The sequence below is a fragment of the Pseudomonas sp. Z2-11 genome (assembly GCF_054161305.1).
Genome location: NZ_CP096395.1, coordinates 152,501 through 613,873 on the forward strand (window position 1 = coordinate 152,501; position 461,373 = coordinate 613,873).

The window sequence follows — 461,373 nt, forward strand, 5'->3', positions numbered from 1 at the left end:
TCCCTAAGGCGAGGCTGAAAAGCGTAGTCGATGGAAAACAGGTTAATATTCCTGTACTTCTGGTTATTGCGATGGAGGGACGGAGAAGGCTAGGCCAGCTTGGCGTTGGTTGTCCAAGTTTAAGGTGGTAGGCTGAGATCTTAGGTAAATCCGGGATCTTAAGGCCGAGAGCTGATGACGAGTTACCCTTTGGGTGACGAAGTGGTTGATGCCATGCTTCCAAGAAAAGCTTCTAAGCTTCAGGTAACCAGGAACCGTACCCCAAACCGACACAGGTGGTTGGGTAGAGAATACCAAGGCGCTTGAGAGAACTCGGGTGAAGGAACTAGGCAAAATGGCACCGTAACTTCGGGAGAAGGTGCGCCGGTGAGGGTGAAGCACTTGCTGCGTAAGCCCACGCCGGTCGAAGATACCAGGCCGCTGCGACTGTTTATTAAAAACACAGCACTCTGCAAACACGAAAGTGGACGTATAGGGTGTGACGCCTGCCCGGTGCCGGAAGGTTAATTGATGGGGTTAGCTAACGCGAAGCTCTTGATCGAAGCCCCGGTAAACGGCGGCCGTAACTATAACGGTCCTAAGGTAGCGAAATTCCTTGTCGGGTAAGTTCCGACCTGCACGAATGGCGTAACGATGGCGGCGCTGTCTCCACCCGAGACTCAGTGAAATTGAAATCGCTGTGAAGATGCAGTGTATCCGCGGCTAGACGGAAAGACCCCGTGAACCTTTACTATAGCTTTGCACTGGACTTTGAATTTGCTTGTGTAGGATAGGTGGGAGGCTTTGAAGCGTGGACGCCAGTCTGCGTGGAGCCAACCTTGAAATACCACCCTGGCAACTTTGAGGTTCTAACTCAGGTCCGTTATCCGGATCGAGGACAGTGTATGGTGGGTAGTTTGACTGGGGCGGTCTCCTCCTAAAGAGTAACGGAGGAGTACGAAGGTGCGCTCAGACCGGTCGGAAATCGGTCGTAGAGTATAAAGGCAAAAGCGCGCTTGACTGCGAGACAGACACGTCGAGCAGGTACGAAAGTAGGTCTTAGTGATCCGGTGGTTCTGTATGGAAGGGCCATCGCTCAACGGATAAAAGGTACTCCGGGGATAACAGGCTGATACCGCCCAAGAGTTCATATCGACGGCGGTGTTTGGCACCTCGATGTCGGCTCATCACATCCTGGGGCTGAAGCCGGTCCCAAGGGTATGGCTGTTCGCCATTTAAAGTGGTACGCGAGCTGGGTTTAGAACGTCGTGAGACAGTTCGGTCCCTATCTGCCGTGGACGTTTGAGATTTGAGAGGGGCTGCTCCTAGTACGAGAGGACCGGAGTGGACGAACCTCTGGTGTTCCGGTTGTCACGCCAGTGGCATTGCCGGGTAGCTATGTTCGGAAAAGATAACCGCTGAAAGCATCTAAGCGGGAAACTTGCCTCAAGATGAGATCTCACTGGGACCTTGAGTCCCCTGAAGGGCCGTCGAAGACTACGACGTTGATAGGCAGGGTGTGTAAGCGCTGTGAGGCGTTGAGCTAACCTGTACTAATTGCCCGTGAGGCTTGACCATATAACACCCAAGCAATTTGCTGATCCTGCTCTGGAAACGGAGAAAGGCGCCAGATTGCGGTGTGTGAAGACGAGATGAACCGAAAGTTCGAGTCAAAACCCACAAACTATCGCATACCCATTCGCTGGAACGTGACCGCAAGGCACGCGCTGGCTACCGAATTTCTTGACGACCATAGAGCATTGGAACCACCTGATCCCATCCCGAACTCAGAAGTGAAACGATGCATCGCCGATGGTAGTGTGGGGTTTCCCCATGTGAGAGTAGGTCATCGTCAAGATTAAATTCCGAAACCCCTATCTGCTGACGCAGGTAGGGGTTTTGTTTTAGTAGAAGTCTTCGATTTTCACCGACACGTTGTTCCTGAACGGGTTGGTTACCGAATTTCTTGACGACCATAGAGCATTGGAACCACCTGATCCCATCCCGAACTCAGAAGTGAAACGATGCATCGCCGATGGTAGTGTGGGGTTTCCCCATGTGAGAGTAGGTCATCGTCAAGATTGAATTCCAGAACCCCTGTCTGCCAATGCAGACAGGGGTTTTGTCGTTTTCGGAGCCGATAATCGGATCGCCATCCTAATTGACGCCACCCCCCGGCAAACCCCCAAGCCGTTGCTATGCTTTGATTGTCGGGCTTTGCAGCAACAGCCCGCGACGTGACTGGTCATGGGGATTCCAATAATGAAAAACCCTTATGCTCCCGGCTTCTGGTGCGCTGTCGCGGCCTTGGTGCTGCTATCGGCCACCTACTTCTATGGCGTCATGCTGACTCACCATATCGACAAGGCACTGATTTTCCTGGATAGCGCGGCTGCGCTGATCGGTGTCATTTCTGTCGCAATCGTCGCCTGGGCTTCTCTTCAAGGCCAGCGCATCAAGAAGAAGCAGCTTGTGCAAGGCAAGACACTGGTCCTGATCTGGGATACCAAGGTTGCGCTGCGCCGGGTTGAAACGGTATTCGACCGTTATTTCTGGGGCAGCTATTGGCAGCCTGGACGCACGTTTCAGGAAGTCATGGGTGAGCTCACCGGCACTCCGCTGGAGAAAAGCCTCGAGGCACTGAAAACTCAATGCGCCGCCTTGGACAAGCAAGTCGCGCAAGACGACTGGCATTGGCTCAACAATGCCCGCGAGCTGTGCGATGTGGCCAACGCGATGGCTCGGGAGCGCTATCAATTGGACTTCTACGATGGGCGTGACGATTCATCGGGTGCGGCAGTAATCAATCGAGATTTCGAAGTGTTGGTCTACACCTGGACAGCACGCCTCAAGACCTTCGATCATCAACTTGACGAGATCGAAGTCGAATATTCGTAGACCATTTCTCAAGAACACGCTTTTTCCCCTTTAAACATTGGGCTTGCTGACTTGCCTGATGCTAATCTCCCCACCACTTTTATCGCGTCGTACCACAGCCCTTTGCGGGTCAAGGAAGACGACTCTTTTCAACCATGGAACACGATCGGATCACTCATGAACAAATCAGCAAACGTACTTCTGGGAATCGTTGTGGTTGTTGGTGCAATCAGTGCGGGTGGCGCCTGGTATACCGGCACCAAGCTTGAAGGCGTACTGCAAACCGCTATTGCCGACAGCAATAAGCAACTGCAAACGGCTTTGGCGGGTTCCAATGGCACCGCTTCGATTGAACTGGTCTCCCTGGACCGTGGCACCTTCAGCAGTACCGCCCGTTATCGTCTCAAGGGTGAAGGCGAAATGTTCGGCGGCGAACCGGTCGAGCTGCTGTTCGTTGACAACATCGAACACGGTCCACTGCCATTCTCGCGCCTGATGACGCTCAAATGGTTGCCGGTCATGGCCACCAGCCACACCGAACTGGAGCGGACTCCGCTGACCGAGAAGTGGTTCGTTGCCGCCAAGGATAAATCGCCTCTCAAAGGCGTCTTCAATCTCGGTTACGATCAATCCACCAACGGCACGTTCGAACTGCTGCCTCTGGATACCAAGCTGGATGAGCAATCCCAGCTGATCTTCTCCGGCCTGAAAATCGATGTGGCCGCCAGCGCCCAGGCTGAGAAGATCAAGGCCGACGGCTATATGGACAGCTTCAAGTTGACCACCGTCGCCGAAGATCAGACGCCGGTTCAGGTAGAGTTCAATGGCCTGACATTGGCCAGCAACCTGACCAAGAGCACCTATGGCTACTACAAGGGCGACAACACCCTGTTGCTGAGCAGCAGCAAGACCACCTTCGGCGAGCCGAAATCGGTATTGGGCCTGAAAAACTTCGAGATGAAGAACAACAGCTCCGAGAACGGCACCAGTGCTTCGGGACGCGCTGATTACAAGATCGGCGAGTTGTCGTTCAATGACAAGGTCATCGGTTCTGCACAGATGGCGGTCAGCCTGAAGAACCTGGACATCCCTGCCACCATGTCGCTGATGCAGGTCTACCAGGCCAAGCTGCAACCCTACGAAAAGGCAGCTGCCGAGGCCGCTGAAGCGGGCGAGCCGGCTCCAGAGCTGAACCTCACCGAGGCAGAAGAAGCGCAGGTCAAAGCCGACCTGGAAAAACTCCTGGCTGGCGCCCCGCAAGTGGCCCTGGAGAACCTCTCGTTCAATACCGCTAACGGCGAAAGCCGCGCGAGCCTGGTTGTCGATCTGGCCAAGCCGCAGTCCATGGACCTGCCACCCGATGAGCTGGGCCGCCAGTTGCTCGCTCTGCTGGACTTCAAGGTCAAGGTTTCCAAGCCAATGCTGGTGGATCTCCTGACCGTGCAAGCGCAGATGGAAGGCCAGACCGACGCAAAACTGATCGCCGACCAGGCGACTGCCACCAGCGATATGTTCAGCGCCATGGCGGTAGGCACGGAGCTGGCGAAGCTTGAAGGCAATGATGTGGTTACCAATCTGCACTACGCCAACAATCAGGTCGATTTCAACGGCCAGAAGATGACCGTTGAACAGTTCACCGCGTTTGTGATGAACAAGCTGGGCGGTGGCGTCGCCATTCAGTAACCCGTCCCAGGCAACATCTGAAGACCGGTCCGTGCCCTGTGCACGGGCCGGTTTTTTTTTGTCCGTTGAAAATGCCGCGCTGAAATCTGCATGGATTCTGAAGAATTATGGCGATCTGGAAGATGACCCGCCACGGAGTGCAAAACTAGGCCCGTTAGAGCTTGGCTGGGTTCCTTTGATCCGGCCTTCTGTTTGATGGGCAAGGGGGCACTGCGACCCGGCTGGCCATGTAAGGATGCTGACGAATGCCGCGTACTGTGGGTCCTCTTATTCAATTCGGTTTGCGCCCGTTGTTTCGCGTCGCGCTGTGCAGCCAATTGTGCTGGTCGGTGGCGGCGTTTGCCGATACCGCTTATGACCAGATGGTGCTCGACGCCCGCGCGGGGCATTACACGCCCGCGTTGTCCGTATTGCGCCAGGTGCCGGTTGGCCAGGCCAGCGCCGCACAGATCAGTGACCATCTGCAGATCGCCAGTTGGGCCGGTCTTGATGCCGAGGTGGTGAAAGTCTACGAAACCCAGGGCCGCTACCGCGACCTTCCGGTTCAGGCGCTGACCGCAGCTGCTCGCTCCTATCGCAACCTCAAGCGCTGGGATCCGGCGGTCGAGTTGTATCGCCGGGCGTTGGCGATAGATCCGCAGAACCCCGATCTGCAACTGGGTCTGGCCTTGACCCAGGCCGATGCCGGCAAGCCAGATGAAGCCGTCAGCCGCGCCAGGGCCCTCGTTGCGGCCAAGCCAGAAGATCCGATGCGCCGGTTGGCCTTGGGTTATGCGCTGACGCGTGCGGACAATCCCCACGAAGCGCTTTTCGAATACGACCAGGCTTTCACCCGTGCCGGCAGCAACAAGCCTGAAGTCGCCCGCGAGTACGTCTACGCCCTGCAACGCGCCCGTTTGCCTGAGCCGGCCCTGCGCCTGGCCCGGCTTCAGCCCGGCCTGATCGATCGTGGCGTGCAGCGCAGGCTCGAAGGCGATGTGGCGGCCGAGCGGGTGCGCCTGGCGGATATGGCCAGTCGCAGCGAAACAGAACGTTTTGTCATTGCCGATCGCGCGCTGGCGGACTACGACAAACTGCTCGCCACCTGGACTCCGGTGGCCGAGGCCCACGATGATGTCTTGCGCTGGCGGATCGACCGCATGGGCGCCCTCAACGCCCGGGCTCGCCGGGCCGAGGTGATCGCCGAGTACCAGAAGCTGGTCGCTGAAGGGGTCAGCATTCCAACCTACGCGCTGCGCTGGGTGGCTTCTTCCTATCTGGAGCAACGTGAACCGGAGATCGCCGTCGATCTGTACCGCCGCGTGCTGATTGCACCGGATGCAGATCCTGCGGACCGCTTCGAAGACAGCACTGCGCTCTACTACGCCTTGCTGGAAAGCGAAAAATCCGAGGAGGCCCGCGCACTGGCCGAAGACCTGGCGAAAGCACAGCCGGCCCGCGTGGAACTCAAGGGGCTGCCGATCGGTAATCCCAACGACGAATGGATGGACGCGCAGCTCCTGGCCGCTCAGGCAGGTACCTACGGCGCCGATCTGCCTACCGCCGAGGCGCGCCTGGACGCTCTGGTCTACCACGGGCCCGGCAATATCGGCTTGCGCCTGGCCCAGGCCGATCTGTACCAGGCACGTGACTGGCCGCGGCGTTCAGAAAGCCTGCTCAAGGAAGTCGAGGCCACAACGCCGCGCAATCGCGACTTGGAAGTTGCCCAGGCTCGCGCCGCCATGGATCTGCAGGAATGGCGGCAAATGGATGCGCTTACCGATGACGTCGTCGCCCGCTATCCCGAGAACGCTCACGTCAAGCGCCTGCAACGCCAGCGTGACGTCCATGACATGGCTGAACTGCGCATCGAGGCCTACACCGGCAAGAGCTACGGTGGCGGCAATGGTGACGCTGGCGCGGTGACCGGCAGCCGTGATTTCGGTGTCGAAACCTTGCTCTACAGCCCGCCCATCGATGAAGACTGGCGGCTGTTCGGCGGTGCCGGTTACGCAACCGGCGACTTCGAGGAAGGCACCGGCCACCATCGCTGGCAGCGCCTGGGAGTGGAGCGGCGCACCCGCGACATGACCCTGGAGGCGGAAGTCTCCAACCATTCGTATGGTTCCGGTGACAAACAGGGCGCGCGAGTAGCCGTGGCCCGGGACATCAATGATCACTGGCAGTACGGCGGCAGCCTGGACTACCTCTCGGCCAACACTCCGTTGCGGGCTCTCAACAGCGGGATTCGCGCCAATGGTGGAAGCGGTTTCGTCCGCTGGCGTGCCAATGAAAGACGCGAGTGGCGGCTGGCTGTCAGCCCGTCCCACTTCAGCGATGGCAACAACCGCCTCGAGACCTTGCTGACCGGCCGCGAGGGCATCTACAGCGCTCCGAGGCTACAAGTGGAGCTGGGCCTGGAAGTCGGTGCCAGTCGTAACAGCGGCGCCAATGAAGTGCCGTACTTCAATCCGAAATCGGACTTCAGTGTCATGCCGACCGTGAGCGCCAATCACGTGCTGTATCGCCGCTACGAAACCACCTGGAGCCAGCAGTTCCAGGCGGGTGCCGGCACTTACAGCCAGAGTGACTACAGCACCGGCGCCATGGGGTTGCTCAGCTACGGCCAGCGTCTGCTCTGGAACGATGTGCTTGAAGCCGGGGCCGCGCTGAGCTGGCTCAACCGCCCTTACGACGGCGATCGTGAAAGCGATCTGCGCCTGCTTGTCGACCTCACCTACCGCTTCTAGAAGAGTTTGAAAATGCCCGTCATTTCGCGATTCATCCTTCTGCTGGGAGTCTTGCTGATCAGCGCTTGTGCCCAGCAGGCCCCGGCATTTGCCCCGCCTTCGCAACGGCCGGTGATGGCCAACGATGCGCCATGGCCGAAAAACCACGTGCTTGGTATTGCCTACCACGACGTCGAAGACCGCGACCCTGACCAAGCCTTGGTGGCCGTGCGCACCGAGCGCCTGATCGAGCAATTGGCCTGGCTGCGGGAAAACAATTATCAGCCGGTCACGATCGATCAGATCATCGCTGCCCGCAACGGCGGGCCCGAACTGCCACCGCGCGCAGTACTGCTGAGTTTCGACGACGGCTACTCAAGCTTTTACACCCGCGTCATGCCCATCCTGCGCGCCTACAACTGGCCGGCCATCCTTGCTCCGGTCGGCAGTTGGATCGACACGCCGCTGAATCAACCGGTGGATTTTGCCGGGGTGCCGCGCAAGCGTTCCGAGTTCCTGACCTGGGAGCAGATTCGCGAGGTGTCGAAATCGGGCCTGGTGGAAATCGCCGCCCACACCGACGCCAATCACAAAGGCGTACTCGCCAACCCGCAAGGCAACCAGCAGCCGGCGGCGACCACGCGGCGCTACGATCCGGCTACCGGTCGTTATGAAGCGGAAGCCGATTTCCAGGCGCGTCTGCGCAAGGATGTGGCAGCCATTTCCGAGAAGATCCGCAAAGTCACCGGCTACAGTCCGCGCGTCTGGGTCTGGCCATACGGCGAGGCGGACGGCACCGCGTTGCAGGTGATTGGCAGCCAGGGCTACCAGATGGCCCTGACCCTGGAAGACGGCCTCGACAGCCTCGATAACCTGATGAGCGGCCCGCGCTTTCTGGTGGCTTCCGATCCGGACGGCGCTCACTTCGCCGAAAGCATCGTCTCGGTGCAGACCATGGACCCGATGCGGGTGGTCCACGTCGACCTGGATTACGTCTACGATCCGGACCCCGTGCAGCAGGAGGCCAACGTCGGCAAGCTGGTCCAGCGTATCTACGATCTCGGCGCGAACACTGTCTTCCTGCAAGCTTTTGCCGACCCGAAGGGCGATGGCCTGGTCCATTCGCTGTACTTCCCCAATCGGCATCTGCCGGTACGCGCCGATCTGTTCGATCGGGTCGCATGGCAATTGCGCACCCGGGCCAACGTGAAGGTGTATGCCTGGATGCCGGTGCTCAGTTTTGCCCTGGACCCGAAGTTGCCGCGTGTACAGCGCTGGGATCCTGAAACCGGCAAGATTGGCGTCGCCCCGGACCAGTACGTACGCCTGTCGCCCTTCGACCCGAACGTGCGCAAGGTCATCGGCGAAATCTACCAAGACCTGGCGCGGATGAGCTCGGTGGACGGCGTTCTGTACCATGACGACGCGGTGTTCTCCGACTTCGAGGACGCCGGTCCCGCCGCGATGAAAGTCTACGCGGCCAACGGCTTGCCGACCTCCATCGCCGCCCTGCGCGACGACCCGGCGGCCATGCAGCGCTGGACCCGTTTCAAGAGCCGCTACCTGATCGACTTCACCGCTGAGCTCACGGCCAAGGTCCGGGCAATTCGTGGTCCGGAGCTGCGCACGGCGCGCAATATCTTTGCCGAGCCGATGCTCAACCCGCAGAGCGAGGCCTGGTTCGCTCAGAACCTCGATGACTTCCTCGGCGCCTACGATTGGACGGCTCCGATGGCCATGCCATTGATGGAAAAACAGACCCGCGAGCAATCCGGGCCCTGGCTCGAACGGCTGGTGGAAACCGTCAAGGCTCGCCCCGGTGCGCTCAAGCGCACGGTATTCGAATTGCAAGCGCGCGACTGGCACAGCAAGCCGGTGGCCGATATCGAAGGTGAACAACTGGCCGACTGGATGGGGCGACTCAAGCGCCAGGGCGTGACCAGTTTCGGCTACTACCCGGACAACTTCATCGAAGACCAGCCTGCCGTGAAAGCCGTGCGGCCTGCGCTCTCCAACAAGTGGAATCCTTGACATGCTCGACAGACTGCTCGCCGTCCTGGTGCTGGCGATCGTCCTTGGGGTGCCCCTCGGCCTGATCTTCCTGGTCACTGGGCAATTCCTGATGGACTTCGTGTTCTTCTACCCGCTGTTCATGTCCGGGCTGTGGATCGCCGGCGGCCTGTATTTCTGGCTGCACTGGGAGCGCCACTGGCCGTGGAAAGACGACACCTTGCCGCCGCCCCTGGCCGGCGAACCGCTGATCAGCATCCTGATCCCGTGCTTCAACGAAGGCGACAACGTTGCCGACACGATTCACGCAGCGCTGGGCCAGCACTATCCGAACATCGAGGTGATCGCCATCAACGACGGCTCCAAGGACAACACCGCCGAGGTGCTGGACCGACTGGCGGCCGAAGACTCGCGCTTGCGTGTGCTGCACCTGGCGGAAAACCAGGGCAAGGCCGTAGCCCTGCGCATGGGCGCCATCGCTGCACGCAGCGAATACCTGGTGTGCATTGACGGCGACGCGCTGCTGGCACCGAATACCTGCGCCTACCTGGTGGCGCCGATGCTCGACAACGCCCGCCTCGGCGCGGTGACGGGCAACCCGCGCATTCGCACCCGTTCAACATTGGTGGGTCGGGTCCAGGTCGGTGAGTTTTCCTCGATCATCGGCTTGATCAAGCGTACCCAGCGGGTCTTCGGACGGATCTTCACAGTGTCCGGTGTGATCGTCGCCTTCCGTCGCACGGCGCTGCACCGGGTCGGCTACTGGAGCCCGGACATGATCACCGAGGACATCGACATCAGCTGGAAGCTGCAACTGGACCACTGGAGCATCTTCTACGAACCCCGTGCGTTGTGCTGGATCCTCATGCCCGAAACCCTGCGCGGCCTGTGGCGGCAACGGCTGCGCTGGGCCCAGGGCGGTGCCGAAGTGCTGTTCAAGAACATCCGCGGCATCTGGCAATACCGCCACCGTTACCTGTGGCCGCTGCTGTTCGAATACTGCCTGTCCACCGGTTGGGCCTTCACCTTCCTGCTGTCGGTGATCTTCTGGGGCGCCGGCAAATTCATCGAGATGCCCGCCGCCATCGCGGTGGACCACCTCATGCCGCCGGCCTTTACCGGGCTGTTGCTGGCGGTGGTGTGCCTGATGCAATTCGCGGTGAGCATCCTGATCGACCGTCGCTACGAAAAAGGCCTGTGGCACATCATGTTCTGGGTGGTCTGGTACCCGTTGGTGTTCTGGTTGATCAGCCTGTTCACCACCCTGGTGAGTTTCCCCAAGGTGCTGTTCGGGCAGCATCAGAAACGTGCGCGCTGGGTCAGCCCGGATCGCGGGATCAAGCCGTTCGATGACGAAGAAGAGGAAGTGATCCGATGAAAATTATCAGGACCCGGCAGCGGCCTTTTCTGGTGGTCATCGATGTGCTTTTCACCGTGCTGGCGTGGGTTGGGCTGTTGTATCTGCTGGTCAACGGGCTCTGGCCGTTGTTCGACAGCCATGCCGGGCCGCGCCTGGGTGGTTCGTTGTTCGATACCCTGGGAACCTTGCAGATCTATGGCTGGATCGCGCTGGTCAACGCAATCATCCTGATTACCTGGGCGCGTTACCAACAGCGCAAAAGCCGCAGCTTCGCCCAGCGTCGGCTGCCGAGGCCTGCGGTGGATGACCAAGGCCTGAGCGCAAGTTTCAAGCTGACTGACGAACGACTGGAAACGTTGCGCCAGCCTGGCTCCAAAATCATCCATAACAACCCGGATGGCGACATCAGCCACGTAGTGCCGCACTTCCATCTGCTGAGCCCGGACTTGCAACCGCCGCCCCTGGCACCGCTGGACCGGCCGCAGGTGATTCATCTGCCGGCTGATCGCCCTGCGTAGTCAACGCAAAACACCACAGGTTTTATATTGTCTTCAAGACAAGCTACACCGAAAAATCCCGGACCAGCCGCCAGGCCTCATCCACCGACAGCGGTTGCTTCATGCGCTGGGCCAGCGCCGCCATGGCCCGGCCTTCATCGCAGGCCACGACGGCGGCAACGAGACCGTCCTTGCCGAGCAGAGCGATGAACGGAGGATGCTCAGGCGTGCCCTTGAATTGCACCTCGTCCCATTCCTCGGCATGGCCGAGGTAGTCGTAGCGTTTGCCGAAGTGGTACGTCCAGAAGAACGGCACATCCAGGTAGTGTTCCTCCCCGCCGAGCATGTTCGTCGCGGCGATGCGTGCCTGTTGCTGGGCCAGGCGCCAATGTTCGATGCGCCGGGGTTGGCCGTTGAGGGGAAAGGTGGCGATATCGCCAACGGCCCAGACGCCATCGGCGACGCGCATGCCGTCGTCAGCGATCAATGATTGATCTTTTTCCCGTGGCAGATCGGCGAACGGCTCGGTCGCCGGGCGCACGCCGACACCGATGATGACCAGGTCCGCCGCGAAACGCTGACCGTTATCCAGCACCACGGCTTCAACCTTTTCCGCACCTTCGATCCGCGCCGCTTCGCCCTCGCTGTGATAGACCACACCATTGGCCCGGTGTCGGGCCAGGATCGCCTTGCCGATGCTGTCGCCAAACTGCGCGGCGAACGGGACCGGGTGGCGGGCCAGGACGGTCACGCTCAGTTCACGTTTGCGCAGGGACGAGGCGACTTCCATGGCGATGAAGCTGTCGCCGATAATCACCGCTCGCTGCCCCGGCTGGGCATGGTCGAGGATTTGCCGGGTATCGGCCAAAGAGCGCAGGGTGAGCACATTGGGCAAGTCGAGGCCCGGCATGTCTGGCGTCCTGGGCACTCCACCGGTGGCGATGAGCAGTGCGTCATAGTCCAGGCGTTGACCGTCGGCGAGATGAATCTGGCGCGCGCTGATGTCGAGACCGGCCACTTCGCCGTTGCGCCTTTCGATGCGTTGCCGGGTGAAGTAGGTTTCATCGCGCAAGGCCGGCGTCTTTTCCGCGGCCATGTCGCCGGCCAACACGTATTTGCTCAGTACGGTGCGGTCATAACCGGCCTCGGCTTCGCGGTCGATCATCTGGATCCGGCCACCGAAACCCTTCTCGCGCAGCGCCGCCGCGCAAGCCGTGCCGGCCGCTCCGGCGCCGACGATGACGAAGGTGCGCGGGTCATCGGCGGGAGGGATTTTTTCGGCTGGCAGTGGTTGCTCATCGACCCATACTTCATCGCCCCGCAGCTCGACGTGATAACGCTGCAGGCTGTCGAGGGCCGGCGGCTCGCACAGAGCGCCGTCTTCGGCACGGAACGCGGCCTTGTGCCACGGGCAGATCAGCCTGCCGTGACACACCGCGCCCTCGGCCAGCGGCGCCCCGGCATGCGGGCATTTGCCTTGGAAGGCTCGGACCTGTCCGCCAGCCCGCAGCAGCAGAATGGGTGTTTCGTTGAGGGTCACTTCGAGGCCGCGGTCCTCTCGCACATCAGCGAGGCGGGCGACTTGATGCATGGGCATGGTCGTTCTCCGACAGGCGTTTCCCGTTCGAGTCAGGGGAGTGCAACGAGGTTCAGCATAATTGTCACTGCAACCGGGCCGGCGCTGCGGCTATAGTTCGCAGGCCGTCCATGGCCTGAATCGAATTAAGGTGCCCGGTATGACTCGATTGACCTCCCTTTCCTCCTGGCTCGCGGCCGTCACCCTCGTGCTGTGCGCGCAAGGGGTTGTCCAGGCCGAAGAGCGTTTCACCCTGAGCATTCCCGGTGTGTCGGACGACCGCCTCTTCACTGCCGCCGCCGCGAGCGACGCGAACACCTGCGGCGGCAAGAATATTTCTCCGGCGCTGAGCTGGAACGCCGGCCCGCCTGGCACCCTCAGCTATGCCATCGTCATGCTCGATCCCGACGGCCAGCGCGGGCAGGGCGTCGACCACTGGGTCCATTACGGGATCAAGGCCAGCACCCGACAGATCCCGGCGGGAGTGGGCACCAAATCCACCCTGGAAGGCATGAGCGGCATCAACAGCAAGAATACGCACGGCTACATCGGTCCGTGCCCACCCGTTGGCGACAGCGCTCATCACTACCTGATCCAGATATTCGCCCTGGACCTGCCACCCGACGCATTGCCCGCCGGCCTCACACGCGCCCAGTTGATGGAAAAACTCAAAGGCCACGTACTGCGCAACAGCAGCGTGGTGCGCCGCTACCACCGCTGACCGGCAGCCCCAATCGTCACGTAAGTTGGCATCGAGCGCCAAAAGCGAGCACTATCGGCGCCTGTTCACTCATACCGGAGGATGGCGATGACGCAGCAAACCGACGGCATCGCCCGCCTCAAGAACTGCCCCACCAAGGGCGACGAAATACGCCGGGCCATCGCCCAGAGCCGCAAGGATTTTCTGCCTGCTGACGAGGCCGTAGACGCCGAGCCAGGCCAACCGTCGGCGCAGCCCGTGGGCAAGGGTCCCGCTGCCTGATCCGACGCCTTCTTCCAACCATTTTTCCAAACATGCCTATGACTGCCACCCATCATTTGCCAGGCGCGCGGTTCAGCCGCTCCGACTACAAGACCCTGGGCCTCGCCGCCCTCGGCGGCGCGCTGGAAATCTACGACTTCATCATTTTCGTTTTTTTCGCCCTGACCCTCAGCCAACTGTTCTTCCCGCCGGAAATGCCCGAGTGGCTGCGCCTGCTACAGAGCTTCGGGATTTTCGCGACTGGCTATCTGGCGCGTCCCCTGGGCGGGATACTCATGGCGCACTTTGCCGATCGCCTGGGCCGCAAGCGTGTCTTCAGCCTGAGCATTCTGATGATGGCGTTGCCGTGTCTGCTCATCGGTGTACTGCCGACCTATGCGCAAATCGGCTATTTCGCCCCGTTGCTGTTGTTGGCGCTGCGCATCCTGCAAGGCGCGGCGGTGGGCGGGGAGGTGCCGAGTGCCTGGGTGTTCGTGGCCGAACACGCGCCGTTGCGGCATCGCGGCTATGCCTTGGGCTTTCTCCAGGCGGGCCTGACCTTCGGCTACTTGCTCGGCGCCTTGACCGCCACGGCGCTGGCGCGGATCTTCACCCCGACCGAAATCCTCGACTACGCGTGGCGCTTGCCGTTCCTGCTGGGCGGGGTATTCGGCGTGATCGGCGTCTGGCTGCGCCGCTGGCTGAGTGAAACGCCGATCTTCATGGCCCTGCAAGCCAATCGCGAAGGCGCGACGGAGCTGCCGCTGCGCACGGTTTTGCGCGACCATCGACATGCGTTGCTGCCCGCCGCCATTCTTACCTGCGTACTGACTTCCGCCGTGGTGGTCTTTGTGGTCATCACCCCCACAGTGATGCAGAAAAGCTTCGGCCTGACCCCCAGCCACACGTTTGCCCTGAGCAGCCTCGGCATCGTTTTCCTGAACATCGGCTGCGTCCTGGCCGGCCTCGTCGTCGACCGCATCGGCGCCTGGCGCACCGTCATGCTCTACAGCCTGCTGTTGCCGCTGGGCATCGCCGTGCTCTATGCCAGCCTGATCAGCGGCAGCGACTGGCTGGGCCTGGCCTACGCCGTGGCCGGCCTGGGTTGCGGCGTGGTCGGCGCGGTGCCTTCGGTGATGATCAGCCTGTTCCCGCCGAAGATTCGCGTGTCCGGTATCTCCTTCACCTACAACATCGCTTATGCACTCTGGGCCAGCATGACGCCGTTGTTGTTGATTGCGCTGGTGCCGTGGAGCCCGTGGGTGTGCGTGGTGTATTGCGTGGTGATGGGCGCGGTGGGAGTAGCGGCGGCGGCTTATTTTCCGAGGCGGCATGCAAAGATCCTGCGGCCCTCTTTGGCCTGTGAAACCTGATCGTGCGCTTGCTCGACGGCAATCGCTACGCTTCCAGCAAGGAAAGCGCTGACTACCTGCTGGATATCAACGCCGTCTACGCCCGCCGTGTCCAGGACACCCAAGGTGGTTTGATGAACAGTATCGTTGCCGACGGTACGTACCTTGCCAGTGTCGACTTCAGTTACCAGGTTTAGGTGAAGAAGGCCGGCGCCGAGGTGCTGCATTTCACCCAGGCTCGCGAGGGGCTGATGCCGGCCGGCGCGATCGGGCAATTTCACGCCATGAAAGGCATCGCTGGTGCCCTCACGAAACGGGGCAATTCCGATGTCGAGGAGTACTACACCAGCCAGCTGAGCCGTTTCATCGCCGATGACCTGCGGGCCATTCCGTCTCGCTGATGCTATTTGCCGCCGCTGAGGGGACCAGGGCATGAAAATTTTCTGGTCGTTAACCCGAACCACTGATCTCTTGCGTCTGACCTTGTGAACGGATCTTCCACTCACGAGGTTCAGCCCATGTCCCGTCCGCTTTCGTATATGCGTCCTGCCACCCAGGGCTTTGCCGTCACGCTGCTGGTGGCGTTGGCCGGTTGTGGGTTGTCTTCGTCCCGTGAAGCTGCCAAGCCGGCCGAACCGGTGGCGGCGGCGCCCATCGTCGCGCCGCAAGGGGAGATCGCCTACGTGCGCCAGACTATGGCCAAGCGCATGGCCGCGCCGGCATCAATGCCTGCGCCGATGGGCGATGTTGCCTCCAATGATTACCGCAGCGAGCCGCGCGAACAGTACGAGAAGCTGCCGGAAAATCCTGTCCACAGCGTCGCCGAGACACCGGTCTCGACCTTCAGCGTGGATGTCGATACCGGCAGCTATGCCAACGTGCGACGTTTCCTCAACCAGGGCAGCCTGCCGCCTGAGGGCGCTGTGCGGTTGGAGGAAATGGTCAACTACTTTCCTTACCACTACGCGTTGCCCACCGACGGTTCGCCCTTTGGCGTGACCACCGAAATCGCGCCATCGCCCTGGAACCCTCACACCCGGTTGTTGCGTGTCGGGATCAAGGCCAGCGACCGCGCCGTCTCAGACCTGGCCCCGGCCAACCTGGTGTTTCTGGTGGATGTGTCCGGCTCGATGAACCGTCGCGAAGGCCTGCCGCTGGTCAAGAACACGCTGAAATTGCTGGTGGACCAATTGCGCGATCAGGACCGGGTGTCCCTGGTGGTCTATGCCGGTGAATCCCGGGTCGTGCTCAAGCCCACCTCGGGTAGCGACAAGGTGAAGATCCGCAACGCCATCGATCAACTGAACGCCGGTGGATCGACCGCCGGTGCCTCGGGCATCGAACTGGCCTATCAGATGGCTCGGGAGAGCTTTATCGACAAAGGCATCAACCGCATCCTGCTGACCACCGACGGTGACTTCAACGTCGGCATCAGTGATTTCGACAGCCTCAAGCAGATGGCCGTGGATCAGCGCAAAAACGGCGTCTCCCTGACGACACTGGGCTTCGGTGTGGATAACTACAACGAACACCTGATGGAGCAACTGGCTGACGCCGGTGACGGTAACTACGCGTACATCGACAACCTGCTCGAAGCGCGCAAGGTCCTGGTGGACCAGCTCAGCTCCACCCTGGCGGTGGTAGCGCGAGACGTGAAGTTGCAGGTGGAGTTCAACCCCGCTCAGGTCAGCGAATATCGACTGCTGGGTTATGAGAACCGCGCGTTGAAGCGTGAGGATTTCAGCAATGACAAGGTCGACGCAGGCGAGATCGGCGCTGGGCATACAGTGACCGCGCTGTATGAAATTGTCCCGAAAGGAGAGCAGGGCTGGTTGGAGCCGCTGCGTTATGGGAACGCGTCCAAGTCGGACGGCAAGTCCGGCGAACTGGCGATGTTGCGCGTACGCTACAAGCTGGCGGAAGGCGGTAGCAGCCGGTTGATCGAACATCCCATTGCCGTTTCACCGCGCAATGACAAAACCAGCGACGACCTGCGCTTCTCGGCCGCCGTGGCAGCCTTCGCCCAACAGCTCAAGGGCGATGGACGCTACACTGGGCAGATGACCTTGAAGGATACCGCGCAGTTGGCGCGCTCGGCGCGCGGTGACGATCCGTTCGGGCTGCGTGCCGAGTTCGTGCAACTGGTGGAGCTGGCCCAGAGCCTCGAACCTGCGGCCAAACGCTGATCCCGGCCACAATGAGGATCAAATGTGGGAGCGAGCTTGCTCGCGATGGCGTCGGTTCAGTTGCATTTATATTGCTGACACACCGCTATCGCGAGCAAGCTCGCTCCCACGGGGTCTGCCAGGGCTGTGTTGCAATGATCGCCAAAGGAGTTCGACACGGACATGCCCGCTGCGCTTGATTCTCCCAGCGACGAATCGCTGCTGGCCCGCTATCGCGAAGGCGACGGGGCTTGTTTCGAAGCCCTGTACGTCCGCCATCGGCAAGGGCTTTATCGTTTTCTCGTGTCCTTGAGCAACAAGGCCGAACTGGCCGAGGAAATTTTCCAGGACACCTGGCTCAGCCTGATTCGCAGCACCACCCAGCCACAAGGCCGGGCGAGTTTTCGTACATGGTTGTTCCAGATTGCCCGTAACCGCTTGATCGACCACTGGCGCAAGCACGGCGTCCACAACCCGCTGCACGACAGTTACGACGAGCAGCTTCATGTCCAGCCCGACGACACCGGCAACCCTGAGCAACAGTTGAGCCTGAGTCGCGACCAGGCTCGTCTCGACGCCGCATTGCAGGCCTTGCCCGAGGATCAGCGGGAAGTCTTCCTGCTGCGCCTGCACGGTGATCTCGAACTGCCACAGATCGCTGCCCTGACCGGCGTTCCGCTGGAAACGGTCAAGAGCCGCTTGCGTTACGCCCAACAGAAGCTGCATCGCCTGTTGGCCGAGGAGGTACCCGCATGATCGACCCCAAACAGACGCCGGATTCCATCGACGAAACGCTGGTCGAACATTTCCGCCAACACGCCAGCGGCGAGCCGCCGGCCTCCATGGACGCCTTCATCCTGGCCACCGCGCGCCGTGAAGCCCCGACGCCGGCGCCGAGCCTGTGGCAGCGCTGGCTGCAGGCTTGTCAGCGACCCCGGTGGCAAATGGCGTTCGCCACGGTTGCCGGTGTGGCGCTGATGATCGGCCTGGTGCTGCGTACGCCGACCGAGGAGCAACTGGTTTCACCCGCCTCCATGGAGTTTTCCGCCGATCGGCAACAGCCCCCGGTTGCCGCTGCCCCGCCGCCAGCCATGCCGGCCCCCGCACCGATCACTCGCATGGCGCCCCAGGGCGAACTGGCCCGAGCCCCGGCCAGCCCGATGCAGGCGTTGGCGGATAAGCCCGCAGCGAAAATGAGCAAATCCGCGCCCGCCGCAATGCCAACACTGGAGCAGGAGCTGCTGGAAGTGCTGCGATTGCGCGAGGCGGGTGACAGCAAGGCGGCTGATGAGAAGCTGCTGGCGTTGCACAAGCGCTTTCCCAAGGAAGACTTGCCGGCGCGGTTGGAAATATTGCGTAAGCGATGACCGAGCGCCCGTGGCGAGGGAGCTTGCTCCCGCTGGGCTGCGCAGCAGCCCCAAAACTACCCAGTTCAGAATCGGGTAAGGACAGCGCCACAAAAAAGCCCCAATCCGCGAGGACTGGGGCTTTTGATTTTTCATATATGGTGCACCAGGCGGGATTCGAACCCACGACCCCTGCCTTCGGAGGGCAGTACTCTATCCAGCTGAGCTACTGGTGCAACGCGGGCGCCATGATACTCATAAGCATGGCGGGCGTCCATGCTGCTGATTTGCCGTTTGTTTTCGCCTCGCTCGGCGGCTGTTGGCTACGCTGATCAGAAAAAACAGGCAAATGCAGCTTTTTCGTTCTTTTTTTCGAACAGGCTATTGTCCTCCAACCCCATCGGCCCTAGGATTCGTTTGAGATTTCAAACGCTCTTGTCTGGGTGCTGAACCGCACGTCTGTGCTTATGTGCGTTATTTCTGTGCTTCAGCCCGGTGGATGATTTCCCTGACGGCAGCCCATGAGGCGCCTTTCTACAACTCTAATTCGCTCCGCGTGCGCGCGGTGCTGTTAAGGAAAGCCGACATGCAGCTTAAAGACACCCAGTTGTTCCGCCAGCAAGCCTTTATCGATGGCGCTTGGGTCGATGCGGACAATGGTCAGACGATCAAGGTCACCAACCCGGCGACGGGCGAAGTATTGGGCACGGTGCCGAAGATGGGCGCTGCCGAAACCCGTCGCGCGATCGAAGCCGCCGACAAGGCGCTGCCGGCCTGGCGTGCGTTGACCGCCAAGGAACGCGCCAACAAGCTGCGTCGCTGGTATGAATTGCTGATCGAAAACCAGGACGACCTTGGTCGCCTGATGACCCTGGAGCAGGGCAAGCCGCTGGCCGAAGCCAAGGGCGAGATCGTCTATGCCGCCTCCTTTATCGAATGGTTCGCCGAAGAAGCCAAGCGCATCTACGGTGATGTGATTCCCGGCCACCAGCCGGACAAGCGCCTGATCGTGATCAAGCAGCCGATTGGCGTGACCGCCGCCATCACGCCGTGGAACTTCCCGGCCGCGATGATCACCCGCAAGGCCGGCCCGGCCCTGGCCGCCGGTTGCACCATGGTCATCAAGCCGGCTTCGCAGACGCCGTTCTCGGCCCTGGCCCTGGTAGAGCTGGCGCACCGTGCCGGCATCCCGCAAGGCGTGTTGAGCGTGGTCACTGGCAGTGCCGGCGACATCGGGGGCGAGCTGACCAGCAACCCGATCGTGCGCAAGCTGTCCTTCACCGGTTCGACCGAGATCGGTCGCCAGTTGATGGCCGAATGCGCCAAGGACATCAAGAAGGTTTCCCTGGAGCTGGGCGGCAACGCGCCCTTCATCGTGTTCGACGACGCGGACCTGGATAAGGCCGTCGAAGGCGCGATCATTTCCAAATACCGCAACAACGGCCAGACCTGCGTCTGCGCCAACCGCCTGTACGTCCAGGATTCGGTATACGACGCCTTCGCCGAGAAACTCAAGGCAGCGGTGGCCAAGCTCAAGATCGGCAACGGTCTGGAAGACGGCATCACTACCGGTCCGTTGATCGACGAAAAAGCGGTTGCCAAGGTACAGGAACACATCGCCGATGCGGTCAGCAAAGGCGCAACCGTGCTGTCGGGCGGCAAGCCGATGGAAGGCAATTTCTTCGAGCCGACCATCCTGACCAACGTGCCGAAGAATGCCGCCGTGGCGAAGGAAGAAACCTTCGGCCCATTGGCGCCGCTGTTCCGCTTCAAAGACGAAGCCGAAGTGATCGCGATGTCCAATGACACCGAGTTCGGCCTGGCTTCGTACTTTTATGCCCGCGACCTGGGCCGTGTGTTCCGTGTGGCCGAAGCCCTGGAATACGGCATGGTCGGCGTCAACACCGGTTTGATCTCCAACGAAGTCGCGCCGTTCGGCGGCATCAAGGCTTCGGGCCTGGGCCGTGAGGGCTCCAAGTACGGCATCGAGGACTACCTGGAAATCAAATACCTCTGCCTGGGTATCTGATCTGCTACAAGCGCAAAGGGCACGAGAGCGCTGTCCCTTTGCGCGTTTCACCCCGTTCTGTTTCTTGTGGCCGGAACGCTGCGGCAGTCGATCATCGCATGCTGTCGCAGTTGCCTCCCCGCCATGTATTCCTTGAGCCACGCCGACCGATGAGCGGCGAATGAGGACATTTTTAATGAGCAAGACCAACGCAGACCTGATGGCCCGCCGTACCGCCGCTGTTCCCCGCGGTGTCGGCCAGATTCACCCGATCTTTGCCGAATCGGCGAAGAACGCCACGGTTACCGACGTTGAAGGTCGTGAATTCATCGACTTCGCCGGTGGTATCGCCGTACTGAACACCGGCCACGTGCATCCGAAGATCATCGCCGCCGTCACCGAACAGCTGAACAAGCTGACCCACACTTGCTTCCAGGTCCTGGCCTACGAGCCGTACGTGGAGCTGTGCGAAAAAATCAACGCCAAGGTCCCGGGTGATTTCGCCAAGAAAACCCTGCTGGTGACCACCGGTTCCGAAGCGGTGGAAAACGCCGTGAAGATCGCCCGCGCCGCCACCGGCCGTGCCGGTGTGATCGCCTTCACCGGCGCTTACCACGGTCGTACCATGATGACCCTGGGCCTGACCGGTAAGGTCGTGCCTTACTCGGCCGGCATGGGCCTGATGCCTGGCGGCATTTTCCGCGCGCTGTACCCGAACGAGTTGCATGACGTGAGCGTCGACGACTCCATCGCCAGCATCGAACGCATCTTCAAGAACGACGCCGAGCCACGCGACATCGCCGCCATCATCATCGAGCCGGTCCAGGGCGAGGGTGGCTTCTATGTGGCGCCGAAAGCCTTCATGCAGCGCCTGCGCGCCTTGTGCGACCAGCACGGCATCCTGCTGATTGCCGACGAAGTGCAGACCGGTGCCGGTCGTACCGGTACGTTCTTCGCCATGGAGCAGATGGGCGTCGCCGCCGACCTGACCACCTTTGCCAAATCCATTGCTGGCGGTTTCCCGCTGGCCGGTGTGTGTGGCAAGGCCGAATACATGGATGCCATCGCACCGGGCGGCCTCGGCGGCACCTACGCCGGCAGCCCGATTGCCTGCGCCGCTGCGCTGGCGGTGATGGACGTGTTCGAAGAAGAACACCTGCTGGATCGCTGCAAGGCCGTGGGCGAGCGCCTGGTGACTGGCCTCAAGGCTATCCAGAAGAAGTACCCGGTCATCGGTGAAGTCCGTGCCCTGGGCGCCATGATCGCCGTGGAGCTGTTCGAAGATGGCGACACCCACAAGCCGAACGCTGCCGCCGTTGCGCAAGTCGTGGCCAAGGCGCGCGACAAGGGCTTGATCCTGCTGTCCTGCGGCACCTATGGCAACGTCCTGCGCGTGCTGGTGCCGCTGACTTCGCCGGATGAGCAACTGGACAAAGGCCTGGCAATCATCGAAGAGTGTTTCTCCGAGCTTTGATATTTACGAGCTCTGATTTTCACGAGTTCTAAGCTTTGTGCTGATCCACAAAAAACCCGCTTCGGCGGGTTTTTTCATATTCGGCTACAGATCCCCGGTGGTTTCGACCTGTCTGGAATGGCCGTTATTGTCTAAGGTGCATGTATTGCAAGGGAGCGATGCGGCATGACTGCTGTGGATTTACCCGCTGTACCGCGTGTGTTGATTGCCGAGGCCGATCCGGCGTCCAGGGAGCTGCTTGAACAGGTGCTGTCCGGAGTGCGTTGCGATGCGCGGATAGACACTTGTGGCGAGGGACGGCAGGCCTTGGAGCTCCTGGCGCATAATTCTTACGACCTGGTGATCGCCGATTGGGAACTGCCGGGTGTCGACGGCCTGAGCATCTTGCGCAGCTTGCGCCAACACCATCGCACGCCCGTGTTGCCGTTCATCCTGGTGAGCCGGCGCAACGACAGCGCCAGCGTGCGCGAGGTCTTGCCCCTGGCGCCGACGGCCTATCTGACCAAGCCCTTGAACCGGGAAAACCTGACCCAGCGTCTGCAAGGGTTACTTCTCCATAGCGAAGACACATCCAACGCCGCGCCAATTCCAGGACCGGGCCTTACATTGGCAACGTTCCTGGAGCGTCGACGAGACATGGCCGAAGGCGCGCCGTTGATGACCGATGTGCAGGTCGCGATCAAACGCAGCCTCAATCCTGGTGGACTGGATCTGAAACTGCTGGAAGAAGAGCTCCGTACTGACCCGCAGATCACCGCCGTGCTGATTGCCGCGGCCAACAGCACCGCGCAACATCAGGGCGGCGGTCCGGTGCAGACCGTGGCCCAGGCGCTGCATCAGCTAGGCACCGGGCAAAGCATGAACCTGATACTGGGCTTGACCCTCAAGCGCTGTGCCCGGTTGAACCTGCCTTGGCTGGCGGACTATGCCGAACGTTATTGGGAGTTGTCGTTGCACACCGCCGAGTACGCCCGGACGATGGCGCGCATGCTTGATCTGGAGCAGGAGCGTTGTTATTGCGCCGGCCTGTTGCATCGCTTGGGCGACCTGGCACTGCTGCGCTGCATGGAAGAGTGGAAGCAGGCCGGCGGCGAGCTGGACGAGCCGGAGGAAATCGGCGATTCGCTCGAACAGTTCGGCGCCGGTTTTGGCTCGGCGCTGCGTACCCGCTGGCGCCTGCCGCTGGAGCTGCGCGAATTGATCGCGGCGGTCTACGGTCTCGGTGGCGGGGTTTATTCCCGCGAGGCGCTGGTGATGAACATGGCGGCGCAGATGGCGCATTTACCCGCGCACGAAGGGCTTGAAGAACTGGCCCGGGGACGCACGGCGCGCTTGCTGAAGATCGGGCTGCCAGAGTTGATGCGGTTGCGCCGCCAGTAAAACGACCACTGGCCCCTGTGGGAGCGAGCCTGCTCGCGAAAGCAGTGTGTCAGTAACGGATAAGTTGACTGACATACCGTATTCGCGAGCAGGCTCGCTCCTACAGTTGATTGATGGTGAGACACTCAAGCCGCGATGATGCGGTTCTTGCCCTGGCGCTTGGCCTCGTACATCGCCGCGTCAGCACGGGCGAACAGGTTGTCGAGGGTCTGGTCTTCGGCGCTGATCCCGGTCAGGCCCTGGCTGACGGTGATGCCGAAGTTATGCTCCCCGCAGCGAAACGCCAGGCGCTGGATTTCCCGCTGCAAGCGCTCGGCGACCTGCAATGCCATGTCCGGGGCACAGCCAGGAAAAACAGCGGCAAACTCTTCACCACCGATCCGACCGAAGAGGTCACCGCGCCTGAGCACGCTCCGCCCGCTCTCGGCGATCTTCTGCAATACCGTATCGCCTTCCTGGTGGCCGTAAGTGTCGTTGATCAGTTTGAAGTCATCGATGTCCAGCAACAGGAATGCCATCGGCGTGCCTTGCAGCCTTGCCTGCTCGAATTCCCGATGGGCGCACTCGAAGAAATGACGGCGGTTGCTGCTCTGGGTGAGCACGTCGGTGGTCGCCAGTCGCTGCAGTTCGCTTTCGAGCAGCTTCTTCTCGGTGATGTCTTCGGCGATGCCGACCACAATCACCGGTTGGCCCGGATCGGCCTGACGGTTGATGAAGCACTTATCGCTGAGCCAGCGGATCTGGCCGTCGGCGGCGATGATGCGGTATTCCCGATCCTCGACGGCACCTTTGACCAACACCTCGGCCAGGCTGCGCTCGGCGTAATCCAGATCGTCCGGGTAGATTGCGTCACGCCATTCGTTGTAGTCAGCCAGCACGAGGCCGGCCGGGCGGCCGAAAATCCGCTCGTAGGCGGGGCTGACATACAGCACTTGCCGGGTTTCCCAATTGAATGCCCACAGCACCGCGTTGACGCTGACCAGCAACGAACTGAACAACTGCTCCCGCTCGCTCAGACGCGCCACTTCCCCTTGGGCGTGCATCAGCGCCATGAGTGTCTGGGCCGCTTCTGGCCAATGTGGCTGGGATGAATCCTGTAGGTTCTTGTCGACCATCGGCACAAATCTCAAGGAACGTGCATTGCTATGGATTTGCACGCGCTCACTCCAAAGCCCGCCAGGATGGCGAAGTGCTCTTGAGATAGGGGATTGTGGGCGAAGTTCCTTTTCAGGCGACGAAGGGCGGGAGCTTTCGTTCGAACATGTGGGATGAACTTGTGGCGAGGGAGCTTGCTCCCGCTCGGCTGCGAAGCAGCTGTGAACCGGCGGGCCTGATGCTCCGGTTTCGGCGGGTTCTGGGGCCGCTTTGCGGCCCAGCGGGAGCAAGCTCCCTCGCCACAGGGGCGTCAGGCGGTGGCTGGCCGCAAGGAATAGGTCTTGAGCTGGTCGGCAAAATCGCGCAGTGACTGGATGCCGCTGGCCTCGGCTTCGTGGACCCATTCCTTGATAGCCGCGAGCATGTCATGGCCGTTGCTGCTGGTCTTGACCCAGATCTGCTGCAATGCCAGGCGTTTTTCGTAGATCACCTTCAGCGCCTGGCTGTGCTCCAGCATGTTCTGGATGCGCACATGATGGCGCTCGTCCAGCAGGCTGGTTTCACGCGACAACAAGCGTTTGGCCCGATGAAACTGGTGGCGGACCGAGTGATCGACTTTTTCCAGCTCCTGCTTGACCAGGGGCGCGATGACCAGCCTGCGGTACTGGGCCATGATCTGGAAACGGTTGTTGAGGATCGCCATGGCGGTATCCATGTCCAGGTGGCCCTTGCCTTCGACCCGGTGGGCGATCGGCGCGACCCGCTGGACCTTGGCCAGGCGCAGGAAACTGAAGACCTTGATCCAGGCCCAGCCCAGGTCGAATTCCCATTTGCGCACCGACAGCTTGGCCGAATTGGGATAGGTGTGGTGGTTGTTGTGCAGTTCTTCGCCGCCAATGAGGATGCCCCAAGGCACCAGGTTGGTGGCCGCGTCACGGCATTCGAAATTGCGGTAGCCCACGGCATGCCCGAGGCCATTGACCACGCCAGCGGCCCAGACCGGGATCCACATCATCTGGATGGCCCAGATAGTGATGCCGATGGTGCCGAACAGCAGCAGGTCGATGATGCCCATGATCGCTACGCCCAGTAGGGGGAAGCGGCTGTACAGGTTGCGTTCGATCCAGTCCTCGGGGCAGTTCTTGCCGTAGATGCGCAAGGTTTCCGGATTTTCCGCTTCGGCGCGGTACAGCTCGGCGCCCTTGCGCAGCACCGTAGACAGGCCTTTGATCACCGGGCTGTGGGGATCATCCTCGGTTTCGCATTTGGCGTGGTGCTTGCGGTGGATGGCGGTCCACTCGCGGGTATTCTGCGCCGTGGTAAGCCACAGCCAGAAGCGGAAGAAATGTTTGAGACCGGCGTTGAGTTCCAGGGAACGGTGAGCCGAATACCGGTGCAGGTAGACCGTGACGCTGATGATCGTCACGTGAGTCATCAGCAGGGTGACTGCCACCAGCGACCAGGCCGACAAGCCAAGAAAACCTTCGTACCACATAGGCTGTAGGGCCCTCGATAAAGATGAAAACTGCCGTTGCATTATCCCTGGCCCCGGCGATAAAACCAGTCGGCCTTTCAGATAAGAGTGGCAGAATGTTTCTTCCTCTATAATCCCCTCACATTACAGGGACATGGATGACCGCATGACCGTCTATCACCGCGCTGCCATGCGTGGGGCACTGCTTTATCTGGTGCTGTCAGTCGCCTGGCTGCAGCTGGTTGGTTATTTATTGAGCAGTTTCTTCGATCATTCGGCCGATCGGCTGCGTTGGCAACTGATCAACGGTTATGCCTGGGTACTCGTCAGTGCCGGATTGATTTTCATCGCACGGGTGCGGATAGCACGCTTTTTCGAGCAAGCCGAAGGTAATGTCGACCGTGAACGGTTACGCCAGGCCGCCGCGGTGTTCGACTGCACCCGCGAAGGCGTCCTGGTCACGGACCGCCATGGTTTGATCGTGCATGTGAACCGGGCATTCATGGCAATCACCGGCTATGCCCGCGACGAAGTGTTGGGCCGGCAACCGAATCTGTTCAAGTCCGGCCGGCATGGCCCGGCTTTCTATCGAGAGATGTTCGCGGCGCTGTCCAGCCGCGGCGAATGGAGTGGCGAAATCTGGAACCGCCGCAAGAGCGGTGAAATCTACCCGCAATGGCAGACTATCCGCGCCGTCGTCGATGACTCCGGCGAAGTCAGCCAATACGTCGCGGTGTTTTCCGATATCAGTGCGATCAAGGACTCGGAGCATGAGCTGGCGCACCTGGCCCATCATGATCCGCTGACTGGCCTGCCCAATCGCCTGCTGTTTTCCGATCGCGCCGAGCAGGCGGTGGCTTCGGCGCAACTGCACAAGCGTGGGTGCGCGTTGCTGCTGCTGGACCTGGATCATTTCAAGAACATCAACGACAGCCTCGGGCACAACGTCGGTGACGAGCTGCTCAAAGGCGTTGCCGAACGCTTCCTCGGGCTGTTTGCGCCCGGTATCACCCTGGCGCGGCTAGGCGGTGACGAATTCGCGGTGCTGGTGGAAAACTGCTCGCAGCCGGGTCAGGCCGCGGCTTTGGCCCGGCGTATCCTCGATGCCTTGAAAGCACCGTTGCAGCTCGGCGAGCAATCGCTGTTTATCAACGCCAGCATCGGCATCAGCCTGTTTCCCGGTGACGCCCTCAGCGCCGGGCAACTGCTGCGCAACGCCGACTCGGCACTGTTCAAGGCCAAGAACAGCGGACGTGACGGCTACGCGTTATATACCGAGGAACTCACTGCCCATGCCCAGCAAAGGGTCGAGATCGCCTTCGAACTGCGTCGCGCGCTCCAGCAGCAGGAGCTACGGGTGCATTACCAACCGGTGCACGACCTGGCCACCAGCCGGTTGATCGGCGTCGAGGCGCTGGTGCGTTGGGAACACCCCGTGCGCGGGTTGGTTTCGCCGGCCGAGTTCATTCCCATCGCCGAGCGCACGGGGTTGATCGCTCAGATCGATGCCTGGGTCATGGACCAGGCTTGTCGGCAAATGTGTCTTTGGCGACAGGCCGGTGTGGTTTTGTCATTCGTTGCGGTCAACGTCTCCAGCCGTTTGTTTGCTCGCCGCGAATTGTATGAGCAGGTCGCCCGTGTACTTCACGACACGGGCCTCGATCCGGCCTTCCTGGAGCTGGAGGTGACCGAAAGTGCGGTCATGGATGATCCGGAGGTGGCGCTGGAACAAATGCACCGTCTGCGGGCGTTGGGCGTGCGGTTGGCCATTGATGATTTCGGCACAGGTTATTCGTCGCTGCTGCGGCTCAAACGTCTACCGGTGCAGAAACTCAAGATCGACCAGGGTTTTGTCGCCGGGCTGCCCTGGGATGAAGACGACGCGGCGATCGTCCGGGTAATCATTGCCCTGGCCCGCAGCATGGGCATGCAGGTGCACGCTGAGGGTATCGAGCAGCGAGAGCAGGCGGCGTTTCTGCTTGAACAGGCGTGTGAGCTGGGGCAGGGATATTGGTTTGGACGGCCGGTGGCGGCGCAGCAGCTGGATTGGGATCGGGCGCCGACGATCGCCTGATAGCGGAATTGCGATTTGGTTATATAAAAATTCTTAAATAGTCTTTTTAAGAATATCCGCACTTATCTAATATTGCTCCCACGCCGCAAGCAGTGCCGCCCACTGCCAGGCATTCATTCAAAGGAGCAGCAGCATGAGCGCATCCCTACGTAGCGTTGACGGCCAGGACGAAGCAACCATCTTGCGCGAGATCCAGAGTGCATTGCGTGACCTGCGCTTTGGCGCGGTGGAGATTACCGTGCACAACGCGCAGGTGGTCCAGATCGAGCGCAAGGAAAAATTCCGCTTGCAGCAACCGAGTCATAAACCGAGCTGAAGGATCACAGCCTGCGCCAGCCCCTGCCGGGGGGTTGATGTAGGAGCTGCCGCAGGCTGCGATTCCGGTTACCGGACAAACGATTTCCAGAAGCCATAAAAACCAGAATTCCAGGAGCTTTCACCATGTCGTCGATTCGCCGTTATGCCTTGGCCGCCCTGGCCAGCGCTGTTTTTGCAGGTTCCGCGGTTGCCAAGGACTACGAGTTGCTCAACGTGTCCTACGACCCGACCCGCGAGCTGTATCAGGACTACAACGCCGAATTCGCCAGCTTCTGGAAAAAAGCCCATCCGGACGACACCGTGAAAATCCAGCAGTCCCATGGTGGTTCGGGCAAGCAAGGCCGAGCAGTAATTGACGGCCTGCGTGCCGACGTCGTGACCCTGGCGCTGGCCGGCGACATCGATGAAATCGCCAAATTGGGCAAGTCGCTGCCGGCGGACTGGCAAAAACGCCTGCCGGATGCCAGCACGCCTTACACCTCGACCATTGTGTTCCTGGTGCGCAAGGGCAACCCGAAGGGCATCAAGGACTGGGGCGACCTGATCAAGGATGACGTCTCGGTCATCACGCCAAACCCGAAGACCTCCGGCGGTGCCCGCTGGAATTTCCTCGCCGCCTGGGCCTACGGCCTGAAAGCCAACGGTGGCGACGAAGCCAAGGCCAAGGAATATGTGCAGGCGCTGTTCAAGCACGTGCCGATCCTCGACACCGGTGCCCGTGGCTCGACCATCACGTTCGTCAACAACGGTCAGGGAGACGTGTTGCTGGCCTGGGAAAACGAAGCGTTCCTGGCGCTGAAAGAGGACGGTGGCGCGGACAAGTTCGACATCGTTGTGCCGTCGCTGTCGATCCTCGCCGAACCGCCGGTTGCGGTGGTGGACAAGAACGCCGAGAAGAAGGGTAATGCCGAGATCGCCGAAGCGTACCTCAAGCACCTGTACAGCCCGGCCGGCCAGGAAATCGCGGCGAAAAACTTCTATCGTCCGCGTGACAAGGACGTGGCTGCCAAATACGCCCGGCAGTTCCCGAAACTTGAGCTGGTGACTATCGACAAGGACTTCGGCGGCTGGAAAACGGCACAGCCTAAATTCTTCAATGATGGCGGTGTGTTCGACCAGATCTATCAGGCGCAGTAAGCTGGGCTAGTCGGATCCAGGCCGTAATTCATTGTGGCGAGGGAGCTTGCTCCCGCTGGACCGGGCTGGCGCTCCAGTGCGAAGCGCTCCCAGAATTTCTGGGGCTACTTCGTAGCCCAGCGGGAGCAAGCTCCCTCGCCACGGTAAGTGCGTTCTCAACCAAGGACCTTTATGTCGCGTCGCATATCCCCCGTCATACCCGGCTTCGGGCTGACGCTGGGCTACACCCTGGTGTACCTCAGTCTGATTGTGCTCATACCCCTGGCGGCGATGTTCGTACATGCCGCCCAACTCACCTGGGAACAGTTCTGGGCGATCATTTCGGCGCCGCGGGTGCTGGCAGCCTTGAAGCTCAGTTTCGGCACCGCGCTGTACGCTGCGATCATCAATGGCGTGATTGGCACGCTGCTGGCCTGGGTGCTGGTGCGCTACACCTTCCCGGGGCGCAAGATCATCGACGCGATGATCGATTTGCCGTTCGCCTTGCCCACCGCCGTGGCCGGTATCGCCCTGACCGCGCTGTACGCGCCGACCGGTCTGGTCGGCCAGTTCGCCACCGACCTGGGTTTCAAGATTGCCTACACCCCGCTGGGCATCACCCTCGCGCTGACCTTTGTGACGCTGCCGTTCGTGGTGCGCACGGTGCAGCCGGTGCTCGCCGACATTCCCCGTGAAGTCGAAGAAGCCGCCGCGTGCCTCGGTGCCAAGCCATGGCAGGTGTTCCGTCATATCCTCGTTCCGGCATTGTTGCCGGCCTGGTTGACCGGCTTCGCCCTGGCGTTTGCCCGGGGCGTGGGCGAGTACGGTTCGGTGATTTTCATCGCCGGCAACATGCCGATGAAAACCGAGATCCTGCCGCTGCTGATCATGGTCAAGCTCGACCAATACGACTACACCGGCGCCACCTCCATCGGCGTGCTGATGCTGGTGGTTTCCTTCGTCCTGCTGCTGCTGATCAACTTGTTGCAGCGGCGCATCGAAACCCCATAAGGAGGCGCGAACCATGTCCCAATCGTCTATTTCCGCTGCCTCCACCAACGCTGCCCGCCGCGGCAGCGCGGTTTCGCGGCGCATCCTGATCGGCCTCGGCTGGCTGGTTTTTGCACTGTTTCTGCTGCTGCCGCTGTTCATCGTGGTGTCCCAAGGCCTGAAGTCGGGCCTGGGTACTTTCTTCGCGGCGATCTTCGAGCCCGATGCGTTGTCGGCGCTCAAGCTCACGGTGATTGCGGTACTGATTTCGGTACCGTTGAACCTGGTGTTCGGCGTCAGCGCCGCATGGTGCGTGAGCAAGTATTCATTCCGTGGCAAAAGCATGCTGGTGACGCTGATCGACTTGCCGTTCTCGGTGTCGCCGGTAATCGCTGGCCTGGTCTACGTGTTGATGTTTGGCGCCCAGGGCCTGTTCGGGCCGTGGCTGTCGGATCACGACATCCAGATCGTGTTCGCGCTGCCGGGCATCGTCCTGGCGACGATCTTCGTCACCGTGCCGTTCGTGGCCCGTGAACTGATCCCGCTGATGCAGGAGCAGGGCACCCAGGAAGAAGAAGCCGCGCGCCTGCTGGGCGCCAACGGCTGGCAGATGTTCTGGCATGTGACTGTGCCGAACATCAAGTGGGGCCTGATCTATGGCGTGGTGCTGTGTACCGCCCGGGCCATGGGCGAGTTCGGCGCGGTGTCGGTGGTTTCCGGGCACATTCGCGGGGTGACCAACACTCTGCCGCTGCACGTCGAGATCCTCTACAACGAATACAACCATGTGGCCGCATTCGCCGTGGCGAGCCTGTTGCTGATCCTGGCGCTCTTCATCCTGCTGCTCAAGCAGTGGAGCGAAAACCGAATCAACCGCCTGCGCGCCAGCGCCGCGGAGGAATAAGTCATGTCGATCGAAGTCCGTAACGTCAGCAAGAATTTCAACGCCTTCAAGGCCCTCGACGATATCAGCCTGGACATCCAGAGCGGCGAGCTGGTGGCGCTGCTCGGCCCGTCGGGCTGTGGCAAGACGACCCTGCTGCGGATCATTGCCGGCCTCGAGACGCCGGACCAGGGCAACATCGTGTTCCATGGTGAAGACGTATCCGGCCACGACGTGCGTGATCGCAACGTCGGTTTTGTGTTCCAGCACTACGCCCTGTTCCGCCACATGACGGTGTTCGACAACGTCGCTTTCGGCTTGCGCATGAAGCCCAAGAACCAGCGCCCGAACGAAAGCCAGATCGCGACCAAGGTTCATGAGCTGCTGAACATGGTGCAGCTGGACTGGCTCGCCGACCGTTATCCGGAGCAGTTGTCCGGCGGCCAGCGCCAGCGTATTGCCCTGGCCCGCGCCTTGGCGGTGGAACCCAAGGTGTTGCTGCTGGACGAACCGTTCGGCGCCCTCGACGCCAAGGTCCGCAAGGAATTGCGCCGCTGGCTGGCGCGGCTGCACGAGGACATCAACCTGACCTCGGTATTCGTGACCCACGACCAGGAAGAGGCCATGGAAGTCGCCGACCGGATCGTGGTGATGAACAAGGGCGTGATCGAGCAGATCGGCTCCCCGGGCGATGTGTACGAGAATCCGGCCAGCGATTTTGTCTATCACTTCCTGGGCGACTCGAACCGTCTGCATCTCGGGGAGGACCGGCATGTGCTGTTCCGTCCGCATGAAGTGTCGCTGTCGCGCTCGGAACTGGAAGACCACCACGCCGCCGAAGTGCGCGACATTCGTCCGCTTGGCGCGACCACGCGGGTGACGTTGAAGGTCGAAGGCCAGAGCGAACTGATCGAGGCCGAAGTGGTGAAGGACCATGACAGCCTGGTTGGGTTGGCGAAGGGCGAGACGCTGTTCTTCAAGCCGAAGGTCTGGCAGAAGGTTTCAAACCTTTAAAAGCTTCGCGAGCAGGGCTCGCTCCCACAAGGGATTTGTGTACGATGCCAATCCAATGTGGGAGCGAGCCCTGCTCGCGAAGGCGGCCTCAGGCTGCGGCCCGCTTCTGATTGACCTTTACCGGCCCGGCCTGCGCCTCGATCTGTTGTTTGAGGTCATGGCGCATGCCCAGCAGGAATCCCGCCTCGACCACGACGAACAACGGCCCGACAATCAACCCGGTCAGATCATCGACGAACGCCGGTTTGCGCCCTTCGTAATAATGGCCGACGAACTGGATCACCCAGCCCACCACAAACATGCCCAGGCCGCCGGCCAGCCATATCGCCGTGCTTTGCGCGGCGAGCACCTGGCCCAGCCAGACGGCAAGCCCCAGCAGCACGGCCATCAGCACACCCAGGCGCAATTCCAGGCGCAGGTAGAACCAGGCACTGGCCGCTGCCACCAGCAGCGCGGGCGAAATCAAAATCGCGCCAACCGGCCATCCCGGCCGTGACAACAGCACGGCGACGGCAACGAAAATCAGCGGAATACCGATGAAGTGGCTGGCAATGTTGCGTGGGTCGCGGTGATAGGTCGCGTATTGACTGAGATGATCGACGAGGCTTTTCATTGTTGTTCCTCCTGAGGTGATGCCCGCATGATGCCCAGGTTCCACCAGGCGCTCTGTCAGCTAGCCGACACTTGTCCCGGAGTTTCCATGAATACTCATCCCTGGCACGCGCACTTGATGACCGGCCACTGGTACAGCCATCTGCCCGCCGAGTTACAGAATAGTCTGCTGGAGATGTCGCGGCTGCGTCGCCTGTCGCCCGGTCAGCGGTTGTTCAAGCGCGGTGATCCGCCGTGTGGCGTGTACGCGGTGCTCGAAGGGGCGGTGCGGATCGGCGCCGTCAGTGAGCAGGGCAAGGAAGCGCTGTTGAGCGTCGTGGAGCCACCCTATTGGTTCGGCGAAATCAGCCTGTTCGATGGCCAGCCACGTACCCATGACGCGCAGGGGGTCGGGCAATGCACGTTGTTGCATGTACCTCAGGCCGGGCTGTTGGCTTTTCTCGAAGAACAACCGGGTTATTGGCGGCAGCTGGCCTTGTTGATGAGCCACAAGTTGCGCCTGACCTTCGTCAACCTCGAACACCTGAGCCTGATGCCTGCTCCGGCCCGCGTGGTCCACCGCCTGCTGATGATTGCCGAAGGCTACGGTGAAATCGAACCGGCCCGCCGGGTTCTGCAACTGCCCCAGGACCAGCTGGCGTTGATGCTTTCCCTGTCGCGCCAAACCACCAACCAGATTCTCAAGGATCTGCAGGGGCAGGGCATTCTTCAGCTTGGTTACGGCGAGATCGAAATCCTCGATATCGAAGGGTTGCGGGCATTGGCCACGAGCTGAGCAGGGGTGGAGTCGAATATAAAACCCGTGGCGAGGGCTGTTTGGGCGAAAGTCATCGCGAGCAGGCTCTCCCACAGGCTCCATGGACGCCGCAGATCAAATGTGGGAGCGAGCTTGCTCGCGATGAGGCCGGCCCAGGTACGGTAGATCCCTAACGCAAGCCATCCCGAAACTGCCCCGGCGTCATCCCGGTCCAGCGCTTGAACGCGCGGCTGAAGCTGCTGGTATCAGCAAAGCCCAGCAGATAACTGACCTCGCTCAATGAGCATTGCGGATCGCGAAGGTGTAGCAACGCCAGGTTTTCCCGGCATTCATTGAGCAGCGCGTCGAAGCGGCAACCTTCGTCGGCCAGATGCCGCTGCAGACTGCGCAGACTCAGGTGCATGGTCTGGGCGATGCGTTCGGCGCTGGGTTCGCCTTCGGGCAGTTGTGCTTCGATGGCGGCGCGGACCTTGCGCTCCCAGGTCAACGGCTGGAGCTGGGCGAGGGTGCGCTTGAGCACGGTTTCGTTGTGTTCGGCCAGCTCCGGGTTGGCGTCGTCCAGGTGACTGTCGAAATCGGCGAGGCTGAACTCCAGGCAATCGTGTCCGGCATCGAAGTGTACCGGTGAACGGAACACTTTGTGCCAAGGGGCGGGGTCTGCCGGCTCCGGTCGCCGCAGATAAACCGCCAGCGGGGCGTAATCGCGGCCGAGGCGGTTGCGACAGGTGCGCACGTAAATCGCGGCGAACGCGTCGATGGCTTCCAGGGCCGGCGCCGGACGTCCCGTCGGTACGTCGAGACTGAAGCGGTAGCGATCCTCGCCACGGCTCAGTTGCAGGGTCAGCGCATCGCTGACCACCGGGTGGTAGCGCACGATCCGCTCGAACACTTCCCGCAGGCTGCCGCTGGCTACCAGGGCATAACCCAGCGCATGAAAGGTGGTGGGGCTGACAAAGCGCGACACCCGCAGGCCGATCGCCTGATCACCGCTGGCCTGCACCGCGAGCGCCCACAGGCGCGTGGTGGCCGAGAGCGGATAACGGGCGTTCGGGTCATCCATCCATTGTGGGTCCAGGCCCGCCTCCAGGCACAAGGCATGGCTGTCCAGGCCCAGTGCATCGAGCTGTTTGCGCAGGGCGCGGGTCCAGCTGGCGAGGGAGGTGGGTTCCGTCATGACAATTGGCGCTTGCGGTCAACAGGTTGGCGTCTGCGGCTATCACCCTGTGAGGCAAGGCCCGGCAGGATTAGCTCATCGATAACAGAGGATTAAGCCATGCACGGCACTTGCGCAAGCCCCGAGCGATTGAATGCACAGCAGCGCTCCGCCCATATTCGCCAGGTGGTCCTGGCCCGGGGCGAAGAATTGCGCGAGCGCTATCCGGTCCTGCGGCACCAGGATGCGCTGGGCGCGGGCATCCTGGCGTTCGCCCTGGCGGGGATGACCGGCTCGGCGCTGCTCTACATCAACGGCTATCTGGCCGGCTGGGCGTGCCTGCTGCTCAACGCCTTTTTTGCGTCCCTGACCCACGAGCTGGAACACGACCTGATCCACAGTATGTATTTTCGCAAGCAGCGCGTGCCGCACAACCTGATGATGGGCCTGGTCTGGCTGGCGCGGCCGAGCACCATCAATCCGTGGATTCGCCGCCACCTGCACCTCAATCATCACAAGGTTTCCGGCAGCGAGGCGGACCTGGAGGAGCGCGCGATCACCAACGGCGAGCCGTGGGGATTGGCGCGCTTGCTGATGGTTGGCGACAACGTGATGTCGGCGTTCATTCGCCTGCTGCGAGCCAGGACCTGGGCGCACAAGCGCAGCATCCTCAAGCGCACGCTGAAGGTGTATTTCCCGTTGGCGCTGTTGCATTGGGGCGCGTGGTACGTGTTTCTCGGTTTCCATGGCGCCAACGCGGTTGCCGGGCTGCTCGGCACTTCGATCGACTGGTCGACCAGCACTCTGGCGACCCTGCACGTCATCGACATCGCGGCGGTGGTGATCATCGGCCCGAATGTGCTGCGCACCTTTTGCCTGCACTTCATCAGCTCGAACATGCATTACTACGGCGACGTCGAGCCAGGCAACGTCATCCAGCAGACCCAGGTGTTGAACCCTTGGTGGCTGTGGCCGTTGCAGGCATTCTGCTTCAATTTCGGCAGCAGCCACGGCATCCATCATTTCGTGGTGAAGGAGCCGTTCTACATTCGCCAGATGACGGTGCCGGTGGCGCACAAGGTGATGCGGGAGATGGGCGTGCGCTTCAATGATTTCGGCACGTTTGGGCGGGCGAATCGGTTTGCAGCCGAGGAAGGGGTAGCTAGGGAAGAAGCGAAGGCGATCCAGGCTTAGGAACAAGAACATGCCTTTGTGGCGAGGGAGCTTGCTCCCGCTGGGCTGCGCAGCAGCCCCAAGATCTTGCGGTCGCTACGCACTGGAGCGCCAGCCCGGCCGAGCGGGAGCAAACGCACTCGCCACAGAAGTGAATCAAAGCAGAAAACGGGTCAGAACTGATAACTCACCGTAGCCGCCACGTTGCGCTCCTCGCCCATGTAGCAATAGCTCAGGCTGGCGCATGACGCGATGTAGGTCTCGTTGGTCAGGTTGTTCGCGTTCAGGCGAACATCCACGCCCTTCAAGCCGACCTTGCCCAGGTCATACCCCACCGAGGCATCGAACAACGTGTACGACGGCACCTTCATGGTGTTTTCCGCGTCGGCCCAGCTGTAGCCGACATACCGCACGCCGCCGCCCAGCCGCAGGCCATCGAGCGTGCCGCTGTCGAATTTGTAGTCGGCCCACACAGATGCCATGTGGCGCGGGGCCTGGGTCGGAGAGTTGCCTTTGTTTTCGATGATGTCGGTGGGCGTGCTCAGGGTGCTGACCATCGATTTCGAGTATTCGATGTCGGTGAAGGTGTAGCTGCCCAGCACCTTGAACTGCTCGGTCAACTGCATGTGCGCTTCCAGCTCCAGGCCCTGGGAACGAACAGCGCCAACGGCGCGGTAGAAGTTTTCCTGGGGCAGCTTGGTCGCCAGGTTCTCCTGGTCGATGCGGAACAGCGAGGCAGTGTACAAGTCGTCGGTACCCGGCGGCTGGTACTTCAGGCCCAGTTCCCATTGCTTGCCGTCGGTGGGCGGCAGCGGGTTGCCGGCGCTGTCGGCGTAGGAGTTGGGGTTGAATGACTCCGAGTAGCTGATGTACGGCGCCAGGCCGTTGTCGAACAGGTACAGCGCCCCGACGCGACCGGTGAGTTTGGTGCGCTTGTCGTTGATCTCGGTGCCTTCCGGGCGACCGAATTCGGCGATGCGGTTCTCGTCCGAGGTCTCGACCCAATCCTGGCGCAGGCCCAGAGAGAAGCGCCACTTGTCCATTTCGATCAGGTCTTGCAGATAGACGCCGGTCTGCTCCAGGCGCCGCAGGTAGCTGGTGGGGCTGAAGTAGCTGATCGCCGAGTTGCCGTAGACCGGGTCGAAGGCGTTGATCGGCGCGAGGCTGCCGCTGGTCCAATCGACCACGGTCTTGCGCCGCTGGTAGTCGGCGCCCATCAGCACGGTGTGTTTGGTGGCGCCGGTGAAAAATTCCGCCTGGAGCATGTTATCGACGATGAAGGCGTGGAGCTTTTCTTCAGCGCCGGTGTAATAGCGGTTCAGCTCGTTGCTAGTCGGCGTGGTCCAGTCATAGGCATAGACCTGGTCATTGCTGACGTCCGAATCCAGGTAGCGGAAGTTCTGTCGGGCGGTGAAGACGTCGTTGAAGCGGTGTTCGAACTGATAGCCGAACGACTGCTGGTCACGTTCGTAGCCGTCGACGCCAGGCTCGCCTTCGAAGAAGTTCTCCGAAATCCGCCGGCCGTTGCGCTTGTGCAAGGTGCCGTTCGCCGGCATGCCGCCGTGGTAACCGCCGTCGGGGTCATGCTGCAGGTAGGCTTGCAACGTCAGCGAGGTGTCTTCGCTAAAGTCTATGCTCACGGTGGGCGCGAGGGCGAAGCGCTTTTCCTTGTTGTGGTCGAATTGCGTGTCGGACGTATCGGCCAGGCCGACCAGGCGGTAGGCGATGCGCTTGTCGTCATCCACCGGGCCGCTGAAGTCGAAACCCATGCCGCGTTGGCCTTGGGTACCGACCGTGGCCTGGATCTGGTGATAGGCCTCGTACAGCGGTTTCTTGCTGGTGAGCGCCACCAGGCCACCCGGCGAGCTGCGGCCATAGAGCACCGAGGACGGGCCCTTGAGAATGTCGACCCGCTCGAGGAAATACGGATCGACCTGAATCGAGCTGTAGGTGCCGCTGTCACCCATCGACTTCAAACCGTCCAGGTAGATGTTGTCCACCGAGCCATCGTTGAAGCCGCGCATCGCCACGTAGTCGTAGCGGTGGGTCGCGCCATAGGGGTTGGTCAGCACGCCAGGGGTGTAGCGCATGGCCTGGGACACGGTTTGCGCGCCCTGATCGTCCATTTGCTCGCGCGTGACCACCGATACGCTTTGCGACGTTTCCCGCAGGGCGGTACTGGTCTTGGTCGCCACCTGGCTGTGGGTGGCGTTGTAGCCTTCCATGCTGCCGAGAGCGTTACCCAGGGCGAAGCCTTTGACGTCGGTGGTCGGCAACGCCAACGTGCTTTCGGGGGCCACGGTTTGCAGCACATAGCTGCCGCTATCCTGGCTGACGGCAACCAGCCCGGAGCCGCTGAGCAACTGCTGCAGGGCCTGGTCCGCCGAATATTCGCCTTTCAGGCCCGGGGACTGGACGCCGCTGGTTTGTCCAGGGGTACTTGCCAGGGTGATGCCGGCCTGGCGGGCGAACTGGTTGAGTACCTCGCTCAGCGGGCCGGCGGCAATGTTGTAGATCCGGGGGCCGGCGATCGCGCCATCCTGCGCCGCGACAGCGGACATCGGTAGGGCGCCGACACCGAGCGCAGTGCTCAACAGCGCGGCGCGGATGGCCTGGCGCAGCAGGCCGGTGGGCGAGGAACAGCCGAGGGAAGTCTTGAGAGTCACGCGCTCAGTCATTGTAGGTTTCCGTTGGAGTCGCTGGAGGCAGATAAGCGTTGCTTACTGTCCTAGCCGGACGCCCGCGCAAAACCCGCCAAAAAAAATCAGGCCGTACGCTCCACCGTGATCCACCAGCGGGTTCGGTAGTGTATTTGCACGGGGAGCGTGTGCGGCAGGACGGCCAGCAGCTTGTCGGTGTCTGCCAGACGGAAGACGCCTGACAAGCGCAAATCGGCGATCGAGGCGGCGCATTTCAGGTAGCCCCGGCGGTAACGTCCCACTTCGTTGAGGAAGTCTTCCAGGCGCATGTTGCGCGTGACGATCAAGCCGTCGGCCCAGGCGCCGGTGTCCATGTCCAGGGGGGGCGCGAGCGTCGCGGTGGATGCGCTGATCAGGTAGCTTTGGCCAGCTTCCACCTGGATCGGGGCGCCGTCGCTGCCGACATGCGAGCGGATGGCGACGTGTCCGCTGGTGACACTCAGGCGCGTGCAGTCGTTGTCCTGGCGCACGACGAAGCGGCCCTCCAGCCCCTCGAACAAGCCGTGTCGGCTTTTTACCAATAATGGGCGTCCGGGATCGCCGCCGCAGGTGAGCATGATTTCGCCGCGCGTCAACGTGATCAGGCGTTGTGAAGCCGTGAAGTCGAGGTCGGCCGCGCTGTTGGTATTGAGCTCCAGTCGCGTGCCGTCTGGCAGTTGGAAGCCACGTCGTTCGCCGGTGGCGGTCGCAAAATCGGCGCTCCACGGCTGCCAGCCCAGGTCCTTGCCCAGCCAGGCGGCGCAGCCCATCACCGCCACGCCTGACAACAGCTTCAGGGCCTGGCGCCGGCCGAGGCGCTGGGCGCTGGTCTCCAGGGTTTCGAGGGCAGTCCGGGCGCCAGGTACCGCCCGCAGGCTGGAAGTCAGTTCGCTGTGCAGCGATTGCACCCGTTGCCAAGCCAGTTCGTGGTCATGGTGAGCGATGCGCCAGGCCTCGCACTGTTGGCGCAGGGCCGGGTTGGCGGCATGGTTGCGCAGGCGCAGCAACCAATGGATCGCTTGCTTGACCACCTGCTGTGATGGGCCCCGGCCCGAAGGCTGGTCCATCGGTTCAATCTTCATAGCGCAGCACATAGCAGTGGTACAACGCGTCGGCAACGTAGCGTTCCACCGAGCGCAGGGAAATGCCCATCTGTTCGGCGATCTGCTTGTAGGTCAGGCCTTCGCACTGGGCCAGCAGGAACGCCTTGCGCACTTTGGGCTTGAGGCCTTCGAGCATCCGGGCGATGGCCTCCAGCAGCTCCAGGATCAATGCCTGGGCTTCGGCGCCGGGCGTTTGCGCTTCCGGCAGGTGCGCGATGGTCTCAAGGTAGGCGCGTTCGATTTCCGCTCGGCGCCAATGGTCAATCACCAAGCCCTGGGCGATGGTGCGCAAAAAGGCGCGTGGCGCCTTGAGTTCCAGGCGTTCGGTGCGTTGCAGCAGGCGCACGAAGGTGTCCTGGGCCAGGTCCGCCGCATCGGCGGCATTGCCCAATCGGTTGCGCAGCCATGTGTGGAGCCAGCCGTGATGGCTGCTGTAGAGCGCCTGTACTGCAAACTGGGGGGATGACATGAACGCGACGGCCTGGGGTCACAAATGATAATAGGTCGCATTGTCATCAGCGCGGGTCAATTTTGCAACCACCATTCATTCGCCTGCGGCCGTCACGGCACGCCGATCCAGCCGTTCCGTCGGACAATCGAACAACGGCCTAATTTTTTGTAGGCATTGGCCGACAGAGTGATATAGGTGCACCAAAATGGAGCGGATCCAATATCGCGCCCACCGGTTACATGGCAGTTGCACTCCACTTCCTGCATAAGAAGCCCACCCATGAATCTCAAGTTCAGTCACAAAATCCTCCTGGCCGCCTCTGGTGTGGTGGTCCTGGCTTTTGCCCTGTTCACGCTCTACAACGATTACCTGCAGCGCAACACCATCGGTCGAAGCCTGGAGTCGTCCATCGAGCAATCCGGCGACCTGACAGCCAGCAGCGTCCAGAACTGGATGAGCGGCCGTGTGCTGGTGTTGGAGAACCTGGCGCAGAACATCGCACACCAGGGCGCTGGTGCCGATTTGCCGGGGCTCGTCGACCAGCCGGCATTGACCTCGAATTTCCAGTTCACCTATGTCGGCCAGAACACCGGCGTTTTCACTCAGCGGCCTGACGCCAAGATGCCCGACGGCTACGACCCGCGTCAGCGCCCTTGGTACAAGCAGGCGGTCGCCGCGGATAAAACCATGTTGACCCCGCCCTACATGGCAGCCGTCGGCGGGCTGGTGGTAACCATTGCCCTGCCGGTCAAGCACGACGGCGAACTGCTCGGTGTGGTGGGTGGCGACCTGAGCCTGGAAACCCTGGTGAAAATCATCAACTCGGTGGATTTCGGCGGCATCGGCCATGCGTTCCTGGTCAGCGGCGACGGTCAGGTGATCGTCAGCCCGGACAAAGACCATGTGATGAAAAACCTCAAGGACATCTACCCAGGCACGCCGGTGCGCATCGGCAAAGGTATCCAGGAAGTCGAGCTGAACGGGGAAGACCGCATCCTTTCGTTTACTCCGGTGGCGGGCTTGCCGAACGCCGAGTGGTATATCGGCCTATCGATCGACAAAGCCAAGGCCTACGCGCCGCTGAGCCATTTCCGTACGTCTGCGTTGATTGCGATGTTCGTCGCGGTGGCGGCGATTGCGTTGCTGCTGAGCCTGCTGATCCAGGTCTTGATGCGTCCGTTGACCACCATGGGCCGCGCCATGCAGGACATTGCCCAGGGCGAAGGCGACCTGACCCGCCGTCTCGTCGTGCAGGGCAAGGATGAGTTCGCTGTGCTGGGTGGTTCGTTCAACCAGTTCGTGGAGCGCATCCACGCATCGATTGCTGAAGTGTCTTCGGCCACGCGGCAGGTGCACGATTTGTCGCAGCGGGTGATGACGTCGTCCAACGCCTCGCTTGTCGGCTCGGATGAACAGAGCGCCCGCACCAACAGCGTGGCCGCCGCGATCAACCAGCTGGGCGCCGCGACCCAGGAAATCGCCCGCAATGCCGCCGATGCGTCGCAACAGGCCAGCGGCGCCAGCGAGCAGGCCGACGACGGGCGCCAGGTGGTGGAAAAAACCATCCAGGCGATGACCGCGCTGTCGCAGAAGATCAGCCTGTCGTGCACCCAGATCGAAACCCTGAACGCCAGCACCGACAACATCGGGCACATCCTCGATGTGATCAAGGGCATCTCTCAGCAAACCAACCTGCTGGCGTTGAACGCCGCCATCGAAGCGGCCCGTGCCGGTGAAGCCGGGCGTGGCTTTGCGGTGGTGGCCGATGAGGTGCGCAACCTGGCGCACCGCACGCAGGAGTCGGCTGAAGAGATCCACAAGATGATCACTTCGTTGCAGGTCGGTTCTCGTGAGGCGGTAACCACCATGAACGCCAGCCAGGCCTCCAGCGAAGAAAGCGTGGAAGTGGCCAACCAGGCCGGCCTGCGCCTGGTCAGCGTGACCCAGCGTATCGGTGAGATCGACGGCATGAACCAGTCGGTGGCCGCCGCGACCGAAGAACAGACCGCCGTGGTGGAAACCCTCAACATGGACGTCAGCCACATCAACCTGCTGAACCAGCAGAGCGTCGCCAACCTCAACGAAACGCTGAAGGATTGCGATGCCTTGTCCCAACAGGCCAATCGGTTGAAGCAACTGGTGGACAGCTTCAAGATCTGATCAGCCGAACCAGCGCCATCGCGAGCAGGCTCGCTCCCACATTGGTCTTGGGTGTACGTGAAACCCAGGACCACCACCGGTCTCCTGTGGGAGCGAGCTTGCTCGCGATGGCGATGCATGGTTCTCCATGGGTTTCCCTGTGGCGAGGGAGCTTGCTCCCGCTGGCCTGCGAAGCGGGCCCCGGCATTCTCCAGACGGACCGCATCAGCCGGTTTGGCGACTGCTGCGCAGCCGAGCGGGAGCAAGCTCCCTCGCCACGGGGTTTTGGGTTGTCCATGAGGGGATAGTGGTCAGGTGAACATCTTCACCACGTTCTCCATCGCTTCATCGGCGAACCCTTGCAGGAAATCCCTGAAGCCCGACGGGGTGTGGGCGTCGGTGTGGTCGGCAATGATGGTCCAGGTGGCGCGGCAGCGGTTGTCCGCCAGGGGCTCCACGCGCATGGCCGCCCAGAGGTTGTCGATGCCCAGGGTGTTGTAGATCAGCGTCCAGGTCATGTGCATGGCCTGGTCGTCACGGCTGTTGAGCTGTTCCACCACCAGGTTCTGTCCGTCGACGAAGAATTTCTTGCGCAGGGATCTCACCCCTTCGCCGGTCATTTCGATGCGCTCAAGCGCGGGGATAAAGCGGTTGAACCCGCCAAAATCGCCGACCACTTCCCAGACTCGCGCCGCGTCAGCGGACACTTGCACCGAGGTTTCAATGTGGCAGGCTTGAGGATTCTTGATCAGTGTGTCGGGTCGAAATGTGGTCATGGTCTTGCTCCTTGCTTTGGGGTGGGATGGTTCAGATGAAATCAATGGCCTTGAGGTAGTCCGCGCCACGGCGTAGCAGGGCCGGGGATTTTTCCGGGTAGCGCGCGCCCATCTGCCGGACGCCGGACCGGGCGTTGTCATGGCGGATCAGCGAGATGTCGCCGATGTCCTCCTCGAAGCCGTTCAGATAGAAACCCAGCACGCCGAACAACGCGTTGTCGGCATCGACCCGCGCCAATTGCCGTTGCCAGTCGGCGACGCTCACCAGGGAAAACGCCCGGCCGCTGTCCCGGAACGACGCCACGTAGGCGTCCCAGCTCAGCGGTTCGGGGTTGTGCAGGTTGAACACGGCCTGGTTCGGTTGGTAGCGGCTGGCGTGGAAGGCGATGAAACGGGCCAGGAAGTCCACCGGCATCAGGTCGAAGTTGAGCGACAGGGCCGGCACCTGGCCGAGCTGGATCGAGCCCTTGAGCATCAGCATCAACCGGTTCTTGTGGGGTTGGCAGACCCCCGTCTGGCTGTTGAAGCTGATGTTGCCGGGACGGAACAGGTTCACCCGCACGCCAAGGTCACGGGCCCGCTGCAGGATTCGCTCGCCGACCCATTTGGACAGGTTGTAGCCGTTCTTGATGTAGATCGGCGGTGTCTGCGCCGCTGGTTGCTCCAGCACCTGGCCATCGGCGTCCAGGGCGCTGGAAGCCGAGAGCGTCGAGACGAAGTTGAAGATCTTCTTGCGCCGGCCTTCGCACAGGCGCAGGCATTCGAAGATCGGCTCGACGTTGTCCCGCGCCAGGGATTCGTAGTCGAGCACGTGGTTGACGTGGGCCGCGTTGTGCACCAGCGCGCCGAAGGTGCTGTCGATGCGTTGGTAGATGTCGTCCGGCAAACCCAGTTGCGGTTGGGTGATGTCGGCGGCGTAGACGCTGACGCGACTCAGGTCCAGGTGCTCCAGGCGATTGTCCCGCAGGGCCTGGGCGAACCGTTCGGCCGCGCTTTGCCCGCCGGACTCACGCACCAGGCACGCAACCTCGGTGGCGCCCCACGCCAACAACGCCTCGACGAGGTGCACGCCGAGAAAGCTGTTGGCGCCGGTCACCAGCACTTTGTGCACGTCACCGCTCTGGCTGATGGGCAGTGGATCAAGGTTGAGCTCCGCCTCGGCGTCGATGAAAGCCTGCGGGCTCAGCGTTGACGTACCGCTCTGTTCGGAGTCGTCGAGCAGCTTCGCCAGGGTGATCAGCGTCGGCGCTTCGATGAAGCGATTGATCGACAGGCTACGGCCGAACGACTGGCGGATGCTCAGCAACAATTGCGACAACAGAATCGAATGCCCGCCGAGGTTGAAGAAGCTCTCGTCGGTGGCGATGTCCTCGGCCGGCAGTTCCAGCAGCTCGGCCCAAAGCGCACGCAGCTGGTTTTCCAAGGCGTTCTGCGGCTGGCGTCCCTGGCCTTCGGCCTGGACCGGCCCCGCCGAGGCAAGCAACGCCCGGCGATCAACCTTGCCGTTGCTGGTGTAAGGCAGGCTGGGCAACTCGATGTAGGCCGTCGGGTGCATGTAGCTGGGCAACCTGTCCTGCACATGTTCGCGCAATGCCTGAAGAGCCGCGCCGGGAAGTTCTTGCACAGGGTTCACCAGGAACGCCAGGATCCGCCGGCGTTCATCCACCCCCACCGCCACCTGACGAAACAGCTGGCTGTCGCGCAAGCAATGCTCGATCTCCTCGGGCTCGACCCGAAAGCCACGGATCTTCACCTGGTTATCGCGACGTCCACACAGCTCGATCCCATCGTCCGTCCACTGGCCGATATCACCGGTGCGATAGGCCCGCAGCGTCTGCCCGGTGGGCAGCGTCAGGTTGAGGTAGCGCTCGGCGGTCAGCCCCGGGGCGTTCAGGTACCCCAGGCCGACACCCGGCCCGGCGATGTAAAGCTCACCGGGCGTGCCGTCAGGCACCGGTTGCCGTTGCTCGTCCAGAATCAGCAACCGGGCATTGGCAATGGGTCTGCCAAGGTTGCGATTGTTGTCGCCGCTGCCGAACTGCCGCGTGGTCGCCAGCACCGTGGTTTCGGTCGGGCCATAGATATTGTGGAAGCGGCACTGTGGCGCCAGTTGCTCGATCACATACGGCTCGCAGACATCCCCTCCGGTGACCAGGTGATCCAGCCCCAGCGGCGCGTCCAGTGGCAGTACGCTCAACAGTGCCGGTGGCAGGAAGGCGTGGCTGACGCGCTGTGCGCGAATCAACGCGACCAGTTGCTGCGGGTCGCGGCGCTGGTCTTCGCTGGGCACGATCAACAGTCCGCCCTGGATGAACGTCGGCAGGATGTCCAGCAGCGACGCGTCGAAGTTGATGGTGGAAAACTGCAGTGCGCGACTGTCGCGCTTCAACTCGACATGGTCGCAGTACCACGCGCAAAAATGGCTGAGGTTGCGTTGGCTGAGCAACACGCCTTTGGGCTGGCCGGTGGTACCGGAGGTGTAGATCGCCACGGCCGGCTCGTCGATGCCCGCCACGCGCCGGATTATCGAGAGCGGGATGGCCGGTTTCGAAGAGGGCAGTCGATGGACGTTCAGCCTGGGTATTGCGCAGTCGTCCAGGTCGCTTTGTACGTCATGCAGCAGCAGATCTGCCTGGGCATTTTCCAGGATGAAGCGCCGCCGCTGCGCCGGGTGTTGCGGGTCCAGCGGCAGGTACACCGCTCCGCATCCCAAAACCGCCAGGATCGCTGCATACAGCGGCGCGGATTTGGGCAGGCACACGCCGATCACCTTCGGGCGATCAGCCGCGCCCGGCAGGATTTCCAGCATCGATTGTTGCAACCTGAGCGTCAGGTCGCGCAAGGATCGGTAGTCGATGAGCTGACCGTCGACCCACAGGGCCGGTTGCGTCGGCTGATCAAGCATGCGTTGTTCGATGCTATTCATCACCGGCACTTGGGCGGCGGCCAGGAGCCAGGGCACCGGGGCGCGGTTGAGGTGATGTTCGAAAGCCAGCGGCTCCAGCGCATCGAGCCCGTGCAGGTGCTCGTCTGCAACGGCGGTTTCCAGCGTCGGCCAGGTGTCGAAGCGGGTCTCGTCCCGCGAGAGTTGGCTGACCAGCCGGGCGCCGTGCTCGACCACCGCCGCCAGTGCGCAGAGGCGCAACGACTGGCCGTTGCCCCGGCTTGGCGGGGCAATCACGGCCTCGGATAACAGGCGCTGTGCAGCGTCGCGGAAAACCACCACCGGTTGCGGCAATGCCTGGCCTGGCAGGGCCTGGAGCGCCACGCGCACATGAAGTCGAAAGCGCGCCTGTGTGGCACACGGCAGCGTACCGTCATCGATCGACAGGTCGACCGCGCCGTGGGCGGTTGGCGATCGAAATTCCCTGACCGAATGACCGTGAAGTTCAAGTTCCCGGGCCAGTTCGGCCATGGCCTGGCTGGTGCCTGATAGCGCAATTTCGAGGCGTTTCATCGAAAGCTCCTCATGGGGTCAGGTAGTCGGCCAGGGCATCGCGCACGCACGGTGATGCGAGCATCGAGCTGGTGCGAAAAAAGCGTGTGATGTTGCCCACCAGCGGGTGAAAACGATTGATCGGGTACGCCAACGCACTGGCGTCATCCCGCAGCGACTGACGTACCGATTCATCGACGGGCAGATGGGCGATCAGCTCGAAATCGAACTGTTGTTGCAGGTCGCTCGCCAGGTACTCGGCAATGAAGCCGGGCATCAGTTGCGCGATGGCTTGGCGGTCTTCTTCCGGTGCGGTGCGCCAGTAAATCTGCACCAGCCGTGTCCAGAAACCGGAGTGTCGGCCCTCATCCTGCAAGTGGTCCGCCATCAGACCCTTGATCGAGGCCTTGACCGAATCATCCCGGGCAAAGGCCGCCACTTCGTTGGTCACCGTGTTCTCGGCAATGGCGATGCAGATCAGCTCCACGGCACTGAGCAAATGCTCCGGTGCGCGCGCCAGCGTGGCTGGGACCGCGCGGCTGAGTTCGATCTGGTCGGGCAGCGGGATCGGCTCGATACCGGTCATGTCGATGGTCTGTTGCATGAAGTCCATGGCCACCAGCGCGTGATAGTCCTCATCCACCACCACAGTCATCGCGTCGTAGCGACAGGCGAACGGAAACTCGATGCCGAAGCGGTTCTTGGCGATGCGCCGCGCGGTGTGGTCCACCAGCTCAGTCTCGAAAATCACCACGTCATTGATGAATTTGTAGAGGCTCTGCACCAGGACAAAATCGCGCAACTGCGGGCAGTGGCTGAGAAAGGTCTGGCTGTGCACAAGAGGCTGACGGCTCATGGGGAAGATCAGCTTGTCGTCATCCTCGACCCGGCGCCGTGGTCGGGTACGGATGGTGGCGCGGCTTTCCCAGGTGTCGGCGAAGGACTGGTATGAAATGGCGTTCATGGCGTCACCTGCGCAACGGGCAGGGCCATGCTCTGGCGCAAGCCATCCCACAACGCCGCGCGGCTGTGGACGGCGGCGAGGGCGGCGGCAAGGACTTCGCGCTCGCGCTGCGGGTCGCCATCGATCAGCCGTGCCAGGAGTTTTTCCGCAGCCGGGCCGTGGTCTTCGGAGTCCATTTCGATATGCCGTTGCAGGTAATAACGAAACGTCGGTGCCTGGTCCAGGCCGATGCCCCAGGCATCCAGCATGCGCTGGAACATCTGCGGGATGACGCTTTCGCGACCGTGCACGAACGCGGCGGCCACGCTGTGGGCCGGGGCGTGCAAGGCAGTGTGCAAGGTCTGGCGTACGAAGCGCGCCGCGGCCGGGTCTACCTCGACGCTGTCCAGCGCGGTCTCGGGGCTGACGCCTTCCTGTTGCAGGGCAATGAATTGCTCAATGGCCCGGGTATCCGCGCCGACCTCGCGCATGGCGTCCAGGTAAAGCTCGAAATGGCTGCAATAGCCCGCTCCGGGACGGTCATCGGATTCTTCCCCCAAGACGATTTCATTGATCAGCCGTGCTGCGTGCGGGTCGGCCGGAGGTAGCCACGGCAACTGGATACAGGTCAGCTCGCGTTGCAGGCGCTTGGTCAGGGACATGAAATCCCACACGGCAAAAACATGACTTTCCATAAAACGGCGCAACAGGTCGATTGATGTTATTTCAGAAAAAACCGGGTGTTCACCAAGTTCGAGTTTCTTCAGGAATAGTTGTTCTTTGGTTGGCTGCATTGGAACGTCCTCATCAATGATTTTTGTCCGGAAGTTGCTTCGCCAGTTTTTTCGGTGCGAGCGAGCGCGTGAACCGGAGTCCATGTTTTCTTGATACAGATGTTTTATTTTTGCTCAGGGTTGAAAGGCCTGCTGGAGGCCTTTCTGTCATGAGTTTTGGGGTCGAAGGCAACTCGACGTAGAAAAAGTTAGTGCATGTAACAAAGGCTCTGCAAGTTATTTTTTATATATTTAAGTTAGCGTATTTCTTGGGCGTGAAGAGGGTTGTTAAAACTTTTCATGTAAGTTTTATTGGGTCGAAGTTGCTCCTTCCGATTTGTAACTATCAGAATCGAATGGTACGAGTGAATGCCTCACCCGGAGCACTTCAGAGAACGGGAATTAAGTAAGTGATGTTTTGTGGGCGGGAGACCGACCAGACTTGCGGGTCATCTCGCCGTTCGGACGACGCTCCTTGCGTGATGGCTTCGATTCGCCTGGGCCACAGCCAGGCGCTGACTTCTTCAGGTCTTTTTTGAATCGATAAACGCAAGAGTGAGCCCAAATGGATAGCAGTTCCATCGGACTGACGTCGCGATGGAACGCGGGCGCAGTCAGACCGCGCCGGGCAGGGCCATGGGGGGTGTAGGAAGGATGTGTAAGAAAGTGCTACGCCGGCCGCGTCGCCGGCGCAGAGATGGGGTTGCGCTTATTGGTTGAGGTATCGGCGCATGGTGACGGAGGCTTTTTCCAAGTGCTGCTCAAGCAAGGCGACCGCTGTGTCGACATCCTTCGCCACCGCGGCTGCGAGCATCGCGCGGTGGTCGTCCTGGGTCAGCGTGCCCAGGCCCATCGATGACATGTGAAAACGCAGGAAACGCTCTTCCTCATTGAGCTCGTGCTCGACCAGGTCAAGCAGCTTGGCGTTGGGTGCCCTGTGGTAAAGCGACATATGAAACAGCCGATTGAGCCTGGCGATCTCGGCGTAGTCGGTTTGCGCCTCGAGTTGCTCGATGTACTGGGCGGCCATCGTCAGGTCGTTGTCGTTGAGCAGCGGAACGGACAGGCGCAGGGCGAAGCTTTCCAGGACCGAACGCAAGGCATAGGTCTCGATCGCATTGCTGGTGATCAGCGGAGCCACCACGGCGCCCTTGTGCTGTACCACGTTGAGCAATGACTGCGCCTCGAGCTGGCGTAATGCCTCGCGTACCGGCATGCGGCTGACGCCGAACAGGTCGGCCAGTTCCTGTTGGCGTAGCGCGGTGCCACTGGGCAGGCGCCCATCGAGAATGGCTTCACGCAGGGAGCTCTCGATGATGGCGCGGGCCTGGGAGGCGGGAATGGGGCCGTTGACCTGGATAGTGCTTAACGGGTTGGGCTTCTTTGTCACGACAACACCCTGACTGGTAGTAACGAAATTGGATCCAAGCCAACATTAGTTACAGATTGCCAAGCCGTCAAAGTCTCGCGGCGCCGGTTCCTGAACTAAAGTTTAGACTGCTTGCGGTGATTGCATCCTGCCATTGTCTTTTGCCCGGCCAGGCTTCACCATCCAACGAATTTTCCAACGGCCCTTTTCGGACGTATTCCCCTTGGCTGCACCTTTTCCTGTCCTTAGGTCCATGCGTTGGCTGTGTTCGGCATTGTTGCTGGCCGGCCTGCTGCTGGGCGGCCTGCGGGCCGATTGGGACTTTGCGCAGATCAGCCGCCGGGCGCAAGCGTTATATGGGCCTTTGGGCGAAGGGCAGCAACGGATCGACGCGTGGCAGCAACTGTTGGCGACCCAGAAGCAGATTCCGGAACTGGAACAACTCAAGGTAGTGAATCTGTTTTTCAACAAGCAGGTGCGCTACGTCGAAGACATCGACCTGTGGCGTGAGGTTGATTACTGGGAAACCCCTATCCAGGCCTTATGGAAGGGCGCGGGTGATTGCGAGGACTACGCCATCGCCAAGTATTTCAGCCTGCGCCGGCTCGGGGTGTCCAGTGACAAGCTGCGCATCACCTACGTCAAGGCCTTGCGGCAGAACCGGGCGCACATGGTGCTGACCTACTACGCCACGCCCGATGCCATGCCCTTGGTACTCGACAGCCTGATCGACGGTATCCAGCCGGCCAGCCAGCGAACCGACCTGCTGCCGGTCTACTCTTTCAATGCCGAAGGGCTGTGGCTGCCGGGCGCCAAGGGCAACAAAAAAGTGGGTGACACCAAGCGCCTGTCCCGCTGGCAGGATGTGTTGAAAAAAATGCAGGCCGAAGGTTTTCCGGTCGAGACGACTAACTAGGAGCGCGCGCTCAGATGTCCTTGTTCAAACAGCTGTTGATCGCTATCTGTCTGTTCCTGGTGGTTGCCTTCAGCGGCAGCTTCATGGTCAGCCTGGAAAGCTCGCGGACCCAGTACGTCAATCAATTGCGCTCGCACGCGCAGGATGCGGCCACGGCGCTGGCCTTGTCGCTGACGCCGAATATCGACGACCCTGCAATGGTCGAGCTGATGGTCAGCTCGATCTTCGACAGCGGCTACTACGCAAGCATCCGCGTGGTCGACGTGAAGAACGACAGCACCATCGTCGAACGCACCGGCGTCCCGGACGCCGGCAACGTACCGCAGTGGTTCATCAAGCTCATTGGCCTGGAGCCGGCCGGCGGCGATGCGCTCGTCAGTCGGGGCTGGGAGCAGGCAGCACGGGTCGAAGTGGTCAGCCACCCTATGTTCGCCCTCGCCAAGCTGTGGCAGAGCGCGCTGGGCAGCCTGGGTTGGCTGTTGCTGTGCGGCGCTGTGAGCGCGGTGTTGGGGGCCTTGCTGCTGCGCCGTCAGCTCAAGCCGCTGGATTACATGGTGCACCAGTCCCATGCCATCGCCCGTCGGGAGTTCCTCAGCTTGCCGGAGCTGCCGCGTACCCCTGAGCTGCGCCGGGTTGTGCAGGCGATGAACCAGATGGTCGAAAAGCTCAAGGCGCTGTTCCAGGAGCAGGCCGAGCGCAGCGAGAAGCTGCGGGTCGAGTCCTATCAGGACAACCTCACGGGTCTGGCCAACCGACGTTACTTCGAAATGCAGCTGCATGCCCGGGTGAGCAATCCCGAGCAGGCCAGTTCCGGTTATCTGCTGTTGTTGCGGGTCAGGGACCTGGCCGGGTTGAACCAGCGGCTGGGCGGGCAGCGCACCGACCAGTTGCTCAAGGCCGTGGGCGAGCAATTGCTGCGTGAGTGCGCGCGTTATCCGGAAACCCATAACCTGGTGACGCGCATCCGCGGCGGAGAGTTCGCCGTGTTGGCGCCCGGGCTGGTGCGCGAGGAAGCCTTGCAACTGGCGCAGAATCTCGAAGGCGCGTTGTCGAGCCTGCACGCCACCGGCGCGACGGACGTGGCGTCGGTGGCCTCCATCGGGCTGGCGCCGTTCGTCCACGGCGACTCGCCGCAAGCGGTGCTCCAGCTCGGCGACCAGGCGCTGGCCCAGGCCGAAACCCAGGGTGAACCGGGCTGGGCCTGCCTGGATCACAGCGCGTCGGCCAGCGTTGGCGATGATCACCATGCCTGGCACAACCTGCTTGACCAGGCGCTGAGCAACCAGCGCTTCGAGCTGTATTTCCAGCCGGTGGTGGCCGCCCAGGACACCCAGGTGGTGCTGCATTACAAAGTGCTCTCGCGGCTGCTCGACGATCAGGGCCAGAGCATTCCCGCCGGGCGTTTCCTGCCATGGCTGGAGCGCTTCGGCTGGACTGCGCGCCTGGACCGCCTGATGCTCGAACAGGTGCTCAGGCAAATGGCCGGGCACGAGCAATCCCTGGCGCTCAACCTGTCCTCTGCCACGCTGGCCGACCCGCAGGCTTTGAACAAGGTCTTTGAAATCCTGCGGGCTCACGGCAATCTCGGGGCGCGCCTGACCCTGGAGATCGGTGAGGAGCAATTACCTGAGCAAGCGGTGCTGGAGCAGTTGACCCGGCAGTTGCGCGAGCTCGGTTTCTCCCTGAGCCTGCAGCGTTTCGGCGGACGGTTCAGCATGATCGGCAACTTGTCGCGGCTGGGGCTGGCGTATCTGAAAATCGACGGCAGTTATATTCGCGCCATCGACCAGGAAAGCGACAAGCGCCTGTTCATCGAAGCCATCCAGCGCGCCGCCCACAGCATCGACCTGCCGTTGATTGCCGAGCGGGTTGAGACGGAAGGCGAACTGGCGGTGATTCGCGAGATGGGGTTGTTTGGGGTGCAAGGGCAGTTGGTGGGCGAGCCTAAGCGTTGGGGATGAGTGCTGCGTTGTCTGTCAGTGAGCCTTCGCGAGCAGGCTCGCTCCCACATGGTTTTTTGTTGGGCTGAAGATTGAAATCTACCCCCCATCCACTGTGGGAGCGAGCCTGCTCGCGATGGCGCCAGCTCAGACACCGTATAACCCCGTGGCTAGGGAGCTTGCTCCCTAGCCACGGTCAGCGGTGAATCAGATCAACCCCTTCTCATCGTCATCGATCAACCGACTCAACCCGCCCAGCGCTTCCCGTGCCTGGTTGCGGTCCATCAGCTTGGCCTGGGCCGCTGGCGGCAGGTCGGTGACGCGGATGACGCCTTTGCTGGTGAGTACCTGAATCAGGTCGTCGAGTACCCGGATCATCTCCAGGTCGCTCTGCTTGAGTTGCTTGAGGCTGTTCTCTACCGCCTGGTTGGCGAACCAGTCCTGGATCTCATGGTTGTCGGCCGGCAAGGTCTCGGTGGCCTCGGCATAAGCGGCGGCTTCGACGCGCACCAGCAGGCCTTGCGCATCGCGTTGCACATAAAACATCGGGCATCCCTCATGTATGAAGCGGCGTCATGCTGGGCAGCATAGGCCAACTGTGGGGATTATGAACACTTATCCTGTGGCGAGGGAGCAAGCTCCCTCGCCACAGAGTCTGTGTCAGGTTCAGCTGTTGTTGTGATCGATCTTGATGGTCGGGTCACTGCCAGCGATGAGCGAGTTCAGGTTGATGTTCGACCAGTTGTTGCCTTCCAGCTTGATCGTCACGTCCGGCGTCGCCGCAGTGTTGGCCGCGTTGAATTGACCGGTGGTGCTGACTTGCAGAGAAGAAACGCCATCGACCGTGCTGATCTTCAGGAAGTGGTCGATGGTGCTGCCGGTTTCGCCCTGCAACAGGTCTCGCAGGTCGATCCGGTCACCTTCGGCGGCCTTGAAGTCCTTGATCACGTCAGTGCCGGTGTCGCCGGATTTCCAGACGAAGGTATCGCCGCCCAGGCCACCGATGAGCGTGTCGTTGCCCTTGCCTCCGATCAGGATGTCGCTGCCGCTGCCACCGAGCAGGATGTCATTGCCCTTGCCGCCGTCGAGCAAATCGTTGCCGCCCTGGCCGAAGAGGATGTCGTTGCCGGCGCCGCCCAGCAGAGTGTCATTGCCATCATGGGCACCGGACACATCGAACGCGGTGTAGTGCTCGGTGATGTACTGGTGCACGTTCGAAGTGCTGACCTTGCTGACGTCCACGCCGCTTTGTTGGGCCACGAACGACTGGATGGCCTGGTAACCCTCGCCGGCGATGCCGTTGAAGCTCACCAGGTCGCCGAACAGGATGTCGTTGCCGTCGCCGCCATTGACCGTGTCGGCACCTGGCAACGTCGCTTCGGTGTGGCCGATGATCGAGTTGGCCAGGTCCTTGGGGTCGATGTTGGTTTGCGGCTTGCCATCGGAGTCGTACGGCTTGAGGTCGTCCAGGGTGACGCCGTTGTTCAGGCCGATGGCTTCAACGTTGCTCAAGCCTTTGAGCAGGGTGAAGCTGGCCGCTGAGCCGGCTGCTGCCGAGGAGTCGCCCCACCCGCCGCCGTCCAGGTTGGAGAACTCGAACGTGCCGTTGCCCTCGGCACGCACCGTGCCGACGTAACTGTCATTCCAGTTGTTCTTGCCGCTCTTGGTCGACAGGTACATGTCGCCATTTTCTTCGATGGTGAATTTGTGTGTGCTGTCGATCGTCTGGGTGTAGTACTTGCCAACGGTATAGTTGGACGCACTCAGCACGTCGTCGAGCTTGACGGTGCCGTACAGCGTCGGGTTCGTCTGTTCGCCGGACTGGTAGCGCGTTGGCTCACCGTCGGTGATGAAGTACGTCAGGTTCTTCGCACCGGTATTACTCAGGGCCTGGGTGCTGTTGAAGAAGTTTGCGGTGGTCTTGAACACGTCTTCATAGTTGGTATTGCCGCCGGACACCATCGAGTCGAGCACGCTCTTGAGCAGTGTCAGCGCGTTCGGATCGTTGAGGTTGACCGCAACGTTCTTGTTGACCTGGTTGTCGAAGTCCGCCAGGAAGATGTTCACCGTCCCGGAGTTGCTGCCCAGGCTCTGCTTGAGCGTATTGAACACCTGGGTCAGCGAGTTCTTCGCGGCTGTAACGGACGACGAACTCATGCTGCCGGAGCTGTCGACCATGAACGCGATGTTGTAGTTGACGCCCGGTACCACGGTCAGGCCGCCGATGTCGGCGATCACGATGTCGTTGCCGTCGGTACCGGTAACATTGTCGCTGCCGGAGGTGGCGGTGACAGCGTTATAGGTCGCCGGGTAAACGGTGACCGGGATCTGCGCGGTCGTCACTGCCGACCCGCCGAGGGATTCGGTGGAGGTCGACGTTACGGTCAGGTTGATCTGGCCGCTGAAGTAGGTCGGTGGCGTCAGGTTGAGGCTGCCCAGGTTCCAGCCGGTGAGCGAAGCTTCGCCGTTGGCGCCCACGGTTGCGGTGTGTCCCGCGCCATCGCTCAGCACACTGCCTTCCGGCATGCCGCCGATTTTCACGCTCAGGCTTTCGGAGCCATCGGTGTCGGTCAGGGCGGTGGTGATTTTCGACAGCTTCACGCTGCCGCCTTCGGCGCCTTCGTTGAGCTTGTAGCCGTCGTAGTAGCCTTCGCCATTGGTGCCGTGCAGGTCGGAAACGGAAACCCCGGCATTCACCAGGTCAGCCACGCCGGTATACAGCGGTACGCCTGCGCTGCTCAGGTCCACCGGCGTGCTGCCGTTGACCGACAGGTTCACGTCATAACTGCCTGGGCCGGTCTGGTTGTGGTGGTAGATGTCCAGGGTGTAGTAGCCGCTGGTGGTCGGCGTGAACGAACCGTTCAACTGGCCGCCCGCACCCCAAGTGATGGCCGCGGCGGTCTTGCCGCCGATGGTCACCAGCAAACTGTCGTCGCCGGTGCCGCTGAAGGTGTAGGTCTTGCCGGCTTCCAGGAAGATCAGGCCCGAGGTCTTCGACGCGGTGCCCGGATTGACGTTGCCGTCGTTCTGAACGTTGCTCACATTGGTGCTGCTGTTCGGCGTGCCGGCGGCGTCGATCACCGACTTGAGCGTGCCGGACGGCGCGCCATTGCCATCGGTGCCCAGGCCCGACAGGCCGGTCCAGACTTCCTTGATCAGGCCGGTAGAGGTCACGTTGTTGCCGGCGACGTTGAGGGTCGGCGCATCGGCGGTTGGCGTGATGTCGATCTTCACGGTACCGGTGTTGCCCAGAGTCTGGCCGTCGGTTGGCTGGAACTTGATCTGCGCGTAGTCAGCCTGCTTGTTGCCCACGCCGCTGCCGCCGTAGCCATCGGCCCCGGATTCGTTGGCATCGGGTGTGAAGCGCAGCTTGCCGGCGTCGATGTCGGCCTTGGTGAAGGTCTGGTTGTTGGCCACGTCCTTCCACGTCGCCCCGTCCAGGTACTGCAACTTGCCATCGCCTGGCAGCCCGGTAATTTTCACGCCCTGGCTGGCGGCGGAGCTGTCCACATCGCTGACGCCGAACGTCGACCAGCCGAGGACCAGTGAAGTGTCTTCGGTACCGGTCACCGCGCCACCGGTGGCTACGGGTGCGTCGTTGACTCCGACCACGTTCACGGTGGTGGTGGCGGTGTTGGAGTAGCTCGTGCCGTCGGTCACTGTCACGGTGATGACGCGCGGTACGGTGCTCGGATCTTCGCTGTTGTTGATGAAGCTGATGTTCTTGATCTGCTGCATGTAGTCGGCCAACGTCGCATTGCCCGTCAGCGTCAGGACGATTTTGCCGTCGGTGCTATTGGCGTTGATGCTGATGCCGTTGACGCTATTGCCCAGGTTCAGATGATCGCCAGGCTGACGGTTGGTCAGCACGATGGTGGCGCCGGTCAGCTGGGTGCTGTCCGGGTCGGTGATTTTCAGGTCAGTGTCGCCGATCGATACGCCTGGGCCCGCGGTGCCTTCGGTGAAGGTCACCTGGTAATCGGCGCCGGTCTTGCCGCTGGAATTGTTGGCATCCAGATCGAGTACCGGCGCCGCATCGTTGTCGATGATCGAAGTGCTGACGCTGCCATTGGTGCCGCTGACCGCCAGGTTCTCGAAGTTGCCACCGGTGGCCGAGTCGATCTTGACCACGAAGTTTTCAGTGCCTTCGGTGATCTTGTCGTCCAGGGTCGCCACGTTGAAGCTGGCGCTGGTGGCGTTGGCCGGGATCTTCACGGTGTAGACACCGGTGAAGTCCGAGCCATCGGCGGCGGTACCGCTGTAGACGATCTTGACCGTTACCTCGGTTTGCGCCGGGTTCGTCAGGTTGACCGTGTAAGTAGCGACTTGGCCTTCGGTGACCGAAGTGCTGCCGGTGATGCTGACGGTGGTGTTGTCAGGCGTGTCGGTAACGGCGGTCGCTGCAGGCGTGGTGCTCGGCACCAGGTGCTCGAAGTTACCCCCGGTGGCCGTCTTGATCGTTGCTTCGACGTTGCCAGCATCTTTGTAGACGTCGTCCTTTGGCGCATCGACAGTTACGGTGCCAGTCTTGGCACCGGCGGCGATGTTGATCACCGCGCCGTTGCTCAGGGTCACGGTCACCGGCGAACCGGCGGCGTTGGTGAGGGTCGCGGTATAGGTGATCTGGCCGCCCTCGGCGACCGAGTTGGTGGCGCTCAGGCTCAGGCCGGTGGTGTCCTGGACATCGGTGACGGTGGTGCCGGCAGGCTTGCCGTCGATTTCGAGGTTTTCGTAATTGCCGCCCTTGGCGTCGTCGATCTTGACGCTGAGGTTGCTGCCGCCCGCCAACGCATCGTTAGGCGCGGTGAAGTTCACCGAGCCGGAGCTTGCGCCGACTGGGATGGTGATGGACTGGCCGTTGCTCAAGGTCACTACGAGCGGAGCGCCGGTGACTGGAGCGTTCACCGAAGCGGTGTAAACCACAGTGCCGCCTTCGCCGACGGAAGGGGAAGCGGTCAAGCTGACAGTCGAAGCGTCGAGCGTGTCGGTGACGTCGGTCACCGCTGGTGCAGTGTTCGGGACCAGGTTTTCAAAGTTGCCACCGGTGGCTTTATCGATGCTGACTTCGACCTTACCGGCGTCCTTGTAGACGTCGTCTTTTGGCGCGTCGACGGTCACGGTGCCAGTGGTGGCACCAGCCGCGATGTTGATCACCGCGCCGTTGCTCAGGGTGATGGTCACCGGCGAGCCGGCAGCGTTAGTCAGGGTCGCGGTGTAAACAATCGAACCGCCTTCAGCTACGGTGTCGGTCGCGGACAGGGTCAAGCCCGTGGCATCAGTCGAATCGGTGACTGCGGTGTCCGCAGGCTTGCCGTCGATTTCGAGGTTTTCGTAGTTGCCGCCTTTCGCGTCGTCGATCTTGACGCTGAGGTTGCCACCGCCCGCCAGCGCATCGTTAGGCGCAGTGAAGTTCACCGAGCCAGAGCTTGCGCCGACTGGGATGGTGATGCTTTGACCATTCGACAGGGTGACGACCAGCGGAGCGCCGGTGACTGGAGCGTTTACGGATGCTGTGTAAACCACAGTGCCGCCCTCGCCAACCGTCGAAGTTGCGGTGAGCGAAACGGTGCTGGTGTCGAGGGTATCGGTCACGTCGGTGACGACTGGTGCAGTGTTAGGCACCAGATTCTCAAAGTTACCGCCAACGGCCGTGTCGATGCTGACTTCAACTTTGCCGGCGTCTTTGTAGACGTCATCTTTCGGTGCGTCGACAGTTACGGTGCCAGTGGTGGCGCCAGCGGCGATGTTGATCACCGCGCCGTTGCTCAGGGTGATGGTGACAGGCGAGCCGGCCGCATTGGACAGGGTCGCTGTGTAAACGATGGAACCACCTTCAGCGACAGTATCAGTCGCGGACAGGGTCAGACCGGTAGTGTCCTGGGTATCGGTCACGGCGGTGTCCGCAGGCTTGCCGTCGATTTCCAGGTTTTCGTAATTGCCGCCCTTGGCGTCGTCGATCTTGACGCTGAGGTTGCTACCGCCCGCCAACGCATCGTTAGGCGCGGTGAAGTTCACCGAGCCAGAGCTTGCGCCAACTGGGATGGTGACGGTCTGGCCGTTGCTCAAGGTCACTACGAGCGGAGCGCCGGTGACTGGAGCGTTCACCGAAGCGGTGTAAACCACGGTGCCGCCTTCGCCCACGGAAGGGGAAGCGGTCAAGCTGACAGTCGAAGCGTCGAGCGTGTCGGTCACGGCGGTCACGGCTGGTGCAGTGTTAGGCACCAGGTTTTCGAAGTTGCCACCGGTAGCTTTATCGATGCTGACTTCGACCTTGCCGGCGTCCTTGTAGACGTCGTCCTTCGGAGCATCAACAGTCACGGTGCCAGTGGTAGCACCGGCGGCGATGTTGATGACCGCGCCGTTGCTCAGGGTGATGGTCACCGGCGAGCCCGCTGCGTTTGTCAGGGTCGCGGTGTAAACGATGGCCCCGCCTTCGGCTACGGTGTCGGTTGCAGACAGCGTCAGACCGGTAGTGTCTTGGGTATCAGTTACTGCGGTATCCGCAGGCTTGCCGTCGATTTCCAGGTTTTCGTAGTTGCCACCTTTCGCGTCGTCGATCTTGACGCTCAGGTTGCTACCGCCAGCCAATGCATCGTTAGGTGCGGTGAAGTTCACTGAGCCAGAGCTGGAACCCACGGGGATAGTAATGGACTGGCCGTTGCTCAAGGTCACTACGAGCGGAGCACCGGTGACTGGAGCGTTCACCGAAGCGGTGTAAACCACGGTGCCGCCTTCGCCCACGGAAGGAGAAGCGGTCAAGCTGACAGTCGAAGCGTCGAGCGTGTCGGTGACGTCGGTCACCGCTGGTGCAGTGTTAGGCACCAGGTTTTCGAAGTTGCCACCGGTAGCTTTATCGATGCTGACTTCGACCTTGCCGGCGTCCTTGTAGACGTCGTCCTTCGGAGCATCAACAGTCACGGTGCCAGTGGTAGCACCGGCGGCGATGTTGATGACCGCGCCGTTGCTCAGGGTGATGGTCACCGGCGAGCCCGCTGCGTTGGTCAGGGTCGCGGTGTAAACGATGGCCCCGCCTTCGGCTACGGTGTCGGTTGCAGACAGCGTCAGACCGGTAGTGTCTTGGGTATCAGTTACTGCGGTATCCGCAGGCTTGCCGTCGATTTCCAGATTTTCGTAATTGCCGCCTTTGGCGTCGTCGATCTTGACGCTGAGGTTGCTGCCGCCCGCCAACGCATCGTTAGGCGCGGTGAAGTTCACAGAGCCGGAGCTGGAACCAACTGGGATAGTGATGCTTTGACCATTCGACAGCGTGACGACCAGCGGAGCACCGGTGACTGGAGCGTTCACCGAAGCGGTGTAAACCACAGTGCCGCCTTCGCCCACGGAAGGGGAAGCGGTCAAGCTGACAGTCGAGGTGTCGAGCGTGTCGGTGACGTCGGTCACGGCTGGCGTGGTGCTCGGCACCAGGTTTTCGAAGTTGCCGCCAGTCGCTTTATCGATGCTGACTTCGACCTTGCCGGCGTCCTTGTAGACGTCGTCTTTCGGCGCGTCGACGGTTACGGTGCCGGTCTTGGCGCCGGCAGCGATGTTGATCACCGCGCCGTTGCTCAGGGTCACGGTCACTGGCGAACCAGCGGCGTTGGTGAGGGTCGCCGTATAGATGATCTGGCCGCCCTCGGCGACCGAGTTGGTGGCGCTCAGGCTCAGGCCGGTGGTGTCCTGGGTATCAGTTACTGCGGTGTCCGCAGGCTTGCCATCGATTTCCAAATTCTCGTAATTGCCGCCCTTGGCGTCGTCGATCTTGACGCTGAGGTTGCTGCCGCCCGCGAGGGCGTCGTTAGGCGCGGTGAAGTTCACCGAGCCAGAGCTCGAACCGACTGGGATGGTGATGGACTGGCCGTTGCTCAAGGTCACTACGAGCGGAGCGCCGGTGACTGGAGCATTCACCGAAGCGGTGTAAACCACAGTGCCGCCTTCGCCCACGGAAGGGGATGCGGTCAAGCTGACAGTCGAAGCGTCGAGCGTGTCGGTGACGTCGGTCACGGCAGGTGCAGTGTTCGGGACCAGGTTTTCGAAGTTGCCACCAACAGCTTTATCGATGCTGACTTCAACTTTGCCCGCGTCCTTATAGACGTCATCTTTCGGTGCGTCGACAGTTACGGTCCCAGTGGTAGCACCAGCCGCGATATTGATCACGGCGCCGTTGCTCAGGGTGATGGTCACCGGCGAGCCCGCTGCGTTGGTCAGGGTCGCGGTGTAAACAATCGAGCCGCCTTCAGCAACGGTGTCGGTTGCGGAAAGCGTCAGGCCCGTAGCATCAGTCGAATCGGTGACTGCGGTGTCCGCAGGCTTGCCGTCGATTTCGAGGTTTTCGTAGTTGCCGCCTTTCGCGTCGTCGATCTTGACGCTGAGGTTGCTGCCGCCAGCCAACGCATCGTTAGGCGCGGTGAAGTTCACTGAACCAGAGCTTGCGCCGACTGGGATGGTGATGGACTGGCCGTTGCTCAAGGTCACTACGAGCGGAGCGCCGGTGACTGGAGCATTCACCGAAGCGGTGTAAACCACAGTGCCGCCTTCGCCCACGGAAGGGGAAGCCGTCAGGCTGACAGTCGAGGTGTCGAGCGTGTCGGTGACGTCGGTCACGGCAGGTGCAGTGTTCGGGACCAGGTTTTCGAAGTTGCCACCAACAGCTTTATCGATGCTGACTTCAACTTTGCCCGCGTCCTTATAGACGTCATCTTTCGGTGCGTCGACAGTTACGGTCCCAGTGGTAGCACCAGCCGCGATATTAATCACGGCGCCGTTGCTCAGGGTGATGGTCACCGGCGAGCCCGCTGCGTTGGTCAGGGTCGCGGTGTAAACAATCGAGCCGCCTTCAGCAACGGTGTCGGTTGCGGAAAGCGTCAGGCCCGTAGCATCAGTCGAATCGGTGACTGCGGTGTCCGCAGGCTTGCCGTCGATTTCGAGGTTTTCGTAGTTGCCGCCTTTCGCGTCGTCGATCTTGACGCTGAGGTTGCTGCCGCCAGCCAACGCATCATTAGGTGCGGTGAAGTTCACCGAGCCGGAGCTCGAACCGACGGGGATGGTGATGGACTGGCCGTTGCTCAAGGTCACTACGAGCGGAGCGCCGGTGACTGGAGCGTTCACCGAAGCGGTGTAAACCACAGTGCCGCCTTCGCCGACGGAAGGGGAAGCGGTCAAGCTGACAGTCGAAGCGTCGAGCGTGTCGGTGACGTCGGTCACCGCTGGTGCAGTGTTCGGGACCAGGTTTTCAAAGTTGCCACCGGTGGCTTTATCGATGCTGACTTCGACCTTACCGGCGTCCTTGTAGACGTCGTCTTTTGGCGCGTCGACGGTCACGGTGCCAGTGGTGGCACCAGCCGCGATGTTGATCACCGCGCCGTTGCTCAGGGTGATGGTCACCGGCGAGCCGGCAGCGTTAGTCAGGGTCGCGGTGTAAACAATCGAACCGCCTTCAGCTACGGTGTCGGTCGCGGACAGGGTCAGGCCCGTGGCATCAGTCGAATCGGTGACTGCGGTGTCCGCAGGCTTGCCGTCGATTTCGAGGTTTTCGTAGTTGCCGCCTTTCGCGTCGTCGATCTTGACGCTGAGGTTGCTGCCGCCCGCGAGGGCGTCGTTAGGCGCGGCGAAGTTCACCGAGCCGGAGCTCGAACCGACGGGGATGGTGATGGACTGGCCGTTCGACAGGGTGACGACCAGCGGAGCGCCGGTGACCGGAGCATTCACCGAAGCGGTGTAAACCACAGTGCCGCCTTCGCCCACGGAAGGGGAAGCGGTCAAGCTGACAGTCGAGGTGTCGAGCGTGTCGGTGACGTCGGTCACGGCAGGTGCAGTGTTCGGGACCAGGTTCTCAAAGTTACCGCCAACGGCCTTGTCGATGCTGACTTCGACTTTGCCGGCGTCTTTGTAGACGTCATCTTTCGGTGCATCGACGGTCACGGTACCGGTCTTGGCGCCGGCGGCGATGTTGATCACCGCGCCGTTGCTCAGGGTGATGGTGACAGGCGAGCCGGCCGCATTGGTCAAGGTCGCGGTGTAAACAATCGAGCCGCCTTCAGCAACGGTGTCGGTCGCAGACAGGGTCAGGCCCGTGGCATCAGTCGAATCGGTGACTGCGGTGTCCGCAGGCTTGCCGTCGATTTCCAGATTTTCGTAGTTGCCACCTTTCGCGTCGTCGATCTTGATGCTCAGGTTGCTACCGCCCGACAGCGCATCGTTAGGTGCGGTGAAGTTCACAGAGCCGGAGCTCGAACCGACGGGGATGGTGATGGACTGGCCGTTGCTCAAGGTCACTACGAGCGGAGCACCGATGACCGGAGCGTTCACCGAAGCGGTGTAAACCACGACGCCGCCTTCGCCAACCGTCGAAGTTGCGGTGAGCGAAACGGTGCTGGTGTCGAGGGTGTCGGTCACATCGGTGACGACTGGTGCAGTGTTCGGCACCAGGTTTTCGAAGTTGCCACCGGTAGCTTTATCGATGCTGACTTCAACTTTGCCGGCGTCTTTGTAAACGTCGTCCTTCGGAGCATCAACAGTCACGGTGCCAGTGGTAGCACCGGCGGCGATATTGATGACCGCGCCGTTGCTCAGGGTGATGGTGACAGGCGAGCCGGCCGCATTGGTCAAGGTCGCGGTGTAAACAATCGAGCCGCCTTCAGCAACGGTGTCGGTCGCAGACAGGGTCAGGCCCGTGGCATCAGTCGAATCGGTGACTGCGGTGTCCGCAGGCTTGCCGTCGATTTCCAGATTTTCGTAGTTGCCACCTTTCGCGTCGTCGATCTTGATGCTCAGGTTGCTACCGCCCGCCAACGCATCGTTAGGCGCGGTGAAGTTCACAGAGCCGGAGCTGGAACCAACTGGGATAGTGATGCTTTGACCATTCGACAGCGTGACGACCAGCGGAGCACCGGTGACTGGAGCGTTCACCGAAGCGGTATACACCACTACGCCGCCTTCGCCCACGGAAGGTGAAGCGGTCAAGCTGACAGTCGAAGCGTCGAGCGTGTCGGTGACGTCGGTCACGACTGGTGCAGTGTTAGGCACCAGGTTTTCGAAGTTGCCGCCAACGGCCTTGTCGATGCTGACTTCAACCTTGCCGGCATCCTTGTAGACATCGTCTTTCGGCGCGTCGACAGTTACGGTCCCAGTGGTAGCGCCGGCGGCGATGTTGATCACCGCGCCGTTGCTCAGGGTAATGGTGACAGGCGAGCCGGCAGCGTTAGTCAGGGTCGCGGTGTAAACGATGGACCCGCCTTCGGCGACGGTGTCGGTTGCGGACAAGGTCAGGCCGGTAGTATCAGCCGAATCAGTGATCGTAGTAACCGCAGGCGTCGTGCTCGGCACCAGATTCTCGAAGTTGCCGCCGGTTGCGCCGGTAATCGTAGTGCTGACGGTGCTGCCATTGTTGTAGACGTCGTTGGCTGGGGTATCGACAGCCACGGTGCCGGTGGTCTGGCCGGCGGCGATAGTGATCACCGAGCCATTGCTCAACGTCACGGTCACCGGCGTCTGAGCAGGATTGGTCAGCGTCGCGGTGTAAGTGATCTGACCGCCTTCGGTGATGGTTTCGCTGGCGCTGAGCGTCAGGCCAGTCGTATCAGCCGAATCAGTGATCGTAGTAACCGCAGGCGTCGTGCTCGGCACCAGGTTTTCGAAGTTGCCGCCGGTTGCGCCGGTGATCGTAGTGCTGACAGTGCTGCCGTTGTTGTAGACGTCGTTGGCCGGGGTATCCACGGCAACGGTGCCGGTGGTCTGGCCAGCGGCAATGGTAATGACCGAGCCATTGCTCAACGTCACGGTCACCGGCGTCTGAGCAGGATTGGTCAACGTGGCGGTGTAGGTGATCTGGCCGCCTTCGGTGATGGTTTCGCTGGCGGTCAAAGTCAGGCCAGTGGCGTCAGCCGAATCAGTGATCGTAGTAACCGCAGGCGTGGTGCTCGGCACCAGATTTTCGAAGTTACCGCCAGTAGCGCCGGTAATCGTAGTGCTGACGGTGCTGCCGTTGTTATAGGCGTCGTTGGCCGGGGTATCCACGGCAACGGTGCCGGTGGTCTGGCCAGCGGCAATAGTGATGACCGAGCCATTGCTCAACGTCACGGTCACCGGCGTCTGGGCCGGATTGGTCAGCGTGGCGGTATAGGTGATCTGGCCGCCTTCGGTGATGGTTTCGCTGGCGGTCAAAGTCAGGCCAGTGGCGTCAGCCGAATCAGTGATCGTAGTAACCGCAGGCGTGGTGCTCGGCACCAGATTTTCGAAGTTACCGCCAGTAGCGCCGGTAATCGTAGTGCTGACGGTGCTGCCGTTGTTATAGGCGTCGTTAGCCGGAGTATCGACAGCCACGGTACCGGTGGTCTGGCCAGCGGCAATAGTGATGACCGAGCCATTGCTCAATGTCACGGTCACCGGCGTCTGGGCCGGGTTGGTCAGCGTCGCGGTGTAGGTGATCTGGCCGCCTTCGGTGACAGTATTGCCGGCGCTCAGGGTGACGGTGGTGGTATCGACGGTGTCGGTGATCTGCGTCACGGCTGGCGTGGTCGGCAGGGTCACGGCGATGCCGGTGCCGCCAGTGGTGCCGGTGACGGTCACGCTGACTTGGCTGGGGTCGTTGTAGGCCGTGTCGTTCGGTGCCAGGGGCACGTTGACGCTACCGGTCAGCTGCCCGGCCGGGATCACGATCACCGCGCCGTTGGACAGGGTTACGGTCAGGTTGGTTTGCGGCGCCTGGGTGACGGTCGCGGTGTAGACCAGCACGCCCCCGGCCTCGGTCAGGGTCGGGGTGGCGCTCAAAGTCATCGTCGCATTGAGCACTGCGTTGGCGGTGGTATCGGCGTTGTCGTCGCCACCCAGGATGTTGTCATCGGTTGCCGCGGCCGCAGCGAGGCCTTCGGTCGGGAAGCCGATGGTGGGGTCGACGCTGCCGGCCGTGGCATCCAGCACGACGAAGCTATGACCGCCGCCCACGGCTCCGCCTGTACCGGCAGCGGTGGCGCCGGCCGCGGTGGCTTCCAGGGCGGTGGTCGGGTCGACACCGGCGGCGATGGCTTGCTGCAGCTCTTCTACTGAAGGCGCGGCTTGGGCAGTGGCCTGTTCGAGGTCGGTGGAAGAGTCCGGCGCGCTGGCGCTCCACTGGGTATCGCGGCCCAGGTCGAGCGTGCGGCCGTCAGCCAGTTCCAACGTGACGGCGCCGGCAGGGCCGGTGTCCAACTGGTCGCCTACGTTGAGGCGATCGCCTTCAATGAGTACGCGCCGAATGCCCTCGGGGGAAACGACGAAAACCTGACCAACAATGCTTTTGACAACGGCAATAACACTGCTCATTGAAGACTCTCCGGGTACCACGTTCAGTAGACTTCCATGGACCCGACAGCCTCGTTGGCCATAGCGGTCTGGACGTTCATGCGCACAAAGGGATAATGTTTTGACGCTGGAAATATGACGATATTTTGACAGCTAGGTCGGCTTATTTTGTTTCTGCCAAACTATTGACCTTATGCTGGCCATCCTAAACAATCGCCCCTGTAATGTCACATTGATATTTAAGCGGCGACCTGTTCTTTCGGTGCGTGTTCCTGCCCCTGTTCTGAACTTTCCGACATACGGTCATTCCGGTTGCCATCATCCGATGCAGCGACACGTTTCGCTGTGATTCAAGACAAGAGTTTCGGGAATTTTCCAACCATGCGTTCGCACCTGTTCAAGGCTTTACCCTTCGCCCTGGCCGCCAGTTTCGTACAAGCACAAACCTTGCCGCAGGCCATGCAACAAGCATTGGATGTTCATCCGGAAATTCAGGCAGGCGTGAACAGCCGCCTGGCGGCGGACTATCAGCTGAAGGCGGCCAAGGGCGGCTACCTGCCTAGAGTGGACCTCGCAGCCGGTTACGGCCGTGAAGGCACCGACAGCGTGACGACCCGTTCGGGCAGTAATAATCATTGGGAAACCCTGAACCGCAGCGAATCGAGCCTGCGTCTGTCGCAAATGGTTTTTGACGGTTTTGCGACGTCCAGCGAAGTCGGGCGTCAACAAGCCAACGTCAGTGCTCGCGCCTATTCCTTGCTTGATGCCTCCGAGCGCACCGGGCTGACCGTCGCCCAGGTGTACCTGGACGTACTGACCCGCCGTGAGTTCGTGCGCCTGGCCGAGGAAAACCTCAAGAGTCACGAGCGCATCTTCGATCAAATCAAGTTGCGCACGTCCCGGGGGGTAGGCAGCGGCGCCGACCTGGACCAGGCCGAGGCGCGCATGGCCCAGGCCCGCAACAACCTGATCACCGAGCAGACCAACCTGGCCGATGCCGAGACCAACTACCTCAGCGCCGTAGGACAATTGCCTGACCAACTGGAGCGCCCCGCCGACTTTCTGGCGTTGCTACCGGCCAACCTGACCGAAGCCCGTGCCCAGATGCTGGAAAACAGCCCGGTGCTGCGCTCGGCTGAAGCCGACATCGCCGCCGCCGAGAAGCAGTACGAGGCCGCCAAGTCGAGTTTCTACCCTCGCTTCGACGCGGAACTGGGCCGCACCGCCGACAACGACCTGGACGGCCAGAACGGCCACAACAACGAATGGCAGGCCATGTTGCGCATGCGCTTCAACCTGTACGCCGGTGGTAGCAACAAGGCCGACCTGGAATCCAAGTCCTACCTGTCCAACCAGGCGCTGGATATCCGCAACAACGCGCTGCGCCAGTTGAATGAAGAGCTGGGCCTGGCCTGGAACGCCCTGAACAACGCCAACGCCCAGGTGCCGATCGCCCAGCAATACGTGGATCGCAGTGCCAACGTGCGCACCGCCTACCAGAAGCAATTCAGTCTCGGCGAGCGGACCCTGCTCGACTTGCTCGACAGCGAAAACGAGCTGTTCAGCGCCTCCCGCCGTCTGGCGGAAATCAAGAACGTGCAGCTGTTCAGCCAGTACCGGATCAAGGCGACCATGGGCCAGTTGCTGAAAAGCCAAGGCGTGGTCGCGCCGTTGGCATCCGTTGTGCAGAACGACGTGAAACCCAAGGTCCAGTTGCCTGGGATGAATTAAGCCATCCATCCGTTTTTCAGCGAAAGAGTGCCGAGCGTGGAATCAGAAGTCAGTCCAGTCGAACTAGTTCACGACCCGCGCACGCTGCACGATGACCCGCTGCTGGATGGTTTGCTGGCGCTCTGCATGCTGCACCAGAAACCTGCCAGCGCGGCGATGCTGACCACCGGCCTGCCGTTGCCCAAGCAACGCTTGAGCGTCGACTTATTGTCGCGCGCGGCGGCCCGTGCCGGTCTGCAAGGCCGGGTGTTGCAACGCAAGCTCGAACAGATCCCGGCCATCGCCATGCCGGCTCTGCTGCTGCTCAAAGAAGGCCGCAGCGCCGTGCTGCTGGGCTGGGCCGGTGACGACCAGGCGCGCTTGCTGCTTAGCGAAAGCGATGGCGGAGAGGTCACCGTCAGCCGCGAGCTGCTGGCCGATGACTACAGTGGCAAGGTTTTCTTCGCCCAGCCGCAGCATAAATTTGACGTCAACCACGGCACGCTGATCCCACGGGCGCGTTCCTGGTTTCGCGACACTCTCAAACGCTCCCGCTGGTTGTACGCCGATGCCATCGCGGCCAGCCTGCTGATCAATATCATCGCCATGGCCGCGCCGCTGTTCGTGATGAACGTCTACGACCGCGTGGTGCCGAACCAGGCCGAATCAACCCTGTGGGTACTGGCGGTCGGCATTACCGGCGCCTACATTTTCGACTTGATCCTGAAGATGCTGCGCAGCCTGTGCCTGGATCTGGCAGGCAAGAAAACCGACCTGATCATTTCTGCGACGCTGTTCGAGCGCATCGTCGGCATGGCGATGAAATATCGTCCGGCGCGGGTCGGCAGCTTTGCCCAGAACATCCACGAGTTCCAGAGCCTGCGGGACTTCCTCGCCTCGCTGACCCTGACCAGCCTGATCGACTTGCCGTTCACGCTGTTGATCTTCATGGTCATCGCGATCCTGGGCGGGCATCTGGTGTGGATCCCGGTGCTGGCGTTCCCGATCGCCTTGCTGATTGGCTACGCCTTGCAGAAGCCATTGGTAGCGACCATGGAAAAAACCATGGCCCTGGGCGCCGAGCGCCAGTCCAGCCTGATCGAAACCCTGGCCGGCCTGGATGCGGTGAAGGTCAACAACGCTGAAAGCGAACGGCAGTACCAGTGGGAACAGACCATCGGCACCCTAAGCCGCCTTGAGCTGCGCGTGAAGATGCTGTCCGGCCTGGCGATGAATATCACCTTGCTGATCCAGCAACTGGCCGGGGTGATCATGATCGTCTTCGGCGTCTACCAGATCATCGCCGGCAACCTGAGCATGGGTGGGCTGATCGCCTGCTACATGCTCAGCGGCCGCGCACTGAGCCCATTGGCCTCGTTGTCGGGCCTGCTGACCCGCTATCAGCAAGCGCGGGTGACGATGACTTCCGTCGACCAGATGATGGAGCTGCCCCAGGAGCGCAATTTCGACGAGCGCCCGCTCAGCCGCAAGGTGTTGCAGGGCGCCATTGAATGTCGGCAATTGAATTTTACCTATCCGAACCAGCAGAACGCCGCGCTGAAGAACATCAACCTGGTGATCAAGCCGGGCGAAAAAATCGGCATCATCGGCCGTAGCGGCTCGGGCAAAAGCTCCCTGGCAAAATTGCTGGTGGGGCTTTACCAGCCGGATGACGGCGCGTTGCTGGTGGACGGCGTGGACATCCGCCAGATCGACGTCAGCGAGCTGCGCTACAACATCGGCTACGTGCCCCAGGACATCCAGCTGCTGTCCGGAACCCTGCGCGACAACCTCACTTCAGGTGCCCGCTACGTCGAGGATGAATTGGTGCTTCAGGCCGCGGAGCTGGCAGGCGTACACGAATTCGCCCGCCTACATCCGCAAGGCTATGAACTGCAAGTCGGTGAGCGCGGGCAGAACCTGTCCGGCGGCCAGCGCCAGAACGTCGCCCTGGCTCGCGCGTTGCTGCTCAATCCGCCGATCCTGCTCCTGGACGAACCTACCAGCGCGATGGACAACACCGGTGAAGAGCGCTTGAAACAACGCCTCGCCGCCGTGGTGGAAAACAAGACCGTGTTGCTGGTGACGCACCGGGCATCCTTGCTGTCGCTGGTGGACCGCCTGCTGGTGATCGACCGTGGACAGATTCTCGCCGACGGCCCGAAAGCCGCCGTCATGGAAGCGTTGAAGAAGGGGCAGATCAGTGTTGCTTAAATCCGGTTTCAAGGGTGCTGTTGGCCGTTACTTCAAAGGTTCCGACTCGCTGCATGGCCAACCGCTGCCCGAAGTCAACAAGGCGCTGATCGAAGACGCCCCCCGCGTGGTGCGTCTGACGATCTGGGGCATCATCGGTTTTTTTGTGTTCCTGGGGCTGTGGGCCAACTTCGCCGAGATCGACGAAGTGACCAAGGGCGACGGCAAGGCGATTCCTTCGTCCAAGATCCAGAAAATCCAGAACCTGGAAGGCGGTATCGTCGCCGAGCTGTTCGTAAAGGAAGGGCAGATCGTCGACGCCGGTGCGTCGTTGATTCGCCTGGACGACACGCGCTTTGTCTCCAACGTCGGCGAAACCGAGGCGGATCGCCTGTCCATGCTGTTGCGGGTCGAGCGCCTGAGTGCCGAGGTCGATGACCGACCGCTGAATTTCCCGGCTGATGTACTCAAGGCCGTACCGGGCCAGGCTGCCAGCGAAGAATCGCTGTACATCAGCCGCCGCCAGCAGTTGCACGATGAAATCGGCGGCTTGCAGGAGCAGTTGATCCAGAGGCAGCAGGAATTGCGCGAGTTCGTCTCCAAGCAGTCGCAATACCGCTCCGGCCTGGCGCTGCAACGCCAGGAAATCAACATGTCCGAGCCGCTGGTGGCCCAGGGCGCGGTATCGCCGGTGGAAGTGCTGCGGCTCAAGCGCGCCGAGGTCGAGACCCGTGGGCAACTGGACGCGACGACGCTGGCGATCCCCCGCGCCGAGTCGGCGATCAAGGAGGTGCAGCGCAAGATCGACGAGACCCGCGGCAAGTTCCGCAGCGAGGCACTGACCCAACTCAATGAGGCGCGCACCGACCTGAACAAGGCCCAAGCCACCGGCAAGGCCCTGGAAGATCGGGTGAGCCGTACCCTGGTGACGTCGCCGGTACGCGGCATTGTCAACAAACTGCTGGTCAACACTATCGGCGGGGTAATCCAGCCCGGTAGCGACCTGGTGGAAATCGTGCCGCTGGACGACACCATTCTGGTGGAGGCGAAGATCCGTCCCCAGGACATCGCCTTCCTGCACCCCGGCCAGGACGCCACGGTGAAATTCACCGCCTACGACTACACCATCTACGGTGGGATGAAAGCCAAGCTGGAACAGATCGGCGCCGACACCATCACTGATGAAGACAAGAAAACCACCTACTACATCATCAAGTTGCGCACCGAACGCAGCCACCTGGGCACGCCTGAAAAGCCCTTGCTGATCATCCCCGGGATGGTGGCGTCGGTGGACATCATCACCGGCAAGAAGACCGTGCTGAGCTACCTGCTCAAGCCCATCATCAAGGCCCGGGCCGAGGCGTTGCATGAGCGGTAAGCCCTGGACTCAGTGCTCGTAGCGTTTGTGGCGAGGGAGCTTGCTCCCGCTCGGCTGCGAAGCATTCGCAAAACCAGGCAAGATGGTCAGCCTGAAAGAATGCCGGGGCCTGCTTCGCAGGCCAGCGGGAGCAAGCTCCCTCGCCACACGGCCGTGTTGCTCCCACAGCTTCTGCCATATGGTTATGCATTTTAAGTATTTAAATTAGCCTTCTTATACCCTTAAAGTCATCCCCCTGCGTACCTGCCGACCAATCGGCGCGCCGCACGACACAAACCGACACGGTGACCCCGTGAGTTTTTGATCGACTGCGCGCCCATTCAAGCGCGCCGTGCGTGGGAGTGATGTATGCCAGCCGTCTCTTTTTCTCCAGATTCAAATGCCGCGAACATCGCGCCGCAATCATTCGAAGTACGCCCATTCAGCGGTGCCGTAGGTGCCGAGATCGTCGGGCTGGACCTGTCCCGGCCAGTCAACGTTCAGGACTTCGCGCGCATCCACCGCGCGCACCTGGACTATCACGTCGTGGTGTTCCGCGATCAGCGCATCACACCCGAGCAGCACATCGCTTTCAGCCGCCGTTTTGGCGTGCTGCAAATCCATGTGCTCAAGCAATTCCTGCTGGCCGGGCATCCGGAAATTCTCATCGTCTCCAACATCATCGAGAACGGCCAGTCCATCGGTCTGGGAGACGCCGGCAAGTTCTGGCATTCGGACCTTTCCTATAAGGAACTGCCGAGCCTCGGCTCGATGCTCCACGCCCAGGAGCTGCCGAGCGAGGGCGGCGACACGCTGTTCGCCGACATGCACAAGGCCTGGGACGGTTTGCCCGAAACACTGCGTAAAGCGATCGAGGGTCGTTCGGCGGCGCATTCCTACACGGCGCGTTACAGCGAGACCAAATTCGAAGGTAACTGGCGCCCGACGCTGACGCCTGAACAGTTGGCCCAGGTCGCCGAAGTCGTGCATCCGATCGTCCGCACCCACCCGGAAACCGGGCGCCAGGCGCTGTTCGTCAGCGAAGGCTTCACCACCCGCATCGTCGGCCTGCCGGAGGATGAAAGCAAAGCCATCCTGGCCGAGCTGTATGCCTACAGCGTGCTGCCCCAGAACATCTATCGCCATCAATGGCAGCCCCACGACCTGGTGTTCTGGGACAACCGCTCGCTGATCCACCTCGCCGCCGGATGCCCGAGCCATCTGCGCCGCAAGCTGTATCGCACCACTATCCAGGGCGACGCCCCTTTCTGACCGGCTGCGCAGTGCGCAAAGAGCCCGGAGAAACACCATGTCCAAACGCATCGCTTTTGCACCGCTGGCTGCGGCTATCGGCCTGGGGTTCAGCTTGCTGGCCGGCAGCCTGGTCGCGCCGGCCAGCGCCCAGGCCGAGGGCGAGATTCGCATCGCCGAGCAGTTCGGCATCGTCTACCTGCTGCTGAACGTGGTCCGTGACCAGCAATTGATCGAGAAGCACGGCAAGGAGGAGGGCATCGACATCAAGGTCGACTGGACCCAGCTGTCCGGCGGCGCGGCGGTCAACGATGCGTTGCTGTCGGGCTCCATCGACATTGCCGGGGCGGGTGTCGGGCCGTTGCTGACGGTCTGGGACCGCACCCGTGGCAAGCAGAACGTCAAGGCCGTGGCCTCCCTCGGCAACTTTCCCTATTACCTGTTAAGCAACAACCCGAACGTCAAGACCATCGCCGACTTCACCGAGAAGGACCGCATCGCGGTGCCGGCGGTAGGCGTGTCGGTGCAGTCGCGTTTCCTGCAGTACGCCGCTGCGAAGCAGTGGGGCGACAAGGAGTTCAATCGCCTCGACAAGTACACCCTGGCCGTCCCGCACCCGGACGCCACGGCCGCGTTGATTGCCGGCGGCACCGAGTTGACCGGGCACTTTTCCAACCCGCCGTTCCAGGATCAGGCCCTGCAAAATCCCAATGTTCACGTGGTGCTCAATTCCTATGACGTGCTCGGGCCAAATTCGCCCACGGTGCTGTTCGCCACCGAGAAATTCCGCGATGAAAACCCGAAGACCTACAAGGCCTTCGTCGAAGCGCTGACCGAAGCGGCCGAGTTTGCTCAGAAAGACAAAGGCGCGGCGGCGGACACCTACCTGCGCGTGACCAAGGCCAAGATCGACCGGGCGACTCTGCTGAAGATCATCGAAAACCCGCAGATCGAATTTACCGTCACGCCAAAAAACACCTACCCGCTCGCCGAATTCCTCTACCGCGTCGGCGCCATCAAGAACAAACCGGCCTCCTGGGAAGACTACTTCTTCCAGGACGCCAAACCGCTGCAGGGGAGCTGATTGTCATGAACGCGCCATTGCCAGGCCACGCGGCCAGCAACGCCACCCGCACCGACACCGCGCTGTTGTCGGTGGATAACGTCAGCCTGGAATACCGCACCCCGCAGCGTGTAGTCCGCGCCACCCATCAAGTGAGTTTCGAGGTGGATCCGGCAGACCGCTTTGTACTGCTCGGCCCGTCCGGATGCGGCAAGTCCACGTTGCTCAAGGCCATTGGTGGTTTCATATCGCCGTGCGAGGGCGAGATTCGTCTGCAAGGCCAAGCCGTCAACGCGCCGGGGCCGGACCGGATTGTGGTGTTCCAGGAGTTCGATCAACTGCCGCCGTGGAAAACCGTCAAGCAGAACGTGATGTTCGCGCTGCTGGCGTCGGGCACGCTCAAACGTCGCGAGGCCGAGGAGCGGGCGCTGCACTACCTCGATAAAGTCGGGCTGGCAGCGTTTGCCGATGCTTATCCGCATACCTTGTCTGGTGGGATGAAGGCACGCGTCGCGATTGCCCGGGCGCTGGCGATGCAACCGAAGATCCTGCTGATGGACGAGCCTTTTGCGGCGCTAGATGCGCTGACCCGCCGCAAGATGCAGGAGGAATTGCTGCTGCTCTGGGAGGAGGTGCGCTTCACGCTGTTGTTCGTTACCCATTCCATCGAAGAAGCGCTGGTGGTGGGCAATCGCATCCTGCTGCTGTCACCGCATCCGGGGCGGGTCCGGGCGGAAATCCACAGCCATCAATATGATCTGCACAGCCTTGGCGGCGTCGGGTTCCAGCACACGGCGCGGCGGATTCATTCGCTGCTGTTCGAACAAGGCCAATCGCCGGATGCTGAACGCGAGCTGGGTTTTGCCGACATTCGTATCGCGTACTGAGGGGAGCCTTTCATGAGCCAGTTATCGCCTGCGCGCGAAGAATACGAAGTCGATCTGCAACCGCTGACCCACGTACCACTGCAGCGGGAATTGCCCCTGGGCCAGCGCCTTTGGCAGCAGGGTTGGTTGCGTAAATGTTTGATCCTGTTGGTGCTGGCGCTGGTGTGGGAGGGCGTGGCGCGTTACCAGAACAACGACCTGTTGCTGCCGAGCTTTTTGCAGACTGCCAGTGCGCTACATGACGGTTTGCTCAGTGGCGAGTTGCTGGGCAAGGTGTGGATTTCCCTGGTGGTGCTGCTCAAGGGTTATTTGCTCGGCATCGTCCTGGCGTTTGGCTTGACCACCCTGGCGGTGTCGACGCAGTTGGGGCGTGACCTGCTCAGCACCCTGACGTCGATGTTCAACCCGTTGCCGGCCATCGCGCTGTTGCCGTTGGCGCTGCTGTGGTTCGGTCTGGGGCAGAACAGCCTGATTTTTGTATTGGTGCATTCGGTGCTGTGGGCGCTGGCATTGAACATGTATGCGGGGTTTCTCGGCGTGTCGGAAACGCTGCGCATGGCCGGGCGCAACTACGGGCTCAAGGGCCTGCGCTTTGTGCTGTTCATCTTGATTCCGGCGGCGCTGCCGTCGATCCTCGCCGGGCTGAAAATCGGCTGGGCCTTCGCCTGGCGCACCCTGATCGCCGCCGAACTGGTATTCGGCGCCACCAGCGGCAAGGGCGGCCTGGGCTGGTACATCTTCCAGAACCGCAACGAGCTGTACACCGACAAGGTCTTTGCCGGGCTGGCGGTGGTGATCCTCATCGGGCTGCTGATAGAGAACCTGGTATTCGACAGCCTGGAACGGGTGACGGTGAAGCGTTGGGGGATGCAAAGGTAAGCCATTCATGAGCATCCGTGGCGAGGGGGGGTGTCTGGGCTGACGCCATCGCGAGCTTGCTCGCGATGGCGGTCTTCGATTCACCACAGGCCTTTCAACCTGACGCTTGAATTCCAGCCGATCCATTTCCCCGCCAACTGACTCCAGGCAGTGGATTTTATTTATCGCTGCCCGGCTTGTTAGCCAAGTAAAGCCCCTTCCTTTTCCATTAGACTTGCCGCCTCCAAGCAAGCCTTCAGGACACGGAATGCCAGTCCCTCCCAGCCCCCTTCGCAAAGCCCTGGTCGTTTGGCTGTACGCTGCGGCCCTGATGCATCTGCTCGCCGGTCTTACGCTGACCTGGGCCGGTCACTCCGGCTTGCTCGATGATTACCTGAACACCATCGAGCAGGCGTTCTGGGGTGCGGACATCGTGCCGGTTACCGTCCGCACGCAACAGGTCTGGTGGCTGGCGCTGTTCGGCGCCACGTTGCAAAGCTATGCGTTGTACATGCTCGCCCTGGTCCATCTCGGCGATCGCCTGAAAACTGCCATGCCCTGGGGCTGGCTGATCGTCGGCATTCTGCTCTGGGCGCCTCAGGACATGCTGGTTTCCGCCCAGGCGCGGGTCTGGTCGCACCTGTGGTTCGACAGCTTTGCATTACTTGTTTTACTGCCGCCGCTGTTCTGGCTTTATCGCCATGATCGCCGCACCGCCCTGACCGACAACACATCGAGTGAGTCGAACCATGCCTGATTTTTCGCCGCTGGACTGGGCCATTGCCCTGCTGATTGCCCAGGCCATCCTCGGTGCGCTGGATACTCTGTATCACCATGAACTCACCGTTGCCTTGCCCTATCGCCACAGTGCGCGGCTGGAACTCTCCATCCACTCCCTGCGCTCGTGTTTCTACGGGATCCTGTTCCTGGGTATCGCGCATCTGGCCTTCGAAGGGACATGGGCGATCGTCATCGCGCTGCTGTTCGCCCTGGAGATCGGCCTGACGCTGTGGGATTTCGTGGTCGAGGACCGTAGCCGCAAACTGCCGCCCATCGAGCGCATCATGCACACCGTGCTGGCGGTCAACGGTGGGGCCTTCTTCGCGCTGTACGGCGTGCAACTGGCGCAGTGGGCGAGCCTGCCGACCGGCCTGAGCACGATCGACCTGGGCTGGCGCGGCTGGCTGCTGACGTTGTTTGCCATCGGCGTCACCGCCTCGGGCATTCGCGACGGCTTGGCCGCCTTGCGCATGCAGCGCCAGGGCAAGCCGGGCAACCCGTTTGCCGGTGTTGCCTACAAGCGCGTGCTGGTCACGGGAGGCACCGGGTTTATCGGCGAGACCCTGGTCAATCAGTTGCTCGATGCCGGGCACACGGTCAGCGTGTTGGCCCGCGATCCATTGAGGGCGGCCTATCTGTTTGACGGCCGCGCCCGCTGCGTGCGTTCGCTGGGCAAGCTGGGCCATGACGAAACCTTCGATGTACTGATCAACCTGGCGGGCGCGCCGGTGGCCGGGCCGCGCTGGAGCCCGAGGCGCCAGGCGCAACTCATCGCCAGCCGGGTCGATACCACCGAAGCCTTGATGACAGGGTTGAAGAACGCCCGGCACAAACCGGCGTTGTGGATTCAAGCGTCGGCCATCGGTTTTTATGGCGTGCGCGACGCCAGCGAAAGCCTCGATGAAAGCGCCAGCCAGGGCGATGGTTTCATGGCCGAACTCTGTTCGCGTTGGGAAGCCTCTGCGCGGCCCGCAACCGAGTTGGGCGTGCGACAGGTGGTGATGCGCCTGGGCGTGGTGTTCGGTCCGGGCGGTGCGTTGCTGCCGTTGCTGATTCCGTTTCGCCTGGGGTTCGGTGGGCGGATGGGCGATGGTCGGCAAATCATGAGTTGGGTGCACCGCGACGATGTTATCCAGGTGATCGCCCGTGCCTTCGAGGACGAAAGCCTGAGCGGCACCTACAACCTGGTAGCGCCGGAAACGGTCAGTCAGGCTTTGTTCGCCGAACGTGTCGGCCAGGCGCTCAAGCGCCCGGTGTGGTTCCACATCCCGGCCGCGCCGGTGCGCGCCCTGGCTGGCGAGATGGCCCAGCTGTTTTTCGACGGCCAGCGCGTGGTGCCCGATCGTCTCGTTCAGGCCGGTTATACGTTCCGTTACCCCACACTCGACGCTGCCCTGCGCGACCTGGCCTGAGGACTGTCCATGAGCAAGCCGAGGATGTACCTGCTGGCCGGCAACGGTAGCGCTGCCGATTGGTGGGACGACGCGTTGCCGCACTTCAAACGCTACGACGTGGTGCCGCTGGAGCTGCCCGGTTTCGGCGACAACCCTCAGGCTCCTTGTGAAGACCTGGCGGCCTACGCACAGGCGTTGCTCGCGGCAACGGTAAAGGGCAGTGCGATAATGGCGGTCGGGGTGAACGCCTTGCTGGTGCTGCACGCCTTGCAACGCCGGCCCGGACACTTTTGCCGCAGCGTTTTGCTGGCGCCGGTGGGTGCGTTCTTGTGGCAGCGACGATTGCCGGCGCTGATGTCGCCGCTGCCGATTCGCAAGACCATTCACTGGCTGCTGGCGAACAAGCCAAGGCTGTTCGCCCACAAGTTCTCCCGCCAGCAATGGACGCCCGCGCAGTACCAGCGCATGGGCGCCGGCTATGCCCGCTGCCGGGCCTTTGTGCCGCATTGGGATCTGGTGCGCGCCGACACCGCGTTGCCGTTGCTGGAGTGGATCAGCGACCCGGTCGAACTGGTATGGGGCGATCAGGACAAGATGCTCGGCATCGCCCAGGCAGCGGCATGGTCAGCCATTCTTGCCCGCGCCGACTTGACCATCAGCTTGAAGCCCGGTTGGGGCCACTACCCGTGGATCGACTCACCGGCTGAATTCGCCGCCTGGCTGGAGTCCGGCGAGCGCGGGTTCGTCGCGCACACCAAGGGTGGCCGCTTGCGCCTGGCGGAGCTGGCCGGGCAGCCGGTGCCAGCGGCGCTGTCACTCAACGATTGTCATGATCCACGCTTGCCAGGATTTTTGTGCAGCCAGCCGGATGCTGCCTGGGCCGTGCGTTCCTCCAGTTACGGGGAGGATCAGGCCGATGCGGCCAATGCGGGCTTGAGCACCACCTACTTGCGCGAGCCGACACACAATGTGCCGACACGCATTGCCGAGCTGAGCGCGGCGGGTGTCGAGGAAGTGGTGGTGCAGCGTTTCATCACCCCACGGCTGTCCGGGATCGCCTTTGTGCGTCACCTTTCGGTTGAGCTGGAATGGGTCGAAGGCCATCTGGAGTCGTTGGCCGATGGCAAGGTGAGCCCTGATCGAGCGATCATTTCCCGTCTCGGCGAGTCTTGGAACAGTGGTACATTCACGCCGGCCCATGGCCTGACCGCCGAAGCGCTGTGGCAGTTTCTCCAGGGCGTGCTGCGGGTCTTCCACTACGTGCCCGGTGATGTCGAATGGGCCTGGGACGGCACGCAACTCTGGTTGCTGCAATACCGGCCGATCAGCGACTACGGCTGGCGCCGCCACCTGACCGCCGCCAACATCGCCGAGATCCTGCCGCCACAGCCCAGCGTCCTGGTGGAGTACGCCCAGCGTCGTGCGGCGGCAAGCATTCCGGCGATCATGGCGCGTTGGGATTCACGGATTTTGCAGGACAACGAGCCTTTCACCGCGGTGTTTGGCGGCGCCTCGTATATCAACAACGACCTGTTTCTCGCCCGGCTGACCGACTGGGGCGTCAGCGCCAGCAGCTATGCCGGCGAGGTCGGTGGGGCAACGCCGCACTTGCCTTGGCGGCCGCTGCGCCTGCTGCGGTCGCTGCCGTTGTTTTTGCGCATGCAGCGTATCGCTCGCGGGCATCTGCTTACCTTGGAAAACGGTTTGCGCCGTTTCGACCGAGAGCTGCACGAACTGACCGGACAAGGCGCTGACGGCCAGCACCTGGCCGATTGGTTTACTCGCTTCTACGTGTTCGTGGTGCAGGGCAACCTGTGCATCGCCAGCGCCTTGGCCAGCAGTGGCGGCGACTGGCTGGGGCGACCGCCGACCGCCTATGACAATCTCGAACACAGCCCTCATCGCTTGCCTTGGGAAACCGATCCGGCAACGCCGCGCCCGGCGCCGACCGAGCTGCCATTGCAACCCTTCCCGCAATGGCCGTTAACGATTCGCCTGGCCCATGGCGCCGGCCTGCCAGGGCTGCGCGGCTACTACTTGCAGGTGCGCGAATGGTATCGCGACAACCTGATGCGGATCTTTTTCCGCCTGCACCACGCCATGCCGAGCGCCGACCGCGAGCATTGGTTCGCGCCGCACCGGGACATCCGCAGCCGCGACGGCAGCTTCTGGCAGGACGGTCGTGAAGGCACCGAGCAGGCGAGCGGATTCCTGATCTACCCGGGCCAGGCCCAGGGCATTCTTGGCGACGACATCCTGTTGGAAGACACCCTGGACCCTGGCCGCCACGCTCACTATCAAGGCGCCCGCGCCGTGATCGCGCGCATGGGCGGCCGCCTGTCCCATGGCTCGACGTTGCTGCGTGAACTGCGCAAACCTTCGGCGGTACTGCCTCAAGTAGACGTGGGATGGTTGGGGCGTGAGGTGGTGTATTGCGATGGGGAGTTGAGGCTGGTGGAGTAGGAGGGTCTAGACTGAGGAACACAGCCAGCCATCCGTTCATGCTCAGGAGTCCCGCATGGAATCCCCAGTCCATACGCTGCCCGCGTTATTCAAACAACTCGGTCTGCCCGACGACGCCGTCAGCATCGATCAGTTCATCGCCATCCACTCGCCGCTCAAGCCCGAGCTGCACCTGTCCGAAGCGTTCTTCTGGAACGAGGGCCAGCGGCAGTTGCTGCGCGACGAAATTCTTGAAGATGCCGACTGGGCGGTGGTGGTGGATCAACTCGACGTGCTGTTGCGCAAGGGACGGAGCGAGTGACTCGCGGTAAAAAAACTGTGGCGAACTGTGGGAGCGAGCCTGCTCGCGAAAGCGGCAGTCTGCCGCATCTATGCTGATTGATGGTCCTATTCGCGAGCAGGCTCGCTCCCACTGAGATAATCGTTTTATTCGATTTTAGTATTACCAAATAGCTCCTTATTCCTTAAATAATATAACTCTCCTCCTTATACTCGTCCGGGAACAGACAAGCAGGAGAGCACCCATGCGCAACGAATCGATTCGCTACCTGATTGTGCCGGGCTGGCAAGGATCGCCGGAAAATCATTGGCAAACCCACTGGCAGAACAGCCTGCCCAACAGTGCCCGGGTCGAGCAGGCTGACTGGCTGACGCCACGGCGTGAAGACTGGGTCGCCGCGCTGGCCGAAGCCATCGCCAGCGACAGCACACCGGTGATTCTGATCGCCCATAGCCTGGGTTGCATCACCGTGGCCCATTGGGCCGCCACCGCGCCGGTGCCATTCCTGCGGCAGGTGCGTGGCGCGTTGCTGGTGGCGCCGGCGGATGTCGAGCGGCCCGCTTGTGCCTCGGCGCTACGCAACTTCGCGCCGATTCCCACGGACTTGTTGCCGTTTCCCAGCCAAGTGGTCAGTTCCGACAACGACGCGGCGGTCAGTGCCGCGCGCGCCATGGAGCTGGCGCGGAGTTGGGGGGCCGAGGCCGGGATCCTGGCCGGGGCGGGGCACATCAATGTGAAGTCCGGCCACCAGCGCTGGGAGCAGGGTTTCGCTTATCTCTATCGTTTGCAAAACCGCATGGAGCATCACGCCCTGCGTCGCGCCTGAATTTTAATGCCCTCCGTCTCGCCGGCGGTTTGGGGCGGGAGCCTGCCATGAGCCTGCATGAAACCTTCGGTCAGCCCTTGCTGACCTTTCCCGACTCGGAAAAAAGCCCCCTGAGCATCCGTGCCAAGGCACTGGTGTTCGTCGACCCGCGTTCGCGGCAGTTGCGCCAGGAGTTGGAACAACTGGCGCCACGGGCGGTTTCGGTGCTGATTCGCGGCGAAACCGGCACCGGCAAGGAGCTGCTGGCCCGGCATATCCATCGCGAGAGCAATCGCGGTGGGCTGTTTGTTTCGGTCAATTGCGGCGCTATCAGCCCGACCTACGCCGACGCCGAATTGTTCGGTTATTCCGCCGGCAGTTATAGCGGTTCGGCCAGCAGTCGGGCCGGGTGGTTCGGCTCGGCCAACGGCGGCACGCTCTACCTGGATGAGATCGGAGACCTGCCGCTGCCGATCCAGATCAAGTTGCTGGCGGCGCTGGAAAACCATGAGGTCACGCGTGTTGGCGCCCAACAACCGAGCCCGGTGGACGTGCGCCTGGTGGCGGCCACCAGCATTGATCTGGCGCAAGCGGTGGACGCCGGAAAATTTCATGACCGGCTTTATCACTATCTGAGCGAGGGACAGCTCGAGTTACCCGCCTTGCGCGAGAGGGTGGGCGATATCCTTTCCCTGGCCGAATACTTCCTGGGCATCTACAGCCAGCGCCTTGGCCTGGCCGTGCCGCTGATCAGTGCAGCGGCGCAACGGGAGCTTGAACGCCACAGCTGGCCGGGCAACACCCGCGAGTTGGAGAACGTTATTCATTTTGCATTGCTGGTGAGTGCCGGCGATGAGATTTTGCCGGAGCATCTGAATTTGCCACAACCGTTGGAGCCGTTAGTACTCATTGAACGAATGGTCCAAGAGTTAAGGAACCATGACCGGGCGCGTCTCGATCAACTAAAAGAATGGATAAGTAAACTCTAAATGTTTTTTTGTCCAACCCTGCGGTGACGCGTGGTTTCGGTCTGGCTATTTCGTCGGGGTGCGATGTGTTTGTGCTCTATCACGTAGATTGATGCAATAGCCGGACATGGTTTGTTAGTGTCTGGCGCTTGATAAGGATCGAAAATTATAGACTAATGGGCGCGGAAAAAATGGCCATCCTGATTAGGGAGGCTAATCGTAACCTGTAACTATAGTAAGGATCTCGAAATGGACTTCGATAATGATGCGCCCATGGAAAATGGTGAGCACTCTGAACATTTATACGAACATGACAATCTTCTAGAAAGTGGTGATGCCCCTTCTCCCTCCATAATTGACGATCAACTTTGTTGGTCCGACTTGTCCAGATTTGAAATATTCTCTGCCAACGGTGGAGAGCACTTGTACATGAATGGTTTCCAGCAGTTGAAGTTGTTTGTTGTCGTCAAGGCTGATGATGAGCGCGGGTCTGCCGTAGGCCTGTCCCAGGCAGAGCTGGACTCCATTGTATTGACCGACAGGAGCACAAATGAACCGCTGACTGAGACTGTCTATACCTCGCATCAAGAGCCTGGGATCTGGAAGTATACCCGGCACCATAATCGCACTTACCGGTCGTTTCCTTCCAATACCGCCATCAAGGGCTCTGTAGACCCTGGGGAATTTGTATCCGTTAAGGAGTTTTACGTTACCACGACAGCCAATGAACCCATCGTGATCAGGCCTCGTATTACTCGTAGTGATGGCAAATATTTTTATGCGGACAAAGCCACTGACTTCGGCTCTGTGCAGTTGACGCCAGTTGATGTTCCCCTGTATGGCAGCTCCCAATATTCTCTGGTTTCAGAGGAGAAGAGATATTACGGCGAGCTTCGAGACTTTACCGAAATCCAGGCTTACGAACTAAAGTTGATGGAGGGGCCGCGACAGGTAAAATTCGTTGCCGAATGTCGGATGGCCAACCAGTTACAAATAGGTGCCGAGAGTGATCGGTATGCAGGTTATTACGCCGTTGGCTATTTTTCCGGGCGGAATATCACGAATTCGTTATCGTTATGGCAGATGCCCGATAACGCTGTATGGGATAAGGAGAAACTTGCCTTGGTTCTCGTGTTTGCAAGAAAAGGCGGAGACGTGACGGTGCGCGAGCACATAGCGGTTGTGGAGTTGAGCGCGCGTGATATATACGGCAATCCACATTCAATAAAGGTTCGGCTGTCCGAAAATCCTGTTGCCATAACCTTGGCTTGACCCGCCAAAATTTCCTCAAGGATGAGTGATCAATATGGAAACAAAATCCGAGCAATCGCTGGATTCGGCTGCCTTCAAGTTTGACAGCTTCATACGTTCGGGGGTTGATCCGCGCACGGGAAGTTTTAGTTGCAGCCTTGCATTGAATACGACTTCTGTCGACGCGCCTGACGGGGCTAAGGTTCCGCTTGTTTTTGCCTACGACTCCTTCAACCGTCGACATTAGGGCCTGGGAGCCGGCTGGGCCCTGCGAGTATGTTGCTACGATCAGCATCGACGTAAGTTGACGCTTTCAAACGGTGTTACCTACCGGCTGCGAATTCTCAACGGCCAGGCCATTTTTGAAGACAAGAAGCTGGATAATCTTAAAGCCCAGATGCGAGGTAACGATCTTTACATTGACCACATTGATGGAACGACCGAGGTTCTTTCCCGACCCAATGAGACGTCCGGAGAATGGTTGCTGACCAGCCTTTTCACTCCTCAAGGTCGTGAGACTGCCTATTCGTATCGCGTCATATCGGGACGGCGGCAATTGACGGAGGTCCGTGACCAGCATCATCGCCTCTTGAGCATTGATTACGCCGTTGACGGGCGGCAATCACCGGCGATCATTCTGTGGCCTGATATCCCTTCTAAAAGGCTTCAATACTCGCTGCTCCGCCATAATGAATTGCTGAAACACATTAGCTTGGTCACGGCCGAAAACAAGGTTTTGACGTGGTCTTTTGAATATAAGCGGATCAGCGGCCTTTCAGTGATGGCCGAGGTTCTACAGCCCAGCGGATTGCGCGAAGTCCTGGTGTACAAGCCCGACGCCCATCGTTTGCCAACGGGGGCGCCGGTGCCTTCGGTACCTGCTGTCATCCAGTCAACCCTGTCGCCTGGAGGTGGGCAGCTGGCACTCGTCACCCGCTACGAATATTCGGCGCAAAATTTTCTGGGTTTTAATTCCCGTGTGTCCTGGACGGAAGATGAGGACGTACTTTTTCGCCTGAACTGGGCTTACGAATACTCCTGCACCGAGATCCACATGGCGCTCGTCAACGGAGAGCGACGCGAGGCTTCGCGAGTGACGCGCACCTATAACCGATTCCATTCCATGGTTTCGCAAGAAACGAACAGCGCCAGCAAAGTGCACTTGCGCAGGATTGAATATCATGAGGTGCCCAATAAGCCGTTCCGGGACCAACCCGCCCAGTTTCAGATGCCTCGTGCCGTGAGCGATAGCTGGTTTGACCGTCGGGACATTGGAGATGGCCGGCAGGACAAAATTCGCGAGGAAGTAACCCGCACTGTCTACGATGGACATGGAAACCTGCTGGAAAAAACCGACCCGAGCGGCGCCCGCGAGGTTTACGAGTTTTTCCCAATGCAGGGAAACGTCGATTGTCCCGCCAGTCCTTTGGGTGTGCCTTGCTTTCTCAAGCAGAAGCGCGTTATTGCTTCCCCCGGTTTCGTCGCCGCACCGACAGTCGTGGTCCGTTATACCTATGTTGAGCTGCCTTCATTACGTACCGACGGTGCCCGTTGCGTTCAGCTTGCCAGCGAAACGCTGCATGAGGAGGGCGTGAGCGAACCGCAGGTCGACTGCCGCCTGGAGTACATCAGCGACATTCACGACCTGTTCCATGGACGGCTGAAAAGGAAAGTTGAAACGGTCGGCGGCGTGCCAGCGGTATACCTCTATCGGTACGTGCGCGAGAGCGCAAATGTATGCACGAATCAGGTCTTTAGCGCCGGAGGACTCAGTCATTTGCGGCAGAGCTGGCATGATGAGTCCGGCTGGTTGGTCAAGTCTGAAGACGCTGGCGCCAACAGCATTACCATGGAATACGATTCGCTGGGGCAGTTGACTCGCGAAACGGTTATGCCGGGTACCGACAGTTCTGCATCCCGCCAATACACCTATCGACCCTATTCGGCCGCAGATCCGTTTATTACAACAGTGGCGCAGGATTCGCGGGGCGCCCTTACAACAACCCGCGCCGATGGGCTCGGCCGAAAAATAAGCGTTCACAAGCAAGACGTCGACGCACCCGGCGCTCCCATGCGCCTGATTTATCGAGCCGAATATGACAGTCTCGGTCGCCTGAGGACCGATGAGCACGTGGACTGGTTCGCGGGGGCGGCGAAAGCGCTCAGGAGCGTCTATGAGTACGACGCATGGGGACAGCAGAGCCGCATCGGCCGAAGCGGTCAGGCTGTCGTGCATGACGAGATCGACCCGATAGCCATTACGCATACGCAGTGGACGGAGGGAGGCGGCAAGACGCGTACGTTCAGCAATGTTTTCGGCAAGCCGTCGCGGGTGGAGCGGATGGACATGACCGGCGTGGTGTTGGAGGTCACTTCCTATAATTATGACGGCCTGGGACGATGCGTGAAGCAGACGGCTTCCGATGCTGGCGTAACTCTCTATAGCTATGATCTTGCCGGCCGGTTGCTGAGCACGACGTTGCCGGACGGTACTCAGGTCAAGAAAAAATACGCGGCGCAAAGCCAAGGTGATTTTCCGATAGAAATCAGCGTGAACGGCTATGTAGTGGGCAGTCGCGACTTCGATGGGCTGATGCGCATCGTTTGCACCCGTACCGGTGAGCGAGTCGAGCGGATGATCTATGAGGGTTCCAGCCGCAATCCTTCGCAGAAGATCACCGCGGGCGGCAAAGTCCTGAACTTCACTCTGAATCCATTGCTGGATGATTGTGTCACCGAACGCAACGGCAGCCAGGCGCAGGTTTTCACAAAACACCGGTACGACCCGCATACCGGTTTGCTGCAGGAATCTGCCAACTCCACGGTGCAACGACGCCTAGAATATTTTGCTTCAGGCCGAATCAGGCATGAGATATGGATGACCTCATCCAATCGATACGAAAGCTCCGAGACTTATTCGTTGATGGGTAAGCCGATCAGCCATACAGACGTCAATGGGACGGTCCGCACCTGTCGCTACGACGAGACGGGGCGCTTGTCGGGTATTACCCAGGGCGGGGTGATAGTCGCCTACATCTACGATGCTCGTGGTCTGCTTTCTTCTCAAACCCTAACCGACGTTCGCTCGGGCGTTTCAGTCGTCACCGATCTAGCGTATGACGAGTTCGGACGCGAGATTCTTCGCCGCTCACTGGCCCAGGGCAATGATGTTCAGGAATTGGCCCAGTCCTTCGGGCCTGGCGATAAACTGAGCCAGCGCGTGCTAAAGGTTGGAGGTGTGACGGTACGCTCCGAATCCTTCATCTACGATCCTCGAGGGCGGTTGAAGCATTACACCTGTGAAGGCGAACAGGCGCCAGTGGACGTCCAGGGTAAAAACATCACTTCGCAGGATTTCATCTATGATTATCTGGATAACATTCGTCAGGTCGTCACACGTTTCGCCGGCGGCGAGAACATCGCGAATTATCGATACGACCTGCCAGACAAGACACAACTGAGCGCTGTTAGCCACAGTCATCCGGACTACGCGTCTGCCCATGCCACCTTCCGCTACGACGCCGATGGCAACCTGCTCAACGATTCGCAAGGACGCAGTTTCTTCTACGATGAATTGGGCCGTCTGGAAAGCGTAGGCTCGGCTGGCTCGGAGTCAGTGTCGGGGCGCTATCAATACGATCCTTCGGACCGGCTCCATGCCGTGGAGTCTGTGGGCCAGAAGCCATGCCAACGGTTCTATCGGGAAGACCGGTTATGCAGCGAAGTAACGGAGGACGACGGCCGCAGCATCATGAGTGAAGAACAGCAGTTGCTGGCCTTGGTGCAAGGCCAGGAAACGACATTGTTCAGGACCGATGGCTGTGGCAACGTCCTGCAAGCTTTTTCTGGCGGCAGCAATACTCGGCACGCGTATCTGCCCTATGGCCAACGCCCGCTGACAGATGGATTGGGTAGCCTGTTCGGTTTCGGCGGCGAGCCGCAGGATGCACAGACCGGTTGTTACCTGCTTGGCAACGGCTATCGTGCCTACGATCCGGTGCTGATGCGATTCCATCGGCCGGACAGCTGGAGCCCTTTCGATGGCGGCGGCCTCAACCCCTATGCCTATTGCTTGGGGGACCCGATCAATCTTCGCGATCCGACGGGTCATATTTCCACTATCGGCTGGATCAAGATCGGCCTCGCCGTTGCGTTCACGCTGGCGTCCATTGCACTCACCGTTGCGACCTTAGGCGCCTCCACGCCTTTGGTGGGGCTATCGTTTTCGGCCGCCGTGGCCTTGACGCTGGAGGTAGTGTCAGGTGCGGCTTCGATTGCATCGGCCGTGTTGGACGAAACGGCTCCGGACGCCGTCGTCACCCAGGTCCTGAGTTACACCAGCATTGCCTTGTGCGTCGTCTCTGGTGGCGCTTCCCTGGCAGGTAAAGTACTGGGCAAAGGTACGTCTGTTGCCCTGGCGAAAACTGTCGATTCGCTCGGTGACCTAGTGACATTAAGCCGCAGCAATGCCATGCGTGTTACACGCATTGGCATGTATGCCAAGGCGTCGAGCCCGATAATCCGGGGCGGTGGGCAGCGCAACCACGTGGTTCTGAAAAACCGTCTTGAAAATTTGCTGACAGCCAAGGATAGGGTCGGTTATGTCAATTACTTCGCCAAGGGCGTCATCTATGCGGTCGAAGGAGACAAGTACATTAAAAAGGCCGAAGGCTATGCGGAATCAGCAAAAAAATGGTACTACGATGAATTCGTCAAATGGTACGTCGATGTCTATGGTGACATCATCAGAAGGGCCGCGGAGATCCGCTTGGCATGAAGGTTCTTCCAAGCTTCGAAAATTCATTATTGATATAAGCACATCAATAAAAGATATTGTTAAGGCATAAAAAATATCGGTATCTTCCGCATCACGCCAGCGATAGCACTTCGCTGGCACGCCCACATTTGGCCGTCGTCCAAGACGACAGTGATATTCGATAAGGACACTGCATGAAAAAGGTTCTGTTGTTCACCGCATTGGCGGCAGCCCTGACCTCGGGCCTGGCCCAGGCGGCGGAAAAACTGGTCGTGGCTGCCACACCGGTACCCCACGCTGAAATCCTCGAGCTGATCAAGCCGGCCCTGGCCAAAGAAGGCGTGGACCTGGAAATCAAGGTGTTCACCGACTACGTACAACCCAACGTACAGGTTGACCAGAAGCGCCTTGACGCCAACTACTTCCAGACCCTGCCTTACCTCAAGAGCTTCAACGAAGGCAAAGGCACCAACCTGGTGACGGTGATCGGCGTCCACGTCGAACCGTTTGGCGGCTACTCGAAAAAAGTAAAAAGTCTGGCTGAGCTGAAAGACGGCGCAACCATCGCCATCCCTAACGAAGGCAGCAACAGCGGTCGTGCCCTGATCCTGTTGCAGAAGGCTGGCCTGATCAAACTCAAGGACCCGAAAAACGCCTTGGCAACGCCAAAAGACATCGCCGAGAACCCGAAGAACTTCAAGTTCAAGGAACTGGAATCGGCCATGCTGCCGCGTGTGCTGGATCAGGTCGACCTGGACATGATCAACACCAACTACGCCCTGGAAGCAGGTCTCAACCCGGCCAAGGATGCCTTGGTGATCGAGGGTTCGGATTCGCCTTACGTGAACTTCCTGGTGGCCCGTCCGGACAACAAGGACAGCGCGGCCATCCAGAAACTGGCCAAGGCGCTGACCAGCCCGGAAGTGAAGGCATTCATCGAGAAGAAATACAGCGGCGCGGTACTGCCGGCGTTCTGATTGGCGCGGTAGACCTTAACGCAGTTACAAACGCCGACGGCTGATACAGCGTCGGCGTTTTTTTGTGCTCAACATATCGTGTAGCGGCACGGCTTACCCGTGGCGAGGGAGCTTGCTCCCGCTCGGCTGCGCAGCAGTCGCAAACCGGCATGCGGTCTACCTCAAGAATAGAGGGGCCTGCTTCGCAGGCCAGCGGGAGCAAGCTCCCTCGCCACAAGATCAAAGGCGGTTTCACACCGCCTGATCGACAAGAGATAGTTTTTCGGGTGATATCCATATGCTTTAACGGTATTTAAATTTCAATTCTTATACCTTTAAAGTCAGCGCTTGCCGAGCAGCTACCCGCTGCCCAAGGACCGCGCTACCGCCGCTTATCGAGCGGCGTCCAGGATGTTCAATGAACTTCGATTACGCTTTTATCCTCAGCACCCTCCCGGCGTTTCTCAAGGCCGTGGGCGTGACGCTGCAGGTCGGCCTTGTCGCCATCGTTACCTCGCTGCTGGTGGCGCTGTTGAACGCGACGATTCTGGTGTCGCGCACGCCTTACCTGCAACGCCTGGTCGGCCTGTATGTGGAGTTGGCGCGCAATACGCCGCTGCTGATCCAGTTGTTCTTCGTCTATTTCGCGTTGCCGGCGCTGGGTATCAAGGTTTCGGGGTTTGCCGCAGCGATCATCACCATGACGTTCCTGGGCGGTGCCTACCTCACGGAAGTGCTGCGTGCGGGCGTGGACGCGGTGCCGCAGGCGCAATTGGAATCCGGTCGTTCCATTGGTCTGTCCCACGGGCAATTGCTGCGCTACGTGATTCTGCCGCAGGCCGGGATTCTCAGCCTGCCGTCGCTGTTCGCCAACTTCATTTTCCTGCTGAAGGAGACCACCGTGGTCTCGGCCGTGGCGGTGCCGGAGATTCTCTACACCACCAAAAGCTACATCGCGCTCTACTACAAGACTTACGAAATGCTCGCCGTGCTGACGTTGATCTGCGTGCTGTTGTTCTTGCCGCTGTCGCTGTTGCTCAGCCGTCTGGAAAGGAGGCTCCAGCATGGCCAGTTCGGGTCTTGAGTTGTTGTGGGTGTCGTTGCCGCAACTGGGCAAAGGCGCCGTGCAGACCTTGTCGATTTCTTTCCTGGGCATCGCCTTCAGCACCGTCGGCGGCTTGCTTTACGGCGTGTTGCGTACGCTGGGCGTGAAGTGGCTGGACGCTGTTCTGCGGATCTACCTGGAGCTGTTCCGGGCGATCCCGGTGCTGGTCTGGTTGTACCTGCTGTTTTTCGGGCTGCCGATTTTTTTCGGCCTGAGTATTCCGAGCTTCTGGTGCGCGGTCCTGGTGTTGTCGCTGTGGGGTTCCAGCGAGGTCGGCGAAGTCGTGCGCGGCGCGCTGCATTCATTGCCGCGCGGCCAGCGTGAGGCGGGATTGTCGATTGGCCTGAACGGCGCGCAACTCTACGGCCATGTGCTGTTGCCGCAAGCCCTGAGGCGCATGACGCCGCCGACCATCAACGTCTACACGCGCATCATCAAGACCAGTTCCCTGGCGGTGCTGATCGGCGTGGTGGACGTGATCAAGGTCGGCCAGCAGATCATCGAGCGGACCTACGAATCGGTGCTGATCTACGGCGCATTGTTCCTGTTTTTCTTTTTCATCTGCTACCCGCTCTCGGCCGCCTCCCGCGTGCTGGAGCGGCGCTGGACGCAAGCATGAGCGCATTGATCGAGTTCAAGGGGTTCAACAAGTTTTTCGGCGAACAGCAGGTACTGGACGGCATCGGCCTGCAAGTGCAGGCCGGGGAAGTGATCGTCATCCTCGGCCCCAGCGGTTGCGGCAAAAGTACCCTGTTGCGGTGTCTCAACGGGCTGGAAGTGGCCCACAGCGGCAGCCTTGAATTGTCCGGTCGTGAGTTGCTGGACAAGGGCACCGATTGGCGCGAGATACGGCAACGGATCGGCATGGTGTTCCAGAGCTACCATCTGTTCCCGCACATGAGCGTGCTCGATAACCTGCTGCTCGGCCCTGTCAAAGTGCAAAAGCGTGACCGCGGTGAAGCGCGCGCCCAGGCCGAAGCCTTGTTGGCCCGTGTAGGCCTGTTGGACAAACGCGATGCTTTCCCACGCCAGCTCTCCGGCGGTCAGCAACAACGCATCGCCATCGTTCGCTCGCTGTGCATGAACCCTGAAGTCATGCTGTTCGACGAAGTTACCGCCGCCCTCGACCCGGAAATGGTCAAGGAAGTGCTGGAAGTCATCCAGGGCCTGGCCCGCGAAGGCATGACGCTATTGATCGTCACCCACGAAATGGCCTTCGCCCGCGCCGTGGCTGACCGCATCGTGTTCATGGATGCCGGGCGGATCCTTGAACAGAACCCTCCCGAGATTTTCTTTACGAACCCGCAAACCGCACGAGCGCAGCAGTTCCTGGAGAAGTTCTCCTACGTCGCCGCACTACCCCAATCGACTCTAACAAAGGAACTGCAACTGTCATGAAAACTGCCAAGTCGTCTCTGCTGCTATTGCCGCTGCTCGCTGGCCTCTTGCTCGCCGGCTGCAACAAAACCGAAGAGCCTCCCAAGCCCAATGCCGCCAGCCAAGGCACCGCACCGGCCAGCTATCTGGAAAAGATCAAGGCGCGGGACAAGCTGATCGTTGGGGTCTTCACGGATAAGCCGCCGTTTGGCTTCGTCGATGAGGCGGGGCGTTATGTCGGCTTCGATACAGACATCGGCCGTAGATTTGCCAAGGACTTGCTTGGCGACGAAAACAAGGTCGAATTCGTTGCAGTCGAGCCGGCGAGCCGGATTCCGTTCCTGCAGAGTGACAAAGTTGACCTGATCCTGGCCAACATGACCGTGACCCCGGAGCGCAAGGAAGCGGTGGATTTCACCAATCCGAACCTGAAAGTGGCGGTGCAGGCGCTGGTGCCGCAAGCCAGCGAAGTGAAAACTCTCGATGACCTGGCGACCCGCACCACCATCGTCACCACCGGCACCACGGCGGATATCTGGCTGACCAGGAATCACCCGGACTGGAAGCTGCTCAAGTTCGAGAAAAACTCCGAATCCTTGCAGGCACTTGCCAACGGTCGAGGCGATGCGTATGCCCAGGACAATCTGGTGCTGTTCAGCTGGGCCAAGCAAAACCCCGGCTATCGCGTGCTTGAGCAGAAACTGGGTGCCGAAGCGCCGATTGCCCCGGCGGTGAAGAAGGGCAATATCGAGCTGCGCGACTGGGTCAATGCGGAACTGGCGAAGCTGGGTGAAGAGAAATATTTGCTCAAGCTGTACGACCAGTACGTGCGCAAGGAACTGAGCGATGACACCAAACCTGAAAGCGTGATTGTCGAGGGTGGCAAGTGGCAGGGGTGAGCCGCTGATTTTTGGGTAAATCTTCCGATCGCCATCGCGAGCAAGCTCGCTCCCACAATGGATCTTCAGTGAACACAGTTCTGTGGCCATATGGAAATCCTGTGGGAGCGAGCCCGCTCGCGAAAGCGGTTTGTCAGTCACTACTTATTCAGGCCAATGCCACGCCGGCTCATCCAGCATCCGCTGTCCGACGATTGCGGTCTGTCCCAAGTCTTTTTCCAGCACGATGCAATTGCAGTTTTCATCCTGCTCCAGCGCGGCGATCAGGCGTGTGGCATGGGACACGACCCAGACCTGGCAATTGGCCGAAGCGCGGGTGATCAAGCGTGCCAAGGCCGGCAACAGATCCGGGTGCAGGCTGGTTTCCGGTTCGTTGAGCACCATCAGCGAGGGCGGGCGCGGCGTGAGCAGGGCGGCTACCAGCAGCAGGTAGCGCAGGGTTCCATCGGACAGCTCGGCGGCCGACAACGGTCGCAGCAGGCCGTGTTGCTGGAAGGCGATGGCGAAACGCCCGCCCTGCAGTTTGTCGATGTGCAGTTGAGCGCCAGGAAACGCATCGCCAATGGCGGCGTGCAGGGCTTCGAAGTCGCCTATCTCCAGAATCGTTTGCAGCGCTGCAGCCAGGTCGCGTCCGTCGTGGTGCAACACCGGGGTGCGAGTGCCCAGTTGCGGCTGGCGCACCGGGGCGTCGGCATCGCTGCGAAAGTGGTCGTAGAAGCGCCAGCGACGGATGAACTCGCGCATCTGCAAGACCTCCGGCGAAGCGCGCAGGCTGCCGACCTGATCGAACAGGCTATCGAAGGTCGGGGTGTGTTGGGCCAATACGTCCCACGAACGGCTTTCACGGGCGCGGATCATCGGCCCGTTGCGGTCCACCAGCAAGCTGGCAGGCCTGTACACCGGTCCGGCCCAGATGCATTCGCGCTTGATTTCAGGGTCCAGTGAAAACGCCGAACGACTGGGTTCCGGCAGGCCCAGGGCGATCGAATAGCTGAAATTTTCCCCGGCAAATCCGAGGCGCAGGCGCATGCTGCCCTGACGCACGATGCCCTGCACAGGTACCTCGCCGTTACGCATGCGACGGCTTATTTCTTCCGGGCCGGCCCAGAAGGTCGAGCCCAGCCCACCTTCACGGGCCAGGGCATTGACCACGCCACCCTGCGCCGTCTCCGCCAGCAGGCGCAGGGCGCGATACAGATTCGATTTGCCACTGCCGTTGGGCCCGGTGATCAGGTTCAGTCTGCCCAGCGGGATGACCAGTTTGTTGATGGACCGGTAGTTGGCCACCGCCAGGGTCGTGAGCATGCGAATTCCCTTCGTACATGGATGTCACAGACGAGTCTGCCCGATTCCTGTGCATTCGGTGAACCCTGTTCTAAGCTCACAGTCGTATCGTCACTGGTACGTCCGTACAACGCAAAGGAGTCTGCATGGCTGGTCCTGGAATCAAATTGATTGTTGGCTTGGGCGTGTGTGCGGTGTTGGCGGGGTGCGGTGACAAGAAGCCCGAGGAAAAAGCCTTGCCACGGGTTTTCGTGCAGCAGGCCATACCTTCCGAATACGCCGCCTCGGTGACGCTTACCGGCGATGTCCAGGCTCGCGTGCAAGCTGACCTGTCGTTTCGTGTCGGCGGCAAGATCATCGAGCGCAAAGTCGACGTCGGCGACCGGGTCTCGGCCCGGCAAGTGCTGGCCCGGCTCGATCCGCGGGACCTGCAGACCAACGTCGACTCCGCCGAGGCCCAGGTGGCCGCCGAACAGGCGCGGGTCAAGCAGAGTGCGGCGGCATTTGTGCGCCAGCAGAAGCTCTTGCCCAAGGGCTATACCAGCCAGAGCGAATACGACGCGGCCCAGGCGCAACTGCGCAGCAGCCAGAGCGCGCTGACGGCGGCCCAGGCACAACTGGCCAATGCCCGCGAACAGCTGAGCTACACCGCACTGATCGCCGAGGCGCCGGGCATCATCACGGCGCGCCAGGCCGAAGTGGGCCAGGTGGTCCAGGCCACGGAGCCGATCTTCAGCCTGGCCCGGGACGGTGAGCGCGACGCGGTGTTCAACATCTACGAGTCGCTGCTGAGCGAACCGCCATCGGCGCCGGACATCGTCATCAGCCTGCTCGACAACCCTGCCATCAAGACCACCGGTACGGTGCGCGAGATTACGCCGGCGGTGTCCGCCGAGACCGGCACCGTGCAGGTCAAGGTCACGCTCAACGACTTGCCCGAAGGCATGCGCCTGGGTTCGGTGGTCAGCGCCACCGCCAAATCCGCAGGAAAAACCGCCGTGGAGCTGCCCTGGTCGGCACTGACCAAGAATCTCAGTGATCCGGCCGTGTGGCTGGTGGACGGCGAAGGCAAGGCGCAATTGCACAACGTCACCGTCAGCCGCTACCTGACCGGCAAGGTCATCGTCAGCGACGGGCTCAAGGGCGGCGAAAAAGTCATCATTGCCGGCGGGCAGTTGCTTCATCCGGGCATGCGCGTCGAGATCGCTGAAAACAGCTATGAGAAAAACCCGCCAGGAGCCCAGCCATGAAGCGCCTGTGGATGGTCGCGGCCGGCCTGTTGCTGGCCGCCTGCTCGAAAGAAGAAGCACCGCCGGAGCCGGTGCGGCCGGTGTTGTCCATTGAGGTCCGGGCCTTGGACCAGCAGGCTCTGGGACGCTTCGCCGGGAATATCCAGGCGCGCTACGAAACCAACGTGGGTTTTCGTGTGCCGGGGCGCATCGCCAGTCGCAACGTCGATGTCGGCGCGGAAGTGAAGAAGGGCGACCTGCTCGCAACCCTCGACCCCACCGACCAGCAGAACCAGTTGCGCGCCGCCCAGGGCGACCTGGCGCGGATCGAGGCGCAGTACATCAATGCCCAGGCCAACGCCCGTCGCCAGCAGCAATTGTTCGACCGTGGCGTCGGTGCCCAGGCACAACTGGACATCGCCCAGACGGACCTGAAGACCACCGCTGCCTCCCTGGAACAGGCCAAGGCCACGGTGGAACAGGCCCGCGACCAGCTCAACTATAGCGAACTGCGTACCGACCATGACGCGGTCGTCACCGCCTGGACGGCCGAGGCGGGGCAGGTGGTGACCGCCGGCCAGCAAGTAGTGACGCTGGCCCGCCCGGACGTCAAGGAAGCGGTGATCGACTTGCCCGCCGGGCTGGCCGAGCGCCTGCCCGAGGATGTGGTGTTCAAGGTCGCCGCGCAACTCGATCCGGCGACCCACACCACGGCCATCGTGCGCGAGATCGAGCCTCAGGCGCAAAGCGCCACCCGTACCCGCCGCGCGCGCCTGACCCTGACCGATACCCCGCCGGGCTTTCGCCTGGGCACCGCCATCGGCGTGACCCTGAGCTCGGCCATCGAACCGCGCATCGAGCTGCCGCTCAGCGCGTTGCAGGAAGTCGACGGCAAGGCGCGAATCTGGCTGATCGACCCGCAGAGCCAGACAGTCTCGCCACGAGAAGTACAGATTATCGAGCGATCGGCCGGATCGGTCCTGGTCGCCAACGGCATCAAGCCTGGCGACCGCGTGGTCAGCGCCGGGGTGAACAGTCTCCAGCCGGGGCAAAAAGTGAAACTCGACGAGGACGCACGATGAAAGGGCCTTTCAATTTATCCGAATGGGCCCTGCGGCATCAGTCTTTCGTGTGGTACCTGATGTTCGTCGCATTGCTGATGGGCGTGTTCTCGTACATGAACCTGGGCCGCGAAGAAGACCCGTCGTTCACCATCAAGACCATGGTCATCCAGACCCGCTGGCCCGGCGCGACCCAGGAAGAAACCCTCGACCAGGTCACCGACCGCATCGAGAAAAAACTTGAAGAGCTTGATTCCCTCGATTATGTGAAGAGTTACACCCGGCCGGGGGAGTCGACGGTGTTCGTGTATCTGCGCGATACCACCGGTGCGGAGGAAATCCCGCAGATCTGGTACCAGGTGCGCAAGAAGATCGACGACATCCGCGGCGAATTTCCCCAGGGCCTGCAGGGGCCGGGGTTCAACGACGAGTTCGGCGATGTCTACGGCTCCGTGTACGCCTTCACCGGCGACGGCCTGTCGATGCGTCAGTTGCGCGATTATGTCGAACAGGTGCGCGCCGAGATCCGCGACGTGCCCGGCCTGGGCAAGGTGGAAATGGTCGGCGAGCAGGACGAAGTGCTGTACCTGAATTTTTCCACGCGCAAACTCGCCGCACTGGGCATCGACCAGCGCCAGGTGGTGCAGAGCCTGCAGTCGCAGAACGCCGTGACCCCGGCAGGGGTGATCGACGCCGGGCCGGAGCGGATCTCCGTGCGCACGTCCGGCCAGTTCCAATCGGAAAAGGACCTGGCCAACGTCAACCTGCGACTCAACGATCGTTTCTATCGCCTCGCCGATATCGCCGACATCCGACGTGGTTATGTCGACCCCGCCACGCCGATGTTCCGCTTCAACGGCACGCCGGCGATCGGTCTTGCCATTGCCATGAAGAAGGGCGGCAACATTCAGGAGTTCGGCAAGGCGCTGCACGCGCGCATGGATGAACTGACCGCGGACCTGCCGGTGGGGGTCGGTGTGCATACGGTGTCGGACCAGGCCGAAGTGGTGGAGGAAGCCGTTGGCGGCTTCACCAGCGCCTTGTTCGAGGCGGTGATCATCGTTCTGGTGGTCAGTTTCATCAGCCTCGGCATCCGCGCCGGGCTGGTGGTGGCCTGCTCGATCCCGCTGGTGCTGGCGATGGTGTTCGTGTTCATGGAATACAGCGGCATCACCATGCAGCGGATTTCCCTCGGTGCATTGATCATCGCCCTTGGTCTACTGGTGGACGATGCCATGATCACCGTGGAGATGATGGTCACGCGCCTGGAAAAAGGCGATTCCAAGGATCAGGCCGCGACGTTTGCCTATACCTCGACCGCCTTTCCGATGCTCACCGGGACCCTGGTGACCGTGGCCGGCTTCGTGCCCATCGGCCTGAACGCCAGTTCGGCTGGCGAATACACCTTCACCCTGTTCGCGGTGATTGCCGTGGCGATGCTGGTGTCCTGGATCGTCGCGGTGCTGTTCGCCCCGGTGATCGGCGTGCACATTCTCAGTCCCAACGTAAAGCCCCACAGCAACGAGCCGGGACGGGTCGGACGGGCCTTCAACGGTGGCCTGCTGTGGGCGATGCGCAATCGCTGGTGGGCAATCGGCATCACCGTGCTGCTGTTCGCACTGGCGGTATTCTGCATGCGCTTCGTACAGAACCAGTTCTTCCCGTCCTCGGACCGCCCGGAGATCCTGGTGGACCTCAACCTGCCGCAGAACGCCTCGATGGACGAGACGCGCAAGGCGGTTGATCGCCTGGAGGCCACCCTCAAAGGCGACCCGGACATCGCGCGCTGGAGCACTTACATCGGCGAAGGCGCCATTCGCTTCTACCTGCCGCTGGACCAGCAACTGCAGAACCCGTACTACGCGCAACTGGTGATTGTCAGCAAGGATCTGGAGTCGCGTGCGGCTCTCAGCGAACGCCTGCAAAAGCGCCTGCGTGAAGATTTCGTCGGCATCGGCAGCTACGTGCAGGCGCTGGAAATGGGCCCGCCGGTCGGTCGGCCGATCCAGTACCGGGTCAGCGGCAAGGACATCGACCAGGTGCGCAAGCATGCCATCGAGCTTGCCACCGAACTGGACAAGAACTCGCACATTGGCGAGATCATCTACGACTGGAACGAGCCGGGCAAAGTACTGCGCATCGACATCGCCCAGGATAAGGCGCGGCAACTGGGATTGTCTTCGGATGACGTGGCCCGGCTGATGAACAGCATTGTCAGCGGCTCGCCGGTGACTCAGGTCAACGACGATATCTACCTGATCGACGTGGTGGGTCGCGCCGAAGACGCCGAGCGCGGTTCGCCGGAAACCTTGCAGAACCTGCAGATCGTCACACCGGGCGGAACCTCGATTCCGCTGCTGGCCTTTGCCACGGTGCGCTACGAACTGGAACAACCGCTGGTATGGCGTCGCGACCGCAAGCCGACCATCACCATCAAGGCTGCCGTGCGCGATGAAATCCAGCCGACGGACCTGGTGCGGCAGCTGCAACCGGACATCGACAGGTTCGCCGCCAAATTGCCGGTAGGCTACAAGGTCGCCACCGGCGGCACGGTGGAGGAAAGCAGCAAGGCCCAGGGGCCGATCGCCAGCGTGGTGCCGCTGATGTTGTTCCTGATGGCAACGTTCCTGATGATCCAGTTGCACAGCGTGCAGAAATTGTTTCTGGTGGCCAGTGTCGCGCCCCTGGGCTTGATCGGCGTGGTCCTGGCGCTGGTGCCGACGGGTACGCCCATGGGCTTTGTGGCGATCCTCGGGATCCTTGCGCTGATCGGCATTATCATCCGCAACTCGGTGATCCTGGTGACCCAGATCGACGAATACGAACGTGACGGCTATGAACCCTGGGATGCGGTGGTGGAAGCGACCGAGCACCGGCGCCGGCCGATCCTGTTGACGGCGGCGGCGGCGAGCCTGGGGATGATTCCGATCGCCCGGGAAGTGTTCTGGGGCCCGATGGCCTACGCGATGATCGGCGGGATCATTGTCGCCACGCTGCTGACGCTGCTGTTCCTGCCAGCGCTGTATGTGGCCTGGTACAAGATCCGCGAGCCCAAGCGCGAGTGACACGGCTGCGGCATATCCAACATCAATGCAAGCTGACCCACCGCTTTCGCGAGCAGGCTCGCTCCCACAGGGGATTTGGGACTGACACGAATTTGATGTCTATTGGGAGACCAGTGTGGGAGCGAGCCTGCTCGCGATGGCTGCGGCATATCCAACATCAATGCAAGCTGACTCACCGCTTTCGCGAGCAGGCTCGCTCCCACAGGGATTCCAGGACTGACATGGATTTGATGTCCAGTGAAGATCAGTGTGGGAGCGAGCTTGCTCGCGATGGCTGCGGCACATCCAACCTCAATGCAAGCTGACCCACCGCTTTCGCGAGCAGGCTCGCTCCCACAGGGGATTTGGGGACTGACATGGATTTGATGTCTATTGGGAGACCAGTGTGGGAGCGAGCTTGCTCGCGATGGCTGCGGCATATCCAACATCAATGCAAGCTGACCCACCGCTTTCGCGAGCAGGCTCGCTCCCACAGGGGATTTGGGGATGGGCATGGATTTGATGTCCAGTGGAGATCAATGTGGGAGCGAGCCTGCTCGCGATGGCTGCGGCACATCCAACATCAATGCAAGCTGACTCACCGCTTTCGCGAGCAGGCCAGCCCGGTCGCTCTGATTTTTACTTGCGCAACAACCGCAACCCATTGAACACCACTAGCAAGCTCACCCCCATGTCGGCAAATACCGCCATCCACATGGTGGCGAACCCGGCGAAGGTCACCGCAAGGAAAATCGCCTTGATCACCAACGCCAGGGCGATGTTCTGCTTGAGGATGCTCGACGTCTGCCGCGACAGCCGGATGAATGCGGGAATCTTGCGCAGGTCGTCGTCCATCAGCGCTACGTCAGCGGTCTCGATGGCGGTGTCGGTGCCGGCCGCCGCCATGGCGAAGCCGATTTCCGAGCGGGCCAGGGCCGGGGCATCGTTGATGCCGTCGCCCACCATGCCGACCCGGTGACCCTCGGCATAGAGCTTCTCGATGACTTGCAGCTTGTCTTCCGGCAACAGGTCGCCGTGGGCTCGGTCCATGCCCACCTGTGCGGCAATCGCCTCGGCGGTGTGGGCGTTGTCGCCGGTCAGCATCAGCGTCTTGATGCCCAGGTCATGCAACTGCCGGATCGCTTCGCGGCTGGAGTCCTTGACGGTATCGGCCACGGCAAACAGGGCCAGAGGCCTGGTGCTGCCGAGCAGCAGCACGACGGACTTGCCTTGTTTTTCCAGGGCGAAGAGTTTCGCTTCCAGCTCGGGAGAGCACAGGCCCAGGTCTTCCACGAGGCGATGGTTGCCCAAGTGATAGGTCTGGCCGCCGATGTCGCCGCGAACGCCGCGCCCGGCAAGCGCCGCGAAGTTATCCACAACCTGCTGCGCCAGTTGTTTATCCACAGCCGCGTGGGCAATCGCCCGGGATACCGGATGGTCCGACCGCGCCGCGAGGCTGGCGGCCAGGGCCGGTGCGGTGGTTTCCACGCTCGGGTCGAGTGCCAGGTAGTCGGTCTGCACCGGTTTGCCGTGGGTGATCGTGCCGGTCTTGTCCAAGGCCAGGTAATCGAGTTTGTGGCCGCCCTCCAGGTACACGCCGCCCTTGACCAGGATGCCTTTGCGCGCCGCTGCCGCCAGGCCGCTGACGATGGTCACGGGGGTGGAAATCACCAGTGCACATGGGCAGGCGACCACCAGCAGGACAAGCGCCCGGTAGATCCAGTCGAACCAGACTGCGCCCATGAACAGCGGCGGGATGACGGCCACAGCCAAGGCCAGGGCAAACACCGCCGGGGTGTAGATTGTCGAGAACCGGTCAACGAAGCGCTGAGTCGGTGCCCGGGCCCCCTGGGCCTGCTCCACGGCATGGATAATCCGCGCCAGGGTGGATTGATCGGCCGCGGCGGTCACGGCGTATTCCAGTTCGCCGGCCTGGTTGATGGTGCCGGCAAACACTTTGTCGCCCACGGTCTTGTCCACCGGCAGGCTTTCCCCGGTGATCGGCGCCTGGTCGATGGTCGAACGGCCTGCGACCACATCGCCATCCAGCCCGACGCGTTCACCGGGGCGAACCCGCACCCGCGCGCCAAGGGCGATGCTCTTCACTTCCTGGACCTGCCAACTGCCATCGGCCTGCTGCACGGTGGCCTGTTCCGGCGCCATCTGCATCAGGCCGCTGATGGCGTTGCGCGCACGGTCGAGGGACTTGGCCTCGATCAGTTCGGCCACGGTGAACAGGAACATCACCATCGCCGCTTCCGGCCATTGGCCAATCAACACCGCGCCGGTCACGGCGATGCTCATCAAGGCGTTGATGTTCAGGTTCAGGTTCTTCAGGGCGATCCAGCCCTTCTTGTAGGTGGCGAGGCCACCGCTGAGGATCGACACCAGCGCCACCAACGCGACGACCCAGTTCGGCGCCGCGTTGGTGAAGTGAATCATCTCGGCGCCCAATGCCGTGACGCCGGACAACGCCAGCGGCCACCATGGTTTGGCTGGGGCGGGCGGGGTGTGAGTCGGTTTGTCCTGGCCAGCCGTCAACGGTTCCGCCTGCATTCCCAAGGACTCGATGGCCTTGATGATCGGCGTGTCGCTGGGCAGGTCATGGGTTACGCCCAGCACACGGTTGATCAGGCTGAATTCCAGTCGCTGCACGCCTTCAAGTTTGCCGAGCTTGTTCTGGATCAGTGTCTGTTCGGTAGGGCAGTCCATGGCTTCGATGCGAAAACTGCTCAGCCGCGCACCGTCCGTCGGCGTTTTGTCGAGCGTGACTACCGCCGGCGCTGCTTTGGATGAGCAGCAGGAGTGCCCGTGCTCATGGCCATGGGCGGGTCGGGGTGTATGGATGGAATCGTTCATCGGGTTACGTCCGTGAAAAGTGCCTGTTGCGCAGTAAAGACCCTGTAGCCACTATAGGGTCAAGCACCTATTTGGAGTTCATCCGATGAAGATTGGCGAACTGGCGAAAATCACCGACTGCCAGGTCGAGACCATCCGCTATTACGAACGTGAGGGGCTGCTGCCGGAACCGGCCCGCAGTGACGGCAATTATCGCGTCTACACCCAGGCCCATGCCGAGCGGCTGACGTTCATCCGCAACTGCCGGACCCTGGACATGACCCTGGAGGAAATCCGCAGCCTGCTGGCCTTGCGCGACAGCCCCCAGGACCAATGCGAGAGCGTCAACGCACTGATCGACGAACACATCCACCACGTCAAGGCGCGCATCGACGGCCTGCAGGCCTTGCAGGCGCAACTGATCGACCTGCGCCATCGCTGTGGCGAAGGGCCGGATCTTGAGCAGTGTGGGATCTTGCAACGGTTGGAGGTGAGCGGGGCGGTGGCGCCGGAGGTGGAGCATTCACATGTGGGCAGGAGTCATGGGCATTGACCTGATTTTGAAATAACGGAGACCAGGTGGGAGCGAGCCTGCTCGCGAAAGCGGTGGATCAGTCACATAATTTGTATGTGATGACGCTTTCGCGAGCAGGCTCGCTCCCACAGGGGAGACGGGGTGTTTTTTAGACCGCCATCGGCGCGGTCATCGGCGCATGGTGTTGGTAGCCTTCGAGGGAGAAGTCGCTCGGTTCGACCTGCTCCAGCCACTCGGGCTGGTATACGCCGGTCTTGGCAAACTCCGGCACGCGCTCGGAAATCACCAGTCGGGGCATCGGGAACGGCTCGCGCGTGAGCTGTTCATTGAGCATGTCCAAGTGGTTTTCGTAGACGTGGGCATCGCCGATGAAATAGGTGAACCAGCGCGGCGTATAACCGGTCAGGCGACCAATCAGGCTTAGCAGCGCGGCGCCTTCGGTGAGGTTGAACGGCGTGCCCAGGCCCAGGTCGTTGGAGCGGATGTAGAGGGTCAGGGAGATTTCCCGGGTCTCGACATTCGGATGGAACTGATACAGCAGGTGGCACGGTGGCAGGGCCATTTCATCGAGCTGGGCGCAGTTCCAGCCGTGAAACAGGATGCGCCGGCTGCCCGGGTCCTTGATGATGGTGTCGACGCACTGGCGAACCTGATCGATGGCCTTGTACAGCACCACGTAGGCCTGGCCGTTTTCTTCGCCTTCGGCGATCTGCCGATAACCCTGGGCCAGCGTCTGCTCGATGGCGGCCGGGTTGCTCAGCGGGATCTGCTTGTAGGCCGGCCACTTGCGCCATTGCACGCCGTAGATCTCGCCCAGGTCGTCCTCGCCCTGGCGGAACGGATTGGCCAGCCATTGCGCGTTTTCGTTGGCGTTCTGGTCCCAGACCTTGCAGCCCAGGGCCCGGAATTCGGCGGCATTGTTCACGCCACGCAAGAAACCGCACATCTCGCCGATCGCCGACTTGAAGGCCATCTTGCGCGTAGTGATGGCGGGAAAGCCTTCCTTCAGGTCATAGCGCAGCATCGCGCCAGGGAAACTGATGGTGTTCACGCCGGTGCGGTTGGCTTGCTTGGTGCCGTTCTTGATGACGTGAGCCACCAGGTCGAGATATTGCTTCATGGGTTACCTGTGTCCTTGAACCCGGGGTCAGCGCCCCGGGGTCCGAATTTTAAACCTTGGCCGCCGCAGCCGGTGCACGGTTATAAGCCAGCCAGATCAGCGCCAGACCACCGATGATCATCGGCAGGCATAGCACCTGGCCCATGGTCAGCCAGTTCCACGCCAGATAGCCGAGCTGGGCGTCCGGTACGCGGACGAACTCGACGATGAAACGGAAGATCCCGTAGAACAGCGCAAACATGCCCGACACCGCCATGGTCGGCCGCGGCTTGCGCGAGAACAACCAGAGAATCAGGAACAGTGCCACGCCCTCCAAGGCGAACTGGTACAGCTGCGACGGGTGACGCGGCAGTTGGGCCGGGTCGCTGAACGGCGGGAAGACCATAGCCCACGGCACGTCCGTAGGCTTGCCCCACAGCTCGGCGTTGATGAAATTGCCGATGCGCCCGGCGCCCAGGCCGATCGGCACCATCGGCGCGACGAAGTCCATCAGTTCGAAAAACGACTTGTTGTTGCGCTTGCCGAACCACAGCGCCGCCAGCATCACGCCGATGAAGCCCCCGTGGAACGACATGCCGCCCTTCCAGACTTCAAAGATCAGTGTCGGGTTGGCCAGGTAGGCGCTCAGGTCGTAGAACAGTACATAACCCAGGCGCCCGCCAACGATCACGCCCATGGACAGCCAGAACACCAGGTCCGAGAGCTTCTCTTTGTTCCAGGTCGGGTCAAACCGGTTGAGCCGGCGCGAGGCCAGCCACCAGGCACCACCGATACCGATCAGGTACATGAGACCGTACCAGTGGATTTTCAGCGGGCCGATGGCCAGGGCAACCGGATCGATCTGCGGGTAAGGCAGCATTGATATTCCTCGTGAACGTCAAAAATACCCGGGCGAAGCTGCCACCTCGGGATTAAGCCAGGATTGCGTCAGAGCAGGAAACTCAAGCCCACACTGAACAACAAAGCGGCGAACAGCCGCTTGAGCAAGCGCGGCGACAGGCGATGGGCCAGTCGCGCGCCGAAACGGGCGAAGATCATGCTCGTCAGGGCGATGCCCAGCAGTGCCGGCAAATATACAAAACCGAGACTATGGGGCGGCAACAGCGGATCCTGCCACCCCAGAATCATGAAACTTAACGCACTGACCAGGGCGATGGGCAGCCCGCAGGCCGACGAAGTCGCCACCGCTTGTTGCATCGGCACGCTGCGCCAGGTCAGGAACGGCACGGTCAGCGAACCGCCGCCGATACCGAAAATCGCCGAGGCCCAGCCGACAACCGTGCCGGCCAGGCCCAATCCGACCTTGCCCGGCACGGTACGGCTGGCCTTCGGCTTGAAATCCAGCGCCAGTTGCAGGGCAACGAGCATGGCGAATACGCCGATGATTTTTTGCAGATGCGGGCCGGAGATCGCTTCGGCGGTAATGGCGCCGAAACCGGCACCGATCAGGATCCCGACGGTCATCCAGGTAAAGATCTGCCAGCGCACCGCGCCTTTGCGGTGATGCTCGCGTACGGCATTCACCGAGGTAAAGATGATCGATGCCAGGGACGTACCGACAGCCAGGTGCGTCAACACCTGCGGGTCGAAACCCTGCAAGGTGAAACTGAACACCAGCACCGGGACGATGATCATCCCGCCGCCGACGCCGAATAGCCCGGCGAGTACACCGGCACAGGCGCCGAGCAGCAGATAAAGCAGAAATTCCACCAGCGTCGCCTCGACCATCGCAAACAAGAGCGGCATGGTAACGGATCGAGGGCCCTGGGCTCCACTGAAGGCGATGGATGCGTTGGTGATGTGTGGGTAAAGTAGGCACCACGAAAGCGGAGCTCGGATTTTTCACAGGACAACCTGATGTGCCTGATCGTATTTGCCTGGCGGCCCGGCCACGCCCAGCCGCTGATCGTGGCGGCTAACCGCGACGAGTTCTATGCGCGCCCGACGCTGCCACTAGCGCAGTGGCCTGACGCACCGCACGTGCATGCCGGTCGCGACCTGGAGGCGGGCGGCACCTGGCTCGGGGTCGGCGCCGGGGGCCGCTTTGCCGCGCTGACCAACATCCGCGATCCTGGCCAGCTCCCGGCGTTCAAGTCTCGCGGCGAGCTGGTGGCGCGGTTCCTGACCGGGAACCTGTCGATCATCGATTATCTGAGCGAAGTCGTGCCGCGCGCCGGCGAGTACGGTGGCTTCAACCTGCTGCTGGGCGATGGTGCCGAACTGTGGCACTACAACGCACGCGATACACGCCCGCAGTTGTTGGCCGAAGGGATCTACGGATTGTCCAACGCCGGGTTGAACACGCCCTGGCCGAAATTGCTCAAGGCCCGGACGGCGTTGAGTGAGGTGCTGCATGACCCGCAACCCCAAGCGCTGCTGACGCTGTTGAACGATCCGCAACCGGCCCCGGTGGCCGAGCTGCCGGACACCGGCGTGGGACTGTCCACGGAAATGCTGCTGTCGAGCGTGTTCATCGCCAGCCCGGCCTACGGGACGCGGGCGAGCACGGCGCTGATCGTTAATGCTGACGGGACGCGGCAGATGGTCGAGCGCAGTTTCGGGCCGCATGGGGGGCATTTGGGGGAGGTGGAGCTGCTCGTTTAATGCCGACGATAACCCCGCGGCGAGGGAGCTTGCTCCCGCTGGGCTACGAAGTAGCCCCAAAGCTTTTGGGCGGGCTTCGCCCGCCAGCGGGAGCAAGCTCCCTCGCCACAAATGCTCGCCGCGGGATCTAGAGGGTCTTGTTCGAAGCCGGGTTGATCATCCGCGCCAACCCAAGGTTTTTCAGCGCCAACTGCAAGGAGCTATGGATCACCTGCGGATTGTCGATGGTCATCAGCTCCGCCAGCAGCTCCTGGGCCTTGCTGAGGTTGATCTGGCGCAGCATCCATTTCACTTTCGGCAGGTTGGTGGCGTTCATCGACAGGCTGTCGAAGCCCATCGCCATCAGCAGCACCGCCGCCGCCGGGTCGCCAGCCATTTCGCCACAGATGCTCACCGGCTTGCCCTCGGCATGGGCGTCGCGAACGACGTTCTGCAAGGCTTGCAGCACGGCCGGGTGCAGGTAGTCGTAGAGGTCGGCCACCCGTGGGTTGTTGCGATCCACGGCCAGCAGGTACTGGGTCAGGTCGTTGGAGCCTACCGACAGGAAGTCCACCTGCCGCGCCAGTTCCTTGGTCTGGTACACCGCTGCCGGAATCTCGATCATCACGCCCACCGGCGGCATGGGTACGTCGGTGCCTTCGTCGCGCACCTCGCCCCAGGCCCGGTGGATCAGGTGCAGGGCTTCTTCCAGCTCATGGGTGCCAGAGATCATCGGCAACAGGATGCGCAGGTTGTTCAGGCCTTCGCTGGCCTTGAGCATGGCGCGGGCCTGGACCAGGAAGATTTCCGGATGGTCGAGCGTGACGCGGATCCCGCGCCAGCCGAGGAACGGGTTGTCTTCCTTGATCGGGAAGTAGGACAGCGATTTGTCGCCGCCGATGTCCAGGCTACGCATGGTCACCGGTTGCGGATGAAACGCGGACAATTGCTCGCGGTAGATCGCCAGCTGTTCCTTTTCGCTGGGGAAACGCTGGTTGATCATGAACGGCACTTCGGTGCGGTACAGGCCCACGCCCTCGGCGCCACGCTTCTGCGCCCGGGCCACATCGGCCAGCAGGCCGGTGTTGACCCACAGCGGCATGCGATGGCCATCGAGGGTTATGCACGGCAGGTCGCGCAGGGCATCCAGGCCCAGGGAGAGTTGCTTCTCTTCCTCCACCACATCGGCGAATTGCTTGCGCAACACGTCGCTGGGGTTGGTGTAGACCTCGCCGTGGTAGCCGTCGACGATCATCTGGATGCCGTCGACCTTGGAATACGGCAGGTCCACCAGGCCCATGACCGTGGGAATGCCCATGGCCCGGGCCAGGATCGCCACGTGGGAGTTGCCCGAGCCCAGTACCGAGACCAGGCCCGCCAGCTTGCCTTCCGGCACTTCGCCGAGCATCGCCGGGGTCAGCTCTTCGCTCACCAGGATGGTGTTGTCGGGGTAGACCAGGGTCTGCTGACGCTCTTGCTGCAGGTAGGCGAGCAGGCGGCGACCGAGGTCCTTGACGTCGGAGGCGCGCTCGCGCAGGTAGGCGTCGTCCATCAGTTCGAAACGGTTGACGTGGTCGGTCACCACCTGGCGCAACGCGCCCTGGGCCCATTGGCCGGTCTTGATGACCGTGGTCACTTCGCTGCCCAGGGAGGCATCGTCAAGCATCATCAGATAGACATCGAACAACGCGCGCTCTTCAGGCCGCAGTTGCGTCGCCAGCTTGGCGGACAGGGCGCGCATGTCGGCTCGCACGCCTTCGATGGCGGTCTTGAACAAGCCCAGCTCGGCATTGATGTCGGCGATGGTCTTGTCCGGCACCACGTCGAGGTCGGCGGGTGGCAGCATGACCACCGCGGTGCCCACCGCCGCGCCGGGTGAACCCGGCACGCCGACGAACTTGGCTTCCTGGATGCCCTTGCCCTGGCGGCCCAGGCCGCTGATCGAGCCGGTAGCCTCGGCGTGGGCGATAACGCCGGCCAGTTGCGCGCTCATGGTCACAAGGAAGGCTTCTTCGCCCTCGTCGAACTGGCGGCGCTCTTTTTGCTGGATGACCAATACGCCGACGACGCGGCGGTGGTGAATGATCGGCGCGCCGAGGAACGATGCGTAGCGCTCTTCGCCGGTCTCGGCAAAGTAGCGATACCGCGGGTGATCGGCGGCGTTTTCCAGGTTCAGGGGTTCTTCCCGGGTACCGACCAGGCCGACCAGGCCTTCGTTGGGCGCCATGCTGACCTTGCCGATGGAGCGCTTGTTCAGGCCCTCGGTCGCCATCAGCACAAAACGGTTGGTCTCGGGGTCCAGCAGATAGACCGAGCAGACCTGGCTGCCCATGGCCTCTTTGACGCGCAATACAATAATCCCCAACGCCGCCTTGAGATCCTTGGCGGAGTTAACTTCCTGGACGATCTTGCGCAGCGTATTGAGCATGGCTCGGGGTCGAACTCCGTCGTCAGTCGCGCGTCAGCAGGCGCGGGGCAAGCTCTTTGAGAGCGCGTCGATACACCTCGCGCTTGAATGTCACCACCTGGCCCAACGGATACCAATAACTGACCCAGCGCCAGCCATCGAATTCCGGTTTACCGGTCAAATCCATCCGCACCCGCTGCTCGTTGGAGATCAGGCGCAGGAGAAACCATTTCTGCTTCTGGCCGATACACAGCGGTTGGCTGTGCGTGCGGACCAGGCGTTGCGGCAAACGATAACGCAACCAGCCTCGGGTGCAGGCGAGTATTTCCACATCCTCTCGCTCCAGCCCCACTTCTTCGTTCAACTCGCGGTACAAAGCCTCTTCCGGCGTCTCCTGGGGGTTGATCCCTCCCTGTGGAAACTGCCAGGCGTCTTGATTGATACGGCGAGCCCATAGCACCTGTCCGGCATCATTCGTAAGAATGATCCCCACATTGGGACGGAAACCATCGGGATCGATCACGGCAACAACCTCGCAAACGCATGTCGCCGCATTGTTCCACAAAGGTTGTGAAAGCAGCAACGAGGCTGCCCACCTTATGTGCACTCTTGTGAAAAGTCCGTATTCTGGGCGCCTTTCTCAAGAAATTTCAGCGAGTAACTGCAATGCGGCTGGCTTTATTCGACTTGGACAACACGCTGCTGGGCGGCGACAGCGATCACGCCTGGGGCGATTACCTCTGCGAGCGCGGGTTTCTGGATGCCGTCACCTACAAGGCGCGCAACGATGAGTTTTACCAGGACTACCTGGCCGGTAAGCTGGACAACGCCGCGTACCTGAATTTCTGCCTGGAAATCCTCGGCCGTACCGAGATGGAGGTGCTGGCGCAGTGGCATCTCGAATACATGCGCGACTGCATCGAGCCGATCGTGTTGCCCCAAGCCATCGAGCTGCTGAAGAAACACCGTGATGCCGGCGACAAGCTGGTGATCATCACCGCCACCAACCGCTTCGTCACCGCGCCGATTGCCGAGCGTCTAGGCGTCGAAACCCTGATCGCCACCGAGTGCGAAATGATCGATGGTCGCTACAGTGGGCGCAGCACCGACATCCCCTGTTTCCGCGAGGGCAAGGTGACCCGGCTGAACCGCTGGCTGGAAGAGACCGGGTATTCGCTGGACGACAGCTACTTCTATAGCGACTCGATGAACGACTTGCCGCTGTTGGAAGCAGTGACGCACCCGGTGGCGGTCGATCCGGATCCGAACCTGCGGGCCGAGGCCGAGAAACGCGGCTGGCCGGTGATCAGCCTGCGCGACTGACCTGTCACGCAGGCTTGGCCACCATCAGGTAGAAGATCACCATGAACGCGAGGAACGCCGGCCAGCCCAGCGCAAACCACCAGCGCATGTAGGTGCTGGCCTTGAGCGGCATGGGCGTGCCGTCCTGCAAGGCTTGCTCGGCCATTTTGTGCACGCGGATCTGCAACCAGACCACCGGCAGCCAGCAGGCGCCCGCCAGGCAATAAAGGCCGATGCTCCACATCAACCAGCTCTGTTGCAGTGGCCAGCCGGCCACATGCATCAGGGCCAGGCCGCTCAGCGGCTGGAACACGGCGGTGGTGGCCGTGAACGCCCAATCGGCGAAGACCAGATGCTTGAAGGTGACGGCAATGACTTCAAGCTTGCCGCTGCGCCAGGCCCGCAGCGCGTAGTAGGCGGACCCCGCGCCCAAGCCGAAGAGGATGGTCGAGGACAGGATGTGCAGGGTTTTCAGCAGCACGTAAATGCTCATCGGCGTGGTTCAGTCCAAAGCAGCCATAAAGTGGCGACTATCAGCACCAGGTTCTTGGCGACAGCCGCATAAGGGTCAAACCAATAGTGCGGCAGGATAAAACTGATGCACAGGGTATAGCCGAGCATCAATCCCAACTGCAACCGCAATGCCTGGCGGCGCCAGCGTTTGAATAGCATGCCCATGCCCAGCGCGCCGTCACACAGCGCGCCGGCGACTACCGCAAGCTTCGCCCAGGCGCCGTGGACACCGGCTTCGGCCATGATACGCAAGCCCCAATCGTAGCCGGGGCCGAGGCAGACGATGGCGGTACCCAGCCAGATAATCGCCAGTACCGCGAGCATCAGCGGGCGGATCGCTCTGAGGCTGCTCTGGGCTGCGCTGGGCCAATCCTGCAAGCGGGTTTGTACGGGGGCGGCGTAATACCCGCAGATTGACGCGAGTGCCGCGGGGTCGGCCAGATTGTCCCGTTGTGCCAAGGCCAGGCTTTGCCTGTTCAATGCGCGCCAGCCGAACCGATCCCCAAGCCGGCTACCCGGTTCAGTCAACAGCGCAGGGGCCTTGATGTAGCGGGCCGGCGCCCAACCTTGGACGGCGCGCAGATGATCGATGAGTCGGGCCAGCGTCATCGGCTCCGGTCCTACCAGCGGCAACACCACCGACTCGGTCGGCCATTGCCGCAGCAGGGCGAGCACCGCGCCCACCAGGTCATCGACATGTACGGGCTGGATGCGCGCTTGAAGATTCAGCAGGGGAATCAACGGCCACGGCGAAAGGCCTTCCATCCAGCCGCTGCTCGCGCCGCCTGGTCCCACCACCAACGAGGGCCGCAGCACCACCGATACGCTGTCCAGCGTGCAAAGATATTCATCAGCCAAGCCTTTGCTCGCCAGGAACGGCACGTCCGATTGCGCACTCGCGCCCAGCGCGGAAATCTGCAGGATCCGGACGCTGCGGCGCGCGGCCTGGTCGAACAACGCTCGCGTGCCCCGATCCTGGACCAGGCTCAGCGCCTCGGTGTCGACGCTGAGCAGGCCGGCCGCGTTGATCAGCAAATCGACGTCCAGGGGCAAGGCAAAGTGTTCAGGGTCGCCTGCCAGTGCACCGAGATCCAGCTGCCGCCATTCAACCCCAGGCCAACCTGGCGCCTGGGGTTCACGACTGGTTGCGATGATCGAGTGACCAGCGCTGTGCAACGCTCGCAGCAGATGGCGCCCGATAAAACCGCCGCCTCCCACCAGTAGGATCTTCATGCCCGTCCCTGTCGCTTAAATCGGCTTGGCGCCCATCAGCGCGGCGATGGACAGGAAGCCGACGCCACCGATGATCGCCAATGCCAGGGTAAACCTGCTGCTGCCACCGCTGCCCAAGCGCAGGCGATTGAGCCTTGCCAGCAGCCAGAAAACGCAGAGCGTCGCCACCGTGTAGATCACGCTGGAGCCCAACAGCCAGCTTTGCCCCAACGGCCAGCCCACCAGGTGAACCAGCCACCAGCCGGTGAGTGGCATGCTCAGCATGCAGACCAGCATCACGCACCAGGCCAACAGCCAAGGACGCCGCAGCGTGCTGGCCGGTCCCTCGCTGCGTTTACGCCAGGCCAGGACGGCAAGGACTACACCGCAAGCCAGCAGCAGGACCGTGGCCGCGACGTGCAGGACTTTCAAGGTCAGCAGAGTTTCCATGGGATTTCCTTAAGGCCGATGTCCTTCAGCGTAGCCCTTCAACCAAGAAACAGCTGATAGGCCGGGTTATCGCTTTCATCCCAATATGGATAGCCGATTTCTTCCAGGGCGGCCGGTACCAGGTGGCGTTCATCGTGAGGCACTTGCAGCCCGGCGACCACGCGACCATCCGCCGCGCCATGGTTGCGGTAGTGGAACATCGAGATATTCCAGCGCCCGCCCAGCTTGTTGAGGAAGTTGAACAACGCGCCCGGACGCTCCGGGAACTCGAAACGCAGCACCACTTCGTCGATGACGTGGGCGGCGTGTCCGCCGACCATGTGGCGGATGTGCAGCTTGGCCAGCTCGTTGTCGGTCAAGTCCAGCACCGGGAAGCCTTGCTCGGTCAGGCTGGCGATCAACTTGCTGCGCGGATCGTTTTCCGGATGCGTCTGTACGCCGACGAAAATGTGCGCTTCGCTGCCGGTGTTGTAGCGGTAGTTGAATTCGGTGATCTGGCGTTTGCCGATGGCTTCGCAGAAGGCCTTGAAGCTGCCCGGCTGCTCAGGAATGGTCACGGCGATGATCGCCTCGCGCCCTTCGCCCAGCTCGGCGCGCTCGGCCACATGGCGCAAGCGATCGAAGTTGACGTTGGCGCCGGAATCGATGGCCACCAGGGTCTGACCGCTGATGCCCCGCGATTCGACGTACTTCTTGATCCCGGCCACGCCCAAGGCGCCGGCCGGCTCGGTGATCGAACGGGTATCGTCGTAGATATCCTTTATAGCTGCGCAGATCTCGTCGGTGCTGACGGTGATCACTTCATCCACGTAGTGCTTGCAGATATCAAAGGTGTGCTGACCGATCTGCGCCACGGCCACGCCGTCGGCGAACAGGCCGACGGTCGGCAATACCACGCGCTCACCGGCGGCCAGGGCCGCTTGCAGGCAATTGGAGTCATCAGGCTCGACGCCAATGATCCGGATCTCGGGGCGCAGGTATTTCACGTAGGCCGCGATGCCGGCAATCAGCCCGCCACCGCCCACCGGGACGAATATCGCATCGAGGCGCCCGGGGTGCTGGCGGAGGATCTCCATCGCCACGGTGCCCTGCCCGGCGATGGTATGAGGATCGTCATAGGGATGGATATAGACGTAGCCCTTTTCGTCGACCAGCTTCAGCGAATACGCCAGCGCCTCGGGGAACGAGTCGCCATGCAACACCACTTTGCCGCCGCGGGAGCGTACGCCTTCGACCTTGATTTCCGGGGTGGTCTTGGGCATGACGATGGTGGCTTTGACGCCCAGCACCTTGGCTGCCAGCGCCAGGCCCTGGGCGTGGTTGCCCGCCGAGGCCGTGACCACGCCACGGGCGCGTTCTTCGTCGCTGAGCTGGGTCAGCTTGTTGTAGGCCCCGCGAATCTTGAACGAGAACACCGGCTGCAGGTCTTCACGCTTGAGCCAGACGTCATTGCCCAGCCGCTCGGAGAGCTGGCGGGCGGTCTGCAGCGGGGTTTCAACGGCAACGTCATAAACGCGCGAGGTGAGGATCTTCTTGACGTACTGTTCGAGCATCGGAAAGCATCACTGAGCGGGTTGGGCAGGGCCAGGGAGTCTAACCCGGCTTTTGGCCGGGCGACCACACGAATTAAGGCAGCCGGCGCACACAAGTCCCCGTGGCGAGGGAGCTTGCTCCCGCTGGATCGCGTAGCGGTCCCAGAAAAAGCGATGAGCGCTTCGCACTCAAGCGGGAGCAAGCTCCCTCGCCACGGTTGCTGCACGGTCCAGCGGGCGGAAGCTCCCTTGGCACGCTGGATCTGTGCCAAACAGGCAATGACCAAGGCGGCTCCGACGCCTATAATGCCGGCCTCTCGTTCCCTCTCGGCACCCTCGGAGCCCGCATGACCCAGGATCAACTCAAACAGGCCGTGGCCCAGGCCGCCGTCGACCTCATCCTCCCGAAGCTGGATGACAAGAGCATCGTCGGGGTCGGCACCGGCTCGACCGCCAATTGCTTCATCGACGCGCTGGCGCAGCACAAGGGTGCGTTCGATGGCGCGGTCGCCAGCTCCGAAGCCACCGCCGCGCGCCTAAAGGGCCACGGGATCCCGGTGTACGAGCTCAACACCGTGAGCGACCTGGAGTTCTACATCGACGGCGCCGATGAAAGCGATGCGCACCTGAACCTGATCAAGGGCGGTGGCGCTGCATTGACCCGCGAGAAGATTGTCGCGGCAGTCGCCAAGACCTTCATCTGCATCGCCGACGCCAGCAAGCTGGTGCCGGTACTCGGCGCCTTCCCGCTGCCGGTGGAAGTGATCCCCATGGCCCGCAGCCACGTCGCCCGTCAGTTGGTGAAACTGGGCGGCGATCCGGTGTATCGCGAAGGTGTGCTGACCGACAACGGCAACATCATCCTGGATGTCCACAACCTGCAGATCACCAACCCGGTTGAGCTGGAAAGCCAGATCAACGCCATTGTCGGCGTGGTCACCAACGGCCTGTTCGCCGCGCGTCCGGCGGATGTGCTGTTGCTGGGGACTGCTGAAGGGGTGAAGACGCTGCGGGCTGAATAACCGATTCTTTGAGCGGTATCAGTCCCGGTGGGAGCGAGCCTGCTCGCGAAGCGGTCTGTCCGAGACATTATGTGTTGTCTGGCATATCGCCTTCGCGAGCGGGCTCGCTCCCACATTGGATTTTCGGGGTCAGGGTGAGAGGTTCAAGGCTGCGCCTTCTTGAACACATAAAACAGATTCGGCTCACTCACCACATACAGGTTGCCATCGTCATCCATGGCCAGGCCTTCAGCCTGGGGGACGGTTTTTTGCAGGCCGTGGCGGCCCTTGCTCAACGACAGCGTGCTCAACGGACGGCCGTTGATATCCAGCTCGATGATCAACCGCGACTCGTCGGACAGCGCCATCAGGTGACCGCTGCGCTCATCGTATTGCAGGCTTGAAAGGTCGCGCACAAAGAGCCCGGCGTCACGCTTGGGATTGTTGACGACGTGCACCGCATAGGATTTTTCCGGGTTGTGGTGGGGAAACCCGTGGACCTCGTAGATCAGCATCGGGTCGCGCTCCTTCGCGACGAATAGCCGCTTGCCCAGGGAGTCGTAGGCCAGCCCTTCGAAACCCTTGTTGCTGCTCATGTGCACCCCGAGCGAGATCTGCTCGGCTTCGGCCGCGTCCAGGAACCGGGTGTCGTCGTCCAGATGGATCTTGATCAGCCGTTGTTGGCGCTCGTCGGTGATGACATAGATGTTCTCGCTGATGAATTCCACCGCTTCCGAATCACCAAACCCGACCAGGGCTATGCGCCGCAAGATCTTGCCGTCCAGCGACAGCTCGATCAGCTCGGGATTCTTGTTGGTCACGGTGAACAGGGTCTTGCGGATCGGATCGAAGGTCAGCGCCGAAACGTCATCGTCCAACCCTTCGATCACCTGCGCCTCAAGCGCGACCTGGTACTGATCCAGTGCGATTGCCTGCTCGTTGACGGGGTGCCACAGGCTGCTCATGTTGAACCAGGCGCGTTCGAACAGGCGAAGGTACTGGCCCGCCGCGATAAGGGCGATCAACACGATGGCCAGCAACAGCAGGAACAGTGGCTTGGGACGGACAAGTCGACGCATGTAGGAGGGCTCGGATAAAAACAGGTGGTTGGAAATACCACGACTGCCTGAACTGAAGCTTAATGGCCGCGTGCCACATCCTACACGATGGTGGGAAGTGTCTTACAAAGTCGCGCTGTCAGTGCTGTTTTTCGAAACGGTAGAACAGGTTCGGTTCACTGACGATGTAGAGGGTGCCGGCTTCATCGACAGTGACGCCTTCGGCGCGAGGGATCGTGTCCTTCAGGCCGTTGAAGCCGCCGAGCAGGGTCATGAAGCTGACCTGATCGCCTGCTTCGTCCAGTTCCAGCAATAAATGGGAGTCGGCCGATAGCACCAGCGTGTGGCCGGTGCGCGGGTCTACGGCCAGGGCGGACAGGTTGCGCAGGTCGAGTTCGTTGCTGACATGGATCTGCTTGTCGCCCTTGAGCAACTGGCTCCCGTCGCTTTTCCAGGTGAACAATGCCGGTGGGCGCTCTTCGCCAAGGATCAGCTGCTGATTCTTCGGGTCCCAGACGATGGCTTCGAATCCCTTGTTCTGGTTCTTCGACGTGCCCAGGTCATATTGGGGGAAGTCCTTGATGTTCAGCTCGCGGGTATTGGCATCAACCTGGACGATCGACAGCGTGTGCTTGCGTTCATCGGTGATGGCCAGCAGGCCGTTTTCCATGAAAGCCACGCCTTCAGGGTTGCCCCAGCCCACCAGCGGCATCTTGCGCAAGACGTCACCCTGCAGGTTCAGCTCCACCAGGAATGGATTTTTGCCCATCACCGCGAACAGGGTCTTGGTCTGTGGGCTATAGGTCAGGTCGGACGCTTCGTCGTCTTCCATTCCCGGGAGCGCCTTGGCGTCAATGACAGCGTGGTAATCAGGCAGCCAGATGCTTTCCCGGCGCTCGGCCTGGCTCTGAAAGCGCTCCGACACCCAAAGCAGGCCCCGGTCATCCCAATGCATGGCGAATGCCAGGCCATAAGCGCTGGCGCCCGCGATCAGCAGCCAGACATACCAGGGCAGGGCGAAGCGAGAGCGACGAGATGCTTTGGGGGTGGGCAGTGCTTGGGTCTTGGCCATCAGGGGACACGTTCCAGGAAATTCGGCTAGGGGCTGGCTGGCTCAGATGCCGCATTGCCCGGAATTATCCGGATGGCATGTGAAAAAAACGGTAAAAATACGGTCTTCAGGAAGCGCTGTATTTCTCATGTGGGAGCGGGCTTGCTCGCGAATGCGGTGTGCCAGACGACATTTATGTGTCGGATACATCGCATTCGCGAGCAAGCCCGCTCCCACATATGATCGGCAGCGTCACAAGACCGAGTTAACGAACACTGCTCTCGAAGCGGCTCGCGCCCGGCAGTTCCAGCACCAGCTCGTCACCGACGTTCAACGGCCCGACGCCGGCCGGCGTGCCGGTCAGGATCACGTCGCCGGCTTGCAGCGAGAAACAGCCGGCCATGTACTGGATCATCGGCACGATGGGGTTGAGCATCAGGCTGCTGTTGCCGTCCTGGCGCACTTCGCCATTGATGACCAGGCGAACGGGGATGTCGGTCAGGTCGGCGAAGGTGTCCTTCGAGACGAACGGGGCGATCACCGCCGCGCCGTCGAAAGACTTGGCGACTTCCCAGGGCAGTCCCTTGCCCTTGAGCTCGGCCTGCTTGTCCCGCAGGGTCAGGTCCAGGGCCGGAGCGAAGCCGGAGATCGCGTCCAGCACTTCCTCAGCGCTGGGCCGGGTGGACAGCGGCTTGCCGATCAGCACGGCGATTTCCGCCTCGTAATGCACCGACCCGCGGTCGGTGGGAATGCTGAAACCGCCTTCCAGCGGCACCACGCAGCTGCCTGGCTTGATGAACAGCAGCGGCTCGGTGGGCACCGGATTATCCAGTTCCTTTGCATGCTCGGCATAGTTGCGGCCAATGCACACCACTTTCCCGATCGGGAAATGAATACGCGTACCGTCGACATACTGGTGCTGATAGCTCATAACCGACTCCTGCCTTTGGATTTTCATCAGGTGTTTATAAGGGTCAAACCGCGAAGATCTTGCCCGGGTTCATGATGCCGTTGGGGTCAAAGACTGCCTTTACCGCTTTCATGTACTCGATCTCCACCGGCGAGCGACTGTAGGTCAGATAGTCGCGTTTGGTCATGCCCACGCCGTGCTCGGCGGAAATCGAGCCGTTGTACTTCTCGACGGTCTCGAACACCCATTTGTTCACCGTCGCGCACTTGGCGAAGAACTCATCCTTGCTCAGGTTTTCCGGCTTGAGGATGTTCAGGTGCAGGTTGCCGTCGCCGATGTGGCCGAACCAGACGATTTCGAAGTCCGGGTAGTGTTCGCCGACGATTGCATCGATTTCCCGCAAGAATGCCGGAACCTTCGAGACGGTTACCGAAATGTCGTTCTTATACGGCGTCCAGTGCGAGATGGTTTCGGAGATGTACTCGCGCAATTTCCACAGGTTCTGCAACTGGGTTTCGCTCTGGCTCATCACGCCGTCCAGCACCCAGCCTTGTTCGACGCAGTGCTCAAAGGTTTCCAGCGCGTGATTGGCGACTTCTTCGGTGGTGGCCTCGAATTCCAGCAGGGCGTAGAACGGGCAGTCGGTCTCGAACGGCGCCGGCACGTCGCCGCGACCGAGGACCTTGGCCAGAGCCTTGTCTGAGAAAAATTCGAATGCGGTCAGGTCAAGTTTGCCCTGGAAGGCATGCAGCACCGGCATGATCGAATCGAAATCCGGCGTGCCGAGCACCATCGCGGTGAGGTTTTTCGGTGCCCGATCCAGGCGCATGGTGGCTTCGACCACGAAGCCAAGCGTGCCCTCCGCGCCGATGAACAGCTGCCGCAGATCGTAGCCGGTGGCGTTCTTGATCAAGTCCTTGTTCAGCTCCAGCACGTCGCCCTTGCCGGTGACGACTTTCATGCCCGCCACCCAATTGCGCGTCATGCCGTAGCGAATGACTTTGATCCCGCCGGCATTGGTGCCGATATTGCCGCCAATCTGGCTGGAACCGGCTGAAGCAAAATCCACCGGATAGTACAGGCCATGTTCCTCGGCCTTGTTCTGCAGTTGTTCGGTGACCACGCCCGGCTGGCACACGGCGGTGCGGTCGGTCAGGTTCACGTCGAGAATCTGGTTCATGTAGTCGAAGGACACCACGACTTCGCCATTGGCCGCCACGGCCGCGGCGGACAGCCCGGTACGTCCGCCCGAGGGGACCAGCGCGACCTTGTGCGCATTGGCCCAGCGCACGATGGCCTGGACCTGTTCGATGGTCTTGGGAAAGACGATGGCCACCGGCGCCGGAGCGAAATGCTTGGTCCAATCCTTGCCGTAAGCATTCAGGGAGTCGGCATCGGTCAGGACCTTGCCAGGCTCAACCAGGGTCTTCAGCTCATCTATCACGGCAGGATTGGTCATCGACAGAACTCTCGAACAATTCATGGTCATCCTGAGAACGCTTCACGTCGCAGGAATGGGTGTTTGCGGGGGGCATATGCTAGCATACCGACCCCGCAGCGTAGTGCCCAACGGCTGTTCTGCGGCGACGGCTGTCATGCCGGTCGGGCCGGCCCAGGCTGCCCGATTCCCTGCCATTTTTCTCCGGGACACAGGTTTACGCAGATGAGCAAGACTTCTCTCGATAAGAGCAAGATCAAGTTCCTTCTTCTCGAAGGCGTCCACCAATCGGCTGTCGACGTCCTCAAGTCGGCGGGCTACACCAGCATCGAGTACATCACCAGCTCTCTGCCGGAAGCCCAGCTCAAGGAAAAGATCGCCGATGCTCACTTCATCGGTATCCGCTCCCGTACTCAACTGACCGAAGAGATCTTCGACCACGCGAAGAAACTGGTCGCGGTCGGCTGCTTCTGCATTGGCACCAATCAGGTTGACCTCAACGCGGCCCGTGAGCGCGGTATCGCGGTGTTCAACGCGCCGTACTCCAACACCCGTTCCGTTGCCGAGCTGGTGCTGGCCGAGGCGATCCTGCTGCTGCGCGGCATCCCCGAGAAAAACGCTTCCTGCCACCGTGGCGGCTGGATCAAGAGCGCGGCCAACTCCTTCGAAATCCGGGGCAAGAAGCTGGGTATCGTCGGCTACGGCTCGATCGGCACCCAGTTGTCGGTACTTGCCGAAGGCCTTGGCATGCAGGTGTTCTTCTATGACACCGTGACCAAGCTGCCGCTGGGCAACGCCACCCAGGTCAACGACCTGCACGAATTGTTGGGCATGTCCGACATCGTCACCCTGCACGTACCGGAAACCCCGGCCACCCAGTGGATGATCGGCGAGAAGGAAATCCGTGCCATCAAGAAAGGCGGGATCCTGATCAACGCCGCGCGTGGCACCGTGGTCAAGCTCGACGCCCTGGCCGAAGCGATCAAGGACAAGCACCTGATCGGCGCTGCCATCGACGTGTTCCCGGTGGAGCCGCGCTCCAACGACGACATCTTCGAGAGCCCGCTGCGTGGCCTGGACAACGTGATCCTGACCCCGCATATCGGCGGGTCCACCGCTGAAGCCCAGGCCAACATCGGCCTGGAAGTGGCGGAAAAACTGGTCAAGTACAGCGACAACGGTACTTCGGTATCGTCGGTGAACTTCCCGGAAGTGGCCTTGCCCGCTCACCCTGGCAAGCACCGCCTGCTGCACATCCACGAGAACATCCCGGGTGTGATGAGCGAGATCAACAAGGTCTTCGCGGAAAACGGCATCAACATTTCCGGCCAGTTCCTGCAGACCAACGAGAAGGTCGGCTACGTCGTGATCGACGTCGATGCCGAATACTCGGACCTGGCGCAGGAGAAGCTGCAGCACATCAACGGCACCATTCGTTGCCGCGTGTTGTTCTAAGCAGGCTGGACTTGCAATAAAAAACGGGAGCCCCGCAGGGGGCTCCCGTTTTTTTATCTGGCACAACACAAAACCCTGTGGGAGCGAGCCTGCTCGCGAAGGCGCAATATCAGCCAACACAAATATGTCTGACAGACCGCTTTCGCGAGCAGGCTCGCTCCCACAAAAGATGCTGCGTTTTCAAGCCGGCGTTACTTCACATTCACCGTGATTTTCTCGGACACGATCGACGGGTCGAACGGCATATGGCCGCTGTCGCCCAGGATCAATTGCAAGGTGTGCTTGCCCGGGGCCAGTTTGATGGTGGCCTCGGTTTGTGCCTTGCCGAAGTGCATGTGGTGGGCGTCAGTCGGAATCGGCGCGCCTTCCTTCGGCACGTCGTCGACATCGATCAGCAAATGGTGATGGCCAGTGTTTTTGGTCACATCGCCCGCCGGAGCCAGGGCGATATCCTTGACGCCGAACTTGACCTTGAATTCCTGGCTGACGGTGGCGCCATCTTCCGGGGAAACGATGAACACTTCTGCACCCTTGGGGGCCGGGGTCGCCGCTGTTGCCAGCATCGAGGTGCCCAACAACAGGCCAGCCAACGCGGCACGAGACATAAAGCTTTTCATTTTTTTCTCCAGTTTTTCGATGAAATCCGCTGAGTCATGACAACTTCATGAACAATCGTTGTCGAAGCCTGCAACAACCATAGCAAAGCGAGCCTGAGACGAGCGTCGCTTGTATAAATTCTAGGAGTGACCATGCGTTTCCTGCCTGGCCTGATCTGCCTGCTACCCCTTTTGAGCCCTTTGGCCCATGCCGAATTGATCGACGATATCAACGACCGGGGCGAGTTGCGCATCGCTCTTGAGGCCAACGCGGCGCCCTTCAATTTCAAGGAAGACGGCAAACTCACCGGCTTCGAAGTGGAACTGGGCGAAATGCTCGCGAGCGAGCTCGATGTACGGGCCGATTTCGTTGTCACCGATGCCGAGGATTTGTTGGCCGGTGTGGAAACCGGCAAATACGACGTCGCCATCAATCACATAGCACTGACCCCGGAACTGGCGGATCGTTTCGATACCAGTACCCCCTACAGCCAACCCGATGCGCAGTTGCTGGCGAGCAAGGACGAGTCGCAACGTCCGCTGGTCATGGCGCAGTCGTTCCAGGCGCAGGAAAAGAAAGGCCCGCCGCCCAGCCTGGTGATTCCATTCCAGAAGGACAACCCGGCGTTCAAGGCCAGCCTGGACAATGCCCTGGCGCGGATCAAGGAGGATGGGCGGCTGGAGCAGTTGTCGCAGAAGTGGTTGAAACAGCCGGAGTGAAAAAATGCAATCACCCGTGGCGAGGGAGCTTGCTCCCGCTGGGCTGCGAAGCAGTCCTAATCCGGTTCAGGTGATTTCCCAGGCAGACCGCATCAGCCGCCTTGCGACGGCTGCGCCGTCGAGCGGGAGCAAGCTCCCTCGCCACGGGGGTAGCATTCATCCGCTCGATTGATCTGTCTTCAAGGCTTACGCCACACACTGGCCAACCATGGCTGCTGTTCCCGTGGCAGCCCCGCTGGCCGGTAATAATGCTCCAGCTCCACAAAACCTGCCGCGCCCAGCAGCCTGCGCCAGGCGTCGAGGTCGTGGTAGGCGCCGAAGCGCTGGCCGTTCCAGCCTTCCTGGTTTTCGCCCCGTGGATTGGAACTGAACAGGACGCCTCCAGGCTTTAGCGTGGCGTGCAGTTGCCTGAGCACGCGGGGCAGTTCCTGGACTGGAATATGAAACAGCACCGCGTTGGCAAAAATCCCATCAAAACGTCCATCCGGCAGGTCGAGTTTCAGGAAGTCCTGTTGCCACACCTCGCACCCGCTGTCCTGGCGGGCCATCCGGGCGAATTCTTCGGAACCGTCCAGGCCGACCGCGACATGGCCCATGCCGGTAAACGTACGCAAATCCCGCCCCGGACCGCAGCCGAAGTCGAGGATATGAAACGGCGCCTGGCCCTGGATGTGGCGCAGCAACGCATCGATGTTCTGGCTGACATCATGATCGCGGGTGCCTTCGCGAAAATTCTCGGCCACGGCGTTGTAATGACCCAGGGTCGTGGCGGTGATGACGTGCAGGTCTTCGGCAGTGTGTTTCATGGTCGCGGGCTTTGCTGGGGAGTGTTTGACGACTATACCGCAAGCCCGCCGGCCGCCAATCGCGAGCAGGCTCGCTCCCACAATGAGTCGCGCTTCAGCGTTTGTTCAGGCCGCGCGCCAGACGATCGCCCCCCAACTGGATCACCGCGACCAGCGCCACCAGCATCACGATCACCGTGAGCATGATCTGGCTGTCGAACCGCTGGTAGCCGTAACGGTAGGCGATGTCACCCAGGCCACCGGCGCCGATCGCCCCGGCCATGGCCGAGGAATTGATCATGGTCACCAAAGTGATGGTAAAACCGCCGACGATGCCTGGCAGCGCCTCCGGCAGCAATACGTGCCAGACGATATGCCAGCGCCGGCAACCCATGGCCTGGGCCGCTTCGATCAGGCCGTGGTCGACTTCCCGCAGGCTGACTTCGGCGATGCGGGCAAAAAACGGCGTCGCGGCGATGGTCAGCGGCACCACCGCAGCCCACACGCCGTAGGTCGTTCCGACAATCAGCCGAGTGAACGGAATCAGCGCCACCATCAGGATCAGGAACGGGATCGAGCGAAACAGGTTCACGAACGCGCCCAAGGCACGGTTCAGCGCCGGAGCCTCGTAAATGCCGCCCTTGCCGCTGGTGACCAGGATAACCGCCAGCGGAATGCCCGCCAGCAACGCGATCAATGACGACACACCGACCATGAGGAACGTGTCGATGAAGCCCTGCAATAAACGATCAATCCACATAACCCAGCACCTCCACCCGTTGCGCCCATGCACCTGCCCGCTGACGCAACTCCTCGGCGTCCAGTGAGGAGCCGCTCACGGCCAGCAGTAATTGTCCCAGCCCATGTCCCTGGATCCGTTCGATGCCGCCGTGCAACAGTCGCACCCGGCCACCGAGGGCGCCGAACAGGGCTGCGAGGTCCGGTTCATCGCGGGCGGTACCGGTGAATTGCAGGCGCAGCACCGTGGCGGCGTCCGCCGAGGCCGGTTGCGGCTGCAAGCGGTTCTGCAGTTCTTCAGGCAGCGCGTGCTGCAACGGCGCCAGCAGCGTCCGGCTGACCTCATGTTGCGGATTGCCGAAGACTTCCCAGACCGGCCCCTGTTCGACGATCCGCCCTTGTTCCAGCACCACTACCCGGTCGCAGACTTCGCGGATCACCGCCATCTCGTGAGTAATCAGCACGATCGTCAGGCCCAGCCGCTGGTTGATCTCCCGCAGCAGGCCGAGGATCGACTGAGTGGTCTCCGGATCCAGCGCCGAAGTGGCCTCGTCACACAGCAGGATCTGCGGATCGTGGACCAGCGCCCGGGCGATGCCGACCCGCTGCTTCTGCCCGCCTGAGAGTTGTGCCGGATAGGCCTTGTGCTTGCCATCCAGACCCACCAGTTCGAGCAGCTCGCGGACCTTGCGCTGGCGTTGCTCCTTGGGCACCCCGGCGACTTTCAGCGGCAGCTCGACGTTCTGCCAGACGGTCTTGGCCGACATCAGGTTGAAATGCTGGAAGATCATGCCGATGCGCCGGCGCAGCTCGACCAGGCGATCCTCATCGAACTCGCCGATGTCCACCTGATCGATCAGCACCCGACCGCTGGTGGGTTGCTCGAGGCGGTTGATGGTGCGAATCAGTGATGACTTGCCGGCGCCGCTGCGGCCGATGATGCCGAACACCTCGCCGCGCTGGATCGCCAGGTCGATGCCGTGCAGCGCGTTCACCGGTCCCTGGGCGCCCAGGTAGGTTTTGCCCAGGCCGACAAAACGCACGTGTGCCCGGTTGAGCTGTGGGTGCAGCTCGGTGCTTTCGGCGCTTCGGCGCGTGGGCGTTTGCTGTTCAAGCAAAGCGTTGACGGCATTCATATCAGCTTTCCCAGCCGGCTTGATAGAGCTTGCCATGGGCCTTGTCCAAGGCTGCGCGCACGGCCGGGGAGTGCTGATAGATATCGACGAACTTGATCAGCCGCGGGTCGCTTTTGCTCTTGGGCTGGATCACGAACTGGATGACGTATTCCTTGTGATCGAGGCCGTCGAACAGCAACGCGGACGTCGCGTCGAAGGTATTTGCCAGGCGGATATAGGCCGGATAACCCTGCACCAGATCGGCGTCTTCATAGGCGCGCACCAGTTGCACGGCTTCGACCTGCAGGATCTTGATCTTTTTCGGGTTGGCGACAATGTCGTCTTCGGTGGCCTTGTAGCCGACGCCCGGCTTGAGCTGGATCAGCCCGGCCTTGGCCAGCAGTTGCAAGCCGCGACCGCTGTTGATCGGGTCGTTGGCTATGGCGACGCTCGCGCCTTCGGGCAGCTCGTCGAAGCTTTTGTATTTTTTCGAGTAGAGGCCGACGTTGTTGATGATGCCCGGCGCGAACGGCACCAGGTCGAACCCAGCGGCGGCCTTGGCGTTTTCCAGGAAGGGAATGTGCTGGAAATAATTCACGTCAATGTCACCCGAAGCGAGGCTGACGTTAGGCGCGATCCAGTCACTGAATTCCACCAGCTCGACCTTCAGGCCTTGTTTGCCGGCCTCTTCGACAGCGGCCTCCAGAGGAATGGCGAAGGCGGCGGTGGTGCCGATTTTCAAAGGGGCGTCGGCGGCGAACAGCGCTGAGCTGAACAGGCCGAGGGCCAGGGCCAGTGCTTTGACTGGCAGGGTCAGGAGTTGCTTGGTCATGTCGGTTGTTCCAGTCATTAATGAGTCATGTGCTTTCGTGGCGAGGGAGCTTGCTCCCGCTGGGCTACGAAGTAGCCCGAGCTTTTTTGGGCGGGCTTCGCCCACCAGCGGGAGCAAGCTCCCTCGCCACGGAGTTCATCGCCGGTAGTTCGAGCCAGTGTGTTGGCCGGGTAGTCGCGCTTGCGCGTGAAACAGCTTTTCCCGCAACGTCCCCCCGTCGTATTCGGTCTTGTACGACCCGCGGCGCTGCAGCTCGGGAATCACCAGGTCGATGAAATCCACGTAGCTTTGTGGCGTGACGATGCGGGTCAGGTTGAAGCCGTCGAGGCCGGTCTCGGCGATCCACGATTCCAGCTCGTCGGCGACCTGTCCGGGCGAGCCGACAACGGTGATGTAGCGACCGCCCAAGGCGTGTTGCTCCAGAAGCTTGCGTCGGGTCCAGTCGTTGTTCTGCAAGGTCTTGGTCGCGGACTGGATGGCGTTGCTCTTCACGTACTGGATCGGTTCGTCCAGTTCGTACTCGGAAAAATCGATGCCCGTCGACGCGGAGAAATGCGCCACGCCGGCCTCGGCGCTGGCATACCCCAGGTACTCGGCATGCTTGGCCCAGGCCGCTGCTTCGGTCTCGCCGACAATCACGTTCAAGCCCATGAACACCTTGATGTCCTCGGCATTGCGCCCGGCCGCGACGGCGCTGGCGCGGACCTTGTCCACCTGGGCCCTGGTCGCCGGCTTGTTCTGGCCGCTGATGAACACGCACTCGGCATGGCGCCCGGCGAACAGCAGCCCGCGCTCGGAGCTGCCAGCCTGGAACAGCACCGGTGTGCGTTGGGGCGATGGCTCGCAGAGGTGATAACCGTCGACCTGATAAAACTCGCCCTGGTGCCTGACCTTGTGCACTTTTTCTGGCTGGGCGTAGATCCGCTGCTGGCGATCGTTGAGCACCGCATCGTCTTCCCAGCTGCCCTCCCAGAGTTTGTAGAGCACCTCCAGGTACTCGTCGGCCTGGTCATAACGGCGGTCGTGCTCGACCTGCGCGCCAAGGCCCATGGCTTTCGCGGCGCTGTCCAGGTAACCGGTGACAATGTTCCAGCCAACCCGGCCACGGCTCAGGTGATCCAGCGTGCTCATGCGTCGGGCGAACAGGTACGGCGGCTCATAGGTGAGGTTGGCGGTGAGGCCGAAGCCGAGGTTGCGGGTGACGGCAGCCATTGCCGAGACCAGCAGCAATGGGTCGTTGACCGGCAGCTGGATCGACTCTTTCAGCGTGACCTCCACCGATTGCTGGTAAACGTCATAGACCCCGACGATATCGGCAATGAACAACCCGTCGAACAGGCCGCGCTCCAGCAGCTGGGCCAGCCCGGTCCAGTATTCGAGCGTGTTGTACTGGGTCGAGGTGTCCTTCGGATGCGTCCACAAGCCGTGATTGATATGGCCGATGCAGTTCATGTTGAACGCGTTGAGGAGGATTTTTTTCTTGCCGAGGGCCATCAGATGGTCCCTCGCAACGGTGGTTTTTCGTCGTTGAGGTAAAAATTGCCGACCGCGTGATATTTCCAGCGCACCGGGTCGTGCAGGGTGTGTACCCGGGCGTTGCGCCAGTGACGATCCAGGCCATGTTCGGCCAGGGTCGCCTGGCTGCCGGCCAGTTCGAACAGCGTGCTGCCGGCAGCCAGGGAGATTTCGGTGCTGATGGCCCGGGCTTCGGCCACGGCAATCGAGGCCGCCGCCACCGTTTCGGCGTTGCTGTCGGCCTGGGCGCGGTCGAGGAATTCGCCGGCGCGCTCCAGCAAGGCTTCGGCGGCGTGCAGGCGAACGCCCAGATGACCGAAGCTCTTGAGCGTATGCGGATCCTGGGTGGCGACATCGCTGGTGGCGTCGATCCACGGCCGGGTTTTGCTGCGGACAAAATGCAACGCATCTTCATAGGCGGCGCGGGCAATGCCGGTATCGATGGCGGCATGGAGAATCTGCGCCAGCGGGCCCACCGGAGTAGGGCGTTCGAAGGCGCTCTGGAACGGCACGATGTCTTCGGCAGCGACCTGCACGGCTTCGAACACCACCGAGCCGCTGCCCGTGGTGCGCTGGCCGAAACCGCTCCAGTCGTCGATAACCGTCAGGCCCTGGCTGCTGCGCGGAACGAACGCCAACTACTGCACGCCGTTCTCGTCCACCACCGAAGTAGGGATGCGCTGGGCATAGATCGCCCCGGTGGCGTAAAACTTGCGGCCGTTGATGCGGTACCCGTCGCCATCGCGAAGCAGTTGGGTGGTGCGCTCGTGAGCAGTCCTGGTTCCCAGCTCCGCCAGGGCATTGCCGAACCGCTGACCGCCCAGCACTTCGGCATACAGCCGTTGCTTCTGCGCTTCGCTACCGTTTACCCGCAGCACTTCCAGGGCGTAGTAGTGGTTCTGGGGGATTTGCCCGAGCGAGCCATCGGCCTGGGCGATCAGCGCCACGACCTTCGCCAGCGTGACGTTGGAAACGCCGGCGCCGCCGTAGGCCTTGGGCACGCTGATGCCCCACAGGCCGGAGCGGGTGAAGGCTTCCAGCTCCGGGTGCGGCAGGCGCCGTTCGCGATCGCGCAGGGCGCTGTCGCGCTTGAAGTCATCGGCCAGGTCGCTGGCGACAATCAGGGCTTGTTCATCGCTGGTGATCACCGCGACGTGTTGGGAAAGCGTCATGTGCTGCTCCAGTGGTCGGGTCGTCAGATCCAGGAATGTCGGGCGGGCAAGGTCCCGTTCAGGTGGTAGTCGCCGATTGCGTGGTATTTCCAGCGCACCGGGTCGTGCAGGGTGTGGACCCGCGCGTTGCGCCAGTGGCGGTCGAGGTTGAACTCGGCAAGGGTGGCGCGGCTGCCGGCCAGCTCGAAGAGTTTTTCGCTGGCTTGCAGGGCGATTTCGGTGGTCAGCACCTTGGCTTCGGCGACGGCTATCGAAGCGCGGGCGGCGGACTGTGCCGTGATCGGCGCGGCGTTGACCTGGTCCAGTACATGCCCCGCCTTGCGCAACAGAGCCTCGGCGGCATGCAGTTCGATTTTCAGCTTGCCGACGTCGGCGATCACGTACAGATCGTCGCAGGCCCGCTCGACCTTGGCATCGATCCAGGGCCGCGCGCGTTCGCGAACGAAGGCGATAGCGTCATCGATAGCGCCGCGGGCGATGCCCAGGTCAATCGCCGCCTGGATCAGCTGCGAGAAGGCGCCTTGCACGTTTGGCGTTTCGTTGATGCGCCAGTTGTCCAGGACCAGTTCGGCGTCGGCCCGCACATTGTTCAGCAGCACGGTGCCGCTGGCCGTGGTGCGCTGGCCGAAGCCCGACCAGTCGTCGACGATGCGCAGGCCCGGGGTGCCGCGCCGGACGAACGCCAGCACTTGGCGACCTTCGTCATTCAATGCCTTCACGGCGACCCAGTGGGCGAACAGGGCGCCGGTGGAGTAGAACTTCTGTCCATTGATGACGAAGCCATCGCCATCGCCGGTGATCCGCGCCTTGAGGTCCAGGGTGTTGCGGGTGCCGCGCTCCGGCCCGGCGTTGCCGATGCGCCAGCCTTCGAGCACGCTCTGGAGGAGAGTTTTCTTTTGCCGTTCGGTGCCCGTGGCGAGAATCAGCTGGAGCACGCCGAACTGGTTCTGCGGGATCTGCCCGAGGGCCGGATCGGCTGCGGAAATGATTGCGAACACTTCGGCGATGGTAACTGAAGAGACTTGCGGCCCGCCGTACTCACGAGGAACGGCAATGCTGCCAAGCCCGCTGCGGGTGAATTGCTCGATTTCCGCCCAGGGCAGCTTGCGCTGCTGGTCGCGGCGCGCGGCCTGCTGGCGAGCAACCTGTGCGAGTTCATGCGCGGCCTTGATTGCCTCGGCATCGGTGCGCAGCACCTGTGCCGGCAATAACAATGGAGCGACATCCAGGTCGCTATGGACCTTTGCTTGCGCCAGATCGGACATTACAGCCACTCCGTGGCTGCGTGCAGTGCCTTGGCGCCCTGCACTGGGGCGATTGTGTTCCGTACCATACCCACCTCACATCTCAAGAAAACACCGCGATGAATGCGGTGGCGAAAATCAAGAATGTCCGGTGGTCCGGTCGATATACCCTAAACGCGTATAAAATGTTTTTGAACTATCTTTTAGGAATATCGATAGGCTGGATTTAAATTCATGGAGCCCGCATGGGCGAAACGGCTCTTGTGGTGAGGGAGCAGACATCCCTGCCACAAAAACCGATTACTTTTTGACGGCGCGCTTCAACGGCCATAAACGAGGTTTTGGACGGGCCTCTTCAGATTCGCATTCGCGCAACCGATCTTCAATGTCCGTGGCGGTGCCCAATGGGAGGTGTTGCCTACACGATCAAGGATGCAATAGGTCACTTCCAGGCGCAGGTCTTCGCCGGCTTCGGTGATTATTTCCGGTGGCACCCAGACATGGATCGGCTGGCCCACCTCGCAAGGTTTGATCCGAGGCAAGTCCATGCGTACATCGCCCCAGCGCACGGTGATCGCATCGTCGGCGGCCATGTTCAGGTAGGGCTCGATGGTCAGCGGTACGCCACGCTTGATCTGATTCGGATTGACGCCCTGGCGACGGATGGCCTGGGGGATACGCACCGGTGCCAGGCTCTGGTTTTCATCGCCGATCAAGGTCGAGGGCCGACCTCCGGGGCAATCGAGTTTGACTTGCACCCGTTGCGGGGCTGACAGCGCCGGCCCACGCCCGACCCGCATGACGCGATAATGGATGCATGACGTCCCGTTGACGACGAAGCTTTCCGGTATCCGCAACGTGATGCCGCCATGGGTATCTGCCTCGGATACCTGGCGGGAGCCGACGTAGCAGTTATCCCAGAACAGTTCGATCAGATCGCCCGCGTCCATGCCGGAATAAGGTGTGATGAGCACTTCCAGCCGAGCGGCGCTGGTGATGTTGATACCGGTAGGCAGGGTATTGGCCAGCGCGGGCGCGGCCAGTTCGAGGATCGGTGACGTACATGTCATGGTGTTCTCCTTGGTGTCCATATCGAGCTGTTTCATAAAGGTCAAAGGCACGGATAAACGCGGCATTGTTTATTGCGTTGCAATAAAATCATGAACTTTCAGTGCGGGACTGAGGGGAATTAAAATAATGCGCGTCGCCTGTTGGCTTCTAGATAAGGGTTGGGCAGTTACAGTGTCAATAGAAGGGCGGGATTAATGCTTGATTGGCCAACTCTTCAGAAGTTTCCTACGCGGTGCAGTTAGTATTACTTGCTGTCAGACGCCACTTTCCTTGCCCCGGCGTCTGTCGTATTGCTTACGGTAGCTGAAGGCGCGAGACAACGGGCGAGGGGTCCGACATAAGTGTTACGCAAGGTATACGCATGTCGTGCTGACAAGTTTCTCAACTGAGGGCGGGGCTGTAAGTTGTTTCGTAGCGGTCAAGAGTATGAGATCCGAGTTATCCACTTCCTTCCGTGGAAGTGTGCCGGATAACTTATTGCGCGGCGTGTGCGGAGAGGAACTTGCTGAGGAATTGTCGAGTACGCTCTTCTTTAGGGGCCGCGAACAAAGCCTTGGCTTCCCCTTGCTCGACGATCACACCTTTATCGAAGAACACCACGCGATTGGCCACGTCCCGGGCGAAGCCCATTTCATGGGTGACGATCACCATGGTGCGTTTTTCTTCGGCCAGGCCGCGAATGGTCGCCAGTACTTCGCCCACCAGCTCGGGGTCGAGTGCCGAGGTCGGCTCGTCGAACAGGATCACCGCCGGCTCCATCGCGAGCGCCCGGGCAATTGCCACGCGCTGCTGCTGGCCGCCGGACAGGCGCCGTGGGTAGGCGTCCTCCTTGCCGGCCAGCCCGACCTTGGCCAGGAGCTTGCGGCCCAGGGCTTCGGCTTCGGCACGGGGAATTTTTTTCACCACCTGGGGACCTTCGGTGACATTTTCCAATGCGGTGCGATGGGGAAACAGGTTGAAATTCTGGAATACGAACCCTACCTGCTGACGCAAACGCCTGACCAGGCCCTGTTGCTGGTTCAGCGGGCGGCTGCCATCGATCTCGATGTCGCCGACCTTGATCCGGCCACTGCTGGGTTCTTCGAGGAAGTTCAGGCAGCGCAGGAAGGTGGTCTTGCCCGAGCCGCTGGGGCCGATGATCGCTACCACTTCGCCTTCCTCGATCTTCAGGTCGATGCCGTTGAGCACTACCTGACCCTTGAACTGCTTTGTCAGTTTTTCCACGACAATCATCGGTCAGGACTCCTGGTCATGCCGATTGACCCGGGCTTCCAGGACGTTCTGCAAGTGCGAAAGCACGGTGGCAAGAACCCAATAGATCAGCGCGGCGGCAAGGTACATGGTGAAGATTTCGAAGGTTCTGGCGGTGATCAGCTGCGCTTGGCGGAACAGCTCCGGTACCTGGATGGTCGCCGCCAATGCAGTGTCCTTGACCAGGGAGATGAAGCTGTTGCCCAACGGTGGCAGGGCTGTGCGTGCGGCTTGCGGCAGGATGGCCCGACGCAGGGTCTGCGCGCGGGTCATGCCGATACTGGCCGCCGCTTCCCACTGGCCGCGTTCGATGGAGCTGATCGCGGCCCGCAGGATTTCGCAGGCGTAGGCCGCCATGTTCAGCGAAAAACCGATCAGTGCCGCCGGCAGTGGGTCCAGCTCGATGCCCAGTTGCGGCAAGCCGTAATAGATCACGAACAACTGCACCAGCAACGGCGTGCCGCGAAAGAACGACACGTAGATGCGGGCGATCCAGTTCACCGGTTTGAAGCGCGACAAACGCATCAGCGCCAGGCCAAACCCGAGCAGCAAGCCGAAGAACATGCCGCCCAGGCTGAGGATGACCGTGTAATACGCGCCCTTGAGCAAAAAGGGCGCGGAGTCCAGCGCGAGTTGAAGAGCTGCTTCCATTATTGAGTGACGTCAGCGCTGAAGTATTTTTCCGAGAGCTTTTTCAGCGTGCCGTCGGCGCGCAGTTTTTCGATGGCTTTGTTCACGGCTGCCAGCAGCTCGGGCTCGCCTTTGCGCAGGGCAATGCCAGACTCCTGGCGAGAAAAGGCTTCGCTGGTGACGGTGGTGTCCTTGGCTTTCTTGGCGTATTCCAGCGCGGCCAGGCGGTCAATCAGAATGGTATCGATGCGGCCGACACGCAGGTCCTGGAACTTGGTTGGATCATCGTCGTAGGTCTTGACCTGGGCGCCCGGTACTTCTGCCTTGACCCACTGCTCATAGTTGGTGCCCAGGCCCACGCCGACTTTTTTGCCGTCCAGGTCAGCGGCCTTCTTGATGTTCAGTTCGTCGGCTTTTTTGCTCAGTACCAGCGCCTGGATCCCGGAGACAGTGTACGGCTCGGAGAAGTCGTACTTTTTCTTGCGCTCTTCGGAGATGGTCACCTGGTTCACCACGGCGTCAAGACGCTTGGATTCCAGGGCGGCGAGGATACCGGCCCACGGGGTCGTCTGCAGCTTGACCTTGACCCCCAGTTCCTTGGCCAGGGCTTCGGAAAATTCCACTTCGAAGCCAGTCAGTTTGCCGCTGTCATCAACAAAACTGAACGGTGGATAAGTGCCTTCCAGGCCGATCTTGATCTCACCAGCGTCCTTGATTTTTTGCAGCTGCTCACCGGCAACCGCTTGCCCCATCAGCCCGGCGCTCAATGCCAGGCCCAGCGAACCCACCAGCAGGTTGCGACGTAATGCGGAAAAATTCATGACAAGCCCCTGTATTTTTATGATGACGTTTATCTGGAAGAGAAAGGCGTAGCCGCGATCCGAAAGAATTGCCACATCCTGCCCTAAAAGCAGGCTTTGCGTCTCGTGGCAAATACGCCTGCGGCGCGACTATAGGTTGGGTCGTATAGATTGGAAAATAATATTAAATCACGATCATATTCCAATATGTAATCAACATCTTGTGGGAGCGAGCCTGCTCGCTCCACAGCGACATTTACCGAGCCTGGAACACCGAGTCATAGGCAAACAGCGTCGGTGCACCGCCGGTATGCAGGAAGATGATCGGGCCGTTTTCAAAGCGGTCGCGACCGATGCCGTCGAGCAGCCCGGCCATGGCCTTGCCGGTATAGACCGGATCGAGCAGCAGGCCTTCCTGGCTCGCCAGCAACTTGACCGCCGCCAGCGTACCGGCGTTGGGCTCGCCGTAGCGGGGGGCGAAGTACTCGTCCCAGAGGTTCACCTTGAAGGCCGGCGGCAGGGCCATTTCCAGCAACTGCGCCGTACGTTCGGCAAGCCCCTGGACTTTCGGAAACTGGTCTTCCTCGCTGCGTGAAACCGTCACGCCAATCACGGGAAGGTCCGGCAGGGTTTCGCTCAGTGCCAGCGCCAGGCCGCCATGCGTGCCGGCACTGCCCGAGGCCAGCACCACGGAGGCAAATTCAAGCCCGGTGTCCTTGATCTGTTCGGCCAACTCCAGGCCCGCGCGCACATAGCCCAAGGCACCCAGGGCATTCGACCCGCCAATCGGCACCAGGTAAGGTTTTTTCCCGTTGCTACGCAGGCGGCCGGCAAGGGCCTGCAACTGTTCGTCTGCGTTGTCCAGGTTTTCGACAAGTTCGACCTTGGCGTCGAACAGCTCCAGCAACAGCCGATTACCGTTGCCCAGGTAATTGCTTTCCTCAGTGCCGATGGGGTTTTCCAGCAACGCCACACAACCCAGGCCCAGCTTCGCGGCCAGGGCAGCGGTCTGACGGACATGGTTGGACTGGATCGCGCCGGCTGTGACGAGCGTGTCGGCGCCTTGGGCCAGGGCGTCGGCGGCAAGGTATTCAAGCTTGCGCAACTTGTTTCCGCCCAGTGCCAGAGGCGTCAGGTCGTCGCGCTTGACGTAGATGTCGCGACCGAGCCAGGCGGAGAGACGGTCGAGTTTTTCCAGAGGCGTCGGATGGCTGAGCAGGTCGAGACGATGGAAGCGAGACAACTGTTCTTTGATCATGAGTCCGTACTGGCTGTAAGCGATATCCGGACTATAGGCAGCTGAGTATTCACGGGCAACCGGGATGTGGGCGTTGAGGATGACATTTAATAAGGCAATCAACGGACCCGTGGCGAGGGAGCTTGCTCCCGCTGGGCCGCGCAGCGGCCCCAAAACCTGCCAGATGCGGAGCGTCAGACCCACCGCACTCGCCGGGTTACGACTGCTTCGCAGCCGAGCGGGAGCAAGCTCCCTCGCCACAGGCGCATCATTCTCTCAACTGAACCGCTCGCACAGGATTTGCGTTACCACTGAACGAATGATCTGCGAACTGCGTCATACCCACCCATGGGCTAGTGTAGGAAACGTGCCATCGAGCCCTGCGATTAGTCCTTGGCAGCCTATTCATGTTTAACTTGAACGTTCATTCAAGTTAAACCATTGGTTTGCTGCCCGCTCACAACAGGAGGCTTGCCTTTGCCGAGTCCGTTTGCGCACGTCATGATTTCGCTTTGCGAGGTGCTCCATCGATGAGTACTTCGTCCCTCCCATCCAGCGGCCTGGTCCGCATGAATCCGCCGGTGTTTTATTTCGCCGCGACCTTCATCCTGCTGTTCGGCCTGGTCGTCATTGCCGTGCCGGAGCAGGCCGGCGCCTGGTTGCTGGCCGCGCAGAACTGGGCGGCCAATACGGTCGGCTGGTATTACATGCTGGCGATGACCCTGTATCTGGTCTTCGTGGTGGTCACCGCCTTGTCCGGCTACGGCAAGATCAAGCTCGGTGCCGACCACGACGAGCCCGAGTTCAGCTACCTGTCCTGGGCCGGCATGTTGTTTGCCGCCGGGATCAGCATCACCTTGTTTTTCTTCTGCGTATCCGAGCCCCTGACCCATCTGGTCCAGCCGCCCCAGGGCGAAGCCGGCACCGCTGATGCGGCGCGCCAGGCGATGCAGATCCTGTTCCTGCACTGGGGTTTGCACGGCTGGGGTGTGTTCGCTTTCGTTGGCATGGCCCTGGCGTACTTCGCCTACCGGCACAACCTGCCGCTGGCCTTGCGGTCGGCGTTGTACCCGCTGATCGGCAAGCGCATCAACGGCCCGATCGGTTATGCGGTGGACGGTTTCGGCATCATCGCGACCGTGTTCGGCCTTGGCGCGGATATGGGCTTTGGCGTGCTGCACCTCAATTCCGGTCTGGATTACCTCTTCGGCATCGCTCACACCCAGTGGATCCAGGTCGGGCTGATCGTGCTGATGATGGGCGCGGCAATCATTGTTGCCGTGGCTGGCGTCGACAAGGGCGTGCGCGTCATGTCCGATATCAACATGCTGCTGGCCTGCGCGCTGTTGCTGTTTGTGCTGTTCGCCGGACCGACCCAGCATCTGCTCAATACGCTTATCCAGAATCTCGGCGATTACCTCGGCGCCCTGCCGATGAAGAGTTTCGACCTGTATGCCTACAACGAGCCCAGCGACTGGCTGGGCGGTTGGACAGTGTTCTATTGGGCATGGTGGATCGCGTGGTCACCGTTCGTGGGGCTGTTTATCGCACGGATATCCCGTGGCCGGACGATCCGTGAATTCGTGTTCGGCGTGCTGCTGATCCCCTTGGGTTTCACCCTGGCGTGGATGTCGATTTTCGGTAACAGCGCCATCGATCAGGTCCTGAACCATGGCATGAGCGCCCTGGGCATGTCGGCCCTGGACAACCCGTCGATGAGCCTTTACCTGCTGCTGGAAACCTACCCGTGGAGCAAGACGGTAATTGCGGTCACGGTGTTCATCAGCTTCGTGTTTTTTGTCACGTCCGCCGACTCCGGCACCGTGGTGCTGTCGACATTGTCGGCCAAGGGCGGCAGCCCCGATGAGGACGGGCCGAAATGGCTGCGGGTGTTCTGGGGCGCGATGACTGCCCTGGTGACAAGTGCCTTGCTGTTCTCCGGCAGCATCGATGCCTTGAAGTCGGCGGTGGTGCTGACGTCCTTGCCGTTCTCGCTGATTCTGCTGCTGATGATGTGGGGCCTGCACAAGGCGTTCTACCTGGAGTCGCAGAAGCAGATCGCGCAGTTGCATTCCCTCGCGCCGGTGTCGGGCTCCCGGCGGGGCACTGGCGGTTGGCGTCAGCGCTTGAGCCAGGCGGTGCATTTTCCTTCCCGCGACGAGGTGTATCGCTTCCTCGATACCACGGTGCGCCCGGCCATCGAGGAGGTGAAGGCGGTATTCGCCGAAAAGGGCCTGACGGTGATGACCCAGCCAGACCCGGCCAACGACAGCGTCAGCCTGGAAATCGGCCACGGAGAACAGCATCCGTTCATCTACCAGGTGCAGATGCGGGGTTACTTCACGCCGTCCTTCGCCCGGGGTGGCATGGGCTCCAAACAGATCAACAATCGTCGCTACTACCGCGCCGAAGTACACCTGAGCGAGGGCAGCCAGGACTACGACCTGGTGGGGTATTCCAAGGAGCAGGTCATCAACGACATCCTCGACCAGTACGAGCGGCACATGCAGTTTCTGCATCTGGTGCGCTGAAAGGAAAGAGTCTGCACCGCTCCGACGTCTTCGCGAGCAGGCTCGCTCCCACAGGGACATGCGATACCCCTGTGGGAGCGAGCCTGCTCGCGAAGGCGGTTTGGAGGGTGCCGCAGAGCACGCCTCAGACCAGCCCTCCGTTAGCTCGCAGGATCTGGCCGTTCACCCAACCAGCGGCCGGGCTTACCAGGAATGACACGATGCTGGCGATGTCTTCCGGCTGGCCGAGGCGTTCCAGGGGCGGCATCCTGGCATAGTGCTGGACCTGCTCTTCGCTTTTGCCCTGCATGAACAGCTCGGTGGCGACCGGCCCCGGGGCCACGGCGTTGACGGTGATCTGGCGACCGCGCAGCTCCTTGGCAAATACTTGGGTCAGGGATTCCACTGCGGCCTTGCTGGCGATGTACACCGAGTAGCCCGGCAGGTTCATGCCCACGGTACTGCTGGAAAAATTCACGATGCGGCCGCCATCGTTCAGCCGGGTCGCGGCCTCGCGCAAGGTGTTGAAGGTGCCACGGGTGTTGATGGCGAACGTGCGGTCGAACAGCTCGTCGCTGTGCTGCGCCAACGGCATGACCTGGAGGATGCCGGCGTTGTTGATCAACACATCGACCCTACCCAGTTGCGCTTCGACTTCATCGAACATCCGGCTGACGTCGGCGGCAACCGACACGTCGGCCTTCACCGCTATGGCCGGGTGCCCGGCCTGACGCAACTGCACCGCCAGCTGCGAGGCCTCGGTGGCGCTGCTGGCGAAGTTGATGGCGACAGCAAACCCGTCGCTCGCCAATTGCCTGGCTATCTGCGCGCCGATCCCACGGGAGGCACCGGTGACGATGGCGACTTTGGCGTTTTGAGCAGTCATGGCAAGGATCTCCTTGAGATGTCGTGATGGGTTGATGCGAGATTCACATGTTTACGTGCAGCGATAAATGCAGGAGAGTTGCCTTGACTGTTCAACATTTCTCAACAATCAGGGCTTCAGATGGACCAGGTCAAGGCGATGAAGGTGTTTGTCCGTATCTACGAGCGCAGCAGCTTCACCCTGGCTGCCGAAGACCTGAACATGCCCCGGGCCACGCTGACCCACACGCTCAATCAATTCGAAGCCTGGCTGGGTGTTCGTCTGCTGGAGCGCAGCACACGCAGGGTGCGTCCGACCCTCGATGGCGAGGCCTACTACCCACGTTGCGTGCAATTGCTGGCGGAACTCGAAGAAGCCGAGCTGGCGTTTCGCGGCGTGGCGCCCAAAGGCAAGTTGAGGGTGGACCTGCATGGAACCCAGGCGCGGTATTTCGTGATCCCCGCGTTGCCGCAATTCATGGCCCGCTACCCGGATATCGAATTGTTCATCAGTGAAGCGGACCGCTTCGTCGACTTGATCGCCGAGGGCGTCGATTGCGTCGTGCGCTCCGGTACGTTGGCGGATTCGTCGTTGATTGGCCGGCGTGTTGCCAATCTTCGCCAGATCACCTGTGCCAGCCCGGCTTACCTGCGCCAGTACGGTGAACCGAAAAGCCTGGAGGATCTCAAGCAGCACAAGGCGGTGAACTACGTCTCGCGCACCACCGCCAAGCTTTATCCATTCGAATTCATGGTCGACGGCGAACTCAAGGAGGTTTCGATCGGGGGCACGTTGTCGGTGTCCGGGGCAGAAATCTATGCGGCGTCGGCGATCGCCGGCATGGGCCTGATCCAATGCCCGTATTACCGAATGGAGGAGCCGATCCGCCAAGGCCTGATCCGCGAAGTGCTCGCCGCGACACCTCCGCCGTCCATGCCGGTGTCGGTGGTTTATCCACACAACCGACACATGTCACCACGAGTACGGGTGTTTGTGGATTGGGTGGCGGAGGTGTTTGCGCAGGCGCGCTAGCTGACCCCTATATTATTAGCGTTTCCCTTGTGGGGAGCGAGCCTGCTCGCGAAGGCGGCAATACATCCAATATCGCTGCCTACTGACCCACCGCTTTCGTGAGCAAGCCCGCTCCCACAGGGTTTTGCGAACTTTCGACCTGACTGGTGCGTCTGTGAAATGTTAGCTTCTGCCACCAGCCGTCCGAACAGAGAGTTTTTTCGATGACCTACACCGCTGCGCAAAATCGCTACGAATCCATCCCTTACCGCCGCGTCGGGCGCAGCGGGCTGGTACTGCCGGCCTTGTCACTCGGCTTGTGGCACAACTTCGGCGACAGCACGCCGATCGACACTCAGCGGGCCTTGTTGCGCACGGCGTTCGACCTGGGTATCAACCACTTCGACCTGGCCAACAACTACGGCCCGCCCTACGGCAGCGCCGAAATCAATTTCGGCCGGTTGCTGCGGGAAGATTTCCAGCAATACCGCGACGAACTGATCATCTCCAGCAAGGCCGGCTGGGACATGTGGCCAGGCCCTTATGGTCAGGGCGGCGGTTCGCGCAAATACGTGCTGGCCAGCCTTGACCAGAGCCTTCAGCGCCTCGGTCTGGATTACGTGGACATCTTCTACTCCCACCGTTTCGATCCCGACACGCCACTGGAAGAAACCGCCAGCGCCCTGGCCACCGCCGTGCAGCAGGGCAAGGCCCTGTACATTGGCATTTCTTCCTATTCGGGCGTGAAGACCCGGGAAATGGCGGCGCTGCTTCAGGAATGGAAAGTGCCGCTGTTGATCCATCAGCCGGCCTACAACCTGCTCAACCGTTGGGTCGAGAAGGACTTGCTGGACGCCACCGAGGAACTGGGCACCGGCGTGATCGCCTTCACGCCGCTGGCGCAGGGCCTGCTGACCGACAAATACCTCAAGGGCATTCCCGCCGATGCGCGGGTCAATCGCCCGGGCGGCGGTTCGTTGCAGGCCTCGCATCTGTCAGATGAAAACATCGCCCACGTACGCGCCCTCAACGAGATCGCCCAGCGTCGCGGCCAGAGCCTGGCGCAAATGGCCCTGGCCTGGACATTGCGCGATCCGCGGGTCACCTCAGCCCTGATCGGCGCCAGCCGACCGGAGCAGATCGTCGAGAACGTCGGGGCGCTGCAAAATCTCGAGTTCAGCGCCGAAGAACTGGCCGAGATCGACCGGTTTGCCCAAGAGGGCGGGATCAACCTGTGGGAGAAGCCTTCGACGGCTGAGTGATTCCAGCCGGTTTATCAGGTTGAACGCAGGACCCGTGGCGAGGGAGCTTGCTCCCGCTGGGTCGCGAAGCGGCCCCCAGTTCATGTTGCTTGCGCATGATTAACTGATCCGAGATTTTGGGGCTGCTACGCAGCCCAGCGGGAGCAAGCTCCCTCGCCACGGGGATATGAGCCGTGGCGAGGCACTCACCTGAAAAACGGCACATCCCCCAACACCGTCGCCCGATGCATCACCCGCCGGTTGGGGCGGTAGTCGTCCACGGCGAAATGCTGGGTCACGCGGTTGTCCCAGAACGCCACGTCGTTGGCCTGCCAGCGCCAGCGAACGGTGAACTCCGGACGCGTCGCATGGGCAAACAGCAATTTCAGGATCGCCTCGCTTTCGGTTTCCGACAGCTCGTTGATGCGCGTAGTGAAGCCTTCGTTGACGAACAGTGCGCGGCGGCCGCTCACCGGATGAGTGCGAATCACCGGATGCGACAGCGGTGGATTCTTGCGCCGTGCTTCTTCCCAACGTAGCCGGTCTTCCGCCGTGTTGCCAAAGCGCTCGAGCGGAAACGAACGGGTAAAGTCGTGGGTAGCCGTTAGGCCTTCCGACAGGCTTTTCAACGGTGCCGACAAGGCTTCGTAGGCCGCGATGCCGCTGGCCCACAACGTATCGCCGCCGAATGCCGGCAGCAGCTTGGCGCTGAGTACCGCGCCCATGGCCGGGGTCGGCAGGAAGGTCACGTCGGTGTGCCACACCGCGTTGTCGCGCACATCGGTGACGGCGGTGTCGAGCACCAGCACTTCGGGCTGCTCCGGCACGTTGGGGTAGATCGGGTGAATGTGCAGGTCGCCAAAGTACGCGGCGAAACGGGCCTGTTGTGCGGGTTCGATCGGCTGGTCGCGGAAGAACAGCACCTGATATTCGAGCAATGCCTGCTCGATGGTGTCACGGTCTTCCGGGGCCAGTGGCTGGCTGATATCGATCCCGCTGATCTGCGCGCCGAGGGCAACGCTCAGAGGGGTAACGGTCGGACGGCTCATCGTCGTTCTCTCGGATCGGCGCCGAATGGTCGGCGTGGTCAATAAAGGTTCAGTGTGCCTGGCCGTGCCACGGCACCAGTCTGCGTTGCAGGGCGCGCAGGCCCATTTCCATGGCAAAGGCGATCAGCGCAATCACCAGGATCCCCAGCACCACGACATCGGTGACCAGGAACTGCGCTGCCGACTGCACCATGAACCCCAGGCCGCTGGTGGCCGCGATCAGTTCGGCGGCGACCAGCGTCGACCAGCCCACGCCCAGGCCGATGCGGATACCGGTGAGGATGTCGGGCAGGGCGCTGGGTACGATCACATGGCGAATCAGTTGCGCCCGCGTGGCCCCCAGCGATTGGGCCGCGCGCAGTTTGGCCGGGTCGACGGTGCGCACCCCGGTTGCAGTGGCGATGGCGATCGGGGCGAAAATCGCCAGGTAGATCAGCAGGACTTTCGACAGCTCACCGATGCCGCACCAGATCACGATCAGCGGCAGGTAAGCCAGGGGTGGAATCGGCCGGTAGAACTCGATCAGCGGATCGAGTACGCCGCGGGCAATACGGTTGGTGCCGATGGCGATACCCACCGGCACCGCCGTCAACACCGCGAACAGCAGGCCCAGGCCAATCCGCCCGAGGCTTGCGCCGAGGTGCTGCCAGAGTGTGGAATCCATGTAGCCGCTGGTAGCCAGCAGCCAGCCTTTTTGCAGCACGGCGGAGGGCGGCGGCAGGAAGAGCGGTTCGATCAGGCCGCTGGCGGTTACGGCCCACCAGAGCAACAGCAGCGCCACCAGCGTCAGGCCGCTGATCCATCGCGTGCTCAGGGTACGGCGCGCGAGGACTGGAGGGCGGGCGGCCACGGCGTCGCTGGCCACGGCTGGAACTTCATAGCTGCTCATGCGCGCTCCTGCTGCCGAGTGGCGCTGCGTTGGGAGAACACTTTCGCCAGCACATGCTCGCGGGTTTCGATGAAGCGCGGGTCGGACTTGATCGACCGCGCCGCTTCCCCCGCGCCGTAGCGACGCCCGAAATCCAGGCTCAGGCGCTCGACGATCTGCCCCGGATCGGGGGCCAGCAGGATCAGGTCGGTGGCAAGGAATACCGCCTCTTCAATGTCATGGGTAATCAGGAACACCGGTTTGGCGGTACGTTGCCAGACTTGCAGCAGCAGTTCCTGCATCTGTTCACGGGTGAACGCGTCCAGGGCGCCGAAAGGTTCGTCCATCAGCAATACCCGTGGATCGGCCGCCAGCGCGCGGGCCAGCCCGACGCGTTGCTTCTGACCGCCCGACAGCTGCCAGACACGGCGCTTTTCGAAACCGGCCAGGTCCACCAGGGCGAGCATTTCCCGAGCGCGAGCCTCGCGCTTCTCCCTGGCAACACCCGCCAGTTCGAGGCCGAATCCGACGTTCGCCAACACGTCTTGCCAAGGCAACAGCGCATCGTCCTGGAACACTACGCCGCGCTCGGCACCCGGGCCCTTGACGGGAATGCCGTCTAGGGTGATCTGTCCGGCGCTGGGTTCCACAAACCCGGCAATCAGGTTGAGCAGCGAAGTCTTGCCGCTGCCGGAGGGGCCGAGGGCAACCAGCAACTGCTGCGGGCCCAAGGTCAACGAAATATCCGCCAGTACCGGTTTCGTTGCGCCGGGGTACTGTGCGCTGATGCGCTCCAGCTGTAGCAAGGCCATCTCGACGTCTCCTGTTTGATCAGCGGGTGATGTATTTGGCGCTGACGTATGGCGCGTAGTCCGGCAGCACGGCTTCAACCTTGCCTTGCTCCTTGAGGAACGCGGCGGTGTTGGTGATGGCCTGGGTGGTTGGGGCACCGAGGCTGACCACCTGGTCGGCGGCCAACGGGAATACGTTGCCTTGCAACAGCAATGGAATGTCGCTGGCCTTGGCGCCGGAGAGTTTCACCAGCTTGTCGATGTTCGATGCGTCGGCCAGCCAGGCTTGCGGGTCCTTGCGGTACTGGGCGTAGGCGTCCAGGGTGACCTTGGCGAAAGCCGTGACGATCTCGGGATGCTTCTGGGCAAAATCCTTGCGCACGATCCAGGCGTCGAAGGTTGGCGCGCCGAACTGGGCCAGTTCGGCGGAGGTGATCAGCACCTTGCCGTTTTCCTTGGCCACGCCCAGGGCCGGGTCCCAGACGTAGGTGGCGTCGATGTCGCCGCGCTTCCAGGCGGCGATGATGGCCGGTGGCGCGAGGTTGAGCACGGTGACTTTCGACGGGTCGATGTTCCAGTGTTTCAGCGCGGCGAGCAGGCTGTAATGACCGGTGGAAACAAACGGCACGGCGATTTTCTTGCCGATCAGGTCCTGCGGGGTCTTGATGCCGGAGCCATCACGGGCGACCAAGGCTTCGGCGGCGCCGATCTGGGTGGCGATGAGGAAGGTTTCCACCGGAACCTTGCGGGTGATGGCGGCGGTCAGCGGGCTGGAACCCAGGTAGCCGATCTGCACGTCGCCCGAGGCGATGGCGGCGATGATGTCGGCGCCGTTGTCGAATTTTCGCCAGTTGATCTTGGCCTGGGTGGCTTTCTCATAAGCGCCGTCGGCCTGGGCGACTTTGGCCGGGTCGACGGTGGTCTGATAGGCCACGGTCAGGTCGGCCGCTTGGGCGAAAAGGCTCGCCGCGGCCAGGGAAGCGGCCGCGAGAAGGCGAAGGGGGAAACGCAAAGACATGGGGAAGCTCCTCAACAGGCCGCCGGAGAGTCGGCGTTGGAGGAGACTAAATGATCTAAGAATGAGTAAATAAATAACTTTTTCGAATTAGCTTATCTGCGAACACATCTATCCAGGATGGCTGATAACCCCCGTGGCGAGGGAGCTTGCTCCCGCTCGGCTGCGTAGCGGCCGCAAGATGGGCCTGCTGCGCAGACCAGCGGGAGCAAGCTCCCTCGCCACGGAAGCGTCCTCGTCAAGGGGAGCTCAGTTACTGATCGCCAGGATGCTCGCCTGATACGAACCCACGAACACGTCGAAATCCCCCACCTCGTTCTGCTCCAGCTCGGTTTGCTGGACCAAGGACTGGCGAGCGGTTTCTTCGAACGCGACTTGCTCTTCGGTCGACAACGGTTCGGCGCGGAAGAACTTGGCGTGGGCCTTGCTCTGGCGCAGGGAGAACTGGGCGAAGCTTTCCTGGTGCTCGGCCATGGCGGCCAAGACCTTGGCGGACGGCGTCAGCGACGGGTCGCGGACTTTTGCCTGTTGCGCGTCGAGAGCCTGGCGATGGGCATCACCGCCTTGGCTCTGGTCAAGCAGGGCGGCCAGCGGAGCAATCTTTTCCAGCAATTCCATGGCCCAGGTTTGCATGTCCACCGATTGACCCTGGCGCTGCAATTGCAGGCCAGGCTTGCGGCCTTCCTTGACCACGGTCAGGAAGTTGCTCGTGGCGTTGCTGCACTCGTTGTTTTCCAGTTGCGGGCTGTCGTTGAGGCCGCAGTACAGCAGGAACGCATCGAGGAAGCGCGACTCGGTCAGGTCGATGCCCATCGGCAGGAACGGGTTGATGTCCAGGCAGCGCACTTCGACGTACTGGATCCCTCGGGCCATCAGCGCCTGGATCGGCCGCTCGCCGGTGTAGGTCACGCGCTTGGGGCGGATATTGGAGTAGTACTCGTTTTCGATCTGCAGAATGTTGGTATTGAGCTGCACCCATTCGCCGTTCTGGTGAGTACCGACTTCGACATAAGGCGCATAGGGCGTTGCGACGGCTTTGCGCAGGCTGTCGGTGTAGCTCGCCAGGTCGTTATAGCAAGGTGTCAGGCCGGCTTGGGCGTTGCTCTGGTAACCCAGGTCGCTCATGCGCAGGCTGGTGGCGTAGGGCAGGTACAAGGTGTCCGGGTCCAGTTGTTCCAACTGGTGCGGACGGCCGCGCAGGAAACCGACGTCCAGGGCCGGCGAGGCGCCGAACAGGTACATCAGCAGCCAGCTGTAGCGGCGGAAATTACGGATCAGCGCGATGTAGGCCGAGGACTGGAAGTCGCGGTCGCTCACGTCGCTGGCTTCGTCCTGGCGCAGCAGGGGCCAGAGCTTTTCCGGGAGGGAAAAGTTGTAGTGGATCCCGGCGATGCATTGCATGGTCTTGCCATAGCGCAGGGCCAGGCCCTTGCGGTAGACATATTTGAGTCGACCGATATTCGAGGTGCCGTAGTAGGCGATCGGAATGTCTTCCTCGGCCGGCAGCGGACACGGCATCGAAGGGCTCCACAGGTACTCGTCGCCGAGCTTGCTGTAGACAAACCGGTGGATCCTGTCGAGGCTGTGCAGGGTGTCGGCCGGGTTGGCCAGGGCTGGGGTGATGAACTCCAGCAGCGACTCGGAATAGTCAGTAGTGATCTGTTCGTTGGTCAGCGCCGAGCCCAGGGATTCGGGATGCGGGGTCTGCGCCAGGCGCCCGTCGCCCGTGACGCGCAGGCACTCACGTTCGATACCGTGCAGGCACTGCTCGAGCAGGGAGAGGTTGGCGCGCTCGCCGAGCAGGGCCAGGCGGCGGTTTAAAAGGTCGCTCAAGTTGAATTCCTTCACGCGTCAGTCGCCCCAATATGGGGGTGGGCAAGACGGTCTACAAGGGTGAAGTTGAAACTGGCGTTTTCGCCTGGTTTTTGTGCCAAAGGCCAGCCACCGCAACCCCACTGTGAGAGCGAGCTTGCTCGCGATGGCGGTATGTCCGTCAATTTTATATTGACTGGTCCATCGCTATCGCAAGCAGCTCGCTCCGACAACAGAGGTCGGCACGGCATTCATGGCGTCGAAATTACCCTAAATCGATGACAGCGAGCTATAGGACAGCGAACGTGCCTTGCGCTTTTGCGACCAGCTTGTCGCCCTGCATCACCTCGGCCTCGACCACCAGCGTGCGCCGGCCCGGGTGGATGACCCGGGCGGTGCACAGCACTTCGCCGTCGGACACGGCGCGAATGTAGTTGATCTTGCACTCGATGGTTGCGCTCTGCTGGTCGAAGCCATGGACGCTGGAGCAGGCCAGCCCCATGGCAATGTCAACCAGGCTGAACAGCGCCCCGCCGTGCAGCTTGCCACCGCGGTTGCGCAATGGCGGCTCAAGGCTCAGGGCGACTTGCGCCACCCCGTCACCGAGGCTCTGCAGACGGCAGCCGAGCAGCTTGAAAAACGCGCTCTCCACCAACCCGGCCGGCGCCTCCATCAGCGTTTCTTCAGTTGCTTGGCGTTGGCGAACAGCGAGGCCATGGCGTTATTCGCCGGGGCCGCGGTGGCAGTTTCCTTGCGCGGCGCGGTGTTCTGCGACTGGCGTGGCGCGGCGCCTGGACGGGCACCGCGGGCGCCGTCGATTTTCTCGCCCGGCGTGTCGCTCATGCGCATCGACAGGCCCACGCGTTTACGCGGGATGTCGACTTCCATGACCTTTACTTTCACCACATCACCGGCCTTCACGGCTTCGCGCGGGTCCTTGATGAATTTCTCCGACAAGGCCGAAATATGCACCAGGCCGTCCTGGTGCACGCCGATGTCGACGAACGCGCCGAAGTTGGTGACGTTGGTCACCACGCCTTCGAGGATCATGCCCGGTTGCAGGTCCTTGAGGTCTTCGACGCCTTCCTGGAATTCAGCGGTCTTGAACTCCGGACGTGGGTCGCGGCCCGGTTTCTCCAGCTCTTGGAGGATGTCGGTCACGGTGGGCAGGCCGAAGGTTTCGTCAGTGAATTTCTTCGGGTCCAGGCGCTTGAGAAACGCCGCGTCGCCGATCAGCGAGCGAATGTCGCGGTCGGTCTGGGCGGCGATGCGTTGCACCAGTGGATAGGCTTCCGGGTGAACTGCCGAGGAGTCGAGCGGGTTGTCACCATTCATGACGCGCAGGAAGCCGGCGGCCTGTTCGAAGGTTTTTTCACCCAGGCGCGGGACTTTTTTCAACGCGGCGCGGGTCTTGAACGCGCCGTGTTCGTCGCGGTGGGTGACGATGTTCTGCGCCAGCGTGGCGTTCAGGCCGGAGATGCGCGCCAGCAATGCTACCGAAGCGGTGTTCACGTCCACGCCCACGGCGTTCACGCAATCCTCCACCACGGCATCCAGGCCACGGGCCAGCTTCAATTGCGACACGTCATGCTGGTACTGGCCGACACCGATGGATTTCGGGTCGATCTTCACCAGTTCCGCCAGTGGGTCCTGCAGGCGACGGGCGATGGACACCGCGCCACGGATCGACACGTCCAGGTCCGGGAATTCCTTCGAGGCCAGTTCCGACGCCGAATAAACCGAAGCGCCGGCCTCGGAGACCATGACCTTGGTCATTTTCATGGCCGGGTATTTCTTGATCAGCTCGGCGGCCAGCTTGTCGGTCTCACGGCTGGCGGTGCCGTTGCCGATGGCGATCAGGTCCACCGAGTGCTTGGCGCACAGGGCGGCAAGGATAGCGATGGTCTGGTCCCACTTGTTATGCGGCACATGCGGGTAGACCGTGGCGTGGTCCAGCAGCTTGCCGGTGGAATCGACCACGGCCACCTTGCAGCCAGTGCGCAGGCCCGGGTCCAGGCCCAGCGTGGCACGCGGCCCGGCCGGTGCGGCCAGCAGCAGGTCGTGCAGGTTGTGGGCGAACACGTTGATCGCCTCGGTCTCGGCGTTGTCGCGCAGTTCGCCCAGCAGGTCGGTTTCCAGGTGGGTGTAGAGCTTGACCTTCCAGGTCCAGCGCACCACTTCGGCCAGCCACTTGTCGGCGGCGCGGTTCTGGTTCTGGATGCCGAACTGCTGGCCGATCATGCCTTCGCACGGGTGCATGGTGCCGGGCAATTCTTCGCCGACTTTCAGCGATGAGCTGAGGATGCCTTCGTTGCGACCGCGGAAAATTGCCAGGGCCCGGTGCGACGGTACGCTCTTGAGGGGCTCGTCGTGTTCGAAGTAATCGCGGAACTTGGCGCCTTCCTCTTCTTTGCCGGCGATGACGCGAGCACTCAGGATCGCCTCCTGCTTGAGGTAGTTGCGCAGTTTTTCCAGCAGGTTCGCGTCTTCGGCGAAGCGCTCCATGAGGATGTACTTGGCGCCTTCCAGCGCAGCCTTGATGTCCGCCACGCCTTTTTCGGCATCGACGAAACGCGCGGCTTCGGCTTCCGGCGCCAACGTGGGGTCGTTGAACAAGCCGTCGGCCAGTTCGCCGAGGCCGGCTTCCAGGGCAATCTGGCCCTTGGTGCGGCGTTTCTGCTTGTAAGGCAGGTACAAGTCTTCCAGGCGGGTCTTGGTATCGGCCAGCTTGATGTCGCGTTCCAGTTGCGGAGTCAGCTTGCCCTGCTCCTGGATGCTCGCCAGGATGCTGATGCGCCGTTCGTCGAGTTCTCGCAGGTAGCGCAGGCGCTCTTCCAGATGACGCAGCTGGGTGTCATCGAGGCTGCCGGTCACTTCCTTCCGGTAACGGGCGATGAAAGGCACCGTGGAGCCTTCATCGAGTAGCGCGACGGCCGCTTCGACCTGTTGCGGGCGTACGCCGAGTTCCTCGGCGATGCGGCTGTTGATGCTGTCCATAAAACCACCTGACAAATTGTGAATCAGGCCCGCCGCCACAGTAGGAGGGCGCGGCGAGGCTGGTTGAGCGGCCTGGCTTGCGTCGCTGCCGGGGGCAGGGGACGGCCAGTGACCCGCTGAATTCAAAAAGTGCTGCCTGGCCAGGGAGAACGGTGCGCCGGTATAACGATCCGGCATCCCCTGGCGCAAAAGGCCGCGCATTATAACCAGCGTTCCGCTGTTCGGGGGGGGCGTGACCTGCGGGATGGATGGGTGAGCTACTGAAGATAGAGGAAAAATCTGCTAACAATGCACTCGGTGCGTATAACGGCAGCTAAGCCATAATGCGCGCCAAGATCAAAGGAGCTTCCTATGAGCAGCACCGCACAAACTGCTGAAGGCGAAAAAATTCTGATTGTTGACGACGATCCGGGGCTGAGCAGCCTGCTGGAGCGCTTTTTCGTCAGCAAGGGCTATCGCGCCCGCACCGTACCGAACACCGAGCAAATGGACCGGCTGCTGGCCCGTGAGGTTTTCAACCTCGTGGTCCTCGACCTGATGCTGCCTGGCGAGGACGGCTTGACGGCCTGTCGCCGCCTGCGGGGCGCCAACAACCAGATCCCGATCATCATGCTCACCGCCAAGGGCGACGAACTGAGTCGTATCAAGGGCCTGGAGCTGGGCGCCGACGATTACCTGGCGAAGCCGTTCAATCCGGATGAGCTGATGGCCCGAGTCAAGGCTGTCCTGCGTCGCCAGTCGGCGCCGGTGCCGGGCGCACCGGGCAGCGAAGACGAGAGCGTGACCTTCGGCGACTATGAACTGTCGCTGGCCACCCGCGAGCTCAAGCGCGGCGATGAGATCCACATGCTCACCACTGGGGAGTTCGCCGTGCTCAAGGCCCTGGTGATGAACGCCCGCCAGCCGCTGACCCGGGACAAGCTGATGAACCTGGCCCGTGGCCGCGAATGGGATGCGCTGGAGCGCTCCATCGACGTGCAGATTTCCCGTTTGCGCCGGATGATCGAACCCGATCCTTCCAAGCCGCGTTATATCCAGACGGTCTGGGGCGTTGGCTACGTGTTCGTGCCGGATGGCGCTGCCGGCAAGTGATCGGCGATTTGTAGGAGCGCGCAGCCTGGCGGGTGAAAATCTTTCCAGGCGACTCGCGGTCCGTCATTGTGCGAGCATCGCTCGCTCCTGCAAGTATGTAGCGGTTACTCATGAAGACCCCCGTCTGGTTCCCCCAGAGCTTTTTCTCCCGCACCCTCTGGCTGGTGCTGATCGTCGTGCTGTTTTCCAAGGCGCTGACGCTGGTTTACCTGCTGATGAACGAAGACGTGCTGGTGGACCGCCAATACAGTCACGGCGTTGCCTTGACCCTGCGCGCCTATTGGGCAGCGGACGAAACCAATCGAGTCAAAATCGCCGAGGCGGCGACTTTGATCCGGGTGGTCGGCGCCGGTGTGCCTGAAGGTGAGCAGCATTGGCCATACAGCGAGATCTACCAGCGGCAGATGCAGGCCGAACTGGGCGCCGATACCGAAGTGCGGCTGCGCATGCATTCGCCGCCGGCCTTGTGGGTGCGTGCCCCGAGCCTTGGCGATGGGTGGCTGAAGGTTCCGCTGTACCCCCATCCGCTGCGCGGCCAGAAAATCTGGAACGTGCTGGGCTGGTTCCTGGCGATCGGCCTGTTGTCGACGGCTTCAGCGTGGATTTTCGTCAGCCAGCTCAACCAGCCACTCAAGCGCCTGGTCTATGCAGCCCGGCAACTGGGCCAGGGCCGCAGCGTGCGGTTGCCCGTCAGCGATACGCCCAGCGAGATGACCGAGGTGTACCGCGCCTTCAACCAGATGGCCGAGGATGTCGAGCAGGCCGGACGCGAGCGTGAGCTGATGCTCGCCGGCGTCTCCCATGACCTGCGCACGCCGCTGACGCGGTTGCGGCTGTCGCTGGAACTGATGGGCGAGCACACCGACCTGACCGACGAAATGGTCCGCGATATCGAAGACATGGACGCGATTCTCGATCAGTTCCTGGCGTTCATTCGCGACGGCCGTGACGAATCGGTAGAGGAGGTGGACCTCAGCGAGCTGGTACGGGAGGTGGCTGCGCCCTACAACCAGAACGAAGAGAAGGTCCACTTGCGCCTGGAGCCCATCCAGCCGTTTCCGCTGCGCCGCGTGTCGATGAAGCGCCTGTTGAACAACCTGATCGGTAACGCCCTCAACCATGCCGGCACGGGCGTTGAAGTCGCCGCCTATGTTTCCGGCGACACCAGCGCGCCTTATGTCGTCCTGAGCGTCATGGACCGCGGCGCCGGCATCGACCCAGCGGAGCTGGAAGCCATTTTCAACCCGTTCACCCGCGGTGATCGGGCTCGGGGAGGGAAGGGTACCGGGCTGGGCCTGGCCATCGTCAAGCGCATCGCCTCGATGCATGGCGGCAACGTCGAACTGCGCAATCGAGCTGGCGGCGGATTGGAGGCCCGGGTGCGGTTGCCGTTGGGCTTGATGCTGCCGCGGGATGCGGTATAGAAGCAGCTACGAGTTATAAGCTACAAGCTGCAAGCTGAAGCAGTTCGGCTTACAGCTTGCAGCTTGAGGCTCGCAGCTGCTTTTTTAGCCTTTGCCCTTGGTCCGGGTCATGTTCGGCCCGCCATTTTTTTCCAGGTGTTCGATGATGATCCCCGCCACGTTCTTGCTGGTGGTGGTCTCGATTCCTTCCAGGCCTGGCGAAGAATTGACCTCCATCACCAGCGGTCCGTGATTGGAGCGCAGGATATCCACGCCGGCCACCGCCAACCCCATGACCTTGGCCGCGCGCAGGGCAGTCATGCGTTCTTCCGGGGTGATCTTGATCAGGCTCGCGCTCCCGCCGCGATGCAGGTTGGAGCGAAACTCACCGGGTTTGGCCTGGCGTTTCATCGAGGCGATCACTTTATCGCCGACCACGAAGCAACGAATGTCCGCGCCACCGGCTTCCTTGATGTATTCCTGGACCATGATGTTCTGCTTGAGGCCCATGAACGCCTCGATCACCGATTCCGCCGCGGTTGCGGTCTCGCACAGCACGACACCGATCCCCTGGGTGCCCTCAAGCACCTTGATCACCAGCGGCGCGCCGTTGACCATCGCGATCAGGTCGGGGATGTCATCGGGAGAGTGGGCGAACCCGGTTACCGGCAAGCCGATGCCGCGTCGGGAGAGCAATTGCAACGAGCGCAGCTTGTCCCGGGAGCGAGCGATAGCGACAGACTCATTGAGCGGGAACACCCCCATCATTTCGAACTGCCGCAGCACTGCGCAGCCATAAAAAGTCACCGATGCGCCGATACGCGGGATCACCGCATCAAAGCCTTCCAGCGGTTTGCCGCGGTAGTGGATCTGCGGCTTGTGGCTGGCGATGTTCATGTAGGCGCGCAGGGTATCGATCACCACCATTTCATGGCCACGTTCGGTCCCTGCTTCAACCAGGCGACGAGTGGAATACAGGCGCGGATTGCGCGACAGCACAGCGATCTTCATGCAACACCTGTGGCAGAGGTAGTGGACACCGGAAATACCGGTTTGTCTTGAACGTATTTGATGCCTGGATTGACGACCAGCTGGCCGTCGATCAAGGCTTTGGAACCCAACAACAGGCGATACCGCATGGATTTACGACAGGCCAGGGTGAACTCCACCCGCCAGAACCGATCACCCAGCGCCAGCGTGGTGCTGATCACGTAGCGGACCTGGGCGTGGCCGTTGGAGCTCTTGATGGTCTTGCGCGCCACCAGCGGGGCTTCGCAGCGGCGGTGGCGCAGTTGCACCACCGTCCCCAGGTGTGCGGTGAAACGCACCCACTTCTCGCCATCGCGCTCGAATGGCTCGATATCGGTGGCGTGCAGGCTGGAGGTGCTGGCGCCGGTGTCGATTTTTGCCCGCAGGCCTGCGACTCCCAGATCCGGGAGCGCCACCCATTCGCGCAGACCGACGACGGTCAGATGGTCAAAAGTCTTCAATAAAAACAACCTGAAATTGGCGCATCGGATAGCGGGCTCCGCAATCGCGGTATTCACGCAGAATAATCACAAAATGGCGACAGTTATCTACGTACTTGTTTACAGGTGTAACCGATACCGGCGCATGCCAATGCAAGCGAGCGGTTCGGCGGGCATTCTATCCGTCGGAGCGGATTCGTGCGCCCGACAAAAACGGTAGTACAGTTCTGGCTATTGGTTGAAAAGAGGAATTGCAGTGACACAAAAAAGCGAAGAGGACGACAAGGTCCGTCTCGATAAATGGTTGTGGGCAGCGCGATTCTATAAGACCCGTGCCCTGGCCAAGGCCGCCATCGAAAGCGGCAAGGTTCACCATCGCGGTGAACGTTGCAAGCCTGGCAAAGAGCCACGTATCGGCGACGAATACGTCATTCGCGCCGGGTTCGATGAAAAAACCGTGGTGGTCGAAGCCCTGTCGATTGTGCGGCGCGGCGCGCCAGAGGCGCAGACACTCTATCGCGAGACCGACGCCAGCATCGCCAAGCGCGAAGCTGCGGCCGCACAACGCAAGGCCGGGGCCCTGGGCGTCAGCACCGATGGCAAGCCGAGCAAGAAGCAGCGTCGCGACCTGTTCAGGTTCCATGGCAGCAATAGCGAATAAAACATCGGCACACCGGTAACCCGTGGCGAGGGAGCAAGCTCCCTCGCCACGATGTGCCAGGCCTGCAAATCCAGATGAGCCCTTCCGGTCAGGCAAATCCTCACCTTGCTTGGAACCCACCCGGAATGCCCATAAAATGCCCGTCATCATTTGTCATCACCGCAGATACCAGACCCTATGACTGATTTACCGGATACCGACTACACCCAGCGTTTCATCTTCGATGACAGCGACGCCCGTGGCGAGCTGGTGGCGTTGGAGCGTAGCTATGCCGAAGTCCTTGCCAAGCACCCCTATCCGGAGCCGGTCGCGCAACTGCTAGGCGAACTGATGGCGGCGGCGGCATTGCTGGTGGGCACCCTGAAGTTCGATGGCTTGCTGATTCTCCAGGCGCGCTCCGACGGTCCGGTCCCCTTGCTGATGATCGAATGCTCCAGCGAGCGCGAGATTCGTGGCCTGGCCCGGTACCACGCCGAGCAGATCGGCGCCGACGCGACGCTGGCCGACATGATGCCAAACGGCGTGCTGGCCCTGACGGTCGATCCGAGTCATGGCCAGCGTTATCAGGGCATTGTCGATCTTGACGGCGCGACGCTGGCCGAATGCTTCACCAATTACTTCGTCATGTCCCAGCAGACCAACACCCGCTTCTGGCTGTACGCCGACGGGCGGCGCGCCCGTGGCCTGCTGTTGCAACAATTGCCCGCCGATCGCATTCGCGATTCGGAAGAGCGTGACGCCAGCTGGCAGCACGTCACCGCTCTGGCCAGCACCTTGAGCGCCGACGAGTTGCTGGGCCTGGACAACGAAACCATTCTGCATCGTCTCTACCACGAAGAGCAGGTGCGCCTGTTCGAGGGTCAGCCGTTGCGCTTCCAATGCAGTTGCTCCCGTGAACGATCCGGCAATGCGCTGGTCAGTCTGGGTCTGGAAGATGCGCAGCAACTGGTGATCGAGCATGGCGGCGCCATCGAGGTAGATTGCCAGTTTTGCAATGAGCGCTACCTGTTCGACGCGGCGGACATCGCACAATTGTTCGCCGGTGCGGGTGTCGACACACCGTCAGATACTCGTCACTAAAACGGTTCAGCGCAGGTAAATCTCCTGGCAAACGCCGGATTTACGCCGTACTGACGGGAGGGCCCTACTCTTTTTGGGCTTTTCTGGCATAATCCGGCCCACTTTTTTCGGGTAGTAGTGCGCGACTTCCTACTACAAAACGTTTGGAGCACTCGGCCACGGGCCGACGGGGAATCTCATGACGCAAGCCAATAACGCCGTGTATACCGATCTGAGTGTCGATGATCTGGTCAAAGAAGCCCTGAATCGCGGTGAAGGCGAGCTTGCCGATACTGGCGCGCTGGTTGTTCGTACCGGTCATCGTACCGGTCGCTCGCCAGTCGACCGTTTCATCGTGGAAGAGCCGACTACCCAGGACGCCATCGCCTGGGGCCCGATCAATCGCAAGTTCCCGGCCGACAAGTTCGACGCCCTGTGGAACCGCGTCGAGGCCTACCTGGGTGAGCGCGAGCGTTTTGTTTCCCACGTGCATGTAGGTTCCGATCCTGCGCACTACCTGCCGGTCAAGATGACCACCGAGACGGCCTGGCACAACCTGTTCGGTCGTTGCCTGTTCATCAATCCCGAGCAGTACAACGCCGGCGGCAAGGACGAGTGGCAGATCCTCAACGCGCCGAACTTCGTGTGCGAGCCTGAGCGCGACGGCACCAATTCCGACGGCACCGTGATCATCAACTTTGCTGCCAAGAAAGTGCTGATCGCTGGCATGCGCTACGCCGGCGAAATGAAAAAAGCCCTGTTCTCCGTGCAGAACTTCTTGCTCCCAGCAGTCGACGTGCTGCCGATGCACTGCGCCGCCAACATGGGCGAAGAAGGCGACGTGACCTTGTTCTTCGGTCTGTCGGGCACTGGCAAGACCACCCTGTCCGCCGACGAAAGCCGTTACCTGATCGGTGACGACGAGCACGGCTGGGGCGTGGGTGTGGTCTTCAACATCGAAGGCGGTTGCTATGCCAAGTGCATTGACCTGTCCGAGAAGAACGAGCCGGTCATCTGGAAAGCCATCCAGCACGGCGCCGTCCTGGAAAACGTGGTCCTGGACCCGGTCACCAAGAAAGCCGACTACGCCGACGACAGCCTGACCCAGAACAGCCGCGCCGCCTATCCGCGTGAGCTGATCGAAAAACGCGCGCCGAAAAACCTCGGTGGCGAGCCAAACGCCGTGATCTTCCTGACTTGCGACCTGACCGGCGTGCTGCCACCGGTGTCGATCCTCAGCGAAGAACAAGCCGCCTACCACTTCCTGTCCGGCTACACCGCACTGGTGGGTTCGACCGAAATGGGCTCGGGCAGCGGCATCAAGTCGACCTTCTCCACCTGCTTCGGCGCGCCGTTCTTCCCGCGCCCGGCCGGTGAATATGCAGAGCTGCTGATCAAGCGTATCCGTGGTTTCGGTTCCAAGGTCTACCTGGTCAACACCGGCTGGACTGGCGGCGGCTACGGCGTCGGCAAACGCTTCAACATCCCGACCACCCGTGCGGTGATCGCGGCGATCCAGAGCGGCGCGCTGATCGGTGCTGAAACCGAACACCTGGATATCATCAACCTGGACGTGCCGCTGGCTGTCCCAGGCGTCGAAACCGGCCTGCTGAACCCGCGCAACACCTGGGCCGACAAGGCTGCCTACGACGAAGCCGCCAAGGCACTGGCCGGTCTGTTCATCGAGAACTTCAAGAAGTTCGACGTGAGCGATGCGATCAAGGCGGCGGGTCCGCAGCTGTAAGGCTTGGTGATTGAATGAAAAAGCCGCCCTTTGAGGGCGGTTTTTTTTGTGGGCTATTTTTTCTCCACTTCTTGCGTATCCCATCGTTGCGCCTTGACTGCCTTGTAGAGCATGCCGATGGTCAGCGGCAGCTTGTCTCCCCGGCCCTTGGCCCTGCGTTTTTGAAACACATCAAAGCCTTCCGGTTGGAAGTAACGATAGGCGTCGTAGTCGACAAGGTCGATGACGAACCGCTCCTCCAGAGCTTCCATCAGGTGCCGGGCATCCGCGCCATCGCAGCCCAGATCGAAATTGACCGCAGTGTCCAGGCGAATGGTCTTGCGTTCCGGCAGGCCGAGTTCTTCGTGGAGTAATTCCATGAGCTGACGCATGGCGAGATCGTCGGGGAAGTCTGGGGCGAGGTGCATAGGGAAAATCCGGATGAATCGGGTGGACAATAATGCTGTGCGCCGTAGGGGTTGGAGGGAATGGTCCAAGTGAGTTTAATCACATCACCGGCGCACAGACCAAAAAAGCGGATAAGACGAGGGCGGTAGAACCATGAGCTTTGTTGTATTGGGATTTTATCCAGGTAAAGACAAATTGGTATTTGAACAGAGCATCGACCTGTCAGTAGATGACTTGGCGTCCGTGATGGAATGGGCTAACAGCATTGATTACCTCGGCGCTGACTTCAGGCTTTCAACGAAACAAATTATAGAAATCGAGCGCTTGGCGTCGCTGGTTTTCCCTGGAGATCTTGATCTGTACCTGACATCAGGCGAATAACCTGCGACCGCGTCGATGAGCGAGCGGAGTCGAGAAGAGTCATGAAGCGCCCGGTTTCATATCGCCCTGTGGTCATGCAAACGGGTAGGCAGGCTGTATCATCCGGTATCGTATTTACCCCGACCTTTTCTCGACTCGCTGCGCTGCCCGACTAGGCTTCTGGCACCACAGCAGTCAAAGGAGCGACCGCTTTATGCACGGCACCCTGGAACAGGTTTTCGGTTATCCACAGTTTCGCCCCGGTCAGGAAGCCACCATCCACGCGATTCTCGCCGGGCGGTCGGCGGCGGCTATTTTTCCTACCGGGTCCGGCAAGTCTCTTTGCTATCAGTTGTCTGCCCTGTTGTTGCCGCACCTGACCCTTGTGGTCTCGCCACTGCTGGCGCTGATGCAGGACCAGTTGGCGTTCTTGCATCGCCACGGTATCGCGGCGGCGAGTATCGATTCGGCCCAGAGTCGTGACGAAGCCAGCCACGCCATGGCGCGGGCCCGTTCGGGCGAGTTGAAGGTGCTGATGGTTTCGGTAGAGCGGCTGAAGAACGAGCGCTTTCGCAATTTCTTGCAGCAGGTACCGATTTCGTTGCTGGTGGTGGATGAGGCCCACTGCATTTCCGAGTGGGGCCACAACTTCCGCCCCGATTACCTCAAGCTTCCCGATTACCAGCGTCAATTCAACATTCCCCAGGTACTGCTGCTGACGGCCACCGCAACGCCCAAGGTTATCGGCGACATGCAGGCGAAGTTCGCTATCGTCGCCACCGATGTAGTGACGACCGGCTTCTACCGTCCCAACCTCAATTTGCTGGTGGAGCCCGTGCGTGGCGAGGACAAGCGGCACAGGCTGGTGCAATGGCTGGGCGAGCGCGCCGGGCAGCCGAGCATCGTCTATGTCACCTTGCAGCGAACCGCCGAACAGATTGCCGGGGAGCTGAGCCAGCACGGAATCGGTGCCGAGGCTTATCACGCCGGCTTACCCCATGAGCAGCGCGAAGCCATCCAACGGCGATTCATGGGCGGGCAGTCCAATTGCATCGTTGCAACGATCGCGTTCGGCATGGGGATCGACAAGAGCGATATCCGTAACGTCGTACATTTCGATCTGCCCAAGTCCATCGAGAACTACAGCCAGGAAATCGGTCGAGCGGGACGGGATGGGCAGCCGTCCGATTGCCTGGTACTGGCCAACCGGGACAGCCTCAACATTCTGGAAAATTTCGTCTATGGCGATACGCCGGAGCTTTCCGGCATCCGGTGCGTGCTTGATGAGCTGAAGACTGCCCGCCGCGACGGGCAATGGGAATTCCTGCTGGGACCATTGGCTGATCAGAGCAATATCCGGCAACTGCCGCTCAAAACGCTGCTGGTCCAACTGGAGCTGCGTGGGCTGGTTGCGCCGCGCTATGCCTATTACGCCGAGTACCGCTTCAAGTTCCTGACCGAGCCGCAGGCACTGCTGGAGCGCTTTGAGGGCGAGCGAAGGGACTTTGTCTCGGCCATCATCCAAACCTCCAGTCGGGCCCGTACCTGGGCTACGGTGAATTTTGAGGGGATGTACCAGCAGTACCACGCGGATCGAAGTCGAGTGGTCAGGGCGCTGGATTATTTCCAGGAGAAAGGCTGGATCGAGCTGGAAAGCAAGCAGATGACCGAGGTCTACAGCGTTCTCGACGCCGATTTCGATTCAGGGCTGTTAAGTGCCGAGCTGCACGCTGATTTTACTCGGCATGAGGAAACCGAGATTGCGCGGATCCATGCCATGCTCGAATTGTTCGCCACGGACCGCTGCCTCGGTTATAGATTGGCGGAGTATTTCGGAGATGAAAACGCGCCGCGACAGTGCGGCCACTGCTCGGTATGCCATGGGCATGTCGCTCGATTGCCGGAACCACCGCCGCTGCCATCCCTTGTGGATAAAAATTTCGAAAGTCTGTGCGACGACTTTATCCACAAGCATGAGCAGCATACGGGCGACGTGCCTTCCGTCGAGCGGCTGACCCGATTCTTCTGCGGCATCAGCGTACCGCTGTTCACCAAGCTGAAGGCGCGAACGATTCACGGATATGCCGCTCTGGAGCAGTATCCGTACGCCGAAGTTCGCCACTGGGCCCAGGCACACCTGTGAGCTGCATCCATCCGCTGAATGCCCGGCATCACACGAATAAATTTCAAAAATATCCGCCGGCTGACTAAGGTGAACGCTGTCTTTGGATCACCAACAAGAGAGCAGACATGAGCCAGACATCCTTTGATATCCAGCGCGCCGCGGTGGTCGGGGCGGGCACCATGGGGCGAGGCATCGTGATGTGCCTGGCCAATGCCGGCGTTACGGTGCAGTGGGTCGACAATAATCCGCAAATGCTTGAGCAGGCGCTGGCGGCGGTGGCCGACACCTATGCCCATAACGTACGCCAGGGCCGTATTGAGCAAGGCGAAGCCGATGCGCGCATCGCCCGAATAGCTCGGGCGGACGACTACGCGGCAATTCGCAATGTGGATCTGGTCATCGAAGCGGTCTACGAGAACCTTGAACTCAAGCAGAAGATCTTCCGCGAGCTGGACGGCATGCTCAAGCCCGAGGCAATCCTGGCAAGCAACACCTCGGCGCTGGACATCGATGCGATTGCCGCCGCCACGCGCAGGCCGACCCAGGTGCTGGGCCTGCATTTCTTCAGCCCGGCGCACATCATGAAATTGCTCGAAATCGTTCGTGGCGCGCAAACCTCCCGGCCGGCGCTGGATGCCGCCCTGGCGCTGGGCAAACGCATGGGCAAGGTGAGCGTGGTTTCGGGCAATTGCCACGGGTTTATCGGCAACCGGATGCTTCATCCCTATGTGCTGGAGGCGCGCAAGATGCTGCTGGAGGGAGCGTTTCCCCATCAGGTCGATGCCGCGCTGCAGGGTTTCGGCTTTGCCATGGGGCCGTTCCGCATGTATGACGTGGTTGGGATCGACCTGGAATGGCGCGCGCGCGAGCTGGCGGGTAAAGGTCAGGATGCGCCCGAAGTGCAAGTGGACAACCGCCTGTGCGAGATGGGGCGGTTCGGCCAGAAGAGTGGTAACGGGTACTACCACTATGAGCCGGGCAGCCGCCAGGCTGAGCAGGATGTCGAGGTCGACGCGCTGGTGCTGCGGGTCAGTGAGGAGCTGGGGTTTCAGCGCCGCGAAATAGCTGCCGAGGAGATTCTGGAGCGCTGCTTGCTGGCATTGGTCAACGAAGGTGCGAAGATCCTCCAGGAGGGCATTGCCGAGTCTTCCCGCGATATCGACCTGGTTTATCTCAATGGCTATGGCTTCCCGGCGGACAAGGGCGGTCCGATGGCCTGGGCGGATCAGCAGGGCCTCGAAGACATCCACGCACGGTTGCTGGAGCTCGAGACGAAGCAGGGGGACCAATGGAAGCCTGCCCGTCTGATTGGCGAGCTGGCTGCGCAAGGCAAGAGCTTCTCGCAGCGATAGTATCTGCACCCTGCACAACGCCTCAGATAGCCTGACCAAGGACAAGTGATGCCCCAACGCGCCGAGTATCTGCATTTCCAGCCAGTGACTACACGCTGGCATGACAACGATGTGTACGGTCACGTCAATAACGTCACCTACTACAGCTTTTTCGATACAGCGGTGAATACCTATCTGATCGAGACCGGCGGCCTGGATATCCATGAGGGGGAGGTGGTGGGCTTCGTCGTGAGTTCAGCCTGCGATTATTTTGCCTCGATCGCTTTCCCGGACCGGATCGAAATCGGCCTGCGAGTCGGGAAGCTGGGCAATAGTTCGGTGCAGTATGAGCTGGCGGTGTTCAAGGCGGGTGAGGAGGAGGCCTGTGCGGCGGGGCGTTTCGTGCATGTATTCGTAGACCGGACGTCGAATCGGCCAGTGGCGATTCCCGATCGGCTACGCGGGGCGCTGGAGCGGTTGGTGGCCTGAAAACGAAAATCGCAGCCTTCGGTCAGTCTCTGCGAGAAGGGCCGAAGGCTGCGATCATTCAACGGTCTGGATCAAGCCAGCCGTCAATCGTCGTGATAGCGATGTTTGTGCTTATGCTTGCGATGGCCGTAGGCATGGCCGCGACCCGGGTGGCCGTCACGGTAGTAGCGGCGATCACCACGGCGACCTTCATAACGGTCGTCATCGTCGTCCTTGCCCATGTAGTTACCCAATGCGCCACCGGCGCCACCGCCCGCTGCGGCACCGATCAGGCTACCCGTGCTGCCGCCCACGCTGCGGCCAACCACGTTGCCGCCGGCTGCGCCCAGCGCGCCGCCGATAGCCGCTTCGCCGCGGCTGCGTTTATCGGCACCGACCGCACTGCCACCTGCGCCGCCCAGGGCCGCGCCGATAGTGGAACCGGTGTTGCCGCCCAGGGACTGGCCGACGACCGAACCCAAAACCCCGCCCAATGCGCCGCCTACACCTGCTTCGGCGGTACCGCCGGCAGATGCGACGCCACTGATCAGGCCAAGGGACAACAAGAGAATGGAGGAGAACTTCATAGAGGAGCCTCAAAGGGATGACGGCGCGATCCTGAGGCTGGCTTCGCTTGGTTACAATCGAAATCCGACGAGTAACACGACTTGTGCACAATTCTCTAAGTTACTGTTTTTTGGGCGGAACTTAACGTTATTTCGCCGGTCTTTAGCTACTTCGGACAGGCCGTTTTTTTGAAAAACGGCCTTTTTTGTGCCCGTTGGAAAAGTGCCCGAGGGGCCAGAATCACCCCTCGGAACTGCTTCAGGCCGACTTGGCCATGATCAACCCGTTCTCGCTTGCGGCCTCCAGGCGGATAGCCACGAACTTCGAGGTCGGGGTGTGGCTGCCGTCGCCGGTGCTTTCCAGCGGCACCAGCGGGTTCACTTCAGGGTAATAGGCGGCAGCCTGTCCGGCCGGGATATCAAAGGCCAACAGGGTAAAGCCCTTGACCCGGCGCTCGCGGCCGTCATCCCAGAGCGAGACGATGTCTGCCTTCTGCCCTGGCTTGAAGCCCAGGCGGATGATGTCCGCTTCGTTGACGAACAACACGTCACGTTGGCCCTTCACGCCACGATAGCGATCATCGAGGCCATAGATCGTGGTGTTGTACTGGTCATGCGAGCGCATGGATTGCAGGATCAGGTCCGGCAATTGGCCTGTAGCCCGGGTGCGTTCGTGGATCAGGTCGGTCGGCAACAGGTTGGGCTTGAAGTTGGCGCGGCCCGAAGGCGTGTTCCAGCGACGTGCCCCCGCGCTGTTACCCAAGTAGAAGCCGCCGGGGTTCTTGAGTTTTTCGTTGAAGTCCTTGAAGCCAGGGATGGTCTCGGCGATCAGGTCGCGGATGCGGCTGTAATCGGCCACCAGCCAGTTCCAATCCACCGGGCGGCTGCCCAGGGTGGCGGCGGCGATGCCGGCAATGATCCACGGCTCGGAGCGCATCTGGTCCGACAGTGGCTGCAGTTGGCCGTTCGAAGCGTGGACCATGCTGAAGGAGTCCTCCACCGTCACCGCCTGCGGGCCATCGGCTTGCAGGTCAATGTCAGTCCGGCCCAGGCAGGGCAGGATCAACGCTTCCTTGCCATGGGCCAGGTGGCTGCGGTTGAGCTTGGTGCTGATCTGTACCGTCAGGTCGCAATTGCCCAGCGCCTGGAAGGTCCGGTGGCTGTCCGGCGTAGCCTGGGCGAAGTTGCCGCCCAGGGCGATGAACACCTTGGCCCGGCCCTCGGCCATGGCGTGGATCGCCTCGACCACGTTGTGGCCGTTTTCACGCGGTACCTTGAACTGGAAGCGCCGTTCCAGAGCGTCGAGGAATGCAACGGGCGGGCGCTCGTTGATTCCCATGGTCCGGTCGCCTTGCACGTTACTGTGGCCACGCACCGGGCACAGGCCGGCGCCTGGCTTGCCAATGTTGCCGCGCAGCATCATCAGGTTGGCGATTTCCTGGATCGTCGCCACCGAATGGCGGTGCTGGGTGATACCCATCGCCCAGCACATGATCACGTTCTTGGCCTTGGCGTACATGCGCGCCGCTTGTTCGATTTCGGCGAGCGTCAACCCGGATTGCTCGGCGATCTGCTCCCAAGGGGTGTCGTCGACCACCGCCAGGTAATCCAGGACGTTGGCGCTGTGCTCGTTGAGGAACGCATGATCGAATACCGCAGGGGCGCCGCTGTTCTGCGCGTCACGTTCCCATTGCAGCAGGAACTTCGCCATGCCCCGCAGAACGGCCATGTCGCCGCCCAGAGCTGGGCGGAAATACGCGGTGTTGGTGGGTTTGTCGCCGTTGGTGAGCATTTCCAGCGGGTGTTGCGGATGTTGGAAGCGCTCCAGGCCACGCTCTTTCAGCGGGTTGATACACACCACTTGGGCGCCGCGCTTCACGGCTTCGCGCAGAGGTTCGAGCATCCGCGGGTGGTTGGTGCCGGGGTTCTGGCCCCAGACGAAAATCGCGTCGGCATGCTCGAAGTCGTCAAAGGTTACCGTGCCCTTGCCCACCCCGACACTTTGGGACAGGGCCACGCCGCTGGCCTCATGGCACATGTTCGAGCAGTCAGGGAAATTGTTGGTGCCATAGGCGCGCACGAACAGCTGGTACAAATAAGCCGCTTCATTGCTCGCGCGGCCCGAGGTGTAGAACTCGGCCTGGCTCGGGCTGGAAAGCCCTTGCAAGTGTTTGCCGATCATCGCGAACGCGGCTTCCCAACTGATGGGCTTGTAGCGGTCGGTTTGCGCGTCGTAGCTCATAGGCTCCGTCAGGCGGCCCTGGTATTCGAGCCAGTAGTCGCTCTGCTCCAGCAACGACGTCACGCTGTGCTTGGCGAAAAAAGCCGCGTCGACACGACGCTTGGTCGCTTCCCAGTTCACCGCCTTGGCGCCGTTCTCGCAGAACTTGACCATGCCGCTTTCCGGCGAGTCACCCCAGGCGCAGCCAGGGCAGTCGAAACCGCCGTTCTGGTTGGTCTTGAGCATCATGCGAATGTTTTTCAGCGCGTTATCGCTGGTCAGCCAGGCCTGGGCGACGCTGATCAGCGCGCCCCAACCACCGGCCGGGCCCTTGTAAGGCTTGTAGCGCGGTGTGGGTTTCTGGTTGGCTTGTTGATGATTGCTCACGCTTGATTCTCCATCGCAGGGCTGTAGACCCGCGGCGCACTTTTTTGCGGCAGGTGGATGAGGTTGAGGTTGTGTTGGCGAGCCCACTGCACGGCGAGGCCCGTGGGCGACGACAGGCTGACCAGCGTCTGGATGCCCGCACGCAATACTTTTTGAATCAATTCGAGGCTGCAGCGGCTGGTGACGATCGCCAGGCCCCCGGCTATCGGGATCTGCTGCCGGATCAGCGCACCGATCAATTTATCGAGGGCGTTGTGGCGACCGATGTCTTCGCGGCCCAGCAGCAGTTCACCCTGGTCATTCATGAACAGCGCCGCGTGTACCGCGCCGCAGTGCTGGCCCAGGGGTTGGAACTGGCCGATGCGCTGGCGCAGGCCGTCAAGCCATTGCGCCGGTGGCAGCGGTGCGCCCGGCAGCATCTTGAGGTTGGGCAGCGCCTGCTCCACCGCCTCCACCCCGCACAGCCCGCAACCGCTGGTGCCGGCCAGTTGCCGGCGTTGTTGCTTGAGGTTCCAGAAGGCGCGGTTGGCAATGGTGACCTGGGCATATTGCGCGGAACCGGCTCCGCTCAGTTGCAGGTCATAGATATCCGCCGGGTCTTCGATGATGCCGCTGCCGAGGCTGAAGCCGACGATAAAATCTTCCAGGTCAGTGGGCGTGACCAACATTACCGCTTGGCTGATGCCGTTATAGGCAATCGCCAACGCCACTTCCTCGGCCAGCGCGGCGCTGTCCGATTGCGAGTGGTCCAGGTTGCAGTAGCGATAGCTCTGGCTGGCGGCTGGCTTGGAGGCTTCCAAGGCAGGCGCAGGACAGACCGGAGGCTTGTCGTTCATGGGCATCACTGAGAGTAGGAATAGTCCTAAGACTAAATGCGGCAATCTGCCACGTCTAATCGCTATTACTGATCCTTCAATAGATGACGTCGATCAAGGAATGGTTACTGATTGCTGATAAAGGGCGAAACAGGCCTCCGCCAATGCCGAGCGTGGGGCACCGCGCCGCATGATCAGCCCCAGCGGGACCAGCGTCTGGGCGCTGTCGATGGGCTGGATTCGCAGGTCTTCGGTGAGCTTCAGCCCGCTTTCCAGCGGTACTACGGCGCAACACAGTCCGCCGTGCACAGCTTGTAACAATTGGTGCACCGCGTCGGTTTGCAGCAGCGGTTGGGGTGTCAGCCCCCGGCTGTGGAAGTGATGGTCGATGGATTGGCGAAAATGCATGCCGCTGGTGAGCATGCCCAGGGGCAGCTCCACCAGCGCTTCCCAGCTCAGCGGTTCTTCGCCAAAAAAGAAAAACCGTTGGTCGTATAGCAGGCCCATGCGGGTATGGGCGAAGGGCAGGGCTTCGAAACGTTCGTTGTCCAGACGTTCCAGGTAAGAGATGCCCAGGTCGATCCGGTTGTTCGCCAATTGTTCGAGAATGCGTTCGGAGCTCAGGGACGACAATTCGAAACGCAGGCTGGGATGGTCGGTGTGCAGGCGCTGCATCATCGCCAGCGGGTCGAAATCCGACAGCGGAACCACGCCCAGGCGCAGCGTGCCCACCAGGTTGCCGCGACAGGCCGCCGCTTCAGCCTGTAGTCCGTCGTAGGCCGCCAACACCGTGCGCGCCCAGGCAAGCACCCGCTCACCCGGTGCGGTAAAACCCTCGAAGCGCTGGCCGCGATTGACCAGTGGCAAACCCAGCTCTTCCTCCAGGCTGCGCAGGCGCATCGACAAAGTGGGCTGGGTGATGTGACAGCGGGCTGCAGCCTGGCCGAAGTGGCGGGTTTCTTCGAGCGCGATAAGAAATTTCAGCTGCTTGATGTCCATCTTCGCTCCTGGGCGCGGGAAGATTCGGATTCTAGCGCCTTGACGGTGGCGAGGTCATTGGTCGGCTGGGAAACGGGGTCGGTTGGCTTGGTCTAGTCTTTTGCGTCTGGACATTCAAACCAAGGAGCATGTGCCATGAGTATTTTTAGTTTTGTGAAGGAAGCGGGGGAAAAGCTTATCGATCTGCTGACCCCAGGTAATGCCAATGCCAGTGAGCAATTGAAAGAGCACATCAGCAAAGTCGGGCTGGGTAATCCGAATGTACAGGCGACTGTTGAGGGCGACAAAGTCACCGTTACGGGTGAAGTCGCAAGCCAGGAAGAGAAAGAAAAAATCTTGCTGGCTGTTGGCAACATCGAAGGTGTCGGTAGCGTTGACGACCAGATCACCGTGACGGGGCCGGTGGCAAAGGCTGCGCGTTTCGTGACAGTGAAGAAGGGCGATACGCTCAGCGCCATATCCAAGGCCGAGTATGGCGACGCGAACCAGTACAACAAGATTTTTGAAGCCAACAAGCCGATGCTGTCGCACCCGGACAAGATATATCCGGGGCAGGTATTGCGTATCCCTGAATAGGATTTGAGCTCGGCGGTGTCCTTAATCGCGAGCAGGCTCGCTCCCACAGAGATTACTGGTTCGCCGCGAGCCCAGGTGGGAGCGAGCCTGCTCGCGATGAGGACGGTGCGGTTCAAAGCCCGGCAATCAAATCCCGATAGTCTCTGACGGCATCGAACTCCCCCGTATCCTTCGGCCCCTTGCGACTGTCCGGCTCGCTGACCGCCAGCAAATGTGCGATGCCAAAATCCCGGGCGCTGCGCAATACCGGCAGGGTATCGTCGATGAACAGGCTGCGGGCCGGGTCGAAGTCCAGGTCGGCTTGCAGTGCGTCCCAGAATTGCGGGCTTTCCTTGGGAGAGCCGTAGTCGTGGGAGCTGATCAGACGCTCGAAATACGGGGCCAGTTCGATGCGTTCCAGCTTCAGGGACAACGAGTCGCGGTGGGCGTTGGTGATCATCACGACCCGTTTGCCGGCCTGATGGATGGCTGCCAGAAACGTATCGGCGTCCGGGCGCAGGGCGATCAGGTGAGCGGTTTCCAGCTTCAGTTCGCGCACCGGCAGCTGCAGCTCGGCACTCCAGAAATCCAGGCAGTACCACTGCAACTGGCCGGCGTTGCGCTCGAACAGCGGCTGCAGTTCCATCTCCGCCATGGCCCGGCTGACGCCATGCAGTTCGGCATAGCGCTGGGGCAGGTGCTCCAGCCAGAAGTGATTGTCGTAATGCAGGTCCAGCAGGGTGCCGTCCATGTCCAGCAGAACCGTATCGATGTCGTGCCAGGGCAACAACGCCATAAAAACTTCTCCAGCGGTAATCAGATATCCGACGCAAACAATCAGGATAGGCCGGGTATAGTAGCCTGCTATCGCCCAGGGAGCCGTTTATGCGCCAGACACCCACCATACTCGACCGACGGATCGTCGCCACCAGCCGCCTGTTTTGCGTGGAAGAACTGAAACTGCGTTTTTCCAACGGTGTGGAACGCACCTACGAACGCCTGGCGGGCAAGGGCGCAGGTTACGGTGCGGTGATGATCGTGGCGATGCTCGACGCCGACCATGCGGTGCTGGTGGAAGAGTATTGCGGCGGTACCGAGGCCTACGAATGGTCCCTGCCCAAGGGCCTGATCGAGCCGGGTGAAGATGTGCTGGCGGCGGCCGAGCGCGAGCTCAAGGAGGAAGCCGGTTTTGGCGCCCGTCAACTGGAACACCTGACTGAGTTGTCATTGTCTCCCGGCTACATGAGCCAGAAGATTCAGGTGGTGCTGGCGACCGATCTGTACGAAGAGCGTCTGGAAGGCGACGAACCCGAGCCAATGCGTGTGGACAAGGTCAACCTGGGCGAGCTGTCGGCCCTGGCGCAGAATCCTCAATTCACCGAGGGCCGGGCGTTGGCGGCGCTGTACCTGGCCCGCGATCTGCTGACTCAACGCGGAGCCTACCTGCCATGAATTTTCCGCATCCCCTGATGGCCCCGGTTATCGAGCTGGCGCTCACGGCTGGCGACGCGATCCTGCCCTTTTGGCGGGCCGATGTGGAGGTCGTGCGCAAGGCCGACGAATCGCCGGTGACCGCCGCGGACATGGCAGCTCACCATGTGATCGTGGCCGGGCTCAAAGCCCTGGCGCCGGATATCCCGATCCTTTCCGAAGAGGATGCCGATATTGCGCAAAGCGTCCGCGCCGGCTGGCAACGCTGGTGGCTGGTGGATCCGCTGGACGGCACCAAGGAATTCATTTCCGGCAGCGAGGAATTTACCGTGAATATCGCCCTGATCGAGGGCGGGCGAGTGGTGTTCGGTGTAGTGTCGATGCCCACCAACGGTCGTTATTATGCCGGCGGTGCGGACCTGGGTGCGTGGCGCGGCGACAGGGATGCCGAGCCTGCGGCCATTGCGGTGCGTAACGTGCTGGCGCCCGGTGAAGCCTTTACGGTGGTCGCGAGCCGCCGTCATACCAGCCCGGAGCAGGAACGCCTGTTGGCCGGTTTGAGCGAAAGCCTCGGGGCGCTGCAATTGACCAATATCGGCAGTTCTCTGAAGTTCTGCCTGTTGGCTGAAGGTGCGGCGGATTGCTATCCGCGTCTGGCGCCGACGTCGCAGTGGGACACCGCCGCTGCCCAGGGCGTGCTGGAGGGCGCGGGTGGCGAGGTACTCGACCTGCAGGGCCAGCCGTTCTGCTATCCGGCACGGGAATCGTTATTGAATACGTCTTTCCTGGCGCTTCCGGCGAAAGCGCCGTGGCGTGGGAAGTTGCTGGAGCTGGCTCGTTCTTAAAATCTGATCTTTTAGCCCAGAAGCTTTTGTGGCGAGGGAGCTTGCTCCCGCTGGGCCGGTCCGACGCTTCGGGCGAAGCGGCCCCAAAGCGTCTGCTGCGCAGCCGAGCGGGAGCAAGCTCCCTCGCCACGGGTCTATGCGCCAATCAGCGATGCAGCACGTACTGCCCTTCAAACCGCACCGCCACGTCCTCGCTATCCACATTCACCACCTGCGTCTGCAAGGCCAGCCTTGCCCGTCCGTAGCGACGATAAGTGGCCAGGAAACGCGTCCAGGTCTTTTTATCAGGCGCCTCACAGAGGACGGTCGCGTCGCGGGTAACCGGTAGCGGATAACTGATCTGCCCTTCCTGGATCACGATGTGCCCGTCTTCGATGCCTTCCTCGCGCAGCGCCAGGTGCAGCCAGCCCCAGCCACCGAGCACGGCGCCGCAATACAGGCTGCCGCCGAACATGGTGCTCTTGTGGTTGACGTTGGCTGCGATCGGCAGGAACAAGCGTAGCTGCCGGGCTTGCCAGCCGAGCACCTTCAGGCCCATGTCCTGCGTCAGCGGGATGTCCCGGTGCAGGATCGTTTCCAGGTAGTGGCTGTCGCGGTTCATGCAGGCCCTCTTGGCTGAAAGTGAAAGGGTGGAGCTCAATCCGACTCTTCGGTCGGGCCATGGCTGCTGTCGCCGAAGTTCAGCCCGTGTTTGCGCAACTTGTCGTGCAGCGTCTTGCGCGGAATGCCCAGGGCTTCGGCGAGACTGCGTACGGAGCTGTGGGAACGGGCCAGTTCGGCGGCGATCAGGGTTTTTTCAAAGTTCTCCACCTGCTCGCTCAGGCCGCCGCTGATCACATCCACCGCAGCGGGGCCGCTGTCCGGCGCGCTGTTGTCCAACGCCAGTTCCAGGCCCAGGGCAAAACGTTCGGCGGCGTTCTGCAATTCGCGCACGTTACCCGGCCAGCTGTGGCGCAACAGCAGCGCCCGGTGGGGCGGCTGCAGTTCGTGCGGCGGCAGGCCATGGCGGGTGCTGGCTTCGTTGGCAAAGTGCTGGAACAGCATCAGCACATCTTCGCCGCGTTCGCGCAACGGTGGAATGCGCAGCGGCGCGACGTTCAGGCGGTAATACAGGTCGGCGCGAAAACGGCCCTGGTCGGCGGCCTGGCGCAGGTCTTCCTTGGTGGCGGCGATGACGCGGATATCCAGCGGGATCTGCTGGTTGCCCCCCAGCCGTTCCACTACGCGCTCTTGCAGCAGGCGCAGCAGTTTGACCTGTACGTCCAGGCTCATGCTTTCGATTTCATCGAGGAACAATGTGCCGCCATTGGCGAATTCGAACTTGCCGATACGGCGTTTTTGCGCGCCGGTGAAGGCGCCGGGCTCGTGGCCGAACAGTTCGCTTTCCACCACTGACTCAGCCAGGGCGCCGGCGTTGATCGCCACGAAGGGCCCGTTGCGCCGGCTTGAGAGGTCGTGCAGTGCGCGGGCGACCACTTCCTTGCCGGCCCCGGTTTCACCGAGGATCAACACGTCGGCGCGGGTCGCCGCCAAGGCGCCGATCTGCTCGCGCAGGCGCAGCATGGGCGCCGATTGGCCAACCAGGCGGGCGCTGAGTTCATGCCGGTCACTAAGGGCCAGGCGCAGGCTGCGGTTGTCCAGGACCAGGCGACGCAAGGCCAGGGCTCGGCGAACGCTGTCGAGCAGATGATCGCTGGCGAAGGGCTTCTCCAGGAAGTCATAGGCCCCGGCGCGCATTGCCTGGACCGCCAGCGGTACATCGCCGTGGCCGGTGATCAACAGGACCGGCAGCTCCGGATCCTGGGCGTGCAGCTGGTTCAGCAGTTCAAGGCCGTCCATGCCGGGCATGCGAATGTCGCTGACAACCACGCCGGGCCAGTCTCGGGGCAATTGCCCGGCCAGGCCATTGGCCTCGCCCAGGGGCAGGATCTTCAGGCCGGCCAGGTCGAGGGTCTGGCTCAAGGCCTGACGCAGGTGGGGATCGTCGTCGATCAGCACCACCTCAATCTGGTTATCGATGGTCATACACTACGGTCCTCGGACGGTTGCAGGCTCACCCCGGGCGCGCCCGCGCGCAGCTTCAGGGTAATCAGGGCGCCACCTTCCTTGTGATTGGCGAACAACAGCTCGCCGCCGAAGGCGCGCATTAGGGTGTCGCAGATCGCCAGCCCCAGGCCAAGGCCCTGGGTGCGGGTCTTGGTGGTATAAAAAGGCTCGCCGGCCCGGCCCAGGGCTTCCATGCAGAACCCCGGGCCGTTATCGCGTATGTACAGGTTGACGCCGGTTTCCGTTGCCTGGGCACTGAGCCAGAGTCTGCGCGGTGGGCCCTTTTCGGTCAGGGCATCAAGGGCGTTTGCCAGCAGGTTGCCCAGCACTTGGCGCAAGCGTGTTTCGCCGGCCTCGACCCACAAGGTGGCGGCCGGCAGGTCACGGATCAGTTCCACTTCCATACTGCGCCGACGTTTGGCGAGCAGCGCCAAGGCGTCGTCCAACGCCGGTTGCAGGGCGACGCTTTCCGGCGCGTGGCGGTCGCGGCGGGCAAAAGCGCGCAAATGGGCGATGATCGAGGCCATGCGCCCGGTCAGTTCGCTGATCAGCTTGAGATTGCCCCGGGCGTCGTCGGTGCGCTGATGGTCGAGCAGGATCTCGGCGTTTTCCGCGTAGCTTCGAATGGCCGCCAGCGGCTGGTTGAGTTCATGGCTGATGCTCGCCGACATGGTGCCCAGGGCCGACAGTTTGCCGGCCTGCACCAGGTCGTCCTGGGCGCGGACCAGCTCCTGCTGGGCCTGCTCGCGCTCCAGCACTTCCTGGCGCAGGCGCCGGTTGAGGCCTTCCAGGTCACTGGTGCGTTCCGCCACCCGACCTTCCAGCTCATGCCGGGCCTTGGCTTCGAAGGCGATCCGTTCCAGGTAATGGCGCCGGCGCTGCATCATCAACCCGAGCAGCAACATCAAGACCAGCAACGCCGAGCCACCAATGACCACCACCGTGCGCACCGGACGATCGATCAGCGTTCGCGGGGCCAGGATGCTCACGTTCCAGCCAGTCTCTTCGATGACCTGGGTCTGGGTCAGCCAGGCGTTGGCGTCCAGATGAAGCGGCTTCGGATCGCGGGTCGGGTAGGGTTGGACCGCGCTGATTGCCTTGCTCTCTTCGGTGCTCAAAGGGCGGGTTGCGCGGAACCGCCATTCCTGGCGTGAAGTCAGAATGACCACGCCATTATGGTCGGTCACCAGCAATTGCTCAGGGGTCTTGCCCCACAGGCTTTCGGTGTGGTCCAGGTCGACCTTGACCACCAGTACGCCAATGACTTTTTCGCGATCACGTACGGCGGCGGCAAAGAAGTAACCGCGCTTGCCCGACGTGGTGCCCAGGCCGAAGAAGCGTCCAAGACGCCCGGCCATGGCTTCGATGTAGTACGGGCGGAAAGCAAAATTGCGCCCGACGAAACTGTCGTGCTTGTCCCAGTTCGATGCCGCCAGGGTCTTGCCAGTGGCGTCCATCAAGTACATGACTTCAGCGCCAGTCTGGGCGCTGATGTTCTTCAGCAATCGATTGGCATTGCCCTGGGTAACGCCATCATCCGGCGCAGACAGGACTGCGCGCAGGGGCGGCAGCTCGCCAAGAATCTGCGGCAGCACTTCATAGCGGTGCAGGGTGCCCAACAGGTTGGCGACGTAGAGATCGAGTGTCTGGCGATTCTGCCCGGCCAGCTCGCTGCGGTAGTAACGCTCCGCCAGGTGCTCCAGCGGCCACAGCAACGGCGCCAGGCACAGGGCCAGCAATGCCAGGCTGCGCCAACGGGGTCTGCGGGGGAGAGTGGAATTCATGAGCATGATGCGCCTGTGGGAACAGGCGCATTATGCCTAGGACATGCGTCAACGTCTTCGATCAGGCGAAGACGTCTGCCTGTTCCAGGGTCGAAGCCGCCAGGTCCTTGCCGGACAGTTGCGGCTGGATATCCCCCAACTGCCAGTCGATGTCTAGCGCAGGGTCGTTCCACAACAGGCTGCGTTCGGATGTCGGGTCGTAGTAGTTGGTGGTCTTGTACAGGAACTCCGCGAATTCACTCAGGACCACAAAGCCGTGGGCGAACCCTGGTGGCACCCAGAGTTGACGGTGATTGTCGGCGCTGAGGCGTACCGCAACCCATTTGCCGAAATTCGGCGAACTGCGGCGGATGTCCACGGCCACGTCGAGCACTTCACCGGCGGTGACGCGCACGAGTTTGCCCTGGGTGTTCTGCAATTGGTAATGCAGGCCACGCAGCACGCCTTTCAGCGAGCGAGAATGGTTGTCCTGCACGAATTGAGTGTCGATGCCGGTCGCGTCCTTGAATGCCTTGGCGTTGAAGCTTTCATAAAAAAAACCGCGCTCGTCACCAAATACCTTGGGTTCGATGATCAGGACACCGGGCAGGTCGGTGGCGATTACATTCATTGGGTGTCTCCATGGGAATGGCAGCAGCAAGGATGTCCATTCTTGCCCAAAGCAGTGGTCGGCGCGAGCCCCGAGTCAAAGAGGGGGTTGCTTATCCAACGACTCGGTGGCGAGATAGGCATCCAGACAAAACCACCCCAGGGGTCGTTGTATGCCACTCGCCACGTTGGTTCACCGTGCCAGTTTGCCAAGCCCACAGATCCGCGCCGAACAGGCACTGGTACTGCTGCGCTCGAATTACGGACTCAGCGGTGACCTGCGACCCCTTGGCAGTCATCAGGACCTCAACTACCGCGTCGACAGCGAACGCGGGCGGTTCGTGCTGAAAATCTGCCATGGCGACTACGCCGTCCAGGAGCTCCAGGCCCAACATGCCGCGCTCAAGCAGTTGGCCGGGCACCGCGCGGTGAAGGTGCCGCGGGTGATCGAGGCCGCCAATGGCCAGGACCTGCTGACGCTAGAAGTCGACGGGCAAGCGATACACATGCGCCTGCTCGAGTACATCGACGGCCAGTCCCTCACCCAACTCAAGCACCTCACGCCTGATCTGGTGACTGGGCTGGGCCGCCTGTGCGCCGACATGGACCTGGCCTTGGCCACATTCGACCACCCGGGCCTGGAGCGAACCCTGCAATGGGACGCGCGCCACGCGCCAGCCTTGATCGAACACCTGTTGCCTGTCATCGACGATGACCAACGGCGTCAGTTGATCGCCGACGTCGCACAGCAGGCCGAACGGCGCTTGCAGCCGCTCAAGGCCAGCCTGCCGATGCAGGCGATCCACATGGACATCACCGATGACAACGTGGTCTGGCAACGCGATGCGCAGCGCCAATGGCAACTGCAGGGCGTCATCGATTTTGGCGACCTGATCCGCACCTGGCGTGTCACCGATCTGTCGGTCACCTGCGCGGCGCTGTTGCATCATGCCGATGCAGATCCGTTTTTCATCCTGCCGGCGATCAAGGCCTATCACGCGGTCAATCCGTTGCAGCGTGAAGAGCTCCAGGCGCTTTGGCCGTTGATCGTGGCCCGCGCCGCTGTGCTGGTACTTAGCGGAGAGCAACAGGTCGCTGTCGACCCGGATAACCAATATGCTCGCGACAACCTCAGGCATGAATGGGAAATCTTCAACGTCGCCCATTCCGTGCCGCTTGAGTTGATGGAAGCGGCGATCCTTGCCGCCGTGGGCCATAGCCTGCCGCCCGTTGCCAACGAGGGTTTCGCACCGCTGTTGCCGACTTTGGTGGGACGTGATTTCGCCCTGATCGACCTGGGTGTGCTCAGCCCGCATTTCGAGGCGGGCAATTGGGAGCAGCCGGGGATCGACCAGCGCCTGCTGAGCGAAGCCGCCGCCGTGCATGGGTTGGCGGCCAGCCGTTACGGGCAGTATCGGTTGTCCCGCACCCGGCCGGACAGTGCCGAAGAGCCCGATACTTATCCGCTCCATGTGGAACTGCACATTCCTCACGGTACGCCGCTGGAATCGCCCTTCGCCGGGGTGTTGCACAGGGATGCTGACGGCTTGCTGCGGCTCGATGGCCCGCAATTGAGCGTGCGTTTGTGGGGCGTTTCCTCGTCGCTGCAGCCCGGGGCCGCGCTGGCAAAGGGTCAGGTAGTGGGCGAGGTGGCTGGGCCATTGCTGGTCCAGCTGTGCCGGGGCGCGCATCTGGCCCCGCCATTGTTCTGCACACCGTCCCGGGCGCAGGCCTGGCAAGCGCTCTGCCCATCACCCGCGGTGCTGTTGGGGCTGGCTTGCGATGCCGAGCCGGAAATCGATCCGCAGGCGCTGCTGGCCCGTCGCGATGCCAGTTTTGCCCGTTCGCAGAAGCACTACTACATCGACCCGCCGCGCATCGAGCGTGGCTGGCGCAACCACCTGATCGACATGCAGGGCCGCTCGTACCTCGACATGCTCAACAATGTCGCGGTGCTGGGCCATGGCCATCCGCGCATGGCGGCGGTCGCGGCCAGACAGTGGTCGCTGCTTAATACCAACTCGCGTTTTCACTACGCGGCGATCGCCGAGTTTTCCGAACGCCTGCTGGCACTGGCGCCGTCGAACATGGACCGGGTGTTCCTGGTCAACAGCGGCACCGAAGCCAACGACCTGGCGATCCGCCTGGCCTGGGCCTACAGCGGCGGGCGCGACATGCTCAGCGTGCTGGAGGCCTATCACGGTTGGTCGGTGGCGGCCGATGCGGTCTCGACGTCCATTGCCGACAATCCCCAGGCCCTCAGCAGCCGTCCGGACTGGGTGCACCCGGTGACGGCGCCGAGCACCTATCGTGGTGAATTCCGCGGTGTCGACAGTGCGCCGGACTACGTGCGCAGCGTCGAGCACAACCTGGCAAAAATCGCCGAACAGAAACGTCAGCTCGCCGGCTTCATCTGCGAGCCGGTATATGGCAATGCCGGCGGCATCGCGCTGCCACCGGGGTACCTGAAACAGGTCTACGCCTTGGTGCGCGAGCGCGGTGGTGTCTGTATCGCCGACGAGGTGCAAGTCGGCTACGGGCGCATGGGCGAGTTTTTCTGGGGCTTCGAGGAGCAAGGCGTGGTGCCGGACATCATCACCATGGCCAAGGGCATGGGCAACGGTCAGCCGCTGGGGGCCGTCATCACCCGCCGGGAAATCGCCGAGGCGCTGGAAGCCGAGGGGTATTTTTTCTCTTCCGCCGGCGGCAGCCCGGTCAGTTGCCAGGTCGGCATGGCCGTGCTGGACGTCATGGAGGAAGAAAACCTGTGGGAAAACGCCCGGATCGTTGGCGGACATTTCAAGGCCCGCCTGGAAGCGCTGATCGACCAGTATCCATTGGTCGGCGCGGTGCATGGCTCCGGGTTCTACCTGGGCGTGGAGCTGATCCGCAATCGCGACACCCTCGAACCGGCCACCGAGGAAACCACCGCGCTGTGCAATCGCCTGCGGGAGTTGGGCATCTTCATGCAGCCGACTGGTGATTACCTGAACATCCTCAAGATCAAGCCACCGATGGTCACCAGTCGCCAGAGCGTGGACTTCTTCGTCGACATGCTGGCAAAAGCCCTGGAGGAGGGGTTGTAGTTTATCCGGCACAGCACGCTGTTTTCCTGTGGGAGCGAGCCTGCTCGCGAAAGCGGTGGATCAGTCAACGTCAATGTTGAATGTTCCCCCTCTTCGCGAGCAGGCTCGCTCCCACAGGTTTATTGGGTATTAATTCGATTTTTGTCGGTGTTTTGATGACAAATTATCTGCTTTATGGTTTTTCATGCTTCAAATGCCGATTTTTATCGGCTATAAAGGCGCTACTGTCCATCGCCTGGGAGATGATTCATGAGTCGTATCGTTACCGTAGCCGCCACGCAAATGGCCTGTTCCTGGGATCTCGAAGCGAACATCGAGACCGCCGAGAAGCTGGTCCGCCAGGCCGCTGCCCAAGGCGCGCAAGTCATCCTTATCCAGGAATTGTTCGAGACGCCGTACTTCTGCCAGAAGCCGAACCCGGATTATTTGCAGTTGGCGACTCCGGTTGACGAGAACGTCGCCATCAAGCACTTCCAGAAAATCGCCGAAGAACTGCAGGTCGTGTTGCCGATCAGTTTTTTTGAACGGGCCGGGCGTGCGCGTTTCAACAGCATTGCGATCATCGACGCCGACGGTCGCAACCTGGGCATCTACCGCAAGAGCCACATCCCGGACGGTCCTGGCTACCATGAGAAGTATTATTTCAACCCTGGCGATACCGGCTTCAAGGTGTGGAATACCCGCTATGCGAAAATCGGCGTAGGCATCTGTTGGGACCAATGGTTTCCAGAGTGCGCCCGCAGCATGGCGTTGCAAGGTGCGGAAATTCTGTTTTACCCGACCGCCATCGGCAGCGAACCGCACGACAAGACCATTTCATCGCGCGATCATTGGCAGCGTGTACAACAGGGCCATGCCGGCGCCAACCTGATGCCGCTGGTCGCCAGCAATCGCATCGGCAACGAAGAGCAGGATGGCTATGACATCACGTTCTACGGCTCCTCGTTCATCGCCAATCAGTTCGGTGAAAAAGTCCAGGAATTGAACGAGACCGAAGAAGGCTTGCTGGTACACAGCTTCGACCTCGACGAACTGGAACACATTCGCAGTGCCTGGGGCACTTTCCGTGATCGACGCCCGAACCTGTACGGCGTGATCAAAACCCTCGACGGCTCACTGGAGTCCTGAATCATGACAACTTTGCACAGCACTCCGCGCGCGGACGGTTTTCACATGCCTGCCGAGTGGGCGCCCCAGACTCAGGTCTGGATGATCTGGCCCGAGCGCCCGGATAACTGGCGCCTGGGCGGTAAGCCCGCGCAGGCCGCTCATGTGGCGGTTGCCAAGGCCATCGCCCGTTTCGAGCCGGTCACCGTGGCGGTATCCGCCGCCCAATACGAAAACGCTCGGGCGCGGCTCGATGTGCCGAATATCCGCCTGGTGGAGATGTCCAGCGACGACGCCTGGGTCCGGGACACAGGCCCGACGTTCGTGATCAACAACAACGGCGAAGTGCGCGGTGTCGATTGGGACTTCAATTCCTGGGGCGGCTTCGAGGGTGGGCTGTATTCCCCATGGAACCGGGACTCGCTGGTGGCCGGCAAGATTCTCGAAATCGAGCGCAGCCCGCGCTACCGCACCGAGGGCTTCGTCCTCGAAGGTGGTTCGATCCATGTCGATGGCGAAGGCACGTTGATCACCACCGAGGAATGCCTGCTCAACCACAATCGCAACCCGCACCTGAACCGCCAGGAAATCGAGGCGGTGCTCAGTGCCCAATTGGCGGTGGACAAGATCATCTGGCTGCCCGATGGCCTGTTCAATGACGAAACCGACGGCCATGTGGATAACTTTTGCTGCTACGTACGCCCTGGTGAAGTGCTGCTGGCCTGGACCGACGACCCGCAGGACCCGAACTATGCCCGCTGCCACGCGGCGATGGATGTGCTGCAAAACAGCACCGACGCCAAGGGCCGCTCGTTCACGGTGCATAAAATGCCGATTCCCGGGCCGCTGTATGCCACCGAAGAAGAATGCGCCGGCGTGGACGTGGTACACGGCTCACAGGAGCGCAAACCTGGCGAGCGTCTGGCCGGCTCTTACGTGAACTTCCTGATCGTCAATGGCGGCATCATCGCCCCGAGTTTCGACGATCCACTGGACAGCACGGCCAGGCAAATCCTGCAGGACCTGTTTCCCCAGCACGAAGTCATCATGGTGCCTGGGCGAGAGCTGTTACTGGGGGGCGGAAATATCCATTGTCTTACCCAACAGCAACCTGCCGCGCACACAAAATGAGTGGGGACGTAACAGCCCGGTGACTTCAATCGCAGCGGCTCTACACCGGTGCTTTTGGATCCATCCTGGCAAGCCCGCGCCCCCATTGGGGCGCGGGCTTTTTTGTGCGCGGTTCGTCGGCGAGCCGTTTACCTTGGCATAGCTCTTGTATCGACATCCGTGCAGTTCTGGGGAGTGGAGCTGCGTTGTTTTGTCATAAACCTTGGATAAATTGGCCGCTCATCAACCAGGAGAGGGCGCTGGAATGAATATGATAAGCGAGCGCACATGCCATCCCTTGGCCGTAAATGGTGAGTCGCTTCAAGCGTTGGCGCAGTGGTTGAAGTCCAATGGCACGCGTCAGATCAGAGAACCTGATCCGCGCCGGATGATCATCGAGCGCTACCCCGTTGGCCTGTTCAGCGAGGCGGAGCTGGAAGCGTTGTGGGATGTCATGCAGGGATAGAATTCGAAGGATTGATAAAAAGCGCTGGCCGAAAGGCTGGCGCTTTTTTTGTGGGCGTGCTTTTTCGCCTGATTACCGAAGATTCACGAAATTGACACGGACTTCAGGGCGCGACTAGGATTCGCCCCACGCCTGTGGCCAACAGCCATGACTCTTAAATAATAAAAAGGCCCGACACGCTCAATCCGTGGCCGGGCCTTTTCATTATTTCCAGGAGCAAGAGTCCGAAAAAGAGCGCAAAGCGCCATTTCGGTTGCCGGTTACGGTGCGTATCAACCCGTACAAGGAAAATAATCATGTTGAACAAACGCTTTACTTTGCTAGCACTGGGGATTTTGAGCACAACACACGCCATGGCCAGCGATCAGTCCGAGTCCAAGGGGTTCGTCGAAGACAGCAGCCTGAAAGTCCTGTTGCGCAACGCCTACATCAACCGCGACTACAAGGATGGCAACAAGGACAAGGCCGAATGGGGCCAGGCCGCCATCGGTACGTTCTCGTCCGGCTTCACCCAAGGCACCGTGGGCGTCGGCGTGGATGCGTTCGGCTTGTATGCACTGCGTCTGGACGGCGGCAAGGGGCGCACCGGTGCACAAGGCATCGATTTCTTCAAGAAAGGCGACAGCGGCAACGCGGCCGATGATCTCTCCAAATTCGGCGCCGCGGTGAAATTCCGTGTCTCCAACACAGTGCTGGCCTACGGCGACCAGATGCCGGCCCTGCCGGTGTTGAACTACGACAATTCGCGCCTGCTGCCAGAAAGCTACACCGGCACGCTGATCACCTCCAAGGAGATCAAAGGGCTCGAATTGAACGCCGGCCGCTTCACCGCCGAGTCCCGTAAAAGCGCTGAAGGCCGTGACAGCGGTGGCTTGAAATCGATCAACGTACTGGGCGGCAGCTACCAGTTCACCGAGCAATTCAAGGCTTCGCTCTACGCATCCGATGTCGAGGACGTATTGAAGAAGCAATACGTGAACGCCAATTACGTGTTTCCGTTGGCCAAGGACCAATCCCTGACCCTGGACTTCAACGGCTATCGCACCAAGCTGGACGACAGCTATGTTCGCGAAAACGGCGTCACTGGCGACGACAACAAAATCTGGAGCCTGGCGGCAACTTTCGCCACCGGCCCGCACAGCTTCACGCTCGCCCACCAGCGCAGCACCGGCGACAGCAACCTGGGCTACGCCTACGGCGGCTATCAACGTGATCAGAATCGTGTCGGCGACGGTGGCAACACCATCTACCTGGCGAACTCCTATTGGTCCGACTTCAACGCCGAAGACGAACGCAGTTGGCAGCTGGGCTACGGCCTGGACTTCACCACCTTCGGTGTACCGGGCCTGACCTACAACGTGGCCTATGTGCGTGGCGACAACATCACCACCTCCACCAGTGAAGGCGGCACCGAGCGCGAGATCTTCAACCAGTTCAAATACGTGGTCCAGAGCGGCCCGGCCAAGGACCTGAGCGTACGGTTGCGCAGTTCGGTCCTGCGCGTGTCGCAGAAATCCAGTGAGTACAACGTCAGCGGTAATGAGCTGCGGGTGTTTGTGGATTATCCGATTAACGTTTTTTGATGATTCGCACTGTTTGAAACGCGTCTCGACCGGGTTCGGGACGCGCTTCGCCTGACGAAGAATGCCGTTGTCTCCCGGCGAGAGGACGGCGTTTCTTCCCATACCCTTTTTGACAGCATCAGCCTTGTTCCAGGATAAGGTCCTCGAGCAGCGCATCGCGCAGGTTTTCCGAAGCATCCACCCGGCTGACGAAACGGGAAATTTTCTGCTTCAGATTGTTTTCTGACCAAGCGGCGTGAACACCTGGATGCTCTTCTTCCAGCCATTGCAGCAGAAGGCCGACGTGCATGGACCGGTTCTCGTCCGGCAACATGTCGAGCACCTCCTGCGGAATGTCCCACCATGGCCAGTCCCTGACAGCCGGAACTCTCCTTGGACCGATCTCCAAGGCCTTGCCGTTTATCAGGTATCGATCGAACGTCGGCAACATCTGCCCGGCCGCCGCGCCGAGCTTTTCAAGCAGCGGATAAATGAACCGCCCATCCCAGAACCGGAAAAACACCGGGTTCCCGTCCGGCATCCGCACTTGCGTCAAGCTGCGCAGATGCGTCAGTACCTCGCCGGGTTCGCAGTGGGACACGGCCAGCCAGCCCCAATCGAGGGCATCGTTCCCAGCGATCCACGTCAGGAACGCCGAGTCGGGCTCAAGCTTGGTGACATAGGGCATCACAGCTTGCCAGGCAGCGTAGGGGGTGTCGCTCCAGATGGGCAGCAATGGATGAGCGAGAACTGAAGTGCGAAGGGCTTGCAACGCACCGGCTTCGCTCGCCGCGCTGATGATCAGGTACAGGTGTTCGTTTTCCTGCAACGGCTGTTGCGCCAGCCATGTCCTGGGGTCGAGGGGCGTGAACGCCGATGGCGCCATGGGGCTCTCCTTGCCGAAAGGTGGTGTCGGAACCGGGATTTGCCCCGGGGGCCGCACTTCTATCAAGGAATGAGCCAGGTAATTGGGAACGCCCGCGAGCCGGCGGCTCCAGAGATTTCCAGGAATACTTCAGGCGGGCTGGGCTGGTTTTTTCACAGAAAAATGCCTAACGGATTGCGTTGTGCTGCGTCGGTTTTTGCGCATTCAGGGCAGCGGCAATGTTTTCACCAGCGCTCGCTTTAAAAAGGTCCTCTTGAGGGTGATCTTCATGGCAAAAAGTCGCACTAATGAAATTTTTTGCACCGTTTCAAGCGCGGCTTGAAATGCCTCAAATACTTTCTCATGGACGGAAATCCTGCACCTAATAGATTAGTCCGCTCATTGCAGTGGAGACCTGAGAAAAATGATCGTACTGAACAGGGAAGTGGGCGAAGCGCTAAGGCGTGACAAATACGTCAACGTCCGCGGTGGTGACTTCAATCTCTACGGTCATTTCGGCGACTTTGTCCGGCTGACCAAAAGCTGGGAAAACATGGAGCCCGACAGCTATTACGGTCAGGCCGAGTCCGGCATGCGTTTCCGTCGCTATAGCGATTTCGAATACAATCCAGCAACCCGTGAGCTCAAGCAACTCGAGCACCGGGCCTATGTCCAGTCCAAGGCCAACAACAGCTATGTCGGCGGGCTGGAGCGGCACTTCCAGGATTTCTCCAACGAAGTGATCAATTCGCCGGTCATGCGCAGCCTGATCGACACGGACTTCGAGGTGTACAAGAACGTCCTCCCGCAGGAATTGCACGATGAGATCTGGCAGTGCCAGATCCACCAGATCCGCATCGAGATCAAGCCGGGCAAGCAATTGGAAATCACCCCCGAGGGCATCCATTGCGATGGGTATCCGTTCAGCGGCGTGCACTTCTGGGGCCGCAACAATGTGGCGGGCGCTGAAAGCCGTCTCTACAGTCCCCAGGAAGAGCAACTGGCGGCGACCACCTACGAGGACATCCTCGACACGACGTTCTTCCTTGATCGCGACATGCGCCATTACGTTACCCCTGCCCGCAACACCCATAGCCATGAAATGGCCTTCAGGCAGATTCTGGCAATTTCCTTTTCGCGGCCCGGGACCGCTTTCGACATTGTTCGCTGAACAGCTCGAACCCATGGATGAGTCGGCGCAGCAGGTCCTGCTGCGCCGGGCCATGGTCAGGGACGCCGAACGACTGGAGCAGTTTTTTCGCGGTTTTGCCGAAGTGTCATTCTGCGAATGGCAGGATGCCCGGTTCCTGCGTGGGGTGTTGCTGCAGGAAACCACCACTGCCTACCTGGCCTTCGATGCGACGGGTGACGTCGTCGGCGCGGTCATCGGCGGTATGCTTGGCACTCGCGGCACCATCAATCACCTGGCCGTCAGCCCAAGGCATCGCACTCAAGGCCTGGGCCAGCGGCTGGTGGAGGCGGCATCGGCCGACATGAAGCGGGTTGGCGTGCTGCGCATGTTTCTGTTCGTCGACGAAGCCAATCTGGCCGGCAAGCGTTTCTGGGCGGCCCAAGGGTTTTGCGAACCCCGGGGTGAAATCACTTTCGAGAGGGATTTATGAACAAGACTTCCAGCCAGCCGCTGGCGGTCGAACCACAAGCCTCGCGAACCTTTGCTGAAGCCAGTCCGGTGGTAGCGGGTTATTTCACGGTTTCGTTTGTGTTCGGTCTGATGGCGGTCAACGCCGGCTTGCCTTTGTGGCTGCCAGTTGCGATGTGCCTGTTCGTGTACGCGGGAGCTTCACAATTCGCCGCGCTGGCGTTGATTTCCAGCGGGGCCTCCTTGACCACCATCGTGCTGACGACATTCCTGATCAATGCCCGTCACATGCTGATGTCTGTCTATATGGCCAAGGCTTTGCGAGCACTGGGGCTTAGCCGCTTCGAGCGCTGGTGCTACGCGTCGGGGCTCACCGACGAGTCGTTCGCTTTCCACAGCGTCAAGCTCGGCAGCGGGGCGCCGGTAAGCGTGCGCTACCTGATCGGTTTCAACCTCTTCTGCCACACGTCTTGGGTGCTGGGCGGTTTGCTGGGTGCTGTCTGCGCCCAATACGCCGCGCACCTGATCAAGTATCAGCTCGATTACGCCCTGACCGCGATGATGCTCTATGTGCTGGTTTCGCTGTGCAACACGCGTAACAAACTGATCGCGGCGCTGGCGGCCGTGGCCTGCATGGGCGCGCTGAGCCTGCTGGGCAGCTCGCCGTTCAACGTATTCATTGCCACGTTTTTTGGCTGCGGGGTGGGCGTATGCCTGACCAAACGTTCCTGATCCTGGTTGTGGTCCTGATGATGGCCGTGACCTTCCTGCCCCGGGCCTTGCCGCTGCAGGTCAACACCGAAAACTGGCCACCCTTCGTTGCCCGTGCACTGGAATACCTGCCGGTGGCGATCGTCGCTGCGATCACCCTGACGCCGTTGTTGATCAAGGACCAGCAGATACAGCTCGACCGTCCAGAGTTCTACGCCGCGATTCCGACCCTGCTATGTGCGTATTTCAGCCGCAACCTGTTTCTCAGTGTGGCGGTGGGCACGGCGGCGTATATCGCGCTCGGTTCGTTCCTGTAGCGTCAGGTCCACCACATCATGCAGCGCCTGGTCGGAAAGCTCAGGGTTGTTTACCGCCAGGCGTACTTCCAGGAAGTCCTCGAAATCCGGGAAGATAGCCAGGCCGTTGCGCAGCGCCGCGTCCCGGGAGACAAGGCCCAAACCGTCGAGCTGGGTAATCAACGACAGCGTCAGGGTTTCGCTGCAGGAATAGACCATTCGCTGACTCGGCCCGTATTCACCGAGACCGGCGTCGAGAAAGCGCAGGAAACTGCGCGAATAAGGACATTCCTCTGCCGGACGCACCTGGAACCGGTCACCCAGCAGGCCGAGGGAATCATCTTCTTCGCCACAATGGGCGCCGACCACGCGTACCTGGACATCCGGCATCGCGATGCTGGTAAATCCGCTCGGCTGTCCGACCAGGATCGCCAGGTCAAAATGCTCGTTCTTGAGCTTGCTCAGGTTCTCCATCGATTCGGCGTAGCTGAACTCCAGCTGATACTGGGGGAAAACGGCGATCAGGCGTTCGATCATCCGTCGATTGAATTCCGCCGGCAGCGTCGTGTTGAGCGCTACCTTGAGGGTGCGTCGCCGGGGCGTCTTGAGCGCTGCGACTTTTTCCTCCAGCTGCCGGGTGGCCGCCAGGACTTGATCCATGAAGGGCGTCAGTTCCGAGCCCTGGCTGGTCAATGCGAGGCCTTTGTTCGAGCGGCGGAACAACCGAAACCCGAATTGTTCTTCGACCTTGTTCAATTGTGCCGCCAATGCCTGCACCGTCAGGCACGACTGCTCCGCCGCAGCCGACAACGAGCCGGTCTGCACGATGCGCATGAGGTTGCGTAAGGTTCTGCTATCCATGAGGTAATGCCCTCTGCTTAAGTGGGCTCGCTGTTATTTGGCACCTGGCCAGACTCTGGCGGTGCGATGCTGGCTATCATCAAGCACCTTGCCACGGTTGTCGCGGTTTTGTGGCGAAAAGCTCCGGCAGGCGATGATTGGAGCTTATGCGCGATTCTGATTTTTTGCTGGTGCTGTGTATAGGCCGAAACATCTGCGGGTAAATCCAGACTTCCCGGTCCTCAATCTATTCGCTTGCGAATTAAAACTTAATTTTTATCCGTTTATGTATTAGTCTTTACGCAACAGTCCGTAATACAGGAGCCCAAACCTCATGGCGACTTCCTCCATCACGCTCAACGCACAGCAACAATTGGATTCCCCGGACGCGGGTCGAATCGCGTTGAAGTTCTTCTTCAATCTCATGGAGTTGTGGGGCTGCAGCGTCGAGCAGCAGCGCACGCTGTTGGGCAAGGTAGGGAACACGACTTTTTACAAGTACAAACAATTACCCGACAACGTAAGACTGCCGCGCGATACCCTCGAGCGAATCTCCTACCTCATGGGTATTCATAAAGCCCTGAGCATCATCTTCAGCAACAGCCGGGACCGCGTGTATCAATGGGTCAGCAGTCCCAATAACGCGGCACCATTCAACGGCCAGTCGGCGCTTTCCTACATGCTGACCGGGCGAGTGGTGGACATCGCTGATGTGCGGCGATACCTCGACGGAGTGCGCGGCTGATGACGCCACCACTGGCGGACCCGCAATGGAAACGGGCCTATCGGATCGTCAACAGCAGCTTTCCGCCGATCACGCTGTTCGAAGACGTGCTTGATCCCGAAGACCTGCCCACCGCCTACGCCCTCGAAGCGCTGACCAATGACCGGCTCATGGAAGAGGCCGGTGTGCTGTCCCGGGTACGCCCCGAAGACCGGGTTTCCGGCCCGGGCTCCTCGCCGGTAATGGCGGCATTCACTCACATCGGCAAGCGCAGCCGCTTCAGCGACGGCACCTTCGGCGTCTACTACGCTGCCAGCAGCCAGGAGGCCGCGATTGCCGAGACCTGCTACCACCAGGCACGCTTCCTTGGCGCCACCAACGAGCCGGATCTGGAGTTGACCATGCGCACCTACGTCAACAAGATCGTCAAACCCCTGCACGACATCCGCCACGATTATCCCCATCTGCATAACCCGGACCCTGACGCCTACGGCCCGTCCCAGCTATTTGCCCGGGAGCTGCGTGAAACCTTGTCGTGGGGCCTGCTGTACAACAGCGTCCGCTTGCCCGGTCATGAATGCGTGGCCGCGTTTCGCCCGCCGGCGGTGTCGATTCCGGTGCAGGGCAAGCATATTCGTTACGTGTGGAGTGCCCAGAAACGGGAGATTTCGTTTGTGTTTGAGGTCAGCCAAGTGTGAAGGAGCTGCCGTGCGGCCAGCGGGCAAGCTCCTTTACCCCACCTACAGGCGGGCGTGGTTGATCAAATCTTGAACTGCTGCACCGAAGCCTGCATCGAGCCCGCGGCATCGTTCAGATGGTCAGCCGTTTTCGTCAGATCGTGAATCGAGCGGGTGTTTTCCCGAGACTGCTCGGCTATTGCTTCTACCCGCTGAGCCATTTCATCACTGGCTTTTGATTGTTCGGCAATGGTCTGGGAGATTTCCTCCACCACTTCGGCGGCATGCCGTGCGCCCGTGCGGATTTCGCTGATCGACACGCCGGCCTGCTGGGCCAGGTTGACGCCTTCGTCCACGCGGCTGACGCAGGCCTGCATGTTCGCCACCGCATCCCGGGCGCTGGACTGGATGCGCTCGATCATCGCGGTGATCTCCTGGGTGGACTGAGTGGTGCGCGCCGCCAGGTTGCGCACCTCATCGGCCACCACCGCAAAACCGCGGCCCGCCTCGCCGGCTCGAGCAGCTTCGATAGCGGCGTTGAGGGCCAGCAGATTGGTCTGTTCGGCGATGCTCTTGATCACCTGGATGATCGAATGGATATCCTCGGACGACGCATCCAGGGCGGTGATCTTGCTGGAAGACTGGTTGACCACCTCGGCGATCCGGTTCATGCCTTCCACTACACCCAGAATCACCTGCCCACCGCTGCTCGCCAGTTGTTCGGACTGCGCCGAAATCGTCCGCGCGCTGTCGGCGTGCTGATGGATCTGGCTGATGTTCGCCATCATCTGCTCCATGCTCGCCGCCATGCTGGTAGCGCTCTGGGCTTGCTGGTCGGCGCTGGACACAATCTGCCGCGCCGTATCGCCCAGATTGCGGGACGTGCCATGCAACTCATCGCTCTGGCTACGGATCGTCGCGATCATCTGCCGTAAGTTTGCCTGCATCTGTTCGATCACCGCCTGTAACTGGCCCAGCTCATCATCGCCATGAGGGCCCATCGAGCGCTGCAAATCGCCTTGAGAAATCGCCTGGGTATTGATGATGATCTTGTTCAGCGGCGTGAGCACCGCCTTGAGCAGGCTCCATGACAGCAATGCAAGCGCCACGCAGGTGGCCAGCAAGGTTATGATCAACCAGCGCTCCGAGGTATGGATGCTGTGGTCCTGATGTTCGCGAGAAACTTGCGCCTGGCTTTCGATCAATTCACTGACCGCTTCGTTACGCTCTTCCAGCGCCGAAAACGCTTTATCGAACTCGGTACGCAACGCCCGGCCATCCTGAGCCCCGCTCAACGCCTTGCCAATCACTTGCTTCGCCGAGGCGATATAGGCCTCGGCCTGAGGCTTCAGCTCGGCAATGGTCTGGGAAATCGTACCCGGCAACCGAGCCTCGGCGTTCTCCGCGATAACCTTGCGCATCCGCTGCGAATGCTCGTCGAACGCCTCGGTGACTTCCTTCGCGCCCTCGGCATCTCCCGGTGCAACCAGCAAGGCTGCCAACACATCGCCACGAATGGCGTCGTGCATCATGTCCGCCTCCATGTGCTTGCGCATCGCCGAGATACTGGTCTCGTTCTGCGCCAAGGCGTCGGTCATGGCGTGGTAGCCCCACAGCCCGATACCGCCCAGCAACAGCGCAAAAAACAGGCTGACCAACCCCGAACCTACAACCTTGGTGCGGATTTTCATCGCTTGTTGCTCCTGGAGCGGGGGATTTGGGCAAGTGTAGATGACCGCTCGCCGAGCCTTGGAAAGGCATGCTCTTGATTGAGGCTATCGGCGGGGAAAATAAATAGATGAATGCTCCATTAACCCGTGGCGAGGGAGCTTGCTCCCGCTGGGCTGCGAAGCGGCCCCCTCTTTGCTACAGACGAAACCCAATGCTGCCCCCGCACACGGAGCAGCATCGCGTCACTGCGCCTTAATCAGGATTACTCCCCGGCGCCTCCAGCACCTTCACCACGTCGTCGATGACGGCTTTGCTCATCTCCTGCAAATAACACGACGCCCAGGCATAACGATCCGTACCCCGAACCATCGCCGCATCATCGGCCAGGCGCATGGCGATGTGGAGAAGATCGGAGGCGTGGGAGAGGGCTTCGCCGATGGGGATGCCGCTGTTGACGCGGAACAGGGGGCGGTCAGAGTGGTAGGAGAAGGGGGTTAGGCCTGGGGTTTTGAGGTCTCGCGGGTTTGGCATGGTCTGGCTCCTTGACTATGAGAGCCGCCTACCGTCCTTTCCTACGGGATGGGGTGGCGGCCGTGCACGGGGTAGGAAAACCGGGAATCAAGGCACCCGGCACACCCGAAGGTGTCCCGCGCACAGCCGCCATAACGCGTATCGCAGACACAAAAAAAGCGCCTGCAATAATAAGCGGGGCGCAGCTGATGCGCCTTGATTATTTCGGGTTTCCTACGCCCGGCCGCTGAATTGGCAGCGACGATCAGAGAGTATTGGGTGATTGGAAAGTACGCAATCGTGGCGCGATGGTGGCGAGTGATGCTTTGTGTGTCTCAAGCAAGTCCAGCAAAGCGGATGGGCCTGAGAACAAAAAAATCGTGAAGCGTCTCGCGACGAGTTATCAATTCAAGCCAGCGCCAAGCGGTGTAATATGCCAAAAACTCGCTCATCATCGAGGCTGTCATGACCGGGATACACTTGACCCTGCCGGAAGACCTTTCAAATTCTCTTGCTGATCTGGCCAAGACTAGTGGCCAAAGCGTGAGCTATTTGGCCATGGAGGTGCTCCGTGACTACATCGAGCACGAAAAGGCGCTGACTACGCAAATCGAACTGGCGGTAAAGGAGGCCGATCAGGGTAAATTTGCCTCGGATGATCAGGTCGCGGCAATGCGCTCCCGGCGTTGGAGCAGGAATGCAGGTTGAGTGGCTGGAAAGAGCACTCAAAAATCTGGAGGACGAAGCTAGCTACATAGCCTTGGAGAATCCCAAGGCTGCCGATGACTTTTCCGATGCTATTTTTGCCAGCGTGAACAAGCTAGCCCAATTCCCAACCATGGGGCGCGAGGGCCGAGTCAAAAACACCCGCGAATGGGCTGTTCCCAATTGGTCTTATCTCATTCCCTATCGGGTACGCGGCGATCGTCTTCAAATCCTCGGTGTATTCCATACAAGACAACGGCCTCGTATCAAGTGGTAACGGGGGGCGCAGCGTATTTGCGGGGAACTCCACGGCTCTTAGGGAATTGGGCGCAGACCCGATATTGTGGGAAAAAGGGGACGGATTTATTTTGACGAAAAAGGGGACGGATTTATTTTCGAAGAGAGTGCGCTCAGAAGTGCTAGGTTTGACATAGCGTTTACCCAGCCAGCACTGTTCCAGCGTCAAGTTAATCCCGACCCAAAGGAACCCCTGTAATGGACCTACACAGCGAATTCGAAAAGAGCAAATACTTCCACCATGCCCGTATCGACCGGCGCGCGGCCGATGCCTTGATAGGGTTGGCCGCAGGGATCACGGCGGACGGTGACGTGAACACCACGGAAGCGATTTTCCTGAAGCAATGGTTAGAAAACAACCTCGCGCATCTCAATGATCCAGTAATCAATCTGCTTTATTCACGTTTGGCGTCCATGCTTCAAGACGATGCGCTGGACCCGGACGAGTCTCATGAGCTGCTTAACATCCTGCGTGGTTTTTCTGGAGCGAGTATTGAGCCTTCGCAGGTTGGCAGAGCTGTTGCGGTTGCCCCTACGGACCTGCCGTTCAATTCACCTGCCCCTGATTTGCTGTGGGATGGCCGAATGTTTGTCTTTACAGGCGTCATGGCCTTCGGGCCGCGCAAGGATTGTCAGGCGTTGGTCGAGGAGCGGGGTGGTTTGATAGGGGGTGGCGTGAGCAAGAAAGTGCATTATCTGGTCGTGGGTAGCGTGGGTAATGAACAGTGGCGCCACAGTACCTACGGAACGAAAATCATGAAGGCAGTGGAGCTACGGGAGGCCGGTGCTTCGATTGCTATTGTGGGTGAGGATCACTGGCAGAGAATGCTGTTTGGTTGAGATGGCTTCGTTGGTGTCGTTCTAACGAAGGCAGCCGTGTCTTGGCCGGCAGATTGTCGGTAGGACTGACGGCCTCATCGCGAGCAGGCTCGCCCCCATAGGTTTTCAAGGTGTAGGGGGAAGTGAACATCCCAGAAACAACAAAGCCCCCGCATTTCTGCGAGGGCTTCGTTTTGTATGGTGCCGGCACCAGGAGTCGAACCCGGGACCTACTGATTACAAGTCAGTTGCTCTACCAACTGAGCTATACCGGCGTGTGGGCGACGATTATAGCGATTGGGCCGGTTCTGTAAACCCCTGAATTCTGACTATTTTTACGCAGGCCGTGGCTCGGCGGTGCGGCGGAGCTTGCGTGCGGGCATCAATCGACGCACGGCCAGCGAAAATGCGGCCCTGACGGCGTTAAAACCACCGTTATGTCGGTTTGTTTTAGCGCTTATGCACAATGGGAAGGAAGCGCCGAACGGAATCTTTCCTTTTTGTGACATTTTTCTCGTTTGCGCGCAAATCCCTGTTTTCATGGTTTTTTATCCATATGAACAAAAAATGAACAGCTTGGAGACGCTCAGAAAATCACGACCTACTTGGATCCGCGCTTATTTCATCAACAGAGTTATCCACAGGCTGTGGCGCAAGGACGACGCTCTGCCAAGAGCAACAGATTTCTTGGCGTAAGAGGTGCTTCGCAGAAGATGCCAAGGCGCACGTCATAGCCCTTTTGGCTGAGGAAAAGTGCCCGGTCCAGTACCAGCCAAAGCTCCAACGGCCGTCGGAAAAGGCCTCGCACCAGTTCCAGGTTGCGCACCTCGGCCAGGCGTTGATAACCCCCAGCCTCCAATTGCTCCCAATTGGGGGAATCGACTATGGATAAATTCTTCAGGGCCGCCAGGTCGGTGCAGTAGTGGGGGAACGGTTTTTCCAGCCAGGCGCTGGGTAATGACGGTGTGGGCAGGTAGTCGTCGCTGCGGCGGATTTGCCTTTGCAGCAGGTCGAAGGCCAGGCGTCGGGCCATGGATTTGTCCCGTTGCCGTCGGACGCGCGCGCCGGCGGTGACGGTTTCGCTCAGTGGCAGGCCGAGGTCGTCCAACGACAGTTGCAGGCGGGATTGGCTGGCCGCGTCGGACAGCGGTTGATAATGCGCCGTGCTGATGCGGTTGTAGCAGCACGGCGCGATAGCGATTTGTGCGCAGCCGGCGGTACTCGCCAGGTGCATGAGCCGCACATGCAGGTCGCCGCAGGCGTGGAGGGCTACCGGGGTGTGTTCCGGTTGGATCGTCTGGGCCGCGTCCGGCGCCAATACATCTTGCTGCAAGTGCATGGCGGGCAGGTTGTGGTGCTGGCTCAGTTGCTGGCCTGCGGCGACCAGCTGGGGGTTGTATTCCAAGCAGGTCAGGTGCTGGCCGTCGTGCAGTAACCGTCGGCCCAGGTGGCCTTTGCCGGCGCACCAGTCGAGCCAGTGGGTCGGTTCGGTGATGAAGTTCAGGCGGCTGGCGAAGGCTTCGATCTGCTGCCATTTGCGCCCGGGTACGTCGACGTTGAGGCGATGAGTTGGCGCTTTCAGCTGGCTGGCGGGCAGCTCGGCGACAGCGCTCAATGCGCGGGCGGTAGCGGCCCATTCCGCAAACGGCGCGGGCGCGTTTTCAATCAACCACGGCTGATGATGGGCGTTTTCCGCCGCTTGCAGCGAACGCTGGCGTAGCCATTGGGCCAGTTCGGGGTGGGACGTTTCCCAAGGTAGCTGCAGATGAGTGAAAGGGCGGGGCTTCCATAGCGCCTGGTGCTCTGTGAGAAAAGCATCCAGGGCCATGAAACGGGCGAGCAACGCTTCGCCCGTCAACACCTCGCTCTCAGCGCCCTTGGCAGGCATCGACGCGCAACCAGCGTTCCAGTTGCTTGAAGCCTTGTACCAGGACGAAGGACATCAGCAGGTAGAACATGCCGGCCGCGAAGAAAATCTCTACCGGCAGGTAGGTCCGGGCGATGATCGTACGGGCCATGCCGGTGAGTTCCAGCAGGGTCACGGTGCTCGCGAGGGCACTGGCCTTGAGCATCAGGATCACTTCGTTGCTGTAAGCAGGCAGGCCGATGCGCGCGGCGCGGGGCAGCATGATGTACAGCAGCGCCTTGGGGCGAGACATGCCCAGGGCCCGCGCGGCTTCAATTTCGCCACGGGGAATGGCCTGGATCGCGCCGCGCAGGATCTCGGCGATGTAGGCGGCGGTGTGCAGGGTCATGGTGGCGGTGGCGCACCAGAACGGGTCCCGCAGATAAGGCCATAGGGCGCTGCTGCGCACGGCGTCGAACTGCGCCAGGCCGTAATACACCAGGAACAGCTGAACCAGCAGCGGAGTGCCGCGGAAAAAGAAGATGTAGGCGTAAGGCAGCGCCCGCACGTACCACAGGCGCGATGAACGGGCGATGCCCAGCGGAATCGCCAGCAACAGGCCGGCGATCACGGCGATGGCCACCAGCTCCAGGGTCAACGTCGCGCCCTGGGCCAGTTTCGGCAGCCACTTGATGATGACTTCCCAGCTCATTGCGTGCTCCTGGCGAAACCACGGGCCGCGCGTCGTTCAAGCAGGTGCATGCCGATCATGGCGAGTACTGTCAGTCCCAGGTACATGAGCGCGGCGACCATATAGAAGGTGAACGGCTGTTTGGAAATGGTTACGCCGATTTGCGCGTGTCGCATGATTTCTTCCAGGCCGATCACCGAGACCAGCGCGGTGTCCTTCATCAGGATCATGAACAGGTTGCCCAGGCCGGGCAGGGCGATGCGCCACATTTGCGGCATGATCAATCGGGTAAAGATCCGCCATTTCGACAGGCCCAAAGCGACGCCGGCTTCACGGTGACCCTTGGGGATCGCCAGGATTGCGCCGCGAAACACTTCAGTAGCGTAGGCGCCAAAGCACAGGCCGAGTGCGATGACGCCGGCGGCGAAGGCGTTGAGAGCAAGGTCGGGATTGCCGAAGTACTCACCCAAGGTGCGCATCAGGTTGACGGTGCCGAAATAGATCAACAGCACCCAGAGCAATTCCGGGATTCCGCGGACCAGCGTTGAATAAGTGCCACCAAGCCATTGCAACGGCTTGTATGACGAGGTCTTGGCCAGGGCACCGAGCAGCCCGAGTACCAGCCCCAGGCATAAGGCAGAAAGGGCCAACTGGACGGTCATCAGCGCGCCGGCGGCTAGCGCCGGGCCGAATCCGTAGAGGTCAATCATCATGGGTATGCGTTCATATCGCGGCAGGCTTTGCTAAGGACCGGCGCCGTACACAGCGGCGCCGGCCAGGCACGTCAGGATCAATAGATGCTGAACGGGAAGTACTTGTCGTTGATCTTTTTATAGGTGCCGTCGGCAACGATCTCTTTTAATGCGGCGTTCAGCTTGTTGCGCAATTCATTGTCACCCTTGCGCACGGCGATGGCGATTTTGTCGCCGTCTACCACCGCGTCACCTTTGAATTCGTAAGCCCGGCCAGCGTCGGTTTTCAGCCAGTCGTAGTTCGCGTATTTGTCTGCCAGGATCCCGTCGAGACGACCGGAGGTGAGATCCAGATAGGCGTTTTCCTGGGTGTCGTAGAGTTTCAGTTCGACACCTTCCATGTTGTCTTCCATCCAGGTGCCGGCGAGCGTGGAGCGCTGTGTCCCGATGACCTTACCCTGAAGAGACTCTTTATCGATTTTGAAATCGACGTTTTTCGGCGCGATGAATTGCAGTTTGTTGGTGTAGTACGGGTCGGTGAAATCCACCGCTTGCTTGCGCTCTTCATTGATCGAAAGCGAAGAGATCAGGAAATCGAACTTCTTCGCCATCAAGGCCGGAATGATCCCGTCCCAGTCGGAAGTGACCACTTCGCACTCGACTTTCATCTTGGCGCACAGGGCGTCGCCGATGTCTTTGTCGAAACCCACGACCTGGCCGCTGGCGTCCTTGTTATTGAACGGAGGGTAGGCTGCTTCGATGCCCATTTTCAGTTTGCCGTCCGCCATGGCGTTGGCCGAAAGGACCAGGCTGGCCGCAGCGGCCAAGAGGATTTTCCTGTAGGTCTGCATAGGTACTGCTCCGTTAGCGGTTGCTGGACATGAATTGTTTGCAGCGCGCCGAAAGCGGGCTTTCGAAAACCTGCTGTGGCGTTCCTTGTTCTTCGACCAGGCCCTGATGAAGAAATACCACTTCGCTGGAAACCTGGCGGGCAAACCCCATTTCGTGGGTAACCAGCAGCATGGTGCGGCCTTCTTCGGCCAGGGCGCGGATCACACTAAGTACTTCCTGGACCATTTCCGGGTCAAGGGCAGAGGTGGGTTCGTCGAACAGGATCACCTTGGGCTGCATCGCTAGCGTACGGGCAATGGCGGCGCGTTGCTGCTGGCCGCCGGACAATTCGGCCGGGTAGGCGTGGCGCTTGTCGGCGATGCCGACCTTGGCCAGCAGGGCTTCGGCGATATCGACGGCTTCGGCCTTGCTCTGGCCGAGCACCCGGCGCGGAGCCTCGATGATGTTGTCGAGCACGCTCATGTGCGGCCAGAGGTTGAAGTTCTGGAAGACAAAACCGATCTCGCTGCGTATGCGGTTGATCTGTTTGCCGTCGGCGGCTACCAGTTCGCCGTTTTTCGCCGCCTTGAGCTTGAGCTCTTCGCCAGCCACCAGGATCTGCCCCTGGTTGGGGTTCTCCAGCAGGTTGATACAACGCAGGAACGTGGACTTGCCGGATCCGGAAGAGCCGAGGATCGAGATCACGTCGCCGTCGCGAGCGGTCAGCGAGACGCCCTTGAGCACCTCCAGCTGGCCGTAGCGTTTGTGCAGGTTGCGGATTTCAAGCGCGGGCGTGGCCTGGGCCATGTGCGTTCCTCATGATATGTGCTCCCTTGCTGTCGGCAGCCTTCCTGGCGAGGCGGCCAAGCTAGCATGCGTCCGGATGGCCGCCAACAGCGCTACGCGCGGTAAACCGGCGACTTGCGGCAGCTTGTCGCATCGGCGCAGCAGACTGTCGCGCCGTCAACAACCGAACGGCTGTTTGAACCTGCCTGTCAGCGAATTGCCTGGGGAGTCGCGTAAAAAAAGGCGCGATGGTGCCAGCTTTGGGCGGGGGTGGGAAGGGTTAACCGGATGAGCGTGCCTATTCCAACTGGCATTCGGACCAACTCCCAATCGATCTAAACATCGGTGTTCATAGTCGATCAAACGATGGCGTCCAAAATCAGGAGTGGTTGCCATGAACTCGCTATCTCGCCTCGTCGCTTTAGGCGCGCTGATATTTCCCATCTTCCTCAACGCCACCAACCTCGCGCCCATCGACAACACAGGCGTCCAGATCCAACCCATGCAGCAGAACGGCATTACTTATCTGTCCGGCGGCATCGGCGAAGACGAAGCCCGGGCCATCGGGCAGGCCCAGGGGTACAACCTGCACATGACTTTTGCGATCGGCCCGGAGAACAAATACGTTCCGGATGTGGACGTGACTGTGCTGAACGCATCAGGACAAACATTACTGACGCTCAGCGATGCGGGCCCGCTGGTGTATGTGCAATTGCCGCCGGGCAAGTACAGCGTGGTGGCGACGCGCAACGGGGAGGAGCGCCGCGACACCGCCGATGTGGGCAGCGGAGCCGCGCGCAAGCTGGTGTTCCACTGGAACAGCAGCGAGTAGCCTGCCCGCTTATTCGCCGGCGGGCCCTTCCATCGACTGGCGATAACGGTCCAGCGCCTCGCTGAAGTCCTTGATGAACTCCGGCGTGCTGAGCCAGCGCTGGGCCGCCTCGCGGTCCATGTCGTCGACCCACATGCGGTAGTCCACCAGCATGTCGGCAGCCAGGTTGGTGGCGGCCATGCTCTCGTTTTCGGCGTTCTTCAGATCCAGCAGGCCCGGGCGCTCGATGATCATTTCGCTGACGTTTGCCAGCAATGTGTCGAGCATTTCGCTGCGGCTGACGGCCTCGGCGTCGCGCAGCTTGACGAACAACTCCTGTACGTAAACCGGTGGCTGGGCGGTTGCATGGGCCGGATCGCCATACATCGGGATGGATTTTCGCCCGGTCATGCGGATCTGCTTGGCTTTGTCTTTGGCACGCTTGGCGCGTTTCTGCTGTTTGTTCAGTGAGGCCATTGGGCTTCGGTTTCCAATTCGTTAGGGGGCGGTGCCCGGCTCAGTCGATTTTCGGCACGGTAAAGCGGAATTCACTGCCCTGGCCTGGCTGGCTTTCGGCGTGCAGTTTACCGCCATGAGCCTGGACAATCCCCTTGGATATATACAACCCAAGTCCGGTGCCATTCGGGTTGCCTTCCTTGGTGGTCCAGTAGCGGTCAAAAACATGCGGCAACTGTTCGGGGGCGATGCCTTCGCCGGTATCGCGGACGCTGAACACGATCTCATCGCCCACCGACATCGCGCTGATGCCCACGGTCCCTTGCTGCGGCGTGAATTTGATGGCATTGCCGATCAGGTTGGACAGCACCTGGAACAGCCGTTCGGGATCTGCGTTGATCTTGAGGTTGGGCTCGGCATGGAAAGAAATATCGATTGCCTTGGCGGAGGCCAGCGGCGTCAGTAGCGAACAGGCGTCTTCGAAGATCTGGCTGACGTCCATCGGCTGAGGGTTGATGGTGTAGCGCCCGGCGTCGATGCGCGAGGTGTCGAGCAGGTCTTCCAGCAGTGCATTCATGCGACTGGCGGCTTGTTGCATGGTGTCGATGGCCGAGGCAATTCGCTTCGAGCTGTGTGAGCCGTCGGAGCTGAAGGCCTTTTGCATCATGCCGCAAAGCATGGAAATGACCGTCATCGGGTTGCGCAAATCATGGGACACGACCGCCACCAGTTCATCGCGCGCTTGCACCGCCTGGCGCTCCTTGCGTACCTGTCGGGCCAGATCATTTTCCAGGGCCGAGCGGCGCAGGTCGTTGGCGGCGAACAAGTCGCCATGGCTCCACTTGGCGCTGATACCGTCCATCTCGACTTTCCAGATTTCAAACGAGGTGCGCGGCCGCAGGCGTAATCCGGTCTCGCTGTCTTCTAGGTCGAGGGGTTTTTGCGGGTCGCCGCTCCAATTGATGGTTTGCTTCACTTCGGGACGGAACCACAGCACGCCGTTTTCCACAGGCTTGGGCAGATGAATCGCCAGCACCCCGCTCGCTACATCCTGAAAAGCCTTGGCCGGGGCGAAAACGCTGCCCAGGTTATGGTGAGAGAAGACCGGCTGACCTGTTGCCAATATCCACTTGTGCAATTCGCGGATTTGCTCCGGTTCGGGGCACTGACCGTGGCGATGCAGTTTGTTGTCCTCGAAGATCGCAACGCCACTGGCCCCGGTGAGGTCCATCAGGCGTTTTGGCTCGCGGCACAGGCCATCGAAGACGTTTTCGCTGGATTCGGCCATGGCGGCGGCAAGCGCCTGTAGGTCCTCCAGCTTGGCGTCCCGTTGCCGAGTCAGTTCAAGGGTTTCCATGGCGCTGATCTGCAGTGACAGGATCTGGCCGATGGTCTGGCAGGCCATGCGCATTTCATGGGGCACGAGCAGCGGCTGGCGATTGCCGCAGCTGATCAAGCCCCACAGCTGTTCGCCTTTCATCAACGAGATGCTCATCGACGACAGCACGCCCATGTTCTTCATGTATTGACGGTGGATCGGCGAGACGCTGCGCAGCGTCGAAAAACTCAGATCCAGCGGCGCCTGGGTATCGGGACGCAGCTCGGGCACCAGGGGTATCGGCGTGTAGTCGGCGTTGGGGATGATGCGCAACCAATTGGTGCGATACAGCTCACGGGCCTGCTCGGGAATATCCGAGGCTGGAAAAAACAGTCCCTTGTAAAGCTCCATCGATGGCGCGCTGGCTTCGGCGATGACCTGCCCGTGGCCTTCTTCCTCAAAACGATAGATCAGCACGCGGTCGTAGCCGGTCATGGCCTGGATTTCCCGCACGCTGATTTCGTACAGCGTTTGAAGATCTTTTGCGCTTTGCAGGCGCTGGAGCATACGGCCCAGGTTGGCCTCGCCGCTGACGCCTTCGGGGCGATAGTCGCTCAGGTGTTGTTCCAGCTCGATGATCAGGGCGCCCTGATGGCGATGCACCAAGGCGTCAAAACGCTGCTGGTTCACGACAATGGCTACGGGCGCGTTGTCGTTTCCCGGGGCCGCGTGACAGGCAATGAGGATGGCTTCTGCCTGCTCCAGTCCCACCAGTGCATCAAGCGTCTGGTCCAGCAATCTGTGGGGATCCTGTCCCATCAATTGCAAGACGTTGGCGCTGACCTGACGGATTACGAAGTCGGGCTCGGACAGCATCAGCAGCACGCCATGAGGCTGGATGGCGCCGGGGAAGCGAATCGGTTCGTCTGCGCAATTAGCCAGCAGTTCTTCGAAGGCTTCCTGGTTTTCCGGGGTCATAGCAGTACCTTTTGGCTGTCCAGCCAGTGTTCAAAATGAGTAAACGTCGACCTGGCGGCGCGTGTGACTTCGAGCGTCTGGGGTTCGCCAAGGTTCCTGTCGTCCAGGTATTGGAGGAAATCCTTCCAGCGGCGGCCGGTGAGTTCACCATACACGTTGAGAAAGGCAGCGCCGCTGGAGGCATCCAGGCCAAGCTGCTCCGCCACCCTGCGTCGCAGAATCTGTCCGCCGAGGGTCGCCCCCTCCAATACGTAGGAAACCCCGAGGGCGGCCGCGCGGGAGTCGATCTGCGGCAGTTGCTGGCAAACGGGCAACGCCTCGATAGCGGCGGCATCCATGCCCAGCGCCGTGAGATCGGCCCGCAATACCGGAAGCTTGATGCGCAGGGATTGGTCCAACCCGGACGGAATCAATGCCAATACCTGAAGCCGTTGTTCCAATGGCTGGTAAAAACCGTAATAGGCCGCCATCAGGCGTCGGTACAGATCCAGATCCAGCCGTTCCGAAAAAAACGGCAGGCGTTTTTCCAAGGCGACATGCAACTCGGCGGTTTCAGTCCGCAATGCCTGGATCAAAGAGGGGTGGGTTGCGGCCGGTGACATGCAGAATGAAGCTCGTTGGCTGGAGCGTTGCTGAAAAAAAACGCATCAATATTACATGGGTTTTTTGAGTATGCGTTTATCGGTAACGGCTTCATTTCTTCAGGTCGCTGCGTCCGGGGGGGGGACTCCTCAAGTCGCGCCCGTTCGCAATCCAGCGCCTTGCGCAGTTCTTCTTCGGTGGGGAGCACCAGTTGATACTGGCTGGCGAACAGCTGTTCATGGCCTTGCAACACGGAATAACGCACCACCGACTCGTCTTTTTGTGCACAAAGAATGATGCCGACGGTGGGTTTATCATCAGGGCCGCGCCTGAGCTCATCGTAGAGTCGCACATACATATCCATCTGGCCGATGTCCTGGTGGCTCAGCTCGCCTCGCTTGAGATCGACGATCACAAAGCATTTGAGCAGATAGTTGTAGAAAACCAGGTCGAGGTAGAAATCCTTGCTTTCGGTGCTAATGCGCTGCTGGCGGGCGATGAAGGCGAAGCCTTTACCCAGTTCGAGCAGGAAGCCCTGCAGTTGGTTGATCAGGGCTTGTTCGAGATCGGTTTCCAGCAGCATGCCTGTGTTTGGCATTCCAAGAAACTCAAGGACTACCGGATCCCTGACGATGTCCCTGGGCCCGAAAGCAAGTTGCTCAAGATGGGTTGCTGCTTCCTGCTCTACCGCAGGTCGATCGCGGCTTGCCAGGAGGCGTTCGTAATAGAACGTGCCGATCTGGCGCTCCAAGGCGCGGGTGGACCAGTTCTGGGTGGCGGCTTCGTTCATGTACCAACTGCGTGCATTCTTTTTTTCGACACGCAGCAGCGTTCGATAGTGAGTCCAGCTCAATTCGTGACGCAGTGCGTCACAGATTGGGAATGCCTGATAAAAAAGTCGCATGTAACGCAGGTTTGAGGCATCAAACCCTTTCCCAAACCGCCCCGTCAGCACCTTCGCCAACGAGGCTAGCAACCTTGCGCCATAAGCCGCGCGTTCGGCGCCTCCTTGCTCGAACTCGATGATGTGCCGGCCGATCTGCCAGCAGGTCTGTACCTGGAGAGTGTCAACGGCACGCAACACTTTCTGGCGTGCCTGGCGAATCAGCTCGCCTAGTTCGTTGATCAAGGGCGCGAGCTGTGGATCGTCTTGGGGCAGTATCGGCTTCATCGAAGTGTCCAGCCATTGGAAGGGGCGGACCAGAAGAATGCTCCCATGAAAGCTTCGATGATGTCAGACGGAGCTGATTGCTTTGGAGGAAAAATAGCTGATTGATGCAGGACGGGTATGACGCCGCCCATGCTGGTGGAGCTTGGTCTGTAGGAGCCGTCCCATCAGCGTATCATCCACCGCCAGCCGCAGACTGAAGTCAGCCTTGGCCTTGCGTCAGCGCCTGGGATGCGGCGACATAATCAGCCTGGAACTGCTTGCTTTCCACCCAATCCAGGGCAGTCTGCTCATCGACGCCCGTGGTCAGGCGACGGTATTCGATCAAGGCGGTGATGATGAAGTCGGTCGCTTCTTCTTCACCTTCCTGTTCCAGCACGAGCGCCAGCAGTGGATGGCCCAGGAACGCTTCGCACATGGCTTTCTGACTGACCTTCTCGGCGAGGCTCATGATGCGGAACAGGTCAGACAGGTCCACGGTTTCCAGGTCGATGCGCTCGTCGTTCGGGTCCAGGAAGTCGTTCGGCGCAGCGGCACGCTGAATGCGATTCTTCTTGGCTTTCTCCTTGGCGCGCTGGCTGCGTTTTTGCTGTTTGTTCGCCGATGACATGGTCGGATTCCTGATGAATAAGGCCATCTATCCTACAGCTTCGACGCGAACGCTTCGAATCTCAATCCACCACGAACAGCGTCGCCCCTGATGGAGTGGAGGAGCGATGAGGCTCTGCCTGGTCGGCCACCTGGTAGCTCATGCCGGGCCTGAGCAGGAATTGCCGGCCGTCTTCGAGCTCGGTGTTCAGCTCGCCTTTGAGACAAAGCAGGATATGGCCCTTGGTGCACCAATGGTCGGCCAGGTAGCCGGCCGTATATTCCACCATCCGTACCCGAACGCTGCCGAAATGCTGCGTGCGCCAGTAAGCGGTTCCGGTAATGCCTTTGTGTTCGGTGGGTTCGATGGTGGACCAGTCGGTGGTGCCGAAGGGGATGCCGGTGATATCCATGTCGACTCGCATGCAGGAGGAGGGGAGCGGACGAATGTAGCTGAGTCGACAGGATGCAGGAAGGAAATCCCGGACAATAAAAAACCCCGATCAATTTCTTGATCGGGGTTTTCGGTATTTGGTGCCCAGAGACGGAATCGAACCGCCGACACGGGGATTTTCAATCCCCTGCTCTACCGACTGAGCTATCTGGGCAACGGGGCGCATTAAACGGGTTTTTCAGGGGGGCGTCAAGCAAGTTATCAAAAAATATTTAACTATTACCGTCGCTTACGATTCGCCCCCGCTCCGGGCAGCTTATTCGGAGGGCGGCACGTAGCCCTCGGCCTTGGCGTATTCTTCGCCGGAAAAGAACTTGTCCATCTCCCCTTGAAGATATTTGCGATCTTCGGCATTCATCATGTTCAGGCGTTTTTCGTTGATCAGCAGCGTCTGGTGTTTTTGCCAGTCGCCCCAGGCCTTGGCTGATACGTTGTCGTAGATGTCCTGGCCCTTGGCACCGGGAAACGGTGCGCGCTCCAGGCCTTCCAGCTGTTCTTTGTACTTGCGGCACATGATGGTGCGGGTCATTGCAACTCTCCTGCGTTCAATACAGCGGCCGCGCGTTCGAGCAATGTCTTGACCGGGGCGGCGAGGCCCAGGCGCGGCGGGGTGGCGAGGTTATACCAGAGCCAGTCGGCCTCGGCCACGTGATGGCCGGTTTCGCGGACCCGGACCAGCCAGGGTTCGATTGCCAACTGGAAGTGGCTGAAGGTGTGTACCAGGCTTGGCATTGCCTGTTGCTGACCCAGCTCCAGCGAATGTTGCAGGGCCAGGTGTTGCAGGTCGTCGAGGTCGTCGAGTTCCGGCAGGCTCCACAGACCGCCCCACAAACCGGTGGATGGGCGGCGGTAAAGCAAGATGGCGCCTTCGCGGTTAGCCAGCATCGGCATCAAGGTGCGTTTCTTGGGCACTTCCTTGCGCGGCTTGGGAATCGGATAGCGGGTTTCCAGGCCCAGCATGTGGGCTTCGCAGCCTTTTTCCAGCGGGCAGAGCAGGCAACTGGGTCTGCTGCGGGTACAGAGCGTGGCGCCCAGGTCCATCATCGCCTGGGTGTAGGCATTGACCCGATCCTGAGGGGTAAAGCGTTCGGCGGTGGCCCAGAGCTGTTTCGCAACCTTTGGCTCGCCTGGGTAGCCTTCCTGGGCAGTAAAGCGCGCCAGCACCCGCTTGACGTTTCCATCGAGAATCGGCGCCCGCAGGCCCATGCTGATGCTGGCAATCGCGCCAGCGGTGGATAGGCCGATTCCCGGCAGTTCGGTGAGCTTCTCCACCCCCCGGGGAAATTCGCCGCCATATTGCTCGACGACGATTTTCGCGGTTTTCTGCAGATTACGAGCGCGGGTGTAGTAGCCCAACCCGGTCCACAGGTGCAGCACTTCATCCTCCGGCGCGGCGGCAAGGGCCTGGACGGAAGGCAGGGCGGTCATGAACCGGTCGAAGTAATTGAGCACGGTGCTGACCTGGGTCTGCTGGAGCATGATCTCCGAGACCCATACCCGATACGGGGAGATGTCTTGCTGCCAGGGCAGGTCATGGCGCCCGTGGCGGTCGAACCAATCCAATACGGCGCTGGAAAACTGCTCGGATGTCATCGCTTGAACAGCCCCTTCAGCGCGTCTTTGAGCTCGGGGCTGACCTTGTCGCCGAGCTTCTCGTCGATCTTGTCGCCGAGGCGGTCGCCGGCCAGCTTCGCGGCAACCTTGCCCAGCCCGTCGTTGTCCAGGCGGCAGGCTTTCGCGCCCAGCTCCAGCGGGCCTCGGCAGCGTAACGGCCACTCGACATCGACATAACGCTCGTTGACCTGGCAGGCCGGGTCGGGCATGTCGCTCTTGTCGCCTTCAACGATGACGCCGACGCGGTAGTCCATGCCCAATACGCGCAGGTCGATGTCACCGTTGCCATTGACCGTCATGCCGGGGATGCGCACTTTCAAGTCCGGGTTGCTGGCCACGCCATTGTGGAAGGTAAGGTTGCCGTCGAGTTGCTGGAACGGTGTGTCCTTGCCGCGCGGTTCACCGCTGAGACTCTTGCGGTTCAGCGTGGCGATGCCTTTGCACAGCTGCTGTTCGAGGTTGGCATTGAGCAGCACGCCGTCATTGATGACGAACCCGGCATTGCCGTTCAGGCTGTCGATCAGGGCCTTCTGGCTGTTGCCGCTGGCGGTGACGGCGCTGTTGAGCGTCACCAGGCCTTTGACGGGCGGATTTTTGCCCTGGCTTTCGATGATCTTGTCGGCCGGCACCCGGTTGATGCGGGTTTGCAGGCTCAACTGCGGCGTGGGCTGGCGCACGTCCAGCGTGCCCTTGGCTTCGAAGTTGCCGTTATACAAATCGCCCCGCAGGTTTTCCAGCGTCAACAGGCCGCCGAGCCCGGTGGCCTTCAGCGCGGCATTCTGGATGGGCAGCTTGTCGAGGGTCAGCTGGCCGAAGCTCAGGTCGGCATCGACATCGAGCTTGCTCAGGCGCTCCACCGGGAACAATCGATCGTTGCTCCACGCGCCTTGGGTCGGGGCGCTTGGTAGCGGTGAGCTGCCGGCACCGGCCATGGCGCTGGCCTCGGTGTTGCTGACTTCGGCCTCGCGGGCAGCCTTGGCGCTGTTGGCTTCGGCGGACTTTGGCGGCAGGTAGCGATCAACATTGAAGGTGTCGGCCTTGAGCTGGGCACGCAGTGACTGCTTGGCGATATCTTCCACGGCGATGCGACCACTGAAATTGCTCTCATCGATTTTCAGGTTGATGTCGTTGAGCTCGACGCTGGTCGGTGTGGCTGCAATGCGGCTCGCCAGCTCGACCTTGCTCAGGCTGCCATCGGCCATCGCCGGCAGTTTCTGGCCGATGCTGTCGATGAAGCTGGCCAGGTCGAATGAAGCAATCGACACGCCGCCATTCAGCTGCGGCGTTTTGTCGAGATCGTTGACCTTCAGCTCGCCCAAGGCGCGAAGCTGGTTCAAGGAAAGCTTGATACCGGTCCATTCGGCAACGTTGGCTGCCTTGTCGAGGAACAGTTGCCCTTGCGCCGCAAAGCTCACGGTCTTGCCTTGCAACGGATCGCCGGTGGCTTCACCGGACAGCTTCAGGTCTTCGAATTTGTAGCGTTGCAGTGCGCGTTCGAAGCGCAGCTCGCCAGTCACCTCGGTGCGCACCCGAACAGCCGGTTGGTTGCTGGACAGGAAAGCCGTGAGGGTAACCGGGATATTGGTGGAATCGTGGATCGGGCCGGTGCTCAACTGGATGCTTTCAGCGGTAAACAGCTTGCCGGTCTGCTCGTCGCTGTATTCGACCCGGGCGTTGTTCACGGTCAGGCTGTCGATGTCCAGGCGAGTGGGTTGGGCCGGTTTCTCTGTCGGAGCGTTGGCCGGCGGGGCTGGCTGTTCGGTTGGCGCCGGCGCCTTCGTAGCGGTCGTGGAGGCGGGCGCCTTGCCGATGTCTTCCCAGTTGCCATGACCGTTCTTGTCGCGGTTGAGCCGCAGGTTCAGGCCTTCGACCCGTACGTCACTCATTTGCACTTCACGGCGCAACAGCGGCATCACCCGGACTGAAAGCCCAAGCATCTGCAAGTCGGCAAAGGGTTGGGTCGGATTGGCCAGGGTCGCAACGCTGGCTTCGTGCAATTCAAGACCCAGCCATGGAAACAGGCTCCAGCCGATATCGCCATTGAGGGTCAGCTCGATGTGGGCCTTGTCGCGGGCTATCTGGCGGATCTCTTCCTTATAGTCGTTGGGATCGAAGAGGTGGGTCAGGGCAAAGCCCAGGGCCACAATGATCAGCAACAGCCCGAGAAGTACCAGACCCAGGATTTTGCCGAACGCTTTCATGGGCGAATCCTTGTAGGTTGAGTTCAAATTTTACCGGAGAGTATAACGTCCCGGGTTGGTGGAGCGTTGGGTCATCGTTTTTCGATCCTCCACTGGTGGAACGGCAGGCGCGGTTCACCGTGGCGAGGGAGCTTGCTCCCGCTGGACTGCGAAGCAGTCCCAAACCAGGCGAATCAGGACGCCTGGCACACCGTGGAGACAGCTTTAGGGGGCGCTGCGCTCCCCAGCGGGAGCAAGCTCCCTCGCCACGGGATATGACCCGGTCACCGTCAGCTTTCATTCAGCGATATCTTCAGCTTTGCCGCCAAGGCCTGCACCTTCAGATGCCCGGCCGGTGCCTCGAGCCGAAGCCCGGCGTCTTCCTGTCGAGCCATCCGCCGTGCTTCGCTCACCAAGCGCTCAGCTACGCCACGGCGGCGGGTAACCTTTCTTACGCACAGGTGAGACAAGTACCAAGCGTCCTGGTGCCGTTGCAGGCGTGCGGCGCCGAGCAGTCGGTCGTTGAACCGTGCCGCAATCAGCGTACCTTCCGTCAGGCAACTGTTGATCAATTGCCCGGCATCGCTGAACGGCTCGAACAGCCAGGCCGGGGCGTCCTGGTAGATTTTCTGCAGGTCCTGATGATCCTGATGAGTGGCTTCATTCAGACGCTCGACAACGATGGGCATGAACATTCCTGAAAAATAAACGAATAACGCCCTACAGAAAGTGAGAAGAGGCGCGATAAGACGAATGACAGAAAAAAGGTGATAGCACTTTGGTTTTTCTGTCACGAGCAAATGGTAACCTTTGTCAGTTCGCCCGTCCTTCTGCGACGTGATGTCGCACCAAAATGGAGCTTTACCACAAAATACAGTCATGCCTGCGTGCAAATGAAGACTGAGGGTGATGCGTGGCTGGCGAACCTATTCCAATAACTGGGGGATACACAATGAGCACGAGCATTACGGCGGACGGCGTTGCCGACCAGCCTGCGTTCCTCTCCAAGGAACGCATTATCGCCAAGCCTGGCTTCAACCGCTGGCTGGTACCACCGGCCGCGCTGGCCATTCACCTGTGCATCGGCATGGCCTACGGCTTTTCGGTGTTCTGGTTGCCGCTGTCCAAGGCCATGGGCATCACCAAGCCGGTAGCCTGCGCGCCGGACATGAGCTTCATCTCGCAAGTCTTTTCGTCCCAATGTGACTGGCCGATCTCGATGCTCGGCTGGATCTACACCCTGTTCTTCATTTTCCTGGGTTGCTCGGCAGCCATCTGGGGCGGCTGGCTGGAACATGCCGGTCCGCGCAAGGCTGGCGTGGTATCGGCCCTGTGCTGGTGCGGTGGCCTGCTGATTTCGGCGCTGGGTATCTATACCCACCAGATCTGGCTGATGTGGGTCGGCTCCGGTGTCATCGGTGGTATCGGCCTGGGCCTGGGCTACATCTCCCCGGTCTCGACGCTGATCAAGTGGTTCCCGGATAAGCGCGGCATGGCGACCGGCATGGCGATCATGGGCTTCGGCGGTGGCGCGATGGTGGGTGCCCCGTTGGCTGCAGCGCTGATGAGCCATTTCGCTACGCCAACCGACGTGGGCGTATGGCAGAGCTTCCTGGTGATGGCCGCGATCTACTTCGTGTTCATGATCGGTGGCGCCCTGTCGTATCGCGTACCGCCAACCGGCTGGAAGCCTGAGGGCTGGAATCCTGCACCGAAAAAAGCCGCGAACGCGATGATCACCCATCGCCACGTTCACGTGAACGTTGCCTGGAAAACCCCGCAGTTCCGTCTGGTCTGGCTGGTGCTGTGCCTGAACGTATCCGCCGGTATCGGCATCCTGGGCATGGCTTCGCCACTGCTGCAGGAAGTGTTCGGCGGCAAATTGCTCGGCAACGACCTGCCGTTCGGTCAGCTGGACGCCGCGCAACTGGGCCAGATCGCTGCCATTGCAGCCGGTTTCACCGGTTTGCTGAGCCTGTTCAACATCGGTGGCCGGTTCTTCTGGGCCTCCTTCTCGGACTACCTGGGTCGCAAAAACACCTACTTCGTGTTCTTTGCCCTGGGCGTGGCCTTGTATGCCCTGATCCCGAGCCTGGGCCACCTGGGCAGCGTCGCGCTGTTCGTGGCGGCGTTCTGCATCATCCTGTCGATGTACGGCGGCGGTTTCGCCACCGTGCCGGCCTACCTGGCGGACCTGTTCGGTACGCAAATGGTCGGTGCGATCCACGGTCGCCTGTTGACCGCCTGGGCGGCAGCCGGTGTGCTGGGTCCGGTACTGGTGAACTACCTGCGTGAATATCAACTGAGCATCGGCGTTGAACGCGCCGCGGCCTATGACATCACCCTGTACATCCTCGCCGGCCTGCTGGTGCTGGGCTTCCTGTGCAACCTGATGGTTCGCCCGGTCGCCGACAAGTACTTCATGACCGACGCCGAACTGGCCGCAGAGCAAGCGCTGGGCCACGACAAGGGCGCCGACAGCACCACTTCGCTGGAATGGAAAGCCGCACCGGGCACCAAGCCCTTGGCGATCGCCGCCTGGCTGGTGGTGGGCATTCCGCTGGCGTGGGGTGTGTGGGTAACCCTGCAGAAGACGGCGGTGTTGTTCCGCTAAAACCGTTGCCCTGGCCAGCGGGTCAGGGCAATCCTTGTGGGAGCGAGCCTGCTCGCGAATGGGGCGTGTCAGTCGACAACAATGTCTTCTGACGCACCGCTTTCGCGAGCAGGCTCGCTCCCACATTTGTTTTTATGAGTCCTGGAAGACTTGTATGGACATGTCTAACGCCGCCGCATCGGTTTCAGCCCGTCAGCGGTGTCACCTCTTTTGTTTCTGTTTGCCGCTCGCGCCCCTATAATGGCTGCCTTTTTCGCCCAATGATTTTGCGGAGCTGGTGATGGCCGAACGTAAGGCGTCTGTCGAGCGCGACACTCTGGAAACCCAGATCAAAGCCTCGATCAACCTGGATGGCACCGGAAAGGCCCGGTTTGATATCGGCGTGCCTTTTCTTGAGCACATGCTCGACCAGATCGCCCGTCACGGGCTGATCGACCTGGACATCGTCAGCAAGGGCGACCTGCATATCGACGACCATCACACCGTCGAAGATGTCGGTATCACGCTGGGCCAGGCTTTCACCAAAGCCATCGGCGACAAGAAGGGCATCCGTCGCTACGGCCATGCCTACGTGCCGCTCGATGAAGCGCTGTCGCGCGTGGTCATCGATTTCTCCGGCCGCCCTGGCCTGCAGATGCATGTGCCGTACACCCGCGCCACCGTCGGCGGCTTCGACGTCGACCTGTTCCAGGAGTTCTTCCAGGGCTTCGTCAACCACGCCAACGTGACCCTGCACATCGACAACCTGCGTGGGCACAACACCCACCACCAGATCGAAACCGTGTTCAAGGCGTTCGGCCGCGCGCTGCGCATGGCTGTCGAGCTCGACGACCGCATGGCCGGCCAGATGCCTTCCACCAAAGGCGTCCTGTAATGCAGACGGTTGCGGTTATCGATTACGGCATGGGCAACCTGCACTCGGTGGCCAAGGCCCTCGAGCACGTAGGCGCCGGCAAGGTATTGATCACCAGCGATGCCGACGTGATTCGCGAAGCCGACCGGGTGGTGTTTCCCGGTGTCGGCGCGATTCGCGACTGCATGGCCGAGATTCGGCGCCTGGGCTTCGACAAGCTGGTGCACGAAGTCAGCCAGGATCGCCCGTTCCTCGGCATCTGCGTGGGCATGCAGGCTTTGCTCGATCGCAGTGAAGAGAACGACGGGGTCGATTGCATCTCGCTGTTCCCGGGCCAGGTCAAGTTCTTTGGCAAGGACCTGCATGAACACGGCGAGCACTTGAAAGTGCCGCACATGGGCTGGAACGAAGTGCGGCAAACGGTGGACCACCCGCTGTGGCACGATATTCCGGACCTCGCGCGTTTCTACTTCGTGCACAGCTATTACATCGCCGCCGGCAATGCCCGGCAGGTGGTGGGCAGCGGTCACTATGGTGTCGATTTCGCCGCGGCCCTGGCCGATGGCTCGCGCTTCGCCGTGCAGTTTCACCCGGAGAAGAGCCATACCCATGGCCTGCAACTGCTGCAGAACTTCGCGGCGTGGGACGGGCGCTGGTAATGGCCCGCAAGAAACCGCCGATCCTCACCCTCACGCCTGAGCAGGAAAGTGAGGCGAACCGCAAGATCCAGCGGTTCATGGAGGAGCGTTTCGAGCTGGACCTTGGCTCGTTCGAAGCGGCGGAAATTCTTGATCTGTTTACCCGCGAAATTGCTCCGCACTATTACAACAGGGCGATTTTCGATGTGCAGGCGCACCTTAAGGAAAGGTTCGAAAGCATCGAAAGCGACTTGTGGGCGCTCGAGAAAAACTGATTTTCGAGCCAAGCTGAATTTTCGTATTTGAAGGTTTGCCAGATGCTGATTATCCCCGCTATCGATCTCAAGGACGGCGCTTGTGTCCGTCTGCGCCAGGGCCGCATGGAAGACTCCACGGTGTTTTCCGACGACCCGGTGAGCATGGCCGCCAAGTGGGTGGAGGGCGGTTGCCGTCGCCTGCATCTGGTTGACCTGAACGGTGCCTTCGAAGGCCAGCCGGTCAACGGTGAAGTGGTCACCGCCATCGCCAAACGGTACCCGAACCTGCCGATCCAGATCGGTGGCGGCATTCGTTCGCTGGAGACCATCGAGCACTACGTCAAGGCCGGCGTGAGCTACGTGATCATCGGCACCAAGGCCGTCAAGGAACCCGAGTTCGTCGCCGAAGCCTGCCGTGCCTTCCCGGGAAAAGTCATCGTTGGCCTCGACGCCAAGGACGGTTTTGTCGCCACCGACGGCTGGGCTGAAGTGAGTACCGTGCAAGTGATCGACCTGGCCAAGCGTTTCGAAGCCGACGGCGTGTCCGCCATCGTCTACACCGACATTGCCAAGGACGGCATGATGCAGGGCTGTAACGTTCCGTTCACCGCTGCCCTGGCCGCAGCCACGAAGATCCCGGTGATCGCCTCCGGCGGCATCCACAACCTGGGCGACATCAAGGCACTGCTCGACGCCAGGGCGCCGGGCATCATCGGTGCGATCACTGGTCGCGCGATCTATGAAGGTACCCTGGACGTCGCCGAGGCCCAGGCCTTCTGCGATTCCTATAAAGGCTGAGGACTTATCATGGCGCTGGCCAAACGCATCATCCCTTGCCTGGACGTGGATAACGGCCGGGTGGTCAAGGGCGTCAAGTTCGAGAACATCCGTGACGCTGGCGACCCGGTGGAAATCGCCCGTCGTTATGACGAGCAGGGTGCGGACGAGATTACTTTCCTGGATATCACGGCCAGCGTCGACGGCCGCGATACCACGCTGCACACCGTCGAGCGCATGGCCAGCCAGGTGTTCATCCCGCTGACCGTGGGCGGTGGCGTGCGCAGCGTGCAGGACATCCGCAACCTGCTCAATGCCGGCGCGGACAAGGTATCCATCAACACCGCGGCGGTGTTCAACCCGGAATTTGTCGGCGAGGCGGCCGAGCATTTCGGCTCGCAGTGCATCGTCGTGGCGATCGACGCGAAGAAGGTCTCCGGCCCGGGCGAAACCCCGCGCTGGGAAATCTTCACCCATGGCGGGCGCAAGCCAACCGGGCTGGACGCCGTTGAATGGGCGAAGAAGATGGAAGGCCTGGGCGCCGGAGAAATCCTGCTGACCAGCATGGACCAGGACGGCATGAAGAACGGCTTCGATCTCGGCGTCACCCGTGCCATCAGCGATGCCTTGGGCATTCCGGTGATCGCTTCTGGCGGTGTTGGTAACCTGCAGCACTTGGCCGATGGCATTCTGGAAGGCCACGCCAGCGCGGTATTGGCGGCGAGCATTTTCCACTTTGGCGAATACACCGTGCCGGAAGCCAAGGCCTACATGGCCCAGCGCGGTATCTGCGTCAGATAAGCCGAGAGTCCGGCAGGCGAGCCGAGGGCGAATCAGGGCGAGTCCTGGATATCCTTGAGCGGGGTAGGGTTCAGGATGTCCATTCTTGGCTCGGATGCTTGTCTGGATATGTCATAGGCAATGGTGCAGAGCTTTCCAGGCAGATCCGAATTGTCCAGCCATGCGTCTATGTATTCGATGTTGCTGTAATCGGTTTTGTCTGAACAGTCAGTCGACTCTGTCGGGCCGAACTTGTAGGCGTAGGTTCGATGTGGCAGTTCATTCGCAGCTGTCGACAGTTGCACGCCTGCGGTGAAACTCAACTCAGGCTGAGCTGTTGGAGCGTTGTCGAGAATTTCGACCGGAAGGGACAACACGTTGTTGATGAGCCCCTCTGAGGGGCGTTGATCAGCGGAGTCGACACCCACGATGCAGAGGAAGTACATGCCCACCTGGTCGCCTATCCCGGTGTTTATGAAAGCGTCCTGCGCACTTGTTACTCCGCTGTAGTCTTGCGGCCTTTCGCAATCCATTGCGGTTCGAACGGTCTTATGACGATAGAACGGCGTGTTGATTGTGAAGTGGTAGTTCCAGGTCGGGATGTCTGGGCTGCCGTCGTCTTTCTTCCCGATCCTTACGTACCTTTGCGGGCTGTCCGCTGCGGCGCTGACGGAAAAGACCGGATACAGCGGGCAAGACGAATTCACGTCTTGAACGAGGAGGCCCTCTACAAAGCAGCGGCTGAGAAAATCCGTAGGATTCCCATAAACATCGTCCGGTATAGCTTTATAGCTGTCGCCAACTGGAGTGCAAGGAGCGTGCTGCTCGCAGGGGTGGGCTTGGATGGTCAGGTTGCCAGTGCCTATCACGCCGATGATCTTATTGGTACGGCGCTCCAGTAGCGGGCTGCCGGAGCCACCACCTTTCAAATCCTCGCAGCGGGTCATCAGCGTATTACGCCAGACCCAGCGGCCCTCCACGATCTCCTGGGCAGGTTGCAAGGTACAGGCAGCCAGCCGCAGCGTGTTCTGATCGTGGACTGGGGCGCCTACGATCAGGACATCCGTCCCGTCGACGGGGCGCTCGGTGGCCAAGCCCAATGGCTGTATCCCGTCCTTGAGCAAGGTTTGCAGGCTGACGTCCAGTTCAATGATTGCCATGTCTACGCCCTGGATGCTTCTCCACGCGATTTTTTTCATCGGGTAAGTCAGGTAGGGGGCGGTATCGGCGAAGTAGTTGAACTGCATGAGGCCGAGGATTGGCTTGTTGGTCACGATGTTTGCGTTGGTCAGCTCGGTGCAATGTCCCGAGGTCAACACGTAGGCGGGCGTGGGCATTGTCCCGGAAGGGTCATGGGTATCGAGAAGTGTCGCAGTACAATTCCCGTTCATCGTAGAGAAGCGTCCAATACCCTGCCAATGGTCATGTGATCCATCTTTGTTGTTCAGGATTTTTGAGTCGGCGAAGTTCTGAACCCCTTCGCCATAGTCTTTGCCATGTGCAACGCTCAGTGCGCCAGACAGGCAAAACAGACCGCCCAGTAACAAGTAGATCGTTTTCATTGAGTCATGCCTTTGATTAATTGGGGCCGGTCTTGACCGGCTTCGTTAATTAATCAGCCTCGGCGTGATGGAAGGTGGTAATTAATTACCTCCGCCAAGGTTGCGTTTGCGCGCATCCTGTTTGGTTAGGTGTTGATGTGAAACGACGGTAGACACGTCGGCGGGCCCAAGGCACTCTGGAATACGCCATGGACCCGGGTAATCAGATATGTTCAAACGCGCTCTAGTTGTTGTTACCAGTACTTTCCTGCTGTTCATGAGCGGGGCGCAGGCCGGGGACGGCCGCGATGCTGGCCTGGTATTGCTGACGGAGAACTTTCCGCCCTACAACATGGCGAAGAACGGCAAGAACTTCGCCCAGGACGAAAACATCCATGGCATTGCGGTGGACATCGTCCGCGAGATATTCAAACGCGCCGATATTTCCTACAGCCTGACGCTGCGTTTTCCCTGGGAACGAATCTACAAGCTTGCCTTGGAAAAACCTGGTTATGGGGTGTTTGTAACGGCTCGGCTGCCTGAGCGGGAAAAGCTCTTCAAATGGGTTGGCCCCATCGGCCCGGACGATTGGATCATGCTCGCCAAGGCCGACAGCAAGATTGCCCTCGACTCGTTGGAGCAGGCGCGTCAGTACAGGATTGGCGCCTACAAGGGCGATGCAATTGCCGAAACATTGGCCAAACAGGGGCTCAAACCCATTGTCGTGTTGCGCGATCAGGACAACGCCAGAAAACTCGTCAATGGCCAGATAGACCTATGGGCCACCGGCGACCCGGCAGGGCGTTATCTGGCGCGTCAGGAGGGGGTGAGCGATCTCAAGACCGTACTGCGATTCAACAGTGCCGAGCTCTACCTGGCCTTGAACAAGGACGTGCCGGACGAGGTGGTGAGCCGCCTGCAAAAGGCTCTGGATGAGCTGCGCAAGGAAGGCGAAGTGGACGCGATCATGGCGCGCTATCTCTGAGACGCCAAGCCTAACGATAAACCCCATCCTTCCCGTGCGCGGCCATCGCTCGGTTGCTGCGCAGGCTGATCATCGACTTGATGTCGATCCACTCGATGCCCTGGGCCTTGAGCTTGGGCAGTTCGCGCTCGAGCACGGCGAGGGTCTGCGGATAGGGATGGCCGATCATCACGGCCGAGCCCTGCCGCCGAGCCAGATCGATGGCGACCTGAAGCTGGCCGGCGATAGCCGCTTCGGTGCGCTCGTCATCAAGAAATACATCCCGCGACACGCTGGCGAGGCCGATCTTTTGTGCTTCGGCAGCGGCGACCGTCTGCGCGCTGGTGCGGCTATCGACGAAAAACTTGTGACGCTGTTGCAGATTCGCCATCAGCCATGCCATCGCCTGGGGTTGCGCGGTCATGCGGCTGCCCATGTGGTTGTTGATACCGCTGGTGTAGGGCACCGCGGCAAACGCGGCGTCCAGGCGCTTGCCCAATTCTTCGATGGATAATTCCGGATGCCAGGCGAACGGCCCGGTGGCCGGATCCATGGGCATGTGCAGCATGACGAGTTTGCCGGCGCGATGAGCCTCGCGGGCGATTTCGGCGGCGTGGGGCGTGTCGGGCATGATTGCCGCGGTGACCGGACCGGACAGGGCCAGGACACGGCGATCCCGGGGCAGATTCTGCCCCAGGTCATCGATGATCAGGCTCAGGTAAGCCTTCTGCGGCGGGGAAGCTGTGGCGGGAGCCGCGTTAACGGCTCCCGCCAGCAGGCACAACAGGACGAAAATGAAACGCTGGCCCATCTCAGCGGCCGGACGTGATGTTCAACCCTTTGAGCAGGCTCAACGCCTGGGCCAACTGATAGTCGTCATCCTGCGGCATCGGCTTGGCCTTGGCGCCGGAGCCGGTCGGTTTGTCCGCGCCGCCGTTGCCATTGCCCAAGTGACCTTGCAGGTCGGCTTCCTTGAAGTACTCGCTGTCCGCCTCGCTGGTGATCTTGGCCTTGCGCACCTCGATGTCCGGGACAATGCCCTGGGCCTGGATGGAACGGCCGTTGGGCGTGAAGTACAGCGCGGTGGTGATCTTCAGGGCGCGGTCGTTGTTCAGCGGCAACACGGTTTGCACCGAGCCCTTGCCGAAACTGGTGGTGCCCATGACAACGCCACGTTTCTGGTCTTGCAGAGCACCGGCGACGATCTCCGACGCCGATGCGCTGCCACCGTTGATAAGCACGACCAATGGCACGGCTTCGCTGAGGTCGTTGCCGGTGGCCGAGAAGCGCAGTTCGGAATTGGCGATGCGGCCCTTGGTGTAGACGATCAGGCCCTTGGTGATGAAATGATCCACCACTTCCACGGCCGATTGCAGAACGCCGCCGGGGTTGTTGCGCAAGTCCAGGACTAGGCCGTTGAGCTTCTTGCCGTTGTCCTTGCGCATCTTGGCCAGGGCCTTGGCGACTTCCTCGCCGGTCTTGACCTGGAACTGGGTGATGCGGATGTAGCCGTAGCCGGACTCCAGCAGTTGGCTCTTCACGCTCTTGACCTGGATGACCGCCCGGGTCAGCGTCACGTCGAATGGCGTACCGCCGTCGCGCACCAGGGTCAGGGTGATTTTTTCGCCGATCTTGCCGCGCATCTTGTCCACGGCTTCGGTCATGCTCTGGCCACGGGTCGGTTGGCCGTTGATCTTGACGATGAAGTCACCGGCCTGGATGCCAGCCTTGGAGGCGGGCGTATCGTCGATCGGCGAGACCACCTTGACGAAACCGTCTTCGCTGCCGACCTCGATGCCCAGGCCGCCGAATTCGCCGCTGGTGCTTTCCTGCAACTCGGCAAAATCCTCAGGGCCCAGGTAGGCCGAATGCGGGTCAAGGTTGCTGAGCATGCCTTTGATGGCGTTCTCCAGCAGCATCTTGTCGTCCACCGGTTCCACGTACGCGGCTTTGATCCGGTCCATGACTTCGGCAAAGGTGCGCAGTTCATCCAACGGCAGCGGGGCCTTGGTGGTGGCGGCCGTAGCGGCGGTCGACGCCGGCGCGGGTTGCGCGGCGAAAGCCAGGGGCGCGCCGATCACGAGGGCGATCGTCAGGGCCAGCGAGGTGAGGCGGGACAAATGCAGCATGTCGAACGAACTCCTGAGTTGGATGGGCGCGCTTATCCTTGCGCACGACACCATTGTGCCGGGTCACTGGGGCGACCCTGCTGGCGAATAGCAAAATACAGTGCTGGCGTGTCCTGCCCGCCACTGTTGCCGACCGTGGAGATGGACTCGCCGGCCTTGACCACATCACCCGCCGATTTGAGCAGCGTCTGGTTGTGGCCGTAAAGGCTCAGGTATCCGTTGCCGTGATCGAGGATCACCAGCAGGCCGGCACCGCGCAGCCAGTCGGCAAACACCACGCGCCCGCCATGTACAGCGTGCACCTGGCTACCGGCGGATGCGCTGATCATCACGCCGTCCCACTTGGTGCGGGTATCGTCGCCACGGGTTTCACCGAAGCGTGCAAGTAATCGACCATTGACCGGCCATGGAAGTTTGCCCCGGGCTGAAGCAAAAGCGCCGCCGAAGGTTTCGCCATCGCTGGAAACCACTGCGCCGGGGCTGGATTTAGCCGGCTTGCGCGGGGCTTCGCCGGCATCGGCGTCGGCCTGGGCTTCACGCAAACGCTTTTTTTCGGCTTCCTGCTGGGCGATCAGCGCTTTCTGCCGCGCTTCTTCCGCCTCCCGAGCCTGGCGAGCCAAGGTTTCTTCGATGGTTTTCAAGACATTTGCCAGTTCGGCCTGGTCCTGTTCGCGGGCCTTGAGCTTGCTGTCGCGAGCCTTAACGTCGTCATTGAGCTTGGCCAGGGCCACCTGGCGCTCCTTGCGAACCTTCTCGAGTTCTTCACGCTGGGTGTCGAGGCTGCTTTTCTGCACGAGCAACTGGGCTTGCTGCAGCTCGATGTCTTTCTCGACATTGGCCAGCTGGCGCAGGGTTTCATTGAAGCTCTTGAGCTGCTCCAGGCGGGCCTGGCTCAGGTAGTCGTAATAGGTGAGGGTGCGAGCGAATTTCTCGGGATTCTGCTGGTTGAGCAGCAGCTTGAGGTATTCCTGGCGACCGTTCTGGTAGGCCGCCCGAGCCTGGATGGCGATCAGCTTTTGCTGTTCAGTGCGCGCGCTCTGGAGTTTTTTTTTCTCTCCATCGAGGCGTTGCAACTCGGATTCGCTTTTCTTCAGCTCTTTCTGCAGGGCGTCGACCTGCTTCTCCAGCTTGCCCATCTCGGTTTCGGTGCCGCGCAGGTCTTTCTGCACGCTGGATTTTTCTTCCTGCAACTTGTTCAGCAGCTTCTTCAGCTCGGCGATGTCCTGGCGCGTGGCTTCCAACTGTTGTTGGGTTTGCGCGCGCTCGTCCGCGAAGGCCGGTTGGAGCAGGCAGGTCAGAGCAAGGGCTATCAGGACGCGGAGCATAGAGGCGGGTGGCACCAGGGAAAGGGACGGCCTAGTATGCCCGCCCCACGCTGCAAAAAAAACGCCCATTTGGGGCTGTGTGATAACTGGCCGAAAAAACACCAAGAACCAATGTGGGAGCGAGCCTGCTGTGGCGAGGGAGCTTGCTCCCGCTGGGCTGCGAAGCAGCCCCTCGACAATAGATCAAGCCAGAAGCCTCTGCGATGGCTGCGCCATCGAACGGGAGCAAGCTCCCTCGCCACACAAACAGTGCTCAATGCTGCGACGTCAGACCAGGATCGAAGTCCCGGTCATCTCCGCCGGCTGTTCCATGCCCAGCAGCATCAGCATGGTCGGTGCGACGTCGGCCAATACGCCGCCGTCGCGGACCTTGAAGTCACGCTTGCCGACATAAATGAATGGCACCGGCTCAGTGGTATGGGCCGTGTGGGCCTGGCCGGTGGACTCGTCGGACATCTGCTCGACGTTGCCGTGGTCGGCGGTGATCAGCGCTTCGCCGCCGACTTTTTCCAGCGCCTCGACGATGCGGCCGACGCAGGTGTCCAGGCATTCCACCGCCTTGACCGCTGCGTCGAACACGCCGCTGTGACCGACCATGTCACCGTTGGCGTAGTTGACCACGATCACGTCGTAACGCTGGTTCTCGATGGCGTCGACGATGCGGTCGGTCACTTCCGGCGCGCTCATTTCCGGTTGCAGATCGTAGGTGGCGACCTTCGGCGACGGGATCAGGATGCGCTCTTCGCCCGGGAAGGGCTCTTCGCGGCCGCCGGAGAAGAAGAACGTCACATGGGCGTACTTCTCGGTTTCCGCGATGCGCAGCTGGGTCTTGCCGTTTTTCGCCAGGTAGTCACCCAGCACGTTTTCCAGGCTGCCGGCAGCGAAGGCCGATGGCGCGGGAATGCTGGCGGCGTATTGGGTCAGCATCACGAAACCGGCCAGCTTCGGCTGGCGGGCGCGCTCGAATTCCTTGAAATCGTCTTCGACGAATACCCGAGTCAGTTCGCGGGCACGGTCGGCGCGGAAGTTCATGAACACCACGGCGTCGCCGTCTTCGACTTTTACCGGCTCGCCGAGGGTGGTGGCCTTGACGAACTCGTCGCTTTCACCACGTTCGTAGGCAGCTTGCAGGCCTTCTTGTGCGGTGGCGGCGTGGAATTCGGCATTGCCGTCGACGATCAGGTTGTAGGCCTGGGCGACGCGGTCCCAGCGGTTGTCACGGTCCATGGCGAAGTAACGGCCGATCAGGCTGGCGATCCGGCCCTTGCCGAGGGTCTTGAACGTGTCGTCCAGCAATTTGATCGACGATTCGGCGCTCTTCGGCGGCGTGTCACGGCCATCCAGGAAGGCGTGAAGGTAGATGTTTTCAGCGCCGCGCCTGGCGGCCAACTCGGCCATGGCGATCAGGTGGTCCTGATGGCTGTGCACGCCACCGTCGGACAGCAGGCCCATGAAGTGCACGGCCTTGCCGGCGGCCACGGCTTTATCCACGGCAGCGCAGATGGTCGGGTTTTCGAAAAACTCGCCGTCGCGGATCGATTTGGTCACGCGGGTGAAGTCCTGATACACCACGCGGCCGGCGCCGAGGTTCATGTGGCCGACTTCGGAGTTGCCCATCTGCCCGTCGGGCAGGCCGACGTCCATGCCGCTGCCGGAGATCAAGCCGTTCGGCACGGTGGCCCACAGGCGATCCAGCACAGGCTTCCTGGCCGCGTAGACGGCGTTGGATTCGTGGCTGTCACTGTGACCGAAGCCGTCCAGAATCATCAGGACCAAAGGTTTAGGCGTGGTAGTCATGGAATCCACTCGTGGCTGGTTAAAAGAAGACGATGGAAAAGGGACGGGCAGTTTAAAGGTAAGTTCCGGTGCCGTCACCGCCGGGCGGGGTTTGGCCGGCCTTGCGTGCTGTGTATACTGGCCGACATTTTAACGCCCTGGAACCTCCTTCGATGGTTGCTCACCTGATTGAATTTGCCACTAACCACTACATTCTCGTCGGTATCTTCGTCGTATTGCTGGCGTTGCTGGTTGCCCACACGATGCAGGGCGGCGGACGCAGCCTGAGTACCGGTGAGCTGACCGCGCTGGTCAACAAGGACGCCGGCGTAGTGGTCGACATCCGTCCGACCAAGGATTACGCCGCCGGTCACATCGTCGGCGCGCTGAACATTCCTCAGGACAAACTGATCGCTCGTGTGGCCGAACTGGAAAAACACAAGGCCAAGACGCTGATCCTGGTCGACGCCCAAGGCCAGCAGGCCGGTACCCTTGCCCGCGAACTGATGAAGTCCGGCTTCACCGCCGCCAAGCTGTCTGGTGGCGTTGCGAGCTGGAAAGCCGACAATCTGCCCCTGGTGAAGTGACATGCCCCACGTAGTTGTCTATTCCAGCGATTACTGCCCCTATTGCTCCCGAGCCAAGATGCTGCTCAAGAACAAGGGCGTAGCCTTCGAAGAGATCAAGGTCGACGGCAAGCCGCAACTGCGCGCCGAAATGACCCAGAAGGCCCGGCGTACCTCCGTGCCACAGATCTGGATCGGCGACACCCACGTGGGCGGTTGCGACGACCTGTTCGCCCTGGAGCGCGCCGGCGAGCTCGACGCGCTGCTGAAGGCCTGAATTCCCAATTAATAGAACCTGAAAGTAAGAAGGATCTGCGATGACTGACCAACAGAACACAGCTGCCACTGAAGAAGAAGCCGCACCGCAATTCTCCTTGCAGCGCATTTACGTTCGCGACCTGTCCTTCGAAGCCCCGAAAAGCCCGGCGATCTTTCGCCAGCAGTGGGAGCCGAGCGTGGCCCTGGACCTGAATACCCGCCAGAAAGCCCTGGAAGAAGATTTCCACGAAGTGGTGCTGACCCTGTCGGTGACCGTGAAGAATGGCGACGAAGTCGCGTTCATCGCCGAAGTCCAGCAGGCCGGTATCTTCCTGATCAAGAATCTCGATGCCGCTTCGATGAGCCACACCCTGGGCGCGTTCTGCCCGAACATTCTGTTCCCGTACGCTCGCGAAACACTGGACAGCCTGGTGACCCGTGGCTCGTTCCCGGCCCTGATGCTGGCCCCGGTGAACTTCGATGCCCTGTACGCGCAAGAGCTGCAGCGCATGCAACAGGAAGGCAGCGCGACGGTTCAGTAAGCGGCGCTGTCAGCCGAGTATCAAACCTGTGGGAGCGAGCCTGCTCGCGAAAGCGGTATATCAGTCAATCAAGTACCGACTGAGCTGACGCTTTCGCGAGCAGGCTCGCTCCCACATTTGTTATGCGGTGCTACTGAAAGCCGTTCTGCCGCCACGCCTCATAAACCGCCACCGCCACGGTGTTTGACAGGTTCAGGCTGCGGCAGCCTTCACGCATCGGCAAGCGCAAGCGTTGGTCTGCCGGCAGTGCGTCGAGCACTTCGGCCGGCAGGCCACGGCTTTCCGGGCCGAACAGGAATGCATCGCCGGCGACGAAGCTGGCGTCATGAAACGGCCGCGAGCCCTTGGTGGTGAAGGCGAACAGACGCGGATGCCCCAGGCTTTCCAGGCAACTGGCCAAGTCGGCGTGCCGCTGCAAGGTGGCATACTCGTGGTAGTCGAGGCCGGCGCGGCGCAGGCGCTTGTCGTCCATTTCGAAGCCCAGCGGTTCGATCAGGTGCAGGTGGCAGCCGCTGTTGGCGCACAGCCTGATGACGTTGCCGGTATTGGGTGGTATTTCCGGTTGAAAAAGGATGACGTGAAACATGCACGGCTCCGCAGATAAAGATGAGCGGCATTCTACGCCGCAAACCGATCGGCGTTCGAAGCTATTGCCTCGGGTGATGGGCTCTCTGGCGATCGTCGGCATGATGGTCGGGCTGATGATCGGCCGCCTGACAACGCCCGATCCGAGCGAGCTGCAACAGGTCGAGGTCACCCAGGGAGGGCTGGTGGCCTGGTTCAACAACGAACCGGAGCTCCATGGGGAAATCATCGACGGCACTGTGGCGCTGTTGTTTCAGGCGCAAGGTCGGCCGCAGAAAGGCCAGCTCAAGCTCAACGGCAAGGACGTGAACTGGCGGGTGCGGTTGAGTGACAAGGGGCTGTTGCTGACTTTGGTGGCGGCGCGTCCGTTGCGAGGGGAGTGGACCGGCAGCGAAGTCGATGACCGCTGGCGGCTGGAGATCCGTCTCCAGGAGCAATAAAAGAGGGAATCCCCGGCCTGCCTGTACCAAGGTCCCCAAAACGGGAGGGCTTGCCGTGAAGGCGCGGCCCGGATGTAAAGAAGGGAAACCTTGACCTGCCTGTATCAAGGCTCCCAAAACAGTGGGCTCGATGAGCCCGGTGTAAAAGAGGGGAATCCCCGGCCTGCCTGTACCAAGGTCCCCGAAACTGGGTAGTGATTGGGTTGTTGCAGGGGGCGTGCCAGTTTTAAATGGCTTGTCACAAAAAACTGCTGAAGATGCGAAAAAGCCCCGTATTCCGGGGCTTTTGCTTAGGTGTTGAGCGGTTTTTTGGAGCTGGGCGATCGGTTCTGGCTCGTCGTACATGAGCAATTGCGGTTCGCAGTGCATTGAAGCGGTGCACGAATCTTCAGAAGCTTCGCGAGCAGGCTCGCTCCCACATTGGATGGTATTGGCCTTTGTGGGAGCGAGCCTGCTCGCGATTGGATTTTGAATTCAGTGCTGGACCAAAGGCTGATCAGCCCTCATCCCCCTCATCATCATCCCCACCATCAACCTTCATCCCCAATTCCTTGATCTTGCGAGTCAAGGTATTGCGGCCCCAGCCCAGCAGCACGGCGGCGTCGCGGCGGCGGCCGGCGGTGTGTTTGAGGGCGGTTTCGATCATGATGCGCTCGAAGGCCGGGACGGCGCTGTCGAGCAGGCTCGATTGACCGCGGGCCAGGGCCTGGTCGGCCCATTGGCGCAAGGCCTGTTCCCAGTTGGTCACCGGCGCCGAATCCTGTGGCAGGCTCAACAGTTCCGGTGGCAAGTCGCTGATATGCACTTCGCGACCCGACGCCATCACCGTGATCCAGCGGCAGGTGTTCTCCAGCTGGCGCACGTTGCCGGGCCACGGCAGGTTCTTGAGGTATTCCTCGGTCTCGCTCTTGAGCAGCTTGGGCTCCACCGCCAGCTCCTGTGCCGCACGGCCGAGGAAGTGCCGGGCCAGGGTCGGGATGTCCTCGCGACGGTCCGCCAGGCGCGGGATGTGTATGCGGATCACGTTCAGGCGATGGAACAGGTCTTCGCGGAACTTGCCGGCGTGGACCAGGGTTTCCAGGTTCTGGTGGGTCGCGGCGATGATCCGGACATCGACCTTGACCGGCGTATGCCCGCCGACTCGATAGAACTCGCCGTCGGCCAGTACCCGCAGCAGCCGGGTTTGGGTGTCAGCCGGCATGTCGCCGATTTCATCCAGGAACAACGTACCGCCATCGGCTTGTTCGAAGCGGCCCCGGCGCAGGTTGGCCGCGCCGGTGAACGCGCCCTTTTCATGGCCGAACAGCTCGGACTCCATCAGGTCCTTGGGAATCGCCGCCATGTTCAGCGCAATGAACGGCGACGCCGCACGCGGGCTGTGGCGGTGCAGGGCGTGGGCAACCAATTCCTTGCCGGTACCCGATTCACCGTTGATCAGCACGGTGATGTTGGAATGGCTCAGTCGACCGATGGCGCGAAACACTTCCTGCATCGCCGGCGCTTCGCCGATGATTTCCGGGGTGCGGGCCAGGGCCGGGACTTCCTCCAGGCCTTGTTGCTCCTGGGCGTGCTGGTTGGCGCGCTTGACCAGGGACACGGCTTCGTCGACGTCGAACGGCTTGGGCAGGTATTCGAACGCACCGCCCTGGTAAGACGCCACGGCGCTGTCCAGGTCGGAATGAGCGGTCATGATGATCACTGGCAGCCGCGGATGTTGCTCGCGAATCCGCGCCAGCAAGTCCAGGCCACTGGCGCCGGGCATGCGGATATCGGAAATGATGACGTCCGGCTGCTGACGGGCCAGGCGGCTCATCACCCCGTCGGCGCTGTCGAAGCTCTGGGTGGTCATGCCTTCCTGTTGCAAGGCTTTTTCCAGGACCCAGCGGATAGAACGGTCGTCATCGACGATCCACACGGTTTCACTACGGCTCATGTCGATGTGGCTCCTTGTTCCAGTGGCAGGAAGATCGAGAAAGTGGTGTGGCCGGGGTGGCTTTCACATTCGATCAAGCCCTGATGCTGACTGATGATGTTCTGGGTGATGGACAGGCCCAGCCCGGTACCGTCCGGGCGGCCGCTGACCATGGGGAAGAAGATGGTTTCCTGCAGTTCCGCAGGGATGCCCGGGCCGTTGTCGATGATTTCGATCTTGGTCACCAGGCGATGGCGCACATGACCGATGGTGAACTGGCGCATGGCGCGGGTGCGCAGGCTGATGCGACCCATGCGCAGCTCGTTCTGGCTGCTGATGGCCTGCATGGCGTTGCGCACGATGTTCAGCACCGCCTGGATCATCTGCTCGCGGTCGATCAGGACGTCGGGAATGCTCGGGTCGTAGTCGCGCACCAAGGTGATGCAACCCTGGCTCTCCGCCTCCACCAGGCTGCTGACGCGCTCCAGTACTTCGTGAACGTTGCACAGCGCCAGTGAGGGCAGCTTGTTCGAGCCAAGCATGCGATCCACCAGGTTTCGCAGGCGGTCGGCTTCTTCGATGATGACGTTGGTGTAGTCCTTGAGGCTTTCTTCCGGCAGTTCCCGGGCGAGCAACTGCGCCGCGCCACGAATGCCACCCAGCGGATTCTTGATCTCATGGGCCAGGCCGCGCACCAGCATCTTGCTGGTTTCCTGCTTGGACAATTGCGCCTCCTCCTTGGTGATGCGCAGCAGGCGATCACGGGGATGGACTTCCAGAAGCAGGAGGGTGGCATTGTTGTTGAGGATCGGCGTTACCGCGTAGTCGACCGTCAGGGTCTGGCCGGTCAGGGCGGTGAGCATCGCTTCGCGCTTGGTGAACGGGTGGGCCTGTTCGACGGCCTGGCGCAGGGAATTCAGCGCTTCGGCGGATTCGGTAAACAGTTCGCTGATGAACTGCCCATGGCTGCGCTGGCCGCTGACGGCCAGGAGCATCTCTGCCGCCGGGTTCATGTACTCCAGACGCAGTTCGGCGTCGAGCAGGATGGTCGCGGTGGTGAGATTGTCGAGCAGCAAACGGTGTAGTGCGTCGCTAATGGTCATCAGGACCTCTTTTAAAGCGTAGCGATCAAGGGCAAGCCCCCAAATCGCGCGCGCGATTCATGCGCTGATACCAGCAAAATGCAAAAACCAAACCAAGGCTCCGAAAAGAAGCGTTTCAGGCGTCAAATAGCCTTTTCTCGCCCGTCTGTGTGGCGTTCTGCCAGTTTTCGCGGGTAGTTTCGAACCAAAATGGGTTGGAATCTGGGTAGAGGTGCAGAGCTGTGCACTGACATGGTGCGCCATCCTGAATGGCATTAGAAGAAGGGCAGGATGCTGCTTTTTTCCTCTTCGGGCTTGTCCGCCAGGGGGCATTCGGGGCGTTGGCCGTAGTCGGCGATAGCACAGGGTTTGACGCGGCGCTTTTGCGCCAGGGACATGCGCTGCATGTGGAAGGGCTGGTTGGCGGTGCGCTCGACGATTCGCGCTTGCTCGTCGAGGATCTCCACTGCCAGGTGATGCGTGCCGCGATCAATGTTCTTCAGCGCAAACACTGGGCTGGGTCCCGGCTCGCCAGTGGGCTTGCCGTCCAGCAGCAGACGGTAGCGGTGACCTTTCTGCAAACCGGGCTCACTGGTGGCGGTGACGATCAGTTCCCCTGCGGTACTGCGTATCGTCGCATCTGGCTCGGGTATCAGCAGCCGGAGCATCTCATATCGGAACAAGGGCCCGGCGGGTGGCTTTTCGGCGGTCGTCGTCGGCGTAGTCCCGGAGGGCGTGGCCGGCATCCGGTTGCCGGGCGGTAGCGGCACTTTCTTCGCGTTGCCGGGACGTGGCTGGTCGGTGAAGACGCGATTGCCCTGGGCGTCGATGTAGGTGTAGACCTGCGCCAGGCTCGGTAGCGCCACCAGCAGCAGGCCGAGGGCGAGCAGCCAGCGGATCATGGAAGGTGAATCCGCTGGACAGTGAAGGTAACGGTTTCGCTTTGTTGCACGAGACGTTCCCCGTTGATGACCTGGACTGCCAGGCTGTGTTCGCCGCGGTCGATGTTCACCAGTTGCAGGCGCGGCACGTTACTCGGCTGCCCGTACGGCTGGCCGTCCAGCAATAGCCTGAACAGATGCGGGCCTTGCAGGCGCGGCTGCGCCCGGACGCCAACGGTGAAGGTACCGTTATTGGAGCGCAGGGCTTCCTCGGTGGGGATGTCGGTCAGTTCCAGGATGTCATAGGCGTTACGCTGCGCGTCGCTGCCTTGCGCGGCCGCAGGTGCTTCGCGGCTGGCCGGTGTCTGGGCCTCCACGCTGTTGAGCGGCGGCAATTCTACGGCCTGGGCGGGTACGCCGTCGGGCGGCTGATTGCTGTAGGCGGTGTTGCCGTCGGCGTCGGTGTATTTGTAGATCTGCGCGGTAGCAGGCAATGCCAACAGCGATAAGAGGATGATTGAGAAAACACGACCCATGGAAAATCGACCGAAAACGAAAGGTGATGGGTGCAGCATAGGCCAGCGTGGCTGGTTGGCCCAGTTGCTGTGTTGCACGTATTTCCTGTGGGAGCGGGCTTGCTCGCGAAGGCGGCGTGTCAGGCGCTGAGGTGTTGAATGTGCTGGCCTCTTCGCGAGCAGGCTCGCTCCCACAGGGGATCTGCTGTGAACACGAATCTTGTGGCGGCGCAGATCCCCTGTGGGAGCGAGCTTGCTCGCGATGGCGGTGTGTCAGGCAGTGAGGTGTTGGATAGGTTGGCCTCATCGCGAGCAGGCTCGCTCCCACAGGGGGGAGTTTTGGTGTGTCAGGATTTTGCGGACACGCACAGTCCGCCGGTTGCTCGGATCAAGGCAAGCCTGTGTATTGGGTGTTGTTTGTTGTGGTGGGTAGCGCGGGCCAGCCATTGCGGGCACTGCGGGTCGGTGCGGTAGGGGGCGAAGTCGGCCAGTTGCTGCAACAGACGTTTTTGCAGTCGATCGAGTTTGGGGCGGATCTCGCCCACCAGGTCCGGGCGTGGCAGGTCCGGGGCCTTGCCGTCGAGGGCCCAGTCGGACAGGTTGATGTATTGCACCAGTTTGTTGGCTTCAATCTGGGCGGCGAAAAACGCTTCCACGGTTTCACCGGTCAGTTTGTAGGCCGGCGCCTGGGCGACGGCGGCGGCAATGACTTCACGCTCGCGCTGGCGATCCTCCACCGGTTTGCCGCTGTCCCATTTGCTCAACGCCACCTGATCGGCGATGGTCAGGCGTTCGCCGATGGCGTTCAGCAGTGGAGTAAGGGCTTCGGGGGCGTTGCTCGCTTCGGCGTTGGTGGCCAGCAGTGCGGCGGACAGGGCAAGGCAGAGCTTGAGGCGCGGAGTCATGGGCAGTCTCGTCTTTATGGAGGAGCGACGAGGCATCATGCCTGTAACCGGCGCCCATGAAAAAGGCCTCCCGAAGGAGGCCTCTTTTATTTCACGCCGTACGTGACGGCGCTACCGGATCAGCAGCTGTAGTACAGCTCATATTCCAGTGGGTGTACGAAGGTGCGAACCTTGATCTCTTCTTCGCTTTTCAGCGCGATGTAAGCGTCGATGAAGTCATCGCTGAATACGCCGCCCTTGGTCAGGAATGCACGGCCCTTGTCCAGCTCTTCCAGGGCTTCTTTCAGGCTACCGCAAACCTGTGGGATTTCCTTGGCCTCTTCAGGCGGCAGGTCATACAGGTTCTTGTCGGCGGCATCGCCGGGGTGGATCTTGTTCTGGATACCGTCCAGGCCGGCCATCATCAGTGCTGCGAAGGCCAGGTATGGGTTGGCAGCCGGATCCGGGAAGCGCGCTTCGATACGACGGGCTTTAGGGCTGTTCACGTAAGGAATACGGATCGAGGCGGAACGGTTGCGAGCCGAGTAGGCCAGCATGACCGGTGCTTCGAAGCCTGGAACCAGACGCTTGTAGGAGTTGGTCGACGGGTTGGTGAAGCCGTTCAGGGCCTTACCGTGCTTGATGATGCCGCCGATGAAGTACAGGGCGGTGTCCGACAGACCGGCATAACCTTCGCCAGCGAAGGTGTTCTTGCCGTCCTTGGAGATCGACATGTGCACATGCATGCCCGAACCGTTGTCGCCGTACAGAGGCTTCGGCATGAAGGTCGCGGTGCGGCCGTAGGCGTCGGCAACGTTGTGCACGCAGTACTTCAGGGTCTGGACTTCGTCAGCCTTCTTGACCAGCGTGTTGAACTTTACGCCGATTTCGTTCTGGCCGGCAGTTGCCACTTCGTGGTGGTGAACTTCGACGGTCTGGCCCATTTCTTCCAGCGCGTTGCACATGGAAGTACGGATTTCGTGGTCGAAATCGAACGGCGGAACCGGGAAGTAGCCGCCTTTGACGCCTGGACGGTGGCCTTTGTTGCCGCCTTCCACGTCCTGGTCGGACATCCACGAACCCTGTTCGGAGAAGATCTTGAACATGGAACCGGAGATGTCGGATTTGAACTTGACCGAGTCGAAGATGAAGAATTCAGGCTCAGGACCGAAGAAAGCGGTGTCGCCGATACCGGTGGACTTCAGGTATTCCTCGGCGCGGTGGGCGATGGCGCGTGGGTCGCGGTCATAGCCTTGCATGGTCGAAGGTTCGATGATGTCGCAAACCAGGATCAGGGTCGGCTCTTCGGTGAACGGATCGAGGACCGCGGTTTCGTCGTCCGGCATCAGGATCATGTCGGAGGCTTCGATGCCTTTCCAGCCGGAGATGGAGGAACCGTCGAACATCTTGCCGATTTCAAAGAATTCGTCGTCCAGCGCATCACGGGCCGGCATGGTCACGTGATGTTGAGTGCCCTTGGTGTCAGTGAAGCGCAGATCAATCCACTTGACGTCATGATCTTTGATGAGTTGAACCGACTTCGACATATGTCCTCCGGGTGGCTTCGGGCGGTAATGGTGTGCCCTTAGATATGGGTGATGCCGGCGCGAATACTCTGCCAAGGCAACCTGCCTCACAAGGGAGCAATTTGCATGCCAGTGCCCCAGCATGGGTTTTTTGCACCAAATCCTCGCTTTTGAAAGGGGCTGGACGCGGATTGTCGGACAATTGCGCACCGCAATGTGGCGTCTTTTGTGGAATGCGACCTGTTTTGGTGCGGCCAAAACCAATTGCAGATTAACTGGTTAAACCTTGAGCAATTTCCGCTATAATCCGCGCCCCCCTTTTTCGGCTGGCCGTTCGCGCGCTGTTTTCATGAAACTAATCGTAAAAGTCTTCCCCGAGATCACCATCAAGAGCCGCCCGGTACGGATGCGTTTCATCCGCCAGTTGGCCAAGAACATCCGTGCCGTGCTCCGTGACCTGGACCCGGCCGTGGTGGTGAATGGCGTGTGGGACAACCTCGAACTGGAAACCCGCGTCAGCGAACCCAAGGCCTTGAAGGAAATGACCGAGCGCCTGAGCTGCATGCCGGGCATCGCGCATTTCCTCCAGGTCGACGAATATCCGCTGGGGGACTTCGACGATATCCTCGCCAAGTGCATGCTCCATTATGGTGACGCCCTGGCCGGCAAGATCTTCTCGGTACGCTGCAAGCGCGCCGGCAAGCATCCGTTCAGCTCGATGGACGTCGAACGTTATGTCGGCAGCCAGTTGCGCCGGCAGTGCGGCGCGGCCGGTATTTCCCTGAAAGACCCTGAAGTTGAAGTGCGCATCGAGATTCGCGACCAACGGTTGTTCGTGATCCACAGCCAGCACGACAGCATCGGCGGTTATCCGCTGGGTTCGCTGGAACAGACGTTGGTATTGATGTCCGGTGGTTTCGATTCCACCGTCGCCGCCTACCAGATCATGCGTCGCGGCTTGATGAGCCATTTCTGCTTCTTCAACCTCGGCGGGCGCGCCCACGAACTGGGCGTCATGGAAGTGGCGCACTTCATCTGGAAGAAGTACGGCAGCTCCCAGCGCGTGTTATTTGTGAGCGTGCCGTTCGAGGAAGTCCTGGGCGAGATTCTCGGCAAAGTCGATAACAGTCATATGGGCGTCATTTTGAAGCGTATGATGTTGCGTGCCGCGACGAGCATCGCCGACCGCCTGCACATCGACGCGCTGGTCACCGGCGAGGCGATTTCCCAGGTTTCGAGCCAGACGCTGCCGAACCTGTCGGTGATCGATTGCGTGACCGAGAAACTCGTGCTGCGGCCACTGATCGCCAGCCACAAGCAGGACATCATCGACACGGCCACGGAGATCGGCACCGCCGATTTTGCCCGGCACATGCCGGAGTACTGCGGGGTCATCTCGGTCAATCCGAAGACGGCGGCCAAGCGCGGGCGTGTGGAGCACGAAGAGAAAGAATTCGACATGGCGGTACTCGAACGCGCGATCGAGAACGCCAGGCTGGTGCCGATCGATCGGGTCATCGACGAATTGGGCCAGGACATTCAGATTGAAGAAGTCGGCGAAGCGCTGGCCGGTCAGATCATCATCGACATCCGTCACCCGGACGATGCTGAAGACGACCCGCTGAGCGTCGCCGGCGTCGAGGTACAAACGATGCCGTTCTATGCAGTGAACGCGCGTTTCAAGGAACTGGACCCTACTCGCCAGTACCTGCTGTATTGCGACAAAGGCGTGATGAGTCGCCTGCATGCCCATCATTTGCTCAGTGAGGGGCATGCCAATGTGCGCGTTTATCGACCGAGCTAAGTGCCCGGGGCTGTTTGCCTGTGGCCTGCGTCACCGGCCCCCGACGCCGCCGACACGCTGTAACTGTCGGACTCTACTGTAAATCGCTGCCACGACCTGTCAGCACACCGAATCCTCTGATCGAGATACACAAGTGATCGAAAATCTACGCAACATCGCCATCATTGCTCACGTTGACCATGGTAAGACCACCCTGGTAGACAAACTCTTGCGTCAATCCGGCACCCTGGAGCGCAACGAGCTCAACGACGAGCGCGTGATGGACTCCAACGACCAGGAAAAAGAGCGCGGTATTACCATCCTGGCGAAAAACACCGCCATCAACTGGAACGGCTACCACATCAACATCGTGGATACCCCGGGCCACGCCGACTTCGGTGGTGAAGTCGAGCGCGTGATGTCGATGGTCGACTCCGTGCTGCTGCTGGTCGACGCCCAGGACGGCCCTATGCCGCAAACCCGTTTCGTGACCAAGAAGGCCTTCGAAGCCGGCCTGCGTCCGATCGTGTGCATCAACAAGGTTGACCGTCCAGGCGCGCGTCCGGACTGGGTTCTGGACCAGATCTTCGACCTGTTCGACAACCTGGGCGCCACCGAAGAACAGCTGGACTTCAAAGTCGTCTACGCCTCGGCCCTGAACGGTATTGCCGGTCTGGACCACACCGAAATGGCTGACGACATGACCCCGCTGTACCAGTCGATCGTCGACAACGTACCCGCGCCGAAAGTCGACCGTGACGGCCCGTTCCAGATGCAGATCTCGGCACTGGACTACAACAGCTTCCTGGGTGTGATCGGTGTTGGCCGTATCGCCCGTGGTCGCGTCAAGCCGAACACCCCGGTCGTGGCTATCGGTGCCGACGGCAAGAAGCGCAACGGTCGTATCCTGAAGCTGATGGGTCACCACGGTCTGCACCGTGTAGACGTTGAAGAAGCAGCTGCCGGCGACATCGTCTGCATCAGCGGCATGGACTCGCTGTTCATCTCCGACACCCTGTGCCACCCGGACACCGTTGAAGCGATGAAGCCGTTGACCGTCGACGAGCCGACCGTTTCGATGACCTTCCAGGTAAACGACTCGCCATTCTGCGGTAAAGAAGGCAAGTTCGTGACTTCCCGTAACATCAAGGAACGTCTGGACAAAGAGCTCCTGTACAACGTTGCACTGCGCGTTGAAGAAGGCGACTCGGCTGACAAGTTCAAGGTCTCGGGCCGTGGCGAACTGCACCTCTCGGTTCTGATCGAAACCATGCGTCGCGAAGGCTTCGAAATGGCTGTAGGCCGTCCGGAAGTGATCATCCGTCTGGTTGACGGCGTGAAGCACGAACCGTTCGAAAACGTCACCATCGACCTGCCGGAAGAATCCCAGGGCAAGGTGATGGAAGAGATGGGCCTGCGTAAGGGCGACCTGACCAACATGGTGCCGGATGGCAAGGGCCGTGTACGTCTGGAATACAACATCCCTGCTCGTGGTCTGATCGGTTTCCGTAACCAGTTCCTGACCCTGACCAACGGCGCTGGCATCCTGACTTCGATCTTCGACCGTTACGACGTGATGAAGTCCGGCGACATGTCCGGCCGTCAGAACGGCGTTCTGGTTTCGGTTGAAACCGGCAAGGCGCTGACCTACTCCCTGGAAACCCTCCAGGCGCGTGGCAAGCTGTTCGTTGAACATGGCCAGGAAATCTACGGCGGCCAGATCGTTGGTCTGAACAGCCGTGACAACGACCTGGGCGTGAACCCTACCAAGGGCAAGAAGCTCGACAACATGCGTGCTTCGGGTAAAGACGAAACCATCGCCCTGGTTCCACCTGTTCGCTTCACCCTGGAACAGGCTCTGGAATTCATCCAGGACGACGAGCTGTGTGAAGTGACGCCTAAGTCGATCCGCCTGCGCAAGAAGATCCTGGACGAAAGCGAGCGTACCCGCGCCGCCAAGAAAGCCAAGAACTGATTTAGCCCAGGCTGAATGAAAAACGCCCCCGGTTGTGAGACCGGGGGCGTTTTTTTGTGCCTGGGATTTATGCAGTGCCTGTCAGAGCCCCTTCGCGAGCAGGCTTGCTCCCACACGACTAAGCGTCCGACAAAAGTCTACTGTCGGAGCGAGCCTGCTCGCGAAAGCGATGGTTCAGACACAAAATAACTGACGGTCGATCAAAATCGGTCCAGCGTCCGCGGATTACGCTCGCGCTCCACTTCCTTGGGCTTGTAGGCGCAATACCCAGGCCGTGGCCCGACCCGTGGATGATTGCGGCAGGTGTCCGGGCGCTTTTCGTAAATGGTGCACAGCCGGCTCTTGCGATCCAGATACAGGCAATCGTTGTTGCTCATGCGCTGGAGCGTGAAGATTTCCGATTTCTGGTTGTAGCGCTCGACGATCCCTTCCTTTTGCAGGCGCTTGGCGATGTTTTTCGGCGGGTCGCCCAGCTCGAACTCATCGACGATGCCGATGCGGATCAGGTCCTTGATCTTGACCTCCACCGGCAGCGTGCAGCAGCTCGACACGCAGGAACCGCACATCGGGGCGGAATACTTGGCCCAGGTATCGAGTCGGTCGATCTCCGCGGCGGCGATCAGGTTGGGCTTCATCATCACGGTTTACCAGCATGCATCAGGGCGCGCGATCATACCGGGACTGGTGAAATTTTGAACGACCATCTGCCGGTTTTTTTTACCTCGCGGCAAAACCCCGCCTGGACCGGCACGGCCCCTGCATTCACTCGCCTATCTGGCAATTCTCTGGCGGCGATTCTCCGACACCGGGGAAAAACCACCGAACCAAGAGCCCGTACCGTCTGTCAGACCGTCTAGGCTCAGACATTTCCATGCTCGTTCGAGGTCTCATCAATGACTCAAGAACCACTTGTTCGCGAAGCCGAGGTTGCGGCTTTTCGCGACGCCGTGTTGACCAAACTCACTTATGCCGTCGGCAAGGACCCCGATCATGCGTTTGATCACGATTGGTTCGAAGCCATCGCCCTCGCTGCCCGCGACCATATGGTCGAACACTGGATGGACCATACGCGGCAGATCTACCGAAAGGGCCAGAAGCGCGTCTACTACCTCTCCCTGGAGTTTCTCATCGGCCGGCTGCTGTACGACAGCCTGAGCAACCTCGGCTTGCTGGACACCGCCCGCGAGGCCTTGACCGAGCTGGGCGTGGACCTTGAGCGCATCCGTCTGCTGGAGCCCGACGCGGCCTTGGGCAACGGCGGTCTCGGCCGTCTGGCGGCGTGCTTCATGGAAAGCATGTCGACCCTCGGAATCGCCGGCCATGGTTATGGCATTCGTTACGAGCACGGCCTGTTCCGCCAGGCGATTGTCGACGGCTGGCAACAGGAGCAGACCGAACACTGGCTGGACTTCGGCAACCCGTGGGAATTCGAGCGGCCGGAGGTCGTCTACCCGATCGGCTTCGGCGGCAGCGTCGAGACGGTCACCGACGACACCGGCAAGACCCGGCAAGTCTGGTCCCCGGCCGAAACCGTACGGGCGATTGCCTATGACACGCCGGTCGTCGGCTGGCGTGGTGCCAGCGTCAATACCTTGCGCCTGTGGCGCGCCCGAGCCGTGGAAGACCTGCATCTGGAGCGCTTCAACGCTGGCGACCACCTCGGCGCAGTAGCGGAAGTGGCCCGCGCCGAGAGTATTTCCCGCGTGCTGTATCCGGCCGACAGCACCGAAGCCGGCCAGGAACTGCGCCTGCGCCAGGAATATTTCTTCGTCGCTGCTTCGCTGCAGGATTTGCTGCGCCGCCATCGCAACATGCACACCTCGGTACTGACCCTGGGCGATCACGCGGCGATCCAGCTCAACGACACTCATCCGTCGATTGCCGTGGCTGAGCTGATGCGCCAGCTGGTGGACGTCTACGACGTGGCGTGGGACGCGGCCTGGCAGATCACCCAGGACACGCTCTCCTATACCAACCACACGCTGCTGCCAGAAGCATTGGAAACCTGGCCGGTGGGGCTGATGGAGCGCATGTTGCCGCGGCACATGCAGATCATCTACCTGATCAACGCCCAGCATATCGATTCGCTGCGGGCCAAGGGCGTGCACGATTTCGACGTGTTGCGCTCGGTGTCGCTGATCGAAGAAGACAACGGCCGCCGGGTGCGCATGGGTAACCTCGCGTTCCTCGGTTCCCACAGCGTCAACGGCGTGTCCGGGCTGCACACGCAACTGATGCGCAGCACCGTATTCTCTGAGCTGCACAAACTTTACCCGGACCGGATCAACAACAAGACCAACGGCATCACTTTCCGCCGCTGGCTGTTCCAGGCCAACGCCGAACTGACCTCGATGATGGTCGACGCCCTCGGCCCGAGCGTGCTCGACAACCCCGAGGAGCGGCTGATCGAACTGGAGCCGTTTGCCGACAAACCGGCGTTCCGCAAGCAATTCGCCGAGCAGCGCCTGCACAGCAAGAAAGCCCTGGCCTACCTGATTCACGAGCGGCTGGGCATTGCCGTCAACCCGGCGGCGATGTTCGACGTGCAGGTCAAGCGGATCCACGAGTACAAACGCCAGTTGCTCAACCTGATGCACACCGTGGCGCTGTACCAGGCGATCCGCGCCGAGCCTGAGGTGGATTGGGTGCCGCGGGTGAAGATCTTCGCCGGCAAGGCCGCCGCCAGTTATCACCAGGCCAAGCTGATTATCAAGCTGACCAACGACATCGCCCGGGTGGTGAACAACGACCCGACCGTGCGCGGCTTGCTCAAAGTGGTGTTCCTGCCCAACTACAACGTCAGCCTGGCCGAAAGCATCATCCCGGCGGCGGACCTCTCGGAGCAGATTTCCACGGCCGGTTTCGAGGCCTCGGGTACCAGCAACATGAAGTTCGGCCTCAACGGCGCGCTGACCATCGGCACCATGGACGGCGCCAACGTGGAAATGCATGACCGCGTCGGTGGCGAGCACATGTTCATCTTCGGCCTGACCGCCGAGCAGGTGGAAGCGCGCAAGCGCAACGGCGAATTCAGTGCCGCGCCGGACATCGCCGCATCCCATCGCCTCAACGATGTGCTGCAGGCGATTCGTGGCGGGGTGTTCTCGCCGGACGATCCGATGCGCTACACCGGGCTGGTGGACTCGCTGGTGGATTACGACCGCTTCCTGGTCTGTGCCGATTTCGACGCCTACTGGAACGCCCAGGCCAAAGTCGAGGAGAGGTGGCACGATCCCAAGCAGTGGTGGCGCTCGGCGGTGCTCAACACCGCGCGCATGGGCTGGTTCTCCTCGGACCGGACCATTCGCGAATACGCCACCGATATCTGGAAGGCCCTGGACTGACTGTTGCAAGAAATGTGAGCGAAGCCCAACGGCGGTAGGGCTTCGTCGATATACTAAGCGTCAGTTTCGCCGGGCTGCGGTGTCGCAGCTCAGTCAAAAGTAACCTTTGTGGGAGCGAGCCTGCTCGCGAAAGCGGTTTCTCAGCCAATTTGATGTTGGGTCTGAGGCCCTCTTCGCGAGCAGGCTCGCTCCCACAAGGTATGTGCCGTGCTACTAGACTGAGCCAGACCCCACATCACCCCGGTCATGCCCGCAACGGGCCGCTTAGGGATATCGACCATATGCAATGGATTTTGACACTGTTGGGCCTGGCACTCGGCTGGGTGGTGGAAGAGTCGTTTGCCGACGCGCTGATCGGTGCGCTGGTGGGACTTGGCATCGCCCAGTCGTTTCGACTGGGACGCCTGGGTATCCAGGCCGCCAAGCAACAGATCCTGCTGCAAGATGCCCAACGCAGCTTGCTCACGCTGGAAGCGCGTCTGGCGGTGCTCGAACGCGGCAACGTGGCCGAACCGAGTGAACCGGCTCCAGCACCGGAAATTGTCGTTGCCCAAGCGGCGAAGCCCGAGGCGCGCACCGATCCGGAGCTCATCTGGCAGCTGCCGCCAGAACTCGAACCAATCCCCGCGATGGCCACCCAGGCCAGCCAGCCGTTGCCCGATGACGTTTGGAAACCCGCGCCCGAAACATCCAGTCGGCGCGCAACCCGCGACTTCGAACCTCTGCCCCTGGAACCGAGGACTACCGAGCCGACGGCCCCTCGCGGTCCGAATCTGATCGATCGTGCCTGGACGGGCGCGCGCAACTGGCTGTTCGGCGGCAACACCGTGCTGCGGGTCGGCGTGGTGCTGTTGTTCCTCGGCCTGGCCTTCCTGCTGCGCTACGCCACTGAAGGCATGGTAGTGCCGATCGAGTTGCGTTACGCCGGCGTCGCGGCCAGTGCCTTGGGCCTGTTGGGCCTGGGCTGGTGGTTGCGCCACCGCAACAGCAACTATGCGTTGATGTTGCAGGGGACGGGGATTGCGGTGCTGTACCTGACCGTGTTCGCCGCCATGCGCCTGCACCCGCTGCTCGATTCCAAGGCTGCCCTGGGCCTGTTGGTTGCAGTCACGGTGTTTTCCGCGATCCTGGCCGTTACCCAGAATGCCCTGGGGCTGGCGGCAGCTGCCGCACTGGGCGGCTTCGCCGCGCCGATCCTGACCTCCACCGGCAGCGGCAACCATGTCGCGCTGTTCAGCTATTTCATCCTGCTCAATACCGGCATCTTCGCGATTGCCTGGTTCCGCGCCTGGCGCCTGCTCAACCTGATCGGCTTCGTCGGCACTTTCGGCATCGGTTTCGCCTGGGGCCTGCGTTCCTATACGCCGGAGCTGCTCTGGAGCACTGAGCCGTTCCTCATCGTGTTCTTCCTGATGTACCTGGCGATCGGGTTGCTGTTCACCCGGCGCAAGCTGCTGGAAATGAGCGATGCGCCTGAAGATGACAGCCGCCAAGCGCTGCTGCGCTGGTCGGCGCGCAAGGGCGACTATGTGGACGGCAGCATGCTGTTCGGTCCGCCGCTGGTGGGCTTCGGCTTGCAGTTCGCGTTGGTGCAGCATCTGGAATTCGCCGCCGCCTTCAGCGCCCTGGCCCTGGGCATGATCTATATGGGGCTGGCCCGCGTATTGATGGGCGGGCGCGCTGTATTGCTGGCCGAAACCTGCCTCGCCCTGGGCGTGATTTTCACCAGCCTGGCGATTCCCCTTGGCCTCGACGCCCGTTGGACTGCCGCAGCGTGGGCGGTGGAAGGCGCCGGGATCTTCTGGCTCGGCCTGCGTCAGCAGCGACCTTTTGCGCGAATCTTTGCCCTGTTGCTGCAATTGGGGTCGGCGCTGGCCTTCGTCAGCGAACTGCATGGCGGCGAAGGCAGCCTGCTGGAAGGCTCATGGCTGGGCGCGTTGATGCTCGGTGGCGCCTTGCTGTTCAGCTTCTATCAATTGCGCAAGGCCGAGCCCGGGCACGCCGCCAGTTGGGAGCTGCGCGGGCAACCCGTGCTGGCGGTGCTGGGGCTTGGCTTCCTCTACCTGCTGGCACCGCTGTTTTTCTTTATTCATGGTACTGCCATCGCCTGGGCGTTGGCCGGGCTGGTGACGCTGTTTGTCGGCCTGCGCCTGCAATCACGCAGCTTCCTGTTTACCGCTTTCGCCGTGCAACTGCTCGGCGGTGCGCTGTTCCTGCTGCGTCTGCAAGGCGCCGAAGGCGATTCGGCGGCGGTGTTCAACGCTGGTTGGAGCGGTCTGCTCAGCGCCTCGTTGATCGGCCTGGCATTGATCGGCGGTATGTTGCTGGCGGCGCGCGACGACATGGTGCGCAACGATGTGCGCTTGCTGCGCGGCTTGTCGGTGGTGTTGCTGGCTGGGTTGGTGCTGATCAATCTCGCGGTACTGTTCGTGTTGCCCTGGCAAACGGCGAGCGGCGTGTGGGCGGCCAGCGGTCTGTTGATCATCTGGCTGAGCCTGTACCTGAAGCAGCGCGTGAGCTTTGTCTTTGGCCTGCTGCTGCAAGTGATTGGCGGTGCGGCTTTCCTGATGGCAGGGCCGGCGCTGCTGGGCTCGCTTGATGCCGAGGACCTGCGTCCCTTGGCCCACAGCGGATTCTGGACACCGCTGATGCTGGGGCTGGCTGCGCTGGTGGGCGCATGGCGTCTGCAAAAGGCGCACGCGGCGCGGGAACTCGATGCCTTGAGTTTGCAGCGCCTGTCCGAGCTGCTGCTGATCTGGGGCGCCGGTTGGTGGGCGCTGGCGTGGGGCAGCGAAGTGCTGCGCTTTGCCCCGCAAAACCTGCAAGGCAGTTTGTTGTTGATTGTCGCGGCCGCCAGTGTGGCGGTGTGGAGCGTTTTGTCGCTGCGCTTGAAATGGCCGGCGCTGGGGTTACTGTGCACCTTGTTGATTCCAGCAGCAGGCTGTGTGCTGGTGGCGATCGGGCACAGCCGTTATCACCCTGCGGCGGATTTCGGCTGGCTGGCCTGGCTGGCGGTATTTGCCGTGCATTTCCTGTCGCTCAAGCGCCTGGCCGCGACGCTGCCGGCCCAGGCGCGCAGCACCGCCCACGTGCTCGGTTGCTGGTTGTTGATGGCGGTGCTGATGCTGGAGTTGCGTTACGGCCTGCTGTTGCTGTCCGAGCAGTACAATGCCTGGCGGTGGTTGGCCTGGGCGATCCTGCCGGGCCTCTACCTGGTGCTGATGGCCACGCCGCGTACCTTGCCGTGGCCGGTGTCGGCCCAACCGCGCGAATACCGCGTCTACGCGGCGGCACCCATGGCACTGTTGATGCTCGGTTGGTTCTGGCTGACCAACACGTTCAGTGATGGCAACTCGGAGCCGCTGCCTTATGTGCCGTTGCTCAATCCGTTGGAGCTGGGTCTGCTGTTCGCCTTGTTCGGTATCTATGTGTGGGCCCGCAACGCCGTGGAGCAAACGACGAACCGCTGGAGTCGGATCGGACAGGTCGGTCAGTTGATCGCCGGCGTGTCGCTGTTCGCGTTCTTCACCGCCTTGGTGATGCGCACTGCGCACCAGTGGATGGATGTGCCGTTCGAGCTGGATGCATTGCTTGAATCGATGTTCGTGCAGGCCGGGTTGTCCATTGTCTGGACCCTGATCGCCCTGGGCCTGATGATTGGCGGACACCTGCGGCATCGTCGCGAGGTGTGGCTGATCGGCGCGGCGTTGATTGCGGTGGTCGTGGCCAAGCTGTTCTTTGTCGAATTGAGTAACCGTGGCGGTCTGGCGCGGATCGTGTCGTTCATCGGCGTGGGCGTGTTGCTGTTGGTGGTCGGCTACTTTGCGCCGCTGCCACCCAAACGCCCGGAGCCGGCCGTGGATGCCGAGCCGCCGATGCCTGTCAGTGAGGGAGTGTCATCTTGAGTCGCAAGTTGAGTCGAATCGGGCTGGGCGTGGTGGGGTTGTGGGTGGCCATGTCGGCCGCGGCACAGGAACAACCGCAAGACTTCGCCCATCAGGTGCCGTTGGCCTTGAGCGGCGAGGGGCCGTGGTATCGCCTGGCGTTGCCGCTGGACGTGCAGTTGCAGGCGCGCCAGACCGACCTGAGCGACTTGCGGGTCTTCAACGCGGCGGGCCAGGCCCAGGCCTACGCATTGGTTCGCGAGTCGGCGCAGAGCCGGGAAAGTCGCACGCTCACCGATGTGAAATGGTTCCCGCTGTACAACGCCGCCGATGACAGCGAGCGTGCGCCCAGCGTGCGTGTGCAATCGAACGCCAACGGCACGCTGGTGGAAGTCCAGCCGTCCAGTCGGCTCGAGGCGGGCGAGGAAGAGTTGCGCGGCTGGTTGCTGGACGCCAGCGCGATCAAGGCGCCGTTGCAGCAATTGATCCTCGACTGGACCAGCGAGCGCGATGGCTTCCAGCGCTTCACCATCGAAGCCAGCGACGACTTGCAGCACTGGCAGTCGTGGGGCGAAGGCCAGATCGCCCGGCTGACGTTTGCCGATGAGCGGGTCGAGCAGCATGAGGTGAGCTTGCCGGGGCAGTCGGCGCGCTACTTGCGACTGCTGTGGGATTCGCCGTCCTCGGCGCCGGTGCTGACCTCGGCCCAGCTGCAAAGCGCCAGCCGCGAAAGCCTGCCACTGCCGTTGGTCTGGTCGCAGCCTCTGGCCGGTGGCACGACCAAGGCCGGCGAATACACCTGGCAGTTACCCATGGGGTTGAACGTCGAACAGGTGCAGATCGAGTTGAGCCAGGCCAACACCCTGGCGCCAGCGACCCTGGCCGGTCGCCGCGAAAGCAGCCAACCCTGGCAGCCGATGGGCAGCGGTCTGCTCTATCGCCTGACCCAGAATGGCCAGGACGTGTTGCAAAACCAGCTGCAACTGTCCGGCCAGACCGTTCAACAACTGAAGCTGACGGTGGACGAGCGCGGCGGCGGTCTGGGCGCCGAGGCCCCGGCCCTGCGCTTTGCCGTGCGTCCGACCCAGGTGGTGTTCCTGGCGCGCGGCGAGGGCCCCTGGCGCTTGGCGCTGGGCAGTGCGACAGTCAAGGCGGCCAGTTTGCCATTGACCACGTTGGTGCCCGACTACAAACCTTCGCGGCTGGCGACGTTGGGTACGGCGACGGTGAACGGCACGGCCACGTCGACCCCGAGAGTCGAAACCACGCCTGCGCCCGTCGAGACCAATTGGAAAAAAATCGGCTTGTGGGCGGTGTTGCTGCTGAGTGTGCTGTTCCTCGCAGCGATGGCGTTCAGCCTGTTGCGCAAGCCACCGGTCAAATCCTGAAATGCAAACCGAGTTGTCTGTTTCGCGAGCAAGCCCGCTCCCACAGGAATCCGCGTTCCAATGTGGGAGCGGGCTTGCTCGCGAAAGCGGTCTCCCTGCCACCTCAAAATCACGAGCAACCGCCACCCCGTGAACTCAATCCTCCATATCCCGTCTCATAGGAGGAATTAACTCCCGACTCGCGCTAAACTGCGCGGGTTTTCCGCCCCCTATTCTTCGGAGCCGTCCATGTCCCGCGTTACCTTGAGTCGCTATTTGATTGAGCAGACCCGCAGCAACAATACCCCTGCCGATCTGCGCTTTTTGATCGAAGTGGTGGCGCGTGCGTGCAAGGAAATCAGCCACGCCGTTTCCAAGGGCGCGCTGGGTGGTGTCCTTGGCAGCATGGGCACCGAGAACGTGCAGGGCGAAGTGCAGAAGAAGCTCGACGTACTGTCCAACGAAATCCTGCTCGAAGCCAACGAGTGGGGCGGTCACCTGGCCGGCATGGCGTCCGAGGAAATGGACAATGCCTACCAGATCCCGGGCAAGTATCCCAAGGGCGCCTACCTGCTGGTGTTCGACCCGTTGGACGGCTCGTCGAACATCGACATCAACGCGCCGGTCGGCACCATCTTCTCGGTACTGCGTTGCCCGAACGAGTACCTGAGCCAGAACGAAGCGTTGAACGAAAAGGCCTTCCTGCAGCCAGGCACCGAACAGGTCGCCGCCGGCTATGCCATCTACGGGCCTCAGACCATGCTGGTACTGACCTTGGGCGACGGCGTGAAAGGCTTCACCCTGGATCGCGAGATGGGCAGTTTTGTCCTGACCCACGAAGACATCACCATTCCTGAGACCACTCAGGAGTTCGCCATCAACATGTCCAACCAGCGTCACTGGGAAGCCCCGGTACAACGCTACGTCAGCGAGCTGCTGGCCGGCGAAGAAGGCCCGCTGAAGAAGAACTACAACATGCGCTGGGTCGCCGCGATGGTTGCCGATGTGCACCGCATCCTGACCCGTGGTGGCCTGTTCATGTACCCACGCGACAGCCGCGAGCCCTCCAAGCCAGGCAAGCTGCGCCTGATGTACGAAGCCAACCCGATGTCGTTCCTGGTGGAGCAGGCCGGTGGCGCTTCCACCGATGGCCACCAACGCATTCTCGACATCCAGCCCGAAGGCCTGCACCAGCGCGTAGCGGTGTTCCTCGGCTCGAAGGAAGAAGTGGCGCGCGCCACGGCCTACCACAAGGAATAAATCATGGCCGAGCCCTGGCAGCCGTTGCTCGATTGGTGGTTCGGTTCAGCCGAATCACCCGATGACATCGCGGCTGACAAGGGCAAGCTGTGGTTCGGCAAAGGCCATGATCGCCAGGCGCAAGAGCGCTTCGGCGCTCAGGTCGAGCAGGCACTGGCCGGCGGATTGACCGAATGGGTGCAACGCCCGGAAGGTTGGCTGGCCCTGGTGCTGTTACTCGATCAACTGCCGCGGATGATATTTCGCGACACCCCCAGAAGCTTTTCCGGCGACCTGCGTGCCCAAGCGCTGGTAGCACAGGGGCTGGCGGCGGGTTTCGACCGGCAACTCAAGCCCATCCAGCGCGTATTCATTTATCTGGTACTCGAACACTGCGAAAACCTCGCGGTACAGAACGAAGCCGTGTCGCGGTTCATCGACCTGGTCCGGGAGCAACCGGAGGCGCAGCGGGCGGTGTTTGAAGACAACCTGGATTATGCCGAACGGCATCAGAAGATCATTGCCCGGTTTGGACGCTTCCCTCATCGCAATGCGGTGCTTGGGCGTGAGTCCACGGCTGAGGAGCTGGAATTCCTGAAGAGGCCTGGATCCAGATTCTAAATTGTGTTGTGGCCGCTATTGCCATCGCGAGCAGGCTCGCTCCCACAGTCGATCGCGTTTCTCTGATAGAACTCAGTCAACTGTGGGAGCGAGCCTGCTCGCGAAGGGGCCCGCAAGAAATCAGATCCGGAAACTACCCACCAATTGCTTCAACCGCGCCGCCTGCTGCTCCAGGTCGGAACAGGCCCGCAACGTGGCTTGCAGGTTTTCCACGCCTTCCTGGTTTAGCGTGTTGATCTCGTTGATGTCGACGTTGATCGATTCCACCACGGCGGTCTGTTCTTCGGTGGCGGTCGCCACGGACTGGTTCATGCCGTCGATTTCGCCGATGCGCTGGGTCACGCTGCCCAGGCGTTCGCCCGCCTGGTTGGCGATGCCAACGCTGCTTTCGCTCTGACGCTGGCTGTCGGTCATGGTCAGCACCGCTTCCCGCGCGCCGACCTGCAACTCTTCGATCATCTTCTGCACTTGCTGCGCCGAATCCTGGGTACGGTGGGCCAGGTTGCGCACTTCATCGGCAACCACCGCGAAACCGCGACCGGCTTCACCGGCACGGGCGGCTTCGATGGCGGCGTTCAGGGCGAGCAGGTTGGTCTGCTGGGAAATGCTGGTGATCACTTCCAGGATCTGGCCGATGTTCACCGTGTTGCTGTTCAGGGTTTCGATGTTGCCGCACGAATCGCTGATCTTGGCCGACAGCTGCTGCATCGCCGTAATGGTCTTATCCACTACTTGCTGGCCGTCTTCGGCCAGGTTACGGGCTTCACTGGAATGCTGCGAGGCGAGGGCGGCGTTCTGGGCGATCTCCTGGGCGGCGGCGCCGAGCTGGTTGATGGCCGCGGCCACGCTGCTGGTCCGCGAGGCCTGCTGGTCGGAGTTGTACATCGACGAGTTGGACGCGCTTACCACCCGCAGGGCGACTTCGTTGACCTGGCCGGTCGCCGAAGCCACTTCGCGGATCGAAGTATGGATACGCTCGACGAAGCGGTTGAACGAGGTACCCAGCGCACCGAATTCGTCCTGGCCATGAATGGTCAGGCGCCGAGTCAGGTCGCCTTCGCCTTCGGCGATATCGTGCATGGCGCGGCCCATGGTCAGCAGCGGTTGCATCAGCACCCGGATCAGCATGCCCAGAAGGGCGATGATGAACACCACGGCGATGATCATGGCGATCAGCGCCGAGGTGCGAAATTCGCTGAGCATCGCCAGGGCGGTGTCTTTATCGAGTACCAGCGCCACGTACCAGTTGGCTCCGGGCACGCCGTTGACCTGGGTAAAGGAGATGAATTGAGTCTTGCCGTCGAGTTCGACTTCCTTCAGGCCCGGGCCGATTTGCGGTGCGCCGTTGGGGTAGGCCTCGGCAAGCGTCTTGAGGACACGCTTGCTGTCAGGGTGGATCAGGATCTTGCCGTCGGCGCTGACGATGAACGCATGGCCATGGCCGCCGAAGTTCAGCGAGTTGATGATGGCGCTGACGCTCGACAGGTCGATGTCCGCGCCAGCCACGCCGATCATCTGGTTCTGACGCTGTACCGGCGTGGCAACGGTGATCACCAGCTTGCCCGACGAGGCCGCGATGTAGGGCTCGGTGACGATGGTCTGCTGGGCGCTATTGGCGGCCTTGTACCAGCCACGGGCACGCGGGTCGTAGTCGGCGGCACGATTACCGGCCGGTATCGAGAACATCACACCGTCGGTACCGCCGAAATAGCTGAGCTGGAAATTACCGGTGTAGGCCGGCAGGCCCACGGCGCGTTTCAGGCTTTCGGCACTGTTTCCGTCGATGGCGATTTGTTGGGCCAGCGATTGCAGCAATTGGATTCGGCCTTCGACCCATGTCTGGATATTGCGACTGGTCAGGTTGCCGAGTTCCTGCATGGACGTCTCGGTGCTGGTGTTGAGACTTTGTCGTTGACGATAGTCGTTGAACAGGATGAAACAGGCGAATGCGACGGCCACCACAAGGGCGGCAGCCAGCAGGATTTTGTGGCTGAATTTCATGTTTCTGGTCATTAAGAACGCTACCGCGTAGGGACGGGTCAGGAAGGGCTGCCAATTTGCCATAGTGCAAGATTTTGCGCTGTTACTTTTTATCGGCGCAAAAGCCCGTCCCATCAGGCGTCGAGGGGGCGCTCCCGACGAAAGGCACGACCGCGTCACAAACCGGTTGATTTCCGATGAAACACCGCTGCACAGCCAATAAATACCAGGGGCACGAGGGAACCAGACAGGGGTTTTCTCTTCTAAGGATCAGGTTGGCACCCTGCCACCTCCCTTCCGCTCCAGGAGTTACTCATGTCGCTGCGATCCATCGCCCTGCTGTTTGTGTGCGTCGTCTTGACCGCATGCAGCAAGGTCAACCAGGAAAACTATTCGAAGCTGTCGGCTGGCATGCCCAAGGCCGAAGTCGAAACGTTACTGGGGAAACCGACTGATTGTTCGGGCGCGCTCGGCATGTCCAGCTGCACCTGGGGCGACCAGAAAAGCTTTATCAGCGTGCAGTATGCCGGTGACAAAGTGTTGATGTTTTCCGGCCAAGGCCTGAAGTAACCTGAAGTAAACCGGGGCCAAGCGCCCACGGGAGAAAAAAATAATGATGCGGTTAGTTTTTGTGCTTCTGGCTGGCCTGGTATTGGCCGGCTGTGCCTCTTCTGGCGTAGACCCGTTGGCGCCCAAGACAGTCAACAGCGTCAATCTCAAGCGGTACCAAGGGACCTGGTACGAACTGGCCCGCCTGCCGATGTACTTCCAGCGCAACTGCGCGCAATCCGAAGCGCATTACACCCTCAAGCCTGACGGCAACATGGACGTATTCAACCGCTGCCTGACTTCCGACTGGAAATGGGAAGAGGCCAGGGGCACGGCTTACCCGCAAGTGCCGGGTAAAACCGACAAGCTCTGGGTCGAATTCGATACCTGGTTCTCGCGGATCCTGCCGGGCGTGGCAAAAGGGGAATATTGGGTGTTGTACGTCAGCGACGACTACAAGACCGCCATCGTCGGCGACCCGAGCCGGCGCTACATGTGGTTGCTGTCCCGGACGCCGACGGTGAAGGTGGATGTACGTGAAGAACTGCTGAGCAAGGCCCGCCAGCAGGGCTATGACACGACGCGGTTGGTCTGGCGCGCATCGGACCGGCAGATGGCGAAGACTTCGGACTGACTCCGTAACATCTGTGGGAGCGAGCCTGCTCGCGAAGAGGGCTTCATATTCAACACATAAGTTGATTGATGGTCCGCCTTCGCGAGCAGGCTCGCTCCCACATTGTTGTTATGAGGATCAGCCCAGCAGCTCGCGCAACACCTGGGTGAACGCCCGTGCGCTTTCCTCTTCGCCGGCATGGCGCCCATCGCGCACCACCCACTTGCCACCCACCATCACATCCCGCACCTGGCGATCGCCACCGGCGAACAGCCAACGATTGAGAATACCGTCGCCGTTGGCCGTGGCCAGGTACGGATCGTTGCCATCAAGCACCAGCCAATCGGCGCGCTTACCTACTGTGAAAGCACCGATGGGTTGTCCCAGGGCCTGGGCGCCACCGTCCAGCGCGGCGTCATACAGCGTGCGCCCGACCATCGGTTGGTCCGTTCGATATAACCGGTTGCGCCGCTGGTCTCGCAATCGCTGGCCGTATTCCAGCCAACGCAACTCTTCCACCACACTCAACGACACATGGCTGTCGGAACCGATGCCCATCCGCCCACCTTGGGCGAGGAAGTCCACGGCCGGGAAAATCCCGTCGCCCAGATTGGCTTCAGTGGTCAGGCACAACCCGGCAATCGCCCGGCTCCTGGCCATGAGGCTGACTTCCTGGGGGTTGGCGTGCGTTGCGTGAACCAGGCACCAGCGCTGGTCGACTTCGGTATTTTCGTACAGCCATTGCAGCGGCCGCGCGCCACTCCAGCTCAGGCAATCGTCGACTTCCTTTTGCTGTTCGGCGATGTGGATGTGCACCGGGCAATGCGGATCGCTGGCGGCCAGTACGTCCTTGATCTGTCCGGGCGTCACGGCGCGCAAGGAGTGGAAACACAAGCCCAGCGCCTGATTGGCTTGCCCGGCCAGGACGGGTTGCAAGCGCTCCTGAAGCTTCAGGTAGTTTTCGGTGCTGTTGATGAACCGGCGCTGCCCCTCGTTGGGCGCCTGGCCGCCGAAGCCGGAATGGCTGTAGAGCACCGGCAGCAACGTCAGGCCGATGCCGGCGGCGCTGGCGGCGTGGCTGATGCGCAGCGCCAGTTCAGCGGGGTCAACGTAGGGCGCGCCGTCGACGTCATGGTGCACGTAGTGGAATTCGGCGACCGAGGTGTAGCCGGCCTTGAGCATTTCGATGTACAGCTGGCGGGCGATAATGCCGAGTTGCCCGGGGCTGATTTTCCCGACAAGGCGGTACATCAGGTCACGCCATGTCCAGAAGCTGTCGTTGGGGTTGCCGGCCACCTCAGCCAGTCCGGCCATGGCCCGCTGGAAAGCATGGGAATGCAGGTTCGGCATGCCTGGCAAGAGCGGGCCGTCCAGTCGTTCGGCGCCGTCTGCGTGGGCGTCGGCCTGGATGTGGGTCAGGATGCCGTTGGCGTCGACCTCAAGACGTACATCATTGGCCCATCCACTAGGCAGCAGCGCGCGTTCGGCAAAGAAGGCGGACATGATTGACCCTCATCTGTGAAATTTGTATATACATATACAGACGTTTGCCTGGCCGGTAAACTCCGGCAAGCTAGCCACCTAATTTGCAGAACAGGGAACCGCCGTGCCGACTCCGCCTGCCAAACCGCCGCTGGCCGCAACCATGGGTGACAGTCCGGCGCCCTTGTACGCCCGCGTCAAACAGATGATCACCCAGCAGATCGACAGTGGAAACTGGCCGCCGCACTATCGCGTGCCGTCGGAAAGCGAACTGGTCAGTCAGTTGGGCTTCAGCCGCATGACCATCAACCGTGCCCTGCGGGAAATGACCGCCGATGGCCTGTTGGTGCGCATGCAGGGTGTCGGCACGTTCGTCGCCGAGCCCAAGAGCCAGTCCGCGCTGTTCGAAGTGCACAACATCGCCGATGAAATCGCCTCCCGGGGTCATCGCCATACCTGCAAGGTCATTACCCTGGAAGAGGAGGCCGCCGGCTCCGAACGTGCCCTGGCCCTGGATATGCGCGAAGGCCAGAAGGTCTTTCACTCGCTGATCGTGCATTTCGAGAACGACATTCCCGTGCAGATCGAGGACCGTTTCGTCAATGCGCTCGTGGCGCCCGACTACCTCAAGCAGGACTTCACCCAGCAAACGCCTTACGCTTACCTGAACCAGGTCGCGCCGCTGACCGAGGGGGAGCATGTGGTCGAGGCGATCCTGGCCGAGCCGAGCGAATGCAAGCTGTTGCAGATCGAGCGGGGCGAGCCGTGCCTGCTGATTCGCCGTCGCACCTGGTCCGGGCGCCAGCCGGTGACCGCCGCGCGCCTGATCCATCCGGGCTCCCGCCATAGCCTGGAAGGACGCTTTCACAAATGAGCCAGCTGAAGGTTTTACGCGCCGCCAACTACCCACGCATGCCGTGGAAAAACGGCGGTGGCAGCACCGAAGAAATCACCCGCGATGCAGGCACCGGCCTGGAAGGTTTCGGTTGGCGCCTGTCGATCGCCGATATCGCTGAGTCGGGCGGTTTTTCCACCTTCGCCGGTTATGAACGGGTCATCAGTGTCTTGCAGGGTGACGGCATGACGCTGAATGTCGATGGCCAGGCCACGCGGGCATTGCATCCGCTGGACCCGTTTGCGTTCAGCGGCGAAAGCCATGTGCACTGCACCTTGCTGGGCGGGCCGATCCGCGATTTCAACCTGATCTATGCGCCGCAGCGTTACCGCGCGCGGTTGCAGTGGATGGGTGGGCAGCAGCATTTTCTCAGCGAGGCGGGGACGGTGTTGGTGTTCAGCGCGGCGCCGACGCTGAGGGTCAATATTGACGAGGCGGTCCAGACGCTGGGGCTTTATGACTGCCTGCAACTGAGCGGCAACACCGGGCTGCTGGAGATCACCACCCACGGCCAATGCTGCGTGATCGAGCTGACGGCCCACTAAGTCGCCTGGCGATAGCGCTTTTGTGGCGAGGGAGCTTGCTCCCGCTCGACTGCGCAGCAGTCGCAAAATAGGGGCCGCTACACCGAAGCGTCGGACCGGCCCAGCGGGAGCAAGCTCCCTCGCCACAAAAAGCCTTTCATTGTTCCTTCTGCACGCACCAACTTGTTACCGAACGCCCCAGCGTGGCGCAATACCACGCTTTTATGCCCCTCCGACTGACCCCTGAAAAATCCTTTACAAAAATTTCATGCAACTCGGCAGCCCTTCAACCACAGGGCTTTCAGCCAACTCCCCAGCTGTTTATGAACATCGCCTCGGACAAGTTGGCCGCTTGATTGCATATGCTTGTACATACAAGTAAAGACGTATGCGTATGAGTCGCCTGCATTCAACGCAACGTTCGCTGAATCACTGCCCACCGCCCGGGCTGGTCTGGATTGATCGCTGAGGAGTTTTTGCTGTGACCGACGCTACCCGCAAACCTGAAAAATACCGTGACGTTGAAATCCGCGCGCCTCGCGGTAACACGCTGACCGCCAAGAGCTGGCTGACTGAAGCGCCGCTGCGGATGTTGATGAACAACCTCGACCCGGAAGTGGCGGAGAACCCGAAGGAGTTGGTGGTCTACGGTGGCATCGGTCGCGCGGCGCGCAACTGGGAATGCTACGACAAGATTGTCGAAAGCCTGACCAACCTGAATGACGACGAAACCCTGCTGGTGCAATCCGGCAAGCCGGTGGGCGTATTCAAGACCCACAGCAACGCTCCTCGCGTACTGATCGCCAACTCCAACCTGGTGCCGCACTGGGCCAGTTGGGAGCATTTCAACGAACTCGACGCGAAGGGCCTGGCCATGTACGGCCAGATGACCGCCGGCAGCTGGATCTACATCGGCAGCCAGGGCATCGTCCAAGGCACTTATGAAACCTTCGTCGAGGCTGGTCGCCAGCATTACGATTCCAACCTCAAGGGCCGTTGGGTCCTGACCGCCGGCCTGGGTGGCATGGGCGGCGCGCAACCCTTGGCCGCGACCTTGGCCGGTGCGTGCTCGCTGAACATCGAATGCCAGCAGGTCAGCATCGATTTCCGTTTGAAAACCCGCTACGTCGACGAACAAGCCAGAGACCTCGACGACGCCTTGGCGCGCATCGAGAAATACACTGCCGAAGGCAAGGCGATTTCCATCGCGTTGTGTGGGAACGCGGCTGAAATCCTGCCGGAAATGGTCCGTCGTGGTGTGCGCCCGGACATGGTCACCGACCAGACCAGCGCCCACGATCCGCTCAACGGTTACCTGCCGGCCGGCTGGACCTGGGACGAATACCGCGCCCGCGCCAAGACCGAACCTGCTGCCGTGGTGAAGGCCGCCAAGCAATCGATGGCCGTTCACGTCGAAGCCATGCTGGCCTTCCAGAAAATGGGCGTACCGACCTTCGACTACGGCAATAACATCCGCCAGATGGCCCAGGAAGAGGGCGTCGAGAATGCCTTCGACTTCCCGGGCTTCGTTCCGGCGTATATCCGCCCGCTGTTCTGCCGCGGCATCGGCCCGTTCCGCTGGGCCGCGCTGTCGGGTGACCCGCAGGACATCTACAAGACCGACGCCAAGGTCAAGGAACTGATCGCCGACGACGCTCACCTGCACAACTGGCTGGACATGGCCCGCGAGCGCATCAGCTTCCAGGGTTTGCCTGCACGTATCTGCTGGGTTGGCCTGGGCCAGCGCGCCAAGTTGGGCCTGGCCTTCAACGAGATGGTGCGCAGCGGTGAGTTGTCGGCGCCGATCGTGATCGGCCGCGACCACCTGGACTCCGGCTCCGTCGCCAGCCCGAACCGTGAAACCGAATCCATGCAGGACGGCTCCGACGCCGTTTCCGACTGGCCGCTGCTCAATGCCTTGCTCAATACCGCCAGTGGCGCGACCTGGGTGTCGCTGCACCACGGTGGTGGCGTCGGCATGGGTTTCTCCCAGCACTCGGGCATGGTGATCGTCTGCGACGGCACCGACGAAGCGGCCGAGCGTATCGCCCGCGTACTGCATAACGACCCGGGCACTGGCGTCATGCGTCATGCCGATGCGGGTTACCAGATTGCCATTGATTGTGCGAAGGAGCAGGGGCTGAACCTGCCGATGATTACCGGCAAATAATCCCGGATCCCTTGTGGGAGCGAGCCTGCTCGCGAAGGCGGCTTGTCATCCGAGGCATGTGTTGAATGACACACCGCTTTCGCGAGCAGGCTCGCTCCCACACATAAAAGCATCGCCCGAACCCGAACAATCCACAGAGGTTGAACCATGGCTGTCACCAGCACACGCGATAGCAGCAAGCCGTTGATCGAGAAACGTTCGATCGACTACATCCCGGAAGCGGAGCGACACGGTCGGTTGTTGAGCCAGTTCACCCTCTGGATGGGGGCCAACCTGCAGATCACGGCAATTGTCACCGGCGCGTTGGCGGTGGTGCTTGGCGGTGATGTGTTCTGGTCGTTGATCGGTCTGCTGATCGGCCAGGTGCTCGGCGGTGGCGTCATGGCCTTGCATGCCGCGCAAGGGCCCAAGCTGGGCCTGCCGCAGATGATCTCCAGCCGGGTGCAGTTCGGTGTGTATGGCGCGGCTATCCCGATCGTGCTGGTGTGCCTGATGTACCTGGGTTTCACCGCGACGGGAACCGTGCTTTCCGGCCAGGCGCTGGGCCAGTTGTTTGGTGTCAGCGACAGTCTCGGCATTCTCATTTTCGCCAGCGTCATCGTGCTGGTCACGGTGCTCGGTTACCGGGTGATCCACTTCATTGGCCGGGTCGCCAGCGTCATTGGTGTGATTGCCTTTGTCTACCTGTTCGCTCGCCTGATCAGCCAGACGGACGTTGGCGCGCTCCTGCAGATCCGTCATTTCAGCTGGAGCAGTTTCCTCCTGGCGGTATCGCTCGCGGCATCCTGGCAGATCGCGTTCGGCCCCTATGTGGCTGACTATTCGCGTTACCTGCCGAGCAAAACGTCCTCGGTGAGAACCTTTTTCGCCGCCGGCGCAGGTTCCGTCATCGGCGCGCAAGTGGCGATGATCCTCGGCGTGTTTGCCGCCGCTTCGGCCAATGGGCAGTTCGCCGGTCACGAAGTCGCCTACATCGTAGGCCTGGGGGGTACCGGCGCCACCGCTGCGCTGCTGTACTTCAGCATCGCCTTTGGCAAGGTCACCATCTCCACGCTGAACTCCTACGGAAGCTTCATGTGCATCGCGACGATCATCAGCGGTTTCCGTGGGCACCTGAGCGTAACGCGCTTGCAGCGTCTGGTCTTCGTGCTGGTCATCGTCGGCGCCGCGACCCTGATCGCGCTGCTCGGCCAGCATTCGTTCCTCGGCGCGTTCAAGTCTTTCATCCTGTTCTTGCTCGCATTCTTCACGCCGTGGAGCGCGATCAACCTGGTGGACTACTACTGCATCACGCGCGAGCGCTATGACGTGCCGGCACTGAACGACCCGAACGGTCGCTACGGTCGTTGGAACGCCCTCGGCATCAGCGTCTACGTCTTCGGTGTATTGGTTCAGTTGCCGTTCATCGCCACCAAGTTCTATACCGGCCCGTTGGTGAAAGCCATGGGTGGTGTGGATATCTCGTGGATCATCGGTCTGGTGGTCCCGGCGGCGTTGTATTACCTCATCGCCAGAAAGTGGCACAGCGCAGTACCCGATCAATTGATCCTGCCGGTCGAGCAGGACGCGGTTGACGCACAACCGAGCAGGGCGGGCCGCATCCAAGCGGTCTGATGGGACGTTGACAGGGCTGGATGCCTCTTGACTGCCGTAAGCCAATCCAACTGATTAGGAGCGTCACACAATGAAATCGAACAAGACCCTGCTGACCACATTGCTTGCCATGGGCCTGCTGGCCAGCGCCGGCGCCACGCAAGCGGCCGGCTGGTGCGAGTCGGGCAAACCGGTGAAGTTCGCCGGCCTGAACTGGGAAAGCGGCATGCTGCTGACCGACGTGATGCAAGTGGTGCTGGAAAAAGGCTACGGCTGCAAGACCGACAGTCTGCCAGGCAACTCCATCACCATGGAGAACGCCCTGAGCAGCAACGACATCCAGGTGTTCGCCGAAGAGTGGGTCGGCCGCAGTGAGGTGTGGAACAAGGCCGAGAAGGCCGGCAAGGTGGTGGGCGTCGGTGCCCCGGTGGTCGGCGCGATCGAAGGCTGGTACGTGCCGCGCTACGTGATCGAAGGTGATGCCAAGCGCAAGCTCGAAGCCAAGGCCCCGGGCCTGAAGAATATCGCCGACCTGGGCCAGTACGCCGCCGTGTTCAAGGATCAGGAGGAACCGTCCAAGGGCCGCTTCTACAACTGCCCGGCCGGTTGGACCTGCGAGCTGGACAACAGCGAAATGCTGAAAAGCTACGGCCTGGAAAAAACCTACACCAACTTCCGCCCAGGCACCGGCCCGGCGCTGGATGCGGCAGTGCTGTCGAGCTACAAGCGTGGCGAGCCGATCCTGTTCTACTACTGGTCGCCAACACCGCTGATGGGCCAGGTCGACCTGGTGAAGCTCGAAGAAAAACCGGGCGTGGATAAAAGCGTGAGCATCAAGGTCGGCCTGTCCAAGACCTTCCACGACGAGGCCCCGGAACTGGTGGCAGTGCTGGAAAAGGTCAACCTGCCGATCGACATCCTGAACCAGAACCTCGGGCGCATGGCCAAAGAGCGGATCGAGTCGCCGAAACTGGCGAAGATCTTCCTGAAGGAACATCCTGAAGTCTGGCATGCCTGGGTCAGCGAAGACGCTGCCAGGAAAATCGACGCGGCTCTGTAGGTCGAATATTTCCCGGCCAACCGTGGGGCTGGCCGGGACGTTCACTGCATCCATCTGATCGAGAGTCTCTTATGTTTCCCGAAAGCTTTACCTTCTCCATCGCCGACTGGGTCAACGGTTGGGTCGACTCCCTGGTGACCAACTATGGCGATGTGTTCCGGCATATCTCCGACACGTTGCTGTGGGCTATCGTCAACCTTGAAGGTCTGCTGCGCATGGCCCCCTGGTGGCTGATGCTGGCGATCGTCGGCGGTGTCGCCTGGCATGCCACCCGCAAGGTCGTGGCGACAGCGGTAATCGTCGGCCTGCTGTTCCTGGTGGGCGCGGTGGGCCTGTGGGACAAACTGATGCAGACCCTCGCGCTGATGCTGGTCGCGACGCTGATTTCGGTGCTGATCGGGATTCCGCTGGGCATTCTCTCGGCGCGCAGCAATCGCCTGCGTTCGGTGCTGATGCCCCTGCTGGACATCATGCAGACCATGCCAAGCTTCGTGTACCTGATTCCGGTGTTGATGCTGTTCGGCCTGGGCAAGGTCCCGGCGATCTTCGCCACGGTGATCTACGCCGCGCCGCCATTGATCCGCCTGACCGACCTGGGCATCCGCCAGGTTGACGGCGAAGTCATGGAAGCCATCAACGCCTTTGGCGCCAACCGCTGGCAGCAGCTGTTCGGCGTGCAACTGCCCCTGGCCCTGCCGAGCATCATGGCCGGGATCAACCAGACCACCATGATGGCCCTGTCGATGGTGGTCATCGCCTCGATGATCGGCGCCCGTGGCCTGGGTGAAGATGTACTGGTCGGCATCCAGACCCTCAACGTCGGGCGCGGCCTCGAAGCCGGGCTCGCCATCGTGATTCTCGCCGTGGTCATCGACCGCATTACCCAGGCCTACGGTCGTCCTCGGCATGAGGTGAGCAAATGAGCAACGCAGCCGTCAGCAAGATCGAAGTCAGGAACGTCTTCAAGATTTTCGGCAACCGGTCCAAGGAGGCCCTGGAGCTGATCCGTCAAAACAGGACCAAGGACCAGGTGCTGGCCGAAACCGGCTGCGTGGTCGGCGTGAACGACCTGTCGCTGAGCATCGGCACCGGTGAGATTTTTGTGATCATGGGCCTGTCCGGTTCCGGCAAGTCCACTTTGGTTCGCCACTTCAACCGGTTGATCGACCCTACCAGCGGCGCGATCCTGGTGGACGGCGAAGACATCCTGCAACTGGACATGGATGCCTTGCGTGAGTTTCGTCGACGCAAGATCAGCATGGTGTTCCAGAGCTTCGGCCTGCTGCCCCACAAGAGCGTGCTGGATAACGTCGCCTACGGCTTGAAAGTGCGCGGCGAAAGCAAGCAGGTCTGCGCCGAACGGGCGTTGCACTGGATCAGCACCGTGGGCCTGAAGGGCTACGAGAACAAATACCCGCACCAGCTCTCCGGCGGCATGCGCCAGCGCGTCGGCCTGGCCCGGGCGTTGGCGGCGGATACTGACATCATCCTGATGGACGAGGCGTTCAGCGCCCTCGATCCGCTGATCCGCGCGGAAATGCAGGACCAGTTGCTGGAACTGCAAAAGACGCTGCACAAGACCATCGTTTTCATCACCCACGACCTCGACGAGGCCGTACGCATCGGCAACCGCATCGCGATTCTCAAGGACGGAAAGCTGATCCAGGTCGGCACGCCGAGGGAGATCCTGCACTCGCCGGCGGATGAGTATGTTGACCGGTTTGTGCAGCGCAGGGCTGCGGTGGTGTGAGGTTGTGGTGGCTGGCGAACAGCTATTTTTGGCTGACAGGCTGTTGTGGCGAGGGAGCTTGCTCCCGCTCGAGTGCGTAGCGCTCGCAAGATTTTGGGGCCGCTGCGCAGCCCAGCGGGAGCAAGCTCCCTCGCCACAAAGGCAGTGCCTTTAGCCAGGTGTGTTGCTGAAAAGAATTTCCCATGAGGTTGAAGATGTCCCAGGCTGAAAAAATCGTAATCGCCGACGCCCCGCTGCGCTGGCAGGACGTGGTCGCCGTCGCCCGCTTCGGCGCTGTGCTGGAGCTATCGGCCCAGGCCTGGGCGCGCATCGACAATGCCCAGGCCATCGTCCAGCGCATCGTCGAAAGCGGTGAACGGGCCTATGGCGTCAACACCGGGCTGGGCGCCTTGTGCAATGTCTCGCTCAAGGACGAACAGCTCAGCCAATTGTCGCGCAACACCTTGCTCAGCCATGCCTGTGGCGTCGGCCCGGCGCTGTCCGATGAGCAGACCCGGGCGATCCTCTGCGCGGCCATTCTCAACTACAGCCAAGGCAAATCCGGCATCCATCGCCGGGTGGTCGAGGCGTTGCTGGCGCTGCTCAATCGCGGCATCACGCCGCAAGTGCCGTCCCAGGGTTCGGTGGGTTACCTGACCCACATGGCCCACATCAGCATCGCGCTGCTGGGCGTCGGCGAGGTCAGCTATCGCGGGCAGGTCGTCCCGGCGCAGCAGGCGCTGGCCGCAGAAGGTCTGCAACCGGTGCAGCTGGGGGCCAAGGACGGTTTGTGCCTGGTCAACGGCACGCCGTGCATGACCGGCCTCAGTTGCCTGGCCCTGGCCGATGCGACGCGCCTGGTGCAGTGGGCCGACGTGATCGGCGCCATGAGCTTCGAGGCCCAGCGCGGCCAGATCGCCGCGTTCGATGCCGAGATCATTGCGCTCAAGCCGCACCCCGGCATGCAGCAGGTGGGGAGTAACTTGCGGGCGCTGCTCGATGGCAGCGAAGTCATCGCTTCGAGCCTGGGCATCCGTACCCAGGACGCCTTGAGCATCCGCTCGATTCCGCAAGTGCATGGCGCTGCTCGTGATCAGTTGGAGCATGCCCGGCAGCAGATCGAAACCGAACTCAATGCCGCTACCGATAACCCTCTGCTGCTGGGGACGCCGGGCAATTTCCGGGTCGTGTCCCAGGCCAACCCTCATGGCCAGTCGGTGGCGCTGGCGGCTGACCTGTTGGCGATCGCCATGGCGGAAATCGGCTCCATCGCCGAGCGTCGCCTCGACCGTTTGATCAACCCGCACGTCAGTGGGCTGCCGGCCTTCCTGGTGGCCAATCCCGGGGTGAATTCGGGGATGATGATCGTGCAATACGTCGCCGCGTCGCTGTGCGCGGAGAACAAGCAACTGGCGCAACCGGCGGTGCTCGACAATTTCGTCACCTCCGGGTTGCAGGAAGACCATTTGAGCATGGGCACCAACGCGGCCCTGAAGCTGCACCGGGCGCTGGAAAACTGTACGCAGATCCTCGCCATCGAATACCTGCTGGCGGCCCAGGCCTTCGAGTTTCTCAAGGCGCAGCGTTTTGGCGCTGGCACCGACACCGCCTGGAAGCTGCTGCGCGAGCGCGTCCCGGCCTACGACCAGGATCGCTGGCTGGCGCCGGACATCGCCAGCGCCGCCGGGCTGCTCAGAGATCCGAACGTGCTGCACCACGTTCTACCGAATTTGAATTGATCAAAAAAAACGCCAGCGTGCCAAGGCACCTATAGCCCACAAGGCATCGCCCAAAAGGCGAAGGTGACGGATAACGGAACATTCCGGAGCGACTGGCGGGTAAAAACAAAACTCTCAAAAGGAGCAATACATGACTGCCTTGAACCTGATTCCCGGCCAATTGAGCCTGGCTCAATTGCGTGACATCTATCAGCAACCGGTGACGCTCAGCCTCGACGCCAGCGCATCGGCGCAGATCGAAGCCAGCGTTGCCTGCGTGGAGCAGATCCTCGCCGAGAATCGCACCGCCTACGGCATCAACACCGGTTTCGGCCTATTGGCCTCGACCCGCATCGCCAGCGAAGACCTGGAAAACCTGCAGCGCTCTTTGGTGCTGTCCCATGCCGCCGGCGTCGGCGAGCCGATCAGCGATGCGCTGGTGCGGTTGATCATGGTGCTCAAGGTCAACAGCCTGAGCCGGGGTTTCTCCGGCATTCGTCGGCAGGTGATCGATGCGCTGATCGCACTGATCAACGCCGAGGTCTACCCGCACATTCCGCTGAAAGGTTCGGTAGGCGCATCCGGTGACCTGGCGCCTCTGGCCCACATGTCCCTGGTGCTGCTGGGCGAGGGCAAGGCCCGTTACAAAGGCGAATGGCTGCCGGCTGTCGACGCCCTGAAAGTCGCCGGCCTCGCGCCGCTGACCCTGGCCGCCAAGGAAGGTCTGGCGTTGCTCAATGGCACCCAGGTGTCCACCGCGTTTGCCTTGCGCGGCCTGTTCGAAGGCGAAGACCTGTTTGCCGCTGCCCTGGCCCTGGGCAGCCTCACGGTGGAAGCGGTGCTTGGCTCGCGCTCGCCATTCGATGCGCGCATCCATGCCGCTCGCGGCCAGAAAGGCCAGATCGATGCCGCCGCGGCCTATCGCGACCTGTTGGGCGAGCGCAGCGAAGTGTCGGATTCGCACCAGAACTGCGACAAGGTCCAGGACCCGTACTCCCTGCGTTGCCAGCCGCAAGTGATGGGCGCCAGCCTGACCCAGTTCCGCCAGGCCGGCGAGGTGCTGGTGATCGAAGCCAACGCTGTGTCGGATAACCCGCTGGTGTTCGCCGCCGAGGGCGACGTGATCTCCGGCGGTAACTTCCACGCCGAACCGGTGGCGATGGCCGCCGATAACATGGCCCTGGCGATCGCCGAGATCGGCTCCCTGAGCGAGCGGCGCATTTCGTTGATGATGGACAAGCACATGTCGCAGCTGCCGCCGTTCCTGGTGGCCAATGGCGGGGTCAACTCCGGTTTCATGATCGCCCAGGTTACCGCTGCGGCCCTGGCCAGTGAAAACAAGGCGCTGTCCCATCCTCATTCGGTGGACAGCCTGCCGACCTCGGCCAACCAGGAAGACCACGTCTCAATGGCCCCGGCCGCTGGCAAGCGCTTGTGGGAAATGGCCGAGAACACCCGCGGGATTCTCGCGGTGGAATGGCTGGCGGCATGCCAGGGGCTGGATTTGCGCGGTGGTTTGAAAACCTCGGCCAAACTGGAACAGGCCCGGGCGTTGCTGCGTGCAGAAGTACCGTTTTACGAGAAGGACCGCTTCTTTGCGCCGGACATCAACGCGGCCAGTGAGCTGTTGGCGAGTCGGTGTCTGAACGAGCTGGTCACGGCGCAGTTGTTGCCGAGCCTTTGATGGCCCCTTCGCGAGCAGGCTCGCTCCCACATGGATGGCGCACCCTCAGATTCTGCGCAGCTTCTTCCACATGGATGGCGCTGTCTCAGATTCTGCGCAACTTCTGTGGGAGCGAGCCTGCTCGCGAATCGATTTTGAATGCGAAGAGGAAACCGGGATGAAAACCCTCTGGCAAAACTGCCACGCCGCCACCATGGCCCAGGGCGTCTACTCGATTATCGAAGACGCCGCCATTGTCACCCAAGGCGAGCACATCCAATGGATCGGCCCCCGTGCCGAATTGCCGGTGGGCGACTACCCGGCCATCAACGACCTGAAGGGCGCCTGGGTCACCCCGGGGCTGATCGATTGCCACACCCACGCGGTGTTCGGCGGCAACCGCAGCGGTGAATTCGAACAGCGCCTGCAAGGCGTCAGCTACGCCGACATCGCCGCGGCCGGCGGTGGCATCGCCAGCACCGTGCGCGCCACCCGCGCCGCCAGCGAGGACGAGCTGTTCGCCAGCGCCGCCAAACGCCTGAAAAGCCTGATGCGCGACGGCGTGACCACGGTGGAAATCAAATCCGGTTACGGCCTCGACCTGCCCAGCGAACGCAAGATGCTGCGGGTCATCCGCCGCCTCGGCGCCGAGCTGCCTGTCAGCGTGCGTAGCACCTGCCTGGCGGCCCACGCCTTGCCACCGGAATACCAGGACCGCGCCGATGACTACATCGAGCACATCTGCACTGAAATGCTCCCGGCGTTGGCCGCCGAAGGGCTGGTGGATGCGGTGGATGCATTCTGCGAATACCTGGCGTTTTCCCCGGAGCAGGTCGAACGGGTGTTCTTGACCGCACAGCGATTGGGCCTGCCGGTTAAGCTGCACGCCGAGCAACTATCGTCGTTGCATGGTTCCAGCCTGGCGGCGCGGTATCAGGCGCTGTCGGCCGATCACCTGGAATTCATGACCGAGGACGACGCCAAGGCCATGGCCGAGTCTGGCACCGTAGCGGTGCTGCTGCCGGGGGCATTTTATTTCCTGCGTGAAACCCAGTTGCCGCCCATGGATGCCCTGCGCAAGCACGGCGTGAAAATCGCCGTCGCCAGTGACCTCAACCCCGGCACCTCGCCCGCGCTGTCGTTGCGCCTGATGTTGAACATGGCCTGCACCTGCCTGCGCCTGACCCCGGAAGAAGCACTGGCGGGAGCAACGATTCATGCCGCCCAGGCCCTGGGCATGGCCCAGACCCACGGCTCGCTGGAAGCCGGCAAGGTGGCGGACTTTGTCGCCTGGCACATCGATCGCCCGGCCGATCTGTCGTACTGGCTCGGCGGCGATCTGGAAAAACGCGTCGTGCGCCACGGCGTGGAAATCGATTGAGGAGAACGGTTGTGGAGAAGGTCCTGAATTTCAAGCAAGGGCGCGTGCCGCTGTTGATCAGCATGCCTCACGCCGGCCTGCGCCTGACGCCGGCGGTAGAGGCCGGGTTGATCCCCGAGGCCCAGAGCCTGCCGGACACCGATTGGCATATTCCCCGGCTGTATGATTTCGCCGATGAGCTGGGCGCCAGCACCCTGGCGGCCGAATATTCGCGGTTCGTCGTCGACCTGAACCGTCCTTCTGATGACAAACCGATGTACGTCGGTGCCACCACCGGCCTTTACCCGGCGACGCTGTTCGATGGCGTGCCGTTGTTTCGCGAAGGCCTGGCGCCGTCGGCTGATGAGCGTGCCACGTACTTGCAGCAGATCTGGATGCCCTACCATCAGGCCCTGCAACAGGAACTGGCGCGACTCAAGGCCGAGTTCGGCTATGCCTTGCTGTTCGATGCCCACTCGATCCGTTCGGTGATCCCGCACCTGTTCGACGGCAAGCTGCCGGACTTCAATCTCGGCACGTTCAACGGCGCCAGTTGCGACCCGGCGCTGGCCAGCCAGCTCGAAACCATCTGCGCCCGCCACGGCCAGTTCACCCATGTGCTCAACGGACGCTTCAAGGGCGGACACATCACCCGGCACTACGGCAACCCGGCCGAGGACATTCACGCGGTGCAACTGGAACTGTGCCAGAGCACCTACATGGAAGAGTTCGAGCCATTCAACTATCGCCCGGATCTGGCGGCGCCGACCCAGGTGGTGCTCAGGGAGTTGCTGGAAGGTTTCCTGGCGTGGGGACAAAAAGCCTACAAACGCTAATTCGAGGTGAGGCGGCTATTGTGGCGAGGGAGCTTGCTCCCGCTTGAGTGCGCAGCGCTCACAAGATCCTTGGGGCGGCTTCGCCACCCAGCGGGAGCAAGCTCCCTCGCCACAGAAGCGTTCATCGTCTTACCTGTCGCCACCGTGCAAAACCGCGTCGCCACAGTTCATCTTCAGCCCCTCGACGCTGCGTAATGTTCCGGTCACGGTGCACCAAGACACCGGCCTACAATAATCCGCTGCCGCACGAGACCTTTCCGATGAAAAGACCGTTCAAACGCTGTCTGTCGATCCTCTGCGGTACCGTCCTGTTGAGCTCCGGCGCGATGGCTGCCGAGGCAACATCCTGCCAGACCGTGCGCATGGGCGTGGTCAACTGGACCGACGTGATCGCCACCAGTGGCATGGCTGACGTGCTGCTCACTGGCCTGGGCTACGAAAGCAAGCAGACCAGCGCCGTCCAGCAGATCATCTTCGCCGGCATCCGCGACAAGCGGCTCGACATTTTCCTGGGCTACTGGAAACCGGCGATGGACAAGAACATCGCCCCGTTCCTGGCGGCCAATCAAGTGAAAGTACTGGGCAAACCAAGCCTGGCCGACGCCCAGGCGACCCTGGCCGTTCCCGACTACGTGGCGGCGGCGGGGCTCAAGACCTTCGCCGACATCGCCCGGTTCAAGGACCCGTTGGGGGCGAAAATCTACGGCATCGAGCCGGGCAGCGGCGCCAATACCACCATCAAGACCATGATCGAGACCAACCACTTCGGTCTCAAGGATTTCAAGCTGATCGAGTCCGGCGAGGCCGGGATGCTGGCGGCGGTGCAGCGGGCAGTCAATCGCAAGGAATTCGTGGTCTTCGTCGGCTGGACCCCACACCCGATGAACATCAACATGGACATCACTTACCTGACCGGCAGCGAAGATGTCTATGGCCCGAACGAAGGCGCCGCGACGGTCTCCATCGTCACCGCGCCGGACTACGCACAGCGGTGTCCGAACGTGCAGCGGCTGCTGGAGAACCTCACGTTTACCGCCGCCCAGGAGAGCCAGTTGATGGTGCCGATCATGGAACGCAAGACGCCCCAGGACGTCGCGCGGCAATGGTTGCGCGAGCACCCGGAGGACCTGCAGCGCTGGCTCGCCGGCGTGACCAGCTTCGATGGCAAGGATGGCATCGCGGCGGTGCAGGCCAGTCTCAAGAACTGACCCAATCTTGCGGGTACTGATAACCCCCGTGGCGAGGGAGCTTGCTCCCGCTCGGTTGCGCAGCAGCCGCCAGGAAGCGAGGACTGCTGCGCAGCCCAGCGGGAGCAAGCTCCCTCGCCACAAAAGCTTTCGGGCTAAACCATAGCGTCCACGGCGAACCACAATGGCCTACCCACTCTCCCAGGCAATGTCCGCCTTCATCGACAAGACCCTGAGCTTCACCAGCCCGGATGACAGCCTCGCCGGCTCGCGCCAGGCTTACAGCCGGATGTGCCGGGCATTCACCCCGCCGCGCCCATCAACGCTTGCGGTCGAGGATCTGCACCTGGCTGGCGTCGCTGTCCGGGCCTATCACCTGCGTACTTCGCCGCCGCTCGCCGGGTGGCCGTGCATTCTTTATCTGCACGGTGGCGGTTGGGTGGTAGGGGACCTGGATTCCCATGATTTCATTTGCATGGAACTGGCCGCGGCCCTCGGCGTGCTGGTGGTGGCGGTGGATTACCGGCTTGCCCCCGAGCATCCGTTTCCCGCCGGGTTCGAAGATTGCCTTACTGTGTGGCGCCACCTGGGGGACCTGCCGTTTGCCATCAACCCTCGGCGCCGGGCCGTGGTGGGCGACAGCGCCGGCGGCAACCTCGCCGCTGCGGTGTGCCTGGCCTTGCGCGATGCAGGGCAGCCTCTGCCCCGGTCCCAGGCGCTGATCTACCCGGCGCTTGGTGGTCCCGAGCATTTACCGTCGCGCACCGAATGTTTCGACGCGCCGCTCTTGAGCCGCAGTGACCTGCAACGCTATGACGCGTGGTACCTGCGTGGCACCCAACCCTCAGCCTACGCCGCGCCATTGCTCGCCGATGATTTCAGCGGCCTGCCCGCGACGCTGGTTGCCGTGGCGCAATGGGATCCGCTGCGCGACGACGGCGTCCTCTATAACGAGCGCCTGAGCGCCGCAGGGGTAGCCTCTGAGTTGTACAACGGCGAGGGTCTGGTCCACGGTTGCCTGCGCGCGCGGGGCCAGGTGCCGGAGGTCGATCAGCTATATCGCAAGCTACTGGCCTACCTGGCCGACACGCTTTGACTGCCGCAGGGCATGCTCATTAAGGTAATTCGGGTTTATGATGCCGGACGGCAGACTAAATAGAAGTCCCCACACGGATGACTCGACCCCTTACGGAGCGCGCAATGCAGACTTTGTACCCGCAGATCAAACCCCATGCCCGGCACGATCTGGCTGTCGATGACACCCACACGCTCTATGTCGATGAAAGCGGCTCGCCGGAAGGCCTGCCTGTCGTGTTCATCCACGGTGGCCCGGGGGCGGGTTGCGATGCGCAAAGCCGTCGCTACTTCGATCCGAATCTGTACCGCATCGTTACGTTCGATCAGCGCGGCTGCGGCCGTTCCACGCCTCACGCGAGCCTGGAAAACAACACCACCTGGGACCTCGTCGAAGACCTGGAGCGCATCCGCAAGCACCTGGGCATCGAAAAGTGGGTGCTGTTCGGCGGCTCCTGGGGCTCGACCCTGGCCCTGGCCTACGCCCAGACTCATCCGGAACGGGTACATGGCCTGATCTTGCGCGGGATCTTTCTCTGCCGTCCGCAGGAAATCGAATGGTTCTACCAGGCCGGTGCCAGTCGCCTGTTTCCCGACTACTGGCAGGACTACATCGCACCGATCCCCCTGGATGAACGCGACGACCTGCTCAGCGCTTTCCACAAACGCTTGATCGGCAACGACCAGATCGCCCAGATGCACGCGGCCAAGGCCTGGTCCACCTGGGAGGGGCGCACCGCGACCCTGCGCCCGAACCCGTTGGTGGTCGATCGTTTCTCCGAGCCGCAGCGAGCGTTGTCGATCGCCCGGATCGAATGCCACTACTTCACCAACAACGCCTTTCTCGAACCCAATCAGTTGATTCGCGACATGGGCAAGATCGCCCATTTGCCGGGGGTCATCGTGCATGGTCGCTACGACGTGATCTGCCCGTTGGACAATGCCTGGGAGCTGCACCAGAACTGGCCCAACAGCGAGCTGCAGGTGATCCGTGACGCCGGCCATGCCGCTTCGGAACCAGGGATTACCGACGCGTTGGTGCGCGCCGCCGCGCAAATGGCCCGCCGCCTGCTCGACCTGCCACCCGAAGAAGCATGAAGGGGTTGCTGCAGCGGGTTCGCGGTGCCCGGGTCGAAGTCGCGGGCGAGATCGTCGGGGCCGTGGACCATGGCTTGCTGGTGCTGGTAGCTGTCGAGCCTGGGGATACCCGGGCCAGTGCCGACAAACTCCTGCACAAGCTGCTTAACTATCGGGTGTTCAGCGACGCCGACGGCAAGATGAACCTGTCCCTGGCGGACGTCGCGGGTGGTTTGCTGCTGGTCTCGCAGTTCACCCTGGCGGCGGACACCAAAAGCGGTCTGCGCCCGAGCTTTTCAACCGCCGCGCCGCCCGTCCTTGGCGAAGAGTTGTACAACTATCTGCTGACCCAGGCGAAACAGGTGCATGGCACCGTGGCATCAGGTAGATTCGGCGCCGACATGCAAGTGCATCTGGTCAATGATGGCCCGGTAACCTTTCTGTTACAGGTCTGAAAGCGTTTGAAACATCTTTTCGGTCCGGTTTCGAGTCAAAACAGGGAGTTTTCTCGATAAATACTTTGCTAGCCCTGATGCGTTGTCACGCGGCCTACTAGATAATCGCGCGCTACGGGGGATCGGCGTTCGCCGGTCCATTTGACTTAGGTAGAGACTTGTCCTGAACCGTTTGGGGAATCATTTTGTCCCATCGGAGTCGGAACAATGCTCGCCAACTTGGCAAGAGTGGTCCGCAGGAGCGGTTTTTCAGCGCCGTTACCGTGCAGATACTTTATCTGGCCGTTGGTTTTTTGATCTGTTTTCGGCGAGGGTTGCTCGTGATTGTTAGTCCCTGTAATGCACCAAAAATGACTGCCAAACGGTTTAGAAACGCTCTGGTAGCGGGCTCGGCCCTGCTGTGCCTGTTTGGCGCGGGCCAACTGTGGGCATTCAGCCTGGATGATGTATCGGCGAAGGCACAAGAACTGGCCGGGCAGAAATTCGAAGCCCCGCGCAGCAACTTGCCGAACGAATTCCGCGAAATGAAATTCGCCGATTATCAGAAAATCCGTTTCCGCACCGAAAAAGCTGAATGGGCCGACCAGAAGACGCCGTTCCGGCTGTCCTTCTATCACCAGGGCATGCATTTCGACACACCGGTGAAGATCAACGAAATCACCGCGACCACCGTCGAAGAGATCAAATACGACCCGACACGCTTCGATTTCGGTGATGTGAAGTTCGATCCGAAGGCCACCGAACAATTGGGCTACGCGGGTTTCCGCGTGTTGTACCCGATCAACAAGGCCGACAAGCAAGACGAAATCATGACCATGCTCGGCGCCAGCTATTTCCGCGTCATCGGCAAGGGCCAGGTTTATGGCTTGTCCGCTCGCGGCATGGCGATCGATACCGCATTGCCATCCGGTGAAGAGTTCCCGCGTTTTCGTGAGTTCTGGATCCAGCGTCCGAAGCCGACCGACAAGCACCTGGTGATCTTCGCCTTGCTCGATTCGCCACGGGCCACCGGCGCTTATCGCCTGACCGTGCGCCCGGGCACCGATACCGTCGTTGACGTCAAATCGCGTGTTTTCCTGCGTGATCGCGTCAACAAGCTGGGCATCGCCCCGTTGACCAGCATGTTCCTGTTCGGCGCGAATCAGCCGTCCAAGGTCCTGAACTACCGTCGCGAGCTCCACGACTCCAGCGGCCTGTCCATCCATGCCGGCAACGGCGAGTGGATCTGGCGTCCGCTGAACAACCCGAAACACCTGGCCGTGAGCAACTTCTCGGTAGAAAACCCGCGTGGTTTCGGCCTGCTGCAACGTGGTCGTGACTTCAGCCACTACGAAGACCTGGACGACCGCTACGAAAAACGTCCAAGCGCCTGGATCGAACCGAAAGGCGACTGGGGCAAGGGTACCGTCGACCTCGTCGAGATCCCGACCGCCGACGAAACCAACGACAATATCGTTGCGTTCTGGAGCCCGGAAAAACTGCCTGAGCCAGGCCAGCCACTGGACTTCGCCTATCGCCTGCACTGGACACTCGATGAAGCCAGCCTGCACTCGCCAGACAGCGCCTGGGTCAAGCAGACCCTGCGTTCCACGGGTGACGTGAAGCAGTCCAACCTGATTCGCCAGCCGGATGGCAGCGTGGCCTACCTGGTCGATTTCGAAGGCCCGTCCCTGCAAGCCCTGCCTGAAGACGCCGAGGTGCGTAGCCAGGTGAGCGTGGGTGACAACGGCGAAATCGTTGAAAACAGCGTGCGCTACAACCCTGAAACCAAGGGCTGGCGCTTGACGTTGCGCCTGAAGATCAAGGATCCGGGCAAGGCGACCGAGATGCGTGCCGCGTTGGTCCGGCCGCTGGTTCCTGTAGAGCTGCCGGCCACCTCGCATTCCGTGACCACGCTGGCCAAGGCCGACAAGGTCGCCAAGCAGCAGAGCGAGAAAGAGAAAGCCAACGAACAGGCCGGCGAGCAGCAGGAAGCCAAGGCCGTCAAGGCGTCCACCGCCGCCGCCGAGCCGACCCCAACCCCGCAGGAACCGGAGCAGACTGAACAAGTCCTGACCGAGACCTGGAGCTATCAGTTGCCTGCCGATGAGTAATACTTCCGTACAGCCAGTGTCTCTGAGCGAGTATCTGGCCCATTTGCCGATGACCGACGAGCAGCGCACCGAACTGGCGGGCTGCAAGTCCTTCAGCGAATTGCATGAACGCCTGGCTTCGTCGACGTTCGATGCGCCCGACGAGGCTGCCCAAGCCTCGGTGGGCCGTCGCCTGGCGCTTAGCACTGCCGAGGAACTCGAGGACGCCGAAATGCTGGCCCTCGATTCCAGTGGCCGTGTATGCCTGAAGGCTACTCCGCCGATTCGCCGGACCAAGGTCGTGCCGGAGCCATGGCGCACCAATATCCTGGTACGCGCCTGGCGCCGCCTGACCGGCCGCACCAACCCACCGAAGCCGCCCAAGGACGAGCGCGTCTTGCCGCATGCGCGCTGGCGTACCGTGGGTTCGATCCGTCGCTACATCCTGTTGATCCTGATGCTCGGCCAGACCATCGTGGCCGGCTGGTACATGAAAGGCATCATGCCGTACCAGGGCTGGTCGCTGGTGGACCTGGATGAAGTGCTGCATCAGCCGCTGCTGCAGACGGCCACGCAAGTGCTGCCATACGCGCTGCAAACCAGCATCCTGATCCTCTTCGGGATCCTGTTCTGCTGGGTCTCGGCCGGTTTCTGGACCGCGCTGATGGGATTCCTCGAACTGCTCACCGGGCATGACAAGTACCGCATTTCCGGTGCCAGCGCCGGTAACGAGCCAATTCCCAAGGATGCCCGCACCGCCCTGGTGATGCCGATCTGTAACGAGGACGTGCCACGGGTATTCGCCGGTCTGCGCGCCACGTTCGAGTCGGTTGCGGCCACGGGTGACCTGGACCGCTTCGACTTCTTCGTGCTCAGCGACAGTAACGAAACCGATATCTGCGTCGCCGAGCAGCAGGCCTGGCTGGATGTCTGCCGTGAAACCGGGGGCTTCGGCAAGATATTCTATCGCCGCCGCCGTCGCCGCGTGAAACGCAAGAGCGGCAACCTCGACGACTTCTGCCGTCGCTGGGGCAGCGACTACAAGTACATGGTCGTGCTCGACGCCGACAGCGTCATGAGCGGCGAATGCCTGACCAGCCTGGTGCGCCTGATGGAAGCCACGCCGGACGCTGGGATCATCCAGACCGCGCCACGTGCCTCGGGCATGGACACGCTGTATGCGCGCATGCAGCAGTTCGCCACACGGGTCTACGGTCCGCTGTTCACCGCCGGCCTGCACTTCTGGCAGCTGGGCGAGTCGCACTACTGGGGCCACAACGCGATCATCCGCATGAAGCCGTTTATCGACCACTGCGCCCTGGCGCCGTTGCCCGGTAAAGGTGCCTTCTCCGGTGCGATCCTCTCCCACGACTTTGTCGAAGCCGCGCTGATGCGCCGTGCCGGCTGGGGCGTGTGGATTGCCTATGACCTGCCGGGCAGCTACGAAGAGCTGCCACCGAACCTGCTGGACGAACTCAAGCGTGACCGTCGCTGGTGCCACGGCAACCTGATGAACTTCCGGCTGTTCCTGGTCAAGGGCATGCACCCGGTGCACCGTGCGGTGTTCCTGACCGGCGTGATGTCCTACCTGTCGGCACCGCTGTGGTTCTTCTTCCTGGTGCTGTCCACCGCGCTGCTGGCGGTGAACACGCTGATGGAGCCGCAGTACTTCCTCGAGCCGCGCCAGTTGTATCCGCTGTGGCCACAATGGCATCCGGAAAAAGCCATCGCGCTGTTCTCGACCACCATCGTGCTGCTGTTCCTGCCCAAGCTCTTGAGCATCGTGTTGATCTGGGCGAAAGGCGCGAAGGAGTTCGGCGGCAAGTTCAAGGTCACGATGTCGATGCTGCTGGAAATGCTGTTCTCCATGCTGTTGGCGCCGGTGCGCATGATCTTCCATACCCGTTTCGTGCTGGCCGCCTTCCTGGGCTGGGCCGCGACCTGGAACTCGCCCAAGCGTGACGATGACTCCACGCCTTGGAGCGAAGCCATCAAGCGCCACGGACCGCAGACCCTGCTGGGCTTCTTCTGGGCCTTGCTGGTGATTTGGCTGAACCCGAGCTTCCTATGGTGGCTCGTGCCGATTGTCGGCTCGCTGATGTTGTCGATCCCGGTTTCGGTGATCTCCAGCCGCGTGGGCCTGGGCTTGAAGTCCCGTGATGAAAGCCTGTTCCTGATTCCCGAGGAATACGCGCCGCCACAGGAACTGCTGTCGACTGACCAGTACACCCATGAAAACCGTTGGCATGCGCTGAACGACGGCTTCATCCGGGCGGTGGTCGATCCGCGACAGAACGCCTTGGCGTACGCATTGGCTACCTCCCGTCACGGCAAGGCCGAGCCGATCGAATGGCTGCGCGTCGAGCGCGTCCGTCATGCCTTGAAGGTAGGCCCGGCCGGGCTCAACAACGCCGAGCGATTGGCGCTGCTGAGCGATCCGGTGGCGCTGTCCCGTCTGCATGAGCAGGTCTGGAGCGAGGCGCATCCCGAGTGGCTGGCGGCGTGGCGTGAATCGGTCAAGGCCGATCCGCATGCACCGTTGCTGCCGCTTCAACCGGTGGGCGCACAGCCTCAACTGGCCTGATACACAAAAAGCCCCGCTTCTGAAAAGAAGCGGGGCTTTTTGTTGGGCGCATTTTATTGGCGATTCGCTCTTGGGGCGAGGGAGCTTGATCCCGCTGGGTGGCGTAGCTGCGTGATGTTTCTAGGTAATGGAGCCGCCAGTCATCGCTGCTAAACGAAAAGGGTGGCGGCAGTACGCGGGTTAGCAGACCAGGAATCAAGGATCCAGGCGCACCGAAGTGCCCCACGTACAGCCGCCATAAAACGGACCTGCGTGCCTTGATATGTGCCGAGCTGCTAAACCCGATCGTTGAGCCGACAGGTACCTGAAAACGGTAGAACCCAAGGCCAAGGCGCACAAGTCGGCGGGTTCTGGTGTCGTTGTAGGCAAAGGAGCAAGACGTCGTAGCCTTGAGCTGACCGATTGTTAGATGCAGATAATTTTGTATGTATATCCGTTATTTAGGTCACGGCGGCTTATGGTTTCGCCCTTACGGCGACTCACTTTTTTTCAGACGCCAAAAAAAGTAAGCAAAAAAGGCTTTGCGGTATGACTCACCCACATAGGTTACAAATCAGTTCACTCACATAGGTAACAGTTTTTAACTGGCAGGGTCGGTTTTCGAGGATCTGACCATGCCATGGCGAGAGCTGAAACCTATGGACCTGAAACTGCTATTCATCGCGGACTACATCAAAGGCCCGCCAAGCTTCAGTGCGCTTTGCCAGGCTTACGAGATCAGTCGCAAGACTGGCTATAAATGGGTCGAGCGGTATGAGAAGGAAGGGCCGGCGGGACTGGAAGAACATAGTCGTCGTCGGCTTACCCAGGAATGGGTAGTGCCCCTGGCTGTCCGTGAGGCGATCATTGAATTACGCGGTCGGGGTGAGACAGAGCCTGGCCCCAAGAAAATTCAGGCGGCTTTGCTCGAGCGTTTCCCTGACCAGACGCCGCCATCAAAGACGTCGATCTACAACATTCTAAAGAAAGCTGAGCTGGTCAAACCACGCCGATTGCGTCAACGGGTGGCGGTTTATCCCAAACCACTGCAGAAAGCAGAGGCTCCCAACCAGCTATTCAGCGCCGATTACAAAGGCCAGTTCCTGACAGGTGCGGGTGTCTGGTGCTATCCATTGACGATCATGGACCATGCCAGTCGTTTCTTGCTCGCTTGCCACAGCATGGCTAACACCAACTTCCAGGAAACCCAGGCGGTGTTTACTCAGGTGTTTCGTGAGCATGGTCTGCCGGAGCGCATTCGTACCGACAATGGTGTTCCGTTTGCGAGCAAAGGGCGTGCGGGCCTTTCCCAATTATCCATCTGGTGGTTGCGTCTAGGGATCATTCCTGAGCGGATCGCACCCGGCAGGCCGGAGCAAAATGGCCGGCATGAACGTATGCATCGAACGTTGAAAAGTACTCTTCCGTCACCACCAGCGGTAGCGTGGGAGGCCCAACAACGGCACTTTGATCGTTTCAGGCAACATTACAACTATGAGCGTTTCCACGAGGCTCTAAAGCAGAAGACACCCGCGTCCTGCTATGAGCCTTCGTCCCGCCAATACCCTGAGAAGCTTCCTGATATGACCTACCCGAGCCATATCGATAGCCTCCAAGCGGACTGCTCGGGCATCGTCAATCGTCGTGGTCTAAGGATCTACGTCGGCTATGTGCTCAAGCACCAGACCATTGGACTGGAGCAAATAGAGGACGGGATCTGGGATGTTATCTTCGGCCCAATCATCCTTGGACGGATTGACGTAAGAGATGCCATTGATGGCTACGTGACACTCCGGGTGTTACCTATGTGAGTGCACTTTTTTGTAACCCATGTGGGTGATCCGTATATTTGCCCCACCACTCGGCACCTCGCCCAGGCTCGGTGTGCCCTCACTCCGGCATTGCTCCGTGGGCCCGCCGCGAAGGGCCGTCCCTGGCCCAGCGCGGCTATCCCGGCATCCATGCCGGGATGCCCACTCCACAATGCCTGCGTTCGGCCAGCGTGGTTAACGGGGCGCCCGAGATCAAGATCAGGATCAAGGTCTAAAGCGAGGCGGCCTTATAGCCGACCTGATTTTGCGGTCGTACTTCGATCCAATGTGGGGGATAGCCTGCTCGCCGCGGTGCGCGGTGAGGTCAGTGCTGCGGATTGACGGTGTCCAACACTCGATTCGCCAACAAACCGCTCAGTTCGATCAGTTGCTGGATGCCAAGGGCAATGTGTCGCCGGGAGCCTTCCAGGTCGAATGCAAGGTCGTTGATCATGGCGTCGGCTGAGGCCAGGGTTTCGCTGAGGTTGGCGAGCAGGCTTTCGGTGTCGATGCCGTCCACGACGGTGAAGATCTGGCTCGATGGATTGTCGTTGGGGTGGGTTTCTGGTTCTGGTGGGTTCGGTGTGGCCTTGTACATCGCGAGCTCCTTGATTGATGGAGCCACCAAACATCGCTGCTAAACGAAAAGGGTGGCGGCAGTACGCGGGTTAGCAGACCAGGAATCAAGGAACCCGGCGCACCGAAGTGCCCCACGCACAGCCGCCATAAAACGGACCTGCGTGCCTTGATATTATGCCGAGCTGCTAAACCCGATCGCTGAACTGTCAGCGACCTGCAAACGTTAGAGCCCAGGGCCAAGGCGCACAAGCCGGCGGATTCTGGCGTAGTTGTAGGCAAAGGCGCAAGACGTCGTAGCCTTGGGATGACGGACTGTGGGACGTAGGTATTTTTGTATGTATATCCGTTGTTTAGGTCACGGCTGCTTATGGTTCCGTCCTTACGACGGGTCACTTTTGAGAAGCGCAAAAGTAACCAAAACGCTTTTGCCCCACCACTCGGTGCCTCGCTAAGGCTCGGCATGCCCTCACTCCGGCATTGCTCCGTGGGCCCGCCGCGAAGGACCATCCATGGTCCAGCGCGGCTACCTCGGCATCCATGCCGAGGTGCCCACTCCACAATGCCTGCGTTCGGCCAGCGTGGTTAACGGGGCGCCCGAGATCAACGTCCACCGCGAGGCGGCCTGATAGCCGACCTGTCTCTAGGTGACCGCGTTCATTCTGTAGGAGTGAGTTTGTTCGCGAACCACCTGCACATTCGACATTTTTCGTTGGTGGCCGCATTAACCGTGGCGAGGGAGCTTGCTCCCGCTGGGCTGCGGAGGAGCCCCAAAACCATTCGGCAAGATACATCAGGGAAACAGCAGGTCGTTTTTTACGGCCGCTGCGCAGCCGAGCGGGAGCAAGCTCCCTCGCCACGGGTTTGTTGTTTGTTCAGGAAAAATGGTTTTTTATGTGGGAGTGAAGACCGCGGCACTTTCGCCATGCATGCCAACTGCCCCAGCGTCATCACGAGCAAGCTCGGGTCCCACAGGGAAACGCGGTCACCAAAGAAACAGGTCGGCTTTCAGGCCGCCTCGCGGGGGACGTTGATCTCGGGCGCCCCGTTAACCACGATGGCCGAACGCAGGTATTGCGTAGTGGGCATCCCGGCATGGATGCCGGGATAGCCGCGCTGGGCCATGGATGGCCCTTCGCGGCGGGCCCACGGAGCAATGCCGGAGTGAGGGCACACCGAGCCTAAGCGAGGTGCCAAGTGGTGGGGCAGAGGCGCTTTGGTTACTTTCGCGCCTTTCGAAAGTGACTCGCCGTCAGGGCGAAACCCTAAGTAGCCATTACTTAAACAACGGATATACACACAACTTCAACACCCGAATCAAACCCGAAACCGGCCCACCAACGTCTGCAAATGGACCCCCAACCGCGCCAGTTCGGCACTGGAGGCGGCAGTCTCCTCGCTGGACGACGCCGTCTGCTCTGACACATCCCGCACATTCAGCACGCTACGGTTGATTTCCTCCGCTACCGCACTCTGCTGCTCTGCCGCCGCTGCGATCTGCTGGTTCATCGACTGGATCGCCGACACCGTGCGAGTGATGTTTTCCAGCGAGCCACCGGCGCGGCGGGTCAGTTCGACGCTGCTGTCGGTCAGGCTGCGGCTGTTGTCCATGATGGTCGCGACCTGTTCGGTACCCGCTTGCAGGCCGACGATCAGTTCTTCGATTTCTTCGGTGGACTTCTGGGTGCGCTGGGCCAGGCTGCGAACTTCGTCGGCCACCACGGCGAAGCCGCGCCCGGCTTCACCGGCTCGGGCGGCCTCGATGGCCGCGTTGAGGGCCAGCAGGTTGGTTTGCTGGGCCACGGACTTGATCACGTCCAGGACGCTGCCGATCTTGTCGCTTTCGCGCTTCAGATCACCCATGGCGGCGGTAGAGTTGCCCACTTCTCGCGCCAGGCGCTCGATCTGGGCGATGGCTTCGCCGACGACCTTGTCACCTTCGCGGGCCTGTTGGTCGGCGGCGACGGCGGCCTCGGAGGCTTCCTCGGCGTTGCGCGCCACTTCCTGCACGGTGGCGGTCATTTCGTGCATGGCAGTGGCGACCTGATCGGTCTCGATCTTTTGGCTATTGACCCCGGCGCTGGTCTGCTCGGTCACGGCCGAGAGCTGTTCAGCAGCGCTGGCGATCTGGGTAACGCCTTCACCGATGCCGCCGATCAACTGCCGCAAGCCAACGGTCATGCGTTGCATGGCACGTTGCAATTGACCGAGTTCGTCGCGGCGTTCGGACGTCAGGTTGTGGGTAAGATCGCCCGCGGCGACGCGTTCTGCCACCTTCAGGGTCTCATCCAGCGGGCCGACGATCTGCCGAGTGATGAGCAAGGCGGCGATCACACCGAACAGCAGCGCCAGTGCGGCGGCTGCGATCAGGACGGTCTTGGCCTGGGCGGTGTCGTGATCGCGCACGGCCGTCTGGGACGCGGTGAGCTTCTGGCTGGAGTCGATCAGGACCTGGCCTTGCTCGCTCATACGCTGCAGAGCGGCACCGTTATCAAGTTGGGAGTCACGGAACTGGCTGACTGCCGCCCGGTAGATGTTCATCGAGTCGCTGGCCTGCTGGAGCCTGTCGGCGTGTTCCTCAGGCAACTGGGCTGGCAAGCGTGCCAGCAGTTTCAGGACATCGGTAATTGCATCAATGGCCGGCTGTTGGGCCTCGCTTTTGCCGCTGTAGGTGTAACCGCGAACCTGATAGCGTGCCTGTTGGATCGCCTTGCTCAAGGTCACCACGCTGTTGAACTGGGTGATGTCGGCGCCCTGCAGCAGCGCTTTTTCCACTTCGGCGACGCGGGCTACGGTGCTATCGGCACTGGCGCCCAGCTTGCCGCGGGCATCTTCGCGGCTGACGGTGGCGCTGGTCATCTGGGCGAAGGCGCTTTTGTATTCGGCAACGGCGGCCAGTTGCTTGTCGATCAACGCCACGTCGTCAGGCTGTTCGATCATCTCGCGAGCTGTCTTCAACCCGGCTTCGAGCTTGCCGAGCAGGTCGTTGACCTGTTGCGGGCCTTTTTCGCCGCGCGTGGTGTTGTAGTCGATGCTGGCGAGGTCAAGGTCCTTGCTCAGGTCGTTCAGGCTGGCAATGAACCCCAGCTTGTCGCCCCGGCTGATGACATTGCCCAGGCCGGACCAGCCGGTGAACGCGATCATCAGGGTGAGGAACAGCACCAGGCCGAAGCCGAAGCCAAGTTTGCGATTAACGCTTACGTTTCCCAGACCCTGGGCAAGCCACCGGAACATGCTGATACTCCCTTGGAGCGTTGAATTGGTTTTATGGGGACTGTATCGGCGGCTTTGGCGGGAGCTGTAGAAAATAGACGCGACGGGTGTTTTTCGTGGCGAGGGAGCTTGCTCCCGCTTGGTCGCGAAGCGGCCACCCGGGGGCAGGAATTTACGACTGCTTCGCAGCCGAGCGGGAGCAAGCTCCCTCGCCACAGGAAAGCAAACAGGTCGTTAGAACAGCCGCGCAAGCAGGGCCGGGACGGCGGTCTCGACCCGCAGGATCCGTTCGCCGAGCTGCACCGGTTGCAGGCCGGCCTTGCCCAGCAGGTCGATTTCGTAGGGGATCCAGCCGCCTTCCGGGCCGATGGCCAAGGTCACCGGTTCAGTCAGCGCGCGCGGGCAGGGCGGGTGATTGCCAGGATGGCCGACCAGCCCGAGGGTGCCTTCAACGATGGCGGGCAGGCGATCTTCGACGAAGGGCTTGAAGCGTTTTTCAATGATGATTTCCGGCAGCACGCTGTCCCGGGCCTGCTCCAGGCCAAGAATCAGTTGTTCGCGAATCGCCTCGGGTTCCAGGAAGGGCGTCTGCCAGAAGCTCTTTTCCACACGATAACTGTTCACCAGCACCACGCGCGGCACGCCCATGGTGGCGACGGTCTGGAACACCCGGCGGAGCATCTTCGGACGCGGCAATGCCAGCACCAGGGTCAGCGGCAACTTGGCCGGCGGCGGCTGGTCGAGGGTCACTTGCAGTTCGGCTTCGCGAGCTTCCAGGCGCAACACCTGGGCCGTGCCCATCAGGCCGCCGATACGGCCGACCCGCAAGCTGTCGCCGACGGCGCTGCGGTGGACTTCCTGCATGTGTGTCAGGCGCCGATCGCTCAGGATGACGCGGTCCGGCTCGATGAAATCGGCCTCTTCGAGCAGCAGCAGGTTCACGCTTGGGTCGCTGGCGGCTGGTCGTTGTGGTCGTCGACCGGCTGGTCCTCGGGTTCTTCTTCGCGGCGTTTGCGCACCAGGCCGCCGAACAGGATGCCGATCTCGAACAGCAGCCACATCGGCACGGCCAGCAAGGTCTGGGAGAAAATATCCGGCGGCGTGAGGATCATGCCGACCACGAAGCAACCGATGATGACGTACGGACGGATTTTCTTCAGGTAGGCGACGTCGACCACGCCGATCCACACCAGCAATACCACCGCCACGGGAATCTCGAACGCCACGCCAAAGGCGAAGAACAGCGTCATGACGAAATCCAGGTAGCTGGTAATGTCGGTCATCATTTCCACGCCTGCCGGGGTGGCAGCGGCGAAGAACTTGAAGATCAGCGGGAATACGAAGAAGTAGGCGAAGGCCATGCCGGTGTAGAACAGCAGGATGCTCGACACCAGCAGCGGCACGGCGATGCGTTTTTCATGCTTGTACAGGCCCGGAGCGATGAAGCCCCAGATCTGATGCAGGATCACCGGGATCGCCAGGAACAGCGAGACCATCATCGTCAGTTTCAACGGCGTCAGGAACGGCGACGAGACATCGGTGGCGATCATCGTCGCGCCTACCGGCAGGTACTCGCGCAGCGGCGTGGAGACGAAGGTGTAGATCTGCTGGGTGAAGGCAAACAGCCCGGCAAAGATGATGAACACCGCCGCGACGCAGCGCAGCAGGCGGGTGCGCAACTCGGTGAGGTGCGATACCAGCGGCATCGGCTGGTCGTTTTCAGGGATATCGCTCATGGGGCTCGCGGCGGCAGAGTGGAGTCGTTGGGAGTCGGGGGCGTCGCAGTCACCGGATCAACCGGTTTGGCCGGTTCAACCACCACTGGCGCAGCTTCGACCGCCGGGACCTGGGGAGCAATCGTCGGCTCGGCCACGGGCTGGACCGGCGTCGGCTCCTGCTGGGTCGGCGAGAAGATCTTCCGTGCTTCCTGTTCCAGGGACAGGATGTGTTCGTTGTGCAGTTGCCGACGGATGTCGTCGGCACCGATTTCACGTTCAACTTCCTGTTTGATCGCATTGAAGCTGCGCTTCAGGCGCCCGATCCACAGACCGGCGGTGCGCGCAGCGCCCGGCAGGCGTTCGGGGCCCAATACCAACAGGGCGACGAGGCCGACGAGCAGCAGTTCAGTGAAGCTGATCCCAAACATTAGTCAGTGCTCACGAGTCTTTGCGGATTGGCTCTTCGACTTTCTGGGCCTGCACGTCGATGGTGTTCGGCGCATTCACCGGCTGCGTGGCCTGTGGGTGTACCGGTTGGGCCGGTTGTACCGGTTGCGACGGAGTGGCCTGTGGGTCGGCCGGTTTTTCGTCATCGTTCATGGCCTTGCGAAAGCCCTTGATCGACTCACCGACATCGGTGCCGAGGTTTTTCAGTTTCTTGGTGCCGAACACCAGCACCACGACCACCAGAATGACGACCCAGTGTTTCCAGTCAAAAATACCCATGTGGCTATTCCTCTCAAAAGTTGATCAGGCGGACGGGCGCGAGGCTTTCTCGACGTGCCCGGACAGACCGAAGCGACGGTCCAGTTCATCCAGTACGGCCTGCGGATGCTGCCCCAGTTGGGCGAGCATGACGAGGCTGTGGAACCACAGGTCGGCGGTCTCGTAGATCACGTCGCTGCAGTCGCCGCTGATGGCGGCGTCCTTGGCGGCAATGATGGTTTCGACCGACTCTTCGCCGACCTTTTCCAGAATCTTGTTCAAACCCTTGTGGTACAGGCTGGCGACATAGGAGCTGTCGGCCGCGGCGCCCTTGCGCTCTTCCAGCACCTGGGCCAGGCGGGTCAGGGTGTCACTCATGGTTGTGTCCTGAATAGATGGCGTGCGGGTCCTTGAGTACCGGGTCGACGGTTTTCCAGTCGCCGTTCTCGAAGACACGGTAGAAGCAGCTTTGACGGCCGGTATGGCAGGCGATTTCACCGACCTGTTCGACCATCAGGATAATGACGTCGCCGTCGCAGTCCAGGCGCATCTCGTGCAGGTGTTGCACGTGCCCGGACTCTTCACCCTTGCGCCACAGCTTGCCACGGGAACGTGACCAATAGATGGCGCGATTCTCGGCGGCGGTCAGGGCCAGCGCCTCGCGGTTCATCCAGGCCATCATCAGCACACGTCCGGTCTTGTGATCCTGGGCGATCGCCGGCACCAGGCCGTCGGCGTCCCATTTGATCTCGTCCTGCCAGTTTTTCATCTTCGACTCCGACCATGGGCCGCGCACTTCCAGTCGGCGGGCCCAGCGTTGAAACAGTGTGCCAGCGTGAACCGGTGCTGGCTATCGACGAACGACCAGATACAAACCGACGGCCACCATGATCCCGGCGGGCCAATGGCCCAGTTCGCTCAACGGGCCACCGGCGGCCAGCACGGCGCCGCCACCCAGGTGGGCCGCGCCAAGCAGGCGCAGGAACCAATCGTCGCGCCGCTGTTTCCAGGGTGGAGCAGGATCATGGGCATGGGGCTGGGACATGCGTTCGAGCAGATCGCGGGTCATGTTGGCCAGGTGCGGAATCTGCTCGAACTGGCTCTGGACGTTGCCCAGCAAGGTCTTCGGGCTGACGCGTTCGCGCATCCAGCGTTCAAGGAAGGGCTGGGCGGTGTTCCACAAATCCAGGTCCGGGTACAGCTGGCGGCCGAGGCCTTCGATGTTCAACAGGGTTTTTTGCAGCAACACCAACTGCGGCTGGACCTCCATGTTGAAGCGGCGCGCAGTCTGGAACAGGCGCATCAGCACCTGGCCGAATGAAATATCTTTTAACGGTTTTTCGAAGATCGGTTCGCACACGGTGCGGATCGCCGCTTCGAATTCGTTGAGCTTGGTCTCGGCCGGCACCCAGCCCGAATCGATGTGCAACTGCGCGACGCGGCGGTAGTCACGCTTGAAGAAGGCGAACAGGTTGCGCGCCAGGTAATCCTGGTCCTCGGGGGTGAGGCTGCCGACGATGCCGCAATCGATGGCGATGTACTGCGGGCTCCACGGTTGCACGGTGCTGACGAAGATGTTGCCCGGGTGCATGTCGGCGTGGAAGAAACTGTCGCGAAACACCTGGGTGAAGAAAATCTCCACGCCGCGCTCGGCAAGCAGTTTCATGTCGGTGCGCTGGTCGGCGAGGGTTGCCAGGTCGGTCACCTGGATCCCGTAGATGCGCTCCATCACCAGGACTTTCGGCCGGCACCAGTCCCAATAGACTTGCGGCACGTACAGCAGTGGCGAGCCCTCGAAATTGCGCCGCAGCTGGCTGGCGTTGGCGGCCTCGCGCAGCAGGTCGAGCTCATCGAAGATGGTTTTTTCATAGTCCTGGACCACATCCACCGGGTGCAGCAGGCGTGCATCGGCTGACACCCGCTCGGCGGCGCGGGCAAGGATGAACAGCCAGGCCAGGTCCTGGGCAATGATCGGCTTGAGGCCCGGGCGGATCACCTTGACCACCACTTCTTCACCCGTCTTGAGCTGGGCGGCGTGGACTTGGGCGACCGACGCCGAAGCCAGCGGCTCGACGTCGAAACGGCTGAAGACTTCGCTGATCTTCTTGCTCAACTGCGCCTCGATCAGCGCTACCGACAGTTTCGAGTCGAAGGGCGGCACGCGATCCTGCAGCAGCATCAGTTCGTCGGCGATGTCTTCGGGGAGCAGGTCGCGACGGGTCGAGAGGATCTGCCCGAACTTGATGAAGATCGGCCCCAGGTCCTGCAAGGCCAGGCGCAGGCGTGCGCCGCGGCTCAAGTCCAGGGTTCGACGGGGGAACCAGCGCCACGGCAGCACAAAGCGCAGTGCCAGGAGAAACCAGGGCAGCGGCAGGGCGAACAGCAGGTCATCGAGGCGGTAGCGGATCACGACGCGCTGGATGCGCAACAGACGGCGGACGGCAAGCAGCTTCATGCGTTATCGCTTGGGTTCAAGGGATCGGGAAAGGCGCTCGAAACGCGCCTCGAGTCGTTCCAGATCGAGCTTGATCTGGTCCAGTTCGGCAAAACGGGCCTGGGCTTCGCGTTGGCCTACGAGCGTACGCGATTCCTCGGCCAGGTATTCACTCAGATTCTGTCCCAGGCTGGCGAAGCCCTGGCGGTACCAGCGGGAGCGGCTGCGCAGATGGCCACTGAGCAATTGGGTGGCGACCGGACCGATCCAGCGGGACACTTCGTATTCCCAGTCCAGTTCCAGGTCCTGGAGAATCGCCGCCAGTTCCAGCAGCACGCCGCTGTCGCCGTCGAGCTCGACGTCGGGGCTGTGCAGCACCGCCGTCTTGTTCTTGCTCAGCGCCAACTCGAGCAGGCTCGATGCCGGGGCGCGCAGCGTGCAGTCGGCCTCGGCCTCCCAGTGGGCGGCGAGCATCAGGCCTTCGTCGCTGGGCAGGATGAACAGCTGCAACGCCGGGCTGCGGCAGTCGACGGCAATCACCTTGCCGCTCAAGTGTGCCAGGCGCATCGGCGCCGTGCTGTCCAGGCGCAGGACCCGGTTGATACCGAGTTCGACACTGGCGAGCAGCCCGGTGAGCAGCATCAGGGCTTGATACCGCGGTGCAGGGCGACGATGCCGGACGTCATGTTGTGGTAGGTGACCCGATCGAAACCGGCTTCGACCATCATCGACTTCAGCGTTTCCTGGTCGGGGTGCATGCGGATCGATTCGGCCAGGTAACGATAACTTTCCGCGTCGTTGGTGATCAGCTTGCCCATCAACGGCATGAAGGCGAACGAGTAAGCGTCATAAGCCTTGGACATCAGCGCGTTGGTCGGCTTGGAAAACTCCAGTACCAACAGCCGACCACCGGGCTTGAGCACGCGCAACATCGAGCGCAGGGCGTCTTCCTTGTGGGTGACGTTGCGCAGGCCGAAGGCGATGGTCACGCAGTCGAAATGGTTGTCGGGGAACGGCAGCTTCTCGGCGTCGGCCTGGACGAACTCGACGTTGCCGGCCACGCCCAGGTCGAGCAGGCGGTCACGGCCGACCTTGAGCATGGATTCGTTGATGTCGGCGAGCACCACATGGCCGGTGGGGCCGACGATGTGGGAGAACTTTTTAGTCAGGTCACCCGTGCCGCCGGCAATGTCCAGCACGCGGTTGCCGCTGCGCACGCCCGACAACTCGATCGCGAAACGCTTCCAGAGGCGATGCATGCCGCCCGAGAGCAGGTCGTTCATCAAGTCGTACTTGGCGGCCACCGAGTGGAAAACCTCGGCGACTTTCTCCGCTTTCTGGCTTTCCGGCACGTTCTTGAAGCCGAAGTGTGTGGTGGGTTCGGCATCGCTGCCTTTGCGCTGATCAGTCATATCGCGGTCACCAAAAAAGAATGCGGGACATTCTAATCCCGGTGGAGGGCTTTGTCTTGGCAAGGCTGCAGGTAAGATGAGCCACCGCCCGGACGTTTTGACGCAGGCAGGGTCGCAAACGTTCAGGCAAGTCTCGATCAAGCAGGAGTTAACAGATGGCCCGTATTACTGTTGAGCGTGCCCATGACCTGGGCAAGGAAGCGGCCCGCGAAAAGGCCGACAAGCTGGCCCAGAAACTGTCCGACAGCTACGGCCTGGAGCCCAGGTGGGAGGGCGACACGCTGAAGCTCAAGCGTTCCGGGGTCAAGGGTGAAGTGCATGTGGGCGAGGATTCGATCCGCGTCGAAGTGGAGCTGGGCATGTTGATGTCGGCCATGAGCGGGACAATCAAGACGGAAATCGAAAAGGCGCTGGACAAGGCGTTGGCTTGATTGAAGTGCAGAGGACTGAAGTCCACCGCCTATCTATCAACTGTGGGAGCGAGCCTGCTCGCGAATGCGATGGATCAACAACATTGATGTTGAATGACACACCGCTTTCGCGAGCAGGCTCGCTCCCACAGGGGAAATCATCGTCCCGGGTTTCATGTCAGTTGTTAGGGTGCCCTTTCTAATTATTCTCACTACTTTGTGCCTGAGCCCGACCCTGTGCGGGCAGTTGCTCAAACCTGTCTTCGAGTGAGGTGCACCATGGCCAAAGTTATTCTGAAGAAAAAAACCGACGTTGATTCTTCCACGCTGGGCGACGTGAAAACGTACGCGCGCAAGATCTGGCTGGCGGGCCTGGGCGCCTATATCAAGGTCGGTCAGGAGGGCGGCGACTACTTCAAGGAGCTGGTCAAGGCCGGTGAAGTTGTTGAAACCAAAGGCAAAAAGAACATTGCTGGGAAACTTGAAGCGGCGAACAGCGAACTGATCGAAGCCAAGACCGACGTCAACACTTTCAAGGCCCGCGTTGAAGTTCAACTCGACAAAGTAGAGAAGGTATTCGACGCGCGTGTTGCAAGTGCCTTGAATCGTATCGGCATTCCGTCTAAACATGACGTTGAGACACTCTCTGCTAAGCTCGATGAGCTGACGGCATTGCTCGAACGTGTCGCGCGTAAACATTAAGGAGAACGGGATGGCTGGCAAGAAAATCACCGAAAAAGAAGGCAGCTCGTGGGCCGGGAAGATTGAAAAGTACTCCCGCAAAATCTGGCTTGCTGGTTTAGGCGTGTACTCGAAGATCGACACTGACGGCAGCAAACTCTTCGAGTCCCTGGTCAAGGACGGCGAGAAGGCCGAAAAACTCACCAAGACGGCGGTCGGCAAACAAGTCGATGCCGCCAAGGATTCTGCCGAGTCCACCAAGTCGCGCATGGGCGGCGTGAAGGATCGTGCACTGGGCAAGTGGGATGAGCTGGAAGGGGCTTTCGACAAGCGTCTGAACAGTGCAATTTCCCGCTTGGGCGTGCCGAGCCGCAATGAAGTCAAGGAACTGCACAGCAAGGTCGACACCCTGACCAGGCAGATCGAAAAACTCACCGGGGCCAAGGTCACGCCGGTCGCGACCAAGCCTGCTGCAACCAGGACGGCGGCGGCCAAGCCTGCAGCGAAGACGGCAGCCAAGCCACTGGTCAAGGCGGCGGCAAAAACCGTCGCCAAGCCTGCGGCCAAAGCAGTGGCCAAGCCAGTAGCCAAAACCGCAGCGGCCAAGCCTGCAGCCAAGGCGGCGGCCAAACCCGTCGCGGCAAAAACTGCAGCCAAACCTGCCGCCAAGCCAGCTGCCAAGACGGCCGCGGCTAAACCAGCTGCGGCCAAGCCGGCGGCCAAGCCAGCGGCAAAAGCCGCAGCAAAACCGGCCGCGGCGAAAAAGCCCGCAGTGAAAAAACCGGCCGCGCCAAAAGCAGCCGCACCCAAGGCGCCGGCCGCGGCCGCCAAACCGGCCACCCCGACGAGCACGGCAAACTCTGCCTCGGCTCCAACCCCGGTAGCTACTCCGACTCCAGCGTCGGTTCCGTCGACGCCTACCAGCCAGTCCTGATTTTCCGGGACATGCAAAAACGCCCGGCCTGTGAAGGTCGGGCGTTTTTTTATGCATCCTGGATTCAACCTGTGGGAGCGAGCCTGCTCGCGAATGCATTTTCTCAGTCACATTTGAATTGATTGACCCAGCGCTTTCGCGAGCAGGCTCGCTCCCACATTGGGTCTGCCGCAGCCGGCCGTTATTCGTGCTCCTCCAGATACCGCAACGCCATCTGCTCGGTCGCGACCTTGATCGCCGGCGGCAAGTGCGGCGCCACCAGCATCATGATCTGATAGACCACCAGGCGAACCTCGCCCTCGCGATCAAGGATCCGCTGATAATCCAGCGAAAACAGCAACGTCAGGGTGATCTGCTCCACCAGTTGCCCGAGTGCCTGGGTGTCGCTCACCAGCAGGCCCTGGGCCTTGAGCTGCGCCAGCAAAGAGGCCAGGGTCCGTTTCAACGCGTTGAGCAGCTGGCGGATACCCTTGGCCAGTTTCGGCAGGCGCCCCGCCAGGTTCGACAGGTCCTGGAACAGGAACCGGTATTGGGCCAGGCGCTCGACGATCAAATGCAGGAACAACCAGTAGTCCTCCGGCGCCAGTTGCGCGTCGGCGGGCGGATCCAGCAGCGGTGCGAGCTCGGCCTGGAATCGCTCGAACAATCCGAGTATCAGCGGTTCCTTGCCATGGAAGTGGTAGTAGAGGTTGCCGGGGCTGATGCCCATCTCGTTGGCGACTTCGAGGGTGGAAACATTCGGCTCGCCCTTCTCGTTGAATAATTGCAGGGCACACTCGAGGATTCGGTCGCGGGTTTTCATCCGGTCTTCTTGGTCGGTGGAGTCTTTCCACGGCCCGCAGTGCGACCGTGGGACGAGGCGTTCAGCGTACCCGTACGTAATTCCCGGGTGCCGCTTCCAGGGGCGGGTATTTCGCGTTGCCCAGCGTCATCTGCGTTTCGTGCTGGGCACCGGAGCGCTCCTGGATCCAGCCCAGCCATTGGGTCCACCAACTGCCCTCGATGTGTTTGGCGTCGTAGTACCAAGCGCGCGGGTCGCTGCTCAGCTTCGGATTTTCAATGTAGTTGGCCTTGGGGTTGCCTGGCGGGTTGAGGATGCTCTGGACGTGTCCGCTGTTGGACAGCACGAAACGTCGTTCGCCGCCCAGCAGCAACGTCGAGCGGTACACCGCGTCCCACGGAGTGATGTGGTCGTTGATGCCGGCCACGCTGAAGCTGTCCACGGTGACTTTCTGCAAGTCGATAGGCGTGCCGCACACCTCCAGGGCGCCCGGCCGTGTCAGCGGGTTGTGCTTGAAAAAATCCAGCAGGTCGCCGTGATAGGCCGCCGGAAGCCGCGTGCAGTCGTTGTTCCAGTACAGAATATCGAACGCCGGCGGCTCCTTGCCCAGCAGGTAGTTGTTGACGAAGTAGGTCCAGATCAAGTCGTTGGGCCGCATCCAGGCGAAGACCCGAGCCATGTCGCGGCCATCGAGAATGCCTTTCTGATAGGAGCGGCGCTTGGCGGCTTCGAGGGTCTGTTCGTCGATGAACAGCGTGGCCGGGCTCTCGATCTCGCTGTCCAGCAAGCTCACCAGGTAGGTGGCGCTGGCCACCCGGCGCAGTTGGCGCTTGGCTTGCAGATGGCCCTGCAGGGCGGCGATGGTCATGCCGCCGGCGCAGGCGCCCATCAGGTTGACTTCGCGGGCGCCGGTGATCGCCCGGCAGACGTTCATGGCCTCTTCCGTCGCCTCGACATAACTGGACAGGCCCCATTCCCGATGGCGCACGTCCGGGTTGCGCCAACTGACGATGAACACCTGCAAGCCGTTTTTCAGAGCGTACTGGACGAAGCTGTTGGAAGGGCTCAGGTCGAAGATGTAGAACTTGTTGATCTGCGGCGGCACGATCAGCAGCGGCGTGGCGTATTGCTTTTCGCTCATCGGCTTGTACTGGATCAGTTCCAGCAGCTCGTTGCGAAACACCACTGCGCCGGGCGTACTCGCCAGGGTCTTGCCGACTTCAAAGGCGTGTGGCGTGACTTGCCGGGGCAAGCCGTCGTTGTGCAGCAGGTCGTCGACCAGATGGCTGATCCCGCGAATCAGGCTGCTGCCTCCGGAATTGAACAGCTCCTTGATCGCCAGCGGATTGAGCAGGGTATTGGACGGCGCTACCGCATCGTTGAGCAGGGAGAAGGCAAAATGCGCACGGGCCTGATCATCCGGGCTCATGCCGCCCTCATCGACCCACTGGCGGACTTCCTTCTGCCAGCTCAGGTAGGCCTGCAGGCTGCGGCGGTAGAACGGGTTGAGCTGCCAGGTGGGGTCGGCGAAGCGTTTGTCGTCGGGGTTGGTCGGGTGCAGGGTTTCCCCCAGCAGCACGCGCCCAAGCTGGCCGCCGAGCCTCAACGCATGTCGGGCACTGTGGACCGGGTTGCGCAGGCCATGGGCGGCAACGTTGCGCAGGGTCGACAGCAGGTCCCTGCCGCGCAGGCCGGTGACCGCACTCTGTGCGTTGATGAAGCTGGCAGGGGCGGGCATGGAACCCTTCGCCGGTTTGTCGCGCATGAGTCAACTCCTTCATCATCAGGCTGAAAACAAACACACCGAACCAGACAACATAGTCGCTGTTTCGGGTAGTTGCGCGATCCGGCGTCCTGCCAGGCGCAAATGGGCGGTGTCAGCCGCCACCCAGCGGCGCGGGATGCGGGTGCATGACCGCGCGCTGCCGTTCTTCCTCGAGGAATTTCATGATGATCGGCGCCACAGCCTCGGCCCGGGTGATCAGGAACAGGTGGCCGTCATCGATGATGTGCAACTGCGAATTGGGGATGCGCCAGGCCAGCATGCGCATGTTGATCAGGGGGATCAGCGGGTCGTCATCCCCGGCCAGGATCAAGGTCGGCTGGTGGATCTTGTGCAGCCAATGGATGCTGGTCCAGCCGAGGCCCGCGAACAGTTGCCAGTAATAACCGAGCTTGCCCGCCGAACGTACCTTGGCCGCGTGACGAGCCGCCAGGCTTGGGTCGCGGCGGAACGAGCCGCCGTAGATCAGCGGCGCGATGCGCATCACATGGGACGGCTGCACGTAGCGTCGAGGACTGGCCATCATCCACAGCACCTTCGGCTTGCCCGGCACCATCACCGCGCCGGCGGCCGTGGCGGCGAGCACCAGCTTCTTGCAGCGCTCCGGATAATCATGGGCGAACTGCTGGGCCAGGGCGCCGCCCCAGGACACACCGATCACGTTGACCTGCCCATAGTCGAGGTAATCGAGCATCCGCGCGGTAAGCTTGGCCAGGCCCGGAAAACGATACGGCCGGCTCGGCGTCGACGAACCGCCGACCCCGGGCACATCGAAGGCGATCACTTCCAGGTCCGGGTCCAGGGCCTCGATGAACGGGAAGACCAGCTCCAGGTTGGCGCCGATGCCGTTGAAAATCAGCAACGGCGTCAAGTGAGGCTTGCCGGGACGTACCGCGGTGCGCAAGGTCTGGCCATCCAGATCGACGGTACGGAAAATGTACGGTTGCGGCATGCTTCAAGCCCTGTGGGTTGGGTCGCGGTCTTTCATTTTTCCCCGATCTCCTGTGGGAGCGAGCCTGCTCGCGATGACTGCGGTACATCCGAACATCAATGTGTGCTGACACACCGCAATCGCGAGCAGGCTCGCTCCCACATTGGATCTGCTGTGAACCTGAGTCTGTGTTCACCAGCGCTGTGGGCCTTACATGTCCATGTCGGCTGCGGGAATCTATTCGTGAGCAAGCTCACCCCCGCAGCGGACGAGTTGCAGTTCTTTACCGCTCATGCACATAAGTGCCCGGCGCCGCTTCCCCAGCCACATACGTCTTGTTGCCCAGCACGGTCGGGGCCTTCTTCAGCTTGCCCGAGCGCTCGGCCTGCCAGGCTTGCCAGTGCAGCCACCAGGAGTCGGTGTGCTTGGTGGAGTTTTCCATCCAGTCCTCGGCCTTGGCCGGCATGTCTTCACTGGTCATGTAGCGTGACTTGGGATTGCCCGGCGGGTTGAGAATGCTCTGGATGTGACCGCTGCTCGACAGCACGAATTCAACCTTGCCGCCGAACAGCTGCGCCGATTTGTAGCAGGACTTCCACGGAGTGATGTGGTCGTTGGTGCCGGCCAGGGAAAAGATATCGGCGCTGACCTGCTTGAGGTCGATCGGCGTGCCGCACACTTCCAGTGCGTTGGGACGGATCAGCGGGTTGTTCTTGAACATCTCGATGAGGTCGCCATGGAACGCCGCCGGGAGTCGCGTGGTGTCGTTGTTCCAGAACAGGATGTCGAACACCGGCGGCTCGTTGCCCAGCAGGTAATTGTTCACCCAGTAGTTCCAGATCAGGTCATTGGGCCGCATCCAGGCGAACACCTTGGCCATGTCGCGGCCTTCCAGCACGCCGGCCTGGTAGGAATGGCGCTTGGCCGTTTCCAGGGTCTGCTCGTCGACGAACAGCGCCACGTCGGTGTCCAGGGTGGTGTCCAACACACTCACCAGCAGGGTCAGGGCATTGACCTTTTTCTCCCCCAGCGCGGCGTAATGGCCGAGCAGCGCGGTGCAGGTGATGCCGCCCGAGCAGGCGCCCAGCATGTTCACGTCCTTGCTGCCGGTGATGGCCGTGACCACATCCACCGCTTCCTTGAGCGCTTCGATGTAGGTCGACAGGCCCCACTCGCGCTGCGCCTTGGTGGGGTTGCGCCAGCTGATGATGAAGGTCTGCACGTTGCTGCGCAGGCAGAAGCGCGCCAGGCTCTTGTCCGGGCTCAGGTCGAATACGTAGAACTTGTTGATTTGCGGCGGCACCACCAGCAATGGTCGCTCATGGACCTGCTCGGTGATGGGGCGGTACTGGATCAGCTCCAGCACGTCATTGCGAAAGACTACCGCGCCTTCGGTCACGCCCAGGCTCTTGCCGACTTCGAACGCACCCATGTCGACCTGGCTCGGCATCCCGCCGTTGTGCACCAGGTCCTTGGCCAGGTGGGACAGGCCATCGAGCAGGCTCTTGCCGCCGGTTTCGAAGAAGCGCTTCACCGCCGCCGGGTTGGCCGCCGAGTTGGTCGGGGCCATGGCTTCGGTCATCAAGTTGATAACGAAGTGCCCACGGCTGATGTCCTGGGGCGAGAGGCGGCTGTCGTCGATCCAGGCGTGCAGCTCCTTGCGCCACGCCAGATAGGTTTGCAGATAACGTCTGTAGAGCGGGTTCTGGCTCCACGCCGGGTCGTTGAAACGACGGTCATCACTGGCGGGCTGCAACTCGGATTTGCCGAACAGGACTTTCCTCAGTTCAGCGCCGAAATGGGCGACGTGCTTGACGCTGTGCAGCGGTTGTTTGATGGTCTGGGTCAGCACCATCCGGGCAGAGGCCAGCAGGTCTTTCCTGCGCAAGCCGACGACGGGATTCAAGCCCAGGGTGTTTTCCGAAGCTTGGTACTTCAACTCATCGTTGTTCTTGTTGCTCATCTACGACGCTCCATTGTCCTTCAGACGAGTACCAGGGACCGTGCCAGAAGCGCAAGGCCAATACCAGGTACGCTGCTCGGGGTGACCATTAATTCCGCATCGAGGGCAATGAGGAAACGTGTGCCAGGAACTCGCCGGTTCCTTTGCAGGGAACTTGCCAGCTCCATTGGTTACCCGAGTTTAATTTTTTTCGCAAGCAGGCCAGTCATTGACGTTGCCGCGCAGGCATTCAAGCAGATGAGTCTAGAAAATTCGCCCTAATGCGCCAGCCCTTGAGCTAGAGCATCAGCTTGACGACGGACGCATTCGGGTCGCGGGTTTTTCCGGCCGCCTTGAGTTCGGCGAGATAATCGTTCCACAGGTCTTCCTGGCGCACCGCCAGCTGGTACAGATAGTCCCAGGTGAACAATCCGCTGTCATGGCCATCGTCGAAGGTCAGTTTCAGTGCGTATTGGCCGGCCGGTTCGACCTTGGTCAGGCCGACGCCGAGCTTGCCGTATTGCAGGATGGGTTTGCCGTGGCCCTGGACCTCGGCGGAAGGCGAGTGCACCCGCAGGAATTCCGCAGGCAGGTGATACTCCTCGTCCGGCGCGTATTTGAGCGTCAGGGTCTTGGAGGCTTTGTGCAGGTTGATGGCGGTGGGGAGTTTGGTCATGAGTCGTCGCTCTCTTGAAGCCTTGGGTGAACGCCATGTGGCGAGGGAGCTTGCTCCCGCTGGAGGGCGAAGCCCTCCCAAGAGCCCGCTGCGATCCCCCTGGATGAACGGCGGCTTCCGGTTCCTGGGGCTACTTCGTAGCCCAGCGGGAGCAAGCTCCCTCGCCACAAGGGCTCGCTCACCTATCGTGTGGCCTACAGGATATACCGCGACAGGTCTTCGTTCTGCGCCAGCTCGCCGAGGTGGCTGTTGACGTATTCGGCGTCGATGATGATCGGCGCTTCGTTGTGGGCGCTGGCCAGGTCGCCGGCGCTGAACGAGACTTCCTCAAGCAAGCGTTCGAGCAGCGTGTGCAGGCGCCGGGCACCGATGTTCTCGGTCTTCTCGTTGACCTGCCAGGCGATCTGCGCCAGGCGCTTGATGCCTTCCGGCGCGAACTCGATGTTCAGGCCTTCGGTCTTGAGCAGCGCGCAGTATTGTTCGGTCAGCGACGCATGGGGCTCGCTCAGGATGCGCTCGAAGTCTTCCGGCGACAGCGCCTTGAGTTCGACCCGGATCGGCAAGCGGCCTTGCAGCTCAGGCACCAGGTCGCTCGGCTTGCTCAGGTGGAACGCACCGGAGGCAATGAACAGGATGTGGTCGGTCTTGACCATGCCCAGCTTGGTATTCACCGTGCAGCCTTCGATCAACGGCAGCAGGTCGCGTTGCACGCCTTCGCGGGAAACGTCGGCGCCGCCGACATTGCCGCGCTTGGCGACCTTGTCGATTTCGTCGATGAACACGATGCCGTGCTGCTCGACCGCTTCCAGGGCCTTGGCCTTCAGTTCCTCTTCGTTGACCAGGCGACTGGCCTCTTCATCGCGCACCAGCTTCAGCGCTTCCTTGACCTTGAGCTTGCGGTTTTTCTTCTTGCCCTTGCCCATGTTGGCGAACAGGCTCTGCAACTGATTGGTCATTTCTTCCATGCCTGGCGGCGCGGAAATGTCGACACCGGCCATTTCGGCCACTTCGATCTCGATCTCCTTGTCGTCCAGCTGGCCTTCGCGCAGGCGTTTGCGGAACAGCTGGCGGGTGTTGGAGTCCTGGGTCGTGGCGGCGTCGGCGTTGAAGCCCATGCGCGCCGGTGGCAGCAGGGCATCGAGAATGCGCTCTTCAGCGGCGTCTTCGGCGCGATGGCGAACCTTGGTGATTTCCTGTTCGCGCAGCAACTTTATCGCCGCATCGGCCAGGTCACGAATGATCGACTCGACGTCGCGGCCCACGTAGCCGACTTCGGTGAACTTGGTGGCTTCGACCTTGATGAATGGCGCGTTGGCGAGCTTGGCCAGGCGCCGGGCGATCTCGGTCTTGCCGACACCGGTCGGGCCGATCATCAGGATGTTCTTGGGGGTCACTTCGACGCGCAGTTCTTCCGGCAGTTGCATCCGGCGCCAGCGGTTACGCAAGGCGATGGCGACGGCGCGCTTGGCATCGTCCTGGCCGATGATGTGGCGATTGAGTTCGTGGACGATTTCGCGGGGAGTCATGGACATAATAATTGGCGGTCCTCAAGCGGGAGTCTGGGCCTGGAAGGGCTTACTCCGCGAGGTCCTGCTCCTCAATGGTCTGGGTGTGGTTGGTGAAGACACAGATGTCGCCGGCGATGCCCAGGGCAGTCTCGACGATCTCGCGAGCCGACAGGTCGGTCTTTTTCAGCAGGGCGCTGGCGGCAGCCTGGGCGTAGGCGCCACCGGAACCCATGGCGATCAGGCCGTCTTCCGGTTCAACCACGTCGCCGTTGCCGGTAATGATCAAGGAAGCATCCTTGTTGGCCACCGCAAGCATGGCTTCGAGGCGGCTCAGGGAACGGTCGGTGCGCCACTCCTTGGCCAGCTCGACGGCTGCGCGGACGAGGTGACCCTGGTGTTTTTCAAGTTGCCCTTCGAAACGCTCGAACAGGGTGAAGGCGTCGGCGGTGGCCCCGGCGAAACCGGCGATGACCTGGCCGTGATACAGGCGGCGGACTTTCTTCGCGTTGCCTTTCATCACGGTGTTGCCCAATGAAACCTGGCCGTCGCCGCCCATGACGACTTTGCCGTGACGGCGGACTGAAACGATGGTGGTCAAGGGAAGAGTCTCCACGCAGCGGGGCGAAAATGCCCGGATGGAACACATATGGGGGTGGCGTGGGGTTTTTCAACTGCGGGGCGGGGGAGGGGATGAGCGGTCCCCGGCTTTTCTTGCGCAGCGCTTTTGTGGCGAGGGAGCTTGCTCCCGCTGGACCGCGCAGCGGTCCCAAGCTTTTGGCTGCTACGCCCGAGGCGCCAGCCCGACCCAGCGGGAGCAAGCTCCCTCGCCACGAAAAGCCCCGCTGCCACAAATGCTTTCGTCAGAATCAGCGGCTCTGGCGTTGTTGTAACAACAGGTTGCTGAAACCGCTGCCGGCCAGTTGTTTCTGGGCCTTGGTCAGTTCTTCGCGATTGCTGAACGGTCCGACCAGTACGCGATACCAGGTTTCGTCCTTCACCGTTCCGGACTCCACCGACACCGACTGGCCCAGCAGAATGATCTGCGCCCGGACCTTGTCGGCGTCGGCTTCCTTGCGGAACGAGCCGGCCTGCAGGAAGAATTTTGTCACCGGCGCGGCCTTCTGCACCGGCGGGGCCGGTGGCGGCGTAATGCCGGCCAGGGCGGCCTGGGCGCGGGCGGTGTCGATCTTCGCCGCTTCGGCTGGGGTCACTGGCGTGGTCGGCACCTGCGGCGTCGGCAGGGTTTTCTCCGGCACCGCATCGGGCGGCACGATGACCTCCGATTCCGGGAGCAAGGTGTAGAAGTCGTATTTCGGCTTCACCGGTTGTGTCGGGCTCGGCGGGGTCTTGTTGGCCTCGGCGATCCGCGTGGCTTTCTGCTGCTCTTGCCGAACACGCTTGACGTCATCGCCCTGGCCCGGTTCCAGCTTCATCAGGAATACGATGAATGCGCCGACAGTCAGGCCGATCGCCATCCACAACCAGCCCGGAATCGGCTGTTTGGCCGGAGGCTGGTAACGACTGGCGCCGCGTTTGGGTGCAGGTTTTTTCTTGGCGGCCAAGTTACATGCGCTCCAGCGTTTCCAGGCCCAGCAGTTCCAGGCCTTGCTTGAGCGTGCGCCCGGTCAGCGCGGCGAGGCGCAGGCGGCTCTGCATTTGTGCCGGGGTCTCGGCGTTGAGGATCGGGCAATTCTCGTAGAAGCTGGAAAACAGCCCGGCGACGTCGTACAGGTAGGCGCACAAGGTGTGCGGCGTGCCCTTGTCGGCCACGTTGTTCAGGACTTCGCCGAACTGCGCCAGCCTGGCCGCCAGCTCCTGCTCGTGGGCGGCTTCGAGGACGATCTGGCCCTCGATTTCGTCGAAGCCCTTGCCGAGTTTGCGGAACACGCCCGCCACGCGGGTGTAGGCGTAGAGCAGGTACGGTGCGGTGTTGCCTTCGAAGTTGAGCATCAGGTCGAAGTTGAAGCTGTAGTCGCTGGTGCGGTGCTTCGACAGGTCGGCGTATTTCACCGCGTCGATGCCGACCACTTTGGCGATCTTGCGCAGTTCGTCTTCGGCCAGCTCCGGGTTCTTGCCCTTGACCAGAGTGTACGCACGGTCCTGGGCTTCGGTGAGCAGGTCGATCAGCTTCACCGTGCCGCCATCGCGGGTCTTGAACGGGCGGCCATCGGCGCCGTTCATGGTGCCGAACCCCATGTGTTCCATTTCCATCGGGTGGGTCACGAAACCGGCCAGGCGGGCCACTTCGAACACCTGCTGGAAGTGCAGGGCCTGGCGCTGGTCGACGAAATACAGGACCCGATCGGCCTTGAGCACGCCGTTGCGATAACGCACGGCCGCCAAGTCGGTGGTGGCGTAGAGGTAGCCACCGTCGGCCTTGACGATGATCACCGGCAGCGGTTCGCCATCGGCAGTCTTGAACTGGTCAAGGAACACGCACTGGGCGCCGTTGCTTTCCACCAGCATGCCTTTGGCCCGGAGGTCGTTGACCACGTTGATCAAGTCGTCGTTGTAGGCGCTTTCGCCCATTACGTCGGCCATGCTCAGCTTGACGTTCAGCAGTTCGTAGATCTTCTGGCAGTGGGACAGCGAGATGTCCTTGAACTTTGTCCACAGCGCCAGGCACTCGGCATCGCCAGCCTGCAGCTTGACCACCAGGCCACGGGCGCGGTCGGCAAACTCGGGCGATTCGTCGAAGCGTTGCTTGGCGGCGCGGTAGAAGTTTTCCAGGTCCGAGAGCTCGTCGCTGGTGATCGGGTTTTCCTGCAGGTAGGCCATCAGCATGCCGAACTGGGTGCCCCAGTCGCCGACGTGGTTCTGGCGTATCACCGTGTCACCGAGAAACTCCAGGACGCGCGCCACGCCATCGCCAATGATGGTCGAGCGCAGGTGACCGACGTGCATTTCCTTGGCGAGGTTGGGGGCCGACAGGTCGACCACGGTGCGCTGCAACGGGCCGGCCTTGCGTACGCCGAGGCGCTCGTCGGCCAGGGCCGCGTCCAGCCGCGAGGCCAGCGCCTGGGTATTCTGGAAGAAGTTGATGAACCCGGGGCCGGCAATTTCGGCCTTGGTGACGTTTTCGTCGGCCGGCAATGCGGCGATGATCTTTTCCGCCAGGTCGCGAGGTTTCATGCCGGCCGGTTTGGCGAGCATCATCGCGATGTTGCTGGCAAAGTCACCGTGGGTCTTGTCGCGGGTGTTCTCGACCTGAATCGCCGGCGACAGGCCTTCTGGCAGCACACCTTCAGTGACGAGTTGGGTGATGGCTTGCTGGATAAGCTGGCGAATGGTGTCTTTCATGGTCTTCTCTTTCAACCGCAGGCGCGGCGGCGCTTCGATGCGCTGGTGGAAAAACTGGGCATTATCCGTGGCGCGGGCGAGCTTGCCAACTGTAGCGGGTCGGTTGATGCCTGTCAGGGATGGCTCGGATGTACTTGGGCCCTGTGGGAGCGGGCTTGCTCGCGAAAGCGACGGCACAGCCAACATCACCACAACTGACCCACCGCCTTCGCGAGCAAGCCCGCTCCCACAGTCAATACAAATCCACCGGATCCACATCCAGCGACCAGCGCACCGACCGCCCGCTGGGCAGTTGTTCCAGTACCAGCAACCAGGCGCTCAGCAACCGATGCAGCGGTGCGCGGGCATTGGCCTGTAATAAAAGCTGTGCGCGATAACGTCCCGCCCGCCGTTCCATCGGAGCCGGCACCGGGCCCAATAGTTCGATACCGCTGAGGCTCTGTTCCGCCAGCAGGCGCTCGGCCTCGCTGCACGCTTCGTCCAGGAAGCCTTCGGCCTGTCCTGGCTTGTGCGCCTCGGCCCGCAGCAGCGCCAGATGGGCGAACGGCGGCAGGCCGGCGGCGCGACGTTCGCTCAAGGCCTGCTCGGCGAAGGCGAAGTAGCCCTGCTCGGTCAGCTGGATCAGCAGCGGGTGGTCGGCCAGGTGGGTCTGGATAATCACTTTGCCCGGCTCCTCGGCCCGTCCGGCGCGACCTGCGACCTGGACGATCAGCTGCGCCATGCGCTCGCTCGCGCGGAAGTCACCGGAAAACAACCCACCGTCGGCATCCAGGATCGATACCAGCGTCACGCGCGGGAAGTGATGCCCCTTGGCGAGCATCTGCGTGCCCACCAGGATGCACGGCTGGCCCTTCTGGATCGTGGCGAACAGCTGATTCATCGCATCCTTGCGCGAGGTGCTGTCGCGATCCACCCGCAGCACCGGGTAATCAGGAAACAGGATGCCCAGACGTTCTTCGGCGCGCTCGGTGCCAGCGCCTACCGGGCGCAGGTCCACTTTCCCGCACTGCGGGCAATGCCTCGGCACCCGCTCGGAGTGCCCGCAGTGGTGGCAGCGCAGTTCGCCGTAGCGCTGATGCACGGTCATTCGCGCGTCGCAGCGCTCGCAGCCGGACATCCAGCCGCAGTCATGGCACAGCAGGGTCGGGGCGAACCCCCGGCGGTTGAGAAACACCAGCACCTGCTGCCCAGCGGCCAGGGTCTGGCCGATGGCTTGCTGCATCGGTCCGGAAATGCCGCTGTCCAGCGGGCGGCTTTTCACATCCAGGCGCAGGAAGCGCGGCTGCTTGGCGCCGCCGGCCCGCTCGTTGAGGCGCAGCAGGCCGTAGCGACCGGTGTAGGCGTTGTGCAGGCTTTCCAGGGAGGGCGTGGCCGAGCCGAGCACGATCGGGATGTTTTCCTGGCGAGCCCGCACCAGCGCCAGGTCACGGGCGTGGTAGCGCAGGCCTTCCTGCTGTTTATAGGAGCCGTCGTGTTCTTCATCGATGATGATCAGGCCGGGGTTTTTCATCGGCGTGAACAGCGCCGAGCGGGTGCCGATGATGATGTCGGCCTCGCCGTCGCGCGCGGCGAGCCAGGCTTCCAGGCGCTCGCGGTCGTTGACCGCCGAATGCACCAGGGCGATGCGCGCATTGAAGCGCTGCTCGAAGCGCGCCAGGGTCTGTGGGCCCAGGTTGATTTCCGGAATCAGCACCAAAGCCTGCTTGCCGGCTTCAAGGGTCTGGCGGATCAGTTGCAGGTAGACCTCGGTCTTGCCGCTGCCGGTGACGCCCGCCAGCAGAAAGGCGTGATAACTGTCGAAACCCGCGCGAATCGCCTCGCAAGCGGTCCGCTGTTCGGCGTTGAGCGGCAGTTCCGGCTGGGCCAGCCAGTGTTCGTGGCGCGCGTCGGGGGCGTGCCGGCGGACTTCTACCTGGACGAGATTCTTGGCCAGCAGCAGGTCAAGGCTGTCCTTGCTGAGCATCAACTTGCTCAACAGCTGGTGCGCTACCCCATGGGGATGCTGGGCCAGGGTCGCCAGGGCCTCGCGTTGGCGCGGTGCGCGGGCGATGCGCGGGTCATCCAGCGAAGCGCCCGGCGTCACCGACCAGAATCGCTCCTGGCGTGCCTCGGCCGGTTCGCCCTGGCGCAACAGCACCGGCAATGCCCAGCTCAGAGTGTCGCCCAGGCTGTGCTGATAATACTGCGCGGTCCACAGGCACAGTTTGAACAGCGCCGCGGGCAGCGGTGGCGTGGCGTCGAGCAGCGCCAGGGCCGGTTTGAGCTTGTCGACCGGCACTTCGCTGTGATCGGTGACTTCCACCAGGATCCCGATCATTTCCCGCCGGCCGAACGGCACCCGCAGGCGCATGCCCGGCTGCAACTGGGCGCGTGTTACCCCGGCTGGGGCACGGTAGTCGAACAGACGGCGCAGGGGCGATGGCAGGGCGAGGCGCAGGATGGCGTCGGGCACGCGGGAGGGTCTCGATAGACAAGCAAATTCAGAAAACCTGGCGCGATCCTTGTGGGAGCGAGCCTGCTCGCGAAAGCGGAGCGTCAAGCAATACTCATGTGACGGGTCCACCGCCTTCGCGAGCAGGCTCGCTCCCACAGAGGAGCTGGCGCATGAGGCGGGGAGCCTAGCAGACGGTTGGTACAAGTTGTAGCTTGCGTGATTAATCTTGTCTGGTAGAATCCGCGGCCTAATTACGTGCGGTATTCAACAATAGTGTTGGGTGGCGGCACGCTAGCCTGAGGAAAACACCATGAAAACCGATATCCATCCGGACTACCCAGTTGTGGCCGTAACCTGCAGCTGCGGCAACAAGTTCGAAACGCGTTCGACCTACGGCAAAGCCCTGGCGATCGACGTTTGCAACGAATGCCACCCGTTCTACACCGGTAAGCAAAAGACTCTGGATACCGGCGGCCGTGTTCAGAAGTTCGCCGATCGTTTCGGTGCTTTCGGCAAAGTTACTCCAAAAGCCTGAGGCTGATCATCTTGGAAAGTCGTTCCGGCTATTCCAGGCTGATGAAAAAGGCGTCCCTAGCGGGCGCCTTTTTTGTGTCCGCGATTTGGCTCTGTGGTGCCCAGGCGGCGTGCCCGCCCCCGGATGGACTGCCCGACGTGGCCGTGCAACGGGTGGTCGATGGCGACACCTTGTACCTCAGCGACGGTCGTCGCATCCGCATGATCGGTCTCAACAGTCCGGAACTGGGAAAGCGCGGGCGTGCGGATGAGCCGTTTGCCGTGGCGGCGCGCCAGCGGCTTGAGGCGCTGGTGGCTGCCAGCGCCGGTCGGGTCAGGGTGTCGCCTGGCAAGGACGACCGGGACGACTACGGGCGCACGCTGGCCCATGTCTATGACCAGCAGGGTCGGAACCTGGAAGAGCAATTGATTGCCGAGGGGCTGGGTTACCTGGTTGCGGTTGCGCCGAATGTCGATCTGGTCGAATGCCAGCAGGCGGCGGAGCGCAAGGCGCGGCAAGCCGGCCTGGGGCTATGGAAGAAGTCACCCGTCGTGCGCGCGGAGCAGATCAAGGCCCCCGGTTTTGCGCTGGTCAGCGGCCGCGTAGACAGTGTGCAACGCAATCGCGGCGGGATCTGGATCGAGCTGCAAGGCTCGGTTGTCCTGCATATTGCGGCCAATCTGCAGCGAAGCTTTGACGCTTCGATGCTCAAGGGCCTGGAAGGCCGGACCATCGAGGCCCGTGGTTGGGTTGTCGATCGCTCTCGACGCGGTGCGGCCAGGCCCGGGCAGGCGCGGTGGATGTTGCCTCTGACTGATCCGGCAATGTTGCAGGCAGTGCTCAGGCAGAAATAATTGTAGACATTTTTTGACGTTATTGTATCCATGAATCCCTTGTGTTTCCTGGTTCTTGGCCCAAAGTCGTAGGGCAGGGCGCTTGACAGCAGTGACTGGTCAGTCTTGTAGGGACTTTGCGAGGCGCGTATCCTCGGCGGTCCGTCTGTCCAACACAGTAAAAAGCGGAATGCCCACATGTCTGATCTGAAAACTGCCGCTCTCGAATATCACGCTAATCCTCGTCCAGGAAAGCTGAGTGTCGAGCTCACCAAGGCCACCGCCACTGCCCGCGACCTGTCGCTGGCCTACAGCCCCGGCGTAGCCGAGCCAGTACGCGAGATCGCTCGCGACCCTGAGCTGGCCTACAAATACACCGGCAAGGGCAACCTGGTTGCAGTCATTTCCGATGGCACCGCGATTCTCGGCCTGGGTAACCTCGGCCCACTGGCCTCCAAGCCGGTCATGGAAGGCAAGGGCGTGCTGTTCAAGCGCTTCGCCGGTATCGACGTGTTCGACATTGAAGTCGATTCCGAAAGCCCGCAAGCCTTCATCGACACCGTCAAGCGCATCTCCATCACCTTCGGCGGCATCAACCTGGAAGACATCAAGGCACCTGAGTGCTTCGAGATCGAGCGCGCCCTGATCGAACAGTGCGACATTCCGGTTTTCCACGATGACCAGCACGGCACCGCGATCGTGACCGCAGCCGGCATGATCAATGCCCTGGAAATCGCCGGCAAGACCCTGCCGGAAGCCAAGATCGTCTGCCTGGGCGCGGGTGCCGCGGCCATCTCCTGCATGAAGTTGCTGGTGAGCATGGGCGCCAGGATTGAAAACATCTTCATGGTTGACCGTACCGGCGTGATCCACTCCGGCCGTGACGACCTGAACCAGTACAAGGCCGTGTTTGCCCACGCGACCGACAAGCGCTCCCTGGCGGATGCGCTGGACGGTGCAGACGTGTTCGTCGGCCTGTCGGGTCCGAACTTGCTGAGCCCGGAAAACCTGCTGCGCATGGCGCCGAACCCGATCGTGTTCGCCTGCTCGAACCCGGACCCGGAAATCTCCCCGGAACTGGCTCACGCCACCCGCAGCGACGTGATCATGGCCACCGGCCGCTCGGACTATCCGAACCAGGTCAACAACGTCCTGGGCTTCCCGTTCATCTTCCGTGGTGCCCTGGACGTTCGCGCCAAGCGCATCAACGAAGAAATGAAAGTCGCCGCCGCCAACGCCCTGCGCGAACTGGCCAAGCTGCCGGTGCCTCAGGATGTGTGTGACGCCTATGGCGGCATCAAGCTGGAATTCGGTCGTGAGTACATCATTCCGAAGCCAATGGATGCGCGCCTGATCACCCTGATCTCCGACGCCGTGGCCAAGGCCGCGATCGAGACTGGCGTGGCCACCCTGCCGTATCCGAAGAACTACCCGCTCAAGAGCGTGGATGACGTGTTCAACGGCTAAGCCGTTGTAGCGCTTCAACAAAAAGCCCCGGCTCGTGTGAGCCGGGGCTTTTTATTGGGATAGGAATAACCCCTTCGAGAAAACCACAGAACCCGTGGCGAGGGAGCTTGCTCCCGCTGGGCTGCGCAGCAGCCCCAAAAGAGGCGGTCGCTGCGCAACCGAGCGGGAGCAAGCTCCCTCGCCACAGGTTATCTACACAATGTCCGATTGAAAAAAAGCCCCGCGCTTCTCTCGAAGGCGGGGCTTTTCGGTGGCGTCCGGTCAGAACAGATCGATCGGCGCTGCCTCATCCGCCGGCAGCGGGCTACCCGGCGCTACACCGTTGCCCAGCTCATTGACCGACGGCGGCGTGTCTTCGCTCTTGAACAGCTCGAAGTACGCGCCAGGCGTGCCTGGGGTGGCGGCGCGACCGCTGACCGGGTCGACCCGCAGGCTGAGGATGCCTTCCGGTTCCGGCTGGGTGTGGGGTGGCCGGTCCTTGAGGGCGGCGCCCATGTAGGTCATCCAGATCGGCAGCGCCACGGTACCGCCGAATTCACGACGCCCCAGGCTCTCGGGCTGATCGAAACCGGTCCAGACGGTGGTCACGTAATCGCCGTTGTAGCCCGAGAACCATGCATCCTTCGATTCGTTGGTGGTACCGGTCTTGCCGGCCAGGTCGGTGCGACCCAGTGCCAGGGCGCGCCGGCCGGTGCCGAGCTTGATCACATCCTGCAGCATGCTGTTGAGGATGTAGGTGGTACGGCCGTCAACGATGCGTTCGGCGATTGCCGGCGCTTGCGGTACGCCAGGGGCGGTGGTGGCTTCGCCGCCAGTTGCGTTGACCGTGAAGGTCTCGGCGGCGGGGGCGGCGACGCCGTCGCTGGCCTGCTCGCCTGTCGGTACTCGTGGCGGGTTGGCGACAAACAGCGTTTCGCCGTTGCGGCTTTCGATCCTGTCGATGATGTACGGAGTGATCTTGTAGCCGCCGTTGGCAAAGGTGCTCCAACCCGTGGCGATTTCCATGGGCGTCAGCGTCGCGGTGCCCAGTGCCAGGGACAGGTTGCGCGGCAGGTCCTGCTTGTTGAAGCCGAACTTGCTGATGTAGTCGATGGTGCGGTCCACGCCCAGCGCTTGCAGCAGGCGGATCGAGACAAGGTTGCGGGACTTGTACAGCGCTTCGCGCAGGCGAATCGGGCCGAGGAAGGTATTGGTGTCGTTCTTCGGTCGCCAGACCTTGTCGAGGTACTCGTCGACAAACACGATCGGCGCATCGTTGACCAGGCTGGCGGCGGTGTAGCCGTTATCCAGCGCAGCGCTGTAGACGAACGGCTTGAAGCTCGAGCCCGGTTGACGCTTGGCCTGCAAGGCGCGGTTGTAATTGCTCTGCTCGAAGGCGAAGCCACCCACCAGCGAGCGGATCGCGCCATTCTGCGGGTCCAGCGACACCAGCGCGCCTTGGGCGGCAGGTATCTGACTGAACTTGAGGGAGTTGTCCGGCTGGCGCTGTACGCGGATCAGGTCGCCGACCTGAGCGACGTCCGATGGCTGCCGCGGGTTGGCGCCCATGCTGTTGGTATTGAGGAACGGGCGGGCCCACTTCATGGAGTCCCAGGCCACGTGCTCTTCGGACTCGCCATTGCGGGTCAGGACCTTGATGCCGTCCTTGTCCACCTGAGTGACGATCGCCGGCTCCAGGCTGCTGATGGTGCGCTGCTTGGTCAGCTCCAGGGCCCAGGCTTCCTTGGTCTTGCCTGGCAGGCGCGATTCCGGCCCACGGTAGCCGTGGCGCTGGTCGTAGGTCATCAGGCCTTCGTGGAGCGCGGTATTGGCCATTTCCTGCAGGTTGCTCGGCACCGTGGTGGTGACTCGGAAACCTTCGGTATAGGCGTCGCTGCCATAGCGCCCGACCATCTCGGCCCGGGCCATTTCGGCGATGTACGGGGCGTTCACTTCCGGAGTCGGTACGTGATAGCTGGCGTTGAGCGGCTCATTGATCGCGGCGGTGTACTCGGCTTCGCTGATCTTGCCGAGCTTGTACATGCGTCCCAGGATCCAGTCGCGACGTTCCTTGCTGCGTGCCGGGTTGGCCAGCGGGTTGAAACGTGACGGTGCCTTGGGCAGGCCGGCGATCATTGCCATCTGCGCCAGGCTCACGTCGCGGATCGACTTGCCGTAATACACCTGCGCCGCCGCCTCGATGCCATAGGCGCGGTTGCCCAGGTAGATCTTGTTCACGTACAGCTCGAGGATTTCATCCTTGGTCAGTTGCCGCTCGATCTGCAGGGCCAGGAGGATCTCGGTGGTCTTGCGCGAGAAGCTGCGTTCGCTGGTCAGGAAGAAATTCTTGGCGACCTGCATGGTGATGGTGCTGCCGCCGGACTGGATGTGGCCACTCTTGACCAGTTGGCTGGCGGCGCGCATCAGGCTGCCCGGATCGACGCCATAGTGGTTGGCGAAGTTGTCGTCTTCAGCGCTTAGTAACGCATTGATGAAATTGGGCGGAATGTCGGCGAAACGGATCGGCGTGCGGCGCATTTCGCCAAATTCGGCGATCAATTTATTGTCGCTGCTGTAGACCCGCAGAGGAATCTGCAACTGAATACTTCTCAGCGCCTCCACGGACGGCAATCCCGGACTAAGGTAAAGAAAGGCACCACTCAGACCCAGGAGCAGTCCGCAGAAAACCGCGACGATGGACCATCCGAAAAATTTCAGCAGACGAATCAAGGCTTTTGGATATCCAGGCAGAGAATGAAAAAGGCGCCAGGTTCAGGGAAGAACCCATGCCAGCAACAAAGCGAAAAAAAACGCTGGGCATTATAAGCATTTTTTTTCGTCGGAAACGCCATCCGGACGTCCGTCGGACCGGGGGGATTGAACGCAATTCATATTAGAGAGTCCGTAACTCACGGATAGTCATAGGGAATTGGTAGTGCTACGACTCTTCAATAAAAAAGCCCACACACTTCTGGGAATCGACATCAGCTCGACGTCGGTGAAGCTGCTCGAGTTGAGCCGTCAGGGCGATCGTCTGCGTGTCGAGTCCTACGCTGTCGAGCCGTTGCCAGCCAATGCCGTGGTGGAAAAGAACATCGCCGAGCTGGAAGGGGTCGGCCAGGCGCTTTCACGAGTGCTGGCCAAGGCCAGGACACCCTTGCGCAACGTGGCGGTGGCCGTGGCGGGGTCGGCGGTTATCACCAAGACCATCGAGATGGACGCCGGGCTGTCCGATGACGACATGGAGAACCAGCTCAAGATCGAGGCCGACCAGTACATTCCTTATCCACTGGACGAAGTGGCGATCGATTTCGAGGTGGTCGGCGTATCGCCTCGCAGCGCCGAGCGTGTCGAGGTGCTGCTGGCGGCTTGTCGCAAAGAGAATGTCGAGGTGCGCGAGGCGGCGCTGGCGCTTGCCGGGCTGACGGCCCGGGTGGTCGATGTGGAAGCGTACGCGCTGGAGCGTGCGTTCGGCCTGCTCGCCACTCAGCTGGCGGCATCCCAGGAACGCCTGACCGTGGCGGTGATCGACATCGGAGCCACGATGACTACGCTCAGCGTGTTGCACAACGGGCGCATCATTTATACCCGCGAGCAGTTGTTCGGTGGGCGCCAGCTTACCGAGGAAATCCAGCGCCGTTATGGCCTGACGCCGGAGCAGGCCGGCCTGGCAAAAAAGCAGGGCGGCCTGCCGGACGACTATCTCGGCGAAGTGCTGCAACCATTTCGCGAAGCGCTGGTGCAGCAAGTGTCGCGTTCCCTGCAGTTTTTCTTCGCTTCAGGTCAGTACAGCGCAGTGGACCATATCCTGCTGGCGGGAGGCACGGCCTCGGTCGCAGGCCTCGACCGTTTGATCGAGCAGCGCTTGGGCACGCCTACCCAGGTGGCCAACCCGTTTACCAACATGGCCTTGAGCAGCAAGGTCAATGCCGGTGCCCTGGCCAGTGATGCGCCAGCCCTGATGATTGCCTGCGGGCTGGCCCTCAGGAGTTTCGACTGATGGCGCGGATCAACCTGCTTCCCTGGCGCGAAGAACTGCGCGAAGAGCGGCGCAAGCGCTTCTTGCTGGCATTGGTGGGGGCGCTGGTCGGTGCGGTGGGGTTAACGCTGCTGGCGGCACAGTACCTGAGCAACGAGATCGACTACCAAATGGCGCGCAACGCCCATCTGACCGGGGAAATCGCCGTGCTGGACGAGCGCATCAAGCAGATCAGCGAGCTGAAGGCTCGGCGCCAGCAACTGTTGGAGCGCATGCGGATCATCCAGGACTTGCAGGGCAACCGGCCGGTCAGTGCGCGCATTTTCGATCAACTGGCGCGGACCCTGCCGGATGGGGTGTTTTTCACTGACGTGAAAATGGAAGAGGGCACGCTCTCCATCAAAGGGGCTGCGGCGTCAAACAACCGGGTCTCGGACCTGATGCGCAACCTCGACTCGTCGGAGCTGTTCGATGCGCCCAGCCTGACGGAGGTCAAGGCCACCACGGCGGGCCAGCTCGACCAGGCCAATGTCTTCCAGCTGACGGTTCGCCAGACCCGTCCGGCCGATGCGGAGGACGCCCAATGAAGCCGGCAGAGTGGTTCGACGCGCTGCGCAAGATCGATCTCAGTGACCTGGACACCAACAACGTCGGTTCATGGCCGACGCCGGTCAAGTGGCTGGCCGGCATCATGCTAGTGGTCCTGGTGCTCGGCCTGGGCTACAACTTTGCCCTCAGTGACCTGGAAAACCAGCTGCAGCAGGTCCGTGAGGAGGAGAACACCCTCAAGGCCCAATTCGCCGGCAAGGCGCACATGGCGGCGAACCTGGAGCGCTATACCGAGCAGATGAAGCAGATGGAAACTTCCTTTGGCGTGCTGTTGCGGCAATTGCCCAGTGACACCGAAGTGCCGGGCCTGCTTGAGGACATCACGCGCACCGGCCTGGGCAGCGGCCTGGAGTTCGAGGAGATCAAGTTGCTGCCGGAGGTCACCCAGCCGTTCTACATCGAGTTGCCGATCCAGATCACTGTGACCGGCGGCTACCATGACCTGGCGACCTTCGTCAGCGGCGTAGCCGGGTTGCCCCGGATCGTCACCCTGCACGATTTCGAGATCGCGCCGATGGAGCCGGAGGCGGGGACGAAGCTGCGCATGAACATCCAGGCCAAGACCTACCGGTACAACGAGCAGGAGGCGCAGCCATGACGCCGGTCTGCCGCCTGGGTCTGCTGGTCGGGCTGGTTGCGCTGGCCGGGTGCAACAACGACAACGGTTTCAGTGACCTGGATGCCTACATGAACGAGATGCGCCTGCGCCCGCCCGGCAAGATCGAGCCAATGCCGACCTTCAGGCCTCACGAAACCTTTACCTACAGCGCGGCCAACTTGCGCAGCCCTTTTTCCCGGCAGGTTCCAGTCGATCAGGCTGGTCGACAGCAGGGCTCGCGCAACGTCCGCCCCGACCCGAACCGAGTCAAGCAATACCTGGAAGGCTTCAACATCGAGCAATTCGAGATGGTCGGTACGATCTCCAATGCCAGTGGCTCTTTTGCGCTGTTGCGTGGCGCTGGTGGGGTACACCGGCTGAAGGTCGGAGATTACCTGGGGCGTAACGACGGGCGGATCATCGCTATCAGCGCCACCCAGGTTGAAGTGGTCGAAATCGTTCCCGATGGCCAGGGCGCCTGGCTGGAGCGGCCGCGGACCATTCCCTTGAAAGAGCACTCAATAGTGGAACTCCAACAATGAACAGGATTTTTTCAGCCCTCGGTATTTCGCTATGGATAGCGTTGTTGTCGCCGGTGGTTCATGGCGCCAGCCTGAAAGCGCTGGACGTGGCGGCGTTACCGGGGGACCGGGTCGAGTTGAAGTTGACCTTCGACGGGCCGCCGCCCAAGCCCCGTGGTTATACCACCGAGCAACCGGCCCGGATTGCGCTTGATCTGCAGGGGGTGACCAGCCAACTGGCCAGCAAGAGCCGCGACCTGGGCAGCGGCAATGCCCGCAGCGCCACCGTGGTCGAGGCGGGGGATCGGACCCGGTTGATCATCGGCCTTACGCAACTGGCGCCCTATGACACGCGCGTGGAGGGCAACAACCTGTTTGTGGTGGTTGGCAAGGGCGCGACCCCGAGGAGTCCAACCCAACCCGCTCGCTCGGCAGCCCCCGTCCCTGCGCCTGCCAGGGCTCGCGCCCCGGCGGGCAAAGCCATTCGCGGCGTGGATTTCCAGCGCGGGACCCAGGGCGAAGGCAATGTGGTGATCGATTTGTCCGATCCGTCGATCGCCCCGGACATCCAGGAGCGCGAAGGCAAGATCATCCTCGATTTCGCCAGGACCCAGTTGCCCGAGCCGCTAAGGGTGCGCCTGGACGTCAAGGATTTCGCCACCCCGGTGCAGTTCATCAATGCCAGCGCCGCCTCCGATCGCGCCACCATCAGCATCGAGCCCAGCGGAACCTTCGATTACTCGACCTACCAGACCGACAACAAGCTGACCGTCAGTGTCCGGCCGATGACCGTCGAGGACCTGCAAAAACGCGATACCGATCGAGCCGCCTATAACGGCGAAAAACTGTCCCTGAACTTCCAGGACATCGAGGTGCGTTCGGTACTGCAGCTGATTGCCGATTTCACCAACCTCAACCTGGTGGCCAGCGATACGGTGCAGGGCGGTATCACCCTGCGGTTGCAGAACGTGCCGTGGGATCAGGCGCTGGACCTTGTGCTCAAGACCAAGGGGCTCGACAAGCGCAAGGTGGGGAACGTGCTGCTGGTGGCGCCGGCCGACGAGATCGCCGCTCGCGAACGGCAGGAGCTGGAATCGCAGAAGCAGATCGCCGACCTCGCCCCGCTGCGCCGCGAACTGTTGCAGGTCAACTATGCGAAGGCGGCGGATATCGCCAAACTCTTCCAGTCGGTGACCAGTGCCGAGGCCAAGGCCGATGAGCGCGGCACGATCACGGTGGATGAGCGGACCAACAACATCATCGCCTACCAGACCCAGGACCGGCTCGACGAACTGCGGCGGATCGTGGCGCAGCTGGATATCCCGGTGCGCCAGGTGATGATCGAGGCGCGTATCGTCGAGGCCAACGTCGACTACGACAAAAGCCTGGGCGTGCGCTGGGGGGGCTCGATACAGAACAAGGGCAACTGGAACTCTTCCGGGGTGACCACCGGTGATTCCACCACCATTGGTACGCCGGGCAGCACCAGCACCAACCAGCCATTCGTCGACCTCGGCGCCTCTGGCAATACCTCGGGGATCGGTATCGCGTTCATCACCGACAACGTCCTGCTCGACCTTGAGCTGACGGCCATGGAGAAAACCGGCAACGGTGAAATCGTCTCACAGCCCAAGGTGGTGACCTCCGACAAGGAGACGGCAAAAATCCTCAAGGGCACGGAGATTCCCTACCAGGAGGCCAGCTCCAGCGGCGCCACCTCGGTGTCGTTCAAGGAGGCCTCGTTGTCGCTTGAGGTCACGCCGCAGATAACCCCGGACAACCGCATCATCATGGAGGTCAAGGTCACCAAGGATGAGCCGGACTACCTGAACAAGGTCCAGGATGTACCGCCGATCAAGAAAAACGAGGTCAACGCCAAGGTGCTGGTCAACGACGGCGAGACCATTGTGATTGGGGGCGTTTTCTCAAATACTCAGAGCAAGGTTGTAGATAAGGTGCCATTTCTTGGCGATGTGCCGTATCTTGGCCGCCTTTTCCGGCGTGATGTGGTTTCGGAGAAAAAATCCGAGCTGCTGGTATTTCTCACTCCGCGTATCATGAACAACCAGGCGATTGCTGTGAGTCGTTGATTCTGTGCGAAATTTGATTCTTGTTGGGCCGATGGGGGCTGGAAAAAGCACCATCGGTCGTTTGCTGGCCAAAGAGCTGCGCCTGCCATTCAAAGATTCCGACAAGGAAATTGAATTGCGCACGGGCGCCAATATCCCATGGATCTTCGATAAGGAAGGCGAACCGGGTTTTCGCGACCGCGAGCAGGCGATGATTGCCGAGCTGTGCGGTTTCGAAGGCGTGGTGCTGGCCACCGGTGGCGGCGCGGTCATGCGCGAGGCCAATCGTCGGGCGCTGCATGCCGGCGGACGGGTGGTCTACCTGCACGCCTCCGTTGAACAACAGGTGGGTCGCACCGCCCGTGATCGCAACCGGCCGCTGTTGCGCACCGCCGACCCGGCCAAGACGCTGCGGGACCTGCTCGAATTGCGTGATCCGCTGTATCGGGAAATTGCCGACCTGGTCATCGAAACCGATGAACGGCCGCCACGGATGGTGGTGCTGGAAATTCTCGATCGCCTTCAGCAACTGCCACCCCGTTAATGCGCCGAGCGAAATGCGCTATCCTCGACGTCCCGTTTTGGCTCGACTGGGTTGTGGCGGATGGCCATTAACTGAGGCACCGTGGACTTCGTTAATTGCAGGTAGGGATGCCTGATTTCATCTTCACTGTGGGGACACATGCAGACACTTAAGGTCGACCTGGGCGAGCGCAGCTACCCGATTCATATTGGCGAAGGCTTGCTCGACCAGCCCGAACTGCTGGCGCCGCATATCGCCGGACGGCAAGTCGCGATCATCACCAACGAAACCGTCGCTCCTTTGTACCTGGAACGCCTGACTCGCAGCCTGTCGGCTTTTTCCGTCATTTCCGTCGTACTGCCCGACGGCGAAGCATTCAAGAACTGGGAAACCCTGCAATTGATCTTCGACGGCCTGCTGACCGCGCGGCATGATCGCCGCACCACGGTGGTCGCCCTGGGCGGCGGCGTGATCGGCGACATGGCCGGGTTCGCTGCGGCGTGCTATCAACGCGGTGTGGATTTCATCCAGATTCCTACCACGCTGCTATCGCAGGTCGATTCGTCCGTGGGCGGAAAGACCGGCATCAACCATCCGCTGGGCAAGAACATGGTGGGCGCGTTCTATCAGCCCAACGTGGTGCTCATCGACACCGCCTCCCTCAAGACGTTGCCGGCCCGTGAACTGTCCGCAGGCCTGGCTGAAGTGATCAAGTACGGGCTGATCTGCGACGAGCCGTTCCTCGGCTGGCTCGAAGAAAACGTCGACCGCCTGCGTGCGCTGGATCAGCAGGCCCTGACTTACGCGATCGAGCGCTCTTGCGCAGCCAAGGCTGCCGTGGTCGGCGCCGATGAGCGCGAATCGGGTGTGCGTGCCACGCTCAACCTCGGCCATACCTTCGGTCATGCCATCGAGACCCATATGGGCTATGGCGTCTGGCTGCACGGTGAGGCCGTTGCCGCAGGGACGGTCATGGCCCTGGAAATGTCCGCGCGCCTGGGTTGGATCAGCCAGCAGGAACGCGATCGTGGTATTCGCCTGTTTCAACGTGCCGGGTTGCCGGTGGTTCCGCCGGAAGAAATGACCGAAGCGGATTTTCTTGAACACATGGCAATCGACAAAAAAGTGATCGACGGTCGTCTGCGTCTGGTGCTGCTGCGCCGCATGGGCGAAGCGGTAGTGACCGACGATTATCCGAAAGAGGTTCTACAGGCCACGCTGGGAGCGGATTACCGCGCCCTGGCTCAGCTTAAAGGTTAATAAGATTCCGATGACTAGTCTGCATGCCGACGAGGCGTTCCTCGGCCATTTCCAATTGAGTCATGATCCTTTCGCTCCACGGGTCCCGGGCTTCAAGTTTTTCCCTGCCCAACGCAAGCCAGTGCTGGGCCAGTTGCACCATCTGGCCCGCTACAGCCAATTGCTGCTGGTGGTCACCGGTCCCCAGGGCAGTGGCAAGACCTTGCTGCGCCAGGCCCTGGTGGCCAGTACCAACAAGCAGTCGGTGCAAAGCGTGGTGGTATCGGCCCGTGGTGCGGGTGATGCCGCGGGTGTGCTGCGCCAGGTGGCCCAGGCTCTGAATGTCGCCCAGGCGGAAATCGGCGCGATTCTCGACCAGATCGTACAATTGGCGCTCACCGGACAGGAAGTCTACCTGCTGGTGGACGATGCCGAACAACTCGACGAATCGGCCCTGGAGGCGCTGCTGGCCCTGGCTGCCGGTGCGCCGGAAGGCCGTCCTCATGTGTTCCTGTTTGGTGAGTCGTCGCTGATCGCGGAGCTGGACCAGTTGGAGCTCGAGGAAGAGCGTTTCCACGTTATCGAACTCGCGCCCTACACCGAGGAAGAAACCCGTGAATACCTGGCCCAGCGGCTGGAGGGGGCTGGCCGGGGTATCGAACTTTTCACCGCGGATCAGATCTCTGAGATTCACGAAAGCTCGGACGGCTGGCCTGGCAACATCAACCAGGTGGCCCGAGATGCTCTGATCGAAATCATGATCGCCAGCCGCTCAGCGGTGAAGCGTCCAAGTATGGGGTTCAACATGCCGAAGAAACACGTATTGGCGATTTCCGCCGTTGTCGTGGTTGCGGTGGCCGCCGCCTGGCTGATGCCAGGTCGCAACAAGGCACCGACCACCGGCGCACCTGCCAACGAACAGGCACAGCTGCCTCTCGGTCAGGGCACGCCGCAACCCAACGGTGGTGCGCCGGCGGTGGAGTTTGCCGGCAATACCCAGCCGATGCCGCTGCCGCTGGTCGGCCAGTCACAACCGGTCATGCGTGGTCCCCTGGCTGAGGCCGCGGGGGGTATCACCGAAGGCGACGATGGCGCGCCGCCGCCGATCGATGACAGCAGCGACGTGCCGCCAACCGTGACCACCACCGCACCACCCGCGGGCGTGCCAGCCGGTCCGGCACCGACGCCGACACCTGCCCCGGCTGCCAAACCGACCCCTGCGCCTACCCAGGTCGCCACCGCCAAGCCGGCCCCGACCCCGGCCGCCCCAGCGGCCAAGCCAGCACCGGCGCCTGCGGCCAAGCCTGCCGCCACCCCGGCCAAAGCCACGGGCGGTAGCTGGTACGCAGGTCAGGCACCGGGCAACTACGTGGTGCAGATCCTCGGCACCAGTTCCGAAGCCACTGCGCAGAACTTCGTCAAGGAGCAGGGCGGCGAGTACCGTTATTTCAAGAAAGTGCTCAACGGCAAGCCGCTTTATGTCATCACCTACGGCAGCTTTGCCAATCGTGACGCAGCCGTTTCCGCCATCAAGGCCTTGCCAGCGAAGGTTCAGGCTGGTAAACCTTGGCCTCGCACTGTCGCCAGCGTCCAACAGGAACTGGCAGCAACTCGCTGATGATTCGGCGGCCTTACCCAGGCCGCCTCTCCCGGCAACCTCAAAATTTCCGCAAGGGCGGGCGACCTTTCAGGCCGCGCGCCTTGTGGTGTCTGCGTCACAGTAGCGTTTGAGTCGTAGCGGTCGAACCCAAAAAAGTTTTGACTAGCACAGCATATAGCTTTAAACCTTTCACAAATGCGACATGGATTTGCGACAGTTCGTCGTCAAATTTGTGAGCCTCTGTGTCGGTGTGTACAATGACCTCCCTTTTGCCCCCGCAAAGCTGGCGTACGTTCGGCGCGGCACGCAACTGGCTGAATTGAAAAGAAATTTGCCTCGATAAGAGGCAGCCTGGTGAGAAAGTGTCTATGAAAGCAGGTCTGTACCAACCAGATGAATTCAAGGATAACTGCGGTTTCGGCCTGATAGCCCATATGCAGGGCGAGCCCAGTCATACCCTTTTGCAAACGGCCATTGAGGCCCTGACCTGCATGACCCACCGTGGTGGGATCAACGCCGACGGCAAGACCGGCGACGGCTGTGGCTTGCTGATTCAAAAGCCTGACGAGTTCCTGCGCGCCATCGCCCAGGAAACGTTTGGCGTGACCCTGCCCAAGCAGTACGCCGTGGGCATGGTGTTTTTCAACCAGGACCCGGTAAAGGCACAAGCCGCTCGCGAGAACATGAACCGGGAGATCCTCGCCGCCGGCCTGCAACTGGTCGGCTGGCGCAAAGTGCCGATCGACACCAGCGTCCTCGGCCGCCTGGCCCTTGAGCGCCTGCCGCTGATCGAGCAAGTGTTCATTGCCGGTGAAGGTTTGAGCGACCAGGAAATGTCGATCAAGCTGTTCAGCTCCCGTCGTCGTTCGTCCGTGGCCAACGCCGCTGATACCGACCACTACATCTGCAGCTTTTCCCACAAGACCATCATTTACAAAGGCCTGATGATGCCGGCGGACCTCACCGCCTTTTATCCGGACCTGAGCGATGAGCGCCTGAAAACCGCGATCTGCGTATTCCACCAGCGCTTCTCCACCAACACCCTGCCGAAATGGCCGCTGGCCCAGCCCTTCCGTTTCCTCGCGCACAACGGCGAGATCAACACCATCACCGGCAACCGCAACTGGGCCCTGGCCCGTCGCACCAAGTTCGCCAATGACCTGATGCCGGACCTCGAAGAGCTCGGCCCGCTGGTCAACCGTGTGGGTTCTGACTCCTCGAGCATGGACAACATGCTCGAACTGATGGTGACCGGCGGCATCGACCTGTTCCGTGGCGTGCGCATGCTTGTTCCGCCAGCCTGGCAGAACGTCGAAACCATGGACCCGGACCTGCGCGCCTTCTACGAATACAACTCCATGCACATGGAGCCGTGGGACGGCCCGGCCGGTATCGTCATGACCGACGGTCGCTACGCGGTATGCCTGCTCGACCGTAACGGTCTGCGTCCGGCGCGCTGGGTCACCACCACCAATGGTTTCATCACCCTGGCGTCGGAAATCGGCGTGTGGAACTACCAGCCCGAAGACGTCATCGCCAAAGGCCGCGTGGGCCCTGGGCAGATTTTTGCCGTGGACACCGAGACCGGGCAGATCCTCGACACCGACGCGATCGACAACCGTCTGAAGTCCCGTCATCCCTACAAGCAGTGGCTGCGCAAGAATGCCTTGCGCATCCAGGCGACCATGGAAGACAACGACCACGGCTCGGCTTTCTACGACGTCGACCAGCTCAAGCAGTACATGAAGATGTACCAGGTGACGTTCGAAGAGCGTGACCAGGTGTTGCGTCCGCTGGGCGAGCAGGGCTACGAAGCGGTCGGCTCCATGGGCGATGACACGCCGATGGCCGTGCTGTCCCAGCGCGTGCGCACGCCATATGACTATTTCCGCCAGCAGTTCGCCCAGGTAACCAACCCGCCGATCGACCCGCTGCGCGAAGCGATCGTGATGTCCCTGGAAATCTGCCTCGGTGCCGAGCGCAACATTTTCCAGGAGTCGCCGGAACACGCTTCGCGGGTGATCCTCAGCTCGCCGGTCATTTCTCCGGCCAAGTGGCGCTCGCTGACCAACCTTGATCGTCCCGGCTTCGAACGCCAGGTCATCGACCTGAACTACGACGAAAGCGTCGGCCTGGAAGCGGCGATCCGCAACGTTGCCGATCAGGCCGAAGAAGCCGCGCGTGCCGGACGTACCCAGATCGTTCTGACCGACCGTCATATCGCGCCCGGCAAGCTGCCGATCCACGCCTCGCTGGCCACCGGTGCGGTGCACCATCGCCTGACCGAAAAAGGCCTGCGCTGCGATTCCAACATCCTCGTGGAAACCGCCACGGCTCGCGACCCGCATCACTTTGCGGTGCTGATCGGCTTTGGCGCCTCGGCGGTGTACCCGTTCCTGGCCTACGAAGTGCTGGGCGACCTGATCCGTACCGGTGAAGTGCTGGGCGACCTCTATGAGGTGTTCAAGAACTACCGCAAAGGCATCACCAAGGGTCTGCTCAAGATCCTCTCGAAGATGGGTATCTCGACTATCGCCTCGTACCGTGGCGCGCAGTTGTTCGAGGCTATCGGCCTGTCCGAAGAAGTCTGCGAGCTGAGCTTCCGTGGTGTCCCGAGCCGCATCAAGGGCGCCCGTTTCGTCGACATCGAAGCCGAGCAGAAAGCCCTGGCCGCCGAAGCCTGGAGCCCGCGCAAGCCGATCCAGCAGGGCGGTCTGCTGAAGTTCGTCCACGGTGGCGAATACCACGCCTACAACCCGGACGTGGTCAACACCCTGCAAGCCGCCGTGCAACAGGGCGACTACGGCAAGTTCAAGGAGTACACGGCGCTGGTGGATAACCGCCCGGTGTCGATGATCCGCGACCTGCTCAAGGTCAAGACCCTCGACACGCCGCTGGATATCAGCGAAGTGGAGCCGCTGGAGTCGGTACTCAAGCGTTTCGACTCCGCCGGCATCTCCTTGGGCGCCTTGTCTCCGGAAGCCCACGAAGCCCTGGCCGAAGCCATGAACCGCCTCGGTGCGCGTTCGAACTCCGGCGAAGGCGGCGAAGACCCGGCGCGCTACGGCACCATCAAGAGTTCGAAAATCAAGCAGGTGGCCACCGGCCGCTTCGGTGTGACGCCGGAGTATCTGGTCAACGCTGAAGTGCTGCAGATCAAGGTTGCCCAGGGCGCCAAGCCCGGCGAAGGCGGCCAGCTGCCTGGCGGCAAGGTCAATGGCCTGATCGCCAAGCTGCGCTATGCGGTCCCCGGCGTGACGCTGATTTCGCCACCGCCGCACCATGACATCTACTCGATCGAAGACTTGTCGCAACTGATCTTCGACCTCAAGCAGGTGAACCCGAAGGCCCTGGTCTCGGTGAAACTGGTGGCGGAAGCCGGCGTCGGCACGATTGCCGCCGGCGTGGCGAAAGCCTATGCCGACCTGATCACGATCTCCGGCTACGACGGCGGCACCGGTGCCTCGCCGCTGACCTCGATCAAGTACGCTGGCGCGCCGTGGGAACTGGGCCTGGCCGAAACCCACCAGACCCTGCGCGGCAACGACCTGCGCGGCAAGGTGCGGGTGCAGACCGACGGGGGCCTGAAGACCGGCCTCGACGTGATCAAGGCCGCCATTCTCGGTGCCGAGAGCTTCGGCTTCGGTACCGCGCCGATGATCGCCCTGGGCTGCAAATACCTGCGCATCTGCCATCTGAACAACTGCGCCACGGGCGTGGCGACCCAGAACGAGAAGTTGCGCAAGGATCACTACATCGGCACCGTCGACATGGTGGTGAATTTCTTCACCTACGTGGCCGAAGAGACCCGTGAGTGGCTGGCCAAGCTGGGCGTGCGCTCGCTGGAAGAGCTGATCGGCCGCACCGATCTGCTCGAAGTGCTCGAAGGCCAGACCGCCAAGCAGCATCACCTGGACCTGACCCCTTTGCTGGGCAGCGACCTGATCCCGGCGGACAAGCCACAATTCTGCCAGGTCGATCGCAACCCGCCGTTCGACAAGGGCGAGCTGGCCGAGAAGATGGTCGACATGGCCGCTTCGGCGATCAATGACCTGAGCGGTGCTCAGTTCGAGCTGAATATCTGCAACTGCGACCGCTCCATCGGCGCGCGGATTTCCGGCGAGATCGCCCGCAAGCACGGCAACCAGGGCATGGCTCACGCGCCGATCACGTTCCGCTTCAAGGGCACGGCCGGGCAAAGCTTCGGCGTCTGGAACGCCGGTGGCCTGAACATGTACCTGGAAGGTGACGCAAACGACTACGTGGGCAAGGGCATGACCGGCGGCAAACTGGTCATCGTTCCGCCCAAGGGCAGTGTCTACCGGACCCAGGACAGTGCGATCATCGGCAACACCTGCCTCTACGGCGCCACGGGCGGCAAGCTGTTCGCCGCCGGCACCGCGGGTGAGCGTTTCGCCGTACGTAACTCCGGCGCCCACACCGTGGTGGAAGGCACCGGCGATCACTGCTGCGAGTACATGACCGGTGGTTTCGTCTGCGTACTGGGCAAGACCGGTTACAACTTCGGCTCAGGCATGACCGGCGGTTTCGCCTATGTGCTCGACCAGGACAACAGCTTCGTCGACCGGGTCAACCACGAACTGGTGGAAATCCAGCGGATCAGCGGCGAGGCGATGGAAGCCTACCGCAGCCACCTGCAACGCGTGCTGAACGAATACGTCGAGGAAACCGACAGTGAGTGGGGTCGTGAACTCGCCGAGAACCTCGATGACTACGTACGTCGTTTCTGGCTGGTCAAGCCGAAAGCGGCCAACCTGAAGTCGTTGCTTTCCAGCACCCGTGCCAACCCGCAGTGATATGCGCCTGAAGAGTTTGATGAGGTTTTAACAATGGCTGAACGTCTGAATAACGACTTCCAGTTCATCGATGTCGGGCGCAAGGATCCGAAGAAGAAACTGTTGCGTCAACGCAAGAAAGAGTTCGTGGAAATCTACGAGCCCTTCAAACCCCAGCAGTCGGCCGACCAGGCCCACCGCTGCCTGGGTTGCGGTAACCCGTACTGCGAATGGAAGTGCCCGGTGCACAACTTCATTCCCAACTGGCTGAAGCTGGTGGCCGAGGGCAACATCCTCCAGGCCGCCGAACTGTCCCACCAGACCAACACCTTGCCGGAAGTCTGCGGCCGGGTGTGCCCGCAGGATCGCCTGTGCGAGGGTGCCTGCACCCTCAACGACGGTTTTGGCGCGGTGACCATCGGTTCGGTGGAGAAGTACATCACCGACACCGCATTCGCCATGGGCTGGCGCCCGGACATGTCCAAGGTCAAGCCGACCGGCAAGCGTGTCGCGATCATCGGCGCCGGTCCGGCGGGCCTGGGCTGTGCCGACGTATTGGTGCGCGGTGGCGTGACCCCGGTGGTGTTCGACAAGAACCCGGAGATCGGTGGGCTGCTGACCTTCGGCATTCCCGAGTTCAAGCTCGAAAAGAGCGTGTTGAGCAATCGTCGCGAAGTCTTCACCGGCATGGGCATCGAGTTCCGCCTGAACACCGAGGTGGGCAAGGACGTCACCATGGAGCAACTGCTTGAGGAATACGACGCGGTCTTCATGGGCATGGGCACCTACACCTACATGAAGGGCGGCTTTGCCGGCGAGGACCTGCCGGGCGTCTACGACGCGCTGGACTTCCTGATCGCCAACGTCAACCGCAACCTGGGCTTTGAAAAGTCGCCGGAAGATTTCGTCGACATGAAAGGCAAGAAAGTCGTGGTACTCGGTGGTGGCGACACGGCGATGGACTGCAACCGCACCTCGATTCGCCAGGGCGCCAAGTCGGTGACCTGCGCCTATCGTCGTGACGAAGCGAACATGCCTGGCTCGCGCAAAGAGGTAAAGAACGCCAAGGAAGAGGGCGTGAAATTCCTCTACAACCGCCAGCCGATTGCGATTGTCGGGGAAGACAAGGTCGAAGGCGTGAAGGTGGTCGAGACCCGTCTTGGCGAACCGGATGCCCGTGGCCGCCGCAGCCCCGAGCCGATCCCCGGTTCCGAAGAGATCATCCCGGCCGACGCCGTGGTCATCGCCTTCGGTTTCCGTCCAAGCCCGGCGCCGTGGTTCGAGCAGTTCAGCATCCAGACCGACAGCCAGGGCCGCGTTGTTGCCCCGGAACAAGGCCAGTACAAGCACCAGACCAGCAATCCGAAGATCTTCGCCGGTGGCGACATGGTCCGCGGTTCGGACCTGGTGGTGACGGCGATCTTCGAAGGCCGCAATGCGGCGGAAGGGATTCTGGATTACTTGCAGGTCTGATCACTTTCCATAGTTGAAATGCGATCAGAATGTGGGAGCGAGCTTGCTCGCGATAGCGGTGGATCAGTCGACGAACATGTTGAATGTGACGCCCTCATCGCGAGCAAGCTCGCTCCCACAGGTGTTTGTGGTGTTGCGAAAATTGCTTGGCACCGCGACAAATTGCCCCGATAGATAAAAGGCACGGCTCTTGCCGTGCCTTTTGCGTCGCGCTCTGAGAAAATGCCCGCACTTTTTTTCCGGATGCCGACATGACTGCCCTGAAGAACGACCGTTTCCTTCGCGCCCTGCTCAAGCAACCTGTAGACGTCACCCCGGTGTGGATGATGCGCCAGGCCGGTCGCTATCTGCCGGAGTACCGCGCCAGCCGCGCCAAGGCCGGCGACTTCATGAGCCTGTGCATGAACCCCCAGTTCGCCTGTGAAGTCACGATGCAGCCGCTGGACCGCTACCCGCAGCTGGACGCGGCGATTCTGTTCTCCGACATCCTCACCATCCCTGACGCCATGGGCCAGGGCTTGTACTTCGAGACTGGCGAAGGCCCGCGCTTCAGGAAAGTCGTCAGCAGCCTGGCCGACATCGAGGCGTTGCCGATTCCCGATCCGCAGAAAGACCTCGGCTATGTCATGGACGCCGTCAGCACCATTCGCCGCGAACTGAACGGCCGCGTGCCGCTGATCGGTTTCTCCGGCAGCCCATGGACGCTCGCGACCTATATGGTCGAAGGTGGCTCGTCGAAAGACTTCCGCAAGACCAAGGCCATGCTCTACGACAACCCCGAGGCCATGCATTTGCTGCTGGACAAGCTGGCGCAGTCGGTCACGTCCTATCTCAACGGCCAGATCATGGCCGGTGCGCAAGCGGTGCAGATCTTCGACACCTGGGGCGGCAACCTGTCGGCGGCGGCGTACCAGGAGTTTTCCCTGGCCTACATGCGCAAGATCGTCAGCGGCCTGATTCGCGAACACGAAGATCGCAAAGTCCCGGTGATCCTGTTCACCAAGAATGGCGGGTTGTGGCTGGAAAGCATCGCCGATGCCGGCGCCGACGCCCTGGGCCTGGACTGGACCTGTGACATCGGCAATGCCCGCGAGCGCGTCGGTGCCAGAGTCGCGCTGCAAGGCAACATGGATCCGACCGTGCTGTATGCCAAGCCAGAAGCCATCCGTGCCGAAGTCGGACGCATCCTCGCCAGTTACGGCAAGGGCAGCGGGCACGTGTTCAATCTCGGTCACGGGATCACCCCGGAAGTCGACCCGGAACACGCCGGGGCTTTCCTGCGGGCGGTGCATGAGTTGTCGGCGCAATATCACGGGTAATGTCGCGGCATCCTGAAACCTGTCCGGACTTGTGCCGGGCAGGTTTTTTTATGCCGGTTGTATTTAATTCTTATTAAAATTTTTAAGATTTACGAATTTCTGTTTTTAACTAAAGAAGTTCAAACAAGGAAAGTCCCTCAACTAGTGCAGATTTTTCCTACAGAGAATACGTCAACGTCTCTGTAAGGTTTCGCCTCCCGTGATAGGACGCGTAGAACAATCTACGCGACTCCAAGAGCGACTTCATGGTCGCTCTTCTTGACGAGTGGTCTGAAACTTTATGAAAACCAGAACTTTAAAGGGAAGCGCGATCGCAGGATTTGACTCTTCGTTGCCCTTGTTTCCCGAATGCCTGCAGAAAAGCCCTCCGAGCTATTCCAAACCGCGGGTACTGCTGCACTGGATATCGGCCTTCATTATTCTGTGGACGCTGGCATCCGGTTTTTATGTGGCCTATGTCCCGGTGCCCGTCTTTATCAAACAATGGATTGGATCGCTCAATGTCTCACTGACAACAGTATTGATTCCGTTGTTTGTCTGGCGACTCTGGTTGTTTTTCTCTAACCTTGAGATCCGGACTGCGGCATCGTCCATGAATAAAAGCCTGGCGCTGGCGGTACATGCAGTGATCTACCTGGTCACCAGCGTCGTGCTGGTCACCGGCGTGCTGATGATGACAACGCCGATCAGCCTGTTCGGGCTCGTCCAGATCCCCCAACCGCTGGATGACGAGCGACTGAACGACCTGGCGTTGACCCTCCACGTTCTGTCCTGCCTGGCGCTTGCGCTGCTCGTCGCATTGCATATTTGCGCAGTGGTCTGGCATGAGTGTTCCGGCCGCAGGGTGCTACGGCGGATGACATTCAAGAAATCTGTAGGCGTGCTCATTCAGTGAGCGCAGGTGGTATTGCGTCAGTGAAGCTAGCCTTGGACGTTGCCGGGGAGCGGCGGCAGCTTCGCCAGTTTCACGGCTACCAGCAATGCCACCAAGAGCAGTGCGCCGATGAACAACCCGGTTCCGTTCCATCCCCCCAGGTGCCACGCGACCCCGCCCGCCGTACCGGCAATGCTCGAGCCGGCGTAATAGCTGAACAAGTACAACGACGAAGCCTGGCCCTTGGCCTTCAGGGCGCGGCGGCCGATCCAGCTGCTGGCCACCGAGTGCGCGCCGAAGAAACCGAAGGTGAACACCAGCATGCCGATGATCACCAGCCAGAGCGGCGTAAACAGCGTCAACAGCAGGCCCGCCAGCATCAACGCGATGGTCGCCCAGAGCATTTTCCGCCGGCCGAGCTTGTCAGCCATTGCCCCGACCTTGGCCGAACTGTAGATGCCGGACAGGTACACGACCGACAGCAACCCGACAAATGCCTGGTCCATATGGTAAGGCGCGGCCAGCAGGCGGTAGCCGATGTAGTTGAACAGCGTGACGAACGCCCCCATCAGTACGAAGGCTTCAAGAAACAGCAGGGGTAGCCCGGCGTCGCGAAAGTGCAGGGTGAAACCGTCCATCAGGCTGCGTGGATGCAACGAGCGTGGGCGGAAGTTGCGCGATTCGGGAAGGATCCGCCAGAACACCGCCGCCGCAACCAGGGCCAGGCCACCGATCACCAGCATCGCGGTATGCCAGCTGACAAAGTCGATCAATACGCCGGTGATCAGCCGCCCGCACATGCCGCCGATGGCGTTGCCGGCGATGTAAAGCCCCATTGCCAGGCCGATGTGCTTGGGATGGATTTCTTCGCTCAGGTAGGTCATCGCCACCGCCGCCAATCCGCTTAACGACAACCCCACCAGGGCGCGCAAGACCAGCACGCCTTGCCAAGTCGGCATCATCGCACTGGCGATCGTGCACAGCGCCGCCGCGAACAGCGCGGCGACCATCACTGATTTGCGGCCGATGCGGTCGGAAATCGGACCGGTGATCAACAGGCCGACGGCAAGCAGGCCGGTCGCCACCGACAGGATCAAGCTGCTCTGGGCGGCGTTGATGGAAAACTCCGCCGACAGCAGCGGCATCATCGGTTGCACGCAATACAACAGCGCGAAGGTTGCAAAACCGCCGCAGAACAAGGCCAACACCGTACGCATGAACAACGGCGTGCCTTTTTCGATATAGATGTCCTTGAGCTCGGCAGCGGCATCATCCTGAGGGCGCGGCGGAATTTCATGGGCCAGTGGAGCGACAGCGGTTTTCACGATGGACCTCGGGGAGCACGGCCTGGCAGGCAATGAAAAAAGCATATAGCCGGCTAATGTTTCTATCCAATATATTGTTCGACCTGTTTAAGACGTTTTGCGACTTGCTGGGAAGGACACATGGAACTGCGTCACTTGCGTTACTTCATCGCGGTCGCCGAAGAGCTGCACTTCGGCCGCGCCGCCTTGGTGCTTGGGATCTCCCAGCCGCCACTGAGCCAACAGATCCAGGCGCTGGAGCAAGAGATTGGTGCACGCCTGTTCGAGCGCACCAACCGTCGCGTCGAACTGAGCGAGGCCGGACGGCTGTTTCTCGAAGAGGCGCGCCGGGTCCTGGCCCAGGTCGACAAGGCTGCCGACGTAGCCCGCCGCGCCCAGTTGGGGGAATTGGGCGAGCTGAAAATCGGCTTCACCTCCTCAGCCCCCTTCAATTCCACCATTCCCCAGGCGATTTTCACCTTTCGCCAGCGCTTTCCCGCAGTCCACCTGAACCTGCGGGAAATGAGCAGCACCCAAGTGGCCGATGCGTTGCTCGACGAGGCCATCGACGTGGGCATCATGCGTCCGCTGCCGCTTCCCGACGCCTTGAGCGAAATCGAACTCAGCCGCGAACCCTTGGTGGCGGTGCTCAGCTCCAAGCACCCGTTAGCCCAGGGCAGTGACAAAGGCCTGTTTCTCGCTTCGCTGGCCGAGGAACCGTTCGTGTTTTTCCCCCGCAGCTACGGCAGCGGTCTCTACGCCCAACTGTTGACGCTGGCCCGCGACGCCGGTTTCAGCCCGCACTTCGCCCAGGAAGCGGGCGAAGCCATGACCATCATCGGCCTGGTGGCGGCGGGGCTGGGCGTCTCGGTCTTGCCGGCGTCTTACCAGCGCATGCGTATCGACGGCGTGGTCTACCGGTCATTGCTCGACCCGGCGGCGGTCTCGGCAGTGTGGCTGGTCCAGCGCAAGGACCAGCGTTCGCCGATGGCGAAGGCGTTTGTGGCGCTGTTGACAAGCAATCCCTTGAGTTGACTTCTGCGCGCGGAACCGCGGTGGCGCAGAGGCTATGATTTATCTCCGGAACGCGCTTTTCGCTTGAGTTTTCCTGCAGGTCAGCCGATACGCTCATGTTCGACCAACCCACCATGGAGAAACAGGATGTTCAAGCAGTTGACCTTTACCGCCTTGCTGGCAGTTGCCACGCTGACCACAGGGTGTGCTTCGGTAAAAATGGCGGATGATTCCCAAGACGCGCGGGCGAAAACCTTCCAGACTTCCCCTGACAAAGCGAACATCTACGTTTATCGCAACGAGAGTATGGGCGCCGGGGTAAAAATGCCCGTAACGCTCAACGGCAAGGCTGTCGGGCAGACTGTTGCCAAGTCGTACTTGATGCTGTCGGTGCCGGCTGGTCAACAGACCCTTGTTTCGTCTGCGGAAAATGACTCAGAGCTCAAGCTCAGCACCGAACCAGGCAAGAATTATTTCGTCTGGCAGGAAGTGAAAGTGGGCTTCATCAAAGCTCGTAACAACCTGCAGGTTGTTGATGACAAAACCGGTCGCGCCGGGGTGTCTGAAAGCAAGCTGATCCAAGCCGAGTAGCCCGGCTGTCCTTGAGCCGGACTGTTTAGAGGGCACCCAAGGGTGCCCTTTTTCTTTCCAGTTCCTGCGATTGCTTCAACGCCAGCGCCGAAAAATCAGCGAGGTGTTGACCCCGCCGAAGGCGAAGTTGTTGTTCATCACGTACTCGTTGCTCATGCTGCGAAACTCGTTGCGAAGGTAATCGAGACGGCCGCATTCGGGATCGACTTCGTCGAGGTTGAAGGTGTGCACGTAGCGGTCACGGTTCAGCATTTCGATGCTGAACCAGGATTCCAGGGCTCCGCAGGCGCCCAGGGTGTGGCCGAGGAAGCTTTTTTGCGAACTGATGGGCATGTGTTCGCCAAACAGGCTGCTGGTGGCGAGGGTTTCGGCAATGTCGCCCTGCTCGGTGGCGGTGCCGTGGCCGTTGACGTAGCCAATGGCGGACGGTTCGAGGCCGGCGTCTTCCAGGGCCAGTTCCATGGCGCGGCGCATGGTGCTCAATTCGGGGCGGGTGGCGTGCTGGCCGTCGGCATTGCTGCCGAAGCCGACGATCTCGGCGTGGATCCGCGCGCCACGGGCCAGGGCGTGTTCAAGTTCTTCGAGCACCAGCATGCCGGCGCCCTCGCCGATCACCAGGCCATCGCGGCCCTTGTCGTAGGGTCGCGGGCTGGTTTGTGGGGCATCGTTTTTCAGGCTGGTGGCGTAGAGCGCATCGAAGACCATTGCTTCGGTCGGGCACAGTTCCTCGGCGCCGCCGGCGAGCATCAACGGCAGGCGGCCGAACTTGATCGCCTCGTAGGCATAGCCGATGCCATGGCTGCCGCTGGTGCAGGCGCTGGAAGTGGGAATCAGGCGCCCGGTCAGCCCGAAGAAGATGCTGATATTGGCCGCCGTGGTATGCGGCATCATCCGCACGTAGGAGTTGGCGTTCAAACCTTCGGCGACGCTGTTGAGCAGCATGTTGCCGAAGGCCTTGATCTCATCGGTGCTTCCCGTGGAGGAGCCGCACGACACACCCATGCGTCCATCCTTGATCGACGGGTCGTCCAGCAGGCCAGCGTCGGCCAGGGCCTGTTCCGCCGAGCCCACCGCCAGGCGGGAAACCCGACCCATGCTGCGCAGTTGCTTGCGGGTCCAGTGGGCCGGAACCTGAAAGTCGTCCACGGGCCCGGCCAGGCGGGTGTTCAGTTCGCTGAAGCGGTCCCACTCGTGCATGCGCCGGATGCCGCTGCGGTTGGCGGCGAAGTGGGTCGCGATAGTCTCCCAATCGCTGCCCAGGGAGGTGATGCCGGCCATGCCGGTGACGACGACGCGCTTCATCAGCACAGGCCTCCATTGACGGCCAGGACTTGCCGGGTGATGTAGCCGGCTTCGGCGGACATCAGGAAATTCACCGCGCTGGCCACTTCTTCAGGCGTACCCATGCGCTGGGCGGGAATCATTTTCATCAGTTCTTCCACGGGGACGTTTTCATCGAGCATGGCGGTGTCGATCAACCCCGGCGCGACGCAGTTGACGGTGATCTTGCGCTTGCCCAGCTCGATTGCCAACGCCTTGGCCGCGCCAATCAGGCCCGCCTTCGAGGCGCTGTAGTTGACCTGGCCACGGTTGCCGATCAGGCCGGACACCGATGTGATGCAAACGATTCGTCCGGCGGCGCGGCGGCGAATCATCGGCATCATCACCGGGTGGAGCACGTTGTAGAAACCGTCGAGATTGGTGCGCATCACGCTGTCCCAGTCGTCCTCGCTCAGGGCGGGGAACGCGCCGTCGCGGGTCAGGCCGGCGTTGAGCACCACGCCGTAATAGGCGCCGTGGGTTTCCACGTCGGCCTCGAGGATGGTCTTGCAGACGGCGCGATCGGAGACGTCGAATTGCAGCACCCGGGCATTGCGGCCCAAGGCCTGGATTTGCGCCTGTACGGCTTCGGCCTCGGCGCGACCGCTGCGGCAGTGCAAGACGATGTCGTGGCCGGCCTGGGCCAGGCGCAGGGCGATGGCGCGGCCGATGCCACGGCTGGAGCCGGTGACCAGTACGGATTCAGTCATGGCTGGTTTCCTGTTGCGGGCGGTTCATTGAGGTACTGCGCGGCGTGGGGCGGGCGGAACACGTTCAACCGTGCGCTGGCATGGATGCCCGGCGCGCGGATGTGGCATTCGAACACACCCATGCCGTTGTCGTCTTCCAGCGATCGGATGCCGTGCAAGGTCAGCTCGGTGCCGAGGGGGAAATATTCGACGTTGCATTCGAACTTGCGGGTTCCGAGCAAAAAGCCCAGCTCCACGGCATCGCCGCGTTGACGTGCGTGGCAACCGGCAAACGCCGCGACGCTCTGGGCCATCAGCTCGATGCCGACCCAGGCCGGCAGCGCGCCGTCGTCGCGGTTGAACAGACCGCCGGGCCTGACGGTGGCGAGGGTGTGGATCTGCTCGTCATCAAAGGACAGGATCCGGTCGATGAGAATCATGTCGCCGGCGTGGGGCAGCAGTTCGGCGAGCGGCCAGTCAATCATTGCGCGTCTCCGATAATCAGGCTGACGTTGTTGCCGCCGAAAGCAAACGAGTTGCTCATCAGGCGACGGGGCAGGTTCGGGGGCAAGCGGGTGTCGGACGTTACCCAGTCCAATGCCGGCAACTCGGGGTCGGCCTGGCCGTCCCAGACGTGCGGCGGCAGGGCCTGTGCGGTATTTTCACCGGACAGGGCCAACCAGCAGAACGCAGCCTCCAATGCGCCCGCCGCGCCGAGGGTGTGGCCGGTTAGCGGCTTGGTCGACGAGCAGGGCACGCCGGCCGGGAACAGGCCGGCCACTGCGTGGCTTTCCATGGCGTCGTTATGTTGCGTGGCGGTGCCATGCAGGTTCAGGTAGTCGATCTGGCTGGCGTCCAGGCCGGCGCAGCGCAAGGCTTTTTCCATGGCCTGGCGGGCACCCCGGCCGCTGGGTTCCGGCGCGGAAATGTGGTGCGCGTCGGAACTGGCGCCGTCGCCGAGCAGGGCAATCGAGTGCCCAGCCGACGGGGTCCTGCTCATGAGAAACAGCACCGCCGCTTCGCCGATGTTGATGCCGCTGCGGTTCACCGAGAACGGGTTGCAGCGCTCGCCCGAGACCGCTTCCAGCGCTGAAAAGCCATTGAGGGTCAGCTTGCACAAGCTGTCCACGCCACCGCAAAGCACCGCGTCGCACATCCCCAGGTCGAGCAGGCGGCGAGCGCTCATCAGGGCCCGAGCGCTGGAGGTGCAAGCGGTCGAGATCACGTAGGACGGGCCGCTCAGGCCAAGCCAGTCGGAGAGAAAGTTGGCGGGCGCGCTGAGTTCCTGCTGCTGGTAGTCGTAACCTTCGGGGAATCGTTGCTCGCGCAGATAGTGGGCAATGCCCTGGCTGGCCTCGTCGATGCCCGAAGTGCTGGTCCCCAGCACGATGCCGATGCGCGCACGACCGTAAGCCTGGATGGCCTGATCGATCTCGGGACGAATCTGTAACCCGGCTTCGAGCAGCAGCTGATTGTTGCGGCTGCGTTGCGCCGCCATGGATTCAGGGATAGCGGCGAGCTCTCCGGTTACGCAAGCCACCGGCAATGCCCGTTCGGCTACCCAGCCGGCTTCGACGCGCACGCCTGCGCAGTCGCCGGCAAACAGGTTGCGGGCAACGTTTTGTTTGCCTCGACCCAGGGCGCAAATCACGCCCAAGGCGTTCAAATAAGCGGTCATCGTGCGCTCTCGCTCAACGGTGTAATGCGGTAATGCGGCCCCTGCGGCAGGCTCAATTGAAAATCCAGCGGTTGCGTGTAGCGCACCTGCCAGCGGGTATCGAGCGTTCGTCGAGCGTCTTGCTGCCGGGCGGTCGGGTAACGGCCGGCCAGTTCCGTCTCGGGGGTCAGGGCAAACAGCAGGGCGGCGAACAATTCCCGGGCTTCGGCATTGGGCGGCAGCAGGCCGTCCGCTTGCCATTGGCTGTCGACCAGGCGCTGGCGAGCAACGGGAATGCCCAGCGGATCCATCATCGACCAGCGGATGCCGGCGCTTTCGCGCTGAATCACCAGCAGCCAATCCTGGCGCTGGCCGTCCAGTTGCCGTTCGACGTGCAATTGCAGCGGCAGCGCCAGGGTCGGCATGCGCTCAGGCAGTGGTGTCTGGCTGGCGCAGGCGCTGAGCAGCAAGAGTAAACCTGCAAGCAGTCCACGGATCATCCGGCGACCCCTTCGAGCGGCTTGCGGGCCACCACATTGACCAGGGTTTCCTCGCGCTCGCCAAACGGCCTGGGCCGGCGCAGGCCCCAGCGTTCCAGCAGGCCGAAGTCCCTGGCGCGGCTCCACCACAGGTACGGATAGGAGACGTTGCAGTCTTCGAAGCGGAACCCTTGATTGGCGATCATCGCCAGGTATTGCGCGGCGCTTTTCTGCACCTGCATCGGGTGGCGGAACAGCCAGCGGATCACCCAGGTATCGATGTAGGCCTTGGTGGATTCGGCAAACAGCAGGTAGCCGCCGGGCTTGAGCACGCGATAGAACTCGGCGAGGGCTTTTTCCTGTTCCACCAGGTGATGGAAGGTCTGGTGGCAGAACAGCAAATCGACGCTGGCATCGGGCACCGCCAATGTCGCGCAGTCGCTGCCGATCAGCTCCACCGCCATGCCCTGGCGAGCCGCTTCCTCGGCGCTCAGATTCAGGCTGTGAGGGTCGGCGTCGACGCCAATCAGGCGTTGCGGCGCGAACACCTGGCGCAGATACCGGAACGATTTGCCCTGGCCGCAACCGGCATCCAGCAGCACCGGATTTGCCGGCGGCGGCGTGCTGAACAGGCTGCGCAGATCGTCGATGGCCACGCGCAGCACATGGTGCTGCCAGGTGTGGCTGCGCAGGAACCAGAAACCGAAGCGGGTTTCCTCGACGTAGTTGTCGCTCAGGTAGCTCATGGTCGCTTGCTCATGGCGCCGGGCTCGCGCAGATTTCCGAAAGCATGCGCAAGCGCCGCTTGGGTTCGCTGACGAACGGGTTGCGCTGGTCCCAGGCATAGCCGGCGAGGATCGCGCTGATCATGCGGCGAATGTCGGCGGAGCCTTCGCTGTAGAAAATCACATCTTGGAAAGTACCGGCGTACCAGCCCTCGACGTAGCAGCGGAAGGTATCGACGCCGCGCTTGAGCGGTTCGGCGAACTCGCTCTGCCAATCCACCTGTTCACCTTGCAGCTGACGATGCAGCACGCCGGCGGCCATGCTTGCCGAGCGCATGGCGATGGTCACGCCGGAAGAAAACACCGGGTCGAGGAATTCCGCGGCGTTGCCCAGCAGGGCGAAGCCAGGGCCATGGAGGGTCTTGACGTTGGCCGAGTAACCGCCGATGGTCCGTGCCGGCGTGTCCCACACGGCATTGCCCAGTACGCTGGCCAGGCTTGGGGTTTCGTTGATGAAGCCGCGCAGGCAGGCATCGAGGTCGTCGGTGCGGCCTTCGAAATGCTCCGCCGCGGCGACCACGCCGACCGAGCAACGACCGCCGCTGAACGGAATGGTCCAGAACCACACGTCGCGCTGGGTCGGATGTGTGGTGATGAGGATTTTTTCCCGATCGAATGCCGGGCTGTCGATGCGGTCTTCGATGTGGGCGAACACCGCCTGGCGCGGCGGGAAGTTCGACGGCGCCTCAAGGTCCAGCAGGCGCGGCAGGACCCGGCCGTAGCCGCTGGCGTCAAGGACGAAGTCTGCCTCGACGCGGTACTCGCTGCCGTCTTCGCGCTGCACCCCCAGTTGCGGTTTGACCAAGCTGAAATCGGCGCTGGCGATGGCCTGGCCGTAGCGAATTTCCACGCCTTGCAGCGCTGCCTGATCGGCCAGCAACTTGTCGAAGTCGGCGCGCTGGACCTGGAACGTGGTGGGCTTGCCTTCGCTGAAGGTGTCGCCGAAATCGAAGGCGCTGTATCGCTCGCCCCAGGCGAATGCCGCGCCATTCTTGCGCTGGAACCCGGCGGCGTTGACCGCCTCGAGCATGCCGGCTTCCTCGACGAAATCCAGGCAATGGGACAGCAGGCTTTCGCCAATGGAGAACCGAGGGAAATGCTGGCGCTCGATGACCAGCACATCGTGGCCCTTGCGCTTGAGCAGTGCGGCGGCGATGGCGCCGGAAGGGCCTGCGCCGATGATGACGACCTGTCGACGTTCCATTTCAACTGTTGGCACTGGGGCTCCTCGCCGGGACGGCAATCGAGGGAATACGGTGAAAGCCGGCCAGGGCCGGCAGCAATGTGGCGAACAACCCCATCAGCATCAGCGCGAAATACAGCGCCGGGCTGATGAGTTGCTGTTGCAGCAGCAGATTGAGAAAGACGATTTCACTCAAGCCGCGAATATTCAGCAGGATGCTTTCCCGAAAGCGGCTGGCACCGGCGAACGAGGCTCCGGCCCAACCCAGCCCCAGCCAGTTGCCCAGCAGTTTGCTGGCAATCGGCAACAGCAGCAACGCCGCCAGCTGGACCCAGCCGAGGCTGGCCAGGGCGCTGTGCACATTGATCTGCACAATGCCGAACGTCAGGATCAAGGGGATGGCCAGGTAGGTCTGCAACCTGTGCATCCACGCGGCGCCGAGCGGCAATACCAGCGGCACTTTGAGCGCCGCCATGCACAGCAGATAGCCGATACCGGTGATCAGCGCGTTGAGCCGGTAATGCTCGGCCACCACCAGCAGGGCAAAGAACAGGCCACTGTGCAGCAAGGGTTGGCGCAGGCCCGCCAGTCGCAGCAGCAACGGCACGCCGGCGGCGGCCAGCGGCAGCAGCAGGCTGGCCAGGTGCAGGCTGCCCTGGGCCAGGGCGAACAGGCTCCAGCAGATCAGGTCGATCAGGATCGCCGTCTGCACCAGGCGGCGGGTCGCGTCGGGCGGGTAGGCGATGTGGCGCAGATACAGATACAGCACGGGTATCGCCGTGATCGCGAACAGCAGCCCCACCGCCAGCGAGCTGATCCACGGTTGCGGCGGCAGCAGCCAGAACGCGGTCGCCAGGCCGCAGGCAAACGGCACGCCAAAGCTCGGCAGGGCGATCTTCACGCTCTGGCGGTCGAGGCGCAGGTCGATCACATCGCTGAGGATATGCCCGAGCAAGAGGGCGAACGCCAGGCTGTAGAGGTTCTTCAACCACACCGGCGAGACCAGTTGCGCACCGCTGAGGTGCCAGCCCGGTTCGATCCAGAAATACATCAGCAAGGGCAGGCCGAACGTCGCCAGCAGCAACTGGCTGACAATCGGGATCAGCCCGCAGCGCCGCCCGACAATCGTCGCCACGGCAAACAGCGCCAGGGCCATCAACCAGAACAGCAGGGTCATCATTGCACCGGCTCCGTAGCGGCATTCGCATGGGCCTGCTGCCCGGCCCACGGCGCCAGCATGAAGCTGAACGCCAGCCCCAGGCTCACCGCGAGGCCGAAATTGCTCACGGCCGGCGTGCTGGACAACGCCAGCAGGCCGAACGACAGCCAGGTGGTGGTCGCCGCCAGCAGCGTGCCCAGCAGGCTCACGGCGGCCCCGCCGATCCGTTCACGCATGAGGATGGCGTAGTCGACCCCGATGGCCGTCACCAGCAACAGGCCGAACAGACTGAACAGCGTCAACGGCTGCCCCAGCCAACCGAGGCTCGCCAGGCTGCACAGCGCGGCCAACAGCGGCAGGGCGACGACGCGTAGGGCCCCGCCGACGCCGAACGGCCAGATCAGCACCAGCACGATCAGCACGCAGGACGCCAGCTTCAGTTCGGCGGCGCTGACCTGCGTGGCGGCGAAGACGCGGTTGAGGTCGCCGAGGCGATCCACCAATTGCACGCCGGGCAGATCCACCGCTTGAACGCGAAGCAACGCGGCATCGTTCAAGCCTTGCAGGCTGACCACCGCCGCCACGCCTTGGCCTGTCGGGCCGAGCCAGAGCATGCGGTAGGTTTCGGCCAGCGGCCCGCTCAATGCGGCATCGATGTCGGCGGTTGGCAAGGCCTGCAACTGCTTCAACTCCGCTTGCAGCGCGGCGAGCGGTACGCCGAGGTCCAGCAGCGGTTGCCAGAACGCCGGCAACCGCGCCAGGGCCGCGCGGAGTTTTTCCTGTTCGGCGGGTGGGCTGACCAGTTGATTGAGGGACAGGTAGCCCTGGAGTTTTTCCAGGCCGATCAACTGGTCGAGCCGCTCGTTGAGGGCGGTCTGGCGTTCGAGCAACTGCGCTTGATCATCGGCACGGATCAGGAAGAACTGGCTGGTCGGCTGGAAACCGGTGATGCGCGCGACATCGCGGGCTTCGTCGGTCAGGTGCTGGGGCGTGCCGATCCACTGGCGGATGTCGTTCTTGCTGGTCAGTTGCCAGAGGCCGCCACCACAGAAGGCCAGCAACAAGGCCAGCAGAATCGGCGTGCGCACCCGCGCCAGCAGCACTTCGCGACACCTGAGCAGGTTATCGCAGAGGCGTAGCGGCCATTGCGCTGGGCGCAGGTCGGCGTGCTTGAGCAGGGCCGGCAACAGGCAGACCGCCGACAGATAGGCGCCGACCAGGCCGGCGGCAGAGAAGATAGCAATCTGGGTCAAGGCCGGGAAGGGCGTCCAGGCCAGCGCCAGATAGCCGATGCAAGTGGTTGCCAGGCTCAGGCTCAGCCCCGGCAGGGTCAGGCGCAGGGCCGGCCAGCTGCGCCATGGCTTAAGGCTCCAGCTTTTGGACAGGTAGTGCAGCGGGTAATCCACCGCCACGCCGATCAGGCTCGAACCCAGGACCAGGGTCATCACATGCATGCGCCCGAACAGCGCCACGCACGCCACTGCGCCGAACAATATGCCGACCAGCACCGGCACGAACGCCAGCCACACGGCAAAGCGTCGGAACGCCAGCAACAGTAGCATCAGGATGCCGACCGTCGCGCCGCCGCCGACCCAGGTGATCTCGCGCGAAGCCTGTCGCTGGCCACTGGCGGCATACAACAGGCCGCTGGCCGCCAGCAATTGGCCCTGGGCCTGGCTGGCTTGATCACGGCTGCGTTGCAGTAGATCGGCGACTTGCAGCGGCAGCTGCATGTCGAAGGCGTTACCCTGGGTACGCGCTCGCAGCATTACCCAATGCTTGCCATCGGCTTCGGCGACCAGCGCGCCGCTGCCCACGTCCAGTTGTATCGCGCCGCGTTGTGGCTGGCTGTTCTGGATGCGCCCGGTCAGGCCGAGCCAGTCGTCCTGGCTGGGCACCAGGCTGAAGCCGCTGAACGGGTCGAACAGGGCCTGTACCCGCTGCTGGATAAACGCCTGGGGCTGCTCGATCAACTGTTGCCGGTCGACTGCCGAGAGCATCGCCAAGCGGCCATCCAGCAACTGCGAACGAAGCGCCGGCAAGTCGGCCTGGAGCGTCCATTGGACCTTGTCGAACAGCCCGCTGGCCTGCCATTGCTCGCCGAGGGCTTGCGCCAGGGCGATGGCCTGCTGGCGATCGGCGTGGCCGACCAGCACCAGGATCTCGCGATTGAGCGGTTCCTGCATGCGCTGTTCAGCGACAAGCTCCAAGGCGTCCGGGGATGTGCCCGGGACCAGTTCCATGAGATTGGCCGACAGCGGCGCACCGTTGCGCCATTGCCAACCGGCGAGCGCGAGCACCGCCAGCAGCAGGACCAGGAACAGCCTCGGTAGCCTGCGTTCACTCGGCAAAGTCATGTTGCTCCGCTTCGCTCAAGGGTTGCGCGCCGGTAGCGTCTTGCATCCGCAGTACGGTGCTGTCGCCCTGGGTTTCCAGCAGTTCGATGCGCTGGACCAGTTCGCCGCCGTCGATATTGATCTGCTTGAAGACTTGTTTGAGCAGCACCGAGCGTGGGGTCAGGGTGAGTTTCCACTGCTGCGGCTGGCCCGACAGGCTCAGCTCGAAATCCCGCTGCAAGCCGCTGCTGTCGCCCTGCAACACCGCCAGGAACAGGCGGTTCTGCTCGGCGCCGGCGCTCTTGTTCGGCAGCATCTGCCAGGCGTTGCCATCGCGCCGGGCGATACCTTTGGCCGTGATGCGGTAGTCCTGTTGCAGCGGCGTCTGCAGCAGCCACAGCAGGCCGTGGTTTTTCGCCAGCACGAAGCGGCCCTTGCTGATCAGCGGCTGGGGCAGGGCGCGCAGATGTTTTTCCTGGATGAACTGGCCGTGGATCACCTCCGGGCGGGCCAGTTGCTCGCTCAATTGCTGCAGGTCGAAGGCCTGGGCCAGCGGTGCCAAGCCACACAGCAGCAGCCAGATGAACAGGCATTTCATGACAGTTTCCTCTCGACGGCTTCGACAAATACCCGAGGCGAGGCCAGCAGCATTTCACGGCTGGCCATGTCCACGGCCACCTGCACCGAACTCGCCCGGGTCAGGCGTTCGCCGGTGGCGGCGTCGCTGATCAGGTAATTGATCTTCAGCCGGTTTTCCCACTCCACCAGGCTGGCGCGCACGGTCAGGGTCTGGCCGAACACCGCGCTGCGCACATAGCGTAACTGCAAGTCGATGATCGGCCAGGCATGGCCGGACTCGAGCATGTCGTTGTAGTTGTGGCCGATCAGGTCGAGCAAGGCGCAGCGGGCCACTTCGAGGTATTTGACGTAGTGGCCGTGCCAGACCACGTTCATCGAGTCGACGTCGAAAAACGGCACCACGATCCGGGTGTCAACGTGCAGAACGCCCTGGCTACGCATGCAGCCTCCAGTGTTGCTCGGCGATGCGTTGCAGGCACACGCGCAATTCGCCTTCCAGGGCGCGATCTTCGATGACCGGCGGGAAGTCTTCGGCCAGTTGCCGGTGCATGGCGGCCAGCGCTGGCGGCAACGGTCGCGCGTCGTCGACACGGCTGCGCAGCCACACGCCCTGATTGGCCGCCAGCAAGGTCGCGGCGGCCACCTGTTCGGTCAGCTCCAGCACACGGATCGCGTCCCGGGCGGCGATGGTGCCCATGCTGACCTTGTCCTGGTTGTGGCATTCGGTGGAGCGCGAGAACACGCTGGCCGGCATGGTGTTCTTCAAGGCTTCGGCGGTCCAGGCGCTAGTGCCGATCTGCACGGCCTTGAAGCCATGGTTGAGCATCGCCCGCTCGGCGCTGGCGCCGGACAGGTTGCTCGGCAGGCCATGGTTGTAGCGCTCGTCCACCAACAGTGCGAGCTGGCGGTCGAGCAGGTCGGCGACGTTGGCCACCAGGTTTTTCAGACTGTCCATGGCAAAGGCGATGTGCCCGCCGTAGAAATGCCCGCCATGCAGCACACGCTCGGCTTCGGCGTCGATGATCGGGTTGTCGTTGGCGCTGTTGAGCTCGGTTTCGATGAACGAACGCAGCCAGCCCAGGCTGTCCGCCAACACCCCTAGTACGTGGGGGGCGCAGCGCAGGGAGTAGCGATCCTGCAGGCGATGCAGCGGCGCGGTCGGCGCGTCGATGGCCAGGTCCTTGCGCAGCCACGCGGCGACCTGCATCTGGCCCGGGTGTGGCTTGGCGGCGAACAGGCGCTCGTCGAAGTGCTCCGGGTTGCCTTGCAGGGCGACGACATTCAGCGCGGTGATCCGGGTCGCCAGTTGCAACAGGTAATCGGCGCGGGCGAAGGCCAGGCAGGCCAGGCCGGTCATCACTGCGGTGCCGTTCATCAGCGCCAGGGCTTCCTTGGGTCGCAGCACCAGCGGCGTCCAGCCCAGTTCGCGGTGCACGTCGGCGGCCAGCCGGCGCTCGCCACGGAATATGACCTCCCGTTCACCAGACAGCGTGGCGGCGACGTAGGACAGCGGCGTCAGGTCGCCACTGGCGCCCACCGAGCCTTCTTCCGGAATCAACGGCAGGATGTCGTGTTCGAGGAAGGCCTGGAGCCGTTCCAGCAGCTCCACTCGCACGCCTGACACGCCGTGGCACAGCGACTGCAACCGCGCGGCCAGCACGGCGCGGGTAGCCTGGGCATCGAGGAGCTTGCCCAGCCCGCAGCCGTGGAAGGTGTACAAGTGCCGCGGCAAGGCTTCGACATGGTGCAACGGCACGGCCACCACGCAAGAGTCACCGTAGCCGGTGGTCACGCCATAGATGACGCCTTCCTTGTCCAGCAATGAGTCGAGGAATTGCGCACCCTTGGCAATGCGCTGGCGGAACGCCGGGTCCGCCTGCAATTGCGTCGGCGCCTGACGGTTGGCCAGGGCCAGCACGTCTTCGATGCGCAAGGCGTGTTCGCCGAAAGTTACCGGCTCAGGAATGGGCTTGGTCATCGGTCTTCCAGAAAGGGTAAAAGTTGAACCACTGTTGTGGCGCCTGGAGGCAATACTGCGCCAGGCGGCCGGCGTACAGGCCGGCCCAATGGGCGATCAGCTGTTCGCGCTCGTTGCGTTTCCAAACCACGGCATCGGCGAACGGTTCGAGGGTGACGCGATAACGTCCCTCGTGCTTGAGGCACATCAGCAGGTTGACCGGGCATTTCAACAGGCCGGCCAGCAGCCAGGGCCCTTGCGGGAAGGCGGCCGGGTGACCCATGAAATCCACCGTCACGCTGCGCCCGCCATGCAGGGGCACGCGGTCGCCGGCGATCGCCAGCCATTCGCCGCGCTCCAGGCGTTCGCTCAGTTGCAGCATTATCAGCGGGTCCAGCTCGCTGACCTGGATCAACCGCAGGTGCGTGGCGCCGGCCTCGCCGAGCAAACGATTGAACTGCTCGGCGTGCTTGGTGTGCACCAGCACGTTCATGGTGACTTTCTCGCCCAGTTCGGCCAGGGCCCGGCACATTTCCAGATTGCCCAGATGCGCGCCCACCAGCATTTGCCCACGGCTGTCGCGCAGGTGATTGCGCAGCAGCGCCGGGTCGACGATTTCGATCTGCTCGATGCTCAGTTTGCCGTTCCAGACGTCGAGTTTGTCCAGCAGCGAGTCGGCAAAGGCCATGAACTGTCCGAACACTCGCCGGTGCGTCGGGCGCAGCTCGGGCTGGCGGCTCCAGTCGGCGAGCCGCTGCTGGTACTGCCACGCCGCTTGCCGGGCACTGCGCCCGAAAACGAAGAAATACAGGACGATGCCGTACAGCACCGGCGTGAGAAGCCTTCGGCCAAGGACCTTCGCAGCCAACGCGGTGAGTTTCATCAGCCAGAAACTGCCGCGCTCCTGGCGGTCCGCCCAGTGTTGTTTGTCTGTGCTCATGCTCGCCACCGCCGCCAGAGAATCACCGGCAAGCGCACCAGCATGCCGAAGAACAACCGAGTGTGCATGCGCGAAATCAGCACGTTGTCATGGAACAGGCGAAAGTGCGAAACCCCGTCCAAAGGGTAATGCACACGGGTGCGCAACCAGCGCATCGGCTGGTTGCGCCAGGACAGGCGCACCAGGATGTCCGAATCGAAGTCCATGCGCTTGCCGATGTTCGCCGAGTCGATCAGTGCCAGGGTCGGGGCCAGCGGATAGACCCGGAAGCCGCACATCGAATCGCGGATCTGCAGGGACAGGCTGTTGATCCAGACCATCACGTGAGTCAGGTAGCGTGCGTACAGGCGCCCCTTCGGCACGCTGGCGTCGTACAGCGGATAGCCGCAGATCAGCGCGTCCGGGTGGGCGCGGGATTGCTCGATGAAGGTGCGCACGTCGCCAAGGTCGTGTTGCCCATCGGCGTCGACCTGCAAGGCGTGGCTGAAACCCAGCCGCGAAGCCTCCCGCAGGCCGGTCATCACCGCGCCGCCCTTGCCCTGGTTCACCGCCAGCCGGACCAGGTGAGCCCGCTCGTGCCCGGCCAGTTGCTCCAGCACCGCCGCGCAGGCCGGGCTGCTGGCGTCGTCCACCAGCACGCAGGGCAAACCGTTGCCAAGCAACGTCTGGACCACCGTCGCAATGGCGGTTTCGTGGTTGTAGACCGGGATGACGGCGCAGGGGTTATGCATGCGGTATGTCTCGGCGGCTGAGGAGCATTTTGTGGCGAGGGAGCTTGCTCCCGCTGGGCTGCGAAGCAGCCCCTGATTTTTCAAGAGCGAGCGCTTCGCACTCGAGCGGGAGCAAGCTCCCTCGCCACAGGACAGCGGTGCGGTTAGTCATCGGCCACCCCCAGAACAATCCGCCCACTGGAGCACGCCGCGGTGTCATTGCGATAGGTGAAATACAACTTGCCGCGCTCGCGATCGAAGCGCAGGTGTAGCTGGATTTCATCGCCGGGGCGCACCAGTTGCTGGAATTTCAGCACTTCCATGCCGACGAACCGTGGCGGCAACTCCATCAGTTGGCGGCCCAGGTTCAGGGCCCAGTCCACCTGCACCACGCCGGGCAGGACCGGCGCGGTGGGAAAATGACCGCTGAAGTACGCCAGGTCTGGCGGCACGGCCAGGCGCAGGTTCCATTCGCCGTCGGTCTCGCCTTGGTCGAGCACTTCAGGCGCCTTCGGACGTGGCGCCATCAGCAAAGCTTCGACCTCGGCCTGGGCCAGTTTGCCCTGGGCGTTGAACGGCAGTTGCCGCAGCCAGCGCCAGCGTCGCGGCAGGGCCAGGGTTTCGCAATGTCCGCTCAGGTGCTGGCGCAGGGCCTCGGTCATGGCTCGTCGGCCCAGGTTGCGCAAGGCATGCAGGCCGGTTTCGCTGAGCACCAGCAGTGCGCCGAGAGAAGCACGATTTTCCTGGACCACCCCCAGCCGTGCTTCGCTGACCCAGTCGTGGGCCGTCAGCGCCTGCTCCAGCATTGGCAACGAGATACGTTTTTCTTCAAGCTTGACGATGCGATCCAGGCGGCCGAGCAATTCGAAGCGCCCATCCTCGGTGATACGCGCCGCGTCGGCGGTGTGCTCGACATGGCCGCTTGGGAGATAAGGCGAAGCAATCAGCAGGGCACCGTCACTGTCCTGGCTCAGTTCGACGCCGGCAAAGGGTCGCCAGAGGTCGCCGCCCTGACGCCAGGCGATACCGCCGGTTTCCGAGCTGCCGAACACTTCCGTTGGCCATTGTCCCAGGCGTTGCTGAAGGCTGCGGGCTGCTTCGGCCGGCAGTGCGCCGCCGGAGGAGAACACCCGACGTACGCTGCTCAAGGCCGGCCAATCGAGATTGTCGCCCATGCGCTTGAGCAGCGCCGGGCTGGCGACCCAGGCAAATGCCGGATGCTCGCGACTGGCGCGCTGAAGGTCTTCCGGGAAAGCCAACTGCCGGCGCACAAAGGTGCGTCCGGCGCATAACGGCCACAGCACCCGGAACAGCAGACCGTAGATATGCTGGGTGGCGACGCTGCCGATCATGCAGGCCTGCGGACCGAGGTCGGCGCCCCACAATTGCTCCAGCGCCTGGACTTCATTGCTCAGCTGGCGCAGGGTTTTCTCGATGCGCTTGGGCTCGCCACTGGAGCCGGAGGTGCACAAGGTCAACCAGCACTGATCGAGGTCCAGTTCGGCGGCCTCCAGCGGCGCCTGGCGGATCTCGTCGGGCCGGGCGTCTGCGGGCAGGTCGGTCAGCCACAAGTCGACGTCGGCCGACCAGCGCTGGCGGGTTTGCGCTTGCAGGTCGGCGGGCAGCAGCACATGCGCCCCGGCGCGCCAGGCGCCGAGCAGGGCCACCGCGAGGTCGGCGGCATCTTCGAAATGCACGGCCACGCGCCGGATGTCCCGGGCTTGCAGGCCCGCGGCCAGGCACAGCGCGTCGTCGCGCAGTTGCGCGTGGTTTAATGCCGGGGCGACTGCAACAACACGGTCCGGCTGGGCCTTGAGCAGCATCTGCTCAAGTGTTATCCAATTCATGGGCGGCCTCTTACCCGTTGTCGTATGAGCCATTCAATGGCAAACATCAGGCCCATCAGTCCGTAGGAAATCAGGCCGGTGTACAACGTCCACCAGCTCAGCGGCGCCCAAAGCGTCAGGACCGCAGCGAGCACACCGTTACACAGGAAAAACACACTCCAGGCCACTGTCACCTGGCGGGTATAGATCACCGCCCTGGCCGGCAATTGCGGTTCCCGCAGGCGGGCCAGGCGCTCAACCATCGGCGGGCCATATTTCAGGCTCAGGGTGAACAGCCCGAGCATGAACGCGCTGATCAGCACCGGATACCAGCGCAGCAGGAGCGGGCTGTCGAACACCGCGAGCAATACACAAAAGGTAATCGCCGAGGCCGCCATCCAGCGATTGCCGGGGTTGCCTTTGCCGAGCAACGCCCGGGCCAGCCACAGGCCACCCAATAACAGCCCGAACTGCCATGGAGCAAAGTGCTCCATGCCGAAATACACCGCGAAGGGGTACAGCAGGCCCGCCAGCAGCAGGCCGAGGCCAATCAGCCGGCTCATGCGGCCGGTTGGACCAGTCGATAGACCGCCTCGACCACGTCGTTGACGGTGCGCACCGACTTGAATTCTTCGGCGGCAATCTTCTTGCCGGTCTGGCGCTTGATGTGGTCGATCAGGTCGACCGCATCGATGCTGTCGATTTCCAGATCCTGGTACAGGTTGGCTTCCAGCGTCACGCGATCGGGCTCCAGCTCGAAGAGCTCGACCAGGGCAGCACGCAGAATGTTGAAAATGTCGTCGCGAGTTTGCATGGTCCGGTCTCAGGGGCGTTTTGCAGTGACGAAGGCCGCAAGGCTTGCCACATTGCTGAAATGGTTACGGGTGTCCTTGGCGTCGGCGTCGATCTTGATGCCGTACTGCTTCTGAATCGCCAGGCCGAGCTCCAGGGCATCCACCGAATCCAGGCCCAGGCCTTCGCCGAACAGGGTCTGGTCGTCGCCGATGTCCTCGACGGCGATGTCTTCCAGGCCAAGGGCGTCGATGATCAGCTGTTTGATGTCACGGTGCAGATCGCTCATCTTCGGCGAGCTCCTTGATGTAATAGTGATGCAGAAAATCGTTGAGCCGGCGCGAAGCCTGCGGCGGGGGGCCAAGCGCGGTGAAGGCTTGTGGGTCTATATCGGCCCCTACGCGAAAACTGAAGTGCACGCGCCGCTGGGGGATGCGATACCAGGGTTCGGCCTTGGTCAGGGTGGTGGGGCTGACCTTGATCGTCACGGGTGTGAGGATCTTCGCGCCCCGCAGGGCGATGGCCGCGGCCCCGCGATGAAAGGCCGGCGCCTGGCCTGGCTGGGTGCGCGTACCTTCGGGAAAGACGATCAGGCACTGGCCGTCTTGCAGCGCGTCACTGGCAGCATCGAGCATGTCCATGCTGCCGTCGTTGCTGATGTATTGCGTCGAGCGCAGCGGGCCACGGGTGAAGGGATTGGTCCAGAGGCTCTGCTTGACCACGCAGTTGGCGTCGCGCACCAGCCCGATCAGGAACACCACGTCGATCAGCGAGGGGTGGTTGGCGATGATCATCTGCCCGGGCCGGCCGAGTTTCTCCGCGCCGTCGATTCGATAGGTGAGCACGCCGGTACGGGCCATGAACCGGATGAAGAACCAGAACAGGCGTCCAACCGTGCGGCGGGCCCGTTGCCGATGGGCCGTGGGATCGCCGGGTAACGCACTGAGCAGCGGGAACACCACCAATCGCAGGCACAGCCCGCCCAGCCCGAAGAGGGCGAAGCTTGCAGCGGTCGCGAGCAGGCGCCAATAGTAGGCGTCGCGATGTTTACCGGTCACCGGTCGCGTTGCCAGGTCCATAGACGATTCTTCCAGGCATGTTGGCAGGTGGTGTCGTTTTCCAGCAGCTTACGCAGCAGATCCAGGGCATGGGGCCAGTCGCTGCCGGGCATCGGTGCCGGCGGGCTGGATAATTCAAGTTGCCAGTCGTCTCCCGAAGTCAGCAGGAGCCCCAGCGCGTAGGGAAACGGCACGTCGTTGACCCACGGCGCGTACACCTGCGGTGGTTGCTCTTCAGTGATCACCAGCAGTACCGCCGGCGCACCCTCGTTCAGCAGTGCGGCGGCCTCCAGCATGCCGTGCTCCAGGCCGTCGCCGGTAGCGGCGAGGGCGGTCATCTCGCTGGTTTCGCCGCGCATGATCGACCACAGGCCTATGACGGCGTTATGCACCGACAGGCTGAACTGTGTCGGCGATAAAGGCTGATCGGCTGCCAGGTCCTTGAGAATCTCAAAAGTGCGCGGGGTTTCGCCGTGACGGGAAATAAAGACCAACGGCAGGTCCGGCCGACCTTCGGCCAGTGGCCAGGCGACGCTGAACGCCATGCGCGCCAGGCGGCTGAGTCGGCGGCGCTGCATGGCGGGCAGGAACGACACGTCAGGGGCCGCATCGCTGATGGGCGGCACGGCCGGTTGTCGGCTCCATGCCTGCCAATCGTCCACGCTTTCGAGCCCAGGGGCCCATGCGCGCCATTGGGCGATGTTGAAATTGATCACAGACTCATCCCACCCCTGCGGGCTTTTTCTTGTCACGGTTCAGTGGCTTGACCCGCGCCCAACCCTGCATGGCCTTGCGGCCCAAGTGGCGCGCATTATCCCGGTGCGGTTGGCTTGTAGCAAATGCTGGTTACATTTTGTCCAGAGAAATCCGTCGGCTGGTCAGCCCCGGTTCGGGCATGGCCATTATTGCGGTTGTGTCGAGGCTGTCTGTCGGACGCTTCTGTCACTTGGTCGGGGTATTGACGCTCGGTTGTCCGAAAAAGCCACCGACACTGTAATCCGTCCATGACCGAGGTAGCGAAGCGGCGCCTTGGCCTACTACACTCGGGAATCTTTGATACACGGAGGTTTTGTCATGCGGCGTGTGGTGTTCAATCAGAAAGGTGGCGTGGGCAAGTCCAGCATCGCCTGCAATCTGGCGGCGGTCAGCGCCAGCGAGGGTTATCGCACGCTGTTGGTGGACCTGGATGCCCAGGCCAACTCCACTCAATACCTGACTGGCCTGACCGGCGATGACATCCCCATGGGAATCGCCGACTTCTTCAAGCAGACCCTGTCTTCGGGGCCGTTCTCGAAGAAGAACAAGGTCGATATCTACGAGACGCCGTTTGACAACCTGCATGTCATCACTGCCACGGCAGAATTGACGGATCTGCAGCCCAAGCTTGAGGCGAAACACAAGATCAACAAGCTGCGCAAGCTGCTTGAAGAGCTGGACGAAGATTACGACCGGATCTACCTGGATACACCGCCAGCCCTCAACTTCTATGCGGTTTCGGCGTTGATCGCGGCTGATCGGGTACTGATTCCTTTCGATTGCGACAGCTTCTCTCGCCAGGCGCTGTATGGCCTGATGGCGGAAATCGAAGAGCTGAAGGACGACCATAACGAAGGCCTGGAAGTCGAAGGCATTGTCGTCAACCAATTCCAGGCCCGCGCCAGCCTGCCGCAGCAGATCCTCGACGAATTGATTGCCGAGGGCTTGCCGGTACTGCCGGTGTACCTGAGCAGTTCGGTGCGCATGCGTGAGTCGCACCAGGCGAGCCTGCCGCTGATCCACCTGGACCCGCGGCATAAGCTGACCCAGCAGTTTGTGGAATTGCATAATCTGCTGGAAAACGCCGACTGACTGGCTTGCACAAGTCCACTGTGGGAGCGAGCCTGCTCGCGATATCGGTGGCACATTCGACATTGGGGCTGCCTGACAGTCCGCTTTCGCGAGCAGGCTCGCTCCCACGGTGCTGAGGTCAGATCCCCTGGCCGCGCAACCAACTCATCAGCTGTGGCAAAGGAAACGCCCCGCTCTGCCTGGCAACCTCCCGGCCATCCTTGAACAGAATCAGGCTGGGAATCGAGCGAATCCCCAGCTGCGCCGACAGTTGTTGATTGGCCTCGCTGTCGAGCTTGGCCAGTCGGCATTTACCCGCCAGCTGCGCGGCGGCCTGTTCGAAGACCGGCGCGAAGGACTTGCACGGACCGCACCAGTCCGCCCAGACATCCACCAACAGCGGCAGGTCGCCCTTGATCTGGCTGGCGTAGTCGCCTTGCTTGAGTTCGAACGGTTCGCTCAATAACACCTGGGCCTTGCAACGTCCGCACTTGGGCTGGTCGCCCAGGCGTTCGGCGGGGATGCGATTGAGGCCGTTGCAATGAGGGCAGGGGATCAGCATCGGGTCGGTCTCCTGAAAATCGTTGGCACAACACTATACGCAAATCACAAAAAAACCTGTGGGAGCGAGCCTGCTCGCGAAGGCGGAGGATCAGTCAAGAATATCGACTGTCGGACCGTTTTCGCGAGCAGGCTCGCTCCCACAGGGTATATCGGTGTGGCCGTTACTTCGCGTTGGTCAGCGTGTTGTAGCTGGTCATCAGGTTGCGATAGTCCGGGATGTGGTTGGAGAACAGGGTCGCCAGACCTTCCACATCGTTGCGCCAGTCGCGGTGCAGTTCGCAGGCCAGGCCGAACCACGTCATCAATTGCGCGCCCGAGGAGGACATGCGGTCCCACGCCGATTGGCGGGTCAGTTCGTTGAACGTACCGGACGCATCGGTCACTACGAACACCTCGAAACCTTCGGCCAGGGCCGACAGGGCCGGGAAGGCTACGCAGACTTCAGTCACGACACCGGCGATGATCAATTGCTTCTTGCCGGTGGCCTTGATCGCCTTGACGAAATCTTCGTTGTCCCAGGCGTTGATCTGGCCAGGACGAGCAATGTAGGGAGCGTCCGGGAACAGCGTCTTGAGTTCTGGCATCAGCGGGCCGTTGGGGCCGGTTTCGAAGCTGGTGGTGAGGATGGTCGGCAGTTGGAAGTACTTGGCCAGGTCAGCCAGGGCCAGCACGTTGTTCTTGAAACGGTCCGGGTCGATGTCGCGCACCAGCGACAGCAGGCCAGCCTGGTGGTCCACCAGCAGAACGGCGGCGTTATCTTTGTCGAGACGGTTGTAGGAAGTAGTCATGGCGTAGTCCTCTAAGTTTTGGTCGCCGAACGTTTCGGCGTGAGTAAGGGTTTCTAGATGTCGGTAAATCGGTGATCCATCTGGCCGAAGCGCCGGCTTCAATCCGTGTTGCGTTTCGATGGGTAAAGATTAAAACCGACACCTTTGTCCCGCCAGACTGCGAAAATCAGCCTTAGCGTTCTATTTGAAGAACGATGCGCTGCGCCATTCATCAGATGAGCCGCACCCCCAGCCCGCCAGACCCTCAAAACACCACAACGTACTTTTGCAAACCCGGAGGTCCCATGAGCAATCCTCAAGACCCAACCCTTCCCGAGACGCTGGACAACCCCAACGACGACGGCTTCGTGCTTGGCACCGCCGGCCGCGACGAAGACCCGAACGCCGCCACGGCCTATGCGACCGATGACCGCCATGATTGTGACGAACTGACCCCGGAAGACGCCCACGGCATGCCGGGGTATCCCGACGAAAAAAAACCGGCGGAACCGGCGGCGGAAGAAGCGGAATCGGGCATCGAGACCCCTGAGCAAGGGAACGATAAGGCGGGGTGAGCGGGTAGCCTGGAGGTCGGCGGTTGGTTGGATATCGCCATCGCGAGCAGGCTCGCTCCCACAGGAGTTTGGTGTTGTGGTCTATATCGCGATCACATCGCTCCCAATGTGGGAGCGAGCCTGCTCGCGAATATTCTCTCTCCCTGACAATCTGAAGCCGTGGCGAGGGAGCTTGCTCCCGCTCGGCGGCGTAGCCGTCGTGGTTTACCTGGAAGACCGCGTCAGTCCATTGGGGACTGCTTCGCAGCCCAGCGGGACAAGCTCCCTCGCCACGGGGGCCATGTGTCTGGCAGGTCGTTACGACGAGCAGCTGATCTCCAGGTGCTTGCCCCATTCCGGCGGCCGTTCGGCGTAGCTGTCCATGCCCGGTTGTTCTTCGAACGGACGGGACAGTACGCCGTGGAGGCGGCGGACTTCTTCGTAGTCGCCTGATTCGGCGGCGTCGATGGCTTTCTGCGCCAGGTAGTTGCGTAATACATACAACGGATTGACCGCGTGCATGCGCGCTCTGCGCTGGGCTTGATCGACAACGCCCTCGCGATTGACCCGAGCGAGGTAAAGCTCGCCCCAGGCATCGAAGCCCTTGAGATCGACAAAGTCATCGCGCAAGCGGGCGACGGCCTGTTCGGGCGCCTGTTCGCCCAGGCGACGGAAAAACAGGCTGTAATCGACGCCGCTGTTCTGCATCAGTTGCAGCAGGCGCTCCACCAGTTTCTGGTCATCGTCCTCGGCGCGGGTCAGGCCGAGGCGGCGGCGCATCAGGTCAAGGTAGTGGGCCTGGTACAGCGGCAGATACAGACCCAGGGTCTCGCGCAGGGCGTCGACGCTGATGAAGGGGGTCAGGGCCTGGGCCAGGGCGCTGAGGTTCCACTGGCCGATGGGCACCTGGTTGCTGAATGAATAGCGGCCCTGGTCGTCGGAGTGGTTGCAGATGAAGTTGGCGTCGAAGTCATCGAGGAAGGCGAAAGGGCCGAAGTCGAAGGTGATACCCAATATCGACATGTTGTCGGTATTCATCACCCCGTGACAGAAGCCGTAGGCCTGCCATTTGGCAATCAACTCGGCGTTGCGTTCGACAATCTCCCGATACATCGCCAGGTACGGTTCCGGCTGCTCCCGGCATTCAGGGAAATGCAGGTTCAGCACGTGCTCGGCCAGGGCCGCGTGCAACTCCGGTTTCTTGGTGTAGTAGAAGTATTCGAAATGCCCGAAGCGCACATGGCTCGGCGCCAGGCGCAGCACCATGGCGGCGCGTTCCTGCTTTTCGCGCCATACCGGGGTGTCGGAGCCGATCACACACAGCGCGCGCGTGGTCGGGATGCCCAAGGCGTGCAGAGCCTCGGAGGCGAGGAATTCGCGGATCGAGGAGCGCAGTACCGCTCGGCCATCGCCCATCCGCGAAAACGGCGTCTGGCCGGCGCCCTTGAGATGAAGGTCCCAATGCTCGCCGGCCTCGTTGTACACCTCGCCCAGCAGCAACCCGCGGCCATCGCCCAATTGCGGGTTGTAGTGGCCGAACTGATGCCCGGAATACACCATGGCCCGAGGCTCGGTTTCGGCCCAGAGTTTGTGGCCGCCGAAAATTTCGGCAAACAGCGGCGTCTGTGCTTCGGCCGGATCCAGGTCAAGCAGCGCCATCGCGGCCGGGCTGGCAACCACCAGGCGCGGATTGTCGATGGGCTCCGGCAGCACGTGGGCCGAGAAACCGTCGCCCAGGCGGGCGAAGCGGTTATCGAAAGTCAGCGTTTCCAGTGTTTTCATGGCCATCTCCGACGGGGCGCCCGCAGGCATCCCGCGATCAGTCGAGTGTCTGTTGCGGTGGCTCGGGAACGGGCTTGATGCTGGCTACGGTCGAGGGCACAGGCCCGAGGGTCTTGTGGTCGGGCTCGGCGGGCACCAGTTTGTATTCCTGGCCTTGCAGGTTCTTCAGATAGATCTCCATCTGACGGAACGAGATGTTGATATGTTCCTTCTTGAACTCCCGGTTGATGAACCGGTTGATCTCATCCAGCACCGGGTTGCGGTCGCCGAGGTCGCGCACGTGCATGCGCAACTCGTGGTCCAGGGTGCTTTCGCCGAAGTTCAGGAAGTACACGATCGGCTCCGGCTCCTTCAACACACGCGGGTTGTCGCGGGCAGCCTTGAGCAGCAGTTCGCGAACCCGATCCAGGTCCGAGCCGTAGTCCACGCCGAGTTTCAGGGTTACCCGGGTCACGGTGTCGGTCAGCGACCAGTTGATCAACTGCCCGGTGATGAAGGTCTTGTTCGGGACGATGATGTCCTTGCGATCGAAGTCGGTGATGGTGGTCGCGCGGATGCGGATCTTGCTGACCGTGCCCGACAGATTGCCGATGGTGATGGTGTCGCCGATCCGTACCGGACGCTCGAACAGGATCATGATGCCGGAGATGAAGTTGGCGAAGATCTCCTGCATGCCGAAGCCCAGGCCCACCGACAGCGCGGCCACCAGCCATTGCAGCTTGTCCCAGCTCACGCCCAGTGTGGACAACGTGGTGACAAAACCGACGCCGGCGATGACATAGGACAGCAACGTGGTGGTGGCGTAGGCGCTGCCCTGGGCCAGGTTCAGCTTCGACAGCACGAACACTTCCAGCAGGCCCGGCAGGTTGCGCGCCAGGGCGAAAGTGATACCGATGATGATCAGCGCGCCAAGCATGTCGCCGATGCTGATGGGCACCATGCTCATGTTCACGCCGGTGCCGCTGGTGTATTCGTAGAGGGTGATGTTGTCCAGGTAGGAGAACACGCTGATCAGGTCCGACCAGACCCAGTACAGCGCGGCCATGAAACCGCCCAGCAGGGCCAGGCGGATCAGGCGCAGGGACTGTTCGTTGACCTTCTCGATGTCCAGCGTCGGCTCCTCGACCACCGTTTCACCGTCGCCGGCCTCCTTGGCCGCTTGGCGCTTGGCCAGGGCGCGCTGGTAGGCCAGTCGCCGGGCCGCGACCGACAGGCCGCGCACGAAGGTGGCTTCGATTACCAGCCAGAACATCAGCAGGTACAGGGTATTGATCAAGCGATCGCTGAGTTTCAACGCGGTGTAGTAGTAGCCGAAGCAGACAGCGACGAACAATGCGATCGGCAGCGCGGTGAACAGTACGCCGACGGCCTTGCGAAACAGCGAGGCGTTGGTGTGCGTCGGGCTGCTGAGCAGCAGTCGGCTGAGCAGCCAGGCCATCGAGGCGTAGCAGGTCAACACCACCGGCATGCCGAGTACGTCGTCGGCCAGGGCCGACGGCTGCAACTCCGCCACGGCAACCACCGCCACCAGGGCCAGCACCACCAGGCCAAGTCGACGGATCCAGGCCTGGAGGAATTCCACCTGGGGTTTTTCCCAGCGGAAATGCAGCTCGGCGACGCCGCCGGGAGAGAGGATTCGATAGGCGGTATAGAACACCAGCCAGGCTTGGCCGATCTGCAGCAGCGCGGCGCCGAGGTTGGTGTTCTGCCCGCGGGCGTCGATCTGCAAGGCATAGCCGCACAGCGCCAGTGCCAGGGCCACCGGCATCGCCAGCAGGATGTTGATCAGGATCGCCTGGGGCGTGTGCCACTGGCTGTCGCGCTTGAAGTGGCCGACATCCTGGTGAACCTTGTTCAAGCGCGCATAAAGATTCTTGCGTCGCCACAGCAGCGCACCGATCAGCAGTGCCAGGGGCAGGAACAGCAGCGGCCGCTGGGTCAGGCCGTCGGCCAGCTCACTGAGGCTCGACGCCCAGGGCAGTGAGTCGACCTGCTTCTCCAGGCGGGCCGGCACGCCACGCATCCATTCGAAATCCAGCGGTTTGTTGCTGGGAATCCAGAACATCTGTTCTTCGAGCGTCGCCCGCAGGTTCTGGGCGGTACTGAGCAGTTGCTTCTGGTTGAGCTGCAAGGTGATGGATTCGTTGAGCACCGCGCTCAACTCACGGTTCAGCCGTTCCAACAGGTCGACCCGGGTCAGGGCCAGTTCCAGCAGGGTCTTGCGCAGTTGCGGCGTGACCTGCTCCGACGGCTGGGACGCCAGCAGGCTGTCGACATAAGCGCTTGGATTGTTCAGCAGCTCGCGTTGCTGGCTGACCTCGAACTGGTACAGGCGGATGTCGGCGATCTGGTCGGCGAGGTTCTGGTCCAGTTTCAGGTGTGGCAGGGTCTGGCGCTGCTTGTAGAGAATCTTGGAGAGCAGCAGGCTGCCCTTGAGCACGCTGATCTGCTCATCCAGAGCGGCGTCGGTCTGGGTGACGCTATCGAGCAACTGCTTGGTCTGCAGGTTCTGCTGGGTGACCTCGTTGAGCCGATCGGTGCTTTTGAGCAGGTAATCGGAGAGCTTCAGGTTGGCCGAACTTTCGGTCGCCAGCAGGCTGCTGCCGCCGGCCTTCTGCGCTTCGATGGATTGCTGGGTCACCGTTTCCTGGGACTGGGCCAGGCGCTTCTGGTTGATCAGGTTCTGCAGATCCTGGATCTCTCGCTCCATGCGGTCGATCTTTTCCGACAGCAAATCATGCTGGCTGTTGCCCAGGTCTTGCAGCTGGCTGTTGCCGGCCAGCTCCTGGCGGCGCAATGGAATCAGCGCATTGAGGGCCGCCAGTTCAGCGTTGAGCTGATCGCGCTGTTCGGCGCTGAGGGCCTTGCCGGCGTCGCGGCCGGCCTTGAGGATGGTGTTGATCTGCTGGATACGGGTCTGGCTGGCGGAGATTTCCGCCTGGGCGCGCTCGGGGCGGGTCTGGGCGGTGATCACCAGGCTGTTGGCGTCGGCCAGGGCCTTTTGCAGGTCGCTCTGCTGGGTGGAGCGCTCCGTCAGCATCTGTTCGAGCTGAGGGATGGGCAGGTTGGCGTAGCGCTGCGCCACCGGCACCACATTGGTGCCCTTGAGCCGCGCCAGCTCGCGCTGGTTCTCGATGTTCTGCTTGGGGGCGTTGGCCAGTTGCTGCTTGAGGGCTTGCAGCTTCTGTTCGTAGTCGGCCTTGTTGCTGAGCTGGGTCAGGGTGTTCTGCAACACGGCCTGCAAGGCTTTCTGGTCGGCCTCCGGCAGTTTGCGGTCGGCGATCTTGTCCAGGCTGGCCTGGACCGAGGCGCTGGTAGGCGGTTCAGCGGCCTGGACGGTGCAGATGGAAAGACTCAGGCCGAGCAGGGCGATGGCGAAAAAGGAGCGCAGGGTAGGCATAAAGACCGGTCAAGCAAGTGAGAGTGGGAGCAGTTTAGAGGAACAAGCCGGGGCCCGGGCGACTTCCTTCGGGGAATCTGACGCCCACTTTGCCGATCTTGTTCCCGTCCATGGCCGCGACCGTCCATAGGGTACTGTTCCACTCCACTTGGTCGCCGACCACCGGAGCCCCCCCGACTTTCTGGGCAATGAAGCGGCCCAGGGACATGTCCGGATCGATGCCGTCGAGTTGCAGCCCGTACAGAGCCGCGACCGCGGCCAGCTGGGCGTCTCCTTCGAGTACGAAGTCGCCGAAAAAGCGCAGATCGAGGCCCCGTTGCGGCGCCTGGCTGAACAGTTTTCCCAAGGCCGGCAAGTCGTGTTCATGGCCGATTACACACAGCAGATCACCGACTTCCAGGACCGTACTACCCGACGGATGGAGCAGTTGCTGGCCACGAAACAGGGCCGCAATACGGGTTCCGTCAGGCATTTTCAGATCCCGAAGCGGCGAGCCGATGCACCACTTTTCCGCACCGAGGCGATAGATGAACAGCTCCCACTCGCTGGTGACGTGAACCTCCAGCGCTGCCCGGGAAATCGGCAAAGGCTCTGGCGGGACGGTCACGTGCAGAAGCTTGGCGACCCACGGCAGGCTCGTGCCCTGCACCAGCAGCGACACCAGCACAATAAAAAATGCCAGGTTGAAATAGAGCTGCGCGTGAGGCAAGCCGGCCATCAGCGGGAACACCGCGAGGATGATCGGTACCGCGCCGCGCAGGCCGACCCAGGAAATGAACACCTTTTCGCGACCGTGGAAAGCCTTGAACGGCAGCAGCCCGACCATCACCGACAGCGGGCGCGCGAAGAGGATCATCCACAGGGCCAGGCCCAGGGCGGGAAGGGCGATCGGCAGCAGGTCATGGGGCGTGACCAGCAGGCCCAACACCAGGAACATGCCGATCTGCGCCAGCCAGGCCATGCCATCGAGCATATGCAGGATGCCGTGGCGACTGCGTATCGGGCGGTTGCCGATTACCAGGCCACACAGGTACACGGCCAGGAAGCCGCTGCCGTGCAGGGCGTTGGTCAGGGCAAACACGGCCAGGCCGCCGCTGATCACCAGGATCGGGTAGAGGCCGTTGGCGAGGTTGATGCGGTTGACCAGTTGCAGCATCAGCCAGCCGCCACCCAGGCCGATCATGGCGCCGATACCGAACTCGCGCATCAGATGGCCCAACAGGCTCCACTGCAGGCCGGTTTCGCCGCTGGCGAGCATGCCGATCAGGGTAACGGTAAGAAACACCGCCATCGGGTCGTTGCTGCCGGACTCGATTTCCAGAGTGGCGCTGACCCGTTCGTTGAGGCCTTTGCCGCCCAACAGCGAAAACACCGCCGCAGCGTCGGTGGAGCCGACGATCGCACCGATCAGCAGGCCCTGGATCAGGTTCAGGTCGAATAGCCACGCCGCCGCCAGGCCGGTCAGCCCGGTGGTGATCAGCACGCCGACGGTGGCCAGCGACAACGCCGGCCACAATGCCACGCGAAAGCTTGAGACCCGCGTGCGCAAGCCGCCGTCGAGCAGAATCACCGCCAGCGCGAGGTTGCCGACCAGGTAGGCAGTGGCGTAGTTGTCAAAAAGAATACCGGCACCGTCCACGCCGGCGACCATGCCCACGGCGAGGATGATCACCAGGATCGGGATGCCCAGGCGCGACGAAAGAGAACTGACCAGAATGCTCGCACTCACCAGCAACGCGCCGATCAAGAACAGGCTGTTGATGGTCGTCGCAGTCAAAGGCAGTACTCCGGAATCTTGAGGGGGCAGGCGCAAACTGACCATGCAGTCTGCGTGCCAGCGATTCTAACCTGTTGAAATGTGATGCTGTCAAAAAAGGTTGGGATCGACGTATGTGCACCGGATCCAGAGAGGAAAACACCGTGGCGAGGGAGCTTGCTCCCGCTCGGCTGCGAAGCAGTCGTCGCTTTTAAAGACGGGGCCGCTGCGCAGCCCAGCGGGAGCAAGCTCCCTCGCCACAAAGCGTGGGTCGCGCACAGTCTGTGAGCGACCCACAGGCGGTCAGACGCTGAACCGCCCGACCATGCTGTTCAGGTCCACGGCCAGGCGCGACAGTTCGGCGCTGGCGGCGGTGGTCTGGTTGGCGCCGGTGGCCGATTGCACCGACAGGTCGCGGATGTTCACCAGGTTGCGGTCGACTTCGCGGGCCACCTGAGCTTGTTCCTCGGCGGCGCTGGCGATCACCAGGTTGCGTTCGTTGATCTCGACGATGGCGGTGTTGATGGTGTCCAGGGACATCCCGGCGCCGCGGGCGATGTTCAATGTCGACTCGGCGCGCTCGGTGCTGTTGCGCATCGAATCCACGGCCTGTTCGGTGCCGCTCTGGATGCTGCCGATCATGCGCTCGATCTCGCTGGTCGACTGCTGGGTGCGATGGGCGAGGGCGCGTACTTCATCGGCTACCACCGCAAAACCACGACCGGCTTCACCGGCGCGGGCCGCTTCAATGGCGGCGTTCAGTGCCAGCAGGTTGGTCTGGTCGGCCAGGCCACGGATCACATCGAGCACTTTGCCGATATCGCGGGACTCATCGGCGAGGTTGCCAATCAGCGTCGCGGTGCTCTGCACGTCGGCGCTCATGCGTTCGATGGCGCTGACGGTTTCCTGCACCAGGTCACGACCGTCACCCGCCGAAGTGGTGGCGTTCTTCGACGCTTCGGAAGTGCTGACCGCGTTGCGGGCGACTTCTTCCACGGCGCTGGTCATCTCGTTGACCGCCGTGGCGGCCTGCTCGATTTCGTTGTTCTGCTGGGTCAGGCCACGGGCACTTTCGTCGGTGACGCTGTTGAGCTCTTCGGCGGCGGAGGCCAGTTGGGTGGCCGAGCCGGAGATCCGCTGCAGAGTGTCGCGCAATTTCTCCTGCATGGTCGCCATTGCTCGTAACAGGCGGCCGGCTTCGTCGCTGCCATCCACGACGATCGGCCGGGTCAGGTTGCCCTTGGCAATTTCTTCGGCGGCATCCAGCGCGTTGGCGATTGGCTTGGTGATGCTGTTGGTCAACAGCCAGGCGAACAGCAGGGTCAGGCCGGTGGCGACGATCAGCAAGGTGACGACCCAGGTGAAAGCCGTTGAGTACTGTTGGGCGGCACCCTGGTTGAGCATTTCGGCCTGGCGATTGTTGATTTCCATCAAGCGGGTGACCGCCGCGTTGATCGCGTCGGAGTTGCTCAGCAATTCAGTGTTGAGCAGCGCTTGCAATTGATCGAGCTGGTTGTTGCGCGACAGGGTCTTCATCCGCTCTTCGAGCTGGCGGTACTGATTCAGCAACTGTACGTATTGCTCATAAGCGGCGCGTTCGTCCGGGGCGCTGATGAGCTTTTCGTATGCGGTCTGCGCCTCGCGGATCTGCTGATTGCGTTGTTCGAACAGCTCATAGGTTTTCTGCTGGACGTCCGGTTCACGGTTGGTCAGCAGGCGATAGGACAGGACGCGAAGGCGCAGGGTGAGCTGGGTGAACTCGTCGAGGGCCTTGATGCTCGGGACGCTGTTCTGGACGATGGTTTCGCCCGAGACGCGGATCTTGCTCATCTGGCTCAAGGCAAATACGCCCAAGGCCAGCATCAGGGCGCCGATCAGGGCAAACCCCAGGAACGCCCGCGGCGCGATGTTCATATTACGTAGGGACATGGAAGTTACCGTGAAAAAGCGCGTCCGTGCGGGGCTGTGACTGGTTTCCTGACTTATCGGTCTGGCGACTGAAGTCTTGAGGGCGCTGCGTGCTTTTGTCGCACGCCATCGGGGTTGGCGCGACGAAGGGTCGGAACCAGATTTCCCCATCACAGTCTTTACAGCTCGCGAGCGGGATACCGCTGCCTTCTGAGTCGTGGCGCCGACGGTGACTTTTCTTTATCGTACGCGCCCCCTTGAAAAGCCTGGAATTCAATATGTTGGAAACATCCCTCAGCCAGCTGGAGCAACTGGTCAACGACCTGGTGCAACAGAACCGCCACCTGACCGGCCTGAATGAAAGCCTGAGCGCCGAACTGGCCAAGGCCAAGGATGAAAACGAAAGCCTGCAGCTGAACCTGATGGAACAGGAAGAATTGCACGGCACCACCGCCGCACGGATCCAGGCCCTGATCGAGCGCGCCAGCACCGCAACGGTCGGCGCATGAAGCAGGGTGCCGATGGGGTGACGGTCGTCTCGATTCTCGGAGAGGAATACTCGATCAAGGCGCCGGCCGGGCAGGAGCAGGCGCTGCTGGACGCCGCCTCGATGCTCAAGGCGGCCCTGGCCGATACCAAGCGTAAATTCCCGACGTTGATCGGCGACCGCCTGCTGGTGCTGGCGGCCATGAACCTGTGTTCGCAACAGATCGAAATGCAAAAGCAGCACCGCGCGGAGCTCGACCGCTACGAGGAGCAGGTCAGCGCCACGGTCGAGGTTATTGCCAAGACGATCCAGCAGGCTTGAACCTTTAGCGAATGTTGGCTGTGGTGCCTGTGTAGGAGCGAGCCTGCTCGCGAAAGCGTCGGATCAGGCGATTCAGCTTTGACTGACAGACCGCTTTCGCGAGCAGGCTCGCTCCCACAGTAGATCTATGGTGAACGCTGATGTTGTGTTCACTTGAGCCCCTGTGGGAGCGAGCCTGCTCGCGAATGGATTTCAGCCGCGCAGCAAGCTCCGGCTCAGAACCACTCATCCCGCATCCCAAGGCACGTATCATCCCGCGCCTCGAGAATCGCCAGCTCGTGGTGACAGCCCGGCACTTCCCAGGTCAGGAAATAGCGCGCCGCTTGCAGCTTGCCCCTGTAGAAGTCCACATCCGCCGCGTTGCCCCTGGCCAGGCCTTCCTCGGCGCGAATCGCCTGTTCCAGCCAGCGCCAGCCAATCACCATATGACCAAAGACTTTCAGGTACAGCGCCGAATTGGCCAGGCTGCTGTTGACCTTGCCCTGAGCCAGGTCCGTCAGCAGCCCGAGGGTGACCGATTGCAGGCGCGCCACCAGTGCTTCCAGCGGCTGGCGCAGGGGCGTCAACGAATCGTACGCCTGGGCGCGCTCGCTGGTATCGGCCACCAGACGGATCAGTTGCTTGAGACCGGCCCCGCCGTTCTGTGCCAGTTTGCGTCCGAGCAGATCCAGCGACTGGATGCCATGGGTGCCCTCATGGATCGGGTTCAGGCGGTTGTCGCGGTAATACTGCTCCACCGGATATTCACGGGTGTAACCATGGCCGCCGAGAATCTGGATCGCCAGTTCGTTGGCCTTCAGGCAGAACTCCGATGGCCATGATTTGACGATAGGCGTCAGCAGGTCCAGCAACTCATGGGCGCGGCGGCGCTCGGCTTCGCTCTCAAGCGTAGTGGTGTCGTCGAACAGCCGCGCCGCGTACAGGCCCAGGTCGAACGAACCTTCCACGTAGGCTTTCTGGGTCAACAGCATGCGGCGTACGTCGGCGTGCTGGATGATCGGCACGGGCGCGGTGCCTGGATCCTTGCTTTCGGGTACTCGGCCCTGAGGGCGTTCGCGGGCGTATTCAAGGGAATACAGGTAACCGGCGTAGCCCAGCATGACGGCGCCCATGCCGACGCCGATCCGCGCCTCGTTCATCATCTGGAACATGTAGCTCAGGCCATGGTGCGGTTTGCCGACGAGGTAACCGACACACTCACCGTTATCACCGAAGTTCAGCGCCGTAGACGTAGTGCCGCGCCAGCCCATCTTGTGAAACAGCCCGGCCAGCAGCACGTCGTTGCGCTTGCCCAGGCTGCCATCTTCGTTCACCAGGAACTTGGGCACGATAAACAGCGAGATGCCCTTCACGCCCGGCGGCGCGTCCGGCAGTTTGGCCAGGACCATGTGCACGATGTTTTCCGACAGCGGATGGTCGCCACCGGAAATGAAGATCTTGTTGCCCTTGAGTCGATAAGTGCCGTCGGACGCCGGTTCCGCGCGCGTACGAATATCCGCCAGCGAAGAACCCGCGTGTGGTTCGGTCAGGGCCATGGTGCCAAAGAAACGGCCGTCGATCATCGGTTGCAGGAAGCGTTGTTTCTGCTCATCGCTACCAAAGCTTTCGATCAGGTTCGCCGCGCCCATGGTCAGGAACGGGTAGGAAGTCGAAGCAGCATTGGCCGACTGGAAATGCGCAAAGCACGCCTGGGACAGCAGCGTCGGCAGTTGCATGCCGCCGGCGTCGAAGCTGCGGGCGGCGTTGAGAAAGCCCGCCTCCAGGAACGCATCCACTGCAGGTTTCACCTCGGGAATCAGGATCGCCTCGCCGTTCTCGTAGCGCGGTTCGTTTTCATCATTCTTGCGGTTGTGCGGCGCGAAATATTTTTCGGCAATGCTGCGGGCCGTACCGATGGCCGCGTCGAAGGTTTCGCGATTGTGCTCGGCAAACCGTTCGCGCTGGGTCAGGCCTTCGGCATCAAGGACTTCATACAGCTCGAAAGCCAGATTGCGGGAACTGAGCAGCGTCTCGGACATGGCGGCCTACCTTTTCTTGGAATGGGCCGAGTCTAGGCGTGCTGATAAAGGCTGAACAGGATGATTGATGACAGTGATGCAGAGGCGGGGGCGACACTAATCAAAATGTGGGAGCGAGCCTGCTCGCGAAAGCGGTGAGTCAGCAACATTGAGGTCGACTGATACGCCATCTTCGCGAGCAGGCTCGCTCCCACATTGGGTTTCGATTGCCAGGCACCTATTGCGGGTGCCTGGCCTACAGCGTTTTAGCCGATCGTCATCAGACTGGCGTTACCACCCGCCGCGGCGGTGTTGACGCTCAGCGCGCGTTCGATCACCAGGCGTTCCAGGGCGATATTGGTTTCGCCCTGGGACAAGCCATGCACCCCGACGATCGCCCCGGCGCGCTTGGCCACCTGCTGGCACACGCCGCGCAACTGGTCCGAGTCGCCGTGGTGCAGGACTGCGTCGAACAACACGTCGTCCTTGGTCCAATCGGCAACCCGCTGGATGCGCGCCTGAATGTCCTTCGGCAAGCGTGCGAACAACGCCTTGCTGGTGTCGGTTTCCGGCCACACGGCCGAGCCGCCTACGGCCAATACGGCCGCCAGCTGCGTCAGCAGGTCGCCTTCCACGTCCGCCAGGCACAACACGTGCTCGCGGGGCAGGATGGCGTAGCTGTTGCGTTCGCCGGTCGGGCCGGTCAGCTGGCGGGTGATGCCGCTTTGCGACTGGGCGGCGAACTGCACGCACAGGGCGCTCAGTTCGGCGAGCTTGTGGCTGTCGGCCCAGGCTTGCAGGGCGGTCAGCGGTTTGCTCATGGCGTCGCGCAAGCGCAGGTCCGGTGCCGACAGAGCATCGCCCCGTACGAAGGACTGCTGGATCGCATCGGTAGGACGAGTCGACAACAAGCGGTACAGGTACAGCGGGCCGCCGGCCTTCGGACCAGTGCCCGACAGGCCTTCGCCGCCGAACGGCTGCACGCCGACCACGGCACCGACGATGTTGCGGTTTACATAGACGTTACCGGCATGGACGTTGTCGATCACCTTGGCAATGGTTTCATCGATGCGCGTGTGCACGCCCAGGGTCAGGCCGTAGCCGGAGGCGTTGATCTGACCGATCAACTGGTCCAGCTCCTTGCGCTTATAGCGCACCACGTGCAGCACCGGGCCGAAGATCTCGCGTTGCAGCTCGTCGAAGCTTTCCAGCTCGATCAGGGTCGGCATCACGAAGGTGCCGCGCTTGCACTCGTCGCTGTCGGCGATTGCCATCTGATACACGGTGCGACCTTTATCGCGCATGGCCTGGATGTGTTTCTCGATACCGGCCTTGGCTTCGGCGTCGATCACCGGGCCGATGTCCACCGACAGGCGCTCGGGGTTGCCGAGGCGCGATTCGGCCATGGCGCCCTTGAGCATTTCGATGACGCGGTCGGCGGAATCTTCCTGCAGGCACAGAACACGCAGGGCCGAGCAACGCTGGCCGGCGCTGTCGAAAGCCGAGGACACCACGTCGATGACCACTTGTTCAGTCAGGGCCGAAGAGTCGACGATCATCGCGTTCTGGCCGCCGGTTTCGGCGATCAGCGGGATCGGCCGGCCCTGGTTGTCCAGGCGTCCGGCGATATTGCGTTGCAGCAGGCGCGCGACTTCGGTTGAACCGGTGAACATCACGCCTTTTACCCGATCGTCACCCACCAGGCGTGCACCAACGGTTTCGCCACGGCCCGGCAGCAATTGCAGGACGCCTTCCGGAATGCCGGCTTCAAGCATCAGGCGCACTGCCTGGGCAGCCACCAGAGGCGTCTGCTCGGCGGGCTTGGCCAGTACCGGGTTGCCGGCGGCCAGTGCGGCGGCGACCTGGCCGCTGAAAATCGCCAGCGGGAAGTTCCATGGGCTGATGCAGACCACCGGGCCCAATGGACGGTGGGCATCGTTGGTGAAATCGTTGCGCGCCTGCACCGCGTAGTAGCGCAGGAAGTCCACGGCCTCGCGTACCTCGGCGATGGCGTTGGCGAAGGTCTTGCCGGCTTCGCGGGCCAGCAGGCCCATCAGCGGCTGGATCTCGCCTTCCATCAGGTCGGCGGCGCGCTCCAGGATCGCGGCGCGTTCGGCCGGTGGCGTGGCCTGCCAGATCGGCGCGGCGTTGAGGGCGCACTGGATGGCGTTGTCGACATCGGCGACGGTAGCCTCCTGCACGTGGCCCACCACGTCACGATGATCGGCCGGGTTCAGCACCGGTGCCGGGGTTTCTTCACTGGCGGCGCAGCCGAGCATCGGCGCGGCTTTCCAGTCGTTGTGGGCGGTGGCCAGCAGGGCGCAGGACAACGAGGCCAGGCGATGTTCGTTGGCCAGGTCGATGCCACTGGAGTTGGCGCGTTCGCTGCCGTACAAATCGCGTGGCAGCGGAATGCGCGGGTGCGGCAGGCCGAAACCGCCTTCCAGCGTCGCCATCTGCTCGATGCTCGCCACTGGATCGGCCACCAGCTCCTGGATGGAAATCGACTGGTCGGCGATGCGGTTGACGAACGAAGTGTTCGCGCCGTTTTCCAGCAGGCGACGCACCAGGTAGGCCAGCAGCGTTTCGTGGGTGCCGACCGGAGCGTACACGCGGCACGGACGGTTCAGCTTGCCTTCGGAAACCTTGCCTACAACCTGTTCGTACAGCGGTTCGCCCATGCCGTGCAGGCACTGGAATTCATACTGCCCCGGGTAATAGTTCTGACCGGCGATGTGGTAAATCGCCGACAAAGTGTGGGCGTTGTGCGTGGCGAACTGCGGATAGATGACTTCCGGCACTGACAGCAGCTTGCGCGCGCAGGCGATGTAGGAAACGTCGGTGTACACCTTGCGGGTGTACACCGGATAGCCTTCCAGGCCTTCGACCTGGGCGCGCTTGATCTCGCTGTCCCAGTAGGCGCCTTTCACCAGGCGGATCATCAGGCGGTGACGGCTGCGACGAGCGAGGTCGATCACATAGTCGATGACGTACGGGCAACGCTTCTGGTAGGCCTGGATCACGAAGCCGATGCCGTTCCAGCCGGTCAGCTGCGGCTCGAAGCACAGGCGCTCGAGCAGGTCCAGGGACAGTTCGAGGCGGTCGGCCTCTTCGGCGTCGATGTTCAGGCCGATGTCGTATTGCTTGGCGAGCAGGGTCAGCGACAGCAGGCGCGGGTACAGTTCGTCCATGACGCGTTCGTACTGGGCGCGGCTGTAACGCGGGTGCAGGGCCGAAAGCTTGATGGAAATGCCCGGGCCTTCGTAAATCCCACGACCGTGAGAGGCTTTGCCGATCGAATGGATGGCTTGTTCGTACGAGGCCAGGTACTTCTGGGCGTCATGTTCGGTGAGCGCGGCTTCACCGAGCATGTCGTAGGAATAACGGAAACCCTTGGCTTCGAACTTGCTGGCGTTGGCCAGGGCTTCGGCGATGGTTTCGCCGGTGACGAACTGCTCGCCCATCAGGCGCATGGCCATGTCGACGCCCTTGCGGATCATCGGCTCGCCGCTCTTGCCAATGATGCGGCTCAGCGACGAAGTCAGGCCGGCTTCATTATGAGTGGCGACCAACTTGCCGGTCAGCAGCAGGCCCCAGGTGGCGGCGTTGACGAACAGCGACGGACTGTTGCCCAGGTGCGGCTGCCAGTTGCCGGTGCTGATCTTGTCGCGAATCAGTGCGTCGCGGGTGCCTTTGTCCGGGATGCGCAGCAGTGCTTCGGCGAGACACATCAGCGCCACGCCTTCCTGGGACGACAGGGAAAATTCCTGCAGCAGGCCCTGGACAATACCGGCACGCCCGCCGGCACTCTTCTGGTTGCGCAGTTTTTCCGCAATCGACGCCGCGAGCTTGTTGGTGGCCTCGGCCATTTCGGCCGGCAGTCGGGCCTGCTCGATCAGCATCGGCACCACTTCCGGCTCAGGGCGGCGGTAGGCGGCGGTAATGGAGGCGCGCAGGACCGATTGCGGCAGAATGCTTTCGGCGAACTCCAGGAAGCACTGGTGAGCGTGGTCGGGCTGGACTTCACCGGCATCATCGCTGTCGGCGCGGGTCGAACCGTTCAGCTCGGTCAGGGTTGCACCACCCTCGAGTTTTTCCAGGTAATTGAAAATTGCCTGCTTGATCAGCCAGTGCGGCGTGCGATCAATCGAAGTTGCGGCCGCCTTCAGGCGTTCGCGGGTCGGGTCGTCGAGTTTGACCCCAAGGGTGGTGGTAGCCATATTTTTATCCTCATGTTTACCACGTATGGCGTGGCATCAGCTGGCGGCAAGATTAGCTGCGAGCCGATAGAGGTGCAACCGGGTGCAACCTGTTTTTTGTCGAAATATTGAGCAGCTCATCAGGAAGCACCGGGCTCCGAACATGCTTCGCACTTTGTTGGTGCGCTACTGAGCCGAAAATCACCTTTGTTTGCACCAATAGCGTGCGAAAAGTCTCCTTCCGTACGAATATTCCGACTAGGTGCAACTTATTTGAACGAAACTGGTTGCACCTTATTTGAATTGTTGAATAGCATTCGCGGCCAAGGTGCAACCGGCTTCACGCCGAGGGGCATCGGCTGGTGGCTTTCCTGGGGAAACATCAGTCATAAATTCGCGGGTCCACAAAACGTCGGTACAACGTCTGCGTTGTCCGGATTTTCAACTGCCACCGCACCATAAAAACAAAGCCAGGGCGTACTCATGAGTTTCAGCAATCCTACCCTGATCACCTTCGTGATCTATATCGCAGCCATGGTCCTGATCGGCCTGATGGCTTATCGCTCCACCAACAACCTTTCCGATTACATCCTGGGCGGTCGCAGCCTGGGCAGTGTCGTGACGGCGCTCTCTGCCGGTGCCTCCGACATGAGCGGCTGGCTGTTGATGGGTTTGCCCGGCGCCATCTATATGTCCGGCCTGTCGGAAAGCTGGATCGCCATCGGCCTGATCATCGGTGCCTACCTGAACTGGCTGTTCGTGGCCGGTCGCCTGCGGGTGCAGACCGAGCACAACGGTGATGCGCTGACGCTGCCGGACTACTTCGCCAGCCGCTTCGAAGACAAGAGCGGTTTGCTGCGGATCATCTCCGCCGTCGTGATCCTGGTGTTCTTCACCATCTACTGCGCTTCCGGCATTGTTGCCGGTGCCCGTCTGTTCGAAAGCACTTTCGGCATGTCCTACGAGACCGCGCTGTGGGCCGGTGCTGCCGCGACCATTGCCTACACCTTCATCGGTGGTTTCCTGGCCGTGAGCTGGACCGACACCGTACAAGCGACCCTGATGATCTTCGCGTTGATCCTCACGCCGATCATCGTGCTGCTGGCCACCGGCGGCGTCGATACCACTTTCCTAGCCATCGAAGCGAAAGACCCTACGTCGTTCGACATGCTGAAAAACACCACCTTCATCGGCATCATCTCGCTGATGGGCTGGGGCCTGGGCTACTTCGGCCAGCCGCATATCCTGGCGCGCTTCATGGCGGCGGATTCGGTCAAGTCGATTGCCAAGGCGCGTCGCATCTCCATGGCCTGGATGATCCTGTGCCTGGGCGGCACCGTTGCCGTCGGTTTCTTCGGTATCGCCTACTTCTCGGCGCACCCTGAAGTGGCCGCTCCGGTAACCGAAAACCCTGAGCGTGTGTTCATCGAACTGGCGAAACTGCTGTTCAATCCATGGGTTGCCGGTGTCCTGCTGTCGGCCATCCTGGCGGCGGTGATGAGCACCTTGAGCTGCCAACTGCTGGTGTGCTCCAGTTCCCTGACCGAAGACTTCTACAAGACGTTCTTGCGCAAGAGCGCTTCCCAGCTGGAACTGGTCTGGGTAGGTCGTTTCATGGTGCTGCTGGTAGCGGTCATCGCCATCGCCCTGGCCGCCAACCCGGAAAACCGCGTGCTGGGCCTGGTGAGCTACGCCTGGGCCGGTTTCGGTGCGGCATTCGGTCCTGTGGTGCTGATTTCGGTGATCTGGAAAGACATGACCCGTAACGGTGCGCTGGCCGGGATCCTGGTGGGTGCGATCACTGTAATCGTCTGGAAGCATTTCGAGCTGCTGGGCCTGTACGAAATCATCCCTGGCTTCATCTTTGCCAGCCTGGCGATCTACGTGGTCAGCAAGATGGGTTCGCCAACCGCCGGCATGCTGCAGCGCTTCGAAGCGGCCGAGAAGGATTTCCGCTTGAATCAATAAGCCACTCGGCGAGGCCGTCATGGCTCGTCTGAAGGTTTGAAAAACGGCTCGTCTCTTATGGAGGCGGGCCGTTTTTTTGGAGGCGCCCCGGCCCGATTGTAGGAGAGACTTCGCCGTTACCTCACTTTGCCTGACAGGCTCTGCCAAACCGCGATGTCAGGCGATACGTTTGTTTTGTGCAACTTTTGCCTCGTCGTCTGTAAGGCAAATCTGTTTTTTCCGCTGATCGGTCCAATCCGTCATGGCTCATGCAGAATCGTTTGCCTCCCTTTCGCAGAGGCACATCGGATGTTCGCGCCTGCCAACTCGCCACGTTTTACGCTGACATTCGACAGCGGCCCGAATGAATTGCAGGTCCTTGAATTCAAGGGCACGGAAGCCGTCAGCCAGCCCTATCGCTTTGATCTGGAGCTCGTCAGCGAGCGGCCCGACCTGGTGCTTGAAGATCTATTGCATCGTCAGGCTTATCTGCGCTTCGGTCACCAAGGTGGCGGGATACACGGCCAGGTCTATAGCGTCGCCCAAGGCGATTCGGGCGAGCGGCTGAGCCGTTATCAGGTCAGCCTGGTGCCTCGCCTGGCTTACTTGCGCCATCGCATCAACCAGCGGATTTTCCAGCATCTGAGCGTGCCGGACATCGTCGCCCACGTATTGAAGGAACACGGTATTCTCGCCGATGCCTGCCAATTCACTGGTCTCGGCGGACGTTACCCCGAGCGTGAATATTGCGTGCAGTACCACGAAAGCGATCTGGTTTTTATCGAACGGATTTGCGCCGAAGTCGGCATCCACTATCACTTCCGACACAGCCCTGACGGCCACCTGCTGATATTTGGCGACGACCAGACGGTGTTCCCGCGCCTGCCCGAGTCCACTGTGTATCTCCCCGGCAGCGGCATGGCTGCCGCCGAGCCCGCCATCAAGCGCCTGGCGGTGCGGCTGCAGACCCACACCAACGCCGTGATGTTGCGCGACTACGATTTTCGCAAGCCGGGCCTCTCGTTGCAGGCGGACATCGACAATCAGCAACTTCCCGTTCTGGAGAGTTATCACTACCCCGGCCAGTTCACCGACCGCGACGATGGCCAGCATCTGGCCCAGCATGCTCTCGAACGGCAGGCGGGCGATGGGTGCCTGGCGGAGGGTGGCAGCGATGACAGCGCTTTTGCCAGCGGACATTTCATGCGTATCAAGGAGCATCCCCGGGCGCAATGGAATGATCTCTGGTTGCTGACCCAGGTTGACCACCATGGCCGCCAGCCGCAGGTGCTGGAAGAAAACGCCTCTGTCGGCGCGGATGAGTTCCAGGGCTACCGAAATAGCTTCCTCGCGATGCCGTGTGAAGTGTTCTTTCGTCCGCCGTTGCAACACAGGAAGCCGTCCGTCAACGGCTACCAGCCCGCGGTGGTGACCGGCCCGGCGGACAGCGAAATCCATTGCGACGCGTTCGGGCGGGTCAAGGTGCAACTGGTCTGGGATCGCGACGGTAAGCGTGACGAGCATTCCAGTTGCTGGCTGAGGGTGGCGAGCGGCTGGGCACACGATCACTACGGCGGCGTGATGATTCCCCGGGTCGGCATGGAAGTGCTGGTGGGGTTCATGGAGGGCGACGTGGACAAGCCGCTGGTGGTGGGCTGTCTGCCGAACGGCGCCAACCCGGTACCGCTGGACCTGCCGGCGGACAAGACCCGCAGCATATTGCGCAGCCAGAGCAGCCCCGGTGGCGGTGGCTACAACGAGTTGCGCATCGAGGACCGCAAGGGTGCCGAGGAAATCTATCTGAGGGCCCAGCGCAACTGGACCCAGCACGTGTTGCACGACCAGCGCGTGCAGGTCGATCACGAGCGCAGCATCGTGGTCACAGGCTTGTCGCGGCATGAACTGCAGAACGGCGAGCAGCGCATCACCGCAGGTCGGCGTCAGGTCGAGGTCCGCCAGGACGATCACCTGCTGGTCACGGGCGATCGGCATATCCGCGTGGCCAACCAGGCCATCAGCGCCGTGGGGGGCTTTCATGTCAGTGCCGGCCGGCAGATCGTGCTGGAGGGTGGCGCCAGCGCGACCATCCAGGCCGGTGGGCACTGGATCAATATCGGTCCGGGCGGAATCTTCAGCAGCGTGCCGATCCAGGTCGGTGGCGCGCCGATGGCAGTCATGGGGGCCGAAGCCATTGCGCCCGGCGCGGCGGAAAAACTCGCCGCCGCGCCGGTCTCGCCCCTTACCTATGCGCAAATCGTCAGCCTGAAAAGCCCCGCGCCGTTCTGCGAGGAATGCGAGCGCTGCAAGGAGGGCGCCTGTGATCTGTTGGCGTATTGAGGCTCGTTGTAAGGGGCTGCTGCGCAGCCCAGCGGGAGCAAGCTCCCTCGCCACGGGTCTGTTCGTCCGCTCGGCTGCGAACCCCTGACGTTCGGCACGCTTCAAGGTAAACTCGTCGGCCTTCGCAGGAGCCGCCATGAATTATCGCCATGCCTTCCACGCCGGCAATCACGCCGATGTGTTCAAACACCTGACCTTGACCCGCCTCATTGCCCTGATGTCGCGCAAGGAGCAGCCCTTTGCCTACCTCGATACCCACGCGGGCATCGGGCTGTACGACTTGCAGGGCGACCAGGCCAATCGCACCGGCGAATACCTGGAAGGCATCGCGCGGTTGTGGGGCCAGGATGACCTGCCGCCGCTGACCGCCGAGTACATGAAGGTGCTGCACGAGATGAATCCGGACGGTCAGTTGCGTTATTACCCGGGCTCACCGGAACTGGCGCGGCGCCTGACCCGGGCGCAGGATCGGGTGCTGCTCAATGAGAAGCATCCCGAAGACGGTGTACTGCTCAAGGACAACATGAAGGGTGACCGTCGCGTGGCGGTGCACCTGGGCGAAGGCTGGCATGTGCCACGGGCTTTGTTGCCGGTGAGCGAGAAGCGCGGGCTGATGCTCATCGATCCGCCCTTTGAACAGCTCGACGAGATGCAGCGCTGCGCCGCTTCGCTCAAGGAAGCCATCGGCCGGATGCGCCAGACGGTCGCGGCGATCTGGTACCCGGTGAAGGACCAGCGCATGTTGCGTCGCTTCTACCAGGACCTGGCCGGCACCGGCGCGCCGAAGCTGTTGCGGGTGGAATTGCTGGTGCATCCGCTGGCCACGCCGAACAGCCTGAACGGCTCCGGCCTGGCCATCGCCAATCCGCCTTGGGGGCTTGAGGAAGAATTGCGGGAATTGCTGCCCTGGTTATCCAGGAAGCTCGGGCAGACCCAGGGTGGTTGGCAGATGGATTGGTTGATTGCTGAAAGCTGATTGATGGCGCCTGATAGGCCGCCTTCGTCGGATCGCCGCCCGGAGCAGGCTCGCTCCGACAATGAAACCGGGGTACCCCCGCGAGAATCAGGCCGCCTTGCTTTTGATTTTGATTTTGATCTTGATCTTGATCTTGATCTTGATCTTGATCTTGATCTTGATCTTGAACTGAGGCGCCCCGTTAACCACGCTGGCCGAACGCAGGCATTGCGCAGTGGGCATCCCGGCATGGATGCCGGGATAGCCGCGCTGGGCCAGGGACGGCCCTTCGCGGCGGGCCCACGGAGCAATGCCGGAGTGAGGGCATGCCGAGCCCAAGCGAGGCACCAAGTGGTGGGGCAGAGCGTTTTTGGTTACTTTTGGCGCTCTTTCCAAAAGTGACCCGCCGTAAGGGCGGAACCCTAGGCAGCCGTTACCGCAGCAACGGATATGTACCCAGTCAACCGCCCCCCTGGCCGACTGTCAGGCCGCATTCGCGAGCAAGCTTTTCAGGGCCTGACGATCAGATCGGGCAAGTCACGCCCGTACCGCCAATCCCGCAATAACCTTCAGGGTTCTTCGCCAGGTATTGCTGGTGATACGCCTCGGCAAAGTAGAAGGTCGGCGCTTCGTCGATTTCGGTGGTGATTTCTCCCAGCCCGGCCTTGGCCAGTTCAGCCTGGAATACTTCCTTGCTCTTTTTCGCCGCTTCCAGCTGCTCGGGCGTGGTGCAGTAGACCACCGAGCGGTACTGGGTGCCGATGTCGTTGCCCTGGCGCATGCCCTGGGTCGGGTTGTGCAGTTCCCAGAACATCGCCAGCAGTTCGTTGTAGCTGACTTTCTCTGGCTCGTAGACGACCAGCACCACTTCGCTGTGGCCGGTCAGGCCCGAGCAGACTTCTTCGTAAGTCGGGTTTGGCGTAAAGCCGCCCGCGTAACCCACCGCCGTGCTGACCACGCCTTCACGTTGCCAGAACTTGCGCTCCGCGCCCCAGAAGCAACCCAGGCCGAAGATCGCGAAATCCACATTGGTCACGAATGGGCCCAGCAGTGGTGCGTCGAGGACGAAGTGTTTTTCCGGCACGGTCATCGGGGTTTCACGGCCAGGTAGAGCTTGATCAGGAGTAGGAAGCACGTTTTTGTTCACCAGGATTTCCGAGCGCAAGACCATCATCAGTCCTCTCAGTCAGGTTGAATTGAGCGAAATAGACCGTCAGTGTGCCTCAGAAAAGCCGCTGCTCGCTATAAGCGGCTGTCAGACAAGAGGGCCGCGCGGGTAGCGCTTGAGCTTCTCGACAAGCTCTGCACCGGGAATGGGCCGGTCGAACAGGTAGCCCTGGCCGACGTCGCAGCGGTGGCGCCGCAGGAACGCCAGCTGCTGGGCGGTCTCGATGCCTTCGGCGACGACCTTGAGTTTCAGGTTGTGGGCCATGGCGATCACGGCGGAGGTGATTTCCATGTCGTCCTGGTTGTCCGGGATTTCATGGATGAAGCTGCGATCGATCTTGATGATGTCGATCGGGAATTTCTTCAGATAGCTCAGGGATGAATAACCGGTACCGAAATCGTCCATGGCCAGGGTCAGGCCCAGGCGCTTGAGCTGGTCGAGTTGCAGGTGCGTATCTTCGGTGGCTTCGAGCAGCAAGCCTTCGGTCAGCTCCAGTTCCAGCAAGCGGGCCGGCAGTTGCTCTTCCTTGAGGATGCTGGCGATCGAGGCCACCAGGTCCGGGTCGGAGAACTGCTTGGGCGACAGGTTGATCGCCACCTGCAGGTTGCCCAGGCCGGCTGCGGTCAATTGCTTGCTCATGCGGCAAGCCTGGCGGGCGATCCATTTGCCGATGGGGATGATCAGGCCGGTTTCCTCGGCCACGCTGATGAACTGGTCCGGACGGATCATGCCTTTTTCCGGGTGGTTCCAGCGCAGCAGCGCCTCCATGCCCAGCAGGCGACCGCTGCGCAGGCACAGCTTGGGCTGGTAGAAAACGTCCAGTTCATTCTGGGTCAGGGCGCGGCGCAGGTTGTTTTCCACGAACAGCTTGTAGCTGGCCTCGGCGTTCAGCGCCTCGGTGAACACCTGGACCTGATGCTTGCCGTTGGCCTTGGCCTTGTGCAGGGCGAGGCCGGCGTTGCGCATCAGCGTCTGCGGGTCACGCCCATGCAACGGTGCGCAGGCCAGGCCGACCGAACCGGTCACGCTGATCAACTGGTTATCGACGAACATCGGCTTGTCGAGCGTCATCAGCAATTGGCTGGCGATCTGCTGGCCGGCTTCCAGGCCGGTGTCATCCAGCAGCACGGCGAACTCGTTACTGGCGAACCGTGCCAGGCTGCCGCTTGGGCTCAGGCTGTTGCGCAGGCGCCGGGCCAGGCTGATCAGCAGCTTGTCGCCGGTCTGGTGGCCGAGGCTGTCGTTGATGCGCTTGAAGTTGTCGATGTCCACCAGCAACAGGCTGATAGGCGAATCGCTGTCCCGGGCGAAGCGTTCATCGAGATTGCGAATGAACGCCGGGCGGTTGCCCAGGTTGGTCAGGTTGTCGGTGTAGGCCAGGCGTTCGATGCGCTGCTGGGCCAGTTTGGTCTGGGTGATGTCTTCGTAGATGCCGATGTAGTGGGTCAGTTCGCGGTTGTCGCCATAGACCTTGGAAATCGACAGCTGGCCCCAGTAGGGCTCGAGATTTTTGCGTCGGCTCTTGAATTCGCCCTGCCAGCTGTTGCTCTGGGCCAGGGCCGACGGTGCGTCGAAGAGCAGTTCGCTGAGATTCTCCAGGGCCGGCAGCTCGGACAGGCGCTGACCGTGGACTTCTTCAGTGGTGTACTGAGTGATGGCGGTGAAGCTCGGGTTGACGTATTCCACCACGCCGTCGCAGTTGACCAGCAGGAACGCGTTGGCGCTCTGTTCCACCGCGCGCTGGAACAAGTGCAGTGCGCTGGTGGCGGTGCGCCGGTTGTGGTTGTTGATGACCTGGGCGAACTGGTCCGCCAGTTCGCCGGCAAAGGCGATTTCATCCGATTGCCAGGCGCGGGTGGCGCCCACTTGCTCAAGGCACAGGACGCCTACCACCTGGCCGTCGATACGGATACTGGCGTCGAGAATTGCGTTGACGTCGCGGATGCGCAGGTTCTCGGCCATCTCGCGGGTGCGCGGGTCGCGCATCGCATTGTGGGCATCAATGGCGCGGCAGGTCTGCAACGCTTCCATGTAGGTTGGGAAGTCGCTGGCGTTGATTACCCCTGGAAGGAAATATCCCTGGGAGGCGCGGTTATAGGCCGAGATCGGCAGCAGTTTGCCGTCCTCCAGATTCCAGATGCTGGCGCTGTCGATCTGGTAGATATCGCAGGCGCTACGGGTAATCAGCTCGGCGGCTTCCTGCAACGAATTGTTGGCGCTATAGCGCTGGCGGGTCAGCAGCAGGATCAGGTCTTGTTGGGCGCGCACCCGGTCAAGGTGCTGGAGCTGCTCCTGCTGGGCGCGCTGGTTCAGTTCCAGGGCGATCTGCAGGCGCGAGTTCTGGGTTTCCAGATCGAGCGCCGGCACGGAGGGCTCGGTCGGCAGCAGGCTGTCCACCACCAGCAGATAGCCGCGCAGCAAATGGCGGTTGTGCTGTTTGTAGGTTTCACCCGTTTCCAGGAGGTTCAACGGTCCCCTGGCGGTGTGCAGCGTGTAGCGGATCTGATAATGAGGGGCCTGGGTCAACTGCTGCTGGATCGCGTCGTGCAGCTGGTAGCGTGCTTCCGGCTCCATGAGGCTGGCATAGGGCGAACTCACCAGCGAGCACAGCTCGACGGCCGGCAGGCCAAAGTAACGTTCGCAGTTGGGGTCGAGAAACAGTAGCGCCCAGCTTGCTTCATTCAGCCGTTCGAAACGCAGCATACCGAGCCGCGAGGGCACCGGTAACTGCGTCACTACCTCGGCCGCCATACGGCTGGCGGCATCGGGTTGGCTTTTCATGAGGGAAACTCGCTTCGAAGATGCTGATCGCGCCGGGCTGACGCCCTCGTTATTACGGATTGCCGCAAGGTTGCATCATTGCGGCACTAGCTGACAAGAGACATGAAGGCCAAGTGCTATAAACCTTTTATCGGCCGATCAGCGGATTTCTCCAGTGGCCGGCCGATCAGAGGCATTCGTTGTGCCACCGCAGGTCAGCGCAACGGTATATCGACGACCTCCAAGGGGCTGCCGTCACGGTCATGAAAGGTCACTTGAATGCTCTGGGTCGTTACTCGCAGCTGAGCGAAATTGTCCTGGCTGATGACTTTGCTGGTCAGTTCATATCGATACTCGCCGCCCGCTGCCTTGGCCATGGGCTCGCCGATGATAAAACTCGAGGCTGTGGCGTAGGGCAGCAGCAGGCTGTTGCACAGCGGCGAGGAAACGATGGTGTGGACTGCGAAATCAGGATCCTGGTTATGAACCAGGCGGCTGGTCAGGGAGCCGTGCACGTCGCCGGACACGAAGATCACGTTTTTGATCCGGTGCGTGCGGATGGCTTCGATCAGGCGCAGGCGTTGGTTCGGGAAAGCTTGCCAGGCGTCTCCGTCATCCAGTTTGCGATCGGGATAGAACATGACGCTGGTTACGACAAGCTTGACCCGGGCAGTGCTGCCGATGAGCCATTCGAGCAGCGCCTGCTCCTGTTCCTGATCAAGGATGCGCCGGTCAGCGGCCGACAGGTTGCGTCGGGTCCGGCTGTCGGTGACGAACCATTGGATATCCCCGTGAGCGAACAGGTACCAGAATCGTCGCGGCGGTCGGCCTGGGCTAGCGTCGTCCAGGTCTTCGCCAGCCGGGCCATGGCTGGCCTGATACAGCGCATAGGCATCCAGGGCATTGGCGTATAGACGCTCATCGTCCGGTTCTTTATTGGCGGGCCAGTTGTCCTCGATTTCATGGTCATCGAGGATCATGTAGGTCGGTACGCTGGACATCAACCGCCTGATGTGCGGCTGGGAAAAGGCCGTGCGGTACTTGAACAGAATGTCCCGGGCACTGCGGTCCGGGGCGACCTTGTTCAGGTCATCGAGGTAGACCTGGTCACCGGCCATCAACACGGCACTGATCGGTGGGTCAGCCTGTTTCACGAGGCGGTTGATGCTCGCGAAGATCCGATCACCGAGCCCGGGCAGCAACGGCATGTCGCCGACGATCTGCAAATAGCGACAGGAGCCTACGATATAACTGCGAGCAGCGTTGTCGGTGCCGGACGGCGTATGCAGGTGGTAAACCTCCCCGGGCCATGGCAATAGCAATTGACCCACGGTCTCCGCGGTATGGGTCGGGCGCATGGGGCTGAACCAGCCCGCCTGGTATTCGTAGGCGGTATCGGCGCGAAGACCTTTGAGCACGATGACTGCGGTCATGTCGCGGTAAGCCTTCAATTGCACGAATTGGCCTTGCGACCAGCCGGTGTCACCTTGGCGCCTGTGGCGAATCCCGGCGAAGACCCTGTTGCTGGCGTGGTCGCCGCGCAGGAATATCCGCGCATGGTGGGTCGTGGTGTGGCCGACGATAGGGCCAACGGTAGGTTTGAACATATTCGAATCCATTCGAAGTTTAATGGGGCACGCATCAAGATGCCTTGGCGGTTCGATGCTAAGGCTTGGCGTGTCGTAAATATCCATAGGGAAGGGGGCGCACGTTGTAGGCAATGACTACAGGGGGTGTAGTTATTTGAATCTTGCGCAGTAGGGAATTACCGCGTCGCCTGACCTGCCGCTATCGCGAGCAGGCTCGCTCCCACAGGGGTCTTCATCAGTTTCAAATGCTGGGCAGCGCCGCAAATCCATTGTGGGAGCGAGCTTGCTCGCGATGAGGTCGGCACATCCTGCACCGATGTACCTGACTTGAATTGCAGACAAAAAAAGCCCCGCCAGACGGGCGGGGTTGAGGTACGAGCGTGGCGCTCGGAAAACGAATCCCGAATGGCCCTCCGCGAGGAGGGCCATTCGGTGTCACAGCAGGATGGTGCGGATGTCGCCCAGCAGGTCGCTCAAGCGCTTGGTGAAGCGTGCAGCGGCCGCACCATTGATCACACGGTGATCGTAGGACAGCGACAGCGGCAGCATCAGCTTGGGCTGGAAGGCTTTACCGTCCCAGACTGGCTGGATGGTGGCCTTGGAGACACCCAGGATCGCCACTTCCGGCGCGTTGACGATCGGCGTGAAGCCGGTGCCGCCAATGTGACCGAGGCTGGAGATGGTGAAGCAGGCGCCCTGCATGTCGTCGGCGGTGAGCTTCTTGTTCCGGGCTTTTTCGGCCAGGGCAGCGGCTTCGCCAGCCAGTTGCAGCAGGCTCTTCTGGTCGACGTTACGGATGACCGGTACCAGCAGGCCTTCCGGGGTGTCGACGGCAAAGCCGATGTGCACGTACTTCTTGCGGATCACAGCCTTGCCGCTTGGGGCCAGGGAACTGTTGAAGTCCGGCAATTCCTTGAGCAGGTGCGCGCAAGCCTTGAGCAGCAGCGGCAACACGGTCAGCTTCACGCCGGCCTTTTCGGCCACGGCTTTCTGTGCGACGCGGAAGGCTTCCAGTTCGGTGATGTCAGCCTGGTCGAACTGAGTCACGTGTGGAATGTTCAGCCAGCTGCGATGCAGGCTCGACGCACCGATCTGCATCAGGCGGGTCATCGCGACTTCTTCGGTTTCACCGAAGCGGCTGAAGTCCACTGCCGGAATCGGCGGGATACCCGCGCCGCCAGTGGCACCTTCGGCCGGTGCGTTCTTGGCCTTCTGCATCATGGCCTTGACGTAGGCCTGCACGTCTTCCTTCAGCACGCGGCCATGAGGACCGCTTGGACCGACGGCCGACAGCTCTACGCCGAACTCACGGGCCAGCTGACGCACGGCTGGGCCGGCGTGCACCTTGGCACCGCTTGGCGCAGGCGCAGCGGCGACAGGGGCAGGAGCCGCTTCGGCCTTGGCGGCAGGCGCGGCGGCTGGAGCCGGAGCCGGGGCCGACTCAGCCTTGGCAGCAGGCGCAGCAGCCGGGGCTGGCGCGGCAGGTGCCGAGGCACCGGCCACTTTCAGCTTGAGGATCAAGTCACCGGTGCCGACTTCGTCGTCCAGCTTGACCTCGACGCTTTCCACCACGCCGGCAGCCGGCGAAGGGATTTCCATGCTGGCCTTGTCGGATTCCAGGGTGATCAGCGACTGGTCGGCTTCGACGGTGTCGCCGGCCTTGACCAGTACTTCGATGATCTTGGCCTTGCCCGACGAACCGATGTCCGGGACATGAATGTCCTGGACAGAGGCCGCGGCAGGTGCAGCCGCAGCCGCCGGAGCGGCTTCTGCAGCCGGTGCAGCGGCAGGCTTTTCAGCCGCCGCCGGGGCCGCAGCGGGCGCTGGCGCTTCAGGTGCCGCAGCGGCGCCTTCGACTTCCAGTTCCAGCAGCTCGTCGCCCTCTTTCAGGCGATCGCCCAGCTTCACTTTCAGGCTCTTGATGACACCGGCCTTCGGCGCGGGCACTTCCATGCTGGCCTTGTCCGATTCAAGCGTCAGGATGCTCTGGTCGGCTTCGATGCGGTCGCCGACCTTCACAAACAGTTCAATTACTTCACCTTCACCGCTGCCGATGTCAGGTACGCGAATGAGTTCGCTCACGAAAATTCTCCTCAGCAGTCCAGTGGGTTGCGTTTTTCCGGATCGATGCCGAACTTGACGATGGCCTCGGCCACCACCTTGGGTTCGATATCGCCGCGGTCAGCCAGTGCTTCCAGGGCTGCCAACACAACGAACTTACGGTCGACTTCGAAGAAGTGACGCAGCTTCTTGCGGCTGTCGCTACGGCCGAAACCGTCGGTGCCCAGCACCTTGAACTCCTTGGAAGGAACCCACTGGCGGATCTGCTCGGCGAACAGCTTCATGTAGTCGGTAGAGGCGATGACCGGCCCTTTGCGACCGTTCAGGCATTCTTCGACGTAGCTCAGTTTCGGCTTCTGGCCAGGGTGCAGGCGGTTGCTGCGCTCTACAGCGAGGCCGTCGCGACGCAATTCGTTGAAGCTGGTGACGCTCCAGACGTCGGCGCCGACGTTGAATTCTTCGCGCAGGATTTTCGCCGCTTCACGCACTTCGCGCAGGATGGTGCCGGAGCCCATCAGCTGGACGTGGTGCGCCGCTTCGCGGGTGTCTTCCTCGAGCAGGTACATGCCCTTGACGATACCTGCCTCGACGCCGGCCGGCATGGCTGGCTGCTGGTAGGACTCGTTCATCACGGTGATGTAGTAGAAGACGTCCTGTTGCTCTTCGGTCATCTTCTTCATGCCGTCCTGGATGATCACCGCCAGCTCGTAGCCGTAGGTCGGATCATAGGTGCGGCAGTTCGGGATGGTCCCGGCCAGCATGTGGCTGTGGCCATCTTCGTGTTGCAGGCCTTCGCCGTTCAGCGTGGTCCGGCCAGCGGTACCGCCGATCAGGAAACCACGGGTACGGCTGTCGCCAGCGGCCCAGGCCAGGTCGCCGATACGCTGGAAGCCGAACATCGAATAGAAGATGTAGAACGGCAGCATCGGCTGGTTGTGGCTGGAGTACGAAGTACCGGCGGCAATGAACGAGCTCATGGCGCCCGCTTCGTTGATGCCTTCTTCGAGGATCTGGCCCTTCTTGTCCTCGCGGTAGAACATCACCTGGTCTTTATCGACTGGCTCGTAGAGCTGGCCGACGGACGAGTAGATGCCCAACTGGCGGAACATGCCTTCCATACCGAAGGTACGGGCTTCGTCCGGGATGATCGGAACGATGCGCTGGCCGATCTCCTTGTCCTTGACCAGTTGCGCGAGGATCCGCACGAAGGCCATGGTGGTGGAGATTTCACGGTCGCCCGAGCCGTCCAGGATCGCCTTGAGGGTTTCCAGTGGCGGGGTCGGGATGCTGAAGCTCTTGGCGCGGCGCTGCGGCACGAAACCGCCCAGTGCGGCACGGCGCTCGGCCAGGTAACGGGCCTCGGCGCTGCCTTCTTCCGGCTTGAAGAACGGCAGGTTTTCCAGCTCGCTGTCCTTGACCGGAATGTCGAAGCGATCGCGGAACAGCTTCAGGCTGTCGACATCGACCTTCTTGGTGTTGTGCGCGGTGTTCTTCGCTTCGCCGGCACCGGTGCCATAACCCTTGATGGTCTTGGCCAGGATGACGGTCGGCTGCTCTTTGTGATTGACCGCCTGGTGGTAAGCCGCATAGACCTTGTACGGGTCATGGCCGCCACGGTTGAGCTTCCAGATCTCGTCGTCGGACAGGTCGGCGACCATCGCCTTGAGTTCAGGCGAGTTGAAGAAGTGCTCGCGGACGAACGCGCCGTCCTTGGCCTTGTAGTTCTGGTACTCGCCGTCGATGACTTCGTCCATGCGACGCTGCAGGATGCCGTCGACGTCCTTGGCCAGCAGTGGGTCCCAGAAACGGCCCCAGATGACTTTGTTGACGTTCCACTGGGCGCCACGGAACACGCCTTCGAGTTCCTGGATGATCTTGGCGTTGCCGCGAACCGGGCCGTCGAGGCGCTGCAGGTTGCAGTTGATGACGAAGATCAGGTTGTCGAGCTTCTCGCGGCCGGCCAGGGAGATTGCGCCCAGGGATTCCGGCTCGTCGCACTCGCCGTCACCCATGAAGCACCAGACTTTCTGCTTGCCGGCCGGGATGAAGCCACGGGCTTCCAGGTACTTCATGAAGCGCGCCTGGTAGATCGCCTGGATCGGGCCCAGGCCCATGGATACGGTCGGGAACTGCCAGAAATCGGGCATCAGCCAAGGGTGCGGATAGGAGGACAGGCCGTTGCCGTCCACTTCCTGGCGGAAATTGTTCATCTGGTCTTCGGTGATGCGGCCTTCCATGAACGCACGGGCGTAGACGCCTGGCGATGCGTGACCCTGGAAGTAGATCAGGTCGCCGCCGTGTTCGTCGGTCGGGGCCTGGAAGAAGTAGTTGAAGCCGATGTCATACAGCGTCGCGCTGGAGGCGAAGCTGGAGATGTGACCGCCCAGGTCAGAATCTTTCAGGTTGGTCCGCACGACCATGGCCAACGCGTTCCAACGCACCAGCGAGCGAATGCGGCGTTCCATGAACAGGTCGCCAGGCATGCGTGCTTCGTGGGTGACGGGGATTGTGTTGCGGTACGGCGTGGTGATGGCGTAGGGCAGTTGCGAACCGCTGCGGGTTGCGAGTTCGCCCATACGGGTCATCAGGTAATGAGCACGGTCTTCGCCTTCTTTGTCGAGAACCGATTCCAGGGCGTCCAGCCATTCCTGGGTTTCGACGGGATCGAGGTCTTGCATGGCTTGCTCCAGGGCGGAAAGGCTACCAGAATCGGTTGCCTGAGTTTGCGACTGGCCTTGTGGGCAGACGATATAAATTCTTGGATTGCCGAAGGTTGTTTCGGCGGCGTGTAGTTTTACTACAAATCGTTGGCCGTTTCAGCCTTTCGAATGTATAGACGAGTAGTAAAACTACACATGAGCGGCTTATGGCCCCTCGTTTCGTTGTGAGAATAATCGTTACTGTTGGTCTTTAGCCAACTCGAACAGGTAAAAACTTGATGCCGGCTGCCAATAAAATCAGAAAATCAGCTATTTATCATCTTTGTTCGACAGTCGATCAGGTAGTGGCTTTGCAAAAAACACTACATCCAGCCTTTCCCGCGCCGATCAAGGATAGACCATGAGCCTGCCCTCGCTTGCCGAAATTCCGGCAATTCTCCAGTCATTGGTCAGTCGCGCCGAGCAGTCGTTCCGCGCGGCGGTCGCTTCGCTGGACGACGATCACGGGCTGTCCGCCTGGACGCCGCAGCGTTGGGCCGAGTTCAACCGCGTCGCCGCTGCCAGTGACTTTGTCATCGAACAAAGTGTACGGGATCCTGCGATGCTGCTGGAACTGGTGCGCAGCGGTGAGCTGGACCGCAGCCTGGCGGCGGGTGAAATGTGCGGGCAGATCGCCGCTGCCGTACAAGCCGCCGAGAGCGAGGACGAACTGGGTCGCGTGCTGCGTCGCCAGCGCACCCGTCAGCAGGTGCGGATCATCTGGCGCGACCTGACCCGCCAGGCCGATCTGGTACAGACCTGTCGTGATCTCTCGGACATGGCCGACACCTGCATCGACCAGGCGTATCAGTGGTTGTACCAGCGCCTGAGCCAGCAATTCGGCACCCCCACCGGCCGGCGCAGTGGCGAGCCGCAGCAGATGGTCATCCTGGGCATGGGCAAGCTGGGAGCGGTGGAACTGAACCTGTCGTCGGACATCGACCTGATCTTTGCCTACCCCGAAGGCGGCGAAACCGTTGGCGCGAAGCGGCCGCTGGATAACCAGGAGTTTTTCATCCGCGTCGGCCAGCGGCTGATCAAGGCCCTCGACCCGATGACCGTCGACGGGTTCGTGTTCCGCGTCGACATGCGCTTGCGCCCCTACGGCTCGGCCGGTGCCCTGGTATTGAGCTTCAATGCCCTGGAACAGTATTACCAGGATCAGGGGCGCGACTGGGAACGCTACGCCATGATCAAGGCGCGGGTGGTGGCCGGCAACCAGGTGGCCGGCGCGCAATTGCTCGACATGCTGCGCCCGTTCGTCTATCGCCGTTACCTGGATTTCTCTGCCATCGAAGCGCTGCGCACCATGAAGCAGCTGATCCAGCAGGAGGTGCGGCGCAAAGGCATGGCCGACAACATCAAGCTGGGCTCGGGCGGCATTCGCGAGGTGGAGTTCATTGCCCAGGCGTTCCAGCTGATCCATGGCGGTCGTGACCTGAGCTTGCAGCAACGGCCGTTGTTGAAGGTGTTGGGTACCCTGGAAGGCCAGGGCTATCTGCCGGCCAAGGTCATTGATGAATTGCGCCAGGGGTATGAATTCCTGCGATACACCGAGCACGCGATCCAGGCCATTGCCGATCGCCAGACCCAGATGCTGCCGGATAACCCGCAAGACCAGGCGCGCATTGCGTTCATGCTGGGCTTCGTCGATTGGGCGGCGTTCCACGAGCAGTTGATGTACTGGCGCGGTCGGGTGGCGTGGCATTTTGGCCAGGTCATCGCGGACCCGGATGAGGACGAGGGCGGCGAAGGCGAAGTGGTGGTTGGCGGCGAATGGTTGCCATTGTGGGAAGACAGTCAGGACGAGGAGGCGGCGTGTCGTCAGTTGGAGGAGGCCGGTTTTGCCGATGCACCCAAAGCGCTCAAGGCCCTCGCTGTCCTGCGTGCCAGCCCGCAGTTGCGCGCCATGCAGCGCCTGGGGCGCGAGCGCCTGGACGCGTTCATTCCGCGCCTGCTCGCCCAGGCTGTGGAACATGCCGACCCGGACCTGGTGCTCGAACGGGTATTGCCGCTGGTAGAGGCCGTCGCCCGCCGTTCGGCCTATCTGGTGCTGTTGACCGAGAACCCCGGCGCCCTGCGGCGTTTGTTGACGCTGTGCGCGGCGAGTCCGTGGATCGCCGAGCAGATCACCCGGTTCCCGCTGTTGCTCGATGAATTGCTCAATGAAGGCCGTTTGTTCAAGCCGCCCCTGGCGCCTGAGCTCGCGGCGGAGTTGCGCGAGCGCCTGACACGAATTCCCGAGGACGATCTCGAGCAGCAGATGGAAGCCTTGCGGCATTTCAAACTGGCGCACCGCTTGCGGGTGGCCGCCTCGGAAATCGCCGGCAGCCTGCCGCTGATGAAAGTCAGCGATTACCTGACCTGGCTGGCCGAAGCGATTCTCGAACAGGTACTGGCCCTGGCCTGGCGCCAGACGACGGCCAAGCATGGGGTGCCACTGCGCACCGACGGCAGCCTGTGTGATCCGGGCTTCATTATTGTCGGTTATGGAAAAGTCGGCGGCCTGGAACTGGGACATGGTTCCGACCTGGACCTGGTGTTTATCCACGACGGTGACCCGCAGGCCGAAACCGACGGTCCGAAACCCATCGATGGCGCGCAGTTTTTCACCCGGCTTGGTCAGCGGATCATTCATTTGCTGACGGCCCAGACCAACTCCGGGCAGCTGTATGAGGTGGACATGCGCCTGCGACCTTCCGGGGCGTCGGGCTTGCTGGTCAGTTCCCTGGGGGCGTTTGCCCGTTACCAGGAAAACGAAGCCTGGACCTGGGAGCATCAGGCGCTGGTACGTGCCCGGGTGCTGGTGGGCAGCCAGGATGTGGGCCAGGCGTTCGAAAAAGTCCGCGTTCAGGTGCTGGGACGCTCGCGTGACTTGCCGACTTTGCGCCAGGAGGTCAGCGAGATGCGCGCCAAGATGCGCGATAATCTCGGCAGCAAGGCCACCGCCGCCGGAACCGCGCCAAATGCCTTCGAAGCCACGGCACCCTTCGATCTCAAGCAGGATGCCGGAGGTATCGTCGATATTGAATTTATGGTGCAATACGCGGCCCTGGCGTGGTCCGAGGAACATCCATCGCTGGTCCGCTATACCGACAACATCCGCATCCTGGACGGGTTGCAGGAGGTCGGGTTGCTGCCCGCCGAGGACGCCACGCTGTTGCGCGAAGCCTACAAGGCCTACCGCTCCGCCGCCCACCGCCAGGCTCTGCAGAAAGACGCCGGGGTGATCGCAGGCGACCAGTTCGTCGAGGAGCGTCGACAGGTGATGCGGATCTGGCGGGAGTTGGGGCTGAGCTGAAGGTATATGAGCTGAAGATATAAATGTGGGAGCGAGCCTGCTCGCGAAGGCGGAGTGCCAGGCGCCATGGATGCTGGATATGCCGGCCTCTTCGCGAGCAGGCTCGCTCCCACATTGGATTTGTGGTGCTGCGCAGTAATTGAAACTTGTGCAGGACCCCTGTGGGAGCGAGCCTGCTCGCGAAGGCGGAGCGTCAGGCGCCATGGATGCTGGATGTGCCGGCCTCTTCGCGAGCAGGCTCGCTCCCACAGTGGATTGGTGTTTTGCGCAGTACTTGGGGTAAATGAATCCCCCTGTGGGAGCGAGCCTGCTCGCGAAGGCGGAGTGCCAGGCGCCATGGATGCTGGATGTGCCGGCCTCTTCGCGAACAGGCTCGCTCCCACAACAGATCGGTGGTGTGTTGTAGATTAGGGCAACAGGCAGCGACCTAAGCCACAGTGATTCTCGAGGCGGGGAGGCGTAGGCCTCCCCGTAGCGTTTTTGGAAAGCTCATGAATATTCTGATCGTTGGACCCAGTTGGGTCGGTGACATGGTGATGGCGCAGACACTGTTCCAGTGCCTCAAGCAGCGTCATCCGCAGTGCGAAATCGATGTCCTGGCCCCCGAGTGGAGCCGGCCGATTCTTGAGCGCATGCCGCAGGTGCGCAAGGCCTTGAGCTTCCCGCTCGGTCATGGCGTGCTTGAGCTGGCTACCCGCCGGCGCATCGGCAAATCCCTGGCCGGTCAGTACGACCAGGCGATCCTGCTGCCCAATTCGCTGAAATCGGCGTTGGTGCCGTTCTTCGCCAGCATCCCCAAGCGCACTGGCTGGCGTGGCGAATTTCGCTATGGCTTGCTCAACGATGTGCGCACGCTGGATAAAGATCGTTATCCGCTGATGATCGAGCGCTTCATGGCCCTGGCCTACGAGCCGGGCGCCGAGTTGCCCAAGCCTTATCCGCGACCGAGCCTGCAGATCGACCCGGTGACGCGCGAAACGGCCCTGGCCAAGTTCGGCCTGACCCTGGACCGGCCGGTACTGGCGCTGTGCCCGGGTGCCGAATTTGGTGAGTCCAAACGCTGGCCGGCCGAGCATTACGCCCAGGTGGCCGAGGCGAAGATCCGCGAAGGCTGGCAAGTCTGGCTGTTCGGTTCGAAAAACGATCACTCCGTGGGCGAGGACATCCGCTCGCGGCTGATCCCGGGCCTGCGGGAGGAGTCGACCAATCTGAGCGGCGACACGTCCCTGGCCGAGGCCATTGATCTGTTGTCCTGCGCTGATTCCGTGGTGTCCAACGACTCCGGCCTGATGCACGTCGCGGCGGCGTTGAACCGCCCTCTGGTGGCGGTCTACGGTTCCACCTCGCCGGGCTTCACGCCGCCGTTGGCCGACAAAGTCGAAGTCGTGCGCCTGGGCATCGAATGCAGCCCATGCTTCGATCGCACCTGCCGCTTCGGCCACTACAATTGCCTGCGCCAGCTCATGCCACCGTCGGTGAACGAGGCCCTGGAGCGATTGCAGGGCTCACCCGTGGAGGTCCGGTAACTTGCGGGTATTGCTGATCAAGACCTCCTCCCTGGGAGATGTGGTCCACACCCTGCCGGCGCTGACCGATGCGGCGCGGGCGATTCCCGGCATCCGCTTCGATTGGGTGGTGGAAGAGGGGTTCGCCGAAATCCCTACATGGCACCCCGCGGTGGGCAAAGTCATCCCGGTGGCGATCCGGCGCTGGCGCAAGAATATCTGGCAAACCATCAAGAGCGGCGAGTGGCGGCGGTTCAAGCAAAGCATGCGGGCCGAGAAGTATGACTTGGTGATTGACGCCCAAGGCTTGCTGAAAAGCGCCTGGCTGACTCGCTACGTCAAGGCCCCGGTGGCTGGCCTGGATAAGGATTCGGCACGCGAGCCCCTGGCGGCGCGGTTTTACTCCCGGCGCCTGGCGGTGGCCCGTGGTCAGCATGCGGTCGAGCGCGTGCGCCAGCTGTTTGCCGTGGCGCTGGGCTACGACTTGCCGCAGACCCAGGGCAACTATGGCCTCGACATCGACCGCCTGGTGGAACTGCCGCGCCCCTATCCCTATGTGGTTTTCCTGCATGGCACGACCTGGGACTCCAAGCACTGGCCCGAGCTTTACTGGCGCCAGCTCACCGAGCGCATGGGTCAGTACGGCGTGGTGGTGAAACTGCCGTGGGGCAACCCTGCCGAAAAGGCCCGCGCCGAGCGCATCGCCAGCGGGCTGCGCAACGCCCTGGTACTGCCGAAACTGAACCTTGGCGGCATGGGCAAGGTGCTCGCCGGTGCCCAGGCCTGCGTAGCCGTGGACACTGGCCTCGGTCACCTGGCTGCGGCCCTGGACGTGCCGACCGTTTCGCTGCTCGGCCCGACCAACCCGGTGCTGACCGGTGCCTACGGCAAGGGCCAGATTCACCTCGCCAGTGATTTCCCCTGCGCGCCCTGCATGCAGAAACAGTGTACTTATCCACCGACCGCCGAAGATGCCCGTCGGTTTGACCTTAAGCGCGAGCAGCCCCTGTGCTTCACGCGTGTAAACCCCGAGCGTGTTGCCAGCCACCTGAGCACGTTATTGGCTGAGGAGCCGCGCTGATGCAATTGGCTTTTGTCCTTTACAAATACTTTCCCTTCGGTGGCCTGCAGCGTGACTTCATGCGCATCGCCCTGGAATGCCAGCGGCGTGGCCACCAGATCCGCGTCTACACGCTGATCTGGGAGGGCGACGTCCCGCCGGGCTTCGAAGTACTGGTGGCGCCGGTCAAGGCGCTGTTCAACCACCGTCGCAACGAAAAACTCAGCGCCTGGATGGAGGCCGACCTGGCCCAGCGCCCGGTGGATCGTCTGATCGGTTTCAACAAGATGCCTGGCCTGGACGTGTATTACGCCGCCGACGGCTGCTTCGAAGACAAGGCACAGAACCTGCGCAATTCGCTGTACCGGCGCTGGGGCCGCTACCGGCATTTCGCCGAATACGAGCGGGCGGTGTTCGCCAAGGATGCCAAGACCGAAGTCCTGATGATTTCCGAAGTCCAGCAGCCGCTGTTCATCAAGCACTACGACACGCCGCTGGAACGCTTCCATCTGCTGCCGCCGGGCATCGCCCAGGACCGTCGCCGGCCCGCCGACGCCGACGAGATCCGCGCCGCGTTCCGGGCCGAATTCCAGCTGGCCGACGATGACCTGCTACTGGTGCAGATCGGCTCCGGCTTCAAGACCAAAGGTGTGGATCGCAGCCTCAAGGCCCTGGCCGCGCTGCCGGCCGAATTGAGAAAACGCACCCGGCTGTTTGTAATCGGCCAGGACGACCCCAAGGTATTCCAACTGCAGAGTGCCGCGCTGGGTCTGGGCGACAATGTGCGGTTCCTCAAGGGTCGCAGCGATATCCCGCGTTTCCTGCTGGGCGCCGACCTGTTGATCCACCCGGCCTACAACGAAAACACCGGCACGGTACTGCTTGAAGCGCTGGTGGCCGGGTTGCCGGTGCTGGTCAGCGCGGTGTGCGGGTACGCCCATTACATCGCCGAGGCCGACAGCGGCCTGGTGCTGGATGAGCCGTTCGAGCAGCCGCAACTGACCGAATACCTGAGGCGGATGCTCGGTGATTCCGAGGCGAGGGCGGCCTGGAGCCGCAACGGTCTGGCCTTCGCCGAGACGGCCGACCTCTACAGCATGCCGCAGCACGCGGCCGATGTGATATTGGCGGAGCACGCTTGATGAAATTGATGCTGGCCGAACCGTTCAAGAGCCTTTGGGCCGGACGCGATGCGTTCACCGAGGTCGAGGCGCTCAAGGGCGAGGTCTACCGTGAACTCGAAGCCCGGCGTACCTTGCGTACCGAGGTGGACGGGCGCGGCTTTTTCGTGAAGATCCACCGTGGCATCGGCTGGGGCGAGATTTTCAAGAACCTGCTGACCGCCAAGCTGCCGGTGCTCGGCGCGGGACAGGAATGGAAAGCGATCCAGCGTCTGCAGGAAGCCGGCGTGCCGACCATGACGGCCGTCGCGTATGGCGAGAAGGGCAGCAACCCGGCCGACCAGCATTCGTTCATCGTCACCGAAGAACTGGCGCCCACCATCAGCCTTGAAGATTACAGCATCGACTGGGTCAGGCAGCCCCCGCAGCCCAGGCTCAAGCGGGCGCTGATCGCTGAAGTGGCGCGCATGACCGGCATGATGCACCGCGCCGGGGTCAACCATCGCGACTGCTACATCTGCCATTTCCTGCTGCATACCGACACACCGGTGACGGCCGACGGTTTCAAGCTCTCGGTGATCGACCTGCACCGCGCCCAGACCCGCCCGGCCATCACCACGCGCTGGCGCAACAAAGACCTGGCCGCGCTGTATTTTTCGGCGCTGGACATAGGCCTGACGCGCCGCGACAAGCTGCGTTTCCTCAAAGGTTATTTCCAGCAGCCGTTGCGCCAGGTACTGGCTGAGGAAGCGTCGCTGCTGGCCTGGCTCGAAGGCAAGGCCAACAAGTTGTATGCGCGCAAGCAGCGGTATGGGGACGCGCTCTGATGTCAGGCTGGACACTGGAACCGGCCTACGCCGAACTGGCGGCGGATTTCGGTAGCCTGGACGCGGTGTTCGCCCTCCAGGGCGAGCGCCTGACGCGCGACCCTCTGTCGGAGGTGATTCGTGTGCAGCGCAACGGCGTAAATTATTACGTCAAGCGCTACACCGGCGCCGGCAAGGGCTTGCGGCGTTACCTGGGCAGGCCGCGGGTCAAGTCCGAATGGCAGAACCTCAAGCGCTTCGCCAAATGGGGGATCCCGACCGCGCAAATCATTGCCTGGGGACTGGAGCGAAACGGCGCGGCCTTCGCCCGTGGTGCGATGATCACCCGCGAATTGCCTCGCACCGAGGACCTCTCGGCCCTGGCCGAGCGTCGCGACCCCAGGCTGGCGGATCGCGCCTGGGTCGACGGTGTGAGCCGGCAGTTGGCGGGTTACACGCGGACCATGCATGAGCAGCGTTTTACCCATAACGATTTGAAGTGGCGCAACCTGCTGATCGACGATCAGTCGCGGTTGTTCCTGATCGATTGTCCGAACGGTGACTTCTGGCGCGGCTTCTGGCTCAAGTACCGGATCATCAAGGACCTGGCGTGCCTGGACAAGGTCGCCAAATATCACCTGTCGGCCACCCAGCGCCTGCGTTTTTATCTGCAATACCGGCAGCGCGACCGGCTGGATGCCCTGGACAAGAAGCGTATCCGGCACGTGGTGAAATTTTTCGAGGGGCGTGAATGACTGATTTTCTGGCCGATGAAGACCGCGCGTTGCTGCAACGCCATGGCCTGGACAGCTTCGAGGCCTTGTGGGCACGACAACTGGAAGCGGTGGACGAACCCAACACCTCGGGGGAAGGCTGGAGCAGCGTGTTCCGCCTGGAACTGGAAGGGCAGGGGTACTACCTCAAGCGTCAGAGCAATTACCTGACCCGAACCTTGTCGCATCCGTTTGGCGAGCCGAGTTTTTCCCGGGAATTTCGTAATATCAGCCGTTATCGGCAACTGCGCATCCCCGCGCTGCAGGCCGTGTTCTATGGCCAGCGCAAGGTGAACGGCGAGGCTCGTGCGGTTCTGCTGACGCGTGCGCTGGATGGCTGGGATGACCTCGATTCATTGCTGCAGCGCTGGTCGACGCTGAGTGGCGCGCAGCGCACGGGCATCCTGCAGGCCTGCGGGCACCTGGCGCGGCGCCTGCACGATGCCCATCAGATGCATGGTTGTTTTTATCCCAAGCACATTTTTCTGCAAGCCGGCGACAGCGGCTACCAGGCGCAGTTGATCGACCTGGAGAAGACCCGGCCGCTGCTGTTCGGCCAACGTGACCGGATCAAGGACCTGGAACCGCTGTTGCGCCGGGCAGGCGCCTGGAAGGGTGACGACGTGCGCCAGTTGCTGGCTACTTATCTGGAGCAGCCGCTGGACAGCGCTCTGGTCGACAGCTGGATGACACGCGTGGCCGCCCGCCGTACCGACAAGGAGGCGCGTTGATGCTTTTGTCCGAACTTAAAAATGCCGGCCGCAGCCCTGGCCTGCCCTTGAGCTTGGAGCTGGCGGACGCCGCCGGACCGGCGCAATTGCAATTGCTGACGCTTCTGCGCGTTTTACCGGGGCAGCGTTATGTGGGCGCGGGTGTCTGGCGCGGTCGCCCGGTACTGGCGAAATTGTTGGTTGGCGCCAAGGCGGCTCGTCACTTCCAGCGTGAGCTGCAAGGCGTGCGTCTGCTGGCGGAGCAGGGCCTGACCACACCGCTGTTGCTGGTGGACGGCTTGAAGGACGGCGAGGGTGGCTGGCTGCTGTTCGAATTGCTCGAAGGGGCCCAAAGTCTGGGCGACGCCTGGAGGCAAGTCGAGCAATTGCCGCCGTTGGCCGATGAGCAGGCCGCAGTGCTGGCGGAGGCCCTGGGTGCCGTTGCACAACTGCACGCCAAGGGCCTGTGGCAAGAGGATCTGCACCTGGACAACCTGCTGCGCCACGATGGGAAACTCTACCTGATCGATGGCGCCGGTATTCGGGTCGAAACCGCAGGGCAGCCGTTGTCGCGGCAAAAAGTGCTGGAGAATCTCGGTGTGTTTTTCGCCCAGTTGCCCAAGTCCCTGGCGCCGTTCACCGAAGAGCTGCTGGTGCATTATCTGCTTGGCAATGCCGAACATGCGTTGCCGATGGAGGCGTTGCAAAAGCAGATCGACAAGGTGCATTCCTGGCGCCTGAAGGATTTCCTCGAAAAGGTCGGGCGAGAATGCAGCCTGTTCAGCGTCAAGCGTGGGGCCTTCGGCCTGCGGGCTATCCGCCGTGATGAAGAGGCCGCGATAGCGCCCGTGCTTGAGCAGGCCGATGCCCTGCTTGACCAGGGACATCTGTTCAAGACCGGCGGCGCGGCGAGTGTCGGCAGGGTGGTGGCGGACGGCCGTACGCTGATCATCAAGCGCTACAACATCAAGGGCTTCGCCCATTGGCTCAAGCGCTTCTGGCGTCCGAGCCGTGCCTGGCATGCCTGGCGCGAGGGTCATCGCCTGGCCTTCCTCGGCATTGCCACGCCCAAGCCGCTGGCGCTGCTGGAAAAGCGTTTCCTGTGGCTGCGCCGTGGTGCGTATCTGGTCACCGAGTACTTGCCGGGCCCGGACATCATCGAACGCTTCGCCCCATACGTGGAGACCGGTGAAGCGCCCGAAACAGAATTGCTGGCGCTGGATCGCTTGTTCGCCGACCTCATCCGCGAACGGATCAGCCATGGCGACTTCAAGGGCCACAACCTGTTCTGGCAAGACGACCGCTGGGCGCTGATCGACCTGGACTCCATGTGCCAGCACCGCACCCAGGCCAGCTTCGCCCAGGCCTACGCCCGGGATCGCGCGCGGTTCATGCGCAACTGGCCGCAGGATAGCGCGTTGTATCGGGTGATTGATGAACGCTTGCCAAAGGATGTCGAAAACACTCTCTCGGCCTTGTGATCGATCACCGTGGCGAGGGAGCTTGCTCCCGCTGGGCTGCGCAGCGGCCCCAAAGCCATTCAGCGCGGTGTGCCAGGAAAACACAGTTGCCAAGTTTACGACTGCTGCGCAGCCGAGCGGGAGCAAGCTCCCTCGCCACGGATCGGGTAAATCTTGGGGTTAGGTGTAGATTCGTTGCCGCCTTCGCGAGCAGGCTCGCTCCCACACTGCCCTGAGCCCCAATGCTTCCTGGCCATAGGGGTATTGCCAGGCCATCACGCACCGTGGCGAGGGAGCTTGCTCCCGCTGGGCTGCGCAGCGGCCCCAAACCGATTCAATGCGGTGTGCCAGGAAAAAACAGTTGCCGGGTTTACGACTGCTGCGCAGTCGAGCGGGAGCAAGCTCCCTCGCCACGGATCGGGTAAATCTTGGGGTTAGGTGTAGATTCGTTGCCGCCTTCGCGAGCAGGCTCGCTCCCACACTGCCCTGAGCCCCAATGTTTCCTGGCCACAGGGGGATTGCCAGGCCATCACTCACCGTGGCGAGGGAGCTTGCTCCCGCTGGGCTGCGCAGCGGCCCCAAAGCCATTCAGCGCGGTGTGCCAGGAAAACACAGTTGCCAAGTTTACGACTGCTGCGCAGTCGAGCGGGAGCAAGCTCCCTCGCCACGGATCGGGTAAATCTTGGGGTTAGGTGTAGATTCGTTGCCGCCTTCGCGAGCAGGCTCGCTCCCACACTGCCCTGAGCCCCAACGTTTTCCTGGCCACAGGGGGATTGCCAGGCCATAACTCACCGTGGCGAGGGAGCTTGCTCCCGCTGGGCTGCGCAGCGGCCCCAAAACCATTCAATGCGGTGTGCCAGGAAAACACAGTTGCCAAGTTTACGACTGCTGCGCAGCCGAGCGGGAGCAAGCTCCCTCGCCACGGATCGGGTAAATCTTGGGGTTAGGTGTAGATTCGTTGCCGCCTTCGCGAGCAGGCTCGCTCCCACACTGCCCTGAGCCCCAATGTTTCCTGGCCACAGGGGGATTGCCAGGCCATCACTCACCGTGGCGAGGGAGCTTGCTCCCGCTGGGCTGCGCAGAGGCCCAAAACCATTCAATGCGGTGTGCCAGGAAAACACAGTTGCCAAGTTTACGACTGCTGCGCAGTCGAGCGGGAGCAAGCTCCCTCGCCACGGATCGGGTAAATCTTGGGGTTAGGTGTAGATTCGTTGCCGCCTTCGCGAGCAGGCTCGCTCCCACGGGTGTTCAGGTCCTTCAGGTAAGCTTCGTCACTTGCTCGCCGCTAGAGGTTTGCCGGCGCTTTTAAGCTATAATCCCGCCCTTTAGCTGCCCAGCGCCCTTGGCGCGCGGCACATCAATTCTTCGCGGCGCTTGTCGCCCGTATGCAGACATAAGAGGCTAGACCCCTGTGGCATTGACGATTCTTGGCCTGTCCGGCGCCCTTAGCCATGATCCTTCCGCAGCGCTGTACATTGACGGCAAGCTGATCGCGGCGGCCGAGGAAGAGCGCTTCGTACGCGATAAACATGCAAAGAACCGCATGCCCTACGAGTCGGCGAAGTTCTGCCTGGAGCAGGCCGGCATCAAGCCGTCCGATGTTGATGTGGTGGCGATCCCGTTCGCCCCGATCAGCCTGTTCGGCGAAGCGCGCTGGCACTACGCCAAGCGTTACTGGTACGCCCCGGATCGCGCCCTTGATGCGATCCTGATGGGCAACCGTCGCTACAAGCGTTATCGCCGCAAGATAGTCTGGTGCCTGGAGCAACTGGGCTTCGATCCGAAAAAAATCAAGATCGAACCGGTCGAGCACCACTTGGCTCATGCCTCCAGCGCCTACCACTGCTCGGGTTTCCAGGAAAAAACCGCGATCCTGGGTATCGATGGCAAGGGTGAATACGCCACGACGTTCTTCGGCTACGGCGAAAACGGCAAGATCCACAAGATCAAGGAATTCTACGATCCGGACTCCCTGGGCGGTCTGTATGGCGCGATCACCGAGTTCCTCGGCTTTGAAATGCTCGACGGCGAATTCAAGGTCATGGGCATGGCGCCGTATGGCGATGCCAGCAAGTACGATTTCTCGCGCCTGGCCTCGTTCGAAAACGGCGAACTGGTGATCAACACCGACTACGCCAACGTGATCGGCCTGCGTCGCTATAAAGAGAAAGGCAAGGGCTTCTACTTCTCGCCAAAGCTGATCGAATGGCTCGGTCCGAAGCGTGAAGGCGACATCGCCGACGAGCCGTACATCCATTACGCCGCCAGCATGCAGGCGCTGTTCGAGAAGCTCGCGCTGCAGATGATCGACCACTACCTGGGCGACGTGCTCAAGGAAACCGGCAAGCTGGCCTTCGCCGGCGGCTGCGCACTGAACGTCAAGCTCAACCAGAAAATCATCGCCCGTGACGACGTCAAGGAACTGTTCGTGCAGCCGGCCTCCGGCGACGCCGGCACCGCGGTAGGCGCGGCGGCTTATGTGTCCCATGCCCGTGGCGTGCCGGTGGAAAAGATGGAGCACGTCTACCTCGGCCCGGCCTACAGCAACGAAGACGTCATCGCCGCGTGCGCCCGTCATCCGAGCAAGCCGGTATGGCGCAAGATCGACAACACCCCCGAGCGCATCGCCAGGATCATGGTCGACGGCAACCCGGTGGCCTGGTTCCAGGGGCGCATGGAGTTCGGCCCGCGTGCCTTGGGCGGTCGTTCGATCATCGGTTGCCCGAGCGCCAGTGGCGTGGCCGACCGCATCAACGAGCAGATCAAGTTCCGCGAGCGCTGGAGGCCTTTCTGCCCGTCGATGCTCGACACTGTTGCCCCACAGATGATCAAGGTCGATCACCCGGCGCCATTCATGACCTTTACCTTCGAAGTGGCCGAGGAATGGAAGACCCGCGTGCCGGAAGTGGTTCACGAAGACGGCACTTCCCGGGCCCAGGTGCTCAAGCGTGAATACAACCCGCGCTACTACGACATGATGAAGGCGCTGGAAGTCCTGACCGGCAATGGCGTGTCGCTGAACACTTCGCTCAACCGTCGTGGCGAGCCGATGATCTGCTCGCCGACCGACGCGCTGAACATGTTCTTCGGCTCTGACCTGCAGTACCTGATCATGGAAGACATTCTGGTCGTCAAGGACGGTGTGGACGCTTATGACTGAGGTGCTGATCAGTGTCGTCATCCCGGCCTACAACTACGCCGAGACCTTGCCGCGGGCGGTGAACTCGGTCATCGCGCAGTTAGGCGAAGCCCAGGCCGAGCTGTTAGTGATCGACGATGGTTCCACTGATGCAACGCCGCAGGTCCTGGAGCAATTGCAGGCCGAACACGCCGGGCTCTTCCGGGCCCTGCGCAAACCCAATGGTGGTTTGTCGTCGGTACGCAATCGCGGGATCGAAGAGGCTCGGGGGCAATACCTGATCTTCCTGGATGCCGACGATGAGATGGCGCCGGGCGCGCTTGCCGCCGTGACCCGGCATGTTGCCAGTCATCCCGAAACTCGCCTGGTCATCGGCGGCCACTGGTCGGTGTTTCCTGACGGGCGTCGCGTCCAGCATGCGGTAAAGCCGTTGCCGGCCACGCCGCGTGAGCGCGTCCGGGGCTACCTGCTGGACAAGACGGTGACCCTGTCCAACGGCGCCTGTGCCATGCACCGCGAGGTGTTCGGGCCGGGTAACTATCCCGAGCATCTGCGTAACGTCGAAGACATTCCGGTGTTTGCCCAGGTACTGGCGCGCTTTCCATGCACCGTGCTCGATCAGCCGCTGGCGCTGATCTACAAGCATGGCGACAGCATGCGGCATGACCTCAGGCAAAGCCTGGCGGCGGGCGTGGGCATGGTCGACGAGGTGTTTTCCCCGGCGCGCATGCCGCAGTCGTTGCAAGATTTGCGCAAAGCCTTCATGGCCCAGCGTTGCCTGTCGTTGTTCCGCGATTGCTACAGCGCCGGTGACTATGCCAATGCCAAGGCTTTTTATGCCCAGGCCGTGCGTACCGATGTTCGCTCGATCACGCGCTGGTCCTACACGCGCAAGGCTATCCGGTTGTTGTTCAAGTGAACGCCGCAAGGTCTGACGACAGCATGTTCCAGGCCGACGGAAGCTGGGCTCGAAAGGCTCGTGAACTGGACCGCTACCGCTGGAAACTGCTGCGCGAGCGCCACGGTCGCCTGGGCAGCCTGTTGCGCCTGGTTCGTGACGTGGTGGTGGATGTAGCGATTGGTTTGCGCGCCAAGGCGTGCTTGAAGCATTCGACCGACGCGGTACCTTGCGAAGTGCTGCTGCTGCATTCAGCGCCCAAGTCCATGGCGCTGCAGCGTAAGAACATCCTGATCGATGCCCTGCGCAAGCGCGGTCATCAACTGACGGAAGCTGCGCTGCGTGCTCCCGCCGATGCCTGTGCCCAGCGCATGCTGGCACCGCCGCCACAGTCCGTGCCGCTGCGTTACCTGGTCTATGCCGCCCACGCCCAATGGCTGGTGATGACCTATCAACCCAAAGTACTGATCAACGAGCGCAATGGCAGTCTCCACGCGCCGTTCCTGCGCCTGGCGCTGGCTGCACGGGGTGCCCGCCTGCTGCACCTGGCGCATGCCACGACACTGGAGTCGTCCCGCCGGCTGGGAATGAACGACTACGATTATTACGGCGTCTTCGGCCGCAGTTCGCTGGAAGCGCTGCAAGAGCGGACGCTGCGGTTCGGTGAGTCGACGGTGGTGCTGGTCGGTTCCTACCTTGCCGACGAAACCTATGACCTGCCCGTCGCTGATCCAACTATCAAAACGCTGCTGGTGCTGGGGGTAGGGCCTGATCGGGAGAAAGAAGCCGGTTACCAGGACACTTACCAGTTGCTGCGCGATTGGGCCGGGCGCAACCCGGATTATCGCGTGCTGTTCAAGCGCCATCCGCGCAGCAAGGCGCAGTTCTGGCGCGACGCGGCGACGCGGTTCGCCAACATCGAGTTGCTGGATGTGGAGTGCTCGCTGGCACAGGCGCTCGCCCAGGCCAGCGCGGTCATCAATATCATGTCCAACGCCGGCATCGAGGCAGGGCTGGCGGGGCGTCCGGTAATTCATGTGAATGCCGGCCGCGATGTGGATATCTTTTCCCACGCGTTGTTCTTCGGGCCGCAAGTGCGCGATGAACAGGCGTTTTCCCAGCAGCTGCACGCGCTTGAGCAGGACTATCCGCAGTGCGTGGCCAAGGCTCGGGGCTTCGCCGACTACCATCTGGTGCACGGCTCCAGAGGGTTGGCAAAAACCGTCGAGCTGGTCGATGATTTGCTGCGCGGCAGAGACCCGGCAGGAAATTTCGAAACCTTCAGGCTGCCTGCCGTCGGCTGACGTCGCAGCCTGCCGCTCAAATGCCGAGCGCGAGCTTCAGCTCCCGCTCGTTGCACACCTTCTGATGACTGAGATAATGCTCCAGGAACTGGTTGTCCTGGAGCAGCCATTCGCGGTCCTGTCGATAGCGCAACATGTGTTTGAAATTGCGCAGGCGCAGCCCTTTGCGCAGCGGCTTGTGATAGGCCTTCAGGTCGGCGACATCGATCAGTCCCAAGATGTTTTCAGGCGTCAGCACCACGTTGCCCAGGTGCGCGGAGCGAAAATAGATACCGTTCTGATGCAGGCGAGCGATGAACTCACCCAGTCGTGACCGAAGGTCGATAGAGGTGTCCGCGCCGAGCAGTTGACGAAGGGTGCTGCCGGGCAGCGGGTCGTAATGCACGGCATCACGCTCGATGGCGGGAATGCGGTAGACCTGGCGAATGCGCGGGCATTCGATGCCGCGCGCCTGCAAGGTCTGGCAGTTGTCGGCAAAGCGCCTGGCATACGGTGACCAGAGCGCGGAGGTCAGCAGGCGTTTGCGGCGAAACAGCTTGAGCATCGAGCCATCGGCCAGGCGCAGCACCTTATCCCCTTGGCGATCGGCCTCAAGGACATCGGCACCTTCGCGCAGGCTGAGGTAAACAGTAGGGTCGAGCGTTTGCATCAAGGCTCCAAGGCTTGGCCCGCTGGGAGGGGCAGCCGGGTATGTTAGCGCAGTGTGCAGGCGGCAAAAACCGCTGTGGTATAGTCGCGTCAATTTTCCCAGGGTGTTCGCCCTGTTTGCGGGCCTGCCTGGCGCCGTCTTTCTGGACATTCCATGACAAAAACGCTGTTCATTTCCCTGGCCAAGCACCAAGGCCTTTATTTCAACCGCTTGCTCAACGAAACCGAGCTGCAGGGTAAAGTCGTTTCTCCTCAACAAATGCCTTGGCCCGGGTTCCGACGGATCTCCAAGGTTGTTTCGCGCATCGATTGGCCGAGTCTGATCGAGGAAAAGTGCGCGGAACGTCGGGTCAAGAACAAGAACAATGGCGCGCTGTACCGCCTGTTGCTGCGCCTCGAACTTCTCTGGATGGCCCTGCGCGCCCAGGCCTTGCTTGATCGGGAACGCCCCGATGCGTTGGGGTTCTGGAACGGTTCTCATCGTTACTGCCGGTTGCTCACGGCGCTGGCACCGAGCGGCTGCAAGACGTTCTTTTTCGAGAACGGCCTATTGCCCGATACCACCACCGTGGACCCGCGCGGGGTGAACTACCTGAACGCGGTCCCTCGTGATGCCGGTTTCTACCTCGACTACCCGTATCCGGTGCCGGAAAACCAGGCTGCACCGGTGCTGATTCCCCGTGCGCCACGCAGCGCCGGCCCGGCGCCGATCGAGCTGCCGGCGCAATTTGTGTTCATTCCGTTCCAGGACGATCGTGACAGCCAGGTCCGGCTATTTTCGCCCTGGATCAGGAACATGCGCGAGATGTTTGCCTTGGGCGAGCGACTCGCCGAGGAAACGGGCCTGACGGTGGTGTTCAAGGAGCACCCGTCCAGCCGCGAGACGTACCCCGAGCTGCACGAGCGGACCCATGAGCGCCTGCTCTTCGCCAACGGCAATGCCACGCAGCAGTTGATCGAGGCCAGTCAGTTCGTGATCACGATCAATTCGACCGTGGGCCTGGAAAGCTTGTTGTTGGGCAAGCCGGTGCTGACCCTGGGCCAGGCGTTTTTTAATATCGAGGGGCTGGTGATGCACGCCGACGATGCCGATCAGGTCGTGTCATTGGCTCGTGCATTCCCGCAATGGCCGCTTGACGAGCGCTTGCGGCGCAACTTCTTCCATTACCTTTCCGAGTGCTATTGCATCAAGGGTGGCTGGAAGAATGCCGACCAGGCTCAGTTGCAACGGGTCGCCGATAGGCTGCTGGATAAAAACTAATGACCATCTACCTGAGACGACTGATCGATAAAAACAGCCTGGCAATATGGGCATCCATCGGCTTCCTCGTGCTGTTGTGTGGGGCGTGGGTGCTGCCCAGCAACAAGCTTTACCATCAATCGTTGATTTTCCTGTTGTGGTTGCCCGCCTTGTTGGGGCTGCTGCATCGGGATGTGCGCTTGATGCTCAAACAGCCCGAATGCGTACTCTTCGCCGCGTTCGCGGCCTGGACGCTGGCGGTGCTGATGGTCGAGGGCGGCGATAACGCCTTGGGCAAGAGCAAGGTGGTTCTCTACGTGACGCTGTCCCTGGCAGGCGTGCTGCTGGCTGCGCAGCATCGCCAGTGGCGGCTGGAGTCCATGTTGTTGGGTGCGTCGATTCTCGGCGGTTTATTCGCAGCCGCGTCCTGGGTGTATTTCTATGGGATCAGTGCCCGGCCTTTGAGCGACCGGTTGATTGCCATCGGCCTGTGGAGCACGCCGATCATGGCTGCCCATGCGGTGGGGAGCCTGGCGATCATGGGCGTCTTCTCCTGGCAATCCAGGCCTCTCAGGCTCCCTGTGCTGGCGTTGCTGATGATTGCGGCGCTGGGCTACTTGTTATTTCTCGGTTCCAGCCAGACCCGTGGGGTGTGGATCGGGCTGGGCGCCTGCCTGCTGGTGATGGCGGTGGCGCGGCCTTCACGCCTGGGCGGCGCGCTGGTCGTCCTGGTCGTGCTGGGGGTGGCCCTGGTTGCTGCATTCGACCCGGAAATCCTTCTGCAGCGCGGCGTGTCTTTTCGTCCCCAGCTTTGGCAGGGCGGCCTTCAATTGATGCTCGATCACTGGGCAATGGGCGTGGGGTTTCACCAATACCTGATTCCGGTCCCTGAGATCGGCCAGGCTTTCAAGCATCCGCACAATCTGTTCCTGGATACCGGTGTGCGCCTTGGCGTGCCTGGCCTGCTGCTGTTTGGCGGGCTGTGGCTGGTCGCAGGCTGGAGAGGCTGGATGTGCCGCGCGCAACCGCTGGGCCAGGTGTTGTTGGCGCTCTGGGTCTTCGCATCGGTTTCCTTGATGACCGACGGCATTGGCTTGTGGCTCAAACCCAATGCGGACTGGTTGGTCATCTGGCTGCCCATTGCGTTGAGCATCGTGCTGGCTGCCCGAGGTCGCGCCGCAGGGACTTCCTCCTGACTGAACCGATGTAATTGGTTCGCTGTTACAATCCGCAGCTTGTCTGTCTTTTCAAACGTGCGAGGCGCACCGAATGGCCAATTCCGACCAGCAATCGAGCATGAAGATTTACTTGCGATTGCTGAAATACGTTCTCCCGTATTGGGGCGCTTTCGCCGTCAGTATCGTTGGCTTCGTGTTGTTTGCATCCAGCCAGCCGATGCTGGCGGACATGCTCAAGCATTTTCTCGACGCGCTGCAAAAGCCCAATGACACCCGCTTCATGGGGGTCTCGCTAGTGCTCGGGGTGCCGCTGTTGATCGTGCTGATCGCGGTTTACCAGGGGATCGGTTCGTTCCTGGGCAACTACTATCTGGCCAAGGTCGCCCGGGGCGTCGTCCATGACTTGCGTTGCGCGCTGTTCGACAACCTGCTGACCTTGCCCAACCGTTATTTCGACAACCATAACTCCGGCCACCTGATTTCCCGTATCACCTACAACGTGACCATGGTCACCGGCGCCGCCACCGATGCCATCAAGGTTGTCATCCGGGAAGGCCTGACCGTGGTGTTCCTGTTCGGCTACCTGCTTTACAGCAACTGGAAAATGACCCTGGTATTGCTGGCGATCCTGCCGGTCATTGCCGTGCTGGTGAGTAGCGCCAGCAAGAAATTCCGTAAGCAGAGCAAAAAGATCCAGGTGGCGATGGGCGATGTGACCCACGTGGCGTCGGAAACCATCCAGGGCTATCGCGTGGTACGCAGCTTCGGCGGCGAACACTACGAAATCGAGCGGTTTCACAAGGCCAGCGCCGATAACATGAACCGCAGCCTGGGCATGACGCGGACCCAGTCGATCTACACGCCGATGCTGCAACTGGTGATCTATATCGGCATGGCCGTGTTGATGTACCTGGTGCTTTACCTGCGTGGCGATGCATCGGCAGGGGAACTGGTTGCCTACATCACCGCCGCCGGTCTGCTACCCAAGCCTATCCGCCAGTTGTCGGAAGTCAGCGCCACGATCCAGAAAGGACTGGCCGCGGCGGAAAGCATTTTCGAGCAGCTCGACGAAGAGCCCGAAATCGATACCGGCACCCAGGAAATGGTCCGGGTCAACGGTCGCCTGGAAGTGCGTAACCTGAGCTTCCAATACCCGGGTACGGAAAGGCTCGTGCTCGACGATATCTCCTTTACCGCGGAAGAGGGCCAGATGATTGCCCTGGTAGGGCGCTCGGGCAGCGGCAAGTCGACCCTTGCCAACCTCATTCCGCGGTTCTATCACCACGACAAGGGCCAGATATTGCTCGACGGCGTGGATGTCGAGCAGTACCGGTTGACCAATCTGCGTAGGCACATCGCCTTGGTGAACCAGCAGGTCACGCTGTTCAACGACAGTGTCACCAACAACATCGCCTATGGCGATCTTGCCGGCGCACCGTTCGAAGACGTCCGCAGGGCTGCCGAAGATGCCTACGCGGCCGAGTTCATCGAGCAGATGCCCCAGGGTTACGACACCCTGGTGGGCGAGAACGGCGTGCTGCTGTCCGGCGGCCAGCGCCAGCGCCTGGCGATTGCCCGGGCGTTGCTCAAGAACGCTCCGCTGCTGATCCTCGATGAAGCCACGTCGGCGCTGGACACCGAGTCCGAGCGGCACATCCAGGCAGCCCTCGACCAGGTGATGAAAGGGCGCACCACGTTGGTCATCGCCCACCGGTTATCGACGATCGAGAAAGCCGATCTCATCCTGCTGATGGACAAGGGCCGTATCGTCGAGCGCGGTACCCACGCCGAGTTGCTGGCGCTGAATGGCTTCTACGCACGCTTGCACGAGAAGGATTTCGTCGAGGCTGCCGATGAGGTGGCGAAGGAGACCTTCGTTTGATCCTGAGTTACTGGCGGGCCTGGCGCGAAAACGGTTGGACCCCCATAGACGCCGTGGCTTACGCCCAGGCCTGGCATCAATTCGGTGGCAGCGTGGCGACACACCCTGATGTGGTCGAGCGCCTGGCCGGGCTGGTGGGCATTCCGGTGCGCTACCTGGGCTGGCTCGTTGACGGCCAGCTGTGTGCCGCCATGCCTACCTGGGGCCGGCATGTGGCGCTGTCCAAGGATGTGCTCAAGCGTGAAGGCAAGCGTGGCATGCTCGACCTCGGCAATGCCGAGGTCATCCTGCCCGTCAGCCAAGGCGCCCAGGTTCGCCTGCGGCACCGCATGCGGTATGTGTCCGAACTGAATGCACCGCACATCATCGGTCTCGCCGAACAACCCGAAGGCCTGGCGCTGGCGCGTGAGCCCGAGGACTACAGCAAGAAGTTTCGCTACAACCAGCGCCGCGAGCAGCGTCTGCTGGAAGACGCCGGTGGCAGTATCCGGCCAATGCTCGACCTGAGCCCCGGCGAGCAGGCTGCGGTGTATGCCGACCTGTTCCAGCGTCGCTGGAATTTCGAAGCCCCCGGCAAGACCCATCTGGCCGAGGTGTTCAGCCTGATGCGCGAATTCATGACCGGCTCGCTGATCTATTTGAATGACGAACCGGTGGCGATCCAGATTCTGTATCGGGTCGAGGCGCCCGGCTGGTTCAGCCTGGAATATATCAATGGCGGGGTTGACCCGCAGAGCCGCGATTTCAGCCCGGGCAGCGTACTCAGCTTCGTCAACACCCAGGCACAGTGGGAGCACGCCCGGGCGGCGGGCAAACCGTTGCGCTACTCGTTCGGCCGCGCCGATCGCGAATACAAGGATCGCTGGTGCAACCGGGTTCCGGTCTACCAGGTTTGAGCGAGGACACGCAGCTGATGAACGAGGGAACAGCACCGTGAGCGCACGCAAGCAGCAACTGCTCAAACGCCACCGTCAACGCAAGCGCCTGGTTCTGGCCGGCGCGCTGCTGGCGGCGCTGGTGCTCGGCTTCACGGTCTCGTGGTGGTCGTTGCCGGTGTTTCTCCTGTTGGGCTGGGTGGCTCATGAAGCGTGGTTCTCCGACCATCTGTTCTATGCTCCGAGCGATGATTATCGCTATGACTTTCCGCAAGATACCCCGCAATTTCCCGTCACGCTGAGCGGCGGACGGCTGCAGGTCACGGGTCAGTTCGATGCCCGGCAGACGCTGATCCTGCAGGTACGGGTAAAAAGTCGTTGGCTGGGGCGCTTCCTCGACCCACAGGTGTGGATCGGTGAGGATCGCCAGGATCTTGAACGGGGCGTCTGTGGCGAGCGCTTCCTCAATCTGTCCGGGCAAGGAACCGCGCTGACTACCGGAACCCTGGCCTTGCGCGGACGTTTTTGCAGCCTGGCTCCCCAGGCTACGTTGCATGTACTGAGCAACCCGGATTTCGCCCGGCAGCGCCTGCTGATCGTCGCGCCCCATGCCGATGACGCCGAACTCGCGGCGTTCGGGCTGTACAGCCGTGCCAGCGAGGTTGCGATCGTTACGCTGACCCAGGGTGAGATCGAGGCCGAGCGTTATCGCGACATGGGCCTGGATCCCGCCGAGGCCGCTCGTCTCAAGGGTCGCCTGCGCAGTTGGGACAGCCTGGCCGTGCCATTGTGGGGGGGCGTGGCGCAACAGCAGTGCGTGCAGCTGGGTTACTACTGCCTGCAATTGGAGGCCATGGCCAAGACGCCGGTCCAGGCCTTTGGCTCGCGAGAGTCGGGCGAGAGCGATATCCGCGAAGCCCGGCGGTTCAATGCCTTGAACCTGCCGGGTGACGCGGATGGCCTGCCGACGTGGCGCAACCTGGTGGCCGACCTTGCGCGGCTGCTCGAACATCACCGGCCCGAGGTGGTGCTGACGCCGCACCCCGAGCTGGACCCGCACAGCGATCATGTCGCCAGTACCCGGGCGCTGATGGAGGCGATCGAACTCAGCACCTGGCGGCCACAGACATTGCTGCTCTATGCCAATCACCTGCACGACAACGACCGCTGGCCGATGGGCCCGGCAGGCCATGGCATTGCGCTGCCGCCGGCCATCGAACCGTTGCCGGCCGATGGGTTGTGGAGCCCGTCGCTGGACGCCTCCACCCGCATGGACAAGGCCATGGCCCTGGGCATGCAGCATGACTTGCAGGGCCGACCTCCGTTCAAGCGACGGCTGCGCCGTATCATCCAGCGACTGCTGGCCGGGCGCCGCTGGCCCAGCACCGGAGAAGACGAATTTTTCCGCAAGGCGGTTCGGCGCCACGAGCTTTTCTGGGTCCGGCGGCTGAATGGGACGCCGCCGGAGGACGACCAGGCCCGTCGACCTTGAGCCGTCGAGGTGCCTCGGCCAGCCCGTGCATCTCATCCGATAACCGCCATGGACGAGCCTTCCCCAACCCTGTGCTAATATCGCGCCCCTGTTCATTTTGTATGTGGGATGCTCCATGAAGTTGTCCATGCCGCGATTCGATCAAGCCCCTGTATTGGTGGTCGGCGATGTCATGCTCGACCGCTATTGGCATGGCGGTACATCACGGATTTCCCCCGAGGCACCGGTGCCGGTGGTCAGGGTCGAGCATATCGAGGATCGGCCAGGTGGCGCCGCCAACGTCGCCCTGAACATTGCCGCGCTCGGCGCACCGGCGTCCCTGGTCGGCGTGACCGGCGACGACGAAGCCGCCGACAGCCTGGCCAACAGCCTCAAGGGCGCGGGCGTGCGGGCGATATTCCAGCGCATTGCGCACCAGCCGACGATCGTCAAGTTGCGGGTCATCAGCCGCCATCAGCAACTGTTGCGGATCGATTTCGAAGAACCGTTCGCCACCGATCCCCTGGCCCTTGGCGCCGAGGTCGATCAACTGCTCGAAGGTATCAAGGTGCTGGTGTTGTCGGACTACGGCAAGGGCGCCTTGAAAAATCACCAGACGCTGATCCAGGCGGCCCGGGCCCGGGGTATTCCGGTGTTGGCCGACCCCAAGGGCAAGGATTTTTCCATCTACCGTGGCGCGAGCCTGATCACCCCGAACCTAAGCGAATTCGAGACCATCGTCGGTGGCTGCGCCGACGAGCACGAGCTGGTGAGCAAAGGCGCACAGCTGATGCACGACCTGGAGCTCGGTGCGCTGCTGGTCACCCGGGGCGAACATGGCATGACCTTGTTGCGTCCCGATCATCCGGCGCTGCACCTGCCGGCCCGTGCCCGTGAGGTATTCGACGTGACGGGTGCCGGCGATACGGTGATTTCCACACTGGCGGCGGCCATCGCCGCTGGCGAGGAACTGCCCCATGCGGTGGCCCTGGCGAACCTCGCGGCCGGTATCGTGGTTGGCAAGCTGGGTACGGCGGCTATCAGCGCTCCGGAGCTGCGTCGCGCCATCCAGCGTGAAGAGGGTTCCGAGCGTGGCGTGCTCGGGCTGGAGCAGTTGCTGCTGGCCGTCGACGACGCCCGCGCGCACAACGAAACAATCGTGTTCACCAACGGTTGCTTTGACATCCTCCATGCCGGCCATGTGACGTACCTCGAACAGGCCAGGGCCCAAGGCGATCGCCTGATCGTCGCGGTCAACGACGATGCCTCCGTAAGCCGTCTCAAAGGGCCGGGCCGGCCGATCAACAGCGTTGACCGGCGCATGGCGGTGCTGGCCGGCCTTGGCGCGGTGGACTGGGTGATCAGCTTCAGTGAAGGCACGCCGGAAAACCTGCTGCGTCAGGTCAAGCCGGACGTGCTGGTCAAGGGTGGCGACTATGGCATCGACCAGGTCGTCGGCGCCGATATCGTCGCGGCTTATGGCGGCACCGTGAAGGTGCTGGGGCTGGTGGAGAACAGCTCGACGACGGCAATTGTGGAGAAGATCCGCAATAACTGAGCCATTGCCGTCGAGCTAGCTCCATGGCTGGGGAGCTTTTGTGGCGAGGGAGCTTGCTCCCGCTTGGGTGCGCAGCGCCCATGAAAAAAAAAGGGGGGTCGCTGCGCAACCCAGCGGGAGCAAGCTCCCTCGCCACAAGAGCATTTCCAGATCGCTGTGACTAACGCACCACCTTGCGTGGCACGATCTTCTTGAGCAGCTGCCGGGCCTTGCCCTTCAATCGGGTCAGCCCGGACTCTTTGCCTGGCGGCGTCAGCCCTTGCTGGCGCAGCCAGTCCTTCCAGCGAATCCGCTCCTCGCGCACCAGCCAGCCGTCCTGCCGGGCGAAGCTCTCCGCCAGATACAACCCTCGGGTGCTGGCCGGGTATAGCTGATCCTTCTTCAACGTATACAGCTCGGGCAAGGGTTGCCCGTCCTGCAGCGGCATCAGGTAGAGATCGGGCCGCTTGCGATCCAGGCGCGCGACCAGTTGGTCGCCCTCCAGCCGTTCATCGACATGGAAAAGGCTCAGGGACTTGGCTTCCTTGGGCACATCCAGGCGCAAATCGTAGATCAACTGCAGCGATGCCGTGGGCAAATGGACGTAGGCCCTTGGGCGTTCGATCAGTTGCAGGTTGGCGCAGCGCACCGGGCGAGCCGAGCCCGATAGCGGGGCCAGTCGAAACGGCAGGGCCTCGCGGTAATGCAGGGCGCTTGAATAGGGCGCCGGCAACCACGTGTCGTTGAAACGTCCGCCGAGCCAGCCTTCAGGGGTTTCCAGCAGGCATTCTTCGGCTATTTCGTTGATCGCGGTGAGCAGCGGCAGGTTCAATTCATGGGCCGGGACGTAGCCGGAAATCAGCTTGAGCACTACATCGCCGCGATCCTGTCGGCGTTGACGCACGAGCACCCAATAATCGCGGTTCTGCCAATGCAGCGTCAGGCGCACCGAGACGCCCAGGTTCGCCAGTTCCACGGAAAAACGCTCGGCATCGTCGACTGTCACGGGGCGGCGCCGCTGCAAAGTCTGGGCGAAATTCAGCGGCATGCCCACGCTCTGGTATGTCAGGCCTTCGGGCGTTGCTTCGACAGCGAGGGGCAGGGTCTTGAAGTTGCTCGGGTTTTTTCTGATGAGCGTACGCGGCATGTCGGCTCCTTGCTTAAGACCGCGTAGGCGGCGTCAGTTTTTACGCAGGACCTTGGCTACGGTCGCGACGTTATGGGCGAGGTGCAGCGGATTGATGGTGCCGACAATAGCACTGGCAACCCCGGGATGCTCAAACAACAGTTCGAAGCTGGTGCGAACCGGGTCTTCGCCGGGGCTCAGGCAGACGTGACCGCTGGCCAGGGCTTTTTTTACCAGGATCGCCTTGCCGTGCTCGCTTGCGTAGTCAATGACCGCCTTTTCGCTTCGTTCGTTCAGATTGTAGGTGACCATCGCGCAATCACCTTGCTCCAGAGCTTTCAAGCCACCGTCGACGGTCTTGCCGGAGAAACCGAAGCCACCGATCTTGCCCTCGCGCTTGAGGGCCGCCAGGGTCGGGTAGACCTCGCTGTCGTTGAGGATCGCCAGATCGTTGCCGTCCGAGTGCACCAGTACCAGGTCGATATACTCGGTTTCCAGGCGTTTGAGGCTGCGCTCCACCGAGAACCGCGTATGGGCGGCGCTGAAGTCGTGGCGCGACTGGCCATCACTGAATTCTTCACCGACCTTGCTGACGATCACCCAGTCGTGACGCTGGCCGCGCAGCAGTGGGCCGAGGCGTTCTTCGCTGTGCCCATAAGCCGGCGCGGTGTCGATCAGGTTGATGCCCAGCTCGCGGGCCAGCTTGAGCAGCATGCGCGCTTCGCTGTCATCCGGGATGCGAAAACCGTTGGGGTACTTGACGCCCTGGTCGCGGCCAAGCTTGACCGTGCCCAGGCCCAGGGGAGAAACCAGCGGGCCGTTATGGCCCAGCGGGCGATGCAGGTCGTGCAGGGTCGGTAGGCTCATGGCAACAATTGCTCCCAGGCGGGGACGCCCATGGGCGGTTTCGGCAGGGCCGGCAGCGGCGCGGGGTGGCTGGGCTGGATGCCGTCGCGTTGCAGCGCGGTGATGACCCGGTCGGAAAAATCCGGGGCCAGTGCCAGCTTGGTCGGCCAACCCACCAGCAGGCGTCCCTGCTCGGCGACAAAGGCATTGTCCGGACGGGTCAGGCCCGATTGCAGCGGTTCGGCGCGCGCGACCCGCAGCGTGGCCCATTGCGCCGTACTGAGGTCGATCCACGGCAGCAACTGGCTGATTTCTTTCTGGGCGACGGCAATCTGCGCGGCGGGTTCGCGGGCGACGGCATCGCCCTCGGCGAGGTCGCCACCCAGGTACCAGACCCACTGGCCATCGGCAGCCGGGTGGGTGGTCACGGTGACGCGTGGCTTCGGTCCGCCGCCCAGGCAGTGCGCATACAACGGCTTGAGGCTCGGCCCCTTGACCAGCACCATGTGCAGCGGCCGGGTCTGCATGGCCGGCTGATCCAGGCCCAGGGCCTTGAGCAAATCGGCAGTGCCACCGCCAGCGCTGAGAACAATGCGTTGGGCGCGGATCTCGCGGTCGTCGACCTTCAGTCCGACCAGCTCGCCCTGTTCGTGCAAGGGTTCGATGCGCTGTCCGGCCAGCAGGCTGTCGCCGGCCAGGTCCGCCAGGCGTGCAATCAGGCTGGGAACGTCCACCACCAGCTCGGCGAGGCGGTAGACCTTGCCCTTGAAGCGCTTGTCCTGCAGGGCCGGCGGCAGTTGCTCGCCCTTGACCTGGTCGACGCGACCGCGCACGGCCTTGCTGGCGAAGAAACTGGTCAGGTTGCCGGCCAGGGTGCCGGGAGACCAGAGATAATGAGCGTCGGACAACATGCGTACGCCGGACAGATCCAACTCACCGTCGCCCTTCAGGGCTTCGCGCCAGCGGCGCGGCATGTCGGCGATGGCTTCCGAGGCGCCGGTCAGGGCTCCGTGCAGCGCGTATTTGGCGCCCCCATGGATGATGCCCTGGGATTTGACACTCTGCCCGCCACCGAGGCTGGCGCTTTCCACCAGCACGGTTGAAAACCCCTGGCGGCGCAAGCGCGCGTTCAGCCAGAGGCCGGCGACTCCGGCGCCGACAATCAGGATGTCGGTGGAAATAACGGATGGCATGCAGCGACCTCAGTGTTCAAGACGAGGGCGCAGTATACAGACTCGGTGCGGGTGGAATTTGCTGATGGTCAAGGTGACAAGTTGCGAAAGGCGTTTGTGGCGAGGGAGCTTGCTCCCGCTGGGCTGCGTAGCGGCCCTGAAGGCTTGGGACCGCTGCGCGATCCAGCGGGAGCAAGCTCCCTCGCCACGATGCATTCCAGTCCATAAACAATGTGTTTCAGTGCCCGGCGGTTTTGGAAAACAACTGAATCACCACCACCCCCAGCACGATCAACGCCATCCCCAGCATCGCCGGTACGTCGAGTTTCTGGCCGTAGATGAACAGCGCCGCCACGCTGACCATGACGATGCCCATCCCGGCCCAGACCGCGTAGGCCACGCCTACCGGTACGGTGCGCACCACCAGCGTCAGCATCCAGAACGCAATGCCGTAACCGGCGACGACCAGCAGCAGGGGCAGCGGTGTGCTCAAGCCTTTGACCGCTTTCATCGAAACGGTGGCGATCACTTCAGCGCAGATGGCGATGGCCAGGTAGTAGTAGGCGTTCATGGGCAGATCCTCATTGGCGGTTGCGTGTTTCGATGGGGACATTCTAGAGAACGAGCAGATGCGGTAAAGTCATTACCTATCTGTAATGGAGATAGGTTGCGCCATGAATGTTCAATGGAATCTGGAGCAGTTGCGGCTGTTTGTCGGTGTGGCCGAGAAACGCTCGTTTTCAGCCGTGGCTAGGGACCAGCGCAAGGCGCAATCGGCCATCAGCAGCGCGATTGCCCTGCTCGAAGCCGACCTTGGCGTGAACCTGTTCGAGCGCAGCAGCGGCCGCCAGCCCCGGCTCACCGATGCGGGCGAGACGCTGCTGGAAGAGGCGCGGGAAGTGTTGCGCCAATGCGAGCGGCTCAACGGTCGAGCCCTGGCCTTGATGCGCGGGCAGGAGGCTTCGCTGCGCCTGGCCCAGGATGAAGCCATGCCCTATCAACCGGTAATCGACAGCCTGGTGGCGCTGGCCGAGCAGTTTCCAACGCTCGAAGTGCAGCTTGCCAGCGCCGCCCAGGGCGACGTGGCGCGCAAACTGGTGGAGCGTCGCGCCGATCTCGGCTTGCTGTTCTATCACGACCAGATCCCAGAGGCGCTGGAGCGGCGCGTGCTGGGCAGCGTCGAGATGGTCACGGTGTGTGGCCGGGGCCATCCACTGGCGCACCATGGTTATGTGTCGTGCCGGGAAATGGCCCGGCACCGGCAGTTGCTGATGGCGACCCAGACCAGCGTCTACCCCGGCAGCGAGCAGGCCAGCCCGCAGGTCTGGCGCGCCGACAGCTTCTATGTGCTCGCCGAATGGCTCAGAAGTGGCCTGGGCTGGGCCTGGCTCCCTCGCCACGTTGTGCAATACCCGGCCTATCTGGGAGAGATGGTCGAGCTGAGCAGCGAATGGACCCCGCCGGCCCTGGTGGTGGAGCTGGTCTGGCGTCGCGATGAACCGCTGGGCCCGGCCGCGCGCTGGCTGGCGGAACGTTTTGCCGTGCAGTTGCAGGCGATCGGCTGAAAAACCGATAAACTCCGCCGCCATGAACAGAACTCTCTATAGCGCATTGTTTTATCTGGGGCTGCCGCTGGTGGCGATTCGGCTGTGGTTGCGGGCGCGCAAGGCCCCGGCGTATGCCCGCCGCATCGGCGAGCGGTTTGCGTGGGGCTTGCCGGCACTGGTTCCGGGCGGCATCTGGGTCCACGCGGTGTCGGTGGGCGAAAGCATTGCCGCCGCGCCGATGATCCGCGCCTTGCTGCAACGTTATCCACAGCTGCCGATCACGGTGACGTGCATGACGCCCACCGGTTCGGAGCGGATCAAGGCGTTGTTCGCCGAGGAGCCGCGCGTCCAGCACTGCTATCTGCCTTATGACCTGCCTTGCGCGGCCAGGCGTTTTCTCGATCAGGTCCGGCCGAAACTGGCGGTGATCATGGAAACCGAGCTGTGGCCCAACCACATCCATCAGTGCGCCAGGCGCGGCATCCCGGTGGCGTTGGCCAATGCCCGGCTGTCGGAGCGTTCGGCGCGCGGCTATGCCCGTTTTCCCAAACTGACCCGGCCGATGCTCGGCGAGATGAGCCTGTTTGCCGTGCAAACCGAAGCCGAGGCCGAGCGGTTTCGCCAACTCGGTGCCCGAGCCGAAACCGTCGAGGTGACGGGCTCGATCAAGTTCGACTTGACCGTCGATCCGCAACTGCTCGAAAGCGCCAGCGCCTTGCGCCGCCAATGGCAAGCCGTGGACCGCCCGGTGTGGATCGCCGCCAGCACCCATGACGGCGAGGATGAAGTGGTATTGGCAGCCCACCAACGGCTGCTCGCCAGTTATCCCGATGCGTTGTTGATCCTGGTGCCGCGGCATCCGGAACGCTTCGATTCGGTGGCGCAGTTGTGTGAGCGTGAAGGTTTCGCCACGGTCCGGCGTTCCAGTGCGCAACCGGTCACTGCCCAGGCATCGGTGCTGCTGGGCGACACCATGGGCGAGCTGCTGTTTCTCTACGCGCTGGCCGACAGCGCTTTTGTCGGCGGCAGCCTGGTGCCCAACGGCGGGCACAACCTGCTCGAACCGGCGGCGCTGGCAAAACCGGTCCTCAGTGGCCCACACCTGTTCAACTTCCTCGAAATCGCCGCGCAACTACGGGCGGCCGGGGCGTTGCAGGAAGTCGAAGATGCCGAAAGCCTGGCCCTGGCGGTACAGCGCCTGTTCGAACTGCCCCGCGATGCCCAGCGCATGGCCGAGGCGGGGTTGAAGGTGATGCGCAGCAACCAGGGCGCGTTGCAGCGATTGCTGGACGGGTTGGGGCGGTTGCTCGATTGAGCCTTTGTGGCGAGGGAGCTTGCTCCCGCTCGGCTGCGAAGCAGTCGTAAAATCGGCACTACCGTTCTGGCTGGCGGAACGCGGTGACTGGCCTTGGGCCTGCTTGGCAGGCCAGCGGGAGCAAGCTCCCTCGCCACGGGGGGATTGCTTGCGGGTGTGCTACTGCGCCGGCCGAGCGCGCAGTTGCTGCGCGGCGGCCTGTGCCAGGTCCGGCGGCAGGAAGTCCTTGTCCGGGTTGTAATCGGGCTTGAGGTAGCGGGACAGGGCCTGCAGGTCTTCCGGGCTCAACGTCCCGGCGGCCTGTTTGAGGCGCAGATTGTCGAGGATGTAGTCGTACCGGGCGTTGTTGTAATCGCGCACCGAAGTGTACAGCTGGCGCTGGGCGTCGAGCACATCGACGATGTTGCGGGTGCCCACCTGATAGCCGATTTCCGTGGCGTCCACCGCGCTCTGGTTGGAAATGATCGACTGGCGCCGGGCCTGGACCTGTTCCACATCGGTGTTCACCGCGCGGTGCAGGTTGCGGGTGTTCTCCACCACCTGGCGGCGCAGGCCTTCGCGCTGCTGCTCGGTCTGGGTGAGTTGCGAGTAGGACTCGCGCACCTGGGAGCTGGTCAGCCCGCCGCTGTAGATCGGAATACTCAATTGCAGGCCGATGGTGCGTTGCTCCGCGTCGCCACCGTAGCGCTGGCCGGTGGGGCTCGGGTTGGTAAAGCCGAGGCCGTCGTTGTCACCTTTGCGGTACTGGGCGATTGCATCGAGGGTTGGCGCGTGGCCGGCCTTGCGCTGGCGCAAGGTGTCTTCGGCGGCGTCGACGGCGTAATTGCTGGCCAGCAGGTTGAGGTTCTGCTTGGCGGCAGTGTCGACCCAGGCCTTGGCGTCGTTGGGCGCCGGCGGCAGGATCGGCAGGGTGTGGACGACGCCCTGGATCGCATTGTATTGGCGGTTGGTCAGGGTGATCAGCGCTTCGAAGGCATCTTCGACCTGGCGCTGCGCGATGATCCGGTTGGCCCGGGCGGTATCGTAGCTGGCCTGGGATTGCAGCACGTCGGTCTTGTCCGACAGACCGACGTCGAAGCGTTCGTTGGACTGGTCGAGCTGGCGCCTGAACGCGGCTTCCTCGGCCTTGGTCGAGGCCAGGTTGTCCTGGCTGCGCAGCACATTGAAATAAGCTTCGGCGCTTTGCAGGATCAGGTTCTGCTCGGTGGCCGACAACTGCAGCGACGCTTGTTCGTTGACCGATTTGGCGGCCTGCAACTGGAACCAGCGGTCGGCGCGGAAAATCGGCTGGGACAGGGTGGCCTGGTACACCGTCGAGCTGCGGGTGGCGGTCATCGCCGGCTGGTCGAGTTCGGTGCGGGTGTTGTTCAGGTCGGCTCCGGCCGAAAGATTGGGCAACAGCCCGGCGCGGGCCTGGGGCACCACTTCTTTCTGGGCGCCGTATTGGGCGCGGGCGGCGGCCAGGTCGGCGTTGTTGTCCACCGCTTCCTGGTACACGCTGACCAGGTCGGTTCTGGTGGATAACGGGGCTTCGGCGGCCCAGGCCATTCCATTGGTCGCACAAGACACGGCAAGGGCCAGTGAGAGTTTGCGCAGCATGAGGCGATCCCTACGTTCAAGATTGAATGCGCATAACAGGCGCGCGGCGTAGCGAGTGTAGTTGCGCCTACGCACGGCAACAATCCTGTATATGCGCCATTCATCACGGCTTTTGCCCTGGCGATGGCGTTCTGCGCCGGTTGTGTCTAGACTGGCCGGGTTCTTGTCGGGGTGCCTTGCTATGAGGCTGAGATCGAATAATTTCGGATCCCGTTGAACCTGATCAGGTTAGCGCCTGCGTAGGGAACAAGATTTCTCGTCACCCGGCGAGTCCTCTTGTGCTTCGTCCGGGATGTTGTTCGACAATCGACTTTCGATCTTCGAACAGGCTCGAGCAGCAAGCACAGCGTTCGCACTTTCGTGCAGGGACGCGTCCATTCGCCACAGGTTCGCTCCGACAAAAATCCACTGCCTGGATGTGTGTCTGGAGAGCCCGTGATGACGACAAAATCAAAAAACGCGACCAACCTCAGTGAATCGGCCCAGGTCGATCAGCAATCGGTCCAACCGTTTACCCGCTCGCAAAAAATCTACGTCCAGGGCAGTCGCCCGGATATCCGCGTGCCGATGCGCGAAATCAGCCTCGACGTGACCCCCACCGACTTCGGCGGCGAAATCAACGCGCCAGTGGTGGTGTATGACACCTCGGGGCCCTACACCGACCCGAACGTGACCATTGATGTGCGCAAGGGCCTGGCCGATGTGCGCTCGCCGTGGATCGAAGCCCGTGGCGACACCGAGCGTCTCGCCGGCCTGAGTTCCAATTTCGGCCAGGAACGCCTGGCCGATCCCGAGCTGACCAAGCTGCGCTTCGCTCACGTAAACAACCCGCGTCGCGCCAAGCCGGGCGCCAACGTCAGCCAGATGCACTACGCGCGCCAAGGCATCATCACCGCCGAGATGGAATACGTCGCCATCCGCGAAAACATGAAGCTGGAAGTGGCCCGCGCCGCCGGCCTGCTGGACCAGCAACATGCTGGTCACAGCTTCGGCGCCAGCGTGCCGAAAGTCATCACCCCGGAATTCGTCCGTGACGAAATCGCCCGTGGCCGCGCGATCATCCCGGCCAACATCAACCACACCGAACTGGAACCGATGATCATCGGCCGTAACTTCCTGGTGAAGATCAACGGCAACATCGGCAACAGCGCGCTGGGTTCGTCCATCGAAGAAGAAGTGGCGAAGCTGACATGGGGCATCCGCTGGGGTTCGGACACGGTCATGGACCTGTCCACCGGCAAGCACATCCACGAAACCCGCGAATGGATCATCCGCAACTCGCCGGTGCCGATCGGCACCGTGCCGATCTACCAGGCCCTGGAAAAAGTCGGCGGCGCGGCCGAAGACCTGACCTGGGAGTTGTTTCGCGACACGCTGATCGAACAGGCCGAGCAGGGTGTCGACTACTTCACCATCCATGCCGGCGTGTTGCTGCGTTATGTGCCGATGACCGCCAAGCGCGTCACCGGTATCGTCAGCCGTGGCGGTTCGATCATGGCCAAGTGGTGCCTGGCGCACCACAAGGAGAACTTCCTCTACACCCACTTCGAAGACATCTGCGAAATCATGAAGGCCTACGACGTCAGCTTCTCGCTGGGCGACGGCCTGCGTCCGGGCTCGATTGCCGACGCCAACGACGAAGCGCAGTTCGGCGAGCTGGAAACCCTCGGCGAGCTGACCAAGATCGCCTGGAAGCACGACGTGCAATGCATGATCGAAGGCCCCGGCCACGTGCCGATGCAGCTGATCAAGGAGAACATGGACAAGCAGCTGGAATGCTGTGACGAGGCGCCGTTCTACACCCTCGGCCCGCTGACCACCGACATTGCGCCGGGCTACGATCACATCACCTCCGGCATCGGCGCGGCGATGATCGGCTGGTTCGGGTGCGCGATGCTCTGCTACGTCACGCCGAAGGAACACCTCGGCTTGCCGAACAAGGATGACGTCAAGACGGGAATCATCACTTACAAAATCGCCGCGCATGCTGCCGATCTGGCCAAAGGGCATCCGGGCGCGCAGATCCGTGACAACGCCTTGAGCAAGGCGCGGTTCGAGTTCCGCTGGGAAGACCAGTTCAACCTCGGCCTCGACCCGGACACCGCCCGCTCGTACCACGACGAAACGCTGCCGAAGGATTCGGCCAAGGTCGCGCATTTCTGTTCGATGTGCGGGCCGAAATTCTGCTCGATGAAAATCACCCAGGAAGTGCGCGAGTACGCGGCCAACCAGCGCATTGAAGCGGTGGATGTCGAGGTCGCCCAAGGCCTGGCGGAGCAGGCGGAGCGGTTCAAGAAGGAAGGTAGTCAGCTTTACAAGAAAGTGTGATCTGCGCTGAGGGCGGTGGTGATCTTGCCGCCGCCTTCGCGAGCAGGCTCGCTCCCACAATGGATCTGCGGTGAACACAAGATTTGTGAACCACCGACTTCCACTGTGGGAGCGAGCCTGCTCGCGAAAGCCATCACCAGAACAACAATTATCTCTCTGAGAAAACAACCCTTGAACATCCAACCCAGCACCTATTCCCCAGACACCGCGGTGCCCCTGGATAAACGCTTCTTCGGCGCCCGCGATCTGTTTTCCCTGTGGTTCTCCTTGGGCATCGGCCTGATGGTCTTGCAGGTCGGCGCCTTGCTTGCGCCGGGCCTGGGCTTGAGCGGTTCGTTGCTGGCGATTTTCCTCGGCACGCTGGTGGGCGTCCTGCTATTGGCGGCGGTCGGGGTGATTGGCAGCGACACCGGCCTGTCGGCCATGGCCGCGCTCAAGCTCAGCCTCGGTGGCAAGGGCGCGAGCGTGCCGGCGCTGTTGAACCTGTTGCAGTTGATCGGCTGGGGCTCGTTCGAAATCATCGTCATGCGCGACGCCGCCAGCCTGCTCGGCGCGCGGGCGTTCAGCGAAGGCAGCCTGGGCTCGAATCCATTGCTGTGGACGCTGTTCTTCGGCGCGTTGGCGACCCTGCTCGCGGTGAGCGGGCCGCTGACCTTCGTACGCAAAATCCTGCGCAAATGGGGCATCTGGTTGCTGCTGGCGGCGTGCATCTGGTTGACCTGGAACCTGTTCGCCAAGGCCGATCTGCCGGCGCTGTGGGCCCAGGCCGGCGACGGTTCGATGTCGCTGGCGGTGGGTTTTGACATCGCCATCGCCATGCCGCTGTCCTGGTTGCCGCTGATCGCCGACTACTCGCGTTTCGGCAAACGCGCCAGAAACGTCTTCGGCGGCACGGCCGTGGGGTTCTTCATCGGTAACGTCTGGCTGATGAGCCTGGGCGTGGCCTACACCCTGGCGTTCGCGCCGAGCGGTGAAGTCAATGCGTTGCTGCTGGCCCTGGCCGGTGCCGGGTTGGGCATTCCGTTGCTGCTGATCCTGCTGGACGAGTCGGAGAACGCTTTCGCCGACATCCACTCGGCGGCGGTGTCGACGAGCATGTTGTCGGGGCTGAAGGTCGAGCACCTGGCCTTGGCGATTGGTGTCATCTGCACCGTGATCGCCTGCTTCGCGCCGCTGGCTCAGTACCAGAACTTCCTGTTGCTGATCGGCTCGGTGTTCGCGCCGCTGTTTGGCGTGGTACTGGTGGATCACTTCATCCTGCGCAAGCGCAGCAGCCAGGTGCGCTCGGTCGCGTTGCGCTGGCCGGCGTTGTTGGCCTGGCTGGGCGGGGTGAGTACCTACCACCTGCTGGCCAACTTCTATCCGGACATCGGCGCTACCCTGCCGTCGCTGATCCTGGCAGGGGTGCTGCAATTGTTGCTGGGCCGGGCTTTCAGCTACGGCCGGGAAACAGCTCGGGCTTGAGGATGCCGTTGAGACGTGGGTAGGCGATTTTCAGTTCGATGTGGCCCAGGGCGTACGGCGCGATGGTGCTCACTTCGTATTTGAGGATCACCCCACCGTAGGTCAGCGCGATGTGCGGGGTTTTCTGGAAAGACCACTGCTTCAGGAATTCCGGTTCCTGATCCAGCTTGGTGCTGATCAGCCAGCTGTTGTGGGCCACTTGGGCGGCTTTCCAGAAGGCTTCTTCCTGGCCCGGCAGCAGCATGTCCGACAGCGTCAGCACTTTTTGCTGCTGGCGCGAATAATTGATGAAACCGCGACCAGGGGTGCCGTGAGCGCCGCCGGTGTCCAGGTAGCTGGACAGTTCGATGATCACCAGGCCGTCATGTTGCTCACGTACCTTGGCCTGCAGATAGCTGCTGTTGCGCGGTGCGGCGCTGCGCAGAAACTGTTCGCGATAGGCGGCCAGCGTCGGCGCCACCGGGGCGTCCGGGGTGGTGCGGGTCATTTGCAGCAGACGTTTCTCGATGATGCCATCCAGCGCGGGCTCGGTAGGGAAATGCAGGGTGTCGATGTTGACCAGCGGGCAGTCGGCGCTGGCGCAGCCAGGCTGCAATTGCTCCGACGCATCGCGAGTGGTCTCCAGCGGGGCGCGGTAATTGGGTTGGAACAGGCTCTGGCAAGCGCCCAGGATCAGGGCAATGGCGGCCAGCGAAGCAATCTTGAAAAGCGACATGGGCGTCCTTCGTGAAACAGGGAAAGGCAAAAAGTTACCCGCTTCGACTGTCGGCAGGGCAATCAGTTCGCCACTAAGCTCATTAGAGTTCTTTCACCTTCTGCCGTCCATCCCGATCAGTGGAAAGGGGCTGCATCAAACGGTACGGGCGCGTTAGGATGGCGCGAAGCCGAGGTTGGAACCTCGCATCGTTCCACTGCACACGAGGATTGTCATGACCGATTTCGCCAACGCCACACCGAGCAACGTGGACATCGTCAAGCGTGAAACCTGCTTCAAGGGTTTCTATAAGCTCGACCGCCTCGTCTTGCGCCACGAGCTGTTTGCCGGTGGCATGAGCCGTGAGATCAGTCGTGAACTGTTTGTACGTCATGATGCGGTGTGTGTGCTGCCCTACGATCCGCAGCGCGACGAAGTGGTATTGATAGAGCAGTTTCGCGTGGGTGCCATTGGCAAGGCCGCCAATCCCTGGTTGGTTGAACTGGTGGCTGGTCTGATCGACAAGGACGAGCAACCGGAAGAAGTTGCTCATCGCGAAGCGCAGGAGGAAGCTGGGCTGGTCTTCGCTGCGCTCTGGCCGATGACCAAGTATTTCCCGTCGCCGGGCGGCAGCAATGAGTTCGTGCATCTTTACCTGGGGCGTTGCGACAGTACGGGGGCCGGCGGCCTGCATGGCCTGCTGGAAGAGGCTGAAGATATCCGCGTGAAGACCTGGGCTTTCGAAGACGCCCTGCAAGCGGTGCGCGACGGACGTATCTGCAACGCGGCCAGCATCATTGCCTTGCAATGGCTGGCCTTGAATCGAGATGAAGTGAGGGGGCTATGGTCCTGAACAAGCTGCGCGATCGTTATCGCGTCGACCTGGTGGGGTTGCAGGCTGCCTGCGAGGCCAACTACGCTCGCCTGATGCGCTTGTTGCCGGACATGCGCAACGAGCCGGCACCGCGCCGCATCGCCGTGACCCACGGCGACCAGATGCTCGGCGTACTGGCCCTGGAAGTGCTGCAGACCTGTCCCTACACCACCACATTGCAGGTGCGCCAGGAGCACAGCCTGCCCTGGCTGCCGGTGCCGCAGCTGGAAGTGCAGGTCTATCACGATGCACGCATGGCCGAAGTGGTCAGCGCCGAACATGCACGACGCTTTCGCGGCATCTATCCTTACCCCAATGCGTCAATGCACCAGCCGGACGAAAAGGCCCAGTTGAACCTGTTCCTGGGCGAGTGGCTGAGTCATTGCCTGGCGCTGGGCCACGAGTTCGAAGTCGTACGGTAGTTGTGAACCGGTTCCGGTTCGCGGGTTTCCCCTTTCGATCATCCCCCAGCATAATTGCCGCTCATGCAACGGCGTGATTGCGCCTGGGAGAAAGCGATTTGCCGAGCGTATCCAGCTTGACCACTGCCGACGCGGCGCTGCTGGTCCAACTGTCTGACAGCCATTTGTTCGCCGAGGCCGATGCTTCGTTGCTGGGTATGAACACCCGTGACAGCTTGCGGGCGGTGGTTGACCTGGTACTCCAGCAGCAACCGAACGTTGACCTGATGCTCGCCACTGGCGACTTGTCCCAGGACGGTACGCTGCAATCCTACGAGGCATTTCGGCAACTGACTGCGCGTATCGATGCGCCGGCGCGGTGGATTCCGGGCAATCATGATGAGCCGCAGGTGATGCTTGAGGCGGCGGTCCAGAGCACGTTGCTCGATCCGGTGGTGGACATCGGCAACTGGCGAGTCACTCTGCTGGATTCAGCCGTGCCAGGTTCGGTGCCGGGTTTTTTGGCCGAGGAGCAGTTGATTCTGTTGGCCAATGCCTTGAGCGAGGCGCCGGAGCGGCATCATCTGGTGTGTCTGCATCATCATCCGGTGTCGATTGGTTGTGCGTGGATGGAGCCGATCGGGTTGCGCAATCCGGAGGCGCTGTTTGCGGTGTTGGATCGGTTTCCGCAGGTGCGGGCGGTGTTGTGGGGGCATGTGCATCAGGAAATAGACCGGGTGCGCGAGGGGGTTCGTTTGTTGGCTTCGCCTTCGACCTGTATTCAGTTTGAGCCTGGGAGTGAGGATTTTGCGGTGGGCTCGCAGGCGCCAGGGTATCGGTGGTTGCGGTTGTTGCCGGATGGGCGGTTGGAGACAGGAGTTGAGCGGGTGGTTGGGTTTGCGTTTAAGCCTGACTACGGATCCAACGGCTACTGAGTTCGATCAAACTGGACTGACCCCAAACTGTGGGAGCGAGCTTGCTCGCGAAGGCGGCCTTGCAGCCGGCCAGGGGTTTGTTGACCGGGTACATATCCATTTCTGCGGTAACGGCTGCTTAGGGTTCCGCCCTTACGGCGGGTCACTTTTTTCAGACGCCAAAAAAGTAACCAAAAAGGCTTTGCGGTATGACTCACCCACATAGGTTACAAATCAGTTCACTCACATAGGTAACAGTTTTTAACTGGCAGGGTCGGTTTTCGAGGATCTGACCATGCCATGGCGAGAGCTGAAACCTATGGACCTGAAACTGCTATTCATCGCGGACTACATCAAAGGCCCGCCAAGCTTCAGTGCGCTTTGCCAGGCTTACGAGATCAGTCGCAAGACTGGCTATAAATGGGTCGAGCGGTATGAGAAGGAAGGGCCGGCGGGACTGGAAGAACATAGTCGTCGTCGGCTTACCCAGGAATGGGTAGTGCCCCTGGCTGTCCGTGAGGCGATCATTGAATTACGCGGTCGGGGTGAGACAGAGCCTGGCCCCAAGAAAATTCAGGCGGCTTTGCTCGAGCGTTTCCCTGACCAGACGCCGCCATCAAAGACGTCGATCTACAACATTCTAAAGAAAGCTGAGCTGGTCAAACCACGCCGATTGCGTCAACGGGTGGCGGTTTATCCCAAACCACTGCAGAAAGCAGAGGCTCCCAACCAGCTATTCAGCGCCGATTACAAAGGCCAGTTCCTGACAGGTGCGGGTGTCTGGTGCTATCCATTGACGATCATGGACCATGCCAGTCGTTTCTTGCTCGCTTGCCACAGCATGGCTAACACCAACTTCCAGGAAACCCAGGCGGTGTTTACTCAGGTGTTTCGTGAGCATGGTCTGCCGGAGCGCATTCGTACCGACAATGGTGTTCCGTTTGCGAGCAAAGGGCGTGCGGGCCTTTCCCAATTATCCATCTGGTGGTTGCGTCTAGGGATCATTCCTGAGCGGATCGCACCCGGCAGGCCGGAGCAAAATGGCCGGCATGAACGTATGCATCGAACGTTGAAAAGTACTCTTCCGTCACCACCAGCGGTAGCGTGGGAGGCCCAACAACGGCACTTTGATCGTTTCAGGCAACATTACAACTATGAGCGTTTCCACGAGGCTCTAAAGCAGAAGACACCCGCGTCCTGCTATGAGCCTTCGTCCCGCCAATACCCTGAGAAGCTTCCTGATATGACCTACCCGAGCCATATCGATAGCCTCCAAGCGGACTGCTCGGGCATCGTCAATCGTCGTGGTCTAAGGATCTACGTCGGCTATGTGCTCAAGCACCAGACCATTGGACTGGAGCAAATAGAGGACGGGATCTGGGATGTTATCTTCGGCCCAATCATCCTTGGACGGATTGACGTAAGAGATGCCATTGATGGCTACGTGACACTCCGGGTGTTACCTATGTGAGTGCACTTTTTTGTAACCCATGTGGGTGATCCGTATATTGCCCCACCACTCCGTGCCTCGCCAAGGCTCGGCATGCCCTCACTCCGGCATTGCTCCGTAGGCCCGCCGCGAAGGGCCGTCCCTGGCCCAGCGCGGCTATCCCGGCATCCATGCCGGGATGCCCACTGCGCAATGCCTGCGTTCGGCCATCGTGGTTAACGGGGCGTCTCAGATCAAGATCAAGATCAAGATCAAGATCAAGATCAAGATCAAGATCAAGATCAAGATCAAGATCAAGGTCCGCGCGAGGCGGCCTGGCAGCCGGCCTGATTCTCGCGGGGGTACGCCGGTTTCATTGTGGGAGCGAGCCTGCTCGCGATGGCGGGCGGCAGCCTGCCAGGGTTGTGGGAGCGGTCGGAAGACCTTTCTGACGCAAGCGGATTTTTCCGACGAGTGCTGGCGGTTGCTGGGTGGGAAGGGCTGTCGCTAGTTTTTTCCTGTCGCTGCAAATTCAGCGACCGGGCTTGGAAACCCGATAAGTAAACTGGGAGTGTCAGATTTTTTGTGTGCGGGCCGGTAACGGCCTGCCGTTAGGCAGACCTTCATTTACCACGTCGGCCTGATGAACCGATCCCCGTACAGGATCGCGAACTGATTCATGGCGCTTTTCCAGTCATGGGCTGCACTGCCCCAGTTTGCGGTTATATTGCGCAAGCCCAGCCAGATTAACTTGGTGGCAGCTTCATCGGTTGGGAAGTGCCCCCTCGTTTTAATGATCTTGCGCAGTTGAGCGTTGATGCTCTCGATTGCATTGGTCGTGTAAATCACTTTCCGGATGGCGGGCGGAAAGACAAAAAACGGGATGACTCGATCCCAGGCGCGTCGCCAGGCAGCTACGATGGTTGGGTACTGTTTGCCCCAGGGGCCATTTTCGAACGAGTCCAAAGCCGCTTCGGCGGCCTCGGCGTTGATCGCTTGATAGATCGGCTTAAGCGCTTTGGCCAGTTCCCGACGTTTGTCCCAGGCTGCATAGTCGAGGCTGTTGCGGATCAGATGTACGATGCAGGTTTGCAAAGTCGTCTCAGGAAACACCGCGCTCAGGGCTTCTGGCATGCCTTTGAGACCATCGGTCACGGCAATCAGCACATCTTCGACTCCGCGTGTCTTGAGGTCATTGAAGACCTTCATCCAGAACTTGGCGCCTTCCGTTGTCTCGATCCAGATGCCCAAGATATCGCGGGTTCCGTCCGGTAATACGCCCAAGGCCAAGTAGATGGCCTTATTGCGGACCAGTCCTTCTTCCCTGATTTTGACCCGCAACGCGTCGAAGAAGATGACCGGATACATCTGCTCAAGCGGTCGTTGCTGCCAGGCGCCGATCTCCTCCATCACCGCGTCGGTGACCGAACTGATGAAGTCGTGCGAGACATCTGTCCCGTACTGTTCCAAGAGAAACGCGCGAATCTCGCGAACCGTCATGCCCCGAGCGTACATGGCGATGATCTTGTCATCGAACCCGGTAAAGCGCCGCTCATGCTTGGGAATCAGGATCGGCGCAAAGCTGCCATCGCGATCACGGGGAATCTCCAGACGAAGCGGACCGTCGTCTGTCAGAACGGTCTTGCCGCTTTTACCGTTGCGCTGGTTACTCGACTCCTCGGGACGCTCCGCGCCCTGAGGATAGCCAAGATGGTGGCCCAGCTCTGCGCCCAGGGCTCGCTCGATAAGCGCCTTCTTGAAGGCCATCGACGCATCCTGAATCGCCTCGGCAGTCATTGGGCCTTTGACGAACTGATCAATCAGCTCCTTCGGGATCGAAGGGAGCTCGGCTTTGGCCTCCAAGGCCGTCTTCTTTTTGGTTGGCATACATGCACCTCTTCAGCATGTTATGCCCGAACACAAAATTTCTGACAGTCCCAGTAAACTGCGCGAAAGCGCTCTCCATAACGTATGCTTCGGTCGTTTTTTGACCATGCTTCTGTTATGGCAGCTGTGCGCGGGAGACCTTCGGGTCTGCCGGGCTCGTTTACCTCGGTTTTCCAACCTGCGTACGGCTGCCACCCCCTCGCTTGGAAACGAACGTGGCAGCTCCACCTGTAGACGAGAGTTACCCTCATGCCCAAGATTACCCCCAACCCCCCAGAAACAATCGTTGAGCCGAGGCAATGGAGTTTTAACGGCTGACAAAGCTCCTTCGCCACGAAGACGGAGGGGTATTCGAAACCGCCCAAACTTCCACAAACTCCCTGTAAACTCCGGCCTTTGCCCAGCACCCAGGGAGTTGCCCATGTCGGGTTCGATCCTTTATATCCATGGCTTCAACAGTGCCCCGGCGTCGACCAAGGCCTGTCAACTGACCGAAGTGATGACGCGCCTCGGGCTGGGGGACCAGTTGCGGGTGCCGGCCTTGCATCACCATCCGCGCGAGGCGATTGCTCAGTTGGAGCAGGCGATCACAGAACTGGGGCGGCCGCTGCTGGTCGGCAGCTCGCTCGGCGGCTACTATGCGACTCACTTGGCCGAGCGCCACGGCCTCAAGGCCCTGTTGGTCAATCCGGCGGTCAGCCCGCATCGGATGTTCGACGGTTATCTGGGCACGCAGAAGAATTTGTACACCGACGAGACCTGGGAATTGACCCACGACCACGTGACGGCCCTGGCCGAGCTGGAGGTGCCGGCGCCCCGGGATCCGCAGCGGTTTCAGGTATGGTTGCAAACCGGTGACGAAACGCTGGATTATCGCCACGCCCAGCAGTATTACCGTGCCTGCGCGTTGCGTATCCAGGCCGGCGGCGACCACAGTTTCCAAGGGTTTGCCCAGCAGTTGCCGGCGTTATTGAGTTTTGCCGGCATTGGCGCCGATTTGTACCAGGCGATCGACTTCACCTCACTGTGAACCATTGCCTCTATTTCACTGAACACTGACGACGAGACCCCATGGCCACTCCCAGCGCTAGCTCCTATAACGCAGACGCCATCGAAGTCCTCTCGGGCCTCGACCCGGTGCGCAAGCGCCCCGGCATGTACACCGACACCAGTCGGCCGAATCACCTTGCCCAGGAAGTCATCGACAACAGCGTCGACGAAGCCTTGGCCGGGCACGCGAAGTCGGTGCAGGTCATCCTGCACGCCGATCATTCATTGGAAGTCAGCGATGACGGCCGCGGCATGCCAGTGGACATTCACCCTGAAGAGGGTGTGTCGGGCGTCGAGCTGATCCTCACCAAGCTCCACGCCGGCGGCAAGTTTTCCAACAAGAACTACCAGTTCTCTGGCGGCCTGCACGGGGTGGGTATTTCCGTGGTCAACGCCTTGTCGACCCAGGTGCGGGTGCGGGTCAAGCGTGACGGCAACGAATACCAGATGACCTTCGCCGATGGCTACAAGGCCACCGAGCTGGAAGTGGTCGGCACCGTCGGCAAGCGCAACACCGGCACCAGCGTGTATTTCGCGCCGGACCCGAAGTACTTCGATTCACCGAAGTTTTCCGTCACTCGCCTCAAGCACGTCCTCAAAGCCAAGGCGGTGTTGTGCCCGGGGCTGCTGGTGAGTTTCGAGGACAAGGCCACCGGCGAGAAAGTCGAATGGCATTACGAGGACGGCCTTCGCTCGTACCTGGTCGATGCGGTCAACGGTTTCGAACGCCTGCCCAACGAGCCGTTCTGCGGCAGCCTGGCCGGTAACAAGGAAGCCGTGGACTGGGCGCTGCTGTGGCTGCCCGAGGGCGGCGAAAGCGTCCAGGAAAGCTACGTCAACCTGATCCCCACTGCCCAGGGCGGCACCCACGTCAACGGCTTGCGCCAGGGCCTGCTCGATGCGATGCGCGAGTTCTGTGAATTCCGTAACCTGCTGCCCCGTGGCGTCAAACTGGCGCCGGAAGACGTCTGGGAGCGCATCGCCTTCGTATTGTCGATGAAGATGCAGGAGCCGCAATTCTCCGGCCAGACCAAGGAGCGCCTGTCGTCCCGCGAGGCGGCTGCGTTTGTCTCCGGGGTGGTCAAGGATGCGTTCAGCCTGTGGCTCAATGCCAATCCGGAAACCGGCCTGGCCCTCGCCGAACTGGCGATCAACAACGCCGGCCGTCGCCTCAAGGCAAGCAAGAAGGTCGAGCGCAAGCGCATCACCCAGGGGCCGGCACTGCCGGGCAAGCTCGCCGATTGTGCCGGGCAGGACCCGATGCGCTCCGAGCTGTTCCTGGTGGAAGGTGACTCTGCCGGCGGCTCGGCCAAGCAGGCGCGGGACAAAGAGTTCCAGGCGATCCTGCCGCTGCGGGGCAAGATCCTCAACACTTGGGAAGTCGACGGCAGCGAAGTGCTGGCCAGTCAGGAAGTGCATAACATCGCGGTGGCCATCGGCGTCGATCCGGGCGCCGAGGACATGAGCCAGTTGCGTTACGGCAAGATCTGCATCCTCGCCGACGCCGACTCCGACGGCTTGCACATCGCCACCTTGCTCTGCGCCTTGTTCGTCCAGCATTTCCGCCCGCTGGTGGATGCCGGTCACGTCTATGTGGCGATGCCGCCGTTGTACCGTATCGACCTGGGCAAGGAGATCTACTACGCCCTGGATGAAGCCGAGCGCGACGGCATCCTTGATCGGCTGGTGGCCGAGAAAAAACGCGGCAAGCCGCAGGTCACCCGATTCAAAGGCCTGGGCGAGATGAACCCGCCGCAGTTGCGCGAAACCACCATGGACCCGAACACCCGTCGGCTGGTGCAGTTGACCCTGGATGATTTCGAAGCGACGTCGGAAATGATGGACATGTTGCTGGCGAAAAAACGCGCCGGCGACCGCAAGAACTGGCTTGAATCCAAGGGTGATCTGGCCGAGGTCCTGGCCTGATGCGCAACGGTTTCGCCCTGGCGTTGTTGCTGTGGGCGGGGGTGGTAGTCGCAGGGCCGGTGCCGGAACTGAAGTTGCTGTCCGAGCATGTCGTCGATGGTATGCGCGGCGGCAATCTGTCCGGGCTGGCCCTGTGTGGCAACGAGATGTGGACGGTATCCGATCGCGACGATGACCGGATTTATCGGCTCCAACCCTCCGATGCCCGGGCCTGGCAGGCCGAGGCTGTCGGTATCGAGGTGCCGGCCGTGCCGGAGAATGATTTGCCTTGGGGCTTGCAGTCGCGGACCTGGGCGGCATCGTTCGTGCGCGGTGGCGAACTGGACTACGAAGGCATCAGTTGCGACAGCGCCGGTCAGCGTTATGTGGTCAGCGAGTCCCACGCCGCCGTGCTGAGAATATCGCCGGCAGGCGAAGCAGCCTGGCTGAAAATCACCCCGACCATGCTCCGCCAGGCCCGGGGCAGCGGCATGCTGCTGCATTTTAATGCTCTGTTCGAAGGTGTGGCGGTCAACCCGGCTGGCGATCAGCTATGGCTGGCCGCCGAACGGGAGCGTCGTGGCCTGGTGTTGCTCAAGCGCCAGCAAACGGTGTGGGACTGCGACGGCAATTGCGTATTGTTGAGCGAAGCGGGGCAGGAGATGCAGCCGGCGCAGTTTCCCAAGGCCAAGGCGGTTTCCCGGGATTTCGCCGATCTGTCATTGTTCAACGGCAAGCTGTTTACCCTGGAGCGAAACGCCTATCAAATCTGCCGGCGTGACCCGCAGACCGCCAAGGTCGAGCGCTGCTGGTCGTTTGCGGGGGAGGCGTTGCAGGAAAATCGCCGTTATCCACAGCCCTTCGGCCTGGTCGAAGCGCTCATCGTCGACGCCGACGGCGCCTGGATCGGCGTGGACAACAACGACGGTGCGCGGGCTGACGGCGAGCAGCGGCCGGTTATCTGGCGCTTCGCCGCGCCCGAGGGTGGCTGGGGTGCCGCGCCATGAGCCAGCAACCACCGGGCAAGCGCGCCGGCCGGGTACTGATGATCCTGGCCTGGTGCGCGGCACTGTTTCTGGCAACGCGGTTTTTTGCCCAGTGGGAGCAGCGAGAGCTCAACCCCAATGCCGAGGTGCATTCGCAGAAGGGCGAAGGTTTTATCGAGGTAAAGCTGATCGGCAACCGGCAGGGACATTTTGTCGCCAGCGGCCAGATCAACGGCCGGCCGGTGGATTTCATGCTCGACACCGGGGCCACCGACGTGGCGATCCCGCAGGAGTTGGCCGAGCGCCTCAAGCTGGAAAAAGGTCTTGGCGTGAGGTTGAGCACCGCCAATGGTTTGAGCGAAGGCTACCGCACCCGTATCGACCGGCTGCAATTGGGTGACATCGTGTTGCGTGATGTCCGTGCCCTGGTGGCGCCAGGCCTGGAAGGCACGCAAGTGCTGCTGGGCATGAGCGCCCTGAACAAACTTGAATTTACCCAGCGCGACGGCACCATGCTGCTGCGCCAGACAACGAACTGATGAGGCCCGCATGAGCGACATTCTTGCAGACAGCTTGGACGGCGTAGAACGCCGATCGCTGGCTGACTTCACCGAAAATGCCTACCTCAATTACTCCATGTACGTGATCATGGACCGCGCCTTGCCGCATATTGGCGACGGTCTGAAGCCGGTCCAACGGCGGATCATCTATGCCATGAGTGAGTTGGGGCTGGACGCCGATTCCAAGCACAAGAAGTCGGCGCGTACCGTCGGTGACGTGCTCGGCAAGTTTCACCCCCACGGCGACTCGGCCTGCTATGAAGCCATGGTGCTGATGGCCCAGCCGTTCAGCTATCGCTACACGCTGGTGGATGGCCAGGGTAACTGGGGTGCGCCGGATGATCCCAAGTCCTTCGCGGCCATGCGGTACACCGAGGCGCGCCTGTCACGTTATTCCGAAGTGCTGCTCAGCGAGCTGGGCCAGGGCACTGCGGACTGGGGGCCGAACTTTGACGGCACCCTCGATGAACCCCTGGTGTTGCCGGCACGTTTGCCGAACATCCTGCTCAATGGCACCACCGGCATTGCCGTGGGCATGGCCACCGACGTGCCGCCGCACAACCTGCGGGAAGTCGCCACAGCGTGCGTGCGCTTGTTGGACGAGCCGAAAGCCACGGTGGAACAGCTCTGCGAACATATCCAGGGCCCGGACTATCCGACCGAAGCGGAAATCATCACGCCGCGTGCCGACCTGCTGAAAATCTATGAGACCGGTCGCGGTTCGGTGCGCATGCGCGCCGTCTATCACGTTGAAGACGGTGACATTATCGTCACCGCGCTGCCGCATCAGGTTTCCGGGGCAAAAGTCCTGGAGCAGATTGCTGCGATGATGCAGGCAAAACCGTCGAAAGCGCCGCAGGTTGCTGACTTGCGCGACGAATCCGACCACGAGAATCCCTGCCGCATCGTGATCATTCCGGTGAACAGCCGGGTCGATCACGACGCGCTGATGCAGCACTTGTTCGCCAGCACCGATCTGGAATCCAGCTATCGGGTGAACATCAACATCATCGGCCTGGACGGCAAGCCGCAGCTGAAAAACCTGCGGGCATTGCTCGTGGAGTGGCTCGAATTCCGGGTCAAGACGGTGCGTCGGCGCCTGCAATTTCGCCTGGACAAGGTCGAGCGTCGCCTGCATCTGTTGGACGGCTTGCTGATTGCCTACCTCAACCTTGATGAAGTGATCCACATCATCCGCACCGAGGAGCATCCCAAGGCCAGCCTGATCGAGCGCTTCGCCCTCAGTGAAATCCAGGCCGACTACATCCTCGACACGCGCCTGCGCCAACTGGCACGCCTGGAAGAAATGAAGCTGCGTGCCGAGCAGGATGAATTGCTCAAGGAACAGGCCAAGCTGCAAGCCTTGCTGGGCAGCGAAGCCAAACTGAAGAAACTGGTACGCACCGAGTTGCTCAAGGACGCCGAAACCTACGGCGATGACCGTCGTTCGCCGATTGTCGAGCGTGCCGAGGCCAAGGCCTTGAGCGAGCACGACCTGTTGCCGAACGAGAAAGTCACCGTTGTACTGTCGGAAAAAGGCTGGGTGCGCTCCGCCAAGGGCCATGACATCGACGCTGCCGGGCTTTCCTACAAGGCCGGGGACGGCTTCAAGGCCTTGGCGCCGGGGCGCTCGAACCAGTTCGCAGTGTTCATCGACTCTACCGGGCGCAGCTATTCGGTGCCGGCCCACACCTTGCCATCGGCGCGTGGCCAGGGTGAACCGCTGACCGGACGATTAACACCTCCGCCGGGTGCAACTTTTGAATGTGTGCTGATGCCTGATGATGACGGGCTGTACGTTATCGCGTCGGACGCCGGCTACGGGTTCGTCGTCAAGGGTGAAGACCTGCAAGCCAAGAACAAGGCGGGCAAGGCGTTGTTGAGCCTGCCGAACAACGCCAAGGTCATTGCCCCGCGCCCGGTCAGCGATCGCGATAACAACTGGCTGGCTTCGGTGACGACCGAAGGTCGGTTGCTGGTCTTCAAGATCAGCGACCTGCCACAGCTTGGGAAAGGCAAAGGCAACAAGATCATCGGGATTCCTGGCGAACGGGTGGCGAGTCGCGAAGAATTTGTCACGGATATTGCAGTGTTACCTGAAGGTGCCACGCTTGTGCTGCAGGCTGGAAAGCGTACGCTTTCACTGAAAGCGGACGATCTTGAGCATTACAAAGGTGAACGCGGTCGGCGGGGCAACAAGCTTCCAAGGGGTTTTCAACGGGTGGATGCACTGCTCGTCGAAAACCTCAATTGACCGTGCTAGAGGGCTCGGTCTGCGATTAAAAGCCGCAGATCGGAACTTTGGCGCTGGAGTCGGAACGCATATTCACGGATGATAGGCCCTTTCAAGCGCCGGCGTAGCCGAGCGTTCTTCATAATGACCGAGTATTTTCACTGTGGTAAGCCTTGTGGCTGCCACCTGGACGGGACGATGACTGCTCTGCGCCTACCTATTTTGTGGCTCGCCGGCCTGCTTGGCCTGGCGGGCTGCAGCATGCACCAGCCGGTGTCGCTGTATCAGCTGGACAGCGGTACCCCGGCCCAGCCTGCGCAAAGCACAGGCATGGCGGTTTTGCTGGGCCCTGTATTGATTGCCGACTACCTGCAACGCGAAACTCTCCTCCAACGCCAACCGGACGGCAGCCTGCAAGCCGCCACGGACGGTCGTTGGGCCGGCAGCCTGTCCTCGGATATCGACCAGCTGCTGCTGCGCCAGGTCGCCGGTCACCTGGACAGTCAGCGCGTGGTGCTGGCGCCGGCTACCCAAGGCTTCACCCCGGATGTGCAGGTCCTGCTGTCGATTACCCGCCTGGACTCGGGTGAATCACAACCGGCGGTACTCGATGCTCAATGGCGGTTGATTGACCGTCGCGGCAAGGTGCGTGAGAACCGCATCGTTCATCTTCAAGAGCAACACGCCGGCACCACGGCGGCGCAGGTTCAGGCCCAGGGTGTGCTGCTGCAACGACTGGCCGAACAGCTGTCCGTCTCGCTCAAGCCGCTGGCCAACCAGCCTCCTATCGCTGAAGTTCCACGCAAGCCCGCTCCCGCCCCGGCCAAGCCGGCAGGAAAGGAAAAGGACAAGATTCCAATGGCCCTGCCGATTCGGACGGACATGGAAGTGTTCCGGTTCTGACGGTTGGTATGGATGCAAGACAAAGCCCGCGTTGATGCGGGCTTTGTTGTTTCTGCTCTTTGGATTTGTGGCGCCTTTCCCGGCCCTTTCGCGAGCAGGCACAGGGGGAGGGCGGCAAGCCACAGATCCACTGTGGGAGCGAGCCTGCTCGCGAAGAGGCCATCGAAGCCAATAAAAAAGCCCGCAGACAATCACTCATCTGCGGGCTTCGTTATTCCAGGCAACGGGACTCAGGCCTGGCGCTCATGCATCCGCGCCAGTTGCCGTTCCAGCATCGACGGATATGGCTCCATCAGTCGTTCCACACAGCAGGCGCCCTCGGGGCTGGCGATCGGACGGATGCGTGCGCGTTGGCGGATCAGCGCATCGTCATTGATCTTGCGTTCCACCAGCAGCAGGTTGCGGCTGTGTTGGGAAAGGGCCAGGGCGTCCTGGGCGGTTTCGGTCAGCAGCAGGTCGATCTGGCTCAGGCCGAACAAGCCATCGCCCAAGGTCAGGCCTAGCTGCAGTTGCAGGGTGATGCCGCTGTCGGCGACTTCGATCTGCAATTGATGACCCAGCGCCCGCAGCAATTCGCCGCAGCAGATGGCGTTGGTCAGGTAGTCGTCGCCGCTGTCCTCGGTGTGGAACAGCATCAGCGTGCTGCCGTCGTTCAGGGTGTGCAGTTCGCCCTGATAAAGCGATGCGGCCTGGTCGAGGCAGTCGCGATAGCGTTCGAGCAGCTCTTTCAGGCGAGCCTGGGGCAGGCGCCGCAATTGGTCCTGGGCGCCCAGTTGCACGGCCAGTACGGCGCTGTGCTGAGGCAGGTTCGAGGCGACAGGGCGGGCGAGCGGTTGTGGTTCGCCGACAATCGAATCGTCGCGCAAATCGGCAAAGGCCTCGTCGTCATCGTCGTCTTCGACAGTGCGCACCACATGTCGCGGCACGGGGCGAGCAGCGGGCAGCGGCGCGCTTTCGTCGAACCCCGGGTCGCGCAGGTTGCGCACCTCGAAGCCCGGCTCCGCATCGTCCTCGTCAACGTAGTCGATGTCTTCAGGTTCTGGCACGGGTTCCGGCTCCGGCGCGAAGGTGGCGTGCAGCTGCCGGGCCAGGTCGCCGATTTCATCCTGGCGCTGGGTGGCTGGCGTGTGTTCGTCGATGTCTCGCAGCCAGACGCGCAACTGCAACAGCGGCGTGGATATATGCCGCCCCAGGCGCAAGCTCAACGCCAGGGCCAATGCCAGCAGGATCGCGCTGAGGATGCCCATGCTTTGCAGGCTGATAGTCATGGGTTGCTGGAACTGGTCCATGTCCAGGCTGATGCGCAGTTGGCCGGCGGTCACGTCCTGGAAGGTAATCTTGCTCTGGTACATGCCGCCGGTTTCGCCGAGCAAGCCTGGCTTGGGACGCTGGCCGGCCTCGGCGAGGATGCGGTTGTCCACGCTGTAGATGGCAGCGTGGGCCACCAGCTTGTTCTTGGTCAGGTTGTTGAGCAGCACATTGAGACTGAGGATGTCGTTGGACACCAGCAGCTCGGTGGCGGACGTGGCGGTCTGGGTGGTCAGGCTTTCGCCCAGGGCATCCGCCTGCTCGTGCATGGCCTGCTTGAATTGCAGGCCCATCACGCAGGCATAGATGACCAGGGCCAAGGCGACCAGGATCACGTTATGGCTGGCAATGCGCAATGCGATCGGCACGCGGCGATGGCGCAATGCACGGAAGATCAGCAGGAAGAAATTGTCGGTTTTGACTGGCGTGGGCCGGTTCACTGAGCTCGGCTCTTTGTCCGTGAAATTGACGCGCAGTATAGCGACAGCCCCATGACCGGCAAAGCACTGGCGGTGCCCGATGGTCACTGAATGTGAGTAGAATGCGGTTTTTTTCCACCTGCGGGGGTGCGCCTTGCGCGAAATCGTCCTGATAAACATCACTGGCAGCGACCGTCCGGGTCTGACTGCGGCCATTACCGGCGTTCTGGCCCAGGGTGGTGTGAACATTCTCGACATCGGTCAGGCGGTGATCCACGACACGCTGTCGTTTGGCATCCTGGTTGAAATCCCGGACGCCGAACACAGCAAATCGGTGCTCAAGGACATCTTGTTCACCGCATACAAGCTTGATCAGCAGGTGCGTTTCACCCCGGTTTCCGAGGAAGATTACCAACAGTGGGTGGCTGGCCAGGGCAAGAAGCGCCATATCGTGACGCTGTTGACCCGCAAGGTGACCGCCGAGCAATTGCAGCGTGTCAGTTCGATCACTGCCCAATACGGCTTGAACATCGACCATATCGACCGACTGTCCGGGCGCATGCCGCTGGATACTCCGGCCGATCAAGGCAAGGGCTGCATCGAGTTTTCCGTGCGCGGCGAACCCGCCGATCCCCAGGCTTTGCGCGCCGAGTTCCTCAGCGTGGCGCAGGAGCTGAACGTCGACATCGCCTTCCAGGAGGATTCGCTGTTTCGCCGCAACCGTCGCCTGGCGGTGTTCGACATGGACTCGACGTTGATCGAAGCCGAGGTCATCGATGAGTTGGCCAAGGCTGCTGGCGTGGGCGACAAGGTGTCGGCGATTACCGAGCGGGCGATGGCCGGCGAGCTGGATTTCCGCGCCAGCTTCAAGGAGCGCCTGGCGTTGCTCAAAGGCCTGGATGTCAGTGTGCTCGACTCGATCGGTGCCTCGTTGCGCCTGACCGAAGGCGCCGAAACCTTGTTCGCCGAGCTCAAGCGCCTGGGTTACAAGACCGCCATCCTGTCCGGCGGCTTCACTTATTTTGCCAAACAGCTGCAGGCCAGACTCGGCATCGACTATGTGTTCGCCAACGAACTGGAAGTAGTGGATGGCAAGGTCACCGGCGTGGCTGTCGAGCCGATCGTCGATGCCCAGCGCAAGGCGGACCTGCTGCGTGAACTGGCGGCGAAAGAGGGCCTGCGCCTGGAGCAGACCATCGCGGTAGGGGACGGCGCCAATGACTTGCCGATGCTCGCGATCGCCGGGCTGGGCGTGGCGTTCCGGGCCAAGCCGCTGGTCAAGCAATCGGCCAGGCAGGCCATTTCGACCTTGGGGTTGGATGGGGTGTTGTACTTGCTGGGCTTCAGGGATCGCGACGGACAGATTTGAGCCCTGCATCAATTTTCAGGGCATCCGCTCTTGTGGCGAGGGAGCTTGCTCCCGCTCGGCTGCGAAGCAGTCGTAATCCAGGCGACGCGTTATTTCAGGTACACCGTGTCGCTCGGTTTGGGGCCGCTGCGCAGCCCAGCGGGAGCAAGCTCCCTCGCCACGGGAGCGGGTCGCTTTCTAGAGTGACTTCCACAGCGAATCAAAATCGCCTTCCTTGTCACTGCCATCCCCGCCGGTGCCTGAGTCTTCGGGGTGATAAGCAAACTGATTGAAGCTGTGGGTGCTGGTCACGCGCCGATCCAGCGAGGCCCGTCTTTCCTGTCCGTTGGTATTGATCAATACCCGCTGGCCTTCCTGGAAGGGCAGGCGCGGAGCGATCATCGTGGGCGGCAGGTCGATCGCGCTGATTTCCGGCAGCAGCAGCCCCCGTAAGTAGTGGCCTTGCTCGTTCTGCTCGCGCGCCAATTGCACGCCGCAAGGCTGGGCATGGGGAGCTACCAGTTCAATGCCCATTTGCATCGCACCGTTGCGCACCTGCCGGATCCAGCGGACCACGGCGATACTCCAGGCCTGGTCGCTGGTGTCACGAATCCCGACCATCTCCCCGGCCTGCAATTGCTCCGGCACTTCCTTCGGCCAGCCGAGGCAGTACCCACCCGGGCTGTGATTGATGATCGGCAGCTCAAAGGTCGGGAAATGATGCTGGTTATCGGAACTGGCGCCGTCGTCATCGGCCGGGTTGACCGGATACTCGATTTCCTCGTAGGGCAAGAGGTCGCTGTCGCCAGCTGGCGCGGCGTCGAACGCCTGGTTCCAGGTGTCGTTGGTTTTGGTCGGCGAGGCCTCGAACCGGGCCTTGCGCATGGCCGGGTTCTTCAGGATTTCGCTGAAGGAACGTTCGCCCCCAAGGTAATAGTGCAGCGCGCTCATGCCCACGCACAGGGTCAGCGTGCCGTTGCCTTCGGTGCGTTGGAAGCTGCGTTCGGCAGCTTCGCCCCAGGCCGCTTGCAGATGATGCAAGGTGTCGGCACTCATGCCGGCAGGTACCGCCAGGGACGAGTCGCCAGGTTGCGCCAGGTGAGCGCTGATGGCACGTACCAGGGGCTGGGGATCGAACCCCTGCAGGCTGGGTTGCTGTTCGGCGCGAAATTTGGAGCGATAGCGCGGCCCTACATCCAGTTGTGGTGCGACGGCAAACAGGCTGGCGGCGGTGACGGCCGGGTCGAGCTTGACGCTCTGGCTCCACGGCTCCAGCACCTCGGCCAGCCGGGCGATCTGGCTCTGGCGTAACTGGTTGCTGCGCGACGCGCCCAGCAGCAGGGCGACGACGTAGGTCTGCTCGGCATTCAATTGAGGGACCTGGCTGGCCAGCTCATCGCCCACGCTGAGGTGTTGCAACCGATGCTGGCAGGCGATCCGGTACAGCTGGTGCAAATCGAGCCATAAACCTTCAGGCACGGGGCTGTATAGCTGGCTGGCTCGCAACAGCGTGCCGTCGAGGGCATGTATCGCCCGTTGCAGCGCTGTCGCCAGCAGGCGCGCCCGGTCCTTGGTGAATTTTGGCGAGATGCGCGCAACGATTTGTTTGTATCCCATCGCCAAATGAGTCTGCAGGGCCTGGCTCAGGTTGACGATCTTGCGCGAGCGCTCATCCAGCACGATGGCCTGTTGCAGGAAGTGTCGCTCCAGGTGCTTGCAGACGTAATAAACCTCGGGCCGCAACAGTTCGAGCAGTTGCAGGCGGTTTTCACTCGGGGTGAGCAACTGGTTCAGTTCACCGAGCGCCTGGTACAGCAGGCGCGCGGTTTCACCGATGTTGGCCTTGGGCAGGTTGCCGATCCAGCGCTTGAGATCGCGTGGCGTGGCATCGCAGAAGGACAGGCGCGACTGGGTCGGTGTCGAGACGCGCAGTAACTGGAGAGGGCTGGTCTCATTCATGCCGTGGATGGGCTCCGGCGGGAAATGAAGGGAATGTTTCCAACTCTAGCAGGTGTGGGCGAAAGATCATGCTGCGGCGACACCTGGCGCCGGCGATGGCAGCGACCGAATTCGCTGCCTCGGTGATCAAGCCTTGGGTAATGCCAGTCCTTGACCCATCTGCACCGGCGAGCCGGCTACAAGGTCTTCGGCCCACTTCACTTGATCCGGCCCGAACAGCACGATAGCGGTCGAACCCAGTTTGAAGCGGCCCAGCTCGGCACCCTTCGCCAGGTGAATCGGCGCACGGGCGGCTTCGTCATAACGGAAGGTCTTGAGTTCGCGCTTGGGCGGTGTCACCAGGCCGGCCCAGACCGTCTCGATGGACGCCACGATCATTGCACCCACCAGCACCACGGCCATCGGCCCGCGTTCGGTGTCGAAAATGCACGCTACGCGTTCGTTGCGGGCGAACAGCTCCGGAACGTTTTCGGCTGTGGTCTGGTTGACCGAGAAAATGCGCCCCGGGATATAGACCATTTCCCGCAGCGTGCCGGCCAACGGCATGTGCACGCGGTGGTAATCCTTGGGCGACAGGTAAATCGTCGCGAAGTCGCCGCCCATGAATGGCGCCGCGTTGGCCGCATCGCCGCCGAGCAGTTCCAGCACGCTGAAGCTGTGGCCCTTGGCCTGGAACACGCGGCCATGCTCGATCGGGCCGAGCTGGCTGACGGCGCCGTCGGCGGGGCTCAGAATCGCGCCTGGGGTTTGATCCAGGGGGCGGGCACCGTCTTTCAGCGCGCGGGTGAAGAAAGCGTTGAAGTGCTCATAGGCGCTCAGGTCTTCCACCAGGGCCTGGGACATATCCACCTGGTAGCGCTTGGCGAACCAGGCCGTAAAGGCGTTCTTGAACCAGCGCACGCGGCATTCGGCGATGCAGCCGGCGAGGCGCGACAGCAAGTGGTGCGGCAGCAGGTATTGGGAAAGGATGAACAAGCGGTTCTTCATTAAATGTCCTTAGGAATCTTCAAAGCTCGATCGGGGTGTCAGGGTGGTTGCCCCATTCGCCCCAGGAACCGGCGTAGCCTTTGACTCGCGGATAACCGAGCGCCTTGGCCACCAGATAGGTGAAGCCAGAGCGGTGATGAGTCTGGCAGTGGGTAACGATTTCCTTGTCGGGTGTAATACCCAACTGTTCGAGGATCTCGGGCATGTCCTTGCGAATGCGCAGGTTGCGCGTCGGGTCCATGCCGGCGGTCCATTCGAAGTTCACCGCGCCGGGAATATGGCCGCCCCTGGCCGCGACGACTTTTTCGCCGGAGTACTCCAGCGGGCCGCGTGCATCCCAGATGGCCAGGTCGGCAGCGCCGAGGCGGCCTTGCAGGTATTCGCGGGTGGCAGTGGGTTCGTCGTGCAGCACAAGGCTCACCGGGCCTGCGCCGGGCGCGGGCATTTCAGTGGACACCGGCAGGCCCTCATCCAGCCAGGACAGCAAGCCACCGTCGAGGTAGTGGTAATTCGAATGACCGATCACGTCCAACAGCCAGATGAAGCGCCCGGCCCAACCACCGCCTTCATCGTCATACACCACGTAGACGGCGTTGGGGTTGTGTCCGAGTTCGCCGAACAGCGCCTCAAGGTCGGCTTTTGCCGGCAACAGGCCTGGGGCCGGAGGCTGACCCAGTTGCGTGCGCTTGGGATCGACGAAACGCGCGCCGGGGATGTGCCCGTTGCTGTAGCGGGCCGCGCTGGTGAGGTCCACCAGAATCAGCTCGGGAACATCGAGGCGCGGCCGCAGTTCGCTCGGTTCGATTACCAGCGGCAAGCCAGAGAAGTCAGGCATGTGAGGCCTCCTGGGGCGCAAAGGGAAAGGATTGTAGCAAGTTCAGCGGCCGCGGTTGGTGAAGCTGTGCAGGGCGCGCTCGATGCACTGCACGGTTTTACCGAAAGCTTGTACCGTCACATCCGAAAACGGTCCGCCGCCCTGGTCTACCGCCACCAGCATAATCACTCGACCGTTACAGGCCAGAGAGCGCAGCAGCAAGTGTTCGCCGCGAAACAGGCTGCGCAGGCCCGCTGGCAGCAATGCCGAATATTGGGCGTTGTTTTGCGGGGTCAGGCGAACCTGGGCCTGCTGGGCAAGTAATCGTTGCAAAATTTTGCTTTGGCTGATGGAGAAGCTCATGGCCGCCGCTTCCTTGGGCAAACCGGCAGTCTGATGCACGCGTACGCTGGTCTGGCTGCGGTCGGCCATCAAGATCATGACCCGGCGCATGCCACATGCCGCTAGCGCATCCCGTGCCGAGGTGGTCAGGTGCATGGCGTTGCGGAACGGGCTCGGCTCCACCAGCAACGCGGCGCATTGTCTGCGCCATTGGCTCAGGTCCTGGGCGCTGGGCGGGGCGGCGGGCAGCAAACCTGGGTGGACCCGCTTGCTGCCCGGCGGCCAGATCAGCGCCACGGCGGGATGCCAGAGGTCCGGCATGGCGTGCTGGCGCGCGCTGTTGGCGGCCTGTTGATGAAGCTGTTGCTGAATGTCGTCCATCGGCATCTGCAGATACAGGCTGGTGAGGTATTGCCAGCGGGCACTGTGCGGGCTGTCCCACGCCTGCTGTGCCGAAAGTGCCAGGCCGTTGGCCAGCAGCACGGTGTTGGCTGGCTGATTGAGCCAGCGCCGCAGGGTCGGGTCGTCGTCCAGGCGATTCTGTTGGCGCAGTGGATGCTCACTGTCGCGCGCAATGCGCAGCACTTTGACCAGTTCGCGACGCTCGTTGAGCAGCAGGCGATAGCCCTGCGCTACCCAGATCGGCAGGCGCCAGGTCTCCACCAATGCCAGGCAGATTTTCAGCAGGCTGACGCCGAACAGTTCACGCTCCACTTCGCCGGCTGGCTGGCCTTTATGAACGACGCGCAGCTCCCATTCCCCGAGCAATCGTGGATGAGTCAGGGCCAGCGGCCAGAGCGGTGACAGGAACAGCAGGCTGCCCCAATGGATGTCTTGCCACAGCCGCGCCAGGCGGCTGGCAAAAAAACCGTTGGCCTGTTGCGTGGCGTGCTGGCTGATCAATTGCAACTGGCGCAGGGCCAAGGGAATCTGCTGCCCCGGCAGTGAGGGCAGGCGAGCAAGCAGTTCTTCGGTGCGCTTGAGGCCGAGGCGGTTGATGGCCACCTCAAGGTTTTCCGCCGGTTCCGCCAGGGTACCGTGCGTGTGGTGGTTGGCTTCGCGGATGACGCTCAGGGCCAGCGCGGGGCTGTCCTGCATCAGTTCGGCGATGTCACGCAGCGAGCGGCGACTGTCGCCAATCGCCTTGCAGACCAAGTCGTGGCTGGCCTGGGGTACCGGCAGGTGCACGCCCTCGAGCAGCTTTACCCAGCCTTCGAGGGTGGTCGGTCTTGGAGTTGGGACGTTCGTTTCGTTAGCCATGGTTGGACGTGATCATCGCATGGGGTATCTACGCCCGGAACGGGGCAAAATTGGCTTTTCGCCGGAACTGGCTATAGTCTGGCGCAGTTTTGCCGATAAGTAGAAGAAGAGATTTTTCAGCTTCCGAATATGACCTTGAACCCGACTTAAATAAGTACTTTCTATCTATGGCTAAAATTATCGGCATCATCGTCGTGTTCGCGAGCGTGCTCGGCGGATACGTGCTCTCCCATGGCAAGATTGCCGCGCTGGTCCAGCCTTTCGAGGTGTTGATCATCGGCGGTGCCGCCCTTGGTGCATTCCTGCAGGCCAACCCTGGCTATATGACAATGCATGTGCTCAAGAAATCCTTGAGCATGTTCGGCTCGCGTTTCAGCCACACCTTCTATCTCGAGGTGCTGGGGCTGGTCTACGAGATCCTCAACAAAAGCCGCCGCGAAGGCATGATGGCGATCGAGGGTGACATCGAAGACGCCGCCGCCAGCCCGATCTTCGCCAAGTACCCCTCGGTGCTGAAAGACGAGCGCATGACGGCGTTCATCTGTGACTACCTGCGCATCATGTCGTCCGGCAACATGGCCCCCCACGAGCTTGAAGGTTTGTTCGACATGGAGCTGTACAGCCTCAAGGAAGACCTTGAGCACCCGTCTCATGCAGTTAACGGCATCGCCGACGGCATGCCCGGCTTCGGTATCGTTGCGGCGGTATTGGGCATCGTGGTGACCATGGCATCCCTGGGTGAAGGCGATCAGGCGTCCATCGGCCTGCACGTGGGCGCGGCATTGGTGGGTACTTTCTTCGGTATTCTGGCGGCGTACGGTTTCTTCGGCCCGCTGGCCCATTCCCTGGCGCATGACGCCAAGGAAGAACTCAACGTCTATGAGGCCATCAAGGCCTCCCTGGTGGCTTCGGCCTCGGGCATGCCGCCGTCCCTGGCGGTGGAGTTCGGTCGCAAGGTCCTGTACCCGGCGCACCGTCCAAGCTTCGCCGAGCTGGAACAAGCGGTTCGCGGTCGTTAAGCCATGGAAAATAACCAGCCCATTATAGTCAAGCGCGTCAAGCGCATTGCCGGCGGGCACCACGGGGGCGCCTGGAAAATTGCCTTCGCCGACTTCGCCACGGCGATGATGGCGTTCTTCCTGGTGCTGTGGCTGCTGTCCACCGCGACCCCGGAACAGAAAATCGCCATTGCCGGTTACTTCAAGGATCCGATCGGTTTTTCCGAGAGCGGCACACCGTACATCATCGACCTGGGCGGCTCGCCGGTCCTGGCGCCGGAAAATACCCTCAACCCCGAGGTCAAATCCCAGCCTCAGCCTGACAAGGCGACTGTCGACGCCAATGAGGCCGAGGGCATGGCCGAGCAGGTCGAGCGCGAACGCCTGGAATTGCTCCTGCAGGAATTGCAGAACAAGGTTGAAGAGAACCCGGAACTGCAGAAATTCAAGGACCAGATCCTTTTCGAGATCACACCGAACGGCCTGCGCATCCAGATCATGGACGCTGATAACCGTCCGATGTTCGACTCTGGCAGTGCGCGCCTGAAGCCGTATTTCGAAGACATCCTGCTGGCCATGGCCGATACCATCAAAGCGGTGCCGAACAAGATCAGCATCAGTGGCCACACCGATGCCAAGCCTTACGTCGGCAAAGGCGACTTCGGTAACTGGGAACTGTCGGCCAACCGGGCCAACGCGGCACGGCGTGCCCTGGTGGCGGGCAGCTATCCGGATGAGCAGGTGGCGCGGGTCGTCGGTTATGCGTCTTCGGCACTGTTCGATCGCAAGGATCCGTTCAACCCGGTCAACCGCCGCATCGACATCGTGGTGTTGACCAAGAAAGCCCAGAAAGCCATCGAAGGTTCGCAAACCGACGATCCGGTTCCAGACCCGGCCCCGGGCGAGGGAGCGCCGGGCGAAGTGCCTACATCGCCCGCCACGCCTGGCGCGGCCGCCGATCCGAACGCGCTGCCGGCGGACCAGCAACCAGTGCCGGCCCATGAGTTGCGCGAGCGCCTGAACCTGTTCGACGACGCCGCGCCGAAACCGGCGGAGCCGCCAGCGCAGTGACCCAATAAAAAGCCGACATCATTGTCGGCTTTTTTATGAGCACTGTTCAGTTGAGACTTGCTTGCTTTTTGTGGCGAGGGAGCTTGCTCCCGCTCGGCTGCGCAGCAGTCGCAAAACCGGCCGATCCGGTCTGTCTGAAGAACAGCCGGGCCTGCTTCGCAGGCCAGCGGGAGCAAGCTCCCTCGCCACAGGAGAGATCAGCCTTGCATTGCCTGCAGGTCAGTAACTGCTTTCCGGCAAGCTCGCGATGATCGAGCGGTAGCTGTTCATCCGTTGTTGATGCACGCGGCCTTCTTCCAGCGCCTTGAGCAAGGCGCAGCCGGGTTCGCGGTCGTGCTTGCAGTCGCGGAAGCGGCAGGTGCCGATCAGGTCGTTGAACTCGATGAACCCGGCTTCGACATCCGCCCGGCTGACGTGGCCCAGGCCAAACTCGCGGATGCCCGGCGAGTCGATCAGCTCACCGCCGCCGGGAAAGTGGAACAGCCGCGCGGTGGTGGTGGTGTGGGTGCCCTGGCCGGACAGCTCGGACAACGGCCCGACGCGGGTCTCGACTTCCGGCAGCAGGCTGTTGACCAATGAAGACTTGCCGACCCCGGACTGGCCGACGAACACGCTGATGCGCCCGTCGAGTTGCTGCTGCAATTGCTCCATGCCGTTGCCGTGGTGGGCCGAGACTTCCAGCACCGGGTAACCCAGATCCCGATAGACCGACAGCAGGGCGTTCAGCGCCGGGGCGTTGTGTTCGTCGATCAGGTCGAACTTGTTGAGCAACAGCAACGGGCGGATGCCGGCGTGTTCGGCCGCCACCAGGTAACGGTCGATCAGGTTGGCGTGGGGCTCAGGCAGCGGGGCGAAGACAATCACGATCATGTCGACGTTGGCCGCCACCGGCTTGAGCTGGCCCCGGCTGTCCGGGCGGCACAGCTCGGTGTGGCGCGGCAGTTGCGCGACGATCACGCCGATGCCCTGGTTGCCGGCCCGCCAGACCACCTGGTCGCCGGTCACCAGCGCCGGCAGGTTGGCCCGCAAATGGCAACGGAATACCTGGCCGGCCAACTCGCCTTCCTGGGCCTCGACCTCGACCTGGACGCCGAAATGCGCGATCACCAGTCCGGTCTGCTCAGGGCCCAGGTCTCCGCCCTCCAGGGCCTCGACGGCACTGGATTCACGTTTGGCTGCGCGGGCGGCGCGCTCGCCCTGGATCTTTTCGATGCGCCAGTTTTGACGACGATTGAGTTGGCGTTTGGCCATGGGTGTTCCGTATGAAGAAATGCAGCGAATAGGGTAAAACGGCGGCGAGTTTAGCACGCCCGACCGGTTGCCTAGGCTAAACTGCGCAGCTAAGCCGAGGAGCTCCCCCATGCAAAACCCGCAGAACCTGATCTGGATCGACCTGGAAATGACCGGTCTGAACCCTGACACCGACGTCATCATCGAAATGGCCACCATCGTCACCGACAGCGATCTCAACACCCTGGCCGAGGGCCCGGTGATTGCGATCCACCACAGTGATGAGGTGCTGGCCGGCATGGACGAGTGGAACACCCGCCAGCACGGCGGCTCGGGCCTGACCCAACGGGTGCGCGAGAGCAGGATCAGCATGGCTGAAGCCGAAGCCCAGACCATCGCCTTCCTGGAACAATGGGTGCCAAGGGGCAAGTCGCCGATCTGTGGCAACAGCATCTGCCAGGACCGTCGCTTCCTTTATACCCACATGAAATCCCTGGAAAGCTATTTCCATTACCGCAACCTGGATGTCTCCACGCTCAAGGAGCTGGCCGCCCGCTGGGCGCCAGAGGTGCGTGACAGTTTCCAGAAGGGCAGCACCCACCTGGCCCTGGATGACATCCGCGAATCCATCGCCGAGTTGCAGCATTATCGCAAGCACTTCATCAAGTTCTGATCGAAAGCGCTCTTGCGGCAAGGGCCCGCTCTTGTGGCGAGGGAGCTTGCTCCCGCTGGCCTGCGAAGCAGGCCCCAGCAGTTTTCCAGGAAGACTCAATTGTCCGGTTTGCGACTGCTGCGCAGCCGAGCGGGAGCAGGCTCCCTCGCCACAGGGGATCCTCTCAGCCAGGGTCGGCGCCGCGCCCCCTTTTGGTGCCTGCCCAAACTGGCTAGACTGCGCGCCTTCCCGCAAGGACTGCCACCATGTTGCTGATGCTGTATCTGATCGCCATTACCGCCGAAGCCATGACCGGCGCCTTGTCTGCCGGGCGGCGTGGCATGGACTGGTTCGGCGTGGTGCTGATCGCCTGTATCACGGCGCTGGGTGGCGGCTCGGTGCGCGACGTGCTGCTGGGGCATTACCCGCTGACCTGGGTCAAGCATCCGGAATACCTGGTGCTGACGACCGCGGCGGCCATGTTGACGGTATTCCTCGCGCGCTGGATGCGTCACCTGCGCTCGCTGTTCCTGGTGCTCGATGCCGTCGGGCTGGTGGCGTTTACCTTGATCGGCTGCATGACCGCGCTGGAAATGGGCCATGGCATGTTGGTGGCCTCGGTCAGTGGGGTGATTACCGGGGTTTTTGGCGGCATTCTCCGGGATATCTTCTGTAACGACATCCCGTTGATTTTCCGTCGCGAACTCTATGCCAGCGTCTCGTTCGCCGCTGCGTGGTGCTACCTGCTGTGTGTCTACCTGCAATTACCCAGCGAGCAGGCGATTCTGATCACCCTGTTTGGTGGTTTCCTGCTGCGGCTCCTGGCGATCCGGTTTCACTGGGAAATGCCCAAGTTCGTCTATAACGACGAAGTCTGACGCTCGGCATGTTGGCGCAGCGCCCATTGCACATGTTCCTGCACCAGGGCTGACGGATAATCCTGTCGAGCCTTCAACGCCTCCAGCACGGGAATTGTCGTCGGCGCATTGCCAAGCCCCACCGCCAGGTTACGCAGCCAGCGCTCATAACCGGCGCGGCGTAATGGCGAACCTTCGGTGCTGCTGAGAAACCTGTCCTCATCCCACATGAACAGCTCGGCCAGTTCGGCATTGTCCAGGTTGTGGCGTGGCTTGAAGTCGCCTTCCGCGGAGGGCCGGGCGAAGCGATTCCACGGGCAGACGATCTGGCAGTCATCGCAACCGAACACCCGATTGCCGATCAGCGGCCGCAGCTCCTCGGGGATAGCGTTTTTCAGTTCGATCGTGAGGTAGGAGATGCAACGCCGGGCATCCAATACGTAGGGACCAACGAAGGCGTTGGTCGGGCAGATGTCCAGGCAGGCGGTGCATTTTCCGCAATGCTCGGTGCCGTGGGGCGGGTCCACCGGCAGCGGCAGGTCGACGAACAGCTCGCTGAGGAAGAAATAGCTGCCGGCCTTGCGGTTCAACACCAGGGTGTTTTTGCCGATCCAGCCCAGCCCGGCCTGTTCGGCAATGGCTTTTTCCAGCACCGGTGCGCTGTCGACAAACGCGCGATAGCCGAAGGGGCCGATGGCTGCCTGGATTTTTTCTGCCAATTGCTGCACGCGTTTACGGATCAATTTGTGGTAATCGCGGCCCAACGCATAACGCGAGACGTAGGCTTTTTCCGGTTCGCCAAGCAATTGCGCCATTCGGGTGTCGCCCGGCAGGTAGTCCATGCGCAGGGACACCACCCGCAGTGTGCCCGGAACCAGTTCTTCCGGGTGCGAGCGTTTGCTGCCGTGGGCGCCCATGTAATCCATTTCGCCGTGGTAGCCGGCTTCGAGCCAGCGTTGCAAGTGCTGCTCATGCTCGCCAAGGTCCAGGCCGCTGATGCCGACTTGCTGGAAACCCAGCTCGCGGCCCCAGTCCTTGATGGATTGGGCGAGGGCGGGGAGGTCTGTGGGAATGGCAGGCATGAGGCGAGAGAAACCGGAGCTGAGATGCGTATAATTCTGCCAGACATCGGAGCCCGAAGACGCATGCCGCAGACTAAAGATGAATTTCCCGACGCGCTGTACAGTGCCGCGCAAGTCCGGGCCCTCGACGCACAACTGATCGCGGCGGGCACCAGCGGCTTCGAATTGATGCAGCGCGCCGCCCGCGCCACCTGGCGAGCGATCGTCCGGCGCTGGCCTGAAGCCGGCGAGTTGACCGTATTCGCCGGCCATGGCAACAACGCCGGCGATGGCTACCTGGTGGCGACTCTGGCCCGGCGTGCCGGCTGGGCGGTCCGGGTACTGGCGGTAGGCGAGCCCCGGCGGTTGCTGGGTGATGCCGCCAATGCCCATGCCGAAGCCGTGGCGGTCGGTGTGCCGGTGGAACCTTGGTCGGATGATTGCGAATTGCGCGGTGTCCTGCTCGACGCGTTGCTCGGCACCGGGGCGAGCGGTGACGTTCGCGAACCGTATGTCCGGGCAATCGACACCATCAATGTCAGCGGGTTACCGGTCGCTGCGGTGGATATCCCTTCCGGGTTGTGTGCCGACACCGGTCGGGTGCTGGGTACCGCAGTGACGGCGGACCTGACCGTGACCTTCATTGGCCTGAAGCTTGGTCTGTTCACCGGCGATGCGGCGGATCGGGTGGGAGAGTTGGTATTCAACGACCTGCACGCGGACCCGGACCTCGTTGACGCGGCGCCGGCCAACGCTCGATTGCTCTTGCCGCATAACCTGCCGCGTCTGCCGCCCCGTGCGCCTTCAGCCCACAAGGGCAAGTTTGGTCATGTGCTGTTGATTGGCGGCGACCGCGGTTTTGGCGGCGCCATCCAGATGAGCGCCGAAAGCGCCTTGCGCAGCGGTGCGGGGATGGTTTCGATGGCGACCCGCAGCGAGCATGTGGCCGCCGCGCTGGTGCGTTTGCCCGAGGTGATGGTGCAAGGCACCCATTCGGCTAACCAGTTGATGGGGCTGCTCAAGCAGGCCAGTGTGCTGGTGGTGGGGCCGGGCCTGGGCCAGGCCGCTTGGGGGCGCAGCCTGTTGTCGGCGGCGGCCAATGCGTCGCTGCCGCAGGTGTGGGATGCCGATGCGCTGAATTTGTTGAGCCATGGCGTGGTCAGTCTGCCGGAGCAGTGCATCATCACCCCGCATCCGGGCGAGGCCGCGCGACTGCTGGGGATTTCCACCGTGCAGGTGCAGGCCGATCGTCCAGCGGCGGCCCACGCATTGAGCAAAAAATACCGAGCCAGCGTGATTCTCAAAGGCGCCGGTAGCCTGATCGCCAGCCCGGACGGGCGCCTGGCGGTTTGCGGTCAGGGTCATCCGGCGATGGCCACCGCTGGCCTGGGGGATGTCCTCGCTGGCGTGGCCGGCGCTTTGCTGGCCCAGGGAATGGAAGGATTCGAAGCCGCGTGCCTGGCCGTCTGGCTGCATGCCAATGCCGGGGTGCAGGTCGGTCGCTCGGGCCGCGGATTGGCCGCGACCGATCTGATTCCGGCCATTCGTCAGTTGTTGGAGGAGCACTCACCGTGTCTGAAGTAACCCTGTACGTGGCGGACGAACAAGCCATGACACAATTTGGCGCCCGCATCGCGCAGATCACCGCAGGCCATGGTCTGATTTTTCTCGAAGGCGACCTTGGCGCGGGGAAAACCACCCTGTCCCGTGGCATCATTCGCGGCCTCGGGCATGTCGGCTCGGTCAAGAGCCCCACGTTCACATTGGTCGAGCCCTACGAGATCGGTGATACCCGCGCCTTCCATTTCGACTTGTATCGACTGGTCGATCCTGAGGAGCTGGAGTTTCTCGGGATCCGTGATTATTTCGAAGATGACGCCTTGTGCCTGATCGAATGGCCTCAGAAGGGTGCAGGCTTTTTGCCAAAGCCCGACCTGACCATTACCATTGGCGCGCAGAACGGCGGGCGTTCGCTGAAACTGACGCCGCAAGGCTCGCGTGGCGAGTCGTGGTGTGCCGCTCTGGCACTGGAAAACTAATTGATGATGGGGTTTGGTATGCGCTTTCGCGCGGTGGTTGCTGTCGTAGGACTGTTGCTTACGGCACTGGCCGTCGATGCTGTGGCTGAGACAAAGGTCAACAGTGTTCGCCTCTGGCGGGCGCCGGACAACACCCGGCTGGTGTTCGACCTGACAGGCCCGGTGCAGCACAGCGTGTTCACCCTCGCGGCCCCGGATCGCCTGGTGATCGACATCAACGGTGCATCCCTGGGCGCGCCGCTGAACGTACCCACGGCCAACACGCCGATTACCGCGATGCGTTCGGCCCAGCGCACGCCCACCGACCTGCGAGTGGTCATCGACCTGAAACAGGCCGTGACCCCGAAGAGTTTCACCCTCGCGCCCAATGCCCAGTACGGTAACCGGTTGGTGGTGGATCTGTTCGATAACCCGGCCGACGCCGCGCCTGCGCCACCGCCCCCGACTAAGGTCGCGACGGTGCCTGCCGTGCCGGTCACACCCACCGAGCCTGCGCTCAAGCTGCCACCGGCGCCGGCCGGCAAACGCGACATCATCGTGGTCATCGATGCCGGCCACGGTGGCGAAGACCCTGGCGCCTCGGGCTCGCGCGGTCAGCGTGAGAAAGACGTGGTGCTGGCCATCGCCCGGGAGTTGCAGCGCCAGGTCAACGGCATGAAGGGCTTTCGCGCCGAGCTGACCCGCACCGGCGACTACTTCATTCCGTTGCGTGGCCGCACCGAGATCGCCCGCAAGAAAGGTGCGGACCTGTTCGTCTCGATCCACGCCGACGCCGCGCCTTCGAAGGCTGCGTTCGGCGCCTCGGTATTTGCCCTGTCCGATCGTGGCGCCACTTCCGAGACCGCGCGCTGGCTGGCCGACAGTGAAAACCGTTCCGACCTGATCGGCGGTGCCGGCAATGTCAGCCTCGACGACAAGGACCGGATGCTTGCCGGCGTGTTGCTGGACCTGTCGATGACCGCCTCGTTGACGTCAAGCCTCAACGTTGGGCAGAAGGTCCTGAGCAACATCGGCCGCGTTACCCCGCTGCACAAGCAACGCGTCGAACAGGCCGGATTCATGGTGCTCAAGTCGCCGGACATCCCGTCGATCCTCGTGGAAACCGGGTTTATCTCCAACGCCAACGAAGCCTCGAAACTGTCCTCCGCGAGCCACCAGCAGGCCCTGGCCCGTTCCATCAGCAGCGGTGTGCGGCAGTTCTTCCAGCAGAACCCGCCGCCGGGTACCTACATCGCCTGGCTGCGCGATTCGGGCAAGATTGCCCAGGGACCGCGGGATCATCGCGTCAGTCCTGGCGAAACCCTGGCGATGATCGCGGTGCGCTACCAGGTGTCGCCCGCTACCTTGCGCAGCGCCAATAACCTGCAGAGTGACGAGCTGAAGATCGGCCAGACCCTGACCATTCCCGGCAACGAAGTGGCGGTCAAGCAATGACGGATGAAGTGATTGGCGGCAACGCTCGCATCGAACTGCTCAGCCCGCGGCTGGCGAACCAGATTGCTGCCGGTGAGGTGGTCGAGCGCCCGGCGTCGGTCATCAAGGAGCTGCTGGAAAACAGCCTCGACTCCGGTGCCAAGCGCATCGACGTCGATGTCGAGCAAGGTGGCGTCAAGTTGCTGCGGGTGCGCGATGACGGTCGCGGCATTCCCGCCGACGACCTGCCGCTGGCGCTGGCGCGTCACGCCACCAGCAAGATCCGCGACCTGGAAGACCTTGAGCGGGTCATGAGCCTGGGGTTTCGTGGCGAGGCGCTGGCGTCCATCAGCTCGGTGTCGCGCCTGACGCTGACGTCCCGCACCCGCGACGCCGACCAGGCCTGGCAGGTCGAGACCGAAGGCCGCGACATGGCTTCTCGAGTCCAGCCCGCCGCCCATCCGGTGGGCACCTCGGTGGAAGTGCGCGACCTGTTCTTCAATACCCCGGCCCGGCGCAAGTTCCTCAAGGCCGAGAAAACCGAGTTCGATCATTTGCAGGAAGTCATCAAGCGCCTGGCCCTGGCGCGTTTTGACGTGGCGTTCCATTTGCGCCATAACGGCAAGACCATCCTCAGCCTGCACGAGGCCCACGATGATGCGGCCCGTGCCCGACGCGTGGGCGCGGTGTGCGGTGCGGGTTTCCTCGAGCAGGCATTGCCCATCGAGGTGGAGCGCAATGGCCTGCACCTGTGGGGCTGGGTCGGCTTGCCGACGTTCTCCCGCAGCCAGGCGGACTTGCAGTATTTCTATGTGAATGGCCGCGCGGTGCGCGACAAGCTCGTGGCCCACGCGGTGCGCCAGGCTTATCGCGATGTGCTGTTCAACGGTCGGCATCCGACCTTCGTGCTGTTTTTCGAGGTCGACCCTTCGGTGGTGGACGTCAACGTGCACCCGACCAAGCACGAAGTGCGGTTCCGTGACGGGCGCATGGTCCATGATTTCCTCTATGGCACTTTGCATCGCGCCCTGGGCGATGTGCGTCCCGAAGATCAATTGGCGGCCCCGGCGGCGGTGGCCGGCATGGTCCGGCCAAGCGGACTGGAGGCTGGCGAATTCGGTCCCCAGGGCGAAATGCGCCTTGCGGCCAACGCGCTGCTTGAGCAATCCCAGCCCCAGCCCGTCTATAACACGGCCGGCAACGGTGCCGGCAGCGGCTATCAATACCAATACACGCCGCGTCCTCAGTCGAATGTGCCGGCGGCGGAGGCCCAGGCTGCCTATCGCGAATTTTTCAAGCCGCTGCCGGAGACCGGTGCGGCGGCATTGCCCGAGGGCCAGGGCGATATCCCGCCGCTAGGTTATGCCCTGGCGCAGCTCAAAGGCATCTATATCCTCTCGGAAAATGCTCAGGGCCTGGTCCTGGTGGACATGCATGCCGCCCACGAGCGAATCATGTACGAACGGCTGAAGATCGCCATGGCCAGTGAAGGCTTGAGCGGGCAACCGCTGCTGGTGCCCGAATCCCTGGCCGTCAGTCAGCGCGAAGCCGATTGCGCCGAAGAACATGTGAGCTGGTTCCAGCGCCTGGGCTTCGAGTTGCAGCGCCTGGGCCCGGAGACCCTGGCGATCCGGCAGATCCCGGCCTTGTTGAAACAGGCCGAGGCCAATCGCCTGGTCAGCGACGTGCTGGCGGACCTGATGGAGTACGGCACCAGTGACCGGATCCAGGCGCACCTGAACGAACTGCTCGGCACCATGGCCTGCCACGGCGCAATCCGCGCCAACCGGCGCCTGGCCCTGCCGGAAATGAACGGTCTGCTGCGGGACATGGAAAACACCGAGCGCAGCGGTCAATGCAACCATGGCCGGCCGACCTGGACCCAATTGGGCCTGGACGACCTGGACAAACTGTTCCTGCGCGGTCGCTGATGAGCCAGCTCCCTCCGGCGATCTTCCTAATGGGGCCGACGGCCGCCGGCAAGACCGACCTGGCCATCGAACTGACCAAGGTGATGCCCTGCGAGTTGATCAGCGTCGACTCGGCCCTGGTCTATCGGGGCATGGACATCGGCACCGCCAAGCCATCGAAGGAACTGCTGGCTGAATATCCGCATCGCCTGATCGATATCCTCGACCCGGCCGACGCTTACTCGGCAGCCGATTTCCGGCGTGATGCGCTCCAGGCCATGGCCGAGATCACCGCGCGGGGCAAGATTCCGCTGCTGGTGGGCGGCACCATGCTCTATTACAAGGCCTTGGTCGACGGACTGGCGGACATGCCGGCGGCCGATCCCGAGGTGCGCGCGCAGATCGAAGAAGAGGCTGCGCGCCTTGGCTGGCAAGCGCTTCACGAGCAATTGGCGCTGATCGATCCCGAGTCGGCGGCGCGTATTCACCCCAACGACCCGCAGCGGCTCAGCCGAGCGCTGGAGGTTTATCGGGTCAGCGGCCAGAGCATGACGGCCCTGCGCCAGCGACAATCTGCGCAAAGTACTAAAGCAGCCGCTTCGGGACTGCAACAATTGCCCTATACTGTCGCGAATCTGGCCATCGCTCCGGCGAACCGGCAAGTGTTGCATCAGCGTATTGAACAAAGATTCACATTGATGTTGGAACAGGGGTTCATAGACGAGGTCGTAGCCCTGCGTGAGCGAAGTGACCTGCATGCCGGGTTGCCGTCTATACGTGCGGTAGGTTATCGACAAGTCTGGGATTACCTGGACGGCAAGCTGACGTCAGCCGAGATGCGCGAGCGTGGGATTATCGCCACGCGCCAATTGGCGAAGCGCCAGTTCACCTGGTTGCGCAGCTGGACTGACTTGCATTGGCTCGACAGCCTTGATTGCGACAATCTGCCACGCGCCTTGAAATACCTTGGGACCATCTCCATATTGAGCTGAGTCCTTGCAATTGCCGTCTATCCTTGGGGGTGTGACGGCCCAAGCCATCTGATTCCGATTTTTATAATTGATCCTTAAAGGAGTGCGGCACATGTCAAAAGGGCATTCGCTACAAGACCCTTACTTGAACACTTTACGTAAAGAAAAAGTTGGGGTGTCCATCTATCTGGTCAACGGGATCAAACTGCAAGGCACGATCGAGTCTTTCGACCAGTTCGTCATCCTGCTGAAAAACACCGTCAGCCAGATGGTCTACAAACACGCTATCTCGACGGTAGTGCCGGTTCGTCCAATTCGTCTGCCTAGCGCAACCGAATCCGAAGGCGCTGACGCTGAGCCGGGTAACGCTTGATAGGAGCCTCCTTTGTTCTTTGAGCGCCACGGTGGTGGTGAACGGACTATTCTCGTTCACTTGGAAGGACAGGACCCTGAGGCGCGCGAAGATCCGCAGGAGTTTCAGGAATTGGCAATTTCGGCCGGCGCCGAGACCGTCGCGTTTGTCAACGTGCCGCGTCATCGGCCAACCGCCAAGTTCCTGATCGGCAGTGGCAAGGTCGAGGAGTTGCGCGACCTGGTCAAGGCCGAGCACATCGATCTGGTGATTTTCAATCACATCCTTACGCCCAGTCAGGAACGTAACCTCGAACGTGTCTTCGAGTGTCGCGTGATCGACCGCACCGGGCTGATTCTCGATATCTTTGCCCAACGCGCGCGTACCCATGAAGGCAAGCTCCAGGTCGAACTGGCCCAGCTTGAGCACATGAGCACACGGCTGGTTCGCGGCTGGACTCACCTTGAGCGCCAGAAAGGCGGTATCGGCCTGCGTGGCCCGGGTGAAACCCAACTGGAAACCGACCGGCGCCTGCTGCGGGTTCGCCTGCGCCAGATCAAGGGGCGGCTGGAGAAGGTCCGCAGCCAGCGCGAGCAGTCGCGACGCGGCCGCAAGCGGGCGGACATCCCGACGGTTTCACTGGTGGGGTATACCAACGCCGGCAAATCGACGCTGTTCAATCACGTTACCCAGTCCGACGTCTACGCGGCCGACCAGTTGTTCGCCACGCTCGACCCGACCCTGCGCCGGCTCGACCTGGACGACCTCGGGCCGATCGTGCTGGCCGACACCGTGGGCTTCATCCGGCACCTGCCGCATAAACTGGTCGAGGCTTTCCGGGCTACGCTCGAAGAGTCGAGCAACTCCGACCTGCTGCTGCATGTGATCGATGCTGCCGAGCCGGACCGGATGCTGCAGATCGAGCAGGTCATGGTGGTGCTGGGCGAGATCGGGGCGCAGGACTTGCCGATCCTCGAGGTATACAACAAACTCGATTTGCTCGAGGGCGTGGAACCGCAGATCCAGCGCGATGCCGACGGCAAGCCGCAGCGGGTCTGGCTGTCGGCGCGTGATGGCAGCGGCCTGGACCTGCTCAAGCAGGCCGTGGCTGAGCTGCTGGGCGACGACCTGTTTGTCGGCACCCTGAAGCTGCCACAGCGTTTTGCCAGGCTGCGTGCCCAGTTCTTCGAGCTGGGGGCGGTGCAGAAAGAAGAACACGACGAAGACGGTGTCTGCCTGCTGGCCGTTCGCCTGCCTCGGTCGGAACTGAACCGGCTGGTCAGTCGTGAAGGGCTGCAACCGATGGAATTCATCGAGCAACACACTTTGCAATAAAAGCCTGAGAAAGCTGTGTCAGGCATTCTGTAGCATTGGCCGGCGCGCCGTGGGTGCGTCTTTGCTTTATCAGATGGAGAGCGCTATGGCTTGGAATGAGCCGGGTGGCAACTCGAACAACCAGGATCCCTGGGGCGGCAAGCGTCGTAACAACGGCGACCGCAAGGGACCACCGGATCTCGACGAGGCCTTCCGCAAGCTGCAGGAAAGCCTGAACGGTTTGTTCGGTGGTGGTAAGAAACGCGGTGACGATGGCGGCAGCCGTCCGGGCAGAGGCGGTGGTTTCGGCCTGCTCGGCATCGGTCTTGTCGTGCTTGCGGCTGTCTGGCTGTACAGCGCGGTGTATGTCGTGGACGAGCAGGAGCAAGCCGTGGTGCTGCGCTTCGGCAAGTACTACGAAACCGTCGGCCCGGGCCTGAACATCTATTTCCCGCCGATCGACCAGAAGTACATGGAGAACGTCACGCGTGAGCGTGCCTACACCAAGCAGGGCCAGATGCTCACCGAGGACGAGAACATCGTCGAAGTGCCGCTGACCGTGCAGTACAAGATCACCAACCTGCAGGACTTCGTGCTGAACGTCGACCAGCCGGAAATCAGCCTGCAACACGCGACTGAGAGTGCCTTGCGCCATGTGGTGGGCTCCACCGCCATGGACCAGGTGCTGACCGAAGGTCGCGAGCTGATGGCCAGCGAAATCAAGGAACGTCTGCAACGCTTCCTCGACACCTATCGCACCGGTATCACCGTCACCCAGGTCAACGTGCAGAGCGCAGCGGCACCGCGTGAAGTCCAGGAAGCCTTCGACGACGTGATCCGTGCCCGTGAAGACGAGCAGCGTTCGCGCAACCAGGCCGAAACCTACGCCAACGGCGTCGTGCCGGAAGCCCGTGGCCAGGCCCAGCGCATCATCGAGGATGCCAACGGTTATCGCGACGAAGTGGTTTCCCGCGCCAAGGGTGAGGCTGATCGCTTCACCAAGCTGGTGGCCGAGTATCGCAAGGCTCCTGAAGTGACCCGCCAGCGTCTGTACCTGGACACCATGCAGGAAGTCTTCAGTAATACCAGCAAGGTCCTCGTGACCGGCAACAAGAATGGCCAGAGCAATCTGCTGTACCTGCCGCTGGACAAGATGGTCGAGAGCGGTCGCAACACCGGCACGCCGTCAACCGGCGCGGCGGCAGCCGCCAGCAATGAAGCCAATGCCCGCGCGGCGGCGGACCTGCAGCAACAGCAAGCACGTACCAGGGAGAGTCGCTGATGAGCAATAAATCGCTGATCGCCCTTATTGTCGGTGTCGTCGTGGCGATCGCTGCCTGGAACTGCTTCTACATCGTGGCTCAGACCGAGCGTGCGGTGTTGCTGCAGTTCGGTCGCGTGGTCCAGGCTGATGTCCAGCCGGGGCTGCATGTGAAAGTGCCGTACGTCAACAAGGTGCGCAAGTTCGACGCCCGCCTGATGACGCTGGACGCGCCGACGCAGCGCTTCCTGACGCTGGAAAAGAAAGCCGTGATGGTCGATGCCTATGCCAAGTGGCGCGTGAAGGATGCCGAGCGCTTCTACACCGCGACGTCCGGCCTCAAGCAGATCGCTGACGAACGTCTGTCCCGTCGCCTGGAATCGGGTCTGCGTGACCAGTTCGGTAAGCGTACCCTGCATGAAGTGGTCTCCGGTGAGCGCGATGCGCTCATGTCCGACATCACCCGTTCGCTGAACACGATGGCGGAAAAAGAGCTGGGTATCGAAGTGGTCGATGTCCGCGTCAAGGCCATCGACCTGCCGAAGGAAGTGAACCGCAGCGTGTTCGAGCGCATGAGCACCGAACGTGAGCGTGAAGCCCGCGAGCACCGCGCCAAGGGTAACGAGCTGGCTGAAGGCATCCGTGCCGACGCCGATCGCCAACGCCGTGTGCTGCTGGCCGAAGCCTATCGCGAATCGGAAGAAGTCCGTGGTGATGGCGATGCCCAGGCCGCTGCGATCTACGCCAAGGCCTACGGCCAGGATCAGGAGTTCTACGCGTTCTATCGTAGCCTGCGCGCCTACCGTGAAAGCTTCGCGAACAAGTCCGACGTTCTGGTCCTGGACCCAAGCAGCGACTTTTTCCACTACCTGGAAAAGGCCAAGCCTTGACGCGACGTTGACCTGAAGCACTCCGCCCGGCGGCTAAAACGTCGGGCGGGGTGATCCTTTGGGAAAACGTGTGTATGATGCGGCAGCCGGGAAATTCCCGGCTTTTTTGCGTCTGCACGTTCGATTGTGGTGTTGGTTGCAGGCGTCGGGTGAAATGACCCGACAGGTTTTTCGAGGAAAGTGCTTGGCGGGGCCGATTCAAGGCCATTCGTCACGTCGCCCTTGCGCGTGGTTTGCGGTTTTTCGCATGGCGCGGGCATTTTCTGCTTCACTCAAGGCCAGCCCGAAAGTTGGCCGCCCGGATCATAGGGGAATGGCGTAATGGCAACGGTAGACCGCTGGCTGCTGCCAGATGGCATCGAAGAAGTACTGCCACCGGAGGCCGCGCGTATCGAAGTAGCGCGTCGGCAGGTGTTGGATCTGTTCCAGAGCTGGGGTTACGAGTTTGTCGTGACCCCGCATATCGAGTACCTGGAATCCCTGCTGACCGGCGCGGGCCAGGACCTGGATCTGCGCACCTTCAAGGTCATCGATCCGCAGTCGGGTCGGCAGATGGGCTTTCGGGCCGACATCACGCCACAAGTGGCGCGCATCGATGCCCACACCCTGCGTCGTGAGGGTCCGAGCCGCCTGTGCTATGCCGGGAGTGTCCTGCATGCCTTGCCGCGTGCCTTGTCGTCTTCGCGCAGCCCGATCCAGCTGGGCGCCGAGCTGTATGGCGACGCGAGCCCGAGCAGCGATGTGGAAGTCATCAGCCTGATGCTGGCCATGCTGCAACTGGCTGACGTGCCGGATGTCCACATGGACCTGGGCCATGTCGGCATCTACCGCGGCCTGGCACGTGCGGCCGGCCTGTCCGGCGAAGTGGAACAGCAGTTGTTCGATGCGTTGCAGCGCAAGGCCATCGACGAAGTCATCAGCCTGACCGAAGGCCTGCCGACACAATTATCCGGCATGCTGCGGGCATTGGTGGATCTGTGTGGCGGCCGTGAGGTGCTGGGCGCCGCTCGCGAGCGTCTGGCCGGTGCGCCGGCCCCTGTGCTGGCGGCCCTTGATGACTTGTTGGCGATTGCTGAGCGTCTGTCGGTGCGTTTCCCGGAGCTGCCGTTGTATTTCGACCTGGGTGAACTGCGCGGTTATCACTACCACACCGGCGTGGTGTTCGCGGTGTTCGTACCGGGCGTTGGCCAGTCCATCGCCCAAGGCGGTCGCTACGACGACATCGGTGCCGATTTCGGTCGTGCCCGTCCGGCGACCGGCTTCTCTACCGATTTGAAAACCCTGGTGACCCTGGGGCGTGCTGAGATCGAGTTACCGTCTGGCGGTATCTGGATGCCTGACAGTACGGATGCGGCACTCTGGCAGATCGTCTGCCAGTTGCGCGGTGAGGGTCAGCGTGTCGTCCAGGCATTGCCTGGGCAACCTTTGGCCGCCGCCCGTGAAGCGGACTGCGACCGGCAATTGATTCAGCAGAACGGGCTTTGGCAAGTATTGCCGCTGGCTTCTTGAGTTTTCCTGCCGGCCATCGCCGGCACCAAGTTTGCGCGAATGAGGACAAGTGTTATGGGTAAGAATGTCGTAGTCCTGGGCACCCAGTGGGGTGATGAGGGCAAAGGCAAGATCGTTGATCTGCTGACCGAACATGCTGCCGCCGTAGTGCGCTACCAGGGTGGCCACAACGCAGGTCACACCTTGGTGATCGACGGTGAGAAAACCGTTCTGCACCTGATCCCCTCGGGCGTGCTGCGCGAAGGCGTGCAGTGCCTGATCGGCAACGGCGTGGTGGTTGCCCCCGACGCCCTGCTGCGGGAAATCATCAAGCTGGAAGAGAAGGGTGTACCGGTGCGCGAGCGCCTGCGCATCAGCCCGTCCTGCCCGCTGATCCTGTCCTATCACGTTGCGCTGGACCAGGCCCGTGAAAAGGCCCGTGGCGAGCTGAAGATCGGCACCACCGGTCGCGGCATCGGCCCGGCCTATGAAGACAAGGTCGCCCGTCGCGGCCTGCGCATTGGCGACCTGTTCCACCGCGAACGTTTCGCCGCCAAGCTGGGCGAGTTGCTGGACTACCACAACTTTGTCCTGGTCAATTATTACAAAGAGCCGGCCATCGACTTCCAGAAAACCCTGGACGAGTGCATGGAATACGCCGAGCTGCTCAAGCCGATGATGCTCGACGTTACCGCCGAGCTGCACGAGCTGCGCCGCGCCGGCAAGGACATCATGTTCGAAGGCGCCCAAGGTTCGCTGCTGGACATCGACCACGGCACCTACCCGTACGTCACCAGCTCCAACACCACCGCTGGCGGCATCGCCACCGGTTCGGGTTTTGGCCCGATGTACCTGGACTACATCCTCGGCATCACCAAGGCCTACACCACCCGCGTTGGTTCGGGCCCGTTCCCGACCGAGCTGTTCGACGACGTCGGTGCCTTCCTGGCCAAGCGCGGCCACGAGTTCGGTGCCACCACCGGCCGTGCCCGTCGTTGCGGCTGGTTCGATGCCGTCATCCTGCGTCGCGCCATCGACGTCAACAGCATCTCGGGCCTGTGCCTGACCAAGCTGGACGTGCTGGACGGCCTGGAGACCATCAACATCTGCGTGGGCTACAAGAACCAGGACGGCGCCGTCATCGACGCACCGACCGATGCAGACAGCTACATTGGCCTGGAGCCGGTGTACGAGCAGATGCCAGGCTGGACCGAATCGACCGTGGGCGCCAAGACCCTGGAAGAGCTGCCCGTGGCGGCCCGCAACTACATCAAGCGCGTCGAAGAGCTGGTCGGTGCGCCGATCGACATTATTTCGACGGGGCCGGACCGCAACGAAACCATCGTTCTGCGTCATCCTTTCGCCTGATAAGTCGTTGATGTAACTCACAAAGGACCCTCGTTTGGGTCCTTTGTCGTCTCTGTCTGTCAGACGGCACGACCTTTGCTACGCACCCTTGATAATAAGTACTTCTTGTGAAGTGCCATCAATTTACTGGCGTTAGTAGAGGGATTCCCCTGTGTCGGCCGTTCTCTCACTGTTACAAAGCCGTTTGCTGCGGCCTGTTTTCGTTACGCTCGGTATTGCCCTTTTGGTGCAGGTACTGGTCGCCGTTGCGCTGACCCGAAGCACGGTCACTGCGCTGGAGGCCGACCTGAACGCGCGCCTTGGGGCTGACAGCCAGAAACTCTCCGGTGAGCTGGAGCAGGCCGGGCGTGAAGTCACCTCCAGCCTCGATAGCCTTTCCGCCAGCACCCGCCAACGGTTGAACGCCGGTTTGTCCTCGCGGCTGAAGGAAGAGCAGGCCCATTTGCGTGCGACTCTGGAAAAAGACCTGAGGGATTCCGCCAATGATATGGCGCAGCTTTTGGCCTCGGTCGCGCCTCGCGCCATGTGGGACAGCGACGTGCCGACCCTTTCCGAATTCGCCCGCCGCGCCCAGCGCAATCCCAACGTGTTGTTCGTCATCTATGACGACGCTGCCGGCGAACACCTGACTCGTTATCTGAACCGTGAAAACCCGATCAACAAGGCCCTGCTGGAAAAAGGCAAGGGCGAGCGAGCACTGGACAAGGTGCTGGACGCGGCGAAGAACGACCCGTCGGTCTATTACCTCGAAGCGTCGATCAACCCCAACGGTGTGGAAATTGGCAAAGTGCTGATGGGCGTTTCTACCGCCTCGGTGGAAACCGATCTGAAAGCGCTGGACCAGCGCTTCTCCGCATTGATCGCCAGCAGTGACCAATTGGTCGGTGACAGCCTCAAGGGCGCAGCCGCCGACAGCGCCACCGCCATGCGTGGCCGCCTGGGCTCGGCGCAGGCAACCGCCACGCAAATGCAGACCAATACCGCCGCCACCGTGCAGGAGGCCGCGGGAACGTTGCGCTGGCGCATCGGCCTGGGCCTGGCGCTGGTTGGGTTCGGCGTGCTGGCATTGCTGGCCGTGGTGCTGGGGCGGCGAGTGGTCAATCGCTTGAAGCTGTTGATTGCAGCGATGAACGACCTGGCGGCGGGCGAGGGCGATCTGACCAAGCGTGTACAGATCAGCAGCAAGGATGAAATTGGCGACATGGCTTCGGCGGTCAATCGTTTTGTCGACAAATTGCAACCTATCGTGCGTGAAGCGGGTGACGTGGCCCAGCGCACCGGCCAGGAAATCGGCGCAATGACCCTGCGCAACTCCGGCGCCGACGCGGCGGCCGGCATGCAGCGCGACGAAGTGGCCGAGAGCCTGCGGGCGTTGTCGCAGATGGCTGATGAGGCGCAATCGGAAAGCCAGGCGATGCAGGCGGCCTTGCAGCAGGTGGTGGAGATCCGCCAGGCCACCGATGAAACGACCCGCACCGCGGCCAAGGTCGGCGGCTTGATCGAAGCGCTGGCCGGACAGGTCGACACCGGGGCGAAGGTCATCGAGCGGCTGGCCCAGCAGAGCGAGCAGATCGAGGTGGTATTGACGGTCATCCACGGCATCGCCGAGCAAACCAATCTGCTGGCCCTGAACGCGGCCATCGAAGCGGCGCGGGCAGGCGAAACCGGGCGCGGATTTGCGGTGGTGGCGGACGAGGTGCGGGCACTGGCCAGCAAGACCCAGAGTTCGACCGGCGACATCCAGGCGCATATCGTCGCCTTGCAACAAGGTGCGCGCGAAGCGGTGGCTGCGATTGGCCAGGCTGGACGACAAGCGAACGAGGGTCTGGCGGTGCTGCGAGACAGCGCGCGCCTGCAGCAATCAGTGCAGGCTTCGGTCGAGCAGGTCCACGCGGCCATCGGCCTGGCGACCCAGGCAGCGGCGCATCAGGCCCAGGGCGCCCAAGCGGTGCGCGGACGGGTGGAAACCATCCACGCCCAGGCCGAAAAAGCCGCCCAGGCGGTGGTCGAGACCACTGCCAGCGGCAAGGTGTTGGACAGTCTGGCGGCGCAGTTGAAGGCGAGCCTGGGGCAGTTCAGGGCCTGATCAGGTGGAGGCGATGACGGGCTGACAGTTTGACCGGGTACATATCCGTTGCTGTAGTAACGGCTGCTTAGGGTTCCGCCCTGACGGCGGCTCACTTTTATGAAGCGCAAAAGTAAGCAAAACGCTTTTGCCCCACCACTCGGTGCCTCGCTTGGGCTCGGCATGCCCTCACTACGGCATTGCTCCGTGGGCCCGCCGCGAAGGGCCGTCCCTGGCCCAGCGCGGCTATCCCGGCATCCATGCCGGGATGCCCACTGCGCAATACCTGCGTTCGGCCAGCGTGGTTAACGGGGCGCCGAGATCAACATCCACGGCGAGGCGGCCTGACAGCCGACCTGGCTCTTCGGTTGTATTCCAATCCCATTGTGGGAGCGAGCCTGCTCGCGAAGGCGGCACATTCAATGCTGATGCAAGCTGACCCACCGCTTTCGCGAGCAGGCTCGCTCCCACGCTGATCTCCAGTGTTCATTGCATCCACATGCGCAACAAGCCCCTGTGGGAGCGAGCCTGCTCGCGAAAGCGATTTCAGCGGCTCAGATACATCCGCGTCGTCAGCAAATAGACCGGCAACCCCGACACCAGGATAAGCAGCGCCGCGTAAGGCGCCGCTGCCGCAAACTCGACGTTCGAGGTATGTGCCCAGACCGCTGTCGCCAGGGTGTTGAGCCCGGTCGGGCTGAGCAGCAAAGTAGCAGTCAGTTCTTTCATCGCGTCCAGGAACGCCAGCGCAAATGCCGCCCCCAGCGCCGGGAAGATAATCGGCAAGGTCACCCGGCAAAACGCACTGAAAGAAGAAGCCCCCAGCGTGCGAGCCGCCTCTTCCAGCTGCGGCGCGGCCTTGTTCAGCGCCGTGCGCACCGGCGCCTGGGCCAGCGGCAGGAACAGCAGCGCGTAGGCAATCAGCAGCAAACCCGAGGTCTGATAGAGCGCCGGCACATAGTGCAGCGCGAAATACACCAGGCTCAGGGCAATTACCAGGCCTGGCAGTGCATGCAGCAAATAAGGCAGGCGTTCAGCCCATAGCGCCAGGCGCCCCTTGTGACGCACCACCAGCAGGCCGACCGGCACCGCGAGTACAAGGCACAGCGCGGCGCCGCCCAGTGACAGCGCCAGGGATGACAGCAGGGCTTCGCCGATCTCGCCCACCGGGAAGGCGGCGGAAGTGCCCACCGCCAGCCAATACACCAGCATCCCCAGCGGAATACCGCTGCCAATGACCGTCAATGCCGCGCAATACAGCTGGCCGAGGAACGCCCAGGGGCCGAGCCGTACCTGTTCCGCGCGGCGTGCCGCGCCTTGTCCGGTGCGTACGTGGCGGCCCTTGCCGCGCACGCGCAATTCCAGCCACAACAGTGCCAGGCAAAGCACCAACAGCACCGCTGACAGCATGGCGGCATTGGCGTTGCTGAACTCCAGCTCGAATTGTTGATAGATCGCGGTGGTAAACGTTTGCAGTCCGATGATCGACAACGCGCCGAACTCCACCAGCATGTGCAAGGCAATCAATAGTGAGCCGGCCAGCAGCGAAGGCCAGAGCAATGGCAGGGTGACGCGAAAAAACACGCCCCAGCGATTTTGCCCCAAGGTTCGTGCGGACTCCTCGAGAGAGGGATCGAGATTGCGTAGCGTTGCCGCCACCGGCAGGAAAATCAGCGGATATTTGGACAGCGTCATGACCAGGATGGCCCCGCCCAGTCCTTCGAATTGCGCGCTGAGCGATACCCAGGTGAAGCTGCTGACAAACGCCGGCACTGCGAATGGCAGGCAGAGGATCACGCCCCAGACCCTGCGTCCCGGCAGATCGCTGCGCTCCAAAAGCCAGGCCAGCGACAGGCCGATCACGCCACAGGCCAGCGTGACACCGATCATCAGCGCCAAGGTGTTGCGCAGCAGGCCGAATACATAAGGCCGCCAGAGCAAGTGCAATGCTTCTGTCCAACCGGCCTGCCAGGCCTTCGCGATGACATACAGGAGCGGCAACGCGCTCAGCAGCACCAGCAGCAGAACCGGGAGCAGCAGACCGATCGACGGGCGCTTGCGCCGGGGAATATAGCTCCCCGCGGCAGGGGGAGCGTTCAGCGACGGTGTCATCAGTTCAGGCCGACTTCACGTTCCAGCTCCAGGGCTTCTTCAGCATTGCCGAGGTCGGCCGGGGTGACCTTTGGCGGTTCAAGTTCACTGAACGGCTTGAGGCCACGGTCCGACACCATGCCTTTGTGCAGCGGGTACTCGGCGGACGTCTGGGTAATCACGCGCTGGCCTTCTTCACTGGCCATGTAGGCGAGCAGTTGTTGGGCTTCCTTGGGGTGCTTGCTGGATTTCAGCGCGGCAGCGCTGGACACGGTCACCAGGCCACCGGCATCGCCTCCGGTGAAATAGTGCAGCCTGGAGTCGAGCTGGCCTTTCTCTCGCTGCAGCGCGAACCAGTAGTAATTATTCACCAGGACCGTCGCCACTTCGCCGTTTTCCACGGCCTTGAGGGCAACCATGTTGTTGCTGTAGACCTTGCCGAACGCGCGTAGCCCGGTGAGCCATTCCTCGGCGGCGTCCATCCCGTGCAACTTGATGATGGCGACGGCTTGCTCCTGGAACGCGCCGCTGGTTGGTACAAAGCCGACCTTGCCCTGCCATTGCGGCTGGGCGAAATCGAGGACGGTTTTCGGCAGATCTTTCTCGTCGATCAGTTTGGGGTTGTAGGCAACCACACGCACGCGGGCGGTCACGCCCATCCAGGTGCCATTGCTCGCAACATAATCCTTGGGTAGTACGTTGAGCGTGGCGTCGTCGATCTCCGCCAGCAGCCCTTGCTCGCCGAGCTTGTTCAAGGGCGGCGACTCTTCGGTGTAGATCACGTCGGCAGGGGAGCGCTCGCCTTCTTCGACAACCTGGCTGGCGAGCTGGTTGCTGCTGCCCTTGCGCACGTTGACGTGGATGCCGGTCTTGGCCTCAAAGGCCTTGGCCAGTTCATCGCCAACTTCTTTGTGCTGGCCGTTGTAAAGAGTCAGTTCCACCTTGTCGGCGGCTTGGGTGAGGGGCGTTGCGAGGGTCAGGCCGAGCAGGGTGCAGGTCAGGGCGCGGCGCAGGGTGGTTCGAAACATCATTCGCGGGGGTTCCTCACTGTCGTGTAGCAAAAACTTGTAACAATGATAAACGATATTGTTTCTCATGTGCGTCTTGACGATAAGTGGGGGAGTCTGCGTGGCGAGGGAGCTTGTCCCCGCTGGGCTACGCAGCAGCACCCAGACGTCTGATGAATTGATGGGGAGGGCTATGCCCTCCAGCGGGAGCAAGCTCCCTCGCCACAGGGCCTCTAGCCCGGAAACGCAAAAACCCGCTTTCGCGGGTTTTTGTGAGGTTCAAGGTACGTAAACCTTGAAGCTTGAATTGGTGCCCAGAAGAAGACTCGAACTTCCACGACCTTGCGGTCACCAGCACCTGAAGCTGGCGTGTCTACCAATTTCACCATCTGGGCAGTATCTTCAGCGTTGCCGCTGTTGATGTCGCGCACTATACGGAGCGCGTTTTGATCTGTAAACCCCTGTTTTTGTTTTGGTAATTGCCAAAACGAAACGACGGGGACAAAAATGCAAAAACCCGCTTTCGCGGGTTTTTGTAAAAGCTCGCAGACATTATCTGCTGCTTGAAATTGGTGCCCAGAAGAAGACTCGAACTTCCACGACCTTGCGGTCACCAGCACCTGAAGCTGGCGTGTCTACCAATTTCACCATCTGGGCAATATCGACAACGTGTGTGCGTCGTCGATGGCGCGCACTATACGGAGCGTGTTTTTAACTGTAAACCCCTCGGTGCAAAAAAAAAGCTAAATTTCACGAGCGGTGCAATCACAGGCTTTAAAGGCGTGTCAAAAGGCTTTAGAAAAGGCATCTGACGCTTGAAATTTCCCGTTTCATTACGCCTATGCCAAACTAACCCGCATATAGACAAGGTGAAAACTCTCTAATGGCCGATTGGCAGTCCCTCGATCCCGAGGCCGCTCGTGAAGCGGAAAAATATGAAAACCCTATTCCTAGCCGCGAACTGATCCTGGCGCATCTCGCCGATCGGGGTTCGCCTGCTAGCCGTGAGCAGTTGGTCGAAGAATTCGGTCTGACCACCGAGGACCAGCTCGAGGCCCTGCGCCGCCGTCTGCGCGCCATGGAGCGCGACGCTCAACTGATCTATACCCGCCGTGGCACTTATGCGCCGGTCGACAAGCTCGATCTGATCCTGGGTCGTATTGCCGGGCACCGCGACGGCTTCGGCTTCCTGATTCCGGATGACGGCAGTGACGACCTGTTCATGAGCCCGGCGCAGATGCGCCTGGTGTTCGACGGCGACCGCGCCCTGGCCCGTGTCTCCGGCCTGGATCGCCGTGGGCGTCGTGAGGGTGTGATCGTCGAAGTGGTGTCTCGTGCCCACGAGACCATTGTCGGTCGTTATTTCGAAGAGGGCGGCATCGGTTTTGTCGTCGCCGACAACCCGAAGATCCAGCAGGAAGTGCTGGTGACGCCGGGCCGCAACGCCAACGCCCAGGTCGGTCAGTTCGTCGAGGTGAAAATCACCCACTGGCCAACCCCGCGCTTCCAGCCGCAAGGCGACGTGGTGGAAGTGGTCGGCAACTACATGGCTCCGGGCATGGAAATCGACGTTGCCCTGCGCACTTACGATATCCCCCACGTCTGGCCTGAGGCGGTGCTCAAGGAAGCTGCCAAGCTCAAGCCGGAAGTCGAAGAGAAGGACAAAGAGAAGCGCATCGACCTGCGTCATCTTCCGTTCGTCACCATTGACGGCGAAGACGCCCGGGACTTCGACGACGCGGTCTACTGCGAAGCCAAGCCAGGCAAGTTGCGCTTGTTCTCCGGCGGCTGGAAGTTGTACGTGGCGATTGCCGACGTCTCCAGCTACGTAAAGCTCGGCTCTGCATTGGATGCCGAGGCCCAGGTGCGCGGCAACTCGGTGTATTTCCCCGAGCGCGTCGTGCCGATGCTGCCCGAGCAGTTGTCCAACGGCCTATGTTCGCTCAATCCCCAGGTCGATCGCCTGGCCATGGTTTGCGAGATGGATATCTCCAAATCCGGCGAGATGACCAACTACTGCTTCTATGAAGCGGTGATCCATTCCCATGCCCGCCTGACCTACAACAAGGTCAGTGCGATGCTGGAAACGCCGAAACTCGCCGAATCGCGCAAGCTGCGCGGCGAGTACACCGACGTGGTGCCGCACCTCAAGCAGCTCTACGCGCTGTACAAGGTATTACTGGCGGCGCGTCACGTGCGGGGCGCGATCGATTTCGAAACCCAGGAAACCCGGATCATCTTCGGTACCGAGCGCAAGATCGCCGAGATCCGTCCGACGATTCGCAACGACGCCCACAAGCTGATCGAGGAATGCATGCTGGCGGCCAACGTGGCCACTGCCGAGTTCCTGAAGAAGCATGAAATTCCTGCGCTGTACCGCGTCCACGACGGTCCGCCGCCAGAGCGTCTGGAAAAATTGCGGGCATTCCTGGGCGAGCTTGGCCTGTCGTTGCACAAGGGCAAGGAAGGTCCGTCGCCGAAGGATTACCAGGCCTTGCTGGCAAGCATCAAGGATCGTCCGGATTTCCACCTGATCCAGACCGTGATGCTGCGTTCGCTGAGCCAGGCGGTGTACAGCGCCGACAACCAGGGCCACTTCGGCCTGAATTACGAAGCCTACACCCACTTCACTTCGCCGATCCGTCGCTACCCCGACCTGCTCACGCACCGGGCGATTCGCAGCGTGATCCACTCGAAGATGGACACCCCGCACGTCAAGCGTGCCGGTGCGATGACCATCCCCAAGGCGCGTATCTACCCGTACGACGAGGCGGCCCTGGAGCAGCTCGGCGAGCAATGCTCGATGAGCGAGCGGCGTGCCGACGAAGCGACCCGCGACGTGGTGAACTGGCTCAAGTGCGAGTACATGAAGGATCGCGTGGGTGAGTCTTTCCCGGGCGTGATCACCGCCGTGACCGGTTTCGGCCTGTTCGTCGAGCTGACCGACATCTACGTCGAAGGCCTGGTGCATGTCACCGCGCTGCCGGGCGACTACTACCACTTCGATCCTGTGCATCACCGCCTGGCGGGCGAGCGCACCGGTCGCAGCTTCCGTCTTGGCGATACCGTTGAAGTGCGGGTGATGCGCGTCGACCTGGACGAGCGCAAGATCGACTTCGAGATGGCCGAAAAAACCATCAGCGCGCCGATCGGTCGCAAGAAGCGCGGCACCGAAACGGCTGCGCCAGCAACCAAGACCGCCGCCGAGCCTGCCCCGGCCAAGTCGGGGCGCCGCGGTTCGGCCAAGGAGAAGGCCGTCGAGGCCTATCGCCCGAGCGATGCGGCGGCGAAAAATGCCGAGTTGCGCAAAAGCCGTGAAATGAAACAGGCGTTGCTGGCCGAAGCCAAGAACGGTGGTAAAGCGGCGTCTGGGGGAAAGACCGGAAGGTCGACCCCGGACAAGGCGACCAGCAAGCCGAGCAAGCACCGTAAAGGTCCGCCGAAAGCGGGCTCGTCCCCAGCCAAAAGTGGCGGGACGCGTAAACCCAAGGGCAAGTCATGAGTCAGCTGGAAAAAATCTACGGTGTGCATGCCGTGGAGGCGCTGTTGCGTCACCACCCCAAGCGGGTCAAGCAGATCTGGTTGGCGGAAGGACGCAGCGATCCGCGTGTCCAGACGTTGATCGAGCTGGCGGGCGAAAATCGCGTGGCGGTCGGCCAGGCCGAGCGGCGTGAGATGGACGCCTGGGTTGAAGGCGTGCACCAGGGCGTCGTGGCCGAAGTCAGCCCGAGTCAGGTCTGGGGCGAGGCGATGCTCGACGAGTTGCTCGATCGCACCGAGGGCGCGCCGTTGCTGCTGGTGCTGGACGGCGTGACCGACCCGCACAACCTCGGCGCCTGCCTGCGTTCGGCGGATGCCGCCGGGGCGTTAGCGGTGATCGTGCCAAAAGACAAGTCGGCCACCCTGACCCCGGTCGTGCGTAAAGTCGCCTGCGGCGCGGCGGAAGTGATCCCACTGGTGGCCGTGACCAACCTGGCGCGCACCCTGGAAAAACTCCAGCAGCGCGGCTTGTGGGTCGTCGGCACGGCGGGCGAGGCCGAGGTCAGCATCTATGACCAGGACCTGACCGGCCCGACCATCCTGATCATGGGCGCCGAAGGCAAGGGCATGCGCCGCCTGACCCGCGAGCATTGCGATTACCTGGTCAAGCTGCCGATGGCCGGCAGTGTCAGCAGTCTCAACGTCTCGGTTGCCACCGGCGTGTGCCTGTTCGAAGCCCAGCGCCAGCGTGGGGCCAAGGCTGCCGCCAAAAAGCCCTGATCCAGACGCGGTCAGAATGTGGGAGCGAGCTTGCTCGCGATGAGGGCCTGCCAGTGATGGAAATGTCGCCTGGCACGCCGCTATCGCGAGCAAGCTCGCTCCCACAATGTTTTGTGTAGGGCAAGGAACGGCGTTGTTCAAATAATCGCCAATTGCCTTGCGCCGCCCTCGACCCTTCTCTACAATTGCGCCCCTTGCTGTGATGGCAGGCACTTATGTGTCTAGCGTCCTCAAGTCCATAAGTGTCATTCACTCCTTGTCTGACCGTTTTTGAGCGGCAGGCTACAACCCGTAAGGAGCATTCATGCGTCATTACGAAATCATCTTTTTGGTCCACCCGGATCAAAGCGAGCAAGTCGGCGGCATGGTTGAGCGTTACACCAAGCTGATCGAAGAAGACGGCGGCAAAATCCACCGTCTGGAAGATTGGGGCCGTCGTCAACTGGCCTACGCAATCAACAATGTTCACAAGGCTCACTACGTGATGCTGAACGTTGAGTGCACCGGCAAGGCCCTGGCCGAGCTGGAAGACAACTTCCGCTACAACGATGCAGTGATCCGTAACCTGGTCATCCGTCGCGAAGAAGCCGTCACCGGCCAATCCGAGATGCTCAAGGCTGAAGAAAACCGCAGTGAGCGCCGTGAGCGTCGCGACCGTCCTGAGCACTCTGACAGCGCCGATGGCGATGACAGCGATAGCGACAGCGACAACAGCGATAACGCTGACGAGTAATCCACGGACCTTTTAAGGAGCCAATCACATGGCACGTTTCTTCCGTCGTCGTAAATTCTGCCGCTTCACCGCTGAAGACGTGAAAGAGATCGATTACAAAGATCTCAACACTCTGAAAGCCTACGTATCCGAGACCGGCAAAATCGTTCCAAGCCGTATCACCGGTACCAAAGCACGTTATCAGCGTCAGCTGGCCACCGCTATCAAGCGCGCCCGCTTCCTGGCCCTGCTGGCCTACACCGACAGCCACGGCCGCTGAGACCGGGCAGTCGATACGTAGCAAAGGATTGAATGCATGCGCGCCTTAGCTGAGTTCATCATGCGCGGTCGTATGCAGGCCACTCTCGTAGTGGCTGGATGCGCGGCATTGCCGTTGTTGTATTGGTTGGGTGCTGCCGCGGTGAGTCTCGTACTCCTGCGGCGCGGATTGAGGGACGCCCTTGGCGTTCTTGCTCTGGGACTGCTGCCGGCCTTGCTCTGGTGGTTGTATTCCGCTGACCCGCGGGCACTGATGGTGCTGCTGGGGTCTTCGGCGCTGGCGTTGATGTTGCGCGC

The 461,373-nt window shown here is 61.6% G+C and carries 374 protein-coding genes, 5 tRNA genes, 3 rRNA genes, 3 pseudogenes and 1 riboswitch (2 of these 386 only partly in view); of the genes and pseudogenes, 208 read left to right on the forward strand and 177 right to left on the reverse strand.

What is annotated here, in order from left to right:
* From M1E16_RS00680 to pgaD, 9 genes are all read left to right on the forward strand, one after another.
* Positions 1-1,557, forward strand: a 23S ribosomal RNA gene (locus M1E16_RS00680) (it extends 1,335 nt beyond the left edge of the window).
* A gap of 164 nt (positions 1,558-1,721) precedes the next feature.
* Positions 1,722-1,837 (forward strand): 5S ribosomal RNA (rrf, locus tag M1E16_RS00685).
* Positions 1,838-1,944: 107 nt separating this feature from the next.
* A 5S ribosomal RNA gene (rrf, locus tag M1E16_RS00690) occupies positions 1,945-2,060 on the forward strand.
* A 181-nt stretch (positions 2,061-2,241) separates the two neighbouring features.
* Positions 2,242-2,877, forward strand: a complete 636-nt coding sequence (locus M1E16_RS00695) for an NADH:ubiquinone oxidoreductase subunit N (RefSeq protein ID WP_434699226.1) — start codon at positions 2,242-2,244, stop codon at positions 2,875-2,877.
* 156 nt (positions 2,878-3,033) lie between these two features.
* Positions 3,034-4,539 carry a YdgA family protein gene (locus tag M1E16_RS00700; protein ID WP_458128953.1) on the forward strand — a complete coding sequence of 502 codons (1,506 nt, stop codon included), beginning with the start codon at positions 3,034-3,036 and terminating at the stop codon, positions 4,537-4,539.
* 245 nt (positions 4,540-4,784) lie between these two features.
* Entirely contained in the window at positions 4,785-7,268 is a 2,484-nt protein-coding gene (gene pgaA, locus M1E16_RS00705) for a poly-beta-1,6 N-acetyl-D-glucosamine export porin PgaA (RefSeq protein ID WP_458128954.1), read from the forward strand.
* A 12-nt stretch (positions 7,269-7,280) separates the two neighbouring features.
* Positions 7,281-9,278 (forward strand): poly-beta-1,6-N-acetyl-D-glucosamine N-deacetylase PgaB, encoded by a 1,998-nt coding sequence (gene pgaB / locus M1E16_RS00710; RefSeq protein ID WP_458128955.1) that lies wholly within the window; start codon positions 7,281-7,283, stop codon positions 9,276-9,278.
* Position 9,279: 1 nt separating this feature from the next.
* On the forward strand, positions 9,280-10,635 hold the full coding sequence (pgaC, locus tag M1E16_RS00715) for a poly-beta-1,6-N-acetyl-D-glucosamine synthase (RefSeq protein WP_458128956.1): 1,356 nt from the start codon (positions 9,280-9,282) through the stop codon (positions 10,633-10,635).
* Positions 10,632-11,135: a poly-beta-1,6-N-acetyl-D-glucosamine biosynthesis protein PgaD gene (pgaD, locus tag M1E16_RS00720; protein ID WP_458128957.1), complete on the forward strand. Its 504-nt coding sequence runs from the start codon at positions 10,632-10,634 to the stop codon at positions 11,133-11,135. The genes pgaC and pgaD overlap by 4 nt, the downstream gene beginning before the upstream one ends.
* A 43-nt stretch (positions 11,136-11,178) precedes the next feature.
* On the opposite strand, the gene M1E16_RS00725 is transcribed toward pgaD, so the two are convergent.
* Complete coding sequence (locus tag M1E16_RS00725) at positions 11,179-12,711, reverse strand: FAD-dependent oxidoreductase (protein WP_458128958.1); 1,533 nt, start codon at positions 12,709-12,711, stop codon at positions 11,179-11,181.
* A 139-nt stretch (positions 12,712-12,850) separates the two neighbouring features.
* On the opposite strand from M1E16_RS00725, the gene M1E16_RS00730 reads away from it, so the two are divergent.
* The 8 genes from M1E16_RS00730 (at position 12,851) to M1E16_RS00765 (ending at position 18,535) form a co-directional block, all read left to right on the forward strand.
* Positions 12,851-13,411, forward strand: a complete 561-nt coding sequence (locus M1E16_RS00730) for a YbhB/YbcL family Raf kinase inhibitor-like protein (protein ID WP_458128959.1) — start codon at positions 12,851-12,853, stop codon at positions 13,409-13,411.
* Positions 13,412-13,498: 87 nt separating this feature from the next.
* Positions 13,499-13,672, forward strand: a complete 174-nt coding sequence (locus M1E16_RS00735) for a hypothetical protein (protein ID WP_434654299.1) — start codon at positions 13,499-13,501, stop codon at positions 13,670-13,672.
* A 38-nt stretch (positions 13,673-13,710) separates the two neighbouring features.
* Complete coding sequence (locus tag M1E16_RS00740; protein WP_458128960.1) at positions 13,711-15,024, forward strand: MFS transporter; 1,314 nt, start codon at positions 13,711-13,713, stop codon at positions 15,022-15,024.
* 2 nt (positions 15,025-15,026) lie between these two features.
* The gene (locus M1E16_RS00745) at positions 15,027-15,200 is read left to right on the forward strand and encodes a hypothetical protein (protein WP_458128961.1); all 174 of its coding nucleotides are present in this window, start codon (positions 15,027-15,029) and stop codon (positions 15,198-15,200) included.
* Positions 15,201-15,404, forward strand: coding sequence for a hypothetical protein (locus tag M1E16_RS00750; protein ID WP_458128962.1), 204 nt, complete (start codon positions 15,201-15,203; stop codon positions 15,402-15,404).
* A gap of 117 nt (positions 15,405-15,521) precedes the next feature.
* The gene (locus M1E16_RS00755) at positions 15,522-17,189 is read left to right on the forward strand and encodes a YfbK domain-containing protein (RefSeq protein WP_458128963.1); all 1,668 of its coding nucleotides are present in this window, start codon (positions 15,522-15,524) and stop codon (positions 17,187-17,189) included.
* 162 nt (positions 17,190-17,351) lie between these two features.
* Complete coding sequence (locus tag M1E16_RS00760) at positions 17,352-17,924, forward strand: RNA polymerase sigma factor (protein WP_434696251.1); 573 nt, start codon at positions 17,352-17,354, stop codon at positions 17,922-17,924.
* Positions 17,921-18,535: a hypothetical protein gene (locus tag M1E16_RS00765; RefSeq protein WP_458128964.1), complete on the forward strand. Its 615-nt coding sequence runs from the start codon at positions 17,921-17,923 to the stop codon at positions 18,533-18,535. The genes M1E16_RS00760 and M1E16_RS00765 overlap by 4 nt, the downstream gene beginning before the upstream one ends.
* 138 nt (positions 18,536-18,673) lie before the next feature.
* Here M1E16_RS00765 and M1E16_RS00770 read toward each other — a convergent pair.
* Positions 18,674-18,750 (reverse strand) — tRNA-Arg (locus tag M1E16_RS00770).
* A 350-nt stretch (positions 18,751-19,100) separates the two neighbouring features.
* Between M1E16_RS00770 and gabD the strand changes: the two genes are divergently transcribed.
* The 3 genes from gabD (at position 19,101) to M1E16_RS00785 (ending at position 23,376) form a co-directional block, all read left to right on the forward strand.
* The gene (gabD, locus tag M1E16_RS00775; protein ID WP_434570497.1) at positions 19,101-20,543 is read left to right on the forward strand and encodes an NADP-dependent succinate-semialdehyde dehydrogenase; all 1,443 of its coding nucleotides are present in this window, start codon (positions 19,101-19,103) and stop codon (positions 20,541-20,543) included.
* Between the two features lie 175 nt (positions 20,544-20,718).
* Positions 20,719-21,996 (forward strand): 4-aminobutyrate--2-oxoglutarate transaminase, encoded by a 1,278-nt coding sequence (gene gabT, locus M1E16_RS00780; RefSeq protein WP_434696249.1) that lies wholly within the window; start codon positions 20,719-20,721, stop codon positions 21,994-21,996.
* A 165-nt stretch (positions 21,997-22,161) separates the two neighbouring features.
* Positions 22,162-23,376, forward strand: coding sequence for an HDOD domain-containing protein (locus M1E16_RS00785; RefSeq protein WP_458128965.1), 1,215 nt, complete (start codon positions 22,162-22,164; stop codon positions 23,374-23,376).
* A gap of 125 nt (positions 23,377-23,501) precedes the next feature.
* Here the strand turns inward: M1E16_RS00785 and M1E16_RS00790 are convergent, their stop codons facing one another.
* Positions 23,502-24,491, reverse strand: a complete 990-nt coding sequence (locus M1E16_RS00790; RefSeq protein WP_434570491.1) for a GGDEF domain-containing protein — start codon at positions 24,489-24,491, stop codon at positions 23,502-23,504.
* Positions 24,492-24,781: 290 nt separating this feature from the next.
* Positions 24,782-25,966 carry a delta-9 fatty acid desaturase DesA gene (gene desA, locus M1E16_RS00795; RefSeq protein WP_434696246.1) on the reverse strand — a complete coding sequence of 395 codons (1,185 nt, stop codon included), beginning with the start codon at positions 25,964-25,966 and terminating at the stop codon, positions 24,782-24,784.
* Between the two features lie 145 nt (positions 25,967-26,111).
* On the opposite strand from desA, the gene dibA reads away from it, so the two are divergent.
* The 6 genes from dibA (at position 26,112) to M1E16_RS00825 (ending at position 32,340) form a co-directional block, all read left to right on the forward strand.
* Entirely contained in the window at positions 26,112-28,019 is a 1,908-nt protein-coding gene (dibA, locus tag M1E16_RS00800) for a phosphodiesterase DibA (protein ID WP_458128966.1), read from the forward strand.
* 133 nt (positions 28,020-28,152) lie between these two features.
* The gene (gene oscA / locus M1E16_RS00805) at positions 28,153-28,335 is read left to right on the forward strand and encodes a sulfur starvation response protein OscA (protein WP_003186967.1); all 183 of its coding nucleotides are present in this window, start codon (positions 28,153-28,155) and stop codon (positions 28,333-28,335) included.
* 125 nt (positions 28,336-28,460) lie between these two features.
* Positions 28,461-29,474 carry a sulfate ABC transporter substrate-binding protein gene (locus M1E16_RS00810; protein WP_434602450.1) on the forward strand — a complete coding sequence of 338 codons (1,014 nt, stop codon included), beginning with the start codon at positions 28,461-28,463 and terminating at the stop codon, positions 29,472-29,474.
* Between the two features lie 171 nt (positions 29,475-29,645).
* On the forward strand, positions 29,646-30,464 hold the full coding sequence (gene cysT / locus M1E16_RS00815) for a sulfate ABC transporter permease subunit CysT (RefSeq protein ID WP_013692011.1): 819 nt from the start codon (positions 29,646-29,648) through the stop codon (positions 30,462-30,464).
* A 13-nt stretch (positions 30,465-30,477) separates the two neighbouring features.
* Positions 30,478-31,347, forward strand: a complete 870-nt coding sequence (gene cysW, locus M1E16_RS00820) for a sulfate ABC transporter permease subunit CysW (protein WP_434602451.1) — start codon at positions 30,478-30,480, stop codon at positions 31,345-31,347.
* Between the two features lie 3 nt (positions 31,348-31,350).
* Positions 31,351-32,340, forward strand: coding sequence for a sulfate/molybdate ABC transporter ATP-binding protein (locus tag M1E16_RS00825; protein WP_109756559.1), 990 nt, complete (start codon positions 31,351-31,353; stop codon positions 32,338-32,340).
* 88 nt (positions 32,341-32,428) lie between these two features.
* Here the strand turns inward: M1E16_RS00825 and M1E16_RS00830 are convergent, their stop codons facing one another.
* Positions 32,429-32,953 (reverse strand): Mpo1 family 2-hydroxy fatty acid dioxygenase, encoded by a 525-nt coding sequence (locus tag M1E16_RS00830; protein ID WP_458128967.1) that lies wholly within the window; start codon positions 32,951-32,953, stop codon positions 32,429-32,431.
* Between the two features lie 87 nt (positions 32,954-33,040).
* On the opposite strand from M1E16_RS00830, the gene M1E16_RS00835 reads away from it, so the two are divergent.
* Positions 33,041-33,727: a Crp/Fnr family transcriptional regulator gene (locus tag M1E16_RS00835; protein ID WP_458128968.1), complete on the forward strand. Its 687-nt coding sequence runs from the start codon at positions 33,041-33,043 to the stop codon at positions 33,725-33,727.
* Positions 33,728-33,878: 151 nt separating this feature from the next.
* On the opposite strand, the gene M1E16_RS00840 is transcribed toward M1E16_RS00835, so the two are convergent.
* Positions 33,879-34,883, reverse strand: a complete 1,005-nt coding sequence (locus M1E16_RS00840; protein WP_458128969.1) for an AraC family transcriptional regulator — start codon at positions 34,881-34,883, stop codon at positions 33,879-33,881.
* A gap of 99 nt (positions 34,884-34,982) precedes the next feature.
* Here M1E16_RS00840 and M1E16_RS00845 point away from each other — a divergent pair, with 99 nt between their 5' ends.
* Positions 34,983-36,056 (forward strand): fatty acid desaturase, encoded by a 1,074-nt coding sequence (locus tag M1E16_RS00845; protein ID WP_458128970.1) that lies wholly within the window; start codon positions 34,983-34,985, stop codon positions 36,054-36,056.
* Between the two features lie 152 nt (positions 36,057-36,208).
* Here the strand turns inward: M1E16_RS00845 and M1E16_RS00850 are convergent, their stop codons facing one another.
* The 3 genes from M1E16_RS00850 to M1E16_RS00860 all read right to left on the reverse strand — a co-directional run bounded on the left by M1E16_RS00850 (position 36,209) and on the right by M1E16_RS00860 (position 40,285).
* The gene (locus tag M1E16_RS00850) at positions 36,209-38,713 is read right to left on the reverse strand and encodes a TonB-dependent siderophore receptor (protein WP_458128971.1); all 2,505 of its coding nucleotides are present in this window, start codon (positions 38,711-38,713) and stop codon (positions 36,209-36,211) included.
* Positions 38,714-38,799: 86 nt separating this feature from the next.
* Complete coding sequence (locus M1E16_RS00855) at positions 38,800-39,780, reverse strand: FecR domain-containing protein (protein ID WP_458128972.1); 981 nt, start codon at positions 39,778-39,780, stop codon at positions 38,800-38,802.
* A 4-nt stretch (positions 39,781-39,784) separates the two neighbouring features.
* Entirely contained in the window at positions 39,785-40,285 is a 501-nt protein-coding gene (locus tag M1E16_RS00860) for a sigma-70 family RNA polymerase sigma factor (protein ID WP_434626625.1), read from the reverse strand.
* 261 nt (positions 40,286-40,546) lie between these two features.
* On the opposite strand from M1E16_RS00860, the gene M1E16_RS00865 reads away from it, so the two are divergent.
* Complete coding sequence (locus M1E16_RS00865; protein WP_458128973.1) at positions 40,547-42,427, forward strand: methyl-accepting chemotaxis protein; 1,881 nt, start codon at positions 40,547-40,549, stop codon at positions 42,425-42,427.
* A gap of 290 nt (positions 42,428-42,717) precedes the next feature.
* On the opposite strand, the gene M1E16_RS00870 is transcribed toward M1E16_RS00865, so the two are convergent.
* From M1E16_RS00870 to M1E16_RS00890, 5 genes are all read right to left on the reverse strand, one after another.
* The gene (locus M1E16_RS00870; RefSeq protein ID WP_458128974.1) at positions 42,718-43,182 is read right to left on the reverse strand and encodes an SRPBCC family protein; all 465 of its coding nucleotides are present in this window, start codon (positions 43,180-43,182) and stop codon (positions 42,718-42,720) included.
* A 31-nt stretch (positions 43,183-43,213) separates the two neighbouring features.
* The gene (locus M1E16_RS00875) at positions 43,214-46,639 is read right to left on the reverse strand and encodes an amino acid adenylation domain-containing protein (RefSeq protein ID WP_458128975.1); all 3,426 of its coding nucleotides are present in this window, start codon (positions 46,637-46,639) and stop codon (positions 43,214-43,216) included.
* Positions 46,640-46,649: 10 nt separating this feature from the next.
* Positions 46,650-47,582, reverse strand: coding sequence for a diiron oxygenase (locus M1E16_RS00880; protein ID WP_458128976.1), 933 nt, complete (start codon positions 47,580-47,582; stop codon positions 46,650-46,652).
* Complete coding sequence (locus tag M1E16_RS00885) at positions 47,579-48,355, reverse strand: DUF3050 domain-containing protein (protein ID WP_458128977.1); 777 nt, start codon at positions 48,353-48,355, stop codon at positions 47,579-47,581. Before M1E16_RS00885 ends, M1E16_RS00880 begins: the two co-directional genes overlap by 4 nt.
* Before the next feature lie 688 nt (positions 48,356-49,043).
* Positions 49,044-49,724, reverse strand: coding sequence for a GntR family transcriptional regulator (locus M1E16_RS00890; RefSeq protein WP_434626617.1), 681 nt, complete (start codon positions 49,722-49,724; stop codon positions 49,044-49,046).
* A gap of 232 nt (positions 49,725-49,956) precedes the next feature.
* On the opposite strand from M1E16_RS00890, the gene lapG reads away from it, so the two are divergent.
* Positions 49,957-50,619, forward strand: coding sequence for a cysteine protease LapG (gene lapG / locus M1E16_RS00895; RefSeq protein ID WP_434570450.1), 663 nt, complete (start codon positions 49,957-49,959; stop codon positions 50,617-50,619).
* A gap of 14 nt (positions 50,620-50,633) precedes the next feature.
* Complete coding sequence (lapD, locus tag M1E16_RS00900) at positions 50,634-52,580, forward strand: cyclic di-GMP receptor LapD (RefSeq protein WP_458128978.1); 1,947 nt, start codon at positions 50,634-50,636, stop codon at positions 52,578-52,580.
* A gap of 186 nt (positions 52,581-52,766) precedes the next feature.
* On the opposite strand, the gene M1E16_RS00905 is transcribed toward lapD, so the two are convergent.
* A complete protein-coding gene (locus M1E16_RS00905) occupies positions 52,767-53,105 on the reverse strand; it encodes a tryptophan synthase subunit beta (RefSeq protein WP_305497599.1) in 339 nt (112 codons plus the stop codon).
* 120 nt (positions 53,106-53,225) lie between these two features.
* Positions 53,226-65,855 (reverse strand): retention module-containing protein, encoded by a 12,630-nt coding sequence (locus M1E16_RS00910; RefSeq protein ID WP_458128979.1) that lies wholly within the window; start codon positions 65,853-65,855, stop codon positions 53,226-53,228.
* 360 nt (positions 65,856-66,215) lie between these two features.
* Between M1E16_RS00910 and M1E16_RS00915 the strand changes: the two genes are divergently transcribed.
* From M1E16_RS00915 to M1E16_RS01010, 20 genes are all read left to right on the forward strand, one after another.
* The gene (locus tag M1E16_RS00915) at positions 66,216-67,565 is read left to right on the forward strand and encodes a TolC family outer membrane protein (RefSeq protein WP_434654233.1); all 1,350 of its coding nucleotides are present in this window, start codon (positions 66,216-66,218) and stop codon (positions 67,563-67,565) included.
* 36 nt (positions 67,566-67,601) lie between these two features.
* A complete protein-coding gene (locus M1E16_RS00920; RefSeq protein ID WP_434626614.1) occupies positions 67,602-69,758 on the forward strand; it encodes a type I secretion system permease/ATPase in 2,157 nt (718 codons plus the stop codon).
* Positions 69,748-71,115, forward strand: a complete 1,368-nt coding sequence (locus M1E16_RS00925) for an HlyD family type I secretion periplasmic adaptor subunit (protein ID WP_434602468.1) — start codon at positions 69,748-69,750, stop codon at positions 71,113-71,115. The genes M1E16_RS00920 and M1E16_RS00925 overlap by 11 nt, the downstream gene beginning before the upstream one ends.
* 348 nt (positions 71,116-71,463) lie before the next feature.
* On the forward strand, positions 71,464-72,366 hold the full coding sequence (locus M1E16_RS00930; RefSeq protein WP_458128980.1) for a TauD/TfdA dioxygenase family protein: 903 nt from the start codon (positions 71,464-71,466) through the stop codon (positions 72,364-72,366).
* Positions 72,367-72,403: 37 nt separating this feature from the next.
* On the forward strand, positions 72,404-73,429 hold the full coding sequence (locus M1E16_RS00935; protein WP_434696229.1) for an ABC transporter substrate-binding protein: 1,026 nt from the start codon (positions 72,404-72,406) through the stop codon (positions 73,427-73,429).
* 5 nt (positions 73,430-73,434) lie between these two features.
* On the forward strand, positions 73,435-74,295 hold the full coding sequence (locus M1E16_RS00940) for an ABC transporter ATP-binding protein (RefSeq protein WP_434626611.1): 861 nt from the start codon (positions 73,435-73,437) through the stop codon (positions 74,293-74,295).
* 12 nt (positions 74,296-74,307) lie between these two features.
* Positions 74,308-75,174 (forward strand): ABC transporter permease, encoded by an 867-nt coding sequence (locus M1E16_RS00945; protein ID WP_458128981.1) that lies wholly within the window; start codon positions 74,308-74,310, stop codon positions 75,172-75,174.
* A 247-nt stretch (positions 75,175-75,421) separates the two neighbouring features.
* Complete coding sequence (locus M1E16_RS00950; RefSeq protein ID WP_434626609.1) at positions 75,422-75,910, forward strand: cell division protein; 489 nt, start codon at positions 75,422-75,424, stop codon at positions 75,908-75,910.
* The gene (locus M1E16_RS00955; RefSeq protein ID WP_458128982.1) at positions 75,903-77,345 is read left to right on the forward strand and encodes a TIGR01777 family oxidoreductase; all 1,443 of its coding nucleotides are present in this window, start codon (positions 75,903-75,905) and stop codon (positions 77,343-77,345) included. The genes M1E16_RS00950 and M1E16_RS00955 overlap by 8 nt, the downstream gene beginning before the upstream one ends.
* A gap of 9 nt (positions 77,346-77,354) precedes the next feature.
* Complete coding sequence (locus M1E16_RS00960; RefSeq protein ID WP_458128983.1) at positions 77,355-79,790, forward strand: alpha/beta hydrolase; 2,436 nt, start codon at positions 77,355-77,357, stop codon at positions 79,788-79,790.
* A gap of 55 nt (positions 79,791-79,845) precedes the next feature.
* On the forward strand, positions 79,846-80,091 hold the full coding sequence (locus M1E16_RS00965; RefSeq protein ID WP_458128984.1) for a DUF2789 domain-containing protein: 246 nt from the start codon (positions 79,846-79,848) through the stop codon (positions 80,089-80,091).
* A 223-nt stretch (positions 80,092-80,314) separates the two neighbouring features.
* Positions 80,315-80,896 (forward strand): alpha/beta hydrolase, encoded by a 582-nt coding sequence (locus tag M1E16_RS00970; RefSeq protein WP_458128985.1) that lies wholly within the window; start codon positions 80,315-80,317, stop codon positions 80,894-80,896.
* Between the two features lie 47 nt (positions 80,897-80,943).
* Positions 80,944-81,864 (forward strand): sigma 54-interacting transcriptional regulator, encoded by a 921-nt coding sequence (locus M1E16_RS00975; protein ID WP_458128986.1) that lies wholly within the window; start codon positions 80,944-80,946, stop codon positions 81,862-81,864.
* A 228-nt stretch (positions 81,865-82,092) separates the two neighbouring features.
* A complete protein-coding gene (locus M1E16_RS00980) occupies positions 82,093-83,115 on the forward strand; it encodes a hypothetical protein (RefSeq protein ID WP_458128987.1) in 1,023 nt (340 codons plus the stop codon).
* Between the two features lie 283 nt (positions 83,116-83,398).
* The gene (locus tag M1E16_RS00985) at positions 83,399-87,871 is read left to right on the forward strand and encodes an RHS repeat domain-containing protein (protein ID WP_458128988.1); all 4,473 of its coding nucleotides are present in this window, start codon (positions 83,399-83,401) and stop codon (positions 87,869-87,871) included.
* A gap of 173 nt (positions 87,872-88,044) precedes the next feature.
* The gene (locus tag M1E16_RS00990; RefSeq protein ID WP_434602478.1) at positions 88,045-88,827 is read left to right on the forward strand and encodes a MetQ/NlpA family ABC transporter substrate-binding protein; all 783 of its coding nucleotides are present in this window, start codon (positions 88,045-88,047) and stop codon (positions 88,825-88,827) included.
* A gap of 397 nt (positions 88,828-89,224) precedes the next feature.
* Positions 89,225-89,890, forward strand: a complete 666-nt coding sequence (locus tag M1E16_RS00995; protein ID WP_434626602.1) for an amino acid ABC transporter permease — start codon at positions 89,225-89,227, stop codon at positions 89,888-89,890.
* Positions 89,871-90,530: an amino acid ABC transporter permease gene (locus tag M1E16_RS01000; RefSeq protein WP_458128989.1), complete on the forward strand. Its 660-nt coding sequence runs from the start codon at positions 89,871-89,873 to the stop codon at positions 90,528-90,530. Before M1E16_RS00995 ends, M1E16_RS01000 begins: the two co-directional genes overlap by 20 nt.
* On the forward strand, positions 90,527-91,309 hold the full coding sequence (locus M1E16_RS01005; RefSeq protein WP_458128990.1) for an amino acid ABC transporter ATP-binding protein: 783 nt from the start codon (positions 90,527-90,529) through the stop codon (positions 91,307-91,309). The genes M1E16_RS01000 and M1E16_RS01005 overlap by 4 nt, the downstream gene beginning before the upstream one ends.
* Complete coding sequence (locus tag M1E16_RS01010; protein WP_434654204.1) at positions 91,306-92,187, forward strand: transporter substrate-binding domain-containing protein; 882 nt, start codon at positions 91,306-91,308, stop codon at positions 92,185-92,187. Before M1E16_RS01005 ends, M1E16_RS01010 begins: the two co-directional genes overlap by 4 nt.
* Before the next feature lie 144 nt (positions 92,188-92,331).
* On the opposite strand, the gene M1E16_RS01015 is transcribed toward M1E16_RS01010, so the two are convergent.
* Positions 92,332-93,492: an AAA family ATPase gene (locus M1E16_RS01015; RefSeq protein WP_458128991.1), complete on the reverse strand. Its 1,161-nt coding sequence runs from the start codon at positions 93,490-93,492 to the stop codon at positions 92,332-92,334.
* A gap of 125 nt (positions 93,493-93,617) precedes the next feature.
* On the opposite strand from M1E16_RS01015, the gene M1E16_RS01020 reads away from it, so the two are divergent.
* The 3 genes from M1E16_RS01020 to M1E16_RS01030 are packed head-to-tail and all read left to right on the forward strand — an operon-like array spanning position 93,618 to position 98,826.
* The gene (locus M1E16_RS01020) at positions 93,618-94,721 is read left to right on the forward strand and encodes an efflux RND transporter periplasmic adaptor subunit (RefSeq protein ID WP_458128992.1); all 1,104 of its coding nucleotides are present in this window, start codon (positions 93,618-93,620) and stop codon (positions 94,719-94,721) included.
* The gene (locus tag M1E16_RS01025; protein ID WP_458128993.1) at positions 94,718-95,782 is read left to right on the forward strand and encodes an efflux RND transporter periplasmic adaptor subunit; all 1,065 of its coding nucleotides are present in this window, start codon (positions 94,718-94,720) and stop codon (positions 95,780-95,782) included. Before M1E16_RS01020 ends, M1E16_RS01025 begins: the two co-directional genes overlap by 4 nt.
* The gene (locus tag M1E16_RS01030) at positions 95,779-98,826 is read left to right on the forward strand and encodes an efflux RND transporter permease subunit (protein WP_434696220.1); all 3,048 of its coding nucleotides are present in this window, start codon (positions 95,779-95,781) and stop codon (positions 98,824-98,826) included. Before M1E16_RS01025 ends, M1E16_RS01030 begins: the two co-directional genes overlap by 4 nt.
* Before the next feature lie 618 nt (positions 98,827-99,444).
* Here M1E16_RS01030 and M1E16_RS01035 read toward each other — a convergent pair.
* Positions 99,445-101,664, reverse strand: a complete 2,220-nt coding sequence (locus M1E16_RS01035) for a heavy metal translocating P-type ATPase (protein ID WP_458128994.1) — start codon at positions 101,662-101,664, stop codon at positions 99,445-99,447.
* Between the two features lie 85 nt (positions 101,665-101,749).
* On the opposite strand from M1E16_RS01035, the gene cadR reads away from it, so the two are divergent.
* On the forward strand, positions 101,750-102,196 hold the full coding sequence (gene cadR, locus M1E16_RS01040) for a Cd(II)/Pb(II)-responsive transcriptional regulator (RefSeq protein WP_434570409.1): 447 nt from the start codon (positions 101,750-101,752) through the stop codon (positions 102,194-102,196).
* A gap of 130 nt (positions 102,197-102,326) precedes the next feature.
* Here the strand turns inward: cadR and M1E16_RS01045 are convergent, their stop codons facing one another.
* From M1E16_RS01045 to M1E16_RS01055, 3 genes are all read right to left on the reverse strand, one after another.
* A complete protein-coding gene (locus M1E16_RS01045; protein ID WP_305497569.1) occupies positions 102,327-103,298 on the reverse strand; it encodes a thymidylate synthase in 972 nt (323 codons plus the stop codon).
* 49 nt (positions 103,299-103,347) lie between these two features.
* Positions 103,348-104,157 (reverse strand): prolipoprotein diacylglyceryl transferase, encoded by an 810-nt coding sequence (lgt, locus tag M1E16_RS01050; protein WP_434570407.1) that lies wholly within the window; start codon positions 104,155-104,157, stop codon positions 103,348-103,350.
* Between the two features lie 68 nt (positions 104,158-104,225).
* Positions 104,226-105,008 (reverse strand): sulfite exporter TauE/SafE family protein, encoded by a 783-nt coding sequence (locus tag M1E16_RS01055; RefSeq protein WP_305501400.1) that lies wholly within the window; start codon positions 105,006-105,008, stop codon positions 104,226-104,228.
* A 147-nt stretch (positions 105,009-105,155) separates the two neighbouring features.
* On the opposite strand from M1E16_RS01055, the gene M1E16_RS01060 reads away from it, so the two are divergent.
* Positions 105,156-105,902 carry an NRDE family protein gene (locus tag M1E16_RS01060; protein WP_458128995.1) on the forward strand — a complete coding sequence of 249 codons (747 nt, stop codon included), beginning with the start codon at positions 105,156-105,158 and terminating at the stop codon, positions 105,900-105,902.
* Between the two features lie 127 nt (positions 105,903-106,029).
* Here M1E16_RS01060 and ptsP read toward each other — a convergent pair whose 3' ends face one another.
* Together ptsP and M1E16_RS01070 are read right to left on the reverse strand one after the other, a co-directional pair.
* Complete coding sequence (gene ptsP / locus M1E16_RS01065; RefSeq protein WP_305497566.1) at positions 106,030-108,309, reverse strand: phosphoenolpyruvate--protein phosphotransferase; 2,280 nt, start codon at positions 108,307-108,309, stop codon at positions 106,030-106,032.
* A 22-nt stretch (positions 108,310-108,331) separates the two neighbouring features.
* The gene (locus tag M1E16_RS01070) at positions 108,332-108,811 is read right to left on the reverse strand and encodes an RNA pyrophosphohydrolase (protein WP_003186867.1); all 480 of its coding nucleotides are present in this window, start codon (positions 108,809-108,811) and stop codon (positions 108,332-108,334) included.
* Positions 108,812-108,954: 143 nt separating this feature from the next.
* On the opposite strand from M1E16_RS01070, the gene M1E16_RS01075 reads away from it, so the two are divergent.
* Positions 108,955-109,611 (forward strand): histidinol-phosphatase, encoded by a 657-nt coding sequence (locus M1E16_RS01075; RefSeq protein WP_434570403.1) that lies wholly within the window; start codon positions 108,955-108,957, stop codon positions 109,609-109,611.
* 4 nt (positions 109,612-109,615) lie between these two features.
* Here the strand turns inward: M1E16_RS01075 and M1E16_RS01080 are convergent, their stop codons facing one another.
* From M1E16_RS01080 to ilvA, 4 genes are read right to left on the reverse strand one after another with little or no spacing between them, the layout of a single operon-like run.
* Positions 109,616-110,083 (reverse strand): DUF2269 family protein, encoded by a 468-nt coding sequence (locus M1E16_RS01080; protein WP_434602486.1) that lies wholly within the window; start codon positions 110,081-110,083, stop codon positions 109,616-109,618.
* Positions 110,080-111,336 (reverse strand): SDR family oxidoreductase, encoded by a 1,257-nt coding sequence (locus M1E16_RS01085; protein WP_458128996.1) that lies wholly within the window; start codon positions 111,334-111,336, stop codon positions 110,080-110,082. Before M1E16_RS01085 ends, M1E16_RS01080 begins: the two co-directional genes overlap by 4 nt.
* Positions 111,337-111,351: 15 nt before the next feature.
* Positions 111,352-111,765, reverse strand: coding sequence for a DUF2269 family protein (locus M1E16_RS01090; protein WP_434696213.1), 414 nt, complete (start codon positions 111,763-111,765; stop codon positions 111,352-111,354).
* A gap of 38 nt (positions 111,766-111,803) precedes the next feature.
* Entirely contained in the window at positions 111,804-113,318 is a 1,515-nt protein-coding gene (gene ilvA / locus M1E16_RS01095; protein ID WP_305497561.1) for a threonine ammonia-lyase, biosynthetic, read from the reverse strand.
* A 326-nt stretch (positions 113,319-113,644) separates the two neighbouring features.
* Between ilvA and rpiA the strand changes: the two genes are divergently transcribed.
* On the forward strand, positions 113,645-114,319 hold the full coding sequence (rpiA, locus tag M1E16_RS01100; protein ID WP_030140525.1) for a ribose-5-phosphate isomerase RpiA: 675 nt from the start codon (positions 113,645-113,647) through the stop codon (positions 114,317-114,319).
* Positions 114,320-114,462: 143 nt separating this feature from the next.
* Here the strand turns inward: rpiA and M1E16_RS01105 are convergent, their stop codons facing one another.
* From M1E16_RS01105 to M1E16_RS01120, 4 genes are all read right to left on the reverse strand, one after another.
* Positions 114,463-115,377: an SdiA-regulated domain-containing protein gene (locus M1E16_RS01105; RefSeq protein ID WP_458128997.1), complete on the reverse strand. Its 915-nt coding sequence runs from the start codon at positions 115,375-115,377 to the stop codon at positions 114,463-114,465.
* A gap of 118 nt (positions 115,378-115,495) precedes the next feature.
* The gene (locus M1E16_RS01110) at positions 115,496-116,428 is read right to left on the reverse strand and encodes an SdiA-regulated domain-containing protein (RefSeq protein ID WP_434602489.1); all 933 of its coding nucleotides are present in this window, start codon (positions 116,426-116,428) and stop codon (positions 115,496-115,498) included.
* Positions 116,429-116,672: 244 nt separating this feature from the next.
* The gene (locus M1E16_RS01115; protein WP_305497557.1) at positions 116,673-117,338 is read right to left on the reverse strand and encodes a fumarylacetoacetate hydrolase family protein; all 666 of its coding nucleotides are present in this window, start codon (positions 117,336-117,338) and stop codon (positions 116,673-116,675) included.
* Positions 117,339-117,381: 43 nt separating this feature from the next.
* Entirely contained in the window at positions 117,382-118,776 is a 1,395-nt protein-coding gene (locus tag M1E16_RS01120) for an FAD-binding oxidoreductase (protein ID WP_434570389.1), read from the reverse strand.
* Positions 118,777-118,980: 204 nt separating this feature from the next.
* On the opposite strand from M1E16_RS01120, the gene serA reads away from it, so the two are divergent.
* Entirely contained in the window at positions 118,981-120,210 is a 1,230-nt protein-coding gene (gene serA, locus M1E16_RS01125; protein WP_039592617.1) for a phosphoglycerate dehydrogenase, read from the forward strand.
* A gap of 191 nt (positions 120,211-120,401) precedes the next feature.
* Here the strand turns inward: serA and M1E16_RS01130 are convergent, their stop codons facing one another.
* A complete protein-coding gene (locus M1E16_RS01130) occupies positions 120,402-120,827 on the reverse strand; it encodes a DUF4399 domain-containing protein (RefSeq protein ID WP_434570387.1) in 426 nt (141 codons plus the stop codon).
* 132 nt (positions 120,828-120,959) lie between these two features.
* Between M1E16_RS01130 and M1E16_RS01135 the strand changes: the two genes are divergently transcribed.
* A complete protein-coding gene (locus M1E16_RS01135; RefSeq protein ID WP_434626581.1) occupies positions 120,960-121,526 on the forward strand; it encodes a transporter substrate-binding domain-containing protein in 567 nt (188 codons plus the stop codon).
* 179 nt (positions 121,527-121,705) lie between these two features.
* On the opposite strand, the gene M1E16_RS01140 is transcribed toward M1E16_RS01135, so the two are convergent.
* From M1E16_RS01140 to M1E16_RS01195, 12 genes and pseudogenes are all read right to left on the reverse strand, one after another.
* On the reverse strand, positions 121,706-122,332 hold the full coding sequence (locus M1E16_RS01140; RefSeq protein ID WP_434696204.1) for a class I SAM-dependent methyltransferase: 627 nt from the start codon (positions 122,330-122,332) through the stop codon (positions 121,706-121,708).
* Positions 122,333-122,426: 94 nt separating this feature from the next.
* The gene (locus M1E16_RS01145; RefSeq protein WP_458128998.1) at positions 122,427-123,071 is read right to left on the reverse strand and encodes a methionine ABC transporter permease; all 645 of its coding nucleotides are present in this window, start codon (positions 123,069-123,071) and stop codon (positions 122,427-122,429) included.
* Positions 123,061-124,185 carry a methionine ABC transporter ATP-binding protein gene (locus M1E16_RS01150; protein WP_458128999.1) on the reverse strand — a complete coding sequence of 375 codons (1,125 nt, stop codon included), beginning with the start codon at positions 124,183-124,185 and terminating at the stop codon, positions 123,061-123,063. Before M1E16_RS01150 ends, M1E16_RS01145 begins: the two co-directional genes overlap by 11 nt.
* Position 124,186: 1 nt before the next feature.
* Entirely contained in the window at positions 124,187-124,996 is an 810-nt protein-coding gene (locus M1E16_RS01155; protein WP_434602491.1) for a MetQ/NlpA family ABC transporter substrate-binding protein, read from the reverse strand.
* Positions 124,997-125,131: 135 nt separating this feature from the next.
* Entirely contained in the window at positions 125,132-126,490 is a 1,359-nt protein-coding gene (locus M1E16_RS01160; protein ID WP_458129000.1) for an LLM class flavin-dependent oxidoreductase, read from the reverse strand.
* Positions 126,490-127,683 (reverse strand): annotated as a pseudogene (locus M1E16_RS01165) (SfnB family sulfur acquisition oxidoreductase). Before M1E16_RS01165 ends, M1E16_RS01160 begins: the two are co-directional and overlap by 1 nt.
* Positions 127,684-127,706: 23 nt before the next feature.
* A complete protein-coding gene (locus M1E16_RS01170) occupies positions 127,707-128,948 on the reverse strand; it encodes an SfnB family sulfur acquisition oxidoreductase (RefSeq protein WP_458129001.1) in 1,242 nt (413 codons plus the stop codon).
* 299 nt (positions 128,949-129,247) lie between these two features.
* Positions 129,248-129,997 carry a hypothetical protein gene (locus tag M1E16_RS01175; RefSeq protein WP_434626572.1) on the reverse strand — a complete coding sequence of 250 codons (750 nt, stop codon included), beginning with the start codon at positions 129,995-129,997 and terminating at the stop codon, positions 129,248-129,250.
* A gap of 475 nt (positions 129,998-130,472) precedes the next feature.
* Positions 130,473-131,231 (reverse strand): L-cystine ABC transporter ATP-binding protein TcyN, encoded by a 759-nt coding sequence (gene tcyN, locus M1E16_RS01180; protein ID WP_305497545.1) that lies wholly within the window; start codon positions 131,229-131,231, stop codon positions 130,473-130,475.
* 3 nt (positions 131,232-131,234) lie between these two features.
* Entirely contained in the window at positions 131,235-131,900 is a 666-nt protein-coding gene (gene tcyL / locus M1E16_RS01185) for a cystine ABC transporter permease (RefSeq protein WP_305497544.1), read from the reverse strand.
* Complete coding sequence (tcyJ, locus tag M1E16_RS01190; RefSeq protein ID WP_434626571.1) at positions 131,900-132,700, reverse strand: cystine ABC transporter substrate-binding protein; 801 nt, start codon at positions 132,698-132,700, stop codon at positions 131,900-131,902. The genes tcyL and tcyJ overlap by 1 nt, the downstream gene beginning before the upstream one ends.
* Before the next feature lie 235 nt (positions 132,701-132,935).
* Entirely contained in the window at positions 132,936-133,937 is a 1,002-nt protein-coding gene (locus M1E16_RS01195) for a D-cysteine desulfhydrase (RefSeq protein WP_458129002.1), read from the reverse strand.
* A gap of 548 nt (positions 133,938-134,485) precedes the next feature.
* Here M1E16_RS01195 and betT point away from each other — a divergent pair.
* A complete protein-coding gene (gene betT, locus M1E16_RS01200) occupies positions 134,486-136,447 on the forward strand; it encodes a choline transporter BetT (protein WP_434574312.1) in 1,962 nt (653 codons plus the stop codon).
* A gap of 124 nt (positions 136,448-136,571) precedes the next feature.
* On the opposite strand, the gene M1E16_RS01205 is transcribed toward betT, so the two are convergent.
* Positions 136,572-137,312, reverse strand: a complete 741-nt coding sequence (locus M1E16_RS01205; protein ID WP_434602495.1) for an SDR family oxidoreductase — start codon at positions 137,310-137,312, stop codon at positions 136,572-136,574.
* 120 nt (positions 137,313-137,432) lie between these two features.
* Here M1E16_RS01205 and M1E16_RS01210 point away from each other — a divergent pair, with 120 nt between their 5' ends.
* Positions 137,433-138,323, forward strand: coding sequence for a LysR family transcriptional regulator (locus tag M1E16_RS01210; protein WP_434654149.1), 891 nt, complete (start codon positions 137,433-137,435; stop codon positions 138,321-138,323).
* A gap of 203 nt (positions 138,324-138,526) precedes the next feature.
* Positions 138,527-139,564, forward strand: coding sequence for an L-glyceraldehyde 3-phosphate reductase (gene mgrA / locus M1E16_RS01215; protein ID WP_434570362.1), 1,038 nt, complete (start codon positions 138,527-138,529; stop codon positions 139,562-139,564).
* 185 nt (positions 139,565-139,749) lie between these two features.
* Here the strand turns inward: mgrA and tauD are convergent, their stop codons facing one another.
* The 7 genes from tauD to M1E16_RS01250 all read right to left on the reverse strand — a co-directional run bounded on the left by tauD (position 139,750) and on the right by M1E16_RS01250 (position 148,075).
* A complete protein-coding gene (gene tauD / locus M1E16_RS01220) occupies positions 139,750-140,592 on the reverse strand; it encodes a taurine dioxygenase (RefSeq protein WP_458129003.1) in 843 nt (280 codons plus the stop codon).
* A gap of 49 nt (positions 140,593-140,641) precedes the next feature.
* Positions 140,642-141,481: a taurine ABC transporter permease TauC gene (tauC, locus tag M1E16_RS01225; RefSeq protein WP_458129004.1), complete on the reverse strand. Its 840-nt coding sequence runs from the start codon at positions 141,479-141,481 to the stop codon at positions 140,642-140,644.
* Entirely contained in the window at positions 141,478-142,272 is a 795-nt protein-coding gene (gene tauB / locus M1E16_RS01230) for a taurine ABC transporter ATP-binding subunit (RefSeq protein ID WP_434626566.1), read from the reverse strand. Before tauB ends, tauC begins: the two co-directional genes overlap by 4 nt.
* Positions 142,273-142,291: 19 nt before the next feature.
* A complete protein-coding gene (tauA, locus tag M1E16_RS01235; RefSeq protein ID WP_434626565.1) occupies positions 142,292-143,269 on the reverse strand; it encodes a taurine ABC transporter substrate-binding protein in 978 nt (325 codons plus the stop codon).
* A 246-nt stretch (positions 143,270-143,515) separates the two neighbouring features.
* Complete coding sequence (gene gshA, locus M1E16_RS01240) at positions 143,516-145,099, reverse strand: glutamate--cysteine ligase (protein WP_458129005.1); 1,584 nt, start codon at positions 145,097-145,099, stop codon at positions 143,516-143,518.
* A gap of 268 nt (positions 145,100-145,367) precedes the next feature.
* A complete protein-coding gene (locus M1E16_RS01245) occupies positions 145,368-145,751 on the reverse strand; it encodes a PaaI family thioesterase (RefSeq protein ID WP_305497532.1) in 384 nt (127 codons plus the stop codon).
* Positions 145,751-148,075, reverse strand: a complete 2,325-nt coding sequence (locus tag M1E16_RS01250; RefSeq protein ID WP_434570350.1) for a Tex family protein — start codon at positions 148,073-148,075, stop codon at positions 145,751-145,753. Before M1E16_RS01250 ends, M1E16_RS01245 begins: the two co-directional genes overlap by 1 nt.
* Before the next feature lie 351 nt (positions 148,076-148,426).
* Between M1E16_RS01250 and ompR the strand changes: the two genes are divergently transcribed.
* Positions 148,427-149,167: an osmolarity response regulator transcription factor OmpR gene (gene ompR / locus M1E16_RS01255; RefSeq protein WP_039592639.1), complete on the forward strand. Its 741-nt coding sequence runs from the start codon at positions 148,427-148,429 to the stop codon at positions 149,165-149,167.
* A 110-nt stretch (positions 149,168-149,277) separates the two neighbouring features.
* Complete coding sequence (locus M1E16_RS01260; RefSeq protein WP_434570347.1) at positions 149,278-150,591, forward strand: ATP-binding protein; 1,314 nt, start codon at positions 149,278-149,280, stop codon at positions 150,589-150,591.
* Between the two features lie 84 nt (positions 150,592-150,675).
* Here M1E16_RS01260 and rimK read toward each other — a convergent pair whose 3' ends face one another.
* Together rimK and rimB are read right to left on the reverse strand one after the other, a co-directional pair.
* On the reverse strand, positions 150,676-151,581 hold the full coding sequence (gene rimK / locus M1E16_RS01265) for a 30S ribosomal protein S6--L-glutamate ligase (RefSeq protein WP_003196697.1): 906 nt from the start codon (positions 151,579-151,581) through the stop codon (positions 150,676-150,678).
* On the reverse strand, positions 151,578-152,060 hold the full coding sequence (rimB, locus tag M1E16_RS01270; protein ID WP_458129006.1) for a retropepsin-like aspartic endopeptidase RimB: 483 nt from the start codon (positions 152,058-152,060) through the stop codon (positions 151,578-151,580). Before rimB ends, rimK begins: the two co-directional genes overlap by 4 nt.
* Before the next feature lie 235 nt (positions 152,061-152,295).
* Between rimB and M1E16_RS01275 the strand changes: the two genes are divergently transcribed.
* From M1E16_RS01275 to M1E16_RS01285, 3 genes are all read left to right on the forward strand, one after another.
* Positions 152,296-152,700 (forward strand): RNA-binding S4 domain-containing protein, encoded by a 405-nt coding sequence (locus M1E16_RS01275; RefSeq protein WP_434570345.1) that lies wholly within the window; start codon positions 152,296-152,298, stop codon positions 152,698-152,700.
* Positions 152,701-152,877: 177 nt separating this feature from the next.
* A complete protein-coding gene (gene hslO, locus M1E16_RS01280; protein ID WP_434654132.1) occupies positions 152,878-153,780 on the forward strand; it encodes an Hsp33 family molecular chaperone HslO in 903 nt (300 codons plus the stop codon).
* A gap of 178 nt (positions 153,781-153,958) precedes the next feature.
* Positions 153,959-155,503 carry a phosphoenolpyruvate carboxykinase gene (locus tag M1E16_RS01285; RefSeq protein WP_092253286.1) on the forward strand — a complete coding sequence of 515 codons (1,545 nt, stop codon included), beginning with the start codon at positions 153,959-153,961 and terminating at the stop codon, positions 155,501-155,503.
* A gap of 53 nt (positions 155,504-155,556) precedes the next feature.
* Here the strand turns inward: M1E16_RS01285 and M1E16_RS01290 are convergent, their stop codons facing one another.
* Positions 155,557-155,910 carry a DUF1493 family protein gene (locus M1E16_RS01290; protein ID WP_458129007.1) on the reverse strand — a complete coding sequence of 118 codons (354 nt, stop codon included), beginning with the start codon at positions 155,908-155,910 and terminating at the stop codon, positions 155,557-155,559.
* Positions 155,911-156,043: 133 nt separating this feature from the next.
* On the opposite strand from M1E16_RS01290, the gene M1E16_RS01295 reads away from it, so the two are divergent.
* From M1E16_RS01295 to M1E16_RS01310, 4 genes are all read left to right on the forward strand, one after another.
* Positions 156,044-156,271, forward strand: coding sequence for a hypothetical protein (locus M1E16_RS01295; protein ID WP_434654128.1), 228 nt, complete (start codon positions 156,044-156,046; stop codon positions 156,269-156,271).
* 193 nt (positions 156,272-156,464) lie between these two features.
* Positions 156,465-158,393, forward strand: coding sequence for a RecQ family ATP-dependent DNA helicase (locus M1E16_RS01300; protein ID WP_458129008.1), 1,929 nt, complete (start codon positions 156,465-156,467; stop codon positions 158,391-158,393).
* A gap of 107 nt (positions 158,394-158,500) precedes the next feature.
* A complete protein-coding gene (locus M1E16_RS01305; protein ID WP_458129009.1) occupies positions 158,501-159,727 on the forward strand; it encodes a 3-hydroxyacyl-CoA dehydrogenase NAD-binding domain-containing protein in 1,227 nt (408 codons plus the stop codon).
* Between the two features lie 48 nt (positions 159,728-159,775).
* The gene (locus M1E16_RS01310; protein ID WP_458129010.1) at positions 159,776-160,195 is read left to right on the forward strand and encodes an acyl-CoA thioesterase; all 420 of its coding nucleotides are present in this window, start codon (positions 159,776-159,778) and stop codon (positions 160,193-160,195) included.
* A gap of 83 nt (positions 160,196-160,278) precedes the next feature.
* On the opposite strand, the gene M1E16_RS01315 is transcribed toward M1E16_RS01310, so the two are convergent.
* From M1E16_RS01315 to M1E16_RS01330, 4 genes are all read right to left on the reverse strand, one after another.
* Positions 160,279-160,761 carry a glycine zipper domain-containing protein gene (locus M1E16_RS01315; RefSeq protein WP_305497521.1) on the reverse strand — a complete coding sequence of 161 codons (483 nt, stop codon included), beginning with the start codon at positions 160,759-160,761 and terminating at the stop codon, positions 160,279-160,281.
* A gap of 238 nt (positions 160,762-160,999) precedes the next feature.
* Entirely contained in the window at positions 161,000-163,348 is a 2,349-nt protein-coding gene (locus M1E16_RS01320; protein ID WP_434696185.1) for an FdhF/YdeP family oxidoreductase, read from the reverse strand.
* Positions 163,345-164,184, reverse strand: coding sequence for a formate dehydrogenase accessory sulfurtransferase FdhD (fdhD, locus tag M1E16_RS01325; protein WP_305497519.1), 840 nt, complete (start codon positions 164,182-164,184; stop codon positions 163,345-163,347). Before fdhD ends, M1E16_RS01320 begins: the two co-directional genes overlap by 4 nt.
* Before the next feature lie 93 nt (positions 164,185-164,277).
* A complete protein-coding gene (locus tag M1E16_RS01330; RefSeq protein WP_305497518.1) occupies positions 164,278-165,162 on the reverse strand; it encodes a LysR family transcriptional regulator in 885 nt (294 codons plus the stop codon).
* 135 nt (positions 165,163-165,297) lie between these two features.
* On the opposite strand from M1E16_RS01330, the gene lysM reads away from it, so the two are divergent.
* The gene (gene lysM, locus M1E16_RS01335) at positions 165,298-165,738 is read left to right on the forward strand and encodes a peptidoglycan-binding protein LysM (RefSeq protein WP_434696184.1); all 441 of its coding nucleotides are present in this window, start codon (positions 165,298-165,300) and stop codon (positions 165,736-165,738) included.
* Between the two features lie 112 nt (positions 165,739-165,850).
* On the opposite strand, the gene yrfG is transcribed toward lysM, so the two are convergent.
* Positions 165,851-166,513 (reverse strand): GMP/IMP nucleotidase, encoded by a 663-nt coding sequence (gene yrfG, locus M1E16_RS01340; protein WP_458129011.1) that lies wholly within the window; start codon positions 166,511-166,513, stop codon positions 165,851-165,853.
* Between the two features lie 89 nt (positions 166,514-166,602).
* Here yrfG and nudE point away from each other — a divergent pair, with 89 nt between their 5' ends.
* Together nudE and cysQ are read left to right on the forward strand one after the other, a co-directional pair.
* Positions 166,603-167,169, forward strand: a complete 567-nt coding sequence (gene nudE / locus M1E16_RS01345) for an ADP compounds hydrolase NudE (RefSeq protein ID WP_305497515.1) — start codon at positions 166,603-166,605, stop codon at positions 167,167-167,169.
* Positions 167,166-167,993, forward strand: coding sequence for a 3'(2'),5'-bisphosphate nucleotidase CysQ (gene cysQ / locus M1E16_RS01350; RefSeq protein WP_458129012.1), 828 nt, complete (start codon positions 167,166-167,168; stop codon positions 167,991-167,993). Before nudE ends, cysQ begins: the two co-directional genes overlap by 4 nt.
* Positions 167,994-168,138: 145 nt before the next feature.
* On the opposite strand, the gene M1E16_RS01355 is transcribed toward cysQ, so the two are convergent.
* The 4 genes from M1E16_RS01355 to rfbC all read right to left on the reverse strand — a co-directional run bounded on the left by M1E16_RS01355 (position 168,139) and on the right by rfbC (position 172,433).
* A complete protein-coding gene (locus tag M1E16_RS01355; protein ID WP_458129013.1) occupies positions 168,139-168,594 on the reverse strand; it encodes a YiiD C-terminal domain-containing protein in 456 nt (151 codons plus the stop codon).
* A gap of 35 nt (positions 168,595-168,629) precedes the next feature.
* Positions 168,630-170,018 carry a sigma-54-dependent transcriptional regulator gene (locus tag M1E16_RS01360; RefSeq protein ID WP_434696181.1) on the reverse strand — a complete coding sequence of 463 codons (1,389 nt, stop codon included), beginning with the start codon at positions 170,016-170,018 and terminating at the stop codon, positions 168,630-168,632.
* Entirely contained in the window at positions 170,015-171,823 is a 1,809-nt protein-coding gene (locus M1E16_RS01365) for a sensor histidine kinase (protein ID WP_434696180.1), read from the reverse strand. The genes M1E16_RS01360 and M1E16_RS01365 overlap by 4 nt, the downstream gene beginning before the upstream one ends.
* Before the next feature lie 61 nt (positions 171,824-171,884).
* Entirely contained in the window at positions 171,885-172,433 is a 549-nt protein-coding gene (gene rfbC / locus M1E16_RS01370; RefSeq protein WP_458129014.1) for a dTDP-4-dehydrorhamnose 3,5-epimerase, read from the reverse strand.
* A 151-nt stretch (positions 172,434-172,584) separates the two neighbouring features.
* On the opposite strand from rfbC, the gene M1E16_RS01375 reads away from it, so the two are divergent.
* The 5 genes from M1E16_RS01375 to M1E16_RS01395 all read left to right on the forward strand — a co-directional run bounded on the left by M1E16_RS01375 (position 172,585) and on the right by M1E16_RS01395 (position 179,763).
* Complete coding sequence (locus M1E16_RS01375) at positions 172,585-175,497, forward strand: aminotransferase (protein WP_458129015.1); 2,913 nt, start codon at positions 172,585-172,587, stop codon at positions 175,495-175,497.
* A gap of 249 nt (positions 175,498-175,746) precedes the next feature.
* Positions 175,747-176,625 carry an N-carbamoylputrescine amidase gene (gene aguB, locus M1E16_RS01380; RefSeq protein ID WP_458129016.1) on the forward strand — a complete coding sequence of 293 codons (879 nt, stop codon included), beginning with the start codon at positions 175,747-175,749 and terminating at the stop codon, positions 176,623-176,625.
* A 3-nt stretch (positions 176,626-176,628) separates the two neighbouring features.
* Positions 176,629-177,735 (forward strand): agmatine deiminase, encoded by a 1,107-nt coding sequence (aguA, locus tag M1E16_RS01385; RefSeq protein WP_458129017.1) that lies wholly within the window; start codon positions 176,629-176,631, stop codon positions 177,733-177,735.
* A 244-nt stretch (positions 177,736-177,979) separates the two neighbouring features.
* Positions 177,980-178,180, forward strand: coding sequence for a hypothetical protein (locus tag M1E16_RS01390; protein WP_305497506.1), 201 nt, complete (start codon positions 177,980-177,982; stop codon positions 178,178-178,180).
* 296 nt (positions 178,181-178,476) lie between these two features.
* On the forward strand, positions 178,477-179,763 hold the full coding sequence (locus M1E16_RS01395; RefSeq protein ID WP_305497505.1) for an OprD family porin: 1,287 nt from the start codon (positions 178,477-178,479) through the stop codon (positions 179,761-179,763).
* Positions 179,764-179,881: 118 nt separating this feature from the next.
* On the opposite strand, the gene M1E16_RS01400 is transcribed toward M1E16_RS01395, so the two are convergent.
* Positions 179,882-180,628: a DUF4123 domain-containing protein gene (locus M1E16_RS01400; RefSeq protein ID WP_458129018.1), complete on the reverse strand. Its 747-nt coding sequence runs from the start codon at positions 180,626-180,628 to the stop codon at positions 179,882-179,884.
* A gap of 403 nt (positions 180,629-181,031) precedes the next feature.
* Between M1E16_RS01400 and M1E16_RS01405 the strand changes: the two genes are divergently transcribed.
* The 4 genes from M1E16_RS01405 to M1E16_RS01420 are packed head-to-tail and all read left to right on the forward strand — an operon-like array spanning position 181,032 to position 183,235.
* Complete coding sequence (locus tag M1E16_RS01405) at positions 181,032-181,778, forward strand: 2OG-Fe dioxygenase family protein (protein WP_305497502.1); 747 nt, start codon at positions 181,032-181,034, stop codon at positions 181,776-181,778.
* 13 nt (positions 181,779-181,791) lie between these two features.
* Positions 181,792-182,229, forward strand: a complete 438-nt coding sequence (locus M1E16_RS01410) for a GNAT family N-acetyltransferase (protein WP_434574309.1) — start codon at positions 181,792-181,794, stop codon at positions 182,227-182,229.
* Complete coding sequence (locus tag M1E16_RS01415) at positions 182,226-182,939, forward strand: AzlC family ABC transporter permease (protein WP_305497501.1); 714 nt, start codon at positions 182,226-182,228, stop codon at positions 182,937-182,939. The genes M1E16_RS01410 and M1E16_RS01415 overlap by 4 nt, the downstream gene beginning before the upstream one ends.
* Complete coding sequence (locus tag M1E16_RS01420) at positions 182,918-183,235, forward strand: AzlD domain-containing protein (RefSeq protein ID WP_305497500.1); 318 nt, start codon at positions 182,918-182,920, stop codon at positions 183,233-183,235. The genes M1E16_RS01415 and M1E16_RS01420 overlap by 22 nt, the downstream gene beginning before the upstream one ends.
* On the opposite strand, the gene M1E16_RS01425 is transcribed toward M1E16_RS01420, so the two are convergent.
* Entirely contained in the window at positions 183,152-184,075 is a 924-nt protein-coding gene (locus M1E16_RS01425; protein WP_305497499.1) for a LysR family transcriptional regulator, read from the reverse strand. The two genes, M1E16_RS01420 and M1E16_RS01425, sit on opposite strands and share 84 nt — an antisense overlap.
* 313 nt (positions 184,076-184,388) lie before the next feature.
* Between M1E16_RS01425 and M1E16_RS01430 the strand changes: the two genes are divergently transcribed.
* Both M1E16_RS01430 and M1E16_RS01435 read left to right on the forward strand, forming a co-directional pair.
* Positions 184,389-184,799 (forward strand): MbcA/ParS/Xre antitoxin family protein, encoded by a 411-nt coding sequence (locus M1E16_RS01430; protein ID WP_434570298.1) that lies wholly within the window; start codon positions 184,389-184,391, stop codon positions 184,797-184,799.
* Entirely contained in the window at positions 184,799-185,476 is a 678-nt protein-coding gene (locus M1E16_RS01435) for an RES family NAD+ phosphorylase (RefSeq protein WP_434626540.1), read from the forward strand. The genes M1E16_RS01430 and M1E16_RS01435 overlap by 1 nt, the downstream gene beginning before the upstream one ends.
* Positions 185,477-185,538: 62 nt before the next feature.
* Here M1E16_RS01435 and M1E16_RS01440 read toward each other — a convergent pair whose 3' ends face one another.
* Both M1E16_RS01440 and M1E16_RS01445 read right to left on the reverse strand, forming a co-directional pair.
* Positions 185,539-187,146, reverse strand: coding sequence for a methyl-accepting chemotaxis protein (locus M1E16_RS01440; RefSeq protein WP_434673318.1), 1,608 nt, complete (start codon positions 187,144-187,146; stop codon positions 185,539-185,541).
* Between the two features lie 232 nt (positions 187,147-187,378).
* Positions 187,379-187,657, reverse strand: coding sequence for a DUF3077 domain-containing protein (locus M1E16_RS01445; RefSeq protein ID WP_458129019.1), 279 nt, complete (start codon positions 187,655-187,657; stop codon positions 187,379-187,381).
* Positions 187,658-188,101: 444 nt separating this feature from the next.
* Between M1E16_RS01445 and M1E16_RS01450 the strand changes: the two genes are divergently transcribed.
* The 3 genes from M1E16_RS01450 (at position 188,102) to M1E16_RS01460 (ending at position 189,478) form a co-directional block, all read left to right on the forward strand.
* A complete protein-coding gene (locus tag M1E16_RS01450; RefSeq protein WP_434626539.1) occupies positions 188,102-188,344 on the forward strand; it encodes a CopG family ribbon-helix-helix protein in 243 nt (80 codons plus the stop codon).
* On the forward strand, positions 188,334-188,618 hold the full coding sequence (locus M1E16_RS01455) for a type II toxin-antitoxin system RelE/ParE family toxin (RefSeq protein ID WP_434626538.1): 285 nt from the start codon (positions 188,334-188,336) through the stop codon (positions 188,616-188,618). Before M1E16_RS01450 ends, M1E16_RS01455 begins: the two co-directional genes overlap by 11 nt.
* 218 nt (positions 188,619-188,836) lie before the next feature.
* Positions 188,837-189,478, forward strand: a complete 642-nt coding sequence (locus M1E16_RS01460) for a BRCT domain-containing protein (protein ID WP_458129020.1) — start codon at positions 188,837-188,839, stop codon at positions 189,476-189,478.
* A 178-nt stretch (positions 189,479-189,656) separates the two neighbouring features.
* Here M1E16_RS01460 and M1E16_RS01465 read toward each other — a convergent pair.
* The 6 genes from M1E16_RS01465 to M1E16_RS01490 all read right to left on the reverse strand — a co-directional run bounded on the left by M1E16_RS01465 (position 189,657) and on the right by M1E16_RS01490 (position 194,324).
* Positions 189,657-189,732 (reverse strand) — tRNA-Thr (locus M1E16_RS01465).
* A 359-nt stretch (positions 189,733-190,091) separates the two neighbouring features.
* Entirely contained in the window at positions 190,092-191,345 is a 1,254-nt protein-coding gene (locus tag M1E16_RS01470; RefSeq protein WP_458129021.1) for a methyltransferase, read from the reverse strand.
* Positions 191,326-192,015 (reverse strand): ABC transporter permease, encoded by a 690-nt coding sequence (locus M1E16_RS01475; RefSeq protein ID WP_434696166.1) that lies wholly within the window; start codon positions 192,013-192,015, stop codon positions 191,326-191,328. The genes M1E16_RS01470 and M1E16_RS01475 overlap by 20 nt, the downstream gene beginning before the upstream one ends.
* Positions 192,012-192,707 carry an ABC transporter permease gene (locus tag M1E16_RS01480; protein ID WP_434696165.1) on the reverse strand — a complete coding sequence of 232 codons (696 nt, stop codon included), beginning with the start codon at positions 192,705-192,707 and terminating at the stop codon, positions 192,012-192,014. Before M1E16_RS01480 ends, M1E16_RS01475 begins: the two co-directional genes overlap by 4 nt.
* 77 nt (positions 192,708-192,784) lie before the next feature.
* Positions 192,785-193,537, reverse strand: coding sequence for an ABC transporter substrate-binding protein (locus M1E16_RS01485; protein WP_434626525.1), 753 nt, complete (start codon positions 193,535-193,537; stop codon positions 192,785-192,787).
* A 13-nt stretch (positions 193,538-193,550) separates the two neighbouring features.
* Positions 193,551-194,324, reverse strand: coding sequence for an ABC transporter ATP-binding protein (locus M1E16_RS01490; RefSeq protein WP_434570273.1), 774 nt, complete (start codon positions 194,322-194,324; stop codon positions 193,551-193,553).
* Positions 194,325-194,697: 373 nt separating this feature from the next.
* On the opposite strand from M1E16_RS01490, the gene M1E16_RS01495 reads away from it, so the two are divergent.
* Positions 194,698-195,135, forward strand: coding sequence for a carboxypeptidase regulatory-like domain-containing protein (locus M1E16_RS01495; protein WP_458129022.1), 438 nt, complete (start codon positions 194,698-194,700; stop codon positions 195,133-195,135).
* Positions 195,136-195,144: 9 nt separating this feature from the next.
* Here the strand turns inward: M1E16_RS01495 and M1E16_RS01500 are convergent, their stop codons facing one another.
* The 11 genes from M1E16_RS01500 to panM form a co-directional block, all read right to left on the reverse strand.
* Positions 195,145-195,591: a hypothetical protein gene (locus M1E16_RS01500; RefSeq protein ID WP_434654057.1), complete on the reverse strand. Its 447-nt coding sequence runs from the start codon at positions 195,589-195,591 to the stop codon at positions 195,145-195,147.
* Between the two features lie 40 nt (positions 195,592-195,631).
* Positions 195,632-197,866 (reverse strand): ATP-binding protein, encoded by a 2,235-nt coding sequence (locus M1E16_RS01505; RefSeq protein ID WP_458129023.1) that lies wholly within the window; start codon positions 197,864-197,866, stop codon positions 195,632-195,634.
* Positions 197,863-198,468, reverse strand: a complete 606-nt coding sequence (locus M1E16_RS01510; protein ID WP_434602543.1) for a biliverdin-producing heme oxygenase — start codon at positions 198,466-198,468, stop codon at positions 197,863-197,865. The genes M1E16_RS01505 and M1E16_RS01510 overlap by 4 nt, the downstream gene beginning before the upstream one ends.
* The gene (locus tag M1E16_RS01515; protein ID WP_458129024.1) at positions 198,438-199,619 is read right to left on the reverse strand and encodes a PDDEXK nuclease domain-containing protein; all 1,182 of its coding nucleotides are present in this window, start codon (positions 199,617-199,619) and stop codon (positions 198,438-198,440) included. The genes M1E16_RS01510 and M1E16_RS01515 overlap by 31 nt, the downstream gene beginning before the upstream one ends.
* A 199-nt stretch (positions 199,620-199,818) precedes the next feature.
* Positions 199,819-200,226, reverse strand: coding sequence for a hypothetical protein (locus M1E16_RS01520; RefSeq protein ID WP_458129025.1), 408 nt, complete (start codon positions 200,224-200,226; stop codon positions 199,819-199,821).
* A 61-nt stretch (positions 200,227-200,287) separates the two neighbouring features.
* Positions 200,288-200,617 (reverse strand): DHCW motif cupin fold protein, encoded by a 330-nt coding sequence (locus M1E16_RS01525; RefSeq protein WP_458129026.1) that lies wholly within the window; start codon positions 200,615-200,617, stop codon positions 200,288-200,290.
* Between the two features lie 119 nt (positions 200,618-200,736).
* A tRNA-Phe gene (locus M1E16_RS01530) sits at positions 200,737-200,812 on the reverse strand.
* A gap of 102 nt (positions 200,813-200,914) precedes the next feature.
* Positions 200,915-201,187 carry an oxidative damage protection protein gene (locus tag M1E16_RS01535; RefSeq protein WP_003186755.1) on the reverse strand — a complete coding sequence of 91 codons (273 nt, stop codon included), beginning with the start codon at positions 201,185-201,187 and terminating at the stop codon, positions 200,915-200,917.
* A complete protein-coding gene (gene mutY, locus M1E16_RS01540) occupies positions 201,184-202,251 on the reverse strand; it encodes an A/G-specific adenine glycosylase (RefSeq protein ID WP_458129027.1) in 1,068 nt (355 codons plus the stop codon). The genes M1E16_RS01535 and mutY overlap by 4 nt, the downstream gene beginning before the upstream one ends.
* On the reverse strand, positions 202,248-204,473 hold the full coding sequence (locus M1E16_RS01545; RefSeq protein ID WP_458129028.1) for an AsmA family protein: 2,226 nt from the start codon (positions 204,471-204,473) through the stop codon (positions 202,248-202,250). Before M1E16_RS01545 ends, mutY begins: the two co-directional genes overlap by 4 nt.
* A gap of 269 nt (positions 204,474-204,742) precedes the next feature.
* Positions 204,743-205,141, reverse strand: a complete 399-nt coding sequence (panM, locus tag M1E16_RS01550) for an aspartate 1-decarboxylase autocleavage activator PanM (RefSeq protein WP_458129029.1) — start codon at positions 205,139-205,141, stop codon at positions 204,743-204,745.
* Between the two features lie 263 nt (positions 205,142-205,404).
* On the opposite strand from panM, the gene M1E16_RS01555 reads away from it, so the two are divergent.
* From M1E16_RS01555 to hisF, 6 genes are all read left to right on the forward strand, one after another.
* Positions 205,405-207,066, forward strand: coding sequence for an OFA family MFS transporter (locus tag M1E16_RS01555; protein WP_434626513.1), 1,662 nt, complete (start codon positions 205,405-205,407; stop codon positions 207,064-207,066).
* A 280-nt stretch (positions 207,067-207,346) separates the two neighbouring features.
* Entirely contained in the window at positions 207,347-207,940 is a 594-nt protein-coding gene (gene hisB, locus M1E16_RS01560; RefSeq protein ID WP_003186751.1) for an imidazoleglycerol-phosphate dehydratase HisB, read from the forward strand.
* On the forward strand, positions 207,940-208,578 hold the full coding sequence (gene hisH / locus M1E16_RS01565) for an imidazole glycerol phosphate synthase subunit HisH (protein ID WP_434626511.1): 639 nt from the start codon (positions 207,940-207,942) through the stop codon (positions 208,576-208,578). The genes hisB and hisH overlap by 1 nt, the downstream gene beginning before the upstream one ends.
* Positions 208,578-208,832, forward strand: a complete 255-nt coding sequence (locus M1E16_RS01570) for a DUF2164 domain-containing protein (RefSeq protein ID WP_030141479.1) — start codon at positions 208,578-208,580, stop codon at positions 208,830-208,832. The genes hisH and M1E16_RS01570 overlap by 1 nt, the downstream gene beginning before the upstream one ends.
* Positions 208,833-208,874: 42 nt before the next feature.
* A complete protein-coding gene (gene hisA, locus M1E16_RS01575) occupies positions 208,875-209,612 on the forward strand; it encodes a 1-(5-phosphoribosyl)-5-[(5-phosphoribosylamino)methylideneamino]imidazole-4-carboxamide isomerase (RefSeq protein WP_305497441.1) in 738 nt (245 codons plus the stop codon).
* Positions 209,613-209,621: 9 nt separating this feature from the next.
* The gene (gene hisF, locus M1E16_RS01580; RefSeq protein ID WP_305497440.1) at positions 209,622-210,392 is read left to right on the forward strand and encodes an imidazole glycerol phosphate synthase subunit HisF; all 771 of its coding nucleotides are present in this window, start codon (positions 209,622-209,624) and stop codon (positions 210,390-210,392) included.
* 32 nt (positions 210,393-210,424) lie between these two features.
* Here hisF and M1E16_RS01585 read toward each other — a convergent pair whose 3' ends face one another.
* Positions 210,425-211,933: a trypsin-like serine peptidase gene (locus M1E16_RS01585; RefSeq protein ID WP_458129030.1), complete on the reverse strand. Its 1,509-nt coding sequence runs from the start codon at positions 211,931-211,933 to the stop codon at positions 210,425-210,427.
* A gap of 208 nt (positions 211,934-212,141) precedes the next feature.
* Between M1E16_RS01585 and M1E16_RS01590 the strand changes: the two genes are divergently transcribed.
* On the forward strand, positions 212,142-212,897 hold the full coding sequence (locus tag M1E16_RS01590; RefSeq protein WP_434626509.1) for a substrate-binding periplasmic protein: 756 nt from the start codon (positions 212,142-212,144) through the stop codon (positions 212,895-212,897).
* A gap of 10 nt (positions 212,898-212,907) precedes the next feature.
* Here M1E16_RS01590 and M1E16_RS01595 read toward each other — a convergent pair whose 3' ends face one another.
* The 4 genes from M1E16_RS01595 to gpmI form a co-directional block, all read right to left on the reverse strand.
* Positions 212,908-213,687, reverse strand: coding sequence for a divergent polysaccharide deacetylase family protein (locus M1E16_RS01595; RefSeq protein WP_458129031.1), 780 nt, complete (start codon positions 213,685-213,687; stop codon positions 212,908-212,910).
* Position 213,688: 1 nt separating this feature from the next.
* A complete protein-coding gene (locus M1E16_RS01600) occupies positions 213,689-215,005 on the reverse strand; it encodes a S41 family peptidase (RefSeq protein ID WP_434602554.1) in 1,317 nt (438 codons plus the stop codon).
* 32 nt (positions 215,006-215,037) lie between these two features.
* Positions 215,038-216,330 (reverse strand): murein hydrolase activator EnvC family protein, encoded by a 1,293-nt coding sequence (locus tag M1E16_RS01605; protein ID WP_305497433.1) that lies wholly within the window; start codon positions 216,328-216,330, stop codon positions 215,038-215,040.
* 267 nt (positions 216,331-216,597) lie between these two features.
* On the reverse strand, positions 216,598-218,127 hold the full coding sequence (gene gpmI / locus M1E16_RS01610) for a 2,3-bisphosphoglycerate-independent phosphoglycerate mutase (protein ID WP_458129032.1): 1,530 nt from the start codon (positions 218,125-218,127) through the stop codon (positions 216,598-216,600).
* Positions 218,128-218,279: 152 nt separating this feature from the next.
* Between gpmI and M1E16_RS01615 the strand changes: the two genes are divergently transcribed.
* Genes M1E16_RS01615 through secB form a run of 3 tightly spaced genes read left to right on the forward strand, consistent with a single transcriptional unit; the run spans position 218,280 to position 219,472 of the window.
* Positions 218,280-218,693 (forward strand): rhodanese-like domain-containing protein, encoded by a 414-nt coding sequence (locus M1E16_RS01615; protein ID WP_305497431.1) that lies wholly within the window; start codon positions 218,280-218,282, stop codon positions 218,691-218,693.
* Position 218,694: 1 nt separating this feature from the next.
* On the forward strand, positions 218,695-218,949 hold the full coding sequence (gene grxC / locus M1E16_RS01620; RefSeq protein WP_434699297.1) for a glutaredoxin 3: 255 nt from the start codon (positions 218,695-218,697) through the stop codon (positions 218,947-218,949).
* Positions 218,950-218,989: 40 nt separating this feature from the next.
* Positions 218,990-219,472 carry a protein-export chaperone SecB gene (gene secB, locus M1E16_RS01625; RefSeq protein ID WP_458129033.1) on the forward strand — a complete coding sequence of 161 codons (483 nt, stop codon included), beginning with the start codon at positions 218,990-218,992 and terminating at the stop codon, positions 219,470-219,472.
* A gap of 130 nt (positions 219,473-219,602) precedes the next feature.
* Here the strand turns inward: secB and trmL are convergent, their stop codons facing one another.
* The gene (trmL, locus tag M1E16_RS01630; RefSeq protein ID WP_092401422.1) at positions 219,603-220,058 is read right to left on the reverse strand and encodes a tRNA (uridine(34)/cytosine(34)/5-carboxymethylaminomethyluridine(34)-2'-O)-methyltransferase TrmL; all 456 of its coding nucleotides are present in this window, start codon (positions 220,056-220,058) and stop codon (positions 219,603-219,605) included.
* Between trmL and M1E16_RS01635 the strand changes: the two genes are divergently transcribed.
* Complete coding sequence (locus M1E16_RS01635) at positions 220,057-220,497, forward strand: hypothetical protein (RefSeq protein ID WP_434602557.1); 441 nt, start codon at positions 220,057-220,059, stop codon at positions 220,495-220,497. The genes trmL and M1E16_RS01635 overlap by 2 nt on opposite strands.
* 496 nt (positions 220,498-220,993) lie before the next feature.
* On the opposite strand, the gene ntrC is transcribed toward M1E16_RS01635, so the two are convergent.
* The 6 genes from ntrC to glnA all read right to left on the reverse strand — a co-directional run bounded on the left by ntrC (position 220,994) and on the right by glnA (position 227,318).
* Positions 220,994-222,430: a nitrogen regulation protein NR(I) gene (gene ntrC / locus M1E16_RS01640; RefSeq protein ID WP_186613250.1), complete on the reverse strand. Its 1,437-nt coding sequence runs from the start codon at positions 222,428-222,430 to the stop codon at positions 220,994-220,996.
* On the reverse strand, positions 222,427-223,512 hold the full coding sequence (glnL, locus tag M1E16_RS01645) for a nitrogen regulation protein NR(II) (RefSeq protein WP_434570233.1): 1,086 nt from the start codon (positions 223,510-223,512) through the stop codon (positions 222,427-222,429). The genes ntrC and glnL overlap by 4 nt, the downstream gene beginning before the upstream one ends.
* 254 nt (positions 223,513-223,766) lie before the next feature.
* Complete coding sequence (locus M1E16_RS01650) at positions 223,767-224,393, reverse strand: DUF4124 domain-containing protein (protein WP_458129034.1); 627 nt, start codon at positions 224,391-224,393, stop codon at positions 223,767-223,769.
* Positions 224,390-224,908: a DUF4124 domain-containing protein gene (locus M1E16_RS01655; protein WP_458129035.1), complete on the reverse strand. Its 519-nt coding sequence runs from the start codon at positions 224,906-224,908 to the stop codon at positions 224,390-224,392. The genes M1E16_RS01650 and M1E16_RS01655 overlap by 4 nt, the downstream gene beginning before the upstream one ends.
* Positions 224,909-225,234: 326 nt before the next feature.
* A complete protein-coding gene (locus M1E16_RS01660) occupies positions 225,235-225,792 on the reverse strand; it encodes a chorismate mutase (protein WP_458129036.1) in 558 nt (185 codons plus the stop codon).
* A gap of 119 nt (positions 225,793-225,911) precedes the next feature.
* Positions 225,912-227,318, reverse strand: coding sequence for a type I glutamate--ammonia ligase (glnA, locus tag M1E16_RS01665; protein ID WP_186638815.1), 1,407 nt, complete (start codon positions 227,316-227,318; stop codon positions 225,912-225,914).
* A 328-nt stretch (positions 227,319-227,646) separates the two neighbouring features.
* On the opposite strand from glnA, the gene thiI reads away from it, so the two are divergent.
* Both thiI and typA read left to right on the forward strand, forming a co-directional pair.
* A complete protein-coding gene (gene thiI, locus M1E16_RS01670) occupies positions 227,647-229,101 on the forward strand; it encodes a tRNA uracil 4-sulfurtransferase ThiI (protein ID WP_305497422.1) in 1,455 nt (484 codons plus the stop codon).
* A gap of 133 nt (positions 229,102-229,234) precedes the next feature.
* Positions 229,235-231,055, forward strand: a complete 1,821-nt coding sequence (gene typA / locus M1E16_RS01675) for a translational GTPase TypA (RefSeq protein ID WP_305497421.1) — start codon at positions 229,235-229,237, stop codon at positions 231,053-231,055.
* A gap of 200 nt (positions 231,056-231,255) precedes the next feature.
* Here the strand turns inward: typA and M1E16_RS01680 are convergent, their stop codons facing one another.
* A complete protein-coding gene (locus tag M1E16_RS01680; protein ID WP_024778075.1) occupies positions 231,256-231,693 on the reverse strand; it encodes a YkgJ family cysteine cluster protein in 438 nt (145 codons plus the stop codon).
* Positions 231,694-231,948: 255 nt separating this feature from the next.
* Between M1E16_RS01680 and M1E16_RS01685 the strand changes: the two genes are divergently transcribed.
* From M1E16_RS01685 to M1E16_RS01705, 5 genes are all read left to right on the forward strand, one after another.
* Positions 231,949-234,399, forward strand: a complete 2,451-nt coding sequence (locus M1E16_RS01685) for a glycogen/starch/alpha-glucan phosphorylase (protein ID WP_434570225.1) — start codon at positions 231,949-231,951, stop codon at positions 234,397-234,399.
* A 281-nt stretch (positions 234,400-234,680) separates the two neighbouring features.
* Positions 234,681-238,304 carry a DUF2339 domain-containing protein gene (locus M1E16_RS01690; RefSeq protein WP_458129037.1) on the forward strand — a complete coding sequence of 1,208 codons (3,624 nt, stop codon included), beginning with the start codon at positions 234,681-234,683 and terminating at the stop codon, positions 238,302-238,304.
* A 50-nt stretch (positions 238,305-238,354) separates the two neighbouring features.
* A complete protein-coding gene (locus M1E16_RS01695; protein WP_458130272.1) occupies positions 238,355-239,671 on the forward strand; it encodes a DUF3999 domain-containing protein in 1,317 nt (438 codons plus the stop codon).
* Positions 239,672-239,899: 228 nt separating this feature from the next.
* Positions 239,900-240,910: a class 1 fructose-bisphosphatase gene (locus M1E16_RS01700; RefSeq protein ID WP_107323045.1), complete on the forward strand. Its 1,011-nt coding sequence runs from the start codon at positions 239,900-239,902 to the stop codon at positions 240,908-240,910.
* Between the two features lie 3 nt (positions 240,911-240,913).
* Positions 240,914-241,510, forward strand: coding sequence for a DUF924 family protein (locus M1E16_RS01705; RefSeq protein ID WP_458129038.1), 597 nt, complete (start codon positions 240,914-240,916; stop codon positions 241,508-241,510).
* A gap of 120 nt (positions 241,511-241,630) precedes the next feature.
* Here the strand turns inward: M1E16_RS01705 and M1E16_RS01710 are convergent, their stop codons facing one another.
* Positions 241,631-243,523, reverse strand: a complete 1,893-nt coding sequence (locus M1E16_RS01710; protein WP_434626495.1) for a methyl-accepting chemotaxis protein — start codon at positions 243,521-243,523, stop codon at positions 241,631-241,633.
* Positions 243,524-243,805: 282 nt separating this feature from the next.
* Between M1E16_RS01710 and M1E16_RS01715 the strand changes: the two genes are divergently transcribed.
* Together M1E16_RS01715 and M1E16_RS01720 are read left to right on the forward strand one after the other, a co-directional pair.
* A complete protein-coding gene (locus M1E16_RS01715; RefSeq protein WP_092328762.1) occupies positions 243,806-244,060 on the forward strand; it encodes a hypothetical protein in 255 nt (84 codons plus the stop codon).
* 43 nt (positions 244,061-244,103) lie between these two features.
* Positions 244,104-244,673, forward strand: a complete 570-nt coding sequence (locus M1E16_RS01720) for a lipocalin family protein (protein ID WP_434570215.1) — start codon at positions 244,104-244,106, stop codon at positions 244,671-244,673.
* A 117-nt stretch (positions 244,674-244,790) separates the two neighbouring features.
* Here the strand turns inward: M1E16_RS01720 and M1E16_RS01725 are convergent, their stop codons facing one another.
* Positions 244,791-246,155: a formimidoylglutamate deiminase gene (locus M1E16_RS01725; protein WP_458129039.1), complete on the reverse strand. Its 1,365-nt coding sequence runs from the start codon at positions 246,153-246,155 to the stop codon at positions 244,791-244,793.
* Between the two features lie 142 nt (positions 246,156-246,297).
* Here M1E16_RS01725 and hutC point away from each other — a divergent pair, with 142 nt between their 5' ends.
* The 18 genes from hutC (at position 246,298) to M1E16_RS01815 (ending at position 269,921) form a co-directional block, all read left to right on the forward strand.
* A complete protein-coding gene (gene hutC, locus M1E16_RS01730) occupies positions 246,298-247,008 on the forward strand; it encodes a histidine utilization repressor (RefSeq protein WP_305501386.1) in 711 nt (236 codons plus the stop codon).
* Entirely contained in the window at positions 247,005-247,574 is a 570-nt protein-coding gene (locus M1E16_RS01735) for a HutD/Ves family protein (protein WP_458129040.1), read from the forward strand. Before hutC ends, M1E16_RS01735 begins: the two co-directional genes overlap by 4 nt.
* Before the next feature lie 460 nt (positions 247,575-248,034).
* Positions 248,035-249,723, forward strand: a complete 1,689-nt coding sequence (gene hutU / locus M1E16_RS01740) for a urocanate hydratase (RefSeq protein WP_434696134.1) — start codon at positions 248,035-248,037, stop codon at positions 249,721-249,723.
* Positions 249,724-249,870: 147 nt separating this feature from the next.
* Entirely contained in the window at positions 249,871-251,337 is a 1,467-nt protein-coding gene (locus M1E16_RS01745; protein ID WP_458129041.1) for a purine-cytosine permease family protein, read from the forward strand.
* A gap of 70 nt (positions 251,338-251,407) precedes the next feature.
* Positions 251,408-252,376, forward strand: coding sequence for an ABC transporter substrate-binding protein (locus M1E16_RS01750; RefSeq protein WP_458129042.1), 969 nt, complete (start codon positions 251,408-251,410; stop codon positions 252,374-252,376).
* 71 nt (positions 252,377-252,447) lie between these two features.
* Positions 252,448-253,299, forward strand: a complete 852-nt coding sequence (locus M1E16_RS01755; RefSeq protein ID WP_109752006.1) for an ABC transporter permease — start codon at positions 252,448-252,450, stop codon at positions 253,297-253,299.
* The gene (locus M1E16_RS01760; protein WP_305497396.1) at positions 253,296-254,126 is read left to right on the forward strand and encodes a quaternary amine ABC transporter ATP-binding protein; all 831 of its coding nucleotides are present in this window, start codon (positions 253,296-253,298) and stop codon (positions 254,124-254,126) included. Before M1E16_RS01755 ends, M1E16_RS01760 begins: the two co-directional genes overlap by 4 nt.
* 194 nt (positions 254,127-254,320) lie before the next feature.
* Positions 254,321-255,844 (forward strand): histidine ammonia-lyase, encoded by a 1,524-nt coding sequence (gene hutH / locus M1E16_RS01765; protein WP_458130273.1) that lies wholly within the window; start codon positions 254,321-254,323, stop codon positions 255,842-255,844.
* 130 nt (positions 255,845-255,974) lie between these two features.
* Entirely contained in the window at positions 255,975-257,507 is a 1,533-nt protein-coding gene (hutH, locus tag M1E16_RS01770; protein ID WP_458129043.1) for a histidine ammonia-lyase, read from the forward strand.
* Between the two features lie 157 nt (positions 257,508-257,664).
* The gene (hutI, locus tag M1E16_RS01775) at positions 257,665-258,867 is read left to right on the forward strand and encodes an imidazolonepropionase (RefSeq protein ID WP_458129044.1); all 1,203 of its coding nucleotides are present in this window, start codon (positions 257,665-257,667) and stop codon (positions 258,865-258,867) included.
* Between the two features lie 11 nt (positions 258,868-258,878).
* Positions 258,879-259,682: an N-formylglutamate deformylase gene (hutG, locus tag M1E16_RS01780; RefSeq protein WP_458129045.1), complete on the forward strand. Its 804-nt coding sequence runs from the start codon at positions 258,879-258,881 to the stop codon at positions 259,680-259,682.
* A gap of 260 nt (positions 259,683-259,942) precedes the next feature.
* Positions 259,943-260,890 carry a choline ABC transporter substrate-binding protein gene (locus M1E16_RS01785; RefSeq protein WP_458129046.1) on the forward strand — a complete coding sequence of 316 codons (948 nt, stop codon included), beginning with the start codon at positions 259,943-259,945 and terminating at the stop codon, positions 260,888-260,890.
* Positions 260,891-261,053: 163 nt separating this feature from the next.
* Complete coding sequence (locus M1E16_RS01790) at positions 261,054-261,965, forward strand: alpha/beta hydrolase (protein WP_458129047.1); 912 nt, start codon at positions 261,054-261,056, stop codon at positions 261,963-261,965.
* Positions 261,966-262,069: 104 nt separating this feature from the next.
* Positions 262,070-263,041, forward strand: a complete 972-nt coding sequence (gene pip / locus M1E16_RS01795; protein WP_434626481.1) for a prolyl aminopeptidase — start codon at positions 262,070-262,072, stop codon at positions 263,039-263,041.
* Positions 263,038-263,475: a D-aminoacyl-tRNA deacylase gene (gene dtd / locus M1E16_RS01800; protein ID WP_434626480.1), complete on the forward strand. Its 438-nt coding sequence runs from the start codon at positions 263,038-263,040 to the stop codon at positions 263,473-263,475. Before pip ends, dtd begins: the two co-directional genes overlap by 4 nt.
* Positions 263,476-263,825: 350 nt before the next feature.
* A complete protein-coding gene (locus M1E16_RS01805) occupies positions 263,826-265,568 on the forward strand; it encodes a glucan biosynthesis protein G (RefSeq protein WP_434602573.1) in 1,743 nt (580 codons plus the stop codon).
* On the forward strand, positions 265,561-268,131 hold the full coding sequence (gene mdoH / locus M1E16_RS01810; RefSeq protein ID WP_458129048.1) for a glucans biosynthesis glucosyltransferase MdoH: 2,571 nt from the start codon (positions 265,561-265,563) through the stop codon (positions 268,129-268,131). The genes M1E16_RS01805 and mdoH overlap by 8 nt, the downstream gene beginning before the upstream one ends.
* Before the next feature lie 614 nt (positions 268,132-268,745).
* Positions 268,746-269,921, forward strand: coding sequence for an integrase core domain-containing protein (locus M1E16_RS01815; RefSeq protein WP_458129049.1), 1,176 nt, complete (start codon positions 268,746-268,748; stop codon positions 269,919-269,921).
* A 325-nt stretch (positions 269,922-270,246) separates the two neighbouring features.
* On the opposite strand, the gene M1E16_RS01820 is transcribed toward M1E16_RS01815, so the two are convergent.
* The 11 genes and pseudogenes from M1E16_RS01820 to ubiE form a co-directional block, all read right to left on the reverse strand.
* Positions 270,247-270,519 carry a DUF6124 family protein gene (locus M1E16_RS01820; RefSeq protein WP_434653958.1) on the reverse strand — a complete coding sequence of 91 codons (273 nt, stop codon included), beginning with the start codon at positions 270,517-270,519 and terminating at the stop codon, positions 270,247-270,249.
* Positions 270,520-271,814: 1,295 nt separating this feature from the next.
* The gene (locus tag M1E16_RS01825) at positions 271,815-273,731 is read right to left on the reverse strand and encodes a methyl-accepting chemotaxis protein (RefSeq protein ID WP_458129050.1); all 1,917 of its coding nucleotides are present in this window, start codon (positions 273,729-273,731) and stop codon (positions 271,815-271,817) included.
* Positions 273,732-273,944: 213 nt separating this feature from the next.
* The gene (locus tag M1E16_RS01830; RefSeq protein WP_458129051.1) at positions 273,945-274,652 is read right to left on the reverse strand and encodes a 16S rRNA (uracil(1498)-N(3))-methyltransferase; all 708 of its coding nucleotides are present in this window, start codon (positions 274,650-274,652) and stop codon (positions 273,945-273,947) included.
* Positions 274,649-275,446, reverse strand: a complete 798-nt coding sequence (gene tatC, locus M1E16_RS01835) for a twin-arginine translocase subunit TatC (RefSeq protein WP_305497375.1) — start codon at positions 275,444-275,446, stop codon at positions 274,649-274,651. The genes M1E16_RS01830 and tatC overlap by 4 nt, the downstream gene beginning before the upstream one ends.
* Positions 275,443-275,856, reverse strand: a complete 414-nt coding sequence (gene tatB, locus M1E16_RS01840; RefSeq protein ID WP_434570182.1) for a Sec-independent protein translocase protein TatB — start codon at positions 275,854-275,856, stop codon at positions 275,443-275,445. The genes tatC and tatB overlap by 4 nt, the downstream gene beginning before the upstream one ends.
* 10 nt (positions 275,857-275,866) lie before the next feature.
* Complete coding sequence (locus M1E16_RS01845; RefSeq protein ID WP_458129052.1) at positions 275,867-276,154, reverse strand: twin-arginine translocase TatA/TatE family subunit; 288 nt, start codon at positions 276,152-276,154, stop codon at positions 275,867-275,869.
* Between the two features lie 24 nt (positions 276,155-276,178).
* The gene (locus tag M1E16_RS01850; RefSeq protein WP_003186671.1) at positions 276,179-276,511 is read right to left on the reverse strand and encodes a phosphoribosyl-ATP diphosphatase; all 333 of its coding nucleotides are present in this window, start codon (positions 276,509-276,511) and stop codon (positions 276,179-276,181) included.
* Positions 276,504-276,902 (reverse strand): phosphoribosyl-AMP cyclohydrolase, encoded by a 399-nt coding sequence (hisI, locus tag M1E16_RS01855; protein ID WP_305497371.1) that lies wholly within the window; start codon positions 276,900-276,902, stop codon positions 276,504-276,506. The genes M1E16_RS01850 and hisI overlap by 8 nt, the downstream gene beginning before the upstream one ends.
* Before the next feature lie 81 nt (positions 276,903-276,983).
* A complete protein-coding gene (gene ubiB / locus M1E16_RS01860) occupies positions 276,984-278,588 on the reverse strand; it encodes a ubiquinone biosynthesis regulatory protein kinase UbiB (protein WP_458129053.1) in 1,605 nt (534 codons plus the stop codon).
* A pseudogene (locus M1E16_RS01865) lies at positions 278,585-279,209 on the reverse strand (ubiquinone biosynthesis accessory factor UbiJ). The gene ubiB and the pseudogene M1E16_RS01865 overlap by 4 nt, the downstream one beginning before the upstream one ends.
* The gene (gene ubiE, locus M1E16_RS01870) at positions 279,209-279,979 is read right to left on the reverse strand and encodes a bifunctional demethylmenaquinone methyltransferase/2-methoxy-6-polyprenyl-1,4-benzoquinol methylase UbiE (protein ID WP_024779926.1); all 771 of its coding nucleotides are present in this window, start codon (positions 279,977-279,979) and stop codon (positions 279,209-279,211) included. The pseudogene M1E16_RS01865 and the gene ubiE overlap by 1 nt, the downstream one beginning before the upstream one ends.
* A 155-nt stretch (positions 279,980-280,134) precedes the next feature.
* On the opposite strand from ubiE, the gene M1E16_RS01875 reads away from it, so the two are divergent.
* From M1E16_RS01875 to M1E16_RS01885, 3 genes are all read left to right on the forward strand, one after another.
* On the forward strand, positions 280,135-280,410 hold the full coding sequence (locus M1E16_RS01875) for a polyhydroxyalkanoic acid system family protein (protein WP_458129054.1): 276 nt from the start codon (positions 280,135-280,137) through the stop codon (positions 280,408-280,410).
* 258 nt (positions 280,411-280,668) lie between these two features.
* Complete coding sequence (locus tag M1E16_RS01880) at positions 280,669-281,091, forward strand: phasin family protein (RefSeq protein WP_434699316.1); 423 nt, start codon at positions 280,669-280,671, stop codon at positions 281,089-281,091.
* Positions 281,092-281,101: 10 nt separating this feature from the next.
* Positions 281,102-282,004, forward strand: coding sequence for a phasin family protein (locus M1E16_RS01885; RefSeq protein ID WP_458129055.1), 903 nt, complete (start codon positions 281,102-281,104; stop codon positions 282,002-282,004).
* A 181-nt stretch (positions 282,005-282,185) separates the two neighbouring features.
* Here M1E16_RS01885 and M1E16_RS01890 read toward each other — a convergent pair whose 3' ends face one another.
* The 10 genes from M1E16_RS01890 to M1E16_RS01935 form a co-directional block, all read right to left on the reverse strand.
* On the reverse strand, positions 282,186-282,806 hold the full coding sequence (locus M1E16_RS01890; RefSeq protein WP_458129056.1) for a TetR/AcrR family transcriptional regulator: 621 nt from the start codon (positions 282,804-282,806) through the stop codon (positions 282,186-282,188).
* A gap of 61 nt (positions 282,807-282,867) precedes the next feature.
* Positions 282,868-284,550, reverse strand: coding sequence for a class II poly(R)-hydroxyalkanoic acid synthase (gene phaC, locus M1E16_RS01895; RefSeq protein ID WP_458129057.1), 1,683 nt, complete (start codon positions 284,548-284,550; stop codon positions 282,868-282,870).
* A 112-nt stretch (positions 284,551-284,662) separates the two neighbouring features.
* Entirely contained in the window at positions 284,663-285,520 is an 858-nt protein-coding gene (gene phaZ, locus M1E16_RS01900) for a poly(3-hydroxyalkanoate) depolymerase (RefSeq protein WP_039592414.1), read from the reverse strand.
* A gap of 262 nt (positions 285,521-285,782) precedes the next feature.
* The gene (gene phaC, locus M1E16_RS01905) at positions 285,783-287,462 is read right to left on the reverse strand and encodes a class II poly(R)-hydroxyalkanoic acid synthase (protein WP_458129058.1); all 1,680 of its coding nucleotides are present in this window, start codon (positions 287,460-287,462) and stop codon (positions 285,783-285,785) included.
* Positions 287,463-287,739: 277 nt separating this feature from the next.
* Entirely contained in the window at positions 287,740-288,117 is a 378-nt protein-coding gene (locus M1E16_RS01910) for a gamma-butyrobetaine hydroxylase-like domain-containing protein (RefSeq protein WP_458129059.1), read from the reverse strand.
* A 194-nt stretch (positions 288,118-288,311) separates the two neighbouring features.
* Positions 288,312-289,649 (reverse strand): ATP-dependent protease ATPase subunit HslU, encoded by a 1,338-nt coding sequence (gene hslU / locus M1E16_RS01915; RefSeq protein ID WP_458129060.1) that lies wholly within the window; start codon positions 289,647-289,649, stop codon positions 288,312-288,314.
* Between the two features lie 43 nt (positions 289,650-289,692).
* Positions 289,693-290,223 (reverse strand): ATP-dependent protease subunit HslV, encoded by a 531-nt coding sequence (gene hslV, locus M1E16_RS01920; RefSeq protein ID WP_003186641.1) that lies wholly within the window; start codon positions 290,221-290,223, stop codon positions 289,693-289,695.
* A gap of 268 nt (positions 290,224-290,491) precedes the next feature.
* Complete coding sequence (locus M1E16_RS01925) at positions 290,492-291,187, reverse strand: SPOR domain-containing protein (RefSeq protein WP_186639635.1); 696 nt, start codon at positions 291,185-291,187, stop codon at positions 290,492-290,494.
* A 1-nt stretch (position 291,188) separates the two neighbouring features.
* Positions 291,189-292,925, reverse strand: a complete 1,737-nt coding sequence (gene argS, locus M1E16_RS01930; protein WP_305497358.1) for an arginine--tRNA ligase — start codon at positions 292,923-292,925, stop codon at positions 291,189-291,191.
* Positions 292,926-293,157: 232 nt separating this feature from the next.
* Positions 293,158-295,377: a primosomal protein N' gene (locus tag M1E16_RS01935; protein ID WP_458129061.1), complete on the reverse strand. Its 2,220-nt coding sequence runs from the start codon at positions 295,375-295,377 to the stop codon at positions 293,158-293,160.
* 292 nt (positions 295,378-295,669) lie between these two features.
* Here M1E16_RS01935 and rpmE point away from each other — a divergent pair, with 292 nt between their 5' ends.
* The 3 genes from rpmE to M1E16_RS01950 all read left to right on the forward strand — a co-directional run bounded on the left by rpmE (position 295,670) and on the right by M1E16_RS01950 (position 298,173).
* Positions 295,670-295,894 carry a 50S ribosomal protein L31 gene (gene rpmE, locus M1E16_RS01940; protein WP_305497356.1) on the forward strand — a complete coding sequence of 75 codons (225 nt, stop codon included), beginning with the start codon at positions 295,670-295,672 and terminating at the stop codon, positions 295,892-295,894.
* A gap of 41 nt (positions 295,895-295,935) precedes the next feature.
* Positions 295,936-296,727 (forward strand): thermonuclease family protein, encoded by a 792-nt coding sequence (locus tag M1E16_RS01945; protein WP_458130274.1) that lies wholly within the window; start codon positions 295,936-295,938, stop codon positions 296,725-296,727.
* 177 nt (positions 296,728-296,904) lie between these two features.
* Positions 296,905-298,173 carry a malic enzyme-like NAD(P)-binding protein gene (locus M1E16_RS01950; RefSeq protein WP_434570160.1) on the forward strand — a complete coding sequence of 423 codons (1,269 nt, stop codon included), beginning with the start codon at positions 296,905-296,907 and terminating at the stop codon, positions 298,171-298,173.
* 261 nt (positions 298,174-298,434) lie between these two features.
* Here M1E16_RS01950 and M1E16_RS01955 read toward each other — a convergent pair whose 3' ends face one another.
* Positions 298,435-300,879, reverse strand: a complete 2,445-nt coding sequence (locus M1E16_RS01955; RefSeq protein WP_458130275.1) for a penicillin-binding protein 1A — start codon at positions 300,877-300,879, stop codon at positions 298,435-298,437.
* 208 nt (positions 300,880-301,087) lie between these two features.
* Here M1E16_RS01955 and M1E16_RS01960 point away from each other — a divergent pair, with 208 nt between their 5' ends.
* From M1E16_RS01960 to M1E16_RS02015, 12 genes are all read left to right on the forward strand, one after another.
* Positions 301,088-302,152 carry a pilus assembly protein PilM gene (locus M1E16_RS01960; RefSeq protein WP_434570158.1) on the forward strand — a complete coding sequence of 355 codons (1,065 nt, stop codon included), beginning with the start codon at positions 301,088-301,090 and terminating at the stop codon, positions 302,150-302,152.
* The gene (locus M1E16_RS01965) at positions 302,152-302,718 is read left to right on the forward strand and encodes a PilN domain-containing protein (RefSeq protein ID WP_458129062.1); all 567 of its coding nucleotides are present in this window, start codon (positions 302,152-302,154) and stop codon (positions 302,716-302,718) included. The genes M1E16_RS01960 and M1E16_RS01965 overlap by 1 nt, the downstream gene beginning before the upstream one ends.
* Positions 302,715-303,338, forward strand: a complete 624-nt coding sequence (pilO, locus tag M1E16_RS01970; RefSeq protein ID WP_458129063.1) for a type 4a pilus biogenesis protein PilO — start codon at positions 302,715-302,717, stop codon at positions 303,336-303,338. The genes M1E16_RS01965 and pilO overlap by 4 nt, the downstream gene beginning before the upstream one ends.
* Entirely contained in the window at positions 303,335-303,880 is a 546-nt protein-coding gene (locus M1E16_RS01975; RefSeq protein ID WP_434626461.1) for a pilus assembly protein PilP, read from the forward strand. The genes pilO and M1E16_RS01975 overlap by 4 nt, the downstream gene beginning before the upstream one ends.
* On the forward strand, positions 303,877-305,949 hold the full coding sequence (gene pilQ, locus M1E16_RS01980) for a type IV pilus secretin PilQ (protein ID WP_458129064.1): 2,073 nt from the start codon (positions 303,877-303,879) through the stop codon (positions 305,947-305,949). Before M1E16_RS01975 ends, pilQ begins: the two co-directional genes overlap by 4 nt.
* Before the next feature lie 4 nt (positions 305,950-305,953).
* The gene (gene aroK, locus M1E16_RS01985; protein WP_181290818.1) at positions 305,954-306,472 is read left to right on the forward strand and encodes a shikimate kinase AroK; all 519 of its coding nucleotides are present in this window, start codon (positions 305,954-305,956) and stop codon (positions 306,470-306,472) included.
* A 138-nt stretch (positions 306,473-306,610) separates the two neighbouring features.
* Positions 306,611-307,711, forward strand: coding sequence for a 3-dehydroquinate synthase (gene aroB, locus M1E16_RS01990; protein WP_305497349.1), 1,101 nt, complete (start codon positions 306,611-306,613; stop codon positions 307,709-307,711).
* A gap of 10 nt (positions 307,712-307,721) precedes the next feature.
* Positions 307,722-309,308 (forward strand): AAA family ATPase, encoded by a 1,587-nt coding sequence (locus M1E16_RS01995; protein WP_458129065.1) that lies wholly within the window; start codon positions 307,722-307,724, stop codon positions 309,306-309,308.
* Positions 309,309-309,658: 350 nt separating this feature from the next.
* A complete protein-coding gene (gene gltB / locus M1E16_RS02000) occupies positions 309,659-314,107 on the forward strand; it encodes a glutamate synthase large subunit (RefSeq protein ID WP_434570147.1) in 4,449 nt (1,482 codons plus the stop codon).
* Positions 314,108-314,140: 33 nt separating this feature from the next.
* Positions 314,141-315,559, forward strand: a complete 1,419-nt coding sequence (locus M1E16_RS02005; protein ID WP_305497346.1) for an FAD-dependent oxidoreductase — start codon at positions 314,141-314,143, stop codon at positions 315,557-315,559.
* A gap of 251 nt (positions 315,560-315,810) precedes the next feature.
* Positions 315,811-316,878, forward strand: a complete 1,068-nt coding sequence (gene hemE, locus M1E16_RS02010; RefSeq protein WP_458129066.1) for a uroporphyrinogen decarboxylase — start codon at positions 315,811-315,813, stop codon at positions 316,876-316,878.
* A gap of 280 nt (positions 316,879-317,158) precedes the next feature.
* Entirely contained in the window at positions 317,159-317,773 is a 615-nt protein-coding gene (locus tag M1E16_RS02015) for a cytochrome b (protein WP_458129067.1), read from the forward strand.
* Between the two features lie 26 nt (positions 317,774-317,799).
* Here M1E16_RS02015 and M1E16_RS02020 read toward each other — a convergent pair whose 3' ends face one another.
* The gene (locus tag M1E16_RS02020; RefSeq protein WP_458130276.1) at positions 317,800-319,056 is read right to left on the reverse strand and encodes an MFS transporter; all 1,257 of its coding nucleotides are present in this window, start codon (positions 319,054-319,056) and stop codon (positions 317,800-317,802) included.
* Between the two features lie 141 nt (positions 319,057-319,197).
* Here M1E16_RS02020 and M1E16_RS02025 point away from each other — a divergent pair, with 141 nt between their 5' ends.
* Together M1E16_RS02025 and M1E16_RS02030 are read left to right on the forward strand one after the other, a co-directional pair.
* Positions 319,198-320,091 (forward strand): LysR family transcriptional regulator, encoded by an 894-nt coding sequence (locus M1E16_RS02025; RefSeq protein WP_434602589.1) that lies wholly within the window; start codon positions 319,198-319,200, stop codon positions 320,089-320,091.
* Between the two features lie 126 nt (positions 320,092-320,217).
* Entirely contained in the window at positions 320,218-320,661 is a 444-nt protein-coding gene (locus M1E16_RS02030; protein WP_434626450.1) for a DUF2846 domain-containing protein, read from the forward strand.
* Positions 320,662-320,736: 75 nt separating this feature from the next.
* On the opposite strand, the gene M1E16_RS02035 is transcribed toward M1E16_RS02030, so the two are convergent.
* The 20 genes from M1E16_RS02035 to M1E16_RS02130 form a co-directional block, all read right to left on the reverse strand.
* Complete coding sequence (locus M1E16_RS02035) at positions 320,737-321,963, reverse strand: beta-ketoacyl-ACP synthase (protein ID WP_434699324.1); 1,227 nt, start codon at positions 321,961-321,963, stop codon at positions 320,737-320,739.
* A complete protein-coding gene (gene fabG, locus M1E16_RS02040; RefSeq protein WP_458129068.1) occupies positions 321,963-322,691 on the reverse strand; it encodes a 3-oxoacyl-ACP reductase FabG in 729 nt (242 codons plus the stop codon). The genes M1E16_RS02035 and fabG overlap by 1 nt, the downstream gene beginning before the upstream one ends.
* Positions 322,688-323,155, reverse strand: coding sequence for a hotdog family protein (locus M1E16_RS02045; RefSeq protein ID WP_458129069.1), 468 nt, complete (start codon positions 323,153-323,155; stop codon positions 322,688-322,690). Before M1E16_RS02045 ends, fabG begins: the two co-directional genes overlap by 4 nt.
* Positions 323,152-324,348 (reverse strand): beta-ketoacyl-[acyl-carrier-protein] synthase family protein, encoded by a 1,197-nt coding sequence (locus tag M1E16_RS02050; RefSeq protein ID WP_458129070.1) that lies wholly within the window; start codon positions 324,346-324,348, stop codon positions 323,152-323,154. The genes M1E16_RS02045 and M1E16_RS02050 overlap by 4 nt, the downstream gene beginning before the upstream one ends.
* Positions 324,345-324,827 (reverse strand): DUF3261 domain-containing protein, encoded by a 483-nt coding sequence (locus M1E16_RS02055; RefSeq protein ID WP_458129071.1) that lies wholly within the window; start codon positions 324,825-324,827, stop codon positions 324,345-324,347. Before M1E16_RS02055 ends, M1E16_RS02050 begins: the two co-directional genes overlap by 4 nt.
* Complete coding sequence (locus tag M1E16_RS02060; protein ID WP_458129072.1) at positions 324,824-325,552, reverse strand: class I SAM-dependent methyltransferase; 729 nt, start codon at positions 325,550-325,552, stop codon at positions 324,824-324,826. Before M1E16_RS02060 ends, M1E16_RS02055 begins: the two co-directional genes overlap by 4 nt.
* A gap of 10 nt (positions 325,553-325,562) precedes the next feature.
* Complete coding sequence (locus M1E16_RS02065; protein WP_458129073.1) at positions 325,563-326,810, reverse strand: NAD(P)/FAD-dependent oxidoreductase; 1,248 nt, start codon at positions 326,808-326,810, stop codon at positions 325,563-325,565.
* A complete protein-coding gene (locus M1E16_RS02070) occupies positions 326,797-327,954 on the reverse strand; it encodes a sodium:proton antiporter (RefSeq protein WP_458129074.1) in 1,158 nt (385 codons plus the stop codon). Before M1E16_RS02070 ends, M1E16_RS02065 begins: the two co-directional genes overlap by 14 nt.
* Positions 327,951-330,290: an MMPL family transporter gene (locus M1E16_RS02075; protein ID WP_458129075.1), complete on the reverse strand. Its 2,340-nt coding sequence runs from the start codon at positions 330,288-330,290 to the stop codon at positions 327,951-327,953. Before M1E16_RS02075 ends, M1E16_RS02070 begins: the two co-directional genes overlap by 4 nt.
* A complete protein-coding gene (locus M1E16_RS02080) occupies positions 330,274-330,867 on the reverse strand; it encodes an outer membrane lipoprotein carrier protein LolA (RefSeq protein ID WP_458129076.1) in 594 nt (197 codons plus the stop codon). Before M1E16_RS02080 ends, M1E16_RS02075 begins: the two co-directional genes overlap by 17 nt.
* A complete protein-coding gene (locus M1E16_RS02085; protein WP_434653904.1) occupies positions 330,864-331,289 on the reverse strand; it encodes an acyl-CoA thioesterase in 426 nt (141 codons plus the stop codon). The genes M1E16_RS02080 and M1E16_RS02085 overlap by 4 nt, the downstream gene beginning before the upstream one ends.
* Positions 331,282-332,826 (reverse strand): HAL/PAL/TAL family ammonia-lyase, encoded by a 1,545-nt coding sequence (locus M1E16_RS02090; RefSeq protein ID WP_458129077.1) that lies wholly within the window; start codon positions 332,824-332,826, stop codon positions 331,282-331,284. The genes M1E16_RS02085 and M1E16_RS02090 overlap by 8 nt, the downstream gene beginning before the upstream one ends.
* Positions 332,807-333,745, reverse strand: a complete 939-nt coding sequence (locus tag M1E16_RS02095; RefSeq protein ID WP_458129078.1) for an LpxL/LpxP family acyltransferase — start codon at positions 333,743-333,745, stop codon at positions 332,807-332,809. The genes M1E16_RS02090 and M1E16_RS02095 overlap by 20 nt, the downstream gene beginning before the upstream one ends.
* Positions 333,742-334,476: a glycosyltransferase family 2 protein gene (locus M1E16_RS02100; protein ID WP_458129079.1), complete on the reverse strand. Its 735-nt coding sequence runs from the start codon at positions 334,474-334,476 to the stop codon at positions 333,742-333,744. The genes M1E16_RS02095 and M1E16_RS02100 overlap by 4 nt, the downstream gene beginning before the upstream one ends.
* A gap of 143 nt (positions 334,477-334,619) precedes the next feature.
* Complete coding sequence (locus tag M1E16_RS02105; protein WP_458129080.1) at positions 334,620-336,302, reverse strand: AMP-binding protein; 1,683 nt, start codon at positions 336,300-336,302, stop codon at positions 334,620-334,622.
* The gene (locus M1E16_RS02110) at positions 336,299-336,844 is read right to left on the reverse strand and encodes a hypothetical protein (RefSeq protein WP_458129081.1); all 546 of its coding nucleotides are present in this window, start codon (positions 336,842-336,844) and stop codon (positions 336,299-336,301) included. Before M1E16_RS02110 ends, M1E16_RS02105 begins: the two co-directional genes overlap by 4 nt.
* A complete protein-coding gene (locus tag M1E16_RS02115; RefSeq protein WP_434570106.1) occupies positions 336,841-337,095 on the reverse strand; it encodes an acyl carrier protein in 255 nt (84 codons plus the stop codon). The genes M1E16_RS02110 and M1E16_RS02115 overlap by 4 nt, the downstream gene beginning before the upstream one ends.
* Before the next feature lie 9 nt (positions 337,096-337,104).
* Positions 337,105-337,362 (reverse strand): phosphopantetheine-binding protein, encoded by a 258-nt coding sequence (locus M1E16_RS02120; protein WP_434570104.1) that lies wholly within the window; start codon positions 337,360-337,362, stop codon positions 337,105-337,107.
* Complete coding sequence (locus tag M1E16_RS02125) at positions 337,343-338,152, reverse strand: lysophospholipid acyltransferase family protein (protein ID WP_458129082.1); 810 nt, start codon at positions 338,150-338,152, stop codon at positions 337,343-337,345. The genes M1E16_RS02120 and M1E16_RS02125 overlap by 20 nt, the downstream gene beginning before the upstream one ends.
* Positions 338,128-338,847: a beta-ketoacyl synthase chain length factor gene (locus M1E16_RS02130; RefSeq protein WP_458129083.1), complete on the reverse strand. Its 720-nt coding sequence runs from the start codon at positions 338,845-338,847 to the stop codon at positions 338,128-338,130. Before M1E16_RS02130 ends, M1E16_RS02125 begins: the two co-directional genes overlap by 25 nt.
* 358 nt (positions 338,848-339,205) lie before the next feature.
* Here M1E16_RS02130 and M1E16_RS02135 point away from each other — a divergent pair, with 358 nt between their 5' ends.
* Positions 339,206-339,979, forward strand: a complete 774-nt coding sequence (locus M1E16_RS02135) for a ParA family protein (RefSeq protein WP_305497306.1) — start codon at positions 339,206-339,208, stop codon at positions 339,977-339,979.
* A gap of 118 nt (positions 339,980-340,097) precedes the next feature.
* On the opposite strand, the gene trxC is transcribed toward M1E16_RS02135, so the two are convergent.
* Both trxC and ycaC read right to left on the reverse strand, forming a co-directional pair.
* Positions 340,098-340,520 carry a thioredoxin TrxC gene (trxC, locus tag M1E16_RS02140; protein ID WP_305497305.1) on the reverse strand — a complete coding sequence of 141 codons (423 nt, stop codon included), beginning with the start codon at positions 340,518-340,520 and terminating at the stop codon, positions 340,098-340,100.
* A 163-nt stretch (positions 340,521-340,683) separates the two neighbouring features.
* Positions 340,684-341,310 (reverse strand): isochorismate family cysteine hydrolase YcaC, encoded by a 627-nt coding sequence (ycaC, locus tag M1E16_RS02145; protein WP_018603387.1) that lies wholly within the window; start codon positions 341,308-341,310, stop codon positions 340,684-340,686.
* 284 nt (positions 341,311-341,594) lie between these two features.
* Here ycaC and M1E16_RS02150 point away from each other — a divergent pair, with 284 nt between their 5' ends.
* The gene (locus M1E16_RS02150) at positions 341,595-341,864 is read left to right on the forward strand and encodes a hypothetical protein (RefSeq protein ID WP_458129084.1); all 270 of its coding nucleotides are present in this window, start codon (positions 341,595-341,597) and stop codon (positions 341,862-341,864) included.
* 297 nt (positions 341,865-342,161) lie between these two features.
* On the opposite strand, the gene selO is transcribed toward M1E16_RS02150, so the two are convergent.
* The 5 genes and pseudogenes from selO to M1E16_RS02175 all read right to left on the reverse strand — a co-directional run.
* The gene (gene selO, locus M1E16_RS02155) at positions 342,162-343,625 is read right to left on the reverse strand and encodes a protein adenylyltransferase SelO (RefSeq protein WP_434626428.1); all 1,464 of its coding nucleotides are present in this window, start codon (positions 343,623-343,625) and stop codon (positions 342,162-342,164) included.
* A 37-nt stretch (positions 343,626-343,662) separates the two neighbouring features.
* Positions 343,663-347,025: a mechanosensitive channel MscK gene (gene mscK, locus M1E16_RS02160; RefSeq protein ID WP_458129085.1), complete on the reverse strand. Its 3,363-nt coding sequence runs from the start codon at positions 347,023-347,025 to the stop codon at positions 343,663-343,665.
* A 34-nt stretch (positions 347,026-347,059) separates the two neighbouring features.
* The gene (locus M1E16_RS02165) at positions 347,060-348,802 is read right to left on the reverse strand and encodes a potassium/proton antiporter (RefSeq protein ID WP_458129086.1); all 1,743 of its coding nucleotides are present in this window, start codon (positions 348,800-348,802) and stop codon (positions 347,060-347,062) included.
* Positions 348,803-349,084: 282 nt separating this feature from the next.
* Entirely contained in the window at positions 349,085-349,957 is an 873-nt protein-coding gene (locus M1E16_RS02170; RefSeq protein WP_458130277.1) for a methyl-accepting chemotaxis protein, read from the reverse strand.
* A gap of 30 nt (positions 349,958-349,987) precedes the next feature.
* Positions 349,988-350,860 (reverse strand): annotated as a pseudogene (locus M1E16_RS02175) (MCP four helix bundle domain-containing protein); the annotation flags it as partial.
* Positions 350,861-350,967: 107 nt separating this feature from the next.
* Here M1E16_RS02175 and M1E16_RS02180 point away from each other — a divergent pair.
* A complete protein-coding gene (locus tag M1E16_RS02180) occupies positions 350,968-351,198 on the forward strand; it encodes a hypothetical protein (RefSeq protein ID WP_305497293.1) in 231 nt (76 codons plus the stop codon).
* Positions 351,195-351,497, forward strand: a complete 303-nt coding sequence (locus tag M1E16_RS02185) for a cell division protein ZapA (RefSeq protein ID WP_305497292.1) — start codon at positions 351,195-351,197, stop codon at positions 351,495-351,497. The genes M1E16_RS02180 and M1E16_RS02185 overlap by 4 nt, the downstream gene beginning before the upstream one ends.
* Positions 351,498-351,712: 215 nt before the next feature.
* Here M1E16_RS02185 and M1E16_RS02190 read toward each other — a convergent pair whose 3' ends face one another.
* Together M1E16_RS02190 and putA are read right to left on the reverse strand one after the other, a co-directional pair.
* A complete protein-coding gene (locus tag M1E16_RS02190; protein ID WP_458129087.1) occupies positions 351,713-353,515 on the reverse strand; it encodes an acyl-CoA dehydrogenase in 1,803 nt (600 codons plus the stop codon).
* A 245-nt stretch (positions 353,516-353,760) separates the two neighbouring features.
* Positions 353,761-357,714 carry a trifunctional transcriptional regulator/proline dehydrogenase/L-glutamate gamma-semialdehyde dehydrogenase gene (putA, locus tag M1E16_RS02195; protein WP_458129088.1) on the reverse strand — a complete coding sequence of 1,318 codons (3,954 nt, stop codon included), beginning with the start codon at positions 357,712-357,714 and terminating at the stop codon, positions 353,761-353,763.
* A 462-nt stretch (positions 357,715-358,176) separates the two neighbouring features.
* On the opposite strand from putA, the gene putP reads away from it, so the two are divergent.
* The 3 genes from putP (at position 358,177) to M1E16_RS02210 (ending at position 362,953) form a co-directional block, all read left to right on the forward strand.
* Positions 358,177-359,661 carry a sodium/proline symporter PutP gene (gene putP / locus M1E16_RS02200; RefSeq protein ID WP_458129089.1) on the forward strand — a complete coding sequence of 495 codons (1,485 nt, stop codon included), beginning with the start codon at positions 358,177-358,179 and terminating at the stop codon, positions 359,659-359,661.
* 288 nt (positions 359,662-359,949) lie between these two features.
* Positions 359,950-361,977 (forward strand): type VI secretion system Vgr family protein, encoded by a 2,028-nt coding sequence (locus M1E16_RS02205; RefSeq protein ID WP_458129090.1) that lies wholly within the window; start codon positions 359,950-359,952, stop codon positions 361,975-361,977.
* Positions 361,978-362,113: 136 nt separating this feature from the next.
* On the forward strand, positions 362,114-362,953 hold the full coding sequence (locus M1E16_RS02210; RefSeq protein ID WP_434626420.1) for a 23S rRNA (adenine(2030)-N(6))-methyltransferase RlmJ: 840 nt from the start codon (positions 362,114-362,116) through the stop codon (positions 362,951-362,953).
* An 87-nt stretch (positions 362,954-363,040) separates the two neighbouring features.
* On the opposite strand, the gene M1E16_RS02215 is transcribed toward M1E16_RS02210, so the two are convergent.
* The 6 genes from M1E16_RS02215 to aceE all read right to left on the reverse strand — a co-directional run bounded on the left by M1E16_RS02215 (position 363,041) and on the right by aceE (position 373,188).
* Positions 363,041-363,271, reverse strand: a complete 231-nt coding sequence (locus tag M1E16_RS02215; RefSeq protein WP_458130384.1) for a hypothetical protein — start codon at positions 363,269-363,271, stop codon at positions 363,041-363,043.
* A 184-nt stretch (positions 363,272-363,455) separates the two neighbouring features.
* Positions 363,456-364,103, reverse strand: coding sequence for a peptide-methionine (S)-S-oxide reductase MsrA (gene msrA / locus M1E16_RS02220; RefSeq protein WP_434698058.1), 648 nt, complete (start codon positions 364,101-364,103; stop codon positions 363,456-363,458).
* Between the two features lie 84 nt (positions 364,104-364,187).
* On the reverse strand, positions 364,188-366,881 hold the full coding sequence (locus M1E16_RS02225) for a putative bifunctional diguanylate cyclase/phosphodiesterase (protein ID WP_434626419.1): 2,694 nt from the start codon (positions 366,879-366,881) through the stop codon (positions 364,188-364,190).
* A 194-nt stretch (positions 366,882-367,075) separates the two neighbouring features.
* Positions 367,076-368,467, reverse strand: coding sequence for an alkaline phosphatase D family protein (locus M1E16_RS02230; protein ID WP_458129091.1), 1,392 nt, complete (start codon positions 368,465-368,467; stop codon positions 367,076-367,078).
* 417 nt (positions 368,468-368,884) lie between these two features.
* Positions 368,885-370,531: a dihydrolipoyllysine-residue acetyltransferase gene (gene aceF / locus M1E16_RS02235; RefSeq protein WP_458129092.1), complete on the reverse strand. Its 1,647-nt coding sequence runs from the start codon at positions 370,529-370,531 to the stop codon at positions 368,885-368,887.
* Between the two features lie 11 nt (positions 370,532-370,542).
* Positions 370,543-373,188: a pyruvate dehydrogenase (acetyl-transferring), homodimeric type gene (gene aceE, locus M1E16_RS02240; RefSeq protein ID WP_458129093.1), complete on the reverse strand. Its 2,646-nt coding sequence runs from the start codon at positions 373,186-373,188 to the stop codon at positions 370,543-370,545.
* 382 nt (positions 373,189-373,570) lie between these two features.
* On the opposite strand from aceE, the gene glnE reads away from it, so the two are divergent.
* The 11 genes from glnE (at position 373,571) to M1E16_RS02295 (ending at position 389,286) form a co-directional block, all read left to right on the forward strand.
* On the forward strand, positions 373,571-376,510 hold the full coding sequence (glnE, locus tag M1E16_RS02245; protein WP_458129094.1) for a bifunctional [glutamate--ammonia ligase]-adenylyl-L-tyrosine phosphorylase/[glutamate--ammonia-ligase] adenylyltransferase: 2,940 nt from the start codon (positions 373,571-373,573) through the stop codon (positions 376,508-376,510).
* A gap of 491 nt (positions 376,511-377,001) precedes the next feature.
* Positions 377,002-378,036 carry a lipopolysaccharide heptosyltransferase II gene (gene waaF, locus M1E16_RS02250; protein ID WP_434673388.1) on the forward strand — a complete coding sequence of 345 codons (1,035 nt, stop codon included), beginning with the start codon at positions 377,002-377,004 and terminating at the stop codon, positions 378,034-378,036.
* A gap of 1 nt (position 378,037) precedes the next feature.
* Positions 378,038-379,096 carry a lipopolysaccharide heptosyltransferase I gene (gene waaC, locus M1E16_RS02255; RefSeq protein WP_434602619.1) on the forward strand — a complete coding sequence of 353 codons (1,059 nt, stop codon included), beginning with the start codon at positions 378,038-378,040 and terminating at the stop codon, positions 379,094-379,096.
* Positions 379,096-380,217, forward strand: coding sequence for a glycosyltransferase family 4 protein (locus M1E16_RS02260; RefSeq protein WP_458129095.1), 1,122 nt, complete (start codon positions 379,096-379,098; stop codon positions 380,215-380,217). Before waaC ends, M1E16_RS02260 begins: the two co-directional genes overlap by 1 nt.
* Positions 380,217-381,023 (forward strand): lipopolysaccharide core heptose(I) kinase RfaP, encoded by an 807-nt coding sequence (gene rfaP / locus M1E16_RS02265; RefSeq protein WP_458129096.1) that lies wholly within the window; start codon positions 380,217-380,219, stop codon positions 381,021-381,023. The genes M1E16_RS02260 and rfaP overlap by 1 nt, the downstream gene beginning before the upstream one ends.
* On the forward strand, positions 381,023-381,757 hold the full coding sequence (locus M1E16_RS02270; RefSeq protein WP_434570057.1) for a lipopolysaccharide kinase InaA family protein: 735 nt from the start codon (positions 381,023-381,025) through the stop codon (positions 381,755-381,757). Before rfaP ends, M1E16_RS02270 begins: the two co-directional genes overlap by 1 nt.
* Complete coding sequence (locus M1E16_RS02275) at positions 381,754-382,506, forward strand: lipopolysaccharide kinase InaA family protein (RefSeq protein WP_434626410.1); 753 nt, start codon at positions 381,754-381,756, stop codon at positions 382,504-382,506. The genes M1E16_RS02270 and M1E16_RS02275 overlap by 4 nt, the downstream gene beginning before the upstream one ends.
* Complete coding sequence (locus tag M1E16_RS02280; RefSeq protein ID WP_458129097.1) at positions 382,506-383,966, forward strand: lipopolysaccharide kinase InaA family protein; 1,461 nt, start codon at positions 382,506-382,508, stop codon at positions 383,964-383,966. The genes M1E16_RS02275 and M1E16_RS02280 overlap by 1 nt, the downstream gene beginning before the upstream one ends.
* Before the next feature lie 1,390 nt (positions 383,967-385,356).
* A complete protein-coding gene (locus tag M1E16_RS02285) occupies positions 385,357-387,105 on the forward strand; it encodes a carbamoyltransferase family protein (protein ID WP_305497269.1) in 1,749 nt (582 codons plus the stop codon).
* Positions 387,098-388,003, forward strand: a complete 906-nt coding sequence (locus tag M1E16_RS02290; RefSeq protein WP_305497267.1) for a glycosyltransferase family 2 protein — start codon at positions 387,098-387,100, stop codon at positions 388,001-388,003. Before M1E16_RS02285 ends, M1E16_RS02290 begins: the two co-directional genes overlap by 8 nt.
* A gap of 23 nt (positions 388,004-388,026) precedes the next feature.
* A complete protein-coding gene (locus M1E16_RS02295; RefSeq protein ID WP_458129098.1) occupies positions 388,027-389,286 on the forward strand; it encodes a capsule biosynthesis protein in 1,260 nt (419 codons plus the stop codon).
* Positions 389,287-389,302: 16 nt separating this feature from the next.
* Here the strand turns inward: M1E16_RS02295 and M1E16_RS02300 are convergent, their stop codons facing one another.
* Entirely contained in the window at positions 389,303-389,935 is a 633-nt protein-coding gene (locus M1E16_RS02300) for a toluene tolerance protein (protein ID WP_458129099.1), read from the reverse strand.
* A 153-nt stretch (positions 389,936-390,088) separates the two neighbouring features.
* Here M1E16_RS02300 and M1E16_RS02305 point away from each other — a divergent pair, with 153 nt between their 5' ends.
* The 6 genes from M1E16_RS02305 to hldE all read left to right on the forward strand — a co-directional run bounded on the left by M1E16_RS02305 (position 390,089) and on the right by hldE (position 398,138).
* Positions 390,089-391,195 carry a capsular polysaccharide export protein, LipB/KpsS family gene (locus M1E16_RS02305; protein ID WP_458129100.1) on the forward strand — a complete coding sequence of 369 codons (1,107 nt, stop codon included), beginning with the start codon at positions 390,089-390,091 and terminating at the stop codon, positions 391,193-391,195.
* Positions 391,195-392,370 (forward strand): O-antigen ligase family protein, encoded by a 1,176-nt coding sequence (locus tag M1E16_RS02310; RefSeq protein WP_458129101.1) that lies wholly within the window; start codon positions 391,195-391,197, stop codon positions 392,368-392,370. Before M1E16_RS02305 ends, M1E16_RS02310 begins: the two co-directional genes overlap by 1 nt.
* A gap of 73 nt (positions 392,371-392,443) precedes the next feature.
* Positions 392,444-394,234 (forward strand): lipid A export permease/ATP-binding protein MsbA, encoded by a 1,791-nt coding sequence (gene msbA / locus M1E16_RS02315; protein WP_434696064.1) that lies wholly within the window; start codon positions 392,444-392,446, stop codon positions 394,232-394,234.
* Positions 394,234-395,130 (forward strand): GNAT family N-acetyltransferase, encoded by an 897-nt coding sequence (locus M1E16_RS02320; RefSeq protein ID WP_434631519.1) that lies wholly within the window; start codon positions 394,234-394,236, stop codon positions 395,128-395,130. Before msbA ends, M1E16_RS02320 begins: the two co-directional genes overlap by 1 nt.
* Positions 395,131-395,167: 37 nt before the next feature.
* On the forward strand, positions 395,168-396,601 hold the full coding sequence (locus M1E16_RS02325) for a PIG-L deacetylase family protein (RefSeq protein WP_458129102.1): 1,434 nt from the start codon (positions 395,168-395,170) through the stop codon (positions 396,599-396,601).
* 115 nt (positions 396,602-396,716) lie between these two features.
* Positions 396,717-398,138, forward strand: a complete 1,422-nt coding sequence (gene hldE / locus M1E16_RS02330; RefSeq protein ID WP_434570040.1) for a bifunctional D-glycero-beta-D-manno-heptose-7-phosphate kinase/D-glycero-beta-D-manno-heptose 1-phosphate adenylyltransferase HldE — start codon at positions 396,717-396,719, stop codon at positions 398,136-398,138.
* A gap of 160 nt (positions 398,139-398,298) precedes the next feature.
* Here hldE and M1E16_RS02335 read toward each other — a convergent pair whose 3' ends face one another.
* The 4 genes from M1E16_RS02335 to M1E16_RS02350 form a co-directional block, all read right to left on the reverse strand.
* Positions 398,299-399,264, reverse strand: coding sequence for a metal ABC transporter ATPase (locus M1E16_RS02335; protein WP_305497250.1), 966 nt, complete (start codon positions 399,262-399,264; stop codon positions 398,299-398,301).
* 33 nt (positions 399,265-399,297) lie between these two features.
* Positions 399,298-400,110, reverse strand: coding sequence for an aldo/keto reductase (locus tag M1E16_RS02340; RefSeq protein WP_434653857.1), 813 nt, complete (start codon positions 400,108-400,110; stop codon positions 399,298-399,300).
* Positions 400,107-401,282 carry an NAD(P)/FAD-dependent oxidoreductase gene (locus M1E16_RS02345; protein ID WP_305497248.1) on the reverse strand — a complete coding sequence of 392 codons (1,176 nt, stop codon included), beginning with the start codon at positions 401,280-401,282 and terminating at the stop codon, positions 400,107-400,109. The genes M1E16_RS02340 and M1E16_RS02345 overlap by 4 nt, the downstream gene beginning before the upstream one ends.
* 217 nt (positions 401,283-401,499) lie before the next feature.
* Complete coding sequence (locus M1E16_RS02350; protein WP_305497247.1) at positions 401,500-401,832, reverse strand: DMT family transporter; 333 nt, start codon at positions 401,830-401,832, stop codon at positions 401,500-401,502.
* 103 nt (positions 401,833-401,935) lie between these two features.
* Here M1E16_RS02350 and M1E16_RS02355 point away from each other — a divergent pair, with 103 nt between their 5' ends.
* Both M1E16_RS02355 and waaA read left to right on the forward strand, forming a co-directional pair.
* On the forward strand, positions 401,936-402,826 hold the full coding sequence (locus M1E16_RS02355; protein WP_434570036.1) for a LysR family transcriptional regulator: 891 nt from the start codon (positions 401,936-401,938) through the stop codon (positions 402,824-402,826).
* Positions 402,827-402,848: 22 nt separating this feature from the next.
* Positions 402,849-404,123 (forward strand): lipid IV(A) 3-deoxy-D-manno-octulosonic acid transferase, encoded by a 1,275-nt coding sequence (waaA, locus tag M1E16_RS02360; RefSeq protein WP_458129103.1) that lies wholly within the window; start codon positions 402,849-402,851, stop codon positions 404,121-404,123.
* A 159-nt stretch (positions 404,124-404,282) separates the two neighbouring features.
* On the opposite strand, the gene M1E16_RS02365 is transcribed toward waaA, so the two are convergent.
* Positions 404,283-405,722: a TolC family outer membrane protein gene (locus tag M1E16_RS02365; RefSeq protein ID WP_458129104.1), complete on the reverse strand. Its 1,440-nt coding sequence runs from the start codon at positions 405,720-405,722 to the stop codon at positions 404,283-404,285.
* A gap of 157 nt (positions 405,723-405,879) precedes the next feature.
* Positions 405,880-405,985, forward strand: a riboswitch (TPP riboswitch).
* A 175-nt stretch (positions 405,986-406,160) separates the two neighbouring features.
* On the opposite strand from M1E16_RS02365, the gene thiC reads away from it, so the two are divergent.
* Together thiC and cytX are read left to right on the forward strand one after the other, a co-directional pair.
* Positions 406,161-408,050, forward strand: coding sequence for a phosphomethylpyrimidine synthase ThiC (gene thiC / locus M1E16_RS02370; RefSeq protein ID WP_458129105.1), 1,890 nt, complete (start codon positions 406,161-406,163; stop codon positions 408,048-408,050).
* A gap of 171 nt (positions 408,051-408,221) precedes the next feature.
* Positions 408,222-409,514 carry a putative hydroxymethylpyrimidine transporter CytX gene (cytX, locus tag M1E16_RS02375; protein WP_458129106.1) on the forward strand — a complete coding sequence of 431 codons (1,293 nt, stop codon included), beginning with the start codon at positions 408,222-408,224 and terminating at the stop codon, positions 409,512-409,514.
* Here cytX and M1E16_RS02380 read toward each other — a convergent pair.
* A complete protein-coding gene (locus tag M1E16_RS02380) occupies positions 409,483-410,229 on the reverse strand; it encodes a DUF3298 domain-containing protein (protein ID WP_434602640.1) in 747 nt (248 codons plus the stop codon). The genes cytX and M1E16_RS02380 overlap by 32 nt on opposite strands.
* A gap of 214 nt (positions 410,230-410,443) precedes the next feature.
* Between M1E16_RS02380 and M1E16_RS02385 the strand changes: the two genes are divergently transcribed.
* The 4 genes from M1E16_RS02385 (at position 410,444) to M1E16_RS02400 (ending at position 413,868) form a co-directional block, all read left to right on the forward strand.
* On the forward strand, positions 410,444-411,061 hold the full coding sequence (locus tag M1E16_RS02385; RefSeq protein WP_434626392.1) for an NUDIX domain-containing protein: 618 nt from the start codon (positions 410,444-410,446) through the stop codon (positions 411,059-411,061).
* Positions 411,052-411,504, forward strand: a complete 453-nt coding sequence (locus M1E16_RS02390) for a DUF1249 domain-containing protein (protein ID WP_434696054.1) — start codon at positions 411,052-411,054, stop codon at positions 411,502-411,504. The genes M1E16_RS02385 and M1E16_RS02390 overlap by 10 nt, the downstream gene beginning before the upstream one ends.
* Positions 411,505-411,602: 98 nt before the next feature.
* Positions 411,603-412,418, forward strand: coding sequence for a 3',5'-cyclic-AMP phosphodiesterase (gene cpdA, locus M1E16_RS02395; protein ID WP_434696053.1), 816 nt, complete (start codon positions 411,603-411,605; stop codon positions 412,416-412,418).
* Positions 412,419-412,692: 274 nt separating this feature from the next.
* On the forward strand, positions 412,693-413,868 hold the full coding sequence (locus M1E16_RS02400) for an integrase core domain-containing protein (protein ID WP_458129049.1): 1,176 nt from the start codon (positions 412,693-412,695) through the stop codon (positions 413,866-413,868).
* Between the two features lie 585 nt (positions 413,869-414,453).
* Here M1E16_RS02400 and M1E16_RS02405 read toward each other — a convergent pair.
* Positions 414,454-415,713, reverse strand: a complete 1,260-nt coding sequence (locus M1E16_RS02405) for an IS256 family transposase (RefSeq protein WP_434577927.1) — start codon at positions 415,711-415,713, stop codon at positions 414,454-414,456.
* Positions 415,714-416,134: 421 nt separating this feature from the next.
* On the opposite strand from M1E16_RS02405, the gene M1E16_RS02410 reads away from it, so the two are divergent.
* The 6 genes from M1E16_RS02410 to M1E16_RS02435 all read left to right on the forward strand — a co-directional run bounded on the left by M1E16_RS02410 (position 416,135) and on the right by M1E16_RS02435 (position 423,350).
* The gene (locus tag M1E16_RS02410; protein WP_305497232.1) at positions 416,135-416,743 is read left to right on the forward strand and encodes a YqiA/YcfP family alpha/beta fold hydrolase; all 609 of its coding nucleotides are present in this window, start codon (positions 416,135-416,137) and stop codon (positions 416,741-416,743) included.
* 41 nt (positions 416,744-416,784) lie between these two features.
* The gene (gene parE, locus M1E16_RS02415) at positions 416,785-418,689 is read left to right on the forward strand and encodes a DNA topoisomerase IV subunit B (RefSeq protein ID WP_434570021.1); all 1,905 of its coding nucleotides are present in this window, start codon (positions 416,785-416,787) and stop codon (positions 418,687-418,689) included.
* Positions 418,689-419,675: an esterase-like activity of phytase family protein gene (locus tag M1E16_RS02420; protein ID WP_458129107.1), complete on the forward strand. Its 987-nt coding sequence runs from the start codon at positions 418,689-418,691 to the stop codon at positions 419,673-419,675. The genes parE and M1E16_RS02420 overlap by 1 nt, the downstream gene beginning before the upstream one ends.
* The gene (locus tag M1E16_RS02425) at positions 419,672-420,193 is read left to right on the forward strand and encodes a retropepsin-like aspartic protease family protein (protein ID WP_458129108.1); all 522 of its coding nucleotides are present in this window, start codon (positions 419,672-419,674) and stop codon (positions 420,191-420,193) included. Before M1E16_RS02420 ends, M1E16_RS02425 begins: the two co-directional genes overlap by 4 nt.
* A gap of 10 nt (positions 420,194-420,203) precedes the next feature.
* Entirely contained in the window at positions 420,204-422,468 is a 2,265-nt protein-coding gene (parC, locus tag M1E16_RS02430) for a DNA topoisomerase IV subunit A (protein ID WP_305497226.1), read from the forward strand.
* A 177-nt stretch (positions 422,469-422,645) separates the two neighbouring features.
* Positions 422,646-423,350 carry a PqiC family protein gene (locus M1E16_RS02435; RefSeq protein WP_305497225.1) on the forward strand — a complete coding sequence of 235 codons (705 nt, stop codon included), beginning with the start codon at positions 422,646-422,648 and terminating at the stop codon, positions 423,348-423,350.
* Positions 423,351-423,580: 230 nt separating this feature from the next.
* On the opposite strand, the gene M1E16_RS02440 is transcribed toward M1E16_RS02435, so the two are convergent.
* Entirely contained in the window at positions 423,581-425,098 is a 1,518-nt protein-coding gene (locus tag M1E16_RS02440; protein WP_458129109.1) for an AhpA/YtjB family protein, read from the reverse strand.
* Positions 425,099-425,231: 133 nt separating this feature from the next.
* On the opposite strand from M1E16_RS02440, the gene serB reads away from it, so the two are divergent.
* Entirely contained in the window at positions 425,232-426,446 is a 1,215-nt protein-coding gene (gene serB / locus M1E16_RS02445) for a phosphoserine phosphatase SerB (RefSeq protein ID WP_458129110.1), read from the forward strand.
* Between the two features lie 177 nt (positions 426,447-426,623).
* On the opposite strand, the gene M1E16_RS02450 is transcribed toward serB, so the two are convergent.
* The 4 genes from M1E16_RS02450 to M1E16_RS02465 form a co-directional block, all read right to left on the reverse strand.
* On the reverse strand, positions 426,624-428,384 hold the full coding sequence (locus M1E16_RS02450; RefSeq protein WP_305497222.1) for a molecular chaperone: 1,761 nt from the start codon (positions 428,382-428,384) through the stop codon (positions 426,624-426,626).
* A 126-nt stretch (positions 428,385-428,510) separates the two neighbouring features.
* The gene (gene asd / locus M1E16_RS02455) at positions 428,511-429,371 is read right to left on the reverse strand and encodes an archaetidylserine decarboxylase (protein WP_458129111.1); all 861 of its coding nucleotides are present in this window, start codon (positions 429,369-429,371) and stop codon (positions 428,511-428,513) included.
* Between the two features lie 19 nt (positions 429,372-429,390).
* On the reverse strand, positions 429,391-430,206 hold the full coding sequence (locus tag M1E16_RS02460; RefSeq protein WP_458129112.1) for a rhodanese-like domain-containing protein: 816 nt from the start codon (positions 430,204-430,206) through the stop codon (positions 429,391-429,393).
* 42 nt (positions 430,207-430,248) lie between these two features.
* Positions 430,249-431,787, reverse strand: coding sequence for an HDOD domain-containing protein (locus M1E16_RS02465; RefSeq protein ID WP_434696045.1), 1,539 nt, complete (start codon positions 431,785-431,787; stop codon positions 430,249-430,251).
* A 167-nt stretch (positions 431,788-431,954) separates the two neighbouring features.
* Here M1E16_RS02465 and motA point away from each other — a divergent pair, with 167 nt between their 5' ends.
* Both motA and motB read left to right on the forward strand, forming a co-directional pair.
* Entirely contained in the window at positions 431,955-432,806 is an 852-nt protein-coding gene (gene motA, locus M1E16_RS02470) for a flagellar motor stator protein MotA (RefSeq protein WP_305497215.1), read from the forward strand.
* Between the two features lie 3 nt (positions 432,807-432,809).
* The gene (gene motB, locus M1E16_RS02475) at positions 432,810-433,856 is read left to right on the forward strand and encodes a flagellar motor protein MotB (protein WP_434696044.1); all 1,047 of its coding nucleotides are present in this window, start codon (positions 432,810-432,812) and stop codon (positions 433,854-433,856) included.
* A gap of 219 nt (positions 433,857-434,075) precedes the next feature.
* On the opposite strand, the gene rsgA is transcribed toward motB, so the two are convergent.
* The gene (gene rsgA / locus M1E16_RS02480) at positions 434,076-435,107 is read right to left on the reverse strand and encodes a small ribosomal subunit biogenesis GTPase RsgA (RefSeq protein WP_217861119.1); all 1,032 of its coding nucleotides are present in this window, start codon (positions 435,105-435,107) and stop codon (positions 434,076-434,078) included.
* Positions 435,108-435,216: 109 nt separating this feature from the next.
* Between rsgA and orn the strand changes: the two genes are divergently transcribed.
* A complete protein-coding gene (gene orn, locus M1E16_RS02485) occupies positions 435,217-435,759 on the forward strand; it encodes an oligoribonuclease (protein WP_305497212.1) in 543 nt (180 codons plus the stop codon).
* 245 nt (positions 435,760-436,004) lie between these two features.
* The gene (locus M1E16_RS02490; protein ID WP_305497211.1) at positions 436,005-436,616 is read left to right on the forward strand and encodes a trimeric intracellular cation channel family protein; all 612 of its coding nucleotides are present in this window, start codon (positions 436,005-436,007) and stop codon (positions 436,614-436,616) included.
* Here the strand turns inward: M1E16_RS02490 and queG are convergent.
* On the reverse strand, positions 436,598-437,677 hold the full coding sequence (queG, locus tag M1E16_RS02495; RefSeq protein WP_434626381.1) for a tRNA epoxyqueuosine(34) reductase QueG: 1,080 nt from the start codon (positions 437,675-437,677) through the stop codon (positions 436,598-436,600). The two genes, M1E16_RS02490 and queG, sit on opposite strands and share 19 nt — an antisense overlap.
* A 63-nt stretch (positions 437,678-437,740) precedes the next feature.
* On the opposite strand from queG, the gene M1E16_RS02500 reads away from it, so the two are divergent.
* The 12 genes from M1E16_RS02500 (at position 437,741) to M1E16_RS02555 (ending at position 452,748) form a co-directional block, all read left to right on the forward strand.
* Positions 437,741-439,240 (forward strand): NAD(P)H-hydrate dehydratase, encoded by a 1,500-nt coding sequence (locus tag M1E16_RS02500; RefSeq protein WP_458129113.1) that lies wholly within the window; start codon positions 437,741-437,743, stop codon positions 439,238-439,240.
* Complete coding sequence (gene tsaE / locus M1E16_RS02505; protein ID WP_434602654.1) at positions 439,228-439,695, forward strand: tRNA (adenosine(37)-N6)-threonylcarbamoyltransferase complex ATPase subunit type 1 TsaE; 468 nt, start codon at positions 439,228-439,230, stop codon at positions 439,693-439,695. Before M1E16_RS02500 ends, tsaE begins: the two co-directional genes overlap by 13 nt.
* A 3-nt stretch (positions 439,696-439,698) precedes the next feature.
* Positions 439,699-441,129: an N-acetylmuramoyl-L-alanine amidase gene (locus M1E16_RS02510; protein WP_370871022.1), complete on the forward strand. Its 1,431-nt coding sequence runs from the start codon at positions 439,699-439,701 to the stop codon at positions 441,127-441,129.
* On the forward strand, positions 441,126-443,039 hold the full coding sequence (gene mutL, locus M1E16_RS02515; RefSeq protein WP_458129114.1) for a DNA mismatch repair endonuclease MutL: 1,914 nt from the start codon (positions 441,126-441,128) through the stop codon (positions 443,037-443,039). The genes M1E16_RS02510 and mutL overlap by 4 nt, the downstream gene beginning before the upstream one ends.
* Positions 443,039-444,010, forward strand: a complete 972-nt coding sequence (gene miaA / locus M1E16_RS02520; protein WP_458129115.1) for a tRNA (adenosine(37)-N6)-dimethylallyltransferase MiaA — start codon at positions 443,039-443,041, stop codon at positions 444,008-444,010. The genes mutL and miaA overlap by 1 nt, the downstream gene beginning before the upstream one ends.
* 91 nt (positions 444,011-444,101) lie before the next feature.
* Positions 444,102-444,362, forward strand: coding sequence for an RNA chaperone Hfq (gene hfq / locus M1E16_RS02525; RefSeq protein ID WP_058546527.1), 261 nt, complete (start codon positions 444,102-444,104; stop codon positions 444,360-444,362).
* A 12-nt stretch (positions 444,363-444,374) separates the two neighbouring features.
* Positions 444,375-445,676, forward strand: a complete 1,302-nt coding sequence (gene hflX, locus M1E16_RS02530) for a ribosome rescue GTPase HflX (RefSeq protein ID WP_434626375.1) — start codon at positions 444,375-444,377, stop codon at positions 445,674-445,676.
* 85 nt (positions 445,677-445,761) lie between these two features.
* Positions 445,762-446,937, forward strand: a complete 1,176-nt coding sequence (gene hflK / locus M1E16_RS02535) for an FtsH protease activity modulator HflK (protein WP_434570002.1) — start codon at positions 445,762-445,764, stop codon at positions 446,935-446,937.
* Positions 446,937-447,806 (forward strand): protease modulator HflC, encoded by an 870-nt coding sequence (gene hflC, locus M1E16_RS02540; protein ID WP_305497195.1) that lies wholly within the window; start codon positions 446,937-446,939, stop codon positions 447,804-447,806. The genes hflK and hflC overlap by 1 nt, the downstream gene beginning before the upstream one ends.
* Positions 447,807-448,127: 321 nt before the next feature.
* A complete protein-coding gene (locus tag M1E16_RS02545) occupies positions 448,128-449,315 on the forward strand; it encodes an ATP phosphoribosyltransferase regulatory subunit (RefSeq protein WP_458129116.1) in 1,188 nt (395 codons plus the stop codon).
* A gap of 54 nt (positions 449,316-449,369) precedes the next feature.
* Positions 449,370-450,662, forward strand: coding sequence for an adenylosuccinate synthase (locus M1E16_RS02550; protein ID WP_003186407.1), 1,293 nt, complete (start codon positions 449,370-449,372; stop codon positions 450,660-450,662).
* Between the two features lie 151 nt (positions 450,663-450,813).
* Entirely contained in the window at positions 450,814-452,748 is a 1,935-nt protein-coding gene (locus tag M1E16_RS02555; protein WP_434626372.1) for a methyl-accepting chemotaxis protein, read from the forward strand.
* A gap of 525 nt (positions 452,749-453,273) precedes the next feature.
* Here M1E16_RS02555 and M1E16_RS02560 read toward each other — a convergent pair.
* The 4 genes from M1E16_RS02560 to M1E16_RS02575 all read right to left on the reverse strand — a co-directional run bounded on the left by M1E16_RS02560 (position 453,274) and on the right by M1E16_RS02575 (position 456,482).
* Entirely contained in the window at positions 453,274-454,839 is a 1,566-nt protein-coding gene (locus M1E16_RS02560; protein WP_458129117.1) for an ABC transporter permease, read from the reverse strand.
* Positions 454,839-455,849, reverse strand: coding sequence for an extracellular solute-binding protein (locus tag M1E16_RS02565; protein WP_434696035.1), 1,011 nt, complete (start codon positions 455,847-455,849; stop codon positions 454,839-454,841). Before M1E16_RS02565 ends, M1E16_RS02560 begins: the two co-directional genes overlap by 1 nt.
* A 284-nt stretch (positions 455,850-456,133) precedes the next feature.
* A tRNA-Leu gene (locus tag M1E16_RS02570) sits at positions 456,134-456,220 on the reverse strand.
* A gap of 175 nt (positions 456,221-456,395) precedes the next feature.
* Positions 456,396-456,482, reverse strand: a tRNA-Leu gene (locus M1E16_RS02575).
* Positions 456,483-456,708: 226 nt separating this feature from the next.
* Between M1E16_RS02575 and rnr the strand changes: the two genes are divergently transcribed.
* The 5 genes from rnr to M1E16_RS02600 form a co-directional block, all read left to right on the forward strand.
* Positions 456,709-459,327: a ribonuclease R gene (gene rnr, locus M1E16_RS02580; protein ID WP_458129118.1), complete on the forward strand. Its 2,619-nt coding sequence runs from the start codon at positions 456,709-456,711 to the stop codon at positions 459,325-459,327.
* Positions 459,324-460,085: a 23S rRNA (guanosine(2251)-2'-O)-methyltransferase RlmB gene (rlmB, locus tag M1E16_RS02585; protein ID WP_434569997.1), complete on the forward strand. Its 762-nt coding sequence runs from the start codon at positions 459,324-459,326 to the stop codon at positions 460,083-460,085. The genes rnr and rlmB overlap by 4 nt, the downstream gene beginning before the upstream one ends.
* Positions 460,086-460,389: 304 nt before the next feature.
* Complete coding sequence (gene rpsF, locus M1E16_RS02590; protein ID WP_003186395.1) at positions 460,390-460,818, forward strand: 30S ribosomal protein S6; 429 nt, start codon at positions 460,390-460,392, stop codon at positions 460,816-460,818.
* Between the two features lie 28 nt (positions 460,819-460,846).
* Complete coding sequence (gene rpsR / locus M1E16_RS02595; RefSeq protein WP_002551829.1) at positions 460,847-461,077, forward strand: 30S ribosomal protein S18; 231 nt, start codon at positions 460,847-460,849, stop codon at positions 461,075-461,077.
* Positions 461,078-461,113: 36 nt separating this feature from the next.
* On the forward strand, positions 461,114-461,373 hold the beginning of the coding sequence (locus tag M1E16_RS02600; protein ID WP_458129119.1) for a hypothetical protein. It continues 634 nt past the right edge of the window; the window shows 260 of its 894 coding nt (coding positions 1-260); its start codon is at positions 461,114-461,116; the stop codon falls past the right edge of the window.

Excerpts from the sequence above, each read along its gene's own strand:
- rpiA (WP_030140525.1), top strand. The coding sequence starts at position 113,645 with ATGACCCAGGATCAACTCAAACAGGCCGTGGCCCAGGCCGCCGTCGAC.
- M1E16_RS01435 (WP_434626540.1), top strand. The coding sequence starts at position 184,799 with ATGACGCCACCACTGGCGGACCCGCAATGGAAACGGGCCTATCGGATC.
- M1E16_RS01075 (WP_434570403.1), top strand. The coding sequence starts at position 108,955 with ATGCGGCTGGCTTTATTCGACTTGGACAACACGCTGCTGGGCGGCGAC.
- rfbC (WP_458129014.1), bottom strand. The coding sequence starts at position 172,433 with ATGAATGTAATCGCCACCGACCTGCCCGGTGTCCTGATCATCGAACCC.
- M1E16_RS00870 (WP_458128974.1), bottom strand. The coding sequence starts at position 43,182 with ATGACCACATTTCGACCCGACACACTGATCAAGAATCCTCAAGCCTGC.
- M1E16_RS01705 (WP_458129038.1), top strand. The coding sequence starts at position 240,914 with ATGGCCGAGCCCTGGCAGCCGTTGCTCGATTGGTGGTTCGGTTCAGCC.
- argS (WP_305497358.1), bottom strand. The coding sequence starts at position 292,925 with ATGAAAGACACCATTCGCCAGCTTATCCAGCAAGCCATCACCCAACTC.
- M1E16_RS00850 (WP_458128971.1), bottom strand. The coding sequence starts at position 38,713 with ATGACTGAGCGCGTGACTCTCAAGACTTCCCTCGGCTGTTCCTCGCCC.
- dibA (WP_458128966.1), top strand. The coding sequence starts at position 26,112 with ATGACCGTCTATCACCGCGCTGCCATGCGTGGGGCACTGCTTTATCTG.
- M1E16_RS01450 (WP_434626539.1), top strand. The coding sequence starts at position 188,102 with ATGACCGGGATACACTTGACCCTGCCGGAAGACCTTTCAAATTCTCTT.
- M1E16_RS00735 (WP_434654299.1), top strand. The coding sequence starts at position 13,499 with ATGACGCAGCAAACCGACGGCATCGCCCGCCTCAAGAACTGCCCCACC.
- yrfG (WP_458129011.1), bottom strand. The coding sequence starts at position 166,513 with ATGGCGTTGTTGCCCTGGCACGACATCGATACGGTTCTGCTGGACATG.
- M1E16_RS02015 (WP_458129067.1), top strand. The coding sequence starts at position 317,159 with ATGAAAACCAGAACTTTAAAGGGAAGCGCGATCGCAGGATTTGACTCT.
- trxC (WP_305497305.1), bottom strand. The coding sequence starts at position 340,520 with ATGCTGATCCCCTGCCCTCATTGCAACGGCCTCAATCGCATCCCCGCC.
- M1E16_RS01700 (WP_107323045.1), top strand. The coding sequence starts at position 239,900 with ATGTCCCGCGTTACCTTGAGTCGCTATTTGATTGAGCAGACCCGCAGC.
- rpmE (WP_305497356.1), top strand. The coding sequence starts at position 295,670 with ATGAAAACCGATATCCATCCGGACTACCCAGTTGTGGCCGTAACCTGC.
- hisB (WP_003186751.1), top strand. The coding sequence starts at position 207,347 with ATGGCCGAACGTAAGGCGTCTGTCGAGCGCGACACTCTGGAAACCCAG.
- M1E16_RS02355 (WP_434570036.1), top strand. The coding sequence starts at position 401,936 with ATGAATGTTCAATGGAATCTGGAGCAGTTGCGGCTGTTTGTCGGTGTG.
- M1E16_RS02025 (WP_434602589.1), top strand. The coding sequence starts at position 319,198 with ATGGAACTGCGTCACTTGCGTTACTTCATCGCGGTCGCCGAAGAGCTG.
- pilQ (WP_458129064.1), top strand. The coding sequence starts at position 303,877 with ATGAACAGGATTTTTTCAGCCCTCGGTATTTCGCTATGGATAGCGTTG.
- hflC (WP_305497195.1), top strand. The coding sequence starts at position 446,937 with ATGAGCAATAAATCGCTGATCGCCCTTATTGTCGGTGTCGTCGTGGCG.
- glnL (WP_434570233.1), bottom strand. The coding sequence starts at position 223,512 with ATGACCATTAGCGACGCACTACACCGTTTGCTGCTCGACAATCTCACC.
- M1E16_RS00755 (WP_458128963.1), top strand. The coding sequence starts at position 15,522 with ATGTCCCGTCCGCTTTCGTATATGCGTCCTGCCACCCAGGGCTTTGCC.
- hemE (WP_458129066.1), top strand. The coding sequence starts at position 315,811 with ATGACTGCCCTGAAGAACGACCGTTTCCTTCGCGCCCTGCTCAAGCAA.
- M1E16_RS01110 (WP_434602489.1), bottom strand. The coding sequence starts at position 116,428 with ATGGCCAAGACCCAAGCACTGCCCACCCCCAAAGCATCTCGTCGCTCT.
- pgaD (WP_458128957.1), top strand. The coding sequence starts at position 10,632 with ATGAAAATTATCAGGACCCGGCAGCGGCCTTTTCTGGTGGTCATCGAT.
- M1E16_RS01615 (WP_305497431.1), top strand. The coding sequence starts at position 218,280 with ATGGTTGCTCACCTGATTGAATTTGCCACTAACCACTACATTCTCGTC.
- M1E16_RS01015 (WP_458128991.1), bottom strand. The coding sequence starts at position 93,492 with ATGCTCACGACCCTGGCGGTGGCCAACTACCGGTCCATCAACAAACTG.
- M1E16_RS02490 (WP_305497211.1), top strand. The coding sequence starts at position 436,005 with ATGTTGCTGATGCTGTATCTGATCGCCATTACCGCCGAAGCCATGACC.
- M1E16_RS02400 (WP_458129049.1), top strand. The coding sequence starts at position 412,693 with ATGCCATGGCGAGAGCTGAAACCTATGGACCTGAAACTGCTATTCATC.
- fdhD (WP_305497519.1), bottom strand. The coding sequence starts at position 164,184 with ATGAACGACAAGCCTCCGGTCTGTCCTGCGCCTGCCTTGGAAGCCTCC.
- M1E16_RS02410 (WP_305497232.1), top strand. The coding sequence starts at position 416,135 with ATGTCGGGTTCGATCCTTTATATCCATGGCTTCAACAGTGCCCCGGCG.
- M1E16_RS01815 (WP_458129049.1), top strand. The coding sequence starts at position 268,746 with ATGCCATGGCGAGAGCTGAAACCTATGGACCTGAAACTGCTATTCATC.
- M1E16_RS02270 (WP_434570057.1), top strand. The coding sequence starts at position 381,023 with ATGTCAGGCTGGACACTGGAACCGGCCTACGCCGAACTGGCGGCGGAT.
- motA (WP_305497215.1), top strand. The coding sequence starts at position 431,955 with ATGGCTAAAATTATCGGCATCATCGTCGTGTTCGCGAGCGTGCTCGGC.
- M1E16_RS01155 (WP_434602491.1), bottom strand. The coding sequence starts at position 124,996 with ATGACCAAGCAACTCCTGACCCTGCCAGTCAAAGCACTGGCCCTGGCC.
- M1E16_RS01145 (WP_458128998.1), bottom strand. The coding sequence starts at position 123,071 with ATGTGGATTGATCGTTTATTGCAGGGCTTCATCGACACGTTCCTCATG.
- M1E16_RS02380 (WP_434602640.1), bottom strand. The coding sequence starts at position 410,229 with ATGTCGCTTTTCAAGATTGCTTCGCTGGCCGCCATTGCCCTGATCCTG.
- M1E16_RS01285 (WP_092253286.1), top strand. The coding sequence starts at position 153,959 with ATGACGCAAGCCAATAACGCCGTGTATACCGATCTGAGTGTCGATGAT.
- M1E16_RS02550 (WP_003186407.1), top strand. The coding sequence starts at position 449,370 with ATGGGTAAGAATGTCGTAGTCCTGGGCACCCAGTGGGGTGATGAGGGC.
- M1E16_RS02210 (WP_434626420.1), top strand. The coding sequence starts at position 362,114 with ATGAATTATCGCCATGCCTTCCACGCCGGCAATCACGCCGATGTGTTC.
- M1E16_RS01140 (WP_434696204.1), bottom strand. The coding sequence starts at position 122,332 with ATGAAACACACTGCCGAAGACCTGCACGTCATCACCGCCACGACCCTG.
- M1E16_RS02070 (WP_458129074.1), bottom strand. The coding sequence starts at position 327,954 with ATGATGACCCTGCTGTTCTGGTTGATGGCCCTGGCGCTGTTTGCCGTG.
- tauD (WP_458129003.1), bottom strand. The coding sequence starts at position 140,592 with ATGAGCCGTCCGACCGTTACCCCTCTGAGCGTTGCCCTCGGCGCGCAG.
- rpsF (WP_003186395.1), top strand. The coding sequence starts at position 460,390 with ATGCGTCATTACGAAATCATCTTTTTGGTCCACCCGGATCAAAGCGAG.
- hisA (WP_305497441.1), top strand. The coding sequence starts at position 208,875 with ATGCTGATTATCCCCGCTATCGATCTCAAGGACGGCGCTTGTGTCCGT.
- M1E16_RS00855 (WP_458128972.1), bottom strand. The coding sequence starts at position 39,780 with ATGGACCAGCCTTCGGGCCGGGGCCCATCACAGCAGGTGGTCAAGCAA.
- M1E16_RS01605 (WP_305497433.1), bottom strand. The coding sequence starts at position 216,330 with ATGCTCCGCGTCCTGATAGCCCTTGCTCTGACCTGCCTGCTCCAACCG.
- hldE (WP_434570040.1), top strand. The coding sequence starts at position 396,717 with ATGAAGTTGTCCATGCCGCGATTCGATCAAGCCCCTGTATTGGTGGTC.
- M1E16_RS01595 (WP_458129031.1), bottom strand. The coding sequence starts at position 213,687 with ATGGGCCAGCGTTTCATTTTCGTCCTGTTGTGCCTGCTGGCGGGAGCC.
- M1E16_RS01680 (WP_024778075.1), bottom strand. The coding sequence starts at position 231,693 with ATGATGAAGCCCAACCTGATCGCCGCCGCGGAGATCGACCGACTCGAT.
- M1E16_RS01570 (WP_030141479.1), top strand. The coding sequence starts at position 208,578 with ATGGCCCGCAAGAAACCGCCGATCCTCACCCTCACGCCTGAGCAGGAA.
- M1E16_RS01355 (WP_458129013.1), bottom strand. The coding sequence starts at position 168,594 with ATGAACCGCGACAGCCACTACCTGGAAACGATCCTGCACCGGGACATC.
- ompR (WP_039592639.1), top strand. The coding sequence starts at position 148,427 with ATGAGCAGCACCGCACAAACTGCTGAAGGCGAAAAAATTCTGATTGTT.
- pgaB (WP_458128955.1), top strand. The coding sequence starts at position 7,281 with ATGCCCGTCATTTCGCGATTCATCCTTCTGCTGGGAGTCTTGCTGATC.
- M1E16_RS01010 (WP_434654204.1), top strand. The coding sequence starts at position 91,306 with ATGAAAACTGCCAAGTCGTCTCTGCTGCTATTGCCGCTGCTCGCTGGC.
- M1E16_RS02350 (WP_305497247.1), bottom strand. The coding sequence starts at position 401,832 with ATGAACGCCTACTACTACCTGGCCATCGCCATCTGCGCTGAAGTGATC.
- phaC (WP_458129057.1), bottom strand. The coding sequence starts at position 284,550 with ATGCGCGACAAACCGGCGAAGGGTTCCATGCCCGCCCCTGCCAGCTTC.
- ycaC (WP_018603387.1), bottom strand. The coding sequence starts at position 341,310 with ATGACTACTTCCTACAACCGTCTCGACAAAGATAACGCCGCCGTTCTG.
- M1E16_RS01330 (WP_305497518.1), bottom strand. The coding sequence starts at position 165,162 with ATGGACATCAAGCAGCTGAAATTTCTTATCGCGCTCGAAGAAACCCGC.
- M1E16_RS02050 (WP_458129070.1), bottom strand. The coding sequence starts at position 324,348 with ATGACCGCTTATTTGAACGCCTTGGGCGTGATTTGCGCCCTGGGTCGA.
- M1E16_RS01160 (WP_458129000.1), bottom strand. The coding sequence starts at position 126,490 with ATGGCCCTCGGCAAGAAAAAAATCCTCCTCAACGCGTTCAACATGAAC.
- M1E16_RS02450 (WP_305497222.1), bottom strand. The coding sequence starts at position 428,384 with ATGAATGAGACCAGCCCTCTCCAGTTACTGCGCGTCTCGACACCGACC.
- M1E16_RS02295 (WP_458129098.1), top strand. The coding sequence starts at position 388,027 with ATGTTCCAGGCCGACGGAAGCTGGGCTCGAAAGGCTCGTGAACTGGAC.
- M1E16_RS00810 (WP_434602450.1), top strand. The coding sequence starts at position 28,461 with ATGTCGTCGATTCGCCGTTATGCCTTGGCCGCCCTGGCCAGCGCTGTT.
- M1E16_RS01750 (WP_458129042.1), top strand. The coding sequence starts at position 251,408 with ATGAAATCGAACAAGACCCTGCTGACCACATTGCTTGCCATGGGCCTG.
- M1E16_RS01515 (WP_458129024.1), bottom strand. The coding sequence starts at position 199,619 with ATGAAGCCGATACTGCCCCAAGACGATCCACAGCTCGCGCCCTTGATC.
- selO (WP_434626428.1), bottom strand. The coding sequence starts at position 343,625 with ATGAAAACACTGGAAACGCTGACTTTCGATAACCGCTTCGCCCGCCTG.
- M1E16_RS01650 (WP_458129034.1), bottom strand. The coding sequence starts at position 224,393 with ATGATCCGCTGGCTGCTCGCCCTCGGCCTGCTGCTGGTGGCGCTACCG.
- M1E16_RS01890 (WP_458129056.1), bottom strand. The coding sequence starts at position 282,806 with ATGAAAACCCGCGACCGAATCCTCGAGTGTGCCCTGCAATTATTCAAC.
- M1E16_RS01315 (WP_305497521.1), bottom strand. The coding sequence starts at position 160,761 with ATGAAGTTCTCCTCCATTCTCTTGTTGTCCCTTGGCCTGATCAGTGGC.
- M1E16_RS01880 (WP_434699316.1), top strand. The coding sequence starts at position 280,669 with ATGGCCAAAGTTATTCTGAAGAAAAAAACCGACGTTGATTCTTCCACG.
- M1E16_RS00790 (WP_434570491.1), bottom strand. The coding sequence starts at position 24,491 with ATGGTCGACAAGAACCTACAGGATTCATCCCAGCCACATTGGCCAGAA.
- tcyN (WP_305497545.1), bottom strand. The coding sequence starts at position 131,231 with ATGATTGTCGTGGAAAAACTGACAAAGCAGTTCAAGGGTCAGGTAGTG.
- nudE (WP_305497515.1), top strand. The coding sequence starts at position 166,603 with ATGCGCCAGACACCCACCATACTCGACCGACGGATCGTCGCCACCAGC.
- M1E16_RS01720 (WP_434570215.1), top strand. The coding sequence starts at position 244,104 with ATGATGCGGTTAGTTTTTGTGCTTCTGGCTGGCCTGGTATTGGCCGGC.
- M1E16_RS01995 (WP_458129065.1), top strand. The coding sequence starts at position 307,722 with ATGACTAGTCTGCATGCCGACGAGGCGTTCCTCGGCCATTTCCAATTG.
- M1E16_RS00930 (WP_458128980.1), top strand. The coding sequence starts at position 71,464 with ATGCCAGCCGTCTCTTTTTCTCCAGATTCAAATGCCGCGAACATCGCG.
- rnr (WP_458129118.1), top strand. The coding sequence starts at position 456,709 with ATGGCCGATTGGCAGTCCCTCGATCCCGAGGCCGCTCGTGAAGCGGAA.
- hisI (WP_305497371.1), bottom strand. The coding sequence starts at position 276,902 with ATGAAAAACTGGCAGGACGAGATCAAATGGGACGCCGACGGCCTGGTG.
- M1E16_RS02405 (WP_434577927.1), bottom strand. The coding sequence starts at position 415,713 with ATGCCAACCAAAAAGAAGACGGCCTTGGAGGCCAAAGCCGAGCTCCCT.
- M1E16_RS02035 (WP_434699324.1), bottom strand. The coding sequence starts at position 321,963 with ATGAAGCGCGTCGTCGTCACCGGCATGGCCGGCATCACCTCCCTGGGC.
- tatC (WP_305497375.1), bottom strand. The coding sequence starts at position 275,446 with ATGAGCGATATCCCTGAAAACGACCAGCCGATGCCGCTGGTATCGCAC.
- M1E16_RS01120 (WP_434570389.1), bottom strand. The coding sequence starts at position 118,776 with ATGACCAATCCTGCCGTGATAGATGAGCTGAAGACCCTGGTTGAGCCT.
- M1E16_RS02460 (WP_458129112.1), bottom strand. The coding sequence starts at position 430,206 with ATGCCTGACTTCTCTGGCTTGCCGCTGGTAATCGAACCGAGCGAACTG.
- M1E16_RS01400 (WP_458129018.1), bottom strand. The coding sequence starts at position 180,628 with ATGGCGCCATCGGCGTTCACGCCCCTCGACCCCAGGACATGGCTGGCG.
- M1E16_RS02545 (WP_458129116.1), top strand. The coding sequence starts at position 448,128 with ATGGCAACGGTAGACCGCTGGCTGCTGCCAGATGGCATCGAAGAAGTA.
- aguB (WP_458129016.1), top strand. The coding sequence starts at position 175,747 with ATGAGTCGTATCGTTACCGTAGCCGCCACGCAAATGGCCTGTTCCTGG.
- M1E16_RS02565 (WP_434696035.1), bottom strand. The coding sequence starts at position 455,849 with ATGATGTTTCGAACCACCCTGCGCCGCGCCCTGACCTGCACCCTGCTC.
- M1E16_RS01130 (WP_434570387.1), bottom strand. The coding sequence starts at position 120,827 with ATGAAAAGCTTTATGTCTCGTGCCGCGTTGGCTGGCCTGTTGTTGGGC.
- M1E16_RS01965 (WP_458129062.1), top strand. The coding sequence starts at position 302,152 with ATGGCGCGGATCAACCTGCTTCCCTGGCGCGAAGAACTGCGCGAAGAG.
- M1E16_RS01035 (WP_458128994.1), bottom strand. The coding sequence starts at position 101,664 with ATGAACGATTCCATCCATACACCCCGACCCGCCCATGGCCATGAGCAC.
- M1E16_RS01825 (WP_458129050.1), bottom strand. The coding sequence starts at position 273,731 with ATGTTCCGGTGGCTTGCCCAGGGTCTGGGAAACGTAAGCGTTAATCGC.
- M1E16_RS02335 (WP_305497250.1), bottom strand. The coding sequence starts at position 399,264 with ATGCCGCGTACGCTCATCAGAAAAAACCCGAGCAACTTCAAGACCCTG.
- hfq (WP_058546527.1), top strand. The coding sequence starts at position 444,102 with ATGTCAAAAGGGCATTCGCTACAAGACCCTTACTTGAACACTTTACGT.
- M1E16_RS01430 (WP_434570298.1), top strand. The coding sequence starts at position 184,389 with ATGGCGACTTCCTCCATCACGCTCAACGCACAGCAACAATTGGATTCC.
- gltB (WP_434570147.1), top strand. The coding sequence starts at position 309,659 with ATGAAAGCAGGTCTGTACCAACCAGATGAATTCAAGGATAACTGCGGT.
- M1E16_RS01845 (WP_458129052.1), bottom strand. The coding sequence starts at position 276,154 with ATGGGTATTTTTGACTGGAAACACTGGGTCGTCATTCTGGTGGTCGTG.
- M1E16_RS01945 (WP_458130274.1), top strand. The coding sequence starts at position 295,936 with ATGAAAAAGGCGTCCCTAGCGGGCGCCTTTTTTGTGTCCGCGATTTGG.
- tauA (WP_434626565.1), bottom strand. The coding sequence starts at position 143,269 with ATGTCTTTGCGTTTCCCCCTTCGCCTTCTCGCGGCCGCTTCCCTGGCC.
- mdoH (WP_458129048.1), top strand. The coding sequence starts at position 265,561 with ATGAGTAATACTTCCGTACAGCCAGTGTCTCTGAGCGAGTATCTGGCC.
- M1E16_RS01470 (WP_458129021.1), bottom strand. The coding sequence starts at position 191,345 with ATGCCTGCCAAGGGCGCTGAGAGCGAGGTGTTGACGGGCGAAGCGTTG.
- M1E16_RS02500 (WP_458129113.1), top strand. The coding sequence starts at position 437,741 with ATGCCGCAGACTAAAGATGAATTTCCCGACGCGCTGTACAGTGCCGCG.
- asd (WP_458129111.1), bottom strand. The coding sequence starts at position 429,371 with ATGAAGAACCGCTTGTTCATCCTTTCCCAATACCTGCTGCCGCACCAC.
- M1E16_RS01060 (WP_458128995.1), top strand. The coding sequence starts at position 105,156 with ATGTGCCTGATCGTATTTGCCTGGCGGCCCGGCCACGCCCAGCCGCTG.
- M1E16_RS02105 (WP_458129080.1), bottom strand. The coding sequence starts at position 336,302 with ATGAATTGGATAACACTTGAGCAGATGCTGCTCAAGGCCCAGCCGGAC.
- tauC (WP_458129004.1), bottom strand. The coding sequence starts at position 141,481 with ATGAGCAGCTATGAAGTTCCAGCCGTGGCCAGCGACGCCGTGGCCGCC.
- M1E16_RS02465 (WP_434696045.1), bottom strand. The coding sequence starts at position 431,787 with ATGGCTAACGAAACGAACGTCCCAACTCCAAGACCGACCACCCTCGAA.
- M1E16_RS02135 (WP_305497306.1), top strand. The coding sequence starts at position 339,206 with ATGCGGCGTGTGGTGTTCAATCAGAAAGGTGGCGTGGGCAAGTCCAGC.
- pgaA (WP_458128954.1), top strand. The coding sequence starts at position 4,785 with ATGCCGCGTACTGTGGGTCCTCTTATTCAATTCGGTTTGCGCCCGTTG.
- M1E16_RS00885 (WP_458128977.1), bottom strand. The coding sequence starts at position 48,355 with ATGCAGCCAACCAAAGAACAACTATTCCTGAAGAAACTCGAACTTGGT.
- M1E16_RS00910 (WP_458128979.1), bottom strand. The coding sequence starts at position 65,855 with ATGAGCAGTGTTATTGCCGTTGTCAAAAGCATTGTTGGTCAGGTTTTC.
- parC (WP_305497226.1), top strand. The coding sequence starts at position 420,204 with ATGAGCGACATTCTTGCAGACAGCTTGGACGGCGTAGAACGCCGATCG.
- M1E16_RS02125 (WP_458129082.1), bottom strand. The coding sequence starts at position 338,152 with ATGGACCTGGCAACGCGACCGGTGACCGGTAAACATCGCGACGCCTAC.
- M1E16_RS01210 (WP_434654149.1), top strand. The coding sequence starts at position 137,433 with ATGGACCAGGTCAAGGCGATGAAGGTGTTTGTCCGTATCTACGAGCGC.
- M1E16_RS01950 (WP_434570160.1), top strand. The coding sequence starts at position 296,905 with ATGTCTGATCTGAAAACTGCCGCTCTCGAATATCACGCTAATCCTCGT.
- M1E16_RS02230 (WP_458129091.1), bottom strand. The coding sequence starts at position 368,467 with ATGTTCAAACCTACCGTTGGCCCTATCGTCGGCCACACCACGACCCAC.
- M1E16_RS02180 (WP_305497293.1), top strand. The coding sequence starts at position 350,968 with ATGTTGGAAACATCCCTCAGCCAGCTGGAGCAACTGGTCAACGACCTG.
- grxC (WP_434699297.1), top strand. The coding sequence starts at position 218,695 with ATGCCCCACGTAGTTGTCTATTCCAGCGATTACTGCCCCTATTGCTCC.
- M1E16_RS01420 (WP_305497500.1), top strand. The coding sequence starts at position 182,918 with ATGCCTGACCAAACGTTCCTGATCCTGGTTGTGGTCCTGATGATGGCC.
- M1E16_RS01250 (WP_434570350.1), bottom strand. The coding sequence starts at position 148,075 with ATGGACAGCATCAACAGCCGCATCGCCGAGGAACTCGGCGTACGCCCG.
- M1E16_RS01660 (WP_458129036.1), bottom strand. The coding sequence starts at position 225,792 with ATGACTCCGCGCCTCAAGCTCTGCCTTGCCCTGTCCGCCGCACTGCTG.
- hisH (WP_434626511.1), top strand. The coding sequence starts at position 207,940 with ATGCAGACGGTTGCGGTTATCGATTACGGCATGGGCAACCTGCACTCG.
- M1E16_RS02280 (WP_458129097.1), top strand. The coding sequence starts at position 382,506 with ATGCTTTTGTCCGAACTTAAAAATGCCGGCCGCAGCCCTGGCCTGCCC.
- M1E16_RS01245 (WP_305497532.1), bottom strand. The coding sequence starts at position 145,751 with ATGGAGGCGCCGGCCGGGTTGGTGGAGAGCGCGTTTTTCAAGCTGCTC.
- M1E16_RS02560 (WP_458129117.1), bottom strand. The coding sequence starts at position 454,839 with ATGACACCGTCGCTGAACGCTCCCCCTGCCGCGGGGAGCTATATTCCC.
- motB (WP_434696044.1), top strand. The coding sequence starts at position 432,810 with ATGGAAAATAACCAGCCCATTATAGTCAAGCGCGTCAAGCGCATTGCC.
- M1E16_RS00695 (WP_434699226.1), top strand. The coding sequence starts at position 2,242 with ATGAAAAACCCTTATGCTCCCGGCTTCTGGTGCGCTGTCGCGGCCTTG.
- M1E16_RS02275 (WP_434626410.1), top strand. The coding sequence starts at position 381,754 with ATGACTGATTTTCTGGCCGATGAAGACCGCGCGTTGCTGCAACGCCAT.
- M1E16_RS02170 (WP_458130277.1), bottom strand. The coding sequence starts at position 349,957 with ATGGCGACCATGCAGGAGAAATTGCGCGACACTCTGCAGCGGATCTCC.
- mscK (WP_458129085.1), bottom strand. The coding sequence starts at position 347,025 with ATGCCTACCCTGCGCTCCTTTTTCGCCATCGCCCTGCTCGGCCTGAGT.
- hutI (WP_458129044.1), top strand. The coding sequence starts at position 257,665 with ATGAAAACCCTCTGGCAAAACTGCCACGCCGCCACCATGGCCCAGGGC.
- M1E16_RS01885 (WP_458129055.1), top strand. The coding sequence starts at position 281,102 with ATGGCTGGCAAGAAAATCACCGAAAAAGAAGGCAGCTCGTGGGCCGGG.
- M1E16_RS02300 (WP_458129099.1), bottom strand. The coding sequence starts at position 389,935 with ATGCAAACGCTCGACCCTACTGTTTACCTCAGCCTGCGCGAAGGTGCC.
- ubiB (WP_458129053.1), bottom strand. The coding sequence starts at position 278,588 with ATGAAGCTGCTTGCCGTCCGCCGTCTGTTGCGCATCCAGCGCGTCGTG.
- M1E16_RS00965 (WP_458128984.1), top strand. The coding sequence starts at position 79,846 with ATGGAATCCCCAGTCCATACGCTGCCCGCGTTATTCAAACAACTCGGT.
- M1E16_RS02100 (WP_458129079.1), bottom strand. The coding sequence starts at position 334,476 with ATGCATAACCCCTGCGCCGTCATCCCGGTCTACAACCACGAAACCGCC.
- M1E16_RS01290 (WP_458129007.1), bottom strand. The coding sequence starts at position 155,910 with ATGCACCTCGCCCCAGACTTCCCCGACGATCTCGCCATGCGTCAGCTC.
- mutL (WP_458129114.1), top strand. The coding sequence starts at position 441,126 with ATGACGGATGAAGTGATTGGCGGCAACGCTCGCATCGAACTGCTCAGC.
- M1E16_RS00765 (WP_458128964.1), top strand. The coding sequence starts at position 17,921 with ATGATCGACCCCAAACAGACGCCGGATTCCATCGACGAAACGCTGGTC.
- M1E16_RS02060 (WP_458129072.1), bottom strand. The coding sequence starts at position 325,552 with ATGAGCTACCTGAGCGACAACTACGTCGAGGAAACCCGCTTCGGTTTC.
- M1E16_RS01410 (WP_434574309.1), top strand. The coding sequence starts at position 181,792 with ATGGATGAGTCGGCGCAGCAGGTCCTGCTGCGCCGGGCCATGGTCAGG.
- orn (WP_305497212.1), top strand. The coding sequence starts at position 435,217 with ATGCAAAACCCGCAGAACCTGATCTGGATCGACCTGGAAATGACCGGT.
- M1E16_RS00825 (WP_109756559.1), top strand. The coding sequence starts at position 31,351 with ATGTCGATCGAAGTCCGTAACGTCAGCAAGAATTTCAACGCCTTCAAG.
- trmL (WP_092401422.1), bottom strand. The coding sequence starts at position 220,058 with ATGTTTCACGTCATCCTTTTTCAACCGGAAATACCACCCAATACCGGC.
- lysM (WP_434696184.1), top strand. The coding sequence starts at position 165,298 with ATGAGTATTTTTAGTTTTGTGAAGGAAGCGGGGGAAAAGCTTATCGAT.
- M1E16_RS01805 (WP_434602573.1), top strand. The coding sequence starts at position 263,826 with ATGACTGCCAAACGGTTTAGAAACGCTCTGGTAGCGGGCTCGGCCCTG.
- tatB (WP_434570182.1), bottom strand. The coding sequence starts at position 275,856 with ATGTTTGGGATCAGCTTCACTGAACTGCTGCTCGTCGGCCTCGTCGCC.
- mutY (WP_458129027.1), bottom strand. The coding sequence starts at position 202,251 with ATGACATCCGAGCAGTTTTCCAGCGCCGTATTGGATTGGTTCGACCGC.
- thiI (WP_305497422.1), top strand. The coding sequence starts at position 227,647 with ATGAAACTAATCGTAAAAGTCTTCCCCGAGATCACCATCAAGAGCCGC.
- M1E16_RS02110 (WP_458129081.1), bottom strand. The coding sequence starts at position 336,844 with ATGAGCCGGCTGATTGGCCTCGGCCTGCTGCTGGCGGGCCTGCTGTAC.
- fabG (WP_458129068.1), bottom strand. The coding sequence starts at position 322,691 with ATGACTGAATCCGTACTGGTCACCGGCTCCAGCCGTGGCATCGGCCGC.
- M1E16_RS02390 (WP_434696054.1), top strand. The coding sequence starts at position 411,052 with ATGGTCCTGAACAAGCTGCGCGATCGTTATCGCGTCGACCTGGTGGGG.
- M1E16_RS02365 (WP_458129104.1), bottom strand. The coding sequence starts at position 405,722 with ATGCTGCGCAAACTCTCACTGGCCCTTGCCGTGTCTTGTGCGACCAAT.
- M1E16_RS02080 (WP_458129076.1), bottom strand. The coding sequence starts at position 330,867 with ATGAAATGCCTGTTCATCTGGCTGCTGCTGTGTGGCTTGGCACCGCTG.
- M1E16_RS00970 (WP_458128985.1), top strand. The coding sequence starts at position 80,315 with ATGCGCAACGAATCGATTCGCTACCTGATTGTGCCGGGCTGGCAAGGA.
- M1E16_RS00940 (WP_434626611.1), top strand. The coding sequence starts at position 73,435 with ATGAACGCGCCATTGCCAGGCCACGCGGCCAGCAACGCCACCCGCACC.
- M1E16_RS02045 (WP_458129069.1), bottom strand. The coding sequence starts at position 323,155 with ATGATTGACTGGCCGCTCGCCGAACTGCTGCCCCACGCCGGCGACATG.
- cadR (WP_434570409.1), top strand. The coding sequence starts at position 101,750 with ATGAAGATTGGCGAACTGGCGAAAATCACCGACTGCCAGGTCGAGACC.
- M1E16_RS00980 (WP_458128987.1), top strand. The coding sequence starts at position 82,093 with ATGGACTTCGATAATGATGCGCCCATGGAAAATGGTGAGCACTCTGAA.
- M1E16_RS01295 (WP_434654128.1), top strand. The coding sequence starts at position 156,044 with ATGAGCTTTGTTGTATTGGGATTTTATCCAGGTAAAGACAAATTGGTA.
- M1E16_RS01725 (WP_458129039.1), bottom strand. The coding sequence starts at position 246,155 with ATGTCCGCCTTCTTTGCCGAACGCGCGCTGCTGCCTAGTGGATGGGCC.
- M1E16_RS01085 (WP_458128996.1), bottom strand. The coding sequence starts at position 111,336 with ATGAAGATCCTACTGGTGGGAGGCGGCGGTTTTATCGGGCGCCATCTG.
- M1E16_RS01820 (WP_434653958.1), bottom strand. The coding sequence starts at position 270,519 with ATGTACAAGGCCACACCGAACCCACCAGAACCAGAAACCCACCCCAAC.
- M1E16_RS02115 (WP_434570106.1), bottom strand. The coding sequence starts at position 337,095 with ATGCAAACTCGCGACGACATTTTCAACATTCTGCGTGCTGCCCTGGTC.
- M1E16_RS01365 (WP_434696180.1), bottom strand. The coding sequence starts at position 171,823 with ATGAATTCCACTCTCCCCCGCAGACCCCGTTGGCGCAGCCTGGCATTG.
- M1E16_RS02425 (WP_458129108.1), top strand. The coding sequence starts at position 419,672 with ATGAGCCAGCAACCACCGGGCAAGCGCGCCGGCCGGGTACTGATGATC.
- thiC (WP_458129105.1), top strand. The coding sequence starts at position 406,161 with ATGACGACAAAATCAAAAAACGCGACCAACCTCAGTGAATCGGCCCAG.
- hutC (WP_305501386.1), top strand. The coding sequence starts at position 246,298 with ATGGGTGACAGTCCGGCGCCCTTGTACGCCCGCGTCAAACAGATGATC.
- M1E16_RS00995 (WP_434626602.1), top strand. The coding sequence starts at position 89,225 with ATGAACTTCGATTACGCTTTTATCCTCAGCACCCTCCCGGCGTTTCTC.
- M1E16_RS02150 (WP_458129084.1), top strand. The coding sequence starts at position 341,595 with ATGAGCAATCCTCAAGACCCAACCCTTCCCGAGACGCTGGACAACCCC.
- M1E16_RS00740 (WP_458128960.1), top strand. The coding sequence starts at position 13,711 with ATGACTGCCACCCATCATTTGCCAGGCGCGCGGTTCAGCCGCTCCGAC.
- M1E16_RS00725 (WP_458128958.1), bottom strand. The coding sequence starts at position 12,711 with ATGCCCATGCATCAAGTCGCCCGCCTCGCTGATGTGCGAGAGGACCGC.
- M1E16_RS01375 (WP_458129015.1), top strand. The coding sequence starts at position 172,585 with ATGCCACTCGCCACGTTGGTTCACCGTGCCAGTTTGCCAAGCCCACAG.
- M1E16_RS01025 (WP_458128993.1), top strand. The coding sequence starts at position 94,718 with ATGAAGCGCCTGTGGATGGTCGCGGCCGGCCTGTTGCTGGCCGCCTGC.
- waaA (WP_458129103.1), top strand. The coding sequence starts at position 402,849 with ATGAACAGAACTCTCTATAGCGCATTGTTTTATCTGGGGCTGCCGCTG.
- M1E16_RS01020 (WP_458128992.1), top strand. The coding sequence starts at position 93,618 with ATGGCTGGTCCTGGAATCAAATTGATTGTTGGCTTGGGCGTGTGTGCG.
- M1E16_RS01585 (WP_458129030.1), bottom strand. The coding sequence starts at position 211,933 with ATGAAAACGATCTACTTGTTACTGGGCGGTCTGTTTTGCCTGTCTGGC.
- M1E16_RS00950 (WP_434626609.1), top strand. The coding sequence starts at position 75,422 with ATGCCAGTCCCTCCCAGCCCCCTTCGCAAAGCCCTGGTCGTTTGGCTG.
- M1E16_RS01525 (WP_458129026.1), bottom strand. The coding sequence starts at position 200,617 with ATGGATATCACCGGCATCCCCTTCGGCACCACCGACTGGTCCACCATC.
- M1E16_RS02260 (WP_458129095.1), top strand. The coding sequence starts at position 379,096 with ATGCAATTGGCTTTTGTCCTTTACAAATACTTTCCCTTCGGTGGCCTG.
- M1E16_RS00875 (WP_458128975.1), bottom strand. The coding sequence starts at position 46,639 with ATGAAACGCCTCGAAATTGCGCTATCAGGCACCAGCCAGGCCATGGCC.
- M1E16_RS01170 (WP_458129001.1), bottom strand. The coding sequence starts at position 128,948 with ATGTCCGATCTGGCGCAAGCAAAGGTCCATAGCGACCTGGATGTCGCT.
- M1E16_RS01975 (WP_434626461.1), top strand. The coding sequence starts at position 303,335 with ATGACGCCGGTCTGCCGCCTGGGTCTGCTGGTCGGGCTGGTTGCGCTG.
- M1E16_RS01485 (WP_434626525.1), bottom strand. The coding sequence starts at position 193,537 with ATGCAGACCTACAGGAAAATCCTCTTGGCCGCTGCGGCCAGCCTGGTC.
- pip (WP_434626481.1), top strand. The coding sequence starts at position 262,070 with ATGCAGACTTTGTACCCGCAGATCAAACCCCATGCCCGGCACGATCTG.
- panM (WP_458129029.1), bottom strand. The coding sequence starts at position 205,141 with ATGCCCATCGTTGTCGAGCGTCTGAATGAAGCCACTCATCAGGATCAT.
- dtd (WP_434626480.1), top strand. The coding sequence starts at position 263,038 with ATGAAGGGGTTGCTGCAGCGGGTTCGCGGTGCCCGGGTCGAAGTCGCG.
- M1E16_RS00915 (WP_434654233.1), top strand. The coding sequence starts at position 66,216 with ATGCGTTCGCACCTGTTCAAGGCTTTACCCTTCGCCCTGGCCGCCAGT.
- M1E16_RS01875 (WP_458129054.1), top strand. The coding sequence starts at position 280,135 with ATGGCCCGTATTACTGTTGAGCGTGCCCATGACCTGGGCAAGGAAGCG.
- hutH (WP_458130273.1), top strand. The coding sequence starts at position 254,321 with ATGTCCCAGGCTGAAAAAATCGTAATCGCCGACGCCCCGCTGCGCTGG.
- M1E16_RS02005 (WP_305497346.1), top strand. The coding sequence starts at position 314,141 with ATGGCTGAACGTCTGAATAACGACTTCCAGTTCATCGATGTCGGGCGC.
- M1E16_RS02225 (WP_434626419.1), bottom strand. The coding sequence starts at position 366,881 with ATGAAAAGCCAACCCGATGCCGCCAGCCGTATGGCGGCCGAGGTAGTG.
- M1E16_RS01310 (WP_458129010.1), top strand. The coding sequence starts at position 159,776 with ATGCCCCAACGCGCCGAGTATCTGCATTTCCAGCCAGTGACTACACGC.
- M1E16_RS01690 (WP_458129037.1), top strand. The coding sequence starts at position 234,681 with ATGCAATGGATTTTGACACTGTTGGGCCTGGCACTCGGCTGGGTGGTG.
- M1E16_RS02385 (WP_434626392.1), top strand. The coding sequence starts at position 410,444 with ATGACCGATTTCGCCAACGCCACACCGAGCAACGTGGACATCGTCAAG.
- M1E16_RS02435 (WP_305497225.1), top strand. The coding sequence starts at position 422,646 with ATGACTGCTCTGCGCCTACCTATTTTGTGGCTCGCCGGCCTGCTTGGC.
- M1E16_RS01850 (WP_003186671.1), bottom strand. The coding sequence starts at position 276,511 with ATGAGTGACACCCTGACCCGCCTGGCCCAGGTGCTGGAAGAGCGCAAG.
- aguA (WP_458129017.1), top strand. The coding sequence starts at position 176,629 with ATGACAACTTTGCACAGCACTCCGCGCGCGGACGGTTTTCACATGCCT.
- M1E16_RS01260 (WP_434570347.1), top strand. The coding sequence starts at position 149,278 with ATGAAGACCCCCGTCTGGTTCCCCCAGAGCTTTTTCTCCCGCACCCTC.
- M1E16_RS01760 (WP_305497396.1), top strand. The coding sequence starts at position 253,296 with ATGAGCAACGCAGCCGTCAGCAAGATCGAAGTCAGGAACGTCTTCAAG.
- M1E16_RS01135 (WP_434626581.1), top strand. The coding sequence starts at position 120,960 with ATGCGTTTCCTGCCTGGCCTGATCTGCCTGCTACCCCTTTTGAGCCCT.
- M1E16_RS01045 (WP_305497569.1), bottom strand. The coding sequence starts at position 103,298 with ATGAAGCAATATCTCGACCTGGTGGCTCACGTCATCAAGAACGGCACC.
- hutH (WP_458129043.1), top strand. The coding sequence starts at position 255,975 with ATGACTGCCTTGAACCTGATTCCCGGCCAATTGAGCCTGGCTCAATTG.
- cysT (WP_013692011.1), top strand. The coding sequence starts at position 29,646 with ATGTCGCGTCGCATATCCCCCGTCATACCCGGCTTCGGGCTGACGCTG.
- M1E16_RS00945 (WP_458128981.1), top strand. The coding sequence starts at position 74,308 with ATGAGCCAGTTATCGCCTGCGCGCGAAGAATACGAAGTCGATCTGCAA.
- parE (WP_434570021.1), top strand. The coding sequence starts at position 416,785 with ATGGCCACTCCCAGCGCTAGCTCCTATAACGCAGACGCCATCGAAGTC.
- M1E16_RS01735 (WP_458129040.1), top strand. The coding sequence starts at position 247,005 with ATGAGCCAGCTGAAGGTTTTACGCGCCGCCAACTACCCACGCATGCCG.
- M1E16_RS02055 (WP_458129071.1), bottom strand. The coding sequence starts at position 324,827 with ATGATCCGTGGACTGCTTGCAGGTTTACTCTTGCTGCTCAGCGCCTGC.
- hisF (WP_305497440.1), top strand. The coding sequence starts at position 209,622 with ATGGCGCTGGCCAAACGCATCATCCCTTGCCTGGACGTGGATAACGGC.
- M1E16_RS01490 (WP_434570273.1), bottom strand. The coding sequence starts at position 194,324 with ATGGCCCAGGCCACGCCCGCGCTTGAAATCCGCAACCTGCACAAACGC.
- aceE (WP_458129093.1), bottom strand. The coding sequence starts at position 373,188 with ATGCAAGACCTCGATCCCGTCGAAACCCAGGAATGGCTGGACGCCCTG.
- M1E16_RS01545 (WP_458129028.1), bottom strand. The coding sequence starts at position 204,473 with ATGAAAGCGTTCGGCAAAATCCTGGGTCTGGTACTTCTCGGGCTGTTG.
- gabT (WP_434696249.1), top strand. The coding sequence starts at position 20,719 with ATGAGCAAGACCAACGCAGACCTGATGGCCCGCCGTACCGCCGCTGTT.
- serA (WP_039592617.1), top strand. The coding sequence starts at position 118,981 with ATGAGCAAGACTTCTCTCGATAAGAGCAAGATCAAGTTCCTTCTTCTC.
- M1E16_RS01115 (WP_305497557.1), bottom strand. The coding sequence starts at position 117,338 with ATGAGCTATCAGCACCAGTATGTCGACGGTACGCGTATTCATTTCCCG.
- queG (WP_434626381.1), bottom strand. The coding sequence starts at position 437,677 with ATGCCTGCCATTCCCACAGACCTCCCCGCCCTCGCCCAATCCATCAAG.
- M1E16_RS01480 (WP_434696165.1), bottom strand. The coding sequence starts at position 192,707 with ATGATGATTGACCTCTACGGATTCGGCCCGGCGCTAGCCGCCGGCGCG.
- M1E16_RS02310 (WP_458129101.1), top strand. The coding sequence starts at position 391,195 with ATGACCATCTACCTGAGACGACTGATCGATAAAAACAGCCTGGCAATA.
- M1E16_RS01590 (WP_434626509.1), top strand. The coding sequence starts at position 212,142 with ATGTTCAAACGCGCTCTAGTTGTTGTTACCAGTACTTTCCTGCTGTTC.
- M1E16_RS01505 (WP_458129023.1), bottom strand. The coding sequence starts at position 197,866 with ATGACCCCGGAAAACCAGGAAGCCTTCGAAGAACTGCTGGCTAATTGC.
- phaZ (WP_039592414.1), bottom strand. The coding sequence starts at position 285,520 with ATGCCGCAACCGTACATTTTCCGTACCGTCGATCTGGATGGCCAGACC.
- mgrA (WP_434570362.1), top strand. The coding sequence starts at position 138,527 with ATGACCTACACCGCTGCGCAAAATCGCTACGAATCCATCCCTTACCGC.
- cysW (WP_434602451.1), top strand. The coding sequence starts at position 30,478 with ATGTCCCAATCGTCTATTTCCGCTGCCTCCACCAACGCTGCCCGCCGC.
- M1E16_RS01910 (WP_458129059.1), bottom strand. The coding sequence starts at position 288,117 with ATGACCAAACTCCCCACCGCCATCAACCTGCACAAAGCCTCCAAGACC.
- M1E16_RS01755 (WP_109752006.1), top strand. The coding sequence starts at position 252,448 with ATGTTTCCCGAAAGCTTTACCTTCTCCATCGCCGACTGGGTCAACGGT.
- ilvA (WP_305497561.1), bottom strand. The coding sequence starts at position 113,318 with ATGCTCGAACAGTACGTCAAGAAGATCCTCACCTCGCGCGTTTATGAC.
- M1E16_RS00700 (WP_458128953.1), top strand. The coding sequence starts at position 3,034 with ATGAACAAATCAGCAAACGTACTTCTGGGAATCGTTGTGGTTGTTGGT.
- M1E16_RS00955 (WP_458128982.1), top strand. The coding sequence starts at position 75,903 with ATGCCTGATTTTTCGCCGCTGGACTGGGCCATTGCCCTGCTGATTGCC.
- M1E16_RS00990 (WP_434602478.1), top strand. The coding sequence starts at position 88,045 with ATGAAAAAGGTTCTGTTGTTCACCGCATTGGCGGCAGCCCTGACCTCG.
- M1E16_RS01300 (WP_458129008.1), top strand. The coding sequence starts at position 156,465 with ATGCACGGCACCCTGGAACAGGTTTTCGGTTATCCACAGTTTCGCCCC.
- M1E16_RS01425 (WP_305497499.1), bottom strand. The coding sequence starts at position 184,075 with ATGGATAGCAGAACCTTACGCAACCTCATGCGCATCGTGCAGACCGGC.
- M1E16_RS02345 (WP_305497248.1), bottom strand. The coding sequence starts at position 401,282 with ATGCCATCCGTTATTTCCACCGACATCCTGATTGTCGGCGCCGGAGTC.
- M1E16_RS00835 (WP_458128968.1), top strand. The coding sequence starts at position 33,041 with ATGAATACTCATCCCTGGCACGCGCACTTGATGACCGGCCACTGGTAC.
- pilO (WP_458129063.1), top strand. The coding sequence starts at position 302,715 with ATGAAGCCGGCAGAGTGGTTCGACGCGCTGCGCAAGATCGATCTCAGT.
- M1E16_RS01030 (WP_434696220.1), top strand. The coding sequence starts at position 95,779 with ATGAAAGGGCCTTTCAATTTATCCGAATGGGCCCTGCGGCATCAGTCT.
- M1E16_RS02185 (WP_305497292.1), top strand. The coding sequence starts at position 351,195 with ATGAAGCAGGGTGCCGATGGGGTGACGGTCGTCTCGATTCTCGGAGAG.
- M1E16_RS00840 (WP_458128969.1), bottom strand. The coding sequence starts at position 34,883 with ATGACGGAACCCACCTCCCTCGCCAGCTGGACCCGCGCCCTGCGCAAA.
- lapD (WP_458128978.1), top strand. The coding sequence starts at position 50,634 with ATGTCCTTGTTCAAACAGCTGTTGATCGCTATCTGTCTGTTCCTGGTG.
- M1E16_RS02030 (WP_434626450.1), top strand. The coding sequence starts at position 320,218 with ATGTTCAAGCAGTTGACCTTTACCGCCTTGCTGGCAGTTGCCACGCTG.
- M1E16_RS00860 (WP_434626625.1), bottom strand. The coding sequence starts at position 40,285 with ATGTCATCCCCCCAGTTTGCAGTACAGGCGCTCTACAGCAGCCATCAC.
- M1E16_RS01600 (WP_434602554.1), bottom strand. The coding sequence starts at position 215,005 with ATGCTGCATTTGTCCCGCCTCACCTCGCTGGCCCTGACGATCGCCCTC.
- M1E16_RS01790 (WP_458129047.1), top strand. The coding sequence starts at position 261,054 with ATGGCCTACCCACTCTCCCAGGCAATGTCCGCCTTCATCGACAAGACC.
- ptsP (WP_305497566.1), bottom strand. The coding sequence starts at position 108,309 with ATGCTCAATACGCTGCGCAAGATCGTCCAGGAAGTTAACTCCGCCAAG.
- gabD (WP_434570497.1), top strand. The coding sequence starts at position 19,101 with ATGCAGCTTAAAGACACCCAGTTGTTCCGCCAGCAAGCCTTTATCGAT.
- M1E16_RS01150 (WP_458128999.1), bottom strand. The coding sequence starts at position 124,185 with ATGAATGCCGTCAACGCTTTGCTTGAACAGCAAACGCCCACGCGCCGA.
- tcyJ (WP_434626571.1), bottom strand. The coding sequence starts at position 132,700 with ATGAATTTTTCCGCATTACGTCGCAACCTGCTGGTGGGTTCGCTGGGC.
- tcyL (WP_305497544.1), bottom strand. The coding sequence starts at position 131,900 with ATGGAAGCAGCTCTTCAACTCGCGCTGGACTCCGCGCCCTTTTTGCTC.
- hflK (WP_434570002.1), top strand. The coding sequence starts at position 445,762 with ATGGCTTGGAATGAGCCGGGTGGCAACTCGAACAACCAGGATCCCTGG.
- M1E16_RS00845 (WP_458128970.1), top strand. The coding sequence starts at position 34,983 with ATGCACGGCACTTGCGCAAGCCCCGAGCGATTGAATGCACAGCAGCGC.
- M1E16_RS02510 (WP_370871022.1), top strand. The coding sequence starts at position 439,699 with ATGATGGGGTTTGGTATGCGCTTTCGCGCGGTGGTTGCTGTCGTAGGA.
- M1E16_RS00935 (WP_434696229.1), top strand. The coding sequence starts at position 72,404 with ATGTCCAAACGCATCGCTTTTGCACCGCTGGCTGCGGCTATCGGCCTG.
- M1E16_RS02095 (WP_458129078.1), bottom strand. The coding sequence starts at position 333,745 with ATGAGCACAGACAAACAACACTGGGCGGACCGCCAGGAGCGCGGCAGT.
- M1E16_RS00880 (WP_458128976.1), bottom strand. The coding sequence starts at position 47,582 with ATGAACGCCATTTCATACCAGTCCTTCGCCGACACCTGGGAAAGCCGC.
- hslO (WP_434654132.1), top strand. The coding sequence starts at position 152,878 with ATGACTGATTTACCGGATACCGACTACACCCAGCGTTTCATCTTCGAT.
- miaA (WP_458129115.1), top strand. The coding sequence starts at position 443,039 with ATGAGCCAGCTCCCTCCGGCGATCTTCCTAATGGGGCCGACGGCCGCC.
- M1E16_RS02190 (WP_458129087.1), bottom strand. The coding sequence starts at position 353,515 with ATGTCCGAGACGCTGCTCAGTTCCCGCAATCTGGCTTTCGAGCTGTAT.
- M1E16_RS01455 (WP_434626538.1), top strand. The coding sequence starts at position 188,334 with ATGCAGGTTGAGTGGCTGGAAAGAGCACTCAAAAATCTGGAGGACGAA.
- M1E16_RS02290 (WP_305497267.1), top strand. The coding sequence starts at position 387,098 with ATGACTGAGGTGCTGATCAGTGTCGTCATCCCGGCCTACAACTACGCC.
- M1E16_RS00760 (WP_434696251.1), top strand. The coding sequence starts at position 17,352 with ATGCCCGCTGCGCTTGATTCTCCCAGCGACGAATCGCTGCTGGCCCGC.
- M1E16_RS01405 (WP_305497502.1), top strand. The coding sequence starts at position 181,032 with ATGATCGTACTGAACAGGGAAGTGGGCGAAGCGCTAAGGCGTGACAAA.
- cysQ (WP_458129012.1), top strand. The coding sequence starts at position 167,166 with ATGAATTTTCCGCATCCCCTGATGGCCCCGGTTATCGAGCTGGCGCTC.
- M1E16_RS00905 (WP_305497599.1), bottom strand. The coding sequence starts at position 53,105 with ATGTTTTATGTGCAACGCGATGCGCAAGGCCTGCTGGTGCGCGTCGAA.
- rfaP (WP_458129096.1), top strand. The coding sequence starts at position 380,217 with ATGAAATTGATGCTGGCCGAACCGTTCAAGAGCCTTTGGGCCGGACGC.
- M1E16_RS00960 (WP_458128983.1), top strand. The coding sequence starts at position 77,355 with ATGAGCAAGCCGAGGATGTACCTGCTGGCCGGCAACGGTAGCGCTGCC.
- M1E16_RS01495 (WP_458129022.1), top strand. The coding sequence starts at position 194,698 with ATGAACTCGCTATCTCGCCTCGTCGCTTTAGGCGCGCTGATATTTCCC.
- M1E16_RS00730 (WP_458128959.1), top strand. The coding sequence starts at position 12,851 with ATGACTCGATTGACCTCCCTTTCCTCCTGGCTCGCGGCCGTCACCCTC.
- aroB (WP_305497349.1), top strand. The coding sequence starts at position 306,611 with ATGCAGACACTTAAGGTCGACCTGGGCGAGCGCAGCTACCCGATTCAT.
- M1E16_RS01695 (WP_458130272.1), top strand. The coding sequence starts at position 238,355 with ATGTCGGCCGCGGCACAGGAACAACCGCAAGACTTCGCCCATCAGGTG.
- M1E16_RS01080 (WP_434602486.1), bottom strand. The coding sequence starts at position 110,083 with ATGAGCATTTACGTGCTGCTGAAAACCCTGCACATCCTGTCCTCGACC.
- M1E16_RS01535 (WP_003186755.1), bottom strand. The coding sequence starts at position 201,187 with ATGACCCGCACCATCATGTGCCGCAAGTACAAAGAACAGCTGGAAGGC.
- oscA (WP_003186967.1), top strand. The coding sequence starts at position 28,153 with ATGAGCGCATCCCTACGTAGCGTTGACGGCCAGGACGAAGCAACCATC.
- rpsR (WP_002551829.1), top strand. The coding sequence starts at position 460,847 with ATGGCACGTTTCTTCCGTCGTCGTAAATTCTGCCGCTTCACCGCTGAA.
- M1E16_RS01390 (WP_305497506.1), top strand. The coding sequence starts at position 177,980 with ATGAATATGATAAGCGAGCGCACATGCCATCCCTTGGCCGTAAATGGT.
- M1E16_RS01440 (WP_434673318.1), bottom strand. The coding sequence starts at position 187,146 with ATGAAAATCCGCACCAAGGTTGTAGGTTCGGGGTTGGTCAGCCTGTTT.
- M1E16_RS01655 (WP_458129035.1), bottom strand. The coding sequence starts at position 224,908 with ATGGGTCGTGTTTTCTCAATCATCCTCTTATCGCTGTTGGCATTGCCT.
- ntrC (WP_186613250.1), bottom strand. The coding sequence starts at position 222,430 with ATGAGCCGTAGTGAAACCGTGTGGATCGTCGATGACGACCGTTCTATC.
- M1E16_RS01685 (WP_434570225.1), top strand. The coding sequence starts at position 231,949 with ATGACTCAAGAACCACTTGTTCGCGAAGCCGAGGTTGCGGCTTTTCGC.
- ubiE (WP_024779926.1), bottom strand. The coding sequence starts at position 279,979 with ATGACTGATCAGCGCAAAGGCAGCGATGCCGAACCCACCACACACTTC.
- M1E16_RS01785 (WP_458129046.1), top strand. The coding sequence starts at position 259,943 with ATGAAAAGACCGTTCAAACGCTGTCTGTCGATCCTCTGCGGTACCGTC.
- putA (WP_458129088.1), bottom strand. The coding sequence starts at position 357,714 with ATGGCTACCACCACCCTTGGGGTCAAACTCGACGACCCGACCCGCGAA.
- M1E16_RS02205 (WP_458129090.1), top strand. The coding sequence starts at position 359,950 with ATGTTCGCGCCTGCCAACTCGCCACGTTTTACGCTGACATTCGACAGC.
- M1E16_RS01445 (WP_458129019.1), bottom strand. The coding sequence starts at position 187,657 with ATGCCAAACCCGCGAGACCTCAAAACCCCAGGCCTAACCCCCTTCTCC.
- M1E16_RS01500 (WP_434654057.1), bottom strand. The coding sequence starts at position 195,591 with ATGGCCTCACTGAACAAACAGCAGAAACGCGCCAAGCGTGCCAAAGAC.
- msrA (WP_434698058.1), bottom strand. The coding sequence starts at position 364,103 with ATGGTCTTGCGCTCGGAAATCCTGGTGAACAAAAACGTGCTTCCTACT.
- putP (WP_458129089.1), top strand. The coding sequence starts at position 358,177 with ATGAGTTTCAGCAATCCTACCCTGATCACCTTCGTGATCTATATCGCA.
- M1E16_RS01715 (WP_092328762.1), top strand. The coding sequence starts at position 243,806 with ATGTCGCTGCGATCCATCGCCCTGCTGTTTGTGTGCGTCGTCTTGACC.
- rlmB (WP_434569997.1), top strand. The coding sequence starts at position 459,324 with ATGAGTCAGCTGGAAAAAATCTACGGTGTGCATGCCGTGGAGGCGCTG.
- M1E16_RS00830 (WP_458128967.1), bottom strand. The coding sequence starts at position 32,953 with ATGAAAAGCCTCGTCGATCATCTCAGTCAATACGCGACCTATCACCGC.
- M1E16_RS01305 (WP_458129009.1), top strand. The coding sequence starts at position 158,501 with ATGAGCCAGACATCCTTTGATATCCAGCGCGCCGCGGTGGTCGGGGCG.
- M1E16_RS01520 (WP_458129025.1), bottom strand. The coding sequence starts at position 200,226 with ATGTCATCGGCGAACAAACAGCAAAAACGCAGCCAGCGCGCCAAGGAG.
- rsgA (WP_217861119.1), bottom strand. The coding sequence starts at position 435,107 with ATGGCCAAACGCCAACTCAATCGTCGTCAAAACTGGCGCATCGAAAAG.
- M1E16_RS02420 (WP_458129107.1), top strand. The coding sequence starts at position 418,689 with ATGCGCAACGGTTTCGCCCTGGCGTTGTTGCTGTGGGCGGGGGTGGTA.
- waaF (WP_434673388.1), top strand. The coding sequence starts at position 377,002 with ATGAATATTCTGATCGTTGGACCCAGTTGGGTCGGTGACATGGTGATG.
- phaC (WP_458129058.1), bottom strand. The coding sequence starts at position 287,462 with ATGAGCAACAAGAACAACGATGAGTTGAAGTACCAAGCTTCGGAAAAC.
- lgt (WP_434570407.1), bottom strand. The coding sequence starts at position 104,157 with ATGCTGCCTTACCCGCAGATCGATCCGGTTGCCCTGGCCATCGGCCCG.
- M1E16_RS01635 (WP_434602557.1), top strand. The coding sequence starts at position 220,057 with ATGCACGGCTCCGCAGATAAAGATGAGCGGCATTCTACGCCGCAAACC.
- M1E16_RS02340 (WP_434653857.1), bottom strand. The coding sequence starts at position 400,110 with ATGAGCCTACCGACCCTGCACGACCTGCATCGCCCGCTGGGCCATAAC.
- M1E16_RS01460 (WP_458129020.1), top strand. The coding sequence starts at position 188,837 with ATGGACCTACACAGCGAATTCGAAAAGAGCAAATACTTCCACCATGCC.
- hslU (WP_458129060.1), bottom strand. The coding sequence starts at position 289,649 with ATGTCCATGACTCCCCGCGAAATCGTCCACGAACTCAATCGCCACATC.
- M1E16_RS01745 (WP_458129041.1), top strand. The coding sequence starts at position 249,871 with ATGGCTGTCACCAGCACACGCGATAGCAGCAAGCCGTTGATCGAGAAA.
- M1E16_RS01360 (WP_434696181.1), bottom strand. The coding sequence starts at position 170,018 with ATGACCATCGATAACCAGATTGAGGTGGTGCTGATCGACGACGATCCC.
- M1E16_RS01475 (WP_434696166.1), bottom strand. The coding sequence starts at position 192,015 with ATGAGCTGGGAAGTCATCATCAAGTGGCTGCCGAAACTGGCCCAGGGC.
- M1E16_RS00975 (WP_458128986.1), top strand. The coding sequence starts at position 80,944 with ATGAGCCTGCATGAAACCTTCGGTCAGCCCTTGCTGACCTTTCCCGAC.
- rimK (WP_003196697.1), bottom strand. The coding sequence starts at position 151,581 with ATGAAGATCGCTGTGCTGTCGCGCAATCCGCGCCTGTATTCCACTCGT.
- M1E16_RS01195 (WP_458129002.1), bottom strand. The coding sequence starts at position 133,937 with ATGATCAAAGAACAGTTGTCTCGCTTCCATCGTCTCGACCTGCTCAGC.
- M1E16_RS01555 (WP_434626513.1), top strand. The coding sequence starts at position 205,405 with ATGAGCACGAGCATTACGGCGGACGGCGTTGCCGACCAGCCTGCGTTC.
- glnE (WP_458129094.1), top strand. The coding sequence starts at position 373,571 with ATGAGCCTGCCCTCGCTTGCCGAAATTCCGGCAATTCTCCAGTCATTG.
- M1E16_RS01175 (WP_434626572.1), bottom strand. The coding sequence starts at position 129,997 with ATGACATGTACGTCACCGATCCTCGAACTGGCCGCGCCCGCGCTGGCC.
- betT (WP_434574312.1), top strand. The coding sequence starts at position 134,486 with ATGAATCCGCCGGTGTTTTATTTCGCCGCGACCTTCATCCTGCTGTTC.
- M1E16_RS00785 (WP_458128965.1), top strand. The coding sequence starts at position 22,162 with ATGACTGCTGTGGATTTACCCGCTGTACCGCGTGTGTTGATTGCCGAG.
- M1E16_RS01395 (WP_305497505.1), top strand. The coding sequence starts at position 178,477 with ATGTTGAACAAACGCTTTACTTTGCTAGCACTGGGGATTTTGAGCACA.
- M1E16_RS00865 (WP_458128973.1), top strand. The coding sequence starts at position 40,547 with ATGAATCTCAAGTTCAGTCACAAAATCCTCCTGGCCGCCTCTGGTGTG.
- lapG (WP_434570450.1), top strand. The coding sequence starts at position 49,957 with ATGCGTTGGCTGTGTTCGGCATTGTTGCTGGCCGGCCTGCTGCTGGGC.
- M1E16_RS01510 (WP_434602543.1), bottom strand. The coding sequence starts at position 198,468 with ATGTCACCGGCCGCAACCCACCCCTCTTTGATCCAGGCATTGCGGACT.
- M1E16_RS01415 (WP_305497501.1), top strand. The coding sequence starts at position 182,226 with ATGAACAAGACTTCCAGCCAGCCGCTGGCGGTCGAACCACAAGCCTCG.
- M1E16_RS02085 (WP_434653904.1), bottom strand. The coding sequence starts at position 331,289 with ATGCGTAGCCAGGGCGTTCTGCACGTTGACACCCGGATCGTGGTGCCG.
- M1E16_RS01000 (WP_458128989.1), top strand. The coding sequence starts at position 89,871 with ATGGCCAGTTCGGGTCTTGAGTTGTTGTGGGTGTCGTTGCCGCAACTG.
- glnA (WP_186638815.1), bottom strand. The coding sequence starts at position 227,318 with ATGTCGAAGTCGGTTCAACTCATCAAAGATCATGACGTCAAGTGGATT.
- tauB (WP_434626566.1), bottom strand. The coding sequence starts at position 142,272 with ATGGCCTTGCTACAGCTGGAGCGCATCAGCGCACAGTACCCCGGCGCA.
- M1E16_RS01105 (WP_458128997.1), bottom strand. The coding sequence starts at position 115,377 with ATGCGTCGACTTGTCCGTCCCAAGCCACTGTTCCTGCTGTTGCTGGCC.
- msbA (WP_434696064.1), top strand. The coding sequence starts at position 392,444 with ATGGCCAATTCCGACCAGCAATCGAGCATGAAGATTTACTTGCGATTG.
- M1E16_RS01090 (WP_434696213.1), bottom strand. The coding sequence starts at position 111,765 with ATGGAAACTCTGCTGACCTTGAAAGTCCTGCACGTCGCGGCCACGGTC.
- pgaC (WP_458128956.1), top strand. The coding sequence starts at position 9,280 with ATGCTCGACAGACTGCTCGCCGTCCTGGTGCTGGCGATCGTCCTTGGG.
- M1E16_RS02075 (WP_458129075.1), bottom strand. The coding sequence starts at position 330,290 with ATGACTTTGCCGAGTGAACGCAGGCTACCGAGGCTGTTCCTGGTCCTG.
- desA (WP_434696246.1), bottom strand. The coding sequence starts at position 25,966 with ATGTGGTACGAAGGTTTTCTTGGCTTGTCGGCCTGGTCGCTGGTGGCA.
- M1E16_RS01205 (WP_434602495.1), bottom strand. The coding sequence starts at position 137,312 with ATGACTGCTCAAAACGCCAAAGTCGCCATCGTCACCGGTGCCTCCCGT.
- secB (WP_458129033.1), top strand. The coding sequence starts at position 218,990 with ATGACTGACCAACAGAACACAGCTGCCACTGAAGAAGAAGCCGCACCG.
- M1E16_RS02305 (WP_458129100.1), top strand. The coding sequence starts at position 390,089 with ATGACAAAAACGCTGTTCATTTCCCTGGCCAAGCACCAAGGCCTTTAT.
- M1E16_RS02120 (WP_434570104.1), bottom strand. The coding sequence starts at position 337,362 with ATGAGCGATCTGCACCGTGACATCAAACAGCTGATCATCGACGCCCTT.
- M1E16_RS01710 (WP_434626495.1), bottom strand. The coding sequence starts at position 243,523 with ATGACCAGAAACATGAAATTCAGCCACAAAATCCTGCTGGCTGCCGCC.
- gpmI (WP_458129032.1), bottom strand. The coding sequence starts at position 218,127 with ATGACTACCACGCCTAAACCTTTGGTCCTGATGATTCTGGACGGCTTC.
- M1E16_RS02090 (WP_458129077.1), bottom strand. The coding sequence starts at position 332,826 with ATGACCAAGCCCATTCCTGAGCCGGTAACTTTCGGCGAACACGCCTTG.
- M1E16_RS01005 (WP_458128990.1), top strand. The coding sequence starts at position 90,527 with ATGAGCGCATTGATCGAGTTCAAGGGGTTCAACAAGTTTTTCGGCGAA.